At 34.4% G+C, this 461,373-nt stretch carries 449 protein-coding genes, 1 tRNA gene, 16 pseudogenes, 8 riboswitches and 4 other annotated features (1 of these 478 running past the window's edge); of the genes and pseudogenes, 312 read left to right on the plus strand and 154 right to left on the minus strand.

Features of this window, described 5'->3' with window-relative positions; genetic code table 11:
- Positions 1 to 323: 323 nt before the first annotated feature.
- The 8 genes from NCCP28_RS09840 to NCCP28_RS23785 form a co-directional block, all read right to left on the minus strand.
- Positions 324 to 665 (minus strand): hypothetical protein, encoded by a 342-nt coding sequence (locus NCCP28_RS09840; RefSeq protein ID WP_248561245.1) that lies wholly within the window; start codon positions 663 to 665, stop codon positions 324 to 326.
- A 215-nt stretch (positions 666 to 880) separates the two neighbouring features.
- Complete coding sequence (locus NCCP28_RS09845; protein WP_248561246.1) at positions 881 to 1,201, minus strand: hypothetical protein; 321 nt, start codon at positions 1,199 to 1,201, stop codon at positions 881 to 883.
- Positions 1,202 to 1,382: 181 nt separating this feature from the next.
- Complete coding sequence (locus tag NCCP28_RS09850; protein WP_248561247.1) at positions 1,383 to 1,589, minus strand: helix-turn-helix transcriptional regulator; 207 nt, start codon at positions 1,587 to 1,589, stop codon at positions 1,383 to 1,385.
- Positions 1,590 to 2,443: 854 nt separating this feature from the next.
- Positions 2,444 to 2,527, minus strand: a riboswitch (cyclic di-GMP riboswitch).
- A 13-nt stretch (positions 2,528 to 2,540) separates the two neighbouring features.
- Complete coding sequence (locus NCCP28_RS09860) at positions 2,541 to 2,684, minus strand: hypothetical protein (RefSeq protein WP_248561248.1); 144 nt, start codon at positions 2,682 to 2,684, stop codon at positions 2,541 to 2,543.
- A gap of 481 nt (positions 2,685 to 3,165) precedes the next feature.
- On the minus strand, positions 3,166 to 3,267 hold the full coding sequence (locus tag NCCP28_RS09865) for a YjcZ family sporulation protein (RefSeq protein ID WP_282579549.1): 102 nt from the start codon (positions 3,265 to 3,267) through the stop codon (positions 3,166 to 3,168).
- A 1,015-nt stretch (positions 3,268 to 4,282) separates the two neighbouring features.
- The gene (locus NCCP28_RS23780) at positions 4,283 to 4,591 is read right to left on the minus strand and encodes a CBO0543 family protein (RefSeq protein WP_375709399.1); all 309 of its coding nucleotides are present in this window, start codon (positions 4,589 to 4,591) and stop codon (positions 4,283 to 4,285) included.
- 223 nt (positions 4,592 to 4,814) lie between these two features.
- Complete coding sequence (locus NCCP28_RS09870; RefSeq protein WP_248561250.1) at positions 4,815 to 5,318, minus strand: hypothetical protein; 504 nt, start codon at positions 5,316 to 5,318, stop codon at positions 4,815 to 4,817.
- Between the two features lie 277 nt (positions 5,319 to 5,595).
- A complete protein-coding gene (locus NCCP28_RS23785) occupies positions 5,596 to 5,745 on the minus strand; it encodes a YueH family protein (RefSeq protein ID WP_375709400.1) in 150 nt (49 codons plus the stop codon).
- Positions 5,746 to 6,233: 488 nt separating this feature from the next.
- Here NCCP28_RS23785 and NCCP28_RS09875 point away from each other — a divergent pair, with 488 nt between their 5' ends.
- From NCCP28_RS09875 to NCCP28_RS23595, 4 genes are all read left to right on the plus strand, one after another.
- Positions 6,234 to 6,713 (plus strand): CBO0543 family protein, encoded by a 480-nt coding sequence (locus NCCP28_RS09875; protein ID WP_248561251.1) that lies wholly within the window; start codon positions 6,234 to 6,236, stop codon positions 6,711 to 6,713.
- Entirely contained in the window at positions 6,713 to 7,183 is a 471-nt protein-coding gene (locus NCCP28_RS09880) for a CBO0543 family protein (protein ID WP_248561252.1), read from the plus strand. The genes NCCP28_RS09875 and NCCP28_RS09880 overlap by 1 nt, the downstream gene beginning before the upstream one ends.
- A 533-nt stretch (positions 7,184 to 7,716) precedes the next feature.
- Entirely contained in the window at positions 7,717 to 7,995 is a 279-nt protein-coding gene (locus tag NCCP28_RS09885; RefSeq protein ID WP_248561253.1) for a hypothetical protein, read from the plus strand.
- Between the two features lie 198 nt (positions 7,996 to 8,193).
- Entirely contained in the window at positions 8,194 to 8,658 is a 465-nt protein-coding gene (locus NCCP28_RS23595) for a CBO0543 family protein (protein WP_282579550.1), read from the plus strand.
- A 108-nt stretch (positions 8,659 to 8,766) separates the two neighbouring features.
- On the opposite strand, the gene NCCP28_RS09890 is transcribed toward NCCP28_RS23595, so the two are convergent.
- Positions 8,767 to 9,222 (minus strand): hypothetical protein, encoded by a 456-nt coding sequence (locus tag NCCP28_RS09890; RefSeq protein WP_248561254.1) that lies wholly within the window; start codon positions 9,220 to 9,222, stop codon positions 8,767 to 8,769.
- A 977-nt stretch (positions 9,223 to 10,199) separates the two neighbouring features.
- On the opposite strand from NCCP28_RS09890, the gene NCCP28_RS09895 reads away from it, so the two are divergent.
- Both NCCP28_RS09895 and NCCP28_RS09900 read left to right on the plus strand, forming a co-directional pair.
- Positions 10,200 to 10,613, plus strand: a complete 414-nt coding sequence (locus tag NCCP28_RS09895) for a VOC family protein (RefSeq protein ID WP_248561255.1) — start codon at positions 10,200 to 10,202, stop codon at positions 10,611 to 10,613.
- Positions 10,614 to 11,070: 457 nt separating this feature from the next.
- Complete coding sequence (locus NCCP28_RS09900) at positions 11,071 to 11,637, plus strand: GNAT family N-acetyltransferase (RefSeq protein WP_248561256.1); 567 nt, start codon at positions 11,071 to 11,073, stop codon at positions 11,635 to 11,637.
- A gap of 632 nt (positions 11,638 to 12,269) precedes the next feature.
- On the opposite strand, the gene NCCP28_RS09905 is transcribed toward NCCP28_RS09900, so the two are convergent.
- Positions 12,270 to 12,371, minus strand: coding sequence for a DUF4177 domain-containing protein (locus NCCP28_RS09905; protein ID WP_248561257.1), 102 nt, complete (start codon positions 12,369 to 12,371; stop codon positions 12,270 to 12,272).
- A gap of 114 nt (positions 12,372 to 12,485) precedes the next feature.
- Entirely contained in the window at positions 12,486 to 12,671 is a 186-nt protein-coding gene (locus NCCP28_RS09910) for a hypothetical protein (RefSeq protein ID WP_248561258.1), read from the minus strand.
- Positions 12,672 to 13,023: 352 nt separating this feature from the next.
- Between NCCP28_RS09910 and NCCP28_RS09915 the strand changes: the two genes are divergently transcribed.
- Positions 13,024 to 13,590 (plus strand): dUTP diphosphatase, encoded by a 567-nt coding sequence (locus NCCP28_RS09915; RefSeq protein ID WP_248561259.1) that lies wholly within the window; start codon positions 13,024 to 13,026, stop codon positions 13,588 to 13,590.
- 144 nt (positions 13,591 to 13,734) lie between these two features.
- Here the strand turns inward: NCCP28_RS09915 and NCCP28_RS23790 are convergent, their stop codons facing one another.
- The 3 genes from NCCP28_RS23790 to sda (NCCP28_RS09925) form a co-directional block, all read right to left on the minus strand.
- Complete coding sequence (locus NCCP28_RS23790) at positions 13,735 to 14,238, minus strand: CBO0543 family protein (RefSeq protein WP_375709388.1); 504 nt, start codon at positions 14,236 to 14,238, stop codon at positions 13,735 to 13,737.
- Positions 14,239 to 14,491: 253 nt separating this feature from the next.
- Complete coding sequence (locus NCCP28_RS09920) at positions 14,492 to 14,632, minus strand: hypothetical protein (RefSeq protein WP_248561260.1); 141 nt, start codon at positions 14,630 to 14,632, stop codon at positions 14,492 to 14,494.
- 118 nt (positions 14,633 to 14,750) lie between these two features.
- Positions 14,751 to 14,906, minus strand: a complete 156-nt coding sequence (sda, locus tag NCCP28_RS09925) for a sporulation histidine kinase inhibitor Sda (RefSeq protein ID WP_248561261.1) — start codon at positions 14,904 to 14,906, stop codon at positions 14,751 to 14,753.
- A 181-nt stretch (positions 14,907 to 15,087) separates the two neighbouring features.
- On the opposite strand from sda (NCCP28_RS09925), the gene NCCP28_RS09930 reads away from it, so the two are divergent.
- Both NCCP28_RS09930 and NCCP28_RS09935 read left to right on the plus strand, forming a co-directional pair.
- Positions 15,088 to 15,354, plus strand: a complete 267-nt coding sequence (locus NCCP28_RS09930; protein WP_248561262.1) for a SunI/YnzG family protein — start codon at positions 15,088 to 15,090, stop codon at positions 15,352 to 15,354.
- Between the two features lie 741 nt (positions 15,355 to 16,095).
- Positions 16,096 to 16,377 carry a hypothetical protein gene (locus NCCP28_RS09935; protein WP_248561263.1) on the plus strand — a complete coding sequence of 94 codons (282 nt, stop codon included), beginning with the start codon at positions 16,096 to 16,098 and terminating at the stop codon, positions 16,375 to 16,377.
- A gap of 572 nt (positions 16,378 to 16,949) precedes the next feature.
- Here the strand turns inward: NCCP28_RS09935 and NCCP28_RS09940 are convergent.
- Positions 16,950 to 17,309: a response regulator gene (locus NCCP28_RS09940; RefSeq protein ID WP_248561264.1), complete on the minus strand. Its 360-nt coding sequence runs from the start codon at positions 17,307 to 17,309 to the stop codon at positions 16,950 to 16,952.
- 63 nt (positions 17,310 to 17,372) lie between these two features.
- Positions 17,373 to 17,456, minus strand: a riboswitch (cyclic di-GMP riboswitch).
- 507 nt (positions 17,457 to 17,963) lie between these two features.
- On the opposite strand from NCCP28_RS09940, the gene NCCP28_RS09945 reads away from it, so the two are divergent.
- The 4 genes from NCCP28_RS09945 (at position 17,964) to NCCP28_RS09960 (ending at position 19,924) form a co-directional block, all read left to right on the plus strand.
- Positions 17,964 to 18,248, plus strand: a complete 285-nt coding sequence (locus NCCP28_RS09945; RefSeq protein ID WP_248561265.1) for a hypothetical protein — start codon at positions 17,964 to 17,966, stop codon at positions 18,246 to 18,248.
- A complete protein-coding gene (locus NCCP28_RS09950; RefSeq protein ID WP_248561764.1) occupies positions 18,148 to 18,693 on the plus strand; it encodes a GNAT family N-acetyltransferase in 546 nt (181 codons plus the stop codon). The genes NCCP28_RS09945 and NCCP28_RS09950 overlap by 101 nt, the downstream gene beginning before the upstream one ends.
- A gap of 165 nt (positions 18,694 to 18,858) precedes the next feature.
- On the plus strand, positions 18,859 to 19,326 hold the full coding sequence (locus NCCP28_RS09955; protein WP_248561266.1) for a hypothetical protein: 468 nt from the start codon (positions 18,859 to 18,861) through the stop codon (positions 19,324 to 19,326).
- Positions 19,327 to 19,465: 139 nt separating this feature from the next.
- Positions 19,466 to 19,924 (plus strand): hypothetical protein, encoded by a 459-nt coding sequence (locus tag NCCP28_RS09960; RefSeq protein WP_248561267.1) that lies wholly within the window; start codon positions 19,466 to 19,468, stop codon positions 19,922 to 19,924.
- On the opposite strand, the gene NCCP28_RS09965 is transcribed toward NCCP28_RS09960, so the two are convergent.
- A complete protein-coding gene (locus tag NCCP28_RS09965; protein ID WP_248561268.1) occupies positions 19,921 to 20,148 on the minus strand; it encodes a hypothetical protein in 228 nt (75 codons plus the stop codon). The genes NCCP28_RS09960 and NCCP28_RS09965 overlap by 4 nt on opposite strands.
- A 240-nt stretch (positions 20,149 to 20,388) precedes the next feature.
- Here NCCP28_RS09965 and NCCP28_RS09970 point away from each other — a divergent pair, with 240 nt between their 5' ends.
- The 4 genes from NCCP28_RS09970 (at position 20,389) to NCCP28_RS09985 (ending at position 23,355) form a co-directional block, all read left to right on the plus strand.
- Entirely contained in the window at positions 20,389 to 20,883 is a 495-nt protein-coding gene (locus NCCP28_RS09970; protein WP_248561269.1) for a GNAT family N-acetyltransferase, read from the plus strand.
- Positions 20,884 to 21,498: 615 nt separating this feature from the next.
- Positions 21,499 to 21,846 carry a hypothetical protein gene (locus NCCP28_RS09975; protein WP_248561270.1) on the plus strand — a complete coding sequence of 116 codons (348 nt, stop codon included), beginning with the start codon at positions 21,499 to 21,501 and terminating at the stop codon, positions 21,844 to 21,846.
- A gap of 217 nt (positions 21,847 to 22,063) precedes the next feature.
- A complete protein-coding gene (locus NCCP28_RS09980) occupies positions 22,064 to 22,552 on the plus strand; it encodes a DUF2243 domain-containing protein (protein ID WP_248561271.1) in 489 nt (162 codons plus the stop codon).
- On the plus strand, positions 22,549 to 23,355 hold the full coding sequence (locus tag NCCP28_RS09985) for a cytochrome c oxidase assembly protein (RefSeq protein ID WP_248561765.1): 807 nt from the start codon (positions 22,549 to 22,551) through the stop codon (positions 23,353 to 23,355). The genes NCCP28_RS09980 and NCCP28_RS09985 overlap by 4 nt, the downstream gene beginning before the upstream one ends.
- Before the next feature lie 16 nt (positions 23,356 to 23,371).
- Here NCCP28_RS09985 and NCCP28_RS09990 read toward each other — a convergent pair whose 3' ends face one another.
- Together NCCP28_RS09990 and NCCP28_RS09995 are read right to left on the minus strand one after the other, a co-directional pair.
- Entirely contained in the window at positions 23,372 to 23,545 is a 174-nt protein-coding gene (locus tag NCCP28_RS09990; protein WP_248561272.1) for a hypothetical protein, read from the minus strand.
- Between the two features lie 114 nt (positions 23,546 to 23,659).
- Complete coding sequence (locus tag NCCP28_RS09995; protein WP_248561273.1) at positions 23,660 to 24,145, minus strand: FUSC family protein; 486 nt, start codon at positions 24,143 to 24,145, stop codon at positions 23,660 to 23,662.
- Between the two features lie 84 nt (positions 24,146 to 24,229).
- Between NCCP28_RS09995 and NCCP28_RS10000 the strand changes: the two genes are divergently transcribed.
- On the plus strand, positions 24,230 to 24,427 hold the full coding sequence (locus tag NCCP28_RS10000) for a hypothetical protein (protein WP_248561274.1): 198 nt from the start codon (positions 24,230 to 24,232) through the stop codon (positions 24,425 to 24,427).
- 231 nt (positions 24,428 to 24,658) lie between these two features.
- Here the strand turns inward: NCCP28_RS10000 and NCCP28_RS10005 are convergent, their stop codons facing one another.
- Entirely contained in the window at positions 24,659 to 25,135 is a 477-nt protein-coding gene (locus NCCP28_RS10005) for a hypothetical protein (protein ID WP_248561275.1), read from the minus strand.
- Between the two features lie 300 nt (positions 25,136 to 25,435).
- On the opposite strand from NCCP28_RS10005, the gene NCCP28_RS10010 reads away from it, so the two are divergent.
- The 3 genes from NCCP28_RS10010 (at position 25,436) to NCCP28_RS10020 (ending at position 28,809) form a co-directional block, all read left to right on the plus strand.
- Complete coding sequence (locus NCCP28_RS10010) at positions 25,436 to 25,957, plus strand: methylated-DNA--[protein]-cysteine S-methyltransferase (protein ID WP_248561276.1); 522 nt, start codon at positions 25,436 to 25,438, stop codon at positions 25,955 to 25,957.
- A 536-nt stretch (positions 25,958 to 26,493) separates the two neighbouring features.
- Positions 26,494 to 26,946 carry a hypothetical protein gene (locus NCCP28_RS10015; RefSeq protein WP_248561277.1) on the plus strand — a complete coding sequence of 151 codons (453 nt, stop codon included), beginning with the start codon at positions 26,494 to 26,496 and terminating at the stop codon, positions 26,944 to 26,946.
- Positions 26,947 to 27,615: 669 nt separating this feature from the next.
- Complete coding sequence (locus NCCP28_RS10020; protein ID WP_248561278.1) at positions 27,616 to 28,809, plus strand: Ger(x)C family spore germination protein; 1,194 nt, start codon at positions 27,616 to 27,618, stop codon at positions 28,807 to 28,809.
- 18 nt (positions 28,810 to 28,827) lie between these two features.
- On the opposite strand, the gene NCCP28_RS10025 is transcribed toward NCCP28_RS10020, so the two are convergent.
- Together NCCP28_RS10025 and NCCP28_RS10030 are read right to left on the minus strand one after the other, a co-directional pair.
- Entirely contained in the window at positions 28,828 to 29,013 is a 186-nt protein-coding gene (locus NCCP28_RS10025) for a hypothetical protein (RefSeq protein ID WP_248561279.1), read from the minus strand.
- A 69-nt stretch (positions 29,014 to 29,082) separates the two neighbouring features.
- Positions 29,083 to 29,165, minus strand: a riboswitch (cyclic di-GMP riboswitch).
- Between the two features lie 1,101 nt (positions 29,166 to 30,266).
- Positions 30,267 to 30,404, minus strand: a complete 138-nt coding sequence (locus NCCP28_RS10030) for a hypothetical protein (RefSeq protein WP_248561280.1) — start codon at positions 30,402 to 30,404, stop codon at positions 30,267 to 30,269.
- 235 nt (positions 30,405 to 30,639) lie between these two features.
- Between NCCP28_RS10030 and NCCP28_RS10035 the strand changes: the two genes are divergently transcribed.
- Together NCCP28_RS10035 and NCCP28_RS10040 are read left to right on the plus strand one after the other, a co-directional pair.
- Entirely contained in the window at positions 30,640 to 31,590 is a 951-nt protein-coding gene (locus NCCP28_RS10035; protein WP_248561281.1) for a glycoside hydrolase domain-containing protein, read from the plus strand.
- Between the two features lie 130 nt (positions 31,591 to 31,720).
- Positions 31,721 to 32,026 (plus strand): CotD family spore coat protein, encoded by a 306-nt coding sequence (locus NCCP28_RS10040; protein ID WP_248561282.1) that lies wholly within the window; start codon positions 31,721 to 31,723, stop codon positions 32,024 to 32,026.
- A 92-nt stretch (positions 32,027 to 32,118) separates the two neighbouring features.
- Here NCCP28_RS10040 and NCCP28_RS10045 read toward each other — a convergent pair whose 3' ends face one another.
- Complete coding sequence (locus NCCP28_RS10045) at positions 32,119 to 32,352, minus strand: hypothetical protein (RefSeq protein ID WP_248561283.1); 234 nt, start codon at positions 32,350 to 32,352, stop codon at positions 32,119 to 32,121.
- Positions 32,353 to 32,500: 148 nt separating this feature from the next.
- A complete protein-coding gene (locus tag NCCP28_RS23600; protein WP_282579551.1) occupies positions 32,501 to 32,629 on the minus strand; it encodes a hypothetical protein in 129 nt (42 codons plus the stop codon).
- Positions 32,630 to 32,847: 218 nt separating this feature from the next.
- A riboswitch (SAM riboswitch) is annotated at positions 32,848 to 32,953 on the plus strand.
- Between the two features lie 95 nt (positions 32,954 to 33,048).
- Positions 33,049 to 33,242: riboswitch (cobalamin riboswitch) on the plus strand.
- 237 nt (positions 33,243 to 33,479) lie between these two features.
- On the opposite strand from NCCP28_RS23600, the gene metE reads away from it, so the two are divergent.
- Complete coding sequence (gene metE, locus NCCP28_RS10050) at positions 33,480 to 35,771, plus strand: 5-methyltetrahydropteroyltriglutamate--homocysteine S-methyltransferase (RefSeq protein WP_248561284.1); 2,292 nt, start codon at positions 33,480 to 33,482, stop codon at positions 35,769 to 35,771.
- 83 nt (positions 35,772 to 35,854) lie between these two features.
- On the opposite strand, the gene NCCP28_RS10055 is transcribed toward metE, so the two are convergent.
- Complete coding sequence (locus NCCP28_RS10055) at positions 35,855 to 36,040, minus strand: hypothetical protein (protein WP_248561285.1); 186 nt, start codon at positions 36,038 to 36,040, stop codon at positions 35,855 to 35,857.
- A gap of 268 nt (positions 36,041 to 36,308) precedes the next feature.
- Here NCCP28_RS10055 and NCCP28_RS10060 point away from each other — a divergent pair, with 268 nt between their 5' ends.
- Positions 36,309 to 37,139, plus strand: a complete 831-nt coding sequence (locus NCCP28_RS10060) for a YitT family protein (RefSeq protein ID WP_248561766.1) — start codon at positions 36,309 to 36,311, stop codon at positions 37,137 to 37,139.
- A 64-nt stretch (positions 37,140 to 37,203) separates the two neighbouring features.
- Positions 37,204 to 37,494: a hypothetical protein gene (locus NCCP28_RS10065; protein WP_248561286.1), complete on the plus strand. Its 291-nt coding sequence runs from the start codon at positions 37,204 to 37,206 to the stop codon at positions 37,492 to 37,494.
- Positions 37,495 to 38,054: 560 nt separating this feature from the next.
- On the opposite strand, the gene NCCP28_RS10070 is transcribed toward NCCP28_RS10065, so the two are convergent.
- Complete coding sequence (locus NCCP28_RS10070) at positions 38,055 to 38,537, minus strand: hypothetical protein (RefSeq protein ID WP_248561287.1); 483 nt, start codon at positions 38,535 to 38,537, stop codon at positions 38,055 to 38,057.
- Positions 38,538 to 38,615: 78 nt separating this feature from the next.
- Entirely contained in the window at positions 38,616 to 39,350 is a 735-nt protein-coding gene (locus NCCP28_RS10075; protein WP_248561288.1) for an AAA family ATPase, read from the minus strand.
- Positions 39,351 to 39,751: 401 nt separating this feature from the next.
- Here NCCP28_RS10075 and NCCP28_RS10080 point away from each other — a divergent pair, with 401 nt between their 5' ends.
- The 3 genes from NCCP28_RS10080 (at position 39,752) to NCCP28_RS10090 (ending at position 43,445) form a co-directional block, all read left to right on the plus strand.
- Positions 39,752 to 40,474, plus strand: coding sequence for a YebC/PmpR family DNA-binding transcriptional regulator (locus NCCP28_RS10080; RefSeq protein WP_248561289.1), 723 nt, complete (start codon positions 39,752 to 39,754; stop codon positions 40,472 to 40,474).
- A gap of 201 nt (positions 40,475 to 40,675) precedes the next feature.
- Complete coding sequence (locus NCCP28_RS10085; protein WP_248561290.1) at positions 40,676 to 41,368, plus strand: response regulator transcription factor; 693 nt, start codon at positions 40,676 to 40,678, stop codon at positions 41,366 to 41,368.
- A complete protein-coding gene (locus NCCP28_RS10090; protein WP_248561291.1) occupies positions 41,346 to 43,445 on the plus strand; it encodes a HAMP domain-containing sensor histidine kinase in 2,100 nt (699 codons plus the stop codon). Before NCCP28_RS10085 ends, NCCP28_RS10090 begins: the two co-directional genes overlap by 23 nt.
- Positions 43,446 to 43,870: 425 nt before the next feature.
- Here NCCP28_RS10090 and NCCP28_RS10095 read toward each other — a convergent pair whose 3' ends face one another.
- The 4 genes from NCCP28_RS10095 to NCCP28_RS10110 form a co-directional block, all read right to left on the minus strand.
- Positions 43,871 to 45,817 (minus strand): FtsX-like permease family protein, encoded by a 1,947-nt coding sequence (locus tag NCCP28_RS10095; RefSeq protein ID WP_248561292.1) that lies wholly within the window; start codon positions 45,815 to 45,817, stop codon positions 43,871 to 43,873.
- Complete coding sequence (locus tag NCCP28_RS10100; protein WP_248561293.1) at positions 45,807 to 46,568, minus strand: ABC transporter ATP-binding protein; 762 nt, start codon at positions 46,566 to 46,568, stop codon at positions 45,807 to 45,809. Before NCCP28_RS10100 ends, NCCP28_RS10095 begins: the two co-directional genes overlap by 11 nt.
- A 99-nt stretch (positions 46,569 to 46,667) precedes the next feature.
- Positions 46,668 to 47,672, minus strand: a complete 1,005-nt coding sequence (locus NCCP28_RS10105; RefSeq protein ID WP_248561294.1) for a sensor histidine kinase — start codon at positions 47,670 to 47,672, stop codon at positions 46,668 to 46,670.
- Entirely contained in the window at positions 47,669 to 48,358 is a 690-nt protein-coding gene (locus NCCP28_RS10110; RefSeq protein ID WP_248561295.1) for a response regulator transcription factor, read from the minus strand. Before NCCP28_RS10110 ends, NCCP28_RS10105 begins: the two co-directional genes overlap by 4 nt.
- Before the next feature lie 194 nt (positions 48,359 to 48,552).
- Between NCCP28_RS10110 and NCCP28_RS10115 the strand changes: the two genes are divergently transcribed.
- The 9 genes from NCCP28_RS10115 to NCCP28_RS10155 all read left to right on the plus strand — a co-directional run bounded on the left by NCCP28_RS10115 (position 48,553) and on the right by NCCP28_RS10155 (position 57,669).
- On the plus strand, positions 48,553 to 50,577 hold the full coding sequence (locus tag NCCP28_RS10115; RefSeq protein WP_248561296.1) for a hypothetical protein: 2,025 nt from the start codon (positions 48,553 to 48,555) through the stop codon (positions 50,575 to 50,577).
- A 368-nt stretch (positions 50,578 to 50,945) separates the two neighbouring features.
- Positions 50,946 to 51,815, plus strand: coding sequence for an aminoglycoside 6-adenylyltransferase (locus NCCP28_RS10120; protein ID WP_248561297.1), 870 nt, complete (start codon positions 50,946 to 50,948; stop codon positions 51,813 to 51,815).
- A 290-nt stretch (positions 51,816 to 52,105) separates the two neighbouring features.
- Positions 52,106 to 52,519 (plus strand): nuclear transport factor 2 family protein, encoded by a 414-nt coding sequence (locus NCCP28_RS10125; protein ID WP_248561298.1) that lies wholly within the window; start codon positions 52,106 to 52,108, stop codon positions 52,517 to 52,519.
- A 141-nt stretch (positions 52,520 to 52,660) separates the two neighbouring features.
- The gene (locus NCCP28_RS10130) at positions 52,661 to 53,302 is read left to right on the plus strand and encodes a VanZ family protein (RefSeq protein ID WP_248561299.1); all 642 of its coding nucleotides are present in this window, start codon (positions 52,661 to 52,663) and stop codon (positions 53,300 to 53,302) included.
- Between the two features lie 127 nt (positions 53,303 to 53,429).
- Positions 53,430 to 54,023 (plus strand): DJ-1/PfpI family protein, encoded by a 594-nt coding sequence (locus tag NCCP28_RS10135; protein ID WP_248561300.1) that lies wholly within the window; start codon positions 53,430 to 53,432, stop codon positions 54,021 to 54,023.
- Positions 54,024 to 54,390: 367 nt separating this feature from the next.
- A complete protein-coding gene (lepB, locus tag NCCP28_RS10140; RefSeq protein WP_248561301.1) occupies positions 54,391 to 54,942 on the plus strand; it encodes a signal peptidase I in 552 nt (183 codons plus the stop codon).
- Between the two features lie 489 nt (positions 54,943 to 55,431).
- Complete coding sequence (gene rbsK / locus NCCP28_RS10145) at positions 55,432 to 56,364, plus strand: ribokinase (protein ID WP_248561302.1); 933 nt, start codon at positions 55,432 to 55,434, stop codon at positions 56,362 to 56,364.
- A 49-nt stretch (positions 56,365 to 56,413) separates the two neighbouring features.
- Positions 56,414 to 57,289 (plus strand): proline iminopeptidase-family hydrolase, encoded by an 876-nt coding sequence (locus NCCP28_RS10150; protein WP_248561303.1) that lies wholly within the window; start codon positions 56,414 to 56,416, stop codon positions 57,287 to 57,289.
- A gap of 17 nt (positions 57,290 to 57,306) precedes the next feature.
- Positions 57,307 to 57,669 carry a cupin domain-containing protein gene (locus tag NCCP28_RS10155; RefSeq protein ID WP_248561304.1) on the plus strand — a complete coding sequence of 121 codons (363 nt, stop codon included), beginning with the start codon at positions 57,307 to 57,309 and terminating at the stop codon, positions 57,667 to 57,669.
- A gap of 546 nt (positions 57,670 to 58,215) precedes the next feature.
- Here NCCP28_RS10155 and NCCP28_RS10160 read toward each other — a convergent pair.
- Positions 58,216 to 58,443: pseudogene (locus NCCP28_RS10160) on the minus strand (YdhR family protein).
- Positions 58,444 to 58,643: 200 nt separating this feature from the next.
- On the opposite strand from NCCP28_RS10160, the gene NCCP28_RS10165 reads away from it, so the two are divergent.
- On the plus strand, positions 58,644 to 59,708 hold the full coding sequence (locus NCCP28_RS10165) for a pyruvate kinase (RefSeq protein ID WP_248561767.1): 1,065 nt from the start codon (positions 58,644 to 58,646) through the stop codon (positions 59,706 to 59,708).
- A 56-nt stretch (positions 59,709 to 59,764) separates the two neighbouring features.
- Here the strand turns inward: NCCP28_RS10165 and NCCP28_RS10170 are convergent, their stop codons facing one another.
- Positions 59,765 to 60,442, minus strand: a complete 678-nt coding sequence (locus tag NCCP28_RS10170) for an NAD(P)H-dependent oxidoreductase (RefSeq protein ID WP_248561305.1) — start codon at positions 60,440 to 60,442, stop codon at positions 59,765 to 59,767.
- 177 nt (positions 60,443 to 60,619) lie between these two features.
- Between NCCP28_RS10170 and NCCP28_RS10175 the strand changes: the two genes are divergently transcribed.
- From NCCP28_RS10175 to NCCP28_RS10185, 3 genes are all read left to right on the plus strand, one after another.
- Positions 60,620 to 60,880: a hypothetical protein gene (locus NCCP28_RS10175; RefSeq protein ID WP_248561306.1), complete on the plus strand. Its 261-nt coding sequence runs from the start codon at positions 60,620 to 60,622 to the stop codon at positions 60,878 to 60,880.
- 75 nt (positions 60,881 to 60,955) lie between these two features.
- Positions 60,956 to 61,183, plus strand: a binding site (T-box leader).
- Positions 61,184 to 61,308: 125 nt separating this feature from the next.
- Positions 61,309 to 61,534, plus strand: a binding site (T-box leader).
- 126 nt (positions 61,535 to 61,660) lie between these two features.
- Positions 61,661 to 61,886: a binding site (T-box leader), on the plus strand.
- 161 nt (positions 61,887 to 62,047) lie between these two features.
- A complete protein-coding gene (gene thrS, locus NCCP28_RS10180; RefSeq protein ID WP_248561307.1) occupies positions 62,048 to 63,973 on the plus strand; it encodes a threonine--tRNA ligase in 1,926 nt (641 codons plus the stop codon).
- 570 nt (positions 63,974 to 64,543) lie between these two features.
- Positions 64,544 to 65,569, plus strand: coding sequence for an HD domain-containing phosphohydrolase (locus tag NCCP28_RS10185; RefSeq protein WP_248561308.1), 1,026 nt, complete (start codon positions 64,544 to 64,546; stop codon positions 65,567 to 65,569).
- 48 nt (positions 65,570 to 65,617) lie between these two features.
- Here the strand turns inward: NCCP28_RS10185 and NCCP28_RS10190 are convergent, their stop codons facing one another.
- The 3 genes from NCCP28_RS10190 to NCCP28_RS10200 all read right to left on the minus strand — a co-directional run bounded on the left by NCCP28_RS10190 (position 65,618) and on the right by NCCP28_RS10200 (position 67,475).
- Positions 65,618 to 66,301, minus strand: a complete 684-nt coding sequence (locus tag NCCP28_RS10190; RefSeq protein WP_248561309.1) for a DsbA family protein — start codon at positions 66,299 to 66,301, stop codon at positions 65,618 to 65,620.
- 316 nt (positions 66,302 to 66,617) lie between these two features.
- A complete protein-coding gene (locus NCCP28_RS10195; RefSeq protein ID WP_248561310.1) occupies positions 66,618 to 67,124 on the minus strand; it encodes a GNAT family N-acetyltransferase in 507 nt (168 codons plus the stop codon).
- A gap of 90 nt (positions 67,125 to 67,214) precedes the next feature.
- On the minus strand, positions 67,215 to 67,475 hold the full coding sequence (locus tag NCCP28_RS10200; protein WP_248561311.1) for a YueH family protein: 261 nt from the start codon (positions 67,473 to 67,475) through the stop codon (positions 67,215 to 67,217).
- A gap of 425 nt (positions 67,476 to 67,900) precedes the next feature.
- Between NCCP28_RS10200 and NCCP28_RS10205 the strand changes: the two genes are divergently transcribed.
- The 5 genes from NCCP28_RS10205 (at position 67,901) to NCCP28_RS10225 (ending at position 71,822) form a co-directional block, all read left to right on the plus strand.
- Positions 67,901 to 68,503, plus strand: coding sequence for a TVP38/TMEM64 family protein (locus NCCP28_RS10205; RefSeq protein ID WP_248561312.1), 603 nt, complete (start codon positions 67,901 to 67,903; stop codon positions 68,501 to 68,503).
- A 104-nt stretch (positions 68,504 to 68,607) separates the two neighbouring features.
- Complete coding sequence (locus NCCP28_RS10210) at positions 68,608 to 68,820, plus strand: hypothetical protein (protein ID WP_248561313.1); 213 nt, start codon at positions 68,608 to 68,610, stop codon at positions 68,818 to 68,820.
- Between the two features lie 366 nt (positions 68,821 to 69,186).
- On the plus strand, positions 69,187 to 70,827 hold the full coding sequence (gene abc-f / locus NCCP28_RS10215; RefSeq protein WP_248561314.1) for a ribosomal protection-like ABC-F family protein: 1,641 nt from the start codon (positions 69,187 to 69,189) through the stop codon (positions 70,825 to 70,827).
- A gap of 281 nt (positions 70,828 to 71,108) precedes the next feature.
- A complete protein-coding gene (locus tag NCCP28_RS10220; protein ID WP_248561315.1) occupies positions 71,109 to 71,561 on the plus strand; it encodes a hypothetical protein in 453 nt (150 codons plus the stop codon).
- Between the two features lie 123 nt (positions 71,562 to 71,684).
- Positions 71,685 to 71,822, plus strand: coding sequence for a hypothetical protein (locus NCCP28_RS10225; RefSeq protein ID WP_248561316.1), 138 nt, complete (start codon positions 71,685 to 71,687; stop codon positions 71,820 to 71,822).
- Between the two features lie 112 nt (positions 71,823 to 71,934).
- Here NCCP28_RS10225 and NCCP28_RS10230 read toward each other — a convergent pair whose 3' ends face one another.
- Positions 71,935 to 72,237, minus strand: coding sequence for a hypothetical protein (locus NCCP28_RS10230; RefSeq protein WP_248561317.1), 303 nt, complete (start codon positions 72,235 to 72,237; stop codon positions 71,935 to 71,937).
- A 703-nt stretch (positions 72,238 to 72,940) separates the two neighbouring features.
- Between NCCP28_RS10230 and NCCP28_RS10235 the strand changes: the two genes are divergently transcribed.
- Positions 72,941 to 73,582, plus strand: coding sequence for a YcnI family copper-binding membrane protein (locus tag NCCP28_RS10235; RefSeq protein ID WP_248561318.1), 642 nt, complete (start codon positions 72,941 to 72,943; stop codon positions 73,580 to 73,582).
- Positions 73,583 to 73,754: 172 nt separating this feature from the next.
- On the plus strand, positions 73,755 to 74,072 hold the full coding sequence (locus NCCP28_RS10240) for an iron-sulfur cluster biosynthesis family protein (protein WP_248561319.1): 318 nt from the start codon (positions 73,755 to 73,757) through the stop codon (positions 74,070 to 74,072).
- A gap of 199 nt (positions 74,073 to 74,271) precedes the next feature.
- On the opposite strand, the gene NCCP28_RS10245 is transcribed toward NCCP28_RS10240, so the two are convergent.
- On the minus strand, positions 74,272 to 74,724 hold the full coding sequence (locus tag NCCP28_RS10245) for a YrvL family regulatory protein (RefSeq protein ID WP_248561320.1): 453 nt from the start codon (positions 74,722 to 74,724) through the stop codon (positions 74,272 to 74,274).
- A 194-nt stretch (positions 74,725 to 74,918) separates the two neighbouring features.
- On the opposite strand from NCCP28_RS10245, the gene NCCP28_RS10250 reads away from it, so the two are divergent.
- The 3 genes from NCCP28_RS10250 to NCCP28_RS10260 are packed head-to-tail and all read left to right on the plus strand — an operon-like array spanning position 74,919 to position 76,176.
- Entirely contained in the window at positions 74,919 to 75,257 is a 339-nt protein-coding gene (locus tag NCCP28_RS10250; protein ID WP_248561321.1) for a DMT family transporter, read from the plus strand.
- A complete protein-coding gene (locus tag NCCP28_RS10255) occupies positions 75,257 to 75,568 on the plus strand; it encodes a DMT family transporter (RefSeq protein ID WP_101176863.1) in 312 nt (103 codons plus the stop codon). The genes NCCP28_RS10250 and NCCP28_RS10255 overlap by 1 nt, the downstream gene beginning before the upstream one ends.
- A 32-nt stretch (positions 75,569 to 75,600) precedes the next feature.
- Positions 75,601 to 76,176: a TetR/AcrR family transcriptional regulator gene (locus tag NCCP28_RS10260; protein WP_248561322.1), complete on the plus strand. Its 576-nt coding sequence runs from the start codon at positions 75,601 to 75,603 to the stop codon at positions 76,174 to 76,176.
- Positions 76,177 to 76,469: 293 nt separating this feature from the next.
- Here the strand turns inward: NCCP28_RS10260 and NCCP28_RS10265 are convergent, their stop codons facing one another.
- Entirely contained in the window at positions 76,470 to 77,603 is a 1,134-nt protein-coding gene (locus NCCP28_RS10265) for an IscS subfamily cysteine desulfurase (RefSeq protein WP_282579552.1), read from the minus strand.
- A 180-nt stretch (positions 77,604 to 77,783) separates the two neighbouring features.
- On the opposite strand from NCCP28_RS10265, the gene nadB reads away from it, so the two are divergent.
- The 6 genes from nadB to NCCP28_RS10295 all read left to right on the plus strand — a co-directional run bounded on the left by nadB (position 77,784) and on the right by NCCP28_RS10295 (position 83,534).
- Entirely contained in the window at positions 77,784 to 79,367 is a 1,584-nt protein-coding gene (gene nadB, locus NCCP28_RS10270) for an L-aspartate oxidase (protein ID WP_248561323.1), read from the plus strand.
- Positions 79,321 to 80,154: a carboxylating nicotinate-nucleotide diphosphorylase gene (gene nadC / locus NCCP28_RS10275; RefSeq protein ID WP_248561324.1), complete on the plus strand. Its 834-nt coding sequence runs from the start codon at positions 79,321 to 79,323 to the stop codon at positions 80,152 to 80,154. Before nadB ends, nadC begins: the two co-directional genes overlap by 47 nt.
- 32 nt (positions 80,155 to 80,186) lie before the next feature.
- Positions 80,187 to 81,293: a quinolinate synthase NadA gene (gene nadA, locus NCCP28_RS10280; RefSeq protein ID WP_248561325.1), complete on the plus strand. Its 1,107-nt coding sequence runs from the start codon at positions 80,187 to 80,189 to the stop codon at positions 81,291 to 81,293.
- A gap of 217 nt (positions 81,294 to 81,510) precedes the next feature.
- A complete protein-coding gene (locus tag NCCP28_RS10285) occupies positions 81,511 to 81,915 on the plus strand; it encodes a hypothetical protein (RefSeq protein ID WP_248561326.1) in 405 nt (134 codons plus the stop codon).
- Between the two features lie 265 nt (positions 81,916 to 82,180).
- The gene (locus NCCP28_RS10290) at positions 82,181 to 83,203 is read left to right on the plus strand and encodes a sigma factor-like helix-turn-helix DNA-binding protein (RefSeq protein WP_248561327.1); all 1,023 of its coding nucleotides are present in this window, start codon (positions 82,181 to 82,183) and stop codon (positions 83,201 to 83,203) included.
- Between the two features lie 70 nt (positions 83,204 to 83,273).
- Complete coding sequence (locus tag NCCP28_RS10295) at positions 83,274 to 83,534, plus strand: hypothetical protein (protein WP_248561328.1); 261 nt, start codon at positions 83,274 to 83,276, stop codon at positions 83,532 to 83,534.
- An 80-nt stretch (positions 83,535 to 83,614) separates the two neighbouring features.
- Here the strand turns inward: NCCP28_RS10295 and NCCP28_RS23605 are convergent, their stop codons facing one another.
- Positions 83,615 to 83,743, minus strand: a complete 129-nt coding sequence (locus NCCP28_RS23605; protein ID WP_282579553.1) for a hypothetical protein — start codon at positions 83,741 to 83,743, stop codon at positions 83,615 to 83,617.
- A gap of 280 nt (positions 83,744 to 84,023) precedes the next feature.
- Here NCCP28_RS23605 and miaA point away from each other — a divergent pair, with 280 nt between their 5' ends.
- From miaA to NCCP28_RS10340, 9 genes are all read left to right on the plus strand, one after another.
- Positions 84,024 to 84,977 carry a tRNA (adenosine(37)-N6)-dimethylallyltransferase MiaA gene (miaA, locus tag NCCP28_RS10300; protein ID WP_248561329.1) on the plus strand — a complete coding sequence of 318 codons (954 nt, stop codon included), beginning with the start codon at positions 84,024 to 84,026 and terminating at the stop codon, positions 84,975 to 84,977.
- A gap of 36 nt (positions 84,978 to 85,013) precedes the next feature.
- Positions 85,014 to 85,253 (plus strand): RNA chaperone Hfq, encoded by a 240-nt coding sequence (gene hfq / locus NCCP28_RS10305; protein ID WP_248561330.1) that lies wholly within the window; start codon positions 85,014 to 85,016, stop codon positions 85,251 to 85,253.
- A 179-nt stretch (positions 85,254 to 85,432) separates the two neighbouring features.
- Positions 85,433 to 86,392 carry a stage V sporulation protein K gene (gene spoVK / locus NCCP28_RS10310; protein ID WP_248561331.1) on the plus strand — a complete coding sequence of 320 codons (960 nt, stop codon included), beginning with the start codon at positions 85,433 to 85,435 and terminating at the stop codon, positions 86,390 to 86,392.
- A 360-nt stretch (positions 86,393 to 86,752) separates the two neighbouring features.
- Positions 86,753 to 88,006 carry a GTPase HflX gene (gene hflX / locus NCCP28_RS10315; protein ID WP_248561332.1) on the plus strand — a complete coding sequence of 418 codons (1,254 nt, stop codon included), beginning with the start codon at positions 86,753 to 86,755 and terminating at the stop codon, positions 88,004 to 88,006.
- Positions 88,007 to 88,016: 10 nt separating this feature from the next.
- Positions 88,017 to 89,294, plus strand: a complete 1,278-nt coding sequence (locus NCCP28_RS10320) for a methionine gamma-lyase family protein (RefSeq protein ID WP_248561333.1) — start codon at positions 88,017 to 88,019, stop codon at positions 89,292 to 89,294.
- 109 nt (positions 89,295 to 89,403) lie between these two features.
- A complete protein-coding gene (locus tag NCCP28_RS10325) occupies positions 89,404 to 89,823 on the plus strand; it encodes a MerR family transcriptional regulator (RefSeq protein ID WP_248561334.1) in 420 nt (139 codons plus the stop codon).
- 43 nt (positions 89,824 to 89,866) lie between these two features.
- Positions 89,867 to 91,204, plus strand: a complete 1,338-nt coding sequence (gene glnA, locus NCCP28_RS10330; protein ID WP_248561335.1) for a type I glutamate--ammonia ligase — start codon at positions 89,867 to 89,869, stop codon at positions 91,202 to 91,204.
- A 244-nt stretch (positions 91,205 to 91,448) separates the two neighbouring features.
- Positions 91,449 to 92,339: a hypothetical protein gene (locus tag NCCP28_RS10335; RefSeq protein WP_248561336.1), complete on the plus strand. Its 891-nt coding sequence runs from the start codon at positions 91,449 to 91,451 to the stop codon at positions 92,337 to 92,339.
- Positions 92,340 to 92,342: 3 nt separating this feature from the next.
- Complete coding sequence (locus NCCP28_RS10340) at positions 92,343 to 95,915, plus strand: DEAD/DEAH box helicase (protein ID WP_248561337.1); 3,573 nt, start codon at positions 92,343 to 92,345, stop codon at positions 95,913 to 95,915.
- Between the two features lie 152 nt (positions 95,916 to 96,067).
- Here NCCP28_RS10340 and NCCP28_RS10345 read toward each other — a convergent pair whose 3' ends face one another.
- The 8 genes from NCCP28_RS10345 to NCCP28_RS10380 all read right to left on the minus strand — a co-directional run bounded on the left by NCCP28_RS10345 (position 96,068) and on the right by NCCP28_RS10380 (position 101,099).
- Positions 96,068 to 96,340: a tyrosine-type recombinase/integrase gene (locus NCCP28_RS10345; protein ID WP_375709389.1), complete on the minus strand. Its 273-nt coding sequence runs from the start codon at positions 96,338 to 96,340 to the stop codon at positions 96,068 to 96,070.
- A gap of 125 nt (positions 96,341 to 96,465) precedes the next feature.
- Positions 96,466 to 96,738, minus strand: a complete 273-nt coding sequence (locus tag NCCP28_RS10350) for a tyrosine-type recombinase/integrase (protein ID WP_309296625.1) — start codon at positions 96,736 to 96,738, stop codon at positions 96,466 to 96,468.
- A 7-nt stretch (positions 96,739 to 96,745) separates the two neighbouring features.
- Positions 96,746 to 97,249 (minus strand): N-terminal phage integrase SAM-like domain-containing protein, encoded by a 504-nt coding sequence (locus NCCP28_RS10355; protein ID WP_248561339.1) that lies wholly within the window; start codon positions 97,247 to 97,249, stop codon positions 96,746 to 96,748.
- Positions 97,250 to 97,415: 166 nt separating this feature from the next.
- Positions 97,416 to 97,952: a hypothetical protein gene (locus NCCP28_RS10360; protein ID WP_248561340.1), complete on the minus strand. Its 537-nt coding sequence runs from the start codon at positions 97,950 to 97,952 to the stop codon at positions 97,416 to 97,418.
- A gap of 1 nt (position 97,953) precedes the next feature.
- On the minus strand, positions 97,954 to 98,892 hold the full coding sequence (locus tag NCCP28_RS10365; protein ID WP_248561341.1) for a DUF4747 family protein: 939 nt from the start codon (positions 98,890 to 98,892) through the stop codon (positions 97,954 to 97,956).
- Positions 98,871 to 99,449: an ImmA/IrrE family metallo-endopeptidase gene (locus NCCP28_RS10370; protein WP_248561342.1), complete on the minus strand. Its 579-nt coding sequence runs from the start codon at positions 99,447 to 99,449 to the stop codon at positions 98,871 to 98,873. Before NCCP28_RS10370 ends, NCCP28_RS10365 begins: the two co-directional genes overlap by 22 nt.
- 180 nt (positions 99,450 to 99,629) lie before the next feature.
- The gene (locus NCCP28_RS10375; RefSeq protein WP_248561343.1) at positions 99,630 to 100,610 is read right to left on the minus strand and encodes a 3'-5' exonuclease; all 981 of its coding nucleotides are present in this window, start codon (positions 100,608 to 100,610) and stop codon (positions 99,630 to 99,632) included.
- Positions 100,611 to 100,682: 72 nt separating this feature from the next.
- Positions 100,683 to 101,099 carry a helix-turn-helix domain-containing protein gene (locus NCCP28_RS10380; protein ID WP_248561344.1) on the minus strand — a complete coding sequence of 139 codons (417 nt, stop codon included), beginning with the start codon at positions 101,097 to 101,099 and terminating at the stop codon, positions 100,683 to 100,685.
- Positions 101,100 to 101,269: 170 nt separating this feature from the next.
- On the opposite strand from NCCP28_RS10380, the gene NCCP28_RS10385 reads away from it, so the two are divergent.
- From NCCP28_RS10385 to NCCP28_RS10395, 3 genes are all read left to right on the plus strand, one after another.
- Positions 101,270 to 101,464 (plus strand): helix-turn-helix domain-containing protein, encoded by a 195-nt coding sequence (locus NCCP28_RS10385; protein ID WP_248561345.1) that lies wholly within the window; start codon positions 101,270 to 101,272, stop codon positions 101,462 to 101,464.
- A gap of 83 nt (positions 101,465 to 101,547) precedes the next feature.
- Complete coding sequence (locus tag NCCP28_RS10390) at positions 101,548 to 101,706, plus strand: hypothetical protein (protein WP_248561346.1); 159 nt, start codon at positions 101,548 to 101,550, stop codon at positions 101,704 to 101,706.
- Positions 101,707 to 101,717: 11 nt separating this feature from the next.
- Positions 101,718 to 102,119 (plus strand): helix-turn-helix domain-containing protein, encoded by a 402-nt coding sequence (locus NCCP28_RS10395; RefSeq protein WP_248561347.1) that lies wholly within the window; start codon positions 101,718 to 101,720, stop codon positions 102,117 to 102,119.
- 960 nt (positions 102,120 to 103,079) lie between these two features.
- On the opposite strand, the gene NCCP28_RS10400 is transcribed toward NCCP28_RS10395, so the two are convergent.
- On the minus strand, positions 103,080 to 103,241 hold the full coding sequence (locus NCCP28_RS10400) for a hypothetical protein (protein ID WP_248561348.1): 162 nt from the start codon (positions 103,239 to 103,241) through the stop codon (positions 103,080 to 103,082).
- A 491-nt stretch (positions 103,242 to 103,732) separates the two neighbouring features.
- On the opposite strand from NCCP28_RS10400, the gene NCCP28_RS10405 reads away from it, so the two are divergent.
- On the plus strand, positions 103,733 to 104,188 hold the full coding sequence (locus tag NCCP28_RS10405; RefSeq protein WP_248561349.1) for a hypothetical protein: 456 nt from the start codon (positions 103,733 to 103,735) through the stop codon (positions 104,186 to 104,188).
- 1,068 nt (positions 104,189 to 105,256) lie between these two features.
- Here the strand turns inward: NCCP28_RS10405 and NCCP28_RS10410 are convergent.
- From NCCP28_RS10410 to NCCP28_RS10420, 3 genes are all read right to left on the minus strand, one after another.
- A complete protein-coding gene (locus NCCP28_RS10410) occupies positions 105,257 to 105,757 on the minus strand; it encodes a CBO0543 family protein (RefSeq protein ID WP_248561350.1) in 501 nt (166 codons plus the stop codon).
- Positions 105,758 to 106,068: 311 nt separating this feature from the next.
- Complete coding sequence (locus NCCP28_RS10415) at positions 106,069 to 106,557, minus strand: CBO0543 family protein (RefSeq protein ID WP_248561351.1); 489 nt, start codon at positions 106,555 to 106,557, stop codon at positions 106,069 to 106,071.
- Positions 106,558 to 106,863: 306 nt separating this feature from the next.
- Complete coding sequence (locus NCCP28_RS10420; RefSeq protein ID WP_248561352.1) at positions 106,864 to 107,112, minus strand: YueH family protein; 249 nt, start codon at positions 107,110 to 107,112, stop codon at positions 106,864 to 106,866.
- A gap of 1,200 nt (positions 107,113 to 108,312) precedes the next feature.
- On the opposite strand from NCCP28_RS10420, the gene NCCP28_RS10425 reads away from it, so the two are divergent.
- The 7 genes from NCCP28_RS10425 to NCCP28_RS10455 all read left to right on the plus strand — a co-directional run bounded on the left by NCCP28_RS10425 (position 108,313) and on the right by NCCP28_RS10455 (position 115,012).
- Positions 108,313 to 108,744 carry a hypothetical protein gene (locus tag NCCP28_RS10425; protein WP_248561353.1) on the plus strand — a complete coding sequence of 144 codons (432 nt, stop codon included), beginning with the start codon at positions 108,313 to 108,315 and terminating at the stop codon, positions 108,742 to 108,744.
- Between the two features lie 255 nt (positions 108,745 to 108,999).
- On the plus strand, positions 109,000 to 109,626 hold the full coding sequence (locus NCCP28_RS10430) for a class I SAM-dependent methyltransferase (RefSeq protein ID WP_248561354.1): 627 nt from the start codon (positions 109,000 to 109,002) through the stop codon (positions 109,624 to 109,626).
- Between the two features lie 1,519 nt (positions 109,627 to 111,145).
- Complete coding sequence (locus NCCP28_RS10435; protein WP_248561355.1) at positions 111,146 to 111,478, plus strand: hypothetical protein; 333 nt, start codon at positions 111,146 to 111,148, stop codon at positions 111,476 to 111,478.
- 531 nt (positions 111,479 to 112,009) lie between these two features.
- Positions 112,010 to 112,648 carry a trimeric intracellular cation channel family protein gene (locus NCCP28_RS10440; protein WP_248561356.1) on the plus strand — a complete coding sequence of 213 codons (639 nt, stop codon included), beginning with the start codon at positions 112,010 to 112,012 and terminating at the stop codon, positions 112,646 to 112,648.
- A gap of 761 nt (positions 112,649 to 113,409) precedes the next feature.
- Positions 113,410 to 113,892 carry a DUF2975 domain-containing protein gene (locus tag NCCP28_RS10445; protein WP_248561357.1) on the plus strand — a complete coding sequence of 161 codons (483 nt, stop codon included), beginning with the start codon at positions 113,410 to 113,412 and terminating at the stop codon, positions 113,890 to 113,892.
- Positions 113,893 to 113,902: 10 nt separating this feature from the next.
- A complete protein-coding gene (locus NCCP28_RS10450) occupies positions 113,903 to 114,127 on the plus strand; it encodes a helix-turn-helix domain-containing protein (protein WP_248561358.1) in 225 nt (74 codons plus the stop codon).
- A gap of 117 nt (positions 114,128 to 114,244) precedes the next feature.
- On the plus strand, positions 114,245 to 115,012 hold the full coding sequence (locus NCCP28_RS10455) for a DUF817 domain-containing protein (protein WP_248561770.1): 768 nt from the start codon (positions 114,245 to 114,247) through the stop codon (positions 115,010 to 115,012).
- 186 nt (positions 115,013 to 115,198) lie between these two features.
- On the opposite strand, the gene NCCP28_RS10460 is transcribed toward NCCP28_RS10455, so the two are convergent.
- From NCCP28_RS10460 to NCCP28_RS23730, 4 genes are all read right to left on the minus strand, one after another.
- Positions 115,199 to 115,906 (minus strand): DNA alkylation repair protein, encoded by a 708-nt coding sequence (locus tag NCCP28_RS10460; RefSeq protein WP_248561359.1) that lies wholly within the window; start codon positions 115,904 to 115,906, stop codon positions 115,199 to 115,201.
- A gap of 108 nt (positions 115,907 to 116,014) precedes the next feature.
- Positions 116,015 to 116,446, minus strand: a complete 432-nt coding sequence (locus NCCP28_RS10465) for a VOC family protein (protein ID WP_248561360.1) — start codon at positions 116,444 to 116,446, stop codon at positions 116,015 to 116,017.
- Positions 116,447 to 117,193: 747 nt separating this feature from the next.
- Positions 117,194 to 117,706: a DIP1984 family protein gene (locus NCCP28_RS10470; protein WP_248561361.1), complete on the minus strand. Its 513-nt coding sequence runs from the start codon at positions 117,704 to 117,706 to the stop codon at positions 117,194 to 117,196.
- A gap of 496 nt (positions 117,707 to 118,202) precedes the next feature.
- Positions 118,203 to 118,790 carry a ferritin-like domain-containing protein gene (locus NCCP28_RS23730; protein ID WP_309296622.1) on the minus strand — a complete coding sequence of 196 codons (588 nt, stop codon included), beginning with the start codon at positions 118,788 to 118,790 and terminating at the stop codon, positions 118,203 to 118,205.
- Positions 118,791 to 119,630: 840 nt separating this feature from the next.
- Here NCCP28_RS23730 and NCCP28_RS10480 point away from each other — a divergent pair.
- The 4 genes from NCCP28_RS10480 to iolG all read left to right on the plus strand — a co-directional run bounded on the left by NCCP28_RS10480 (position 119,631) and on the right by iolG (position 124,439).
- Entirely contained in the window at positions 119,631 to 120,644 is a 1,014-nt protein-coding gene (locus tag NCCP28_RS10480) for a LacI family DNA-binding transcriptional regulator (RefSeq protein WP_248561362.1), read from the plus strand.
- Between the two features lie 519 nt (positions 120,645 to 121,163).
- The gene (locus NCCP28_RS10485; RefSeq protein ID WP_248561363.1) at positions 121,164 to 122,009 is read left to right on the plus strand and encodes a sugar phosphate isomerase/epimerase family protein; all 846 of its coding nucleotides are present in this window, start codon (positions 121,164 to 121,166) and stop codon (positions 122,007 to 122,009) included.
- 311 nt (positions 122,010 to 122,320) lie between these two features.
- Positions 122,321 to 123,310, plus strand: a complete 990-nt coding sequence (locus NCCP28_RS10490) for a sugar ABC transporter substrate-binding protein (protein ID WP_248561364.1) — start codon at positions 122,321 to 122,323, stop codon at positions 123,308 to 123,310.
- Between the two features lie 115 nt (positions 123,311 to 123,425).
- The gene (iolG, locus tag NCCP28_RS10495; RefSeq protein WP_248561365.1) at positions 123,426 to 124,439 is read left to right on the plus strand and encodes an inositol 2-dehydrogenase; all 1,014 of its coding nucleotides are present in this window, start codon (positions 123,426 to 123,428) and stop codon (positions 124,437 to 124,439) included.
- Between the two features lie 251 nt (positions 124,440 to 124,690).
- Here the strand turns inward: iolG and NCCP28_RS23610 are convergent, their stop codons facing one another.
- The gene (locus NCCP28_RS23610) at positions 124,691 to 124,813 is read right to left on the minus strand and encodes a hypothetical protein (RefSeq protein WP_282579554.1); all 123 of its coding nucleotides are present in this window, start codon (positions 124,811 to 124,813) and stop codon (positions 124,691 to 124,693) included.
- 956 nt (positions 124,814 to 125,769) lie between these two features.
- On the opposite strand from NCCP28_RS23610, the gene NCCP28_RS10500 reads away from it, so the two are divergent.
- Positions 125,770 to 126,270: a CBO0543 family protein gene (locus NCCP28_RS10500; RefSeq protein ID WP_248561366.1), complete on the plus strand. Its 501-nt coding sequence runs from the start codon at positions 125,770 to 125,772 to the stop codon at positions 126,268 to 126,270.
- A 9-nt stretch (positions 126,271 to 126,279) separates the two neighbouring features.
- Here the strand turns inward: NCCP28_RS10500 and NCCP28_RS23615 are convergent, their stop codons facing one another.
- Together NCCP28_RS23615 and NCCP28_RS10505 are read right to left on the minus strand one after the other, a co-directional pair.
- The gene (locus tag NCCP28_RS23615; RefSeq protein WP_282579555.1) at positions 126,280 to 126,402 is read right to left on the minus strand and encodes a hypothetical protein; all 123 of its coding nucleotides are present in this window, start codon (positions 126,400 to 126,402) and stop codon (positions 126,280 to 126,282) included.
- 345 nt (positions 126,403 to 126,747) lie between these two features.
- On the minus strand, positions 126,748 to 127,578 hold the full coding sequence (locus NCCP28_RS10505) for a DUF2935 domain-containing protein (RefSeq protein ID WP_248561367.1): 831 nt from the start codon (positions 127,576 to 127,578) through the stop codon (positions 126,748 to 126,750).
- Between the two features lie 178 nt (positions 127,579 to 127,756).
- Here NCCP28_RS10505 and NCCP28_RS10510 point away from each other — a divergent pair, with 178 nt between their 5' ends.
- Complete coding sequence (locus NCCP28_RS10510) at positions 127,757 to 128,233, plus strand: hypothetical protein (protein ID WP_248561368.1); 477 nt, start codon at positions 127,757 to 127,759, stop codon at positions 128,231 to 128,233.
- A gap of 278 nt (positions 128,234 to 128,511) precedes the next feature.
- Here the strand turns inward: NCCP28_RS10510 and NCCP28_RS10515 are convergent, their stop codons facing one another.
- The 6 genes from NCCP28_RS10515 to NCCP28_RS10540 form a co-directional block, all read right to left on the minus strand.
- Positions 128,512 to 128,730 carry a hypothetical protein gene (locus tag NCCP28_RS10515; RefSeq protein WP_248561369.1) on the minus strand — a complete coding sequence of 73 codons (219 nt, stop codon included), beginning with the start codon at positions 128,728 to 128,730 and terminating at the stop codon, positions 128,512 to 128,514.
- Positions 128,731 to 128,993: 263 nt separating this feature from the next.
- On the minus strand, positions 128,994 to 129,848 hold the full coding sequence (locus tag NCCP28_RS10520) for a manganese catalase family protein (protein WP_248561370.1): 855 nt from the start codon (positions 129,846 to 129,848) through the stop codon (positions 128,994 to 128,996).
- 244 nt (positions 129,849 to 130,092) lie between these two features.
- The gene (locus tag NCCP28_RS10525; protein ID WP_248561371.1) at positions 130,093 to 130,203 is read right to left on the minus strand and encodes a YjcZ family sporulation protein; all 111 of its coding nucleotides are present in this window, start codon (positions 130,201 to 130,203) and stop codon (positions 130,093 to 130,095) included.
- 112 nt (positions 130,204 to 130,315) lie between these two features.
- Positions 130,316 to 130,789 (minus strand): CBO0543 family protein, encoded by a 474-nt coding sequence (locus tag NCCP28_RS10530; protein ID WP_248561372.1) that lies wholly within the window; start codon positions 130,787 to 130,789, stop codon positions 130,316 to 130,318.
- A 263-nt stretch (positions 130,790 to 131,052) separates the two neighbouring features.
- On the minus strand, positions 131,053 to 131,220 hold the full coding sequence (locus tag NCCP28_RS10535) for a hypothetical protein (RefSeq protein WP_248561373.1): 168 nt from the start codon (positions 131,218 to 131,220) through the stop codon (positions 131,053 to 131,055).
- A 334-nt stretch (positions 131,221 to 131,554) separates the two neighbouring features.
- Positions 131,555 to 133,051: an MDR family MFS transporter gene (locus tag NCCP28_RS10540; protein WP_248561374.1), complete on the minus strand. Its 1,497-nt coding sequence runs from the start codon at positions 133,049 to 133,051 to the stop codon at positions 131,555 to 131,557.
- 123 nt (positions 133,052 to 133,174) lie between these two features.
- On the opposite strand from NCCP28_RS10540, the gene NCCP28_RS10545 reads away from it, so the two are divergent.
- Entirely contained in the window at positions 133,175 to 133,837 is a 663-nt protein-coding gene (locus NCCP28_RS10545; protein WP_248561375.1) for a TetR/AcrR family transcriptional regulator C-terminal domain-containing protein, read from the plus strand.
- A 233-nt stretch (positions 133,838 to 134,070) separates the two neighbouring features.
- Here NCCP28_RS10545 and fabF read toward each other — a convergent pair whose 3' ends face one another.
- A complete protein-coding gene (fabF, locus tag NCCP28_RS10550; protein ID WP_248561376.1) occupies positions 134,071 to 135,309 on the minus strand; it encodes a beta-ketoacyl-ACP synthase II in 1,239 nt (412 codons plus the stop codon).
- A gap of 115 nt (positions 135,310 to 135,424) precedes the next feature.
- Between fabF and NCCP28_RS10555 the strand changes: the two genes are divergently transcribed.
- From NCCP28_RS10555 to NCCP28_RS10565, 3 genes are all read left to right on the plus strand, one after another.
- Positions 135,425 to 136,267 carry a helix-turn-helix transcriptional regulator gene (locus tag NCCP28_RS10555; RefSeq protein ID WP_248561377.1) on the plus strand — a complete coding sequence of 281 codons (843 nt, stop codon included), beginning with the start codon at positions 135,425 to 135,427 and terminating at the stop codon, positions 136,265 to 136,267.
- A gap of 58 nt (positions 136,268 to 136,325) precedes the next feature.
- Entirely contained in the window at positions 136,326 to 136,907 is a 582-nt protein-coding gene (locus NCCP28_RS10560) for an LOG family protein (protein ID WP_248561378.1), read from the plus strand.
- A 332-nt stretch (positions 136,908 to 137,239) separates the two neighbouring features.
- Entirely contained in the window at positions 137,240 to 138,910 is a 1,671-nt protein-coding gene (locus NCCP28_RS10565) for an ATP-binding protein (RefSeq protein ID WP_248561379.1), read from the plus strand.
- 216 nt (positions 138,911 to 139,126) lie between these two features.
- Here NCCP28_RS10565 and queF read toward each other — a convergent pair.
- Positions 139,127 to 139,465 (minus strand): annotated as a pseudogene (gene queF / locus NCCP28_RS10570) (preQ(1) synthase); the annotation flags it as partial.
- Between the two features lie 255 nt (positions 139,466 to 139,720).
- Positions 139,721 to 139,891, minus strand: a pseudogene (locus tag NCCP28_RS10575) (preQ(1) synthase); the annotation flags it as partial.
- A gap of 412 nt (positions 139,892 to 140,303) precedes the next feature.
- On the opposite strand from NCCP28_RS10575, the gene NCCP28_RS10580 reads away from it, so the two are divergent.
- The 5 genes from NCCP28_RS10580 to NCCP28_RS10600 all read left to right on the plus strand — a co-directional run bounded on the left by NCCP28_RS10580 (position 140,304) and on the right by NCCP28_RS10600 (position 145,184).
- Complete coding sequence (locus NCCP28_RS10580) at positions 140,304 to 140,504, plus strand: hypothetical protein (RefSeq protein WP_248561380.1); 201 nt, start codon at positions 140,304 to 140,306, stop codon at positions 140,502 to 140,504.
- Between the two features lie 95 nt (positions 140,505 to 140,599).
- A complete protein-coding gene (locus NCCP28_RS10585) occupies positions 140,600 to 141,037 on the plus strand; it encodes a hypothetical protein (RefSeq protein WP_248561381.1) in 438 nt (145 codons plus the stop codon).
- Between the two features lie 515 nt (positions 141,038 to 141,552).
- Positions 141,553 to 143,874: a xanthine dehydrogenase family protein molybdopterin-binding subunit gene (locus tag NCCP28_RS10590; RefSeq protein WP_248561382.1), complete on the plus strand. Its 2,322-nt coding sequence runs from the start codon at positions 141,553 to 141,555 to the stop codon at positions 143,872 to 143,874.
- Entirely contained in the window at positions 143,871 to 144,695 is an 825-nt protein-coding gene (locus NCCP28_RS10595) for an FAD binding domain-containing protein (protein WP_248561383.1), read from the plus strand. Before NCCP28_RS10590 ends, NCCP28_RS10595 begins: the two co-directional genes overlap by 4 nt.
- The gene (locus NCCP28_RS10600; protein ID WP_248561384.1) at positions 144,696 to 145,184 is read left to right on the plus strand and encodes a (2Fe-2S)-binding protein; all 489 of its coding nucleotides are present in this window, start codon (positions 144,696 to 144,698) and stop codon (positions 145,182 to 145,184) included.
- Between the two features lie 63 nt (positions 145,185 to 145,247).
- Here NCCP28_RS10600 and lepB (NCCP28_RS10605) read toward each other — a convergent pair whose 3' ends face one another.
- Complete coding sequence (gene lepB / locus NCCP28_RS10605; RefSeq protein ID WP_248561385.1) at positions 145,248 to 145,793, minus strand: signal peptidase I; 546 nt, start codon at positions 145,791 to 145,793, stop codon at positions 145,248 to 145,250.
- Positions 145,794 to 146,087: 294 nt separating this feature from the next.
- On the opposite strand from lepB (NCCP28_RS10605), the gene NCCP28_RS10610 reads away from it, so the two are divergent.
- Complete coding sequence (locus NCCP28_RS10610; RefSeq protein WP_248561386.1) at positions 146,088 to 146,714, plus strand: NUDIX hydrolase; 627 nt, start codon at positions 146,088 to 146,090, stop codon at positions 146,712 to 146,714.
- Positions 146,715 to 146,744: 30 nt separating this feature from the next.
- Here the strand turns inward: NCCP28_RS10610 and NCCP28_RS10615 are convergent, their stop codons facing one another.
- Both NCCP28_RS10615 and NCCP28_RS10620 read right to left on the minus strand, forming a co-directional pair.
- A complete protein-coding gene (locus tag NCCP28_RS10615) occupies positions 146,745 to 146,885 on the minus strand; it encodes a DUF4021 domain-containing protein (RefSeq protein WP_248561387.1) in 141 nt (46 codons plus the stop codon).
- 67 nt (positions 146,886 to 146,952) lie between these two features.
- Entirely contained in the window at positions 146,953 to 147,522 is a 570-nt protein-coding gene (locus NCCP28_RS10620; protein WP_248561388.1) for a CBO0543 family protein, read from the minus strand.
- A gap of 504 nt (positions 147,523 to 148,026) precedes the next feature.
- On the opposite strand from NCCP28_RS10620, the gene NCCP28_RS10625 reads away from it, so the two are divergent.
- The 4 genes from NCCP28_RS10625 (at position 148,027) to NCCP28_RS10640 (ending at position 150,964) form a co-directional block, all read left to right on the plus strand.
- A complete protein-coding gene (locus tag NCCP28_RS10625; RefSeq protein ID WP_248561389.1) occupies positions 148,027 to 148,926 on the plus strand; it encodes an ROK family protein in 900 nt (299 codons plus the stop codon).
- A 111-nt stretch (positions 148,927 to 149,037) separates the two neighbouring features.
- Entirely contained in the window at positions 149,038 to 149,466 is a 429-nt protein-coding gene (locus tag NCCP28_RS10630) for a cell wall hydrolase (protein WP_248561390.1), read from the plus strand.
- A 242-nt stretch (positions 149,467 to 149,708) separates the two neighbouring features.
- Positions 149,709 to 150,185 carry a YbaK/EbsC family protein gene (locus tag NCCP28_RS10635; RefSeq protein ID WP_248561391.1) on the plus strand — a complete coding sequence of 159 codons (477 nt, stop codon included), beginning with the start codon at positions 149,709 to 149,711 and terminating at the stop codon, positions 150,183 to 150,185.
- Complete coding sequence (locus tag NCCP28_RS10640; protein ID WP_248561392.1) at positions 150,182 to 150,964, plus strand: nucleotidyltransferase domain-containing protein; 783 nt, start codon at positions 150,182 to 150,184, stop codon at positions 150,962 to 150,964. Before NCCP28_RS10635 ends, NCCP28_RS10640 begins: the two co-directional genes overlap by 4 nt.
- A gap of 274 nt (positions 150,965 to 151,238) precedes the next feature.
- Here NCCP28_RS10640 and lexA read toward each other — a convergent pair whose 3' ends face one another.
- Complete coding sequence (gene lexA, locus NCCP28_RS10645) at positions 151,239 to 151,859, minus strand: transcriptional repressor LexA (RefSeq protein WP_248561393.1); 621 nt, start codon at positions 151,857 to 151,859, stop codon at positions 151,239 to 151,241.
- Between the two features lie 151 nt (positions 151,860 to 152,010).
- Between lexA and yneA the strand changes: the two genes are divergently transcribed.
- From yneA to NCCP28_RS10675, 6 genes are all read left to right on the plus strand, one after another.
- Positions 152,011 to 152,325 (plus strand): cell division suppressor protein YneA, encoded by a 315-nt coding sequence (gene yneA / locus NCCP28_RS10650; protein ID WP_248561394.1) that lies wholly within the window; start codon positions 152,011 to 152,013, stop codon positions 152,323 to 152,325.
- A 102-nt stretch (positions 152,326 to 152,427) separates the two neighbouring features.
- Positions 152,428 to 153,075, plus strand: a complete 648-nt coding sequence (locus NCCP28_RS10655) for a YneB family resolvase-like protein (RefSeq protein WP_248561395.1) — start codon at positions 152,428 to 152,430, stop codon at positions 153,073 to 153,075.
- Between the two features lie 149 nt (positions 153,076 to 153,224).
- Positions 153,225 to 153,458: a DUF896 domain-containing protein gene (locus tag NCCP28_RS10660; protein ID WP_248561396.1), complete on the plus strand. Its 234-nt coding sequence runs from the start codon at positions 153,225 to 153,227 to the stop codon at positions 153,456 to 153,458.
- 283 nt (positions 153,459 to 153,741) lie between these two features.
- Entirely contained in the window at positions 153,742 to 155,748 is a 2,007-nt protein-coding gene (gene tkt / locus NCCP28_RS10665; protein ID WP_248561397.1) for a transketolase, read from the plus strand.
- A gap of 211 nt (positions 155,749 to 155,959) precedes the next feature.
- A complete protein-coding gene (sirA, locus tag NCCP28_RS10670; RefSeq protein ID WP_248561398.1) occupies positions 155,960 to 156,400 on the plus strand; it encodes a sporulation inhibitor of replication protein SirA in 441 nt (146 codons plus the stop codon).
- A gap of 85 nt (positions 156,401 to 156,485) precedes the next feature.
- The gene (locus NCCP28_RS10675; protein WP_101178416.1) at positions 156,486 to 156,698 is read left to right on the plus strand and encodes a YneF family protein; all 213 of its coding nucleotides are present in this window, start codon (positions 156,486 to 156,488) and stop codon (positions 156,696 to 156,698) included.
- Between the two features lie 453 nt (positions 156,699 to 157,151).
- Here the strand turns inward: NCCP28_RS10675 and NCCP28_RS10680 are convergent, their stop codons facing one another.
- Positions 157,152 to 157,307 (minus strand): aspartyl-phosphate phosphatase Spo0E family protein, encoded by a 156-nt coding sequence (locus tag NCCP28_RS10680; RefSeq protein ID WP_248561399.1) that lies wholly within the window; start codon positions 157,305 to 157,307, stop codon positions 157,152 to 157,154.
- A gap of 302 nt (positions 157,308 to 157,609) precedes the next feature.
- Here NCCP28_RS10680 and NCCP28_RS10685 point away from each other — a divergent pair, with 302 nt between their 5' ends.
- From NCCP28_RS10685 to NCCP28_RS10695, 3 genes are all read left to right on the plus strand, one after another.
- Entirely contained in the window at positions 157,610 to 158,317 is a 708-nt protein-coding gene (locus NCCP28_RS10685) for a cytochrome c biogenesis CcdA family protein (RefSeq protein ID WP_248561400.1), read from the plus strand.
- Positions 158,318 to 158,552: 235 nt separating this feature from the next.
- Entirely contained in the window at positions 158,553 to 158,912 is a 360-nt protein-coding gene (locus NCCP28_RS10690) for a response regulator (protein WP_282579556.1), read from the plus strand.
- Between the two features lie 211 nt (positions 158,913 to 159,123).
- Positions 159,124 to 159,600: a CcdC family protein gene (locus NCCP28_RS10695; RefSeq protein ID WP_248561401.1), complete on the plus strand. Its 477-nt coding sequence runs from the start codon at positions 159,124 to 159,126 to the stop codon at positions 159,598 to 159,600.
- A 160-nt stretch (positions 159,601 to 159,760) separates the two neighbouring features.
- Here the strand turns inward: NCCP28_RS10695 and NCCP28_RS10700 are convergent, their stop codons facing one another.
- Positions 159,761 to 160,036, minus strand: coding sequence for a phage holin family protein (locus NCCP28_RS10700; protein WP_248561402.1), 276 nt, complete (start codon positions 160,034 to 160,036; stop codon positions 159,761 to 159,763).
- Positions 160,037 to 160,196: 160 nt separating this feature from the next.
- Between NCCP28_RS10700 and NCCP28_RS10705 the strand changes: the two genes are divergently transcribed.
- The 11 genes from NCCP28_RS10705 to NCCP28_RS10755 all read left to right on the plus strand — a co-directional run bounded on the left by NCCP28_RS10705 (position 160,197) and on the right by NCCP28_RS10755 (position 172,027).
- On the plus strand, positions 160,197 to 160,415 hold the full coding sequence (locus tag NCCP28_RS10705; RefSeq protein WP_248561403.1) for a DUF1659 domain-containing protein: 219 nt from the start codon (positions 160,197 to 160,199) through the stop codon (positions 160,413 to 160,415).
- Between the two features lie 78 nt (positions 160,416 to 160,493).
- On the plus strand, positions 160,494 to 160,709 hold the full coding sequence (locus tag NCCP28_RS10710; protein ID WP_248561404.1) for a DUF2922 domain-containing protein: 216 nt from the start codon (positions 160,494 to 160,496) through the stop codon (positions 160,707 to 160,709).
- 74 nt (positions 160,710 to 160,783) lie between these two features.
- Positions 160,784 to 160,921, plus strand: coding sequence for a YvrJ family protein (locus tag NCCP28_RS10715; protein WP_101178432.1), 138 nt, complete (start codon positions 160,784 to 160,786; stop codon positions 160,919 to 160,921).
- A gap of 277 nt (positions 160,922 to 161,198) precedes the next feature.
- Positions 161,199 to 161,399, plus strand: coding sequence for a cold-shock protein (locus tag NCCP28_RS10720; protein ID WP_248561405.1), 201 nt, complete (start codon positions 161,199 to 161,201; stop codon positions 161,397 to 161,399).
- Between the two features lie 203 nt (positions 161,400 to 161,602).
- Positions 161,603 to 162,748, plus strand: coding sequence for an exonuclease SbcCD subunit D (locus NCCP28_RS10725; protein ID WP_248561406.1), 1,146 nt, complete (start codon positions 161,603 to 161,605; stop codon positions 162,746 to 162,748).
- Positions 162,745 to 165,882 (plus strand): AAA family ATPase, encoded by a 3,138-nt coding sequence (locus tag NCCP28_RS10730; RefSeq protein ID WP_248561407.1) that lies wholly within the window; start codon positions 162,745 to 162,747, stop codon positions 165,880 to 165,882. Before NCCP28_RS10725 ends, NCCP28_RS10730 begins: the two co-directional genes overlap by 4 nt.
- Positions 165,883 to 166,289: 407 nt before the next feature.
- Positions 166,290 to 167,063, plus strand: coding sequence for a C40 family peptidase (locus NCCP28_RS10735; protein ID WP_248561408.1), 774 nt, complete (start codon positions 166,290 to 166,292; stop codon positions 167,061 to 167,063).
- A 297-nt stretch (positions 167,064 to 167,360) separates the two neighbouring features.
- Positions 167,361 to 168,647, plus strand: coding sequence for a cation:dicarboxylate symporter family transporter (locus NCCP28_RS10740; protein WP_248561409.1), 1,287 nt, complete (start codon positions 167,361 to 167,363; stop codon positions 168,645 to 168,647).
- 135 nt (positions 168,648 to 168,782) lie between these two features.
- Positions 168,783 to 170,078: an ATP-binding protein gene (locus NCCP28_RS10745; RefSeq protein ID WP_248561410.1), complete on the plus strand. Its 1,296-nt coding sequence runs from the start codon at positions 168,783 to 168,785 to the stop codon at positions 170,076 to 170,078.
- A gap of 6 nt (positions 170,079 to 170,084) precedes the next feature.
- On the plus strand, positions 170,085 to 171,032 hold the full coding sequence (locus NCCP28_RS10750; RefSeq protein ID WP_248561411.1) for a response regulator: 948 nt from the start codon (positions 170,085 to 170,087) through the stop codon (positions 171,030 to 171,032).
- A gap of 449 nt (positions 171,033 to 171,481) precedes the next feature.
- On the plus strand, positions 171,482 to 172,027 hold the full coding sequence (locus NCCP28_RS10755; RefSeq protein WP_248561412.1) for a M15 family metallopeptidase: 546 nt from the start codon (positions 171,482 to 171,484) through the stop codon (positions 172,025 to 172,027).
- Between the two features lie 73 nt (positions 172,028 to 172,100).
- Here the strand turns inward: NCCP28_RS10755 and NCCP28_RS10760 are convergent, their stop codons facing one another.
- On the minus strand, positions 172,101 to 173,141 hold the full coding sequence (locus NCCP28_RS10760) for a M42 family metallopeptidase (protein ID WP_375709401.1): 1,041 nt from the start codon (positions 173,139 to 173,141) through the stop codon (positions 172,101 to 172,103).
- A 481-nt stretch (positions 173,142 to 173,622) separates the two neighbouring features.
- Between NCCP28_RS10760 and ltaS the strand changes: the two genes are divergently transcribed.
- From ltaS to NCCP28_RS10780, 4 genes are all read left to right on the plus strand, one after another.
- Positions 173,623 to 175,602, plus strand: a complete 1,980-nt coding sequence (gene ltaS, locus NCCP28_RS10765) for a lipoteichoic acid synthase (protein WP_248561414.1) — start codon at positions 173,623 to 173,625, stop codon at positions 175,600 to 175,602.
- A 342-nt stretch (positions 175,603 to 175,944) separates the two neighbouring features.
- Complete coding sequence (locus tag NCCP28_RS10770; RefSeq protein WP_248561415.1) at positions 175,945 to 177,198, plus strand: MFS transporter; 1,254 nt, start codon at positions 175,945 to 175,947, stop codon at positions 177,196 to 177,198.
- A 253-nt stretch (positions 177,199 to 177,451) separates the two neighbouring features.
- Entirely contained in the window at positions 177,452 to 179,785 is a 2,334-nt protein-coding gene (gene helD / locus NCCP28_RS10775) for an RNA polymerase recycling motor HelD (RefSeq protein WP_248561416.1), read from the plus strand.
- Positions 179,786 to 179,902: 117 nt separating this feature from the next.
- A complete protein-coding gene (locus NCCP28_RS10780; protein ID WP_248561417.1) occupies positions 179,903 to 183,265 on the plus strand; it encodes an SCO7613 C-terminal domain-containing membrane protein in 3,363 nt (1,120 codons plus the stop codon).
- A 41-nt stretch (positions 183,266 to 183,306) separates the two neighbouring features.
- On the opposite strand, the gene NCCP28_RS10785 is transcribed toward NCCP28_RS10780, so the two are convergent.
- From NCCP28_RS10785 to NCCP28_RS10800, 4 genes are all read right to left on the minus strand, one after another.
- Entirely contained in the window at positions 183,307 to 183,726 is a 420-nt protein-coding gene (locus NCCP28_RS10785; protein WP_248561418.1) for a class D sortase, read from the minus strand.
- Between the two features lie 148 nt (positions 183,727 to 183,874).
- Positions 183,875 to 184,837, minus strand: a complete 963-nt coding sequence (locus NCCP28_RS10790; protein ID WP_248561419.1) for a processed acidic surface protein — start codon at positions 184,835 to 184,837, stop codon at positions 183,875 to 183,877.
- A 239-nt stretch (positions 184,838 to 185,076) separates the two neighbouring features.
- Complete coding sequence (locus NCCP28_RS10795; RefSeq protein ID WP_248561420.1) at positions 185,077 to 186,630, minus strand: ABC-F family ATP-binding cassette domain-containing protein; 1,554 nt, start codon at positions 186,628 to 186,630, stop codon at positions 185,077 to 185,079.
- 106 nt (positions 186,631 to 186,736) lie between these two features.
- Positions 186,737 to 187,282, minus strand: coding sequence for a pyridoxamine 5'-phosphate oxidase family protein (locus NCCP28_RS10800; protein ID WP_248561773.1), 546 nt, complete (start codon positions 187,280 to 187,282; stop codon positions 186,737 to 186,739).
- A gap of 106 nt (positions 187,283 to 187,388) precedes the next feature.
- Between NCCP28_RS10800 and pdxR the strand changes: the two genes are divergently transcribed.
- Positions 187,389 to 188,792 carry a MocR-like pyridoxine biosynthesis transcription factor PdxR gene (pdxR, locus tag NCCP28_RS10805; protein WP_248561421.1) on the plus strand — a complete coding sequence of 468 codons (1,404 nt, stop codon included), beginning with the start codon at positions 187,389 to 187,391 and terminating at the stop codon, positions 188,790 to 188,792.
- Positions 188,793 to 188,819: 27 nt separating this feature from the next.
- Positions 188,820 to 189,443: a 14-3-3 family protein gene (locus NCCP28_RS10810; RefSeq protein ID WP_248561422.1), complete on the plus strand. Its 624-nt coding sequence runs from the start codon at positions 188,820 to 188,822 to the stop codon at positions 189,441 to 189,443.
- A gap of 5 nt (positions 189,444 to 189,448) precedes the next feature.
- Here NCCP28_RS10810 and NCCP28_RS10815 read toward each other — a convergent pair whose 3' ends face one another.
- Positions 189,449 to 189,838, minus strand: coding sequence for an Hsp20/alpha crystallin family protein (locus NCCP28_RS10815; RefSeq protein ID WP_248561423.1), 390 nt, complete (start codon positions 189,836 to 189,838; stop codon positions 189,449 to 189,451).
- 168 nt (positions 189,839 to 190,006) lie between these two features.
- A complete protein-coding gene (locus NCCP28_RS10820; RefSeq protein WP_282579557.1) occupies positions 190,007 to 190,150 on the minus strand; it encodes a small acid-soluble spore protein P in 144 nt (47 codons plus the stop codon).
- 254 nt (positions 190,151 to 190,404) lie between these two features.
- On the opposite strand from NCCP28_RS10820, the gene NCCP28_RS10825 reads away from it, so the two are divergent.
- The 3 genes from NCCP28_RS10825 (at position 190,405) to NCCP28_RS10840 (ending at position 194,590) form a co-directional block, all read left to right on the plus strand.
- On the plus strand, positions 190,405 to 190,662 hold the full coding sequence (locus NCCP28_RS10825) for a hypothetical protein (RefSeq protein ID WP_101178452.1): 258 nt from the start codon (positions 190,405 to 190,407) through the stop codon (positions 190,660 to 190,662).
- Positions 190,663 to 191,083: 421 nt separating this feature from the next.
- Positions 191,084 to 193,789 (plus strand): aconitate hydratase AcnA, encoded by a 2,706-nt coding sequence (acnA, locus tag NCCP28_RS10830; RefSeq protein ID WP_248561424.1) that lies wholly within the window; start codon positions 191,084 to 191,086, stop codon positions 193,787 to 193,789.
- Between the two features lie 411 nt (positions 193,790 to 194,200).
- Entirely contained in the window at positions 194,201 to 194,590 is a 390-nt protein-coding gene (locus NCCP28_RS10840) for a rhodanese-like domain-containing protein (protein WP_248561425.1), read from the plus strand.
- A 50-nt stretch (positions 194,591 to 194,640) separates the two neighbouring features.
- Here the strand turns inward: NCCP28_RS10840 and NCCP28_RS10845 are convergent, their stop codons facing one another.
- A complete protein-coding gene (locus NCCP28_RS10845) occupies positions 194,641 to 195,624 on the minus strand; it encodes a D-2-hydroxyacid dehydrogenase (RefSeq protein ID WP_248561426.1) in 984 nt (327 codons plus the stop codon).
- A gap of 678 nt (positions 195,625 to 196,302) precedes the next feature.
- Between NCCP28_RS10845 and glnA (NCCP28_RS10850) the strand changes: the two genes are divergently transcribed.
- The 12 genes from glnA (NCCP28_RS10850) to NCCP28_RS10905 all read left to right on the plus strand — a co-directional run bounded on the left by glnA (NCCP28_RS10850) (position 196,303) and on the right by NCCP28_RS10905 (position 207,241).
- On the plus strand, positions 196,303 to 197,637 hold the full coding sequence (gene glnA / locus NCCP28_RS10850; RefSeq protein WP_248561427.1) for a type I glutamate--ammonia ligase: 1,335 nt from the start codon (positions 196,303 to 196,305) through the stop codon (positions 197,635 to 197,637).
- A gap of 234 nt (positions 197,638 to 197,871) precedes the next feature.
- A complete protein-coding gene (locus NCCP28_RS10855) occupies positions 197,872 to 198,804 on the plus strand; it encodes a manganese-dependent inorganic pyrophosphatase (RefSeq protein ID WP_248561428.1) in 933 nt (310 codons plus the stop codon).
- 169 nt (positions 198,805 to 198,973) lie between these two features.
- On the plus strand, positions 198,974 to 199,672 hold the full coding sequence (locus NCCP28_RS10860; RefSeq protein ID WP_248561429.1) for a response regulator transcription factor: 699 nt from the start codon (positions 198,974 to 198,976) through the stop codon (positions 199,670 to 199,672).
- Positions 199,669 to 201,012, plus strand: coding sequence for a sensor histidine kinase (locus NCCP28_RS10865; RefSeq protein ID WP_248561430.1), 1,344 nt, complete (start codon positions 199,669 to 199,671; stop codon positions 201,010 to 201,012). Before NCCP28_RS10860 ends, NCCP28_RS10865 begins: the two co-directional genes overlap by 4 nt.
- A 28-nt stretch (positions 201,013 to 201,040) precedes the next feature.
- On the plus strand, positions 201,041 to 201,733 hold the full coding sequence (locus tag NCCP28_RS10870) for a PepSY domain-containing protein (protein WP_248561431.1): 693 nt from the start codon (positions 201,041 to 201,043) through the stop codon (positions 201,731 to 201,733).
- Between the two features lie 157 nt (positions 201,734 to 201,890).
- Complete coding sequence (locus NCCP28_RS10875; protein ID WP_248561432.1) at positions 201,891 to 202,418, plus strand: PepSY domain-containing protein; 528 nt, start codon at positions 201,891 to 201,893, stop codon at positions 202,416 to 202,418.
- Between the two features lie 351 nt (positions 202,419 to 202,769).
- Positions 202,770 to 203,261, plus strand: coding sequence for a peroxiredoxin family protein (locus tag NCCP28_RS10880; RefSeq protein ID WP_248561433.1), 492 nt, complete (start codon positions 202,770 to 202,772; stop codon positions 203,259 to 203,261).
- Positions 203,262 to 203,469: 208 nt separating this feature from the next.
- A complete protein-coding gene (locus tag NCCP28_RS10885) occupies positions 203,470 to 203,601 on the plus strand; it encodes an FbpB family small basic protein (protein ID WP_248561434.1) in 132 nt (43 codons plus the stop codon).
- 165 nt (positions 203,602 to 203,766) lie between these two features.
- Complete coding sequence (locus NCCP28_RS10890; RefSeq protein WP_101178464.1) at positions 203,767 to 203,910, plus strand: acid-soluble spore protein N; 144 nt, start codon at positions 203,767 to 203,769, stop codon at positions 203,908 to 203,910.
- A 163-nt stretch (positions 203,911 to 204,073) separates the two neighbouring features.
- Positions 204,074 to 206,419 carry an AAA family ATPase gene (locus NCCP28_RS10895; RefSeq protein WP_248561776.1) on the plus strand — a complete coding sequence of 782 codons (2,346 nt, stop codon included), beginning with the start codon at positions 204,074 to 204,076 and terminating at the stop codon, positions 206,417 to 206,419.
- 27 nt (positions 206,420 to 206,446) lie between these two features.
- On the plus strand, positions 206,447 to 206,878 hold the full coding sequence (locus NCCP28_RS10900) for an acyl-CoA thioesterase (RefSeq protein WP_248561435.1): 432 nt from the start codon (positions 206,447 to 206,449) through the stop codon (positions 206,876 to 206,878).
- Positions 206,879 to 206,950: 72 nt separating this feature from the next.
- Positions 206,951 to 207,241, plus strand: a complete 291-nt coding sequence (locus tag NCCP28_RS10905) for a hypothetical protein (RefSeq protein WP_248561436.1) — start codon at positions 206,951 to 206,953, stop codon at positions 207,239 to 207,241.
- A 170-nt stretch (positions 207,242 to 207,411) separates the two neighbouring features.
- On the opposite strand, the gene NCCP28_RS10910 is transcribed toward NCCP28_RS10905, so the two are convergent.
- From NCCP28_RS10910 to plsY, 4 genes are all read right to left on the minus strand, one after another.
- On the minus strand, positions 207,412 to 207,711 hold the full coding sequence (locus NCCP28_RS10910; RefSeq protein WP_248561437.1) for a HesB/YadR/YfhF family protein: 300 nt from the start codon (positions 207,709 to 207,711) through the stop codon (positions 207,412 to 207,414).
- 157 nt (positions 207,712 to 207,868) lie between these two features.
- Positions 207,869 to 208,996, minus strand: a complete 1,128-nt coding sequence (locus NCCP28_RS10915) for a CapA family protein (RefSeq protein ID WP_248561438.1) — start codon at positions 208,994 to 208,996, stop codon at positions 207,869 to 207,871.
- Positions 208,997 to 209,705: 709 nt separating this feature from the next.
- A complete protein-coding gene (locus NCCP28_RS10920; RefSeq protein WP_248561439.1) occupies positions 209,706 to 210,803 on the minus strand; it encodes an ATP-binding protein in 1,098 nt (365 codons plus the stop codon).
- Positions 210,804 to 211,248: 445 nt separating this feature from the next.
- Positions 211,249 to 211,839 (minus strand): glycerol-3-phosphate 1-O-acyltransferase PlsY, encoded by a 591-nt coding sequence (plsY, locus tag NCCP28_RS10925; RefSeq protein WP_248561440.1) that lies wholly within the window; start codon positions 211,837 to 211,839, stop codon positions 211,249 to 211,251.
- Positions 211,840 to 211,981: 142 nt separating this feature from the next.
- Between plsY and NCCP28_RS10930 the strand changes: the two genes are divergently transcribed.
- The 5 genes from NCCP28_RS10930 to NCCP28_RS10950 all read left to right on the plus strand — a co-directional run bounded on the left by NCCP28_RS10930 (position 211,982) and on the right by NCCP28_RS10950 (position 216,030).
- Positions 211,982 to 212,224 carry a type B 50S ribosomal protein L31 gene (locus tag NCCP28_RS10930; RefSeq protein ID WP_248561441.1) on the plus strand — a complete coding sequence of 81 codons (243 nt, stop codon included), beginning with the start codon at positions 211,982 to 211,984 and terminating at the stop codon, positions 212,222 to 212,224.
- Between the two features lie 287 nt (positions 212,225 to 212,511).
- On the plus strand, positions 212,512 to 213,948 hold the full coding sequence (locus tag NCCP28_RS10935) for a phospholipase D family protein (protein ID WP_248561442.1): 1,437 nt from the start codon (positions 212,512 to 212,514) through the stop codon (positions 213,946 to 213,948).
- A gap of 73 nt (positions 213,949 to 214,021) precedes the next feature.
- A complete protein-coding gene (locus NCCP28_RS10940; protein WP_248561443.1) occupies positions 214,022 to 214,252 on the plus strand; it encodes a hypothetical protein in 231 nt (76 codons plus the stop codon).
- An 85-nt stretch (positions 214,253 to 214,337) separates the two neighbouring features.
- Complete coding sequence (locus tag NCCP28_RS10945) at positions 214,338 to 214,796, plus strand: GNAT family N-acetyltransferase (RefSeq protein ID WP_248561444.1); 459 nt, start codon at positions 214,338 to 214,340, stop codon at positions 214,794 to 214,796.
- 76 nt (positions 214,797 to 214,872) lie between these two features.
- Positions 214,873 to 216,030: an acyl-CoA dehydrogenase family protein gene (locus tag NCCP28_RS10950; RefSeq protein WP_248561445.1), complete on the plus strand. Its 1,158-nt coding sequence runs from the start codon at positions 214,873 to 214,875 to the stop codon at positions 216,028 to 216,030.
- A 161-nt stretch (positions 216,031 to 216,191) separates the two neighbouring features.
- On the opposite strand, the gene NCCP28_RS10955 is transcribed toward NCCP28_RS10950, so the two are convergent.
- Positions 216,192 to 216,353 (minus strand): hypothetical protein, encoded by a 162-nt coding sequence (locus tag NCCP28_RS10955; RefSeq protein ID WP_248561446.1) that lies wholly within the window; start codon positions 216,351 to 216,353, stop codon positions 216,192 to 216,194.
- Positions 216,354 to 216,582: 229 nt separating this feature from the next.
- On the opposite strand from NCCP28_RS10955, the gene NCCP28_RS10960 reads away from it, so the two are divergent.
- The 8 genes from NCCP28_RS10960 to acsA all read left to right on the plus strand — a co-directional run bounded on the left by NCCP28_RS10960 (position 216,583) and on the right by acsA (position 223,951).
- Complete coding sequence (locus tag NCCP28_RS10960) at positions 216,583 to 217,452, plus strand: carbon-nitrogen hydrolase family protein (protein ID WP_248561447.1); 870 nt, start codon at positions 216,583 to 216,585, stop codon at positions 217,450 to 217,452.
- Positions 217,453 to 217,458: 6 nt separating this feature from the next.
- Positions 217,459 to 218,136 carry a GNAT family N-acetyltransferase gene (locus tag NCCP28_RS10965; RefSeq protein ID WP_248561448.1) on the plus strand — a complete coding sequence of 226 codons (678 nt, stop codon included), beginning with the start codon at positions 217,459 to 217,461 and terminating at the stop codon, positions 218,134 to 218,136.
- Positions 218,137 to 218,359: 223 nt separating this feature from the next.
- On the plus strand, positions 218,360 to 219,184 hold the full coding sequence (locus tag NCCP28_RS10970; RefSeq protein WP_248561449.1) for an aldo/keto reductase: 825 nt from the start codon (positions 218,360 to 218,362) through the stop codon (positions 219,182 to 219,184).
- 194 nt (positions 219,185 to 219,378) lie between these two features.
- On the plus strand, positions 219,379 to 219,732 hold the full coding sequence (locus tag NCCP28_RS10975; RefSeq protein ID WP_248561450.1) for a winged helix-turn-helix transcriptional regulator: 354 nt from the start codon (positions 219,379 to 219,381) through the stop codon (positions 219,730 to 219,732).
- A gap of 8 nt (positions 219,733 to 219,740) precedes the next feature.
- Positions 219,741 to 220,223: a GNAT family N-acetyltransferase gene (locus NCCP28_RS10980; protein ID WP_248561451.1), complete on the plus strand. Its 483-nt coding sequence runs from the start codon at positions 219,741 to 219,743 to the stop codon at positions 220,221 to 220,223.
- A 177-nt stretch (positions 220,224 to 220,400) separates the two neighbouring features.
- A complete protein-coding gene (locus tag NCCP28_RS10985; protein ID WP_248561777.1) occupies positions 220,401 to 221,108 on the plus strand; it encodes an SGNH/GDSL hydrolase family protein in 708 nt (235 codons plus the stop codon).
- A 246-nt stretch (positions 221,109 to 221,354) separates the two neighbouring features.
- A complete protein-coding gene (locus tag NCCP28_RS10990; RefSeq protein WP_248561452.1) occupies positions 221,355 to 221,930 on the plus strand; it encodes a hypothetical protein in 576 nt (191 codons plus the stop codon).
- 302 nt (positions 221,931 to 222,232) lie between these two features.
- Positions 222,233 to 223,951 (plus strand): acetate--CoA ligase, encoded by a 1,719-nt coding sequence (acsA, locus tag NCCP28_RS10995; protein WP_248561453.1) that lies wholly within the window; start codon positions 222,233 to 222,235, stop codon positions 223,949 to 223,951.
- A 396-nt stretch (positions 223,952 to 224,347) separates the two neighbouring features.
- Here acsA and metH read toward each other — a convergent pair whose 3' ends face one another.
- From metH to NCCP28_RS11020, 5 genes are all read right to left on the minus strand, one after another.
- The gene (metH, locus tag NCCP28_RS11000; RefSeq protein ID WP_248561454.1) at positions 224,348 to 227,809 is read right to left on the minus strand and encodes a methionine synthase; all 3,462 of its coding nucleotides are present in this window, start codon (positions 227,807 to 227,809) and stop codon (positions 224,348 to 224,350) included.
- Positions 227,806 to 229,653: a bifunctional homocysteine S-methyltransferase/methylenetetrahydrofolate reductase gene (locus tag NCCP28_RS11005; RefSeq protein ID WP_248561455.1), complete on the minus strand. Its 1,848-nt coding sequence runs from the start codon at positions 229,651 to 229,653 to the stop codon at positions 227,806 to 227,808. The genes metH and NCCP28_RS11005 overlap by 4 nt, the downstream gene beginning before the upstream one ends.
- Before the next feature lie 16 nt (positions 229,654 to 229,669).
- On the minus strand, positions 229,670 to 230,839 hold the full coding sequence (metC, locus tag NCCP28_RS11010; protein WP_375709390.1) for a cystathionine beta-lyase: 1,170 nt from the start codon (positions 230,837 to 230,839) through the stop codon (positions 229,670 to 229,672).
- Entirely contained in the window at positions 230,836 to 231,945 is a 1,110-nt protein-coding gene (locus tag NCCP28_RS11015; RefSeq protein WP_248561456.1) for a methionine biosynthesis PLP-dependent protein, read from the minus strand. The genes metC and NCCP28_RS11015 overlap by 4 nt, the downstream gene beginning before the upstream one ends.
- Positions 231,946 to 232,129: 184 nt before the next feature.
- A riboswitch (SAM riboswitch) is annotated at positions 232,130 to 232,240 on the minus strand.
- A gap of 298 nt (positions 232,241 to 232,538) precedes the next feature.
- Positions 232,539 to 232,721, minus strand: coding sequence for an H-type small acid-soluble spore protein (locus tag NCCP28_RS11020; protein WP_248561457.1), 183 nt, complete (start codon positions 232,719 to 232,721; stop codon positions 232,539 to 232,541).
- A 301-nt stretch (positions 232,722 to 233,022) separates the two neighbouring features.
- Between NCCP28_RS11020 and NCCP28_RS23620 the strand changes: the two genes are divergently transcribed.
- The 5 genes from NCCP28_RS23620 (at position 233,023) to odhB (ending at position 239,873) form a co-directional block, all read left to right on the plus strand.
- Positions 233,023 to 233,148 carry a hypothetical protein gene (locus NCCP28_RS23620; protein ID WP_282579566.1) on the plus strand — a complete coding sequence of 42 codons (126 nt, stop codon included), beginning with the start codon at positions 233,023 to 233,025 and terminating at the stop codon, positions 233,146 to 233,148.
- 83 nt (positions 233,149 to 233,231) lie between these two features.
- Positions 233,232 to 233,915 (plus strand): response regulator transcription factor, encoded by a 684-nt coding sequence (locus NCCP28_RS11025; RefSeq protein WP_248561458.1) that lies wholly within the window; start codon positions 233,232 to 233,234, stop codon positions 233,913 to 233,915.
- Positions 233,912 to 235,303, plus strand: a complete 1,392-nt coding sequence (locus NCCP28_RS11030; RefSeq protein ID WP_248561459.1) for a HAMP domain-containing sensor histidine kinase — start codon at positions 233,912 to 233,914, stop codon at positions 235,301 to 235,303. The genes NCCP28_RS11025 and NCCP28_RS11030 overlap by 4 nt, the downstream gene beginning before the upstream one ends.
- Before the next feature lie 485 nt (positions 235,304 to 235,788).
- Complete coding sequence (locus NCCP28_RS11035) at positions 235,789 to 238,611, plus strand: 2-oxoglutarate dehydrogenase E1 component (RefSeq protein WP_248561460.1); 2,823 nt, start codon at positions 235,789 to 235,791, stop codon at positions 238,609 to 238,611.
- Between the two features lie 14 nt (positions 238,612 to 238,625).
- Positions 238,626 to 239,873, plus strand: a complete 1,248-nt coding sequence (odhB, locus tag NCCP28_RS11040) for a 2-oxoglutarate dehydrogenase complex dihydrolipoyllysine-residue succinyltransferase (RefSeq protein ID WP_248561461.1) — start codon at positions 238,626 to 238,628, stop codon at positions 239,871 to 239,873.
- Positions 239,874 to 240,021: 148 nt separating this feature from the next.
- On the opposite strand, the gene sda (NCCP28_RS11045) is transcribed toward odhB, so the two are convergent.
- Positions 240,022 to 240,141: a sporulation histidine kinase inhibitor Sda gene (sda, locus tag NCCP28_RS11045; protein WP_309296626.1), complete on the minus strand. Its 120-nt coding sequence runs from the start codon at positions 240,139 to 240,141 to the stop codon at positions 240,022 to 240,024.
- Positions 240,142 to 240,341: 200 nt separating this feature from the next.
- Here sda (NCCP28_RS11045) and NCCP28_RS11050 point away from each other — a divergent pair, with 200 nt between their 5' ends.
- The 4 genes from NCCP28_RS11050 to NCCP28_RS11065 all read left to right on the plus strand — a co-directional run bounded on the left by NCCP28_RS11050 (position 240,342) and on the right by NCCP28_RS11065 (position 241,765).
- Positions 240,342 to 240,743, plus strand: coding sequence for a secondary thiamine-phosphate synthase enzyme YjbQ (locus tag NCCP28_RS11050; protein ID WP_248561462.1), 402 nt, complete (start codon positions 240,342 to 240,344; stop codon positions 240,741 to 240,743).
- Positions 240,744 to 240,755: 12 nt separating this feature from the next.
- Complete coding sequence (locus tag NCCP28_RS11055) at positions 240,756 to 241,154, plus strand: gamma-glutamylcyclotransferase family protein (RefSeq protein WP_248561463.1); 399 nt, start codon at positions 240,756 to 240,758, stop codon at positions 241,152 to 241,154.
- A gap of 131 nt (positions 241,155 to 241,285) precedes the next feature.
- Positions 241,286 to 241,486 carry a hypothetical protein gene (locus NCCP28_RS11060; protein WP_248561464.1) on the plus strand — a complete coding sequence of 67 codons (201 nt, stop codon included), beginning with the start codon at positions 241,286 to 241,288 and terminating at the stop codon, positions 241,484 to 241,486.
- 75 nt (positions 241,487 to 241,561) lie between these two features.
- Positions 241,562 to 241,765, plus strand: a complete 204-nt coding sequence (locus NCCP28_RS11065) for a DUF6501 family protein (protein WP_101178495.1) — start codon at positions 241,562 to 241,564, stop codon at positions 241,763 to 241,765.
- A 471-nt stretch (positions 241,766 to 242,236) separates the two neighbouring features.
- Here NCCP28_RS11065 and yidC read toward each other — a convergent pair whose 3' ends face one another.
- From yidC to NCCP28_RS11080, 3 genes are all read right to left on the minus strand, one after another.
- Complete coding sequence (yidC, locus tag NCCP28_RS11070; RefSeq protein WP_248561779.1) at positions 242,237 to 242,974, minus strand: membrane protein insertase YidC; 738 nt, start codon at positions 242,972 to 242,974, stop codon at positions 242,237 to 242,239.
- Between the two features lie 85 nt (positions 242,975 to 243,059).
- Positions 243,060 to 243,356 (minus strand): hypothetical protein, encoded by a 297-nt coding sequence (locus tag NCCP28_RS11075; RefSeq protein ID WP_248561465.1) that lies wholly within the window; start codon positions 243,354 to 243,356, stop codon positions 243,060 to 243,062.
- 146 nt (positions 243,357 to 243,502) lie between these two features.
- Complete coding sequence (locus tag NCCP28_RS11080; RefSeq protein WP_248561466.1) at positions 243,503 to 243,751, minus strand: hypothetical protein; 249 nt, start codon at positions 243,749 to 243,751, stop codon at positions 243,503 to 243,505.
- Between the two features lie 379 nt (positions 243,752 to 244,130).
- On the opposite strand from NCCP28_RS11080, the gene NCCP28_RS11085 reads away from it, so the two are divergent.
- The 5 genes from NCCP28_RS11085 (at position 244,131) to NCCP28_RS11105 (ending at position 247,695) form a co-directional block, all read left to right on the plus strand.
- The gene (locus tag NCCP28_RS11085) at positions 244,131 to 244,673 is read left to right on the plus strand and encodes a cysteine hydrolase family protein (protein WP_248561467.1); all 543 of its coding nucleotides are present in this window, start codon (positions 244,131 to 244,133) and stop codon (positions 244,671 to 244,673) included.
- Between the two features lie 33 nt (positions 244,674 to 244,706).
- Positions 244,707 to 246,167 (plus strand): nicotinate phosphoribosyltransferase, encoded by a 1,461-nt coding sequence (locus NCCP28_RS11090; protein ID WP_248561468.1) that lies wholly within the window; start codon positions 244,707 to 244,709, stop codon positions 246,165 to 246,167.
- Between the two features lie 15 nt (positions 246,168 to 246,182).
- Entirely contained in the window at positions 246,183 to 247,001 is an 819-nt protein-coding gene (nadE, locus tag NCCP28_RS11095; protein ID WP_248561469.1) for an ammonia-dependent NAD(+) synthetase, read from the plus strand.
- Between the two features lie 178 nt (positions 247,002 to 247,179).
- Positions 247,180 to 247,323, plus strand: coding sequence for a hypothetical protein (locus tag NCCP28_RS11100; protein ID WP_248561470.1), 144 nt, complete (start codon positions 247,180 to 247,182; stop codon positions 247,321 to 247,323).
- A 183-nt stretch (positions 247,324 to 247,506) separates the two neighbouring features.
- Positions 247,507 to 247,695 (plus strand): hypothetical protein, encoded by a 189-nt coding sequence (locus NCCP28_RS11105; RefSeq protein ID WP_309296627.1) that lies wholly within the window; start codon positions 247,507 to 247,509, stop codon positions 247,693 to 247,695.
- 63 nt (positions 247,696 to 247,758) lie between these two features.
- Here the strand turns inward: NCCP28_RS11105 and NCCP28_RS11110 are convergent.
- The 3 genes and pseudogenes from NCCP28_RS11110 to pflB form a co-directional block, all read right to left on the minus strand.
- Positions 247,759 to 248,755, minus strand: a pseudogene (locus NCCP28_RS11110) (IS1595 family transposase).
- A 110-nt stretch (positions 248,756 to 248,865) separates the two neighbouring features.
- Positions 248,866 to 249,624: a pyruvate formate-lyase-activating protein gene (gene pflA, locus NCCP28_RS11115; RefSeq protein ID WP_248561472.1), complete on the minus strand. Its 759-nt coding sequence runs from the start codon at positions 249,622 to 249,624 to the stop codon at positions 248,866 to 248,868.
- A gap of 121 nt (positions 249,625 to 249,745) precedes the next feature.
- Entirely contained in the window at positions 249,746 to 251,986 is a 2,241-nt protein-coding gene (pflB, locus tag NCCP28_RS11120; protein ID WP_248561473.1) for a formate C-acetyltransferase, read from the minus strand.
- A 503-nt stretch (positions 251,987 to 252,489) separates the two neighbouring features.
- Between pflB and mprF the strand changes: the two genes are divergently transcribed.
- Positions 252,490 to 255,024 carry a bifunctional lysylphosphatidylglycerol flippase/synthetase MprF gene (gene mprF / locus NCCP28_RS11125; protein WP_248561474.1) on the plus strand — a complete coding sequence of 845 codons (2,535 nt, stop codon included), beginning with the start codon at positions 252,490 to 252,492 and terminating at the stop codon, positions 255,022 to 255,024.
- A 45-nt stretch (positions 255,025 to 255,069) separates the two neighbouring features.
- On the opposite strand, the gene NCCP28_RS11130 is transcribed toward mprF, so the two are convergent.
- Positions 255,070 to 256,689 (minus strand): ABC-F family ATP-binding cassette domain-containing protein, encoded by a 1,620-nt coding sequence (locus tag NCCP28_RS11130; protein ID WP_248561475.1) that lies wholly within the window; start codon positions 256,687 to 256,689, stop codon positions 255,070 to 255,072.
- Positions 256,690 to 257,001: 312 nt separating this feature from the next.
- Between NCCP28_RS11130 and NCCP28_RS11135 the strand changes: the two genes are divergently transcribed.
- Entirely contained in the window at positions 257,002 to 257,139 is a 138-nt protein-coding gene (locus NCCP28_RS11135) for a hypothetical protein (protein ID WP_168714445.1), read from the plus strand.
- Between the two features lie 217 nt (positions 257,140 to 257,356).
- Positions 257,357 to 258,178 carry a formate/nitrite transporter family protein gene (locus tag NCCP28_RS11140; RefSeq protein WP_248561476.1) on the plus strand — a complete coding sequence of 274 codons (822 nt, stop codon included), beginning with the start codon at positions 257,357 to 257,359 and terminating at the stop codon, positions 258,176 to 258,178.
- Between the two features lie 42 nt (positions 258,179 to 258,220).
- Here the strand turns inward: NCCP28_RS11140 and NCCP28_RS11145 are convergent, their stop codons facing one another.
- On the minus strand, positions 258,221 to 258,949 hold the full coding sequence (locus NCCP28_RS11145) for a ZIP family metal transporter (protein ID WP_248561477.1): 729 nt from the start codon (positions 258,947 to 258,949) through the stop codon (positions 258,221 to 258,223).
- Positions 258,950 to 259,082: 133 nt separating this feature from the next.
- Here NCCP28_RS11145 and NCCP28_RS11150 point away from each other — a divergent pair, with 133 nt between their 5' ends.
- The 5 genes and pseudogenes from NCCP28_RS11150 (at position 259,083) to recQ (ending at position 263,688) form a co-directional block, all read left to right on the plus strand.
- Positions 259,083 to 260,273: an MFS transporter gene (locus NCCP28_RS11150; RefSeq protein WP_248561478.1), complete on the plus strand. Its 1,191-nt coding sequence runs from the start codon at positions 259,083 to 259,085 to the stop codon at positions 260,271 to 260,273.
- A gap of 189 nt (positions 260,274 to 260,462) precedes the next feature.
- Positions 260,463 to 260,750, plus strand: coding sequence for an LSm family protein (locus tag NCCP28_RS11155; protein WP_248561479.1), 288 nt, complete (start codon positions 260,463 to 260,465; stop codon positions 260,748 to 260,750).
- Positions 260,751 to 261,006: 256 nt separating this feature from the next.
- Complete coding sequence (locus tag NCCP28_RS11160) at positions 261,007 to 261,120, plus strand: YjcZ family sporulation protein (RefSeq protein WP_248561480.1); 114 nt, start codon at positions 261,007 to 261,009, stop codon at positions 261,118 to 261,120.
- Positions 261,121 to 261,229: 109 nt separating this feature from the next.
- Positions 261,230 to 261,307: pseudogene (locus tag NCCP28_RS23795) on the plus strand (YjcZ family sporulation protein); the annotation flags it as partial.
- Positions 261,308 to 261,537: 230 nt separating this feature from the next.
- Positions 261,538 to 263,688, plus strand: a complete 2,151-nt coding sequence (gene recQ, locus NCCP28_RS11170; protein ID WP_248561482.1) for a DNA helicase RecQ — start codon at positions 261,538 to 261,540, stop codon at positions 263,686 to 263,688.
- Between the two features lie 38 nt (positions 263,689 to 263,726).
- Here the strand turns inward: recQ and NCCP28_RS11175 are convergent, their stop codons facing one another.
- Entirely contained in the window at positions 263,727 to 264,905 is a 1,179-nt protein-coding gene (locus NCCP28_RS11175; protein WP_248561483.1) for an alanyl-tRNA editing protein, read from the minus strand.
- Positions 264,906 to 265,038: 133 nt separating this feature from the next.
- Here NCCP28_RS11175 and NCCP28_RS11180 point away from each other — a divergent pair, with 133 nt between their 5' ends.
- The gene (locus NCCP28_RS11180) at positions 265,039 to 265,257 is read left to right on the plus strand and encodes a cold-inducible protein YdjO-related protein (protein ID WP_248561484.1); all 219 of its coding nucleotides are present in this window, start codon (positions 265,039 to 265,041) and stop codon (positions 265,255 to 265,257) included.
- Between the two features lie 57 nt (positions 265,258 to 265,314).
- On the opposite strand, the gene NCCP28_RS11185 is transcribed toward NCCP28_RS11180, so the two are convergent.
- Positions 265,315 to 265,569, minus strand: coding sequence for a transcriptional regulator SplA domain-containing protein (locus tag NCCP28_RS11185; protein WP_248561485.1), 255 nt, complete (start codon positions 265,567 to 265,569; stop codon positions 265,315 to 265,317).
- A gap of 14 nt (positions 265,570 to 265,583) precedes the next feature.
- Complete coding sequence (locus NCCP28_RS11190) at positions 265,584 to 265,736, minus strand: hypothetical protein (protein ID WP_248561486.1); 153 nt, start codon at positions 265,734 to 265,736, stop codon at positions 265,584 to 265,586.
- Between the two features lie 325 nt (positions 265,737 to 266,061).
- Between NCCP28_RS11190 and NCCP28_RS11195 the strand changes: the two genes are divergently transcribed.
- Positions 266,062 to 268,191, plus strand: a complete 2,130-nt coding sequence (locus NCCP28_RS11195) for a PAS domain S-box protein (RefSeq protein WP_248561487.1) — start codon at positions 266,062 to 266,064, stop codon at positions 268,189 to 268,191.
- An 855-nt stretch (positions 268,192 to 269,046) separates the two neighbouring features.
- Complete coding sequence (locus NCCP28_RS11200; RefSeq protein WP_248561488.1) at positions 269,047 to 269,823, plus strand: 3D domain-containing protein; 777 nt, start codon at positions 269,047 to 269,049, stop codon at positions 269,821 to 269,823.
- A 78-nt stretch (positions 269,824 to 269,901) separates the two neighbouring features.
- On the opposite strand, the gene NCCP28_RS11205 is transcribed toward NCCP28_RS11200, so the two are convergent.
- Together NCCP28_RS11205 and NCCP28_RS11210 are read right to left on the minus strand one after the other, a co-directional pair.
- Entirely contained in the window at positions 269,902 to 270,618 is a 717-nt protein-coding gene (locus NCCP28_RS11205; RefSeq protein ID WP_248561489.1) for a hypothetical protein, read from the minus strand.
- Between the two features lie 184 nt (positions 270,619 to 270,802).
- Complete coding sequence (locus NCCP28_RS11210) at positions 270,803 to 271,039, minus strand: helix-turn-helix transcriptional regulator (RefSeq protein ID WP_248561490.1); 237 nt, start codon at positions 271,037 to 271,039, stop codon at positions 270,803 to 270,805.
- A 668-nt stretch (positions 271,040 to 271,707) separates the two neighbouring features.
- Here NCCP28_RS11210 and NCCP28_RS11215 point away from each other — a divergent pair.
- From NCCP28_RS11215 to NCCP28_RS11265, 11 genes are all read left to right on the plus strand, one after another.
- Complete coding sequence (locus tag NCCP28_RS11215) at positions 271,708 to 272,718, plus strand: XdhC family protein (RefSeq protein WP_248561491.1); 1,011 nt, start codon at positions 271,708 to 271,710, stop codon at positions 272,716 to 272,718.
- On the plus strand, positions 272,715 to 273,320 hold the full coding sequence (locus tag NCCP28_RS11220; RefSeq protein ID WP_248561492.1) for a nucleotidyltransferase family protein: 606 nt from the start codon (positions 272,715 to 272,717) through the stop codon (positions 273,318 to 273,320). Before NCCP28_RS11215 ends, NCCP28_RS11220 begins: the two co-directional genes overlap by 4 nt.
- 20 nt (positions 273,321 to 273,340) lie before the next feature.
- A complete protein-coding gene (locus NCCP28_RS11225) occupies positions 273,341 to 274,207 on the plus strand; it encodes an FAD binding domain-containing protein (protein ID WP_248561493.1) in 867 nt (288 codons plus the stop codon).
- A gap of 172 nt (positions 274,208 to 274,379) precedes the next feature.
- Entirely contained in the window at positions 274,380 to 276,647 is a 2,268-nt protein-coding gene (gene pucD, locus NCCP28_RS11230; protein WP_248561494.1) for a xanthine dehydrogenase subunit D, read from the plus strand.
- A 31-nt stretch (positions 276,648 to 276,678) separates the two neighbouring features.
- Positions 276,679 to 277,164, plus strand: coding sequence for a (2Fe-2S)-binding protein (locus NCCP28_RS11235; RefSeq protein ID WP_375709391.1), 486 nt, complete (start codon positions 276,679 to 276,681; stop codon positions 277,162 to 277,164).
- Positions 277,161 to 277,691, plus strand: a complete 531-nt coding sequence (uraD, locus tag NCCP28_RS11240) for a 2-oxo-4-hydroxy-4-carboxy-5-ureidoimidazoline decarboxylase (protein ID WP_248561496.1) — start codon at positions 277,161 to 277,163, stop codon at positions 277,689 to 277,691. Before NCCP28_RS11235 ends, uraD begins: the two co-directional genes overlap by 4 nt.
- A 47-nt stretch (positions 277,692 to 277,738) precedes the next feature.
- Positions 277,739 to 278,092 (plus strand): hydroxyisourate hydrolase, encoded by a 354-nt coding sequence (gene uraH, locus NCCP28_RS11245; RefSeq protein ID WP_248561497.1) that lies wholly within the window; start codon positions 277,739 to 277,741, stop codon positions 278,090 to 278,092.
- Between the two features lie 30 nt (positions 278,093 to 278,122).
- Complete coding sequence (locus NCCP28_RS11250; RefSeq protein WP_248561498.1) at positions 278,123 to 279,448, plus strand: allantoinase; 1,326 nt, start codon at positions 278,123 to 278,125, stop codon at positions 279,446 to 279,448.
- A 204-nt stretch (positions 279,449 to 279,652) separates the two neighbouring features.
- A complete protein-coding gene (gene purT / locus NCCP28_RS11255) occupies positions 279,653 to 280,828 on the plus strand; it encodes a formate-dependent phosphoribosylglycinamide formyltransferase (protein WP_248561499.1) in 1,176 nt (391 codons plus the stop codon).
- An 86-nt stretch (positions 280,829 to 280,914) separates the two neighbouring features.
- A complete protein-coding gene (locus NCCP28_RS11260) occupies positions 280,915 to 282,177 on the plus strand; it encodes an L-lactate MFS transporter (RefSeq protein ID WP_248561500.1) in 1,263 nt (420 codons plus the stop codon).
- A gap of 77 nt (positions 282,178 to 282,254) precedes the next feature.
- Positions 282,255 to 283,166, plus strand: a complete 912-nt coding sequence (locus tag NCCP28_RS11265) for an AEC family transporter (RefSeq protein WP_248561501.1) — start codon at positions 282,255 to 282,257, stop codon at positions 283,164 to 283,166.
- A gap of 70 nt (positions 283,167 to 283,236) precedes the next feature.
- Here the strand turns inward: NCCP28_RS11265 and NCCP28_RS11270 are convergent, their stop codons facing one another.
- Positions 283,237 to 284,367 carry a CAP domain-containing protein gene (locus NCCP28_RS11270; protein WP_248561502.1) on the minus strand — a complete coding sequence of 377 codons (1,131 nt, stop codon included), beginning with the start codon at positions 284,365 to 284,367 and terminating at the stop codon, positions 283,237 to 283,239.
- Positions 284,368 to 284,747: 380 nt separating this feature from the next.
- Here NCCP28_RS11270 and NCCP28_RS23625 point away from each other — a divergent pair, with 380 nt between their 5' ends.
- The gene (locus NCCP28_RS23625) at positions 284,748 to 284,882 is read left to right on the plus strand and encodes a hypothetical protein (RefSeq protein WP_282579558.1); all 135 of its coding nucleotides are present in this window, start codon (positions 284,748 to 284,750) and stop codon (positions 284,880 to 284,882) included.
- A 366-nt stretch (positions 284,883 to 285,248) separates the two neighbouring features.
- Positions 285,249 to 286,319: a branched-chain amino acid aminotransferase gene (locus NCCP28_RS11275; RefSeq protein WP_248561503.1), complete on the plus strand. Its 1,071-nt coding sequence runs from the start codon at positions 285,249 to 285,251 to the stop codon at positions 286,317 to 286,319.
- A gap of 373 nt (positions 286,320 to 286,692) precedes the next feature.
- Here the strand turns inward: NCCP28_RS11275 and NCCP28_RS11280 are convergent, their stop codons facing one another.
- Positions 286,693 to 287,514, minus strand: a complete 822-nt coding sequence (locus tag NCCP28_RS11280) for a Cof-type HAD-IIB family hydrolase (RefSeq protein WP_248561504.1) — start codon at positions 287,512 to 287,514, stop codon at positions 286,693 to 286,695.
- 196 nt (positions 287,515 to 287,710) lie between these two features.
- On the opposite strand from NCCP28_RS11280, the gene NCCP28_RS11285 reads away from it, so the two are divergent.
- From NCCP28_RS11285 to pepF, 5 genes are all read left to right on the plus strand, one after another.
- Positions 287,711 to 287,920, plus strand: coding sequence for an IDEAL domain-containing protein (locus NCCP28_RS11285; RefSeq protein ID WP_248561505.1), 210 nt, complete (start codon positions 287,711 to 287,713; stop codon positions 287,918 to 287,920).
- A gap of 603 nt (positions 287,921 to 288,523) precedes the next feature.
- On the plus strand, positions 288,524 to 288,772 hold the full coding sequence (locus NCCP28_RS11290; protein ID WP_248561506.1) for a helix-turn-helix domain-containing protein: 249 nt from the start codon (positions 288,524 to 288,526) through the stop codon (positions 288,770 to 288,772).
- 428 nt (positions 288,773 to 289,200) lie between these two features.
- Positions 289,201 to 290,316, plus strand: coding sequence for an NADH-dependent flavin oxidoreductase (locus tag NCCP28_RS11295; RefSeq protein ID WP_248561507.1), 1,116 nt, complete (start codon positions 289,201 to 289,203; stop codon positions 290,314 to 290,316).
- A gap of 375 nt (positions 290,317 to 290,691) precedes the next feature.
- Complete coding sequence (locus NCCP28_RS11300; RefSeq protein WP_248561508.1) at positions 290,692 to 291,309, plus strand: protein kinase family protein; 618 nt, start codon at positions 290,692 to 290,694, stop codon at positions 291,307 to 291,309.
- Positions 291,310 to 291,410: 101 nt separating this feature from the next.
- Positions 291,411 to 293,201: an oligoendopeptidase F gene (gene pepF / locus NCCP28_RS11305; RefSeq protein ID WP_248561509.1), complete on the plus strand. Its 1,791-nt coding sequence runs from the start codon at positions 291,411 to 291,413 to the stop codon at positions 293,199 to 293,201.
- A 59-nt stretch (positions 293,202 to 293,260) separates the two neighbouring features.
- On the opposite strand, the gene gltC is transcribed toward pepF, so the two are convergent.
- Positions 293,261 to 294,163, minus strand: coding sequence for a glutamate biosynthesis transcriptional regulator GltC (gene gltC / locus NCCP28_RS11310; RefSeq protein WP_248561510.1), 903 nt, complete (start codon positions 294,161 to 294,163; stop codon positions 293,261 to 293,263).
- Between the two features lie 138 nt (positions 294,164 to 294,301).
- On the opposite strand from gltC, the gene gltB reads away from it, so the two are divergent.
- From gltB to NCCP28_RS11330, 4 genes are all read left to right on the plus strand, one after another.
- Positions 294,302 to 298,864, plus strand: coding sequence for a glutamate synthase large subunit (gene gltB / locus NCCP28_RS11315; RefSeq protein ID WP_248561511.1), 4,563 nt, complete (start codon positions 294,302 to 294,304; stop codon positions 298,862 to 298,864).
- A 16-nt stretch (positions 298,865 to 298,880) separates the two neighbouring features.
- On the plus strand, positions 298,881 to 300,374 hold the full coding sequence (gene gltD, locus NCCP28_RS11320; RefSeq protein ID WP_248561512.1) for a glutamate synthase small subunit: 1,494 nt from the start codon (positions 298,881 to 298,883) through the stop codon (positions 300,372 to 300,374).
- Between the two features lie 188 nt (positions 300,375 to 300,562).
- Positions 300,563 to 301,705, plus strand: coding sequence for a zinc-dependent alcohol dehydrogenase (locus NCCP28_RS11325; RefSeq protein WP_248561513.1), 1,143 nt, complete (start codon positions 300,563 to 300,565; stop codon positions 301,703 to 301,705).
- An 85-nt stretch (positions 301,706 to 301,790) separates the two neighbouring features.
- Positions 301,791 to 302,009, plus strand: a complete 219-nt coding sequence (locus NCCP28_RS11330) for a hypothetical protein (RefSeq protein ID WP_248561514.1) — start codon at positions 301,791 to 301,793, stop codon at positions 302,007 to 302,009.
- A 98-nt stretch (positions 302,010 to 302,107) separates the two neighbouring features.
- Here the strand turns inward: NCCP28_RS11330 and bcaP are convergent, their stop codons facing one another.
- Positions 302,108 to 303,493, minus strand: coding sequence for a branched-chain amino acid transporter BcaP (gene bcaP, locus NCCP28_RS11335; protein ID WP_248561515.1), 1,386 nt, complete (start codon positions 303,491 to 303,493; stop codon positions 302,108 to 302,110).
- Between the two features lie 676 nt (positions 303,494 to 304,169).
- Between bcaP and NCCP28_RS11340 the strand changes: the two genes are divergently transcribed.
- The 4 genes from NCCP28_RS11340 (at position 304,170) to NCCP28_RS11355 (ending at position 307,373) form a co-directional block, all read left to right on the plus strand.
- Positions 304,170 to 305,153 carry a ketoacyl-ACP synthase III gene (locus NCCP28_RS11340; protein WP_248561516.1) on the plus strand — a complete coding sequence of 328 codons (984 nt, stop codon included), beginning with the start codon at positions 304,170 to 304,172 and terminating at the stop codon, positions 305,151 to 305,153.
- A 231-nt stretch (positions 305,154 to 305,384) separates the two neighbouring features.
- On the plus strand, positions 305,385 to 305,867 hold the full coding sequence (locus NCCP28_RS11345) for a GNAT family N-acetyltransferase (protein WP_248561517.1): 483 nt from the start codon (positions 305,385 to 305,387) through the stop codon (positions 305,865 to 305,867).
- 304 nt (positions 305,868 to 306,171) lie between these two features.
- On the plus strand, positions 306,172 to 306,648 hold the full coding sequence (locus NCCP28_RS11350) for a DinB family protein (RefSeq protein WP_248561518.1): 477 nt from the start codon (positions 306,172 to 306,174) through the stop codon (positions 306,646 to 306,648).
- Between the two features lie 59 nt (positions 306,649 to 306,707).
- Positions 306,708 to 307,373: a VOC family protein gene (locus NCCP28_RS11355; RefSeq protein ID WP_248561519.1), complete on the plus strand. Its 666-nt coding sequence runs from the start codon at positions 306,708 to 306,710 to the stop codon at positions 307,371 to 307,373.
- Positions 307,374 to 307,898: 525 nt separating this feature from the next.
- On the opposite strand, the gene NCCP28_RS11360 is transcribed toward NCCP28_RS11355, so the two are convergent.
- Positions 307,899 to 308,441, minus strand: coding sequence for a CBO0543 family protein (locus NCCP28_RS11360; protein ID WP_248561520.1), 543 nt, complete (start codon positions 308,439 to 308,441; stop codon positions 307,899 to 307,901).
- 469 nt (positions 308,442 to 308,910) lie between these two features.
- On the opposite strand from NCCP28_RS11360, the gene NCCP28_RS11365 reads away from it, so the two are divergent.
- Genes NCCP28_RS11365 through NCCP28_RS11375 form a run of 3 tightly spaced genes read left to right on the plus strand, consistent with a single transcriptional unit; the run spans position 308,911 to position 311,746 of the window.
- On the plus strand, positions 308,911 to 309,891 hold the full coding sequence (locus NCCP28_RS11365; protein ID WP_248561521.1) for a hypothetical protein: 981 nt from the start codon (positions 308,911 to 308,913) through the stop codon (positions 309,889 to 309,891).
- Positions 309,892 to 309,897: 6 nt separating this feature from the next.
- A complete protein-coding gene (locus NCCP28_RS11370) occupies positions 309,898 to 311,004 on the plus strand; it encodes a glycosyltransferase family 4 protein (protein ID WP_248561522.1) in 1,107 nt (368 codons plus the stop codon).
- Complete coding sequence (locus NCCP28_RS11375) at positions 310,997 to 311,746, plus strand: HipA family kinase (protein WP_248561523.1); 750 nt, start codon at positions 310,997 to 310,999, stop codon at positions 311,744 to 311,746. The genes NCCP28_RS11370 and NCCP28_RS11375 overlap by 8 nt, the downstream gene beginning before the upstream one ends.
- A 192-nt stretch (positions 311,747 to 311,938) precedes the next feature.
- Here NCCP28_RS11375 and NCCP28_RS11380 read toward each other — a convergent pair whose 3' ends face one another.
- Together NCCP28_RS11380 and galU are read right to left on the minus strand one after the other, a co-directional pair.
- Positions 311,939 to 313,276 (minus strand): UDP-glucose dehydrogenase family protein, encoded by a 1,338-nt coding sequence (locus tag NCCP28_RS11380; protein ID WP_248561524.1) that lies wholly within the window; start codon positions 313,274 to 313,276, stop codon positions 311,939 to 311,941.
- Between the two features lie 144 nt (positions 313,277 to 313,420).
- Positions 313,421 to 314,293 carry a UTP--glucose-1-phosphate uridylyltransferase GalU gene (gene galU, locus NCCP28_RS11385; protein WP_248561525.1) on the minus strand — a complete coding sequence of 291 codons (873 nt, stop codon included), beginning with the start codon at positions 314,291 to 314,293 and terminating at the stop codon, positions 313,421 to 313,423.
- A 362-nt stretch (positions 314,294 to 314,655) separates the two neighbouring features.
- Between galU and NCCP28_RS11390 the strand changes: the two genes are divergently transcribed.
- From NCCP28_RS11390 to NCCP28_RS11405, 4 genes are all read left to right on the plus strand, one after another.
- The gene (locus NCCP28_RS11390) at positions 314,656 to 315,186 is read left to right on the plus strand and encodes an HD domain-containing protein (protein WP_248561526.1); all 531 of its coding nucleotides are present in this window, start codon (positions 314,656 to 314,658) and stop codon (positions 315,184 to 315,186) included.
- Positions 315,187 to 315,535: 349 nt separating this feature from the next.
- On the plus strand, positions 315,536 to 317,776 hold the full coding sequence (locus NCCP28_RS11395; protein ID WP_248561527.1) for an AAA domain-containing protein: 2,241 nt from the start codon (positions 315,536 to 315,538) through the stop codon (positions 317,774 to 317,776).
- A 115-nt stretch (positions 317,777 to 317,891) separates the two neighbouring features.
- Positions 317,892 to 318,098, plus strand: coding sequence for a hypothetical protein (locus NCCP28_RS11400; RefSeq protein WP_248561528.1), 207 nt, complete (start codon positions 317,892 to 317,894; stop codon positions 318,096 to 318,098).
- Positions 318,099 to 318,606: 508 nt separating this feature from the next.
- Positions 318,607 to 319,572, plus strand: coding sequence for a Gfo/Idh/MocA family protein (locus tag NCCP28_RS11405; protein WP_248561529.1), 966 nt, complete (start codon positions 318,607 to 318,609; stop codon positions 319,570 to 319,572).
- Between the two features lie 337 nt (positions 319,573 to 319,909).
- Positions 319,910 to 319,992: riboswitch (cyclic di-GMP riboswitch) on the minus strand.
- Here the strand turns inward: NCCP28_RS11405 and NCCP28_RS11410 are convergent.
- Positions 319,992 to 320,198, minus strand: a complete 207-nt coding sequence (locus tag NCCP28_RS11410; RefSeq protein ID WP_248561530.1) for an aspartyl-phosphate phosphatase Spo0E family protein — start codon at positions 320,196 to 320,198, stop codon at positions 319,992 to 319,994. (Overlaps the previous riboswitch by 1 nt.)
- 917 nt (positions 320,199 to 321,115) lie before the next feature.
- Here NCCP28_RS11410 and NCCP28_RS11415 point away from each other — a divergent pair.
- From NCCP28_RS11415 to NCCP28_RS11440, 6 genes are all read left to right on the plus strand, one after another.
- On the plus strand, positions 321,116 to 321,292 hold the full coding sequence (locus NCCP28_RS11415) for a hypothetical protein (protein ID WP_248561531.1): 177 nt from the start codon (positions 321,116 to 321,118) through the stop codon (positions 321,290 to 321,292).
- Positions 321,293 to 321,463: 171 nt separating this feature from the next.
- On the plus strand, positions 321,464 to 321,739 hold the full coding sequence (locus NCCP28_RS11420) for a DUF3986 family protein (protein WP_248561532.1): 276 nt from the start codon (positions 321,464 to 321,466) through the stop codon (positions 321,737 to 321,739).
- A 185-nt stretch (positions 321,740 to 321,924) separates the two neighbouring features.
- Positions 321,925 to 322,149, plus strand: a complete 225-nt coding sequence (locus NCCP28_RS11425) for a hypothetical protein (protein WP_248561533.1) — start codon at positions 321,925 to 321,927, stop codon at positions 322,147 to 322,149.
- A gap of 443 nt (positions 322,150 to 322,592) precedes the next feature.
- On the plus strand, positions 322,593 to 322,892 hold the full coding sequence (locus tag NCCP28_RS11430) for a hypothetical protein (protein WP_248561534.1): 300 nt from the start codon (positions 322,593 to 322,595) through the stop codon (positions 322,890 to 322,892).
- Positions 322,893 to 322,994: 102 nt separating this feature from the next.
- Positions 322,995 to 323,066: transfer RNA gene (locus tag NCCP28_RS11435), tRNA-Val, on the plus strand.
- 222 nt (positions 323,067 to 323,288) lie between these two features.
- A complete protein-coding gene (locus NCCP28_RS11440; protein ID WP_248561535.1) occupies positions 323,289 to 325,622 on the plus strand; it encodes a zinc-ribbon domain-containing protein in 2,334 nt (777 codons plus the stop codon).
- Positions 325,623 to 325,997: 375 nt separating this feature from the next.
- Here NCCP28_RS11440 and NCCP28_RS11445 read toward each other — a convergent pair whose 3' ends face one another.
- On the minus strand, positions 325,998 to 326,564 hold the full coding sequence (locus NCCP28_RS11445) for a hypothetical protein (protein ID WP_248561536.1): 567 nt from the start codon (positions 326,562 to 326,564) through the stop codon (positions 325,998 to 326,000).
- A gap of 144 nt (positions 326,565 to 326,708) precedes the next feature.
- On the opposite strand from NCCP28_RS11445, the pseudogene NCCP28_RS11450 reads away from it, so the two are divergent.
- From NCCP28_RS11450 to NCCP28_RS11510, 13 genes and pseudogenes are all read left to right on the plus strand, one after another.
- Positions 326,709 to 326,909, plus strand: a pseudogene (locus NCCP28_RS11450) (XtrA/YqaO family protein).
- The gene (locus tag NCCP28_RS11455) at positions 326,906 to 328,213 is read left to right on the plus strand and encodes a PIN-like domain-containing protein (protein ID WP_248561537.1); all 1,308 of its coding nucleotides are present in this window, start codon (positions 326,906 to 326,908) and stop codon (positions 328,211 to 328,213) included. The pseudogene NCCP28_RS11450 and the gene NCCP28_RS11455 overlap by 4 nt, the downstream one beginning before the upstream one ends.
- 109 nt (positions 328,214 to 328,322) lie before the next feature.
- Positions 328,323 to 328,502 (plus strand): hypothetical protein, encoded by a 180-nt coding sequence (locus NCCP28_RS11460; protein ID WP_248561538.1) that lies wholly within the window; start codon positions 328,323 to 328,325, stop codon positions 328,500 to 328,502.
- A gap of 6 nt (positions 328,503 to 328,508) precedes the next feature.
- Positions 328,509 to 328,853, plus strand: a complete 345-nt coding sequence (locus tag NCCP28_RS11465; RefSeq protein ID WP_248561539.1) for a sigma-70 family RNA polymerase sigma factor — start codon at positions 328,509 to 328,511, stop codon at positions 328,851 to 328,853.
- Positions 328,854 to 329,083: 230 nt separating this feature from the next.
- Positions 329,084 to 330,244: a PIN-like domain-containing protein gene (locus NCCP28_RS11470; protein ID WP_248561540.1), complete on the plus strand. Its 1,161-nt coding sequence runs from the start codon at positions 329,084 to 329,086 to the stop codon at positions 330,242 to 330,244.
- 787 nt (positions 330,245 to 331,031) lie between these two features.
- A complete protein-coding gene (locus NCCP28_RS11475; protein WP_248561541.1) occupies positions 331,032 to 331,397 on the plus strand; it encodes a DUF2513 domain-containing protein in 366 nt (121 codons plus the stop codon).
- Between the two features lie 155 nt (positions 331,398 to 331,552).
- Positions 331,553 to 332,368: a hypothetical protein gene (locus NCCP28_RS11480; RefSeq protein ID WP_248561542.1), complete on the plus strand. Its 816-nt coding sequence runs from the start codon at positions 331,553 to 331,555 to the stop codon at positions 332,366 to 332,368.
- 123 nt (positions 332,369 to 332,491) lie between these two features.
- Positions 332,492 to 332,989: pseudogene (locus NCCP28_RS11485) on the plus strand (transposase); the annotation flags it as partial.
- 837 nt (positions 332,990 to 333,826) lie between these two features.
- Complete coding sequence (locus tag NCCP28_RS11490) at positions 333,827 to 333,997, plus strand: sporulation protein Cse60 (RefSeq protein WP_248561543.1); 171 nt, start codon at positions 333,827 to 333,829, stop codon at positions 333,995 to 333,997.
- 70 nt (positions 333,998 to 334,067) lie between these two features.
- A pseudogene (gene terS, locus NCCP28_RS11495) lies at positions 334,068 to 334,877 on the plus strand (phage terminase small subunit).
- Positions 334,864 to 336,180: a PBSX family phage terminase large subunit gene (locus NCCP28_RS11500; RefSeq protein ID WP_375709392.1), complete on the plus strand. Its 1,317-nt coding sequence runs from the start codon at positions 334,864 to 334,866 to the stop codon at positions 336,178 to 336,180. Before terS ends, NCCP28_RS11500 begins: the two are co-directional and overlap by 14 nt.
- Before the next feature lie 22 nt (positions 336,181 to 336,202).
- Positions 336,203 to 336,478, plus strand: coding sequence for a hypothetical protein (locus NCCP28_RS11505; RefSeq protein ID WP_282579559.1), 276 nt, complete (start codon positions 336,203 to 336,205; stop codon positions 336,476 to 336,478).
- Between the two features lie 735 nt (positions 336,479 to 337,213).
- The gene (locus NCCP28_RS11510; RefSeq protein ID WP_248561544.1) at positions 337,214 to 337,462 is read left to right on the plus strand and encodes a hypothetical protein; all 249 of its coding nucleotides are present in this window, start codon (positions 337,214 to 337,216) and stop codon (positions 337,460 to 337,462) included.
- Positions 337,463 to 337,606: 144 nt separating this feature from the next.
- Here the strand turns inward: NCCP28_RS11510 and NCCP28_RS11515 are convergent.
- Positions 337,607 to 338,265, minus strand: a pseudogene (locus NCCP28_RS11515) (IS3 family transposase); the annotation flags it as partial.
- Between the two features lie 160 nt (positions 338,266 to 338,425).
- On the opposite strand from NCCP28_RS11515, the gene NCCP28_RS11520 reads away from it, so the two are divergent.
- From NCCP28_RS11520 to NCCP28_RS11555, 7 genes and pseudogenes are all read left to right on the plus strand, one after another.
- Positions 338,426 to 340,750, plus strand: a complete 2,325-nt coding sequence (locus NCCP28_RS11520) for a hypothetical protein (protein WP_248561545.1) — start codon at positions 338,426 to 338,428, stop codon at positions 340,748 to 340,750.
- Positions 340,751 to 340,894: 144 nt separating this feature from the next.
- On the plus strand, positions 340,895 to 341,260 hold the full coding sequence (locus tag NCCP28_RS11525) for a helix-turn-helix domain-containing protein (protein WP_483870138.1): 366 nt from the start codon (positions 340,895 to 340,897) through the stop codon (positions 341,258 to 341,260).
- A gap of 80 nt (positions 341,261 to 341,340) precedes the next feature.
- Positions 341,341 to 341,535 (plus strand): hypothetical protein, encoded by a 195-nt coding sequence (locus NCCP28_RS11530; RefSeq protein ID WP_248561547.1) that lies wholly within the window; start codon positions 341,341 to 341,343, stop codon positions 341,533 to 341,535.
- On the plus strand, positions 341,532 to 341,843 hold the full coding sequence (tnpB, locus tag NCCP28_RS11535) for an IS66 family insertion sequence element accessory protein TnpB (RefSeq protein ID WP_248561548.1): 312 nt from the start codon (positions 341,532 to 341,534) through the stop codon (positions 341,841 to 341,843). Before NCCP28_RS11530 ends, tnpB begins: the two co-directional genes overlap by 4 nt.
- A gap of 157 nt (positions 341,844 to 342,000) precedes the next feature.
- Positions 342,001 to 343,592: pseudogene (gene tnpC / locus NCCP28_RS11545) on the plus strand (IS66 family transposase).
- 256 nt (positions 343,593 to 343,848) lie between these two features.
- A complete protein-coding gene (locus NCCP28_RS11550; RefSeq protein ID WP_248561551.1) occupies positions 343,849 to 343,974 on the plus strand; it encodes a DUF4304 domain-containing protein in 126 nt (41 codons plus the stop codon).
- Complete coding sequence (locus tag NCCP28_RS11555; RefSeq protein WP_248561552.1) at positions 343,975 to 344,247, plus strand: DUF4304 domain-containing protein; 273 nt, start codon at positions 343,975 to 343,977, stop codon at positions 344,245 to 344,247. It abuts the gene before it with no gap.
- A 126-nt stretch (positions 344,248 to 344,373) separates the two neighbouring features.
- Here the strand turns inward: NCCP28_RS11555 and NCCP28_RS11560 are convergent.
- Together NCCP28_RS11560 and NCCP28_RS11565 are read right to left on the minus strand one after the other, a co-directional pair.
- Positions 344,374 to 344,670 (minus strand): annotated as a pseudogene (locus NCCP28_RS11560) (DUF6584 family protein); the annotation flags it as partial.
- A 139-nt stretch (positions 344,671 to 344,809) separates the two neighbouring features.
- Positions 344,810 to 345,439 (minus strand): hypothetical protein, encoded by a 630-nt coding sequence (locus tag NCCP28_RS11565; RefSeq protein ID WP_248561553.1) that lies wholly within the window; start codon positions 345,437 to 345,439, stop codon positions 344,810 to 344,812.
- 764 nt (positions 345,440 to 346,203) lie between these two features.
- Here NCCP28_RS11565 and NCCP28_RS11570 point away from each other — a divergent pair.
- The gene (locus NCCP28_RS11570; protein WP_375709402.1) at positions 346,204 to 346,344 is read left to right on the plus strand and encodes a DUF1064 domain-containing protein; all 141 of its coding nucleotides are present in this window, start codon (positions 346,204 to 346,206) and stop codon (positions 346,342 to 346,344) included.
- Between the two features lie 164 nt (positions 346,345 to 346,508).
- Here the strand turns inward: NCCP28_RS11570 and NCCP28_RS11575 are convergent, their stop codons facing one another.
- From NCCP28_RS11575 to NCCP28_RS11585, 3 genes are all read right to left on the minus strand, one after another.
- Positions 346,509 to 346,748 (minus strand): hypothetical protein, encoded by a 240-nt coding sequence (locus NCCP28_RS11575; RefSeq protein ID WP_248561554.1) that lies wholly within the window; start codon positions 346,746 to 346,748, stop codon positions 346,509 to 346,511.
- 771 nt (positions 346,749 to 347,519) lie between these two features.
- A complete protein-coding gene (locus NCCP28_RS11580) occupies positions 347,520 to 347,663 on the minus strand; it encodes a hypothetical protein (protein WP_248561555.1) in 144 nt (47 codons plus the stop codon).
- Positions 347,664 to 348,065: 402 nt separating this feature from the next.
- Positions 348,066 to 348,545, minus strand: coding sequence for a hypothetical protein (locus NCCP28_RS11585; protein ID WP_248561556.1), 480 nt, complete (start codon positions 348,543 to 348,545; stop codon positions 348,066 to 348,068).
- An 894-nt stretch (positions 348,546 to 349,439) separates the two neighbouring features.
- Here NCCP28_RS11585 and NCCP28_RS11590 point away from each other — a divergent pair.
- From NCCP28_RS11590 to NCCP28_RS11600, 3 genes are all read left to right on the plus strand, one after another.
- On the plus strand, positions 349,440 to 349,634 hold the full coding sequence (locus NCCP28_RS11590; RefSeq protein WP_248561557.1) for a hypothetical protein: 195 nt from the start codon (positions 349,440 to 349,442) through the stop codon (positions 349,632 to 349,634).
- Positions 349,635 to 349,835: 201 nt separating this feature from the next.
- Complete coding sequence (locus NCCP28_RS11595) at positions 349,836 to 351,107, plus strand: hypothetical protein (RefSeq protein WP_248561782.1); 1,272 nt, start codon at positions 349,836 to 349,838, stop codon at positions 351,105 to 351,107.
- Between the two features lie 341 nt (positions 351,108 to 351,448).
- Positions 351,449 to 352,249: an SMI1/KNR4 family protein gene (locus NCCP28_RS11600; protein WP_282579560.1), complete on the plus strand. Its 801-nt coding sequence runs from the start codon at positions 351,449 to 351,451 to the stop codon at positions 352,247 to 352,249.
- Between the two features lie 144 nt (positions 352,250 to 352,393).
- Here NCCP28_RS11600 and NCCP28_RS11605 read toward each other — a convergent pair whose 3' ends face one another.
- Positions 352,394 to 353,026 (minus strand): LysE family transporter, encoded by a 633-nt coding sequence (locus NCCP28_RS11605; RefSeq protein WP_248561559.1) that lies wholly within the window; start codon positions 353,024 to 353,026, stop codon positions 352,394 to 352,396.
- 395 nt (positions 353,027 to 353,421) lie between these two features.
- Between NCCP28_RS11605 and NCCP28_RS23800 the strand changes: the two genes are divergently transcribed.
- On the plus strand, positions 353,422 to 353,598 hold the full coding sequence (locus NCCP28_RS23800; RefSeq protein WP_375709403.1) for a phage holin: 177 nt from the start codon (positions 353,422 to 353,424) through the stop codon (positions 353,596 to 353,598).
- A 210-nt stretch (positions 353,599 to 353,808) separates the two neighbouring features.
- Positions 353,809 to 354,675, plus strand: coding sequence for a M15 family metallopeptidase (locus NCCP28_RS11610; protein ID WP_248561560.1), 867 nt, complete (start codon positions 353,809 to 353,811; stop codon positions 354,673 to 354,675).
- A 644-nt stretch (positions 354,676 to 355,319) separates the two neighbouring features.
- Here NCCP28_RS11610 and NCCP28_RS11615 read toward each other — a convergent pair.
- Entirely contained in the window at positions 355,320 to 355,802 is a 483-nt protein-coding gene (locus tag NCCP28_RS11615) for a hypothetical protein (protein WP_248561561.1), read from the minus strand.
- A gap of 608 nt (positions 355,803 to 356,410) precedes the next feature.
- Here NCCP28_RS11615 and NCCP28_RS11620 point away from each other — a divergent pair.
- Entirely contained in the window at positions 356,411 to 356,554 is a 144-nt protein-coding gene (locus NCCP28_RS11620; protein ID WP_248561562.1) for a hypothetical protein, read from the plus strand.
- Between the two features lie 402 nt (positions 356,555 to 356,956).
- On the opposite strand, the gene NCCP28_RS11625 is transcribed toward NCCP28_RS11620, so the two are convergent.
- The 3 genes from NCCP28_RS11625 to NCCP28_RS23805 all read right to left on the minus strand — a co-directional run bounded on the left by NCCP28_RS11625 (position 356,957) and on the right by NCCP28_RS23805 (position 358,264).
- Positions 356,957 to 357,160: a hypothetical protein gene (locus NCCP28_RS11625; protein ID WP_248561563.1), complete on the minus strand. Its 204-nt coding sequence runs from the start codon at positions 357,158 to 357,160 to the stop codon at positions 356,957 to 356,959.
- A 125-nt stretch (positions 357,161 to 357,285) separates the two neighbouring features.
- A complete protein-coding gene (locus NCCP28_RS11630) occupies positions 357,286 to 357,834 on the minus strand; it encodes a DUF3231 family protein (RefSeq protein ID WP_248561564.1) in 549 nt (182 codons plus the stop codon).
- A 310-nt stretch (positions 357,835 to 358,144) separates the two neighbouring features.
- Positions 358,145 to 358,264 carry a Spo0E family sporulation regulatory protein-aspartic acid phosphatase gene (locus tag NCCP28_RS23805; protein WP_375709393.1) on the minus strand — a complete coding sequence of 40 codons (120 nt, stop codon included), beginning with the start codon at positions 358,262 to 358,264 and terminating at the stop codon, positions 358,145 to 358,147.
- A gap of 199 nt (positions 358,265 to 358,463) precedes the next feature.
- Here NCCP28_RS23805 and NCCP28_RS11635 point away from each other — a divergent pair, with 199 nt between their 5' ends.
- Positions 358,464 to 359,357 (plus strand): GGDEF domain-containing protein, encoded by an 894-nt coding sequence (locus tag NCCP28_RS11635; protein ID WP_248561565.1) that lies wholly within the window; start codon positions 358,464 to 358,466, stop codon positions 359,355 to 359,357.
- Positions 359,358 to 359,706: 349 nt separating this feature from the next.
- Here NCCP28_RS11635 and NCCP28_RS11640 read toward each other — a convergent pair whose 3' ends face one another.
- On the minus strand, positions 359,707 to 360,360 hold the full coding sequence (locus NCCP28_RS11640; protein ID WP_248561566.1) for a DUF1801 domain-containing protein: 654 nt from the start codon (positions 360,358 to 360,360) through the stop codon (positions 359,707 to 359,709).
- A 321-nt stretch (positions 360,361 to 360,681) separates the two neighbouring features.
- On the opposite strand from NCCP28_RS11640, the gene NCCP28_RS11645 reads away from it, so the two are divergent.
- From NCCP28_RS11645 to NCCP28_RS11665, 5 genes are all read left to right on the plus strand, one after another.
- The gene (locus NCCP28_RS11645) at positions 360,682 to 360,894 is read left to right on the plus strand and encodes a hypothetical protein (RefSeq protein WP_248561567.1); all 213 of its coding nucleotides are present in this window, start codon (positions 360,682 to 360,684) and stop codon (positions 360,892 to 360,894) included.
- A gap of 766 nt (positions 360,895 to 361,660) precedes the next feature.
- Positions 361,661 to 361,745: riboswitch (cyclic di-GMP riboswitch) on the plus strand.
- Between the two features lie 143 nt (positions 361,746 to 361,888).
- Positions 361,889 to 362,254, plus strand: coding sequence for a hypothetical protein (locus NCCP28_RS11650; protein ID WP_248561568.1), 366 nt, complete (start codon positions 361,889 to 361,891; stop codon positions 362,252 to 362,254).
- A gap of 225 nt (positions 362,255 to 362,479) precedes the next feature.
- Positions 362,480 to 363,478, plus strand: coding sequence for a ketoacyl-ACP synthase III (locus tag NCCP28_RS11655; RefSeq protein ID WP_248561569.1), 999 nt, complete (start codon positions 362,480 to 362,482; stop codon positions 363,476 to 363,478).
- 83 nt (positions 363,479 to 363,561) lie between these two features.
- Positions 363,562 to 364,821: a methyl-accepting chemotaxis protein gene (locus tag NCCP28_RS11660; protein ID WP_248561570.1), complete on the plus strand. Its 1,260-nt coding sequence runs from the start codon at positions 363,562 to 363,564 to the stop codon at positions 364,819 to 364,821.
- Between the two features lie 613 nt (positions 364,822 to 365,434).
- The gene (locus tag NCCP28_RS11665; protein WP_248561571.1) at positions 365,435 to 365,893 is read left to right on the plus strand and encodes a hypothetical protein; all 459 of its coding nucleotides are present in this window, start codon (positions 365,435 to 365,437) and stop codon (positions 365,891 to 365,893) included.
- A 503-nt stretch (positions 365,894 to 366,396) separates the two neighbouring features.
- Here the strand turns inward: NCCP28_RS11665 and NCCP28_RS11670 are convergent.
- The 3 genes from NCCP28_RS11670 to NCCP28_RS11680 form a co-directional block, all read right to left on the minus strand.
- Positions 366,397 to 366,543: a hypothetical protein gene (locus tag NCCP28_RS11670; protein ID WP_248561572.1), complete on the minus strand. Its 147-nt coding sequence runs from the start codon at positions 366,541 to 366,543 to the stop codon at positions 366,397 to 366,399.
- Between the two features lies 1 nt (position 366,544).
- Complete coding sequence (locus tag NCCP28_RS11675; protein WP_248561573.1) at positions 366,545 to 366,811, minus strand: DUF4262 domain-containing protein; 267 nt, start codon at positions 366,809 to 366,811, stop codon at positions 366,545 to 366,547.
- Positions 366,812 to 367,154: 343 nt separating this feature from the next.
- Positions 367,155 to 367,649, minus strand: coding sequence for a hypothetical protein (locus NCCP28_RS11680; protein WP_248561574.1), 495 nt, complete (start codon positions 367,647 to 367,649; stop codon positions 367,155 to 367,157).
- Between the two features lie 491 nt (positions 367,650 to 368,140).
- Between NCCP28_RS11680 and NCCP28_RS11685 the strand changes: the two genes are divergently transcribed.
- The 8 genes and pseudogenes from NCCP28_RS11685 (at position 368,141) to NCCP28_RS11710 (ending at position 374,673) form a co-directional block, all read left to right on the plus strand.
- A complete protein-coding gene (locus tag NCCP28_RS11685) occupies positions 368,141 to 369,175 on the plus strand; it encodes an ROK family transcriptional regulator (RefSeq protein WP_248561575.1) in 1,035 nt (344 codons plus the stop codon).
- Positions 369,176 to 369,226: 51 nt separating this feature from the next.
- Complete coding sequence (locus NCCP28_RS11690) at positions 369,227 to 370,459, plus strand: MFS transporter (protein WP_248561576.1); 1,233 nt, start codon at positions 369,227 to 369,229, stop codon at positions 370,457 to 370,459.
- 91 nt (positions 370,460 to 370,550) lie between these two features.
- Positions 370,551 to 370,598 (plus strand): annotated as a pseudogene (locus NCCP28_RS23810) (hypothetical protein); the annotation flags it as partial.
- Positions 370,579 to 371,073, plus strand: coding sequence for a sugar O-acetyltransferase (locus NCCP28_RS11695; protein WP_375709394.1), 495 nt, complete (start codon positions 370,579 to 370,581; stop codon positions 371,071 to 371,073). The pseudogene NCCP28_RS23810 and the gene NCCP28_RS11695, both read left to right, overlap by 20 nt.
- Before the next feature lie 318 nt (positions 371,074 to 371,391).
- Positions 371,392 to 371,478 (plus strand): annotated as a pseudogene (locus NCCP28_RS23815) (VOC family protein); the annotation flags it as partial.
- A gap of 118 nt (positions 371,479 to 371,596) precedes the next feature.
- Positions 371,597 to 372,157 (plus strand): sugar O-acetyltransferase, encoded by a 561-nt coding sequence (locus NCCP28_RS11700; protein ID WP_248561577.1) that lies wholly within the window; start codon positions 371,597 to 371,599, stop codon positions 372,155 to 372,157.
- 187 nt (positions 372,158 to 372,344) lie between these two features.
- Positions 372,345 to 373,157, plus strand: a complete 813-nt coding sequence (locus tag NCCP28_RS11705; RefSeq protein ID WP_248561578.1) for an HAD family hydrolase — start codon at positions 372,345 to 372,347, stop codon at positions 373,155 to 373,157.
- A gap of 520 nt (positions 373,158 to 373,677) precedes the next feature.
- The gene (locus NCCP28_RS11710) at positions 373,678 to 374,673 is read left to right on the plus strand and encodes a DUF3231 family protein (protein WP_248561579.1); all 996 of its coding nucleotides are present in this window, start codon (positions 373,678 to 373,680) and stop codon (positions 374,671 to 374,673) included.
- A 550-nt stretch (positions 374,674 to 375,223) separates the two neighbouring features.
- Here the strand turns inward: NCCP28_RS11710 and NCCP28_RS11715 are convergent.
- On the minus strand, positions 375,224 to 375,457 hold the full coding sequence (locus NCCP28_RS11715) for a hypothetical protein (RefSeq protein ID WP_248561580.1): 234 nt from the start codon (positions 375,455 to 375,457) through the stop codon (positions 375,224 to 375,226).
- 529 nt (positions 375,458 to 375,986) lie between these two features.
- Between NCCP28_RS11715 and ppsA the strand changes: the two genes are divergently transcribed.
- The gene (gene ppsA, locus NCCP28_RS11720) at positions 375,987 to 378,602 is read left to right on the plus strand and encodes a phosphoenolpyruvate synthase (protein ID WP_248561581.1); all 2,616 of its coding nucleotides are present in this window, start codon (positions 375,987 to 375,989) and stop codon (positions 378,600 to 378,602) included.
- Between the two features lie 933 nt (positions 378,603 to 379,535).
- Positions 379,536 to 380,297, plus strand: coding sequence for an SGNH/GDSL hydrolase family protein (locus tag NCCP28_RS11725; protein ID WP_248561582.1), 762 nt, complete (start codon positions 379,536 to 379,538; stop codon positions 380,295 to 380,297).
- 192 nt (positions 380,298 to 380,489) lie between these two features.
- Here NCCP28_RS11725 and NCCP28_RS11730 read toward each other — a convergent pair whose 3' ends face one another.
- The 3 genes from NCCP28_RS11730 to NCCP28_RS11740 all read right to left on the minus strand — a co-directional run bounded on the left by NCCP28_RS11730 (position 380,490) and on the right by NCCP28_RS11740 (position 383,118).
- Complete coding sequence (locus NCCP28_RS11730) at positions 380,490 to 381,365, minus strand: alpha/beta hydrolase (protein ID WP_248561783.1); 876 nt, start codon at positions 381,363 to 381,365, stop codon at positions 380,490 to 380,492.
- Positions 381,366 to 381,886: 521 nt separating this feature from the next.
- Positions 381,887 to 382,018, minus strand: coding sequence for a YuzL family protein (locus NCCP28_RS11735; protein ID WP_248561583.1), 132 nt, complete (start codon positions 382,016 to 382,018; stop codon positions 381,887 to 381,889).
- Between the two features lie 218 nt (positions 382,019 to 382,236).
- Positions 382,237 to 383,118, minus strand: coding sequence for an aldose 1-epimerase family protein (locus NCCP28_RS11740; protein WP_248561584.1), 882 nt, complete (start codon positions 383,116 to 383,118; stop codon positions 382,237 to 382,239).
- A gap of 580 nt (positions 383,119 to 383,698) precedes the next feature.
- Between NCCP28_RS11740 and NCCP28_RS11745 the strand changes: the two genes are divergently transcribed.
- The 3 genes from NCCP28_RS11745 (at position 383,699) to NCCP28_RS11755 (ending at position 386,653) form a co-directional block, all read left to right on the plus strand.
- Positions 383,699 to 384,517, plus strand: a complete 819-nt coding sequence (locus NCCP28_RS11745) for a MerR family transcriptional regulator (RefSeq protein WP_248561585.1) — start codon at positions 383,699 to 383,701, stop codon at positions 384,515 to 384,517.
- A 116-nt stretch (positions 384,518 to 384,633) separates the two neighbouring features.
- A complete protein-coding gene (locus NCCP28_RS11750; protein WP_248561586.1) occupies positions 384,634 to 385,317 on the plus strand; it encodes a DUF554 domain-containing protein in 684 nt (227 codons plus the stop codon).
- 397 nt (positions 385,318 to 385,714) lie between these two features.
- Positions 385,715 to 386,653 (plus strand): cation diffusion facilitator family transporter, encoded by a 939-nt coding sequence (locus NCCP28_RS11755; protein ID WP_248561587.1) that lies wholly within the window; start codon positions 385,715 to 385,717, stop codon positions 386,651 to 386,653.
- A 240-nt stretch (positions 386,654 to 386,893) separates the two neighbouring features.
- Here NCCP28_RS11755 and NCCP28_RS11760 read toward each other — a convergent pair whose 3' ends face one another.
- The gene (locus NCCP28_RS11760) at positions 386,894 to 387,439 is read right to left on the minus strand and encodes a helix-turn-helix domain-containing protein (protein ID WP_248561588.1); all 546 of its coding nucleotides are present in this window, start codon (positions 387,437 to 387,439) and stop codon (positions 386,894 to 386,896) included.
- A 196-nt stretch (positions 387,440 to 387,635) separates the two neighbouring features.
- Here NCCP28_RS11760 and NCCP28_RS11765 point away from each other — a divergent pair, with 196 nt between their 5' ends.
- On the plus strand, positions 387,636 to 388,259 hold the full coding sequence (locus NCCP28_RS11765; protein WP_248561589.1) for a LysE family translocator: 624 nt from the start codon (positions 387,636 to 387,638) through the stop codon (positions 388,257 to 388,259).
- Between the two features lie 437 nt (positions 388,260 to 388,696).
- Here NCCP28_RS11765 and NCCP28_RS11770 read toward each other — a convergent pair whose 3' ends face one another.
- Positions 388,697 to 389,686 carry an acyltransferase family protein gene (locus NCCP28_RS11770; protein ID WP_248561590.1) on the minus strand — a complete coding sequence of 330 codons (990 nt, stop codon included), beginning with the start codon at positions 389,684 to 389,686 and terminating at the stop codon, positions 388,697 to 388,699.
- Between the two features lie 764 nt (positions 389,687 to 390,450).
- On the opposite strand from NCCP28_RS11770, the gene solA reads away from it, so the two are divergent.
- Positions 390,451 to 391,605, plus strand: a complete 1,155-nt coding sequence (solA, locus tag NCCP28_RS11775; RefSeq protein ID WP_248561591.1) for an N-methyl-L-tryptophan oxidase — start codon at positions 390,451 to 390,453, stop codon at positions 391,603 to 391,605.
- 365 nt (positions 391,606 to 391,970) lie between these two features.
- Here the strand turns inward: solA and ndk are convergent, their stop codons facing one another.
- Positions 391,971 to 392,432 (minus strand): nucleoside-diphosphate kinase, encoded by a 462-nt coding sequence (gene ndk, locus NCCP28_RS11780; RefSeq protein WP_248561592.1) that lies wholly within the window; start codon positions 392,430 to 392,432, stop codon positions 391,971 to 391,973.
- A gap of 316 nt (positions 392,433 to 392,748) precedes the next feature.
- On the opposite strand from ndk, the gene NCCP28_RS11785 reads away from it, so the two are divergent.
- From NCCP28_RS11785 to NCCP28_RS11805, 5 genes are all read left to right on the plus strand, one after another.
- Positions 392,749 to 393,405 (plus strand): serine/threonine-protein kinase, encoded by a 657-nt coding sequence (locus tag NCCP28_RS11785; protein WP_248561593.1) that lies wholly within the window; start codon positions 392,749 to 392,751, stop codon positions 393,403 to 393,405.
- A 906-nt stretch (positions 393,406 to 394,311) separates the two neighbouring features.
- The gene (locus NCCP28_RS11790) at positions 394,312 to 394,767 is read left to right on the plus strand and encodes an NUDIX hydrolase (protein WP_248561594.1); all 456 of its coding nucleotides are present in this window, start codon (positions 394,312 to 394,314) and stop codon (positions 394,765 to 394,767) included.
- A gap of 556 nt (positions 394,768 to 395,323) precedes the next feature.
- Entirely contained in the window at positions 395,324 to 395,716 is a 393-nt protein-coding gene (locus NCCP28_RS11795) for a hypothetical protein (protein ID WP_248561595.1), read from the plus strand.
- A gap of 381 nt (positions 395,717 to 396,097) precedes the next feature.
- Positions 396,098 to 396,925 (plus strand): dihydrodipicolinate synthase family protein, encoded by an 828-nt coding sequence (locus tag NCCP28_RS11800; RefSeq protein WP_248561596.1) that lies wholly within the window; start codon positions 396,098 to 396,100, stop codon positions 396,923 to 396,925.
- Positions 396,926 to 397,473: 548 nt separating this feature from the next.
- Positions 397,474 to 397,998, plus strand: coding sequence for a YehS family protein (locus tag NCCP28_RS11805; RefSeq protein WP_248561597.1), 525 nt, complete (start codon positions 397,474 to 397,476; stop codon positions 397,996 to 397,998).
- 768 nt (positions 397,999 to 398,766) lie between these two features.
- On the opposite strand, the gene NCCP28_RS11810 is transcribed toward NCCP28_RS11805, so the two are convergent.
- On the minus strand, positions 398,767 to 399,477 hold the full coding sequence (locus NCCP28_RS11810; RefSeq protein ID WP_248561598.1) for a GntR family transcriptional regulator: 711 nt from the start codon (positions 399,475 to 399,477) through the stop codon (positions 398,767 to 398,769).
- Positions 399,478 to 399,785: 308 nt separating this feature from the next.
- On the opposite strand from NCCP28_RS11810, the gene bglA reads away from it, so the two are divergent.
- Positions 399,786 to 401,225 carry a 6-phospho-beta-glucosidase gene (gene bglA / locus NCCP28_RS11815; protein WP_248561599.1) on the plus strand — a complete coding sequence of 480 codons (1,440 nt, stop codon included), beginning with the start codon at positions 399,786 to 399,788 and terminating at the stop codon, positions 401,223 to 401,225.
- Positions 401,226 to 401,439: 214 nt separating this feature from the next.
- Here the strand turns inward: bglA and NCCP28_RS11820 are convergent, their stop codons facing one another.
- Positions 401,440 to 402,675 carry a type I restriction endonuclease gene (locus NCCP28_RS11820; RefSeq protein WP_248561600.1) on the minus strand — a complete coding sequence of 412 codons (1,236 nt, stop codon included), beginning with the start codon at positions 402,673 to 402,675 and terminating at the stop codon, positions 401,440 to 401,442.
- Positions 402,676 to 403,145: 470 nt separating this feature from the next.
- Between NCCP28_RS11820 and NCCP28_RS11825 the strand changes: the two genes are divergently transcribed.
- Positions 403,146 to 403,343 (plus strand): hypothetical protein, encoded by a 198-nt coding sequence (locus NCCP28_RS11825; RefSeq protein WP_248561601.1) that lies wholly within the window; start codon positions 403,146 to 403,148, stop codon positions 403,341 to 403,343.
- Positions 403,344 to 403,881: 538 nt separating this feature from the next.
- On the opposite strand, the gene NCCP28_RS11830 is transcribed toward NCCP28_RS11825, so the two are convergent.
- Positions 403,882 to 404,751, minus strand: a complete 870-nt coding sequence (locus tag NCCP28_RS11830) for an SDR family oxidoreductase (protein ID WP_248561602.1) — start codon at positions 404,749 to 404,751, stop codon at positions 403,882 to 403,884.
- A gap of 491 nt (positions 404,752 to 405,242) precedes the next feature.
- Here NCCP28_RS11830 and NCCP28_RS11835 point away from each other — a divergent pair, with 491 nt between their 5' ends.
- The 3 genes from NCCP28_RS11835 (at position 405,243) to NCCP28_RS11845 (ending at position 407,857) form a co-directional block, all read left to right on the plus strand.
- A complete protein-coding gene (locus tag NCCP28_RS11835; protein ID WP_248561603.1) occupies positions 405,243 to 406,652 on the plus strand; it encodes a GH1 family beta-glucosidase in 1,410 nt (469 codons plus the stop codon).
- A gap of 123 nt (positions 406,653 to 406,775) precedes the next feature.
- Positions 406,776 to 407,483, plus strand: a complete 708-nt coding sequence (locus NCCP28_RS11840; RefSeq protein WP_248561604.1) for a GntR family transcriptional regulator — start codon at positions 406,776 to 406,778, stop codon at positions 407,481 to 407,483.
- A 221-nt stretch (positions 407,484 to 407,704) separates the two neighbouring features.
- On the plus strand, positions 407,705 to 407,857 hold the full coding sequence (locus NCCP28_RS11845) for a YfhD family protein (RefSeq protein ID WP_248561605.1): 153 nt from the start codon (positions 407,705 to 407,707) through the stop codon (positions 407,855 to 407,857).
- A 268-nt stretch (positions 407,858 to 408,125) separates the two neighbouring features.
- Here the strand turns inward: NCCP28_RS11845 and NCCP28_RS11850 are convergent, their stop codons facing one another.
- A complete protein-coding gene (locus tag NCCP28_RS11850; protein WP_248561606.1) occupies positions 408,126 to 408,461 on the minus strand; it encodes a hypothetical protein in 336 nt (111 codons plus the stop codon).
- A 254-nt stretch (positions 408,462 to 408,715) separates the two neighbouring features.
- On the opposite strand from NCCP28_RS11850, the gene NCCP28_RS11855 reads away from it, so the two are divergent.
- The 3 genes and pseudogenes from NCCP28_RS11855 (at position 408,716) to NCCP28_RS23825 (ending at position 409,716) form a co-directional block, all read left to right on the plus strand.
- On the plus strand, positions 408,716 to 409,162 hold the full coding sequence (locus tag NCCP28_RS11855) for a hypothetical protein (protein WP_248561607.1): 447 nt from the start codon (positions 408,716 to 408,718) through the stop codon (positions 409,160 to 409,162).
- Between the two features lie 205 nt (positions 409,163 to 409,367).
- Positions 409,368 to 409,439: pseudogene (locus tag NCCP28_RS23820) on the plus strand (hypothetical protein); the annotation flags it as partial.
- Between the two features lie 151 nt (positions 409,440 to 409,590).
- Positions 409,591 to 409,716, plus strand: a complete 126-nt coding sequence (locus tag NCCP28_RS23825; protein ID WP_375709395.1) for a peptidoglycan-binding domain-containing protein — start codon at positions 409,591 to 409,593, stop codon at positions 409,714 to 409,716.
- A gap of 133 nt (positions 409,717 to 409,849) precedes the next feature.
- Here the strand turns inward: NCCP28_RS23825 and NCCP28_RS11865 are convergent, their stop codons facing one another.
- Positions 409,850 to 410,818, minus strand: coding sequence for a bile acid:sodium symporter family protein (locus NCCP28_RS11865; protein WP_248561609.1), 969 nt, complete (start codon positions 410,816 to 410,818; stop codon positions 409,850 to 409,852).
- Positions 410,819 to 411,335: 517 nt separating this feature from the next.
- On the opposite strand from NCCP28_RS11865, the gene NCCP28_RS11870 reads away from it, so the two are divergent.
- From NCCP28_RS11870 to NCCP28_RS11880, 3 genes are all read left to right on the plus strand, one after another.
- On the plus strand, positions 411,336 to 412,118 hold the full coding sequence (locus tag NCCP28_RS11870) for an amino acid ABC transporter substrate-binding protein (RefSeq protein WP_248561610.1): 783 nt from the start codon (positions 411,336 to 411,338) through the stop codon (positions 412,116 to 412,118).
- A gap of 78 nt (positions 412,119 to 412,196) precedes the next feature.
- Positions 412,197 to 412,856, plus strand: a complete 660-nt coding sequence (locus NCCP28_RS11875; protein WP_248561611.1) for an amino acid ABC transporter permease — start codon at positions 412,197 to 412,199, stop codon at positions 412,854 to 412,856.
- 16 nt (positions 412,857 to 412,872) lie between these two features.
- A complete protein-coding gene (locus NCCP28_RS11880) occupies positions 412,873 to 413,619 on the plus strand; it encodes an amino acid ABC transporter ATP-binding protein (protein ID WP_282579561.1) in 747 nt (248 codons plus the stop codon).
- 206 nt (positions 413,620 to 413,825) lie between these two features.
- Here NCCP28_RS11880 and NCCP28_RS11885 read toward each other — a convergent pair whose 3' ends face one another.
- Positions 413,826 to 414,626 (minus strand): polysaccharide deacetylase family protein, encoded by an 801-nt coding sequence (locus tag NCCP28_RS11885; protein ID WP_248561612.1) that lies wholly within the window; start codon positions 414,624 to 414,626, stop codon positions 413,826 to 413,828.
- A gap of 1,023 nt (positions 414,627 to 415,649) precedes the next feature.
- On the opposite strand from NCCP28_RS11885, the gene NCCP28_RS11890 reads away from it, so the two are divergent.
- From NCCP28_RS11890 to NCCP28_RS23975, 3 genes and pseudogenes are all read left to right on the plus strand, one after another.
- Positions 415,650 to 417,797 carry a glycosyl hydrolase family 18 protein gene (locus NCCP28_RS11890; protein ID WP_248561613.1) on the plus strand — a complete coding sequence of 716 codons (2,148 nt, stop codon included), beginning with the start codon at positions 415,650 to 415,652 and terminating at the stop codon, positions 417,795 to 417,797.
- Between the two features lie 16 nt (positions 417,798 to 417,813).
- Complete coding sequence (locus NCCP28_RS11895; RefSeq protein WP_248561614.1) at positions 417,814 to 418,269, plus strand: hypothetical protein; 456 nt, start codon at positions 417,814 to 417,816, stop codon at positions 418,267 to 418,269.
- Positions 418,270 to 419,445: 1,176 nt separating this feature from the next.
- A pseudogene (locus tag NCCP28_RS23975) lies at positions 419,446 to 419,942 on the plus strand (C40 family peptidase).
- A gap of 225 nt (positions 419,943 to 420,167) precedes the next feature.
- Here the strand turns inward: NCCP28_RS23975 and NCCP28_RS11905 are convergent.
- Positions 420,168 to 420,797, minus strand: coding sequence for a CAP domain-containing protein (locus tag NCCP28_RS11905; RefSeq protein ID WP_248561616.1), 630 nt, complete (start codon positions 420,795 to 420,797; stop codon positions 420,168 to 420,170).
- A gap of 906 nt (positions 420,798 to 421,703) precedes the next feature.
- Positions 421,704 to 421,953: a binding site (T-box leader), on the plus strand.
- An 81-nt stretch (positions 421,954 to 422,034) separates the two neighbouring features.
- Between NCCP28_RS11905 and tyrS the strand changes: the two genes are divergently transcribed.
- Positions 422,035 to 423,249 (plus strand): tyrosine--tRNA ligase, encoded by a 1,215-nt coding sequence (gene tyrS, locus NCCP28_RS11910; RefSeq protein WP_248561617.1) that lies wholly within the window; start codon positions 422,035 to 422,037, stop codon positions 423,247 to 423,249.
- Between the two features lie 424 nt (positions 423,250 to 423,673).
- Here tyrS and NCCP28_RS11915 read toward each other — a convergent pair whose 3' ends face one another.
- Positions 423,674 to 424,546, minus strand: coding sequence for an AraC family transcriptional regulator (locus NCCP28_RS11915; protein WP_248561618.1), 873 nt, complete (start codon positions 424,544 to 424,546; stop codon positions 423,674 to 423,676).
- 183 nt (positions 424,547 to 424,729) lie between these two features.
- Entirely contained in the window at positions 424,730 to 425,173 is a 444-nt protein-coding gene (locus NCCP28_RS11920; protein ID WP_248561619.1) for a GNAT family N-acetyltransferase, read from the minus strand.
- 130 nt (positions 425,174 to 425,303) lie between these two features.
- Between NCCP28_RS11920 and NCCP28_RS11925 the strand changes: the two genes are divergently transcribed.
- The 6 genes from NCCP28_RS11925 (at position 425,304) to NCCP28_RS11945 (ending at position 430,879) form a co-directional block, all read left to right on the plus strand.
- Positions 425,304 to 425,756, plus strand: a complete 453-nt coding sequence (locus NCCP28_RS11925) for a MarR family winged helix-turn-helix transcriptional regulator (RefSeq protein ID WP_248561620.1) — start codon at positions 425,304 to 425,306, stop codon at positions 425,754 to 425,756.
- Between the two features lie 163 nt (positions 425,757 to 425,919).
- Positions 425,920 to 426,519, plus strand: coding sequence for an IS607 family transposase (locus NCCP28_RS11930; RefSeq protein ID WP_248561621.1), 600 nt, complete (start codon positions 425,920 to 425,922; stop codon positions 426,517 to 426,519).
- Between the two features lie 15 nt (positions 426,520 to 426,534).
- Entirely contained in the window at positions 426,535 to 427,752 is a 1,218-nt protein-coding gene (locus tag NCCP28_RS11935) for an RNA-guided endonuclease InsQ/TnpB family protein (RefSeq protein ID WP_248561622.1), read from the plus strand.
- Between the two features lie 538 nt (positions 427,753 to 428,290).
- Positions 428,291 to 428,773 carry a GyrI-like domain-containing protein gene (locus tag NCCP28_RS11940; RefSeq protein WP_248561623.1) on the plus strand — a complete coding sequence of 161 codons (483 nt, stop codon included), beginning with the start codon at positions 428,291 to 428,293 and terminating at the stop codon, positions 428,771 to 428,773.
- 179 nt (positions 428,774 to 428,952) lie between these two features.
- Positions 428,953 to 428,997 carry an erythromycin resistance leader peptide gene (locus tag NCCP28_RS23830; protein WP_108745583.1) on the plus strand — a complete coding sequence of 15 codons (45 nt, stop codon included), beginning with the start codon at positions 428,953 to 428,955 and terminating at the stop codon, positions 428,995 to 428,997.
- Positions 428,998 to 429,418: 421 nt separating this feature from the next.
- Positions 429,419 to 430,879 carry an Msr family ABC-F type ribosomal protection protein gene (locus NCCP28_RS11945; protein WP_248561624.1) on the plus strand — a complete coding sequence of 487 codons (1,461 nt, stop codon included), beginning with the start codon at positions 429,419 to 429,421 and terminating at the stop codon, positions 430,877 to 430,879.
- Positions 430,880 to 430,913: 34 nt separating this feature from the next.
- Here the strand turns inward: NCCP28_RS11945 and NCCP28_RS11950 are convergent, their stop codons facing one another.
- Positions 430,914 to 431,366 carry a YfmQ family protein gene (locus NCCP28_RS11950; protein ID WP_248561625.1) on the minus strand — a complete coding sequence of 151 codons (453 nt, stop codon included), beginning with the start codon at positions 431,364 to 431,366 and terminating at the stop codon, positions 430,914 to 430,916.
- 282 nt (positions 431,367 to 431,648) lie between these two features.
- Here NCCP28_RS11950 and NCCP28_RS11955 point away from each other — a divergent pair, with 282 nt between their 5' ends.
- Complete coding sequence (locus NCCP28_RS11955; protein ID WP_248561626.1) at positions 431,649 to 432,755, plus strand: coiled-coil domain-containing protein; 1,107 nt, start codon at positions 431,649 to 431,651, stop codon at positions 432,753 to 432,755.
- Positions 432,756 to 432,979: 224 nt separating this feature from the next.
- Here the strand turns inward: NCCP28_RS11955 and NCCP28_RS11960 are convergent, their stop codons facing one another.
- The gene (locus NCCP28_RS11960) at positions 432,980 to 433,681 is read right to left on the minus strand and encodes a CAP domain-containing protein (protein WP_248561627.1); all 702 of its coding nucleotides are present in this window, start codon (positions 433,679 to 433,681) and stop codon (positions 432,980 to 432,982) included.
- A gap of 497 nt (positions 433,682 to 434,178) precedes the next feature.
- Between NCCP28_RS11960 and NCCP28_RS11965 the strand changes: the two genes are divergently transcribed.
- From NCCP28_RS11965 to NCCP28_RS11990, 6 genes are all read left to right on the plus strand, one after another.
- Positions 434,179 to 434,823, plus strand: coding sequence for a peptidylprolyl isomerase (locus tag NCCP28_RS11965; protein ID WP_248561628.1), 645 nt, complete (start codon positions 434,179 to 434,181; stop codon positions 434,821 to 434,823).
- A 66-nt stretch (positions 434,824 to 434,889) separates the two neighbouring features.
- Complete coding sequence (locus tag NCCP28_RS11970; RefSeq protein WP_248561629.1) at positions 434,890 to 435,324, plus strand: peptidylprolyl isomerase; 435 nt, start codon at positions 434,890 to 434,892, stop codon at positions 435,322 to 435,324.
- Positions 435,325 to 435,506: 182 nt separating this feature from the next.
- A complete protein-coding gene (locus NCCP28_RS11975) occupies positions 435,507 to 435,644 on the plus strand; it encodes a hypothetical protein (RefSeq protein WP_248561630.1) in 138 nt (45 codons plus the stop codon).
- Positions 435,641 to 436,996 (plus strand): beta-N-acetylhexosaminidase, encoded by a 1,356-nt coding sequence (gene nagZ, locus NCCP28_RS11980; RefSeq protein WP_248561631.1) that lies wholly within the window; start codon positions 435,641 to 435,643, stop codon positions 436,994 to 436,996. Before NCCP28_RS11975 ends, nagZ begins: the two co-directional genes overlap by 4 nt.
- Positions 436,997 to 437,184: 188 nt before the next feature.
- Positions 437,185 to 438,249, plus strand: coding sequence for an AAA family ATPase (locus tag NCCP28_RS11985; RefSeq protein ID WP_248561632.1), 1,065 nt, complete (start codon positions 437,185 to 437,187; stop codon positions 438,247 to 438,249).
- A complete protein-coding gene (locus NCCP28_RS11990; protein ID WP_248561633.1) occupies positions 438,246 to 440,042 on the plus strand; it encodes a DUF2201 family putative metallopeptidase in 1,797 nt (598 codons plus the stop codon). Before NCCP28_RS11985 ends, NCCP28_RS11990 begins: the two co-directional genes overlap by 4 nt.
- Positions 440,043 to 440,245: 203 nt before the next feature.
- Here NCCP28_RS11990 and NCCP28_RS11995 read toward each other — a convergent pair whose 3' ends face one another.
- A complete protein-coding gene (locus NCCP28_RS11995; protein WP_248561634.1) occupies positions 440,246 to 441,463 on the minus strand; it encodes an MFS transporter in 1,218 nt (405 codons plus the stop codon).
- A 112-nt stretch (positions 441,464 to 441,575) separates the two neighbouring features.
- Between NCCP28_RS11995 and NCCP28_RS12000 the strand changes: the two genes are divergently transcribed.
- The 3 genes from NCCP28_RS12000 to NCCP28_RS12010 all read left to right on the plus strand — a co-directional run bounded on the left by NCCP28_RS12000 (position 441,576) and on the right by NCCP28_RS12010 (position 443,759).
- The gene (locus tag NCCP28_RS12000; protein WP_248561635.1) at positions 441,576 to 442,145 is read left to right on the plus strand and encodes a helix-turn-helix domain-containing protein; all 570 of its coding nucleotides are present in this window, start codon (positions 441,576 to 441,578) and stop codon (positions 442,143 to 442,145) included.
- A 238-nt stretch (positions 442,146 to 442,383) separates the two neighbouring features.
- The gene (locus NCCP28_RS12005) at positions 442,384 to 442,917 is read left to right on the plus strand and encodes a hypothetical protein (RefSeq protein WP_248561636.1); all 534 of its coding nucleotides are present in this window, start codon (positions 442,384 to 442,386) and stop codon (positions 442,915 to 442,917) included.
- 98 nt (positions 442,918 to 443,015) lie between these two features.
- Entirely contained in the window at positions 443,016 to 443,759 is a 744-nt protein-coding gene (locus NCCP28_RS12010; RefSeq protein ID WP_248561785.1) for a glucose 1-dehydrogenase, read from the plus strand.
- 203 nt (positions 443,760 to 443,962) lie between these two features.
- Here NCCP28_RS12010 and NCCP28_RS12015 read toward each other — a convergent pair whose 3' ends face one another.
- A complete protein-coding gene (locus tag NCCP28_RS12015; protein ID WP_248561637.1) occupies positions 443,963 to 444,388 on the minus strand; it encodes a MarR family winged helix-turn-helix transcriptional regulator in 426 nt (141 codons plus the stop codon).
- A 175-nt stretch (positions 444,389 to 444,563) separates the two neighbouring features.
- Here NCCP28_RS12015 and NCCP28_RS12020 point away from each other — a divergent pair, with 175 nt between their 5' ends.
- The 8 genes from NCCP28_RS12020 (at position 444,564) to NCCP28_RS12055 (ending at position 452,636) form a co-directional block, all read left to right on the plus strand.
- Positions 444,564 to 445,019 carry a CBS domain-containing protein gene (locus tag NCCP28_RS12020; RefSeq protein WP_248561638.1) on the plus strand — a complete coding sequence of 152 codons (456 nt, stop codon included), beginning with the start codon at positions 444,564 to 444,566 and terminating at the stop codon, positions 445,017 to 445,019.
- Positions 445,020 to 445,052: 33 nt separating this feature from the next.
- Positions 445,053 to 446,300 carry an MFS transporter gene (locus tag NCCP28_RS12025; RefSeq protein WP_248561639.1) on the plus strand — a complete coding sequence of 416 codons (1,248 nt, stop codon included), beginning with the start codon at positions 445,053 to 445,055 and terminating at the stop codon, positions 446,298 to 446,300.
- A gap of 438 nt (positions 446,301 to 446,738) precedes the next feature.
- On the plus strand, positions 446,739 to 447,341 hold the full coding sequence (locus NCCP28_RS12030; RefSeq protein ID WP_248561640.1) for a TetR/AcrR family transcriptional regulator: 603 nt from the start codon (positions 446,739 to 446,741) through the stop codon (positions 447,339 to 447,341).
- A 248-nt stretch (positions 447,342 to 447,589) separates the two neighbouring features.
- Entirely contained in the window at positions 447,590 to 448,366 is a 777-nt protein-coding gene (locus NCCP28_RS12035) for an ABC transporter ATP-binding protein (protein WP_248561641.1), read from the plus strand.
- Positions 448,367 to 448,448: 82 nt separating this feature from the next.
- Positions 448,449 to 449,441, plus strand: coding sequence for an aliphatic sulfonate ABC transporter substrate-binding protein (locus tag NCCP28_RS12040; protein WP_248561642.1), 993 nt, complete (start codon positions 448,449 to 448,451; stop codon positions 449,439 to 449,441).
- 220 nt (positions 449,442 to 449,661) lie between these two features.
- Complete coding sequence (locus NCCP28_RS12045; protein ID WP_248561786.1) at positions 449,662 to 450,429, plus strand: ABC transporter permease; 768 nt, start codon at positions 449,662 to 449,664, stop codon at positions 450,427 to 450,429.
- Positions 450,430 to 450,431: 2 nt separating this feature from the next.
- On the plus strand, positions 450,432 to 451,253 hold the full coding sequence (locus tag NCCP28_RS12050; protein WP_248561643.1) for an ABC transporter permease: 822 nt from the start codon (positions 450,432 to 450,434) through the stop codon (positions 451,251 to 451,253).
- 33 nt (positions 451,254 to 451,286) lie between these two features.
- Positions 451,287 to 452,636 carry an LLM class flavin-dependent oxidoreductase gene (locus tag NCCP28_RS12055; protein WP_248561644.1) on the plus strand — a complete coding sequence of 450 codons (1,350 nt, stop codon included), beginning with the start codon at positions 451,287 to 451,289 and terminating at the stop codon, positions 452,634 to 452,636.
- Positions 452,637 to 453,117: 481 nt separating this feature from the next.
- Here NCCP28_RS12055 and NCCP28_RS23980 read toward each other — a convergent pair.
- Positions 453,118 to 453,277: pseudogene (locus NCCP28_RS23980) on the minus strand (YunG family protein); the annotation flags it as partial.
- A 419-nt stretch (positions 453,278 to 453,696) separates the two neighbouring features.
- Between NCCP28_RS23980 and NCCP28_RS12060 the strand changes: the two are divergent.
- From NCCP28_RS12060 to NCCP28_RS12070, 3 genes are all read left to right on the plus strand, one after another.
- The gene (locus NCCP28_RS12060; RefSeq protein WP_248561645.1) at positions 453,697 to 454,254 is read left to right on the plus strand and encodes a sigma-70 family RNA polymerase sigma factor; all 558 of its coding nucleotides are present in this window, start codon (positions 453,697 to 453,699) and stop codon (positions 454,252 to 454,254) included.
- Positions 454,255 to 454,268: 14 nt separating this feature from the next.
- Entirely contained in the window at positions 454,269 to 455,267 is a 999-nt protein-coding gene (locus NCCP28_RS12065) for a DUF4179 domain-containing protein (RefSeq protein WP_248561646.1), read from the plus strand.
- A gap of 540 nt (positions 455,268 to 455,807) precedes the next feature.
- Positions 455,808 to 455,975, plus strand: a complete 168-nt coding sequence (locus NCCP28_RS12070) for a Fur-regulated basic protein FbpA (protein WP_248561647.1) — start codon at positions 455,808 to 455,810, stop codon at positions 455,973 to 455,975.
- A 134-nt stretch (positions 455,976 to 456,109) separates the two neighbouring features.
- Here NCCP28_RS12070 and codB read toward each other — a convergent pair whose 3' ends face one another.
- Genes codB through NCCP28_RS12090 form a run of 4 tightly spaced genes read right to left on the minus strand, consistent with a single transcriptional unit; the run spans position 456,110 to position 460,951 of the window.
- Entirely contained in the window at positions 456,110 to 457,369 is a 1,260-nt protein-coding gene (gene codB, locus NCCP28_RS12075; protein WP_248561648.1) for a cytosine permease, read from the minus strand.
- Positions 457,353 to 458,741, minus strand: coding sequence for an MFS transporter (locus NCCP28_RS12080; protein WP_248561649.1), 1,389 nt, complete (start codon positions 458,739 to 458,741; stop codon positions 457,353 to 457,355). The genes codB and NCCP28_RS12080 overlap by 17 nt, the downstream gene beginning before the upstream one ends.
- An 18-nt stretch (positions 458,742 to 458,759) precedes the next feature.
- On the minus strand, positions 458,760 to 460,034 hold the full coding sequence (codA, locus tag NCCP28_RS12085) for a cytosine deaminase (protein WP_248561650.1): 1,275 nt from the start codon (positions 460,032 to 460,034) through the stop codon (positions 458,760 to 458,762).
- Between the two features lie 23 nt (positions 460,035 to 460,057).
- Complete coding sequence (locus tag NCCP28_RS12090) at positions 460,058 to 460,951, minus strand: polysaccharide deacetylase family protein (protein ID WP_248561651.1); 894 nt, start codon at positions 460,949 to 460,951, stop codon at positions 460,058 to 460,060.
- A 339-nt stretch (positions 460,952 to 461,290) separates the two neighbouring features.
- Here NCCP28_RS12090 and NCCP28_RS12095 point away from each other — a divergent pair, with 339 nt between their 5' ends.
- A protein-coding gene (locus NCCP28_RS12095) for a helix-turn-helix transcriptional regulator (protein WP_248561652.1) crosses the window boundary here: on the plus strand, positions 461,291 to 461,373 show its 5' end (the start). The gene runs 568 nt beyond the window's last position; only the first 83 of its 651 coding nucleotides appear in the window; it begins with the start codon at positions 461,291 to 461,293; its stop codon lies off the right edge, out of view.

The raw sequence follows: 461,373 nt of genomic DNA on the forward strand, positions 1-461,373 counted from the left end.
TAAATGGGGTGGATATATACTAGTGATACATCATGAACTAACTGCATAATCCACCTACTCTTTGGATAGGAAGATTTGTGCGCAAAAGAAGCCCTTCTTCATTAAAAGTAGGGCTTCTAAAATCATTTAGTACTTTCTGTTTTATTATTTGCGAGCTTTAGAATAAAAGAACAACTTATAAGAAGTAATGGAATTGCAATGATTAGATATAAAATTCCTTTTGGCATAACCATATTATATAAATACATAAAAAGTGTCACCCAAATGAATAAAATAATGTACACACCAAATTTTTTCATGTTGAAATAATACACCCCTAACAATTAATAAATGTCTATGTAGCCATTATTCTTTTTTGAGTCTCTTTTGTCAATTTGTCTAGCTATATTGGTACCAATATCTAAGTAATTTAAAGCTGTAGTTACACTAACACCGACAATTAAAGCGAGTTTTTTTGCTCCCCATGCTTTTAAACGGCTAGTCACAGTTTTTGTGAAAATTCTAGCTGCTTCTTTTTTTCCTTTTTTTAGTATATATGCTTGGATGGCACCTACGCCACCACCAACAGCAAATCCAATTGCTGTATTAAAAATAGCTCCAGCTAGTTTTACTCCAACTTTAACTTTTCCTTTTAAAGAAGCTGCATTTGCAGACTCTATCCCCAATGTCGTTACAGCAGCATTTTGTAAATAGGATACTACATCTGGAGTTTCTTCTATCTGGTCTTCAATAGTAGCTTCTAATTCAGCTTGAGTTGCTCCTAAGTCGTTATAGGTTTCAGAGTTTTCATTAAAAAAATTAGTTAATGACTCTTTAAATAGAGATTAAAAGATTTGGTGTATTTACAGGGATTTTAGAAAAATATTCAGGATACTTTTCATCAAAAGAAAAAATGAAAAAATGCACCATCTGTTTCAAAGTCATACATAACAGTGTGAAATTCAGTTCCTTTTTCCCCAGTTTCAGACATCACTGTTCCCTCAGCACCAACAATTGATACTACTTCTTCATAAGACATGCCATCTTTGATTTGTTCAAATTTCTCTTGAGTTAAAACACCCTCATCATCTTTAGAAGGTTCTTCTTTTGTACTTTCTTCCTTCGTGCTTTCTTCTTTACTCGTGTCTGTAGTGGTTGTTTCTGTAGCTTGCTTTTTACTTTCAGAACTAGAGGCCTTTTCTGTATTATCTTCGCCACTCATTGCTCCGATAACTCCACCTAAAACTATTAATGCAATAATTCCTAAACAACCAAATTTAAAAAACTTTTTTAAAATAATTCCCCCTAATATATGTATATAATCAGTAAGCATTTTACAGTTAACAATACAAATATACTAGGGATTCAACAAAACTAGACAAAATAAAAAAGAGTAAATATTACTAATTAGTATCCTTTTTCCACTCATATAAATCTTCAATTCTCTTTTCTAGCAATGCAGCTAACTTAAATAATTCAGGTACAGAGGGATAGCTCTTTCCTGTACACCAATTAGAAATGGTGTTACGGGACTTTTTGAATTCTTTTCTTATATATTCTCTTTTATAAGGAGATTCGTCGATTGCTTTTCCAATTTTACTTATTATCATCTACATCACCCTTTTAATACTAATTCCACTAATCTTTTTTAAATCCTTTCATAATTTAATTTTGATAAACTGCATAATATTTTTTGGATATATTGTAATATTTTATGTTGGAAATCCATAGCTATTTATTACAGCGGTAATAAAAACTAAAACAGATATGAGATTTATTACTGTGGTAATAAAATCAATATTCCGATGCTCAAGCAACCTAAACAGCTGGCCTAAAAAGGGGATTAAGTCGGTGCTAGACGTGGAGAATGAACAGCAGCAGTTTGGGAATTTAAACGCTAGCAAAGCCAGCAGAATAAGGCTAGAAAAGGAGCTGCACCTATTCGCAAAGAATTAGCAAAGCGAAAATTCCTGAGTGGTCTGGTATAGGTAATGCGGATAATCAGCTGCAAGAAGAGTCTCCTGAGTTTCTTGAGGAAAAGGGAATCTGGAAGATGAAATCCAATCTTTAAGACTAGTATAGAGCACGATAAAGGAGTTATGGCATAGCAAATCAGTAGGACAATAAAAAGACTGTAGTAAATGAAATCACCTTTGATAGCAAAGCAGAGACAATACTATATTCAGCTAAAATGGCTGCTGCAGGCAAATCAAATTAAATATTTCGAGTTACAACCCCGGTTTTTGCTTTCAGTAACTTATAGAATTTTACTACAGTAAATATTATAAGTGCTACTGGAATTAAATAAAGAAAAACATTACTAATAGTGGAACAAAGGAAGCTATACTTCGGCTCATTTAAAACCCTCCAGTTTATGTATACAGATTAGATTTGATTAAGTTCCTATAAAGGTAATTTTTTGAAGTAAACACAAGAGTGAGGGTGTTTAATAGAAAGAGAAAATCTGGGCAACCCGGCTGCCATAGCAAATGCGTTAGACCTGTGGCTTTGCCTCCTTTACTTTTGTTAAAGTTTGCCCGTCATGATATAGAAAAGTAATATTATGAATTATTTTTTTGTTCATAAATAGAAATAGCGTTTCTTAAAAGTGCTATATCAATTTGAATTTGTTTTTTAATAAGAAGACTATGGCATTGCTGATAATCATGTTCCAAACGCTTTAGTTCCTTTTTTATTAGCTGCAAAGGTATCACTTCCTAGTAAGTAAGGTATTTCTATTCATTATGTATATCCTATTAACAATAAATAGAAACAACATGTTAAAAGGTAATTATATACAGTTAAGTTTAAAAAATTCATAAATTATAAAAAAATTAAAAGGTAACTTGTAGCACATAAGGATAACTGAGTGTAGAAGGGAAGAGATGATCGATAACAAAGGATATTCGCCGTATTGAATTTTACAAGAGAAAAGCAAAAGAGTTGGAATCTCTTCATCCAAACTTACGGGATGCTCGCTGGAGCTAAAGATGTATTCGGCTGATGAATTATAAAGTTGCTATGCATCGATCATTTAAGTAGTTAAGTAAGTAGTTTTGCTCTCCTTTCCTTCTGGAAGGGAGAAAATCTAATAGTTCAAGTAGAAATTATTAAGGAAGCACTTTAATTTAGTGCTTCCAGACAAAGAGTAAAAAATGATTGTTTTTATAGGAGATGTTAGTATCCTCAGCCCATATAAGATGCACCAATGATAATTAGCAAAATAAATAAAACAACAATTAGAGTAAAGCTCATGTTGTTTCCTCCGCCATTTTCGTAACCTGACATAAACATGTCACCTCCTTTAACTGAGCTAATAACATTTTATGTTGGTTATCAGTTATTGAAAGGGACAAACATGCATTAACAGATATAAAAGGCAGAGTAATTATCATTAAGCCACTTAGACAACAACTGTGACATAAAGTAGTGCCATGAAGTTAATGAGCAGTGTATTTGGTTAATTGTTCAAATTCCTTATCTGAGACATATCGATGCTTGTTGGAAATCAAACTATATTTAGTGCCGTTTTTCCCAGATATACGAATAGTCATACAAATTAGCTTAGGGGGATTAATTGCTCCTTCCTATCCGATTACTCGTAAGGAAACATCGTATGAATCATTTTGAATATCTCTTGAAATTTTTTCAATCTTACTAAAAGTGAATAATTGATTATCGCTATGTTTTTGCATAATCTCAAGTATGGTTCCACCAAGATATCTTAGAAAAGAGGATTCTATTATAGAGGGCGGTTGATTTTGAGGAATTCTTTCTGCTTTGACTTTTGCACTTGTAACACTAGTATACGAAAAGAAAATAATAAGAAAAAGGATAGTTAGTTTTTTCGTTCATATGTCTCCTTGTAATAATGGCTTGTCTTATTTTTTATCAGAAGTTAGTTTTTATCCTAATAAGAGTGAGTGAAGTGTGAAAGAAGCGATTGGAGTAAATAATATAATAACTACGGACTTATGAAAGGAGAACGATTTATTGTTGGAAGGTGTACCGGTTTATATGATACCTGTCGGATTAACATTTGTTGTTCTTCTATTAGGTTTTATATCTAGTGTTAAAAAAGATGACGAATAAGAAATTTCAAGCATAGCTAATGAACAGTCCAAAAAACTTTGCAACAGGAAAGAAGAGTAATGAACTATTACTCTTCCAATGATTTGAAGTTTTTCCTTCTGCTGATGTAATGAGCCATTAGATAGATAAAGTACTGTATAAAAAAAGAATAAATGTAATTCCATTTTACCAAAGGAAGAGCAATGATGGAAAAGATAGAAAATATAAGGGCCTAAATAAAAGGGTGCATTTTTGGTTTGATTTGTAAGAGAAACATTACAGTGATGGGTAGGGCGAAAAAACTAAATGGGATGTAATTTGAAACAGCTGGATAATCTTCGTAATCATACTTCCATTTACCAAAAAAAGTTCCAACATAGTCTAAACTTGCTGATGCTAATGCAACGAAGAGACCTGCAAAGCGGAATCGATCTGCACTTTCTCTATTGCGGTATTTAATCCAAAGTCTTAAAGGAATAACTATTAAACAAACGCCTATCCACCATCGCCATGAGAATAATGAATGCTCTTTCCAAGAAATACCTGTTCATTTAGTTTTACTGTTTTATTATAGAATTCAGCAAAATTTTGTGTTTTCAATGTTGCAATTCACCTCATTATTTAAAACATAAAATTAATATTCTATATCATTAGAAATTTATTCATTTATATAAATAACAAAGGTAAATAGGTTAAGAAACAAAATGATAGAGATCTTGCTAAGAAATTCTTATTAAAATAGCATTCTTTTTTAGTGGATTGAATTAATCAGTCCATTTGTATAGCTCGTATTCAATTTTGTCCAGTTTACTTGTCCAACGTAGTCCTGACAGTTCAGGAAGCAAAGATCTATAATCTCCCCAGTTTAAAATATGAATATTTTGGATTTCTAATTCTGCAAGTGAAGAGATGCTTTTTGAATTATATGCAGGTTTATGTACGTAAATTAACAATCTTTCTGCTAAATCAATTTCTTTAGACCAAGTTTCAAGGGAAGGAGTTTTAGATCCATGTAACCTTCCGACGTAAACTTTAATGTTATTAGAATCATTGGTATTAATCCAATCTTCTTGTGAAATTCTTTTACCTAAAGTTTGTCGATCTGCTTTACCAATATAAATTAAAACATCGTTACCGTAAACTGGGTGTTTACCATAAATTTGATAAATACCATAGTCAGATTCTTCATTTGTAAGGTTAGGGAGCTCTTTTAATCCAAATGGACCTTCCCACTCAAGGTTAATTAATAATGTTTGAGATAATTCCATATATAAGCCACCATTCATTAGTTTATAAAAGAATTTTATCATGAAAATAAAGGAGAAGTTTGGAGGATTAAGAAGAATATGGACAGTAACTGAGAATGAATAAGAAATGCAAGGTAGGAAGTGCTTAACAGTGATTATTGATAGCTGTCCAGATTGTAGCAAGGAAATAATTGATTATAAGATAATTCCTAAAGTATTATGTGAAAAATGCGGTATGTATATGGATGCTTAGGAACAAGAATACAAATAAAAAAGCTAGGATTTCTCCTAGCATGATCTACATTTCTTTGGATATTGTTAGTTCACTTATTGTGTGTGCTAATGATTTACAGTTTCCATCATACATGTGGAAATTTAATGAATGTATGAGATGATTCACTTTTTGTTCAAATTCATCAAGAGCATTTAATTCTGTAGACCAATGAATTTATGGAATAGATACAATAAATCGATTATCTTGAGTTTTTATGATAAAGATATCAGCATTCCTATGTAAAACATCTAATTTTTTCTGTAAATATTTCATGAAAATCAATCCTTTAAAAAAATTATACTTGAAGGAAATGAATAGAACAACGAATAAAAAAGCCGGGATTGCTCCCAGCTTTTTTAGTTATCGGTACTTAAATTATAACATGGGAGTGATCCTGAATGTGCTTGAAATACTTAACAATTGATCCTAGTACAATGCGCCTGGAAATTGATAAAATGGTTGGAAACAGTCTTATTCTATAATAGTTTATCCAATTCTTTTTATGTATTCTAATGGTGTTTGATAATCTTGCAGTAAGATGTATTAAAAAGAGTTAGGAATAAAAACAATTATTTACTACGCAGTAGTATTTTTAATACTTTTTGTGTAATTTTCTCCAAGAGGGAAATAATAAATTTAACTTTTCCTATAGGTGATTTAATATGAGTATTGAGAGATGGATATTAATTGGAATTTTGGTATTAAGTATACTTGTAATTTATATACTGGTTCCTAAAGATAAAGCTAAAGATGCCTGGGTTTTATTTTTATCTCTCCAGGTAATTACTTGGCCTGCAGGGTTATTAGCAGTTGAAATAGGATTGATTGAATATCCTATCCAATTACTTCCTGTTGCAAATGAGTTTAATAAGTCAAGTTTCTCTTTTGAGTTTTTTCTTTTTCCGGTAACCGCAATTATATTTAGCTTGTACTTTCCAAAAAAATTTAATAAGATGGGGAAATTTTTATATTATTTGATTTTTGCAGGGTTTTTTACCTGCCTTGAAGTAATTCTTGAACGTCATACAGGTCTAGTTGAATATCATGGTTGGAAAGGGTATTGGACTTTAATAACTGTTATAGCTTCTTTATTTATTAATCATAGTTATTATATTTGGTTTAGAAAAGGAATTAAAACTTGATGAAAAAGGAACTTTTCATATTAATAATATCTTGGACTGCTTTATTATTTTTATTGATTAAATATATACCAAAAGATAGTAGAAGGTATTTTCAGATTGTATTTTTGTTTGGACAAGCAATTGCATGGATTTTCGAATATAGCCAAGTTGTATTTGGATTACTAGAATTTCCTTATAGAGAATTTGAAATCGCAACAAAAATGAGTTTTTCTCTTCATTATGTAGTATTACCGACGTTCGGAGTTTTCTTTATACTATTATACCCCCTGAATAAAAGCAGGAAGAGAGTTGTAATTCATTATTTAATCTTTGGGATGGCTTCACCTACTTATATTTATTTTTTAGAAAATTATAGTTCGCTTATACACTTTATTAAATGGAATTGGCTTATTGCAGTTTTTGTTAATTTTATTATTTTATATATAATTCAGAAGTTTGCATTTTGGTTTAAGAAAGGTTTACTTCATTGATTGAGAAAAATTGAAAAATATTATTATTTATAGATATACCAGAGTAGTGGATGCTGCGGTGCAACAACTGAAAAAGGAAACACCTCCTTGTCTGTCGAATATTAGGAAAGACAGTGGGATAAAAAAATAAAGACAACTGCATAAGTCCAAAACTGAAAGAGGGAGGACACTGATATAAACGGCATTTCTAGGCTGTTTTATCGGTGTCCGTTTTTTTATCTTAAACTAGTTGGTGTGAATAGAAGAATAGATTTTCAATTAGATGCAATAGATCGTGAAGCAACTAGAAAAAAACGTAGAAAGTGCTATCGTATGAGAAGAGGATATGCATGATGCATTTGCGAAGGATGCGTGTAAAAAAGATATCAAAATCTCAACGTGGTTTAACATCAAGATGAAAGCATGCATTAAAGAATAAAATATCAATAGTTACTAATAATACTTTTAATAAGAGGAAGAATTATTTAAGTTTTCAGATTCTAATACAGTTAAATTATTATACGGCAAAGCATGTTAGAAGAGGAAATGAATAGATGAGAACAAATAATCAAGATAAGATGTTTATAAAGCAAAACTATATCTTATATGGGCAGGAACTCGGATTACATATAGAAATAGCTGAATTTTTGTATGAAAATCTTAAAAGGACTGTTCCTAAGTTTGACAGGCGTTACTATGAACTTAATGCCCGTCTTTGGAAAAGATGCAAAATTAATACTGTTGAACAGGCAGCAAAACAATTCCAAATGGATGAAAAAAGGCGCATAAAGGGGATAGAAGAGTTTAAAAGGAAGAAAAACAGGATTGAATAAGAGTATTTTTCTATATCGTTTTATAATGTATATTGCTGTGGCACTAGTTGCAAAATTAATCATGAACGCATTTATTAAATTATCTAAAATTGAAGAGTTTTGTAGGCACTCAAAATAAATCGAGTGCTTTTTATTATCTAATAAGTGATTTTAGGAAAGGATAAGTATATATCAAATATTGTAGATGGGAGTACAGCAATGTTATTTCTTATCATTACAGTTATAGTTTTTAATTTAATAGCTTATTTTATACCAAAACGTATAAGTCCTATTGAATTACTTGCTACTACTCTATTTGCTTCGTACTTACAAATTCTTACGGATGTTTATTTGGGCTTAAAGTATCACTTATATGGGTATTTTGATAAAGGTGTTGATTGGGACACTTTACTATATATTTTTGGAATATACCCAGCGATTAATGTAATATTTTTAAATTACTATCCTTACGGGAAAACGTTATACAAGCAGGCTATTTACATTTTATGTTGGAGTATATTAGCCATGGTATATGAAACAATTTTTATTTGGAGTGGAACATTTTATTTAAATGGTTGGAAACAGGATTATTCCGTAATCGTCTATCCGATTCTTTATACTATTCTAATGGTGTTTCATAGTGTTACAATAAGATGCATTAAAAAAAGCAAAGAAAATAAATGATTGTATTTGTTGAGTAAATAAGTTGGGAATTTATTGCACATAGTAATATTTATGACTTCTCCATTTATGTACTGAAAACACCCTTCTTATAGTAAGAAGGATGTTTTGCTATTTCTCTAATTTTATAATCAGGCGAAAATACTTAATTAAAATATATAATAAGAGAGGATTCAATAGGGCGGAATACCACCATTTCCACCAGCCATAATGAAAATATCCCCATGGTGCGGGTAACAATGCTATAAATTCATATACAATGAATAGTATGTTCCAAATAATAATTGCACCCATTTTTTTATACAAAGACTTTTTTAAAGGGTAAAAGTTGAGAAAGAGGATATTAACAGGTGATACTAAAAATATCAAATAAATTAATGAAATCCATTCGATTGATTTTGTGAAATACCAATAACCTTCATATTTAATATCAATGAATATATCAAAAATAGTTTGAAAGGCAATAGTAAAAACATAAATATGTAAAGTTTGATTCTTATTAAGCTTTTTATTCAATTTAAAAGCAAGAAAATTAAAAATGATAATAGCAAGTAAAAGTCCAATCAAAAAAATCAAATCTCCCTATATAAAACTAAAATAATATTTATATAATTTTAGTTTTATTGTATCAATATATGGAAAAAATTCCTATTAGTAAATATTTACAAATGGCAGTTTTCTATATGAAATTAAAAAAATATGTACATTTTGTGAACTAATAGGTATATGGACCTGATAAAAAGAACCTAAAGTCAATCGTTTCTTTTAAAAAATAAGGAACCCAACTCTTTATAGGAAACCCTTTGGGAGCATTTTAAAAGAAGAATGATTTATATGAAGTTTATAAAAACTTAATTATTTAAGATGGTGTTCTTTCTACTATAAATCAAACAGAAGAAACTTATAAGGAAGCTTTATTTCAATAGCACCGGAGATTAAAGCAACATTGTCGCATATGCAGGAATTAAAGGGCAAATTTATCACGCCTCAACGGGTTTTTGACCCTCACCTGAGGGAGTGTAAGAGAAAACGAGAAATTTAGTTGGGGAGAAACTTGCCCATAAAAGCCTGATTGGTTCCACTAACAATCAGCGGAGGACGTGGAAAACCCTCACTGATTAAAGTTTTACTTTATCCTGCGTGATATGTGGAACATTTATTCAGAGCATAAATTCACATTAGAAAATATAAAGGTTTAATCATTTATAAAAGCAGCTAGGAAAAATATTAATAAAGTTTGCTAAAAGATATAGTTTATTGAGTTTTTATGTCTAATGAAGGGGAAGATTAGTTAGGCAGATACTAAAAAAACTTAATTAATTTATTTAATTGTTAAAATGAGATAAAGGTGATAGAGAAGATGAGCAGGAAAATATAGTATAGACGCTTTTCAAAACGCAACGGAATCGTGAAAAAGTGATACTAATCTGTTTTCTGAAGAAATGAAATGGAGTGATTTTGTGCAAAATCTTATCTGTGCTGCTATTGGACAATTAAAATTAACAAGATATTAATAAAAATATGATAGATGGAGGTACTATATTTTGAACTATATTTTAGACCATGTGGGAATCGCAGTCAGAAGTATTGATGGTGCTCTACCCTTTTACCTTAATGTATTAAATGGTAGTTTGGAGGATCGTTATACAAGTGATACTCCAGGTGTTGAAGTACATGTGGCTGTTGTTAGAACCGCTGATAAAGTAATTGAGTTATTGGAACCAACTAACAAGAATTCACCAATGGCACGTTTTATAAAACAAAGGGGAAAAGGTGTACATCATATTGCATATCGAGTCGACAATTTAGAGGTTGCCATACAGGAATCGATTAAAAATGGGATTCGTTTTCTAGAGAATACACGCCGTACCAATTTGCGCGGAAGAAGACTAATATATATTAATCCCGCTTCGACTGATGGAACTTTAATTGAGCTTTGTGATTATTTAAAGAGTTAATGAATTCGGTTAATCCATGAATTATCTATAAATTTTCTTATTTAACTATATCGGTCCCAGGCTAGTGACATTTATTAATAAACTACCATGAAAATAAGTTTCTCAAAATAAGAAATCTGACGAAACTTAAGAAGACCCTACTCAATCGCAAAAAGAGGTGGGGTAATAAATTTAGTTTATCAATTAGAAATGACTGGATTAAGGTCAATCTCAGTAGTGGCAATTTCTAATCTATAGTGAAGCGCCGATTTTTGCGCTTCATTGATGGCTAACAAAACAGGCGAGTGAAGAAGGAAAGGACTTCCAGTATCTTATACATCTAAATAAAATGCTATAGAGGTGGATATCTTAATTAAAATAGTTCTTAGAACCGTAATGCACAATCCTCGCAGAAGAAATTGAAACTTATTTTATTTACTGCAAAATTGGAACAACAAGTCAGATGGGAGAACTTCTTATGAAGATTAAAACAGTTGGCACTTGGGACGATGAACTGTGGCAGGACGTGAGCCCCCTTTATTTAGAAGCATTTGGTGATAAGGGGTCTAAGCCGGTTAAGATTATTAAAAATATGTTTGCACAAGGAATTGTCGAGCTTCATGTAGGATACAACCACAACGAGTCGGCAGCGATTATTATGGCTCTCACAGGGAAGCTCGCATCTGATCGAGTGATGATCATCGACTATTTAGCGGTATCTGAAAAAGAGAGAGGTTATGGGCTTGGCAAATACTTTGTTGATTACCTGCGACACAAAGCAATTGCAGAGGGGTATCAAAAATTAATCATCGAGGTCGAGTCAGAGAAAACACTAGATAATAGAAGGCGTATTCACTTTTGGCAATCATGCGGCTTTTTCCTCACAGAGTATGTTCATCACTACATTTGGGTACCTGAGACCTACCATGCTATGTACCTTCCTCTTATTGCTGATTCAAGGCAGATAACTGGAGAAGAACTGTTTATGTGTATCAATACCTTTCATCGGCTATCGTTTCGTAGAGGTGGGAAGAAGGAAGGCTAGGAGATTTTTTGGGCTTTTAAAAAAACAACCTTTTTCAGTGGTTTTTTAGAGCAACTCTGAAACCTACCAATGTCTCAACAGGGGCGTTGGCCAATAAATGGGGACATGGCATCTGAACTTGAACATAAGATTGGTGAGTGCATGTGGTGGTTGATTATTTTGTCTGAACGTCTGAATATTGATAGCAGTGAAGCATGAAAAAAATTCTTAACCAAACTGAAATAAAATTAGAGAATAAACGATTATGTTATGTACAGAAAAAACGTTTTATCCAGACGGAGAAGCGTTTTTTTTGTTGAAATAATGGGGATTTTTGTGAAATGATCTATATCCTTTTTATTGTTGACTATTGTAAAGGGCTGATAAGAAATTCTAAGGAGTGCTGCATGTCAGTATATATTGCTAAATAAGAAAGTAAAAAGAGCGTATATTTATGCTTTCTTATTCTACTGAGGAGTTTGTGCATTCATTTATAGGACCGCTACCATTTTTTGTTGGCAGCTTACAGTGCTTATAAAGTCATTTTTTATATCCCCTCAATCTATCGCTGCTTTGTTATGCAGCCAGATGATGACGAATGTGTAATTTGCAAGAGATATTGTGTTTCCAAAATAAAAGCATGTCGTATATCTTCATCCCTGTTTTGCGTGATCATGAATAATTGCTTGATAATCTTCTTTTGGCTTTGAACTAAAAGTTCCAATAGCAGTCTTTATAAATTTATATTCATACATGAAAATCTCTCCTATCATTAATTTTTTTTCCTATAGGAATGACCAACTTATTGCTTTAGGGAACAAAAAAATTATTAAGTTTCTAAAGAAAAAGGAAAGGGCATAATTGCTCTTTCACTTTTTAATGTTATCTAGTTTATTTGTTATCTCTTTAAGAAGAGCATTCTTTTCTTTTTGCAGCTTATAGAATTTAGCTGCAATGAAAATAGCAATTACAGTTGAAAGTAATTTAATGATTAGAGGAGCAAATAAAAATATTGGTGAACCGATGAAAAAACCAGTGTTTGTGTAAGTGTCCATGCAAAACCTCCAAATGAATATATAAAAGTTATTTTTATAAATTGTAAATGTGTTTTTTAGTAAACTCAAGGGTAAATGTTTATAAAAGGAAGAAGTTGTAAGTGATAAAGTTTTTTTCCATTTTGAATTTTATCACTATTTAACGGGCTTTTGACCCCACGTAAGGGATTGTAAGAGAAAACGAGAAATCTAGATGGGGAGAAACTTGCCTATAAAAGCCTGATTGGTTTCACTAACAATCAGTGGGGGCCTCACTGATTGAAGATTCACTTTATGCCAAAAAATTAAAGAGTTGAGAGCTGCTTCTTTAATTTAACGGGATGCTTGCTGGAGCAGAAGGTGTATTTGGTTGATGAATGATAAAGTGACTATGTACCTTCCTTTGAATATACAAAAATCAGGAGGAGATAAAGAAATGAACCTTACAAAGCTGTTTGAAGCGCAGAAAGTGTTTATAGATAAAATGGAATATGCAGATAAAGATTGTTTTGAAGAATTAATTTTGGGTTTATTTGTGAAATTAGGTAAATGTGCGAATGAATGGCAAGGATTTAAGTTTTGGAATGAGAATCAAATGCCTAATAATAAGATTTCTGGATTGGATGATAAAGGAAACTTGATATTTAAGAATCCACTTTTAGAAGAATATGTAGACGGATTAGCTTTTGCGGTGAGAATCGGCATTGTAAAAGAAGTTGAAAATATTACTTATTCACCTTTTAAAAATGACAGCATAGTTAGTCAATTTGTTTATATAAACAGAGTAGTAACAACTATTTTTACAGCAGACAAATTAGATTATTGGCATTATGCGTATAGACATTTAATAGGATTATATTTAGGGCTTGGTGCAATGCTTGGCTTTACAGGGGAGCAAATAGAGAAGGCTTATTATGTAAGAATGGAAAGTAATGATTAACGACAAGCGACTAGATATTGAGCAGAAAAAAACTGTGCAATAAAAAAGCTAGGTATTGTACCTAGCGATTAGATGTGCAGCTTGAACGTTAAATTTGTATATATAACAATCTTTAATTTGGTTGGTTAGCTGTAACGTTTAATATCAGTCATAGTTAAACTTAGTAATCAGCCTAACTAATTTTAGATTTAACAATAAAATAATAAAAAGAACTGGATAAATTATTGCGGAATACCATAATTTCCAGCCACTATAATAAAAAAATTCAGTTTTTACAGCAACCCATTCATAACTTACTGAAAAAATAACCCAGAATGATAAAAAAAGAGATTTTTTTAAAATTTTCGATTTATAAGGATAGAAATTCAAAAAAATTATGTTCACTGGTGGATAAATAAAGAAAAAAATTAAAAGTGAAATCCAGTCTATTTGTGAAGAAAAATATCCATACAAATGATATTTGAATTCTAAATATAAATCAGTAAGGAGCTGAAGAATTATTGAACTTAATGAAGTAGCGTAGTATTCAATCATAGTTAGTCTTTTAGGCATTATAAAGATAATTGCTATAAATATTGCAATAGAAACAAATAATAAAATCATACAAATTCTTCCTCCAAAGGAAATCTGATTATTATCTTGTACCATTGCTGAAAAAAGTATTCATTTTATTCTAAAGAAACAAAAGGTTCATTGAGTGTACAAAAAAGTCTTTTATTATCATTGATGATCATCTTAATCCCAATAGTATAAATTCAGGTGAACAGTAGTTGTATTTTTTTGGGAAATATATAGTGTGAATTCCTAAATTACTTATGGGGAATTTAGGAAATGGTTGGAACAAAATTTGCAATAGATAGATGGTAAATCAGTGTAAATGCTAACTTTATACACTGTTTACCTACTCCAAAAATACTAATTCTGACTCATGCACTAGTTTATACAGGAAACTATCTAAAGTTTTTAATTCGCAATATCCTGTTTCATATTTATGAATTAGTATATATTCTTTCTCTTGATACAGAACTTTTTTTCCGTTCATAAAAATCACTCCTTTAATGTAGGGGTTAATTAAGATAGTACCTTACTGATAAAAGTGAAAAAAGCGGAAAATAGTACATGTATAAAGCATATTTGCAACAAATGAGAAAGATGTAAATTTATAAAAGGGGTTTTTGAAGCAAATTGATGGAGATATTTCTTCTATATATCTCTGTTTCTAATAAGTCTATAAATTCTACTGATAATTTATATTTATTGGCAGATATATATACTTTAACTAAATCTTCATTATTAAGTTTATTTAACGAATTCATTTTAAATTTCCTTTCTGCTCGGCAAGTTATAAGCATTTTTTACCCAAATATATTATGATAAAACTTTTTTTATAAATTTAAGTAAATAAAACGATGGCTTAGTTGATTAGAATGAAACTTTTTCCAGGTTTAATCGTAAAAAATAGAAAAAAATAACAAGTTGGTAAGGAGTGTATAATATATGATTGGGATAGATGTAAAAAGGGAAAATGATAATGTGGTTATCAGACATCAGTTCACTAAAATTGAAATACCTGTATCTGATATTAGGGAAGTAAAATTAGATGATACTTATGGCGGAGAATCCAATGAAGCAATAAGAGTAGGTACTCCATATGGAACGACAGATAGAATTGCAGTTGAAACAAAAAATAGCTCCTATATTTTGTATACAACCAATTACGTTGCTGTTATGAATAAGTTGAATTTATTTATAAAAGGAAATTAATGATTTAAGAACAAGCGCTTGAGCTAATGAAGCACTTGTTTTCTTGTTATGGCGACAAAAAATAAGGAGATTTTTAGCATAAATTTGGACGTTCAATTGAATCTGTTAGACCCGTACTATTGCATGCAAGAAATGAAATGGAGACAAAAGAAAATACTAGAGATACGCTGAATGCAATTCAAGAACTAATTAAAGCATTAAATCCATCTAAAGTGTGATTTCGTTTATATCACAGTCGTAAATATTACGCTTGATAATGGAAAATAAGTAAACAGGAATAAAAAGGACTGATCCATTTGAATAGTCCTTAAAAAATTAATAGTTTTTTAGCTTAGGCTGAGAAGATTTCTCCATCTACATATAGTAACCGGACAGTAAACTCCATTGTTATTGTTTCTTTTAATTACATTACTTTCTTATTTATTTTGTGTTCATTTTAACCCTAAAATACAAAAGCAATTAATATAACAAAAAACTAAAATATTCCTTGGTCATTGCATTACAATAAAGCAGCATATAATCTATACTTAAAAACAGTCGTAATTTATTTTCGTATCTTTTTTGCTGAAAGGCAGGAAAATACAAGGAAATTATAGAATTATTTATTATGAAAAAAACATAGAATAAAGAATAAAAAATGCAAAAACAGCTAATACTTAAGTTAGAACATATTTTATTCTGCAGCGGAATAAAACCCTGATTCTATGAATATGTTGGTAAAAACGACAGGAGTGTGAGAATATGGTTCAAGTGTATGTTAATAGTCCGTCCAGTTTAAAAATAGGTTTATCTGTCGCATTAGAAGCAACGTCAAAAGCATTAGCTCCACAAAGCATTGAGAACTTAAGAAAACTTTCAAAAAATATTCCGAATGAACCAGAAGGATATTCTTTAGAAATTTCTAAATATACAGCGTCCAATTTTATTGAATGTGTGGAAAATTTTAAACATACCATAACATTCCGATCCATTAGAGAAGATTTGCGAGAGGCATTAGTTAATTTTGAAAATCAAGCATCTTAATAAATGAAAGCGCTTTATAATGGGCGCGATTATTCAATTTGGCTGGTAAGCTAAGGGTATTAATCAAACTAATATAAAAAGCTGAGAACAAAAGAAACTATTTTTCTTTTAGTTTATAGTAGGAAAATCCTGACAACAATACATTAGTATGCTGTGATATCAGGATTTTTTTGCAGGAAAAAATGATGCTTACAACAGTAATTATTTTATTTGCAATCAAAATAGTGGGATATAAGTGTAAGCATAAAAAGAGCCGAATCATTTTTTTAGCGAATTTTATTAGAGTGTGTTGGTTCAGTAATGTGTTTTTTTGTGGGAAAGTTTTCCTGTATATTGGCTGGCATTAAATTAGATGTTAAGTTTCTAAATGATGAGATATTTACTTTTTTATGTTTATTGTTTTTATTATAACGATTGTGATAACAAGATTGTTAAAAGTAATCTGTCAATTGGACAGCAAATAAAACAGAGGTTTCAAATATAGCATCTAATAGCAGCATCTAAAAAAAGGTGCTGCTTTTTGCTTTTCAGGCAAGATGAAAGTGATCAAGTATTTGCTTGATCAGTAAATATTAACGAAATAAATTATTTAATACAGGCACTAAAACATGAAAGTTCGGTTTAACGATAAAGTCTTTTGCACCGATTGTTAACGCATCAATTATCAATCTTTTTTGTCCCATTGCTGAACAAATAATGACATTTGCTTTAGGATTAAATTCTATTACTTCCTTTAGTACGTCCATGCCCTCTTTTCGGGGCATCGTTAAGTCTAGCAATAAGATATCGGGTGAATATTTTTTATAGAGAAAAATAGCCTCACATCCATCTGAAGCTTCAGCTATCACTTGATAGTCGCCTGTTGATAAATAGCGTTTTAATAAATTTCTCATAAACATAGAATCATCTGCAATCACTACATTTTTATGCATTCTATATCAATGCTCCCTTTTCTTAAATTGGCAAATGAAAGAAATAGGTTTTTACGAGATAATCTCGGTAGCCCGGCTGCCATCGCTATATGCATTAGGCCCGTGGCTTTGCGTCTTTTACTTTCGTAAAATTTGCCATTGATTCTATAGTATCATATATTTTATAGTCATTTAGATCTATTTTACTATTTAGGTAGTGTTAAAGACCCTTTTTTATATTTTGTTTTGTTATAAAATAGGTATTTTATAACAAAACATTTGACGAGAAAAATAAATTAAGGAATTTCACGGATAAAAAGGGAAATTATGTTTATATCTGCATAGTTACAGATGAATTAATCCTTTTTGTAACTATTTCCATGTTCAGCCGTGTTATTTCTGAAGATGAGGATGCAATGAAAGATAATATTGACAATCTTTATCATCTGTACTTTCAGGATTTATATTATTTTCTTTTCTTCTTTCGCTTTCCATAACCAGCAGACAGCAGAAGATATCCTTGAAGAAACATTCTGGCATGCCCATCTATATTTGGAAAATTACCAAGAAAAAATGTGAAAACATAGAATTTTATTGGCGTTTATTATGCATTTATTGATTATTTTCGAAAAATATATATAAGTTAGAAAAAGAATAAAAAAGAAGGAGCAGAAAATGTTTGATAGGTTGGAAGAACATATTCTTTTGCTGGAAAAAAGGTTAATGACATACAATTTAGAGGAACTGCATTCCCTGCTTGCCGATAATTTTTATGAGTTTGGCAGTTATGGTTCAACCTTAAGAAAAAAGAGGAGGGACATTAATTTACAGTCCCTAAGAAAAGAAAGGGGAGGTTATTATAATTATTCAGCCACAATCATTTGCCGTTCGGAATATGCGGTATACGATAAGGTCAGCTATGGAAAAGGATGCAAAAGCTTTATCAGAATTAAGGCTTGAGATAGATGGGGAAACAGAGAATTTAGATAGAGAGAAAGGAGAAGCATTTATTGATGAAGCAGGCTTTAAACAAATCATACAAACAGATGGCCAAAAAAGCTGCAATCTTTTTTTAGTAGGAGAAGTGGAGAACAAAATTGTCGGATTTTCCCGCTGTGAAGGAAATGATCTAAAAAGGTTTGCCCACAAATTGGAATTTGGGGTATGTGTAATGCAAAAGTACTGGGGATACGGAATCGGCAAAAATTTATTAAAACAATCTATTAATTGGGCAGATTTACATGCTATTAAAAAAATGACATTAACTGTTTTAGAAACAAATGAAAAAGCAATCGAGCTTTATAAAAACTTAGGATTCGAAATGGAAGGGATACTAAAACAAGATAAGCGGCTTTCAGATGGAAATTATTATAATACCATTGTGATGGGGCGAATAAATGAATAGAAAATAGAGTCACTTGAGAAGTTTTGGAATAGAGTTATTCTGTCCATATTTTAATATAAATCATTAATGATATCACAGCGAATCAATTGTTCAGTAACAAAATACAGCACAAAAATAATAGGAACTCTTAATAGAATATTTCCTTAATAAAAAATGGAGGAAAGTATGGGATTAACACATGAATTTTATTTGATTCCTGATACAACGGAATTAAAGGAGTTTTATTTGAATGCAAAAAAAATCAATGGAATAGCAGAAAGTATCGCCATTTCTGATGATATTATTACATATATATACGATTCATTAGAATGGATTCCGAGTAAAAATCCTGCGACAAATCAATCATCAGCTAAAGCTTATGGATTTAATTATTATGGAGTGACGTTGTTTGATGTTCATTCTGCAGCAGCTTTAAAAGGAGTTTTTGCTGGCTGGAGAGATTTATTTCAATATGCCCCTGATTTGATAACGCTTAAAGGAACATTCATTTATGGAGAGGGAAACAATCAAGCAGGAGAATATGAAAAAATTATAGTAAATAGAAAAGAATTGCTTAGTTTTTTTGATAAAATTATTTCTATGGCAGATCGGTTGGCAGAAGGGAATTATTATGTGTATCATTGCGGGATATAAGTTTGTTCTATATGTCTATACTGTCTGATATATGTTGTTATTAAACTGGCAAGTAGCTATAACTATTGTATAAGTCATTGATTCAACATAAAAAGCTCTATTACATATGATAAAAGTTAAAATGATAGGTATAAAAAAGGTGGGATTTACAATAAAACTTCCGAATGGAGTGACTGGTTTTTATATGAATGAAGGAATGATTCCTCCATTGGTAGATGAGAAGCAATTTAAACAACTATGCTTTCATTTTGCAGCATATAATGGGGGAAAAGTAATCGGTTTTTCTCCATTTCAGGGCAATACAAATTTCTATTATGCACAAATGGATGTATTTAACAGAAAGTTTTTTATATTGCTTAATAAATACTATCCTTATCTTGCTTGTGCTTCTGTTGTTGAATATGAACGTATTTTGTTTATGGATATCCCTCCGCTTTTTGATCAGTTTTCTTTATATTATCAAATTGTGCATGAAGTAGACCTGGATATTTCTGCAAGTCAAATGTTGATGAGTGAGTTAAATAAGGCGGAATTAAAACAAATTGCTTATTGGAAACCCCAAAACATTGGACAAATTATTTTTAATTATTGGGACTAGATGAAAAAGGCACCTTCATTATTAAAATGCAAACATAATGGCTTATTTTTCGCTTTGTATCGATAAAAAGGACTGTTTTCTAATAGGGCAAGAGACATATTCAGCAATTGTCCATTTGGGGAAATGATTAAGGCTGCACCACCCAATACTGCACTTATGCCTAGAAAAAAATGCAAAATAATTAAAAATAGGCAAGCAAATGGTTTTTTTTTTATAAAAAACATTTAATTAGTCAGCTCCATTCATCTGCATTTGATTTTATTATAAACTAAGTTAACAGAATAAAAGTTTGAATTTATAGAAAGATGAGACATTTTTGTGACTAATTTTTCAACTGTTTATCTTTTTGGAAAGGGACAACTTAACAGGAAACATATCAATAGTTTTGAAATTAGAAATAGATTGCTAATTATAGAGAAAGGTTTTGAAAAGCGGTTATCAATAAAATAAAGGGGGGATTTTTAATGGAGATAAGAGTAGATGATTTAACAGGGAAAGAAATTATTGAATTAATTGGGGAGCATTTGCAGGGGATGTCATTAAATTCACCGCCTGAGAGTATTCACGCGCTAGATCTTGAGAAACTGAAAAAACCAGAAATCACTTTTTGGAGTGTATGGGAGAATGGGGAGCTGGCTGGCTGTGGAGCTCTAAAAGAGCTGAACAAAAAGCATGGGGAGTTAAAATCTATGCGCACTTCTTCCAATCATTTGCGAAAAGGGATAGCGAGGAATCTTCTTCATCACATTATAGAGGAAGCAAAACAAAGGGGCTATTCAAAGATAAGTTTAGAAACGGGGGCGATGGAAGCTTTTATGCCTGCAAGGAAATTATATGAAAGCTTTGGATTCAGGTACTGCAAACCTTTTGCGGGCTATCAGGAAGATCCAAATAGTGTATTTATGGAGAAAAATTTATCCCCCATTAATGGGCTTCTGACTCCGACTACAAGATTATGAGAGGAAACGAGAAATCTAGGTGAAGGACTATTACCCGTAAAAGCCTAATTAGTTCGACAAATAAAATCGGAAAGGAGAACCCCACTGTTTGAAGGTTCACGTTATAATATTAGTTTATCAAAATATAGCAAGGAGAAATAAATGTTATGATAAAACTGATAGACAAGGTATCCAGCGTTTTTGCTGGAATTGATGCTATTTATTTTTGTAAAACCAAACTAGATGACTATCAACTTTTTAAACATGATTTAAATAATGTTTAAAAAATTCATCAAGATGCATATTTAAGTTTGCGTAGGGAGCTGTCAAAAGATTGTGTTGTTATCCGAATAAATGATAAGTTGCTGGATGATGGATGGCAGAGGAAAGCTATTCAAGGAAAAAATATTTTTTTTTTTTGCAAAACCGCTAAATTTACTTTCATTGCAACCTTTCCAGCCATCATCTCGTAAATAAAGCAAAAAGCTTTTTAATTCGCAGTAATGATTTTTTGACCATCATCTTGAGAGGATAAGAAAAACGAGAAGTTTAGGTGGGAATCACTGCACGCACAGGACTGATTGAAGTTTCATTTGATTATTTTTAATTGCATAAATGTTAAAGGGGAGATGAAGCATGTTTATTGGAATGCAGACATTGCCAGTTGTTTATGTTGAGAATAATCTTCAAAAAACATTAGAAAATATCACTATTACTTTTAATGGAAATAAAGAGAAGGAACCTACTTTTAAAAGCATAAAAAGTGGGGAAAGAGTATTTACTGGATTGTATAATAAGTTTGATGAGATAAGAGCAATTTATTTAAAATATTATAATGATAAACTAGCGATAATGGAAAAGCAGCAAATTTATAAAGCGTTTAACACCAACATTTTAGGAGCAGTGGGAACTATTTTAGTGGAAATCATCGGGCAGCAAAAAGATGGGAGATTAGAACTGAAGATAACGGAAAACTTTTCTTAAATCATTTAATGGGAGATAAAAGGGCAGTGAGAATTCATATCGTGAATTCTTATTGCCCTTTTGATTTTAAAGCATTATGAATAATTGTTTAATATTTTTTGTTGCGAAGGTGGATTCCAGCATTTCCTTTTTTATAAATACCTCTTTTTTGTGTAAACAATCTTTCTGTTGGGTAAACTGCAAAAAAAAGTATGTAGTTAAGAAAGGAGTGCTTGTGATGGAACAAAGGGAAGCATCTTCTGCTCGTTATGATTATTTATCTGCTAATCTTTGGTCAGGTATTTTTTTCGGATTAGGCATGGTTGCTTTTATTGATGAAACTATTTTTCATCAGCTTTTGCATTGGCATCATTTTTATGATAAATCGACAACAGGCATTGGACTTATTTCGGACGGCTTATTTCATGCTTTCAGTTGGTTTGCGACCATTGTAAGCTTATTTATAGTGGCAGATTTGCGAAAAAAAGGTGGCTATTGGTTTAAAAGATGGTGGGGAGGCGTACAATTTGGAGGCGGCTGTTTTCAGCTCTATGATGGAACGATTCAGCATAAACTTATGGGTCTTCACCAAATTCGTTATGTGGATAATGTTTATCTTTATGATTGGGTATGGAATAGCATTGCCGTATTGATGATTGCAACAGGAAGCTATTTGCTTGTCGCCACTGGGAGAAAAGCACATGTTTGGAGAATGGCAAACAAATGAATAATAACCATGTCCACCAGCATCAGGCTATTTCCATGGATCCTTTTATTATTGTATTTTTTTCTTTTATGATTATGGTTTATTTGTTTTGTATTTTTTTATCCAATAAAAAATACAAAAAATGGCCGCTTAATCGTGTGATTTTATGGATAATAGGGATGATTTGTGCTGCCATTTCACTTGCTGGTCCAATTGCAGAGCATGCTTCCATTGATTTTCGTGCACATATGCTTGGACATCTGATTCTTGGTATGCTTGCACCAATTTTTGTGATTTTTTCATGCCCAATGACGCTTTTATTAAGAACAATACCAATTCAAGCCGCTCGTATAGCAGCAAAAGTGCTGCAGTCGCTGCCTATACGGATTTACAGCAATCCTTTTGTAGCAGCATTGCTTCATATGGGTGGGTTATGGATTCTTTATACGACAAATCTATATGCTTTTATGCATGAATCGATTCTAATCTATTTTGTTATTCACCTGCATATTTTTTTTGCAGGCTACTTATTTATATGGTCGCTGCTTGACATTGACTTAAAACCGCATCGAACTAGTTTTTTCTATCGAGCGTCAGTGTTAATTGTTGCTCTGGCAAGTCATGGCATCCTTTCCAAATATATCTATGCCTATCCGCCGATTGGTGTGGTGAAACACCAGGCAGAAACAGGGGGAATGTTGATGTATTATGGAGGGGATGTCATTGATGGGGTGCTCATTTTTCTTTTTTGTCTCCAGTGGTATAAAAAAAGGCGAATTCCATTTATCCAAGGAAGCAAGAATCATCAGCGTTTCCAGATGTAATGCAAAAAAATGCAGCTTACAGTTTGGTTGATTTTATGCGGGCAATAATGTACTCAGATTGAAGCAACAAAAAAATAAAAAAGATAGGTGCAAAAATTGCAACTAATTTTCTATGCCAATCTAGATTATGTTTCATTAACAGCCCTGAAATAAGGGGATTTGCCAGTATATTGATTAGCAGAAGAATCATCTTTATCCTCCTTTTTATTTTTAGATTGTGTTTTTATTGGAAAAACATGCAGAAAGTTTGTGATTTAAATGTGCTTTTGCTAAAAATAAAACTAATTTAAAATGTATTATTCAGTTAGCTTACACGCTTTTTTAGAGTCAAAATAAATTGAAACCATACAATTTGTATGATAATACCCACTGCTAGACCAATCATCGTATCCCTCATTCTATCGATTGCATAATGTTGGGTTTGTTGTTCAAATACAAACACAAATAAAATGGTTAGCGCGACTTGGTGAATGGTAACTTTATCTGATTTTAAATATTTGGTGCTAAGCCCGCCGATCAAAATCAATAGGCCTAAATTCCATCCGTTTACACTTAGTTTTTTTGCAATAAGAACGGTAAGAAATATGCCGATGACTGTTCCAATTAAACGTTTTACTGATAACGTTATCGTTTGATTCATCGTCGATTGCAGGCATAAAATAACGGACAATGGAGCTAAATAAGGATGGTGTGAACCTAATAGTTTAGCCAATTCCCAAGATAAAGTCGAACCAATCGCTAGCTTCCAGATCAAAGCAGTTAAATTTTCATTAGGATGGGAAGTGTTCATATTAATCTCCTTTGTTTTTTAGGTAGTATGCCATTCTGCTTCTCAATCATTCTTTATGTATGGAGTAAAGAATGATTTTTTTGATTGTTTTTTGGTAAAATGGAAGAAGAAAAGCTAAGTATCCCTATTTGCGAAGGAGGAGCCAAATGGAAGCATAATGAAACAATTAAAAATGGTTGGATACATAAAGTTACAGAAGATTTTACAAGCTTTTCAGAGCTGGAAAAACCGAATAAATGGTCAAAAAGAAGTGTTAGGATATCTGTGATACTCCGCTATTAGAAATTTGTAGTGCTTGTTAAAGATTCATTATAATTCACAGCCATTGCTATTTTTCTTATAATCAAAATCAGTCGATCGTTTGCTGTGGATAAATAGAAACCTATTTAAAATAGATCTGTGCTTAAATAAGCATGAACTTAACACTAAATACTTCAAGTGATGGATGCTCTAGTATAGGTCATTAGACCCTAATTAAGTATATTTTTAATAGAAAAAATGATAAAATATATATTATGATCTGATAAATCGAATGTGAAATGGAAGAAAAAATCCGTATGTAAAAAAGTAGACAATGATGGAATGAACCAGACTCCATTCATGAAAAACCATATATCCAGAAAGTTTCATGCCAATATCGATGCCTAATGACAGGAGAATAAATATCGCTGCTAATCTCCATTTGTTTTGTTTGGTAAAGTAATTAAGATAAAGAATGGCTAAGGATGTTGGGATAAAAGTATAGCAAAATATTTCGCCAAGTCCTGTTAATTTTGGGTTTCCAAGGTCTAAAAGATTAAATACTCTTCCAATAAGCCCGTCACAAAACCAAGTAATAAAAGCAATTATCCCAAAAGTAATATATATTTCTTTCCAATTAATGTTTTTTTTCGGAATGAAAATGACAATAAGCAAAAGAATAATGCTCATCGATACAGGGAACCAAAGACCTTTGGCATGTAAATCTAGATTGCTTATTAGTTGATTCATTAAAGAAGTCTCCTTTAATTAAAATTTAATTCTTACAGTTATCGTTTGAAAAAGCATGGCTGCTTATTCATAAAGAACAGGCAATAAATATGTTAGGAAAATAAATAATGAAGCTGAATAGAAGGAAGTAGCCATATTTAATAATTGGCGGTGAATGTTGATTAGAATTCCCCACCCCTTTTTATACATCTATTGATATAGGGAAAAGAGGGTGATGGTAATTATTAGAAATTCAGAAAAAAAGATTAGTCAAATACTTTGGCAAGGATATGCTGCCCTTAATGTATGGAGGTTTTTTATATGAGCAAAAAGCATAAATTAGATTATCAATCGCCAATTGGGGTGATAGAAATAGTCGGTTCTGAGGAAGGCATATATTCTATCTTATTTCCAGAAAGAGAAGAAGTCCTTTATAGGATGACAAGGGAAACCCCAGAACTGCTAAAAGATTGTTATATGCAGCTAGATGAATATTTTAAGGGGACACGATATGAATTTGATATTCCCTATTTATTGGAAGGAACCGTTTTTCAAAAAAATGTATGGACTGCATTAACAATCATTCCATATGCAAAAACAGGGTCTTATAAAGATATTGCTGTTTCCGTTGGCAATGAAAAGGCTGTCCGAGCAGTCGGTAGCACCAATGGAAAAAATAAATTAAGCATTATAATCCCATGTCATAGAATTATTGGAGCAAACGGAAAGTTAACTGGATATGCGGGTGGCTTATGGAGAAAAGAATGGCTTCTTCATCATGAAAGAACAAATGAGCTAAAAAGGCTAGAAGACATCCATCTATCTAAGCATCAATTCGAATAAAGCTTTGAGCAAATGGATTAGTTATCTATTATATAATTGACAGTGAATCATATGCTGATAATTAGAATCAATTGATTATCAGCGCGTCCATTAACATAGTCTTGGCATTAGAAATAATAAATTACACTAATCATTAAAGATATCAATCCTGCTAATCAAAAATGACTTGTCGCCGCTGTTCTAAAATGTGCGATGGGTTTTGTGCTATTTAATGAAAAATGGCTCTTTGCTGTTCTCCACTTGTCCATACTCCTAAAAACCGCAGGAAATAAGAATAAAAGCAGTATTCATAATAAGAAAAAATGCTATTCCTCCCTCTTTTATCTGATTAAGCAATATAATTTGTTTTATTTTATTACTCATTAACGGACTTTGGACCCCGTCCCCCAAGGTTATTAAAAAACAGAAATCTAGGTAAGAGAAACTGGCCATAAAGGTTTGATTGAAGTTTCGCTTTATTGCAGAAACTTCCATTTTAAAAAGTATTGGAACTTTTTAAAATGAAAATCGTCTAACAATAAAAAGGGGGAATAGTCTTGGGGAAAAAATTTATAGTGATTATAATCTTTGCTGTATTGGCTTCAGTAGTAATGATTAAGTTTTTCTCTGGCCAAGGGGAGCCGCCGGAGGCATTCATCAAAATCAACGGCAAAGATATTGCACTGGAAAGGGGTTCTTATCAATGGACATCAAGATACATGCTGTCTTATAGTACTGAAATTGCAGATGCAGCTTCGCCAAATCAAATGGCAGAACATATGGAGGCTGTAGGCATTAAGCAGAAATCAGTTGGAGAGATAACTTTCAGTGATGATTCTAATCCAAAAATTCATGCATATATATGGAGTAGTTCAGAAAGAAGCAAAGCATTGACAATGAAAAATAATAAACTGATATTGCCGACAGAACAAGGGAAGCATGTTATTGAAGTAGAGTCCATCTGGAAAAAAGGCAATGCTTCGTATGTATTTGTGGCAGAAACACAATAGAAAAAATAAATCAAATCTTTAATAAACAAGGAGCAGTCAATAATCGATAAATCGACTTATTGACTGCTCCTTTTATATTCAAAAATACGAATATATCAATATTTCAGATAGCCAAATGTTTTTTGATAATTATTGTTTCTTATTAGTGAATTCATTAAACGAATATTCCAAGTGATTTGTCAGCCTGCTTCTGGGATAATTCTAGCGATTAAAAATATAAAATAACAAGACCAATAATTGTAGAATGATGGAAACAAACAAAAAAAGATTTATGTGAAAAAAAGTTCCTTTTTCAACATAATCCCGGTTTGGGTACTAGATTCGCTAGCTATATATCTAGTCCATATGCCATCGCTGCTGGAAAATATAAAGATAATAAAGGTAAAAAGCACTCGAATAAAAAATATAACTTCCATATAGGAATGGGGAAAAGATGGCAGTGCTTATAAAAGTGGCTAACATTCCTAATGCTATCTTAGATATTAGCGAAATAACGTTTTATTCATAACAATTCCATCCTTCTTTTTATTTTATTAAAATCATTTAAAAATAAAAAGAAGAGATGAATTAGTCCATTTTTCAGCTGTTTGGTATAGATAATATATTTTTCCATAAACTACTTTTAATCGCAAAATGTGGTCAAATTTTTTTATATTGGAGCAATTGAGCATGAAATGGAGACAAACACTAATCATTTTGTTGAGCTGCTGTCTATTAACAGGGTGCTGGGATAGAAAAGAACTTTTGCAAACGAGCATTGTTACGGGCATTGCAATTGATGCCGGAGAGAAAAAAAAGTACAGAGTATCATTAGAGGTTCTTAATTCCACTGAATTAAATACGCAAACAGCAAAAGGAGAAACTCCTGCTGTTGTTTTTACAGTAGAGGGAAATACGATTTCCGAATTACTGCATAAAATGAATGTGGCTGCTTCTCAAAAATTTATTTACTCTCATATGCGATTGTTAGCGATAAGTGAAGATGCTGTTAATGACTTGCTGTTGGATTTTCTTGACTTTTTTGAGAGGAATAGGGAAATTCGTTCTGATTTTAATATTGTATTAGTCAAAGGGAATCGTGCAGAAGATATTTTAAAAGTAGTCAGTCCTGTATATAAAAATTCCTCCCTAAAAATAGGTGCCCAATTAACCCAAATGTTTCGGGGATGGGGAGGGGATCCTGGGATGCGTCTAGATGATTTTATTCGTATTCTAACAAGTGAAGGTCAAGTTCCTGTGCTTGCCAATTTAAGCATTAAAGGGGATCTAAACAAAGGGATGCGAGTCGATAATCTAAAAAATGTAACACCAGATGCAACGGTCAAATTGGAACCTTTGGCAGTTTTTAAAAACAGCAAAGTAGTCGGATATTTAACATTAGATGATACGCGCAATCTATTGATGATTCAAAATAAAATGAAACAAACTTATATAGGAGTTCCTTGCGATAATAAAAAAAATATAGTAGGGGTTCATATTGTCAGATCAACCGCAGATGTATCAGCAAAGGAAATAAAAGAGGTCCCAACATTTCGAGTGAAAATTCGAACAGTTGCTATCCTTGAAGAGGTCGGCTGTAAAAAAGATTTATTAAACAACAAAACATTTGGTCAGTATGAAAAACTTATTAATAATCAAATAAACGAAGATATCCATCAATTAGTGACGAAAATGCAAAAAGAATATCAGGCAGATATCTTTGGGTTTGGTGAATTATTGAGGGAAAATGATTATAAACATTTTAAAAAATATAAAAACAACTGGGATGAAGGGTTTGTAAAATCAAAAGTATATGTTGACTTTAAAGTCAAGATAAGACGCAGTGGCACTAGAACAAATGGCTATAAGGAAGATAAATCATAAAAAGGCAAAAATCCATCATTATTCAATGATGGATTTGCAGCTAGGACATGTTATTTCTGTGCGTTGTCTAAATTGAATGCGTTTAAAATCTCTTTTGTCAAATGTTGCATGGTGTTTATAGGTAGTGCCGCATACGCAATGCTGACTGTCTTTTACAACATGACGAATGCTCGTTTTTTCAGTTAAAACGGTTGGATAGAACAATTTTTTTCCTCTTTTCTAATTTTAATAAGGCAAATTAGAAAGAATATATCGATTTTTACAAGACTGAATCTTGGCAACCCGGCTGCCATAGCTAGTGCTTTAGGCCCGTGGCTTTGCGTCTTTTACTTTCGTAAAATTTGCCCAATTTAATTTTACCATTATATTGGCTTTAGTCAATGAATAAAGTAGGGTATTTTAAATGATTTGTTATGTTTTTTAAGTAATAATAAGGATTGTTTTTTGAAAAAAAATAGATTTATAGGATAATAGCTTTAAATTTTTTTATTTTTTTGACTATAGCCAATCCTATAGTCTTTTAAGCAAATCTTAAACATGGTTGGTATTATTTCAGCCGGTAGATTAATTCTTTTATTTTCACTAAAATGATTGCTTTTGTTAATGCGTTTTGTATTTCAAGCAATCCATTTTCATAATCATAAAACATAAAATGTATTTTTTGTTTATATATTACCTTTTGTCCTAATTTTATAGTAATCATCCTAACCATAAGTTGATGGGAGATTTTAAATTAATCTTAATTATAGCATATTTAAAAACGCAAGGTCATTAATCCTTGAGGGAAAAGGATATTTGCACTAGAAGATAACGAGCAGAAATAAGGGAAGTTTTTTCGTTTTTTAAGCTGTATTAAATTCCATATTTGCTTTTGATGCTATATGGGTTGGAGCAGAGAGCATAAAACTCTTGCTTTGAAAGGTGAATTTCAAAATGGCAAATTTAGATTGCTCACAGAAAGCGAACGGATGAAGGGAGAAATAAAACAGGCTCTATAGCCAATCAGCAGTGAAGAAGAGAATTTTTAAGCAATGGTTAACCAAAGGGAGGGAAAGGATAATGAACAATCAGCTTTTATTTTTATTATCTACAAAAAGCTGATTATTCAGCATGTTAAAAAAGAAACATAGATTGGACAGGATGGTGCTTATAATAGTATTGGGTAGCAAAAGAGGAGAACATCTGATATAACCATCATATTGTCTTTTTCATTACTAATGCAAAAGACAATATTATTTAGCATTTATCAGAAGAAAAAGGGGCGGGAATTTTAAGCAAATTCAAGTCATAGGTTTGGCTGCTAAAACAGCTATGATATATATGGAGAAACGATGAAAATAAGTAAAGTTATTATATAGTTTAAATAATTCCATATAAACAATATTTTAAATTTAAGTGATATGTTTAGACGGTTTACTGCAAACCGTTTCTTTTAAAAAAGTAAGCGAAGGAGGTTTTTAAGGAAAAGTAAGTTCAGAAATATGGACAAGTTCTACTGAAAAATGCCGCTCTTTTGATTTGATTTCACAAAATCCAGAATCATATTGATAGATTAAATAATATTCCTTTTTTTCATGCAAGACGATTTTTCCCATTCAAGATAACCTCCTAAAACTATTGGTACCATTTACTTTACTACAAAAAAATTTAGTTTATATAAAATTATTGTAAAAATTAAGTGAATGGAAATTTTTACAATATCCTAATCTGGCAGAAAAAGAAAAAATAATAAAAAGTTCGCTTAAATGGGTATCTAAATGCCAGTCTCATTTCTAAATATAAGGTAAAGGCTATGCTTTTAATAGTCAATAAAAGAAGGGGAGTGACAGAATGAAAGTTGGAGTTGATTGTGCTACAAAGCTATCCTTACAATCGGCAAAAGCATTAAAGCAAGCTGGGTTTACATATGTAGCTCGTTATTTAGGAGAATCTTGGAAAACCTTTGATAAAAAAGAAGTTGCAGCTATTCAATCAGCAGGTTTATTATTGATCAGCATTTTTCAGAAATCAGCCAATTATTCTTCTTATTTTAGCTGGAAACAAGGAGAATTGGATGGAAAAGAAGCTAGTAATTATGCAAAAGAGGCAGGCCAGCCAAAAGGAACGGCTATTTATTTTGCAGTAGATTTTGATGCACAGTCAAAAGATATGGAAACAATTTGCCGCTATATAAATGGGGTGAAAAACCAGCTGCAAGATTATAAAACAGGCGTTTACGGTTCTTTTAGGGTGATCCAGACATTAAAGGGGCAAGCAGAATATTATTGGCAAACATATGCATGGTCAAAAGGAAAAGTCTGCGATTTTATTCATATGTATCAATATGAAAATAATGTTTATGCTGCAGGCATTAATATTGACCGCAATGAAATCAAAAAATCACCAGGAGATTGGGGGAATTTATGTTCAACAGAAGCAGCGAAATCCCAGGAAACCCCAAAATATGATGTACTAAAAAATATAAATGCTTATAGAAACGCCCATGATGCATCAGCAAATAAAAATAGCAAAGGCACTGTAAAGCCTGGCAGCTATTATATTTTTAATGAATCAGCAGGCATGGTGAATGTTACGAAACAGCAAAATATGCCTGGTTCTTGGATTAATCCTGAGGAAAATAGGAATCAGAGTAAAGAAGAAGAGTATCATATCGTAAAAAGCAAGGAAACATTAACATATATTGCTGAAAAGTATCATACAACAGTTGCCAAATTACAAGCCTTAAATAATATTGATAATCCCAATCTTATTTATGTGAATCAAAAAATAAAATATAAATAATGTTTATCTAAGACAATTGTTCTGGCCAAATCGCATATTTTTTGTAAATCTAGTGTTATTGCTTGGACAAGTTATAGTCTATTTCATAGATTATACGGTAAGGCAAATTAGAAGAAAGGAAGTGAAATAGATGGGACGCTACAATAATCAAAACAATTCAAACAGAGGTTCAAAACGTTGTCATAATAACTGTAATCGAGTATCTCCAGAAGAAGTGGAAACAGTGGTAGAACCTGCAAAAACAATTGTCAATACTACTACATCCCGCCGCGTTGTACGCCATGTGCGACCAACTAATATTATTAATGTCAACCGTGAAATTGTCCGCAATGAATATTTTTATCCAACAACAGAAAGAAATGTCAATGAAACAGTAGTAGAAAATTATGATTGCGGCAATGATTTAAACAATCCAAATTGCAGACGCCGCCGCTAACCATGACAAAGAGAAAGCACTCAGAAATGGGTCTTTCTCTTTATCTTTTTATCGCACATTAACGGGCAGTAAAACCCCCACTGATTAAAGTTTCACTTTAAATAACTCAATTTATTCAATAAAGTTGTTAATGGATAGGCAAAAATCAGATCAACCACTAAATTTAGCAGCAGATAAAAAGGGGAGTTTTGAAAGATTAAATGAAAAATCCATATATTAGCTAAGAAAAAAGGATTAAAAATATAGGTAATTGCATTATTGGCAGAAGTTTTTTTGCTGCCTTTGACGGTCCACCATTTATGTGCTGTTCCAAATAAATTTTCCACCAACAGCACACATGCTGAAAATAATGTACAAGAAGAAAACGAACAAAAATTTTTTAGGAAAAAAGAACACGGTTGCCCACGATAATGCAAAAATAGCTAATCATATGAAGACTATATGCATATAATTGCTCCTTTTCTAATAGCCGACTTATAGTTTGTTTACCTTTTTATTTAATATAGCTAAATAACTAATAATAATAAAACTGAAAATGCTTGAAAGTGCAGCACTTCCTATCCCCATCCAGATAAGTGTTCTTAATTGGTTGTTTGTTTGCATGTTATATCCTCACTTATTTTTATTCAATAGTTTTTCTTTTATAGTGATTATTTATGCTTATATTTTCATTAAGTCTGCTTGTTTTTTTGAATAAAACGAAAAACTTAAGTATAAAGTATTGAGAAATGAAAATAAAAAATACTAGGAATTTTTCGAAAATTATTTTGACTCCTTCAAAAAACTGTGTTACTATCCAATTAACAAAAAAACTATATAAACTCTTATAATGAGAGGCGGAGGGACTGGCCCAGTGAAGCCTCAGCAACCATTCAATATGAAAAGGTGCTAATTCCAGCAAAGCATTTATGTTTTGGCAGATAAGAGAGGAATTCTTCAGACAACAAGCCTCTCTATTTATTTAGAGAGGCTTGTTGTCTGAAGAAAAAGAAAGTGAGGATAACTTTTTTCTTCAGAAAATTGAATACATATATGCAATAGGTGCATGCGGTTTTGCTGCATTGCTTAAAAGGGAAGTCCGGTGCAAATCCGGGACGGTCCCGCCACTGTGATAGGGAGCAACTTATAAAAACTCACTGTTGTCAAAATAGATAATGGGAAGAGATAAGAAGCGATGATCTTAAGTCAGGAGACCTGCCTATTTTATCAAACTTGTACTCTACGTGGATATAGGGGGGAGGTGGAAACAGAAATTGTCTGAGAAAATGTTTAATCTCAGTTATATTTGTTATGCCTTTTAGTCTCTCTTTTCTAGTAGAAAAGAGAGACTTTTTATTTTTGTTATATTGGCTGAAAGAATTTTTTATAAAAGGGCTTATAAAACAAAAAAGTTATTCGATTATAAACTAGTGCTATTTTTGAAAAAAAAAAATTAATTAGAGGTGGAGAAATCATGGTAAAAAGTTCAAATATAGGATATCCGAGAATTGGCGAAAATCGAGAATGGAAAAAAGCATTAGAACAGTACTGGGCAGGTAAACTAGAACAAAAAAACTTTTTAAAAGAGATGGAAACCATTCGATTAACTCATTTGAAAAAGCAGCAAGAAAAAGGAATTGATTTTATTCCTGTTGGAGATTTTTCCTTTTATGATCATATGCTTGATACGGCAGCAATGTTTGGCCTTATCCCAAAACGATTTGACTATAAGGGCGGTGAAGTTTCTTTAGATCAGTACTTTAGCATAGCCAGAGGGTCAAAAAACGCAGTCGCATCTGAAATGACAAAATGGTTTAATACGAACTATCATTATATTGTTCCAGAATTTGATGGATCAACGCCAACACTTGTAGATAATCGTCCCCTTCGTTTTTATCAAGAAGCAAAAGAAAAATTAGGGATTCAAGGAAAACCGGTTGTGATTGGGCCAATTACTTTTGTTAAGCTTGCAAAAGGTTATGAAGAAAACAAATGGCAGGAAGTGGTTCAACAATTAGTTCCACTATATGCACAAATTTTGCAGGAACTGTTTTTGGCAGGTGCAGAATGGGTGCAAATTGAGGAGCCAATCCTTGCGACAACAATCGGAGCAGAAGAGCTTGCTTTATGTCAAGTGGTTTATCAAACATTAAAAAAAGCAGCACCATCTCTTAAAATTAATTTGCAAACCTATTTTGAAAGCATAGACCAGTATCAGCAGGTTGTTTCACTTCCGGTAGATGGAATCGGATTAGATTTTGTATATGATGAAGGAGAAAATTTAGCTTCATTAAAAAAATATGGTTTTCCACAAGAAAAAGTATTATTTGCAGGGGTAGTGGACGGCAGAAACATTTGGCGCAATGATTTGCAGGAAACATTTGGACTTTTGGATGAAATACTTAACGCGGTAGCAAAAGAGAACTTAGTTATTCAAGCATCTTGCAGTTTGCTGCATGTACCGGTAACAGCGGCTAATGAAAAACAATTAGAACCTGTAGTGGGGGAAGCAATAGCTTTTGCTGATGAGAAGCTAACGGAACTTACTCTTCTTGCAAAAGGCGCAGCCGAAGGGAAAGAAGCAGTCGCATCTGAAATACAAGAAAGCACAAAAGCATTAACAGCACTGCAAAAGTCTTCTTATCGCAATAATCAGGATGTTCAATACAATATCAATCATTTGGAGACATTTGCAGCAGAAAGACAAGCTGCCTTTCCAGAGCGTATAGCTATCCAAGAGCGTGTATTTCAATTGCCGATATTGCCAACAACAACCATTGGAAGTTTCCCACAGACACAAGAAGTAAGAAAGCAACGTTTAAAATGGAGAAAAGGGGAATTATCACAAGAAGCATATGAACAATATATTGAACAAGAAATCCAAAAATGGATTAGTATCCAAGAAGAACTGGAACTGGATGTATTGGTTCATGGAGAATTTGAACGGACAGATATGGTCGAGTATTTTGGAGAAAAGCTGGCTGGCTTCCAGTTTACAAAATTTGCTTGGGTACAATCTTATGGGTCTCGCTGTGTAAAACCGCCGATTATTTTTGGTGATGTGGCGTTCCAGGAGCCGATGACAGTAAAAGAAACAGTTTATGCAAAGCAGTTAACTTCAAAGCCTGTAAAAGGGATGCTGACAGGACCGATTACCATTTTAAATTGGTCATTTGTCCGCAATGATATAAAAAGAAGCGAAGTGGCAAATCAAATTGCATTAGCGCTGCGCAAAGAAGTAGAAGAATTAGTTAACAATGGAATCAATATGATTCAAGTAGATGAGCCAGCACTTCGAGAAGGCCTTCCACTAAAAGAGCAAAAACGAGAAATATATCTACAAAATGCTGTTTATGCCTTTAAACTTGCAACTGCATTTGTGGAAAATGATACACAAATTCATACACATATGTGTTATGCGGATTTTGAAGATATTATTGACAGCATCGAAGCATTGGATGTGGATGTTATTTCAATTGAAATGTCAAGAAGTCATGGCGAATTGCTTACCTCCTTTGAAGAAAATTCTTATGATAAAGGAATCGGATTAGGCGTATATGATATCCATAGTCCGCGTATTCCAGCATTAGAAGAAATTACTCGTAATATTGATCGGGCTCTTCAAGTGCTTGAAGCTAAATTATTTTGGATTAATCCAGACTGCGGATTAAAAACAAGAGGAGAATATGAAACAATTGAAGCATTAAAAGTAATGGTCGAAGCAGCCAAAGAGACGAGAAAAAAGCTATTGGCAACTAAAGCTTAATATTATAGTAGATAATAGGATAATTGGTTAGCATTTTTGCCAATTATCCTATTGTCTATAACGTAAGGAAAGTCCTCAAGCGTTTACCTTTTGTTATGTTCTATCCACCAATCAATATGATCTAAGTCAAAGATTAGAAGATTTTTTATTGGTTTTTGATGAGGAATCATTTTTTGTTTAATTAATGCACCGATTTCTTCTTCCGTATAAATAATTCCAAGTGAGTTTAGGTAAACAATTAAAGGTTTAATTCCATTTACTTTTCTCAAAATAATCACCCCCCACCAAACCTTCTTTTGCGAAAAAGAAAATTTAGCAATGGGTACTAAAAAGAGAATAGTAGTATTCCATTCCCTAACTCGGGGCTAATTATTCCTAAGCATGAATTTTTTGGAAAATATGCTTTTTCTTTTAAAAAATGATTTACAAAGATGCAAAAAACGTGATATAAATCGATAATACATGCCTTTTATGGCAAATGAACATTTTTTAAGGAATGGTTATATGGGGAGAGATATGAGTAGATTAGTTAGTGGAATGAAATGGAAAGATATTGCCATTATAATTTTTGGTTCTTTTTTATTTGCTATCGCAGTAAATGTATTTGTTATTCCAAATGATCTTGGAGAAGGTGGAGTCACGGGCATTACCATTATTTTATATTATTTATTTTATTGGGCACCCGGAATTGTCAATTTTACCATTAATGCCTTTTTATTGGCGATTGGATATAGGTTTTTAGATAAGCTGACATGTATTTATACGATTATCGCAGTATTGTTCAATTCTTTATTTTTGCATTTTACGGAAAGTTGGCAGATTGAATCAGATGAAGTGGTTATTAATGCAGTATTTGGCGGCATATTGGCTGGCGTTGGAATTGGCATGATTTTAAAGGTTGGGGGAACCACTGCCGGTACAACCATATTAGCAAGAATTGCCAACAAATATTTAGATTGGAATGTTAGTTTTTCTTTGCTGTTTTTTGATTTAATTGTTGCTTTTTCTTCTTATTTTATTATTGGCGCAGAAAAATTAATGATTACAATCGTTATGCTGTATATCGCGACAAAGGTAATGGAATTTATTATTGAAGGGTTAAATCCGAAAAAAGCGGTCATGATTGTATCGGCCAAACAAAGTGATATTGCAGAAAGAGTAAATGAAGAAATGGATCGTGGTGTTACCGTTATGTATGGCCGAGGGTTTTATACACAAAATGCGAAAGAAATTCTTTATATCGTAATAAGCAAACAAGAAATGGTGGTTTTAAAGAGAATTGTAAAAGACGTCGATGACCAGGCTTTTATTACCATCCATGATGTGCGGGATGTATTTGGCAAAGGCTTTTTAGAACTTTCTAAGTAGGCTGTTTTTTAGAATAGATAGGATAGGTGATTTGTGGGAAAATTTACCTCAAAGGAGGGGGAAGATGTTAACTAGATGCATGTATCCATATGTCTATTTTTTTATCGAGGAATTGGAGACTGTGTTCGCATACCATATTCAATCAGAAAATCATAGGACGCCATCGGAAATTTTTCCGTCAAAACATTGGAAAAGATATGAATTAAAAAGCAAAAAGCAGTTTAAATTGTTTTCCCATAAATTAAGGACTCCTATTTCAAAAGAAGGAGAGGGAATATTTATAGGAGAAGATGAAAGAATTTTTATCATAAAGGAGATCAACCGTCAAATTCAATTATGGGAAAACGGACAATAAAAAAATCTCCATGTCAACGGCTGGCCAATGGGTAAAATTAAATGATTAAAGTTTCATCTTAATACAGAAAAGAATGAAGGCCGGACAGGAGCCTGAATTGCAGAGTTTCTGAAATATTCCTTATTTATAGTCAGAATAGAACAAAGATCGGAGAGCAAAAAGCTCTTCTTTTTTATTTTGGCAAAAAGAAAAATATAGTATTTTATCTGCTGGCGGCAAGAAAATAGACTAAGGCACTTTCTGTACAACTTTATCACCTAATGTAGAAGAGAAAGGAGAGTTGTTATTTTTTCGGTGAATAAACAACACTATCTAAAAGACATAGAAAGTAGTAGCCTAGTCTAGCTAAAATTTACATAGATAAAAAGATAGTCAGCTTTATTTTATAAAAAAGCCTACTTTAAACATACAATAATAGAAGCTATTACATAGTGGGAGGAATGTTATCTGAAAAATAAGCTCCATCTTATTTTTTCTAGAGTACTGCATTGAAAAAATAATGCAAAAGGTCAGCTTGCTTTAAAAGCATTCTTAAATCAAATTATCCTTGCGGAGTGCATTCATTTGATTCGAGCATATCTAATAACTTTTTGTTCTAAAGAAACGATATAGTGATAATACAGAATGAGAGAAATCAGCAAAATAGGATTAATAAGTGCAGAATACCAAATCTTCCACCATCCATAATGGAAATATCCCCATGGTTCAGGGAGTAAAGTAACGTTTTCATACAGCAATATAACCACATTAAAACCAAAAATAAACATAATTTTGCTGACTATCCCTTTTTTAAATGGGTAATAATTCAAAAAAATAATATTGACTGGCTGAACTAAAAAAATAGTATAGAGTATCGATATCCAATCAATGTCTTTTGTGAAATACCAGTATCCTAAATATTTGAAGTCAACAAACATATCAAATAATAATTGAAAAGTGCTTGTAAACATCCATATATGCAAGACACGATTGGCATTTAACCTTTTATTTAGTTTTATGGCAAGAAAATTAAAAAGTGCGACTGCGATTAGTAGACCAATCATATGTTTTCTCCTTATAAATAGGTATTTCTAATATTGGTTAAATAGTTAAGAAATATCCATTTTATTGGAAAATAAAGTTCAGTCTTTTAATAATTCCTTTAGCATGTTATCCCGATTATTTAAAAAGTATTTTGTTATTTGATAATGGTCGGTCTGTTCATAGTCAACTTCTTTTATACTGCCATGATCAAAGCTCCAAATTTTTGCATGTGGATACCCCAATAGAATAGGTGAGTGGGTGGCAATTAAAAATTGGCATTTTTGGTTTTTGCTTAAATCATGCAAAATTCGCAAAAAAGCAAGTTGCCTTTGCGGCGACAGAGCGGCTTCTGGTTCATCTAACAAATAGATCGCTTTTCCAGTAAATCGGTTTAAAAAAAGGGATAAAAAGGACTCGCCATGGGATTGTTCCAATAAGGATTTGCTGCCATAATGGCGATAATTGGATTTTGTATAAGGATCTTCTTCCATTTTATCCAGGTATGTCGCAAAATGATAGAAGGACTCTGCACGCAGAAAAAAGCCGTTTGTTATTTTGGGCATCCATGATAGCCGAAGATAGTCTCCTAATTCAGAATGAGCGCCATGAACATCATATTGATTATGTCTGCTCCCTCCTGCTGTATGAAACCCGCATTTATCGGCAATGGCCTCTAGCAGCGTCGATTTTCCCGATCCGTTTTCTCCCACAAAAAAGGTTATATTGCTTGTTAAATCAAGAGAGTTCAAGTTTTTTATTGCAGGGATGGAAAAGGGATATTTTTTTTTGGCTGGAAGTTCATTTTTTAATAAGCTGATTTTTTTTAAAAACATGGTTTCTCCTCATTTCTTTAGCAATGTCGTTTTCACTGACTATTTTTATGGAAATCTAATAGTTTATGGCGCTATTGCTGTCTATTCACTAGGTCTTTAGCTCGAATAATCCAAAATAGCTTCTTAATTATATATGTATTGATTATAACAGAACGTTTGTTTGTTATAAAAAAGTTTATATAAAAAAAGTTTCGCCGCAAAAATATGTTAAAGAGCTTTTCTATTGCAAAAAGCTGAACATTATTCAGCTTTTCCTGTATAATATAAACTGATTAAAATAGTCTTTATACTAGGATTATGGCAATATATTTTGAACTTTCTTTAGAAATCATTGAAGAAGTGCTATATTTCTAGATATAATAAAGTGCTGAAGATTTAATTGTAGAAAGAGAGTGTTCATAATGGGACGTAAGTGGAACAACATTAAGGAAAAAAAAGCGTCAAAAGATGCTAACACTAGTCGTATTTATGCTAAGTTCGGCCGTGAAATTTATGTAGCAGCAAAACAAGGAGAGCCAGATCCAGAATCTAATCAAGCGCTGAAAGTTGTATTAGAGCGCGCGAAAACATATAGTGTGCCAAAAAACATTATTGACCGTGCGATTGAAAAAGCAAAAGGCGGATCAGAAGAAACATATGATGAGCTTCGTTACGAAGGATTTGGGCCAAATGGATCCATGGTAATTGTTGATGCATTAACAAATAATGTAAATCGAACAGCTTCAGATGTTCGTGCTGCATTTGGCAAAAACGGAGGCAACATGGGTGTGAGTGGATCAGTTTCTTACATGTTTGATGCAACAGCTGTTATCGGCGTAGAAGGCAAAAATGAAGAAGAAGTATTGGAACTTCTAATGGAAGCGGATGTGGATGTTCGCGATATTATTGCAGAAGAAGAAGATTCTGTTGTTGTTTATGCAGAACCAGATCAATTCCATGCTGTGCAAGAAGCATTTAAACAAGCTGGCGTAACAGAATTTACCGTAGCGGAGCTAACAATGCTTGCACAAAATGACGTAACTCTTCCAGAAGATGCTAAAGCACAATTTGAAAAAATGATTGATGTACTAGAGGACTTGGAAGACGTTCGCCAAGTGTATCATAATGTGGATTTAGGGGAGTAATGAAATATGAAAAAGCCGCTAAAAAAGTCAGCCTAGACTTTTTTAGCGGCTTTTTTTGCATTCTAACAAACTATTCTATTTTGGCATGCAATAATACTAGAAAAAAATATTAAGAAAGTTTTAAGAATTAAAAGCCCTAAATATTAAGATTTTTCGTTTACTATAGAGATATACAAAAACGCAGAAGAAAGCAGGGAAGTCATGGAGAAATTAACAGTGCTGGTCGTAGATGATGAGAAGGAGATTAGAGATGCCATTGAAATTTATTTGCAAAATGAAGGGGTAGAAGTCATTAAAGCAAAAGATGGGATGGAAGCATTAGAAAGGATAAAACAGACAGAAGTGCATTTGATTATTCTTGATGTTATGATGCCAAAACTCGATGGCATTGCTGCAACCTATAAAATCCGTGTGGAAAAAAATATCCCGATTATTATGTTAAGCGCTAAAAATGAAGATACTGATAAAATTTTAGGACTGCAGGTAGGGGCAGATGATTATGTCACCAAACCATTTAATCCAATGGAGCTTGTTGCCCGGGTGAAATCGCAACTGCGTAGATATGTTTCCTTTGGCACATATGAAGACAAACAAAAAGTAATCGATTTGCATGGTCTAACAGTAGACATCCATGCGAAAGCGGTTGCAGTGAACGGAGAGTCTATTAAACTAACGCCGATTGAATATAAAATTGTGGAACTGCTGTCCAGTCATGCGGGACGGGTATTTTCCATCCATGAAATTTATGAAAAAGTATGGAAAGAGCCCTGCTATAATGCAGAAAATACGGTGGCCGTACATATTCGCAAAATCCGTGAAAAAATCGAAGTGGATGCAAAAAATCCAAGATATGTAAAGGTGGTGTGGGGACTTGGCTACAAAATGGAAAAATAGATTGATTTTTGCTGGTTTTTCTTTGCTGCTTATGATTGGCTTAAGTGGATTCCTTGTTATCCAGCGATATGCTAATGAGTACAGTGAAAAAAGCTACTTTGAGTCTTCCGCTTTTTTAGATGAGTTTTATTCTTTTACAACTTATTTAGCAGTGTATGAACTATATGATATTCCATTTAATGAAGCAAAAAAATTAATTAGCGTAACCGAAGAGGATATCAGCAATTACCGAATGGAAATGGGAAAAGAAGAGGAAAAAACAGCATATATAAAAGAAGCAATAAAAAAAGAGAAAGAAAAAAAGCTAGCGGAGAATTATACGCAAAAAGAGGCATATAAGACTGAATATCATGAAAGAGCAGAAGGTTTTAGCTATTCATTTACTAACAGCAAAACAGGCAAAGTGTACAGCAACTTGGAGGAGAATGAAAAGCTGACCGGGTCAGAAAAGATTAATCCTAAAATGATGCTGTTTCACACAGACTATCAGATCAGCAATATGGACTATTGGGGGATAGATGAATCAGAGGAAAGTCTAGGAAATTTAATCGATTTGGAGAAAGTGGGAGATTTTGAAGGAGAAATAGGGGCAGCAGCAACAAACACAGCATTAAAAGAGGAAGCCAATGCTTATGATAGGGCCAAAAGGATGCTTTTATCCTATTCTTTTATCAGTTTGGCTACGTTGGTGCTCTCTATATTTATTAGCATAAAGTCTAAAATAGTGCAGCGGCTAATCGGAACTGAAAAAATAAGTGGATATATGCCAAAAATCCCCCTGGATATTCGTGGATTGCTTGTATTGGCAACATTTGTGGGCGGGGTTTTTTGCATCTTTGGTTTTGCGGAGGAATTGCAATATGCATTTTTGTATAAAAATCTTACAGATAGCTTAGATAGTCTCTTTTTAACAATGCTTGGAGCTTTTTTGTGGGGATTAACGATTTTTCAAGGAAAACAGCTGTTAAATGATATTAGCAGTTTGCAGCAAATAAAAAAACAATGGTGCAAGAGTGTTTGCTACAGAGCAGCCAAAAAAATACAAAAAGCAATAGCTGTTTTAAAAGAAGCTTTTTTTTATCAAAGCACAGGTATACAATGCTTTCTTCTATTAGTTTTTCTGGTTTTAATCGGCTTTTTGGCCTATTTGCTTGCATTTAATTCTGGTTTTTTCGTTATTTATTTGCTGCTGTTAGCGTTTATCGGCATTCCTTTTATGATAAAGCTGGTTAAAAGAATTGGCTACTTGCATAAAATTATCGCAAAATCCGAGGAACTTCTAAAAGGCGAGGCAGGATCTGACTTGGAAATCGAAGGAAGTTCTGTGTTTGCCCAATTAGCACAAAACATCAATGGAATGTCGCAAGTGATGAAAAATTCCCAGCATGCGCAAGTGAAAAGCGAACGATTAAAAACAGAACTGATTACCAATGTCAGCCATGATTTGCGCACACCACTAACATCTATTATTAACTATACAGAACTATTAAAAGGAAAGAATCTAACAGAGGAACAACGAATCAGTTATGTGGACATTATCGACCGTAAATCTCATCGCTTGAAAATGCTGATTGATGATTTGTTTGAAGTATCGAAAATGGTGAGCGGAAATATGGAATTAAAGAAGGAAAAGATTGATTTGGTTCAGCTTTTGCAGCAGGCATTGGCAGAATATGATGAAAGCATTCAAGCATCTAGTCTGCAATTTCGCATTGTCAATAAAGAAATATTTTTATATGCTTTTGTGGATGGACAAAAATTATGGCGTGTATTTGATAATCTCATCGGCAATATTATCAAATATTCCCTTGAACATTCACGGGTATATATCCAGATGGAGAAAAAAGAAGATAAAGGGATTATTATATTTAAAAATATCTCCAAATATGAGCTGAATGATGGAGCTGAAGAATTGTATGAACGATTTAAAAGGGGAGATGCATCCCGTCATACAGAAGGCTCTGGACTTGGACTTGCAATTGCTAAATCGATTATGGATCTCCATAATGGAATACTGGAAATTGAAACAGATGGAGATTTATTTAAAGTGATTCTTATATTGCAAATAGAAATATGAAAAGAGGTTGGGACACAACTAATTAGATAATCTGTAAAGACGAATAATCTCTAACTTTCGCTTTAAAATAAAGGCTAGTTTCGCAATCTTGGTTACTTGTGTTTTTACATATAGTCAAGTGTAAAAACTAATTCGTTCCATTGCGCTATAGACACTCCCTTTCCGCGGGGAGGAAGCCCGAGCCTCCTCGGCACGCCTGCGGGGTCTCAGCCTTTCCTTGAGTGTCCTCCGCTCCATTCTACTTCTTTTTTTAAAACCATTTAAAAAAATAGAAAAAATTAATTATTCAGGCTGCGGGTAATAACAACAAACTTTACTGAAACCGCTCTTTTAAAAAGTTTAAAAACGAACAATTATATGTGGTGATCATATAATTGTTCGTTTTTATTTTCGATTGGAATACTTATGTCCCAGCCTCTCTTTTTTTACAGTGCAGACTTAATCAATTTTTTATAGTACACAACAGACAATACGCCGAAAATCGAATAGAGAATGGTGTATAAAACCATGACAATAATCATAGGTGTCCATAATTCGGTGCCGAAGAAAAACCAGCCGGATTGGACGGCAAAATAGCTGTGCAAAAGACCGACCACTAATGGAATGCCAAAATTGAATAATTGTTTTCCTTGAATTCCTTTCAGCAGATCGCCTTGGGTAAAGCCAAGTTTTCGCAAAATGGTATAGTTATGCTTTTCCTCTTCTCCTTCGCCCATTTGTTTAAAATAAAGAATGCATCCGGAAGTAATCAAGAACGTTAATCCTAAAAAGCCGACAATAAACATCGTCAGTCCCATATTTGCCTTGTTGGAATCAATCATATCAAACCGGGAAATATTTAAGTCTTTGTCTTGAAAATCTAGATCAGCAAAAAGCGCATTTGCTTTTTTGACTTGGGCATCCTCTTGGATGTCGATGCCAATATAAAGGGAAGTGGTTCGTTGAATATCCTTCTCTTGGTTTTTCGCCAATTTGGCAAAAACAGTTTCATCGACAATCACTGTCGGCATGCCGCCGCTTGTGAAAAGATAAGAAACAATTGTCGGTGAATCAAGGCCTAAATAATGAAGGGAAATGGATTCTTTATTTGTTTTTAGCTTCACTTCTCCTGAATCCTTTAATGCCATAAATTTTGCCAATGCATCATTATATCCTGTAAAAAGCGTTTCATTTTCTTTCACGTTAACGCCTTTTACATGTTTGTCGCTGACTACAGCCAGTGGAGTTGTATTAGGATCAAGATTAAATCCTTCTGGCGTGGACACTAATATTTTGCTGATGTCTACCTCTGCCTGCAGAACTGGTATGATCGTTTCCTTATAGTCCATATTTTTTTCTGCTAATTTCTCTGCAAACAAGTCTGCATCTTTTGTATTTGTAAAGGAAAAGTTTGCAGGAACACTATCAATCGCTGTTTTTTCAGCAGAATAGTAGGAAATATAAGAAAGCGCCAATAAACTGATGGCTAAAGCCGAAACGGTTGTAATAATTGTCAGAAGCATTGCGTTTGTTTTCATGCGGAACATAATGCTGGATAATGACAGCACTTCATTAATCGATAAATAGCCATTTTTCTTTTTGCGGATCAAATTTGCTACAAATGTAATAGAGCCTTTGTAAAAAAGATATGTTCCAATAATGACAGATGCAAGAATAATAATCATTACGGCAAAGAGTTCATTCATTTCAGAAAAGTCGCCGCCAAATAATTTTGATGAAAGATAATAGCCGACAGCAATCAAAAGCAAACCGAAAATGCCGAAAATGATTTCCAGTATCGATACTTTTTTTACTTTTTCCTCTGAAGAAGAAGTAACGCTAAATAGACTTAAAATTGTTTGTCTTTTAATAAATAAATAATTCATCATCATAATAAAGATATAAACAGCGGCAAATACCAATACAGTTTGCATCAATGCCTGCCCGGAAAAAGTTAAGGAAGCAACTTGATCGATTCCTGTAATCTTAAACAAAATCAATTTGATCAATTTGGAAACGGCAAAGCCAAGAAATGTTCCAATTGCAAGGGAGCCGAAGTACAGCATCATATTTTCAGTGCTGATAATGCGGAAAATTTTCCCTTTTGTCATCCCGATCAGCTGGAATAAGCCAATTTCCTTGCTGCGTCGTTTGATAAAAATATTATTGGCATAAAACAAAAAGATGCCGACAATCGCAATCAATAAAATCGAGGCAGTTCGAATGGCGGCACCGCCTTTGATGGTTCCTTTTGTAGCGTCCATTGCTGGATCGTATTGCAGTGTCACAAACGAAAAATATAAAGCTACACTAAAAATAAGGGCAAATACATATAAATAATAGCTTTTGATATTTTTTTTCAAACTGCGGAAAATTAGCTGATTAATGCTCATGCTGCACCCCGCTTAAAATTCCTTGTGTTTTCATAATATCTTGGAAAAAATCTTGTCTGGATTGTTCTCCTTTATTTAATTGTGTATAAATTTGGCCATCTTTAATAAATACTACACGGCTTGTGAAGCTTGCCGCAACAGGATCATGTGTCACCATAATAATGGTAGATTTGCGGTTTTTATTTAAATGGCTTAATTTATTTAATAAATCAGATGCCGATTTTGAATCAAGAGCGCCTGTCGGCTCATCGGCAAAAATAATGCTTGGTTCATGAATAAATGCTCGGGCAGCAGATGTGCGCTGCTTTTGGCCGCCGGAAATTTCATTTGGATATTTATCCTTTAACTGTTCAATGCCAAGTTCGCTAGCCAACTCGTTAAATTTTTGTTGGGCCACATTTTTTGCGGTATTGGAAATCGATAATGGCAGCAAAATATTTTCTTTGACGGTCAATGTATCAAGCAAATTGTATTCTTGAAAGATAAAGCCAAGATTTGTTTTGCGGAAAGCGGCTAATTGTTTTTCTTTCATGTCAGTGATTTCATTTCCTTCAATTAAAATCGAACCGCTTGAAGCTTTATCAATCGAAGACAAGACATTCAGCAGGGTGGTTTTTCCCGAACCAGATGCTCCCATAATGCTGACGAATTCTCCTTTTTGAATGGTCAGGTCAATTCCTTTCAGCACTTCTTGTTTTGTAAATTTATTTCCATAGCTTTTATGGATTTTATTCGCTTGTAAAATAGTCATATATTCCACACTCCTTTATTGATAGCTTTATTATAAAAAGTTCTGCAGATGTTTTCCTTTCATTTGGCGAACAATTGGAAGAGGCATGTGACATTTTTGTCACATGCCTGTAATTTGCACAATATCATTTTTTTTCGGGAAGATGAAAGTGAAGGTAGTTCCTTTGGCGATGGTAGAGGCTGTCTCTAGACGGATATGCAGGGCATTTGCAACCTTTTTTGCTAAATAAAGTCCCATGCCTGTAGACTGCTTGTTATGATGATTGGCTGTTGAGGTAAACCCTTTATCAAAAATCCGCGACAAGTCATGTGCTTCAATTCCTATTCCAAAATCCTTGATTTCAACAACTGTTTGGTCGCCAACCATCATGCTTGTAATGATAATATCGGCATGTTCGCTGTATTTCACGGCATTTGATAAAATCTGCCGAAAAACAAACGCCAGCCATTTGCTGTCTGTCAATACAGTAGGAGCTGTTAAGTCAAGCTCAAAGCCAATTCCCTTTTGCATGCACCATGCTTGCAATGTGCGGATTTCATCAAAAATAATTGCTTCTAAATCTGTTTCTTCCATATATAAATCATTTTGCATAAAGGGAATTCTTTTTTGATAAAGCTGCTGGTCCAAAAGCAGGTGGATGCGCATCCACTCATAGGTTAAAGCTGTTTTCAGCTTGTGATCTTCCATTCGATCAATAATAAGATGAAGGGCAGTAAGCGGCGTTTTCACTTCATGAATCCAGCTTAACAGCTCATCCTTTTCTTGTTCTACTTGGAGCAAATGATGCTGAATTTCTTTTTTTAGCTGTTCCGTCTGCTGCAGAATGCTTTGTTCAATAATTTCTTCAAAAGGACTTTCAGGAAAAGGCAAATTGCTGGTATCCAAATTATCCTCCCTGTCGGCAAGGGTTTTGTAAAAGGCTGTTTCCTTTTGGTAACGAACCACCAAAAAAATCACCAAAAAAATGCTGGCCAAAAAACTAATATAGAGCATGGAAAGCAAGGGAATGGTTTTATCCATGCTTGCAATTAGGAAGTTAAGCGCTTGGAGAAAGAGGATAAATAGAATCCAGCTCCGTTTTTCTTTTAAAAATTTGATAATCATCGTTCGACCTCTTCAATCGCCATATATCCTTGGCCTACTTTTGTTTCAATATATTTGCCAAGACCGATTTCATCCAATTTTTTGCGCAGCCGATTTACATTAACGGTTAGGGTATTATCGCTGATGAAACGTTTGTCATTCCATAAACTGTTGATTAAATGATCTCGTGTGACAATTTTATTTTTGTGTTCAAGTAATATTTTTAAGATATAGAGTTCATTTTTGGTTAATTCAATGCTGTTGTTTTTGGTTTCCACCGTGTTTTTTTCAAAGTCAATTGTTGCATCATACCATGTTTTCAGCTCTGTTTTTTCCACACTATAATTATAGACGCGGCGCAAAATGGCCTGAATTTTGGCGACAAGCACATCAAAGTGAAAAGGCTTTTGCACAAAATCATCGGCGCCAAGCTGCATCGACATGACCATGTCTGTTGGATGATCTCTAGAAGACAGGAAAATAATCGGCACATTTGAATGGCTGCGAATCATTCGGCACCAGTGAAACCCGTCAAACATAGGCAGCTGGATATCGATAATCACTAAATCTGGCTGAACTTCCGAAAATACCTGCATAACAGTGGAAAAATCTGTAATGCCATATACTTCATAAGACCAAGCAGTTAAGCGCGTTTTTAATTCTTTGTATAATGTTTTATCATCTTCAATTACTAATAGCTTAAACAATATAACCACCACATTTTTATATTCTTTGTTTAGTGTAGCGAAAATCCTTGGGAGAAGCTAGTCTATTCCGCCTTTTTCTCTATAATTATGAATTTGTTTCCAATAGAGAAAATTTTTGAAAGATAGATTTTTTATTAGGCGGATTATAGTAGAATAAAAGAATCATGATTCGTTAAAGTAGGGAGATGTTTATTGTGAAAAAGGCAAAGATGTACCTGAATGTTCCTGTTCTTTTTATCATGCTGTTTATTGCTGCGCCAATGATGCCAAAAGCATCTGAAGAGGCAGTGCCATTTGAGCTGAATACAAGTGCAACAGGAAAACTGGCAACAGAGACAAGTGAAGCGATCTATACATTTACACTCTCAGAAGCTGGAAAAGTAAAGCTTTCGCTGCAAAATAATAAAGATTCAGAGTGGCATGCGGAGATTTATGGAAAAGACGTTTATCCAGTGTATGCAGATGTGTATACAAGCACTGGAACAGATGGGGACAAGTCCCAAACAGAAGTGGGTCTTGCAAAAGGAACATATTATATCAAAATAAAAAGCAAACATATGGGAGCAGAAAACCCTTATTCGATGAAGCTGGAATATACAAAAAAGAAAAATGTAGAGATAGAAAATAACGACACTTTTGCCGCTGCTGCTTTGCTTCCTTTAGAACAGACGTTTTCTGGAAGCATAAGCAAAGTATTTGATGAAGACTACTATAAAGTTATTATTCCAAAAAATGGACAATTAAAACTAAGCGTAAAAACCGATGTTCCACAAGAATGGACTGTTACAATCAGGGATAAGAATGAAAAGTGGAGAGGAGAATGGGATTTTTCCAAAGTGCCGCAAGAAAATGGCTATCAAACGAATAAAATAGGTTTATCAGAAGGAACATATTATCTTTCCTTTCAGGGAGAATATGCCCGTATGCCTTATGAGCTGAAAACATCGTTTGCATCCACAGCAGAATATTACGAGGAAGAAACCAATAATTCGCAAACTAGTGCAACGTCAATGCTGTTAAATAAAGAGTATGTGGGGGATCTTGCTTACCGGCTGGACCGGGACTACTACAAGTTTACATTGCCGGCAGATGGCAAAGTGACTTTTTCGTTTAGCCAAAATGCCAATGCCAAATGGAAAGCTTCCATCCTAAATGCAAATGCAACTATTTACAGCGATGACAGCAAAGATAGAAAAAAGGTGGCATCTGTTCCCACAGGACTTGCCAAAGGCACCTATTATATTTTAGTAGAAGATCCGAAAGGAACTGCCCTAAAGACGCCGTATACTCTAAAAGTTGCTTTTGAGCCGATGACTAATTATGAAAAAGAAACGCATTATAATTTAATCAGCCAAAATAAAATCGAAATAAACAAGCTGTATAAAGGAACAGTTGGTTTAAGAGATTCTGTCGATTTATTTCCGTTTACAGTCGAAAAGGATGCCAATATGACCATCAGCCTGCCGGTTGTTCCTGGCACAGACTGGAGAGCTGAAATAATTGATGAATCATATCATGTTATCAAAGAAGTAAAATCAACGAAAAAAAATCCGCTGAAGCAGCCAGTTTCGTTTGAGGCGAAATTAAAAAAAGGCAATTATTATTGGAAAATATACGATAATAATGAAAAAGATTATTATCCGTATCAATTCAGCATTTCCAAAAAATCGCCAAAGCCAAGCACTGATCAAATAAAGGTGCTAAACAATAAAGGATCTAAAGACAGCATTGCAGTCAGTAAGCTGAAAAAAGGCGATCACATCGAAATATATAATGCCGAATCAAAAGGCAGTCTGCTCGCATCTGGCACTGCAAAAGACACAAGCCTTGTGCTCTCTGTCAGCCAGCTCGGCAAAACAGCGGGCAAAATCTATGCAAGCATAACAAAACAAGGAGAAGCAGAAAGCGACCGCACCGCTATTGGCTTTGCGGGGGAAAAAACAGATGTGCTGAAAACCTCGCAAGTTAAAATAGTAAATAATAAAAAGAAAAATGATACAATCACAGTTTCAGGTATTAGCAAGGGGGATGCCGTAAAAGTCTATACTGCTGCCAGCAAAGGAAAATTAATGGCCTCAAAGACTTCAGCCGGCTCCAAAACTACTCTTACCGTAAAGCAGCTTGGCACTAAAAAAGGAAAAGTATATGTAGCGATTGCATATCCAGGCATGGTTGAAAGTGATAGAATCGCTGTCATCTATGAAGGAGAGAAGCAATAAAGAGGGGCTTGTCCAATAAGTCAATTTTTTGGCTATTGGCTGCCCCTTTTCTCTATTATTCCATTCTTTTGATGGAAGTTTCAAAAAGGAAGCATAAACGAACAGATGCAATAGAAGATAAAAGGAGTAGAAGTTTTGAATATTTGCAGTGAATAAAGAATCCCAAATAAAAAAATAGAATATTGCCGACTATGCAAATGTCCAAAAAGATTGATAGGAAATGCTGGGACATACCTGGTAATCTATGATTTCCACTATGATAAAGGAGATAACTAAAGACGGAAATACAGAATAATATTGGCTGGTAGTTATGGATAGGACATGACATGATGAAAAAATTAATGTAATAAATAAGGAGCCGGATAACTATGCGAACAGAACAAGAAATGTTTTCATTGATTCTTGAAGTAGCTAAAAAGGATGAACGGATTCGAGGAGTCGGCTTAACTGGTTCAAGGACTAATCTTAATGCAGCAAAAGATCCTTTTCAAGATTTTGATATTGTTTATGTTGTTACAGAAATGCAGTCATTTATAGAGGATAAACATTGGATAGATGTATTTGGGGAAAGAATGATTATGCAGACGCCGGAGAACATGGAGTTGTTTCCTCCGACGCTAAATGGGAATTTTTCTTATTTGATGCTGTTTACAGATGGCAATCGCATTGATTTGACACTTTGTCCATTAGAGAAAAAAGATAATTGGAACAGCGGAGATACACTTGCAGTTATTCTATTGGATAAGGACAATATTCTTCCTTCATTGCTTCCAGCTAATGACAAAGAATATTGGGTTCAAAAACCTTCAGCGGCAGCCTTTTCAGATTGCTGCAATGAGTTTTGGTGGGTATCAACATATGTTGCAAAAGGATTGTGGAGACAAGAGATTTTATATGCATATGATCATTTACATATAGTGCGCAAACAGTTTTTGACTATGCTCGAATGGAAAATTGGCTTTGAAACAAACTTTTCATTAAGTATTGGAAAAAATTCAAAATTACTTGAGCATTATTTAGATGAGGAAACATGGGGGATTTTAATAAATACCTATCCATTATGTACATACAATCAAATATGGGATGCATTATTTAAGTTAATGAATGAATTTGAAAAAGTTGCTGTTGATGTGGCAAAAATAATAGATGTTCCTTATTCGATCGAAGAATCAAAAAAAATAAAAAGATATTGCCGACATGTACAGACACTGCCGAAAGATGGGAAAGAAATATATTAAGCGTAATGGCAAAAAAACGAGGTGACGGTTAATAAAGTAGATATTATACAATGCAAAAAGAGGAGCTGCTGAAAAAATGAGCGAGCATTATTGCGGAATGATGAAATGTTTCTATAGAAATAAAGTATTATCTGTCGTTTGGAGCGAAGTTTCCTGATCTCAGAAGAAAGCTATGAGTGGTATAAGGAAAAAATGGTCTTTTAAGAAGTATTTAAACAGTATATCCTAAAATGTTTAAAATATCCAAATAGTATAAAACAAAAGAATAGTTTTTCTGATGAGGAGGAACGATGGGAAATATTAAGATAGACGGAAATAAGGAAATAAAAATTATCTGCCCGATAGACTGCGGCAATGCTCCTAAAAAGCAAGTATTAAAGGGAGTCTGCATAGCATTTGCTTTAAAAGAAATTACTGGCATATTAGAGGATTTCGCTGATAATATAACTTGGAATCATATCGGTCAAACTAGTATAAGTGGAAAAAAGCAAATTATACAAGCACTAATAAATGACCACATAGATCAGCCAACTGAAATACATATAGAGACAATTATTACTCATGGAAATACAGGATGTGTTAATGGTATGGTGTTTATGAAAAATCAACATACCTATGCTTTTTGTCATATTTATCAATTCACCAGTGCAGGGAAAAAGGGGAAAATAAAAGAAATAACTTCTTATATCATTAAATCAATATAAAAAAGAAAATAGCAAAACTTTCCAATGTTCTATCTCGTCTAACTATAGAAAAGAAGGTTTATTTTACAAAAAATATTTAATTAATTTTCCTTATTTGGTAAAATAAGGTTTTAGTAAAAGAGGTAGAAAGGAGAAAAAAGGGTGTATAGTAGCTTGATTGTATACATAGGAGTTTGTATTTACATAATTGGAGTCAGTATAAATTTAGTCCTCTCGTATAAAAAGAAACCAATTTATTGGTTAAAGGAAGCAGTGAAATTTTTGTTTGTAGTGTATATGCTGCTAGTTGTATCTGTAACATTATTTCCTATTTATGTTTATAATATTGGGAGTTTAGAGGGGCTAAAGTATAGCGTAAATATTATTCCATTGGTTTCTATACTGAAAAGCATCGAACAAATTGGAACAGCTTATGATGGAGATGCTTTATTTATGTCCAGTCTCATTATCCGCAATGTCGGCGGCAATATTTTGCTTTTTATGCCACTAGGAGTATTGGCGCCGATTATTTGGCGCCAGTATAAAAATCTATCAAGTATGTTATTTTTAGGATTGCTATTATCTATTTTTATTGAAGGAATACAGTTTTTCGAAATTTTATCAGGATCCTCTATACGTGCAGTTGATGTGGATGATGTGATTTGCAATGTTTTTGGTGCAATGATCGGCTACTTTATATATGCTGGAACTTTTAAATTAGCAAATCGATTGCAGATAACAGCATTGCAAAGGTTAGATACAGGGAATCCTATGATAACAGAAGACACGGAAAAATATAGGTGATAAAACTTTAAAGTTTGTCTACTATATGATAATTTGAAGGGCAGCTTGTTAATAGACATGGTTGAAAAAGCAAACTACAATTAGAACATGTATAAAGTAGTCTATTATTTTAAGATAGGAGATAAGAATGAAGCAAAAAAAGGTTGGAATATTACTTTTTGACGAGGTGGAAGTATTAGATTTTGCTGGACCATTTGAAGTTTTTTCTTTGGCAACTGTACCAGAAGTGGCAGACAAGCCATTTATCGTTAAAACGATTTCTGAAAAGGGCAACTTAATTACAGCGAGAAATGGTTTAAAGGTATGTCCTGATTATAGCTTTTCTAATCATCCGACGTTTGATATTGTAATCATACCTGGCGGGTACGGAGCTGAAGAAATGGAAATAAACAATCCGAATGTCATCAGCTGGATACAAAAGCAGCAAACAAAATCAAATATAACAGCATCTGTTTGCACTGGAGCATTGTTGCTTGCCAAAGCAGGCATTTTGGATGGGCGAAAAGCTACCACCCATTGGATGGATATCGATCGCTTAGAAAGGGAATTTCCATTAGTGCAAGTAGAGCGGAGCGTGAAGTTTGTAGATGAGGGCACTATTCTTACATCTGGGGGCATTTCGGCTGGAATTAATATGTCTTTTCATTTAATCATAAGGCTATTAGGCAGGGATGCTGCTGTGCAAACAGCTAAAAGAATGGAATATGATATAGTATTATAAGAAAAGAAACTGATAAGATGCAATGTTTTTGTAAAATGGAGATTACATATAATATAAGAATAGAAGGAGATTTTGGGCAGATCCCATTTGGTGCGGAGTTTGCGGCTGTGATTTGGAACTGGAAGATTTGCATCTATCGAAAGAATGGAAAGATGAATTAGGGCAATGGACGATGAAATATGGAGAAAGATGCATTAGTTTTTAATGGTATCGAACTGGAAACGAATCATAATAAGGAGGGACTAATTTTAACAAAAAAGTGAAGGCTGCATTAGGAGAAAAATATAAACTGACTTTTCTCCTGCCGAGATGGCAAACAGTTATCCTTCTGTTAAAAAATAGTCTATAAATAAAAGGAGATAAAAGGATGAAAAAGAAGTCAGAGCTGTTTGAGTGGAGCAAATCTATTTTTGTGGCAGTTGCAATTGCCATTGTTGTTCGCACATTTGTGTTTACGCCAATTGTTGTTGACGGAGAATCAATGGAGCCGACTTTAAATAATGAAGATCGAATGGTGGTTTCTAAAATTGGCACACCAAAAAGATTTGATATTATCGTATTTCATGCAACCGCACAAGATGATTATATAAAAAGAGTAATCGGGCTGCCTGGGGATACGATTGAATATAAAAATGATATATTATACATCAATGGAAAAGCGTATAAAGAAGACTATTTAAAAGAAAAAAAGCAAGAAGTGAAAGAACAATATGGTGCGGATGCGCTGCTTACAGAAAATTTTAATTTAAAAGATTATACTGGTTTTGAAAAAGTTCCAAAAAACACCTTGTTTGTGATGGGAGATAATCGCAGAAACAGCAAAGACAGCCGAGAAATTGGGGTAATTCCCTTTGATAAAGTTGTCGGCAGCACTAATCTTGTTTATTGGCCGCTAAAAGATGCGCAAATGACTAAATGATTTTTAGAAAAGATGGCAAGTAATTGAAATGGACTTGCCATCTTTTTTTATGGTTGCCAAAGAAGTTAACTTCACTAAAAAAATGGGGAGCCTTTCACATGCCCTGTCAGAAGTCACTGACTCGACTATTTCGCGGTTTTTTGAAAAGTTGATTTTTATTTTTAATTGTAGGGACTAATTAGCTCGGCATTCCCCCTTACTTATGCATTATCTGTACCGATGCATCAAGACGTTGCTGTACAGTATGCTTTGTTTATTGGCAAAATATCAAAATACTCCAATGAAGGGGTAGATGCGCTTGCCAAAAGAGGGTGATGGAAAAGCCTCTTAAGCCTGTTATTCCAAGAAATTAGTTTGGATAGAGTTTTTTTAGTTGGAGCCTTTGTTTTTAGGTTCTTATTTTTTTAGTTACTGGTTATGCCTATATTTCTGTTGGTCTTATGGCTTGTCCTGTTACAATGGAGATAAAAATAGGTAGGGGGAAGCAGCATGAAAAAAATGCTCGTTGTTGGAAGCATCAATATGGATATTGTCAATAAAGTGGAAAAGCATCCTTTGCCGGGAGAAACAATAGCGGGAAGAGGAGTATCTTATATTCCTGGAGGAAAGGGGGCAAATCAAGCGGTGGCAGCTGCAAAAGCTGGCGGTGATGTTACGATAGTCGGTGCAGTTGGAAACGATGCATTTGCGAAAGAATTGACGGCAAGTTTGCGCAAATATGGAGTAAAGACAGAGGCGATTCTTACAAAAGAAACTTCATCTGGTTTGGCTTTTATCACAGTGGATGCAAAAGGTGAGAATACCATCATCCTTTCAGGAGGAGCAAATATTGAATTGACCCCGGAAGATTTAGCCCTTTATTTGAATAGGCTAGAAAACTATGAATTGCTTTTGCTGCAAAATGAATTACATACAAATACAAATGAATGGCTTATTACAGAAGCGAAAAAAAGAGGGGTTTCGATTTTTTGGAATCCTGCGCCGGCATATAAAATTCCCAAAGAGCTATTGGCAAAAATAGATACTCTAATTATAAATGAAACAGAAACGGAAGTTATTACAGGGGTGAAAATTGAAAGTAGGAACGACGCAGAAAAAGCCGCAATATTATTGATGGAAAATGGAGTTTGTAATGTACTAATTACGTTAGGAACAAAAGGATCTTATTTTTATGGGAAAAACAGAGAAATGGTACATACAGAAGCTTATAGGGTGGATGCTGCTGATACGACAGCAGCAGGAGATACATTTATTGGCGCATATGCGCAAGCAACTGTAATGAACTTATCGACAACAGAAGCTTTGCAGTTCGCCTCCGCTTCAGCTGCGATTGCAGTCACCCGATTTGGTGCACAGCAATCATCGCCGACGAAAGAAGAAATCGAGGAGTTTTTGTCCCAGCACAACAATAGCTTAAATTAATAATAGTCCAACTTCATTGTATAATAGAGCTGAAAGGAGTTAATAGATAATGAATAAAGATGGATACATAACAGTTACTGGGGGAAAAGTTTGGTATCAAATCTATAATAAAGAGGCAAAAGGCGTGCCAGTTTTAGTGCTGCACGGTGGTCCAGGTTCTTCCAGCTATTCTATGCAAGGACTTAAGGCTCTTTCCAAAGACAGGCCGGTTATTTTATATGACCAATTAGGCTGCGGGAAATCAGAGAGACCAAAAAATTCAGAACTGTGGCAATTGGATCGTTTTGTAGAAGAAGTAGGACAAGTTCGCAAAGAATTGCAGTTAGAACAAGTTCATATTCTTGGTCATTCATGGGGGACGACATTAGCTGCAGCCTATTTTTTGACAAAGCCTATTGGAGTAGAAAGTGTAATATTCTCTAGCCCATGCTTAAGCGCACCACTTTGGGAACAAGACCAAAAAAGAAATTTAAAGAAGCTGCCAAAAGAAGTGCAAGATACGATTGCAGCTTGTGAGGAAAGTGGAAATACCGATTCTGAAGCATTTCAAAAAGCAATTGAAGTATTCAACAGCCATTTTGTCTGCCGTCTAAATCCATATCCAGAATTTTTAAAGCAAGGCAGAAAGTATCGAAGTCCAGAAGTCTATGAAATAATGTGGGGGCCCTCTGAATTTACGGTGCTTGGGAATTTGCGGGAATTTGACTGCACAAATAGATTAGAAGAAATCAATTGTCCTGCTCTTTATACATGTGGAAGATTTGATGAAGCGACACCTGAGACAACAGAATATTACAGCAAACATACACCGAATTCTGTTTTTCATGTATTTGAAAACAGTGCCCATATGCCATACATAGAAGAACAAAAAGAATATTTGCGTATAATCAGCGGCTTTTTGCATGAAATAGATGCAAGCAAATAAGAAAAAGGAGCAAAATAATGCAATTTTATCAATTTAAAAAGGAAAATGGTTTTCATGTCATCAACTATCAATCCATTGCCGTAAGTTATACGAAAATACTTCAAACAGAAGAGCCGACTAATATTGGTTTGATGCATATTGAACCAAATGGCATTGTTGGCTACCATGAAGCACCAGTTGCACAGCTTTATATTGTAGTAGAAGGAGAAGGATGGATTGAAGGCGAGGATAAAAAAAGAATAACGTTAAAGTCGGGAGAAGGTGTTTTTTGGGAAGAGGGAGAAGGTCATGCTTCAGGCAGCGATGGAGGCATGACGGCGTTAGTGATTCAATCTGTGTCACTTCCAAAACCACATTCATTAAGCAGCATCGAGGGATAAAAATCATGGCTGAATTGTTCAGATTCACTTTTTTGCTCTTACTAATGGATTTTATTGGTTATTAGATTTCCATTTCTTTTTTTGACTTTATCAAGGTTACTTAGATAATAGGAGAAATAGGTTAGATGCAAAAGGAATGAATAAGGAATCAGAAAGTTCACTTTTTATGTTAGAAATATTTAAAAATAATATGATATCCTGTTTTATATATGACTATTGGATTGATACCCTTTATTTTTTGCCTTATTTATATGCTTGTTTAAATGGAATAGTTATTGGTTTTATAATAAGCAGGCAATTAATAAAGGGTATTTTGTTATCCAATGTAATTTTATAGGGGTTACTTCCACACGGTTTAACAAAGTTATCTGTTTTCTATCTATCCTCATCTATAGGTATATATTTGTGTATAAGCTTTACAAGAAAAATAACTAAAGGAAACGCACCTATGGAGAGTAAAAAAATCATTAAAATATCTGGCTGATCTTATAATACAGAGGGAGATTAGTTGAATAAGATAAAGCAGATTATTATAGTTGAATAACTTTATAATAATGGGCCTTTATTGATTTCAATTAGTTTTTTATTAATAGTGAAAATCTTTGTGTTAATATTTACAATTCTGAAACCCGCTAAACGTTTTGAATGCATATGGAAATATCTATTGGCAGTTTCCTATTTTTCAAAAACGTAAATACCTCCTGCTTCATTTTTCTGTGAGTTTTCCGTCCGAATTTTCCACATGAAGCCTTTATCTTTGTTAATGCTGTACACTGAAAGACGTTTATCTTTCGAAAAAACATGAACGTCTTCTCAAAAATCAACAGATCAGCTAAATAATTTTTACAAAAATCTGCAGCTTTTTTATGCAAGAAGCTGTAACAAACTAGCACTTTTACATAAGATAAGGATGAATAGGTTTAAATTAAAACAACTGGAGATACTAATTGCATCATGAATATGAGGTGAAGAGGGTGTCGATTGATCGGATTGCTACAATTGGTCCTGCCAGTAATAGTAAACAAATTTTAACAAAACTTATCCAGCAAGGAATGACGATAGCCCGTTTGAATTTTTCTCATGGGACACATGAGACTCATCGCAATATTATCGATGCTATTCGAACGATTAATCAAGAAATAGGTGCATCTATTAAAATTTTAGGTGATTTGCAAGGACCAAAAATACGTTTAGGAGAAATAGAAGGAGAATCTATTCTCTTAGAAACAGGAGAGGAATTTACTCTTTCTATCCATTCAATAAAAGGAAATGAAAAAGAAGCAAGTGTTGATTATAAAGGAATTGTACAGGATATAAAAAAAGATGATCGCATTTTAATGAACGATGGTGCAGTGGAGTTAAAAGTCCTTGAAGTGAAAAATGAAAAAGTGGAGACAACGATTGTGTCAGGTGGAGAGATTGCTTCACATAAAGGAGTAAACCTTCCTGGTGTAAGTACTAGTTTGCCTGCGATAACAGATAAGGATAAAAAGGATATCGATTTTTTAGTAAAAGAAGAGGTGGATTATATTGCCTGCTCCTTTGTAAGAAAACCTGCTCATTTAGAGGAAGTGCGAACTTTTATCAAGGGATTAAATGGAAAGGCTCCACAGTTAATTGCTAAAATCGAAACGATTGAGGCGATTGAAAATTTTTCTGAAATAGTAAAAGAAGCGGATGGAATTATGATTGCCAGAGGAGATTTAGGAGTAGAGCTTCCTTATGAGTGGATTCCATTATTGCAAAAAGCAATGATAACAGAATGCAATCGCGTAAATGCCTTTGTGATTACAGCCACACAAATGCTGCAATCAATGATCGAGCATCCACTTCCAACTAGAGCGGAAGTGACTGATGTTTTCCAGGCAGTCCTAGATGGAGCAAATGCGGTTATGTTATCAGGAGAATCAGCGGCAGGAAACTATCCTGTTGAAAGCATGAAAACATTAACGAAAGTGTCTGAATTCGCGGATTCTGTAAAAAAAGATGCACCGTTTGCGATTGCTGATATGGAGAAATTAATCAAAAAATATAGTTAAGCATAAAAAACTTGCATCGATTTATCCATAATCAACGCAAGTTTTTTTATTAATGTTTAATTAATCCACTGTACAATATCTTCCAATTTCTTTCTTGTTTTCGGACGGGGTTCTCTAATGCGGTAGCCAAATGCAGCCATCACAGATACAGCTAAATGTCCATCTTCGAGCAAACCTTCTTCTGCTAAAATAGCTTGTACTTTATCGTAATCAAATCCTTCAATTGGACAAGAATCGATGCCGATTTGGGCAGCTGCTGTCATCATATTTGCCAAAGCGATATACGTTTGTTTGCTTGCCCAGTCAAACATAGAACGCTCACTTTCTAGCAAGTTCAGATCATTCTCTTGAAAACTTTGATAGCGGACTTTCATTTGGGCAAATATTTCTTCTGGAATGTTTTTTTCATTCAACATTAAATTTTCTACATAGGCGCTGTCATACTTTGTATCTTTTATCGTTCTAGCAAGGAGGATAACAAAATGGCTGGCTGTTGGAAGCTGGCCTTGTGCACCCCATGTCATTTCTTTTAACTTTTCACGCAGTTCTTTATTTTGAACGACAAGAAATTTCCATGGTTCATAGCCGACAGAGCTTGGAGAAAGTCTTGCTGTTTCCAATATAAATTGAAAATCTTCATCAGAGATTTTTTTTGCTGGGTCAAATTCTTTTGTTGCATGTCTAAATTGAAATGCATCCAAAATTTCTTGTTTTTTTGTTTCGTTTTTGCTCATGCTTATAACTCCTTTGATTTCGAATTACTTTAATATAGGGCAAATATATTACTTTTACAAATAATAAGCTTAAAAAGATAGTATGGTATAAAAAGGGAGGAAAAATCCTTTTATTGGCGTTTTTTTTTGTTATAATCATGGCAATCTATTGGCTGGAAAGGAGCTGGTTTTAACTTTGTGATAAAATTTAGTACGTGCCTTTCTCTCGGTATTCCACTTGTATTAATTTTGCTTCATCTTTCGTATTTTTTGGCAATTTTTGAAATGGTTCCATTTGTCCTTTTGTTGATTTTTTCTCCGCTCGTTTTTATTTGCGTCGATGTTTCTTACCGGAAAAAAGGGAATATTTTAGCAAAATTAGGCATGGCAGTGAACGTCATCTTATTTTTAGTTCCAGTTGGTTTTATCATGGCTGGATGGCTGCTATTTGCTGCATAGGAAGAAATTTTTTTTATGGTTGCAATTTTCCAGATGTTATAATATTATGTTTAATAATTAAAGAATTGAAACGATTAAAAAGCAATGAGAAGGACATGAGATGTTTTTTACGGTTGATAGAGAGGGGGGCCATTAGGCTGAAAGCTTCCTAACTTAGGGAAAACAACTTACCGCCTTTAGAGCTGTATCGGGGAAATAGCAGTAACCGATAACGTAAGCTTGCGTTAAAAGCACCAAAGCCATATGTTTGAAAAAAATGTATGGGAAATTGGGTGGAACCACGAAAACACATTCGTCCCTTGTTTAGGGATGAATGTGTTTTTTTATGGAGAAAAGGCAATTTTTCTAAAGCTTATTGCTTTAGAAAGAAGATTTTATGAATAGTAAGCAGACTGCAGGGGAAATCGCCAAAAAGAGTTTTATAAAAAGAAAAAGCAAAGATAAAGGACAATAGGTATTTTACACCAGTTAACAGAGAGGAAAGCAAAGGTGAGAGCTTTCTAGCGAGGAAAAATAACTTACCGCCTTTAGAGCTGTATCGGGGAAATAGCAGTAACCGGTAACGTAAGCTTGCGTTAAAAGCACCAAAGCCATATGTTTGAAAAAAATGTATGGGAAATTGGGTGGAACCACGAAAACACATTCGTCCCTTGTTTAGGGATGAATGTGTTTTTTTATGGAGAAAAGGCAATTTTTCTAAAGCTTATTGCTTTAGAAAGAAGATTTTATGAATAGTAAGCAGACTGCAGGGGAAATCGCCAAAAAGAGTTTTATAAAAAGAAAAAAGCAAAGATAAAGGACAATAGGTATTTTACACCAGTTAACAGAGAGGAAAGCAAAGGTGAGAGCTTTCTAGCGAGGAAAAATAACTTACCGCCTTTAGAGCTGTATCGGGGAAATAGCAGTAACCGGTAACGTAAGCTTGCGTTAAAAGCACCAAAGCCATATGTTTGAAAAAAATGTATGGGAAATTGGGTGGAACCACGGAAACACATTCGTCCCTTGTTTAGGGATGAATGTGTTTTTCTATGGAAAAAAGGCAGGTTTGATAGAGAAGTCTGCGATGAAACTCACAGGCGGCTCAGCATTTTAAAAAGTGTTTTTCTCGTATGTTCAAAATAATAAACTTTAAAAACAGCCTTATAAAAAACGATAGGAGTGTTGAAGATGGAAAAGCAAAAACAAATCAAATTGATTCTGTCAAATGGGGAGGCAAAAGCATTTCCAAAAGGGATAACTGTAAAAGATGTTGCGGAATCTTTAAGCATTAGTTTAGGAAAACTGGCAGTAGGAGGAAAAGTGAATGGCAAGCTTGTGGATGTGAGCCATGTGCTTGATTATGATGCAGAATTGTCTATTTTTACTCTAGAGTCTGAAGAAGGCATGGAGCTTCTGCGCCATAGTTGTGCCCATATTTTGGCACAAGCAGTGAAAAGGATTAATGGAAATGTGCAATTAGGAATCGGTCCTGTAATAGAAGATGGTTTTTATTATGATATGTGCTTAGATCAGCCCCTCGCTTTAGAAGGTTTAAAAAATCTAGAAAAAGAAATGAGTCATATTATCGCAGAACAATTGCCGATCAATCGAATCGAAGTTTCCTTTGAAGAAGCAGAAAAGCTTTTTCAAGAAAAGGGAGAAGTGCTTAAACTGGAGATCTTAAATACACTGCCAAAAGGAGAAATAATTTCTCTCTATCAGCAAGGAGAATTTATCGATTTATGCCGTGGCCCCCATTTGCCTCACACAGGTTTTGTGAAAGCATTCCAATTAACAAAAGTGGCGGGAGCTTATTGGAAAGGGGATAACCAAAGAGAAATGTTGCAGCGTATCTATGGAGTGGCATTTCCCGATAAAGCTGGATTAAAGGAACATCAGAAGTTTATAGAAGAAGCAAAAAAGCGGGATCATCGGAAGCTGGGCAAACAATTGGAATTATTTAGTTTTTTTGAAGAAGCGCCAGGCATGCCTTTTTATCTTCCAAAAGGACAGATAGTAAGACAGGAATTGGAAAATTTCTCTCGGCAGCTGCAACAAAATGCTGGCTATGAGGAAGTTCGGACACCCTTTATGATGAATCAGCAAATGTGGGAGCAATCAGGGCACTGGGATCATTATAAAGATAATATGTATTTTTCCGAAGTAGATGAAACAAAATTTGCGCTGAAGCCGATGAATTGCCCAGGGCATATGCTGATTTTTAAAAATAATTTATATTCCTATCGTGATTTGCCAGTGCGTTTTTCCGAGTTTGGGCAAGTTCATCGCCATGAATACAGCGGCGCGTTAAATGGAATGCTGCGGGTGCGGACATTTTGCCAAGATGATGCTCATTTATTTGTTCGAAAAGATCAGATCGAAGCAGAAATTAAAGCAATTTTTCAGCAAATCGACCAAGTGTACAGCACTTTTGGTTTTGACTATTCTGTAGAATTGTCGACACGTCCAGAAGATTCATTAGGAAATGATGAACTGTGGGAGACTTCTGAACAGGCGCTTTCCAATGTGCTGGAGAACTTGCAGATTCCCTATGCCATAAATAAGGGGGACGGGGCATTTTATGGTCCGAAAATTGATTTTCATATTAAAGATGCGCTAAAGAGAAGCCATCAATGTGCAACGATACAGCTTGACTTTCAAATGCCAGAAAAATTTGGGCTGTTTTATATAAATGAATGGAAGGAAAAAGTATGTCCTGTTGTGATTCACCGGGCCATTTACGGATCGATTGACCGGTTTTTCGGCATTTTAATTGAACATTTTGCAGGATCATTTCCAATATGGCTGGCACCGATTCAGGTGCAGATTATTCCTGTTGCAAGCGTGCATGAAGATTATTGTCTAGAAGTGCAAGCTGAATTAAAAGCATTAGGCATAAGGAGTAAAGTTGATGGACGCAACGAAAAACTCGGCTATAAAATCAGAGAATCACAAATGCAAAAAATTCCTTATATACTCGTGCTTGGAGATGAAGAAAAAAATCAGAGACAGGTGAATGTCAGAAAGTTTGGCAACGAGGGGCATCAACCCATGCCGTTCGCAGCATTTAAACAAATCATAAGCAAGCAAATAAATGAAAAAAGCCTTTTTTAGTTTGCAGAAATAAAATTGGGGTCTACAGTAAAGCATTGCTGTGGTCCCTTTTTATAGAACTCGGCTGTTTTTCCAAGTTTTTTACATGCAAAATAGGCAAAAAACATAGCAGTCTGCATGCATATAGAAGTGGGAAAAGACAAGATACCCTAGGAGCGGCGCTTACTGGCTAAAATCAACATGTATGCAGGCTGTGTTTTGAAAAGAAATCATCTATATGAAAATAAGTATTTTATATGAAAGGTTTAGATAAAGGGAGTTTTAGATAGTGGAATTATTGTATAATCAGGATGAAGGGCAGCAGTTTGTTAAGAATCGTCAGCTATTCATTGCTTTTTCTCTGATAGCTAGTGTAATAAGAGGAAAAACCTAAAAATTGGATGGGCATACTAACTAGTTGTTTTATACATAGGAAAAAGGTAATATAATATTCGTATCAAAGCTAGTGGTATAACAAAAAAAGCAAGCAAAATAATAACTTAAATAGGTTATTCTCAACAAAGATGATAGTGTACAATAAATAGTGAAATAAACCAAATGGAAAAGATGGTAAAAAAGCTAAGTGTTTACATGAACGATAAATTGAAGGGAAAGAAGGTAGTTTTTCTGGAGAAGATAAAACAGCTGCCTCCTATCTTAGCAGGATATTTACAGTTAGCGGATGCAGTGATGATTACAGATGAAAAGCATACAATTTTAGATGTCAATAATGAATATACTCGTACAACAGGCTATGAAAAAAGAGAGGCGATAGGACAAAAAGCGGGTTTTACCAAATCCCAGCTTACTTCATTCTGTACGTATGTATCTTTAAAAGAAGCAATACATGTTGGAAAACCATGGACAGGTGTATTGCTTAATAAAAAAAAATGCGGAGATCTTTGGCATTCTTCTTTAACAATTACTCCCATTAAGCATGAAAATGCTGTTTATTTTATTGGAGTTTTCCGCGAGTTGGAACAGTTGAAAGAGGGTATGTATCTTTCTGAGCAGGAAAAAGCAGGAACAGAAAGGGAGCTATTGCGTGTGTTGGCGATTTCTTGTGAAATCAGAGACCCTGGCATTGAAGACCATTTAGTAAATGTGCAAAACTTAACAGAACAGCTTATTGTTTCGTTTCATAAAAAACATAGCAATCGTTTTTCTGTTGCGTATCTCTCGCAAATTATTCATGCAAGCATATTGCATGATATTGGAAAAGCAGGCATTCCAGAAGGCATTTTATATAAACCTGGCAGTCTAGCAGAATATGAAAGAAAAATTATTGAAATGCATCCATTAATGGGGCAAGATATACTCAGCAAACTTTCGATAGGTTTGCATAATGATTTTATTAAAAGCCTGGAAGTAGCTGAAAATATTATTAAATATCATCATGAAAGATGGGATGGAACAGGGTATCCTCATGGCTTAAAGGGAGAGGAAATTCCTTTTGAAGCAAGGGTGGTTGCCATTGTTGATGTGTATGATGCATTAATATCCCGGAGGCCGTATAAAGATTCGTGGCCGAAAGAAAAGGCAATCGAACATATTAAAAGCCAAAGAGAGAGGTATTTTGATCCAGAACTGGTCGATGCATTTATCGATATGTTTTAGCAGAATGATAAAGAGCGGTCTAAATTAGACCACTCTTTTTTGTATGATTTATTTTGCGGCTTTATTGACCATTTCCTGAAATTCTTCATAAGTTTTTCCTTCAAATTTAACGCCATTTACATAAATGGTTGGAGTTCCGGTAATATTTAACGTCTCCACATAAGATAAGTCTTTGTCTATTCTTGTTTGATAGTCATCTTCTTTATAGACAGAAGCAACTTTTTCAGCATTTTCTTTTGATGTCACTTCTTTTAGCGTGTCTGTTAAAAATTCTTCCGTATTTAGCTCCACATTTTCTTTGCTTGTATCATCTGGTTGTTTTTCATAAAGAAGTTTATGGAATTTCCAAAATGTATCATTGCCTAATTCAGCATAGACAGCTTCTGCAAATACAGCAGCTCTTGTTGAATCAACTGGATGAATAAATGGATAATTCATATAATAAAATTTTGCTTTTCCTGTATTAATGAAATCTTTTTCAATAAGCGGAAAAAAGGATTGATTAAAACTTTTGCAGACAGGGCATTTATAGTCGCCGAATTCAACAATGCTTACATCAGCTGCTTCTTCGCCAAGAAAAGGCTGGTCTTTATAATCGAAATCAAATCCATCTTTTGGCTGATTGGCTAATATAACCAACCCGATTATACAAACAGCAACAAGACCTATCATCCAATAGAGAAATTTAGAAGATTGCTTTTTTGCAGCCGTTTTTTTTGGTTTTTTTGCCATTTTTTAGCTCCTTCACTGTTTTAAATGGTATTTTTTAGAGAAGTCGTCTTTGTTAATAAATACTGTAAATAACATATGTATATATAGCCAGTAAACAAAGCTATTCTTCATTTTAGGATGCTTGACTAAGAATCGTCAAGCTTCCTGCTTTTATTCCTCATAATGGCAAGTTTCTATCCATCTCAAAGGCTAAAAGAATTCTGGGAGAAGGGAAATTAATTGTAAAAACCTGGTTTTTAGCTTCACTTTATCTTTCCGCCTTGTCTAGAAAAAAACATCTGACTTAAAAAGCTGCAGATGTTTTGAAAAATGATGGTCAGTTAAAAGTTAAGGAAAAAAAGGCTTCTTCTTGTTTAATATCTTCTACATATTGAATGCCTTTATAGTCAAACCCGACTTTTCCAAGAATACGAAGAGCTTGTTTATTGTTAATTGCGCTTGAAGCAGTTATTGTCTGTACAAGATTTAAAGAGTGGGCATAGTTTAAACAGGCAATTGCTGCTTCCGTTCCGTAGCCTTTATTCCATATATCTTTTTTTAAGTGACAAATAAGTTCTGCATTCTTTAACGAATCTTCAATATTAAATCCGGCTGCCCCGATTACTTCCTCTGTTTCAAGGAGAACCACCCCATAAACAGATAATCCATATTCTAGTTGGGATTGCTTATAAAAAGACAGGACATCTGGGAGCAGCTCTAAAGACATGCTTCCGCCGCAACTGTTCATAACCTCTTTATTTCCCCAAAAAAGTTTGCATGCCTCTATATCTTCTTGCTGCAATAATCGAAATCCTAATTTGTTTGTCGTAAATAAATAGCTCAAAATAAAACCCCTTCGCCATATGCTTTTAAAATTCTACTATAGATGAAAGGTAGAGAAAAGTAAATTATCGTGTGAAATAAAGAAGGGATTTTAATAAATATATTCATCATAATGCATCGTATATGATGTAATATTGTTCGCAAGCATATCAATATCACCATCATACATATGAAAGGTGAGGGAGGCATGGATGTGTTCAAATCTCTGTTCTGCATTATCTGTTTCTTTTAATTCAGCAGACCAATGAATTTTCGGAATGGCAATAATAAAACGGCCGTTATCTGTTTTCATCATATAAAGATTTGTATTTTTCTGTCCACATTGAGAAATATCTTCTAATAAAGATATCATATGGAAGCACCTCCAATATATATTAATAATAGCACAATAATTTTTGTGTATAAAAAAGGAAGGTATTTTTAACTAAAATGTAATATTTATGTAAATGAGAGGAAATCTAGTCTGTTTTTGTCGATTTATTTGTAGAGGTAGAAACATAGTCATAATAAAAACGAGATAATTAATAGAAGAATATATACCATAATTATCCTTTTTAATCTTTTTCTTTGCTTTTTTATAAAAAAAGAGGATAATTAGGTTTTGATTTTAAAAAAACAGGGTATAAAAAAGAAAATGTATGCACGTAGAAGTGTCTTTTTAATGGTAAATGCCATATATATATATGAAAAAGGTGATTAACTATTAAAAAATACTGGAAATTTATAAGCTTTAGTGGGACGGTACTGCTTTTTGTTTTTTTCTTTTTCGAAACAGACATGTTTCAAGCCGTTCAAAAGGGAGAAATAAAGGCAGTTTCTTCATTAAGTGAAAATATCTTTTATACTTTGCTTGTCAGCTTAATTATTATGGTTATCCAAAATACATTTACCCTTATTCCATTAATTTTTGTTATTACATTAAATTATTATTCATTTGGATTTATTAATGGATTTATTTGGAGTTGGCTTTCTAGTGTAGTGGCGGCTATCATTGTTTTTTATGCTGTTCGTTTTTGGTTTCAGGATATAATTCCTCAACAAAAACATCGTGATTTTATTGAGAAAATAGAAAGAAAAGGGACTTATTATGTGTTTTACGGAAGAGTATTCCCATTTTTCCCCACAAGCCTCTTAAATATAATTGCAGGCATCAGCACCATATCACTAAAGGCATTTACTATAGGTACGTTAATTGGAAATTTTATTTATTTTTTTATTTTAAGCCTTATTCCCTTTGGTTTGTTTTCGACAGATATTCCTCCTGTTTTAATGGTTATCTTCATTGCTTTAGCCATTATTTTATTTTATTTTATGAAAAAAGCAAAACCTGCTTTTTTTCAGCAGCTAAAAAAGGGAAAAGAAAAAAGCAGCAATGTCTAAAGGAATTTATTAGTTAGTCTAATTTTGGTTATTTTTCGAAACTTTTCCAATAGATGCCCGTATTATTAGAGAAGATAATTTTTTAAGGAGTAGGAGGAAGATAGATGTTATTATTTTTATTCATTATTGGCATATTTATTTTCTTATCTTTCCTGATGAAATCTACTAATAGAACTAGAAGTCGTTCTTCCAATTCTTTTATTCCATATCAGGGGAATTCCGATCATAACAATCATTCTGGCATGGATGGAGGAAATGACTGCGGGGGATCTTTTGGCGGCAGTGATGGTGGATGCAGCGGTGGCGGTGGAGATTAGTAACCAAAATACAAAAAAATGCAGAGGGACATTATTCCCTGTGCATTTTTTGTATTCTTTAAACACCCATTAAAATCATTAAACGCATTGTATAGGTTGCTTGCTGTTTTTTAACATGCTATAATTTTGCTTATATAACACGAAAGGGATGATGGGTGGACAATGGATAACTAACCTAATTTTAAAATTTGAAACAATATATTTCAGATTATAAAACTTAGGATTAGTCTACCCATTTTTCTATATCTATATAGTCCCATGGCTATATAGCCTATTTGAGTACGGTGAAATGTGATTTGACTAATCCTTCCAAAATTATTTGGGAGGATTTTTTTGTTCTCCCTGAAAAAGAAGGGATGATTATTTATGTTGGAACTAATGCAACTACAAGATATAAAAATTGAAATTCAAGATTATATTATTTTTGAAAATATAAATACAAATGTGCAACAAGGGGATATTATCGGACTCATAGGTAAAAATGGCGCTGGTAAATCGACTTTATTGCAATTGTTAAACGGTGATTTTTCACCAACAGAAGGATATATTAAATACTTGCAAAATGACCTTACAATAACAATGGTTGAACAAGAAATGGAGTCATACTCTTTTGATGTGGTTTCTTCTCAAGAAGAGGCATTATTAAAGAAGTGGAATGTGCCGACTCGTGACTTCTCGAACTTAAGTGGAGGAGAAAGGCTAAAAGCGCGTCTTGCAAAAGGGCTGGCAAAAGATACGGACATTTTATTGTTGGATGAACCAACAAATCATCTAGATGAACAGAGTACGGAATTTCTTATAAGACAGCTGAAAAGGTATAAAGGCACTATTATTCTGGTATCACATGATCGTTATTTCTTAGATAAGGTTGTTACAAAAATATGGTCAATTGAAAATCAACTGCTTATTAGTCATAGTGGCAATTACACTAGTTATATGAAATTTTGCGAAAGAAAAAGACTTGCACAGCAACGGGAATATGAGAAGCAGCAAAAGATGATAGAACGTATTGAAGGCCAAATGAATCAACTAACCTCATGGTCAAAATCGGCGCATGCACAATCAACAAAACAGGAAGGTGTTAAAGAATATTATCGTGCAAAAGCTAAACGAATGGATTCACAAGTGAAATCGAAACAAAAACGCCTTGAAAAGGAACTTGAAAAAATTAAAGTGGATGCTCCGAAGGGTGAATATCAAGTGAATTTTTCATTAAAATCAAATTCTAAAGTAGGAAAGCGGTTTTTAGAAGTCAAAAATTTAGAAAAGACTTTTGACGGGCAAATACTTTTTAAAGGTGCTAACTTTACTATTCAGCATGGTGAAAAAGTCGCTGTGGTAGGTCCAAATGGTAGTGGTAAAACCACCTTTTTGAATATGACAGTTGGAAAAGAAACAATTACAAGAGGGGATATATGGATTTCTCCATCAGCCAATATTGGCTACTTGACTCAAGAGGTATTTGACTTGCCCCTTGAGCAAACCCCCAAACAGTTATTTGATAAAGAGTCATTTGAAGAGAGAGGGCATGTACGGAATTTAATGAAGCATTTAGGATTCCTTGATTCTCAGTGGATAGAGGCTATTGGAAATATGAGCATGGGTGAGCGTGTGAAGTGCAAGTTGATGAAATATATTCTAGAAGAAAAGGATGTGCTTATTTTAGATGAACCAACAAATCATCTTGACTTAGCTTCTCGTGAACAACTTGAAGACACATTAAAACAATATAACGGTACGCTGTTAGTCGTATCGCATGATCGTTATTTTCTGGAAAAAACAACAAACACAAAGCTGATTTTTTCGAAAAATAGTATCAATAAGCAACTAAGCCAGAAAGAATCATCACTAAAAAGAGATGATAAGGAAGAGTTGCGTTTAACACTTGAAACAGAACGGCAAGAAGTCTTAGGCAAGCTGAGTTTTATTAGTTCTAATCATAAAGAATATGAGGAGCTTGATCTGAAATTTAAAGAACTTACTAAAAAAATAAAAGATCTTTTGTAAAGGCAAGCTGTTCTTATAACAAATGAAGAGGTTTCAATTATGTCATTTTCATACTTGGTATTGGTAAATTAAATAGGGGAAAAAGACGATTCATGTTTATGTGAATCGTCTTTTTTAGTAATTTGATGTTCAAAAATGTTATATATGCGGAAATAATTTTTTATCTATCCTATTAAAAATTCAGGAGTAATTTTTTACAGCAAACAAAAAAGCCAAAGTTAAGATAAAGTTAAGGAACTTCTATCATAATGAAGCTACATTACAGATAGGAGAGAACAAACATGAAATTAATGAAAAAAGCACAATACTTTATCGGAATTATTGCAATGGCATTTCTGCTTGTACAAGGAGTAATGGATATAACTAATTACTTTAGCAGCGAGAGTCAGCCTCAGATGGGTACGATGGAAATGGGCCAAGCGCCAAGCATGGGACAAAATGGGGACAATACAGCAGCCAGCAGTGAAAATACTTCAGGAGATACTGGCACTAGCAGTGATTCTAGTGCAGCAGCTGATGAAGGAACAGCTGGCAGTACTACGCAAGGCCGAGATCAAATGACGCCCCCATCTGGTGATTTCAGCGGCACAGGCCCACAACAAGGCGGCATCGGTTTTAACAGCATTCATCAAGGGACTTCTGGTTTAGTGACAGGCATTATATTAGTATTATTTTCTGGTGCAGGTCTAATATTTACTGGACTATCTGCAATGAATAAAAGAAAAGAAGCTTAAAAAAAGTAGAGCCATTATCCAAATTAATTTTCATAGATTTGGATGACGGCTTTTTATCTTGAGAGCAGATACTATCTTCAAGGAAAGAGAAGGGTATATCTCAATGATTAAGCTGGGGATGAAATGAGGAATGGGTTGATTTCCCATTTGGACTGTCCGACTTTTAGAGCACTGCTGGAAGGAAAGAGAGATGGAAAGCCAGTGACAATGGGCAATAATGTTTTTGCTTCATCAGATTCTGTTGTAACAAAAAATGTCTGAGCAAACGTTGTTGTCAGAAGAAATCCTGCCAAAATAATAAAATAAATAGAATGAGATAAGTAAGTGAAATGCTAGGTAAGGCAGTTTATGCTACGCCTAGCATTTTTTAGGGTTAATAATATGGCAGAATATTATTCATATAATAATTTGGATAGGCTGGATACATATATTGGCCATAATTGCTATAGTGAAAGTTTGGATGATAATAAGGATTTTGGGTTATTAGAGTAGTAGGAGTGGTGTGGAAAGGAGTAAAAATAGCTGGGTTTAAACTTCCAGGATTGGAGACAGCTGGAACAGCGCCGGTAGGGACAGCGCCAGCGCCAACAGCTCCAAAACCAATAGCAGGAGCAATGGGAACGGCACCTATGCCTGCTCCACCATGTATACGATTAATAGAGTGTATTGGAAACATAATTTTTCACCTCGCCTTACTATATGTGAGGAAAATAGATGTGTTACCTAATTTTGTAAGCTTGGTATTTTTAGAAAAGTCATTTCTTCCAAAAAATCCATAAATGCTTTAGACACGGGTTTTCTATTTTTTCTCATCTATTCCGCCAGTGATTTCTGCGCTAGTTTTTGTGTTAAATTGCATAATTTTGTATAAATGACAGGAAACTTATTCTTCATTTCTGTTGATAATGATAACTTTTGTTTGCTGCAAATGCCAAAAATGTCGCCGGTGATAACAAGGCATTTCCTGTTAAGGTCTGTTTTATTGTTCCTATCTTAGGGTAGATAAGAAAACAAATAGAAACGAAACATTTACAAAAAGAAGGAGTGGAAAAATGGGAAGATATGTGGAAGTTGAAAAAAATGCATCCGTATATGTAGAAGATATCGGTGAAGGGCAGCGGATTGTGTTGATTTATGGTTGGATCTAATTACATCAGGGGGCTAATCTGTTTGTTTAAATTTTTCTTTTTTTGGAAAATATGGATAAGGATGTTTGGTGAGAAATAAAAATAGTAATTTGTTCATAGAATTGTCACAATTTAAAAGGAGAAATTCTTTTCCTATCGATTGCTATTTGCTATGATAAAAATTGAAAACACTATCAATATGTTGTTTACAACTGATTGTGAAAAAACAAACAAATCAAAGGAGAACATGCAATGTTACATAAGAAAAATTTATTATCCATATTTTCAGCATTATTGGCTATATTTTTTGTTGCTTTTCCCGCCAGCGCCCATGTTACGGTAAAACCTTCGACTTCCACAACAGAAGCTTGGGAAACTTATAGTATAAAAATACCTGTGGAAAAAGATATTCCAACAACAAAAGTTGTGTTGAAAATTCCATCGAATGTAGAATTTAAAATGTATGAACCTGTTGAGGGCTGGAAAACATCAACACAAACAGATGACAATGAAAAGGTAACAACGGTAACGTGGGAAGCAGAAAATGCTGCTGCAGCAATTCAAGCAGGACAATACCGCATTTTTACTTTTACTGCACAAAACCCTGCTGATGCAAGCAAAGTTGCATGGGATGCTTACCAATACTATAAAGATGGAAGCATTGTAGAGTGGACTGGCGATGAAGATGAAGAGCTGCCGCATTCTATAACAGAAGTTACAAAATCAAATGCTGCGGTAGACAGCCATGGACACAGTCATGACAAGGCAGATGATGAATCAGTAGAAGAAGACCATGAGCATAATGCGGGTACTTCTAGTGGAACAATCCTTTCTATCATTGCCATTATTATTTCTATTGCTGCGATTATTTTAACATTTGTTAGAAGAAAATAAGGAAATAAAAAAACTGATTCGTATATGAATCAGTTTTTTTAGGCAAATAAATAGGTTATTCTAATGGTAGCCTTTATAATAATAAAATGGAAATAGGTTTAATGCTGCTGCTTCAATGGAATAAAGAGAAGAGGAGACTACTATTTTCATCTGAAAAAGGAGCGGAAAGGGCATGAAATTTACCATTACAGATCAAGCAAAAGAAAAATTAAAAACATATGACTTGCCAGAAGATGCAAGTTTTAAGATAACGTCTATTTTTAGCGGTGGCTGCAGCTATACGTATAATTATGAATTTTCTTTAGATTATATCCAAGCAGATGACACAAAATTTGAAGATAACGGCATGACGATTTATTTAGATGCATTGACATTAAAACATATTGATGAAGATTTAAAATTGGATTATGTAGATGGAACGGGTTTTCGCTTAATAGGGCCAGGTCAAATTTATTCTTTTCATTTAAATGTAAAACGAAAAGTGAAATAAAGTGAAACTTCAATTAGTGGAGGAAGCCGTCTTCCGCTGAGTGTTAGCTGGACCAATCAGGTTTTTTACGGTCAAGTTTCTGCCCACCTAGGATTTTTTATCTTCTCTTAAGTTAGGGAACAAAAGCCTGTTAAAGTGCAATAAAAGAAAAAGGTGCCGCTAATTCAATTAGTGGCATCTTTTTTTGAATACAAAATTTTTATTCTTTGAAATTATCTTTTTTCGGACTATCAAAAGCCAACTCTACTAAGCTGAAAATAAGGGTTGTGATGAGTTGGACCACATTTCCCAATTGAACTGAATCTATCCACTTATCTGCAATAGAAAAACCAGTCCATATAATAGAAAAAATAAGCAAAAAGGACAAAAACAGTTGTAAACGGCTAGATGGGATAATAGCATATATAAAAACTCGAAGGACTTTAATGATCAAATCTCCAATAACGCTTATTAAAAGAAAAATCAAAACAAATAAAAACAGAGATTTAAGTGAATCATAATGTACATTTAATAAATGAAAAATCCCCAATAACCCAAAATAATAAAGAGCGATTATCAACAGTAAAATAGCAGATACAGCAAACACAATAAGGGCAATAATTATTATTTTTTCTTTTAAAAGCTCTTTTCTAAACGGTTTTTCTGTATTCATATATAGCTGAACTCCTAATAAAAGCTTCCGAGGTTTGTTATCTATAGTATAGCCAATGCCAGATGACTTTGTAAGAGAAAGGTTTATCGATAAAGCAAACAGCAATTTCTTGACAAATTATAGATAGTATCAGACAATAACTACCGAACGGTCGGTAGTTAAAAGTGATTCAGCGGCTTAAAGGAGGAAAACAGATGAACCGTTATTGGATGATGGTGTTTGGAGCAGGCTTTATTGAAGTAGCTTGGGTATCTGGATTAAAATATGCGACGACACCACTTGAATGGATAGGAACAGGACTTGCAATCATTCTGAGTTTTTTTATCTTAATTATCGCAACAAATCATTTACCGATAGGAACGGTATATGCCGTTTTTACGGGACTTGGAACAACAGGAACGGTTATTGCGGAAATTATTATTTTTCACGAACCTGTCCACCCATTAAAATTAGTGCTAATTGCTATGCTGCTTATTGGTGTTATCGGATTAAAAATGGTGACAGATAGGCAGCAAGAAGAGGGGAATGCATGATGGCTTGGTTTGCTTTAATTATTGCTGGTTTATGTGAAGTGTTTGGTGTCATCAATATTAAACGTCTGACGATGAAGAAATGGGATGCACTTATTTATCTTACAATTGGTTTTATTTTAAGTTTTGCGATGTTAACATATGCTATGAAGACAATTTCGATGGGAACAGCCTATGGTGTATGGACGGGAATAGGAACGGTAGGCTCTGCTCTTGTTGGTATGTATATGTATAATGAGCCAAAGGAGTGGACACGAATATTTTTTATTGGATTGATATTAGCTGCGACTATTGGCTTAAAAGTGATATCTTAATTTTTTCATTTTTATAAATAGGAGGATTATAAGTGAAAAAAGAGGAACTGAAAAAAGCAGCGCTTAAATTTTTTGCTTTAAATGGCTATGAAGGAACATCATTAAATCAGATAGCAGATGAAGTAGGCATAAAAAAATCTTCCATTTATTCTCATTATAAAGGCAAAGATGAGCTCTTCCTAGAAGTGGTAAGAGAGGCTAAATTAGCGGAAATTCAACTGAAAAAGGACTTTTTTCAAAAAAATGGCGAACTAGATGCAAAAGAGTTTTTATATGGATACTTAGTATATATAAAAGAGATGTTTCAACAAAATCAAAGTCTTAAATTTTGGTTAAGGATGGGTTTTTTTCCACCCTCCCATCTATACAAAATTGTCCAAGAAGAAGTAACCGAAGTGGAGGTTTTTCAAGAAAAATGGCTGGAAAAGATGTTTTTGCATTGGATAGATCAAAAAAATGTTAAAGTAGAAAATGAAAAAACAGCGACAATTGCTTATAATGGCATCTTAATGGCGATGATGGTAGAATTGGTGTATTATGAACAAGCAAATCGAGTAGATGAAAAGTTAGCAGCACTCTGGGGAATTTTTTGGCAGGGAATAAGTTAGGGGCTATAGAAAGGAAAACAATATCTATTGTGAGAATTCCTTTAAATTAATGAAAATGCAAAGTGTAATAGGGATTTGAGGCCGTCCAATAAGTCGTTTTCAGGCTATTGGATGGCCTCTTTTTATTCAGAAATGGCATTTTTAATTGATCACGCAATAACGGGCAGTAAAACCCCCACCTAAGGGATGATGAGAAGAAATGAAAAATCTAGATGGTAGAAACTAGCCCGTAAAGACCCGATTGGTTCAACTAACAATCAGTGGGGATGGAGAACCCCCCACTGTTTAAAGGTTCACTTTATTTGGTGGATGTTTTTGGAGATTTCTTCTAAAGTTGCAGCGAATTGTTCAACTTCTAGGGGAGAGGTGTTTCTCCCAAAGGAGATGCGCACTAATTCTTTTGCTGCTTCGTCGGAATATCCTAATGCTTTCATTGTTTTAGATGGTGCTTGATGGCCAACTTGACAGGCGCTTCCAGTTGAAATGGCAAACCCTTTTCTATTGCTTTCCAAAAGCACCCATTGCCCCTCTACCTGCTTTATTCTGAATGCAATAATGGATGGAAGCTGTGCCTTGTTTTCTATAATAGATAGAGAGGGATAATTTTTTGTTTTCTCTAAAAATAGCTGACGCAGTTTTTTATAATGAATGGTTTCTTCAGAAATAAGCTGATTTGCTTTATTTGCTGCAATAACCATCGCGGCAATCCCAGGTGTATTGACCGTACCAGGACGAAATCCATTTTCATGAGTGGTGTTTGGATAAAAGCTTTTCCCATTTAATCGAGGGTGGATATAACAAGCGCCAACCCCTTTAGGACCGTAAAATTTATGGCTTGATAAAGAAAATCCATCTATCATTTTGCTTAATTCAGGAATTGGAAGCTTGCCGAAACTTTGTACAAGATCGCTATGAAACAAAAGATGATATTTTCGGCAGATAAAGCTGATTTCTTCGATTGGCTGGATGGCGCCAGTTTCCGAGTTGACATGCTGAATGGAAACAAGAGCTGTATTTGTTTGAATGCTGTTTTCTAATACAGCAAGATCGACTGCTCCTGATGCAGTATATGGAATATACGTAATTTCATAGCCTTTTTGTTCTAATATTTTTATGGTGCTGTGAATAGAAGAATGCTCTCCCATTGCAGCAATAATATGATTTTTAGAGGAAGGCAAACTAGACAATAAAGCATGAATAGCTAAAAAGTTGCTTTCCGAACCGCCGCTTGTAAAATAAAGTCCCTCTTTTTGTATGCCTAACAGATTTGCTAATTGTTTGCGGCAATTTTCCAAAATATAATAAGCATCCCCGCCGATATCATGAAGACTATTTGTATTGGCAAAATAGTTTTTTGAAATTTCCATATAACCTAAAAGAGCATCTTCGTCAATTGGGCAGGTTGCCGCATAATCTAAATAAATCAAAGTGGTTTCCTCCTAAAAGGGATCATAAGTAGTATTTAATAAACAAGCATTTGGCTAGATAGAAATAACCGTATTTTTTTAGCAGAAAAGAAAATAGAAAAATAGAATAAAAGTCTTGTCATAATTTTAAATCTATGTAAATATAAGTGTCAAGACACCTGTTAAGAAAAGAGGGTAAAAATGTTGAAATCAGATGTACTGATTATTGGCAGCGGAATGGCTAGCTTACAATTGGCGAAATTACTATCTTGCGACCTGCATGTGATTATTCTCACAAAAACTAAAATAAATGAAAGCAATTCCTATTTGGCGCAAGGGGGGATTGCTGCATCCATCAGCCCACAAGATAATAATGACAAACACGCCCTCGATACATTGGAAGCAGGGAGATTTCATAATAATAAACAAGCAGTGGAAGAAATGACCAAACGTGCTGCTGTCCTTATTTATGAGCTGGCAAATAGCGGCTGTTTATTTGACCGCAGTAAAGATGGCCGGCTGCTCCTTGGCATGGAGGGAGCACATAGCGAGTCCCGTATTGTCCATGGCGGCGGGGATGCAACTGGAAAAACTGTAGTGGAATTTTTAAGTAAGCAATTAACAGATAATGTAACAATAGTGGAAGATTTTTTTGTAGACGAACTGTTATTGAATGACAAAAATGAGTGCATTGGAGCAAAAGGATTAAATGCACAAAATGAAATAGAAGCTTATTTTGCCGCATATACGGTGATTGCTGCAGGAGGATGTGGACAAACTTATGAATATACCTCAAGTGCTGAGACTGTAACTGGTGATGGAATAGCACTTGCCTATTTGGCAGGAGCAAAATTGTATGATATGGAGTTTATGCAGTTTCATCCTACCCTTCTTTCTGTTGGCGGAAAAACAGTTGGCCTTGTCTCAGAAGCGGTTAGAGGAGAGGGGGCTGTGCTTATAACAGAAGCGGGCGAGCGAATTATGAAAAATATTCACCCATATGAAGATCTTGCCCCTCGCCATATCGTTTCCCAAACGATATACAGTTATTTGAAAAAGGGAGAAAAAGTTTATTTAGATATTAGCCAAGTAGAACATTTTGAGAAAAAATTTCCTTCCATAACGAAAATGTGCAAAGACCATCAAATCAATTTGGCGGAAAAAAAACTTCCAGTTGCACCAGGAAGCCATTTTTTAATGGGAGGAATTGCAGCAAGCTTAGAGGGGCAAACATCCATCAAAGGGTTATATGCAATCGGTGAATCCGCTTGTACAGGCCTGCATGGAGCGAACCGTCTTGCAAGCAACTCTCTGCTAGAAGGTTTATATATGGGCAAAGAATTGGCAAATCTGATTAATAGGAATAAAGAGATAAAAAGAAGCTGGAGGATAAAAGAAGAGATTCTCCCATCTATGCCGATTTATTTGCCGGCAAAAAGGGAATTAAAAAGGAAAATGATGGAGCATGTTGGCATTGTCCGCCAGGAAGCCAGTTTAATTAGCCAGCTGGAGTGGATAAAAAGCTTTGGAATAAAGGATTATCGTATGGTGCAAAAGGGAAATTACAGCAAACAGGAAAAAGAAGCAGCATTTATGCTTCTTGTATCTTGGCTGATTACAAAATCTGCTTTAGAAAGAACAGAAAGCAGAGGAGGGCATTTTAGAACAGACTATCCTTTTGAACAAACAGAATGGCAGAATCGTTTGATTATCCAGCAATTAGAAAGGAATGAACAAAATGAACAAGCTAAAGCTCAAAAAACAGCTGGAATACTTTTTTATTGAAGATATTGGTGAAAGAGATATTACGACAGATACGATATTTCCGAGCAGAAAGAAGGGAGAAATTGTATTTATAGCTAAAAGCAATGGCATATTTTGCGGTAGAGATGTAATTGAAATGGGTTTTCAACTTTTAGAGCCAACAATGGAAATTGCTTTTTTTAAGGAAGATGGAGAAACAGCAGAAATTGGAGAAAAAATTGCTACAGTATCTGGCAGTGTTGTCAATCTGTTAAAAGGCGAAAGGGTCGTGTTAAACCTTATTCAAAAAATGAGCGGGATTGCAACGATTACCAATCGAGCTGTAAAAACATTAAACAGTGGCTATACGAAAATTTGTGATACAAGAAAAACAACACCAGGACTTAGAATGTTAGAGAAATATGCCGTAACAAAAGGAGGAGGCTTTAACCATCGCTGCGGATTATATGATGCTGTGATGATTAAAGACAATCATATTTCTTTTGCCGGCTCGATTGCAGATGCTGTAAAAACAGTAAAAAAATCGATTGGCCATACCGTGAAGGTGGAAGTGGAAACAGAAACAAAAGAACAAGTATTAGAAGCTCTTGAAGCAGGGGCAGATATTATTATGTTTGATAACCGCAAACCAGATGAAATTAAAGAATGGATACAGCTTGTGCCAGAAACTGTTATAACAGAGGCTTCAGGGGGCATTACCCTTGATAATTTAGCTTCATATAGAGATTCAGGGGTCGATTTTATTTCACTCGGATTTTTAACCCATTCGGCAAAAGCTTTGGATATTAGTGTTAAAGTCAATTTTTAAAGATTAAAAAGGGCTAGAGGGGGAAATGGTGGATGAGCATACTAGAGCAATTGCAAGTGAAAACAGGCAGACTGCCAGAAAAGTATATAAAAATGTCAACAGCAGAACTTGAAGAGAGAGTAGCGAAAGTAAAACACGTACTCGGCAAACGACTATTTGTGCCAGGCCATCACTATCAAAAAGATGAAGTGATTCAATTTGCGGATACAACTGGAGATAGTCTCAAGCTTGCCCAAGTGGCTGCTGAAAATAAAGATGCAGAATTTATTGTGTTCTGCGGTGTCCATTTTATGGCAGAAACCGCCGATATTTTAACAGACCAACAGCAAAAAGTATATTTGCCAGATATGCGGGCTGGCTGCTCCATGGCCGATATGGCCGATATTTACCAAACAGATCGTGCATGGGGAAAATTGCAAGCAATATTTGGAGATACAATTATTCCCTTAACTTATGTAAATTCAACAGCTGCCATTAAAGCATTTGTTGGCGTTAACGGGGGAGCAACGGTTACATCCAGCAATGCGGAAAAAATGGTTTCATGGGCATTGAAGCAAAAAGAAAGACTATTATTTTTGCCTGATCAGCATTTAGGAAGAAATACGGCCTTTAATTTAGGGATTCCTTTAGAAAATATGGCAATTTGGAATCCTATACTTGATCAATTAGAGTACGATGGAGAGATAGAAAATATTCAAGTGATTTTATGGAAAGGACATTGCTCTGTCCATGAAAATTTTACAGTGGAAAATATTAAGGAAGTGCGCCATAGCTACCCAGACATGAAAATTATTGTCCATCCAGAATGCAGGCGGGAAGTGGTGGCATTATCTGATTATGCCGGATCTACCAATTATATTATTGATGTGATTGAACAGGCAGATCCAAACACTGCCTTTGCGATTGGGACAGAAATGAATCTCGTAAAACGGATTATCAAAGATCATCCAGATAAACAGATTATTTCTCTAAATCCAAATATGTGTCCATGTTTAACGATGAACCGCATTGATTTGCCTCATTTTGTCTGGTGTCTTGAATCGTTAGAGACAGGATTTGAAGATAATCGCATTATTGTTGATGAACCAACTGCAAGCAATGCAAAACTCGCACTTGAAAGAATGCTTGCTTTTTCTTAAATGGGAAAAGCCTGACCTGCCAGAAAAACACTGGCAGGTTTTTTGTATAGAAAAACAAATAATAGTGCTATAATTAACTATTTTTAAAAAATTAATAGAAAATTTAATAATATTGTAACTTTTTTTCTTTTCATTCGTTTAAATATATATATAGAAAAAATGGGTGGTATTTTCCAATTAGGGTTGTCCAATAAAGAAAAAGGAGTTGTAGCGTTGCATGTGGCTGTCGATAGGTATTCTGCTAATCTGTTTTGTCCTGCTTTTCCGTGATTTAGTTTTTGCAAAAAAAGCGCAGTTAAAGAGAGTGGATATTGCTGAGCAGGATGAACTGGAAAAGAAGCGAATCGAAGATATAAAAATGCTGCATGAGCTGCAATATGTTTGGGATCATGCACGCTGGCAAAAAGAAAATGTCAGCATGTCCAGGCTAGAAGATATGGATATACACCTTTGTTATGTATACAGCCCTAATATCCCAGAGTCAATCGAAAATTATAAAATTTGGTTCTCGAGCAGCAGCACTGAAATCATTAATCCCATTGCCCATACATACGCACATTTAGAGGGAGAACCTGCGAATAAAGTGAAAGAGATATTATTAAATCAATCAAAGTATATGTGAATGTTGATAACCATCCCATTGCATACTTTTTTCGTTAGTTGCCATTATCATAGAGATGGCTTCTTTATTTTTTTATTTTTTGTGAAAAACTTCACAAAAAATGCATATTTTTAATGACAACAGGTTGAGGACTCTTTACTATTAAGGTAAATACTGTATTATTTTCCGATAAATCTTAAATAAGAAGAGAAGAAATAAATTGTTTTTTCAAAAAAATAGAAAAAAAACTTCCATCCCTAGGCAAACTAAAAAAGAAGTATATCTTATGGCCTATTTCCTAACAGGCAATAAGAATAAAGCGTATTTTTTAATGGAAAAAGCACTGTCTAAGACAAAGTTTACCTATGAGCAAAGACAGTTTGAAGACTATGTGAAAACCCTTTATAAACTATGGAGGAAATTTGAAAAATACAATAAGGAAACATGGAAAGAGGATAGTCATTTTTTGCTTTTGAACTTGCCGAAACTTTCAGCAGAAGAACGAATGATTATCCTTCTTCGTTATGGAAAAAACTTTCCTATTAATAAAATTGCCGAAATTATGCACATGTCAGTCCATAAAGTGAGAAACAGTTTAATAACTGCGCTGCCAATTTGGACAGATTCGAAACGCTTTTCTTCTATAGAAATATATCGGGAAACTTTTCAAAAATGCTGGAGCCAAGTGGAGGTGGATGAATCAAAACTTTCTTCTATTGGAAATGGCAGCGATTATAAACCCAGCAAAAGCAATAGGAATAAATGGATTGCTTTGTCTTTTTTTATCTCTTTTGTTTTCGTAGCAGAAGGGACAGTTGATGCTGTTTTTATCAAAAAAACAAAAGTTAGTGCTGGCCCTGATATTGTCCAACTATTTAAAGAAGGAACAATAGAAACAGAAATAAATAAAAAATTGGAAAAACATGGGTTTTATAATTTTTATCCTTCTGCTTATCACGAAGAAAAAGTTATTTACATTTATTCGGACAAAAAACAGAATGCGAGTGAAAATAACAAAATGCTTGCAATTGTAAATAAGGCGCTAAAGGAACGGAAAGCTGATTATAATGTCGTTTTAGATTATTATGATGTTGTAGAAACAGAAGATACAGATAGTAAAATAACTGAAAAAGAGAAAAAGGAACAGCAAATGATGGAAGAAGTGTCTGAATTGAGGGTGCGCCAGTTTCCTATTTTTTCTATAGATATGGAAGAAGAAAAATGGACTTTATGGATTCCTGATGATTTTTCAAGCAAAGAAAAGGCGGAACTGCTGGGAAAAATGGAGCAAATGCAAAAAAAAGCATAAAGACAAAAGAAAAATTGCTTTTCATTATTACAATAAGAAAAAAATAGAAAGTGAAGCAAGGTGGATTCAATTGGTGCCATATATAACAGAAGCATTGGAGTTAAATGAAAACTATCATTTTCGGAATGTGGAAATCCATTATAAGCATGGTGTAATGGAAGTCGCTATTTATACTGATCTGCTGAAAGAAAATAAAAAAAGTGCAGAGACAGCTCGAGAAATGGAAAGAGGAGTTAGAAAATTTATTGAATCAACAGAAGTGGTGAACATCACAAAAAAAGATAAGTATCAACTAAAAATAACTGGAGTTAGTGGACAAAAGTTAAGATAGAAGGAAAAAAGAATAGAGTTGGCTGAAATAAGAATCCCGTTTGCTTATAGGAAGATGCTTATACTCAGCCCCTATTTTTATTATTTAGGTGAATGGTTTTCACTCAAGAATTCTCCTTGTTCATCATCATATTCTGAATCATCAAGGTAAATAGAAAAATCTTCGTCTTCTTCATTAATCTGAAAAATGCTGAGTAATTGTCGAAGCATTTAATTAAGCCTCCTTATCACTATTTCACTGGGATATATTATTAATATATCCTTATTTTTTGCTGATTATTCGAACTTGGGATGTGACAGAAGGCGTTTTTTTTTACGAAATAAACAATTGCAGCAGGCAAAAGAAAGCAGGATAACGCAGCGGTTTTTACGTATAAAATTAGAACATTTGGCAATAATGCTATAAGATGTGAAGGAAGTGCATTTATGGTAAAATAAAAAAGAAGATGTATTGATTACTAAAAATGCAAGCAAAGGCAGTTGAACGTGATTGACAGGAAAAGAAAAGGTAGTGGTTTTGATAGGCCCGACCGCTGTTGGCAAAACGAAATTAAGCATTGAATTGGCAAAAAAATTCAACGGTGAAATTATCAGCGGCGATTCGATGCAAATTTATAAAGGAATGGATATTGGCACTGCCAAAATCACAAAAGAGGAAATGGAAGGAATTCCCCATCATCTTATTGATATTATCGATCCAGATGATTCCTTTTCTGTTGCAGAATTTCAAAAATTAGTCAGAGAAAAAATCAGCGAAATTACAAAAAGAGGGAAAATTCCTTTTATTGTTGGGGGAACGGGCCTTTATATACAGGCAGTTCTTTATGATTACCAATTTGAAGAAACAAAAACAGACCTAGATTATCGCCGCCAAATGGAAAAAGCTGCCGAAGTGGAAGGCGCAGAAGCTTTGCACCAGCAGTTAATGCAAATAGATCCAATAGCTGCCGAAAAAATTCCATATCAAAATGTCCGCCGTGTTATTCGAGCACTGGAAATACATCATGTTACAGGCAAAAAGGCTTCTGAATGGCAAAAGGAGCAACAAAAAGAATTGCTTTATGATGCAGCAATTATTGGCTTAACAATGGATAGAGAACTTCTCTACAGCCGCATTAATGAACGGGTGGATAAAATGATCGAGCAGGGGCTCTTGGAGGAAGTAAAGGGTTTCTATGAGCAAAATTTGCGAGACTGTCAATCGATCCAAGCAATTGGCTATAAAGAAATTTACAAATATTTTGAGGATCTTTCTACATTAGAAGAAGCAGTGGAAGAATTAAAACAAAATTCAAGAAGATATGCCAAAAGACAATTCACTTGGTTTCGCAATAAAATGGGTGTACAATGGTTTAATATGACAGAATGTGTGAAAAATAATAACATTCAAAAAAAAATAGAGGAAATTTCAAACTTTTTGGAAGGAAAGCTTGAACGGAAATAGAATACATACTAGTAGCGAGAAAAGAGGAGGATATTCATGAAGCAATCTGTTAATATTCAAGATCAATTTTTAAATCAACTAAGAAAAGATGGTGCAAGTGTTACCGTATTTTTAATAAGCGGCTATCAGATCCGCGGCATAATTAAAGGATTTGATAATTTTACTGTCTTGTTTGAATCAGAAGGAAAACAGCAACTTGTCTATAAACATGCTATTTCAACTTTTTCTCCGTTAAAAAATGTGCATATTGATTTGGAAGGAAACCAAGCTCAATAAATAATCGAAAAAACTTCACGCAAAACGTTGCGTGAAGTTTTTTTATGCAAGTTTTTAGGATTTCAAAAAAATCATAATGATTGCACTTATCGTTGAATATATATATTTTATGGGGGAATTTGAGAATTATTTTGCAGCATAAGATATAAGCCGGATTGGTCTATTAGGAGGTGTGGCTTTTGGAAAATCCAATAAGGATGAAAAACAATGGACAGATTACGGTAATGATTAACTCGCAGAAAAAAAAGGTTCTTCCAAGAGAGCTGCCAGAAAACAAGCCAATCCCTAAAAATCTGCCAAGTGAACATGCAGCGCTTAGGGAAATAGAAGAGGAATTAGGAAGTCTTGTTGGCATGGATGAGATGAAAAAAATGATTAAAGAAATATATGCATGGATCTATATAAATAAAAAAAGAGAAGAAAATGGTCTGAAGTCAGGCAAACAAGCACTTCATATGATGTTTAAAGGCAATCCAGGAACGGGAAAAACGACGGTTGCAAGATTGATTGGCAAACTATTTCAAAAAATGAATGTCTTATCAAAGGGACATTTAATTGAAGCGGAAAGAGCTGATTTAGTAGGGGAATATATTGGGCATACTGCTCAAAAAACAAGAGATCTCGTAAAAAAAGCAATGGGAGGAATTTTATTTATAGATGAAGCCTATTCCCTTGGAAGGGGAGGAGAAAAGGATTTTGGCAAGGAGGCAATTGATACCTTAGTCAAACATATGGAAGATAAACAGCATGATTTTATTTTAATTCTTGCCGGCTATTCAAGAGAGATGGATTTTTTTCTGTCTTTAAATCCTGGTCTTCATTCTCGTTTTCCCCTTGTCATTGACTTTCCCGATTATTCAACAGAACAGTTGATGGAAATCGGCTATCGAATGCTCGATGAGAGGCAGTACACACTAAGCCATGAAGCGGAAAAGGTGATGAAAGATCATTTAGCTTCTGTTCGAGATGACCAACATTTAAGAACATTTTCGAATGGAAGATATGTGCGCAATATTATTGAAAAATCCATAAGAGCTCAAGCGATGCGTCTTTTAATGCAATCTAACTATGACAAACATGAATTAATGACAATTCGCAGCAATGATTTGATTTTTGAAAAAAAGGATAGTGATTATTAAAATGCCACTAACTGTTTGTAGTTAGTGTTTTTTTTATATTAACGAATGGTGCTAAAAAGAAATGACAAGAAGAAAACTGGATGAGGAAAAATCCCGCTGATGGAAGTTTTCTTTTGCTGAAAAAATAGAATTTTGTTAGTTTTTGTTGTTTTCTTATTATAAAGAAAAAGAAGGAAAAAAAGCTGTAACTATTGAAAAGAGTATGCTAGTGTATAGAAACATGGATATACTAAAATTATTCTATCCTTTTGGTAGGGTTATTTGATTTTATGGCAATGGATAGATAAAAATAATGAATTTTTTTAGAAAGAAAACGTTTTTTTTGTTATTATTTAAGTAAAAAGAAAGGTAGGTCTTTACTTGGAAGAAACAAAGGAAAAAGTTATATTAGTGGGCTGTCAAACGACCGATGATACAAAAAGGTTTGACTATTCAATGGAAGAATTGGCGAGCTTAACAGAAACGGCAAATGGCGAGGTTCTTGTGTCTCTTACCCAAAATCGCGACCGCATTCATCCCTCTACCTATATTGGCAAAGGGAAAGTAGAAGAATTGGAAGCATTGGCTGAAGAACTGGAAGCGGATATTATTATTTTTAATGATGAATTGTCGCCAAGCCAAGTGCGGAATCTTTCCAAAAATATTGAAGCAAGAATTATTGATCGCACGCAGCTGATTTTAGACATCTTTGCAGGACGGGCACGCTCTAAAGAAGGGAAACTGCAAGTAGAGCTGGCTCAGCTTCAATATTTGCTGCCAAGGTTAGGGGGCCAAGGACTGCAATTATCTAGACTTGGTGCTGGAATTGGAACAAGAGGGCCTGGTGAAACTAAGCTGGAATCAGATCGCCGCCATATTCGCCGCAGAATTGATGATATTAAAGCACAACTTCAAGTGATTGTACAGCACCGTGATCGCTATAGGGAAAGAAGGAAAAAGAACCGCACCTTTCAAATTGCTCTTGTCGGCTATACAAATGCAGGGAAATCCACGTTGTTTAATCGTTTGGCAGAAGCAGATTCCTTTGAAGAAAATATTTTATTTGCCACACTTGATCCAATGACAAGAAAAGTAATTTTGCCAAGTGGTTTTACGGCTCTTATTACTGATACGGTTGGATTTATTCAAGATTTGCCGACAACATTGGTTGCAGCGTTCCGCTCTACATTAGAAGAAGTGAGGGAAGCGGATTTATTGCTTCATGTTGTAGATATGTCCAATGAAGAATATTTTCAGCATGAACAAACAGTACATAAATTGCTTAATGATTTGGATATGCCAGAAATGCCCCAACTTACGGTCTATAATAAGCGAGACTTAATGTATAAAGAATTTGTGCCGACATCCACTCAAGATAGTATCATGATGTCGGCATTAAATGCAGATGATCGGGGAAATCTGAAGCAGAAAATCGAAAGCATCATGATTGAAAACATGGATTATTATGAAGTGGAAGTGCCAGCTGAGAATGGCAAACTTCTGTCTCAATTAAAAAATGAAACGATATTGAGAAGCTTATTTTTCGAAGAAGAAAAACAAGTATATCTATGCAAAGGCTATTGTTTAAAAGAGCATGCATTAAACACCAAGCTCACGCAGCTTAGAGGAATTTGAGGAGACAAAAATGTACGAACAATTAACATTTGGCAGTAATTTAAAAAGGTTGGCAGAAGAGGTCGAATTGCAAATTCATCCTGTTCACCAGCAAATTGAAGCAAAAATAGATGAAAATCAATTTCGTGTGCTGCAAAGCTTTCAAAACCATAAAGTCAGCGAATCTCATTTTATCCCGTCAACAGGATATGGCTATGACGATATTGGGAGAGACACGTTAGAGAGCATCTATGCAGAAACTTTCGGCGGGGAAGCAGGTCTTGTACGCCCGCAAATTATTTCAGGAACACATGCAATCAGCATTGCCCTTTTTGGGATTTTGCGCCCAGGAGACGAACTTCTGTATATTACGGGAAAACCGTATGACACATTAGAAGAAATCGTCGGCATTCGCGGTGATGGAGTCGGCTCTTTAAAAGAATTCAATATCTCATATGATAGTGTTGATCTTAAACAAGATGGCACTGTTGATTTTGAAGGCGTTGCTGCAAAAATAAAACCGAATACAAAAATGATTGGCATACAGCGCTCAAAGGGATATGCGACAAGACCTTCTTTTACCATCAGTGAAATCAAAGAAATGATTTCGCATGTAAAAGAATTAAAAGAAGATGTGGTGGTATTTGTCGACAACTGTTACGGAGAGTTTGTGGAATCTCTGGAGCCATGCCATGTTGGCGCAGATTTAATGGCAGGTTCTTTAATAAAAAATCCTGGCGGCGGCATTGCGAAAACAGGAGGCTATATTGTCGGCAAAGAGAACTTGGTTAAAGCTTGCTCCTACAGGATGACATCACCAGGAATTGGTGCAGAAGCAGGTGCGTCCCTTTATAGCCTGCAAGAAATGTACCAAGGGTTTTTCCTTGCTCCCCATGTTGTGGGCCAAAGTCTAAAAGGTGCAGTGTTTACAGCAGCGATGCTAGACAGATTAGGAATGAATTCCACTCCAAAATGGGATGCGTTAAGAACGGATTTAATTCAGTCTGTCCAATTTGATGATAAAAATAAAATGGTGGCGTTTTGCCAGGCGATTCAATATGCTTCTCCTGTAAATTCTCATGTAACAGCGTATCCAAACTATATGCCTGGATACGAAGATGACGTTATTATGGCGGCAGGGACATTTATCCAAGGGGCAAGCATTGAACTGACAGCAGATGGGCCAATACGACCTCCTTATGTGGCATATGTCCAAGGCGGGCTAACATATTCTCATGTGAAAATCGCTGTATGTATGGCAGTAAATCGCTTATTGGAACAGCAGTTAATTACAATAAACGAAGCATAATCAAGTTATTGACAAACAAGGGGTAGAAACTGTCACATTAGTTGACAATATATCTTACAAATTTTATAATGAATTTGGGTAAATTTATATATAAAAGGAGCCGATTACTATGTCTGGTAGTCAAATTCGTCGGTCGATGCCTCTATTCCCAATAAGTATTGTTATGCAGTTAACAGAGCTGTCCGCTCGACAAATTCGCTACTATGAAGAGCATGAATTAGTGGCTCCAGCAAGAACGGACGGCAACAGAAGACTTTTCTCATTAACTGATATTGATAAACTATTGGAAATCAAGGATCTAATCGATCAAGGAGTAAATTTAGCTGGAATCAAGCAAATTTTCTCTGTAAAAGATAAGCAAGTGTTAACAGATGAAGTGAAGAAAGAAGCAGAAAAAGCTCGCCGGGAGTTGTCAGACGAAGATTTGCGCAAACTGCTGCGCAAGGAACTTCTAAATGCTGGACGCTTTAACAATTCAACTCGCCCATCCATGCATCAGGGCGATATGTCAAGATTTTTTCCAAGATAAGTAGCATATAAAAAACATATGGGAATCAAGGAGGAATATGGGGATGGCTAAAAATTATACTAAAGAAGATATCAAACGATTTGCAGAAGAAAGCAATGTTAAATTTATTCGCCTTCAATTTACAGATATTCTAGGAACAATCAAAAACGTGGAAATTCCAATTAGCCAACTTGATAAAGCATTAGACAATAAAATGATGTTTGATGGATCATCCATTGAAGGGTTTGTGCGCATTGAAGAATCCGACATGTACTTATATCCTGATCTCAATACATGGGTAGTATTCCCATGGACAGCGGAAAAAGGCAAAGTGGCACGCTTGATCTGCGATATCTACAATCCAGATGGCACACCATTTGAAGGAGATCCGCGCAATAACTTAAGAAGAATCCTTAAAGAAATGGAAGCGCTTGGATTTACAGATTTCAACTTAGGGCCAGAGCCTGAATTCTTCTTATTTAAATTGGATGAAAAGGGCAATCCATCCCTTGAATTGAATGACAATGGCGGCTATTTCGACTTAGCTCCAACAGATTTAGGGGAAAACTGTCGCCGCGACATTGTTCTTGAGCTAGAAGAAATGGGCTTTGAAATTGAAGCATCCCATCATGAAGTAGCCCCGGGACAACATGAAATTGATTTTAAATATGCAGACGCTGTAACAGCATGCGATCAAATTCAAACATTTAAATTGGTTGTTAAAACAATTGCAAGAAAACATGGCCTGCACGCAACATTTATGCCGAAACCATTGTTTGGCGTAAACGGCTCAGGCATGCACTGCAACCTATCTTTATTTAAAGATGGCCAAAATGCTTTCTTCGCTCCATCAAGCGAATTAGAATTAAGCGATACAGCGCTGCAATTTATCTCAGGTATTATTAAACATGCAACGAGCTTTACAGCGATTGCAAATCCGACTGTAAACTCATATAAACGCCTAGTGCCAGGATACGAGGCGCCATGTTATGTAGCATGGTCTGCACGCAACCGCTCGCCATTAATCCGCATCCCAGCATCACGGGGATTAAGCACACGTGTTGAAGTGCGCAGCGTTGACCCAGCAGCAAACCCATATCTTGTAATGGCAGCTCTTCTAAAAGCAGGACTTGACGGCATCAAAAACGACATGTTCCCGCCAGCTCCAGTAGATCGCAACATCTACATCATGAGCAAAGAAGAACGCCTAGCAGAAGGAATCGTCGACCTTCCTGCAACACTTTCAGACGCCCTAACAGAACTAAAACAAAACGATGTAATGATCGATGCACTTGGCGAACATATCTTTGCACACTTTATCGAAGCAAAAGAAATCGAGTGGGACATGTTCCGCACGCAAGTCCATCCATGGGAAAGAGATCAATACATGGAAATGTACTAAGAAATAGAAGCCTTGGCGCTGTAAGCGTCAGGGCTTTTTTATGGGGGACAAGCATCATACAGAAATATTTATTTTTTAATTAATGCCCCGATTTTGCCCCCCAATTTGACTAAATAAAATTGCACAAGTTTTAATGGCCTAAAAAAATTTCCATGTTCTGTTGAACTATAAGACAACTGCAACAACATCTTATGATTATACTATTTTGATAGAAAACAATATGAACTGCGGGTGAAGTTATTTGTTGAGTGGGCTAAAATTACCATCGCTAAATTCATGGTTATATAATGATGTATCTGAGAATGCTGACAAGCAATATAGGCATAGTTTAATTAGAGAACAGAATAAATCTGAGGATAAAGAAGCTATACTTAAGGAATTAAAACCCTTAGTCCAGAGAGCACATGACGATACTAGGTTTAAGCTAAGAGAGTTTTTAAGAGATACTTTAGATCCACTAGAAGAATGGGACGAGGATATAGATCCTGCTAATGGTTACCCTGAGATGTTGGACTTGACGACTCTAAAAGGATATTTTGGAGAATTTTTCTCTGGTTTAGTTGCAGAAAATTTTTCTCCTTTTGGTGAAGAGAACTGGAGAGTTCCAATTTTTTCATTTAGATTCCATGAAACAGCTTTTGATCAATTAGAAATGTATCGACAGACGGGCACAATGAAGAAAGCAACTTATGGCCGAACGGGCGATGATTGCTTGGCGTTTGTTTTGAAAGGGGATAGTATTGAGAAAATACTGTTCTTGGAGGCTAAATGCACAGCAAAATATAATCTAAATATGATAGCTGATGCACATACTAAAATTAGTAGTGCAAATCAAAAGCCTGTAGAATTATCGCGATTAATTACTGCATTAAAAGCATATCAAGGTAATGAAGAAGCAGAAATATGGATTACAGCTTTGCGAAAATTATTCTTAGCCAAGAATGGTTTTGAGAGATACGATTGTGTAAGCTATGTTTGTGGACAATTCCCTAAGTCACCGAAAAGTAAATTAAGCTGGATTTCTCGTGAGGATCCTCATGCTAACTATTTGGGTGAAAGGAAGTTAGAAGCAGTTGAAATTCAAATTACTAATGTTGATGAATTGGTAAAAGAAATGTACGGGAAGGAAGAATAATCCTTGACAGATAATGAAAAAACATTTGAATATCTTCAAGCTGTGCGTTCAGAATTGGCTAGTGAAGCTTTACCTCCATCGTTTGCTAAATTGTACAGTCAGTATACTCGAATGAAAATGAACCAGCCTAGCTTAAAAGGATGGAGAGCTGATGAATTCTCAGATAGGTTGGCAGATGCAGTTACACTGCTCGATGCAGGATTAACAGAACGTGAGATAGGGGGAGGGGAATGGAGAAGTTTACTTAAACGATCTGGAGAACTATTAGAATGGCTTTCTCATCCTGAAATAAATGTAGAAAAGCTACCTTTACGTCTTCTTTCAGCAGGGGTATACCAATTGGCAGGATATCCAGCTCTTTCAATGGGTTTACTAAATAATGAAATTTCGGATTCAAGTGAGTCTCGAATACTCATTGCTCTTCTAAAAGGAGACTTCCCTAAGGTACTTTCTTTAATTACTGATTTTTGGAGTGGGAAAATTACTGAATTTACTAACAATGCAGATAAATTTAATGAAAAAGATATAAATATAAGGGTAGTAGAAGAAATAATTAGATCCTTAGGGGTTTTATGTGCATATATGCGTTGGGACGAAAGAAAAAGACTAAAACAAGCACAAAAAAAGTTACATGACATATCTGAAATTATGATTTATGGAACTGATAATTATTCATGGCTACTCTCTAAAATTGTATCAGAAGTTGTAGCCGAATTTATAAATGGGTCAATGCGAGGCTATGTACAACAATTAAAGGTCGGTGTATCTGATTATGGAAAGTCAGCTTTTGAAAGGTATCTTAGGAGTAATTATCAATCAAGAAAATCACTTGCATGGTATTCTCAAGTACAGGGTATTGAGAGATTATTAAAAGATGGATCCTTTGCATTATGTACACCAACAGGATCAGGGAAAACTACTATAGCAGAGTTAGCTATTATTCAAAGCATTTTCCAAGACGAAGAGAACATCTTGCATCTAGCAGCCGGTTCCATTGTTATGTATCTGGTTCCTTCTAGAGCACTAGCAACAGAAGTGGAAGCGAAAATGAAAACAGTGCTTGGTAATTTGGGTAGTTATTCAGTAAAAGTTACTGGGCTATATGGAGGAGTTGATTGGGGCCCAACCGATGCTTGGATTAATACTGAAGAACCGGCTGTATTAATTTGTACTTATGAGAAGGGAGAAGCATTAATTAGATTTCTAGGCCCACTATTTCTTAACAGAGTTTCTTTAGTTGTTATTGATGAAGCTCACTCTGTGCAATTCAATGGTAGTAACTATGATGGACTAAGAACAGCGGATGATAGAAGTTTAAGATTAGAAATGCTTACTAATCGTATATTACGCTATTTAGGGGGAAAACGAATAATTGCACTCTCTGCAGTAGCAGAAGAAAATAAATCACTCGCACAATGGATATCAGGAAGTGAAACCGCTAATCCAGTTATATCAAATTATAGAAGTACTCGACAATTAATTGGACGTCTTGAATGGTTACCGACAGGACAGTTCGAAATTAGATATGACTCACTAAATGGTAATGATTTGGGTTTTAGTGATAATGGTAACAAAGATGATGTTCCATTTATACAGAATCCCTTTAAGCCGCTTCCTGTAAAGTATAATGAAATACCAAAGAGCTTTACTAATGAAAAAAAAGGCGTAAGTAAGCGACAAAGACCGTATCTGTTTTGGGCTACAATGCAATTAGCACAACCTGATGAATTAGGAGTTCAGCATTCGGTATTAATATCAATCACACAACATGTCAGTGGATATGCTGAAGACTTTTTAAATGTAATAAATAAAATATTAGCAGGAAAGGAAATTCCTAATTTTTTCTCGCTACCAATTGATGCAGTAAAGAGAGAACTATTTGAAAAATGTTTAAATGCTTGTGAAGATTATTTTGGTATAGAATCGAATGAATTTCAACTTCTTAAAATGGGGATAGTAGTACATCACGGTAGTATGCCAGGTTTACTTGCGAGGTTATTAATTGAGCTTATTCAGAAGAGAATAGTATTTATAGCCATTGCAACATCTACATTATCTGAGGGTGTAAATTTACCTTTTGAAACAGTCATTATACCCACTTTAATGCGGAGGCAAGAAACACTTCCTGTTTCTGAATTTAAGAACCTTGTTGGGAGAGCTGGTAGGCCTGGTTCGGGTACTGAAGGACGTACTCTTATATTTTTAGAATCCAAACCCTTAGATTACAGTAGTAAGTCTGCTCATAAAAATTATTTTAAAATAGTTGATGAATTAACAAAGGAACAAATACCAGAGGAAGATACACCAATGTTAAGTCCGCTAGGGGCATTATTGAGAAATATTGCTAAAGAATGGAGTCGTGTTTCTAACTCCACTTCACAAAGTGAATTTTTTAAATGGTTAGAAACAGTAGTGCCACATGAAACTCCAACAAAGGAAGGAAGTTTATTAGCAGAGGAGTCTCTTGATTCCTTGGATGGATATCTTATTTCAATATTGGTTGAAGAAGAGCTGATGGTAGGTAAAGAATACAATAAATTCGAGATTGAAGATTTTTTAAAGGATGTTTGGAGAAAAACTTATGCAAACTATGTTATGAGCAATGAAGAACTTTGGGGAAATGTATTCGTGACTAGAGGCAATGCAATAAAAGAAAAGATTTATCCTGATAGTGAACTAAGACGCCGACTTTATCGTACCAGTGTATCGCCAAGGTATGGGAAAGCAATAATAAAAGAATATATAAATATTGGAGAACACTTAAAAACTGGTACCACTTATACGGATTGGACAGATAAAGAGCGGCTAATGTACATAAATCATACTGTTGAATTAATCAGTATGATTGGGAAATTTAAAGTACCTGACAGTTTTGGAAGAGGGAAAAATCCACCCGCTTGGAATGATATTATGTCGTGGTGGTTAAACCCTAAAGGAGTAAATAAAAAACCAACAAAAAAACAGGTTTCTGATTGGATAAAATTTGTTAAATCACAATTTGAATATAAATTTAATTGGGGGCTCGGTACTGTTTTAGCTCTTATATTGGATGATACTAATGAAGGGATTTTACAAGAAACAAAGATTGAAGATTGGCCTAAAACTGGGCTACCATGGATAGTATTTTGGCTAAAAGAGTTATTTAATTGGGGAACATTAGATCCTGTTGTTTCTATGATTTTAGCTAATGGAATAGAATATACACGCACTAATGCTGAGAAAAGGGCAGAACATTACTATGAAACTTGTAATGGAATTCCTGTTGATGAAATTTTAAATCCAAGAAGAATAAAAAAATGGTTAAATGAAAATATCCCTAAAAATAAACTAGCTATAATAAATAGTACTAGTAAAGAGTTTAAAGCAAATTTATCAAGAGACTTTACTAATATAAAAATTTCTGAATGGCGAGTTATTCCTATAATGTCGGATAACTATATATCTTGGATTGACCCCGCTGGATATGAATTGGCGAAAGGTGAAATTCCGGATGATTGGGTGGAAAATAAGGAATCTAGATTTGACTTTATCCTTAATATCAATTCAAGTACGGTGATTATGACAAAGTATCTATAGAATAGTTTGTCATAATCAACTAGGTTGAAAAAATTCTGAAAATTCGATTTGAAACATGTTGTTTAGATCTTTATAAACTAAATTAAATAATAGTCATACTAAAACGATAAACGCCTTCCTAGATAAAGGCGTTTATTAATTCAATGTAATTATTAGCTATTTGATTTGAAATTTTGATTAGCTCTATAAATAATATCTTTCGTAGGGCATTCAAAACGTTCAATTGCATCGGTTTCAATTTTTTTACTTACATGAGTATAAATATCTGAAGTAATCTGCATGGAACCATGGCCTAAAGCTTCTTGGATATATTTCATTTCAACATTTGATTCCAAAAGAAGTACAGCATGCGTATGACGTAATGTATGGATGCTGAGAGAGGGCAAGTCAGCTTTTTCTAGTATTCTACGAAAAGCATTAAACAAAGTGGACTTCGGCAGCGGTGATCCATTCTCTCTGCAAAAGAACAAATCCAGATCACTTTTATAGGCTTTCTTTAAGCGAAAGATATTATCGTTCTGTCTGATCTTGTGTGAGCGAAAATCCATCGCTAAACGATTGGTGATAGGTATTTTTCCCTTACAGAGTGATAAGTCTTTGTATCGCTGAATAATTCATCGTCAGACGCTGCTTCATAATCTAAAGATTTCTCTATACGTATACGGTTAGAAGAAAGATCCACATTACTCCATTGCAGGGCAAGGGCTTCACCTTTGCGGACACCTGTTTCAATTAAAAAACGAAAGAAGATATAGTACGTATAATTGTCAGTAAGAACAGCATCTAAGAAAGTCTCGATTTTATCATAAGGAATGAACTTGATTGCTGCCTTATTTTATTTTTCCCTTGGCAGAGTAGATGGAAACATCGGTGCATGGATTATCATGTATCTTTCTTAATATTTTTACCTTTTGCATGGCCCCATACATCGTGCTATGAACGATTTCAACAGTTCTCTTACTATAGCTACTTTCAATTAAATGATTAATAAATTTTTGATATAATTTATAGCTTAGATCATCTAACTGGATGTTCTGGAAGTAGGGGACAATATAATTTTTGATATTTCTCTCATGTATTCGATAAGTATTCTTCGCGATCTTGCCTTCCTTATATTCCTTCAGCCAAAACTCTAGAAATTCAGCAAGTGTTTCATTGGAAGCCGAGTCGAAGCCCAGCTGTATACTACGTTTTATTTCTTCATAAGCTTTTTCAGCAAGAGGTTTGGACTGAACCCCTTGTCGCTTTACTTCACGCTGTTTTCCCGTTATTTTGTCTTTATATTTGTATCGGAAAGACCAATTACCAGGGAATATTCTTTTGAAACTTGCCATTGTATTCCCTTTATTTTTATTGCTTATATCCTATTGGGAATTAGGGAACAAAAATAGTTATTACAAGGTACAATGTAATTATAGAACTAAAGCTCTTCTTGTAAATATACAACAAATTAGCACGTATGTTCTTTTTTTGTCAATAAAAAAAGCACATCATAGAGTATTAATCTTTCATTTGAGCTCTTTGAAGTGCTAATTGAATAACTAACCCTGTCAAACTTACAGTGTAAAAGGTGGAATATAAAAAAATAAATATCTCTAAGAAAGTAAAATAATTAGTGAAAGGAGCTAATATAATAGCGTTCTCACAAAAAATTAATAAAAGGCATAATAAAATGCTAATTCCCCATAGACTTACTGCTTTCCAAAACGGAAAGAGAAACTTGTGTAATAGTTTTTTTTCTAGCATGATAGGAAGTAAAGACTGATGAAATAAAGTAATTGTTAAAGTTAGGGATGCTATTACTATCCCAAATATGGAGGCTGAAGCACCAATTAGTGGTTCATTAATAGCGAACCCAATACCATTAACTTGTTTACTAAAATCGCCGGTTTTCCATAGAAAGTAACCGATTGAACCTGTTATTAAGAAAGCCCAGAAAAGGGACCAATTTATGTAAAATTTAATCCCTTTTGTTTTAAATAACCCTAAATAAGTAGTGTCATTATACTGCAACTTGTTTTTTCTTTTATTTATCAAATTAATCACCACTATTAACTTTATTTTTAGATAACTTAATAAATGAACATAATTTACTAACAAGACTTAAATTGTCGATCTCATGTAAAATAATATGTCTTACTGATTTTCTGGAGGAAAATTTCTTTTTAGACTTTTCAATTCTATCTTTTCTTTTTCCTTTTACAACTACTTCGTTATATCCTTTTACGTCAATAGTACCATAACCAGATTCAACTAAGCTAATACCATTCTCAATGGAATTAATAAACTCTGGCTTTTCATCGCTTGTTTTGTCAGAAAGTACTTTAAAACCATCTTTATTCTCCATTTGAATAATTAATTCCTTTAATCCTGCATCATTTATAATATCTTGATAGGAATTAAATTCTTCTTTACCTGGGTTAGGATGTATTAAATAAAATCCTACATGAGTTATATTATCAATTGTAAGTAATTGGCTTCTAATATGCTGTGGAACTGGTATAGGATTGATAACAACATCACCAACCATAGTATCGCTGCTTAATAATTTTGTGAATAATTCTCTGAACTCTTGAGCACTAATAGAACCAGTACTTTCATGTGCTAGGATTTCAGATTGAGGATCATAAACAAAGAAAGCAGTGTGTGCTAACTCATAATCAGTTGTTCTTTGTACAGTTTTGTCGCCAATCTTAACTTTTTGATTTTTGAACTTTGATTTTGTCACATTGCCAATTATTATAGTTTCATTGTTGTTAGGAATCTTTGATACATCAGTAAAAGACCAATTCCATGAATTAATTTTTATTGGTTTGGATTCTATAATGACTCTAGGAATATGAACATTTATGATTTCATTTAAATCTAAACTAAATATATTCTCATGTACATTAATCTTAGCTGCGTAGAACGTTCTTTTATGCATTTTCCTTATCTCCTTGAATAAATTATTAATTAATAAATCTCCAAACTCCACAATCTCTCCCTAATCTGCACAAACCCATCCACCCTATGTTTGTAAATCAACTCCAGCTGGTAATGCGCAAATTCTTTTGTCACCAGGAAGTGATCAGCAATATCGTTTATTAATATTGGCTCATTGACTGTAGCTGTATAAATATCTTTTAGGAAGTGGTGGGGCATAAGCAGGTATGCTGACGTCCGTTTTGCTTGGCTTTCTTGTTTGTCTAATGTAAGCTTGTCCATCATTAGCTGAGAAGAATAGTGGGAATAGATATGACAAAATTCTTCTGCTAATAGCATTCTTTTTTCGATTGGATCTAGATCGGGGAAAATATAGATGGTGCCACGGCGACCGTTGTGTTTTGGGATAGAGTATGATTTTAAATGTTTAATAGATGTATATTCTTCGATGTCTGCAAAATAGTTTTGATCTAAGGGCTTAATCAAAATACCGTATCTCCAGCAGATATCGTATAAATCAATTTCATCTGCATGTTGATAATTGAAATGTGAAAGTACTGTATTTGCCCGTCGTTCCCAATCATCTATTTTCTTCTCTAAAATTTGCATCATCATTACCCCAGTCGTACATGTTGTTAATCTTTTATGATGAACCTACGATTCTTATAAAAGAACGATTGTCCATAAAAAGTTAAATTAATAGTAGTTTATTACTATGTATAGGTTAAAAATTAACACGATTTAGGAATCGTGTTAATTGATACAAAAAAATTTCACAAGATAAAAAATCTACATTTCAAATTCTCTTTTAAACTTTATATCTATTTTTATTGACTCGTACAAAAAAGCAGCTGCTAAAGCATCGTCATAGGACCTATGCGATTTTTCGGGTTTATAACCAATATAATCGCATAAATCAGATAACTTATAAGAATATCCATCACTTCTTACGTCTTTCATATATCTTTTTGCTAAAGCTAATGTATCGTCAACTTTATTGTTAAATTTAATATTGCATTCTGCACCATACTGTTTGATAAAATTTATATCAAAAGGAGCATTATGAGCAATTAAGGGATAACTTTGGATAAACTCGGACAATTTTTCTAATGCTTCATTTAGAGGAATTCCTTCTGTTTCTAGGTCATGGTCAGTAATACCTGTAATTTGTATTATTTTTTTTGTTGATTTTTTTTTTGTTTTGACAAAGCATTGAAAATATTCAACTGCATAGCCATGAATAATTTTTACTGCACCTATCTCAATAATTTCATGTTTTTCGGGACTTAACCCTGTAGTCTCCAAATCAAAAGCAATATAACGATCATAAGGCTTCTTTTGTTGTATAAAGGTAGTCTGAACTTTTTCTTTCTCTTCAAGTGTTAACTTTTTTCTATTGTTATTAATGGTATTGTTATATAAAGCATAGTCTCTAAGACATTGAACCCGAAAATCATCTATATGCATGTCATTAATTCTATAGTCAAAATACTTTTCTTTTCTTAATTGACTAGTAACATTAATTAATTCATGAAGAAGTTCTTTTTTTTCAAAGAGATCTTTGCTTTTATGTATTTTGAATATTGTCTCATAGATATTACCGACAATAGATGCATAATTACTTTTGATTAAATCAAAACAACTTTTACAAAAAACTGTATCATGAATTTTTTTAATAGGGCTTGTTGGCAATTCGCTATTGCATTGTGCACAGTGAGAACCTTTGTTAATATCACTATTATAATAAGAGCCAGTCTGGTTATTATACAAAGAAGACACCTCATCAAATTTAATAATTTAATGCAGAAAATTGGTTAGATAATAATACCTTTATATAAAGTCTTAATCTTCAAATTCTCCAAATCCATCTCCACGATTTTCTTCTTCATCGTCATCATCCAAGAATAGATTTTTTGCCTTCTGTAGCTTAATAAGTTCCTTTATTTTCTTTTCAGGATTTTTTGCTAAATCGTGAAAGAAGATAGGGTGTCTTTTTAACTCTTCGAATACTTTATATTCTTGTGGAGTTAAATCAATTTTTTTCCCTGATACAAGGATATTTTTAGTTCCAGAAATTAAATAATCCGTTGTAGCATCATAAAGATCTGCTAGTTTTTTTAAAGTGTTAGTATCAGGATCTCTAACATCTCTTTCGTAATTAGATAAAACTGCATTGGTAATACCGACTTTTTTTGCCACATGTAATTGAGACCAATTTCTCTTTTCTCTTTCATTTTTTAAACGTGATCCCAAACTCACTGTAATATCACCATTTTCTAGAAATAACTTTTATTAAGTACATAATACAATAAATAAACGTAATGTTGAAAAAATCAAACAAAAAGTTGAAAGAAATTGAATGTAAACACTATGTTAAATATAGTCGAAATAACAAATTAAACTTTACGTTGAATAAAAGGGGTGGATTAATGACTATAAATATGAAAATCAAAAGTATTAGAAAAGAGAAAAATATAAATCAGTCCATAGTTGCTGATGCGCTTGGTATAACAGTTCAGGCATATAGCATGAAAGAAATGGGAAGAAGGCCTATAACAACTGATGAATTGCAAATTATATCACAGGCTTTAAAAGTATCAGTTATAAATTTTTCCAAAGATTGATTCAGCGTAAAGTTTAATTAAATTTAATGGAAACTTCGTCACAATTTAACCAGCTAGTTGTGATAGAAAAGGAGGTTATTTCTTTGAAAGCACAAGATATCCAAGAAATGCTCTATAAAGCCGACATAAAAACAGACATATTATCAATTGCCTATAATCTTTTGGCTGATGAAAAATACTCTAAGCAAGATGCTGGTAAAGAATTAGTTGAGTTTTTAAATAAACATGGTTTTAACGAATAGGGGGAAATGGGATGGCCATTGGCGATTTATTATCGAAAGCGAGGAAACGCCAGGGCATGACGCAGAAGGATTTAGCGGCCGATGTAAACTACAGCCGTGAAGCGATTGCCAAATATGAAACAGGAGCAAGAAAAATGCCAAAGGAGCTTTATCAAGAAGTAACCGAATCTGTTGATGATCCACAATTCTATTTTGAAACATGGGAAGCAGTTAGTGGAATAGTTAGCATTCCTTACTTTGACGGTGAATACATAGATCAGCATCCAGCCAGTATGCATTACTTAGTCAGAAAAGAAACCGCCGAAGCTTTGGAACAATTGAATACCGTTTGCTGGGTGAAGCCAGCAAACGTCCGAACAGCGGATGAACGAGAAGAAATGAAAAAAGTTCTATGCCGCAGCCAGTATGATTAATTTTAGAGAGAGCTTATTTAGGCTGCTAAATTTATAAAGTAAGTATAAATAAAAGCTTGTACCGATTAGAGGGGATAGTTGGTACAAGTGTATATAGATTGGGTAAAGTGTTGAATGGATGACTAGTAGAAAAACAATATTATTAATTATTCTGTTGATTATAAATAAAAATAGCGTTTCTTAAAAGTTCTATATCAATTTTAATTTGTTTTTTTATAAGAACACTATGGCATTTTTGATAATCATCTTCTAAGCGCTGTAGTTCCTTTTTTATTAGCTGCAAAGGTATCACTTCCTAGTAAGTAAGATATTCTATTCATTGTGTATATCCTATTAATAATAAATGGAAACAAGATATTTAAAGGTAATTATATACAATTGAGCTAAAAGAATTCATGAATTAAAACATTTATAAAGTAACTTTTAGCACATAAGGATAACTGTGTGTAGAAGGGACGGTTGAAATAACCGATTACCATTCTATTTAATGCATCATAGGCGGCGGCTACGATAACTAATATGCAGAAAGAAGTAACTAATTTTATCAGCATTGTTAAGAAATATTCCCCAAAATGTTTTATTAATTCTCTTAATGAATGGATGATCGTACCTAAAAAAAATATTTATTTTCGATTAGAAGATATACAAAACGAATTGGATTTAAACTGTAAAGTAATTGCTTGGTTATCAAGACCATTTTACAGAGGTGTTAGTTTCTATTGGCAAAAATGAGTTTTAGCAATATTGAATGAATTCTTAGGAACTACTTTTATAAAAGATGATATTAATATCATTTACACGAGATTAGGAATGATTGCAATCTTCAATTATGTGTAGAATTTATGGAATCAAAATACGATTTAACAATATTGAGTTACTGAACAGTCGATAACTACAGTGCAGAAAGGAAGGGAGTTATATAAAAAGCCTACTTTTGTATAAAGAAGGCTTTAAGAACAATTAATTAGTTGCTTGTACTTTATGACTAAATTTATCTTTAAAGTAAAGGTAATCAACTTTGTGTTTTGTAGCCATTAATTGGGAAGCTAATATTGCAGTATATATTGTTGTTAGAAGGACAGCTAATACACCAAGTCCTAATACAGAATGATTTTTTGACATAAAGTTACACCTCCTTCTAAATTTATCTTTTCTAAATTAGAAAAATTTATACAAAAGATAGTTAGTAATATCGGAAGTGGAAAGGAAGGGTGAAATGAAGAATATCGCTATATCGCTAATTGTGGACGGAGCATTTAAGAATGTACTAATACCAAGTGAAATGGTAAATGAATTGGCTGTTAATAAGGGGGGTATTACCATCTTTGTATAAAACTAAATTTCCATCTTCTTGCAATCATTAACAGCTACGAAAATTTTGATTCTAAATTAGCTTATTATAAGAAAATATATGATGAAAATCTGAACCATAAATTCGCACCTGGTATTAGAATTATCGGCTTTACTTATGGTGATAGATTTGAAGACATACAAGACGATTTTTATTAAGGCGGTTCTAACCTTTTAGGAGCATTCTTCCTCTTATGGGGCTTGTATAATACTGCATTTTATTTACATACTAAACATAACTAGTATGTGGAGGTGTATTATTTTTGAAGCAATTATTATGGTGGGGATTATTGATTCTTCCATGGTTTTTATTACTCTTTTTTGATAAAAATCGTATAAAAAGATTTTTTCCTGTTTTGCTATTATCAATTGTTTTAAATTCAATCCTTTACCAGTTAGCTGAAAAGCTAAATTGGTTTTTTGTAAAAGAAAATTTACCATTCTTGACTGATATAACTCCAACTGTATATGGAATGTTTGCTGTAGGAACATTACTGATTTTTTATTTTAATTATGGAAAATTTTGGTTGTATTTTATAGTAAATTTGTTATTCGATATTTTCCAGAGTTATGTAGTAACACCTTTTTACGGAAAGTTGGGTCTTTTTGAGCGTCAAGAAATGAATGGTTTTGAATCTCTTTTAATAATGACTCTGATGGCTTTAATTTTTTATTTATATCAAAAGTGGCAAGATACTGTAATGCTAAAAAGTGAATAATAATAAGTTGCTAACAAACAACCTCTGTTTAGGTAGAAGACGTTTTTTCTATTATCTAAGATTTGCCTATGTATCCATCTTTTTCAACTGCTTAAATTGGTCTGTCTTCAGATGATCTTTAAACTTTATATCAACACACCTTCTTAATTGATTGTCAAACTTACAGAATTGGCATATTTTGCATTTTAAATAGATAGCAAGGAAAAAGGGGCTAAGTAAGCATAATCTTGAAGAGTTAAGGGGCACTAAACGGCAGACTTTAAACCATGGTCGTGACGGGGATACGAGGAGAAAATAGCTATTATGTGAAGATAGCTTAACTTATTAATTTGCTCTTATTGCTACAAATATTAAAGCATAATAAATAATAGACAAAGAAGTATTAATATTACCAAGTGTTACTTTTACTAAATACCACCATTTTAATAATTAACTATGACAACTATTGTATTGGTTTCTTTTGCTTTGGATAGAGTAAGCAAAGATGAAAAAAATCCCCAATTTATTAGTGGTTTATTTATAAAAATGATGAGTGATACTCGACTGAACAGAGCAGCAACAATACTTTAAAGAATTGCTAGAACATGCATTGAAATTGAAGCCAAAAGAAAAATAAACTATGGCATCCTTTTGAGGGGGGCTTTTTATTTTGGAGAAAGAAGGATAATTGAATGAAGCATAAAATAGAAAATCTAATGATTGTTGTAGCATAAATCCACTCACAAAAATCATCAATAATTAGATGAAATAAAAGGAACAAAAATGGTTGATGATAGGAACATTTGTTCTTTTGATGGATAAAAAAAAACTGAATTGAGGGCTTAACAAATGAGAATTAAGAGTTCCTTTCTTTCATATTCATCTAAAAAAATTGAAAGTCGTTTTTAGAATTCTATATATTCAATATTTTCCTTTTTTACATTAGGAGATAAGAAAAGAATTTATTTTAATGAAATATAACGTTAGATAGCAGAATTTTTAAGAGAGTTAACCAACGTTTGATATGTTCTATATCCAAGGTTTCCTCATTAGGAGGAAAAAGAGATGGGAGCAGACAGCAAACACAATTTAAAAGCAATCAGTTTTCCTTGATTGCTTAGAAGCAACTTTTCTAATTAATATCATAATAAATCGAACGATTAAAAAGGTTAATGCAATGGAAATAAAGCTATGTATGGATGTCCAAGATTTTTTATATTTAATTAAATTTGTTTTTCTTTCAATCCAATGTTCAGCTAATGCAGATGGAACGCTAAATAATAATGATTTAGCCAATATTCCTAAAACACTTGAATTTTTAGTTACTTGATTAAAATATATGCAGGATACAGGAAAAAGAAGATAACTAAATAAAACGCTGACATCAAAGGTTTTTAATAATTTTACTGGATATGTTAGATACCCCTTTTTTACTAAAAGGTTGTCTAAGATGGAGGCTATGTAACTTTTCAATAAGAAAATAATTAGCCAATCTTTTAATGGAGGCTTTCGAAGTAAGTTAAGGAAAGAACTAATTCCTATAACACATAATATTCTTAAGACGATTTTTTCATACTTTTTTTTCTTCATATTAATCCTCCTATAATTTTATGTTAGTTTAACCAAGATAGGAAGGATTAATGTCTCTGTTTAAAAAAAATGCGGAATAAAAGTGAGGGAAATGTGAAAGAAGAGATTGAAATAAACAATAGCGTAACTATGAAATTATGGAAGGAGAACAAGGGTTTACCGATTTATATGATACTACCGGTTTTATATCCGGCGGTAAAGAAGATGGTGAATAAAAAGTTTTAAGCATATTTAAGGAATAGTCGACAACAACTGTTCCTTAATAAATAAGTTATGAACGGATAAATTAATTAGAGAGTATTTTGGCACAATTATTTATTGTTAGAGGTGCTACTTTTATCCCTAACTAAACCAATAAATAATCTAGAAATTAAAAAAGTTAAAGTAATGGTGATTAAACTATAAAAAGAATTCCAAGATTTTTTATATTTTATTAAAGCAGTATTTTTTTCTATGAGGTGCTCCATCAGAGTCATAGGCACACTGAAATAAAGTGATTTGAGAAATATTAAGTAAATATTAGAGTGTAATGTAAGCTGGTTATAGTAAACACAAGTTACCGGAAAAAGCAAATAATCAAATAAAAAGCTGATATTTAATTTTTTATATAAATTTACGGGATATTTGATAACTCCCTCTTTTACAAGCAATATATCTAGTATAGAAGCAGTATATCCCTTAAATAAAAAAATAAGTACCCAATCTTTAATTGGAGGTTTTCTAATAATTTTCACAAGAAACGAAATCCCAAATATATATAGACAAATTAATATTGTTTTTTCTAATTTACTACGTTTCATTATAGTTATCCCTCCAATAATACTATTTACTAATAATCGAGAAATATACGTTTATAAAATGAAAGAGTCAGTTTAATGTTACAGCTTGAAAAACTGCGCCAGAGAAAGGAAGTTGCTATTTACCGAATATAAAAGATTACAGATTACCAAATACGCCTTGGAGCATTACATTGAAAGGCCGAATCAACGGAAAAGGATAGCTTGGTTGAAAAACTTATCTTAGGAAAGGCAACGAACGAAGTTGAATATATGAAGGAAAGGTGCGGATTAAATAAAAAAAGCCAGGAGCACTTCTCCTAGCATAATCTACATTTCTTTGGATATTGTTAGTTCACTTATTGTGTGTGCCAATGATTTGCAGTCTCCATCATACATGTGGAAATTTAATGAGTGTATGAGATGATTTACTTTTTGTTCAAATTCATCAAGAACATTTAATTCCGTAGACCAATGAATTTGTGGAATAGACACAATAAATCGATTATCTTTAGTTTTTATGATAAAGACATCAGCATTCCTATGTAAACCATCTAATTTTTTCTGTAGATATTCCATAATTAAAATCAGTCCTTTTCTCAAATTATAATGGATAAATGTCAGAAAAGGATATTACGAAAATATTACAAATTTATCGGAAAAGTCAGGACTTCTCTAGTTTTTCATTAATTTAAAAAAGCTATGCAACAAAAAGCCCAGTATCCAATAATAGGTGAGTGAAATTGGATACTGGGTAAGATCCTTCCTTAAGATAAATATATAGGAATTTAGAGATAAGTTCTTATGTAACTTATGAATTTTTAGTGAAATCAGTTGGAAATATATTTGTCTACTATAGTTCTTTAATCTAAAAATGTTAATTCTGATTCATGAACTAATTAAAATTGGATAGTATCTAAAGTTTTTAATTCACAAAACCCTAATTTATATTTATGAAGTTAGAAAAAGTAAAAGAATCTTAAGTTTAATCCTTTTTAAAGGTATACAGAACACAGCAAATTTTTATATTTTTTCAGTGAAGGCGCAATGCCTATATAACTTTTATCAAGGCTCTTTTTATTTTTAAGAGGAAACATCATAAGAAAAGAAGGAGTGCTTTATTTGCAGCACTCCTTCAGCTTTATTAATTTTCTTCACCAGGTAAATCGTGATCATTATAATTGCAGTCCTCATCTTCTAGGCTAAGATATCTAATATTGTTTGGTTGATCTAAGGGAGTTGTTACGATAATATCTAGATTTTTCAATGAATAAATACATCTCCAATCAATTAATATTTTTAACTATATAATAGGCATTTTTAAGAAATTATAGACATTTTTTTGTAAATTTTTTTAAGAAGAGAATTTAAGTGTATAGAGGGAAAAAGGGGGAGATGAAGCTGCCGGAAATGGAGGGGAGGGAACATTGGAGGGAAAAGTTGAGAATCACGAAATTTGGAAATGACTTCTCGAAAATTTAAGGAAAACTTTTTTCTATAGAAATAGGTCAACATAAAATTCAAGTGACATTGATGGAAGAAAGAATAGAACAAAAGGAATTGTATCTAGTAACTGGGCAGCAGTTTTAGGAAATGATGCATTAATTGTTGATACCGGGAGCTTTGTGCATGTGAAATTAGAAAAAGAATTTTTTGAAATGATTCAATTGATATCAGATGAACTGGACGTAAATTATAAAGGAATTGTACACGTATTGTTAAAACGTACATTGAATGAATATTGAAAATTAAAATGCATGATAACAGGAATGAGATTTGATGATTTTCAGTGCATTAGATATCATTAGAAAAGAGAAGGGGATTTTAGAAAATAGAAAAGGATTAGATGGAGCAGGATACTGGGAGAGGATAACGAATAGTTTCTTTTGTCCCTGCAATCTGAAGCACACAGTTACTTTTTATGTCCTAGAGTATTTATTTCTCCGTTCCATTTCTTTTTGCGAAGATATTTCAGAAGAACTGGAAGAGAAATTTGAAAAAGAAAATCTTGCAAAGATAGTATATGAAGATTTTTTGGAGCATTTTAAAAAGAAAAATGATTTACATGAAGTTTATAAAAAACTAACAATAAGAGACCTTTCTCCAGAGCATCAATTTACATTAGAAAATATTTTTGAAATAAAGTATAGCAATTTTATTGATGATTATCGTAAGGGATTGATGAAAAATCGGTTTGAAAAAATAATCTAGTATAGAGAATAGCATATAGATCCCTGTAGTGTAGGTTTAAAATAATATTTAATTATTTATAAAGCTAGTTTAACAAGAACGATAATGAAAATATAAGAACACATTTCATTAATCGTAAAGAGATTATTATTTAAAAAAAGACGAACACCCCTTATAGTTAGTAAAAAGTTTTTATGTCTTTAATTGAGTGTTTAACAGTACTTTAAGCAACATAGCATCCTAATTAAAATAAAACCTAAAGGAGATAGAGGTATAATGGAATTTTGGGAATCAAGCTTTATAGAAAAACAAACAATGTGGGGATTCGAACCTACAGACTCCGCAATCTTAACAAAGGACTTTTTTCTTGAAAAAAATGTTAAGGACATACTGTTACCAGGTATGGGATATGGTAGAAATGCAAAGGTTTTTATTGACAAGGGAATAAATGTAACAGGTATTGAGATTTCAAAAACAGCGATTGATTTGGCGAGGGAAAATGGGCTTGATATCAGTATTTTTCATGGTTCGGTAACTGACATGCCTTTTGATAATAAACTCTATGATGGCATATTTTGCCATGCGCTTATTCACTTATTGAATAACAGCGAAAGAGAGAAGTTTATTCAAGATTGTTATAATCAGTTAAAACCCAATGCATATATGATTTTTACAACTGTTTCAAAAGAAGCCCCAATGTTTGGCAAGGGCAAACAATTGGATAAAGACTATTTCGAAATAATGGAAGGCGTAAAAATGTTTTTCTATGATTCTGACTCTATAAAACAAGAATTTGGAAAATATGGACTGATAGAGTCTTCCAAAATCGACGAGCCAAGTAAGAACATGGAAAATAAGCCTCCAATTAAATTTATTATTGTAAAATGTAAAAAAGAATTATAAAGATAATCATATAAAAAATGAATTGTTAAGAGAGAGGTTGTGGATATACTTATGGCTGCTTTCCTTAAATAATAGGAAGCCTTTTTTATGTAACAGTTGGGGAAGCGTTCCTATAATAAATGAGTGGAAAAAAGAACAAGTTTGTAAATAAATCTATTTAAACAAATAAGGACTTTAGCCGAAAATAGCCTTGAGGACTACTTTTTACTATTTTTATGAAAAGATATGAATAAAAGTGAAAGATTTTATTTTAGAAATCTTTTATACCCAGGGATTCTTAAAAGGCATGATAATGAGTAAGAAAAAAAGACATGTTCAGAACACAAGTCGATCCTGGGAAAGAGATCAATACAAGGAAATGTATTAATAGCATAAAAGATTGATATTAACAGGTTTTGAGGATTTAATAATCATGGGTGCATACATGTGTTATGGAGGAAGAATAGCACGTCTCCTATAAAACGCCCATGAATTTTTTAAAAACCCAGTATATCGTCCGGTCGATGTTCGTATTTTTTAAAGTAGCCTTTTTCTATTTTCTTAGAAATATGTGAGTATAGACCAATAGTGGCTTGGTGGTTTGTTATGACCAGGCCTTTTTTGTATGGACTTAATACTTACTTACCCTAGATTTTAAAAGTAATACAGTGTGAGAGTCCCTAAGAACATGTATAGGTATATGAAGGAAGATCAGCCCTATTTAGAATTCTTTCCATGGCATTAAATAAACTTGATTTAGGCATGAAGTTTCCATCATTTCTGCATAGGAATAAATTAATTTCATGTAAGTAGCTAATCCTTTAAAGTCATTTTATTTTGATAATTTCTGTAAAAGGATCAGTCATTTATTAATCCTTTTTGAATAGTAATTACACGATTAGATAAGTCTATGGATTTCCGAATGATTCACCTTTATCCTTCGCTTGGAAATCTAATGTCTTATTAATATTTATAGTACCTTCAGTCAATATCTGTCCATATGAAACACTATAAAATGGAGGCGGCACTATTGGCAGCAACTAGTCACAATATTACTCTCGAATAGGGCGTTTAGGATGAGTTTGCAAAGTATGCCGGCAAGAAAGGTATCAAGATTTCCACGTGGATTAACATCAAGATGAAAGAATTTATAGAAAAAGAAAAAATGATTAAGGAATATTGTAATAAGAAGCACTCTGAATAGGGTGCTTTTTCTTATTCAATCATATGGGCAGAGTAGTGGAGGAAGAAATAAGGCTTCATTTAACAGTACTGTGTATAGATATGTAGAGTCTGCTTGCAATTCTGCAAAAATATAAAATAAGGAAACAATTCATTCAAAAAGAAAAACGCTTGAGAGTTCTTGAAAACACTCCTGATTATAAGTGCATTCTAATAGGTATTTAAAAAAATGGAATTTGTTGTTTTTGGGGAGGAGAGAATTGTTCATTAAAAAGAAAAATAGCGATGGACAAGCATACAAGCATTTATTATATAAAGTAATATATTAATAGCAGAATGGATGAAGGAGGTGAGACGCTTGAGTAAAAAGAAAGATAAAAGCAAAAAGAAGGATAAAAATAAAAATCCAAAAGAAACGATTTCATTCAAGCATGATAAAGATGGAATTAAAATTTATGTAAATATTTACAATAATAATAATCTTGCAAACCAAGGAAGCAATGCTGGAGTAAAACAAAAAGCATCGGAAGGCTCACAGAACCTGACAGGTAAGGATGGAGAGAATGCGAGTCAAGGCGGACAGATTGCTGATAAAGGCGGCCAAAACGCAAATCAATTTGGTCAGGTTGCTAAAGATGGTGGGAAAAATAAAATAAAAAATGCAACAAATGAGCCAGGTTCTAGCGAATAATTTAGTGAAGATGAATCTGATGCATAGCTTCAAATAAATAATTTCTTATTTTGCTTATGGAAAGATGGAACCAAGGAGACTAAGAAGAAGCTTTTTTAATTTTAAAGTGACCCTAATTGCTGGATATGTTGAACAATTGGGGTCACTTTATATTTTGATGGGTTTTCGTTTATATTTTCTTTTTTCTATTTGTTTAGTTTATTCAATTATTTCCTTTTCTAAGTATTTGATTTCCTTTATAATAGATTTATAAATTTTATAGTTTATTAAACTAAAGTCTTTATGGCTTGCTATTTTTTACATTTATGGCTTTTGGAAAAATTTAATTAAATAGTGTGTTCTTTTTTTTGTCTTATTAAAGATATAAAATCACTATTTATTACTATATTTGTACTTAAGCGGAATATATTTTTTGCTATTTGATTATTAAAAAAGAAATAGTACTTATTTGGAACAAAAAAGTTTAAATTTAATATCTAAATAAGCAAATAGAAATGCCATTTTTAAACATTAATGAATGTAGGTGTAACTATGTCCTGGGAAATTTTTAACATCATTGGAACAATTGCTTTTGCATTAAGCGGAGCGATTATTGCATCAGAAGAAGATTACGATTTGATAGGTTATTATGCTTTAGGCTTTATTACAGCATTTGGGGGAGGAGCTATACGCAATTTGCTTATCGGTGCTCCCGGAACAACTCTTTGGAGTCAAGGAACTTTATTCCTAATTAGCTTTTTAATTATTACTTTAATTTATGTTCTTCCACTTCAAAATCTGACCAAACGGAAACATTGGGAGCTTACTTTCGGTCTATTGGATGCTATTGGATTAGCAGCTTTTGCTATTCAAGGAGCATTGTTCGCAAAAGAGTTAAATCTTCCTTCAAGTGCCATTATAACTTCAGCGCTATTAACTGGAGTTGGTGGAGGAATTATTAGAGATGCTTTAGCTAAGAGGCAACCTTTTGTTTTCAAATATGATTTATATGCGTTTTGGGCTATTATGACAGGCATTATTATCAGCTTTAGAGATGCTACGAATGAATTTGAACTTTATATTTTATTTATTTTAATTGTTTCTTTAAGAATGTTTTCTTTAAAATATGGTTGGCATATTCCTAGGCCTAGAAAAACTTCCAATACTTTAAATACTAATAGCCGGACTTAAACATCCGGTTATTTTTTTAATCTACTAACAGGTTCTTATACCTCGAAAAAAATAAAAAGCTATAATATTCAAGTGAAAAAGAAACGCTGCAAAAATGAAGCAGAATCAATAAGAGCACAGGTATACACAGCTTTAGCCAGAGATGGAGGGCAAACGCGCTCGCGAACTTGTTGGAGATAGTCTAAAAGCACAAAATGATTTTTTGCTGTAAAATGCAAAGCATTTACAGAGTGTCGAAAAAGTTTGATAGTAAAAAATCAGGCTGAATGAAAACGTTTGACTATCGAGGAATCCCACTTTTTGAGGAGTGGAGTTACCGTTTGGTGGTAATGAGCACCGCAAAAAAGGGGAGTGACGAAGAGAGCGAACGTTTTTCAACAGCCTGAAAATGCAAAGCATTTAGTTAAGCTGCTAAAAATGATAGAGAGACTTTAAAAGGGAAAGCGTGTATTGCTGGTTATGACTTATCTGAAACAGAAGTTTTCATAAGTGCTTAGTTAGAACGTTCTCTAGATAGAAGGAATAAGAAAAAACTGTGAAAATAAGAGATAAATATTTGTTTATTAAGGGAGGTTAGTTAATCATCTATAAATTGAATAGTTTTAAGTTTTAAAAAGCATTTTTTGTAATGAGGAATGCTTTTTATTTTGGTTTTTAAAAGTATAACAATAAAAACATTTTATTATTTAATAAAAATTTATTGTTAAACGATAAATAATATGTTAAATTCAAATAGACAATAAATAAGTGAGGTGTTTTTTGTGAAACGAGTGTCAACGCTCTTTTTAAAAATAGCTGTTATTTTTATCGGAATTCCAATTCTTGTTTTGTGCATCTTTTTAGTGCCTGAGATAGCGGGGTTTGCAGCAGAATTGTATCCAGATATGGATTATATAAAGTATTTTGTTTTCATCGTTTTTTATGCAGCAGCTATACCATTTTACGTTGCTTTATATCAAGCTTTTAAACTTTTGCACTATATTGACAAGAACAAAGCGTTCTCAGAATTATCTGTAAAGTCTTTAAGCAATATTAAACAATGTGCAATCACAATCAGTAGCCTGTTTGTTCTAGGAATGCCACTTTTTTATCTTTTGGCGGAGGCAGACGATGCCCCAGGTATCATATTAATCGGATTAGTCCTTATTTTTGCTTCCATGGTAATTGCAGTCTTTGCTGCTGTTCTTCAAAGTCTGTTAAAAAATGCCATAGATATAAAATCAGAAAATGATTTAACGGTCTGAGGTGACAACAATGGCAATTATAATCAATATTGATGTGATGCTGGCTAAAAGAAAAATGAGTGTAACTGAACTTTCAGAGAGGGTTGGGATAACAATGGCTAATCTTTCTATATTGAAAAATGGAAAGGCGAAAGCGATTCGATTATCAACTTTAGAGGCGATTTGTAAGGCTTTAGAATGCCAGCCTGGAGATATTTTAGAATATCGAAGCGATGAAGATAACCAAAATCAATAAAGTGGGAATATTTAGCATTAAAAAACAAAAAAGATTTTTCCATTATTTCAATGAATCAAATTCATAAAAGGGGAGCTGTTCATGAATTTACCCATTCAAAAAATGGAGGTACAAATCATGAGAACACTAAAGCAGCTCGTTTATTTTGGGTGGCAGCAGGTTCTATCATGTTTGTTTCCTGTCGTTATTTTTGCCTCGTTGGCTTTTACGCAACTACTGCCAATTCCCTTCCTGCCGCGTTATGACTGGCTGCTTATCATCTGCCTTCTCATGCAGTGGTGGATGGTGCGTGCTGGACTTGAAACGGGGGATGAACTGAAGGTTATCACATTGTTTCACCTTATTGGGCTTGCTCTTGAACTTTTTAAGGTGCATATGGGCTCTTGGTCTTATCCAGAGGAGGGGTATTCCAAAATTTTTGGAGTGCCTTTGTATAGTGGATTCATGTATGCGAGTGTAGCGAGTTATCTTTGCCAAGCGTGGAGAAGGTTAAAGGTGAAATTGATTAAATGGCCGCCGTTTTTGGTAGTTGTACCTCTTGCAGCTGTGATTTATTTGAATTTCTTTACCCATCATTATTGGATGGATATTCGTTGGTGGTTATCTGGATTTGTAATTATCGTCTTTTGGCGATCATGGGTCATATACGAGGTCAATGGGACATGTTATCGTATGCCACTTGCGCTTTCTTTTGCGCTGATTGGTTTTTTTATATGGGTAGCCGAAAATATCGCAACGTTTTTTGGAGCTTGGAAATATCCCAACCAAACGGATGAATGGAGTCTTGTTCATCTAGGAAAGGTGAGTTCATGGCTTTTATTAGTGATTGTCAGCTTTCTTATAGTAGCGACGTTAAAGCAGGTTAAAGGAAAGATTCGACACTAGTCAATTTCTATAACTGTTAAGAACCCCCTTTTAAAAAAGGCGGTTCCTTAGCATAGTAAGGAATTTGACTTGAAGTTTTCCTAGTGTATAAGATTCCCAATAAGATAAATTGAAAAAAGCAACGTTTGAATTGTTGCTTTTTTCTTTATAAATAGCTTTTAATAATACTGCCGGAACGCATTTATGCTAACATCGGACATTTTTGCGCTTGAAACCAAGCCTTCCTCTATCTATATCTTTTTGAATAATTTCGGAAGCAAAAAGGATGCTGTTTTTTTTCTTGTCTCGTGTGACTTCAATTGGGCCTACAGCCTTAGCGGTTTCAGCAGCCTTATCATGTAGCGGCAAATAAGAAATCCCGACTGTGTAAAGAAAATTATTCATAGCAGACTTTGTTCGATTAGGAGAAGTTTTAATCGTATTTTTTACCTGTTCAAGCATACCGGCAATCTTGCTGGCGCTGAATTCAGCGTCTGGTCGATTGCCCAAAAGCCAGCAGTAACAGCTCCAGCCTGCCGACATTTTCAGTTCATCGCCGCTTGCAATCCATTTATCGGCAACCACTTGTGCAAAGTCGGTTTCTGCTAAAGTTACTGCAACCACATAATCGGACAGCATATAGAAATACGCAGCATCTATCCAACGCTCAAAATCTGCCTCAGTCATTGTCATTGGGTCTGCAATGATGCCGGCAAAATACATGGCATCGTAATTCCCGGTGGCGTAAAGCTGCTCGGCTAATGGCTGATTTTTTTTGATTTTTTTTGCGAGCGGCTTCATAGCGCCTGTAGCTACGCCAAAAAGCGGCTCTTGTGCACCATTGCTTATGTAAGTCTTTTTGCTTCGTTCCTTGCCGAGCGCTTCCAGTTCCTGCATAACCATTTCGAAATTCATTATTTGGCACTTCCTTTCTTTGTAATCATATTCAAATTATTGTAGCTATCGAGTTTCTATTTCTAATCAAGCATGCTCAAGTTAAAATGTAAGTTTTTTTTTCAAAAATCAACTAAAGTTTTCTGCGATGGTGGAGATTTGCCAGGTTATGCCGAACTTATCTTTTACTTGTCCATAGGATGGGCTCCAAGGAGTTTCTTGAAGTGGCATGATTACTTCGCCGCCTTCTTGAAGTTTTCCAAATACTTCTTTTGATTTTTCCGCATCATTTAGGGTAATCGCTACGTCCACTTGTGATCCCATTTGATATGGTTGACCTGGGAATGTGTCAGATAGCATAAGGAATGTATTGCCGATTTTTAATTGTGCATGCACTACAAGGTCTTTTGCTTCAGCAGGAAGAGGGAATTCTGGGTTTTCAGGCAATTCTCCGTATGTTTGCACTCCTAAAACCTTTGCTTCTAGTGCATTTTCATAAAATGTTACAGCTTCTTTTCCATCACCATTCATTCGTAAATAAGCATAAGCCCCTAAAATCATCGATACACACCTCTTCTTTTTTATTTTATATATTCTTTATAGATAGAACGTATATTCGTAATATTATCATATATTTCATGGATATGGAATTACCATGCTAAAATATTTTGTCTAATTATTCATATTATATTAGCTTAAAAATATACTTTAATAATCTGGCAATTCAATGCGAAAAGCACAAAGGGATAAAGCGGTTTGGAGGAAAAGGCAGCAATAGAATGGATGAAAATATTTCTCTTTAGATAGATTATGATAAACGAGCACATGATTCCAGACTCTTTTTCTTATCTTAACTTTGGGAGAGATTTGAAATAATGTGCTATTATTTTTGCCTTAATTCATTTTTTTGAAAAACAAGATTAAAGGATTCTTGTAATAAGAGGATAAAAAAAATCTTAAATAAATGGTTAATCAAAGAAACCGTTATTTTGATCAATCTTTTGCAACATAGTTTTTTTATTTGCTATAAAATAAGGGAGCGTGAATTTTTTATCAGACTTTAGACGGGTGAAAAGTTAAAAACCGACCCCATCAATAGATAAACTATCATGAGGCCGGTTCTTCATAGAAGGATGCCAAATTACTTAAAGAAATAAGCCATTGCCATTTGCTTTATTGGTCATTGGTAAAGGATAACAGGGTAATGGATCATGGATAATCGGTTTGTCCCATCGCCATTAAAACCATGTGAGATACACACCAAATGATCCTTCTAAGCCTTGAACAGGAGTCTCACCTATTCAAGGCTTAAAAATATTTATCTGCTTCAAAATCTAATTCGATTTGATAGTTTTTGCTGTTGATTAAATTGGACAGCCGATTTGCTTGTCTTTCACATTCCATGCTTTTTACGCGATATTCCTCTGGATCATAGGTAGCAATCTTCATCAACTGAATAGATTCATAGGAATAGAGATATTCCTCTTGCTCAGCTGCGGCAAATTCTTTATATTTTCTCGCTTTTGCTCTTAATTGTGTCGCGAGTTCAATAGCTTCGACAATCGGAAGCTTTTTATTTTCAAACAGAATAGTATAATCAATATTCGCCCGGTACATAAGCGTATCTAACAGACGATAATCTGTGCGAACTGCCTCTATATCCTTTTCCACATCTTGTATGGTTCGTTTTTGCACAGGCATTTTTTTGCCTGCTTCGACTTGCACAAATGCCACTCGATCCATTTCTTCTTCTAACTCATGAATTCTTTTTGCTAGGACACTTTTCAGTTTTACCGCTTCTGCTTGAGTAATTTTATTCATACAGACCTCCATTTTAAATGTGGGCACAATTGCTTATAATTGGAAGTATTATTATCATGCTTCTCTATTTTACTATCAAAAATAAAAAAAATTCAAATAATAATCTCTGAAAATAGCAAAAAATTAAGCAGATGATGCGTTATGCATTTGGGAGATAGGCAGAAATCGGCAGCAGACTTGTTTCAGCAAGTTGGGACTGGAGATTTGCTAAATAAAAGGGGATTTTTTTGAAAAAATATTCCCCTTTTTAACGTTATTGTTAGTTGAAAAAGATACTAACTTTGAAGAAAATTTTTGAATAAAAGCAATAAATATTTTAATCCTTTTTATAAATCCTTTTTGGAACCATCCATAAATCTTTTGATAGATGAAAATCAGTGTTTTCTGCTAATTCGTTAATATTGCTGATAATTGTCTTGCTTACATGCTAATAGTGACACACCAATATTATCTATTTTTACCCCCTTCCAGAAAAGCCTAATAAGCTATGTTTTTTCTATGATCTAGAAATCCCCCTATTTAAGAAATATAGAAACCAAACTGCATGGTTTTGTTCATCACTTGCTGCTCTCGTAAATTGTTCTTTAATATATTTATTATCTGTTTGGGCGCTGATATCTAAATAATGATCAACTGTATTTTGTTCATCACAGAAGGCGAAATCTAGTCCAGATTTATATTCATTAGGACATTTTTCGCTGATTTTTGGATCGTATTTTTTTCCAGTAAGTTGAGTATAAATCGCTGAAAATGTATTTAAATGTCTAATTTCATCTTTTCTAATCTCATGAATGATTTTTTTCTCTTTTTGAGTAGGAGCTAAATGTTCTAATTGTTTATAACATGATATTGCAGAATACTCCCCATCCATTGCTTTTTTGATTAATGGGATGAGGTCCTTTTTTCTCGGATGAAGGGGACCAAGAAGCTTTAAATAGTGATGATAAGCATGTAGATCAGAAGGGAGTTGTTCAATAGGATAAGAAGAGTCAGGATAACGAAAGAGTTCATTCCAAGGACCATGATAAAGATGAGGATAACTTTGATAGAATACTCCGCCATAAGTTGTGTCAGAAGGGTGCATGGCAATTCTCCTTTTTAATAGTAAGGTATGCTTGGGTTAGAGAAGGAATGTCTGTCCTTATATAAATTAGGCAAATTCTAGGAGAGGTTATAATTGGATATGAATGGGGTTAGTGCAGCGGAAATTAGTTTTCAAATAGTTGTAATTGTATGGATTATAGAGGCCGTAACGCTGTTTTCTTTATAGCTTTTGCTGATTGTTTGGCAGACATTTGCACATATTTTCATTTCAAGCCGAGGAGCAATGGTATGAATAATATTCTAAGAAGAAATGTAGAAGTATGTCTTGCATAAAAGGAACAGGGGAAAGAAAAATAGCAAGTCCCAAATTTAAGCTGATTTTTGTCAATTCTAATGATCACAATAAATTCAAAGGTAAGATACAAGTTGATAAAACTAGTATAAGAGATAAAAAACTAACTTTATGCACTGTTTTATATTTCGAACAGGAAATAGATTTATAAGAGGAATTCTTGATTTATAAAGAGCTTTCCAATTTTTATCTCCTTTATTTATTTTTGGTGTGGATGCACAGCTGATAATATGTCTATTTGCTAAGCCTGTTAGTGATGGAAAATGGATTACTGTCAGTATTCTTTTGATTATCCGCCTTTTTAAAGGAAAAGGCTTTATTTTTATATAGATTCAAAATATAATTAAAATAAAGTTAATCGGTTACCTTGGAAATTGCTATTCATTCGCTGGAATTACTGAAAATATATTTAGATGATCTGTAAGTTAGGGGAAAGGGTGCTGTTTCCTGATAAAATGAGTAAATGATATAAAACAGTGTCTATACATTATTATAAAAAATTCAATCGATATTGAGAGTGTGTTTAAAATGAAAATAACTATTTATGATGTAGCTAAAAAAGCTGGCGTTTCAACAGCTACTGTTTCTAAAATAATTAACAACAAAGGTTCCATCAGTGAAAAAACGAAGTTGAAAGTTCAGAAAGTAATGGATGAATTACAATACCAGCCAAGCATGATTGCTTCTGCTCTAAAAGGGAAAAGCACGTATACAATTGGATTGCTCATTCCTGATCTTTCCAATCCCATATTTGCAGAATATGCAAAATATATAGAAGAACGAGGGCAAGAACTTGGGTTTAGTTTAATGATATGTAATACAGATGCGAATCCAGACAAAGAGCTGAAATATATATCGCTCTTAAAGCAAAAACAAGTAGATGGAATCATCGTAGCAGCTAGATTTAAAAACATTAAACTTTTAAGAGATTTAATTAAAGAGGGATTTCCGCTTGCTCTGATTGCACGAGATCTGCCTGCTCTTCCAATTGACAGTGTCACAGTCGATGACTATTTAGGCGGTTATCAGGTTACGGAATACTTGTTGTCACTAGGCCATAAAAACATTGGAGTTGTTGCTGAAGGAGATAGAAGCAGCAAAGAGCGTATAAAAGGATATCAGCAGGCTCTGATTGATGCAGGATTAACGATTGATAAAAATTTGACAGTGGTTTGTGATCATCCGACAAGGGAATACGCCAAGTTTCATGCAGGAAGTTTACTTGATTTAGAGAAACGCCCAAGCGCTATTTTTGGCTGCAATGATTCGTTAGCAATTGGTGTTATGCAAGCTGCGCATGAACGTGGTTTAATAATCCCCAATGATCTATCTGTGATTGGATTTGACAATACTGAACTATCTCAAGTTGTAGTGCCTTCTTTATCAACGGTGCAGCAGCCCCTTAAAGACATTGGGCATCATGTTGTAGATTTATTGACTAGAAAAATTGAAGGGAAAAGTAAAATGACACATCGGGTAGTTTTATTGCCAGACATCATTATTCGCCAATCAACTATGCAGATAGAGAATATGAAAAACTAAAATAGTATATTTAATGAAAAAGAAGTTGGTTCAAAAAGTTGCATTATTTGAAGCCGGCTTCTTTTATATTAGTAGGATCTTTTTGTAATCTTTGCTGTTTTTGCAGCAAATTAATTTATACGACCAGCAAGCTAACTTGATGGAATAATACAAAAAACAATAATCAATGGAAAAAAACTTTATATTAAAAGACAGTTTATTGGGGCTTTTGGAGAAAAAGGAGATTAGGTGATACATCGTTTAAGAATAAAAATATATGAAGTAAAATTATTTTCTGAATTTATTATTGAAAACGCTTTAAAAATAGTGTAGACTTTAAAACAAGGTAATCGGTTACCTTGTTTTTTCGAAAAAGTTACTTGGGAAGGTGGTGCATTTATAATAGTTTTAATGCTCATAGATTTTATTATTAATAATAAAATCTATGAGCATTAGTAAAATTATTTAAGTAATCGGTTATCTGAAAACTGTGAGAAGTTCATTTGAGAAAGTTAAAATCTATGAGAGTAGGAGATACATATGAAATTTTCTATATGCAGTTGGACTTTTGGGAATGCCTCCATTGAAAAAGTAATGAAATTTGTAGCGGAAACAGGTTATGATGCCATTGAAATTCGTGCAGCAGTAGACCATTATAATTGGAAAGAACTATTACAGCTTTCTCGAGATCTATCCTTGGAAATAGAAGGATTGACTGGAGATACAGGATGGCCAAATGAAGAACAAGATTTAGCAAATCGAAATACTCTCAATAGAAGCAAAGCTGTTAATTATTTCAAACGACAAATCGAAGCGGTGAAACAAGTAGAAGGTAAATATCTTGTAGTATGCCCTTCAGCTGTAGGAAAAGTAGCACCAATGGGAAATCAGGGAGAGGATTGGAAATGGGCAATGGAGTCTATCCATCAATTAACCGATTTAGCAAGCGAATTGGATGTAACTCTAGTAATCGAACCTTTGAACCGTTATGAAAGCTGTATTGTGAATAATGCAAAAGATGCTTTGAGGTTTGTTCAAGAAGCTAATCATCCAATGGTTAAAACACTCTTAGATACGTATCATATGAACATTGAAGAACAAGATATGGAAACAGCATTTGAAAATTTGAAAGATCATCTGGCCATTATTCATGTGGCTGATAGCAATCGTCAAGCCTTGGGAAGAGGGCATATTAACTTTGAAAAAGTAGTTTCTGGCATTAAGAAATCTGGGTTCAGCAAAACAGTTGTTGTGGAGTGTTCTGCACCAGGGGTGAATCCATTCCAAGCAGATAAAGGTCCTTTAGCGATGGAGTCTATTTATACATATGCAATTGAATCTCTTGCATATCTAAAAAGGTCTTTTGGAGAAGTAGTTTCAAAGTAAAAGTGTAACCTGTTTATTAGATGAAGGGCATTTATTGATAGGAATAGTTAACGCCTTATAGATTTAAGGAAAATGATTTTCAGGCGTTGGTATGTAGTAAATAAACACTTTAAGTATCTGTTAAAGCTATAAGGAAATTTATTCTGACAAAATTATTGTCTCCTATTATTTGTTAAATATTGTAATGGGCAGTGGTTCGGTCAGATGGAGAAAAAAAGATTAGAGAGATATTGATCAGATTATTTACAGTAAGTGTATAAAGAAAAAATTAAATATTTGATAAGAAGAAACTTTATAAGGGGGAGCTTTTTATGAAAAAGATATGGTATATTCCTTTAATTTTGCTTATCAGTTCAATCACATTAGTTGGTTGTGGAAATAATGCAACAGAATCACAATCAGGAAATGCCAGCGGTGGGGGGAAAGGCAATGATGGAGAATTAGAAGTTGGTGTTGTTTTAAAGGCGCTAAACAGTGACCACTGGAAGTTTGTCGAAGCAGGCGCAAAAGCAGCTGGAGAGAAATATGGAGTGAAGGTTAATGTCCTTGGACCGCCAGCTGAAACACAGTTCTTAGAACAAGTATCGATGATGGAAGATCAACTTACTCAAGGTGTAGATGCACTTCTTGTAGCTCCAAGCCAGCCTGCTTCAGCAAAGCCTACCTTTGAGCAAGCAAAAGCTTTAGGGATTCCTGTTTTATTGCTTGACACTGACGCTGACTTTAAGGATAAAGTATCTTTTATTGGAACGGGTAATTATGAAGCTGGCCGTTTAGGTGCAGAGTTTATTGCAAAACAAGTGGAAAAGGGAGACACGGTAGCAATTATTCGTGGAGCGAAAGGTGATAACACTCATGATGACCGTGCAAAAGGCGCAGAAGAAGTGTTAAAAGAGCAAGGAATTAAAGTGATTATTCAGCCTGCTGACTCCGACCGTGCAAAAGGCGCAAGCGTAATGGAAAATATTTTGACGGCGCATTCGAATATCGCAGCAGTCTATGCGACTAATGAAGAAATGGCCTTAGGTGCATTGCGTACAGTGCAAGACAAAAATAAAGATGTGTTAGTCATAGGTTTCGATGGAACGCCTGAAGGATTAGAATCTGTTGAAAACGGCGGTTTAACTGCTACTGTTGCCCAAGATCCTTATATGATTGGTTATTTAGGCGTAGAGTCTGCTTACCAGAATGCAAACGGCGAGAAAGTTGAAAAACGCATTGATTCAGGAGCGGAAGTAATTACAAAAGAAACAGTCAAAGCGAAAATTGCTAAATTAAACGAACGTTTAGAGGGGAAATAAATGGAATAGTTTCTTTGAGAGCGATATAACAGATATCTTCTTCGACAAAGGTGCTTAGACTTTATCACTCCGAAGTATCAGGTTTTATGTAAATTGAATGAGAGGGGAAAAATAGATGAAAAAAGTTAAGATTGGAATCATTGGGGCAGGAAGAATTGGAAAATTACATGCGGAAAATTTGGTTAGATTACCGAGTGCAGAAGTGACGGCGATTTCTGACATATTTGCGGATCAAATTAAAGAGTGGGCAGAAAGTATAGGCATTCAAGATGTATATGATAATTATAAAATTATTATCAATAATCCTGAAATTGATGCTGTTTTCATATGTTCATCAACAAATACACATACACAAATTATTATGGAAGCAGCTAAAGCGGGAAAACACATATTCTGCGAAAAGCCTATTAGTTTCGATGTTGAGGAGACAAAACGTGCTCTTCAGATTGTAAAGGAGACAGGGGTGAAATTGCAGATTGGATTTAACCGCAGATTCGATCACAATTTTAAAAGAGTACAGGAAATGGTCAAGGGTGGAAAAGTAGGGCAGGCACATATTGTTAAAGTAACTTCCCGGGATCCAAATCCGCCGACTCCAGATTATATTAAAGTATCAGGAGGGCTCTTTATTGATATGGCTATTCACGATTTTGATATGGCAAGATTTGTATCAGGAAGTGATGTAGAAGAAGTATATGTACAAGGAGCTGTTTTAGTGGATCCTATATTCGGAGATTTGGAAGATGTGGATACAGCAGTTATTACCTTAAAGTTTAAAAATGGAGCAATTGGCGTCATCGATAATAGCAGAAAGGCTGTTTATGGTTATGACCAAAGAGTGGAGGTATTTGGTTCCTTAGGTTGTGCAACGGTGAAGAATGATTTTCCTAATACAGTGGAGTTAACAACAGACGAAGGGGTTTATACCGATAAACCTAAGTATTTTTTCTTGGAAAGATACCTTGATGCGTATGTAGAGGAAACGAGAGATTTTGTTAATTGTATATTATATAACAAAGCTGTTTTAGTCAGCGGCTATGATGGATTACAAGCAGAGTTGATAGCCCTTGCAGCAAAAAAGTCTTTCAAAGAAGGAAAACCTGTAAAACTATCAGAAATAGATGCTTGAGGGCAAGGTTATTGTCTGAATTGGATAATTGTGCAAGGTTATGGTTAGGCATGAACAAGGATAAAGAATTTAGGAAGTGATTGAGATGATGCTGAATTTTTATGTAATATTTAAGTTATTTAAAATAACTTAAACAGGGGTGCCCATCCAAATTAAATGAATTGAAAGTAGAAAATTCATAAAAAAAGCATGAAACGAGTTAGAAATAGTTGCTCATTCCATGCTTTTTTTATTTGGAAAAGATTAGATTCTTACCATCTCTGCACATAATAAAGTATATCCTTAATAGAAACTCCTTGATTAGCGATATAGGAATTTCCCGCTTCTACTAATAGAAGTCCTGTAATTATCATATATGGGTTAATAATATCCACCCCCCTTGGAATTTTTTGGAATGCTTATTTCGTAGTAAAGAGGAAAAGGCTGCGAGAAAATCATATTTTCTATGAATGGAAATTTGCTTCGCTATAAGATGATGAGATTAGACAGAGATGTTCAGCAAAGGAATTTTTATATTAGGAAGAGGCTGAATAAAAGTATAGAAACTAAATCCCTGTACTGTTAATTTATTTTTTTATTAAGGATTTTGTTCTTATCATTTGTCTTAGAGGTATTAAAATTTAAGTGTTATCAAAGAAATATGTTCAATGCCAACTATAAAAACAAAAATTATTTGTATTGTGATATGCGGTAACTGGTTTTTATTTTGAAGAAAAAGGAGAGGTCAATAGCAGGTGGAATTTGGATAGCTAGGATTCGTTTGAGCATCAAAGCATGGATTGCAAGGCATCAGGAGATATTTCTATTGGCCGAAGTGTTTGCATATCACTAAAGAAAAGATAATGGGGAAGCGTCAAGAATATTAAAGATAGATCAAGTGGCTTTTAACATAGGCTGGATTTTCTTGAAAGCTGTTAAGCGCTACTGGATAATTACGTCAATTTCTTAAATTATGCAAAGAATATTATAGGGGAGTATCCTGAGCGTTTTAATCGATTTTTAAAACGAAAATTATTTAAAAGCAATTTAGCATGCGGGAGCTCTAAGTGTAAGGTATTGTCTAGGGGAAAAAGAGATACACCTTTTTTAAGAAGAAATCATGCTGAGTAATCTTACAGTTTATGTTACTTTAAACAGCTAAAAAGGGAAGAATAAGCAAATAAAAGCTTTATTGCAAAAAGCAATAAGGCTTTTATCTCTGGAGAAATTGTAGAATCCTGTTTAAAAAAACGAATATTTGGTGAAAATAGGGACAAAAACAGGTGTGATATTAAGAAATTTTAATGCAAAATCTTTATTGTACTAAACTTATGTATTCGAGGCGAAGTGAATGGCAGAAATTATTGGCGTAACAACATGGATTGCTGCAGCAATAAAATGGGGAGATTGGCGAAATTGGGAGAAATACTATTCAACCATTCTCTATTTTATTTTCTGTGATGTAATGTACTACTATTTGACGAGTGCTAAGCATCTTTGGATACTCCAGCCGACTTGGCCTCTGAAATATGAGCTTATCTGTTTAATGGGAGAGTTTATTGTATTTGCATGCACCATATTTATTTTTTTAGGAAATTATCCAGAAAGCCATTTTATTTCGATTTCGTGGACATTTATTTGGGTTATTATTTATACTTCTAATGAATGGATACTGATAAAGACAGGGACTTTTACCCATCACAATAGCTGGACGCTTGTAGACTCTTTTTTCTTTAATATTCTTATGTTTATTTTTCTCCGCTTGCATGAAAAAAAACCGCTGCTGACACTGCTATTATCCATCCCCATGGGGTTTCTTTTAATGTACATCTATTCCATTCCTTTTAGTTAGCTGATGAATTTAAAGATAAACCATGGCAATAAAAACGATTGGTTTATCTTTTGTGTATGTATATAAAATGACTAAAGTAATGAAATAATTAGTAGTATCGGCTCCTCCTTCGCCAAATACCATGATAGCCACGCATGCTATCCCCACTGACATTAGCATAATATAGTAATATTAAAATAGAACACATAAATTATTAAATAATTGTTAATGATTGGTAAACTATTGCTGAGTATAGAAATCGAAGAACATAAAAAATTAATATTTTTCAGCAGAAAAAAGGACTTCCAATTAGAGAAAGTCCATATGCTTTTTTATTTATGCCTATGTAGATGAATAAATGGAAGAAGTATTGCAATATTTTAATTAACCCAATGAAATAGTATTCGCCAAACTTTTCCCAGTATCTTTGTTTATAGAAGATATTTCAATAATAAACGTATTGGCATAGAGAGTCGTTGCTGCGTTAGAAAGTGTTTTCTAATCTAGATAGGAGGGTTTTGTAAGAGTGCAATTGCTTGCATCTGGCTGTAATTTTGGAGCATAGTAGCTCAGTTTTTTGATGAAATAACAAGTTTCAGGAAAATGATGTTCTAAAAATCGCAAAGTAGATTTATTTAATAGTTTGTTTTTTTTGTATTTAGTAACCATACTGTATATAAATTGGTTCATTTCAATGGTTGTTTTGCCAACCTCGTATGCAAATTCTTTTTGTCGGGCAAAACCTGGTTCTTTAAAGCGCAAATATCCTTTTAGATGATGGTTTTGTACAATATATGCCCTAAATTTATTGCTGTATTCCTCAGCTTGCCGATTCAGCATTATCTCAATAGGATCAATTAAATCTCTAAATAATGTCACATGGCCTAATTGATCTTCTAGCCATAAATCCATCAAGTCAACCAATGGGAGGGGAATAGGGTCTTTTCCTTGAGACCAAGCGTTAATAATCCGTAAGTATTCTTGATTTTCAGCCAATGTTCCATTTAAATAGGTAGGAGATAAATTTAGATTTATTTTATTATCTATCCTAAGGGCTTGCAATTTTCCTTCGAATTTAAAATATCCTAAGGCGACAGGCCAAACTGATTTTGAAAATTGAATCATCACATCCTCCTTGTAAGTAGAAGAACGAGGAATTCTTTTTAACTGATTGATTTGTTCGGTGAATAATTGGATGTAATTCTGGGAAGTATTTACATACTCCTGTTCAGCAGGTGATAAATGGTCTCTTACAAAATAGGCATGGTCTTGCAAAATTTCAAGCCAAAATAAATGTTCTTCCCATACTGTTATTATTGGTTTTGGCAAAATGAGTTCCTCCCTTATCAACATATTTATAAATACGTTTTAAGAGAGCGAGAAATGTATGAATTCATTAAATTTTTTGGATATGCTCTCCACATATAATGAAAAAACATTTCTACATATCTTTTTCTTAAAAGGGAAAAAATAGTCTTATTAGGTATAAGCAAAGGGGGCTCACTGCATGAAAATAACAAAAAAGCATTTATTATTGATGCTAGTACTGCCGTATGTGTTTCTGCCGTTTATAGGTTTAAAATCAATCAAAAGATTTTTGCCTGGTGCGCTGTTTATGTGTTTATATGTAACCTTTGAGGGGTGTATTGCGGAAAAAAGAAAATGGTGGTGGTTTCCGTTTACCATTAAACCAAATGTTATTGGAGAGCTGCCGCTGATTTTTGGAGCTTTTTTTGTTGGATCGTTATGGATTTTAAAGTATACATTCGGAAAATTCAGCTTGTATTTAATAGTGAATATAATTATCGATACTATTTTTACCTACTTAATGATAGATTGGTTTAAAAAAATTGGCTATGTGAATCTTGTTAGACTATCAAAAGTCCGTTTATCTTTCCTGTTTATGGTGAAGTCTATCCTAATGTATGGTTTTCAGTATATTTATGAAAAAAGGGGAAACCATTCCAAAATGCTTTTAAAATAGCGAAGGAATAGATGGATTTGTTAAGATAATTTACTGATTTTCCCCTGAGGAAAGGATGAATTGCTATAGAAAACATCTATAAATTGTTTTTTGTAAAAATAGTCAAGTTAAGTTTTGATTTATCTAATTTATGATTTTTTCTTTTAAGCATCGAAAATAATGTTTGGTCCCATGTTTATCAGATATAAATAATTGTAAATGAAATGATTAAGTCATTAAATGTAATATTTAGTAAATCGAGGATCCTTTTTATGAATAAGGACCCCTAATTTTATCCTTTAATAAAATGGATAGAAAAACCGAAAAGGAACATTTGGTCCTATATATGGAAAGGATACTTGGCTAGTTTGGGAAGGTGGATTAAAATTATATTGATTATTTCCAATTAAATAGTAATTAAGGGGTGGACCATAAAACATTTGGTTCCAGCCTCCATATGCTGGATTTGGGAAATCGTGGTAAGTGGCTCCGTTTAAACCTGTTATAATCGTTCTCAAATTATTCGTCACTTCCTCTTAAAGCATTTGCCCATGTAAATTAACGGCGGACGCTAACCTTTTGCAAAGTTAACGGATTTATAACTATGAGCAGGTAATACTACATATACTATGGGGGATACATGCTATCGTGCACGTCCTTCCTATCATACTAAAAAGTTTTTTTCTTATGCCATGATTTTTAAATTTGTTAAGTCGCTCAATTATTATTGTAAAAATCAGACAGCCTTTGCCTTGTTTAAAAAAAGGCAAAAGCTGTCTGATTATGCATTTAAATCATATAAACCTGGGGCGTGTTCATTAGGCATTTCAGGCATTTCAGGTACTGGATATCCTTTTGGCGGATCTACAATTTGTAAGGGTTCTTTATTTCTGCTTGGTGAAGGTCCTTGGAAAATTTCGCTGATTCTTGTTTCATCTAAGCGGAAATTAAATTGTGCATTATGAAATCCCATATCCACATATTTTTTGCATTCTGGATATTTATTAAGGTCATAATTTGGTACTGGAAATAATTTCCCCCAATTTACTCCCAGTGTTTCCAATGCTTTTGCAAAGGCATTCTGATGGGCATTATCTCGTACAATTAAAAAGGCTAGCGTTTCCCGAAATGTTTTGTTGGAGCTCATTTCATAAAGACGGCTTTTTTGGAGTACACCTGTTGATTCCAATACCACATTATTTAATAAGTCAGCCACTAAATTTCCATGGCTGTATACATATGAACCAGACCAGGGGTTTCCCGCCGCATCAACTGGAAGAGATGCCTGTGCACCCATAATATAATGATGGGGGTTTACATTTTCAAGGGCAATATCAAGTGGTGTCCCGTCTTCGCTGATGCTTCCAACACCTTCATCTCCAGAACCATTTAATAGTTGATTGATGGTAGTCTGCACCAGTTCCACATGGCTTAATTCTTCCAGCATTACTCCCCTGATCAAATCCCTGTACTGTTTTGCTTTTCCTCTAAAATTGGCGCTTTGGAAAGAAAACTGCATAAGTGTACGCATTTCTCCAAATTGTCCGCCAAGCGCTTCCTGCAACACTTTTGCAGCAGCAGGATCTGGTTTATCTGGCACAATCATATTAATCAAATCTTCTTTATAAAAATACAAGGAAATTCCCCCAATTGGTTGTTAGTTTGAAACAAAATTAGTATGCATCTGATAGTCAGCGGTTATTCTGATAAAAAGAAGGAGAAAAAAGGGAATTAGAAATTATGTAGACACAAAAGGGATTTTAGAGATATGTTATTTTTAAATTAGCAGGAAGCCATACATATTGGCATTATTCAAAGAAAAAGCAAAAAAGTCCTAAAGCAGTATTTTTGCTTTTTCTTTAGGACTTTTTTGTTATAAATTAGTAGCCTCCCCAATAAGAAGCCCCGATGATGATAAGCAGTATAAATAATACTACTATTAATGCAAAGTTGTTGTTGTAGCTGTTACCCCCATTATAACAATCTGACATAACCACACCTCCCTCTAACAAATTCTATACAGTATATGTTGTAATAGAATTTGCGAAAGGGACAAGGGTACATATTTGAAATAAAAGATTAAATAATGAAATCAACTATATTTTAACTCCTTGGATAAAACCATTTACTATACAGATGGGATATGTAATAAGTCAGCCAAATGGTAGCAAAAGTCCAATACCAGTGCCACTTATTATATTTAATTAAAGAAGTGTATTTTTCCAAAAAATTTTCTGTAATAGTGATTCCTGCTGTATGAAGGAAGAAGTAAAAAAATTTAGAGCTTAATTTTTTGTGATAAGGATAATGGATATTAAAAAGTGCACAGAGTGATGGATATACAAAATATTCAAAGGTAAAACTAGATTTATTCGATTTAGGAAAAAAGGTTCTTGTAGGATATTTAATCAAATTCTGTTCAACTACTATTAATCCAAAAACCCAAGTCAGCAATTGTTTAAATAAAAAGGATACTTGTGCCTCTCGTATTTTATTTTTAGGAATAAACACTATTAATAAAAAGCTGGTCACAATCCATACTGCTATTTCGATTTGTTTATCTCTCTTTTTCTGCAAAATGAAACCACTCCTATAATGTATGTTTTAATCCAAGCTAGAGGAGCAGCAATATTCCTCAGATTAAAACCGAATCTTTTAGAGCTAATTGATGAAAAGGGTAATTTCTTTATATAAATCAATAAAATAAACATAAAAGCAAAGGTTGGTGGAAAAAAATTATTGATATTTTGTTTACTTTTTACTTAGAATTGCACTTTTTTATTATTTTATGTACGTAGTTATCTGCAGCATAAAAAAACCTAGCACAGATGCACTAGGTTTTAAATAAGATTATTACAGACAGCAGCAGTATGTACGGTGGTTAATTCTGAGCAATGAACAAGCTTTACTTTAAATGGGTTCGTTGAATCTCGTATTTCACAATAACCTGTTTCATAACGAAAAAGGATTGTGTATATTTGTCCTTTATATAGTACTTTTTTGTTCATAAATGCCCTCCCTGTAAAAAATATAGTTTGCTGTTATTTTTATGTAATACATTCCTATACCCATAATTTAGGATGAATAAACCTTATATTTACAAAAAAGAAAAATTTATATAAAATGTTTTGAAGTAAAAAAACCGTCTTTAAAATTAGACGGTTTCAGAGTATAGACAAAGTCAAAAACACAAATTTTCAGGCTGATTGAAAACGTCTGCGTTCGAGGCGCGAAGTTACCAAGGTAGGTAATGAGCATCCGAACAAGGAGAGCAACAAAGAAAGCGGGCGTTTGTCAACAGTCAAAAACCGTCTTTAAATTAGACGGTTTTTGATAGTGTAATCAGGAGTCATTTTTTGTTGTGTGGCCAAAACTGCCTGCTTTTTCATTGGACATGCATAATATGCATAAAAATGAAATGGCAAGTGGTATAAAAGTCCATAAAAAGGTAGTAGTAATTGAGTCAGATAAAATTTCCGTAATCAATTTCAGCACATCAGCAGGAATTTGTGCACGAGCTTCTGGTGAAAGAATAGAACCGCTGTCAATGTTATTTCCATTTTGCATCATTGCAGGAAGTCCATCTGTAAAGCTGTTCCGCTGAATAATTCCAAAAACAGTTATTCCTAAAGTCATGCCAAGAGAACGTAAGAAGTTGCTTGTCGAGCTGGCGATTCCTCGTTCTTGTGGAAGTGCGTTTTGCAAGGATGCCATTCCAAGAACAGAAAAAGATGGTCCTACACCGAGACCAATGATCATCATATAAATCGTTAAAATCCATCTTGGCGTGGAAGAATCCAATGTCGACAGTAAAAGGGTTCCTATTCCCATGATAATGCCAGATGTAATCATAATTTGTTTATAGGAGATTTTATTTGCCAGTCCGCCTCCAATTGCAGCTCCAATACTTGAGGTAACCATCATTGGCAATAATAATAAACCAGAGTTTGTGGCAGTTCCGCCAGTTACTCCTTGGATATATAAAGGAATATAAATCGTTGAAACCATAAAAACAGCTCCATAAAACATGCCTGTTAATACACCTGTTGTGTATAGCCGTTCTTTAAATAGTTTAAATGGCAAAATAGGATCTTTTATTTTTGTTTCCACCACTAAAAAAGTGATAAAGCAAATAATGGCGAGTGCAAATAAAAAAAGAATTTGCCAGGAAGACCATGCATAAGTATGCCCGCCTAATTCCAAGGCAAACATGAGGGCAACAGTAAAGCTGACAAGCAAAGTCGCTCCAGCCCAGTCGATAGCTGCTTTCGTATGGTAAGAGGATTCTTTGTAAAAAAGAATAATTAAAGCTAAAGCAATTAAACCGATTGGGATATTAATATAGAAAATCCAGCGCCAATTCATATGATCGGTAATAAAAGAACCTAATAATGGTCCTGCAATGCTCGACAAACCAAAAACAGCTCCAAAGATGCCGCTCATTTTTCCTCTAGTTTTCGGTGGGACCACATCCCAAATAATTGTAAATGCAATCGGCATAAGGGCACTGCCGCCAATGCCTTGAATGGCACGGAAAATACAAAGTTGGATCATTGTCTGCGCTGTACCGCATAATATCGAGCCCATTAAAAATAGAATAATTCCGATGATAAAAAAACGTTTGCGTCCAAAATTGTCGGATAATTTCCCGAAAATAGGCATACCTGCCATTTCTGCAACTAAATAAGCAGAAGTTACCCATACGTATTTGTCCATGCCGCCTAAATCACCTATAATTGAACCCATGCTTGTTGCGACAATAGTGTTGTCTAGTGAGGCTACAAATATGCCCAGCAATAAGGCTGCCATAACAGGAACAAGTTTTGTTTCATTTTTCATTCAATAAACGCCTCGCATTCCTTAACAATGTTAAATAACATGTAGAAGTTTAACATTGTTAAATTTATTAGTAAAGCACAAAATGAAAAATTCCTTTACAATGGAAGTAATGAGGTGACAAGAGTGGCTAAAAAGAATGTAAATAAGGAATCTATTACAGCAGCAGCTTTAGAAATTTTGCATGAAAAAGGAATAGCTGCTTTAACGATGAGAAATATCGCAGCAAAACTGGAAGTGCAAGCACCGGCTTTATATTGGTACATAAAAAATAAACAAGAGCTGCTGCAAATGATTGGAGAATATATTTCCAGTCAAATCGCATTTCCAAAACAGTCGAATGATTGGCAAGAGGAAACGACGGAACTCGCATTTGCAATCAGGAATGTGCTGCTTTCTATTCCAAATGGAGCAGAAATTATGATGGATACATTGCCGATTACAAAAAAAAGACTACATTTAATCAATAGAACATTTGAAATATTCTATCGTGCACAATTTCCTGAACATAAAGTTTTTCAGTATGTACTAGCGATAAATAATTATATAACAACATTTGTTTTAGATGAGCAAAGACAGCTGCAAATGGTAAAAACAATAGGAGTAGAAGTAATTCATAAACAATTTTTTGAATCTATCAGCCAAATATCAGAAGAAGAAATACCATATGTATATCGTCATATGCTAAAGCAAAAGGGAGCAATCAATAATGAAGCTAATTTTCTAGCGGGACTAAATATTATTTTAATGGGGATAAAAGGGGAGATAAATGAAATGCAAGACTATTGACAAACGCCCGCTTTTTTTATTGTTCGCCTTGTTCGGATGCCGCAGACGTTTTCAATCAGCCTAAAAATGTGCATTTTTGACTTTGGCTACACGCTGAAATGGAGAAAGGGAGAGAATAAATTAAAAAATCTTTGAAGGAAATAAAGGGATTTATCAATAAATTGAGAACTATATATAAAAGTAAAAAACATTAGCAATTACCTTCTGCTAATGTTTTTTGCTTTATTATTAGATTAGTGAATATTTTTTATAATGATGGAAGAATTATGGCCGCCAAAACCAAAAGAATTAGAAATTCCAATTTTTAAATGATTAGTGGGGCGAGCTTTGTTAGCAACATAATCCAAATTACAATCTGCATCAGGTGTCTGCAAATTTATGGTTGGTGGAATGATTCCTGATATTAAACTTTTAACTAGTGCTATTGCTTCGACCCCGCCGGATGCACCAAGCATATGTCCGAGCATAGACTTATTTGCTGTAACGGGGATTTGGTGAGCTTTTTCTCCAAATAATTTTTTTATTGCAAGTGTTTCGGAACGGTCGCCTACAGGTGTGCTTGTTGCATGTGCACTTATTATATCAATATCTGAAATGGTGATGTTAGCAGATTTGATCGCTTGATTCATGGCAGAGTATGCCCCGCGGCCATCTGGGTGAGAAGCTACCATATGATAGGCATCTGAACTGGCTCCATATCCGATTATTTCTCCATATATTGGAGCATTTCGAGATTTTGCATGTTCTAATGATTCTAATACAAGAATGCCAGCTCCTTCACTCATAACAAATCCATCTCTTTGTTTGTCAAAAGGACGGCTTGCTAAATGCGGTGCATCATTATTGGTTGATAAGGCTTTTGCATTGCTAAAGCTTGCTAAAGACAAGGGAGTAATTGCTGCTTCAGCTCCACCGCTAAAAATAATGTCTGCATGACCGTTTCGAATGGAGTTAAAAGCTTCTCCGATTGCAGTATTTCCAATGGAACAAGCTGTAACAGGGGACAGAGACGGGCCTTCTGCTTTTAAGCGAATGCTGATTTGGGCAGCAGCAGCATTGGAAATCATCATCGGCACTAAATTAGGGCTTACCCTGCTTGGACCTCTTTCGTTCAGCGTTTGTACATTATTAATCAATGTTTGCAAGCCGCCAATGCCCGAGCCGACATAGACGCCTATTCTTTCCGGATCAATACTTTTTAAGTCTAATTGAGAATCAGTTAAGGCCTCTTCAGCGGCGGCTAAAGCAAATTGTGTGAATCGATCTAATTTTTTAGCCTCTTTTTTGCCAAAAACTTCAGCGGCATCGAAATTTTCTACGAGGCCGGCTATTTGTGTTTTTTGATTAGTGCAATCAAATCGTTTAATTTTTTTAATGCCTGAATGCCCTGATTGCAAAGCTTCCCATAAAGTTTGGACATTATTTCCCAAAGGAGAAATAACACCCATTCCTGTAATGACAACTCTTTTCATTTTGTTTCCTCCTTTTGGTTTGTCTTTTCATTTTTAACTATTTTTTATCCTATTACAAGTTGTAGTTTATCCTAGTATAATGAGTAATAGATTAGGGGCCAGAGGAGATCATGATATGAATCAAGATATTAGATTACAAGCACTTTCGGAATTTTTAAAAACAAAACGAGGGAAATTAACTCCTGGAATGGTTGGTTTGCCTATTGGCACAAGAAGGCGTACACCCGGTTTAAGAAGGGAAGAAGTTGCACAGCTTGCAGGCGTCAGCACCACCTGGTATACATGGCTCGAACAAGGCAGGGACATTAAAGTGTCCATGTCAGTACTAGAAAATATTGCAGATGCGCTGCAATTAAATAAAGATGAACGAAAATATTTATATGGATTAGCGTTGGAAGAAGTGGAAAAAATTGATATGGGGCATGAAGAAAACTTTTCGATTACGCCTTCTTTAAAAAAAATAATGGAAGAACTTCGTTACTGTCCCACCATTATTTCTGATAGACGCTGTAATATTGTCGGCTGGAATGAAGCGGCAGCGCATGTATTTTTAGATTTTGCGCAAATTCCTGAAGAAAACAGAAATATGCTTGAATTGCTTTTTGCCAGAAAAGAATTTAAGTCATTAGCTGTCAATTGGGAGCATTTTGTCAAAGGATTTATAGCTATTTTTCGAACCTATTATGGACAATATGTTGCAGATGAATGGTATACCAGTTTTATTGAAAAAATGGAAAAGCAATATGCTGATTTTCATAAATTATGGAATGAAAGCGAAATAAGCTCTGCTCCTGATGTTCTAATAGAATTTCGCCATTCCAGGCAGGGGAAGATGTTATTTAATTTAACTTCTTTTCAAGTGCATGGCAATCATGATCTCAGAATCAGTGTATATACACCAGTAGAGGATACGCGAACCGAAGCAAAATTAATAGGGCTGCTAAAGGAGAGAAAATAATTTTTCTTGCGTTATGATGCAAGGATAAAGTGATTTGAAAAAGGAAAGGTGATTAAATATGAAAAGAATTGCTGTATTTTGCGGATCAAGCAATGGGGCATCGCCAATGTATATAAATGAGGCCAAATTATTAGGAAAGGAAATGGCCAAAAGGCAAATAGAACTTGTTTATGGCGGTTCATGTGTTGGATTGATGGGAGCAGTTGCAGATGCAGTATTAGAAAATGGCGGTAAAGCAATTGGTGTACTGCCTGATTTTCTCGCCGAAAAAGAAATTGCTCATAAACAACTGTCAGAATTAATTGTTGTAAAGTCTATGCATGAACGAAAAGCACAGATGGCTGAGCTGGCTGATGGTTTCATTACTCTTCCAGGTGGTGCTGGGACGATGGAAGAGTTTTTTGAAATATTTACATGGGGACAATTAGGCTTGCATCAAAAACCCTGTGGAATACTCAATACAAATAATTATTATGAACCCCTTATTCGCTTGATACATCATATGGCAGATGCTGCATTTCTTCAAGAAAAATTTCGGAATATGGCATTAGTAGATACGACAAGTACAGGGCTCTTGAATCAATTTAATACATATGAAGCACCACCGGTAAAAGTATTTTTAAATGAGCAGCAAACATGATAAAACGTAGGGAATCGCTGTAAAACTTTGTTAAACCACGGCTGCTTGTAAGAGGTTAAAAAAATTTGATGCAAGTATTTAACAGGCAGCCAGATCGAATAGAAAGCTTTCTTTAAAAGAAAGGGGAAATAGGCAGAATCCTTACCATTTTTCTTATGAATGAAGATTGTCGTTAAAAATATTATCTTGTTAATAGAATTAGATATTAGTAAAATATGCCTGCAATCTTATTGAGAATAGGGAATATCCAAAGGTGAATAGGTTCATTTGCCTAGAGTTTATAGAAAACTGGAACTATAATGGAAGATGAACATATAAAAAGAGGTGTTATAATGAGCAGTAATTTCATTTATCCAAAAAGTAGACAAATAGTGGACTATAATAGTAGACAAGGCCATATTCTCTATATGTATGAAAAAGTGGACAAATATGTAGAAAATGCAGTTGCTTTTATTGTAAACGGGGTCAAAAAGGGACATTATGTTTTATGGATAGATAAGGAAGAATTATATCACTCTATTTATCAGAAACTTAAAAATCTATTGAAAACAGAAGAGTTATCTTTCATTCATTTTAGCCAGGATAAGGAGTTTGTGGAGATTTTTATGGACTCGCCAACAAACAGTATCCCAAGTTATTATAGTGAGATTATTCAGGCAATGGAAGTGGATGAATTATCTATAAGCAGTTGGTTTCATGTCTCAGGAAAAGTGAAGAAAAATAAATTCATTAATTTATATCAGATTGGCGAATACTTAACAGAAATGCGCTGTTCAACGGAGCAAAAAATAGTGCTTGCAGTAGACGGGGGCGATATTTCAGCATCTTACCAAAATAGATTATTACATACATATCCAAACTTCATGACTGATATCCAAATTGTAGAATCTCCTCTTTATATGCCTGATAATGATCCCACTCGAACTAATTATAAGGAAAGGGTGAAATTAGAAGGGATATTAAAAGCGACCAATCAGCAGCTGGAATCCTTTATTATGCGAAATCTAGATCCTGTTATGATCCTGAATAATGATGATGATGTATTGACCATTAACGATGCATTTGAGAAAGTATTTGGCTGGACAGCAGCAGAAACGGTAGGGAAAAATTCACTTCAATTGCCTCATATCCCAGTCGTCAATCGCAAAGAAGTCTATCAGAATAAATGCATTACGCTGCTTGGAGAGAATGTTGGAGAATATGAATCAGTTAGAGTGACTAAAGCAGGCATCAGTCTTCATGTGCAAATTTCTTGTTTTCCTCTCAGAGATGAATACGATTGCGTCAATGGAAGAGCGGTAATTATTCGGGATATTACAGAAAAAAAGCAAGCGCAAGAATTATTGATAAAAACTGAAAAGTTATCGATTGCAGGAGAATTGGCAGCTGGAATCGCCCATGAAATCAGAAATCCTGTAACGGCGATAAAAGGATTTTTGCAGCTGATGGAACATGGAAACATGAACAATAAAACATATTTCGAAATAATGGAAGCAGAAATAGAAAGAATTGAATTGATTTTAAGCGAGTTATTGATGTTGTCTAAGCCCCAAGTTGTTCAATATGAATCTACCAATATTTCGATGCTGATTCGTGATATTGTCATTCTTCTTGAGGCAGAAGCAATTATGAACAATGTGGAAATAGAATTAGACTTCGAATTAGAAGATGTTATCTTAAATGGGGAAAAAAATCAATTAAAACAAGTGGCCATTAATTTTATTAAAAATGCGATCGAAGCGATGCCAAAGGGAGGAAAATTGATGGTGCAGCTGAGAAAGTATAATGAGAACCAGTTATTAATCCGTTTTATTGATGAAGGATGCGGCATTCCAGATTATGTGCTTTCTAAATTAGGGCAGCCTTTTTATACAACAAAGGAAAAGGGAACTGGATTAGGGTTTATGGTGAGCAAACGAATTATTGAAAATCATAATGGAACAGTTGCAGTAGACAGCAAAGAAAATATTGGTACAACAATAGATGTAATGCTTCCACTTTAGAAAGCAGCTGGTTATATTTTTGGATGTTAAGAAGTGGGGATAAATGGATGAAAGATAATTGATTGGCCATTTTTCTTATCAGAAAGAAAAATGGCTGGTCATAAAAAAGTTAGTAGAAAAAGCACAATAGTTCATTCTTAGTAGATGAACTATTGTGTGAAAAATATATTCACCTATTGCAAAGTGGCTTTACGCCCATAACTTGTTACTGGAAAATTAGCGATTATCAATTTTTTCTGGATACAAGTCATGATTCATTAAGCGGTTTGCTGCCATTTCTTCAAATTTAGTTCCAGGTTTTCCATAATTACAGTATGGATCAATGGAAATTCCGCCTCTTGGTGTAAATTTCCCCCAAACTTCAATATAACGAGGATCCAATAATTTAATTAAATCATTCATAATAATATTTACACAATCTTCGTGAAAATCCCCATGGTTGCGGAAACTAAATAAATATAATTTTAATGATTTGCTTTCTACTATTTTTTCATTTGGAATATAGCTGATATACATAGTAGCAAAGTCAGGTTGACCAGTAATTGGCACTGCCGAATAATCAGCAGCTGGACTATATCATATTCTTATTTTTTCTGCGAATAAAAAATAAGAACCCTCGCGCTTCCATCCGTAGATGTACTCTACTTTCTTCTATAAATAGTACTTGATTCGCTTCCTATTTATATGATTTCGATAGTCTCTGCACCTTCTCCCAATAAGAGAGCTTGGCTCAGGATTAGAATTTTTATTCCTTCCCTGAATTCACGAGGTTTAAGCGACAGTGTCTCCACTGAAGTGTGCCCTATCCTGACACAGACTGGTAAACTCTGGACAATTGAATTTTACAAAATAATCGCGATTCGCATGCAGATTATCAACAGATTCTAAAATATCAGGGCTATATTCAAATAAATATTTTGTGCCTTGATTTCCAAGCAATGTTAAATCTTCTAAACCTTCTTCTTTTTTTCTGCCAGACATACAAATACCTCCTATATTCATGTGTACAAAAAAGGCAGATCCATAGCAAAAAACTAATATATAAACAGAGGGAACTTCTTATGTTATATGTTTCTGGACAATTTCAGCAGGAAGAGGCTGTATTTGTTAAATCACTTCTTTTTTGCCGAAAAAATATCGAAAACAGTCTAAACAAAAGAAAAAGCCGCATCCTTATGGACATGGCTTTTACTGTCATGTTTCCATAGTTTTTTATAGAGGGTATCTGCTATGAACCTCTGATTCATCTCTGTAATGTACAAAAGAATCATAACGAATTTTTAGGACTTCGTCAAATGCCTTTTTAAAGAGGCTTTATCACGCATTAACGGGCAGTAAAACTTTCACCTCAAGATGTGGTAAGAGGAAACGCGAAATCTAGGTGGGGAGAAACTTGCCCATAAAAGTCTTATTGGTTCCATTAACAATCAGTGGGGGACGTGGAAAACCCCCACTGATTGAAGTTTCACTTTATGAAGGGGATTTAGAATGTTTTAGCATCTTAAAAGCTGACAAAGTGAAAAAGATAGAAATTTTAAGGAAATATCATAGTGGAATGACCAAAATAAATATTCCAACATATACTGAATTTTGAATATCGATGCACTTTATAAGGTAAGATAGTCCAGTTCAGAAAAAAGCATGTTTTTATGATTGCTAGGATGTGGTTAAATGATTGGTGATTCATCGTTGAAAGATACATTAATACTTCGTGATATTCAAAGAGATATTGATATAATTGTTGCTTCCTTGCTTTTAACTGGTCAAATTACTTTAACAAGAGTTTATTTTGGCCCAGGATATTTTGGAGTAACAGTAGGTGGACCATTAACTGGCGCCAAAAGATTAGAAACTAAATTTAATGGACCAGGAAAGGGTTTATCTATAGACGTTATTGATATTTTGCTTGCGCTTTTTTTAATAAAGGACCTAATTAATGTAGTAGGGCTTTTTATAGCATCTGATGCAACTTTTTCAATTAGTGTAAGTGGGCCATTATTTGGGAGAGCAAAGGTGGTTCCAATCTTTAAACATCTAAAAAATAATGAAACGGCATTAAAAAATATTGTCAAAGATGGCTATTTTATTCATAACGAACTTTTAAAGGAATTAAAAAAAACTAAATAAACAGAAAGGACCGATAAAATGGCTTTATCTGATTTACCTACAATCAAACCTTCAAAAACAAGCATTTTTCTTATAGCCCTTCCACTCACTCTTTTTATCTTCTTTTTTACACAAGACAAAAAAATAGATGAATAGTTAAACGGGAAAGTATTTTCTAAAGTTTATAAATGTATGGAAAATAGAAGGCGCTTCTATTTTCCTGCTGAAACGAACTTTTAATACTTTTTTTGATTATTTTTACATACATATAGAAGGAAACTATTAACCTTTATAATCATGTGTTTATTTTTATGGTAATAAGAACTTGTTTTTTTAATAAAAGGAAAAAGCAAATAAAAGTTAGCTGTTTTCATTTTTCTATGAGAACTTGTTCAACAGAATAAAGTAGGAATAAGAAAATTCTACTGATGGAAAGATTACTTTAGTTCATACAATTTAATGGCATTATCATTATATAAGAAAAACTGGCGGTAAGCATTATAACTCATTTACATGGAGAATAAGGAGATGAGACTTTGTCGCTGATTGGAAAAAGTGTGGTTCGGAAAGAAGCATGGACGAAAGTAAACGGAAAAGCAAAATATACAGGTGATTATTTTGCCTCTGATGCGTTATTTGTAGAAATGGTGAAAAGCAGCTATGCTCATGCATGGATCAAATCGATTGATACAGCAGAAGCAGAAAAGATTGAAGGAGTTCGTGCAGTCGTTTTAGGAGACAATCTCCCATTGATTGGGGAAGAAGTAATAGACCGCCCTCCATTAGCCACAAAAAAAGTTCGATATTATGGAGAGGTGATAGCGCTTGTTGTTGCAGATTCTTATGAGATTGCCAAAAGGGCTGCAAATAAATTAAGAATTGAATATGAACCAATAGCAATCGTAAATTCCCCGTTAAAAGCACTTGAAAAAGGTGCTCCCCTTATTCATGAAAATATTACAGCATATAAAAAAGATGCAGGGATCTATCCAGAAGAAGGCACAAATATAATTAATCGCACAAAAATTCGCAAAGGCAATATGGAAAAAGGCTGGAATGATAGTGAATTTGTAATGGAATCCAGCTTTTCTATCCCCTTGTCCGATCATGCAGCAATGGAAACAAGAACCGTTTTATGTGAAATCATTAGCGATGAAAAAATACATATTGTGACAAGTTCCCAAGCTCCCTATATGGTAAAAAAAATTATCAGCCGCGACTTTAAGATTTCACCAGGCAGCATTGTTGTAGAAACGCCTTTAGTTGGCGGTGGCTATGGGGGAAAAGCATCGGTGCATTTAGAAATATTTGCTTATATTGCATCAAAAGCAGTTGGAGGAAGAAAAGTGAAAATTGTCAACAGCAGAGAAGAGGATATTGCTGTTTCTCCTGTACATATTGGTTTATCTGCGACGATTAAACTGGGATGTGATGAAAAGGGAAAACTGCAGGCTGCTCAATTGCAATATATTTTTGATGGTGGCGCATATGCAGATAAATCTCCCCATTTAGCAACAGCTGGGGCAGTGGATTGCACAGGGCCATATAAATTGGAAAATATAACATGCGACTCTCTTTGTGTATATACAAATCATCCTTATGCCGCGCCTTTTCGCGGATTTAGCCACGGGGAAGTTCATTTTGCCTTTGAACGGGCAATGGATTTGCTGGCGAAAAAAGCAAAGATAGATCCACTGGCATTCCGGGAAATAAATGCAATTAAACCAGGTGATACAACACCTACTCAAGTGAAATTAAATAACAGCAATGTCGGCGATGTAGCTAAATGCATAGAAAAACTAAAGTTGCTAATAGATTGGGACAGTGGCGCTGTCAAGGAAATCGGAAATCATCTTGTTCATGTAAAAGGGATTTGCTGCACGTGGAAAAATTCTACAATAGGGCCTGATGCAAGCAGTGGAGCAGTTCTTACCTTTAATTCGGATGGAAGCATTAATCTGATGAGTGGATTAGTAGAAATAGGGACAGGAACAAAAACTGTTTTAGCGCAAATACTAGCTGAAAAAATGCGCATGGATGTAAATAAAATTTATGTGCGGATGACAGTAGATACACAAACAGAACCAGAACATTGGAAAACCGTTGCAAGTCGAGGGACGCTAATGGCAGGAAGAGCAGTAATGGCTGCAGCAGATGATGCGATTAGGCAGTTAAAACAAATGGCTTCCATTGTTTTGCATGCACCAGCAGATGACTTTGAGGTTGGAAATGAAAAAGTGTTTTTGATTGATGATCCTGCGATTTCTATTGATATAAAAGATATTGCCTATGGATATGTGTATCCAAATGGCAATGCAATTGGAGGGCAGATTATTGCCAGAGGAACATATATGCTTCGGGGACTTACCAATCTCGATCCTGAAACAGGAGCAGGAAATCCAGGACCAGAATGGGCTGTTTCTGCACAAGGAGTAGAGGTGGAGTTTAATAAAAGAACATTTGAGTATACAGTAAAAAAAGCAATAACCGTGATGGATATTGGTGAAGTGCTCAATACAAAAGCCGCCGAGGGGCAATTGAAGGGGGCCATGTCTATGGGGATTTCCTGGGCATGCAAAGAAGCTTTTTATTTTGACGAAAATGGTGTATTGCTGAATCCTCAGCTGCGCACTTATCGACCAATAAGATACGGGGAGCAGCCAGAATATCTGGTTGATTTTGTAAAAACCCCCCATCTTGAAGCGCCATATGGAGCAAGAGGCGCAGGAGAACAAGGGTTGATTGGGATGGCTGCCGCATTAGGGAATGCTCTTTCTGCTGCTGCTAATGTTTCGCTGCAATCATTGCCATTAATTCCAGAAAATATTTGGAAGGAAAAAAGGAGGAGGGACTTTTGAGTTTTCAATATTTTTACTCTCAGGCAATTGAAGAGGCTACAAATAGATTTGTAAAGGAGCAGCAAAAAAAAAACCGACCGTTTTATTATGCTGGAGGAACGGAAATTCTAACATTAAGAAGACTAAGCATCATTCATCCAAAAGCCGTTATCGATATAAAAAATATTCCTGCTTGCAATATATATCAACTTGATGATGATTATTTAGCATTAGGTGCAGCATTGCCATTAACAGAAATCGAAGAAAAAAACTTATTTCCCCTTTTAACGGATGTTTCCAAAGAAATTGCCGATCATACAGCACGCAATAAAATTACGTTTGGCGGAAATATATGTGGCCAAATCTTTTACCGAGAAGCAATTTTGCCACTTTTGTTGACAGATAGTTTGCTTGTGCTGGCAAAAGATCAGATGATTCGAACAGAATTGATTCACAACGTGTTTGATGAGCAATTGCTTCTTGATGATGGAGAGTTGTTTATTCAAGCATTTATAGAAAAAAAATATTTAGCAGCCCCCTATGTTGCCATAAAGAAAAGGCAGCAATGGACAGTCGGCTACCCACTTTTATCCATTGCCGCATTAAAAATTGAATCCACTATTCGTGTTGCAATTAGTGGATTATGTTCCTTTCCATTTCGTTCATTAGCATTAGAAGCTGCATTAAATGATCCGGCCAAAAGCAATGAAGAGAAAATAAAGGGAGCAATTGCAACGATTACAGAGCCTATCTTAGATGATGTAGAAGGTTCAAGTGAGTATCGTTTATTTGTGCTGGAAAATTTGCTGCATGAAGTGCTGCAGCAGCTTGAGGAGGAATAGATGGAACAGGGGACGAAAAAAATGACACTTGAATTAAAAGTTAATGGAGAGAAAAGAGAAGTGGTTGTCACTCAAGATGAAACGCTTCTGTCGACTTTAAGGAACAAGCTTTATTTAACAGGCGCAAAACCAGGATGCTATAACGGCGATTGTGGAGCATGTACGGTGCTGGTAAATAATAAACCGATGAAATCATGCATTATGCTTGCAGTAGAGGCAGCGAATATCTCAATTACAACGATTGAAGGGCTAAAAAATGCACCTATCCAGAAAGCTTTTATTGAAGAGTTTGCTTTTCAATGTGGATTTTGCACACCAGGATTTATCATGAATTGTCATGGATTATGCTTAAATAAGCCAAATGCAAAGGAAGAAGATATACGCGAATGGCTTTCTTCGAATATATGCCGTTGCACAAGCTATGAAGAAATAGAAAAAGCAGTGAAAAAAACTCTATCCCTGTATCAGGAAGAAAGAGCAAAAGAATAAAGCCAAAAAGCCTTTGGATAAAAAAATCAAAGGCTTTTTGGTTTGAAATAAAAGCAGGGTGTTTTAAGGAGAACCAAATTCAGAAAGGGGATAAAACCGAAGCACTACTTTGCCGATAATAGCGTCTTTGCGGATAAAACCAAAGTCTCGACTGTCTTTGCTTTTTAAACGGTTATCTCCCATAACAAAATAATATCCTTCAGGCACTTTGTTGTCTCCTGTTTTTTCTTTTAGGGTGAAATCCTCTGTAATTTTAGCTAATGTACTATTTTTTTTGTTTTCCTCTAAATAAGACTCTTTATAAGCTTGTCCATTTACATAAAGTACATCATCTTTAAAAGAAATTTTGTCCCCTGGCAGACCAATTACTCTTTTAATATAATTATTTTCTTTGGAATCAGGTGCATGAAAAACAATCATATCAAAGCGGTTAATTTTTCCTTGTTTATTCAAAATTACTTTATTGCCGTTTTCGAATGTCGGGGACATGGAAGCTCCTAGCACAGTCGTTGGGGTAAATAAAAATTGGCGGCATAAAAAAACAAGAAGAACAGCAACCAAAAAGGACTTTATCCAGCTAATTAATTCTTTTTTAGCAGAATGATTCATACTATTTTCTCCGTTCTATTTTTACTTAAATAAAATGTTACAAGGTTTCGAATCAGAAATCAATGTCTAAATGATTATGCAAAAGCCTCAGATAGAAAACAATCCAGACGATGGTTTAATAGCATCTGCTTTTTTGTAGCCTATCTCCTATTTTGTCTCAGGCTGCCGCCATCCATTAATAAATAAAAAAATTGGCGATGGATAGTTTATTTTGGTGGGTTTTTATGTACGGTAAGAAGTATTCGAACGACGTCAATGATACAATAAAAAATAATGCAGCAGAGGAGCAGAATAATGGAACAGGAATTAATTACGATATACGATGAAAACTTAACAGAGATAGGAAGCAAGAGCCGAAAAGAAATACATGAAAAAGGATACTGGCATAAAACTTTTCATTGCTGGATTCTTTTAAAGGAACAAGGACGATATTCTATTTATTTGCAATTGCGAAGTGGTGATAAAAAGGATTATCCTGATTTATTTGATATTACTGCAGCAGGGCATCTTATGGCACATGAAACAGTAGAAGATGGCATAAGAGAAGTGAAAGAAGAACTTGGCATTGATATAAAGCATGAGGATCTAATTTCATTAGGAGTTGTTAAGAATACAATCCAAACAAATAGGATGATTGATAATGAATTTAGCCATTTATATTTGTGTGTGTTTGAAAAAGAACCACCATTTTGTTTGCAAAAGGAAGAAGTTGCTGGGATTGTAAAAGGAGATTTTGCTGACTTTTATCAATTGTGTATAGAGGAACAAAAATCGATGAAAGTGGAGAGGGTTACCGTGAGTGCAGACAACAAAATAGAAGATCTTAAAAAATTGATCGGTAAAGCAGACTTTGTTCCACATGAAGAATCCTATTTTAGAAAAGCTGCTTCATTAATGAAACAATATTTAGACAGAAAATAAGCAGCAGGTGGCTATCCTGCTGCTTTGCTTTTAGGAAGGATGTTTTTGTGCATCTTCTTCCTTTGTTTCCGCCATGCCATATAATCCATTCATTTCCTGTTCATCAGGGTCAAGCCCTAAATCTTTTTTTTGCTGCAATAATTTTTCTTTTTCCAGCTGTCTTTTTTCCAAAAGAAATCACCTCTTTTATTAGCTTCTGTTAAATTGTATAGATTATGCGGAAAGTTTGCTTCTTTTATTATAAATCTATCTCTACTTTTCTCTTTAGCCATGCTATAAAAAGTTTAAGAAAAAGCCCAAGAAAAAAAAATCCAATAAAAGAATACGTATGGTGCCAATTTGAACCTAATTTAAACATCCCTAAATATAAAAATATTGGTTCAATGATATAAGCAAATACAATCGCCCATATTATATTTACAAAAAGAAAAGAAATCCATTTGTTAAAGTATTGATATATTAGCATTGCTGAAATAGGAATAACGACAAAGTCAGCAGGAATGAGCGGCGGAATCCACGGAAGAAATTTATCTGGGTAATCCCATAACATCATTTCTGTTCCCATTACATCTAATACCATTGCAATACTTGCACACATTAATCCATAAGAAAATAATTCGAAAAAACGTTTTTTATCTACTAATTTCCACCAGATAAAATAAGGGATAATGGTGCTGCACAAAAGAATCCACCAGTTGAGCGTAAATAAATCTGTATGAATCCAATGGGAATAAGAAAGTTTTATTAGTTTTATTTTTTCTGCTTCTATTTCTGAAGAAGAAGGAATGTGAAGAAGGAGAAATTCCATTAAATCACATCATTTCTATAATATTTGAGAAATTCCTACTTAGCTTGCTCTAATAAAAGGAAATTATGTTGATTCTTTTTCGCTTTTTAAGAGGATTCCTATGATTTTCTAATGTATCACTATATTTATTTGTATGCTCTTGCCTGCTTTCGGACAAACTAGAAATAAGTGAAGGGATGATACACAGATGCTAAAAAAAATAAAAGCAAATAAAGTATACATAGAAGGAATTTTTTTTATTTTATTTATTAGTACAATTATAATGGTTAGTTATATACTTGGTTTTTCAGATTTGAAAAAAATACTTGGTTTATAAAAACTTTAAAGAGGAGAAAATTTTCCTTTTTAAAGTTTTTTTATGTACAAAAGCAGGAAAATGAAAAAATAGATAGAAAACCCTTTCATATGCTGAAATAGCTGCGTTTTTGCTGAATTTTTATTTATTTTTGATAGGTGGTTTTACTAGCGGGCACAGATCTTATACTTGGTTTGGGGGAATGTAAAATGGACAAATATATAGCTTTTGATGTTGGCGGAACTAATGTGAAACATGCGTTATTATTTGAAGACAGCAATATAATAAACAATGGAAAATATAAAACAGATTGTACCGATTTAGCCGCATTTTTAGATGGGATGTTTCATACCATTCTTACTTATAAAAAAAAGCATGATATTAAAGGAATCGCTATTAGTTTGCCAGGTTATATTAATCCAAAAACGGGTTATTCTGAAAATGCTGGGTTCATTGAGGCATTGCATAATCAAAATATCAAAAAAATGCTAGAAGAAAAGCTAGGAATTGCTGTGACTGTAGAAAATGACGGAAATTGTGCAGCATTGGCGGAAAAATGGAATGGAAATGCTGTTGAATGCAAAAATTTTATCTGCATGACTATTGGAACAGGGATTGGGGGCGGCATTATGATAAATGATGCTTTATTGCATGGTGCAAGATTTAAAGGCGGAGAATTTGGGCATATGTACATTCAGACAAAAGATGGTTTAAAGGAAAACCTTCATAAAAGTGCTTCAACAAGCGCTTTAATTTCAGCATATCGGCAATTAAAACAATTAAACTTATCAGAAAAAGTAGACGGCGAAGAAATTTTTAAAGAGGCAGAAAGCAATAAAGAAGTGCAAAAAGTTATGCAGCAATGGTACAAAAATATTAGTTATGGTGTTTTTAATTTAGCAGTCACATTTAATCCAGAAAAAATTTTGATTGGCGGTGGAGTAAGTGAAAGAAATGAGTTGATTTACCATGTGGTCAAGCATTTAGAGACAATTCCTCGTTGGGAAGAATTTAAAGTTCCTATTGATGCTTGCAAACATAAAAATAATGCAGGGGTAATTGGAGCGCTGCATCATTTTTTGAAAGTCAATAAAAAGCTGGTGAGTTGATTTGTCTGATGCAACTAGTAATGGCTGGGCTTTTTCTGCTGAAATAAGTTTTTTCAAACAGTAATGGGATAAGGCCTCTTATAATATGATGAAAATGTAGGGGGTGAAGCTATGGCGGTAGTAAAAGCAACAAATGCAGATATTGATTTATTGGCACGGCTTCTTCGAGCAGAAGCAGAAGGAGAAGGAGAACAGGGAATGCTGATGGTTGGAAATGTAGGGATTAACCGAATGAGAGCAAACTGTTCTGATTTTAAGGGAATAAGAACTGTTTCGGAGATGATTTATCAGCCACATGCTTTCGAAGCAACAACAAAAGGGTATTTTTATCAGAGGGCACGAGAAAGCGAAAAAAGGTTGGCACAGCGCGCGATAAACGGAGAAAGGTTATGGCCTTCCAAGTATAGTTTATGGTATTTTCGACCACCTGGCGACTGCCCGCCAACATGGTATAATCAGCCGCATGTAGGAAGATATAAACTTCATTGTTTTTATGAACCAACTGCACAAGAATGTGAAAATGTGTATAACACTTTTTGAAAGCAGGAAAAAAGACGGATGATGTGATCTGTCTTTTTTTGTTTAGGCTATGTTAAGTCATTTGTTGATCTATCCTATTGATTGGAGTGGAATGCACTTGTCGGCGGAAAGCGGCTGTCATTCCCTGAAATCAACAGCCAAGTTTATATATATATGTAAAAAGGAAAAAGTACTGTTTGAGATAAATCGGTGCAAATGGTATATTGTTAAAAAAGTAAAAATATTTAGAGGAGTTAAATCTTATGGCAATCGAACAAGTAAAAACATATTTAAAAAGATGGAATAAAGAAATGGATATTCAAGAATTTGAACAGTCTAGTGCAACCGTTTTGGAAGCTGCAAGTGCATTAGGAGTAAAGCCGGAAAGGATTGCGAAAACACTTTCTTTTCGTAAAGGCGAGAATGCTGTTTTATTAGTAGCCGCGGGCGACGGAAAAGTGGACAATAAAAAATTCCGGGCAGTTTTTGGAGAAAAGCCGCGCATGCTTACAGCAGAAGAAGTATTGGATAAAACTGGACATGCCGTTGGCGGAGTCTGTCCTTTTGGTTTAAAAGAAGATCTAGATGTATACTTGGATCAATCACTTAAGCGGTTTTCTAGTGTTTTTCCTGCATGTGGAAGCAGCAATTCAGCGATTGAATTAACAAATGAAGAACTATATTTGCTTGGAAATGCTAAAGGCTGGGTAGATGTTTGTAAGGGTTGGGAACTGGAATGAAAACAGACATAAAAAATAAGCTCGCAACAATAGAAAAAGAGCACCAAATAAAAATTCTTTATGCTTGTGAGGCGGGCAGTCGTACATATGGTTTATCTTCACCAGATAGTGATTTTGATATTCGGTTTCTTTATATACATCCTAAAGAATGGTATTTATCATTAGATAAAAACAAGGATGTAATCGAATTGCCAATTACAGAAAGTTTAGATATGAGCGGCTGGGAGCTAACAAAAGGATTAAGGCTTCTGCGTAAATCGAATCCCGCTTTATTAGAGTGGCTGCAAGCAGAAGGGGTTTATTATCAAAATGATTACTTTTTCGCAAAAATAAGTGAAATAAAAGAACAAGCATTTAATCCCCGTGCTTGCTATTACCATTACATGCATATGGCAAATAGAAATGAACAAAAAAGCCAAAGAATCAAGGGACAAAAAATAAAAGTCATTTTTCACATAATGCGTCCCCTTTTAGCTTGTCGATGGATTGAACAAAAGCATACGTTTCCGCCGAATCACTTTTTGGCATTAGTAGATGAGCTAGTAGATGATGAGGCATTAAAAAAAGAGATAGCAAATTTGGTGAAAGCCAAAAATAATGGGAGCACCACTTATCAGAAAGAGGATATAAAAAGGATTACCAGTTTTATTCAACAGCAATTAACAGGAATAGATCAAGCTGCAAGCTGTATTTCAAGCGGTTTAGAAGATGAAAGAGAACTAACTTTATCACTTGATAATTTATTTCGGGATGTTTTGCATGCAAATCGGACAAATTGAATTTTCTATTCATTTCGTCCGATTGCTCATTTATTTGGAATAAAACGGATGCTTTAATAGTATTAAAGCAAAATAAAATGCGTGGTGGGACGAATTTAAAAAGATTGGTCAGGATTTGAGGAATATTTTCTGGAATGTGAGGATTTTAGTAAATTCCAATAAAAAACGACCAAAAGCTGGCCGTTTTATTTTTGAATAGTATCTATTATATGCTGACATACTAGTTATAAAATAAGACAAAGATAAGATTTAGTTAGCTCCACCCAGCCAAGCATCACTGGATATGGCGATATACGCCTATTACTTTTCCGAGAATTGTTACATTTCGCAAAATAATGGGTTCCATTGTGCTGTTTTCAGGCTGCAAACGAATAGAATCCTTTTCTTTGAAAAAGCGTTTTACAGTCGCTTCATCTTCTTCTGTCATTGCCACAACAATATCTCCATTGTTAGCTGAGTTTTGCTGGCGTACAATGACATAGTCGCCATCTAAAATTCCTGCTTCAATCATACTTTCGCCCATAATTTCAAGCATAAATACATGCTCGTCTTTTGGGGCAAGCCTTTCTGGCAGCGGAAAGTATTCCTCGACATTTTCAATAGCGGTAATAGGCATCCCAGCCGTCACTTTTCCTACTACTGGAACATTAATAATATTATATTTTGGTATATTATTTTCTTCTAAGCCTAGTATTTCAATAGCACGGGGTTTGGTCGGATCTCTTCTGATTAGCCCTTTGCTTTCCAATCTTGCCAAATGACCATGCACAGTCGAACTCGATGCAAGACCGACTGCTTCAGCAATTTCTCTAACAGAAGGTGGATATCCTTTTTGACGCACTTCATCTTTTATATAATCTAATATATCTAGCTGCCTTTTAGAAAGTTTTTGCATTATATGCACCTCTAGTCATTTTTCTTATGGCAATTATAGCATGTATTGCTAATTGATACAAACATAAGTTCTGATTTTTGTTGACATAAAACATTTGTTCGTATTAATATGGGTATGTAAACGAACGTATATTCTGTAGAGGTGATTTTTTATGTGGCAAAAAATTTGGACCAATTATTCTTATACTATTATTCTATTTATTTTCAGTATATTAACATGTGCTACGATTGTGCTATATAATAATGCTAATCATGATAAACAATATGTAACGATTAAGGTGGAACAAGGGGATTCATTATGGAGCATTTCTGAAAAGTATAATGGGAAATATAGTATGTCAAAAAAACAATTTATCAAATGGGTGGAAACGAAAAATCGATTGGCAGCTAATCAGCTTACAGCAGGAAAAGAAATTATTATTCCAATAAAAGCAGAAGACGAAAATATTCAATTAGCTTCTGATTAAAAGAACTAGAACAAATAAGATCAAGATACATAACAATTTGAAAAATAACACATAAACTTCTTTGAAAATAACAGAAAAATAGAGATAGCGGTGATGTTTTTAATGAATGCAATTATTTATTGCCGAGTAAGCACAGATAAAAAAGAGCAAGAGACTTCACTTAAAAGGCAGGAAGAAGAACTGCTGCTGCTTGCAAAAGTGCATAAATTTCATGTGGCCGATATAATAAAAGAACAAGCAAGCGGATTTGAATTAGAGCGTGATGGCATTTTAGATTTGCTGACAAGAATAAAAGACAAAGATATTGGAGCTATCTTGATACAAGATGAAACAAGGCTTGGAAGAGGGAATGCAAAAATTGCCATTTTGCACTGCATTTTAAGAGAAAACGTAAAGCTTTACAGCATATCATCTTCTGGAGAACTCGTACTTTCAGATGCTGACTCCATGGTGCTGCAGATTGTTAGTCTAGTAGAAGAATACCAGCGCAAAATCCATAATATAAAAATTAAAAGAGGGATGAAAAGAGCGGTAGAAAATGGCTATAATCCAGCTGGAAATTTAAAAAATCAAGGCAATAATGCCGGCAGGCTGCGCAAGGATGTTCCGATAGAAGAGATTGCCAAACTAAAAGAAAATGGCTTAACCTTTGCGGAAATTGCTGCAACATTAAAAGGATTTGGCTTTTCCATTTCGAAAGCCACCGTACATAGAAGATATCAAGAATACAAAGATCAAGAACATAAGTAGACTTAAACTACTGTTCGTTTAATAAAATGATTAATTTTTTTTCCTATGGTATAATTATTTTTTAGCAATAAATGAACTTCGTTTAATTACACGGTAATAATTGCTATATGGCTGTTTTATAAATACTATAGATTTTAAAGGAGTTTTATATGATTTCAAATACTAAGTTAGCACGTATAAATGAACTGGCCAAGAAAAAAAAGGAAGTAGGATTAACCGAAACAGAAGCAAAAGAACAAACGGCGCTTAGAGCAGAATATTTAAAAGGCTTCCGTTCGACTATGTTAAATACTTTGGAAGGTGTTACGATTTATGATCCTAATGGCGAAGATGTAACGCCGCAGAAATTAAAAGATATGCAAAATAAAAAGAAATTGCATTAATGCAATTTCTTTTTATTTTTTTTTGTGAAAAAGGAAACGAAAATTTAAAGAAGCTGCTATATATTTAACTGGGGAGTATGAAAAAATATTTTTTATTTGTACGAAATTATAAAAAATTTTTTTCGTCAAATCCCTTTAATACTAGGGTTTTTGCTGTTTTCTTTAAAATAAATAAAATAAATATTAAAATTTTTTTAATATTTATTGATTCTATTAGTTGTTTTATGGAACAATCGCATTTAATATAATAGTGTAAGGAATAATGAATGAGAGGATGTTTTACATGACAGCAAATATTGATAGTTTATCGATTAATTCGATAAGAACTTTATCAATTGATAGTATCGAGAAAGCAAATTCTGGTCATCCTGGGATGCCAATGGGAGCAGCTCCAATGGCGTATACGTTATGGACTTCCTTTATGAATCATAATCCAAAAAATCCTAAATGGTTCAACCGTGATCGTTTTGTATTATCTGCAGGTCATGGATCTGCATTATTATATAGCTTGCTGCATTTATCAGGTTATGATTTATCTATCGATGATTTAAAACAATTCCGTCAATGGGGAAGCAAAACTCCAGGACACCCAGAGTTTGGGCATACAGCTGGCGTTGATGCAACTACTGGACCACTTGGACAAGGGATTGCAATGGCAGTGGGTATGGCACTGGCAGAACGGCATTTAGCAGAAACTTATAATAGAGATGCATATAATGTTGTAGACCATTATACATATAGCATTTGTGGCGATGGAGATTTAATGGAAGGGGTTTCAGCTGAGGCTGCTTCATTAGCTGGTCACTTAAAACTTGGAAGACTAGTTGTTCTGTACGATTCCAACGATATTTCATTAGATGGCGACTTAGACAAATCATTTTCTGAAAGCGTGGAACAAAGATTTAAATCCTATGGCTGGCAATATATCCGTGTAGAAGACGGCAATGATATTGCAGCATTAACAAGCGGATTAGAAGAAGCAAAACAAGATGAAAATCGACCAACTATTATTGAAGTGAAAACAGTTATTGGCTATGGCTCACCAAATAAAGCTGGAAAATCAGCTTCGCACGGTTCTCCACTTGGTGCAGATGAAATGAAATTAACAAAAGATGCTTATAAATGGACATTTGAAGAAGATTTTTATGTTCCAGAAGAAGTATATGCACATTTTAAAGAGAAAATTGCAGATGCAGGCGCATCAAAAGAACAACAATGGGAAGACATGCTTGCTAAATATGAAGCAGAATTTCCTGAATTGGCAAAACAATTTAAAGTGGCAACTTCTGAAACGCTTCCAGAAGGATGGGATAAAGATATTCCAGTTTATGAAGAAGGTTCAAGCTTAGCCAGCCGTGCTTCATCTGGAGAGGTTTTAAATGCAATTGCGAAAAACTTGCCATCTTTTATTGGCGGATCTGCTGATTTAGCTGGAAGTAACAATACAATGATTAAAGGAGATAAAGATTTAATTCCTGAACATTATGATGGCCGCAATATTTGGTTTGGAGTTCGTGAATTTGCAATGGGCGCTGCATTAAATGGTGCTGCATTGCATGGCGGAGTGAAAATTTTTGGCGGAACGTTCTTCGTATTCTCTGATTATTTAAAACCAGCTATCCGTCTTGCAGCTCTTATGGGACTGCCTGTAACATATGTATTTACACATGATAGCATTGCCGTTGGAGAAGATGGTCCAACACATGAGCCTATTGAACAACTAGCAGGATTGCGTGCATTGCCAAATCTTTCTGTTATTCGTCCGGCTGATGGTAATGAAACTGCTGCTGCATGGAAAGTAGCTGTTGAATCAACAAATCAGCCAACTGCTCTTGTGTTAACAAGACAAAACTTGCCAACTATTAAAGATACTGATAAAAATGCATATGAAGGTGTAACAAAAGGAGCATATGTTATCTCTCCATCATCACAAGAAACACCTGATGCTTTATTAGTTGCAGCAGGATCTGAAGTTGGATTAGCTGTTCAAGCACAAAAAGCATTAGAAGCTGAAGGCATTCACACTTCTGTTGTAAGTATGCCTTCATGGGATCGTTTTGAAAAGCAATCACAAGAATATAAAAACTCTGTACTGCCTAAAACAGTCAAAAAGCGTCTTGCGCTTGAGATGGGAAGTTCTTTAGGCTGGCATCGATATGCTGGAGATGAAGGCGATGTATTGGCTATTGATACATTTGGAGCATCTGCACCTGGTAACAAAGTTTTAGAAGAGTATGGATTTACGGTAAATAATGTTGTTGCACGTGTAAAAGCATTATTAGACAAATAATCGTAAAATCAGCTAAAAAAATCTAGAAAAAAGGAGCGGCATGAATGCTGCTCCTTTTTTCCTAAACATGTTCAAAAGAAAATTTTTTGTCTTTTTATAAAAAAATCTCTATTCGACAAAACTAGTCTGTTTTTTTTACAGCTAAAGACAAAACTTGTACTCGTTCCTTTTTATAATAATAAAAAGACGTTAAGGCAGGTGGAGAGCGAGTATGAGAAAATATCAATTGTATTTAATAGAAGAAAGTGTAGCTCTACATTATAACGGAAAAGAAAAATTAATTTACAATCTATTTTTGGAGCATACTACTACCAAGGATGCTGCTTTAAAAGCCATTTTGCAAAAACAGATTGACTACATAACTCGGCCTATTCCCGTATGGAAAATACAGCAAGTCTTATTAATAGAATCACAAAAAAAGAATTGGTTTGAACGAAAAGATGATGGGTACTATATTAAAAATGATCATGCAAGCAATGCGGCATTGTCGATTTTTAATGATTGCTTGCAAATTGAGGCAAAGGGATATTATGATGCAGAGTTCATATTTTTTGAATTGCTTCATAAATATGAACCTAATTTTTTGGCAATTGATATAGAAAATAGTCGTTATGGTTGGTTAAAGCCAATAAAACAAAGAAATTTTGTCTGAAAAAGAGAAAATGCACGGCAGATATTGTATAATAATATCTGGTCTAGTACACTAAGTAGTAGACAACATGAAGGAGGAAAGAAGTATGTGGATTACGATTGTAGGAATCGTTGCATTACTTGCAGGGATTGCCATCGGATTTTTCATCGCCCGTAAATATATGATGAATTACCTTAAGAAAAATCCGCCAATTAACGAGCAAATGCTGAAAATGATGATGATGCAAATGGGAATGAAACCATCTCAAAAGAAAATCAATCAAATGATGTCAGCAATGAACAAACAGCAGGGCAAATAAGTTTGGTTCATTAATTGTTGTGCTGTCAAAGAGGATGGCTTAAATGGGAGTGCATATATAAGACAAGTTTACTTATAAACATTATTTCTTTATAAAATAAATGTTTTATCATATATTTGCTTTATTTATGCGTTATTTTTCATTAAAAAATGCAAAACCACTTATTCTATTGGGGAATTAGCCAATAGAATAAGTGGTTTTTTATATGAACAGTGATAATAGCTGGAATGGTATTTTTTAACGGAGAAGATGGGGAAAAGAATAGGGTAAATTAGCTGTTTTATTACTCAGCAGTAGAGGGTTTATTTTAGCCATCTGGCATTTATTGTTTACTGGCATGCCAAAAAATTCAAAAATAAACTAGGTGTTTTTTAGAACAGGATTTTGAAAAGAAGCTGATTAAAAGAACAATGGCATTTTTTCTTCTTTGAGATAGAAAAAAGGCATGCGTTTTTATTTTTTTTCGTGTGTGTTATATTTATTTAATAATTGATCTAATTCTTGGCTGCAAGCAATAGTGACATGTGCAGAAAATCCATATTTTTTTGCGATATTTATCAATTCTTCTCTTTTAGATTCAATTAGATACAGTAAGTGCCCTTTTGACATCGCTGTTTGTCCTTTCCATTTTATAATTAGGATGGGTTTGCATAAAAGCATGGAAGTAATTAAATTGCTGCCACTGCTTACAAACAACTTGGAAAGTAGCAGAATGGAAGTGTATCTACTGTTTTGAACAATAGTTTGATGAATTTATATTTTAAATTTTCTGCTTATTTACAAAAAATGAAGCACCTTCCTTAAGATAATTATAACGATACTTGGAATTAAATGCAAAAAATTGATGTCGACATATATTGGGACAGAGGGCATATAAGTAAATAGAAAGGCATGAAAAAGGAGGCTTATTTTTGACGGATATTAATTTATTTTTAGCATTAGGAGCGGGTTTTTTAAGTTTTATATCTCCTTGTTGTTTGCCCCTGTATCCAGCATTTTTATCCTACATAACGGGAATGTCACTTGAAGAAATGAAACAAGAAAGTGTGTTGTTGCATAAAAAAAGCTTTATTCATACTAGTTTATTTCTTTTAGGGTTTTCTTTTATTTTTATTGCTATGGCTTATGGCACATCGTTTATCGGTAATTTTTTTTATATGCATCAAGACGAAATAAGAAGAATAGGAGCCATCATTATTTTTCTATTTGGCTTATTTGTTTTAGGTGTCATCCGACCATCCTTTTTAATAAAGGAGCATCGCTATTCATTTAAAAATCGACCTTCTGGCTTTTTTGGCACTTTTCTTATTGGCATGAGTTTTGCTGCTGGCTGGACCCCTTGCAATGGACCTATTTTAGGTGCTGTTTTAACGCTTGCAGGGACAAACCCTGAATCTAGTTTTATTTATATGGGGAGCTATATACTAGGATTTTCTATTCCTTTTTTGTTGCTTACCTTTTTTATTGGGAGTACAAAAAAATTGAAAAAATACAATCAATTATGGATGAATATCGGTGGAGCGACGATGCTTGCGATGGGATTAGTGTTGTATTTTAATGGCATGGAATGGATCAATAGATTCTTAAGTCCTTTGTTTGGGGGATTTACTGGCTTTTAAAAAAATATATGTTTGATTCTCTCCTGTTTGGAAAAATAGGGGGTTTTTGTTTATAAAATAATTATTTTTTTCCCCATTTCATAAAGAACGCTGAAATCTGTTCTTTAACAATGGAATGGATAAATATTTATATTGAAAAGAATGGGAATTTTAGATATAGTGAATATTGTACAATTGTAAATGGTAAAATGGAATTAATTTTGAACTTCTGTCGTGTGTTAAGGAGGAAACAACGTTGGCAAGAATATTAATTGTGGATGATGCAAAGTTTATGAGAATGACTCTTACTAATATTCTCACAAAAGCAAATCATGTGGTGGTTGGTGAAGGGGAGAATGGGAAAGAAGCTATTCGCTTGTTTCGCGAGTTGGATCCTGATATTGTCACAATGGATATTACGATGCCTGAAATGAGCGGGTTAGATGCAGTCAAAGAAATAAGGAATGAATTTTCTGATGCAAAAATCATTATGTGTTCTGCAATGGGGCAGCAAAAGATGGTAGTAGAGGCGATTGAGGCAGGTGCAAAAGATTTTATTGTGAAACCTTTTGATGAAAATAGAGTAATAGATGCCATAAATAGAGTTCTTCGTTAATAAAAAGAATGTACATTGGTAAAAATGTTATGTTGTTAAAAGGGCAAAAGAACTTTTGGCAATAAAAATTACATAGAAATTTTTGAGTTGAAAGGATATGATAAAGTCAATCATATCCATTTTACTATGGGGACATACATGATATACTAAGTTTTTAGATTCAGTATAATATTAGAAAAATAATTATTAGATAAAAAAGGGGATATAACAAATGACATCTGTCATTATTTCATCTGTTATTGCTATTTTTATGGGAATAGCGGTTACTTTTGCTCGTATGAAAGCGGCAAAAAAACCAGTTTCTGCTAAAAAAATTATTCTTCCTCCACTCTTTATGAGTACAGGTGCATTTATGTTTGTATTTCCGATTTTTGCTGTTACAGGAAAAGAAATATTGGAAGCTGCAATTATTGGTATGCTGTTTTCTATTCTGTTGATTAAAACATCTAAATTTGAAGTCCGTGACAACGATATCTATTTAAAGCGATCACGGGCGTTTGTTTTTATATTATTTGGTTTATTAGCCATTCGAATTATTGCCAAACTGATATTAAGCAGTGCGATTGATGTAGGCCAATTGAGCGGCATGTTCTGGATATTGGCATTTAGCATGATTGTTCCATGGAGAATTGCAATGCTTTATTCTTACAGAAGGCTAGCGAAACAATTAGAAGCCTCATTTAAATAAATGGCAGGCTCGTTCATTATGATGGTTTGCCTAGTAATTTTATGGAAATGAAGGCATAAGAGATGACATAAAGTGAAACTTCAATCAAGCGGGTTCCAAAGCCCGTTAATGAGGGATAGATAGAACGAAAAATAGGAAAAACCATGAGCTTGAATGCAGCTCATGGTTTTTTTCTATTTTGTTGTTTAAAAGGATTTTGTTTATTCCACATTTGATGGCCTAGAACGGACACACCTGTTGCTAAAATTCCATTAGTTATTGCCTGAAAAGTAAAGCCGTAAGCAAATATTGCGAGGAGGACAGATGCGGCAAGCAAAATCCAAATAATAAGCCAGTCTACGATTTTTGGTGTCTGTTTTAATGCATACCCCAGTACCCATAAAACAGGTATTAATATATAGTAGTTTTCATTTAAATACTCTTTTAATAATTCCATCGTATTTTCTCCCATCAATTCAGTAGTAATATAGTATGAAAAAGTAAAGATGATCGTTTGTTCAAATAACTAGATTTTGATAAAAAATAGAGAAAAAGAATAATCATCCTGTCTTTTTTGGGGATGTTTTTCTATATAAAGGGTGAAGGGAGGTGAGAAAATGGCACAAACAAAATTTATGGAAACAGTGGTAAAAATGAATTTTCAAACAGGTATGAAGGAAAACGGTGAGTCTATTTACAGCAGCAAATCATTGAGAAATATTAAAGATGCAGCTACCTCAGAGGAAATTATGCAAGTGGCAGGAGCTTTGGCTTCTTTAGTAAGCTATCCCCTTGAATCGGTTGTGAAAAATGACAGTTTTAATCTATCTAAATAATGCTAGACTAGAGGATTTTTTTTGATGAATGAACCAGAAATCAACATGATGCTTAAAATATAAAGGGAGGAATAGCAAATGGCGAAAACACTGGAATTAACATTTGGAAATGAAAATGGAAAAACAACAAAGCTATCATTAGATGGGCCAATTGAACCTATTGATGCACAAAAAGTTTTAGCGGCCATGCAAAGCATTATTCAAGCAAATATTTTTGTGACAACAAATGGATCCTTTGTTTCTGCAGAAGGAATTCGTCTGATTGAACGCAATGTTACTGATTATGAAGTCTAATTAAAAAGAACAGTTGGGGACATGGAAATTCAATTATCCATGGTCTCAACTAGCAAAGGAGTGAAGATGATACATTGAATGAGATCATTTCTTTTATCAGCCAAGTCGGATTTCCGATTGTTGTAAGCTTCTATTTATTAAATCGGATTGAAGCTAAGCTAGATATTATGATTCAGTCTATTCAAAACTTATCTCGCTATAATATTGAATAAAAAATAGAATAGTAAAATGCGAATAAAAGAAGGGTTCACTTCTAAGAAACTATTATTCCACAAATAATTATCTGAAAAATGAAAGGGTTTTCTATTGACAGAAATAGTTAAAGATGTTAAATTTACATTAACCGTTATGAAACGTATTTGGTATTTGCAATTCAAATGATCGAATAATCATTGTTTGAGAGATTGAAAGTAGAAATGCTTTATGCGCTTTTTAAAATGGTAAATTTTACACAAAGCTTTTGTAAGCTTATAGGAGGATTTCTTTCATATGAAAAACGGTAAAGTAAAATGGTTTAATGCAGAAAAAGGTTTTGGATTTATTGAAGCAGAAGATGGAAATGATGTATTTGTACATTATTCAGCAATCCAAATAGACGGATTCAAATCATTAGAAGAAGGCCAAGATGTTTCATTTGAAGTAGTTGAAGGAGCTCGTGGACCACAAGCTGCTAATGTAACAAAAATCTAATCATACTATAATAAATCAAAAGCTGCCATTTTTTTAATGGCAGCTTTTTTGCATGTATTTTTTTTGCTGCCAAAGTTGAATTTCCTTATTAATTAGAGATAAATGGAGGAGATTCAGCCCTCTTTGCTAAAGATTGTTTGTTATAATAAGAAAAGCAGTTTAATAGAGGATAAAAAAATGAACTGATAGATAGGGGGATATTTGTGAAATTTATTCATACAGCCGACTGGCATTTAGGCAAGCTTGTACATGGTCTATATATGACAGAAGATCAAAGGCATATATTAAATCAGTTTGTGGACCTTGTAAAAAACGAGAGACCTGATGCAGTCGTAATAGCGGGGGATTTATATGATCGTTCTATTCCCCCCCTTGAGGCGATTAACTTATTGGATGAAGTTTTGTATACCATTAATGTGGAATTAAATACACCAATTATTGCGATATCTGGCAACCATGATAGTGCGGAGCGTTTATCATTTGGTAGCTCCTGGTATCAGCAAAATAAGTTTTATTTAAATGGGAAAATTGAAAATAGTGTTAAGCCGGTTTCTCTTAAAGGGGTCAACTTTTATTTAGTGCCATATTGTGAGCCGGCAATTGTTCGACAGTATTTAGCAGATGAAAAAATTGTTTCCCATCATGATGCAATGGAGGCCATTGTCAATAAAATAACGGAGCAACTGGACTCATCTGTACCAAATGTATTAGTGGGGCATAGTTTTGTACTTGGAGGGAAAACAACTGATTCAGAACGTGTTCTTTCAGTTGGCGGCACTGGCTGTGTTGGAGCGGAACTGTTTTCTCCATTTACTTATACAGCATTAGGGCATTTGCATAGTCCAGATGCTTTGAATCATCCTTTTGTAAAGTATTCTGGTTCGTTAATGAAATATTCCTTTTCAGAGGCAAAACAAAATAAATCTGTTTCTATTATCGAAATAACAGAGGATGGAAAGTTTACTGAAACCTATCATTCCTTTACTCCTAAAAGAGATATGCGAGAATTGGAAGGGTATTTAGATGAATTATTGAATCCGCAATTTTTTGAACAGCAAAAGCTAGATGACTACTTAAAAATAACCCTTTTAGATGACGGAGCCATATTAGATCCAATTAATAAACTGCGTCAAGTGTATCCAAATGTTCTTCATTTAGAAAGAAAAAGGGATAATATGGATCATAAGCAAAAACAATCTTTTACAACTAAAAAAGAGAAACAAAAAACGGAACTAGATTTGTTTGCTTCCTTTTATGAAGAAATGACAACTTCTCCTTTTACGGCAGATAAGCGTTTAATAATGGAAAAAGTAATAGATGAATGTAAGGGAGAGGAGAAAAGAAAGTGAGACCATTAAAGTTAACGATGCAGGCCTTTGGTCCATATGCCAATAAAGAAGTGATTGATTTTACTGTTCTCGGCAATCGGACAATGTTTGTGATCTCAGGGAAAACCGGATCTGGAAAAACGACAATATTTGATGGAATTAGCTATGCTATCTATGGAAAGGCAAGCGGTGAAGATCGAAATGGTCCAGAATTAAGAAGCCAGTTTGCAAAAGATTCTCTGCTGACAGAAGTGCAGCTTGAATTTAAACTTCGCAATAAACAGTATTTAATTATTCGAACTCCCCAACAAGAAAAAAAGAAAGAACGTGGGGATGGATATCGTACTATTGGTGCAACCGCGGAGCTGTATGCATTTGATGAGAAGGGAGAAAAAAAAGTTGTCGCTTCTTCCATTCGGGATGTAGATGAAAAAATAAAAGAAATTATGCAAATTGACAGCAATCAATTTCGGCAAATCTTAATGATTCCTCAAGGAGAATTTCGGAAGCTGTTAATATCGGATAGCAAGGAAAAAGAAGCCATCTTGCAGAAGCTGTTTCATACAGAAATGTATAAGAAGATAGAAGAAAAATTAAAAGAGCAGGCATTGACGCTGAAAAAATCAGTGGAACAGCAATTATTCACACGAGCAAATAAACTTAGCCATATAAAAAGTTTATATACCGAAGCCTTGCAGCATGCTTTAAAAGAAACGCCGGAAAATGATATTATTTTGCTGCCATTATTAATGAAAGAAATAAAAATGATGGAAATGCAGCTGCAAAAAATGAAAGAAGCACTGGCAGAGAAAAACCATTATCGTGATCAAGTGAAACAACAGCTTTTTGATGGAGAAAATATTTTAAAGCAAATGGAACTTCGGGATGCCCTTAGCATAAAAAAAGAAGAGTTGTTCGCTCAACAAAATGAGTATAGCGAAAAAGAAAAGATAATTCAGCGTGCACAAAAAGCTAACTTGCTAACAAAACAGGAAGAAATATGTCATCATTTAAAAAAACAAATAGATAAAAATGAAGAAAGTTTTGTTGTCAGCAAACAAAAGGTGGCAAAAGCAAAACACGATTGGGATCTTTTTGAACAGCAATTTAAAGAAGAAGAGCGAAAAGAATCAAAAAGGAAACAGTTAATCGAGCAGCTAGCTTATTTAAAATCGATTCAACATAATGTTCAGTTGTTTGCAGAAAAAGAAAAAAAACTTTTGGCGCTATTCCAGGATTTAAAAGAAGGGGAAGCGAAAAAGTCTGCCCTTTCGGCTAAACACAAAAATTTAGAGGGCATGCTAGATGTGCTCAAAAAAGAGAAACAGCAGCTAGATAGGAATCAACTAACCTTTTTAGGGAATAAAGAACGCCTCATTAATGTGCAGTATATGGTGGAAAAAATAGAAAAATACAAACTAGTGACACAAAAAACAGATCATTTAGTTACTGTGATAGATCAAAAGGACAAAGAGTTGGAAATTGTCCAGCTTCGTTATGAAGATAGTTTGATCGTCCTTGAGAAATTACAAAAAGATTCTCATGCTGCCCAAGCCTATATTTTAGCAGAAACTTTAAAGAGCGATGCCCCTTGTCCAGTTTGCGGAAGTACTAACCATCCTCAATTAGCAAGCAAAAACGAAGGCGCTTTTGTAGGAGAAGAAGATATAAAAGCAGCAAAAGGGGATATTCATAAGCTGGAACAAGAAAAATTTGAAGCAGAAACTGTTTTGATGAAACTGTCGACAGAAAAAACATTTTTGGAAGAGGAAAAAAAAGGTTGGGTAAAGGAAATACAACAAAGTATAGATTATTTTTCAAATCAAACAGCAGCTGAATGTTATGAACAAATAACAAAAGATGCAGATAGAATAAAAAAAGAGCAACAATTATTAGAAGAATCTATTAAAAAATTGCAAAAAACAGAGGAATCTTTAAAAAATGCCGAAAAGCAAATGCAGAACGTAAAAACAGAACAGGAAAATGCAAATGAAATGGTGCAAAAATTATCGGTTTTGTTTGCTGAACAGCAGGCAGAGATAGAGAACATAAAAAAATCAATTCCTGAAGAGCTTAGAGACGTCAAGCGTTATCAACAGGCCATTCACCGAGAGCAACAGGAATTAGAGAGACTAGAGAACGCTTTTAAAGAAGCACAAAAGGCACTAGAAAAAGCGAAAGAATTATGGCAAATAGAAACAACAAAACAAGAAGGAATAAACCTTCGAATACAGGAATTAAAAGAGCAGTTAAAACAAGAGCGAACTATTTTTCTTGAAAATATGAAACAACAAGGCTTTGATACGTATAGTTTATTTATGGAAGCGAAGTTGCCGGAGCTAGAAATAGAAGGACTAGCAAAAAAGGTTCAAGATTATCGAGAAGAATATCGATCAGTCAGTGATAGACACCAAGATTTATATGAAATGCTGAAACATACAGATAAACCAGATATAAATTTATTAAAAACAAAACTAGATAAATTAGATGCAAGCTTGCAGCTTCTGCAGCAGGAGCAGACCGCACTCCTTATAAATATAAAAGAAAATAAACAAATAAATGAAGAAGTTGATGCACTTAATCATGAAATAAAAGAGCTGGAAGAGCAATATAAACTATTAGGTAATTTGTATGATATTACAAGGGGACAAAATACATATCGGATTACATTTGAACGATTTGTGTTGGCAGCGTTTTTAGATGATATTTTGCAAGAAGCCAATAGCAGGCTATTAAAAATGACAAGTGGCCGATATCAGTTGGTGAGAAAAGCTGATCGTTCAAAAGGAAATGTTCAAAGCGGATTAGAACTGCTAGTATTTGATCAATACACAGGACAAGAAAGGCATGTTAAAACATTATCTGGCGGAGAAAGCTTTAAAGCGGCATTATCATTGGCTCTTGGGTTAGCTGATGTTGTGCAAAATTATGCTGGCGGTGTTTCTTTGGAAACAATGTTTATTGATGAAGGGTTTGGAACATTGGATCCTGAGTCTTTAGACCAAGCGATTGAAACATTGATGGACATTCAAAGTACTGGAAGATTAGTAGGGATCATTTCCCACGTACCAGAGATAAAAGAGAGAATGGAAGTCCGGCTAGAAGTAATAGCAGGACAAACTGGAAGCACAACAGAATTTCATTTTCTTACCTAATAAAAAAGCAGGCTATCCAAAAGGTTGATTTTCCTCTTATTGGATGCCTGTTTTTTAGTAACGATGAAATGGGAACGTCGGGAGAATAGCTGTGAAAAAAAGGAGGAAAATAACCTTCTGCCCATTTTATAAGTTAAATTGCAAACTATTTTTATGGAAAGGAAGATGGCGGAATTATGATGAAAAGATTGTCCTAATTTTGTTGAAAAAGGACGAAAAAAGACAAAGTTTAATAGGCATTTATACATATTTTTGGCTAATTTTTTATTATTTAACCTCCTTTAAATGTAAAAAATATATATATTTTCCATCATACCCATTTTTTATAGATAGGAATGTAAACTTTTACTATTTAGAATAAATGATAGATAGACAGTCAGCAATTTATCACAAAGGAGTTTACATTAATGAAAAAGCAACTACTAACAATAGCGACCGCAACAGGGATATTATTTACTGCGTTTCAAAGCAATGCCAGTGCACATGAAAAGAATTACAAAGTAAAATCAGGAGATTCATTATGGAAAATCTCTCAAACTAATAATCTAACAGTAGATAAATTAAAAGAATATAATGGATTGACGACAGATACGATTAAAGTGGGGCAAAATTTATCGCTGCTGCCTGTACATACTCATTATACTGTACAATCAGGAGATTCTTTATCCAAAATAGCAAAAGCAAAAAATACAACAGTTGCCAAGCTAAAAGAAATTAATGGTTTAAAGAGTGATTTAATTAAAGTGGGACAGTCTCTTATGATTCCAAGCACAAAAACTTCTAGCAGTACAGGAAGTTCTACTAGTTCTACTAGTTCCAATACTGCAAAAGTAAACGCGGTAGTGGCAGAAGCAAAAAAATATATCGGTGTTCCCTATGCGTGGGGAGGCAGTACGCCATCTGGTTTTGATTGCAGCGGCTATGTAAATTATGTGTTTAATAAAGTCGGCATTTCTATTCCTAGAACGGTTGCAACCATATGGAATGCAACGAAAACGGTTTCTGCACCAAAGGTTGGCGATTTTGTATTTTATGAAACAGGTACAGGCCCATCTCATTTAGGCATTTATATAGGAAACAATGAATTTATTCATGCAGGAAGTTCAACAGGTGTAACGATTACCAGCATGAGCAATAGTTATTGGAGCAGTCGTTATTTAGGCGCAAAAACAGCATTTTAAAAATAAGTGAGAACTTCTTTCTATAGGTAGCAGTTATAATAGAAGAAAAGAGAATTTGTTATTAGAGAAAGAAGTTTTCTTTCATATATATTTTATAGGGGAAAAACATTTGGTTAGCGCCAAATGTTTTTTTGTATAAAAAATGGGTTATGTAAAGTAAATAATCAAAAAAAATTTAAGTGAAGTGTTTTCATGAATTTTTTTGTCGGTTATTGTCGTTTTTGGTAGGGTGTATTTTATATTAATAACTATGTCTATTCACTGTATCATATGAAAACAAAAAAAGGGGGAAATCGTGTGAAAAAATATGGCTTAGCTATTCAAATACTAATCGCATTAGTTCTAGGTATTGCGGTTGGAGCAATCTTTCATGGAAGTGAATTGCTAGTTAGCATACTCACTCCAATTGGAGATATTTTTCTACACTTAATAAAAATGATTGTTGTGCCAATTGTTGTGGCAGCATTAATCGTTTCTATTGCAGGAGTTGGAGATATTAAAAAGTTAGGAAGATTAGGCGGAAAGACAATTCTTTACTTTGAAGTAATCACAACAATTGCCATTCTTTTTGGTCTTCTTGTAGGAAATGTGTTCCAACCGGGTCTTGGAGTGAATCAAGAGGGGTTGGAAAAGTCAGATATTTCTCAATATCAGCAATCTTCTGAAGCGACAAAAGACAGCCATGGAATTGGGGATATCTTAACACATATTGTGCCGACAAATGTTATCTCAAGTATGGCAAATGCTGATTTATTGCCAATTATTTTCTTCTGTGTGCTATTTGGTTTAGGAGTAGCTGCAATTGGAGAAAAAGGAAAACCGGTTTTATCTGTCACCGAAGGAGTGCTAGACGCCATGTTTTGGGTGACAAATCAAGTAATGAAGTTTGCTCCATTTGGAGTATTTGCTTTAATCGGTGTGACGGTATCTAAATTCGGTATCAGTACATTAATACCGTTAGCAAAGCTTGTTGTCCTTGTTTATATAACAATGATTTTCTTTGTTGTTGTTGTTTTAGGAATTGTCGCAAAAATAGCCAAAGTAAATATTTTTACCCTATTAAAAGTGTTAAAAGATGAATTGATTTTAGCCTACAGTACAGCAAGTTCTGAATCTGTGCTGCCGAGATTAATGGATAAAATGGAGAAATTCGGTTGTCCAAAATCTATTACTTCTTTTGTTATTCCAACAGGTTATACGTTTAACTTAGATGGGTCTACGATCTATCAAAGTATTGCTTGTTTATTTATCGCACAGATGGCAGGAATTGAACTTTCCATTGCTCAACAAATTATGCTTGTATTAGTATTAATGCTTACTTCTAAAGGTATTGCAGGCATTCCAGGTGCGTCATTTGTTGTTATTGTTTCTACATTAAGTTCTATGAATATACCAGTAGAAGGCATTGCGGTAATACTAGGTGTAGACCGTATTATGGATATGCTTCGCACTGTTGTTAACGTAGTAGGAAATGCATTAGCAACCATTGTGATGAGCAAATGGGAAGGCGAGTTTGATGAAGAAAAATCAAAAAAATATATTGCTGAAGTAAAAAAATCTGCTGAAGAAGCAAAAGCGGCATAAAAAAGGGTGATTGCCATCACTCTTTTTTTCTTTTTTTCTTAGATTAATTGTTCGTTCATGCTGTCTCTATTTTAGGACATTGAATTGTGTGCTGACAATAGATATACTAGTGGCAACAATAAGCGGGGGGACCCAATGAAATTACATAAATTGCTTCAATCGAATACGATAATTGTTTTATTGATGGTTATTATGGTTCCAATTGCTGGAGAATTTAAATTTTTTCCATTAAATGATCAGTTTCGAGTCAGCTTTGGGCCAACTATTTTCTTTTTTTTATTGTTGTTTTTAGATCAAAAAAGAATCCTTATTGCAGGAATAATGACAAGCGCTGCTATTGTCTTTTTTCGATTATCTTTAGATTGCCTCCAATTGGATACATATGCTTTTATAGACTCTTTTTACGCTCGTTTACCAGCATGTTTTTATTATTTCACTTATGCATTGTTTTTTTACTTATTAAGGGTGAAAAAATTCCAGCATCAAGTTTTGATGATAGGATTATTCGGAATATGTTTGGAGCTGATAAGCCAAGTAGCAGAACTGACTGTACAATATTATATTGTAGGGGCAAAAATAGTGGGAGGTTCTATTTTTCAAATTAGCATTATCGCTATTTTTCGCAGTTTTTTTGTTGTATCTTTTTATAGTATGTTTGTTATCTATGAAGCAAAAATTAGAGAAGAAGAAATAAAACGCAAAAATGACCATCTGTTATTATTGCTATCAAATTTATATGAAGAAAGTATTCATGTGAAAAAAACATTAAAAAATGTCGAAGTTATTACAAAAGAATCGTATGAATTGTATCGTTCCTTAAAAAATAGAATGCTGTCAGATCAAGAGACAAAAAAATTAAGCTACACAGCTTTAAAAATCGCAGGAGATATTCATGATATAAAAAAAGATAACCAACGAATCTATGCGGGGATTTCCAAGTTGATTACTAGCGAAAAGTTCTCTGAATATATGCATCTAAAAGATTTATTGCATATCATCATCAAATCAAATGATAAGTATGCAGATTCCTTAGACAAACATATAAATTTTTCTCTTAAGCTAGATGTTTCCGATGACCTTTATGAAGCCTACTTTTTATTGTCCATTTTAAATAATTTAGTGGCTAATAGTATAGAAGCAATCGAACATACAGGAGAAATTACGATATATGCATATGAAGAAAAAGAATGGCTGCATTTAGAAGTAATGGATACAGGCATGGGAATTGAAGATAAATACAATGAAATGATTTATAAACCTGGATTCTCTCTTAAATTTAATGGGGAAGGTATTTCATCTACTGGGATAGGGCTATCCTACAGCAAAGAAATGATTGCAGGTTATGGAGGGAAAATAGCACATGCTGTAATCCCAAACGAAGGGACAAAATTTATGATAGAATTACCGAAAGAATGTTTAATAAAGGAGTAGCTATTTATGAAGTTTTTTTTAGTTGATGACGATGAAGTAATTCGTTCTTTGTTGCGGCATATTATTGAAGATGAGGATTTAGGAGAAGTAGTCGGGGAAGCTGATAATGGAGAATCTGTCACTAGTCAGGTGCTAAACTTTAAAAATGTTGATATTGTTATCATTGATTTATTGATGCCGGCGCGTGATGGCATTGAAACAATCCGTTCATGGAATAGAGAATTTAAAGGGAAAACTATTATGCTTTCACAAGTAGAATCAAAGGAATTGATTGGAGAAGCATATACACTTGGGATTGAATATTATGTCACCAAGCCTATTAATAAAACGGAATTTTTAACGATAGCAAAAAAGGTGAGCCAAATTATATCTTTAGAAAAAACAGTGGAAACTATTAGACGTTCATTAAATGGTGTTTTTGAAAAATCGATTGGAGAAAGAGGAATAGAATCTTCTAGCAAACAGTATAGCATAATAGAAGCAGGAGAATTTTTATTATCAGAGCTAGGGATTATTGGAGAAAATGGCAGCAAGGATTTAATTGATATTATTCAATATCTATATAACCATGAAGCCAAGGATACGTTTGAAATGAATTTCCCTTCTATGAAAGAGATTTTTGAAGGCATTTCTAAATATCGAGTGGGCGAAACGGCTTCTCCCATTGAAATTCTTCGAGAAACAAAAGCGAGTGAGCAGCGGGTCAGAAGAGCGATCAATCAATCAATTACTCACTTGGCAAGCATAGGGCTAACCGATTTTACAAACCCTAAGTTTGAAAATTACGCCTTGAAGTTTTTTGATTTTTCAATTGTCCGAAATAAAATGACGGAATTAAAAAATGAAAAATCCAATCATCATAAACAAGTGAAAATTCATACGAAAAAGTTTATTCAAGTATTATATTTTGAAGCGAAAAAGCTTGTTTATACAAACAGGCATGATCAGGAGTAAGAAAAAAGAAAAATTGCCAAGCATTCAGGCATTTTTTCTTAAATGGATTCTTTTTCTGTTGGGATTCTGCTCCTTGTCCATGCAGGATAAAAACTTTTTAGGAAAACAATACAATAATGGCTGCACTTTTGATGGATTTACAAAAAAGTGCGGCTTTTTGTATGGCATTAACGGTCAGTAAGCACTTACTTTAAAAGTATGAGGGGGCAGGAGAAAGCTTTTAGGGGTTGAAAGTGCCTGTCAAAGCCCGATAGAAAGAACGCAGACTAAGAACTTCACACCTATATCCTATCTTGTGCCTCAACTAACAATTCGCAGGAAGCCAAGAAAATCTCCATGGGTTGTTAGTTTCTCTTTATTTGCAACAATGGGAAATATCCCTTACGATTAATAAATGTTTAGATGCTTTTAAGAGATATATTGATTTTTCTGAAAAAGGAGTTTTATTGTTGAAAAAGAAAAGAAAACGTCATGGGTCAACGATAATGATGTTTATTATAATTAGTGTTTTCCTTTTAGTGTTTTGGAAACAGCAGCAGGAAAAAGAGAATGAGCTCAGCAAAACGCCTCTTCCGACAGCTCTTCATGAAACGCTTGCTGAAAAAAGAGATATACTGCTGAGTCAAGCTTTAGACAAAGGAATTCATGTGGTTATTGTAGAGGGTTTTCGAAGTGTGGAAGAGCAAAATGATTTATACAATAAAGGCCGGACAGAAGAAGGAAACATTGTCACACATGCAAAAGGCGGCGAGTCTTATCATAACTACGGTTTGGCGATTGATTTTGCGCTTTTAAACAATAGTGGCGCAACTATCTGGGATATGGAGTATGATGGAAACGGGAATGGCAAAAGCGACTGGATGGAAGTGGTGAGCATAGCCAAATCGTTAGGGTTTGAATGGGGAGGAGATTGGGCGAATTTTAAAGATTATCCTCATTTGCAAATGGATTTCGGTTTATCAATTGCCGAGCTGCAAAAGGGACAAAGGCCTTAAAAGAGAATGAATGATATCTAAAAAGGGATTGCCGGTTAGCCAAAAATAGGCTAACCGGCAATCTCTTTTTCTTTTACATATCAGATAGTAGGTAATGATAAATAAGTTTGGCAGTTGCTTCAATGGAAGAAACATGTGTGCGTTCATAAGCATGAGAGGAATCGATGCCAGGACCGATTAAACCATGGACAATGTCAAAGCCAGCGCGAATGGCAGCAGAGGCATCTGAACCGTAATATGGATAAATGTCTAATTGGTAGTCTATTTTGTTTGCTTGGGCTAATTGCACTAATTTTTTGCGCAAGCCATAATGATAGGGGCCGCTGGCGTCTTTTGCACAAATGGATACAGTATATTCGTCTGTTGATTGCCCATCCCCCATTGCTCCCATATCGACTGCTAAATACTCGACTGTTTCTTTTGGGATATTGGAGTTTCCGCCATAGCCGATTTCTTCATTGTTAGAGATTAAAAAATTTGTCGTATATGGCAAGTTTATATTCTGTTCTTTCATTTGTTTTAAAAGCAATAAAAGGATCGCAACGCTAGCTTTGTCATCAAGATGACGGGATTTGACAAAACCAGCTTCTGTAATTTCAAGTCTTGGATAAAAAGAGACAAAATCACCGACATTAATTCCTAATTTTTTTACATCATCCCGATTTTTAACTATTTCATCGATGCGAACTTCCATGTTTGTTTGGCTGCGTTCTACTTTGCCAGCCTCTTTATAAACATGGACGCTTGCCTGGTGGAGAAGGATGGTGCCCGTATAAACCTTGCCAGAGGCCGTTTCAATTGTACAATTTTCCCCTTCAATGCTGTTGTAGGTAAACCCGCCGATTAAATCAAGACGAAGGCGTCCATTTTCTTTTATTTCCTTTACCATTGCTCCAAGTGTATCTACATGAGCAGTAAGCATCCGCTGTTTTTCTTTTATAGCACCTTCAACGGTGGCAATTAATCCTCCTTTATTATTTTTTACTGTGGGAATAGACTGTTCTTTTAAAAAACTTTCAATAAAATCGATGACTTTTTCTGTATGTCCAGATGGACTATTTGTTGATACTAATTTTTCTAAAATATCGATATATTGTTGCTGATTCCAATTAATCAAAAGGAAAACCTCCTATTTTCATCAAAAATATGCATTAGTGCAAGTCTATTTTCAGTATAAGCCTATCTTTAGGCAATTGCCTATTTTTTTATCCTTATTTAATTGCCTGAATATTAATATTAATGCTATTAATAGGTTTTCACTAGATATTTATAATAAATTAATGTAAGATGATTTTAATTTGGTTTATATGAAGAAATTGTAAAGGGGAAAAAACAATAAAATAAATGAACGATCTTCTCTAAAAAGCGGGATGTATTTTTAGGGGATAAAATTGGAAAAAAAGGGTTAATTTTATGTTTTTCTTTTTTTATGCATATGATATAATGTTCTACGTTCATTTGTAAAAAACATGTAAATAAAAAATGAAGAGAAAACGAAAAAACAGTTAAACAAGAGAATGATTTTCTTTCAAAAAAGAAACAACACATCTATAGAAGATTCTTTTTTGCTAATAATTGAATTGAGGTGAAAATGATTGAAAGGTACAGTAGAATTATGGAAGAAATTTATTGCACAACATTCTTCTTTCTTTTTAATCGCCGTTATTTTATTTTGGGTAAAAACATATGCAGCTTATAAAATTGAATTTAGTTTAGGAGTAGAAGGAGCATTTCAGCAGTTTCTTTTATTTATTAACCCAATAAGCTCAGCATTGTTGTTTATCGGACTTGCATTATTTATAAAAGGAAAAGCGCAGCCTGTGATGATTACTGTTATTACTGGCATTATGTCATTTTTGCTATATGCAAACATTGTGTATTACCGTTTCTTTACAGACTTCATTACCGTTCCAGTTGTAATGCAAGTGAAAGTAAATGGCGGCCAGCTAAGCGACAGTATTTTATCATTAATAACTCCATTTGATGTTTTATACTTTTTAGATGTTATTGTACTTGTAGTATTGCTCGCTACAAAGGTTTATAAACCTACTGTGCAAAAAAATAGAAGAAAAGCAAAATCTGTTTTTGCTCTTGCTATTTTGACATTTATCATTAATCTTGGCCTTGCTGAGATAGATCGTCCAGAATTATTAAGCCGTTCATTTGACCGCAATTATTTGGTGAAATATTTAGGGGCATATAATTTTACAGTTTATGATATTGTGCAAAATGCCCGTTCTGAGTCTCAAAGAGCTCTTGCAGACAGCAGCGACATAACAGAGGTGCAAAACTATATCAATGCTAATTTTTCTGATCCAAATGCAGTATACTTTGGAAAAGCAGAAGGCAAAAACGTTGTTTATATTTCTTTAGAGTCACTGCAATCTTTTATTATCAACTATAAGCTAGAAGGTAAAGAAGTAACGCCATTTTTAAATAAATTGACTAATGATAAAAACACATTTTATTTTGAGAATTTTTTCCATCAAACTGGCCAAGGAAAAACATCTGATGCAGAATTTATGATGGATAACTCCTTGTACGGTATGTCGCAGGGGTCTGTATTTGTAAATAAAGCGCAAAATACTTTCCAATCAGCTCCTGCTATTTTAAAAGGAAAAGGTTATACAGCAGCTGCATTCCATGGAAACTATAAAACATTCTGGAACAGAAATGAAATGTATAAGTCTTTAGGCTATGATTACTTTTTTGATGCAGAGTATTATGATATGTCAGAGGAAAATACGAAAAATTATGGAATGAAAGATATTCCATTCTTTCAAGAAAGTATGCCAATGCTTGAAAGCCTAAAAAAACCATTTTACACAAAATTTATTACCTTATCTAACCACCATCCATTTGCAATGGACGATGAGGATACTGATTTTCCAGCAGGAACAACAGAAGATAATGTAGTAAATAACTATTTCAGATCAGCGCATTATCTGGATGAATCGATTAAACAATTCTTCCAGTATTTAAAAGATGCAGGACTTTATGATAATACAATGATTGTTATGTATGGAGACCATTATGGTATTTCGGAAAATCATAACAAAGCAATGGAGCAAGTATTAAATGTAGATGAAATTACACCATTAATGAATTCCCAACTGCAGCGTGTGCCATTGTTTATTCATGTACCTGGCGTAAAAGGAAAAATAGTAAGTGAATATGGCGGCGATGTGGATGTAATGCCAACTGTTCTCCATCTGCTTGGAGTGAATACAAAAGATTACTTGCAAGTAGGATCTGACTTGTTATCGAATAAACATCGTGAAACGATTCCTTTCCGAAATGGCGATTTTGTATCTCCAACCTTAACAAAACTAGGGGATAATTGTTATAACACTAATACGGGTGAATTGGTTGCAGGAGAAGATTGCCAAAAGCAAGCGGAAAGTGCAGCCGCTGAATTAAAAACGTCAGACAGCATCGTTAGCAAAGATCTGCTTCGTTTTTACACTCCAGAAGGTTTTACACCAATTAATCGTGAAGACTATAATTATGTAAAAGATGCTGCAACAAATGAAACAAAAGATACAACAACAAAAGAGGAAGACACAAATCAATAATAAACAAATGGGGGCATTCAATAAGCCGATTTTTTGGCTATTGGATGCCCCTTTTTTATGTTCAATAAGAATAATCTGCTTCATCTTTGTTTTCTATTTTCAGGGGTTTTTTCCTTTTGGAACAAGCTCTTTCTTATTTCCATTCAATGGGCAGTAAAACATCCGCAGATTGAAATTTCTTTTATTGATAAATTTTCTAAAAAATAAAAAGGTTTTTGAAAATAACGCTTGCAGGGTGCAGTATATGGCTGTATGATAGCAATGGAAATATTTCAATAAACGAAATATTCTTTCATACACAACACGCTAAAATGAAAAAATAAGTATAAAGGATGATACTAGATGGTAGAAAATGGCGTGGCTTATAAAGAAAATGAAAAACGAAGTATTCAAAATGGTGTATACACTACATTGATTTTGAATATTTCTAATAATTATTTTCCTCTATTCGCTATTTCTGTATTAGGAGCAAGCAATTATCAGATTGGCTTGATTAGTTCATTGCCTCAATTTATTGGGATGATCGCAATGGTGATTGGATCAATTATTATAAATCGTCTTCAAACGAAAAAGATGTTTACATTTTATTCTTTTTTATGTGCAAGAATATTTTTAATTGCAATTGTTCTGGTTGTCTTTTTACCAAAGCAGCAACAAGCATGGGCGTTTATTTTATTGGTCGGCTTAATGAATTTCCCCTTTTCTTTTGCCAATTTAAGTTGGCAGTCATTGATTGCTGATTTGATTCCAGAAGAGAGAAGAAATACATTTTTTAGCAACCGAAATCGAATAATGACTTTTGTTGGAATGATTTCAACATTTATAATTGGCTTTTTTCTGCAATTATTTGATAAAAGCGATTCATTGCCTTATCAAATCTTATATAGTATGGCATTTTTTTGTGGTCTATTAGAATTGTTTTATTTAACAAAGCATAAAGAATCAAAAAAAACAGCCATTTCCCCGATAGAGCAGAAAGCAATATTTGGTTTTTCTGTATTTAAGCATAAGCCATTTTTCTATTTTTTATTATGCAGTCTCTTTTTTAATTTTGGCTGGCAAATGTGCTGGTCCCTTTTTAGCATTTATCAAATTACATATGCGGGAGCTACTGGTTTATGGGTCAGCTTTTTTGCAGTAGCCAATTCTATTGGGCAAGTAATCAGCTATAAATGGTGGGCAAAAATGGCTGATAAACATTCCAATGCCAAAATGCTTATTCTAGTCTCCATTGGCATGGCAAGTGCGCCATTTATGACAAACCTGTCTACTAATCTCTGGTATATTGTGATTATTAACTTGTTTGCAGGATTATCCGTTTCTGGAACGGTATTATTATTATTTAATACTTTATTAGAAAGCACAGAGGAAAAAACAAGAAGCTTATGTATATCCAATTATAATATTTTATTAGCCTTCATTGCTTTTGTAGCTCCCCAGTTTGGTGTCTATTTGTTAGATAAAACATCTATAGCAGCTGCCATGAATATATCTTCCGTGATTAGATTGGCGAGTGGAGTATTTTTTTACTTTTTCTACGTATACTTAAAAAGAACATATACACCTATTATCCGCAAAAAAGCGGTAAAAGCATAAACAGATAGGTTTTTTATTTTCTTATTGGTCTGTATACGGATCAAAAGATTTTTATTTTGGAGAAGAGTTTTCAACAGAAAAAAATCCCATGCTCTTTGAAAAGAGTATGGGATATAGTCGCTTTATTTTAAGTAGATATGTTATAATTATAAGGATACTATAGTATTAATCTGAAAAAATATATTAATATCTATAATAATAATATCATAAATGCATTTGCTTGTCAAATTGCAAGTTATAAGGGGTGCAGAAAATGACCGAAAATAAAAATGATGAAGTCATGCAAGAACAAAAGCGAATTAATCAGGTTATTAGCGAGATTAATGACAACATAAATAAAATAAAAAGGAATAGTCAATTGATTGGCGGAGATGTAGGCCAATTGCGAAAAACATTTTGGGAAGACGTTACCGTTAACTTTGATGAAGCAGATGATGTGTTAGAAACTTTTACAAGCATTAAGCAGCAAGCGGAGCTTTTAGGGGAAAGAGAAAGAAGTTATGGGCAAATACATAAACAGTTGAATACTTTAAATAAGTTAAAATACTCTCCTTATTTTGGCCGCATTGATTTTAAAGAAAATGGGGAAGAAGCAGAACCAATTTATATAGGAATAGCGTCCTTTATGGATAAAGAAGAACAAAATTTTTATATTTATGACTGGCGTGCCCCTATTTCGAGCATTTATTATGATTATTCAAAAGGGCCTGCCAAATATGAAACGCCTGAAGGAATAGTGGAGGGAGAACTTGTTTTAAAAAGACAATTTATCATTCGCGGCGGCAAAGTTGTGAGTTTATTTGATACAGGGATAACGATTGGGGATGAATTATTATTAGAAGTGCTTGGCAATCAAGCGAGTACGATGATGAAAAGCATTGTAGCAACCATTCAAAAGGAACAAAATAAAATAATCCGCAATGATTCTAAAAAAATCTTAGTTGTCCAAGGAGTAGCAGGAAGCGGGAAAACGTCTGCAGCCTTGCAGCGGGTTGCTTATTTATTGTATCGGCATAGAAAAACATTAACGGCAGATAATATTATGCTGTTTTCACCAAATCCGCTTTTTAACAGTTATGTTTCCACTGTATTGCCAGAGCTTGGAGAAGAAAATATGCAGCAGTCTACTTTTTTGGAATATTTAGTAAATCGAGTGGGCAAGGGATTAGAGGTAGAGGATCCCTTTTCTCAATTAGAAATTTTATTGGATACAGAGCAGCAAAAGCAAGCATCTTTCCGGCTAAAAAGCATTGAATATAAAAGCAGTTTAGCATTTAAAGAAAAAATAGAGGAAGAAATTGATAGACTTTCAACAAATGGACTTATCTTTAAAACAATTGCTTTTGGCGGCAAAGTGTTTTTTTCCAAAGAGGAATTGGCGAGAAAATTTTATGAACTAGATGCTTCAATGTCTATTCCTAATCGAATGGACCTATTAAAAGAATGGGTACAAAAGGAAATGAAAAAACATGCAAAACAAGAAAGAAAGCAGGCTTGGGTAGATGATGAAATGGACTTATTAGATAAAGAAGATTATCTAAAAGCCTATAAATTAACGCAAAAAAAATCAAGGAAAAAAATTGATGAATTCTCTCAATACGAAGAAGAAGAAAAAATCCTACGGAGATTTATTGTAAATAAACGTTTTAAACGGATTTATAAATCTATCAAAAATTTAGAATTTATTAATTATATTGCGATGTATAAAGGCATTTTTATGAGAGAATGTCCAAAAGAATTATTGAATGATGTGTGGGAAGAAATCTGTGTAAAAACGGTGGAACATCTTAACCATAAACAAATATGGAATGAAGATGCGACTCCTTTTGTCTATTTCAAAGATAGTCTCGAAGGAAAAAAATCAAACGCCAGCATTAAACAGGTATTTATTGATGAAGCCCAAGATTATTCTCCTTTTCAAATGGCCTATATAAAAGAATTATATCCATATAGTAGAATGACTTTATTAGGGGATGTGAATCAAGCAATTTATGCTCATGATAACAATGAATTAAAAGAAGAAGGCAATAAAGAAATCGAACGGATTGTGCTGACAAAAAGTTATCGTTCTACACAAGAAATTGTCGAGTTTACAAAAGGAATCGCTGTGAATGGAGATATTATTGAGCCGTTTAATCGCCATGGAGAGAAGCCGATTATTGAAGAAGTAGAAAATCCTAATATTTTCTCTGAAGCTGTTTTGAACAGAATTCTCCAATTAAAAAAGAAGGATTACCAAACAATAGCTGTTATTTGCAAAACAAAAAAAGAAAGTGAAAAAGTTTATCAATATTTAAAAAAACATATCGAAGTGCGTTTGATTGAAAAAGGAACGATTTCCTATGAAAAAGGAATTTCAGTCATTCCTGCTTATTTGGCAAAAGGAATTGAATTTGATGCAGTTATTTTATATAACAGTTCTATTTATAATACGGAATTAGAAAGAGAATTGTTTTATACGGCATGCACGCGGGCCATGCATGAACTCATTCTTTTAACGAAAAAAAATCAATTAAACATGTTTATTAAAGACATCAACCCACAAACCTATATACTGCAAACAGAAGAAGTAAAATTGGAAAAGTAGTAGCATAGAATAGAAGAAGGCTGTTTTTATAGAAGCAGCCTTTTTATAGTGGGATATTGTATTTTTAAATGTTTTGGTGTAATATTACACTAAAACAAATAAGGGGGAATGGTATAAATGGTGAAAAATAGCAATTTGCATAAATCAATTTTTCTCCATGAACTAAAGGCGCTGCAAATAAATGGCTATATAACCAATGCTGAATATAACCATATTTTCACACGCTATGAAATTTATTTGACAGACAATTTAGTGGAATCAAAAGCTATTTCAAAGGCAATAAAAAAAGAGGAAAAAAAAGAAACAGCAAAGGTGAAAACAGTTCCCGAAAAAGTGAGGACACCAGAGCAGCTGAAAGAGCGGAATATGGGGTTAATATTATATATTGGTGTTATGCTATTGTTAATTGGGGGCTTATTTGTAGCAACAAGCAATTGGAATAGCATGAATGACTGGATGAAAGCTGGTTCAATATTTTTTATTTCTTTTTTATTTTATTGTTTTGCGATATTCGCTAAAAAAATAGTGAAAATTGAAAAAACAGCATTTGCTTTTTTTATTTTAGGCAGTTTATTTTTGCCTATAGGCAATTTGTCGCTTAGCTGGTTTGGATTGCTTGGAACTTATTTTTCTTATCATGGCAAAGGCAATTTTTTATTTGGTGCCATTAGTGCATTGCTGTTTATCCCATTTTATTATTGGCTGTCCATTCGCTTAGCATCTTCTTTTTTTCGAATTCTTACATTAACAGCAGTTTCTACTGCAGGAATTTTTATTTTATTAGTATTTCATCCAACAGAAGCGTTATTTTTCCTGTTATTTACGATTTTCATCAGTCTGTTTTTCTTCTTTTTATCGTACAGCAAGAAAAAAAGTTTGTTTTTTGCTTTTCAAAAAGAGTTGCCAGGTTTTATACAAATCCAGGTCATTGCTACAATGATGGGGGTACTTTTTTGGAGCAGCCAACCTATTTTGCAAGGAATTAATTTTCTTTTATTAAGTGCTCTATTTATAGGGATTATTTATGGCACGAAAATTATTTATTATCATTTTTTAGCTAGTGCTATGATTTTGCTGGCCATGTTCCGTATTTTTTCAATTGATAGTTTGTCGTTTGTTAGTCCGATTCTTTTTGTTTGTGCAAGCATGGTTGTCATGATGTTTGGCTCTGTTTTAAAAGGTACAATAAAATGGGGAAGAATATGGGAGTATACTAGCATTGTTTTTGTTGCAATGATGATTATTTACCGGTTAGTGGTGGATTATCAAGAAATGATGCAAGGTTCTTTTATCTATGCATGCACTTATTTATTGATTGCTTGCCAGTTTATTTATTTAGCGAATTTGCTGGCTTATTCGATATATCGCTTTTTTCCAGCGCTATTTACTAGTATGGCCCTATGGCAGGTAATACTAACAGCAGATTTTATTCAATCGGTGCAAACTTTGTTTATTGCACTATTTAGCATTGGCTTTTTCCTATTTATTATATTAGGCTGCAATCCATTAAAACAAATAAAGGCAGTCAAAAAAAGTTCCCAAATTGCTGCATTTATTGTTATGACAGCAATGCTTTTTTTATCGATGTACCTCTATATAGGAAAAGGTTTTGTATTTATTGAAGCGCTTGTGTTCACTTTTTGTTTGACCATTGCATTTGTAAAAAGGTGGTTCCAAAAGAACAAACAAGCAGTGTCTGCCGCGCTTGTATTAAGTGTAGCTATAACCTTTTTTACATTTTTACATACAATTCAGTTTATTCATATTAAAGGGTTGGCGCTGTCGATTAGTTTAACTGGCCTGTTAATATGGCTGATTAGAAAATTTATTTTTTATAAAAGTAAATATCTGCAGGAAATTGCCTTTAGAATGGGGCAAGGAATCTATCTTTTTGCCATATTTGTCGCTATTTCCTATCCTGTGCCAGTTGTTTGGGTGCGTGCTTTCATTTATGGTGTAGCAGTTGTGATGTTTCTTTTTTGCTATCGCCGGAAACATGAAGAATGGGTTGTGTGGATTATTAGCATTTTATCTGTTATGACGTATTTGGCAGCACTTCCTGTCTTTTTTGTTGATGCAGGCATCCGTGCCTATGGCTATGAATATGGCTGGATTTTATTTTTCCTTTTAAGCATGTTTGGCAGCAATAAAAGATTTAAAAATGCCTATTTTGTAATGTTTCATTTTTATTTAGTATGTTCTATCGTTTGGTTAGTTGTTTTTTGGGAAAACAAAGACAGTTTGCCATTTTTATTTGGATGTGCTGCGTATCTTTATAGCAGTATAAAACTGCGAATACCTTGGCAAAAAATAGTCTGTCAGTATGTTAGTTTTATCTGTCTATTTGTATTTTTGCTACGAATTTTTCATTATATTGATATAGTTGAAAACGGAACTTTCCTTTCTTTTTTTCTTACAAGTGTGTTTATAGTTGTGTGCATTTTTTGTTATAGAAAAGATAAAAGAAATATAGCAGTATGGTTCTTTTTTCCTTTTTCGTTTACAGGAATGACTTATGGGCTATTTCTGCTCGAACATGCTGAATTTATATATTTGCTGATGAGTGTGTATATTCTTCTCTATTTGGCTTTATCTTATTTTACTGCTTATCACTATTGGAATATCGGCGGACTTTTGTTGCTTGTCGCAACAGCAGAACTTTGGACAAAAAAGATGGAATTAGGTGCAATGTCTGTTTTTTATCTATACAGCGGTCTTGGATTAGTATTGATGATTATAGGAAGGCTTCTTTATAAACATATTATAAAATTAGGCAAGGAAAAAGGAGCTTATATTGATTTTTATAGTTTAGTTGGCATCCTTTTTTTTCTTTTTTTATACAGGCTGAATCTTAGCATCTTTTTTGCTGAAATTTTGCCCGGCATATTAATCTCTGCTGCTTTATTTATGCAAAAAAAGAGGCTGCCCCTTAAATTTTCGCCTTTTGTTGTAGTATTTGCTCTTGTATATTTATTGCACCCATATAATGGATTTATTCAAATGCTGGCGATACCATCTCTTTTTGTAAGGGAACTTATATTAGTCCCAGTTATTTTAATTGTTATTCTCAGCAAAAAAATCCTTAAAGGACACTATCAAATCCTGATTAATCGAGTGGAATGGGGCATCTTGATTATTTCCTTTGGGCTGTTATTGTTTGATATTTTTATTTCGCCTCACATTGTTGATGTGCTGATGCTAGGCAGTTTAGCGTTAGCAGCTGTTATAGGAGGTTTTTATTTTAAATATAAATCTTATTTTCTTGTGGGCGTTATTGTGTTGCTTATTAATGTATTGCTGCAAACAAGGCCATATTGGGGAAATCTTCCTTGGTGGGCATATCTTTTAATTGCAGGAACAGCATTAATTACTGTTGCAAGCGGTTATGAATTAAGAAAGCAGCAGAAGGGAGAAAAGGTAATAAAAAAATTAATGATTTGGAAGAAGGGGCTTGTTGATCGATGGAATAAATGGAGATAGCATGCCAGATAAAGGGTTCATGGGAAATACTCCATGAACCCTTAGTTATTCAATAAATCTGCGGTAATAATATACCGTTTTGGTGCATCTCCAATATAATAAAAGGGATAGCAGGTAGTCAATGTTAAAATCCCCCGCGATTTTGGTGTAAAAACTCGCTGATCATCGGCAGACACAATTTCCATTTTTCTTATTTTATAATAAAATTTGCCTGTTTTTGTTTGAATGTAAAGAAGGTCCTTTATTTGCAAATCTTTTAAGACACGAAAATAAGTATCTCGATGTCCGGAAAAAATACTGTTGTTTTTTTCTCCAGGCAAGAAACTAGAAGAAAAATGACCTGCTCCTTTTTTTAAAATCGCATCTGTCGTTCCTTCAAAAATAGGGATTGCTTTTTTTGCTGTCGGCAAATAAAGAGTGCCGATTTTTTCTCCTTCTTGGTAGCTTATTTGTTTGGACAATATTTTTTGTTCTCCTATTCTCTTAGGAGCAACTGAATGTTTGGATGATTGGAGATGACTTTTATAAAAAATGCTGCCATTATAGCAGATAAAAAAACATCCACAAACAATAAATAAGATTGCCAGCCAATCCCAAAGAGTCAGGCGCTTATTGATCATTTGACGCCTTTTTCTTCTTTAAAATAAGCAGAAAAATTCCGGTTAACACAAGCAAATAGCCGGTAAATAAAAGAAGTGGTGCAAAAGAAGCGGTATTAGGCAATTGGGACTGATAAAGAGTGGTTAACTCTTCGCTGAGTTTTGTCAGACTCACGACTTTTTCTGCTGCATCCACCGCAAAGCTTGCTGTCAGTATTTCTGGTGATAAAACGAGATTTAATATAAGGTTGTTGTTGTTATCGTAAAGTTCCATTGTAACCGTGTCTAAAAGTTTTGCTGTAGAAAGGTCACTAAGGGAGAGATTTGTTCGTTTGCCGTTGTCATCCACTTTAAAAAACTTCACATGGAGTCCGAGTGTTTTTGTTATATCTTCCCATAAAGCTGTTAATTCATTTTGCTGGGCTTGAGTTAATGCACCTTCTGGATCAATGGCACTTAAAGAGTTAGTTTTTTCCATCCAAGGGTCTATTTTGGAGCTGATCACTTCTTCATCCAATGTTTTAAAATGTGTATACAAATTATTTTTTTCTTTATCTGTAATGCCTACATTTAGCAGAAACGCTTCTAAATTTGCCATTAAGTTCTCGTGATTTTGGTAAAAGTCAATGGCTACATCTAGATCCTCTATATTCCAATAGTCTTGGACCTTCTCATTGAAACCAGCTAATAATATATCCAATTCTTCTCTTGTCATATTATAGGTATGCAAAAGGTCTTCTAAAGAATCAGGCGTAATAGGTGTTCCAATCACTTCTTGCAACTCTTGTTTATTTTGAAAATCATCCAACTCTAGATCTTTTGTTGATAAAAATTCTTTCAAATCTTGTTTAGTCCATCCAATTGATTGTATAAGCTTGGAAACTTCCTTATCAGTTGGCGCAGCAAAAACAGGTGAAACGGCACCAATATAGACAATGAAAAACAAAAATGTCATGAACCCTTTTTTATACATATAAATAAACCCCCCGTTTGACATATGCTATTGGTATTGTTTGTAAAAAAAAGAAATTAATACAGGAAATTGGGAAAATAGTGAAAAAATCTAAAGAACAAAGGCAGATAAAAGGAGAGAAGGATGCGGATAAAAGAAAAAAGACTGGAATGCTATGGATTTAAACAAATTATCAACAATAATTCAGCCGGCATACAAAAAAAGCAGCTGCCAAAACTTCAGCAGCTGCTTTCTAAAAATTATGCTTGGTTATTAGACCATTCTTCTACATTCCAAACTTTTGTTACCCAGTCTTCATAAAAATCTGGTTCGTGGCATACAAGGACAACTGTTCCTTTATATGCTTTTAAAGCTCTTTTTAGTTCTTCTTTTGCGACAATATCTAAATGGTTTGTTGGCTCATCGAATAGAATCCAGTTGCTTTCTTCCATCAATAGTTTGCAAAGGCGGACTTTGGCTTGTTCCCCACCGCTTAATTGATTAAGGGGTCTTGAAATATGCTCATTTTTTAAGCCGCATCGTGCAAGGGCCGCACGCACTTGATGTTGATCCATAATGGGGAACGCATTCCATACATCATCAATAGGTGTCATATTGCCTGCTTTTACTTCTTGTTCAAAATAAGAAGGATAAAGGAAATCTCCTCGTTCCAATTTACCGCTGATTGGTTCAATTTTGCCTAGCATTGTTTTTAATAGCGTAGATTTCCCAACACCGTTGCAGCCGACAATCGCAATTTTTTCCCCGCGTTCAATCGAAATGGACATTTTAGGCAAAAGGGGATGATCATAGCCGATTTCAAAATCCTCCCCAATAAATACATAACGGCTGCTTCCACGTGATTCTTTAAATTCGAATGTTGGCTTGACAGCTGTTTCAGGCCGATCGATTCTTTCCATTCTATCCAGTTGCTTTTGTCTGCTTTTTGCTCGACCTGTTGTGGAATAGCGCGCTTTGTTTTTGCTGATAAAATCTTCTTGTTTTTTAATGAATTCTTGCTGCTTTTCATATGCATGCAAATGCTGATTTTTATTGATTTCAGCAAGTTCCAAAAACTTATCATAACTTGCTGTGTATCTTGTTAATTTAGAGAACTCCAAATGAAAAATAACATTGGATACTTGGTTCATAAATTCCGTATCATGGGAAATCAGTAAAAAAGCATTTGGGTATTCTCTTAAATAAGATGCCAGCCACTTAATATGCTCAACATCTAAATAGTTGGTAGGCTCATCCAATAATAAAACTTGCGGCTGCTCAAGTAGTAGTTTTGCAAGCAAAACTTTTGTTCTTTGTCCGCCGCTTAGTGCAGATACGTCACGGTCAAGCCCGATAGCATCCAAACCTAAACCCCGCGCTGCTTCTTCGATTTTAATATCAAGCGTATAAAAACCGCCAGCATCTAGTTTATCTTGGATTTTGCCCATTTCCTCCAGTAATTCTTCTAACTCTTCTGGTGTGGCTTCACCCATTTTTGCTGTTACTTCATTTAATTTTTCTTCTTCTTTAAAAAGAGGAAGGAAGGCGTCTTTCAAAACATCGCGAATTGTTTTTCCTGGCGTTAAAACCGTATGCTGGTCTAAATAGCCATATTGTACACTTGGAATCCATTCCACTTTTCCTGTATCATGGATAAGCTGCCCTGTAATAATATTCATAAGTGTGGATTTTCCAACACCATTTGCACCTACTAGGCCAATATGATCTTCTGCCAACAGTCGAAAAGATACATCTTTAAATAATGTACGATCTCCAAATGTATGGCTTAAATTTTCTACATTCAATAAACTCATATATCGTTATCCTCGCTTTATTTAAAAAATAATTCTAAAATTCATCATACTAGAATAACGAGGAGAAAACTAGACTTCAAGTTAACTTTCTATTATTTTCATAAAGCTATAGGTCCATCTCTATTGTTCGTCCAGAAGTAAACTTCATTTTTTTATCTAGTTTATTCTCCTTGCCGGTTATTTTGTGTGCTGCCAATTTAAATACAGCTGTTTTGCTTCCTAAAGAAGATTGATATTTTTCAAGATGGGCAGAAGCTAATGGGTTGTTAAAATAGCCAGGCACATATTTATCGAGCATCGTTTGCATGGCAGCTAACTTTTCTTCCCTGCTAGTCACTTTTTCGACTATTCCAAAAATCATCACACTAAAATAAGCGGTATCTGTGTTAGCTGGAATCGGACTTGCTATTGTTCCGAAGTCTTCGCATACAGTAAAACAAGCCTGGCTATTTTTTGTCAGTATGCGAACTTTTCTTCCTTCATTTGCTCCGTGGAAATAGATGCTGTTATTTTGCCAAACAAAATTTAAGGGGACAACATATGGAGCTGATTCATCTGATAATCCTAAATAGCCTATTTTATTTTGTTTTAAAAATTTACAGATAGAATCCATCTCTTTTACTTCTCTCTTTGACATTCTTATTTTTTCCATTTTTTTCATCCCTTCCTGCTATGGTAAAATGATTATATAAAGAATGTGTCCTTCATAAAAGAGACAGAACTTAATAATAATGCTGGTACAGTTTGGAGGGGAGCATATGAATATTTTTTTGCAAAAGGATAATAAAATAGCTGTTTATAAACAGATTTATGATTATTTTCGTACAGAAATATTAAAGGGGAATATAAAAGAAGGGACAAAGCTGCCATCAATCAGGCAGCTGGCAAGCGATTTGCATGTTAGTAAAAATACAGTAAATGAAGCATTTCAGCAGCTTCTTTCAGAGGGGTATATTGAAAGCAAACAAAAAAAAGGATATTGGTCGGTGAAAATAGAAGGATATGTACAAGAAGAACAGAAAGCAGTACTTTTTCCAATAGATGAGAATAAAGAAGAGGAAAAAGGCAGCATCGATTTCCAATATGGTGATATTGATGTAAGGCACTTTCCGACAAAGGTCTGGAAAAAACATCTTGGGGATAGCGTAGATGCATTAGAAAAGGAAATTATGATGTATGGAAAGAAGCAAGGACACCCTCCTTTGAGAAAAGAAATAGCTCGTTATTTATACCAATCAAGAGGGATACACTGCCATCCAGATCAGATTGTTATAGCAGCGGGCACACAAAATATAATCAGGCTTATTGTCTCCCTTTTGCAAGAACGGCCACATGTCGCGATGGAGAATCCAGGGTATGATGGGGTGAAAAATATTTTTGAAAAAGAAGGATGTACACTGACTCCCATTTCTGTCAATCGGATAGAAGGCTATTGTATAGAAGAGTTGGAAAACAGCGACTGCAATCTTGCTTATGTTACACCATCCCATCAATTTCCATTAGGAATGATCATGCCTATAACCAAACGGCTTTCTTTATTAAAGTGGGCAGAGAAACAGAATGCGTTTATTATAGAAGATGATTATGATAGTGAATTTCGTTATGAAGGAGCGCCGATTCCCAGTTTAAAGGGACTGGATAGAGTAGATAGAGTAATTTATGCCGGCACTTTTTCCAAATCCTTTTTACCGGCCGCAAGAGTAAGTTATATGGTGCTTCCAGCAAATTTATTGGAAATCTATCATGCTAGTCAAAAAGAATCCCAGCAAGTTTCTCCTATTATTCAAAGCGCACTTGCGAGATTTTTAGAAAATGGAGATTTTTATAGACATCTGCGAAAAATGCGGAAAGTATATGAAGAGAAAAGAAGGATAGTATTCGAAAGCATTTATAAATATATGGGAAAACAGGTGGAAATTATCGGGGAAAAAGCTGGTTTGCATCTATTGCTTTTTATAGAAGGAAAAAATCCTGATGTATTAAAAGAAAAAGCAAAAGCAAATAAAATTAAGGTATACACGGCGGCTCCTTATTATTGGTCAAATAATCAAGTGGAGAAAGAAAGACCTATATTGCTTGGTTTTGGAGGCTTGGAAAAAGGGGAATTAGAAAATGGAATTAGTCTCCTTGCACAAATTTGGTTTGGAAACAAAAATGAATAGATAAATATAATAGGAGGATAAGAAGTTGTGGGAATATTTTTATTTGCTGTACTGTTGACAATTATGGCGCATTTTTTATTAGAAATGGCCTTTGACTTACAGCCATTTGTACATTATTTGCTTTTATATGTGATTTGTTTTGCTGTGTTGTTAGTGAATATGCTCATTAAACATTATTTCACCAAAAATATGTCAGCAATTGAAAAATTTTTGGTGAAAAAGCAAAAAAATCCTTATTATCGTTTTTTATACGGACTTGCCAATAAGGATGATAAAAAAGTTATCCATTCCTACCGAAAGCTGGTCACGCAAAAAAAATATCAGCAGCATTATCCATTATTAACAGTTGTCTTTTCTTTTTATTTTGAACAATTAGATGGATTGGAAGGAGAAATAGAAAAAATAAAATCACAGAAACTGCGAACATATTATGACTTATGGCTTAAAATAAAAAGAAAAAAACAAGTAAGCAACAAAGAATTTTCAAAAGTAAAAACACCTTGGATGAAGGAAGCCCTTTTAGGGGAATTAAAAGAAGCTACTGGCCAGACCGAACAGGCCCAAATACATAGGAGAAATGCGCTAAAACTGGCAAAAGGCCTTATTTTTTATCAATTGAAAAAGCAATATGAGAGGAAATATATAGATTGATGCTCTTATTTAATGGGAATACTTTTTTTGCCTTTTGATTTAGTAGCCGCTTTTTTACTAATGAGAATTTCTAAGATTTCTCTATTTAAGACCGCTTGAATTTCCTTTGCATCAATCGCAAATGGAAAAGAAACAGTGCGCTGTTTTTTTTCTATATTGTGATTGATTAAGCAGTTTACCATAATGGTTAATGCATCATTTTCGGTTGAAACGTTTAAATCCTCTTTTTTGCAAGGTGGCAATAGTGCTTCAATTATATAATGATTTTCCGTTTCAAATACATCAATCCTAAATTCAGCTTCGTCTAAAAAAGTTGTGAGGGGATCAAGAAAAAAATCCTTTAGCCAATCTTCCATATCGCCATTCCAGTTTTGTTTATCCTTCTTATTATTCATGCTAAAATCCTCCTTATTATTACACATCATATTCTACTCATTCGGAAGATGTGAAAAATAAAGGGGCTACAGCAGCAAGCACAAAGTGTCTGAATAGTTTCAAAGCAATAAGGTGCAACTGAGCTAAAGGAGAACAAGGTGTTCTCCTTTTAGCTGATTAACAATTGTTTACATATCGTGATGGCTGTTATGTTTTTGGCGGCTGTGATTTCTATTTTTTACTTTTTTGCTGCCGCTAAGTGGTTCTGGCTGTCCTGATTGCTGACCTTTTGGAGCGTTTTTACGCATATCTTTGCTGTCATTTTTATTCACAGTTTATCTCTCCTTTTGGCATGCTAATAATATGGCTAACCATTGGTGTATGTTTTTGAAAGAACTAAATTGGTTGTATTTTTTATCCTAAAAAAACCTCTAAATAGAAGTTTCACTCATTAGAATGGGCAAATAATGTTCCTTTATACTGAATAATTTTGTATTTGGCGACGCAAATTATTACTAGAGTTTTTTAGTGACATTTTTTATTGGAATATGTCCATCCATCTTGATTTAATTGGAGGTTTAATTAAATGATTTATGATAAAGATAAACAGCAAGCATTTCAGGCAGCGCAGCGAGGATTAATCGAAACACAGAATTTATATCAAGATATTGTAAAAGATTCAGCAAGTTATGGGCATCAATTAAAGCATTTAAAAGAAGAAATCAATGAAACCTATCAGCAGATTGAGAATGCATTAGAAGTAGCATCAGAACATCAAAGACATCAATTAGAAACATTTCAGCAAGATTTAAAAAGCATTGTCAGTGAAGTAAACGAATTTTAAGAGAATCGGGCTTAGATCAGACATTTATGGGACATTTTAGAAAGGAGTCTTGTTATGTCTGGTCTTTTTTTGGTTGTTTTTGTAGAGGCTGCAGATTTTAAAATCTGCAGCCTCTACACACTTTGGGTTCTGTAGTCGAGCCGCTGCTTCCCGATTTTTCTGTTAAAAACAACAAACTTTGAGAAAAGAGTTTTTTGTTGTACTGAAAATATATCACCTGCAATGATTGATACAGAGATATAATAAAGCCTTTTCATAAGTTAATCTTATTATAATTGATAACTTTCTTATTATTTACTTATGAATGAAAGTATATTAAAATGAAAGACGGTAAATAGGGAATAGAAGAGTTTGTAATAGTACATATTGTTCGACTATTTTTCTATTTTTGGTATATGATTACATAGAGGGGGTAATACATATGGCAAAAGATATTTTTAATGCACGCAAATCCTTTGAATTAGATGGAAAGCGTTATCATTATTATCAATTGGCAGCTTTAGAAAACAAAGGGATTGGAAAAGTTTCCAATCTGCCGTATTCTATTAAAGTTCTATTAGAATCGGTTTTACGACAAATGGATGGTTTTGTAATTGATGAAAAGCATGTTGAAAATCTAGCAAAATGGGGAACAAATGAAGTACAGGAAATTGATGTTCCATTTAAGCCTTCTCGTGTTATCCTGCAGGATTTCACAGGAGTTCCAGCAGTAGTAGATTTGGCATCTTTAAGAAAAGCCATGGCAGACCTTGGCGGAGATCCAGATAAAATCAACCCGGAAAAACCAGTTGATTTAGTTATCGACCACAGTGTTCAAGTAGATAAATTTGGCACACCTGATGCATTAAAAGCAAATATGGATTTAGAATTTGAACGAAATGCAGAGCGTTATCAGTTTTTAAGCTGGGCGCAAAAATCATTTGATAACTACCGTGCTGTTCCTCCTGCAACGGGAATCGTCCATCAAGTAAATTTAGAATATTTAGCAAATGTTGTTCATGTTGTAGAAAATGAAGACGGTGAATATGAAACATTCCCTGATACATTAGTTGGGACAGATTCCCATACAACAATGATCAATGGAATCGGTGTACTTGGATGGGGCGTTGGCGGTATTGAAGCAGAAGCTGGCATGCTTGGACAGCCATCTTATTTCCCAGTTCCTGAAGTAGTTGGGGTAAAGCTTGTTGGGGATATGCCAAACGGTTCTACTGCAACAGATCTTGCGTTAAAAGTAACACAAGTGCTAAGAACAAAAGGGGTAGTCGGCAAATTTGTTGAGTTCTTTGGTCCTGGCGTGCCACAGTTACCGCTAGCAGACCGTGCTACAATTGCCAATATGGCACCAGAATACGGAGCAACTTGCGGATTTTTCCCTGTAGATGAGGAATCTCTTACTTATATGCGCTTAACAGGACGTTCTGAGGAGCAAATTAAAGTAGTAGAAACTTACTGCAAAGAAAATGGATTATTCTTTGATCCAACGCTTGAGCCTGTTTATACAGATGTAGTAGAAATCAATCTTTCTGAAATTGAGGCAAATCTTTCAGGTCCTAAACGTCCGCAGGATTTGATTCCATTATCTAATATGCAAGAAGCATTTGTAGATTCTGTAACGGCGAAAGAAGGAAACCAAGGATTTGGCTTGAAAAAGTCTGAATTTGATAAAGAAGTAACGGTGAATTTTGCAAACGGCGACTCTACAACCATGAAAACTGGTTCTGTTGCGATTGCAGCAATTACTAGCTGTACAAATACATCGAATCCTTATGTATTAGTAGGAGCTGGTCTTGTTGCGAAGAAAGCAGTAGAACTAGGAATGGAAGTTCCTAAATTTGTGAAAACATCTTTAGCTCCTGGTTCAAAAGTAGTAACAGGCTATTTAAGAGACTCCGGTCTTCTGCCGTATTTAGAGCAAATTGGCTTTAACTTAGTAGGTTATGGCTGTACAACATGTATTGGTAACTCTGGTCCATTGCGCGAAGAAATCGAAATGGCAGTCGCTGATTCTGATTTGCTTGTCACATCTGTGCTTTCAGGTAACCGCAACTTTGAAGGACGCATTCACCCACTAGTGAAAGCAAATTATTTGGCATCACCGCCGCTAGTAGTTGCATATGCGCTTGCTGGTACGGTAAATATTGATTTGCAAAAAGAAGCAATCGGCAAAGACAAAGATGGCAATGATGTTTTCTTTAAAGATATTTGGCCATCAACAGAAGCAGTAAATGAAGTAGTTCATCGCACTGTAACGCCTGAACTATTCAACAGAGAATATGAGCGTGTATTTGATGATAATGAACGTTGGAATGAGATTCAAACAAATAGTGATTCACTGTACACATTTGATGAAACGTCTACGTATATACAAAACCCTCCATTCTTTGAAGGGCTAAAGCCAGATCCAGAACAAGTTCTTCCATTAAAAGATTTAAGAATTGTCGGCAAGTTTGGCGACTCTGTGACAACAGACCATATTTCTCCAGCTGGAGCAATTGGCATCAATACACCTGCTGGAAAATACTTAAAAGATAATGGAGTAGAACCACGTGACTTTAACTCTTACGGTTCTCGTCGTGGTAACCATGAAGTAATGATGAGAGGTACGTTTGCCAATATTCGTATCAGAAACCAAATCGCACCAGGCACGGAAGGCGGCTTTACTACTTACTGGCCAACTGGTGAAGTTACATCTATTTATGATGCATGTATGCAATATAAACAAGATGGAACAGGTTTAATGGTTATCGCCGGCAAAGATTATGGAATGGGTTCATCTCGTGACTGGGCTGCTAAAGGTACGAATCTACTTGGAATTAAAACAGTTATTGCGGAAAGCTTTGAGCGTATTCACCGTTCTAACCTAGTGTTAATGGGGGTATTGCCTCTTCAATTTAAAGACGGAGAGAATGCAGAAACTTTAGGGTTGACTGGAAAAGAAACATTTAATGTCTATGTAGATGAAACAGTTAAACCACGTGATTATATCGAAGTGACTGCTACAGATGAAACTGGCAAGAAAACTACATTTGAAGCATTAGTTCGTTTTGATTCAGAAGTAGAAATTGACTATTACCGTCATGGCGGAATTTTGCCGATGGTATTAAGAGATAAATTGAAAAATTAATCAATAATAACAATGGTGCCAGGCAAATAGCGCATCTAGTATAGGAATAAGAACTTATACTGGATGATGATTATGGTCTTGCACCATTTTTTATATGCAGCCCTTTGACAAAACTTTTCTGCGAGTAAATCGCAATAAAGTAGAACTTCAATCAGCGGAGGGAATAGAAATATTTAGAGAAGGCCCTAAGTGCTTTATATGCTGGAAAGATATTAAAGGCGACGAAGTTGTTTATGTGAAAATGCGTTATCCAAAATATAAAGGGATAACGGAAATGAGAGCATATTTAAAAAATGAAGGAAGTTTTATCTGGAAAGATTATTTTAATAAACAGTCGAGCAGTTTAATAGGAAAATAACCGGCTATTTGTTACTATAAAGTAGTATAGACAAACATTAGGAGGAATAAAAAATGGCATTAACATTTGGGCAATTAGTAGAAGAAGCTAAAAATAACGTACCAGGCATTTCATCTGCAGAGGCAAAAAAGAAGATTGCAGAAAATCCAAATACATATGTAATTGATGTTCAAGATGCAGCGGATGCGGGTGCTTGTGGTTTAATTCCGAGCAGTGTCAATATTTCATTAGGCATGCTTCCGATTCGTGCAGATTTAGAATTGCCGGAAAATTTCCGCAATCCCGAATTAGCGGATAGAAATCGCCCAGTTCTTGTTACATGCGGTGCAGGCGGACAAGCGGCATTAGGAGCTTATCTATTAAAACAAATGGGCTTTACAGATGTGGCGTTTATTGAAGGCGGAACAACGGCATGGAAAGAAGCTGGGTTTGAAACAGTTTAAGTAAATGAAAAAGCGGGCTTCCTATCGGATTCAGCCAGAGGAAGCCCTTATTAATAGCCTGATTTTTTGTCTACCACATTTAAAAGGGGAAGCCCTTTTTTAAAACGGATAATATTTTCTAAAAATATATCCATATAACGTTCTATCGTTTTAGGAGAATAATAAGCAGTATGTGGAGAAATTAGACAATTATCAAGAGTCCAAAATGAATGATCTTCTGGAAGAGGTTCTACTTCAAAAACATCGAGTGCCGCTCCTCTAATTTTTTTCGTTTTTAAGGCATGGATTAAGTCTGTTTCTACTATTGTATTTCCCCTGCCAACATTTATTAAATAGCTGGTGGGTTTCATTTTATTTATTTTTTCTTCGTTAATTAGATGAAGGGTTTCTTTGGTCGATGGAAGGGCAAGCACAAGAAAATCTGCTTCCGTCAAAACCCTATCTATTTCTTCTAAACTTACTACCTCGTCTGCAGGATCATTTTGGTCAAGTGGCTGAGCTCGTTTCCGACAGCCAATTACCCTCAACTCCAGCCCTTTTATCCGTTTGGCAATTTCTTTGCCAATTTCTCCGTATCCGATAATGCCAACTGTCGCTCCGGCTAACTCTGTAATATTTGTTTCTTCCCAGCTTTTTGCCTGTTGATTGTAAATCATGTTTGGGATGCCTCGTGCCAAACTTGTAATCATGGCAATTGTATGTTCAGCAATAGGAATGGACGTGCAGCCTTTCGTATTTGTAATTATTAAATCATGCTCAATCGTTTTTTGATGAAGAAGTTGATCCAGGCCTACACTTAAAGATTGCACCCATTGGATATTTGGCGCAGATTCTAGAATAGTAAGAGAATCATGAAGTCCTAATGTTAAGACAATATTGCATAATGTGAGGTCATAGCTGACAGCTGGTTCTTTTTCGCCATATATCCATGGCTCTATGAATACTGTTGCTCCAAGCTCATTTATTTTTTGTACATATTTTTCTGGTATAGTGTTGCGTGCATAGATAACCAGTTTTTCAGTAGAACTATCCACAATTACCGCTCCTTTATAAAGACAGTTTTTACACGCTTATACAAGGCTATAGCCATTGTTTTTTTCTTCCTTTATTCAAATAAATTCGAATCTAAATAAAATATAAGCTTCTTTCTATTATAGAAAAAAGAGTGCTGGACAGTTTTTCCAGCAAAATTTTTTTATGGAATAACAACTTAATAGCGAAAAGATGCTTTATATCTTTCCGGCAATGTCAGTCGCCCCTTAATGGAAAGCAAAGAAGGAAGAATGCATTCATGTACTCTTCTAAAAACAGCTAATCAAAAAATAAAGCAATTGTATTCCATACTCTAAATCAAGTGCAGGGCTAACCGCAAGATAGGGAGAGCTGATTAAAAAATGGAAAAAAGAATTTTGGCAAGATTTATAGACAATATATGCTGTTTAATGGAAATAGGAAGCTGAAAATTTCAATTAAACAGCAAATGATTCAAACAAAATTCGACCTTTTTTCACATGATTTTAAACTTTCTAACTTTTTGACGAAAAAAATTAATAATTATGAAAATGCATTAAATCAACATTGTAAACGCTATCTAGTTAAATATTTAAAAAATACGAAAAACTTTTCGTAAAAAAACCATTGTATAAAAATAAAAGATTACTTATAATAAAAGCAAGTTAGTTAAATGAACATGAATTGTGAGGTAAAATGACATGGCAGAGATTACATTAGAACAAATTCAATCAATTATTAAAGAGAAAAGTGTAGAGTTACTACATCTACAATTTGTTGACATCGAAGGAATTTTAAAAAATATCACAATTACTTCAGCACAATTAGATGACGCTGTTGAAGGTAAAATTATGATGGATGGATCTTCTATTAAAGGTTTTTCGCCTATTAATAAATCAGACTCTTACCTTGCTCCAGACTTAAATACATTTGTAGTATTACCATGGACTGAAACAGAAGGATATTCAGAAGCACGTTTCCTTTGCTCTGTAACAAATCCAGATGGAACATTGTTTGAAGGAGATACTCGCAATGTTCTTAAGAAAACAGTAGCACGCGCAGCTGAACATGGATATTCCATCTCTGTAGGACCTGAATTAGAATTTTTCTTATTCAAAACAGATGAAAATGGTTATCCTACAACTGAACTTGGCGATTTAGGCGGATATTTTGAGCCATCACCAAAAGATTTAGGAGAAAAAGTTCGTGTTGAAATTTTTAAAGCATTAAAAGCAATGGGCTTTACAATTGAAGCACTTCACCATGAAGTAGCGGAAGGGCAACATGAAATCAACTTCAAATATGCGGATGCTTTAACTGCAGCAGACCTTTCCACTACGTACAAATGGGTTGTAAAAACAATTGCAGCACAATACGGTTTGCATGCTACATTTATGCCAAAACCAGTATTCGGAATCAACGGTTCTGGAATGCATGTTAATATGTCATTCTTTAAAGATGGCCAAAACGTATTTTTTGATGAGTCTGATGAACTGCAGCTTTCAAGCACAGCTTATTCATTTATCGCAGGACTTCTAGAAAATGTTAAGAGTTTCGTAGCGGTAACAAACCCTCTAGTAAACTCTTATAAACGCCTAGTTCCTGGATATGAAGCACCATGCTACTTAGCTTGGTCTGCATCTAACCGTTCTGCATTAATCCGTATTCCAGCGAAAAAAGGAATGGCTACTCGTGTAGAGCTTCGTTGTCCAGATCCATCTGCTAACCCATACTTAACATTTGCAGTAATCGCTTCTGCAGGTTTAGACGGAGTAGAAAAAGGCTTAAAAGCACCAGCTCCAGTTAACGAGGATATCTTCCATATGTCAGAAGAGCGTCGTGAAGAGCTTGGAATCGACAGTTTGCCTGGTGGATTAGAAGCAGCTATTGCTGAACTGGAAAATGGCGAAATCGGTCTTAAAACACTTGGAGAGCATGTATTCAATGAATATATCGCTGCTAAAAAAGCTGAGTGGGATAGCTATCGTACAGCAGTTCATGCTTGGGAAATTAACAATTATCAATTTAAATTCTAATAATAGGCATGTAAAAAGAGGAAGGCAAATGCCTTCCTCTTTTATTGGAAGATTAATAGAAACCGATTTTAATACTGACTAATTAATACAATCTAAAGTACTAGGAATAGTAGTTTTTTTTATGCAGTTCTTTTAATTTGTGATGGATATGTTAAAATAACTATAGATGGCTTAAAAGGTAATGGATACCTATTAACGATTCAATTATCAATTATTGCAAGGAGAATTTAATTTATGGAAAAAGTATTAATATTTGGTCATAAGAATCCTGATACGGATACTATTTGTTCTGCCATTGCATATGCAGAATTAAAAAAGAGCTTAGGGGTAGACGCTGAGCCAGTTCGTTTAGGAGAAGTGAACGGCGAAACACAATATGCTCTTGATTATTTTAAAACAGAAGCGCCTAGATTTATTGAAAAAGCAGCTTCTGAAGCAAAAGCGGTTATTTTAGTCGATCATAATGAATTCCAGCAAAGTGTGGAAGATATTAAAGAAGTGTCTATTTTAGAAGTAATCGACCACCACCGTATTGCTAATTTTGAAACAAGCGATCCTTTGTACTACCGTGCAGAACCAGTTGGATGTACAGCAACTATTTTAAATAAAATGTACAAAGAAAATGGCGTAGAAATCAAAAAAGAAGTAGCAGGATTAATGCTTTCTGCGATTATTTCTGACTCTTTATTATTTAAATCGCCAACATGCACAGAGCAGGATATTCAAGCGGCAAAAGAACTTGCAGAAATCGCTGGCGTAAATGCAGAAGAATACGGCTTGGAAATGCTGAAAGCGGGTGCTGATTTAAGCGATAAAACAGTAGAACAATTGATTTCACTTGATGCAAAAGAATTCCCAATGGGTACATATAAAGTGGAAGTAGCGCAAGTAAATGCGGTTGATACAAACGATGTATTGGCTAAACAAACAGAGTTGGAAGAAGCATTAAACAAAACAATTGCTGCTAAAAACTTAGATCTGTTTTTGCTTGTGGTAACAGATATCTTAAACAATGATTCTGTTGCATTGGCAGTTGGAAGCAAAACAGAAGCAGTGGAAAAAGCATTTAATGTAACATTAGAAAACAAGACAGCATTATTAAAAGGTGTTGTATCTCGTAAAAAACAAATTGTTCCTGTATTAACAGAAACATTTAATGCACTATAATTAATAGATTGCACACAAAAAACACTCTAAAGAAAATCTTTAGAGTGTTTTTTTATAAGAAAAAGAAAGCTAATAAAAAAGAAGCATTTATAATTGAGCCCATTCTGTTAAGTTATATGTGATTGCGATAAAATAATAAATAGAGAGTTTTTTAAAGGCGGTGAATGCAATGACGAAAGAAAAAATACTTATTATTGAAGATGAACAAAAAATTGCTAGAGTGCTGTCGATGGAATTAGAATTTGAAGGATACACTGCGGAAAGTGTGCATACAGGAACAGAAGGGTTAAAAAAGGTGATGGAATCTTCTTGGAGCCTTGTTTTGCTTGATGTAATGCTTCCTGAAATAAGTGGTTTGGAGGTACTGCGAAGAATAAGAAATTGCGGGAATAATGTACCTGTTATTTTGCTGACTGCAAGGGATTCTATTCCAGATAAGGTGGCAGGATTAGATGTAGGAGCAAACGATTATGTGACAAAACCATTTCAGATCGAAGAATTGCTTGCAAGAATTCGGGCGATTCTTAGAGTGCAGCAGCAAATAATGAAACAAGAGCAGGAAAAAATTCTCCAGGTGGAGGATTTGCAGGTTTTTGTTAAATCATATGTGGTTATGCGAGAAAATAAGGAAATTGATTTAACGCCACGTGAATTTGAATTATTGGTTTATTTGCTGGAAAATAAAAATATTGTGCTATCTAGGGAGCAAATTTTAAATAATGTGTGGGGATATGATTATATTGGCGATACCAATGTAGTGGATGTATATATTCGTTATGTGCGCAAAAAAGTGGACTATCCTTTCAAAAAGGCACTTATCCAAACAGTGCGTGGTGTCGGTTATATTATAAAGGAAAGTGAATCATGAAAATAAGGACACGCATCCAGCTTTTTTCGACGATTTTTCTTTTTATTATTATGCTCCTTGTAAATATGTTGATTTATATTATTTTTCAAACCTTATTGTATAAGGATGTACTCAATAAAACGATGGTAAACGTAGAACAAGCAGCTGCTAGCATACAAACATTAAAAGGTGAAGCAGAGATAGAAAATATGGTGCGGGCATATGTTCCAGCTGACGGCATGATCCAAGTTATCGATGCAAATAAGACAATTTTTACCTCTACCAAAAATACTGATTATGCCAAACTTTTAATAAAATTCGACAAAAAGCAAAAAGCAGAGATTGCCAAACAAAATAACCGCATTTTTACTGTAGCAAATATGCCGATTATTTGGGAAGATGGTAATGTTGTTACATTAGTAATGACAGAAAATATTGAAAGTACACGGCATATATTAGGAATACTGGGCATTATTTTAATTGCCGCTTCCATTATCATTATTATTCCTACGTATTTTGCAGGCAGATTTTTATCTAATTTGCTTCTTTCTCCCATTCAGTCCATGATTAAGACGATGGAAGAGATTCAAAGCAGCGGAGATTTTAAACAACTTTTTTTTAATTCCAGCACAAAAGATGAACTATATCAACTTGGAGTAACATTTAACAAGATGATTACGCTGTTAAAAATGCAGTTTGAACGGCAGCAGCAATTTGTTTCAGATGCTTCTCATGAGTTGAAAACGCCACTAACCGTTATTGAAAGTTATGCGAACATGTTAAAAAGATGGGGCAAAAAAAGAGAAGATGTATTGGACGAAGCTGTGGAGGCAATCCATTCTGAGTCCATTCGCATGAAAGAAATGACCAATCAAATGCTTGAATTGGCAAGTGGGGAGGGTCATACGAACTTTGAATTAGAAACACTAGATTTAAGCGCTATCGCTATGGAAACAGCTAAAAAGATGGAGATTGCCCATCAAAGAAGCATTATTGTTAATGGTGCTTTAAATGGGGCCGTTATAAAAGGAGATAAACAAAAAATAAAACAGCTCCTGTTTATATTATTAGATAATGCCATAAAGTATAGCAGCGACAGAATTACAATTAAAATAACAAAAAGAGATAACGTTAGATGCGAAATTATAGACAAAGGACCTGGAATTGCAAAAGAGGAATTAGACCATATATTTGAGCGGTTTTATCGTGTGGATAAAGCTAGAAGCAGGGAAACAGGAGGAAGTGGTTTAGGATTAGCAATTGCTCAAAAAATAGTAAAAGCCCATAATGGTGAAATTCAAGTGGAAAGCATAGTAGGAGAAGGGACAAAAATGATTTGTATTTTTGAATTGTATGAATAAGAATGCTTATAATGTAAGGAGTATACATATGGAAAGGATAAGGAAAATTGGTGCATTTGTTATTATTGGCATTTTTCTCCTTATGGGCAGCTGTTTTTTTATAAACAAACAAGATAAAATTACTTTAAAAGAGGCAGAGTCAATCATAACACAAAAGTATGATGGAGAAATAATCCGTATAAAAGAAATAAAAAAAGAAAGACAGGTACGATATGATGCTGTCCTGCAAAATGAGAAAGGGATATATAATGTTTCTGTAGATGCACAAACTGGTTTTATTGCTGATTTACAAGCAGAAAAAGTCAGCCAGCAAACAGCAGAAAAGGAACTGACGAAAGAAGAAGCAGTTAAACTTGTGAAGGCAGCTTATAAAGGCACATTAAAATCAATAACAGAACAAACAGAAAAGGGCATCCCTTATTTTATTGTTATTTTAGAAAGGGATAGGAAAGAACTGGTTTATAAAATAAATCGGCAAACAGGAAGCATTAAACAAGAACCAAAAATTATTGCAGAAGAAACAGCAATTATCACAAAAAATAAAGCAAAAGAAATTGCCCAAGCAGAAGTGCAAGGTAATGTGAAAGAAGTGGAACTGGAAGAGGAAAAAAATCAGCTGATCTATGAAGTAGAAATGGAAACGGCTCAAAAAACAGAAGTGAAGATTTATATTAATGCATATAGCGGCACTGTTTTATCAATTAATTGGGAAGATGACTAACTAACTTATAGCACCAGAATAAAAAATTTCAAACAAAGGCTGTTTGATTAAAAAATAATAAACTTGTTTTTTATTTCTCATTGTTTTCTCATTTTATTTCTTCTTTCTTATCATTTTCTAAGGATAAGATAATGATATAGAATTTAAGGAGGAATAAATGATGAAAAATAAATGGTCGAAAATTTCAATTGGTTTGGCGGCAGTACTTGGGCTAGCTTCAACGGGCTATTATATAGGAAGTGAACAAAAAGGATTTGCAGCGGAAAATCCAATTTCTGCGATGACAGCACAGACAAATGTATCGAAAGAAGAGGCAGAAAAAATTGCTTCGGAGAAAACAAATAAAACAGTAGAAGAAGTGGAATTAGAAGTAAATGCAAAGGGAGAAAAATTATATCAAGTGGAATTTTTAGAAGAAGCCGAACATGATGATGAAATATATATCAACGCAGATACTGGCAAAGTTCTTACACAAGAAACGATGCAAAAAAACATTAAAATAACGGAAGAGCAAGCAAAAGAAGCGGCAGTAAAAAAAGCAGCAGGAACGGTAACGGAAATAGAATTGGATGAAGAGGCAGGACAGTATTATTATGATATAGAAATTGTTCAAAAAAATGGCCAGGATGTAGATATAGAAATATCTGCTGAAACGGGTGAAGTTCTTCATTTGGATAATGATTAAGTAAAAAGGGGGCTGTCTAATAAGTCCTAAACAAAAAGCAGGGGAAGAAAAACAAATTGTTTTTCTTCCCCTGCTTTTTGATTTCTATTTATTTTACAAGAAAAGACGGGGTTTTTGTATGTAATTTGAAAAAAAGTTAGGTAATGTTTAGGCTGGATTTTGGCAATTTGTTGATTGGAATGGAAAGCGAACGCCTGGAGTGGAAATCAACAGGATAGTTTAAAAGCCCCTTTTTTGTATGGTAAACATAAAAAAATTTTGTGCATCTGAATAAAAAATAATAAGAAATACGTAATTTATAAGGTTTTGGACATTCTAAAAATGGGATATAGATAGAAGGGATGTGAAATTTTGGTCAAAAAAATTATTTTATTGATAGGTTTGTGTTTCTTGTATGCTGTTAGCTTGGAGCAGAATACAATTGCAGCAAAATCACAACCATTAGAGATTGGTGCAAAAGCTCCGGATTTTTCATTAAGAAATTTAAAGGGAGAAATCATTAAGCTTTCCGATTTTAAAGGGAAAAAAGTAATGCTTAACTTTTGGGCAACATGGTGCCCTCCATGTAAACAAGAAATGCCAGCAATTCAACAATTTTTTGAAGAAAAGGGAAAAGATGTTGTAATCCTTGCGGTTAATATTGATGGGGCAGAAGATGTCATCGAATTTGTTCAATCTAAAAAGATTACTTTTTCAATATTGTTGGATGAAAATAATCGGGTCAATGAGCAATATAAAGTCGTCACAATCCCTACTACTTTTTTTATAGATGAAAAGGGAATTATTCAACATAAGTTTTATTCAGCAATGCCGATTGAAATTATGAGAGAATTTTCAAAATAATAAATGAAAGCGTTTTACAAATATGCATAAGTGCGCTATAATAAATATAAGAGGAGCATGAAGACAAGCTCCTCTTACTAATGATATAAATATTCAGAATAAAAAATATTTTTAAAATATTATTTAGGGGAGAAATTTTCTAAAATTTGTAATAATAACAGAGAGATTTGGAAAAAATAAAAATAAATAAAAAAAGGAGTTTTTAATTATGAGAAAACCACGAAAACGTTCATTTCAAGAATTGGTAGCAGAAAATAGACTGCAGCTGTTAAAAGATAGGGAAGCAATTGAAAAAATTGAAGAACGCTTGGAAAATAAACATCTTAAAAAGGCAAGATAACAACTCGGACATTTACAAGGCCGGTGCTCCTCTTTTAGCGTTTTTTTGCCTTTACATAAACAAGAACCTGGGAGACTGCTTTTCTGTTGCACTGGGATAAACAACAATTACCATCTATCATCTTCTTCTTACTGGTGCACAATATAAGAGGAAGGAGATGATAGTATGGGTAATCCCAAAAAGGACAGCAAACATTTTGTTCCAAGTCATATCGGTACAAAGTCAAGGAGCGCTGGGGGCAATAAAGGAAAACAAATGCAGGATACATCTGGTCAGCACCCTCAAGTGATTCAAACTAAAGGGGAATAAAAATAAAGCTCTCGCAACGTTGGTTGTGGGAGCTTATTTTTATGGGAAAAGAAAATCAAATATGCATGCTCTATAAATAAATGTTGTATCAATTAACGAATTTGCTGGAATATGATAGTATAAAAGGATGAACTAGAATAATGGATAGAGTGAAGTGAATAAAATGAATGTAGAAAAGATAAAACACCAAGATAAAATGCTGTTTGCAGAAATAAAAAAAGAATTTGATGATAATGGTTTTATTGTTGATGAAGAAAAAATTCTTTATTTGATTGGCAGGATGAATGAAAGGGAAGAGGCAAAAAAATTGTCTGAGCTGCTAACAATGGCAGCTATTTCTCGTATTCGTGAAGATGAAAAAGATACAATTGCGTTAGCATGGCTAAATAAAGCGATTGAACTAGACGAAGGAAATAAAAAAGCAGCTAATTTTTTATCTCAGCATGATTGGCAAAATTACCGTCATTTATTAAAGGATTTAGTGTTTCCATCAATTAGAGAAACCGATAATCGTACAGCTAAAAGAAAAGTAGCGGAACAGTATATAAATATTTGCAGGAAGTTTCTCGATGAAGTAGAAGAAGAACAAGATAAACTTGCAGCAAATAAAAAATCTGCTGTTCAGATGCAAAATGTTCAGTCTATTTCCAAATACAACGAAATTATGGAACAATTAAAACAGATTGTTTTAAAAACATCTGAATTATTAAAAGCAGCTGAAGAATATGAAGAATCTATTAGCGGAGTATTTCATACTGCCATTTATTATGAAAATGTAAAAAAAGACATAGAAGCACTGAATGAATTAATTGCTGGCTGGAATCAATTATTTATGGAAGATGCACAGATAAACGAGCAAAAAGAATCTTCACTAGAAGTTTTAGAACAGATGATTGGTTTAGAAAGTGTAAAAAAACGTGTAGAAAATTATTATCGATTTTTGAAATATCAGCATTCCCGAAAAAAATTAGGCTTTACGATCCAAGATGAATTAAGTCTTAATATGATTTTTACAGGAAATCCAGGAACAGGAAAAACAACATTAGCCCGTTTATTAGCCCGCATTTATCATGAATTAGGTGTTCTGCCAAGTGAAGAGGTAGTGGAAGTGGATCGCTCTCAATTAATTGGCGGTTTTATGGGGCAGACAGAAGAAAATGTCCGTTCCATTGTTAAACAAGCATTAGGAGGTGTGCTTTTTATTGATGAAGCATATAGCTTAAAAAGGGAAGGGCAATCAGGGAATGATTATGGACAAGCTGCTATTGATACACTTGTATCTTTAATGACAGGAGATGAATTTGGGGGCAAATTCGCGGTGATTCTTGCTGGATATCCAGAAGAAATGCGCCAGTTTCTAGAAGGTAATCATGGATTGCGCAGCCGTTTTCCTTCCTCTAATTTTATGCATCTTCCTAATTATTCTAAAGAGGAACTCTTAGAAATAGGCGAGAAAATTGCCAGCGATAACGATTATGTTATAACAAAGGGTGGAAAAAAAGAACTGCTGAATCGATTAGAAAGGGAAGAAGTGGATGAGTCATTTGGCAATGCACGAGCTGTCAAAAATATTGTGTTAGATGCGATTTTTAAAAAAGGATCGAAGCCTGCAAATAATAAACATATATTAACTTATACACTTTTAGAGGAAGAAGACTTTTCTAATAAAGAGGGAAATGCTATAGAAGATCCTGCAAAAGAATTGGAGCAATTAATTGGATTGGATGGAGTAAAGGCAGAAATAAAAAAAATTATTGCTTTTGTAAAAATGCAGCAATTGCGAAGAGAAAAAGGACAAAGAATTCTTCCTATCCAGCTTCATGCTGTATTTACAGGAAATCCAGGAACAGGAAAAACAACGGTTGCAAAACTTTACGCCCAATTTCTTAAAGATTGCGGCATTTTAAAAAGGGGGCATTTAATCGTTACCTCAAGAGCGGATTTTGTTGCTGGATATGTTGGACAATCTGCGATTAAAACAAAAAAGAAAATCCGTGAAGCATTAGGCGGCGTGTTATTTATTGATGAAGCATATTCCTTGGTGAATGGTTCTAATCAAGATTTTGGAAAAGAAGTAGTAGACACACTAGTAATGGAAATGACCAATCATAATGAAAATTTAGTGGTTGTTTTAGCTGGATATCCAAAGGAAACAGAACAATTACTAGCAAGCAATCCAGGGCTGCAATCAAGATTTAAAAAATATATTCCTTTTGATGATTATGATGTTCAAGAATTAATAGAGATAATGAAACTTTATGCAGCAAAATTTGATTATCTATTATCTGATAAAGCCATCAGTTATTTATTTGAAGCATTACGAGCTGTTCCTACCCAAGGAAATGGACGATTTGCTACTAATATTATTGATGAGGCTGTGCAGCTGCAAGCATTAAGAATCATGGATGAAGAAAGTGATAAGGATAATATGCATAGCATCATTACGAAGGAAGATGTGGAAAAAGCATTAGTTGTCTACTCGAAAAACGATAAATTGGAGCATATATAGTAGAAGTAAGTGGGAGGATACAAAAAAATGAGCGAACTATTTGTTTCAACAAGAGAAATTCAACTGTATTATGCAGACACTGATATGATGGGTGTTATTTATCATGCTAATTATTTAAAGTTTTTTGAGTTAGGAAGAGGGGGATTTTTGGAGGATTTAGGATACAGCTATATGGAAATGGAGAATCAAGGGTATTTTGCTCCTGTTTATGATATTCAAGCAACTTATAAAAAACCACTTCGATATGGCGACAAGGCTTTTGTGAAAACATGGGTCGAACTAAACGACGGCTTAAAAACAACATATGGCTATACCGTTGAAAATGGCGAAGGGGACGTTTGTGCACAAGGAACCTCTACCCATATAATTGTCAGCAAAGAAACATTTAAGCCAAAGTCATTCAAAAAAAGTTTTCCAGAATGGTTTCAAAAGTATGAAGAAATAAAAAAGAAAAATTAACAAGGAAAATAAACCACTCTTATTTAGATTTGGTGGTTTTTTCTCCTAGTTTTGACAATAGGAGGGGTTATAATGGCTTTTGGCATCAATAGAGAAGAACTCGCTCGATGGAAGCATCAAATTGATCATGGCGAAATTGCTTTTTTGACCCATTATTGGTTAGATAATCGTTTTCCAGAAAGTAAAAGTGTCACAAAAGTAGGCTGTTCTGATTTTGCTAAACTTGCAGCATGGGGCAAAAAATATGGCCTGCAAAAAGAATGGATTCATGTAAGAAAGGATGGATATTCTCATTTCGATTTAATAGGCAAAAGCCAAGCAGAAATACTTCGAAGTGAAAATATCTCCTATACATTAAAGTAAAAAAATAAGCAAGCACCCTTTTTAATTAAGAAGGGTGCTTCAGGCTGCTCGAAAATATCTCGATAAGCAAACGTTTTTAAGCGGTCTGAAAAGGCAGAAAAATAGACATTGTTTACACGCTGAAGATCCCCTCCAGAATAAGGAGAGGATTTTCAGCGCATTTAATGAGATTAAGCTTGTTTTTGTGTAAAATGATACTCTGGTTCGTTTGCTTCTGCATTAAATTCAGCAGCAAAATCACTATCATCAAAATACCATACATCTTTTTCTTCAATATAATAGGTAATGCCAAATTTTTCTGTGGATATGCCAATATTGATGGGCTCTTCTTTGGAAATTCCTAAAGAGAATCCTTGTTGGACAGTGCTGCATCCCCCGTAACGAGCAAAAAAACGTACATAATCTCCATCCTTTAAATTCATTTCTTCCTTATACCAAGAAGCAGCTTGGTCACTAATAAAAATTTTCATTTGATACACTCCCTTTTTTTCATTAACCTTCTATAGTTCTGTCCAAATAGATACACCAACGAAGTGTTATACCTATTATAAAACAAACTATTTATTTATGCGACTAAAGGAATTCTTTATATATCTGCTTATGTCGACAAAAACTTGTATGACTCTGCTATTGTAATCTCTGCATCATATGCCCCATTATTTCCTTATAGGAATGTTTGAGCCTTTTATCATTTGCTTCTTCTAATGGCCGCAGTTCATAGTCTTTTTCTTTATTGCTATAATTATAAGTAGGGAAGAAGCTTGGATTTTCCAATTGTATTTCTGTCTTGTTATTTTTTATGGTTTTTTTTATGGTAACAGAAGCAAGTCCACCAATATTTCGGTATTCCTCGTCTTGGCCAGATAGGAAGTTGCCTAATGAATAAACCACAAGCGCCTTCTTTCCTTCTCTATTGGTTAGCCATTCCATATGCTGCAATACATGAGGGTGGCCTCCAAAAATGATGTTTACTCCTTCATTTACTAAAAATTGCGCTAATTCCTTTTGATCTGTGTTTGGAAAACGTTCATATTCATTTCCCCAATGAATTCCCATTACGATAATATCCGCTTGTTTTTTTGCCTGTGTTATTTCCTTTTTCATGTTATTTTTATCGATTATATTCACAATATATGGTTGTTTCTTTGGGATGGGAATGCCATTTGTCCCGTATGTGTATGAAAGAAATGCCACTTTTATGCCGTTTTTTTTCATCATTCGAATTGTTTGCTGATCTTTAGCACTTGTAAATGTTCCAACATAGGGCATTTTTATTTTTTTTAAATAAGCTAAAGATTTTATCTGGCCTTCTGTCCCTCTATCAAGAGCATGATTATTGGCTGTTGTAACAATATCTACTCCAGCTGCTTTTAAGGCATCTGCAATTTCATGTGGACTGTTGAAAGCAGGATACCCTGAGAGTCCAATGCTTGTTCCTGCTACAATCGTTTCTTGGTTTGCGAGAAGAATATCTGGTTTTAAAAGTTCAGGTGTAATTTTTTCTAGCATTGGTTTAAAATTATAAGTTTTTTTACTTGTTTGTGCATCATTATACACTCGATCATGAATAAGAATATCGCCAACAGCTCCAATTGTAATACTGCTTTCTAATTTTTTGTCTCCAATTGGTGTAGTGCGTATGGGCTGCATACCTATTTCATCTTGTTGTTTTTCTTTAGCATCCATTATTATTGCTGCTGAAACTATGGCAAGAATAATAAAAGCGCTGGCTGCTAATATATTCTTTTTTATCATTTTTTTTATTTCTCCTTCTGTCATCTGCATAAATGAAGCTTTATTTTAAAATAGTTTATTCTGTCCATTTCTCTAGGATAACAAAATCAGCGGCAGTATTCGACTAGTTTTGGTGATTTTAATGGTTTTGTTGTTTTATTTAGATAAAAGGAAGTAAATGAGTAGAGCTTTTTTTATATAAGAATGATTAAAAAAGGAGAGGAATAGTCTTTCATACATATATGATTCATTTAAGTAAGGAGATTATTCATTTTTATCATTTAACAGGCCGTGACATCCTCATCTAAGGGAATAGGGGAGAAAATAAGAAATTCAGGTGGGGAGAAACTAGCCTGTAAAATGCTAATGGAAGTTTCATTTTATCCTGAATAGGCGAGAAGACCCCCATCTTCAAGAAAGGGAGAAGGGGATAGCCCAATGAGCAATGAGAAAGGTGTGGATGAATTGCCTTTCGGACAAGGGAGGGGGGGGGTTCTATTTTGCTTGTCCGACTGTTTGAGTGCTGAATGAAGGAAAGGAATAAGAGGGATCGACCGAGTGTTTGTTCTTTTTTCCTTGTCATCTAGAGCAACTTGAATAGAGGGGGGAATAAAAGATTTGTTAGAGAAAATGGCTAATATATCTAATGAAAAAGCCATGTTGCTGCAGCTAACAATCAGCAGAAGATAGAAAATCCCCTACTGATTGAAGGTTCATTTAAACAGGGAAACTATTCTTTAAAGGGAATTTCAACGTAAAAAGTAGTACCATTGTTTAATTCGCTTTCTGCATATAAATTACCGTCAGCATCTTCCATTATTTTTTTGCAGACACTTAAGCCAATTCCTGTACCTTTTCCCTTTGTTGTGTAAAATGGATTAAATAATTCTTTTATTCCAGATTCGCTGATGCCGCAACCGTTATCTTTAAGAGCGATACGAACAAAGGAATTTTTTATGGATGTTGTTACATGAATATATTTATTGTCTTTTTTTTCAGGGGATTCTTCAATTGCTTCGAATGCATTTTTTATGATATTTACTAGTACTTGCTTTAATTGTTTTTCATTAAAAAATACATAGGGAGATTGTTCGCAAAGATCCATTTGAATCATAACATTTTTCATAATAGATTCACTTTCAAACAATGTACAAATATCTGTTATTAATCTATTTATGGAGATATGCTCCAAATTATCGTCTTTGGGTTTAGAGGCATTTAAGAAATCAAAAATAATATCATTGGCCCGGTCAATTTCTTCCAAAGCGATATCGGCATAACGCTCTTTTTTTATTTCTGCTAAATGAGGTTTAATCAATTGAATAAATCCTTTAACAGTTGTTAGTGGATTGCGTATTTCATGGGCAATTCCTGCAGCTAATTTTCCAATATTATTACTATAATCGTTAGAAAGGGCTACATCGCGAAATAAATGAATGGTTTTTGTAAAAAGGCTTTTTTGCTCTCTCATATGCTGGTGAAAATCAGAGAGCTGCTGATTTATTTGTTTGGATAATTTTTGTACATTTTCTTCTTGTTTAGTTAATGGTATGCAATACAAATGATAGAATGAATCTTCTTCCACTTTGTACAGCCTGTAGAAGGATTCATAATGAAAATAAGGCAATTGAATCGTCATTTCTACTTCTGCATGCCCGCTTTCTAAAAAACTGGCAAATTCATCTGCATCTATAAGCAAATAATCTGCAAAGGATGATGATTTAATAGAAGAATTATTGGGTATAGAAGAGTGAAGAATTTCTAGCTGATTATTTATTAAAAAATAAGGAAAAGGAAGCTTGCTTATATTCTTCGATAAAGTGTTCATAAATGATACCATCCTTTAATAGAATAAGAAATTGCTGTTTCCACTTCATTCTTTGGAATTTAATTAGTACATTCTATGACGAAAAAAATCAGGATATGTCATTTTTTTTAAAAGATTTTTCAAAAAAAGTAGCTGATTATGTAAAAAAATATAATAGGCTGTTGGCAAGCGCCCGCTTTTTTTGTTGCTCAGCATTTTTCGGATGCACATTGTCTGCCTTGGTAACTTCGATCCTTTTCAGGTTTTGCGCCTCAAAAGGCAGCTGTTTTCAAACAGCCTGAAAGTATGCGTTTTTGATTTTATCTACACGCTGAGCTATATAAATTAATAGATTTATCATACAAAATTTTCCGGCATTATTTCAATGTTTTCAGGAAACTAATCCTAATTCGCTTTTTTTCTAGTCTAATGAAAAAACCCTCGTTTATTCGAGGGCTTATGTTGATTAAATCCATTTCACTTTTGGTTCTGTTTTATTAGCAATTCTTTTAATATTTGCCCGGTGTCTATAGACAACAAAAATCGTAAGCAGTGCTAATATCAGAATCAACAATTTATCATCCCATAATACAAGAGAATAAATCAACCCGGCAAGTCCGGCCGCCATGGAAGATAAGGACACATACTTTGAAAAGTATAAAGTAATGAAAAATATTAAGATGATAAACAAAAACAGCAAAGGCTCGTGACCTAACAGAATTCCTGCAGAAGTTGCCACGGCTTTTCCGCCTTTAAATCCTGCAAAAATAGGATACATATGGCCAATAACAGCAAAAACTCCAAAAATCAATGGATTTACATCAAGATTTAAAGCAAACAGCATTGGTAAAAGTGTTGCCACTGTACCTTTTAAAATATCAGAAATTGTCACTGCGAAACCCGCTTTTTTGCCTAATGTGCGAAAAGTGTTTGTCCCCCCAAGGTTTCCGCTGCCATGCTGCCTAATATCCACACCGTAGAATGTTTTTCCTATTATAAGCCCGGAAGGAATGGAGCCAATTAAATAGGATACAACGATTAAAATAGCTATAATCAAAACAAACTCTCCTTACATTTATGTATCATGCCACTATTATTGTACCATGTTATCCTAAAAACTCATCATTTTTTAAAAAAATATAATCAATAAAATTGATAATCGAAATCATTACGTTTATAATGGAAGCGAGGTGATAAAAATGAAGGAAAATATCCATCCTAACTACCATAAAGTAATCTTTACAGATGCTGTCAGCGGTTTTTCTTTTTTAAGCAGTTCTACTAAAACTTCTAATGAAAAAATGCTATGGAAAGATGGCAAGGAATATCCGGTAATAAAAGTAGATATTAGTTCAGACACCCATCCGTTTTATACGGGACGGCAAAAGTTTGCGGAAGCAGGCGGCCGTGTAGATAAATTTAAGAAAAAATATAATATGTAATTTTTCTTTAGTGGACATTAAAGGCCCCGCTGATTGAAGCATTAAGAAGTCCGTTCTATTATTAGAGCGGACTTTTTATTTTTCTGCTTATTGTGCACAATAAGCAGAAATAGAAGTGTCAGTTTGCAAACTTTTATGGAAGGGTATGTTTATAAATGCTTTAAATTTATCACACATTAGCGGGTTTTGACATCCACTTAAGGGAGAAGAAGAAAAAATGGGGGAGAAAGAAACTTGCCGATAAAAGCCTGATTAAAGTTTCCTTTATTAGGCGTGGAGGAGTATAAATGAAACAAACGAAAACAAAAAGAAAAAAAATATGGTTTGCTGGCATGATTGTATTTATTTCCATCTATATAAGCGTTATTTTCTATCATAATTTAAAACCATTGCCACTAGGCTTATCGATGGAAGGGGAAGTTTACTATTCTAATCATGTGACATTTCTGAAAGATATTACATATAAGGATAACAGCGGAAAACAAACATCGAAGCAGGAGATATTGACGAGCATTTTAAAACAAATAGAAGAAGCAGATGCCTTTATTGTAATCGATATGTTTTTATTTAATAAAGATAGTGATAAAGATCAAGCTTATCCCAAAATGGCGGAAACGGTTGCTCAAGCATTGATCAAAAAGAAACAAGCTTATCCTGCTATTAGCATTATTTTTATTACAGATAGGGTAAATACAGCGTATAGTTCCTATCCTTCGAAAGAGTTAACAAAAATGAAAGAGAATGGAATAGAAGTGATTATGACCAACTTGCATGTATTGCGGGATTCAAATCCTCTATATTCAGGAATATGGCGAATGTTTTTTCAATGGTTTGGAGAAAAAGGGAATGGGCAATTGCCAAACTTGCTTGCAAATAGTGCGCCGAAAGTAAATCTATGGTCTTATTTAGATCTTTTAAATGTGAAAGCAAATCATCGAAAAGTAGTGATAACAGAAAAAGCGGCACTTATTTCATCTGGCAATATTCATAATGCTAGCGGCTATCATTCTAATACTGCCTTTTTGATAGAAGGCAATATAGTGGCGGACGCTTTAAAAAGTGAAAATAGTGTCATTAAGTTTTCGAAAGATATTGATTTTCCAATATATAAAGAAAAAGAAGGAGTGTATTCTGACCTCCGCGTACAGCTTTTAACAGAAGGAAAAATAGCGAAACATGTTTTATCCAGCATTAAAGCTGCTAAAAAAGACGACATTATTTGGATTGGCATGCTTTACCTTGCTGACCGGAAAATAGTTGATGCATTAAAACAAGCTGCAAGCAGTGATGTCATGATACATATTATTCTTGATCCTAATCAAAACTCTTTTGGCAATAAAAAAGCTGGTTTGCCTAATATACCTGTGGCTGCCGAATTGGCCAATGCTGATTATGCTAACTTGCAAATTAAATGGTATAACACAGGGAAAGAACAATACCATACAAAAATGATGTTTATAGAAGGAAAACAAGAAGACACTATTATAAGTGGATCCGCAAATTATACGCGAAGAAATTTACAGGATTTAAATTTAGAAACAAATGTGAAAATAAGCGGACCGAAAGAAGCAACAGTTATGAAGGATGTAAAAAGTTATTTTGAAGCATTATGGAATAATCAAGGGGCCGAATATACAAAAGATTATCATACAGAAGACACCGTTCCTGTTTTCCGTTATATGCTCTACCGGCTGCAGCGATTATTTTGGTTTACTACTTACTGAATATCACTTTCCACATAAAAGAGTTATTTCTAGTAATGCTAATGATAAATATTTAATGTGGGAGGAAGATAGCATGAACAAAAAAGATTCTCTTACTTCTTCAGAACTAGTGCATTTGTGGATGGCTTATCAAGAAAAAACAATGGTTCTTCGGTTTTTAGAGCATTTTATTGCTGTTTCAGAATCCCCACCAGAGATAGGCAGATATAAGAAAGTGCATACAAAAATTAATGGTTTTGTGGGAAAAATGGAAGATAGCAAAAAATTATTGAATAAATTAACAAAAACAGCCCCGTTTTCCTAAAAAGAATGGAAAGAGGGGTTTTTATTTTCCCCTTGATTCAAAACAAAAGCTTATAATGAAATAAAGGGATGCAAAGGAGGTTCTTATGATTACTTTTGAGGCAGTGGAAATGAAAAATAGAGTCGCTTTTTTGCCTATTCTTCTAATGGCAGATGAAAGTGAGGAAGTAGTGAAAGATTATATAGAAGCCGGAACTTTATTCGCCATAAAAAATGAGGAAAATGATACAATTGGTTGTATATTGATAATCGATTTCCATGAAAACACAGTCGAAATAAAAAATATTGCGCTTATTCCCGAATTTCGAGGCAGAGGATACGGCAAAGCATGCATTCAGCACATTCTTCAATCAGCAAAAAAAATGGAAAAAGAACGAGTATTGGTTGGCACTGCAAATTCCAGCATAGAAAATATTGCTTTCTATCAAAAATGCGGTTTTCATTTTTGGGAAATAAAGAAAAACTTCTTTGCAGACTATCCAGACATCATTGTTGAAAATGGAATTCAGGCAATAGATATGATTTACTTTGAATATAAGTTATAGAAAATGCTTAAAAAATCAAAAAAATTACATAGATTAAAAGAATAAGAATAGATAAAAGAAAGGAAGAGAAGCGAAAATGGCAAAAAATTTAGCGGCTATGAATTCTCTGGAAGAAAGAATAAGTGCATTAGCAAAAATGGCAGAAAACTTTAAAGAACGGGCGGCTGAGATAGATGAAAAAGGGGAGTTTGTGTATGAGAATATTGCTGATTTAAAAAATTGCGGATATACGGCATTAACCATTCCAAAAGTTTTTGGAGGGCAAGAGATATCCCTTTATGACTATATCAGACTGCAAGAGGTTATTGCCCAAGGAGATGGGGCAACCGCGCTTTCCATCGGCTGGCATATGGGCGTTGTCCGCAATATGTATGAAAATAAATGGAATCCGAAAGTTTTAGCTGCTGTTTATGAAAGGTTACACAAAGGGGCATTAATTAATGCAGCAGCAACGGAACCTCAAACAGGCAGTCCAACAAGGGGAGGGAAACCCCAGACAACGGCGGAAAAAATTGGCGATAAATGGGTCATCAATGGACATAAGTCATTTACTACGATGTCTGTAGTGTTAGATTATTTTGTTGTTTCTGCGTCTATTAAACACACAGAGGAAATCGGCAATTTTTTAATCTGCAAAGAAAACAAAGGTATTCGCATAGAAGAAACATGGGATAGCATTGCTCTCAAAGGAACAGGAAGCCATGATGTGTATTTTGAAAATGTGGAAGTGGAGCAGGATAATTATGTGGAAACATTAGGCGGTGCAAAGCGGATAAACCCATGGCTGCTGCATATCCCAGCATGTTATCTTGGCATTGCTGGTGCTGCGCAAAAAGAAGCCGTGCAATTTGCAAAAAGCTATGCTCCAAACAGCATTACAGGGACCATTAGTGAACTGCCAAGCGTTCGAACCAAAATTGGCGAAATGGAATTGAAAATGCTGCAAGCAAAGTATTTTCTTTATTCTGTTAGCAAAACATGGGATGAAACAAAGGAAGAGGAAAAAGAGCATTTATTGCCACAATTAAGTGCTGCAAAATTAGTGGTAACTAATACGGCAATTGAAGTAGTCGATTTGGCAATGAGGATTGTGGGAGCAAGAAGTCTTTCTGCAAAAAGTCCTCTGCAGCGCTACTATCGGGATATTCGAGCAGGACTTCATAATCCGCCGATGGATGATATGACAATCGCACAGCTTGCTGGCTATTCTTTAAATCAATACAAAAAAGATTAGAAAAAATGCAGAGCCAAAAAGCATATAGGTGGCTCTGTACTTTTTAGGTAAAGAAGCAGGTGAATTTAAAGCGGACGAAAAAGAGAAAGCATTTTTGAGTGCAAAATGCTTCTTTTGTCGCTTTTTTTTCTTTAATTGAATAGGATATTTGGTAGAGGAAATCATGCAGCATTTTCTCTGTTTTTCCATTTGCTTCGATACATGCTCCACTGTTTCTTAATCCTAATTTCGAAGCGAAAGGGGCCATTGATAATCCTTTTTACAAGGAGCACCGTTAATTCTTCTATTGCTAATAAACATAATAAGCCATATAAAAAAATCATTCGCAATTCCGCCTTTCGATAAAATATGTACTGTTTTATACCACTTATTTTTCTTTTTTAAGCGTTTATTTTAGTGTAATATATGAAGAAAATAAAAAATGAGAACAATATTTATAGTATATATTCGCCAGAAAATTGGAAAAACCTATTGAAATAATAGAAAAAATGTTTCATAATAGCTAAAAGAATTTAGCTTAACTAAAAATGATTTGTTAAAGGGAGATGGAAAATGAAAATAAGAGTTTCTGCCGTGCAGTATAAACTGCAAAATATTAAGTCCTTTGAGGAATTTGCCAAACAATGTGAACATTATATTCGCAACGCAGAAGAATATGGAGCAGAATTTGTGCTATTTCCGGAGTTTTTTACGACACAATTATTATCAATGGGCGATGGACAAAATCCGTTAACAATAAATGAACTGCCTGGATTTACCGAACAATATCGAGATCTATTCAGAACATTTGCTGTTCAAACTGGTATGCATATAATCGGTGGAACTCATGTTATGCGCAAGGAAGATAAATTATATAATGTGGCCCATCTTTTTTATCCTGATGGCAGGGTGGAAGAGCAGGCGAAACTTCATATAACTCCTACAGAAGTACAAGAATGGGGTATGGATAAAGGAGAATCATTTCGTATTTTTGATACAGATAAAGGAAAAATAGCTATTTTAACTTGCTATGATATCGAATTTCCTGAAATTGTCCGCATGGCAAAAGCACAGGGGGCAGATGTCATCTTTTGTCCTTCTTGTACAGACGATCGCCATGGTTTTCATCGCGTTCGCTATACTTGTCATGCCAGAGCTATTGAAAATCAAGTATACGTGGTTGTTACAGGAACGGTCGGTTCGTTGACAAATGTTGATTTTATGCGGGCTAATTTTGGGCAGGCAGCTGTTATCACACCAAATGATATCCCATTTCCGCCAAAAGGTCTAATGGCAGAAGGGGAATTAAATGATGATATGATTATTACAGCAGATTTGGACTTATCTCTTTTATATGAAGTGAGAGAAAGAGGGTCTGTTACAACATGGAGAGACAGACGAACAGATCTTTATCCTGATTGGAACTCTACTGTGGAAGGATAAACGCTGATGTATCATTCTGAATTTTATTTATACAAGGAGCAGAAACCAGCAGTGTGTATTGTGCGCAATTATACAAAAAAAGATTTTGATGAACTGATTGCGATTCAGTCAGAATGTTTTCCTCCGCCATTCCCATCTGAGTTGTGGTGGAATAAGGAGCAGCTTTCTCATCATGTAGCATTATTTCCAGAAGGTGCTATATGTGTGGAAATAGACGGGGAACTGGCGGGCTCGCTGACAAGTTTATGCATAAACTATGATCCGCTAAACAGTCAGCATACATGGGAAGAGATAACCGATAATGGTTATATTAAAAAACATACTGGGCATGGCAATGCATTATACATTGTTGATATTAGTGTGCGTCCCAAATTCCGTACATTAGGCCTCGGCAAAATAATGATGGAAAGCATGTACCACCTGGTTATTGAAAAAAAACTATCCCGGCTATTAGGTGGAGGCAGAATGCCTGGCTACAAACTACATGCTGATGCAGAAACGCCACAAAGCTATCTGCAAAAAGTGCTTGCAGGAAAGTTAAAAGATCCAGTAATTTCTTTTTTGCTGAAATGCGGAAGAACACCTGTTTGTATATTGAATAATTATTTGGAAGATGAAGATTCTCTAAATTACGCTGTTTTGATGGAGTGGAAAAATCCGTTTAAACAGGAAATTATCAGATGAAAACAGAATTCTTTTAAGTCTGGTCCTTTTCAAAAAGAGCCAGACTTTTTTGTATATTTATCGCCTGGCAAGGGGGAAGTCAAGATTGGGAGAACGCGAAAAACCTCCATTCATTGTGAATTTGCTTTATAAATCAATAAGTTAATTCGCAAAGCAAAATACTTTTCCAAAAGAAAAGAATATGAGAAGATAGCTAGTAGAATAGAACAAGGAGGGATAATAGATGAATTTACAATCAACTGTTACATTACATAATGGAGTCAAAATGCCTTGGTTTGGTCTTGGAGTATTTAAAGTGGAAGAAGGGCAGGAAGTAATTGATTCTGTAAAAGCAGCTATAAAAAATGGCTATATTTCTATTGATACAGCAGCTGTTTATGGCAATGAAGAAGGAGTGGGGCAGGCTATTAAAGAGTCTGGCATCAATCGTGAAAATCTGTTTATTACAACAAAAGTCTGGAATGCAGACCAGGGTTATGATTCTACTTTAGCTGCTTTTGAAACAAGTTTGCAAAAACTAGGATTAGATTATATTGATCTATATTTAATTCATTGGCCTGTTAAGGGGAAGTATAAAAAAACATGGAAGGCATTAGAAAAGCTTTATAAAGATGGAAAAGTAAAGGCAATTGGAGTAAGCAATTTCCATGTTCATCATTTAGAAGATTTACTGGACGATGCCGAAATTGTTCCAATGGTGAACCAAATTGAACTTCATCCGCTTTTGAGCCAATTAGAAGTTAGAAACTATTGCAAAGACAAAAACATTGTAGTGGAAGCATGGTCTCCATTAGCACAAGGGCAATTGTTGGATAACAAAGTACTCACAGAAATTGCTGCAGCACATAATAAATCAGTTGCGCAAATCATTCTCCGCTGGGATATTCAAAGTGAAATTGTTACGATTCCTAAATCAATTAAAGAAAGCCGCATTATTGAAAATGCCTCTATCTTCGATTTTGAGTTAAGCAAGGATGCGATGGAAAAAATTAATGCACTAAATAAAAATGAACGTGTTGGTCCAGATCCAGATAATTTTGATTTCTAGTCCTGGATGGAGTAAAAAAAGCAGTTGGGAATATTATTTCCCGGCTGCTTTTTTGCATGGATTTGATCATCTGAAAATTTAGTGAAGCGCGATGCAAAAAACGGCATTTTACTGTTTTTATTGCTATTGGTTTTTAAATTATATATAATCATCACATATTAATCGTTGGGAAATAGTGTGTTTGAGGTGATTTTATGAAAGAATCAAAAGGAAAAAAGGATAAATCTGTTTCTGATTTATGTCCTAAATTTGAATTTGCAATGAATTTATTGGGAAAAAGGTGGATAGGATTAATTGTGACTCAACTATTATCTGGAAAAAAAAGATTTTCGGATATTGAAAATTCATTGCCGATAAGTGGCCGACTGCTTTCTGAAAGATTAAAAGAGTTAGAGGAACTGGGGATTGTAAACCGAAAAGTTTTCCCAGAAGTTCCAGTAAGAATTGAATATTTATTAACAGACAAAGGAAAAGAGTTAGAAATGGTGATTGACTCTATTGCTGCATGGGCAACTAAATGGGGGGAAGAAGCAGAAAAGAAGGAGTAGCTATTTTTATGAGCGATAAAACTGAAATGAAAGTAAAGCTGTTTCCTGCAAAGTTTGCTGATAAAGGGATGCCTTCTAATATAGAACCTGTCCATCCAGATGACAGATTTGCAGTCAGCAAACTGTTTTATAATGGCTATAAGAATACAATACATGATTATGGCCATACGTTAAACAGATGTCAGCTAGAAGTGAAAGCATTATTAAAAGGGCTATATGGTCCTTTTTTATTTGACAGCTCTTATATATATAAGGATGGAAATCGAATATTGTCTGGTGCATTTGTTACTTTATTTAAAGGGGTTCCGTTATTAATTTATGGGGTAACATTGCCAGAGCATACAAATAAAGGATTATTTACAAAAGTTCTTGTACAAAGTATGCAAGCTCTTTCTAAAAAAGGATATAAAGAGTTGCATTTGGTTGTAGCAAAAGGAAATGAGCGAGCCAAAAGAGTATATGAAAAAATCGGTTTTCGAGAAATTAAGTAACTGTTTTTTTCAATTTGCAAGAAGGAAACTCTTGCGAATTTTTCTCTTGAAAAAGCAATGCAATTTTTGTCGACAACAAAACCTGTTATAATGAAATTGGGATAAGCATTTTGCAAAAATCGACATATACTAAAACATGACGATTCTAAAAATAGGAAAAAACAGGTGGGAAAAGTGATGAAAATTGTTTGTTTTGGAGACAGTTTAACAAGAGGCGTTTCCTATTTAAAGGGTAGAGTACGTATTATAAAAGATAATTATCCAACCTTTTTGCAGAGTTTTTTTAGTCTTAATCAAGAAGAAACGATTGTAGTAAATAAAGGGGTATTTAATGACAATTCTGGATTGCTGATAAGTCGGCTCGAAAAGGATGTCATCTTGGAGAAGCCAAATTATGTGCTGATTAATATTGGCGGAAATGACTGCAATTTTAAATGGGAAGAGGTTGCCAAATTTCCTGAAGAGATGCATGAACCGATTGTTCCAGTTGCTGAATACGTAAATAATATTAAAAATATTATCAATCAAGTAAAAGAATATAATATTACTCCTATTATTTTAACATTGCCGCCACTGGATCCTGTTCGCTATTATGAGTTTATTGCAAGCAAATATGGACATGCAGTGAGTCATTGGATTTCAAGATGTGGGGGCATTGAGCATTGGCATGGAATCTATAATCGGCAGCTTAATAAATTAATAGAGCAGCTTAATGTTCCCTTTATTGATGTGCGAACAAATCTCAAAAAAAGTGGAGATTTAACTCAGTTTATTAGTGATGATGGAATCCATTTAAATGCAGCCGGTTATAAAGAAATGAGCAAAATTATTTATCAAAATTTATCTCGTGTTAACAAACAGCAAATACCACTTTTGGAAGATTAGGAAAGCTCATAAAAATTTAGACAGGAGATAATGGTCTGGGGAAATACGGTTGCAGGTTCCCTTTATCTGATTTAAAAGGACTAGCCTATTAAATTTTTTGATGGGCTGAAAGACGTGATTTGACTTTTAGTAGTCTGATCGCTTTTTTTGCGGGTATTTTTCTATGGAGAATAGGGCGAATTTGCTATACTAATAGAGAATAGAAAAAGATGGAAATAAAGTAAATCAAGTACGGAGGATTATCGAATGGGCAGTATGTATGAAAAGATATTGGATGTATTGGAAAGAAGGGGACCAACAACGATTTTTTCCATCTATGATGAAATAAAAAATAATCCGGCTATTTCCTTAGAGGAGGATAAGCCTGTTCATTTATCCTCTATAAAATCAGCTATCGCAAGAAAAAAAGATTTGTTTCAACTAGAAGACAATATTGTTTCTATTCTTCCTGAAAAAGAAATTAATAGCATTTCAATAGAATTTGAGGAATATAGGAGCAGTTGGCACAAATTAACGATTGATTTTATACTAGAAACCTATTTTATGCAGGAGTGGCATCTGTTACAAAATCAACAGAAGATGGCTATTCCTCAAATAGGTGCAGAATTTGATTATTTAGCTTTAAAAAAGGAATTATATCGCCTGAAAATATGGGATTGGGAAAATGGCCTCAATCACGGGGAAAATACATGGGCAATTGTTTTAAAAACAACGAATAGAGAATATCGGATGATGGGCTGTAGCTTAAAAGCAAAAGAATGGAAAAAAATCAATAAAAAAATAGGAGGTTTTTTTCCCATGATGTCCTTTTTTTCTCATTAATTCAATAAAAAACATACTAATAAGTCCTAAAATAAAAACAGGTGAAGAAAAACAAATTTTTTTCTTCACCTGTTTTTTGATTTCTATTTATTTTTCATTTTGCAAAAAAAGATGTTTTTTTATATTTAATTTTAAAAAAGTTATGTAATGCTTATGATGTATTTTGGCGCTTTTTTGTTTGGTTTTTATTCTTTTTCGCAGAAAAAAGAATAAATGGATAATGTAACCATTATCATTGTGTATATAGTGTTTTTATTTTATAATAAAACATGTAAAAATATTGAAATGAGGGGGATGTATTAATGAAAATGGAAGCGTTTCCACCTGTTGAAGGGAATTATAACCTCAAAAACTATGAAGAGATGTACCAACATTTCGATTGGAAAGAAGCGGAAGAAGATTTTTCTTGGCATCAAACAGGAAAAATAAATGCAGCATATGAAGCAATCGACCGCCACGCTGAAAGTTCACGAAAGCATAAAGTGGCCCTCTACTATTTAAGTCAAACTAGAAATGAGAAATATTCATTTAATGATATGAAAAAACAAACAAATAAAGCTGGGAATGTTTTAAGGGAACAAGGTGACGTCCAAAAAGGAGACAGGGTATTTATTTTTATGCCGCGCTCACCAGAATTATATTTTGCTCTCCTTGGCACCATTAAACTAGGAGCAATTGTCGGTCCATTATTTGAGGCCTTTATGGAGGATGCTGTAAGGGATAGGCTGCAAGACAGTGCCGCGAAAGTGTTGATTACAACCCCAGAATTGGTCGGACGTGTTCCAATTGATGAATTGGAAGCATTAGAAACAATTTTTCTCGTTGGCGAAGATATCAAAGAGGAAGGCAATTTTGTTGATTTTCTAAAGTATTTCCAAACAGCTTCCGATGAGTTGGAAGTGGAATGGGTGGAAAAAAATGATGGGCTAATTCTTCATTATACATCTGGTTCTACGGGCAAACCAAAAGGTGTTCTTCATGTTCATCATGCAATGGTTCAGCATTATCAGACTGCTAAATGGGTGCTTGATTTACAGGAAGATGACATTTATTGGTGTACCGCAGATCCAGGCTGGGTGACAGGAACTTCTTATGGAATTTTTGGTCCATGGCTGACTGGAGCTACTAATATTGTAGCAGGCGGACGCTTTAGTCCTGATGCATGGTATAAAACAATTGAGACTTTTGGAGTGACAGTTTGGTACAGTGCACCCACTTCTTTTAGAATGCTAATGAGTGCAGGGGAAGAAGTGGTGCAAAAATACAGTTTATCTTCCTTGCGCCATATTTTAAGTGTGGGGGAACCATTAAATCCAGAAGTAATTCGCTGGGGATATGAAGTGTTTGGGCATCGCATTCATGATACATGGTGGATGACAGAAACAGGGGCACAGCTTATTTGCAATTATCCATCCATGGAAATCAAACCTGGTTCGATGGGCAAACCAATTCCAGGCGTCGAAGCTGCAATTGTTGATGATGATGGAAATATTCTGCCCCCAAATCAGATGGGCAATTTAGCGGTAAAAAAAGGTTGGCCATCTATGATGCATACGATTTGGAATAATCAAAAAAAGTATGACAGTTATTTTCTTCTAAATGAATGGTATGTTTCAGGAGACTCTGCTTATGTGGATGAAGATGGATATTTCTGGTTCCAAGGCCGGGTGGATGATGTTATTATGACGGCTGGAGAGCGGGTAGGGCCATTTGAAGTAGAAAATAAGCTTATTGAATTTCCAGCTGTTGCAGAAGCGGGAGTTATCGGGAAACCAGATGCGATTAGAGGAGAAATTATCAAAGCATTTGTTGCCCTTGTAGATGGTTATCAAGAGTCAGATAAATTAAAAGAAGAAATACGTCAGTTTGTAAAAAATGGTCTCGCTGCACATGCTGCACCCAGAGAAATTGAATTTATTGCAAAATTACCGAAAACAAGAAGCGGCAAAATTATGCGGCGAGTTCTAAAAGCATGGGAGCTTGGGCTTCCAACAGGTGATTTATCGACAATGGAAGATTAATATATATATATATATATACTATTGCTAGCACTACGTTTTCCACAAATAGAAAACACTTCTTTGTAAGCACCTCTAGATATTGTATCTATATGTTTTTACGTTTTAAAGTGTATCATAAATTCCTTTTCATGCAGTATAATCGAGTGATGAATTCTATTAAATGACTGAACTTTTCATACATATTCGATTTAGCTTCGCATGTATAGAAAAAGGGGGTGCATTTCCTTTCGTAATGCATTAATAATCGATAGCAGCTTTAAAAATGATTATGTTAAATAGATTCCGAGTTTGAATTATTTGTAAAACAGCTTTTCTCTCCTTCTTTATTTTTCCTAAGCAACAGCAAAAAAAGGAACAAATTCTCAAGCCGAAATAGGAGAATTTGTTCCTTTATCATTATAGAGAACTTGTTAATACATTAAAGTATCTTGCATCAGGATGAGCAAAAACCATGGCCGATACAGATGCTTCTGGCTCCATCATGCATTCTTCTGTTAAGTTAATGCCGATATTTGCTGGAGCAATTAATTCAAATAATTTTTTTTGATCTTCCAATTCAGGACAAGCAGGATAGCCGAAAGAGTATCGCTGACCTTGATATTTGGCAGAAAAGCGGTCTTTCATTGTAAAATCAATTGGATCGGGGAAACCCCAGCGATCTCTTATTTGACGATGGATCAATTCTGCGAATCCTTCTGCGAGCTCAAGTGCAAGTGATTGAAGGGCATGGGATTCTAGGAATTTCCCAGCTTTCTTTAACGATTCTGAAGCTTCTCTTATGCTGTTTCCAGACGTTACTGCAAAAAAAGCTACATAATCCATGATGCCGCTGTCGATAGATTTTACGTAATCGGCAAGACATAAAAAAGGTGCTTTTTCTTGTCTTGGAAAATCAAAAACTTGAATCACTTCTTGTTTATTGTCCGGATGATAAATCAGTACTTTATTGCCATCTGATTGTGCAGGGAAAAACTGATAAATGCCTTGTGGTTTAATCCAGTTCTTTTTTTCTGATTCTACAAGCAGATTTTCCACTATTTCATTAATTTTTACTGTTTTTTCATCATTTGCGGCAAGTAATTTTTCAATTTTTCCTTTTACTCCTAAATGATGGCCTAAAAGCATTTGTTTATTTACATATGGTTTAATATGCGAAATAGAATAGTTTGTTAGTATATGTCGTTTTGTATCCTGTGGTACAAAAACAGGAACATCTTGATTCACCGTTTTTGTTATTTTTACAGGAGCTTTTGCAGGTTTAACTGCTACATTCGAAGCAGCGGCTGCAAGTTTTGCTCTTTTTTCTTCTTGTTCTTTTTTCAGTTGTAGTGTTTCTTCTGGATTTGCCAGTTGATTGGCAATCGAAAGACCATTCATGGCATCTTTTGCATAAAGCACTAAACCATCGTATTCTTGAGAAATTTTTGTGTCAGTAAATTTCCTCGAAAGAGCAGCACCGCCAACTAGAATAGGGATATCAATTCCAGCTTGTTTCATATCCGAAGCTGTTAATACCATCTGTTGTGCAGATTTTACTAAAAGACCAGAAAGACCAACCATATCAGGTTTTTCCTTTTTAACGGCGGCAACAAGTTCAGAAGGAGGTACTTTAATGCCTAAATCAATGACTTCATAACCGTTGTTGCTTAAAATAATATCCACTAAGTTTTTGCCGATATCATGGACATCCCCTTTAACGGTTGCCAAAATAATTTTTCCTTTTGTTGCGCTTGTTTCGTTTTTTTCCATATGTGGTTCTAAGTGGGAAACAGCTGCTTTCATGACTTCTGCACTTTGCAAAACTTCTGCCACAATCAGCTGGTTGTCATTAAATAGGCGGCCAACTTCTTTCATGCCATCCATTAATGGCCCATTAATAATATCAAGTGGAGCACTATAGTTGATTAATGCTTGATCTAAATCTTTATGCAGGCCTTCTTTTGTTCCTTCCACAACATAATAGGCTAATCTTTCGTCCAATGTCATATCAGGCAATGTGCTTTTTTGTTCTTTTTTCATGCCTCGATAAAAGTTTGTAAATGTAGCAAGTGATTCATCAGTTGTTTCAAACAATAGTTTTTCAGCTAGGGCTACTTCTTCTTTAGAAATGGAAGCAAATCTCTCCAACTTTTCTGTATTAACAATTGCATAATCTAATCCAGCTTGTGTACAGTGGTATAAGAATACACTATTAAGCACTTCACGGCCAACAGGGGGAAGACCAAAGGAAACATTACTTATGCCTAAAATGGTTTGCACGTCTGGACATGCTTCTTTAATTAATCGAATGCCGTCAACAGTAGCTTTTGCAGAACCAATATATTGTTCATCACCTGTTCCGACAGGGAAGACAAGTGGATCAAAAATAATATCTTGTCCATTTAGCTTATATTTTTTTGTTAGTAGTTCATAGGATCTTTTGGCGATTTCCAGCTTCTTCCTAGCGGTAACACCCATTCCTTCTTCATCGATGGTTCCAACGACAACAGCTGCCCCGTATCTATGGACAATTGGAAGAATAGCCTCAAATCTTTCTTCTCCATCTTCTAAGTTAATGCTATTGATAATTACTTTGCCTTGAGAGTAAGAAAGAGCTTTTTCAATTACTTTTTCATCCGTTGAGTCGATTACAAGAGGCACTTTGATTTTTTTGCCGACCTCTTCCATAAATTTTTGCATATCTTCTATTTCATCGCGATCAGGGTCTGCTAAACAAATATCGATAACATGTGCTCCGCCTTTTACTTGGGCTCTGGCGACTTCTGATGCTTCTTCATATTTTCCCTCGCTGATTAATCGTTTAAATTTGCGGGATCCGATAACATTTGTTCTTTCGCCGACCATAATAGGACGTAGAGTTGGATCATCATAAATAAATGGTTCAATCCCTGATACCATATGGGTATTATGATTTTTTGCTTGTCTGGGCTGAAGATCCTTCATTTTATCTGCAATTGCTTTAATATGCTCAGGCGTTGTACCGCAGCAGCCGCCGACAACATTCAGCCATCCTTCTTTTGCAAACCCAGCAAGTTTTTCTGCAAGGGAGAGGGGAGTTTCATGATATTGACCTTCCTCATCCGGCAAACCTGCATTTGGATAGCAGCTTACTGCAAATTGCGACAGGTCAGAAAGGGAGCGGATATGATCTTGCATAAACTCCGGTCCTGTTGCACAATTTAGACCGATAGCAATTGGGTTCATATGCTCAATTGAGATATAAAATGCCTCAATGGATTGTCCCGCTAAAGTGGTGCCCATTGGTTCAATTGTGCCAGAAATCATTAATGGCAGTTCAAGGCCTGTTTTTTCAAAAGCTTGTTTGATGCCAATAAATCCAGCTTTTACATTCAGCATATCTTGGCTTGTTTCCAACAGTAGAAGATCCACGCCGCCATTTATTAAACCACGCGCTTGTTCTTCATAGGAAGAAATAAGTTCATCGAATGTTGTGCCGCCTGTTACACTTAATGTTTTTGTAGTCGGGCCCATAGCGCCAGCTACATATCTTGGCCAATCGGCTGTTGAAAATTTTTCTGCAGCTGCTTTTGCTAACTTTGCAGCTGTAACATTATTTTCATAAGCAACATGTGCAAGATTATATTCATCTAGAACAATGCTTGTTGAACCAAATGTGTTTGTCTCAATAATATCTGCGCCAGCTTCAAGATAAGCTTCATGGATTTTTGAAATAACATCAGGTCGAGTAAAGTTTAAATTCTCATTACAGCCTTCCAAATCTTCTCCGCCAAAATCATCTGCTGTAAGATTTTCCTGCTGCAGCATCGTTCCCATAGCACCATCCATGATTAGGATTCGTTCGTTTAGTTTATCCTTTAATGTTGATATTTTGATCATGTAGTAATCCTCCTTAAAGGGGCAGTTATTTCATGCGTATATAATGCAAGTTCAACAGAGAGTTCGTATCGCAAAAAGGGTGTGATTAGATAGATCCCATTAAAATATTGGGAAGCAACATCGATAAGAGATTTGGTAATCTTAATTCCTTCTTGTGCCGCTTGAACCGGATTATCTTTATATTGTGCCATTGTATTACGAATGGAATCGGCAATTTTGATGCCAGGGACTTCATTATGAAGGAATTCAGCGTTGTTGCTGCTAGTCAAAGGCATCAGCCCAATATAAATCGGCGCTTCAATATGTTTGGTTGCTTCATATAATTCGATTATTTTTTCTGCTGAATAAACGGGTTGTGTAATAAAATAGTCAGCTCCAGCCTCAATTTTCTTTTCTAGTCTTTTTACCGCTTTATCTACTTGGCGAACATTTGGATTAAAAGCAGCTGCAACGGAAAAATTGGTCTTTTCTCCTAAATCTTTTCCTGACAGAGATAATCCCTCATTTAATTGCTTAATCATCGATATTAAATCCAAGCTTGTCATATCGTAAACAGAGGAGGCTCCAGGAAAATCGCCGACTCTTGCAGGGTCGCCTGTAATTGCCAATATATCGTTTAATCCTAATGTATGAAGACCCATTAAGTGGGATTGCAAACCGATCATATTACGGTCGCGGCAAGCAATGTGAATTAATGGACGAATGCCGATTTGATTTTTTGTCATAGAACCAAGAGCAGAGTTGCATATTCTAGGAGAAGCAAGGCTGTTGTCTGCAAGTGTAATGGCATCAATCCCAGTTTCTTTTAATTTTTGGGCCCCTTCAAAAAAACGTTTTGTGTCTAATTTTCTTGGGGGATCGAGTTCAACAATGACAGAAGGTCGTTCTTTTGCGATGTGTTCTAAAGGTTCTTTGTCTCTTGTTTGTTTTTTAGCAACGGTTATCTTGTCTTTTTGTTTTGCGGCAATTGTTTTTTCTGCTATAGGTTTGCAGCCATGTAAGCTTTCTGCAAAGTTTTTAATATGCTCTGGTGTTGTCCCACAGCATCCGCCTAAAAGGCGGACACCTTGGCTGCGGAATTCAACGGCTGATTGCCTAAAGTATTCTGCATTATCTTTATATTCAAAAACACCATCATTATAGCTAGGCAAGCTTGCGTTTGGATAGGCAGATAAATAGGCATTTTTAAGTAGTGGCACATCTTTTAAGGAGGCGATCATATGATGGGGACCAAGTCGGCAGTTTAGTCCGACCACATCAGCGCCAATTTGTTCTAGTTCTTTGAAAGCTTCCACAATTGGAATTCGATTTTGCAGATAGCCAATTTCATGTGCAGAAACTTGGGCGATAATTGGGATATTTGTTTCTTTTTTTGCAATAGCAAGAACGGTCTTTAATTCTTCGAGATCATAAAATGTTTCTAGCAGAATTCCGTCTACACCTTCTAAAAGGAGGCAATATAGTTGTTCACGGAAGCTTCTTTTTATTTCTTCTAGGGAAATTGCTTGCGGTTTAATTCCTCTATTGCCGCCAATTGTTCCTAAAATATAGGTGTCGCTATCTTTGGCTGCTTGTTTGGCGATACGAACTGCTGCGCTATTTATTTCTTTGACTGAATCTTCTAATCCGTATCTTTGCAATTTTAAATAGTTTGCCGCATACGTATTTGTTTGAATTAAATCGGCGCCTGCATGGATATAGGCGCGATGGATGTTTTCAATTTGGCTGCTGTGTGAAAGGTTTAGTTCTTCCAAACAGCTATCCTTGCCGTAGGAGTAGAGCAGAGTGCCTATTGCTCCATCAGCTATTAATATTTGGTCTTTCATTTTTGTTAAAAAGGACATGTGGACACCTCAAGTTTTAAATGATTTGCAGCTCTGCAGTTTTCTTTAGTGCTTGATCAAAATCTTTAATCAAGTCTTCAGGATTTTCTAACCCGACTGATAAACGAAGGAGAGCATCTGTTATTCCTCGTTCTTGCCTTGCGATAGGACCCATTGCTGCATGGGACATTTTAGCAGGATAAGAAAGAATCGATTCAACTGCGCCTAAACTTACCGCAAATACAGGCAGCTCTACATTAGAAACGAATGTGCGCATTGCTTCTTCATTATGAAGTTCAAAGGAAAAGACTGCACCAGGCGATGATGCTTGTTCCTTTTGAATGTTAAATTGAGGATGATCCTCGAATCCTGGATAATAAACTTTTTTAATCTGCGGGTGATTGTTTAAATAGTTTGCAATTATAAAAGCTGACTCGCTAGAATGTTTCATGCGGACATGAAGTGTTTTTATGCCTCGAAGTAAAAGCCAACAATCTTGCACTCCAAGAACAGCACCGAAAGAATTTTGCAAATATCCTAACTGTTCTGCTAATTTAGCGTCCTTGACAACCGCAAGACCCGCAACAACATCACTATGTCCTGACAAAAACTTTGTTGCACTATGCAAAACAACATCTGCACCCAAATTAAGGGGCTTTTGCAAAGCAGGTGTTAAAAAGGTATTGTCGACAAATGTCCATGCATGATGTTTTTTTGCTAAGGCACTAACTGCTTTAATATCCGTCACTTTTAAAGTAGGATTTGATGGCGTTTCTACATATAATACTTTTGTATTTGGCCGAATAGCTTCTTCGACTGCCTCTAAATCTGTCATATCAACAAAAGTATGTTCAATTCCAAATCGATTCAAAACTGTTGTTACCATACGGTATGTACCACCATAAACATCTTCGGTAATAACAACATGATCTCCCTGTGAAAGAAGAAGGAAGGCAGTGGAGATCGCCGCCATTCCTGATGCAAAAGCAAATCCTTTTGTTCCGTCTTCGAGGTCAGCAATTACTTCTTCCACCGCTTCTCTTGTGGGATTTAAGCTTCTACTGTAGTCATATTTGCCAAATGAGTCGATATTTTTTTGATGGTAGGTGGATGCATGTTGGATGGGCACGCTAACTGCACCTGTTTCTGGATCATATTTATGTTTGTTATGCAAAAGTTTTGTTTCAAAAGTATAGTGGTCGCTCATGATCTTACCCCCTTAGCAATGGCGAAAGCTTTATCCAAATCTTTAATTAAATCTTCTACATTTTCAATTCCGACTGAAAAGCGCAATAATCGGTTGCAGACGCCTGTTTCAATACGCACCTTTTCTGGAATATCGGCATGTGTTTGTGTAGCAGGGTAAGTGATGAAACTTTCTACTCCTCCTAAGCTTTCGGCAAAAGAAATAAGGGTTAAGTTTTGCAAAAATGGATTTACCCATGATTCATCATAAATGCGGAAAGAAATCATGCCGCCTCTGCCGGGATAAAAAACATCTGTAACACTTTCATGTTCTTCTAAATAAGCTGCAAGCGCTTTGGCATTTTCCTCATGTTTTGCGATTCTTAGAGCCAATGTTTTCATGCCTCTCATTAATAGCCATGAATCAAAAGGACTAAGGACAGCTCCTATTGCATTGTGGTGCATTGCAAGTTCATTGCAAAGATCTTCTCCTTTTGCGACAATTGCCCCTGCAAGGACATCATTATGTCCGCCTAAATATTTTGTAGCACTATGGATGACAATATCAGCTCCAAGTGTAAGTGGTTGTTGAATAATTGGCGTGTAGAAAGTATTATCAACAATCAGCAATACATTGTTTGCCTTTGCCACTTTGCTAACTGCTTCAATATCTGTTACTTCCATTAATGGGTTTGTTGGTGTTTCAAGGAAGATGGCTTTTGTATTTTCATTAACCTTTTCAGCAATTTCTTCTATATTAGATGTATTGACATAGTGACATCGAAGACCCCATTTTTTAAAGCCTTGTTCTAGAAGTCGATAAGTTCCTCCATATAAATCTTTGGAGATAATCCACTCATCGCCTGATTGGAAAAGAGAAAGAATCGTTTGAATTGCTGCCATTCCCGAACTGCAAGCATACCCGCGATCTCCTTCTTCTAAGTCAGCAATTGCTTTTTCGAGCACTTCTCTTGTCGGATTTCCAGTGCGGGTATAATCATAGCCTGTTGATTCGCCAATTCCTGTATGACGGTACGCTGTTGAAAAGTAAACAGGAGGATTTACCGTTCCTGTTGCATTTTCGCTTCTATTTCCAATTTGTGCTAATCTTGTTTCTAAACCATACATATAAAAACACTCCTTCGATATTTCTTATGCTGTTATTATTTTTTATTTTGGTAATTACAATAATAATTCCTAATAGAAAGGAAAAGATATGCAAATCTTTCTAAATAATGGATGTTAAATTGTTTGCATAAAAAAGTCTTCTTCTTAAAAGTAAGAAGAAGACTGGATATTGTATAGGTCATTCTCCTTATCTCTCAAGTTAATAACTTGATGGACTTAGCACCTTTTCAGTTTAGGACAACTGAAGGTTGCTGAGGTGTCTTCGGGCCATTCCCTCAACCTCTCTGGATAAGAAATCATTTATGTAATTTTATCTAAATTTACTATAAATTTAGAAGAATAGCAATATATTTTTTAATTTAAATGGCATTTTTATCATTATTTTACATAATTGCAAATAACAATGGGGGGAGAAAAAGGCGGGGGAGTTATTAACAATGCATATTTGCTAAGCATTTTAGTGTATAGGTAGAAGAACCTGGAATTTTTTTAATAAACCTGCCGAAACAGCAATCTTTATGCTGAATTTCGGCGTCTGCTAATTGTTTATTGATAGTGTGAAGTGAATATAAAGAAGGTAAATGGCTTTAACCTTATTGTTCTTCAATCAAATGGTATACTTCTACCTCGATTTCTTTGTCTGGATTTGTTTTTGTATAGATTCTTGCTGTTTTTTCTTTTTCATCAACAGTTTGAATGATCACGCTTTCCCCTTGATAACTTACATCAATTATATCTCCTGCCTGCATAATTTCTATTGCTCTGCCTATATTCATAGTATTTCTCCTATCTGTCTAAAGACGCTAATTATAAAAGGTGTATACCCTTTTTTATGATTGGTGAATTTTTATTATTTTATCCTCTTTTTTTATCTCTCATCAAAATTTAATATTTTTTTCATGTAACTTTCTCCTTAGGGGTGTAGGTTATATGTAAGTAAGGTAATTTATTTTTACTATTAACACTGCCTCTACTGTGATAATGAAGGTAGTTTAGCCATCTCCAATACATTTTTAAAGGGGTATACGTAATAAGGGAGACATTTTTTAAGAATAGACAAAGGGAGATGTTAAAAGTATGATGATGTTTTTACGATATGCCGTTATTAGTTTTTTTTCCATTACAGCAATTTCTTTATTAGGTTTTCAACTTGTGGAGTTTACACATGCTATAATAGAAGCATACTTTAATAAAAAAGCGTAAGCTGCTGTTTTCGTTTTTTAAAGATTAGATGGTTGTAATAAGCCATCTAATTTTTATGTAAAATTTAATTGGTGAGTGTGATTATGAAAAAGATCTTAATTATTGAGGATGAAAAAAACTTAGCCAGATTTATAGAATTAGAATTAACTTATGAAGGGTATGCAACAGAAGTTTGTTCAGATGGCAGAAGTGGTCTGAATAAAGCATTGACAGAAAATTGGGATGTTATTTTGCTTGATCTTATGCTGCCTGAGTTAAATGGAATGGAAGTATGCCGCAGAATTCGCCAAGTCAAACATACACCTGTTTTAATGATTACAGCAAGAGACAGTGTGTTAGATCGGGTATCAGGATTAGACAGCGGTGCAGATGATTATTTAATAAAACCATTTGCAATCGAGGAACTTTTAGCAAGGCTCCGGGCATTGTTTAGGAGAATGGATGCTATTGAGGCGCCTGGATCCCAAAAAATGACAGTGCTTACTTATAAAGATTTAACATTGGAAGTAGAATCCCACATCGTAAAAAAAGGAGAGGAAATTCTCGGACTAACGAAACGGGAGTATGATTTATTAAGTATGTTTATGAGCAATATAAACATTGTATTGACAAGAGAGGTTTTGCTTAATAAGATTTGGGGATATGAATCAGAAGTGGAAACAAATGTAATTGATGTATATGTAAGGTACTTGCGCAATAAATTGGATCCTTCTGGAAGTAATGTATATATTGAAACAGTACGTGGGATAGGGTATGTGATGAGATGAGGATTTGGAAGAAACTAGCTCTTCTGCCATGGAAATGGAAACTGGCGGTGTGGCTTGCTGCCAGCATTTTTTTTACTTTTTCGATATTTACTTTTTTTGAATATCATACTGTTTCCACTTGGCTCTTAAAACAGGAAGAAACAGCAGTCAAACAGACAATGAAGGAAGTTTTGCAAAGTTTAGAAAGCAGTTCGAATTCAGTTACGGAAAAGGAAATTCAAGCAAGTTTGCCTTTTATCAAAAAAATTAATACAGATAATCAGTTGATTCGAATTTCCGATCAAAAAGGAAAAGTTATTGTCTCCCATTTAAATGGAGATTTTCCAGTTTTGGAACCGAATAAAGTGCTCAAAAACAAGGAAGTCAGCTATTTAACCGTAGGAAATCACCAATCATTAGTTTATAGTCAAACGTTTAAAAGCAGTGGTTTTTCTGGAAAAGTCGAAATTATTCGGCAGTTGGATTCTTATCATCAATTAATGAAACATTTAGCTTTTGCAATGATTTTATTTGCTGTTGTGACGATTCTTATTAGTGTTGCTATTGGATATATTTTGTCCTGGCAAGCATTAAAGCCGATAAAAATGCTTACAAATACAATGAATAAAATAAAAAGTGCCGGTTTTAAAGAAAGAATGCCAGTTTATAACAATAAAGATGAAATTGCGGAGCTTTCAACAATATTTAATGAGATGATGGATGTAATTGAGCAGTCTTTTCATCAGCAAAAACAATTTGTTGAAGATGCTTCTCATGAATTGAGAACACCAATTTCGATTTTAGAAGGACATCTATCATTATTAAATCGCTGGGGAAAAAGAAATCCCGACATATTAGAAGAATCGCTTCAAGCATCAGTAGAGGAAACAGCCAAATTGAAAAAACTAGTGCTTTCTCTACTAAATTTAACGAAATTGGATCAGCATAGAAATGGGAATCCTGTTTCTCCTGAAAAAGTGAAAGAACTAATTCAGCATACAGTTAGAGATTTCCATATGCTTCATAAAGAATTTCGTTTTGAGCAAAATATTCAGTCTAGCAAACTTTATGGCGTAACAGAAGAGCATTTTCAGCAAATTCTTAACATTTTAATTGATAATGCGATTAAATATTCTGGCGCAAAAAAGGAAATATCTATTACAACAGCCCACACAGCCAGCCAGTTTATTTTGCAGATTGCAGACAAGGGTATAGGAATTCCAAAAGAAGACCTCCAAAATGTGTTTTACCGTTTTTATCGTGTTGATAAAGCAAGAACAAGGGAACAAGGAGGAACAGGACTAGGGCTTTCTATTGCAAAAAAAATAGTTGATTTGTATAAAGGTGAAATTAGCATTGAAAGCAAGGAAGGAATTGGGACAAAGGTAATTGTCAAGTTCCCAGTTTAAGCGTTCAACCAAGATGTTTTATAGGGGTTATGCTCTAAAAGTCATTTTTAATGACTTTTAGAGCATAGCCCCGTTTTTTACATAAATTTTGTTTAAGCAAAATTTGTTTCTAATGAAAAACCTCTCTTTTAAAAATGAAATTTGCAGCAGTTATGATTAACATTTGGAAAAGTATTGGCTATTTTTACAGAATATGAACATAGGCATGAAAAAAAATTTTTTATTTTTTATTTATGTTCATTCATTTTCTATTAGAAGCATAGTATTTTAGAGAGGTTTATCCTTTGTTGAAGAAATTTTTTTCATCTTTTCCAAAAAAAACAATATTTTTACCATTATTAAGTGTAAAACTTTTGTAGTCGGTAAATAACCGTGTTAAAATATAAATGTAAACGTTTTATTTACTAGTATTACTTAATCAATAGTGTAAAAAAGTATAATTTAGGGAATACAAAAGGGAATCTAATAGGTGGAGGTTTTTTGTTATGGGAAAACCATATGATGGCGTTGCTGCATGTCAACCGAAATTTTACGGACCAAACCTTGGGCTTGCAATGGAGTTGTATGAGCAGTATTTAGAAGATCCAAACTCAGTCGATGAAGAAATGAGAAACCATTTTGAGCAATGGGGATCACCCTTGGATTCACAAGAGGAGCCCTATAAGTCAAATATTCCTGTTAATCAAGTGCAAGTTGAAAAAATTATTGCTGCTGTCACACTAGTAAACAAAATAAGAGGATATGGACATTTAGCAGCAGATATCTATCCATTAAAAGACCATGAAAGAGAAGACGATCTTTTTGATTTATCACGGTTTCAATTGACAAAAGCAGATTTAGAAAGTATTCCTGCAGCATTAATTTGTCCAGATGTTCCAAAACATATCCAAAATGGCTATGAAGCTGTCAAATATTTAAAAAAAATTTATATGAAAACAATAGCCTTTGAATTTTATCATGTTAATGATATCAAAGAAAAAAATTGGCTTCAGCAAAAAGTGGAATCAGGAAGTCTTCAGCCGGAATGCCGCAAAGAGTTAAAGACAAAACTATTAAACAGACTGATAGAAGTAGAAGAATTTGAACATTTTTTACATAAGACATATGTAGGGCAAAAGAGATTTTCCATTGAAGGACTAGAAGCAATGGTCCCTCTCTTAGATGAGATCATATCTCAATCTGTTATAAATGGTGCAACAAGCATTAATATTGGCATGGCGCATAGAGGCAGATTAAATGTATTGGCCCATGTGCTGGAAAAACCATATGAAGCGATTTTTTCTGAATTTCAGCATGCACCAAATAAAAAGCTTGTACCGTCAGAAGGTTCTATTGGAATTAGCTTTGGCTGGACAGGAGATGTGAAATATCATCTGGGATCGGATAGACAAATTAAAAAGACAAGCACACAAAAGGTAAGGTTATCTCTTGCCAATAACCCTAGTCATTTAGAATTTGTTGGAGCGGTTGTAGAAGGATTTACGCGGGCATCACAAGATACTAGAACAAGTGCTGGATTCCCTCTTGAGAATTTAGAAACAGCTCAAGCAATTTTAATCCATGGAGATGCAGCTTTCCCAGGACAAGGAATTGTTGCAGAAACATTAAATTTAACAGGATTAAAAGGATACAGAACTGGCGGGACTATTCATATTATCGCAAATAATACCATTGGATTTACGACAGAGTCAGAAGATTCTCGCTCTACTCGTTATGCGAGCGATTTGGCAAAGGGATTTGAAATTCCCATTATCCATGTGAATGCAGATGATCCTGAAGCATGCTATAAAGCAGCATTGCTTGCTGCGGAGTATCGGGCAACATTCCATAAGGATTTTTTAATTGATTTAGTTGGATACAGAAGATTTGGCCATAATGAAATGGATGAGCCACTTACAACAAATCCAGTTTTATACAAAAAAATTCAAAGTCATCCAACTATTACAGCATATTATGGAAAAAAATTAGTAAAAGAAGGATTAGTGACAGAGGAAGAAGTAAAGGAGATCAAAGAGGCTGTCCTTGCAAGATTAAAAGCAGCACATGAATTGGTGCCAAAGAAAAAAGAAGAGCCGATTATTACAAATCCGCCTAATTCTGTAGAAAGAGAGCTGCCAAATATAAAAACAGGAGTTCCATTTGAAGAGCTAAAAGAAATGAATCAAGCTCTGCTGGAAGTTCCAGAAAAATTCCAAGTATTTGAAAAGCTTTCAAAAATTTTGCAAAGAAGAAAAGGTGCTTTTTCAGGAAGTGGAAAAATTGATTGGGGACATGCAGAAACATTAGCGTTTGCCAGCATTCTTCAGGATGGTACACCTATCCGTTTATCTGGACAGGATTCAGAACGTGGAACGTTCGCTCAAAGAAATATTATGCTTCATGATTATGCTACAGGAGAAGCTTATTCACCACTGCACCGACTTTCGAAGGTGAAAGCATCTTTTGCAGTACATAATAGTCCACTGTCTGAGGGTAGTGTACTTGGTTTTGAGTATGGATATAATGTATTTGCTCCAGAAACATTAGTGTTATGGGAAGCGCAATTTGGGGATTTTGCCAATGCTGCCCAAGTTATTTTTGATCAGTTTATTGCAGCAGGCAGAGCAAAATGGGGACAAAAATCAGGGCTTGTTATGCTGCTTCCACATGGATATGAAGGGCAAGGACCAGAACATTCTAGCGGAAGGCTGGAAAGATTTTTAATACTTGCTGCTGAAAATAACTGGACAGTTGCAAATCTATCATCTGCCGCTCAATATTTTCATATATTAAGACGTCAGGCAGCCATTTTAAATAAAGAGGAAGTAAGGCCTTTAATTATTATGACGCCAAAAAGCTTGCTTAGAAATCCAGAAGTAGCCTCATCAGGTTTAGAATTAAGCGAAGGGTCTTTCCAATCTGTTCTAGAGGAAAACGGTCTTGGCGAAAATAAAGACAAAGTGAAACGAATTATTCTTGCAACAGGAAAAATGGCAATTGATCTTCATACAGCATTAAAAGATGTCGAAAATCAAGATGTATTGCATATTGTAAGAGTAGAGGAAATTTATCCATTTCCGGAGAATAAGTTAAAAGAGATTCTCTTTCGCTACAGCAATGTAGAAGAAGTTGTATGGGTGCAAGAAGAGCCGATGAATATGGGTGCTTGGAGCTTTATGGAACCGAGAATCAAAAAAATATTACCTGATGCAGCATCTCTATTGTATATTGGCAGAAGAAGAAGGTCCTCTCCAGCAGAGGGAGATCCGAATGTACACCGTAAAGACCAAGCAAGAATTATAAAAGAAGCATTATCTTGGAACGCATAGAGGGGGATTTTAAAATGGCTGAAATTAAAGTACCAGAACTTGCTGAATCTATTACTGAAGGAACTGTCGCACAATGGTTGAAAAAGACTGGAGAGTATGTAGAAAAAGGGGAATATATTGTTGAGTTAGAAACAGATAAAGTAAATGTCGAAATTATTGCAGAAGAAAGCGGAATTGTCCAAGAATTAAAAGCCCAAGAAGGCGATACTGTGCTTGTTGGAGAAACGATTGCGATTGTTTCAGACAGAGGGGAAGCTTCAGACTCTAAAGATATTTCCGTTAAACAGCCAGAACAAGAAGTGGAAGAAACTTCTATTCATAAAACGGAAATGAGTAAAGCAAACGTCCAAGATAAACAAGCGCCTATTGCTTCACCTGCTGCAAGAAAAATTGCCAGAACAAAAGGCATTGATTTAAACAGCATTCAAACAACAGATCCATTGGGGAGAGTGCGAGCACATGATGTTGTTGCATATGAGCAGCAAGAAGAACCAAAAAAAGTGCAAACGCCAAAACCAGAACAACGCACAGCATCTATTATCAGTGAATTGAAAGACGAAAAACCAGTTGAAAGAATTAGAATGTCAAGAAGAAGACAAACCATTGCTTCAAGATTATTGGATGTACAGCAAAATACAGCGATGCTGACGACTTTTAATGAAGTGGATATGACAAATATTATGAAGTTGAGAAGTCGCAGAAAAGATCAATTTCAAAAAGAAAATGATATCAAACTTGGTTTTATGTCCTTTTTTACAAAAGCGGTTGTCGCTTGTCTGAAAAAATCTCCCCTATTAAATGCGGAGATACAAGGCGATCAAATTCTTTTAAAAAAATACTATGATATTGGCATTGCTGTATCTACAGATGAAGGTCTTGTTGTTCCAGTATTAAGAGATGCGGACCGGAAAAACTTTGCTGAAATTGAAAGTGATATTAGCGAATTTGCAGTAAAGGCAAGAAACAATAAACTAGCATTAAGCGACTTGCAAGGAGGCACATTTACAATAACGAATGGTGGGGTATTTGGTTCCCTTTTATCAACTCCTATCTTAAATGGTCCACAAGTCGGGATTTTAGGAATGCATAAAATTCAGCTTCGTCCAGTGGCAATCGATGAAACAACAATGGAAAACCGTCCGATGATGTATTTGGCATTATCTTATGACCACCGCATTATTGACGGGAAAGAGGCAGTGACATTCCTCGCAAGAATCAAGGCGCTGTTAGAAGATCCAGAATCATTGTTGTTTGAAGCATAAAAATAGAAAAAGGGGCTTATCTTAAAGTTGTGAAACCAACTAAGATGAGCCCCTCTTGTTTTGACGCTGTAAATGCAGCAGTCTGGATAAGTTGCTTTTCACTAGTAAATTTGTGGCTTTTTAGAAACGTGCAGTCTGTTTATACTCCCTATTTATCAACTTTCATCCCGCGGCGAACGAGTTCGTCTTTCAGAATAGAAACCCATTCCTTTTCATTTCCGGCTTTTAACGCATCACGATAAGAGAAAATCAATTGTTCATTGCTCATAATTTTCACGTTATTATCCTCCTAAATAAAATGGATTGAATTTTCTAACAACTACATCTTACTCTATTTGGTTCTCTATTAAAAGCTAAAAAAGAAGACGTAAAGAAAATGTAAAATATGTAAAAATCTATTTAGCAGGGAGGGATTTTTAGGTGAAGCAAGAAATATACTAAAAGAATGGCAAGAGAGGAGAAACTTATATGATCTATAAAGAATCGCTAAAAACAAAAAGCCGTGATATGTTTATCGAGATAACCGATAAAGTAGCAGAAGCAGCCGCAAAGGAAAGAGTAGAAGAAGGGCTGGCAATTGTTTATTGTCCCCATACAACTGCAGGTATTACAATCAATGAAAATGCCGATCCAGATGTGGTAAAAGATATGCTCAGACGTTTTGATGAAGTGTATCCATGGGAAATGGAGAAAGACCGCCATATGGAAGGAAATACAGCAGCACATATGAAAGCTAGCACGGTAGGATCTTCGCAAACAATTCTCATTGCAGATAGCAAATTGCTTTTAGGAACATGGCAGGGAATTTATTTTTGTGAATTTGATGGGCCGAGAAATCGAAACTATTATATTAAAATAATCAATACATAAAGGATGTAGAAGATGGAGAATGTATTTGTTTATGGTTCATTAAAAAAGCAGGAAAAAAATCATTATATGATGGAGAATTATTCTTGTTTATCAATGGATGCTTGGATATACGGAAAATTATATGATGGATTTGTTGGTTATCCCTTTTTAGTCCTTGACAAAAAAAGCAAAGTATATGGAGAAATCTATCAAGTACCTAGCGAAGATTTGGGTATACTAGATGAATTCGAAGATTATTGTCCTGATGGCGACAATAATTTATATGAGAGAGTAGAAATAGATGCATTTACTAAGACAAGCTGTCTAAAGGCATATGTTTATGTTTGTGTCCAAACAGAAATGCTGAAAGAAGAAATTGTTTATGGAAATTGGTCATTGGTAGAGGGAAAGCGAAAAAAAGATAAGGAATAGCAAAAAGAAATTTCTGAAGAAAAATCGATAATTGATATATTGATATAACGTGATTTTAGGAAATATGTTTCGCTTTTGCAAAACAGTGGTAGATAATATGAGAACATCTTCTAAAGAAAGAGGGTCATAAGATGAACATCCAAACAGAAGATTATATGTATGAAATCACTTATGAAAATAATCATTATATAAATATGCAATTTAAACGATTAGATTGGATTAATGGCGTTTGCTATGTTACTTTTCAACAATTGATTACAGGAAAATGGTTTACATTTGAACAAAATAAACTTCAGCTTGCATTAGCGGAAGAGAGAAAATTAGTTTCTTAAGAAAGAAGTAGGTTGCGGGTTGCATCCATTCCCTTTATACTATTGTAGTAATAATGAGGAAAGGAGCGAAAAAAATTGATACATCAAACTTGGGAGCAAAAACAAACAGTAAAAACAGTGGCATGTGTACATACAGATGCAAATAAATATATTGTTAATAGAGTGCTGACTGTTGGGAAAACATATGAAGTTAAAAACGAAACTGAAGAGTTTTATTTCATTATTGATAACTCTGGAAAAGTTGGCGGTTTTTATAAAGATTATTTTAAAGAAGCTTAATGTAGAGTGAGGGAGGAAACTAGACGTTTCTTCTCTTTTTTGTATGGAAAAATGCATCTTTTCTGTTTAGGAAAACACTAAAAAGAATTAAAATGAATAAAAAGGAGGAAACGTTCGTGATTTATCTTTATATTGGAATAGGGGAATTTCAGGAAGTATGGCAAGGTTTTTAGTTAGTCTGATTCATTCTGTCTATCGTGTTTAAACTTTTGCCATTAAATAGTGGGTTCTTTCTTTTTAGGCTTTTTTACTATTTTTTTAAGAAACAGAACATTCGGCAAGAGATAAGTGCAGCGCTCGGAACAGGCCTGATTGGTTCTTTTTCAACATTTAGTATGGATGCTCTCCATTTATTGCAAAAAGATATGTACATAGAAGCAGTGCTTTATATTGCATCTTTTAAGCCGTCCGGCAACGGGGTAGGGAAAAATAAACAAAAAAAACTGTTGAAAATTCAACAGTTTTTTTTGTTTATTTTTCGGATTTCAATTTTGTGTTTGCATCCGCATTAGATGGATATAGTTTTTTGCCGAGCATTGATTGCAATATTAAAAAGATACCGCCGACTGTCCAATAAAGAGGCAAAGCAGCCGGTGCATTTAATGAAACCATTACAATCATAATGGGAGATATTAAACCCATTATACGCATTTGCTTTTGCTGTTCTTCCGGCAGGGAATGTTGGGATACTCTAAATTGCAGATAATAGACAACACCTGCAATAGCAGTCAATATTAAATCAGAATGCCCCAAATTAAACCAAAGAAAAGTGTGTGCAGCAATTTCCTTTGAGCCTCTTATAGCATAATAAAATCCCATTAAGATTGGCATTTGGATAATAATAGGCAAACAACCCATTGACAGGGGATTGACACCATGTGTTTTATATAAGCCCATCATTTCAGCTTGCAGTTTTTGCTGTTCCTTTTGATCTTTTGTTGCTTTTAATTTTTTTTGGATTTTTTCCATTTCGGGTTTGATTATCTGCATTTTTTCTTTCATAATTTGCTGCTTTTTATATTGTTTTAACATTAGCGGCATTAAAATTAAACGAATGACTAATGTAATTAAAATAATCGCAAGGCCATAGCTGCCGTTAAAAAGGACGGCAGTTCCGTGTATTAAAGCGGCAAATGGCTCCACTATATAATGGTGGAAAAATCCATTGCTACCATTCCCTTGTGGGGATGAAGAGCAAGCAGATAACATAATAGTAGAAATAGCTAACACGATTAATAAAAGTAATTGTTTAGATGATCTTTTCAAAAAAACTCCTCCATTTTCATTCCATATTTTAATAACAAAAAAGGAATGAATTAGGCTTTTCCGGATCATCAACCCCACTTTTAACTCGTTTTCGAATATTTTTGCAAATCCAATGTAATATTGGTGTATTATATTGCTGGACATTAAGATTTATTGTAGCAATGGATGTTTGAAAATGTATATGCTGTTCTAATGCCTCGTTATAATTTACTGTTGTTTGTATATTGGTTACCCAAAAGTATTTCACCATGAGACTTACTAGAATAGTAATGTAAATGGTTTGATAGCTTGGGATGTTTGTCATATCTATTAAAAAATCGACCATTTATACACCTCTATTAGTATTCAACAATAAAATTATACCGAATAGACACATAGAAAGCAATGGAGAGAATGGCCTTAATGGCTTAAATCTAGAGACTGTGAAAAATTTATGAATGCTTTACAAAAAGTTTGTTAGTGGAATGAAGCTTATTTATTCTCTTTTTCAGCGTCAAGGGGTAGACAATATCGCTGTAAACGAGGATCAATAATGGGTTTAAATTCTTCAGGATTGTTTGTGAAAAAAATTGGCTTTGCTGAATCTTTTTTTAGGCAAATCATAAGGGGATGGCTGCTGCTTGTGCTGTTTGCTGCCTTGTCTTCCAAAAACAGATAAAGAGGCATCATAATAAAGAGAATAGCAGCAAAAAATAAGGCGGCATAAATTCTGATGTTCATTAAATTCCTCCTTTAAAAATTCCTTATTAGGTGTATGATAAGGATAAACAGGTAAATGGTTCGATATATATTATTGTATTCATCAAACTATGAAAACGTTTAATATCCTTTTTAAAATAAGAAATTGAGGCTCTAAAAAAGGAAAACTTCAATCAGTGGGTGTTTTTTAGCTTTTATTGAGCGTCAGTTGGCTGAATCAATCTGTTTTATATGGGCAAGTTTCTGTCCACTTGGATTCCTTCCACCTTTCCCTAATTCCTTAGGTGGAGAAAACGTGTTTGTTAACCGGAGATAAAGAAGAAATAATGGCAAAAGATGAGGAAATTCGATATAATAATTTCCATATTTATAGTGCTTGTTCTAAAAAGGAGGGGATGTAGTGAAAGCATTGCTCAATATTGATTATACTTTCGATTTTGTGGAAGGCAATCTGCCTTGTGGGGAAGCGGCGATCAACATAGAAGATAAATTAGTACATATAACAAAAGAATTTATAGAGAAGGGAGACTATACTGTTTTTGCAATTGATTTGCATATGGCAGATGATCCTTTCCATCCAGAAACAAAATTATTTCCGCCGCATAATATCAAGGGAACATCTGGGAGAGATTTGTATGGCTCATTAAAACAAGTGTATGAGAAGCATCAAAATTTTCCGAATGTACATTGGATCGATAAAACAAGATATAGTGCATTTGCGGGCACAGATTTACATATAAAGCTAAAAGAAAGAAACATTACAGATTTATACTTAGTTGGTGTGTGCACAGATATTTGTGTGCTTCATACTGCTGTAGATGCTTATAATCTTGGATATAAAATAAATATATATGAACATGCAGTGGCATCCTTTAATCAATCTGGTCATGAATGGGCACTGCAGCATTTTAAAGAGACACTAGGAGCGACTATTGTAAAATAGAGAGTGCTCTTAGAGAAAGTATGGAGGACAAACATGGGTTATAACTTTGAAGACGACAGTTTAATGCTACATACAGATCTTTACCAAATTAATATGGCGGAAACCTATTGGGAAGATGGCATTTCTGAAAGAAATTCTGTATTTGAGGTATATTTCAGAAAACTTCCTTTTGATAATGGATACGCAGTTTTTGCTGGTTTAGAAAGAATCATTCACTACTTGGAAAATCTACGCTTTACTGAAACTGATATCAGCTATTTAAGAAAACAAGGATTTAAAGAAGATTTCTTAGACTATTTAAAAGATTTTCGATTTACAGGCAATTTGCGCTCGGTTGTGGAAGGAGAGATTGTGTTTGCAAATGAACCATTGGTTAGAGTAGAAGCTCCTCTTGCCCAAGCGCAAATAATTGAAACAGCACTCCTTAATATTGTGAACTACCAAACATTAATCGCAACCAAAGCATCCAGAATTAAACATGTTATCGGAAATGGTGTGGTGATGGAATTTGGCAGCAGAAGAGCGCAAGAATTAGATGCTGCACTATGGGGAACAAGAGCAGCGTTTATCGGGGGATTTGCATCCACTTCCAATGTACGTGCAGGCAAATTGTTTGGAATTCCAATTTCCGGTACACATGCTCATTCTATGATTCAGGCATATCGTGATGAATACACTGCTTTTCATAAATATACTAGACGCCATAAGGACTGTGTATTTTTAGTGGATACATATGATACATTAAAATCAGGTGTGCCAAATGCCATTAAAGTTGCCAAGGAACTGGGAGATAAGATTAATTTCTTAGGAATCCGCCTTGATAGCGGGGATCTTGCCTACCTTTCGAAAGAAGCAAGAAAAATGTTGGATGAAGCAGGCTTTACTGACACAAAAATTATTGCAAGCAATGACCTGGATGAATATACCATTATGAATTTAAAAGCACAAGGAGCCAAAATTGATATTTGGGGAATTGGCACAAAATTAATTACTGCTTTTGACCAACCTGCATTAGGGGGGGTTTATAAGCTGGTTTCTATAGAAGATGAAACAGGAAAAATGCAGGATACCATTAAAATAAGCGGCAATCCTGAAAAAGTGACAACACCAGGAATAAAACGAGTATATCGAATTATTAATAGTATGAACCAGAAGTCTGAAGGAGATTATATTTGTTTAGAAACAGAACATCCTGAAACAGAAGAACGATTAAAAATGTTTCATCCGACCCATACGTATATCAGTAAATTTGTTACTAATTTTATCGCAAAAGATATACATGCAGATATTTTTAAAAATGGAAAGTTAATTTATCAATCACCAGATATTTTTTCGATTCAGAAGTTTGCAGAGGATAATTTAGAGGTATTATGGGATGAGTATAAACGCTCGCTAAATCCTGAAGAATATCCTGTTGATTTAAGCCCGAAATGCTGGGAGAACAAAATGAAACATATCGAAGAAGTTAAAAATAACATCAAACGAAATGGATAAAAGGAGGAATTTCCCATGGGTTTGCAAAAAAAAATCATGGAAGATCTGCATGTTAAATCAGAAATTGATGCAAAAGAGGAAATAAAAAATCGTGTTGATTTTCTTAAAAGTTATGTAAAAAAGTCAAAATCAAAAGGTTTTGTGCTGGGAATCAGCGGCGGGCAAGATTCTTCACTGGCAGGAAGATTAGCACAGCTTGCTGCTGAAGAATTGCGCCAAGAAGGATATGATGCAAAATTTGTAGCGGTGCGTCTTCCCTACGGCGCCCAAGCAGATGAAGAGGATGCGCAGCGAGCTTTAAAATTTATTCAGGCAGACAAAGAATATGCATTTAATGTCAAGTCATCTGTGGACGCAGTGAAAGAAGAGTATGATCAGATAACAGAAGAACCTTTAAAAGATTATCATAAAGGGAATGTGAAGGCCAGAATGAGAATGATTGCGCAATATGCAATTGGCGGCCAAGAAAATCTTCTGGTGATTGGTACAGACCATGCAGCAGAAGCAGTAACTGGATTTTTCACCAAATACGGGGATGGCGGTGCAGATATTCTCCCATTAACAGGATTAAGCAAACGCCAAGGGAAAAAATTATTGCAAGAATTGAATGCAGAAGAAGCTGTTTATTTAAAAGTGCCAACCGCTGATCTCCTTGATGGCAAACCTGGACAAGCAGATGAAACAGAACTTGGCATCTCTTATGATCAATTAGATGATTATTTAGAGGGAAAAGAAGTGCCGAAAGATGTTGCAGAAAAAATTGAAGCAAGATATTTGATGACGCAGCATAAACGTACTGTTCCGGTGTCCATGTTTGATACATGGTGGAGATAAGAAAAGCAGGAAAGGGGCGCCTTAAAGATGCATTTGCATCCTTAAGGCGCCCTTTTTTTATGGGAAAAGGTGGAGTTTTAAAAAAATAGCAAATATAGTATTTTAATACAAGCATGTCCAAGTGTTTTTCATAATTTGTTAATGTAAAGGAAAATGGCGATAGAAAGGGGGAAATAGCATGTTAAAAGTTATTGATTTAGATGTAGATTTAATTTTATTAAACATTCCATTCCATTTTGAATATGAAATCACGATAGGGGATAAGCATAAAGATAAAAAACACCACAAAAAACATAAAAAGCATGGCAAAAAAGATAAATAAGTATTATGAATGGCAGTTTGCAAAAGGCGATTGCTAACTAAAAAAGAAAGAGCATCCAATCAGTCGATTGGGTGCTCTTTCTTTTAGGCTGTTCTCGTAAAGATTGTTGCTTTTTTTATAAATCTCAATAATGCATAGTATAATAGAAACCGTTAATAAATATTTAAGAAAGGAATGATAGTGATAACGAAATTATCTTATAGTGGTTTAAAAAATGGAGAAAGTGATGTGGAAATAAAATTATTGGCGGATATACAAAATGATTGGATAGAGATAACACATACCAAGGAAGTGTCTCAAGTAATGAATAAATCAACAGGTGAATATATCATAGTAAAACGAAACACCTTGATATGTGAGGTTGTTTCATAATACGAAACAACTATGGAAGAAATAATTTTTATGCGACTGAGTGAGTATATCAGTTGCATTTTTTTATGCAATTCTAAACATCTCGACAGTGGCATAATTTGATTTATGGACAACACTAAATAAAAGTTGTTTCACTCGTTCTTTGTGAGCCATCTTTTTACTTTGTTCCAAATCTCTAAACCAAAATAAATAGTTATCAAGGTATTTAGTCGCTACACCTTAAAAACGTATCATAAACTGCTTTAAGCGTTTATGATACGCATTGACGTGTTGGATATGATAAATCGACTTTCCTACATAAACACCTTTACGCATATTGACCATTTCGTGCTGTAACCCCTTATCTTTAGCGCACTTCTTGCAGTTCGTTCGTAGCAGTATCACTGCATAGCAAAGCAGAGGTGTCGATAAACGCACCTAATACATTGTCAATATCCGTTGATTTAATACGATCCTTTCCAGCTATTTGAGAGATGACTTGACCGTTCCCATCTTGTGCCACTATGACACAAACTTGCTCTTTGGAGATACCACGCTTTGTTGCGACACCACCACGTTTCCGAGCATATCGGTGAGATAAGAACTTCTTCCCTTTATCACTTTCCAAAAAGAATGTTTCATCGCTTTCGACAATGCCTTTAAGCGTCTGATTATCTAATGAACGGAGGGGGCTTAGGATTTTATGTCTCCAATAAAAAGCCGTAGAAATATGAATATCTAAGGCTTCTGAAATCTTAGGTTTTTACCATTAGTTCAAAACATTTCAGCCATTTATGAGGGTATCTTGAACCTGGCAATGGCGTGTCAGTCAATTGTTAAAGGATTTTCCGCAATCTTTGCATAGATAACGCTGTCTCGCACGATATTTACCATTTTTCTTGACCAAGACACTTCCACAATGAAGACAAGACAATCCATCCGAAAAACGAGTTTCACGAATATCTTTTAGCATCTTCGCAATATCTTCTCGTTCTTCTGGAAACAAGTCTTGCTTCATTGCTTCAAACAGGGCTAATTGCTTTGACTTTGATAAGTCGCTGAAATCACGATAAACGTGCATCTACATTGCCAAACACCGCCATAAAGGTCATTATAACAGCCTCTTTACAGTTTGGTCTAATAACAACAATCTTTACGAAAACAGCGTTCTTTTAATATAAAATACCCTAGTTATGTTGTTTCTTCACCATTTGACTGCACAGCAGAATTTGTAAGTATACTATAAGCAAAAGCAACTGATTCTTCACTTGGCGGCTCAATCTCTTTTAATGGATAATCTAAACCTAGTGCTTCCCATTTATAGACACCTAATTTATGATAGGGCAGAATATCAATTTTTTCCACGTTTGATAACGTAGAAATAAAGTTGCCTAAGTTTCTCAAATCTTTTTCATTATCATTAATAGAAGGAACAAGAACGTGTCGTATCCATACAGGAATATGATGATCGGAAAGATAGTTTGCAAATGATAAAATATGATCATTGCCCATTCCTGTTAAGGAGATATGTTTTTTGCGGTCAATATGCTTTAAATCTAATAGAATCAAATCAGTATACTTCATTAACTCTTTTAGCTGCTCTTGAAAATGAGGTGCTGTGGAATAGCAGCCTCCAGAGGAATCAATGGTCGTGTGAATGCCTATCTTTTTGCATTCTTTAAATAATTCTATTAAAAACGGAATTTGCAATAAAGGTTCTCCGCCACTTACAGTAATGCCCCCACAGGATGCTTCAATAAAGGGAAGGTATGTTGTTAAGTCATCCATAATTTCTTTTACAGACATGGATTTTCCTGTTCCAATCTCCCAAGTGTCTGCATTATGACAAAATTGGCATCGCAGTAAACAACCTTGTGTAAAAATAACATACCGTATTCCTGGTCCATCTACTGTACCAAAAGTTTCAATGGAATGAATGTTGCCGTTCATGATTTTTTTCCTCCTTTTAAATAAAGCAACCAGTGAGGGAGAAGAAGAAAAGGTGAACGCGGCAATCTTTTCTCCCTTTACTGATTAGCGAAACAATAGGGTAAACAAGTGTTTTGTATTTTTACATGGATTCATGGAATGTGCGATTAATAACATCCATTTGCTGTTCACGTGTTAATTTAATAAAGTTAACAGCATATCCTGATACACGAATCGTTAATTGTGGATACAATTCAGGATGTTCCATTGCATCCATCAATGTTTCTCTATTAAATACGTTTACATTCAAATGATGGCCTGTTTTTACAGCATATCCGTCTAAGATGGATACTAAGTTTGCTGCACGAACATTTTCATCTTTCCCTAATGCTTTTGGCACAATGGAGAATGTGTTGGAAATTCCATCTAATGAATAATCATATGGCAATTTTGCAACAGATGAAAGGGAAGCGAGCGTTCCTTTTGTGTCTCTTCCATGCATTGGGTTTGCTCCTGGAGCAAATGGTTCTCCAGCACGGCGACCATCTGGTGTGTTGCCTGTTTTTTTGCCATAAACGACGTTAGAAGTAATCGTTAAAATAGACATTGTGTGTAAAGAATTGCGGTATGTTGCATGTTTGCGCAATTTTTTCATAAAACTTTCTACGATGCCTACAGCGATGCTGTCTACATTGTCATCATTATTTCCGTATTTAGGGAAATCGCCTTCTGTTTCAAAATCAACAGCAATGCCGTTTTCATCTCTAATTACTTTTACTTTTGCATGTTTGATGGCACTTAAAGAGTCAGCAATAACACTTAAGCCAGCGATTCCTGTTGCCATTGTACGCAGAATTTCTGTATCATGAAGCGCCATTTCAATTCGTTCATAACTGTATTTATCATGCATGTAGTGGATAACATTTAATGTATTAATGTAAAGACCTGCAAGCCATTCCATCATATTATCGAATTTTTCCATTACTTCATTATATTCTAAGTAGTCAGAAGTGATTGGAGCAAAAGTAGGTCCAACCTGAATTTTAAGTTTTTCATCTTTTCCGCCGTTGATTGCATAAAGTAAACATTTTGCAAGGTTGGCGCGTGCACCGAAAAATTGCATTTGTTTGCCAATTTCCATTGCAGATACACAGCATGCAATGCCATAGTCGTCTCCCCATTGCGGTTTCATGATATCATCGTTTTCATATTGAATGGAGCTTGTTTGAATCGACATTTGGGCACAATACTTTTTAAAATTATCAGGCAATTGGGTAGACCATAATACCGTTAAATTTGGTTCTGGAGCTGGGCCTAAATTATCTAATGTATGAAGGAAGCGGAAAGAGTTTTTCGTAACTAAAGGTCTTCCGTCATTTGCCATGCCGCCAATTGATTCTGTCACCCATGTTGGATCGCCGCTAAATAATTCATTGTAGTCAGGAGTGCGAGCGAATTTAACTAAACGAAGTTTCATAATAAAATGGTCGACAATTTCTTGTGCTTCTTTTTCAGTGAATGTGCCGTTTTCCAAATCTCTTTCAATATAAATATCTAAGAAAGTAGAAACGCGGCCTAAGCTCATTGCTGCGCCATTTTGTTCTTTAATGGCAGCAAGGTAAGCAAGATATAGCCATTGGAAGGCTTCCAGTGTATTAGCCGCTGGGCGGGACAAATCAAATCCATAGCTTGCACCTAATTGTTTTAATTCATTTAATGCATTAATTTGTTCAGAAATTTCTTCTCTTAAGCGGATTGTTTCTTCTGACATAACAGAGCTTGTCGCTTTTTTATCATTTTGTTTTTGCTCTATTAAGAAGTCGACGCCATATAATGCAACGCGTCGGTAATCACCGATAATTCTTCCCCGGCCATAGGCATCAGGCAAACCAGTGATGATTGCTGCTTTTCTTGCCAATCTCATTTCATCGGTATAGGCATCAAATACGCCAGCATTATGTGTTTTGCGGTGTTCAGTGAAAAATCGTTCCAAATCTTCGCTTGCTTTATAACCATAGGATTCACATGCTTGCACAGCCATTCTAATTCCGCCATTTGGCTGGAAAGAACGCTTAAACGGCTCATCTGTTTGAACCCCGACAATTTTCTCTTTTGTTTTATCTAAATATCCAGGACCATGTGAAACAATAGTCGAAACAATATCAGTATCTAAATTGTAAACGCCGCCTCTTTCTCTTTCAGCTTTAGAAAGCTCCAGCACTTGCTCCCATAATTGAGTAGTTTCTAATGTTGGACCAGATAAGAAAGTAGAATCTCCATAATAAGGTTTAAAGTTTTTTAAGATGAAATCGCGAACATTTACTTCTTTCTCCCATGTTCCGCTTTTAAATCCTTCCCAGTAGTTAGCTTCCACTTTTTCCATTTTAATCACCTCATCAGTTTATAAAAAAAATAATACAGTTTATTAATTTCTTGCTAAATTAACTATAACAGATTTTTATGTGATTATTTTCACAAAAATATGTACATCTTGCGAAGTTTTTGTGGCGGATATGTGAACACCAGTAGTATCATGCTCTTTTGGCCTATAATTCGAAAAAAGAATGTTTAATAAGTATTATTTTGAAAATAGACTGTTATATAGTTTTGATCCGAAAAATGAAAACTGTTATATAATAGTTTGGAAGCGATTAATTTAATGGGGAGTTGTGGAAAATCGGATAGATAGATCGATATTTCTCCTTATTTTAAATGGTTAAATAAAAAATAACTGACCTATACTGTATAGGAGGAGTAACAATAGATTGTACAGCTTTAAAGAACTTCTATAATAAATGTTTCCGATATATACGGTTTTACGATATGATAAGGTAGTCTGCATAATAAACTGTCAGCCCTTGAGGACGCATTAATTGAGGTGAAAAAATGTCTTTCTTTACTAAAGATCGGTTATGGTCTGTATTAAAAATTTTATTTCCCGTTACATTGCTGCTCATCGTTTCCGTGGAGCTTCGGAACATGTTTATGTCTATTGATACCCATTTATTAAAAAAATATTTGAATCAATTGGATCCTTTTATGATCGGTTATATTGTTGTTGGCGGCTTTATAGCGATTACTCCAATGTTTTTTTATGATTTTATTTTAAGCAAACAGCTGAAAGTGACTATACCAACCAAAAAATTGGCCCAATATTCTTTAATCAGCAACTCTTTTTCCAATTTGTTGGGATTTGGGGGATTGATTGGGATTGCTCTTCGCACCTATTTTTATCAATCCTATGAAAAGGATAAAAGGGTGCTGCTTAAAGGCATAGCATCTGTTACAATGTTTTATTTAACAGGAATTAGCTTGCTTGCTTGGATTGTCTTTTTTGATGGCTGGAATATGCCTTTAATTCAAAACCATCTGCTATTGTTTTTTGCTGTCATTATTGTTGGACTTATTTTGCCAGTTATTGTTATTTGTTTTTTTATTAGAAAAACAAAATTGCGGGATTTGATAGATTCTCCAAAGCTTGCCGTTCAATTAATTATTACTTCATTGGTAGAATGGATCTTTGTCTTTATTTATTTATATTCTTTGGCAGTAATGATGGACTTGCCTGTTGGAGTTTGGGATTTCAGCAAAATATTTTTGATAGCGGTATGTGCAGGAATTGTTAGTATGATTCCAGGAGGAATAGGAAGTTTTGATTTAGTCTTTTTATGGGGGTTTGATTATTTAGGGGTGCCCACAGAAAAGCTGATTGTTGTGTTGCTATTATATCGTATCGGTTATTATTTCCTTCCTTTTATTGCAGCGCTGTTGTTGTTTATAAAAGATTTATGGATAAAATGGAATAAATACTGGAGCAATATTCCTAAAACCATTATTGAAAATATTAGCCATTTCTTTTTAACGCTGCTGGTATTTATTTCAGGAATTATTTTGCTAGTATCCGCAGCATTGCCAGGAATTCTTTCAAGGTTGCAGATTTCCCAAGAACTTTTAAGTATGGAAGTGATGAACTTTACCCATCATGTATCAGTTGGAGCGGGTTTTGTGCTTTTAGGACTAGCAAGGGGAATAGAATATAGGGAAAAGCGGACATATCATTTAACATTGCTGGTTTTGATTATTGCTGCCCTATCAACCTTTTTAAAAGGTTTGGATTATGAAGAGGCATTAATCATTATTGGGGTTATTGTTCTGCTTTTGCTTTCAAAAGGAAGGTTTTATCGGGAAAGTTTTGTTTTAACATGGGGGAAACTTCTTTTTGATATTATAATCATTGCTCTTTTTACATTTGGCTATTTGCTTCTTGGTTATTTAAGTTTGCCTTCAAGTCATCTGAAAGTGCCGTCATTTATTGAGCCGTATATATTAAGAGATGCAAAAAGCTTGTTTTCAAGTGCAGCGATCGGCTTATTTATTGCTTTTATGATAACTGTTTTGGGACATTTTATTAATAAGCCAAAGAGTTTTAATAAAATATCTTCCAAATTGCAAGAAAGGGAGATACTGGAGCATTTACATACATACCAAGGAACAACGTTGTCTCATTTGATTTTTCTGCATGATAAATACGTATTTTGGAATAGTGATAAAAATGTGCTTTTTTCTTACCAGACATATGCAGATAAACTAGTTGTTTTAGGGGATCCGATTGGGGAAGAGGCTTATTTTTTAAAAGCGATTGAAGAACTTTATGAAAAGGCAGATATTTATGGGTATACGCCTGTTTTTTATGAAACAAGCAAAAGAATGCTTCCGTTTTTGCATGGGAATGGCTATGATTTTTTTAAACTTGGCGAAGAAGGATATGTGGATTTAAGCCAATTTTCTTTATCAGGGAAAAAAATGAAAAATCAGCGGGCATTAAAAAATAAGTTTGAAAGAGAAGGATATGTGGTAGAAATATCCGAACGCAACCATAGTAAGAATTTGCTTAAAAACTTAAAACATGTAAGCGATGAATGGCTGCAGGGAAGAATGGAAAAAGGCTTTTCTCTTGGTTTTTTTGATGAATCATATTTGCAGACCACTACTATTAGCTATGTAAAAGATCCTAACCAGCAAATTATTGCTTTTTTAACATTAAGTTCAGCATTTATGGAAGAAAATGATATTTATTCGATTGATTTGATGCGCAGTTTGCCAAATGCACAAGCTGGTGTAATGGATTTTTTATTTTTAAATAGCTTTGAATGTTTAAAACAACAGGGAATAAAAATATGCAATGTTGGCATGGCTCCTTTATCAAATTTAAGCGTTTCCAAGTTTTCCTTTTTAAGTGAAAAAATTGCCGATCAAATTTTTCATCATGGACATGCTTTTTATCATTTTCAAGGATTGCGGAATTTTAAAAATAAGTTTTGCGATACATGGGAACCCAGGTATTTAGGCTACCGAAAAAAATCATCTTTACCCTTTACTTCCGTACAAGTGACCATGCTTGTAGCAAAAAAAAGAAAATAAAAAAGGCAGTGCCAAATGAATTTTCATCATGGGCACTGCTTTTTATTATTTATACATTTCAGCTATTTGTTTTTGCACAGCTGTATCTTCTAAATATTCATCATAGTTCATTTGTTTATCCACAAGACCTTTTGGTGTAATTTCTAAAATTCTGTTAGCGATAGTAGAAATAAACTGATGGTCATGTGATGCAAAAATTAAGGAACCTTTAAAATTAATTAGTCCATTATTTAAAGCAGTGATAGATTCAAGGTCTAAATGGTTTGTCGGCTCATCTAAAAGAAGCACATTTGATCCGCTCAGCATCATTTTTGAAAGCATGCAGCGAACTTTTTCTCCCCCAGATAAAACACTTGGTTTTTTCAGCACTTCTTCACCAGAAAACAGCATTCTTCCTAAAAATCCTCGCAAGAAGCTTTCTGTTTGATCATTTGGTGAATACTGGCGAAGCCAATCTACAAGCGTTTCGTCTGTATCATTAAAATAGCTGGAGTTGTCAGCAGGGAAATAGCTTTGAGATGTTGTAATGCCCCATTTAAAGCTGCCGCTGTCTGGTTCCATTTCTCCCATAAGTATTTTAAATAAAGTAGTTTTCGCTATTTCATTTTTGCCAACTAAAGCAATTTTATCGTCTTTATTCATAATAAAACTTATATTGTCTAATATTTTTTCTCCATCAATCGTTTTAGAAATATTTTCTACGCGCAATAGGTCATTGCCAATTTCTCTTTCAGGAGTAAAAGCGACATATGGATATTTTCTAGAAGATGGCTTAATATCATCCAAAGAAATTTTATCCAATAGTTTTTTTCGGGATGTTGCTTGTTTTGATTTGGATGCATTTGCACTGAAACGGGCAATAAAGTTTTGCAGCTCTTTAATTTTTTCTTCTTTTTTCTTGTTTGCGTCATTAGCCATTTTTGAAGCTAATTGGCTGGACTCATACCAGAAATCGTAGTTTCCAACATAGATTTGGATTTTTCCATAGTCCAAGTCTGCAATATGGGTGCACACTTTATTTAAAAAGTGACGGTCATGGGATACAACAATAACCGTATTTTCAAAGTTGATTAAAAACTCTTCCAGCCATTGAATTGCATCAATGTCCAAATGGTTTGTCGGCTCATCAAGCAATAATACATCTGGCTGTCCAAATAAAGCCTGTGCAAGCAATACTTTTACTTTTTCTGAACCAGTCAGTTCAGCCATCGTTTTTGTATGCAGCTCTTCACCGATTCCAAGACCCTTTAAAAGGATAGCAGCTTCTGATTCTGCTTCCCATCCGTTTAATTCTGCAAATTCGCCTTCAAGTTCAGCAGCTTTCATGCCATCTTCATCTGTAAAGTCTGCTTTCATATAGATAGCATCTTTTTCTTGCATAACTTCATATAAACGGGCATGTCCCATTATGACTACTTTTAATGCCTCATATTCTTCGTATTCAAAATGGTTTTGTTTTAGAATCGCTAATCTTTCGCCAGGACCAAGGGAAACATGTCCTGTTTGTGCTTCTATTTCATTGGAAAGTATTTTTAAAAATGTGGATTTTCCGGCACCATTTGCACCAATTAATCCATAGCAATTTCCAGGGATGAACTTGATATTTACATCTTCAAATAATTTTCTATCGCCGTATCGAAGACTTACATTACTTACTGTTATCATCTATTTATTTTCCTCCAAAATACAATATCGTTAAAATTATACCATTATTAATGATAAGAATGCGAATCCTTTTCGAAGTTTAATCGTATGAAATAAGGGAAAAGAGAAAAAAGAGTAGAAAATATCAAAAAAATAAAGGGAAATGCGTTTGATACTCGAATATATTATGTAAGCGTTAAATAAAAATATTGCATCTATTATTAACAAAAACGACAAAAGAAAAATACATAAACTCTTTATAATTTGTTCATCTTTTTTTCATAATTTATCGGTACTATTAAGAAATATAGTTCGTAAAGGAGTAGTTATAATATGGCGAAAAAACAGCTTGTGGATTTAGTGAATAAAATGAAAAAATCTGGTATTAAAATCAGTTTTACAAAACCAAGATCCCAATTTCTCGTTCCATTACAGCAAAACAGCAAACTGACTTCTTCCACTTCTCATTAAAAACATTTAATCGGTTATAAACCATGGAGACATTCTATTATTGCTATAAGAGTTCAGGTTCTTTTTTGAAGAAGAAGAATTCGGCATTTTATGATAGAATGTCTTTTTTTGTTTTTTATAGAGGCCGCAAAGTGTCAAAGATTGTTCAATTTTACACAAACTTTTTTCTTTTATCCTACAGTATAATAATTTCCATAAAGAAAGGGTGAAGAAAGTTATGGAAATTCAGCCAATAGATAAAGCCATTCAATATGCATTAAAGAAAAAAGCGGTAATAGACGAATCATTTTTGCGGTATTTTACAAAAGCAATACTTGCAGGCATTTATATAGGTTTTGCTATTATTATTTGTTATAAACTGGCACAGCCTTTTTGGGATGCTCACTCGCCTGCAACATATATGATGACGGGCCTATTTTTTGGCATTGCCCTTGTGTTGATCAGTTATGGAGGGGGAGAATTATTCACAGGAAATACGATGGCATTTGCAATGAGCACTTTAAAAGGTGCAACAACATGGAAGGATGCACTTTACAATTGGATTGCTACTTATTTTGGGAATTTAGTGGGAGCATTGTTTTTTGCTGTACTTATTTATTATACGGGCCTTTATCATCTTCCAGAAAAATCCACATGGATAATGGAGATGGCAAATGCAAAAATGAGCGCCAGCACATCAGAATTGTTTGTAAAGGGTATTCTTTGTAATTGGCTTGTATGCTTAGCTATTTGGCTTCCGATGAATATTAAAGGGGATGTCGGCAAGATATTGACAACAATCCTAATTGTTTTCGGTTTTATGGTCTCAGGATATGAGCATAGCATTGCCAATATGTCGCTGTTTTCCATTGCTTTAATTGTCCCCCATCCAGATACAATTACGTTTTCTTCTGCGCTGCATAATATTATACCAGTAACGCTGGGCAATATTGTAGGGGGAGCCTTTTTTGTGGGAGCCTTAAATGTATATGTTTTTTCGGATAAAAAGGGGAAAAAGAACAAGCATTTGACTTTTGAGCAACAAAGAATAGCAAAATAGTCCTAATCATCCTAGAGTTAAACAGCATTAACTCTAGGATGATTAGGATAAGGAAGTTAATGCTAAGGAAATGATTAATCCAACGCATGTAATAAATCCAACAATTGGCCCACCTTTTTCAAAAGCTTCAGGAAGCATGGTCGAACATACCATGGCAATCAGTCCGCCTGCTCCGAAGGCCTCGATGTTTGCTGTTGCATTTTCGGAGAATTTTTCCAAAAATATAAATCCAGTAAAGCTGCTTATGGAGGAAATAACCACAACACTTGCCCATAAAAATAAAATTTTTTGATTAGAATAGCCGTCTTTTTTTAACCCAACTGTTGAAGAAAGACTTTCAGGAAAATTACTGATAAAGATGGCGATAATAAATAAGGTATCTACTTGATGGTTTTTTAATAAACTTAGTCCAATGATTAATGATTCTGGAATGGCATCCATCAGTGTTCCAATATAAATGGCTAATCCAGAATGAGTGACGTCTTTTTTATGTGAACGTTTGCGATTGGATCCACCTTTTTTATATAAATAGAGTTCAATAATAGAAAATAAAAGGGCCCCTCCTAAAAAGGAAGCAGAGGTTGCTACTATGCCGCTTGTATGCAGCGCCTCTACTAATAAATCAAAAGAAGAGGCACCAATCAATACACCAGTCCCAAGTGCCATTAAGTATGCAATCAGTTTTTGTGGAAGAGCAAAGCATATGCCGACTATCGACCCTAAAAATAAAGACATGCTTGCTACTGCTCCCCAAAATGCTGAAATTAACATTTTTTATGCTCCTTCTAGCAAAATTTAATAAACCGTTGTCGACATGATCAGAAGATTAATGGAAAAAAATATAAAAAGGCGATGTGAATGCTCATATTTTGCGCTATAATAATTGTGTTGAAGGAGCGCGGTTATGGATAAAGAAACAAAAAAAAATATCGGGGTATTACAGGCTTTTTATTTTTTTGCCTTTTTTGCAAGCGGCAGCTTAATACCATTATTAAGTGTTTATTTAAGCAACTCAATTGGGCTGACTGGATTTCAAATAGGCATTATTATGTCTATCGGACCTGTTATTACCATTTTTTTTCAGCCTATTTGGGGAATGTTGTCAGATAAAACAAATGCACCAGCAGTCATTCTTAAATTATGTACATTTTTTGCTGGAATATGCGGGTTAGGTTATTTGTTTTTTGATCGTTTTAGTTGGATAGTGGCAATTGCTACATTGCTTGCTGTTTTTCAAAGTGCAATTGTTCCAATATCTGATAGCATAGCAATTAAATATGCCAGCAAAAATAATTATCAATATGGGAATATTCGACTTTTTGGTGCTTTAGGATTTGGTGTTGCTGTTTTTATTATGGGAAGAATATCTGATATGGAACCAACAAGCATTTTTATTGCCTTCTTTACGGCGCTTATTATTTGTGCTGCTGCTACAATAAAAATGCCGAAAGAAAAAGGGGAAACGATTAAAAATCCGCTAAAAGGAATAAAAGAGCTTATTGTCTACAAAAAATATATGCTTTTTTTAGCTGTTACTTTTTTAGTTTTTAGTCCTAATTTAGCAAATAATACTTTTTTCGGTTTATTTGTAGAAAATAGTGGAGCAACCTATTCTGGCATTGGAGTGGCTTTCCTGATTGCTGTATTATCAGAAGCGCCATTTATGAAAATAGCCGGAGGATTGATTGGAAAATTTGGTCTTTTAGAAATTACTTTGTTTGCGGGTGCTATTTCCTTGCTTAGATGGATATTTTATTTTACTGCGCCTAGTTTGGCGCTAGTTTATGCAACGGCTTTTTTGCAGGGGTTTGGCGTTGGGCTGTTTATACCTGCTGGCATTCAGTATATTCGAAAAATAGCTCCTGTTTCAATGATGGCAACGGCGATTACTTTTTATTCAGCTATTGGAAATGGCCTTGGAAACTGGTTTAATACATTTATTGGCGGCATTATTTTCAACTACTATCATATTACGGATGTGTATTTATTTTTTAGCATTTTAACGGGAATGGGCATTGTTTTAAATCTATATTTAATTAGAGAAGAAAAACAAGAAGCGCAGCTGAAAAAGCAAAATTTAAAAAAAGTTGGTTAAACGATTAAAAGCTAACGTACTTACTCAAAAAAGCGAATGCCGCTAAAATGAGTAAGTTTTTTTTGCAAAAAAAGAGTTTTTTTTATAATTCAGCGGGAAATCCGCATTTGTACCAAGATGGTTGTCCATTCCATTTTTAAACTTGTACATAGGATGTAAAGTAAAGAAATGAATGCTGGGGGTGGAAATATGGCAGGAAATAATTATTACAGTCAATGTTCCAAAGGAATTGGCAAATGTGTACGAATTACAACACACGATGGAAAAGTGCATACAGGAATTATTGATCGAGTAACTTCTAATAAAGTTTATCTTCGCCCAATCGGCGGCAACCGCAGAAATTATGGCGGATTTGGCCTAGGCTATTATAGAGGCGGCCGTGGCTGGGGCGGCGGTTGGGGTTGGGGCTGGGCTGGCGCAGCTTGGGGTCTTTCCTTGGGTTTGATTGCTGCATTAGCTTTTATCCCTTTCTTTTAAAAAGGAGGCTGTTGATTTTTCGTGAACAAACATTAGTTGTTTTTCACGAAAAATCAGCCATGTTCGCAATAAGCATTTTTTTATAAAATAAAACAAAAGTCTTAAAACAGTTGCTTTCCGTGTGAAAGTGCAATATATAAGTTTTGTATGCTTTACTGCTGTACATAATAATGTATTAAAAATATTTTAAAAAGAGCCCATTCGAGACAAGTTCTTCTTACATAAGATGTTTATGTGTATGAGGGAGGTGGATTAAATGGGTGGTCATCCTGAAGGTGGAGTAGGCTTTGGTGGAGGTTTTGCTCTACTTGTAGTGCTATTCATTTTATTAATCATTGTTGGATCAAGTTATATTGGATTTGGTTATTAATAAATTTTAGAGGAGTGTTTTATAGATGGCTTATGGTTATGGCGGTTACGGAAGCTCTTGCGGTTGTGGTGGATATGGGTATGCAGCGCCAGTTGCGCCGGTTGCTACTGGAGGATATGGAAATGGTTTCGTATTAATTGTTGTATTATTTATTCTGTTAATTATTGTTGGAGCTGCATGGTTATAATATAGAAAAAAGGACTGCCTTTAAAAGTCAAATTCGACTAATAAAGGCAGTCCTTTTCCTATGCCTTCATAAAAATTCTATATTTTCTGGATATTTTTAATCGGTCTGTTTCTGTTACTATATATGGAGAAGGTAAATTTTTTGTGATGCATTGATTTTTATAAAAAGCAGAAATTGCAGATTATGAAATAACAGATAGTTATTTTTATTTAGGAGGGTTTGGCCAATAAATGTTTAAACAAGCGTTAGCAGTATTAAAAGAGTATTTTGGTTATGAACAGTTTCGAAATGGGCAAGAACAAGTAATTGAATATTTGCTGAATGGGGAAAACGTAGCATGCATTATGCCGACAGGGGGCGGAAAATCTATTTGTTATCAAGTTCCAGCCATGATTTTTGATGGACTTACTGTTGTGGTATCACCGTTGATTTCCTTGATGAAAGATCAAGTAGATTCATTAACTGCAGTCGGAATACCTGCGACTTTTATTAACAGTTCTCTTACAGCAAATGAAGCTTATGAAAGAATGGCAGAATTAAAAGCAGGTAAGTACAAACTGCTATATGTAGCACCAGAAAGGCTAGAAGGGGATTTTTTTATTGAATTATTAAATGAGGTAGAAATCCCGTTTATTGCAGTTGATGAGGCACATTGTATTTCCCAATGGGGCCATGATTTTCGGCCAAGTTATTCTCGTCTTGGTGCAATGATTAATAAATTACATAAAAAACCGCTTATTGCTGCACTAACGGCTACAGCAACCCCGCTTGTGCAAAAGGATATTTGCACACAGCTGCAGATAGAAGAAGAAAATACGGTAATAACTGGCTTCGAAAGAGAAAATTTAACTTTTTCGGTTATAAAGGGAGAAGACAGAGCAGCATTTATTGATTCTTTTTTATCTAAAAATAAAGAGGAGTCTGGCATTATTTATGCGGCAACAAGGCAGGAAGTAGAAAAACTTTATGATCGTCTGCAGAAAAAAAAGTATTTGGTAGCAAAATATCACGGAGGCATGAGAGATATAGACAGAGAAACAGAGCAGCAGCGTTTTATTAATGATGATTGTCAGGTAATGGTTGCGACGACTGCTTTTGGAATGGGCATTGATAAAAGCAATATTCGCTATTGCATTCATTATCAGTTGCCGAAAAATATGGAAGGATACTATCAAGAGGCTGGCCGAGCAGGAAGAGACGGGCTGTCAAGTGAATGTGTTATACTCTATTCGCCACAAGATATCCGCATCCAGCGTTTTTTAATTGATCAAACGACAATGGATCCAAATAAGCAAAAACAAGATTTAGATAAGCTGCAAGCAATGATTAATTATTGTCATACAGAAGAGTGCCTGCAGCGCTATATTCTCCAATATTTTGGCGAAGATACTAATTATACATGCGGAAGATGCTCCAATTGTACAGATAACCGTGAAACTGTCGATGTTACAATTGATGCCCAAAAAGTTCTCTCCTGCATGATCCGTATGGGAGAGAGGTTTGGAAAGACAATGATTGCTCAAGTTTTGACAGGATCGCGAAATAAAAAATTGCTTGATTTTTCTTTAGATAAAATTAAAACATATGGCATTATGAATCAGCAATCGGCAAAAGAGGTAAGTGATTTTATTGAGTTTTTGATTTCTGACGCTTATATTGAGGTAACAACGGGAACATTGCCATTATTAAAAGTAACAGAAAAGGGAAAAGAAGTATTATTAGGGAGGCTTACGGTACTTCGCAAAAAACAAATGGAAACAGTAAAACTTTCTGAAGATAATGGATTGTTTCAAGAACTCCGTCTGATTCGCAAACGTATGGCAGAAGAAGAACAAGTGCCTCCTTTTGTTATTTTTTCTGATGAAACATTAAAACTGATTGCCGGAAGTATGCCAAGGACTTTATCTGAATTAGCTTTGATTAAAGGAATAGGGGAGCATAAATTAAATAAATATGGAGGAAAAATTCTGGAGTTTGTACAGACATATGTAAAAGAGCATCCAGAAGCAATAAAAGAAGGGCACAACAAAATGATTGTTGCAAAAGAGAAAAAAACACTAGTGGAAAATTCTCATCTTATTACATTGGAAGAACTACAAAAAGGGTTAACAGTAAAAGATATTGCTGCAAAACGAAATTTAAGTATTGTGACGATAGAAAATCATTTGCTTCGCTGTGGAGAAGAAGGACATGCAATTAATTGGGGTCAATTTGTGTCAGAAGCACAAGGCGAAAAAATTAAAAAGGCAATTAAGAAAGTTGGCGAAGTAAAATTAAAGCCAATTAAAGAAATATTGCCAGATGAAATAACTTATTTTATGATTAAAATTATTTTCCATCAATTAAGATTAGAAGAACAAAAGTTTATAGCAAAAGAATAAGAGGGAGCCTGATAAGTTTGTGCTTATCAGGCTTATCTTTATACTACTTCTGCTATGGCATCCATAAGAAAGTCAACAAAGGCATTTAAGTCTTTTTGCGATGAAAATGTTCCTTGGGCTTGGGGTTCATTGCCTCCTCCTTTTCCATGGAAGGTTGCGATCTTTTCTCTAAATAAATTGCCACAGTGCAAGGAGAAGTTTCCATTATGCTGAAGGAGCAGTTTATTTTCGCTGTACGTGCATAAAAGAACAATGCAGCTTTTTTTATGGAGGATTGCCTTGGCAAGATATTGTAAGTCTTTTAACGTTTTATCAGCAAAATCTTTTTTAATAAGCAGACTACTTTGCTGTGATAGGATGCTTTCTACTAGATAATGGCTATTTTCTTCCTTTAAACGCTCAATTTCTTTTAGGAGCAGTTTGTTTTCTGTTTCTTGTTTTTCCATGCGGTCGTTTAAGGAATATTTGTTTGTGTTCATGGAACTGCTGAGGCTATCCAATATTTGTTGAGATATTTGATAATCTACCAATGCTCTTTTTCCTACTAAAAAGAATAGCCTTGTTTGTCCCCGATGTTTTTCTGTTTTTGCCATTTTTAGCAAACCCAGTTCTCCGGTAGTTGCAACATGCGTTCCAGCACAGGCAGAATAATCAATTCCTTCTATTTCTACAATCCGCAATGGCCCTGTAACAGCAGGGAGTTTCCGTAGGGGAATATGTTTTGCTTCTTCATTAGTTATAAAATAAGCTTTTATTGTTTTGTTTTGTTGAATATATGTATTGCAAAGATTTTCGATTGTTTCAAGTTGGTTTTTATCTAAGTTTGCCGCTTCTACATCAATAGTTGTGTATTCCTTCCCTAAATGAAAACTCACTGTTGGAATAGAATACAATTCATGTAGAACCGCTGATAATAAATGCTGGCCAGTATGCTGCTGCATATGATCAAAGCGGACGTTCCAGTCAAGGGCACAATCTACTTGTTGTTCAATCGGTTTTGCTGCTAATTGGTGGACAATTTTTCCCTCTGTGATTTGAACATTTTGAACACGAATTCCGTTGATTGTTCCAGTATCAGCAGGTTGTCCTCCGCCTTCTGGATAAAAAGCAGTTTGTTCTAATATTGCATAAAATGAGTTATTCTCTTCCCAAATATCGGTAATAGAAGTGGACCATTTTGTTTGATAAGGGGAGTGGTAATATATTTTTTCTGACATCTAAATTCTCCTTTGAAAAATATGGTTGGTCCCCTTACTATAACATATTGAAGCTATTTTTCTGCTTTCAAAAGGAATAGTTCTTTTTAGTGTTAGAAAGATTTTTTCGGAAAAATTACTAAAATAATGGAAATTGCTCATACTAAGAAAAAAGGAGGCGATTCCAATATTTTTCAATCGAAAAGCGGCAGAAGAAAAACCAGAGGATATTTTAATAAACTTAGAAGTATATGCATGTAATTCTTGTCATGGGTGGATGAGAAAAGATTTTGCGACAGACGATTTAAAATGTCCATTATGCGGGAATGAAACTTCGATGGAAATGAGAGAATTACCACAAATTAATCTTTAAAAAAAAGAATCTGACCTAATTGCAGAAAAACATTTTGGGCCAGATCGACATATGTTATTAATACAATTCGCTGTCCTCTTCATACATTTGATTGTATGCTGTTTGGGCAGCTTGTTCCGTTTGGAAAAGAGCATCATCATCTTCAATTGTATGGAAAGTTTCGTTTAAAAATAAAGCTAAAGCATTTGGGTTTTTTGGGTGCTGAACAATTTCTGCTGGTTTAATATTGGCAACAGTTGGTGTATGAGGATTATGATAGATGACAAATACTTCATCCCCTATATTTGCATTTTTTGGATTAATTGTTTCCATGTGTACCCCGCCTTTTATAAATTTTCTTGCTGCTGGCCAATTTCTTTTTCTGCTAAAATGTTGTTGGCAGCTTCTGTTCTTGCTAATTCATCAATTGATTCTCCTCGAATGCCACGATGAAGTGATTTTGTTTTCTGATTGAATGATCCAGCTTCTTTCTTTTTCAAGTTTTTCACTCCTTTCTAACAGTGTTCTCTATAAAAACGAAATTATTATGGGAAAAAGTGGAGATGAAAAGAGGAAGGCGGATAAAAGAAGAAATAGCAAAAAAAATATACTGCAATGTTTAACAGCAAAAACATCATTTAAAAAAGACAAGCACATGATAAAAAATAAAGATGAATAACCCATATAAAAGCAGAAAACACTATACTTAAAGGAATCTTTGATAAAAAATCCTTTTCTCCATATTACCTTTCCATTACAATCATAGTTGAAACATATTTTTATACGATACATAATGCATTATTTTGGGATATAGGAGGAGAAATATTGTATAACTCCATTTTGTTTATTGTAAGCATTCTTTTATTATTTGTAGCATGCTACACATCTTTTGATTTATTTAAATTAGTAAGAAGTGGGGAAAAAAACAGCCGCTTTCTATTTTTAGCAAGCACCTTTTCAATGGGATTTGGCTTTTGGATTATGAGTTTTCTTGGGATGATGGTCAATAATATTTATGCCACAGCATCTTATGAAGTGCCGATAACGGTTTTATCCATACTGATTGGCATTTGCTTTAGCGGGATGGCCTTTTATGCTTTGCTTGATAAAGAACATAATAAACATAGAATTTATGTTGCCGCATTTTTCTTTACATTATCGATGTTGTCTGTATTTATAATAGGGCTTTATTCGATTGGAAGTTCGATTCGCTATAACCTTCTGGCGTTAATAATCAGTTTTTTATTGCTGTTTATAGGATTTTCCTATTCTATTTGGCGCTCTTTTTATCAGACAAAATCAGAGAGGATGCCTGCCAAATGGATAAGCGCTTTTTGCTGTGCAGTTATGACGATTGCAACGATTATAAGTCAACTATTATTAATCAGCCATACTACACCGATTGGCTGGGACAATAGTTCTTCTGCTTATTATAATAGCTTTATTGTGTATACGGTTTTATTTATTTCCATTTTAATTTTAGGAGGATTAATTGGAACAAGTTCACTGATTACAGAGACACTATCCGTAGGAGATATAAATGTAAGAGATATGCAGCAGGCGCTTGATGAATCCTCTATTGTTGTTTTTACTGACAATAACGGAATTATTACATATGTAAATGATAAGTTTCTTGAAGTTTCTAAGTATAATAGAGAGGAGTTAATAGGGCAGACACACCGCATTGTTAATTCTGGCCATCATCCTCCTGAGTTTTTTAAACGATTATGGAAAACGATTGGAAAAGGCGATATATGGAAAGGGGAAATTCTTAATAAGGCGAAGGATGGCTCCCTTTATTGGGTTGATACAGTAATTGTTCCTTTTTTAAATAAAAAGGGAATTCCTTATCAATACGTGTCGATTCGTCGGGATATTACGGAGCAAAAAAATCTGCAGCTTCAATTAGAAGAAAAGATACAAGAAGTTATTGATATCAAATTTGCCCTTGATCAGTCCAGTATTATTGCATTTACGGATAAAAGAGGAAAAATTACAAGCGTAAATGAAAAGTTTTGTTTTATATCTGGATATACACGAGAAGAACTCATTGGAAAAGATCATCGCATTGTTAACTCTAGTTATCATTCCAAAGAATTTTTTCAGCATTTATGGAAAACTATTGCAAATGGAGAAGTATGGAAAGGTGAAATACGCAATAAAGCAAAAGACGGCACATTTTATTGGGTTGATACGACAATTATTCCTTTTATTGATAAAAATAATCAAGTTTATCAATATTTAGCAATCCGCAATGATATTACTGAAAAGAAAAAAACAGAGGAAATTCTTCATCGACAAGATAAGCTTGCAGCAGTCGGACAGCTTGCGGCAGGAGTGGCTCATGAAATCCGCAACCCGCTAACTTCTATTAAAGGATATGCGGAATTTCTAAGCTTAGATGAAAAGGACCTATCTAGACAGGAACTTTTCGATATTATTTTAGATGAAATTGAGCGGGTAAACTCCATCGTAGAAGAATTTATGCTGTTATCTAAACCGACGATTGCATCTTTAGAGAAAAAAGAGCTTATTCCTATTATTGAAAATGTTTTATCTGTGCTTGATTACCAGATTCGCAAAAGCAAATGCAAAGTAGAATTAACGTTTAGTGAAAGGCATATAGAGATAGAATGTGATGAAAATAAATTAAAACAAGTTTTCTTAAATTTTATCAAAAATGCGATAGAAGCGATTGGATCAGGTGGAACAATTCGAATTGATGTCAAGAAGGAAGAAGAAATAAAAATTACTATTCAAGATACTGGCGTTGGAATGGATAAAGAGCAGGTGAAAAAATTAGGAGAGCCCTTTTTTACAACAAAAAAAGCTGGGAATGGCTTAGGGCTAATGGTAAGTTTTAAAATTATTGAGAATCTAAATGGCAAAGTATATATTGAAAGCGAACCAAATAAAGGAACTACGTTTCATCTTAGCTTCCCAGCTGTCGGCTAATAATGAATTCGATAAATGGGAGTGGTTGTTATTCTAACAATCAGACTTCTGTTTATGATCGTTTCGTTGCATTAGTAAATGCTGTTTGCATTGGGTAAGGGGCGTTGATATAACAGGGGATTATATTGTATTTCTATTGTTTTATAAAAAACAGAACTCGCCAGCTCATAGTGGCGAGTTCTTTTCTTTAAATTTAAAGGCAAAATAATGAAAGATGATGATAGCAATTAATATTCCAATCATAAGTGCTGCACCCTTTGTTTGTTTTTTGTTATAATTCAATATCTATAATAAAAAGAGCAATATAACAATCTTAAAACTTTTTCGATTTTAAAAGACTCATTGTTGCTTCCCAGAAGATTTTTCTGTTTCAACAAGCACTTAATCAGAAATTAAGTTGGAGTCATCGTAAGTGGATAAAAAATAATAGCAGCAATTAGTCTGTTTGGGTAATTTTTCTTATTAATGCTTAGAGGTTTCAAGTCTCTACTATTATTATAGATATTTACAAATTCAAAAATAAATACTAAAACAGTCATAATGTTATAATTGAAACAATCGATATATTTATTTATTTAGCATTAAAAGAAAATCAGTGATTTTATATTGACTCCTTATTTGACCGTACACTAGGATTAGCTGGTGTTGTCTAAAGAGATTAATGTTTTGATTATTTTAGAAAGAAAATTTATTTTTGATCAAAAGGATAGTTTAGTGTAATGTATTGTAACAGACTGTAACATGCTGTAATGTTCTGTTACAGAATTAATACGTCCTTGTTCTTTTTATGAGCAGATTTCATGTTATGATTATACCCGTTAGCTTCGTTAGGCTAGTCAAGGAGGTATAAGGAATATGAAAAAAATCTTATCATTTATTGTCTGTGCAACGATTGCAACAACAGTAGGGACTCGGGCGCATGCAGAAGAAGTCACTGTTAAAGAAGGAGATACACTTTGGCAAATTTCCAAAGAATACAATGTATCAGTGGACGATATTAAAACATGGAATGACCTTTCTTCTGATATCATTCAAGTAAATGATACTTTGCAAGTAGCAGAAGAAAAAACATATAAAGTTGCAGCTGGAGATACTTTATGGTCTATTGCAGAGGCAAATGGTATTTCTGTTATAGAGTTGAAAAACTGGAACAGTCTGCAGTCTGATACGATACATATTGGATCAGAGTTAATTGTTTCAAAAGGAATAAGCAAAAAGGCAGCAGCTAACATAACAAAAACGACAAATAGTCCGAACGCTAACAATGCTGCAAATTCCCAAAATACAAACAGCAATGCAACCAAAGCAAGCAACACAACTGCTTCTGTGCCGAACGTAAGTGCAAAAGAATTGACGGTAGAAGCAACCGCTTATACAGCGAAATGTAATGGCTGTTCCGGTATTACAGCAACTGGAATCAACTTAAAAGATAATCCAAATAAAAAAGTAATTGCAGTTGACCCTTCTGTTATTCCATTAGGTTCAGAAGTTTATGTAGAAGGATATGGAAGAGCTGTCGCAGGAGATACTGGAGGCGCTATTAAAGGGAACAAAATTGATTTACATGTTCCAACTACAGAGCAGGCATTAGACTGGGGAAGACAAACAGTCAAAGTGAAAATCTTAGATTAATAGGAAGAAAAGCTGACGATCAAGCAGTAAAGAACTGCTTGATTGTCAGCTTTTTTTGTTAAATAGTTATTAACAATATTAGTCGATGTCTTTTTTCTCTTTCTGCAGGAAAAAATGTTGAATAGGTTTTGTTAATTTATTCATATTTGTTTCAATATGTTCTGTAATAACATGCACTCGTTCAAAAATAATCGATTTTAACATGTCTAATTGATGGGTAATTTTACTAAAATAAGCTTCTTGCTTCTCCATTTTTTCAATAAGTGTTTGATGAAATACTTCTTGAAGGTCAAGCTTTTCAGCTACCTGACTATATAATTCTTCTGTTTTGTCTACTTTTTCTTTTACTTCCATATTCACTTCTGAATAATCCTTGATTTGACTAGAAAGAGAGGTAATTGCTTGTTCTTGAAAAGCAATTTGTTCTAAAATAGTGTTATTTATCAGCTCTTCTTTATCCAATGTATCGCTATTTTTTTGAATTAATGTTTGTACAGATAACAGCTCGCTGTGAATAGCCTCTGTTGCTAGACGATGTTCTTTGGCACTAGATAACAGCTCAAGAGCAGCCGTTTCTTGATGATTGATTCTTAGGTTTGTTTCTTTTGTTGCACTATCCATTTTGTGTTCTAGCTGCTCCAGCAGCAAAGCTATGTTGTTAGCTGTTTCCATTTGTTTTTCTAAATGGGATTGCCAATAGTTTTGATGATAAAGTTTTTGGTTAGTTGCTGCTAATTTGCTGTTTTTTCCTTGAAAAATCTTCGGATCTTCCTTAGAATCGCTAAAATAAGGCATTTGTCTCCTCCTTTTTTTGGTATTTCCCTCTTTATTAACAGGTAAATTAAGCCCCGCAAGTAGAAGTTTCTTTTTATTGTATGAATAGATTTAGAAAAAGGGGAACATGGAAGAATGGAGGGGTTTAGCATAAAGAAAAAAAAAGTAATGTACAGATAATTGCACATTACTTTTTTGCTTATTTTTATATAAAAGGGGGAATTCCTTTGCTGATTTCTGAAACGATTGTTGTAATGGATTGGATGTCTTGATCATCTAAATTAAAGGCGTTTTTCACTTTATTTTCTAAATCTTTACTTACATTTCGTTTTCCGACTTCCACGAGTGCAATAAGTGCAAAGCTGCAATTTACAAGCTTTGCGAAGTCTCTTTGTGTCATCTCATAATTTTTCCTAATAAATTTAATGATCTCTTTATTCATTTATTCACCTCATTCCACTTGCTTTATATTCGTTTAATTAATGAGTGCCTTTATTTTAAACCTACTTATCATGCATTAACGGGCTTTTGACCCTCAAGCTCGAAGATGATAAGAGGAGACGAGAAAAACCCCCTCTGATTGAAGTTTCACTTTATAAACAGTGTTTTTTTGTTGTTGAAAATATGTAAAGAAGCAGTCGTAATGGCCGCAAAGTAAACAATGGGAGAACGTTTTATAGGATAAATGCATTTTATTAAATCTGAGATATATACATCATAAAAAAAGATGGCTAATTATTCAATAAAAATCTAATATCATATAAAAATTTTAAAATATATAAATAGTAAGTTTTTTTGAAATTAAGTTTTTACTTACATAATTAATACTATTTTGCTGCAAAAAACGAAAAAAAAGTAATGAATTACTTAATAAGTATAAACAATTGTTTATTTTTTGTATATATTGGCTAATTTATGCTGATTTTATTGGCTAATTAATATAATGACATTAGTAATCATCCGATATATTATTTTTGTAACAGAGGTTGTTAAGTTTTATCACATGCATTTATAATATACTATATTATCTTTTTTATATTAAATTTTTTGAATTTTAAGTATATATAAAGGAGGCTATGTTAAAAAACGAAATAATGGGAGGTTTTTTGTATGTCCTCGGATAGTTACTCCGTTATTCGATCTATTGTAAATAGTGCAGCAAAAAAATTTCTGGCAACGATTATTCAAGTAGAAGGGTCCGCTTACCGAAAAGAAGGCACAATGATGCTTTTTACAGAAAAAGGAGAAAAAATTGGCCTTTTAAGTGGTGGGTGTGTAGAACAGGATGTACTAGCGAGAATAGAAATGAATAAGGAAGTCAGTCATGTTATATACGACATGCGTTCAGAAGATGATTTATCTTGGGGGCAAGGAGTCGGCTGTGATGGCAGCATTCAACTTTTAATAGAACCTATTACTCCTGTATTGCAGCAAAACTATTCTAAAGTAAAAAAACTATTAGATAAAGGAATAGGCGTCAGCCATTTTAAAGTGCTTGATTCGGATTTTAAAGTTGTTCATTCTTTTTTTATTAGTGAGGCAGGGGGGAGATTTGGGGAGATACCAGAGTATCCAATAGAGAAATCACACTATAAAAATAAGACATTGGCAAAAAACTCTTCTGGCAATGGCTATGTTTTTCGAAATGATTATAGCGCTCCTCCTCGCCTTGTTATTTATGGAGCGGGACCAGATGTTTTGCCAGTTGTCCGCTATGCTAAAGGGATAGGATTTCATATCATCTTAGCTGATTGGAGAGAAGGATTATGCAATAGAAAAAAATTTCCCTTAGCGGATGAATTTATTGTGGCAAACCCAAAAGAAGCGATGGAGAAAATACAGCTTTCTGCAAAGGACTTTGTGTTAATCATGACACATAATTTTATGAAAGATAAGGATCTAATCGATTATTTGCTTTTTAAAGAGGTTGCATTTGTTGGATTATTAGGCTCAAGGAAACGAGGAGAGCGCTTGATGGGGGCAAATGCTCGCCCAAGATGGTTCCATTATCCTGTTGGTTTATCGATAGGGGCAGAGGGGCCCGATGAAATTGCTGTTAGCATTATAGCCCAGTTGATTTTGGTGAAAAACAAGGTGAGCGAGAAGGAAAAAGCACGATGATTGCCATTTATTTAGCGGCAGGACAAAGCAGAAGAATGGGAACCAAAAAACTTTCCTTGCCATTTAGGGAGGGGAAAACAATTGGGAGCATTGGATTATATGCATTGCTGCAAACAGAAATTGCCTATATTTTTGTTATTGTGCATCCAGCAGATGATTTATTGTGGATGGATGAAACTTTAAAAAAAGAACTAGAAGGCAGAGGAGAAATAATCATTTGTCCCGATAGTGAAAAAGGCCAAGGATTTTCCTTGCGATGCGGGGTTTTACAAGCAATAAACAAACAGGCAGAACAGATTATAGTATGCCTTGCTGATCAGCCTTTTATGACCGCAGAATTAATTGCTGAGCTGATGACAGAAAAGATGACGCCAGCCGACGATTATATTGCATGCAGTCATAAAACAATCATACAGCCGCCTATTATATTTTCTCAAAAATGTTTTTCTGCTCTATTGCAAATGAACGGAGACTACGGGGCGAAAAAAATAATTGCAAATGGGACGCTGAAAGGAAAAAAATTTGAATGGTTAGAGGAATTGGCATTTATGGATATTGATACACCCGCAGATTATCAGAAACTTCTCTATTTGCAAAAATAAATAAAAGGATGGTGAGGGAATTGGGCCAATTAAATACAGGTTATTATCAAACTGTTGTAGAGATCCCGAAACAACTTGGAGACATAAAAAAAATAAAAAGAGAAGATAGCCTTTTTATTGCAGGAGGAACATTGCTGCAATTGAATTGGGAAGCTGGAATAAACAGGCCCTCCCATCTTATTAGTATGGAAATGGTCAAAGAATTGCATGGTATTCAAAAAGTGTCTATTGATCGAAAAGAGTTTCTTGAAATAGGTGCAGCAACAACTCTTGCAGATTGCTGTGAACATAAAAGCATTGTAGAACATGCTCCTATACTTGCTGATGCTTGCAAAAAAATTGCTGCACCAGCCGTTCGCAATCGAGGAACCATTGGCGGCAATATTGCAGGAAAAGTAGGAGATTCCATCCCTGTTCTATTTGTTTTAGAAGCAAAACTTTGTGTTTATGATGGAGAAAAGGAAACGATTATTTCTATTCAAGAATGGCTGAAAACAACGATTCAACAAAATCCCGTGCTTATTATTACAAAAATTCTCATCCCCATAAAGAATAAAGAAAAGGAGAATTATTTTTTTCAAAAAGTAGGAAGAAGAGAAAGTTTTACAGCAGCGGTTATTTCCATTGCAGGCTTTTTAAAAATAGCAGACAAAAAAGTCACAGCAGCAAGATTTGCGATTGGCGGCGGCGCTCATTTGCCGCAAAGGCTAATAGGTGCAGAGGAAATATTGGTCGATACTTCTGGCGATTTGTTCGCTTTTTATAAAGCAGTTGAAACTAGTTTTTCCACCTACTCTGATGCGTTTGTTACCGAAAAATATCGAAAAAAAGTCGCAGCAAACATTCTATTTGCAAAATGTCGGGAAATCATCGAGAAAAGCGAATAGTTTTTTATCCGGCATGAACGGATAGCGAACTTTCTCAAAATTAGGAAAAGAAACGAGGCTTTTAAGTAGATGGCACCGGCTTGCAAAAGTCCGATTGGTTCATCTGACAGCCGAAGGGGAATGGAATCCTTGCTGATTGTTCATTTCACTTTATATAAAAGGAGGGGGAAAAGTGATTTTAAATCAAAGAAGTGCTGGCGATAGATGGAAAAAAAGACGAGATGGAATTGGCAAAGTTACAGGCGAATTAAAGTATTTAACCGATATGACATTTCCTAACATGCTTTATGGAACAGTTCTTAGAAGCGAACACCCTTTTGCCAAAATTGTAGCAATAGATACAGAAGAAGCAGAGAAGCTTGCTGGGGTGGAAGCGGTTCTCACCTATAAAGATGTGCCAGGATTAAATGGATTTGGGATTGTGATGCCAGATCAGCCTGTATTTTGTGAAAATGTTGTCCGATATGTCGGCGATGCGGTGGCAGCTGTGGCGGCATCTACAAAGGAAATTGCAGAACATGCAGCATCTTTGATCAAAATTGAATATGCCCCCATGACGCCAATTACCAATCCTGAAGAAGCTTTATTAGAAAATGCGGTGAAGCTGCATGAAAATGGAAATATCCTTCATAAAGCCCATTATAAAAAAGGGGAAGAAATAGATAAAGCATTTGCAGAATGTGCCTATATTGTAGAAGATACCTATTATACGCCAAGGCAAATGCATGCATATATGGAAACAGAAGGGGGAGTTGCGCTGCCAGATGAAAATGGAGGAATATCCCTCTATGCTCCAACGCAGCATGGCTTTAAAGACCAAATGCAGCTTGCCAGAATTTTAAATATGGAAGCTGAAAAAATTCGGGTTGTCTCTAGTCCAATTGGTGGATCCTTTGGGGGAAAAGATGAATTAAATATCCAGCCGTATGTCAGTTTGCTGGCAATAAAAACAGGAAAACCTGTAAAAATTCATCAATCAAGAAGAACATCGATTAAAGCAGGCATTAAAAGGCATCCCATGAAGATTATGATGAAAACAGGCGTTGATAAAAAGGGAAAAATACTTGCCCATCAGGTGAAAATCATCGCAGATACAGGCAGTTATGCAACACTTGGCCCTGCTGTTTTAGATTTTGCAGTAGAGCATAGTGCAGGTCCTTATATAATGGAGCATGTTGAGGTGGATGGCTATTCTGTTTTTACCAATAATGGTATTTCTGGAGAATTTCGCGGATTTGGAGGCAATCAAATAACCTTTGCCCTTGAATTGCAAATCGAAAAATTAGCAGAAAAAATGAAGCTATCATCGACAGATCTTCGCTGGAAGAATTTGCGTTCTACCAGGGATCCTGGACCAGTGGATCAATTGATTGTTCCGACAACAGGGGCGAGTGATGTCCTTTCTAAAATACTAATGTCGCCTCTTTTACAGCAAAAGAAGCACCAAACTCAAGAGTGGAAAATAATTGGAACAGGCTATAGCATAACGATGCATGGAGGGGGCCTTGGGTTTGGAAGATCTGATCCATCTGGAGCAAGGATGTCTTTAAACAATCAAGGGAAAATCGAAATATCTTTTGGATTTGAAGAGTGCGGCCAAGGATTAATTCCAAGCATTGAAATGATAATGACAGAAACATTTGATTGCAGCCCAGAAGATATTGATATTGTCATTGGCGATACTGCAAAAGTTCCTCATTCTGGATCTTCTACGGCATCAAGGGCAACGAATATGGTATGGCAGGGAATTAGAAGGCTAAAGGGACCTTGGACAGAAAAGGTGCTGGAACATGCAGGTGCTTTAACGAAATTGCCGAAAGAACAATTAAAAATTGGAAGTGGGGGCATTTGGACGAAACAAAAAGATGGGACAGAGTTTATTCTTTCCTTTAAAGAACTGGCAGATTCTTTTGATGTACTTCCAGCAGTGTCTACAGAATATCATTTTCCAACAACCCCAAATGCAATTGATGGGGGCCATTTTCTCTACACATTTGCTGGTGTTGCAGCAGAAGTGGAAATTGATTTATTAACAGGCAGAGTATCTGTAACGAAATTAGATCATGTTATTTCTGCGGGATCAGTAGTGAATCCAATGGGATATCTTGGCCAAATTGAAGGGGGAGCCAGCATGGGGCTTGGTTTTACGCTTCTTGAAGATGCTGCAATGGAAAATGGCCGCTATATGACAGAAAATTTGGATACATATTTAATTCCAACGATTGCAGACATCCCAAAAGAAACAAACGTAACAGCAATTGAAACATTGGTAGAAGGCGATGACTACGGTCCAAGAGGGGTCGGGGAAATTGGCACGGTTGCGGTTGCTCCAGCGATAGCAGCGGCCATCCATCAGGCAACAGGACATTGGGTCAATAAACTGCCAATATCCCCAGAGGAAATTTTAGATATTGTTTCCAATCGTTTCTTTCAAGATTAAATAATTTTTGTACAAAACAGAATGGAGGGAAATGATGGAAAATAAAATAGCCTCACATACGATTCATGTAAAAATAAATGGTGCTGCAAAAGAGCTGGAAGTGCCGCAAACCTATAGACTTGTTGATGTCTTAAGAAACGAATTGGATTTGACCGGGACAAAAGTTTCCTGTGAAGTCGGCAGATGTGGGGCTTGTTCTGTTATTATGAATGGAAAGCTGGTCAACAGCTGTTTAGTTATGGCTTATCAGATTGAGGGAGCAGAAATTCAAACGATAGAAAGTGTCTCAAGGGAGACGCTGCACCCGATTCAAGAGGCTTTTTTGGAAGGGGGAGCCTTGCAATGTGGCTATTGCACACCAGGAATGATTATGGCGTTAAAAACATTAGTAGCAGAAAAGCATAAGCCGTCCAGAGAGGAAGTGCTTCAAGCATTATCTGGAAATTTATGCCGATGCACTGGCTATGAAGGGATACTCCGTGCCATTGATTTATTAGAAAAAAAGGAATTTAATTGATTATTAAAAGAAATGGAAGTGTTCAATTGTATTCATTAGCAGAAGTAAATAAGATGGGGCAACTAGAATTTATCGAAAAAATCGGCTGGGTATTTGAGCATACTCCTTGGGCAGCAGAAAAAGCTTTTTCATCCCAGCCGTTTGCAAGTGTGGAAAATCTTTATCAAACAATGGTCAACAAGGTAAAAGAAGCAGATGAAAAAGCGCAATTAGCATTAATTAATGCCCATCCAGATTTAGGAAGTCACATTAAAATGACAGAATCCTCTGTAAAAGAGCAAAAAGGGGCAGGGTTAGACAGTTTAACAGAAGAAGAATTTGCTAGTTTTTCCCTATTAAACAAACAATATTTAGAGAAATTTGGATTTCCGTTTATTCTAGCAGTGAAAGGCCATACAAAAGAGACGATTTATCAAGCGATGGAAAAAAGGATTAATCATGGTAAAGAGCAGGAGTTTCAAACAGCTCTGTTAGAAATTTATAAAATTGTTGGATTTCGTTTGGAAGGGCTTGTGAAAGAACAGTAAATTGAGAAGATTATAAGGGAATAAAAAAACAAAACTAGGAGCATATGATGAAAAAAGGAATTACAACACATGTGTTAGATTTAGCAAATGGGAAACCGGCGCAGCATATAAAAGTAGAATTATATAAATGGGAACAAACAGCAGATGGAGAAAACAGAATTTTTCTTTCTGCTGGAATAACCAATGGTGACGGAAGAGTGGAAAAACCTCTTCTAGAGACAATAGAAACAGGGGAATATGAGCTTGTCTATTTTATTGAAGATTATTTATATGCAAAAGAGGCAGACAGGAAGTTCTTAAAAAAAATACCGATTCGTTTTTTTGCTGATCAAAGGGAAGCACATTATCATATTCCCCTGCTTCTTTCTCCATGGGGTTATCAAACATATCGGGGAAGCTGAATTCTAAGAAAATAAGGATGGTGAATAATAGTGGCATTATATGATGTTATTATCCGAAATGGAATGGTTGTGAAGGAAGAGGAAGTAGTCAAAGCGGATATAGCGATTGTTGATGGGAGAATTTCAAAAATTGCAGATGATCTTTCTGGTGCAGCAGGAAAAGAAATAGTGGATGCAAAAGGATTACATATATTTCCTGGATTAATAGATTCACATGTTCACTTTAACGAACCGGGAAGAGGTGACTGGGAAGGAATACAAACAGGCAGCAAAGCGCTGGCTGCTGGCGGGGTGACAACTTTTTTCGATATGCCTTTAAATAGTCATCCTCCGACCATTGATAAAGATGCTTTTGATTTGAAGAATAATATTGCCAAACAGAAATCAGTGGTTGATTATCGTTTGTGGGGCGGTGTTGTACCTGGAAATATTGCTGATTTAGAGGATTTAATGAACTGCGGCGTTATTGGTTTTAAAGCATTTATGTCGGGGAGCGGCATTGAAGATTTTGAAGCTGCTGATGATCATACTTTATTTGCAGCAATGGAAAAAATCGCTTCATTGGGAGGGGTATTGGCAGTTCATGCGGAAAGTGATGTTATTACAGCACAATTAGGAAAAATAACCAGTGATAAAAATGATCAAAGTGCTAAAGCTTTTTCAGAGTCAAGGCCAATTTATTCAGAAATAGAAGCAGTGCAAAGAATTTTGGCTTATGCAGAAGCGACAAAATGCGGCGTGCATATTGTTCATATAAGCAGTGCAAAAGTGTTGGAACCAATTATTAGGGCGAAAAGGAAAGGGATTAATGTGACGGTGGAAACTTGCCCTCATTATTTATCATTAACAGTAGAAGATTTGGATGTTTTAGGTCCGATTGCTAAATGTGCTCCGCCGCTTCGGGAACAAGCAGAAGTCGACCATTTATGGGATGCGGTCATAAGCGGGGATATTGATACAATCGGATCCGATCATTCCCCGTCCCTAACATCGATGAAACAAGGAAGCTTATTAGAGGCTTGGGGGGGCATATCTGGCTGTCAAACGACTTTAAATATTTTATTGGAAGAGGGCTATTGGAAAAGAGATATGCCTTTGACTGTTATTGCAAAAACTATGGGAATAAATCCAGCCAAAAGATTCGGTTTAGAGATGCAAAAAGGAAGCATTTCAGAATATAAAGATGCAGATTTAGTGCTTGTTAATCTAAACGAGGAGTTCACTTTACAATTAGAAGATTTATATTATCGCAATAAACAAAGTCCGTATGTTGGCAAAACGTATCGAGGTAAGGTAAAACAAACTTTTTCAAAGGGGCAATTAGTGTTTGATGATCAAAAGGTAGTGCCCTCTTAAATGAATGATAAAACAGTCAGCAGTCTGTCATTAAAAGATAGACTGCTTTTTTATTGTAACCGTTTGAAAACCGAACAAATACGAATTATAAATAGGTTTTATTTATTAAATGTTCGTAAATTATTAAAAAAGTTCTTGTAAATAAGTGTTTAAGTAAGTTATTATGCTGAATAAGGGAACAAAACTTATTTGGGAGGTTCTAGCATGATTGGTGCACCATCAACAAAAAATGCGAAAAAAATTTTGCTTCTTGGTTCTGGAGAGCTTGGCAAGGAGGTTGTGATAGAAGCGCAAAGACTAGGAATGGAAACTATTGCCGTAGATCGGTATGAAAATGCTCCTGCTATGCAAGTGGCACATCGTTTTTATGTTGTTAATATGTTGAACTCAGAAGCCTTAAAACAAGTCATCATGGCAGAAAATCCAGATTTTATCGTACCTGAAATTGAAGCAATCGCAACAGAAGTTTTATTGGAATTGGAAAAAGAGGGGTATAATGTCATTCCAACAGCGATGGCGACAAATTTAACAATGGATCGGGAAGGCATAAGAAGACTTGCCAGTGAAACACTCGGACTTCCTACTGCAAAATACGAATTTGCGAATACATTAGAAGCATTAAAACAAGGGGTAGAAAAGATTGGCACACCATGTGTGATTAAACCAATTATGAGTTCTTCAGGAAAAGGACAGTCCATTTGCCGCAGCATAGAAGATATAGAAACATCATGGAAAGAAGCAGTAGAAGGGGGAAGGGGACAAAAAACAAGAGTAATAATCGAAGAGTTTATTCATTTTGAATCAGAAATTACATTGCTTACTGTTCGTGCTGTAAATGGAACTATCTTTTGTGCGCCAATTGGCCATACCCAAAAAGATGGCGATTATATAGAGTCATGGCAGCCTCATAATATGTCTGAAAGCCAAATAGAAGAAGCGGAAGTGATTGCGAAAAAAATTACTGATGCACTTGGAGGCTATGGTCTATTCGGAGTAGAGCTCTTTTTAACCAATAATGGCGTCATTTTTAGTGAAGTGTCACCAAGACCCCATGATACAGGTATGGTAACACTTGCAACACAAGATTTATCGGAATTCGCTTTGCATGTGCGTGCGATTTCAGGATTGCCTGTTCATCCAGTGCGTTTGTACTCGCCTGGTGCAACAAAAACAATAAAGGCGACAAAAATGAGCGAAAGCTATCAGTTAGCTGGATTGGAAGCGGCATTAAAGATTCCTGGTGCACAAGTAAGAGTTTTTGGAAAACCAAAAACAGTGGAGGGAAGAAGAATGGCGGTTATTCTGCAAACAGGTGAAACGACAGATGAGGCACTAGAAAATGCAAGAGTAGCAGCGGCAGAATTATCGTTAACCTACTAACAGAGTGTAGACAAAGTCTAATATTCAAAAGTCAGGCTAAACTAGTAATCTTTCTACTAAATACATAATCTATCAAGGAGTGTACAATGAATATAAAAAATAGGTGGCTAATCGCTTTATCAGCAGTAGGAATTCATATTTCAATCGGTTCTGTTTATGCTTGGAGCGTTTTCACTAAGCCTTTGGAAGCCGCGTATCATTGGAGTTTAAGCAGCATTTCATGGACATTTAGCATTGCTATTTTATTTTTAGGATTGTCTGCGGCATTTTTAGGTCATTTTGTGGAAAAGTATGGGCCAAAAGCTTCGGGCACATTATGTGCATTTTTGTTTGGCATTGGCATGTTTGGAGCTGGTTTTGCAACAAGCATCGAGTCATTGCCAGTATTGTATATTTCCTATGGCATGTTAGGGGGAATTGGTTTAGGAGTAGGCTATATTACCCCTGTTTCTACATTAATTAAGTGGTTTCCCGATAGAAGAGGATTTGCAACAGGTCTCGCGATTATGGGATTTGGTTTTGCTTCCATGGTAAGCAGTCCAATCATTAATAAATTAATTGGAACTGTTGGCATTTCTTCTACTTTTTATATATTGGCTGCCGTATATTTTGTGATTATTTTTCTGTCTTCTCAATATTTAGAAGTGCCGCCACAAGGTTATATGCCAAAGGGGGTTCAGCAATCTTTACAGCAAGGCAAAAAAGTGCTGAAAAAAGATTTAGCCCAATTAACTGCAAATGAAGCAATCAAAACAAAAAGATTTTGGGCACTATGGGTGATGTTTTTTATCAATATTACATGCGGAATTGCCATACTTGCGGTTGCTTCGCCAATGGGACAAGAATTAGCTGGAATGAGTATTGCGGGGGCTGCTGCGTTGGTTGGTATTATGGGCATTTTTAACGGGTTTGGCCGAATTGCTTGGGCATCTGTTTCTGATAGGATTGGCAGACCGAATGTATACACGTTGTTTTTTGCAATTCAAATGGCCGCTTTTTTTGCTTTACCCCATTTACACAAACCTATCGCTTTCTCTATAATAGTATGTATCATTATGTCCTGTTATGGCGGCGGATTTGCTTCTATCCCAGCATATATTGGAGATATATTTGGAACAAAACAGCTTGGCGCTATCCATGGTTATATGCTGACGGCATGGTCGGCAGCAGGTGTGGCAGGTCCTATCTTTGTTTCCTGGATTAGAGAAACAACAGGGAGCTATCAAGGAACGCTTACCGTATTTTCTTTGCTGTTTATTGTTTCTCTTGTCATCTCTTTTGCAATTCGCTACGATATTCATAAAATAAAATTAGCAAATCGAAATTTTAACGAGAATAATAGTATATAATGTGCTTGGAGGGGAAACCTTCCTGCACTTTTTTTCGTTTCATTAATACATATTTTACTTTGTTAGGAGATTGGCGGATGGAAACATTTAATACCCAGTTTTTATATTCTATAATTATTATTGCGATAGGTTATTGTTTTAAACGATGGAATATCATAAAAGAACAGGATGGAGAAGCTATTTCTCGAATTATCTTTAATATTACACTGCCCTCAGTCATTATTTTTACCTTTCATAATATTAAAATGGAATATTCCTTGCTTATACTTGTTGTATTAGGATTTTTATATGGAATTATCGTTGCAGTCTTAGGTTTGTTTTTATTTAGAAATGAAACAAGAAGAGATAAAGGGATGCTCGGCATGCTGATTCCTGGTTTTAATATTGGCCTTTTTGCCTTTCCATTGGTGGAAGGGATATGGGGAGAGACAGGATTAAAATATTTTGGAATGTTTGATGTAGGAAATGCTGTTGTTACCTTTGGCATCAGTTATTTGATTGGCAGCTATTATTCCAAAGAGGGGGTAGTGCTTGATTATAAACATGTGATCGGCAAAATGAGCAAGTCCATTCCGCTAATGACTTATATGGCAGTATTTATCATTAATATCTGCGGACTTCATCTTCCAAGCGGTGTAGTACAAATCACGTCAATTGTTTCAAAAGCGAATATGCCGCTGTCTCTGCTTTTATTGGGAATTTATCTAAACTTTACCTTTGAAAAAAGTTATTGGAAAGGGATTGGCAAAGTTTTGGGATTGCGATATGGAACAGGGTTGGCGCTTGGCATATTAGGTTTTTATTTGCTGCCGGTTGAAGATATGATTCGTTATACGGTTTTAATTGCTCTTATTTTGCCAATGGCTTCCTCTGTATTGATATATAGCATTGAATTCAAGTATAATCAGCGTTTTGTGGGAACTGTAGCAAATTTATCCATTTTATTAAGTTTTTTGCTAGTATGGGTTATTGGCAATATGCTAGTGTAAGAGAAATAGGAAAAAACCCCCTCAAGCTTGGCAGCTGCTTAAAACGGCCTGATTTGAGGGGGTTTTTTTGTTATTTTGTAATGAAATTTTCCGTATAGTATGGCTGTGATTTTGTATTAAAGGCCACTCCTACTCCTAAATAGCGAAAATCTTTTTGAAGGATATTTTCCCTATGGCCAAGTGAATTCATTAATCCTTCATGAGCAAAAATGCTGCTGTACTGTCCGTATGCAAGGTTTTCTCCTGCCATTGTGTACCGGATGCCCATCTCAAGCATCCGGTCAAATGGAGACTGGCCTTCTAAATTCGTATGGCTGAAATAATTATGTTCTGCCATATCTAAACTATGCTTTCTTGCTGTATCTTTTACCCGATCATCCCATTTTAAAACAGTCAGGCTATTGTTTACTCTGCTTGCATTTGTTAGATCAAATAGCTGGTATTCAAAACCTTGTTTGAGATCAGTTGTGCTTTTTGTATAAAAATCATTTCTGTTTTTCTCTAATGATTCATCAATAATTTGCATCGCTGTTACCGTATTATCTTCATGTTTATCAAAAAAGATAGTGACATATTGATCATCGAGGTGAAACATTTCATAATCCCGATCAGCTGGAAGTTTATAAAAAACAAACCCCTTTTCCAATTGAGTTAATGGTTCTCCTAAAGTTTTTAACACGGTTTCTTTAGATGCACCTTTATGGATGCCATTTTTTGATGAAATTAAATCTTGATTTGTATATAAACCAGAGACCTGATTTTGACTGTCATAGGAAATCATAACAAACTGCTGATAATTTTGATGATAAGTATACCATTTTGTTCCATATTCATTCAGGCTGGATCTTTTAGCTTTTCCTAATTTTTTTTCTATTTCTTGTTTTTGATCGCCAATTTGCACATTATAGATAGAGAATAGTTCCCTAGTAGGCTCATCGAGGGCTGGTTTTTCGAGTTTTTCTGAAGATTCGTTTACTTGCCAATCTGGCAATAAATCTTGAGACTTTTGAAAAAGCTCTTTTATTTTATCAAATTCTGTATTCATTTTTGTGATCAAGGCAGCGAAAGAGTCTGCATTTACTTCAGATGCGGCACTTTCCAATGTAGATGGCAAAGAGTCTGCTTTTAATTTATCTTGAATGAAATGGTATCCTACAAAACTGATAAAACAAATAAAAATCAATTTTATTATTGTTTTCAACCTGTTATCTCCTCCATTCTTTTCTTCATTTTAACCAAAAATTCCAGAAAAGATAATCACAATAACTATAACAGATAAAAAGATTAATTGTCTTTTTGAAAGATTATGTAAAAAATTCCATGGAGAAAGTTGTGTTGAAAATTTTTTTTGCGGAAATAAAAGAATAAGCGGATGGAATGTAATGATTTTGTTATGAAGTTGTAACTGGCTAGTTATTGGTTTTATTTTCTAAAAGCTGATATACTAATAAAAAGTAAAACGCTTAAAGCAATAAAAAATACATAAATTTTTTCATCTAATATTGCCAAAAAGCGCAACGTTTATTGAAATAAGGGGGAGCGCTGCTAAGCATGAAAAAGCACTAAAGGAGGCTTGATTAAATGCATATAGTAAGAGCTGATATCGATGAATTATTGCAGACAACTGCAGATGTGGAAGGGAATAGTTTTGATTGGAATTTAAAAGAAATAGAAATTGATGAATTATTGGAAACGACAAAAAATTGGAGCTCATAATATGGAAACAACAAACAAAGAGGCTTGATGGCTCTTATCTGTATGAAGTAGATACATATAAGAATCATCAAGTTTTTTATTTTTGCCATTTAATTAAAAAGGAGTTCTCATGCCCGATCCAATCAACTGCTTTGTGCATGGTTTGAGTAGATAAAAACCTATTTAGAGACAACAATCTTTTAGAAAATAGCCGTATTTTTAATAAAATAAAAATATATTAATATAATAAAAAAGTGGTAAGGAGAAAAGAAACCTTTTCTAAAATATTTTTAAATTTTTTAAAAAGATATACAATTTGTACTTCCGCAAATAAAAAGTTGCGTTATAATAAGTAGAAATAAATTATTTAGATAAGGAGCAATCAACGTGAGTGAACAAACAATTACGGTAACTTTAGCAGCAGAAAAAAAACCAAAACCAGATGCCAGCACATTAGTATTTGGAAAAACTTTTACAGATCACATGTTTATGATGGATTATACGGAAGGAAGAGGATGGCATGATGCTCAAATCCTTCCATATCAGCCAATCACGTTAGATCCGGCTTCTGTTATTTTTCATTATGGACAAACAGTTTTTGAAGGAATGAAAGCATATTTAACAAAAGAAGGGAAAGTGCTTTTGTTTAGACCAGAAAAAAATATGGAACGTTTAAACAAATCAAATGAACGTCTTTGCATCCCAGCAATTGATGAAGAGTTTGCATTGTCTGCTCTAAAACAATTGATTTCTGTTGATAAAGAGTGGATTCCAACTGAAGAAGGAACATCTCTATACATAAGACCATTTATTATTTCCACACAGCCATATTTAGGGGTTGCGGCATCTGTAAGCTATAAATTTATGATTATTTTATCTCCTGTAGGATCTTATTATAAAGAGGGAGTTAAGCCAGTTAAGATTTTTGTTGAAAATGAATATGTTCGTGCTGTTAGCGGTGGCACTGGTTCAGCGAAAACGGCAGGAAACTATGCAGCAAGCCTAAAAGCACAGCAAATTGCAGCTGAAAAGGGATATTCTCAAGTGTTATGGCTAGATGGTGTAGAGAAAAAATACATCGAAGAAGTTGGCGCAATGAATGTGTTCTTTAAAATTAATGGGGAAATTGTTACTCCAATGTTAAATGGCAGCATTTTAGAAGGGGTTACGCGAGGCAGCATTATTGAATTATTAAAATACTGGAATATTCCGGTTACTGAAAGAAAAATTACGGTGGAAGAAATTTTTGAAGCGCATAAAAACGGGGAATTAGAAGAAGCGTTCGGTACAGGAACCGCTGCGGTTATTTCTCCAATCGGCGAATTCTTCTGGAATGAACAAGTAATCGTGCTGAATAATAATGAAACAGGGGAACTTGCAAAAAAATTATATGATACGATTACCAATATCCAAAATGGCAAAATAGAAGATCCGTTTGACTGGACAGTAGAAGTATAAAAACATGGCTGTTTTCTAAAAGAGTGTTGTTTTTCGGATGATTTCAATAAGTAAATCCATTGTTAAAACAGGTTGATTGGAGTAAAAGGTGGGGAGCTCCGCGGGACAGGTGAAATCCGGCAGGCGATGCTCACCTCCAGCAGCGGAAATCAATCTACTCCTTTAAAAGCAATAAAGTTTACGAAAACACCCAAAAACATAAAAATAAAAAAGATGGCCCAAAACGTTTAAGGCCATCTTTTTTGTTTTCCTAATGAAAGCATATGGGAAAACAATTTATTTCACATTAACGGACTTTTAACTTTCTATAAGAGATAATGAGAGATCTAGGAAGGAAAAAGCTTGTCCGTAAAGCCTGATTGTTAATTTTGCTTTATTTTGTTAATTGTTTGTTAAGGATAAATTGTTCTACAACTTTTGCGACACCGTCATTATTATTCGTATCTGTTGTATAGTCAGCAATTTTTTTAATATCATCTGGTGCATTTCCCATTGCCACACCAAGTCCAGCGAATTCAATCATTGCTAAATCATTATAGCTGTCTCCCATTGCAATAACTTCTTCTCTTTTTATTCCCAATTTTTCAATCAGAAAAGCAAGGCTTGTCCCTTTTGTTACACCTCTTTCAGTGAATTCAAGGAAATATGGTTTTGAGCGCATTACACTTAATTGATTTTGCAGTTCTACTTGGAGCAGGGCTTCGGTCTTTTTTAAATGGCTTTCTTCTTGCACCATTAATACTTTTACAACTGGTTTGCTGATTGCTTCTTTAAAATCAGCAACTGTATCAATTGGAAGACCTGTAATTTGGGCTTCGATTTCGGTGAATGGATTGTTTTCTTCGGTTACAATTGTATTGTCGACATATGTGTGAATCCAAACATTTTCCCGTTTGCTTATATCATATAATTTTTGCACGGTTTCTATTGGCAGAGTGCTGGAGAATAATTCTTCTTTTGTTTGGCAATTTGTTATTTTTGCGCCATTAAAGGATAAGATAAAGCTGCCATAATCGTTTAATTTTAGTTCTTCGGCAATTTCAACCATTGCATAAGTAGGTCTTCCTGATGCAAGAACCACCTTTACGCCTAATTCTTGTGCTTCTAAAAGCGCCTGTTTTGTTGCATTTGAAATAGTATGGTCATCGCGCAGCAATGTATCATCCATGTCTAGTACAATCATTTTATATGACATTTTTCTCTCCTCTACTTTCTTCGGTCAATTGGAAATCCTCTTCATTATAAATGAATATAGGAATATACGTAAATATAATAATCGGATTTTCGGCTAGATTGCTATTTATAGAGAAAGGATAAAATTTCTTTTAAAAAGTATTTGAATTATCAGAAAATTGTTGTTATACTATAAAAAAGAAAAGGGGTTGATTCGAATGGAAAAGTATTTGTTAAATGCGCCTAAACAGTCTGTAGGAAATGTAGTTGATTCTTTATTTGCTGAAATGGTCTTAGAAAAAGCCCTTTATGAATTTCGGAAAATGACACTTCAAAAAGAAATTGATGACACACTAATGAATGGCAATAAAAAAGAATTTATGCGCCTTAGCAGTGAATTAAATAATTTAATAGCAGCAGTTTCATAAATGCTTAACTAAATAATGGATAACTATTGTACGATTACAAAGAAAAGGGGCTTTTAAAAGCAAAGCCTTTTTTCTTTGTGATGGTGCGTGGACAAAGACTATGGGAAGGCTTTGCTGGCAATAAAGGAATTGTTATCTATATTCAGATGATAAAAATACCTGTTTTCAACGGTTTTTTTGTTCCGGATATAAATAAAAAAGAGGACGTCCTATTGGACCGTCCTCTTTACGTATTGAGGCAATAAACTGCGCTCCACATAGCGCATTAAATGTTTATTGACTTATTCAATATAGCTCATCGCATAAATTAATATATCATAATAATATCAGGAAAACAAGCTTTATTAGAAAAAAATTTCTCGTACATTTAAAAGAAAAGCTATTTACAAGATAATAGTTGTCTATTAAAATATTCTTTAAAAAGAACGTTTCATTCTATTTAAAGAAGAGATTAATAGAGAGTGCTCATGCAATCTTAATGTTAAAAAACAAAAGGGATTGTTATCTTCCTTTGTTTAATAGAAATCCATATTCTACATAGAAAAAATGGTTTTTGTTTTTTAAAAATCCATTAAGCACACGGAAAAACAAAGGAGAATGAATATGCTAGGAGACAAAATTCAATCGTTGCGAAAGAGAAAAGGGTTATCGATTACAAGGCTTTCTATTATTACAGGTGTATCCAAATCATATATAAGCTATATTGAACGAAATAAACAAAAAAATCCAAGTCTGGTTATTTTGTTGAAATTATCGAAAGCATTAGAGATAGATCTGCAAGAATTAGTTTATTATATGGAAGAAAAAGGTGAAAAAAAAACGATTCCAGATAAGATAGGGAATATTGTTTAATGAATTATAGATTTAAAAGGGAGCTGCATGGAGATTAAGCAGCGGAGAATGCTTATAAAAGCATTCTTTCAGGCTGTTGAAAAACGTTCGCTCTCTTCGTCACTCCCCTTTTTTGCGGTGCTCATTACCACCAAACGGTAACTCCGCTCCTCAAAAAGTGGGATTCCTCGATAGTCAAACGTTTTCATTCAGCCTGATTTTTTACTGTCAAACTTTTTCGACACTCTGAGAGAATGCTTATAAAAGCATTCTTTTTTTGTTTCAAGCTGTTTAAATTGACTTTTCTTTTCCTGACATAATAAGATGGCATTACTTCATAAGGAAAAGTAAGGTTTTTTTTATATTGATGCATCTTTTTTGTCTGTTGGCAGATAAATGGGTTATATTAGCCAAAAACTATTATCTATAAAGTAAAGGGGTAGTAATAAATGAATGCCAAGTATCAATCATTTTTTCAGCAGTTTTCATTTTCTGATAAATTAGATTTGAAAAATCGTATTATAATGGCCCCAATGACTAATTTTTCATCAAATGAGGATGGAACTGTTTCACAGGCAGAACTTGATTATTACCGTGCTCGATCTAAAGGAGTGAGCATGGTTATTACGGCTTGTACATATGTTAAAGAAGACGGAAAAGGGTTCCCAGGAGAATTTGCTGGCCATACAGATGAGATGATAGACAGTCTTGCTTCGTTAGCTGCTGCAATAAAAGAAGAAGGTGCAAAAGCGGTGCTGCAAATTTTTCATGGAGGACGTTCTTGTCCCCCTGAACTAGTACCCAATGGAGAACTTGTCAGTGCAAGCGATGTGGCACAGAATCCTTTGCCGTCGCCTCGTCCTTTAAGAGAAGAGGAAATTCAAGAAATAATCACAGCGTTTGGATTAACAACAAAAAGGGCAATCGAAGCAGGTTTTGATGGTGTGGAAATCCATGGGGCGAATGGATATTTGCTGCAGCAATTCTTCTCCCCTCATACTAATCGACGAGAAGATAAGTGGGGTGGAAGTTTAGAAAATCGCTTAGCATTTCCACTTGCGGTTGTTAGAGAAGTGAAAAGTGCTGTAGAAAAATACGCGCCATCTTCATTTATTGTTGGTTATCGTTTTTCTCCAGAAGAGCCAGAAACTCCTGGAATCACGATGACAGAAACATACGGGCTGATTGATGCACTATTGAATGAAAATCTAGATTATTTGCATGTATCTGTACAAGATTTCTGGTCGGAGCCAAGACGAGGGGAAGAGGCATCCAAGTCACGCATAGAGTGGATTGTAGAAAGAGTTGCTGGACGTGTTCCTGTAATTGGTGTAGGAAGCATTTATACACCAGAAGATGCTGCAAAAGCATTTGAAACAAATATTTCTTTGTTAGCGATTGGGCGCGAATTAATTATCGATCCAGAGTGGGTGCAAAAGGTGCAAGCAGGCCAAGAGGATCAAATCATCACCGAAATAAAGAAAGAAAAACAAAAAGAATTAGTGTTGCCAACTCCGCTTTGGAACGTGATAATTTCTTCACCAGGCTGGTTCCCAGGCGTATAATATAGGTGAAAAACCAATTTTTTATTTTGATTTTGTGGATAGTGTTGGTTTTATATTATTTGTTGATTGAAGCGACTCAGCGCTTGCCTCCGGGGAAAAGGAACGTCTCTTGCTGCAATCAACAGGCTAGTTTAACAAAGCCTTTATTTTATAGAAAGCAATTCCTTTTGTTAGGTCAGTGAAAAAGTATTTCACCAAACAATCGGGATAGATAAAAGCGGGGAATTCTCAGCTGTTGCATTTTGCATGTTTTTGGTCTACCTTCGCGCTGCGTTTACAAAAAATCAGCATACTCCTTCAATGTGTATTCTCCATGTGCAAGAATTAGGCAGTTAGAGTTCATTTATCAAAGGGATAAAAAAGGAGGTAAGCCTCTTGACGCATTATGAAAGTTTAGCAAAAACCATTCACTATAATTTTTTTAATAAAAGCTATTCAGAATCAAAAAAACATCCAGACTTGCAGTTGATTGGAAAAGGAAGAAGTGCGTATTGTTTTAAAATAAAACATACAGATGTTTGCTTAAAAGTGTTTTTTAAAGAATATGAACATTTGGCAAAAGAAGAAGGAGAAATCTATCAGGCGGTTAAGGGAATTCCTTATTTCCCTCAAATCTATGAAATTGGCCAAAATTATTTGGTGATGGATTATATAGAGGGGAAAACATTGTTTGATTGTTTAATAGAAGGAATTCTTATTTCAGAAGAACATATAAAGGAAACGGATTTTGCTATTTCTTTATCGAAGGAAAAAGGTTTAAACCCATCGGATATTCATTTGAAAAATATTATTCTAACAAAAGATAATGGAATTAAAATTATTGATTTAGCCCGATTCAGACAGCAGAAAAAATGTAAACAATGGCAAGATTTAAAAACGGCTTTTTATAAAATATACCAAAAACGCTACTTTCCAAAAAAAGTGAGCAAATATATTTTGCATACAATCCGCATATTGTATAAAAGGGACTTGCTGAAAGCTTTATTTCATTAATAGAAGGAAAGTGAATTTATACCAGCATCTGTATAGGGGAGTATTAGAATATATATAGATGCTGAATATTATTTTATCCATTAAAGGAGGAAATTAGGCTAATGAATACATATAAAAGCCGGAAAGAAGTGCCGGAACAAGAACAATGGAATTTGCAGGATATTTATCCAAATAAAACAGCATGGCAAAAAGATTATAAAAAAGCAGAAGAGCTAATAAAGAAAATCGGGGAATATAATGATCAGATTACAAATGCGAAAAGTTTGCTTGGATATTTAACTTTATCAGAAGAGATAGAAAGGGTATATACAAAATTATCAGGATACAGCATGCTTTCACTAGATATGGATACAAGAGAAGGAGATTCACAGAAACTTGTTGATAAAACAAGGCAGCTTGGCCAAAAATGGAGCAGCTCCACTTCCTTTTTTATGCCTTATTTATTAAGTCTAGAGAATGAAGCATTAAAACAATACATAGCAGCAGAAGAAGGCTTGAAATATTTTGAAAAAGATTTATTGGAGTCTTTTTCCTATAAAAAACACGTGCTGTCAAAAGAACAAGAAGAGATAATGGCTCAAATGGGGGAAGCAATATCTGCACCAAGCAGAATATTTGGCATGATTAATAATGCTGATATTAAGTTTGGGACAGTGACGAATGATGATGGAGAAAAAATAGAATTGACGCGTGGCATGTATGCAAAGTTGATCGAGGATGAGGATCGGGAAAAAAGAAAAGAAGCATATAAAGCATACTATGAACCATATGTGACGCTGAAAAATACGATTGCTGCAACATTTGCTTCGGCAGTAAAAAACAATGTTAAATTATCGAAAATCCGCCATTATCCATCTGCTTTAGAAAAAAGCTTATTTAGTGATCGCATCCCAAAAGAAGTATATGAAAATTTAATTGAAGCAACTCGCAAAAACTTGACTTATATGTCCGATTATATGGAATATCGCAAAAATAAGCTTGGTCTGGAGAATCTGCATGCATATGACTTAAGTGTACCATTAGTAGGGGAAGCGTCCAAAGAAAAAATAAGCTTTGAGCAAGCATATGAAACAATGCTAAAGGCATTAAAACCATTAGGAGAAGAGTATATAGACATATTAAAAACCTTTAAGGAAAAACGTTATCTGGATGTCAGGGAAACACCTGGAAAAAGGTCTGGCGCCTATAACCTGGGTTTATATGGGGTTCATCCATTTATCTTATTAAACCATAGGGATGATTTAGATAGCTTATTTACATTGGCTCATGAATGCGGACATGGAATGCATTCTTATTACAGCAGCACCTATCAGCCGCAAATTACAGCAGGATACAGTATATTTGTGGCAGAAGTTGCCTCCACTGTCAATGAAGTGCTTCTGATTCGCTATTTATTATCTACAGAAACAGACAGCGCCAAAAAAGAGCATCTAGTCAATCATTTTATCGATAGTTTTAAAGGAACTTTTTTCACACAAGTAATGTTCAGTGAATTTGAAAAGACTGTCCATGAAAAAGCGGAAGCAGGAGAACCGCTCACGCTTGATTTATTTAATGAAATTTATGAAGAACTGTTTATTGCCTATAATGGGAAACAGCTGGTTGTTGATGAGGAAGTAAAGTATGGCTGGTCTAGAATTCCTCATTTTTACCGTCCTTTTTATGTATATAAGTATGCAACAGGTTTTGCTTCTGCCATTATGATTGCCGATAAATTACTTTCGGGAGATCCCTCTGTAAAAGAAAATTATTTGCAGTTTTTAAAAAGCGGCAGCTCTGATTTTCCATTGGAGCTGCTCAAAAAAACGGGCGTTGATTTAACGACTCCAGAGCCGATTAATCATGCAATGTCGATTTTTTATGGTTTAATAAAGGAAGTTATGGGGGATTAAAGGAAAAAAACAGAGGGTAACTATTTACCCTCTGTTTTTTTAGCAAAAATCCGCTATTTTTATTGATATCTTTGGAGCATAGAAAAAAATTCGATAACAAATTGATAAAATGTCTGTACAGATGGAGGAAGCTCTCTGTTTTTGGGAATAATGACACCGACTGTTCTATTAATGATTGGATTTTCAATGGGCACTTTTACTGTGAACTTTGGCACGGTATCATAAAACGTGCTTTCAGGGAGCAGCGTGACACCCATTCCAGCAGATACCAATCCTTTAATGGCATCTAAATCTTCTCCCTCTGAGCTGATTGTAGGCAAAAAGCCTTCTTGTTTGCATGCTTCATAAGCAATTTTTTGTAAAATATAACCTTTAGGAAACAGTACAAAATCATCGTTTCGCAAATCTCTTAGACGGATGCTCCTTCTTTCTGCTAAAATATGAGTAATGGGCAGCAATGCTAAAATCCGTTCCGTAAATAATATTTCCCCTTTTATAGAATAATCATCTGTTGGCACAGGTCCTAAAAAAGCTAAATCAATATCTTTGTTTTTGACTGCCTCAATCAAAAAGCTGTAGGATCCTTGCCTTAGCTGAAAAGCGATGTTTGGATGCTTTTCTTTAAAGGCAGAAAGGATGGTAGGCAGCAAATGGCTTGCCAGGCTTGTTGGAAAGCCGATTTTGATGGAGCCTCTATCTGGATCTAAATAGGCATCTATCTGTTCCTTTGCAAGATCAACTTGCTTCATAATCGCTAAAGAATGTTCTAAAAAGATTTTTCCAATGGAGGTTAGTTTTACATTCCTTCCTTCCCGTTCAAAGAGGCTGACACCTAGTTCGTCTTCTAGATTGGCGATTTGTCTGCTGATGGCTGATTGGGCGACATGCAAGTGTTCAGCGGCTTCTGAAACATGTTCTCGCTCTGCGACTTCAATGAAATACTTTAATTGTCTAAGCTCCACTTTTTTGTTTTCTCCTCCATTCATATCAAAAATAGATAACTTCTATCCAAATAATATATTGTTTATATGAATTTGCATAGTATAATAAAGTTATCTGAACTAAAAAAATTGTTAGAAAATCTGACAGGGGTGGTTGAAATGACGTACAACCAATTAGCTAAAGCACAAGGTCTTTACCGACCAGAATTTGAACACGATGCATGTGGAATCGGTTTATATGCCCATATTAAGGGAGAGGCAACGCATGAAATCGTAACAAATGGTTTAAGTATGCTTTGCAAATTAGATCATCGCGGAGGACAAGGAAGCGACCCGTTAACAGGAGACGGAGCAGGGCTGATGGTCCAGATTCCAGATATATTTTTTCGCAAAGAATTAAAAGATTTTACACTGCCGGAAAAAGGGCAATATGGTGTAGGAATGATCTTCTTTTCGCAAAAAGATGATAATAGAGAAGAAATTGAAGCCCAAATCAATCAATATATAAGCCAAGAAGGGCAAGTGCTCCTTGGTTGGAGAACTGTACCTACAGATGTCAGAAAAATCGGAAAAATATCTCAAGAAAGCTGCCCGATTGTTCGCCAAGTATTTATTGCAGCAGGCGAAAATGTTGATAAACAAGATGAATTGGCATTTGAACGCAAATTATACATTATTCGCAAACTTGCAGAAAATTGGGGAAAAGCATCGGAAAAAGATTTTTATTTTGCGAGCCTTTCTACAAGAACAATTGTGTATAAAGGACTGTTGACTTCTGATCAAGTAGGAACATTTTATTTGGATTTACAAGATGAAGCATTTGTTTCTGCATTTGCTTTAGTGCATTCCCGTTTTAGCACAAATACATTCCCAAGCTGGGAAAGAGCCCATCCAAACCGTTATATCATTCATAACGGAGAAATTAATACGCTTCGCGGCAACTTGAATTGGATGGAAGCAAGAGAACAGCAATTTGTATCGGAAGCATTTGGAGAGGATCTAGAAAAAATATTGCCAATCCTTGATGCAAACGGCAGTGACTCATCTGTTTTTGATAATGCACTAGAATTTTTTGTTCTAGCTGGACGCAAGCCAGCACATGCAGCCATGATGCTGATTCCAGAGCCTTGGACAGAAAATCCGCATATAACGGATGAGAAAAAAGCTTTTTATGAATATCATTCCAGCTTAATGGAGCCTTGGGATGGTCCAATGGCAATTTCATTCACAGATGGAAAACAAATCGGGGCGATTTTGGACCGAAACGGTTTAAGGCCAGCGCGTTATTATGTAACAAAAGATGATTATATTATTTTCTCATCAGAAGTGGGAGTAATACCTGTTGAAGAAGAAAATATCTTATATAAAGATCGTTTAAGTCCAGGCAAAATGCTGTTGATTGATTTAGAAGAAGGCCGCATTATCTCCGATGAAGAATTAAAAGGAGAAATTGTTGCAAAAGAGCCTTATCAAAAATGGCTGGATGAAGAAGTGGTTCGTTTGGATGCAACAAAGGAAGAAACTTCTGAAGAAATCGCAGACTTGTTAACAAGACAAAAAGCATTTGGATATACGTATGAAGATGTACAAAAAAATCTAATTCCTGTTGTAGTGGAAGGAAAAGATCCTCTTGGTTCAATGGGGAATGATACTCCGCTTGCTGTATTGTCAGATAAATCTCAAAGCTTATTCAACTATTTTAAACAATTATTTGCTCAAGTTACGAATCCGCCAATTGATGCGATTCGCGAACATTTAGTAACATCAACGCTTTCATGGCTGGGAGCGGAAAAAAATCTGCTTCACCCAGATGCTTCAAATTGCCGTCGTATTCAATTGGGTACCCCAATTATTTCAAATGGACAATTGGAGCAATTAAAAGGCCTTGAATTATCAGAATTTTCCACGAAAAAATTAGACATTTTATTTGAAGACAACTTAGAGGCGAGCTTAGAACAATTGCTACTGCAGGCAGAAATGGCAATTAATAAAGGAACTAGCCTTTTGATTCTTTCAGATCGGAACATGGATAAAGATAAAAAAGTGGTTCCAGTCTTATTGGCTACAAGTGCTTTGCATCAATATTTAACAAAAAAAGGAATTCGCACAAAAGCAAGCATTATTGTGGAGTCTGGAGAAGCGAGAGAAGTTCATCATTTTGCAAGCCTTATCGGTTTTGGTGCAGATGCAATCAATCCATATCTTGTATATGCAACGTATGCACAAAGCATCCAAGAAGGCGTATTGGAATTAGCATATGAGGAAGCTGTTGCACGTTTTAACACAGTTGTAACAGAAGGCGTTGTAAAAGTAATGTCCAAAATGGGTATCTCTACTATCCAAAGCTATCGCGGCGCCCAAATTTTTGAAGCGGTCGGCATTGGGCACGATGTGATTGAAAAATACTTTACAGGCACGGTTTCTCAATTAGGCGGAATTGGCATTGATACAATTGCAAAAGAAGCAACAGATCGTCATATGGAAGCATATGCACCAACTATTGATGAAACATTAGATTCAGGAAGCGACTTCCAATGGAGAAAAGGGGGAGAGCATCATGCTTTTAACCCAAAAACCATTCATACATTGCAATGGGCATGCCGCAAGGGAGACTATAATCTGTTTAAACAATATTCAGATGCGGCAAATGCAGAAAGAGTGACATTCTTGCGCAATCTGTTTGCCTTTAATACAGAAAATGCTATTGATATTAATGAAGTAGAATCAGTTGAATCCATTGTAAAACGTTTTAAAACGGGAGCGATGTCATTTGGTTCTTTAAGCAAAGAAGCACATGAAACATTAGCGATTGCCATGAATAGAATTGGCGGAAGCTCTAACAGCGGAGAAGGCGGAGAAGATCCAGCGCGTTTTGAATTAGATGCAAATGGAGACAATCGCCGCAGTGCCATCAAACAAATTGCATCTGGCCGTTTTGGAGTCAAAAGCCATTATCTAATCAATGCAGATGAACTGCAGATTAAAATGGCGCAAGGTGCAAAACCAGGAGAAGGCGGACAGCTTCCGGGAAATAAAGTATATCCGTGGGTTGCAGAAGTGCGTGGATCTACACCAGGTGTAGGCTTAATTTCACCGCCTCCTCATCATGATATTTATTCAATTGAAGATTTAGCGCAGCTAATCCATGATTTAAAGAATGCAAATAGAGAGGCAAGAATCAGCGTAAAACTAGTATCTAAAGGCGGAATCGGCACAATTGCTGCAGGTGTGGCAAAAGGTGTTGCAGATGTTATCGTAGTAAGCGGCTATGACGGCGGAACGGGTGCATCTCCAAAAACAAGCATCAAGCATACAGGTCTTCCATGGGAACTTGGTTTAGCAGAAACGCACCAAACATTGATGCTAAACGGTTTAAGAAGCCGTGTTGTATTAGAAACAGATGGGAAATTAATGACAGGAAAAGACGTTGTTTTAGCAGCGCTTTTAGGGGCAGAAGAGTTTGGTTTTGCAACAGCGCCATTAATCGTTTTAGGCTGTGTAATGATGCGTGCATGTCACCTTGATACATGTCCTGTCGGTGTTGCGACACAAAATCCAGAGCTTCGCTATAAATTTGCAGGAGATCCTGATCATGTTGTCAACTTTATGCGTTTTGTTGCAGAAGAAGTGCGTGAATTAATGGCTCAACTAGGCATCAGAACAGTGGAAGAAATGATTGGAAGAACAGATCTTTTATCAGTGAGCGAACAAGCAAAATCTCATTGGAAAACAAAAGACCTTGATTTAAGCAAGTTATTGCATCAAATGGATGGGCCTCGTACATTCCAAAAACCGCAAAATCATAAAATCGATGAAAGCTTAGATATGCAAAAAATCTTGCCAGCTGTAGAAAAAGCAATCGAAAAAGGAGAAAACATTGATCTGTATTATACGGTAAAAAATACAAATCGTGTTATCGGTACAATTGTCGGCAGTGAAATCTCAAAAAAATATGGAGAAGAAGGTTTGGCGGACGACACAATTAATCTGCATTTCACAGGATCTGCAGGCCAAAGTTTTGGAGCATTTATTCCAAAAGGCATGAGCCTTTATTTAACAGGGGATGTAAATGACTATGTAGGAAAAGGTTTATCTGGCGGAAAAATCATTGTAAAGGCACCTTCTGTTGATTCATATGTAGCAAAAGATAATGTAATTGCAGGCAACGTTGCTTTTATTGGTGCGACAGATGGCGAAGCCTTTGTAAATGGAAAAGCGGGCGAACGTTTTGCTGTACGTAATAGTGGAGCAAATATTGTAGTAGAAGGTATTGGCGACCATGGTCTGGAATATATGACTGGAGGTCAGGTAGTAGTATTAGGCGAAGTAGGGAAAAACTTTGGAGCAGGTATGTCTGGTGGGGTAGCATATGTGCTTGCAAATGACAAAAAAGCATTTAAAAATCTTTGCAATCAAGAAATGATTCTTTTTGAATCACTGGAAGATGCAGGAGAAATAGAAGCAGTAAAACGATTAATTGAAAAACATCAAGAGCAAACAGACAGCATTGTAGCAAAACAAACGCTGGAAAATTGGGATAAAGCAGTAAGCAAATTTGTAAAAGTGATTCCGAAAGATTACAAACGTATGATTTCAGAAATTCAAGCGGGCTTAAACAGCGGGTTATCTGAAGACGAGGCAGTAATGCAGGCATTTGAAAGCAATTCAAACCAAGAGAAAAAAAAACACAAAACTACTAAAGACACAGTAGCTGTTCAGTAAGAGAGGAGAGAATGTAATGGGAAAAGCAACTGGTTTTATGGAATTTAAACGGGAGGAAGCGGAAGAAAGATCTCCGCTTTCCCGCTTAAATGATTTTAAAAAATATTCTGCTCCTTTCTCTGATGAAGTGCTTAGTAGACAAGGAGCACGCTGCATGGATTGTGCAACGCCATTCTGCCATATTGGAATGGAAATTTCAGGATCTACATCAGGATGCCCAATCCACAATCTAATACCAGAATGGAATGATCTTGTTTACCGGGGCAGATGGAAGGAAGCACTAGATAGATTGCTAAAAACAAATAATTTCCCGGAATTCACCGGAAGTGCTTGTCCTGCTCCATGTGAAGGATCTTGTACAGTGGCAATTTCTGATCCAGCGGTTAGCATTAAAAATATTGAACGCACGATTATCGATAAAGGATTTGAAAATGGTTGGATCACACCAAAAATCCCAAAAAATCGCACAGGCAAAAAAGTGGCGATTGTTGGATCAGGACCTGCAGGACTTGCTAGTGCAGATCAATTGAATCAAGCAGGCCATTCAGTTACTGTATTTGAACGTTCTGATCGCCCAGGCGGATTATTAATGTATGGAATTCCTAACATGAAATTAGAGAAAAAAGATGTAGAACGCCGAGTGCAATTATTAACACAAGAAGGCATTGATTTTGTTACAAATACAGAGATTGGCAAAGATGTTACAGCAGAAGAACTAAAACAACAATTTGATGCGGTCATTCTTTGTACAGGAGCGCAAAAACAGCGTGATTTAACAATTGAAGGCAGAGAAGCAAATGGTGTTCATTTTGCAATGGACTATTTGACAAAAGCAACAAAAAGCATGCTTGATTCCAACTTTGCAGATGGAAATTTCATTAATGCAGAAGGAAAAGATGTTATTGTTATCGGTGGGGGAGATACTGGTGCAGACTGTGTGGCAACAGCACTTCGCCAAAAATGCAAATCTGTTGTGCAATTTGGGAAACATCCAAGATTAACGGAAACGCGTACAGATGATAATATGTGGCCAGCATTTCCACAGGTTTTTACATTAGAATATGCATATGAAGAAGCAGAACAAAAGTTTGGCAGTGATCCAAGAAAATACAGCATTCAAACGAAAAAAATCGTAAAAGATGAAAATGGCAACTTAAAAGAGCTTCATACGATTTCAATGGAAAAAGTAAAACAAGCAGACGGAACTTTTATTTTTAATGAAATTCCTGGTACAGAAAAAGTATGGCCAGCGCAATTGGTATTTATCGCAATTGGTTTTGAAGGACCGGAACAGCCAGTGCTTCAGCAGTTTGGCGTAGATACTAAATTCCGCAAAATTGCTGCAAAATATGGCGAATTCCAAACAAATGTAGAGGGTGTCTTCGCTGCAGGAGATGCAAGAAGAGGCCAAAGCTTAATCGTTTGGGCAATCAATGAAGGCCGTGAAGTAGCGCGCAAAGTGGATCAATATTTAATGGGCGTTTCTCATTTGCCGACAGTGAATGCTTAAATAGTTGACAGTTATCATAAATAAATGCAATTAAAATCCAGAGGAAGATTTTCCTCTGGATTTTTTTGTATAATTTTGATGAAGTGATATACAATATGAAAAAGTGCAAAAGGAAGATTTTTTATAGAGGTTTATAGCCATGCAGAAAGAGGTATGTGTTTTTACATAACAGTTTTAGGGGGATGGAAATGAAAGCAGTTACCTATCAAGGAGCAAAAGATATTCAAGTAAAACAGGTGGAAGATCCGACATTGCAGAAAAAAGACGATATTATTGTCCGCATCACTTCAACAGCTATATGTGGTTCAGATCTACATATTTATTTGGGAGCAATGCCAGCACACAAAGACTACGTCATCGGCCATGAACCAATGGGAATTGTTGAAGAAGTAGGCCCAGATGTTACAAAGGTGAAAAAAGGCGATCGGGTTGTCCTTCCATTTAATATCTCCTGTGGACATTGTTATTATTGTGAACATGATATGGAAAGTCAATGCGATAACTCTAACCCACATAAAGAACAAGCGGATACCGGGGGATATTTTGGTTTTACAGAACGATACGGAAACTATCCTGGCGGCCAGGCAGAATTGCTTCGTGTTCCTTATGGGAATTTTATGCCATTTGTAATCCCTGAATCTTGTGAAATAGAAGATGAAGGTTTGTTGTTTATGTCAGACGTACTTCCAACAGCATATTGGAGCGTTGAAAATTCTGGAGTAAAAGAAGGGGATACAGTAGTTGTATTAGGCTGTGGACCTGTGGGCTTAATGACACAAAAATTTGCATGGATGAAAGGGGCAACACGTGTTATTGCTGTTGATAATATTCCCTATCGATTAAACCATGCAAAAAAAATGAATAATGTGGAGATTATTAATTTTGACCAGCATGAAGATACAGGCATGTACATTAAGGAAATAACAAAAGGCGGCGCTGATGTTGTCATCGATTGTGTTGGCATGGATGGCAAAAAAAATATGATGGAAAAAGTTGAACAAAAATTAAAACTGCAAGGCGGCACATTAAGCGCAATTCAAATTGGCATGAATTCTGTCAGAAAATTCGGGACGATGCAGCTTACTGGCGTTTATGGATCCACATATAATATGTTTCCATTAGGGAATATTTTTGAACGGAACATTACAGTAAAAACTGGACAAGCGCCAGTGATTCATTATATGCCAATGTTATTTGACAAAATAGCAAACAAAGAGTTTGATCCAACTGAAATTATCACACATAAAGTGCCGCTGGACCAGGCAAGCGAAGCATATAAAATGTTTTATGAACATGAAGATGATGTCATTAAAGTAGTGTTAAAGCCATAATAGCCATAAAAAATAGTTCCTGCTTGGAGCTATTTTTTTATGGCTGTTATGTTATCATTTCTAATTGGTCTCTTTGGATAAAAGAATGTTGGGAAAGCAAAGTTGCTCATCTGTCCATTTATCTATCTTTATTTTAAAAGATGGAAGATTTGAATTTGATGATAGATTGAAAGTAAGTCGATTGGAGCGGATAGGAGAGACTCTTACTGGATTAGAGAGACAGCTGCAGGAGGGAAGTGAAGCAGCTCGGCGCTCGCCCCGTAGAAAGCGAACCTCTGAAGTGGAAACCTCTATCTTAAGTTAAAAGAAAAATAAACAAAAAAACCGTAAACAAACTTTCTTTTTAAGGAGAGTTTGTCTACAGTCTGAAGGAAGAAATAAGCTTGTTTCCTTCTTCTTTTGCTATTTATTTAAATTACTATGCTTTTTTGAATAAAGGAAATAAATAATGGTTCCAATCGCAAGCCAGATAACAAAAGAAATCCATGTAATGCCAGGGAGGCTAATTGCAAGACCTAAGCATAATAAGGCGCTGATAATAGGCAGCACTGGCACAAAAGGAACACGGAAGGATCCTTTTAAGTCAGGAAATTTTTTGCGAAGTACAATAATGGCAATAGAAATAAGCGTAAACGCTGCGAGTGTGCCCATATTAACTAAATGCGCCAATGTAGTTAAATCAACAAAACCGGCAATACATGCTGCAATACTTCCTGTTAGCCATGTATTTTTAAATGGCGTTTTTGTTTTTTCGTTAACACTAGACATGATTTTTGGCAACAATCCATCGCGGCTCATTGCAAAACTTAAACGGACTTGTGCATAAATTAATGCAAGTATTACTGTGGTGATTCCCATAACAGCACCAACAGAAATGATGCCGGCAATGCTGTTGTGGCCTACTGATTCTAATGCTAAGGCAACAGGTGCTCCAACATTTAGTTCAGTGAAAGGAATCATTCCAGTTAAAACAGCTGATACGGCAATGTATAGTGTTGTACAAATCGCCAGGGATCCAATAATTCCAATCGGCATTGTTTTTCCAGGATTTTTAACTTCCTCAGAAGCAGTTGCAATAACATCAAAACCGATATATGCAAAGAAAACAGTAGCAGCTCCAGTTATAACGCCACTAAAACCAAAGGGCATAAATGGTGTCCAATTATCTGGTTTTACATAAAATACACCAACAATAATAAAGAGGAGAATAACCCCTAATTTTACAAAAACCATGATATTATTAAATTTAATGCTTTCTTTAATGCCTTTTGAAACAAGTGCAGTAATGCACATAATAATCAAAATAGCAGGCAAATCAATCATGCCGCCTTTGCCGACGCCTGGAGCTGATGAAATAACAGCAGGAAGGTGGATATTAAATCCTGCGATTAATGATTGAAAATAAGCAGACCATCCTGTTGCAACAGCAGAAACAGCGAGCACATATTCAAGCATTAAGTCCCAGCCAATTAAAAAGGCAAACAGTTCTCCTAAAGTAGCATACGTATAGGTATATACACTTCCCGATAATGGAACAGCAGATGAAAATTCTGCATAGCAAAAAGCAGCCAAAGCACAAGCAATCCCTGCAAGAACAAAAGAAAGCATAATGCCAGGCCCAGCACTGTCCGCTGCTACTACTCCTGTCACTACAAAAATCCCTGTCCCAATTACACATCCTACTCCTAAAAAAATCAGGTCCCAAACACCCATGGTTCGTTCTAATGTTTTATTTTGAGATTGAGAAATCATTAAGTTCATCGATTTCCTGCGAAAAAGTTGACTCATTAGAATACGATCCTCCTAAATATAAAAATATTTTTCTTTAATAGAAATATTCTAACAATTTACATTTCAAAAATGAATTAATTGTCGAAAAAACACACCTAGGTGATTATATTAGTGCATAGAAAAAATGTCAATGTCATTAAATTTCCAATTGCATAAAATATTATAAAATAATAAATTTAATACGAATAAGATAATTTTATAGGCTGCTGACAAAGTTCCGCTTTTTGTTGCTCACCTTGTTTTGGTGCTCATTATCTCCCTTGGTAACTCCGCTCCTCGCAAAGGTTCGTTCCTTAAAAGACAGACGTTTTCAATCAGCCTGAAAGTATGCATTTTTGTTTTTGTCTACATTCTGAATTTTATCACTATTTAACGGGATTTTGACCCCCGCCTAAGGGATTATCAGAGAAACCGAGAAATCTAGGTGGGTAGAAACTTGTTCATAAAAGCCGGATTGGTTCCACTAATAATCAGGGGACGTGGAAAATTCCCACTGATTGAAGTTTCACTTTATTATTATATTTTCCCGATGATTGCAAAAGGGAACAAACAGCGTTTAAAAAGCTATAATAATTTTATTATAATCTGGTTCTTCTAGAAAAATAATGATATGATGGAATAAAGTTAGTACCTGATACTAATATCTAGTGAAAAAGAAGCGAGGTTGGATGTTATGTTAACTTCGAAAGCCCGAGTTACCGCAATTGGATCCTATGTTCCAGAAAAAAAGATAACAAATGAAGATTTGGAGCGTATAGTCGAAACCAATAATGATTGGATTATCCAACGAACCGGCATTAAAGAAAGACGAATGGCAGAAGAAAATGAATTTACAAGCGATTTAGCATATATGGCAGTACTTGATTTAATGAAACGCTACTCTAAACCTATAGAAGATGTTGAAATGATTATTGTCTGTACCATGACCCCGGATTTTAAGACGCCAAGTGTTGCTGCAATTGTGCAAGGAAAGTTAGGAATAAAAAATGCGGGAACCATTGATTTAAACGCAGCATGTGCTGGCTTTACTTATGGTTTGCATGTTGCAAATGGTTTAATAACGGCAGGTTTGAATAAAAAAATTCTTGTAATCGGAGCCGAAGCATTAACGAAAATTACTGACTATGAGGACAGGACATCATGTATTCTGTTTGGCGACGGGGCATCAGCAGTGTTAGTAGAATATGATGAGAAGAATCCAAGTTTCCTTTCCTTTTTCCTTGATTCAAGAGGGGAAGCTGGCAAAAATCTTTATGCGACAAGCATTTCAGAACAAATGGATGGCATCATTCTGAAAGCGGATGGAAATATTGTGCAAAATGGCCGAGAAGTATATAAATGGGCTGTCTCGACGGTGCCAAAAGGAATGAAAGCTGTCGCAAATAATGGAGGCATTGATCTTTTAGATGTAGATTGGTTTGTACCCCATAGCGCCAATTTGCGAATGATTGAATCGATTTGTGAAAAAAGCGGCTATCCGCTAGAAAAAACATTGGTCAGTTTAATTGATTATGGAAATACATCTAGTGCAACCATTCCACTTGCCATGGATTTAGCAGTAAAAGCGGGAAAATTAAAAACGAAAGATAAATTGCTTTTATTCGGATTTGGCGGAGGATTAACGCAAGCAGGATTATTGATAGAGTGGAATATTTAAAAAGTCTTTTTTCTCAAAAAAATTTATTTTTTAATAGACCAAATGGGTGAAGATAGATGCAGCAGTCTGAATACAGATAAACTTGGCGCTTGTCCATTGGAATTAGGCTGTGCTTTTAAAAGCAACAATTCATAAGAAAAAAGGGAGATCATGGGGAGATTTTTTCTGAATGGACTCCCTTTTTTTGTTAAACTAGATGTATATCAGCGAAACGTAAAGGGGGAACAGAAGATGAAAGTACAACTTGGGACAATGCAAACAATTAATGCAGCCCATCAGATTATGTGTGAAGCTTTTAAAGAATATGGAAAACTCGAAGTGCCATCAAGTGCGATTACTGAACCAATTGAAGTATTGACAGAAAATTTTAAAAACGGTATCGAAAATTTTGCCATTTGTTTAATAGAGGAAGGCCCGATAGCTTCTGTGCGTTTTATGGAAAAGACTGAGACATTATATTTTTCCCGGTTAGCTGTTTTGCCGGCATATAGAGGAAAAGGAATAGCCAAATACATGCTTCAATGGCTCGAAAACTATGCAAAACAACTGGAGAAAAATAAAATGGAATGCAAAGTAAGAATGTCTTTAGAAGGAAATATCCAATTATATCAATCTATCGGTTTTCATCTTGTTGAAGAAGGGGAAGTGATTAATCCAAATGGATATGCAGTAAGAACAGGGGTGATGAAGAAGGACTTTTATGAGGCGAAATAGCTGAATAGGAAAAACTCTCTTAATAAATTTTACGCATTCAAAAATAACTAAACAAATAAATAAATAATTTTAATAAATCAATTTTGGAAAAAAGTTTATTTCTTGTAGAAAAACACTAGCCCAATAAATTTTACGCATCAAACAGTTGATAACTAACAGATAAAAGTTTCAATTAAAGTTTACAGTACTTATTTTCCTATAGGAAAAGTCTTTATTATTCAAATAAAGTTTCTATTATTTGAATAATAAAGAACACTTGATTTAAAATGATAGATGATAGAAGAAATAGTAGGAGTGAATATATATGTATCGTCAAGTAAATGATTTTTTAGCAGATTGGTCTCTTCAGGCAGAAGGAACAATTCGAGTGTTAGAAGCAATAACAGATGAAAAATTAGATCAAGCCATTGTAGAAGGGCATAATACATTAGGGTGGCTTGGCTGGCATTTAGCAACAACACCAACTTTTTTTGCGGGACTTGTTGGGGTAAAGGTTCCTGTAGAATTAAATCGCAATGAAATTCCGCAAAGTGCAAAAGAGATTGCAGAAAGCTACAAAAAAGTAGCCGAAGAACTAAAAGCAGCTGTTGAAAAAACACTCACAGATGAAATGATCAATGAAACGGTGGAAAGTTTTAAAGGACCAGTTCCAAGGGGAGCTTTGCTTCGCACATTAATTGATCACCAAACCCATCATCGGGGCCAAATGACTGTGCTGCTCCGACAAGCAGGGCTAGTGGTCCCAGGTGTTATGGGACCAACAAAAGAACAGCAGGCATAATAAATAAAAAGGGACTTTTATAAGACAGGAAAGTCCCTTTATTCAATAGGGGGCTGGCTATGAAGATTAAACAAATAGAATTATCGATTAATCATTTTAAAGAAACAGTCGCTTTCTATAAAAATATATTTGGTTTTATTCAACAGATAAGTGAAGACAATCGTGTTTCTTTTCAAGTTGGAGAAAGCGTTCTCACTTTTATAAAAGATGAACAGCATGATTATTTTTACCATTTTGCTTTTAATATTCATGCCAATCTTTTTCAGGAAGCAAAAGCATGGCTTTCTAGCAAAGTAGCACTTGCCAAAGAAGAAGGGGAAGATGAAATTGAGTTTGGTGAGTTTATGAAAGCAAAAGCATGCTATTTTGAAGATCCGGCAGGCAATATTGTGGAATTGATTGCAAGAAAAGAAACTTCTCCTAAATCTTCATATAAAGTTTTTTTGCCAAAAGACAATATTTTATCCATTAGTGAAATCGGTTTAGGAACAAGTAAAATAAAAGAATATGCAGAAAAAATACAGTATTTAGATATTCCAATCCGCCATCAAAAAAAATTATATGAAGAAAATTACCTGAATTTTTTTGGCGAATATGAAGATGGAGCATTTATTATTTTATCGCCATTAGGAAGAAAATGGCTATTTTCTGCAAAAACAGCTATAGAGGCACCATTAGTGATTCATACAAATAAAGGGATTATAACTACAGGAAAGGTATTCTAGTAACCTATTTTTTAATGAAAAAAGATTAAAAATAAGAAGGCGTTTCTGATTTTGCTACTGTGCAAATTTCTTTGTAGTGACTATCTGTAAAGCATAAAGATATTTCGGCTATCAGCAGAAAGGAAGGTTTGCAGCATTTTTTTCCATATCCCTTTCCTTGATGTTCTCTACTGATTAAATAGAGCCAATACCAAAAAGAGGAGTTTTTTGCTGCAAATAGAAAGATAAAATGCTAAATGAACCAATTATATTATGTTTATCATCAACATATATGTAATGTGTTCCGTACTCTTATTCTTTTTTGTTATCTTGTATATATTTGGTGAAAATTCGCCCTTTTGCCCATTCTTTAAAACCCATTTGAAAGATAGCTTCTTTTTCTGATTTATGTGCTGTTCGCAATAGCATGTTTTTTCTCCTTTGCCTTTTTCATCTAGTATAGCAAGTTTTTAGATTTTTCTGTCTAAAAATAAATAAACCCTATCTAGGAAAGGTTTCGCTAGATGGGGTCTATTTGATTTTCTGCTACTCATCCAAAGGCTGGAATTTGGTTTTTCTGCTTATATAATGGGCAATTAAATAAATAAAATACTGAATGATAAAGGAATACAGATAATTCCATTTGACAGGTTCATAGATGCCGATCCATTTAACAATTGGCAGAGCGATGATGGAAAAAACAGCAAAAATAAGTGCTTTTAAAAAAGGGTTCATTTTTGGTTTAATCTGCAGCAGAAACATAACGGCAATAGGCAAAGCAAAAAAACTGAATGGAATGTAATTGGAAACAGCTGGATATACTTCATAATCATATCTCCATTTGCCAAAAAATGTCCCTACATAATCTAATGAAGCCGAAATAATTGCTACGACTACCCCGGCAAATAATAAACGATCTTGGCTTTTTTTATTCCTAAATTTCAGCCATAACAGCAATGGAATGACAATCAGGGCAATGCCTATCCACCAATGCCATGTATATAAAGAGTGATGGAGCCATCCTCGGTAAATATCATGATTAAGCTCTATTGTTTTTTTATAAAAATCTTCGAACGCGTTTGTCTTCAACTGAAAGGCACCTCATTTTTAACTCTTTTTCTATACATCTTTATTGCCGAATTTTAGAAAAACTATTCCTTGAAAGCTCAAATAAAGTGAAACTTCAAACAGTGAAGATTTTCTCCATTCCCACTGTTTGTTAGTCGGACAGATCAAGTTTTTACAGCCAGGTTTCTGCCCGCCTAGATTCCTCCCATTCTTTTATCATTCCTTAGATAGGGGGAAAAAGCCTATTAAGGGGTGATAAAAATGTTTCCAGAAAAACGATTTATTAAATGGACTGGAAAAATCTTTTTCACTATTTTTTTCCATAGGGTATGTGCCGTTACAAAACTTCCCATAAATGATTATCATATAGAAGGCTAAATTCTTTAGAGTTAGACAAGCAGGAAAAATAAGAGGAAGGCTGCTTTAAAATGCAGCTGGAAAGCAGAGATAGCTTTTAAAATATCTAGCAGAGGAAAGAGGGAGCATAAAATTGGATCGAGAAACACTTGATAGTTTAATAAAAGATATACATGTTCAAAATATAGACAATGAGGATGTACAGGTAGAAAATAATACAACACTAAAAATGATGGGAAAGGGGAGACAAGGAGCAGTCTTTCAATTATCGGAAGAAGAATGTATGAAAGTATTTGGCAATGAAGAAGATTGTCAAAGGGAATATTTTGCCCTATCGCTTGGACAACATACTGATCTGTTTCCAAAGGTTTACGAAAAAGGGCCAAATTATATCTCGATGGAAATTATAAAAGGGGTTGATGTACGGGAATTTCTTCAATCACAGCCTCTAACTCCAGAGCTTTCTAATAAATTAATAGACATGCTTATTGTTTTTAAAGAGATTGGTTTTGAAAGAATTGATCATCATAAAAGACAAATATTCCTTCAGCCAGACGGTAGTCTGAAAGTGATTGATGTTGCAAGAACCGTTTGGCGTGATCGTGTTTATCCATATCCTCGCAAACTATTAACTTCCTTAGGAAAAGAAAACAAAGAAATTTTTTTAGCGCATGTGCAAGCATCAGCCCCAGCATTATATGAAGAATGGAAATACTTTATAGACATGGAACAACAATCAAGGGAAATATTGCAAGAGTTAATGCAAAGTCCAACAAATACAGTGAAAACAAAAAAGAAAACAAAAATTTTATTGAAAACACAAAAAAATTATTCGCCTGAATTAGAAAATATTGTGCATAAAGTATTTAAAGAAGAATGGGTGAAAGCTATGCTTGTATTAGGGTATAACCCAGATGAAGTAATGGAATTGATGGACAATTATTGGGCAAATAAAGAGCAGTCTTTTCAAGGAAATGCAGAAAAATTGATAGAAAAATTGCTGAATGCTCCTAAAAAAATGAAAAAACATATAGATGATAAATACCAAAAAAATATCGCAGGCATTCTAAAAGACTTGCAGCAAATTTATCATTCTAGAACCAGCAAGGATTGAATATCTATGAAAATACTAGTTATTTGGCGGCTTCTTACTGTTGGCGGCGTGAATGCTGGCTGGAGAAATCGAGCCGTCTATTTTAAAAAGCATGGAATAGAAACAGAATTTTTATATACAACAGATCACGGCGGTGCACATATTATGCAAGATGTGTCTACCATTTATTTGACAAAAGACACAGAGGAAATTATAGCTATTATAAAAAAGAATCGCTATGATGCCATTATTGTTGTCGATACAAAAGATGCATTTAAATGGATTCGCAAAGCAAAATTTAAGGGGCCTGTTATTGTAGAAGCAAGAACTCCTGAACTTCTAAAGCTTACTCCTCATTTAGCGAATTTCAGAGGCGTTCATCCAGAAACTATTATTGTTCCATCCTACTACCAAAAAAGGCTTGTATCCATCCTTTCAGATAATATCCCAATCCAAGTTATTTATAATGGTCTTGATACTACTTTCTTTCGTCCCCTTACGCAAGAAGAAATAGATATGGAAAAGATTCCTATACAGCCTCATGGCAAAAAAATTATTGGCTGGATTGGTCGTGTTGATAAACGGAAAAACTGGCCAATGTTAATAGAAATTGCCAAAAAGATAAAAAAAGAGCGAGATGATATCGAAATATGGCTGATTGGCGGAGCACAAAGTGTTCAACGAGAAGAATTTGCCAAAAAAAGAGAAACTGAAAACCTTGCAGATATTATCAAATGGTTTCCTGTTATCCCATATCAGCAAATGCCCCATGTGTATGCCAAAATAAGGATTTCCGGAGGGTGCACACTTGCTACAACTAAATGTGAATCATTCGGCAATACCTTTATTGAATCCATGAGCTGCGGTGTTCCAGTTGTCGCCGCCGATATTATGCCTATGAATGAATTAGTGAAAAATGATCAAACAGGTGTATTGTTTGCAGACCAAAAAGTGGAAGAGGCAGTAAAAAGCATCTATCAAATATTAGATGACGAGAAAAAACAGCAAAAAATGTCTAGTAATTCTATAGAACATGTGCAAAAAAACTTTTCTATTCAACAGGTGGCAGATCAGTATGTAGAGCTGCTAAAAAGCTTGGACATAAAAAAGCAGGAGGGAGATAGGAATGATTAAACCAAGTTATATGAAACGCAAATTAGATGGTAAATCCCAATCTCTTCTGCTAACATGCAGTGACGGCAATGATTATGTCGTAAAAGATATTAGGCCAGGCTTTGAAAAATCATTGGCAAATGAATGGATTGGCTATTGTATTGGCCGATTTCTTGGTCTGCCGATTCCTTTTGCTCAAATTGTGGAAATGCCTGAAGATTTTTTTCAAAATTATCCAGATATAAAAGACATACCTTCCAAATATCAATTTGCCTCCATGTATGTGCCAGCATGTCAAAATGGACATGAAGTAGGGACTATTAAAGCAGTATCAAATGCTTCTTGCTTAGCAGGCATTATTGCCTTTGATTATTGGCTGTATAATAGAGATCGCACAAGAAAAAATATTTTATTTCAAAAAGATGGCGGCAATTATCGTGTTATCATCATGGATCATGCAGAAATATTTAACTCGTATAATTGGCAAAAAGATGACTTAAGCAAGCTTCCTGCTGGCATCATAAAAAGCGCCACACATCAGCTTATCCATTCTTTTGTCCCAGATAAATGCATGTATAAAGAATCTCTTCAAACCATTCAAGCAATGCCGATTCATTTGCTAAAAGAAATAGTAGCGTGTATTCCAGAAGAATGGCATGTCACAGAGGAAGAAAAAAAAGCAATTGTAGAAACCTTAATAAAACGAAGAGAAAAACTGCCGCAGATTATCGATCATTTTATAAAAATCAGTGATCAGCAATAAAAAAGGAATAATCTTTAGATAGGAAAAAAAGCTGCAAGCAATGTTAAGTCATTGTTTGCAGCTTTTTAAAGTTGAGGTTATCGATTTTTGTCGACAAATAGCTATTTTAAAAAAAACGCAGCAAGATATTGGAAAACTGCCGCAAAAATAACAAAACTGCACCAACAGGATAACTTTTCCTTTTTTTCTTAACTAGAATAAGCTAGATTGCTGGTTTTTAGGCTGGTTAATCAATAAAACAGGCCTTCCGATAGAATAGTATTCAATGGAGTCGCAAGATTTAAGCCTTTTTTCATCAAAACAGTTTCGTCCATCAAAAACGATGGGAGATCTGGTGGTTTTTAATAGAGTGCCAATATCCATATTTTTAATCTCATTCCACTCCGTTACAATAAAAATAGCATCTGCTTGCAAGACTGCATCATCGATAGAATCTGTGTATTGTATAGTGCTTCCCAGTATTTTTTTTGCATTGTGGATAGCTTTTGGATCATAGGCGATAACGTTTGCGCCCAATTCGGCCAGCTGTTTTGCCATTGGAATAGAAGGTGCTTCTCGCATATCATCTGTTTCTGGCTTAAAGGAAAGTCCTAATAAAGCAAATCTTTTTCCTTTAAGAGTTTGAAACCGCTGTAAAGCTTTATTGATAAGAATGGTTTGCTGGTGTTCATTTATTGCTGCAGCTTCTTGCAAAAGACCTGAATTTACGCCGTTTTCCTCCGAAATAGCTAATAATGCCTTTACATCTTTTGGGAAGCAAGAACCGCCATAGCCAATGCCAGCTTGCAGAAAAGCAGGACTGATTCTTTTGTCTGTTCCCATTCCTTTTGCGACAGCTTCTACATCTGCACCAACTTGTTCGCATAAATTGGAAATATAATTGATATAGCTGATTTTAGTTGCTAAAAAAGCATTAGAAGCATACTTGATCATTTCTGCACTGCGAATGCTTGTGGTAAGAATGGGGGCGTTTAGAGGAAGATACATTGCGGCAATTTTTTCAGACGCATCTTTACTTTCAGAACCAATCACAATTCTATCTGGATGCAGTGTATCAAAAATAGCGGATCCCTGCCGCAGAAATTCAGGATTAGAAACAATTTGCAGCTTCTTTTGAAAGCGAGATTCAATCAGCTTTTGAATGGTTTCGTTTGTGCCGATCGGAACGGTGCTTTTTATGACAATAATGGAGTTTTTTTCTAAAAAAGGGGCAATATTGATTGCAGCTTCTTCTAAAAATGCGAGGTTGCAAGATCCATCTTCTTTTTGGGGAGTGCCAACAGCAATGATGGCAATATCTGCTCCTGCTACACCATCTCTGTGGGAAGATGAAAAAAATAGTCTTTTTTCAGTTAAATTATGAATAATCATTTCTTCCATTCCAGGCTCATAAAATGGGGGAATGCCTTTTTGCAAATGCTGGATTTTTTTTTGATCAATATCAATGCATGTTACAGTATGGCCGATTTCAGCTAGACAAACACCTGTAGATAATCCAACATACCCAGTGCCGATTACAGAAATTTTCATTATAAACTCCTCTTCCTTTTAGTTGAATTTCTTGATTATTATAAAGAAATCATTTTCTTTTTTTTAGCCGTTTTAATATAGCGGCATTTTATAAAAACTGGCATGAAGAAAAGAAAATTCTCCTCCGAGTGTTTTTTGTTTTCATCATGATTTCAATTTTTTTTCCCAGAAAGCGAGAATTTCTTTTTTCATATCTTCTCTTAACAAAGCAAAATCAATGGTTGCTTTAATAAAGCCAAGTTTATCTCCAATATCATAACGAGTTCCTTCAAAATCCAGCGCCAATACAGGGGTTTGCTTATTCAGCTGTGCAATCGCATCTGTCAGCTGCAATTCTTTTCCGCTTTCTGGTTTGAAATTTTCTAGTATAGTGAAAATAGTGGAAGGCAAAATATATCTGCCCATTACGGCATAACGAGAGGGGGCACGATTTAGAGGAGGTTTTTCGACGATGTCTTCCATTTTATAGATTTTTTCCTTTATTGGCGGCAAAAAGGGTTGGATAATGCCATATTTGTCTACATCACATTCATTAACTTCTGAAATGGCTAAAACAGGTGCATGATAGTTAGTTGTAACATTTATAAGCTGCTGCAATAACGGTGTTTTGGAAAGAACAACATCATCACCAAGCAAAACAGCAAAAGGTTCATCACCAATAAAGCTTTTTCCGCACAAAACAGCGTCTCCTAAACCAAGAGGATCTTTTTGGCGAACATAGCAAATGGAGGCCATACTAGAAATCTGCTTTATTTCTAGCAACTGCTCAAAATGATTTCGTTTGGATAAAGTATCTTCCAATTCATAGGATTTATCAAAATGGTCTTCAATTACAGTTTTGCCTCTTCCTGTGACAATTAATATTTCTTCAATTCCAGAGGCGACTGCTTCTTCAACAATATATTGAATAGTCGGTTTATCGATAATTGGCAGCATCTCTTTCGGCAAAGCTTTTGTGGCAGGCAAAAAACGTGTGCCAAGCCCCGCTGCTGGTATAATTGCTTTTCTAATTTTCATAAAAAATTATCCACCTTTCCATCCTCTTATTAATCTTTATATGTTAAAAGGCCCTGCTTGGACACTATAGAAGCCTAGATGTTGTAATTATTTAACAGAAACTATAAAAGATAGCAGGAGAATAATAAAAGGAATAAGATTTTTTGGAACAACTATGTTTTTTGTTTATATAATAAAAGAAAGGGAATTTTACAAAAATGCAGACTCTTTTTATTACATCTGCCAATTTTTATTGTATAATGGGAAAAATAGTTTTTCATAGGATCGAGATAGGTAAGTCATTTTCTAAAAATGAATGGTTGTCATTAATAACACCTTTATTTAGGGTGTTTTTTTATAAATATATAAGGAGTGGTTGGGAGATGAGAGATGTTAAATTAACGGATATTTTTAACCATCATATTGCTCAAAAGTATATTACCCGTTCAGGACTAGCCCATGCTCTGGCTGTCAGTTACCACGCATTTGAAATGGCGAAAGAGCAGAAACTTGATGTGGATGTGGCCGCAAAAGCCGGTTTTCTCCATGATATGGGGCACTATACTTGGTATAAAGATGGAAAATGGGATTATAAATTGTATAAGCAAAATGATATTCACCCAATTAAAGGAGCAGAGAGAGCTCATAAACTATTAATCCGTTTAGGGGAAAATCCTATTAAAGCAAAAGAAATTGCTTTGGCAGTGCTTTTTCATACAGATAGTTTTATCCCGGGAGGAAGCGTTGCTTTAACTCCTCTGCAAAAAATTGTGAAATTAGCCGATGAAAAGGATGAAGAACCAGGCGGCCACCATCATTACCGCACCATCACAAAAGCAAGAGCCTTAAAAAGTCTCGAGCGTTTAGACGAAAAAATCGATGCATATGTGCTTAATCAGCAAAAAGCAAATTAAGAAAAGGGATTGTCTAGTTGAATTATAGACAATCCCTTTTTATCTAGGCTGTTTATGTAAACTTTGTTGCTTTTAAAGGAGTGGGCTAATTTCCGTTCTATAATGATCGCTTTCCATGGGGCGGACGGTGAGACTCTTCGGGGCGTCTCGCCTGTCCTGCTAATCTTCCAGGAATTCGCCACCTTTTACTCCAATCAGTCTGTGTTAGCAATGGATTTATTCATTGAAATTATCCGACAAACAACACTCTTTTAGAAATCCCTTTTTATCTATAAGACCTGAAATCAAAAAAATGCTATAATAAAAAAATGTTTCAAAAAGATAATCCAAACAGCAGAAGGTTAAAGAAATGATAAAATCTAGCACGTATATAAAAGAATGGCAGCAAGCGCTGCAAGAAGAAATCACTCATTTAAAACGCTATTCCAACACAAAAATAGCTTTATATAATGGCAAAATGCTTTATACGGAAGAAAACTATACGTATTATTTTGAAACAAGCAGCTTTACAAAGATTCCAATTGGGTCCAATGTTGTCATTGAGTGGGGAAGCGCCAAAATCGACGGTAGAATTCTTTCCTCAGATGGCAAAAGTTTGCTTGTTGTATTGGAAAAAACAATAGGAGAAACTGTGAGCGGCGCCTATTTGTTTTATGATCCGTGGGAACTTCTAGAACAGTTGATGGCAAGATTTGATGGCATAAAGGAAAGCAAGCGAAAACGAACAAGAATTCAGCAATTAATAAATCCAGAAACAGAGCCGCGTCATCCTGTTGAAAACATAAAAAATCATGTTCATGAACTAGCGCTTCGGTGCAAATACAATCCTGTCACATACGTGTGGGGTCCCCCAGGAACAGGAAAAACGTATACATTAGCCAGAGTTGCTTTACAGCGGTACTGGAAGGGGAAACGTGTCTTAATCCTCTCTCAAAGCAATCAAGCGGTGGATGTGCTCCTAAAAGAAATTACTGAAACGGCGACCAAAAAAGGCCGCTTTAAAATGGGTGATATTTTACGATATGGATCCAACACAACGGACGGGATTTTCGCAGATGATAAAATCACCACAACAAGTCTGCTGGTAGAAAAAGACCAAAATTTAGCGCGGCAAAAAAGTGAGCTGACAGAAGAAAAGCGCCTTTTAAAACAAGATTTAGCGAAATCGTTTAGCATGCGTGATTCTTCCGAGCTATTAAAACTAGAAGAAAAATTGGCGCAAGTATTGGAAAAAATCCGCAAGAGGGAAATACAATTTGTCAAAAAAGCGATGATTATTGGCACAACATTAGCGAAAGCGGCAACAGATGCGACGATTTATGAAGATAATTTCGATCTTGTAATTGTGGATGAAGCAAGCATGTGCTATGTTCCTCAAGCAGCATTTGCCGCAAGTCTTGCTAAACGGACAATTATTTGCGGAGATTTTAAACAGCTTCCCCCCATTGCTGCTGGACGAACAGATCTTATTAATAAATGGCTAAAGGATGATATTTTTTCTGCTTCTCGTGTTGCAGAAAAAGTAACAGAGGGCAAACTTCACCCACATTTGCTCCTTTTGAATGAACAGAGACGAATGCATCCAAGCATATCCTCTTTTACCAATCAATATATTTACCATTCATTGGTCGGCGACCACCCATCTGTTGCAAAAAAAAGACAAAAAATTGCTGGCAAAGCTCCTTTTGTAGATGAGGCCAATATTTTGCTTGATACAAGCGGATTTGGAGACTATACGACCTATGAAAAAGGCAGCAAATCAAAAATTAATGTGATGCAGCTATTGTTGTCCTTTCAGCTTATGTACGAAGGAATCAAAAATGGCATGACAAGCATTGGCTATGTTACTCCTTACCGAGCTCAAGCGGAATTAATGAGCACATTTGCCGAAGAATTAGTGCCAGAACAAGCTGCAAAAGGTGTCCTCGCCATTGCAACCGTACATCGTTTTCAAGGAAGTGAAAAAGATATGGTTATATTTGACAATGTCGAGGGATTCCCGATAGAAAGGCCTGGCATGCTTTTAGTCGGAAAAGAAAGCGAGCGGTTAATCAATGTTGCCATCACAAGAACGAAAGGGAAATTTATCCATGTAGCGAATCGAGATTATGCAAAAAAAAATATCAGCAGGCAAAAAACGATCCGCAAACTAATAGACCATCAAGAAGAAGGCCATACGGTTATTTTGCCAAAACAAATTGGTGAATGGATTAAACATCCTTTTGTCTACTTGCACTGGTCCCATGGCAAAAAATTAGATGCCATTCAAGCAGATATCAAAAGAGCAAAAAGTTCGATTGTGTTTGTTCTGACAAAAGGAACTCAGCTTTCTGCCGAATGGATTAATATGCTTAATGAACGAAAAAAACAAGTCCATGTAACGGTTTATGGAGAAACGTCTTCATCAAAAGACTATCGATTTATAAACATAGAGGACCCCACCTATCCAATGATTATTATTGATGAAAAAATCGTTTGGTTGGGACATCCATTAGAAGGTGTCAAAAGAAACAAGCCGCCATCTATTGCTGCCAGAGTAAAGTCTATTTCTTTGGCTGAGTATTTGCTGAAACAATTGCCGGAGAAATAATAAGGAACTTCTCACTAAAACACGAGATGATTTTTTGCTAGAAGCTAAAAAATTTCCGCAAATTTTCAGAAAATCATGCTATTATAGTGGAGAGTAACGTTTAGGAGGAAACAGCATGACACTAAAAGATGTATTAACAGAAGTATTGCAATCAGAGACAGAAGTTCAAGAGCAGCTCGAAAAGCACAAACAAGAAGGATTTATCACAACCACTTCAGAAGCAACTCAACAAGCATTGCTGGAAAAACTAGAAGAAAATGATTTTTACGTATATGATACACAGTTTATCGATAGCGTGCACCGTTTGTATATAGAGCTATAAGAATGATAAAAAAGAAAGCAGAAATGCTTTTTTTTTGTTTTATAAAAGGAGCCATTTCATCTCTCGAGGGTTTTCGCATCTAAAATGGGTTGCTAGGCGAATTAAAGACTGGCAATAGGATCAATCGGGGGAAATAAGCGGATAAGAAAATCATTGTTATTTCCTGAGAAATCGCACAATGTGACAAAATATGAAATATTATCTCTTTTGACAGCGAAAAACAAGTTATCTTGAAGAAAATTGGCGAAAAAGAGAGCGGAGAATGAAATAGCATGTATATATTGCTGCTAGATAGAAAGGAATATATTCTTTTTTCCACTTGCTTCACATGCATGATACAGATTAATAAAAGGCGTTTTTGTACAAAGAAGGAGAAGGGTTTCTATTTGTAGAATTAACTATTAATCAGATAGGAATGCCAGGTGATCGGCGGCTGATATTTGATCTTTTTTGTTCTGATTTTAGATAAATGCTTCAAAACAATAAAATATAAAAAGGAGAGCATTTTATGAAAATTGGTATAATTGGAACAGGAGGATTTGCGAAAATGCATGCTCGTATTTTGGCAGATTTAGAAGGAATAGAAGTGACAGCGTTTTGTGGGACGAGCATAGAAAAAGCGGAAAAGGAAGCAAAAAATTGGTCTAATGCTATTGGATATACAAAGGTAGAGGAAATGTTGGATAAACAGCGATTAGATGCTGTATATATTTGTGTTCCGCCAATGGCCCATGGAGATATCGAATATGCATTAATCGAAAGAAGCATTCCTTTTTTTGTGGAAAAACCACTCGGCATACAAAAAGAACCCTTTGAAATGGCAAGGAAAGTAGGAGAGAAGGGGTTAATCACTTCTGTTGGCTATCACTGGCGCTATAAAGATATAACCGCAAAAGCAGCATCTTTGCTTCGTGAACATAAAGTGGGAATGGCACTCGGTTATTGGATGGGAGATATGCCAATGGTGCCGTGGTGGAGAGATGTCCATCAATCAGGAGGGCAATTTCTCGAACAAACCACTCATATTGTTGACCTTCTCCGTTTTTTATGTGGCGATGTACAAGAAGTATATGCGGCATACAGCAGCCAAATCATGCAAAACAAAGTAGAAGGAACATCCGTTTCTGATGTAGGAAGCGTGACTATGAAACTGAAATCAGGCGCAATCGCCACCATCTCCAATACATGCATTCTTCCAGCATCCAATAAAGCTGGTCTTGAACTATATACAGATCAAGGAATAATTGAACTCCATAATGACAGAATACGGGAAATAAAAGCAAATCAAACAAGAGAATACAAAGAACAGCTTAATCCATACATAACAGAAAATAGTATATTCCTGCACGCAGTCAAAACAGGAGACTCATCGAACATACTCTCAAGCTATCAAGACGCCGCTCAAACCCACCAAGTTACATTTGCTGCAAATCAATCAGCGGCAAGTGGGAAGCCCGTATTTATTGCAAACTGAGAGGTTTAATAAAAATAACATTGGTCTTATCAAAAAAAATTTAAAACCAGCAATTAATGTGTTTATCCAGCTGTAAAACAGGCTATAACTAAAATGTATTCCCCTTTGCCGCCTTTGCCTTTTTATTTGGCAGAGGCGCTTTTTTGAAACGCTAAAATAGTGCGAAAAGGGAAAAAATGCAAAATATTTCCCTATTCAAGAATTAGATGGCGAATTTGGAATTTTTGTTTAAGAATAAGAGGAAAGAGATAGATGCTGCTTAGAGATTTTGAGGTGTATCTAAGTGATGAGTAAGGTGAGGGAATTTTCATATCTAGCAGGAAAAAAGGAGAAAAAGTTTTGCAACCCGGCGGCCATAGCAAATGCGTTAGGCCCGTGGCTTTGCGTCCTTTATTTTCATAAAGTTTGCCAATAAAAAACTATAAATTAATAGTGTAATGGAATTTTGAGCTTTTAAATTGCTGATACTGAAAAATAAAATAATCCAGTTGTTGACTGATTTGAAGAGTGGTTGAGTTATTAAAGCCTTTTTCCATACCAACATGAATCAATTCTTTGCGCAACCGTTGAATCTGATTTTCTAGCTGATTTAGAGAATAGTCTTTTTCTTTATAGGTCTCAAGCATTTCAACACTCCTATCTTTTGGAAAAAATATAAGTAAAAGTAATTATACCAAATAATCTTAAAAAATCCTTAAATTTTATAAGGATTTTTTTTATTTTACTAAAAAAAGAAGCAAAAAGCAGGCATCTCATGCAAGTGGCCCATTAGAAATACATAAAATAAATTGAAAAGTTTATGTCACAGTTTAGAAAAGGAATACTAGAGGGCGTAGCTAATATACACAGAAATGGATAGATAAAAAAGACTGCTCATATTTAAGCAGTCCCATAAAAGAAGTGATTAATTTTTACTGATTTTTTCTTGGTAATTGCTCCATGCAGACATGGCAAAAGCAGCAATTATGTCCCCAGCAAATCTTAATAAACCAACAACTAACTCCATAAAAATCAGCTCCTTTAATCTGATTTTACAGATAATGGATATGTTTGTAAACGATTTTTAAATGAATTGCTAAAGAAGTGCAGGAAAAAGTAAAGAATATTGATTTAATCATTTTGATCAGCTGAAAAGGTCTATTCTCCAACTGGAATTCAAAAACACTGATAGCAAAAGGTACTGATCTTATTAAAAAACAGCTCCAAAATCGTTAAAGTGGGAACAAATATTCTTTTCGGGGAGGAGAGTGTAAAATGCAGCTTTATTTTTGTAATGAACTATTCAAAATACAATCAAAAATTACCAATTAACAGTAGAACAACTTCGCTATACTGGAGAGCCGATAGACTGTATAAAACTAGCAAAAGAAGATTTAGACCGTTATTCCATTTTAGCAATGAAAAATGATAAACTTGTAACTTTTTTTGTTTTACATAAAAATGAAGGGGTAAAACCATATTCAAAAACAATCATTCGATTTTATTAAGAGTATTTTCCAAATATTTCTGTTATCAAGGCGAGGGATATGGGAAAAAATTATTAGTGCAATTGCCTGCTTTTATAAAAGAAAATTTTAGTAAAATCAATAAAATTGTATTAGCACGTAACCTTAAAAAGGAAGCAGCACAAAGATTATATACAAAGTGTGGATTTATAGATGAAGATGTACGAAGAATAGGCAAAAAAGGTGAGCTTATTATTAGGAGCTATTATCTATAGTTGCAGGAATCCCTTTTGATAAATAGCTGAAAAGGCAAATGTAAGCGGTTTATGGATATATATTATATGAATGATGATGTTGTACAGTAATATGTAAATAATAAATAGATGTTAGTATTATCTAAAGAGAGCTGGTACAAATGAATACAGGATTTAAAGAAGCGAAAAATTATGCGCTTTGATTCAAATCAACATTTACACATAGGCTATTATGAAAATGGATATGATTTAGAAGCGGTCGCATATAAGGTTCTTGATGAAGATAAGTGGATAGTATTTTGGCCAAAGGATCAAAAATATGAGTTTAATAGAAAAATATTATCTTCCTGCAAATTCCATCCATACCATGAATATGAAATTTTCGCTATACAACAAGAAGATTTATCTTATAAAACGGGTTGCAATCAATTTGCAGATTGGCTGAAAGCGGCTGGAATCATTGAATAAGTCAACATTAATATGGTGATGATGCAATGGGAGTATAGTTGTTGAGCAGTGACTATCTTTATAAAGAATTAATTAATATAGCTAGGAATTTAAAAGTAACTCCCGTTTTATACGGTAATAATAGGCATAGATTTTTTTCCTCAGGATATAGATATTCTTGTTCCGCTAATGTTTATAGTCAATGATTGGGAGATGCTAAAAGCAACAATGAAGAAATTAGAGCATTTATTGATAAATTTAGGGAGCATAAGTTTGCAATTGGTTTTTCATTTGGAGAAGATTTATTGCCGTTTGCGGGCGTAGATTATAAAAATTTAAAAGCTGTGAAAGATGATGGTTCTGCCTATCGATTGTTGACAGCAGAAGATTACTTGTATGTATATAAAAAATCATTAAAAGATAGTTATTGAAGAACCAAAAATAATAATAAGGATAGAAGGAAAATGGGAATTTCAGAAGGCTTGCAGTGATGATGCAAAATAATGTGGCTAAAGAAATACTAACAGCGAGATGCACTAAATTCATTAGCAGGGCAGCTGCTGTTTTTTATTATATTTTGCAGAAGCGGGGAAAAGGCATATTTATATTTATACGGGTGAAAAGTTCAGTTTTTGTGAAGAAGCATATGAAATAGCTGTTCAATTGGCAGTCCTAATCACATTATAATCTGCATATTGATGCTAACTCTTGTAGATGTGAGAACTTGTATGTGAAAGGGATTGTTAATTCAAATTGTAATTTTATGTTAAAATAAATCTAGAGGTTGTGATAAAATGTTCTTTAATGAAGTTGGATAGAAGGGGAAGTTTGGTGAATTAGTATAAATATTTATTAAGCAAAGAAGGTGTAAACATTGGAAGGAATGGAAATTTACTTTTTTATAAGACTAATCTTATTTATATTTATTTTGAGTTTGCTAGTTATTTTAATGTTAATGATAAGTCCATTAAAACATAAAAAACTTTTTAATGGCATAATGGTTGGGATGTTTTCTGCTCTAGCAGTTGTAGTATCAGGAATAAATGTAATAATTACGGGATACTTAGGCGATGGCATATATCCAGGTGGGGATGCTTTAATCTCCTATTTGTTTTTAATTACTTTGCTATTGTCTGTTCTTAATCTTATTATCTATGCAAAAATTACAAAATAACAGGATTCTAAAGTTACGCAGTATTAAGTTCCTTTAGATGGGATGAAAACGATTCCTTGACAAAAAAGAACAGATGATTTAAACTTGAACTATACATATTCCGACTTGTTAGCTCAGTGGGAGAGCACTTCCTTGACAGGGAAGGGGTCGTGGGTTCAAGTCCCTCACAGGTCATTACCGCAAAACGTTGATATAAAAGGGTTTCTCGATATTCGAGGAACCCTTTTATTTTGAAAAATATTTGGCAACTGACCAAATGACTGACCATTTTAATTGTAGTTTTGGAATAAAGTTTGATTTATTTCAATTAGTCTTATTTTATCAAGCATTATCAACCAGAAAAAACTAATAAACTTTTACAGGGACAAGTACTATATAACGATCAAGGAGATATATATGAGAAAATTGTTCAAAGAATATCATCCTGAATTATTAAATGAATATGATTACAATAAAAATGAAAAAAATTTACTTGAAACTCTTACGGTGGGTTCTCGTAAGAAAGTTTGGTGGATTTGTAAAGAAGGTCATCCATCATATGAATCTACATGCCCTAATCGAATTAACAATAATAGTGGTTGTCCATATTGTTCTAATTTGAAAGTATACGAAGGAAATTCCTTAGCTACTCTTTCACCACATATTGCAGCTGAGTGGAATTATGAAAAAAATGGAGATTTGACACCTAATAATGTTGCTAATGGTTCTAGTAAGAAGGTTTGGTGGCTATGTAAGTATGGACATGAATGGGAAGCTATTATAAACCCTCGTACTAAACGTGGCGTTGGATGTCCTGACTGTTTTAAGAGAACGAATACTTCTTTTTCTGAGCAATGCATCTTTTATTATCTTCAAAAAGTATATCCTGATGTCAAAAACCGAAAAAAATTACAAATCAATGGAGAATTATTTGAGGCAGATATTTATATAGAAGATTCAAATATTGCTATAGAATACGATGGTTCGAGAACTCATAAGGATAAATTTGATAAAGATTTAAAAAAACGAATGTCTTTTCAAAGTGCAGGAATTAGAATTATTAACGTACGTGAAGGAGAATTGCCTTCTTTAACTGAAAATTATAAGGACGAACTGATCATTGAAGAAGGTAGAAGAATAAATGATCAAAATAGAACTGAAATGATAAAAAAATTGATGACTCTTTTAAATATAAATTATTCATTTGAAATCGATGTAACTAAAGATCGAGTTCAGATTTTAGAGATGTACCACCGAGTTAGAGCAAAAAATAACGTATTACAAAAAGCACCAGAAATTGCAGCACAATGGCATCCTATAAAAAATGGAAATTTAAAGCCCGAATACTTTCCTTTTGGATCAAAAGAAAAAGTTTGGTGGTTGGGTAAATGCAAGCATGAATGGGAGTCTAGTATATATACTCGAACAAAAATGGGTTATGGATGTCCTTATTGCCGAAATCTCTATGTAAATGAAACGAATTCGTTAGAAAGTTTAAATCCAGAAATGCTTGCATTTTGGGATTTTAATAAAAACGATGATGATAAAATATATCCTTCTCAAGTTGTTCCTAGTTCTCCTAAAGAAGCCTGGTGGAAATGTTCTAAGGGACATTCTTTTAAAAGCGGAATAAGGGTAAGGTTAGCAAGTAAACATGAAGGATGTCCTTACTGTATCGGTCGAAAAGTTAGTATAGAAAATTCATTAGGCACTAAACGCCCCTGGATATTTCAATATTGGGACTTTAAAAAAAATAAAAAGACTCCCTATGAATTCACTGCAAAATCTGAATCGAATGTATGTTGGAGATGTAAAAAATGTAATCATATATGGCAAGAACGAATCGATTATATTGAAAGAAGAAAATCTTATAAATGTCCTAATTGCGAAATTAAAAATATTAGGCCTACAATCCCCTGTGATGGAAATCCAGATAAGTTATTAACAGATTATCCAATATTTTTTAATGAGTGGCATGCGGGAAAAAATGGTAATCTTGATGTTGGTGCGTTATTATGCGGAAGTAAAGAAAGTGCCTGGTGGAAATGTAAAGAAGGGCATGAATGGTATAAACAAATTAATCGGAGAACGAAAAGATTTAAAGATTGCCCAAGATGTTATTCAAACACCACTATAAAAAATCCAATTTCTAAGAATCAAAAGTTAATGCAATATTGGGATTTTGAGGAAAATGTTTATGAGCCTAGTGATATAGGAAGCTATTCTTCCCTTAAATTACATTGGAAATGTGAAAAAAATCATCGTTGGATACAGTCTCTTGAAACTATAGTTACATGTCTAGAGTGTAGCAAAATTAATTTAGGGCTTAAAAACAAAAAATTATTACGTCAGCACGCGGATGTGTTTCAAGAATGGGACTTTGTGAAAAATAAAAATATAGATTTAGAGCTTTTAAAAATGGGAAGCCATAAAAAATATTTTTGGAAGTGTAAAAAAAATCCTGAACATATATGGGAAAGTACTATTCTCAATCGAATTGGTCCAAATAAAAATGGTTGTCCCTATTGTTCTGGCAAAAAACAAGGCTCTGAAAAGCTACTTCAAAATGCAAGACCTGACGTTTCAAAGTATTGGGATTTTAAAAAAAATAAAGATACGCCATTAGATGCTCTTGTTGGTTCTGGAAAAAGAAGATTTTGGAGATGTTCTGATTGTCAACATGCCTGGGAAAATCGAATTGATAGTGTTACAAAAAGAAAATATATTTGTCCATCTTGTAAAAATAAATAAGGTAAAGTCCATTCTATAAAATAAAACAAAGCCCTTGATTTTGGAGGGGCTTATAATTTACCAATGATTTTCATAAATTCAACATTTTTGATGGGGATTATGTAGTCGAACCCTTGTGTATCTTTTATAGCGAACATTGATAGCTCAGGGAAATAACCGTTGATACAACCTTCTATTTTTTCGAGGACAGCTCCAACCTTGTAAGTTACTTCAAGTTCTAGATCATTTTGTTCACAAAAATCAAAAAAACTGTATTCGTTATTTGTTTTAACAAGTATTGAATCATCTTTTTTTGCTTAAATGCCATATAAATCATCTCTACTCATTTATCTATAAAAAGTATGAGGACGATGAATTATTTATGATAAATATTTTTTATAAGAAGATTTTTATCAAAATATTACTTTGGGGGTTTAAAACTTTTTCCTTAGTTATTGGCGTTTTACCAAGATCATCAACTTTGACCAGATATGTTTGGATATTATCTTTATCTAAATTAGCGTCAGGAACTTTACAGCAAATACAAGTAGTTTCGTTCATCATACCATAAATATAAAGATAGTCATTTTCATTAGGCAATTGAAATTTATATTTTATATGGTATTTGCGGAAGTTAAATATTATTTTGGCAATTTTTCCTGAAGAAATTAAAGAAAAAATAAATACAGTACAACCTGCACTTACGGAGAAACCGAGCAGTTCACTATCAATTTTATGTCTTAATATAAAATGATTAAAGGCTAACCAAAAAAATCCAAATATAATTCCAATTAACAAGGAAAACATGAATACGCTGTAAATATTACTTTTTCGTTTTTGTTCGTCTGTTAGAAATTGATAAGCCACGTTTGATTTTGACATATAAGTATCATAAGTGACTAAAGATCCAAAAAAGATTGAAAGGATAGAAATAATGCTAAGAAGAGTAGAGATATTTTTCATTTATTAACCTCACTTTTAGTTATTTTTATACATTAAGTACGAAGTAATAGGTTAAAAGTTTCATTGTTGGAGAAATAAATAAGATTTTATCTATCAACTAGAAATTAAAAAAGAATTATTATATTAAATTAGGAGGAATCCTAAATGCGTTTGAAAGATTTAACAATTAATCCTAGTACAATGCGACTAGAAATTGATATAATGGAATAAAAAGGAACCTTTGCCATTGTGGTTTGTAATGGAAAGGCGAAGTTAACTCAGTTACCGGAACATGGAGAGACAAAGATTATCACTCATCAAGGGAAGGTGAAACGGGTTAAGTTTGATGAGGGGGAAGATTTTTGAAGTCTGTATTTCGAGAGTTTTTTAATAATGAAAAAGTAGATTTTAATAATTTAGATGATTCGGTATTAATTGTATTTGACACTAATATTATGTTAAATATTTATAGATTCTCTGAATCTACACGAAATACATTTTTAAGTGCGTTGGAAAAAGTAAAAAATAATATATGGATTCCATATCAAGTTGGCTTAGAATTTCATTTGCACAGACGTGAGATAATGGTGGAAATGGAGACAAAAAAAGATACCATAGTTAATAATATTAATAATGAAACTGAAAAATATCTAAAAGCAATAAAAACATTATTGGACACGTATCCAATTAAAAGTATAGATGGAACAGAGGTAAGGAAAAAAATATTAAACCAGTTTAATGAAGAAATTAATAAAGTAAAAAATAGCTTTAATCAAGAACAAGTAGTTGAGCTGGATAATTTAATTAATAAAAATGATGATAAGATATCAGTATTAGCGGAATTATTTGAGGGGAAGGTAGGAGGTCCTTTTTCACAAACTGAGATTGATTCTATTTGTAAAGAAGGTGAACTTAGGTATGAAGAGGAAATTCCGCCAGGATATAAAGATCGAACCAAAAAAGACATAACGAAATTCAATAATTTAAAATTTGAAAATAAATATGGTGATTTGATTGCGTGGAAACAAATAATAAACAAGGCGAAAGATGCTAATAAAAAAACAGTGGTTTTTATAACAGGAGATGTAAAACCAGATTGGTGGTATGAAATTAAAGGAAAGAAAATTGGAGCTCGAGCAGAATTAAAAAAGGAAATGTTAAGAGAAGCGGATGCAGATTTAATGTTAATGGACATCAATACTTTCCTTAAAGAAACAAGTACAGAAATCAAATTAGATTTGGTTGAAACTAAAAACCCCGAAGAGAATAAAAGGAAGTTTATGGTATTGAATCATAGTAAAACTGCTCCAAATGATGAGGATTATAAAAAGATTATTCAACGTCATAGACGAGTTCGTAGAATTGATTCGGAGAGTGGAGGAACTTATTTAAAAATAGAAATAGGTGAATTATATAATAAAGTAAAAGAGCAACTTGATAAAATAAGTAGTCAAATGCTTATGGTTGAAAGTGATGAGAATCTATCTAAAGAAATGCAAAGTATAGAATGGGAATTAAATCAATTACAATTTAAATTATTAGATCTTCTTAATTATTTGGATAAGAATCAATTTGATACTCTTGTTATTGATCAAGTCAGATTTAGATTAGGTAGTTATTCTGAACGATTTAACTACTTACTACAACGAATCAAAAATGTAATAATTTAAAAATAATTAATGTTGCAAGTTCTACCAGCCATCTGGAGGACACTGAACAAGCGGTTGATACCGTTTAGTTTGGTGTCCTCTTTTTATTTATCCAAAAGAGGTGATGTTAATGAATCCAGTATTTAAAGATCAACTAAAACAATGGAAAAAGCAGCATGAGATTAATTCACCTGAGACAAAAAAACAGAAGAAGAAAGAAACCTTTTCTACAAGAGATTTAGAGTATTTGATGGGAACAAGAAAACCTAGATATCAAAGACATAATGGGGCAATTAGACAAAGGGGGTAACTCCATATGGAAATAAATGTAACAGAATTAATTAGAGATTATCGTATGATGAAAAGGGAAGTAGAACGCCTACAAAGGATTATTTATGGACAACCAATGCCTATGAGATCATGGGGAGTTGCTCAATATGGTATAGAAGCTACATTACCTCATGGGAGTTCTGGGAAAAGCCAAGCTGAATTAAGGGATATGGATATTAGAGAGCAAAAGCAAATTGCAAGATTAGAAGAATATCAGCGGAAGGTGTATGCGATTGAAAGTGCTGGAGATTTTCTGGATAGGGAAATATTAAGAATTGTATATGATTGCATGTTAAGTGGAATGACAAGACAACAGATAGCAGTTCATTGAGACATCTCAAGAGATTCAGTGGACAAGCTTCGTTCCGACATAAAGGCGCAAATCGGCACAAATACGACTTTTTCCAAACTTTTGCACGGAGAAAAAATGGCAGTGTAAAATAGTAAGACAGGGGAGGCAATTAACAAGTTGCTTCCTTCTATTTTGGTTAGAGAAATTCACCTTTTGTTGTCTTTTTATGATATATTACTAGAAAAATATAAAATAATAGGTGATTTAATATGGATAATTGGAATATTCATTTTCATCAGCCTAAAAAGGCTGATGAATTAATTAACAAAGCGGTAGTGGTTGTAGATGCTAATTTTCTTTTATCTGCATACCAATGGAGAAATGTGACTGTTGATGAGGTATTGAAAGTATTAAATAAATTAAGTGATGAAAACCGCTTGAAAATACCTTATCAGGTGATTAAGGAATTCTCAAACAATCGACCGGGTATCTTAAAAGAAAGGATTAATGATTTAGAGACTACTATTAGCGGATTAAAAAATGACAAAAAATCATTGAACGAAAGAGTTCCTATGCTTGAAAATCATCCGTTATTTATTAAAGCTGAAGAATTACAAGTTCAATATAATGAGGCATATAAAGTATATAAGGATAGTTTAGTGAGATTAAGAGATGAAATAAAAAATCTTTTTGTTTATGATAAGTATTTGACTGAATTACAAAAGATTATAAAAAAATCTATATTCCAACCAGAAGATATAGAAACTGAAGATACTTTAATAAGAGATGCCCAAAAACGTTTTGAGAGAAAAACACCTCCAGGTTATAAAGATGGTAAAAAAGAAGAAAATAATGCCGGTGACTATATAATTTGGGCTCATATATTAAAAATAAAAGATGATGTAATTTTTATAAGTAACGATAAAAAACCTGACTGGGTTTATCAAGATAATAAAGAAAATTCAATTTCGGCTAGAAGGGAATTAATCGAAGAGTTTTATCAAGAATCAGGAGGTAAAGATTTTGTTCGTGTATCTCCGAAAGAATTTATTTCTCTATCTAATCCTAAATTAAGTGAATTTGTTAAACAAGATTTATCAACTAGTTATAAGTATCTAAATCAACGAAAGAAAAAACTCTCTAAGCATGAGCTTTTGATTAGTGAAACACTCGTGAGATATGATCCAATGTGTCTAATTATAAATTTGGAAGAACAACTTGATGAATATAATCCAGAAGCAAGAATGATATATGAGACACTATCTAACACACAAGGTTTACAAGGCGTTAAAGAATTGGTAATACAAGTTTTTTCTAAAATGTTCGAAGGAATACAATTATGTATTAGTGATGATAAATTTGAAGACTTGTGTAATGAACTATTGATAATAAAAGGAATGATTATTTCTAATAGGTTGGGTATAAATTAATTCTGCATTTTCTTTGCACTTTCAACCTCATTTTTCATATTATTATGCTAGTATCAAATTGGTTGTAAAAAAGATATCACTTAATTTTGGTGCTTTTTTAAATATAATTTATTTCTTTAGTTTGCGGTGGCGGAATAATGTAGACGCTAGCTAGTTATGCCAGGGACCTTTTAAGCCTGCACGACACGGTAAACGAGATATGAGGGAGCATAAACGTAGTCGGCCCTGATATCATGTAAGGTGCAAATCCTTCCCCGCATAAACATCATGCTAAGCCATAATGGGGAAGTATATGATAAAAAGGGTTCAAGGTTATCTTGAACAAAGTAAAAGAGGCACCTTCCTATTTAGAGAGGTGCCTTTTTGTTAAAAAATGCAAATCCTTCTATGTTTATTTAATTTAATTTCTTAATTGACCGAAAGAATGGATAAAACGCACCCATTCTTCCGGATTACTCTTTCTATCGTGTCTGCTGCGACAAGTGGGACACATTAAATATTAATTTTTGTTTTTTCTTAGGTAGTCTAACACGATAATAACTATAAGAAGTTCAAATATAGCTACGCTCATGCTATCACCTTCTTTCGATGTATTAGACCGAAAGAAATTTCATCAGGTACTTTTGTTACAATCCTAATTGTATAACAATAAAATATTCTTTTCAAGAGGCGGGAAATATAATAATATCAAGGGTTTAGAGCAATTTTAATTTAATTCTTTAGTTTTGCAAAGTTGCAGGAAAATGCCTCCTTTTATCGAAATGTTGAAGTAAAGGAGTTGGTTAAAGTGAAGAGAGATATGGAATTAGTTAGAGATTTGTTATTTTTAATAGAATCTCAAGATAGTGATCATAACGAATTAAAAATTCCGTCTGAAATAGATAGGGAAGTTGCTGTATATCATTTGAATATTATGGAACAAGCTGGTTTTACTGATAATACTATACAATATGCCGATAATAAGCCCATGTGGATTTATAGTTCGTTAACTTGGGATGGGCATGATTTTTTAGATTCTATTAAAAATGATACGGTATGGAATAAGATTAAAAGTGGTGTGAAGAGTAAAGGGTTAGAATTAGGCCAATTATCTTTTAGTGTTTTAAAAGAATATGCCAAGCTGGAATTAAAGAAAAAATTAGGAATGGAATAAAAAATAAGCGTCCTTCGGAATGTTTTTAATTGTCTGTCAATAGATAGAAAATTTAAAGTTAGGCCTTTGTGCATCTCATTGGTAAAATTTATTAATTTACCCCTTTTAATATGGGAATATTAATCTATAATATTGTGATGGAAGGAGGAGTTGAGATGGGAAAAAAGGTAGTTTGTATGCTTCTTTTAGCTATTGTCTATTTTAATGTACATATTACAGCTAATGCAGCTCAAACACAGACAAATAATGTTGAAAATGAAATATTAACAAAAGAAATTATTCAACTTCAGAAGGAGATTAAAGATTTAAAAAAAGATTCAGATCAATTTTTAACTGGTACTGATTGGGTGGCAATTGGCGCGGCTTTAGTAGCGCTATTGGGTTCTGGATTGACTTTTTTTGGTACAAAAAAATCTATCAAGGCAGCTAAAGAAAGTTCTGATGCATCAAACCAGACAAGCGAAAGACTTGCAATACTTGAAGCTGAAACACAAAGCAAACAGAGGTTAATTGAAGTTGTTAGTACTCAAAGGGTACAGTGGATTAACAGCCTTAGAGAAAACTTTAGTCAGCTAGCAAGAGTTACATATCAAATGACTAATTTAAGAGAACGTAATGAAGATGTACCAAATGAATTGGATATTGAACTAAACTATTATGTTAATCATATTGAATTATTTTTAAATCCGACAGAGGAATTGACCAAAACTTTTATAGTAATAAAAGATACTGTGGGTAATTACCTAATGTCACATGCTCCTTTCGATATAAGAAGATATGGAGCGATGATGCAGGATTTACACTATTTACAACAGGTAATCTTAAAATCAGAATGGAGAAGACTAAAATTAGAGTCAACTACTGGGACAGAAGTTGATGATATGGAAGAAATACATAAAATGATAGCGAAGAAAATCAATGAAAACAACTACAATCGATTATTAAGAAATGCATACGAAGGAAATAATTAAAACACCTATTAAGGTGTTTTTTTCAGGCTGTTGAGAAAGTCTTTTCTCCACAGCCTTTTTTGAGTTTAATGAAGTCCTTACCTGTCAAAACTGCTAAAAAGGAAAAAGAAGGAGCGATGCAGAATGATGGGAGCCTTACCAAATCATCGAGACCAAGAAGTAACAGTATCTGTTGAATCATTAGTACCAGTCGATCATTTTTTACGTGCTGTAGAAACAACCATTGATTTTTCATTTATTGAAACCAAGTTACAACCTTATTATTGTGAGGATAATGGGAGACCTTCTATTCACCCCATTACGCTTTTCAAAATGATGTTTATTGGCTATTTTTATGGCATTCGTTCGGATTGTATGTCTGCCAAGCAAACACAGCGAACCATTACCCGTCATCTTTGGAAAGAATATAAAGAAATTACCCGACAATATAAGCGAACAAAAGAAGGGAAACAATTATATAGACTTCGCTGTTCCAGTATTGAACGGAGTTTCGCCGATGCAAAAGAGCTTCATGGCTATCGGTATGCCCGTTTTCGTGGAGTAAGGTCTGTCCAAGAACAGGCTTTTCTAACAGCCACTTGCCAAAATATAAAGAAAATAGCCCTCCATCTCATCAAAAAGATGGGATGGAAGGCCATTTTAAAGATGTCTTCTTCTTTCCATTGTTTTTTATCCTTATCTATCAAAAAAAATTCGTATCCTTTAAAAATCTAAAGGGGTTTCTCGACACTCTGATTAAAACACCTATTAAGGTGTTTTTTTGTTATCTGTAAACTGGATATTGCACCAAAAGTAAATATCATCCATGCAGCGCCTATACGAATGAAAAGGTTACAATCTTTCTGGGATGTGCAGTGTTTAGTTTAGAAATAACGAAACAACGAGGTGTTCATAAGTTATTAGGTCGCTTTTTGCCTTATCCGTTTTTAATTTATTTTTACTAAAATCTAAGAAGGTGATGATTGTGAAAGTTAGAGATTATCGGAAACCAGAACAGTCTAAGAAGCTAGAATAAGATGGGAAAAAAGAACAAGCCAGGTAAGCGTGATATAGAGGAATCAATGGGGAATAAACAGCAGATTTTGAAGCTTGATCAGAACTATAAAGTGAAAAATAAAATAAATAAATTATAATTTGTATAATTTATTTTTATTAAATCATAATATGTAATGTAGAAATTACAGCTTGTATTACCAGTACAAGCTGTAATAGATTTTTTACAAATGTAGCAAATAATTATATATGAGTCCTGCTAACAACCAATGTGTTAAGTTAGGACTCAGTTCTATACGGATTAAATCTAATAGTTGTATCTTTATCATTAACCTCCTTTCTATATGAATGAGGTTATTATTTGATTATTTTTATATAGTTATTCAAGATGTCGTTATTTGACGAACGATAGTATTTGTCTACCTAGTTTCTTTTACTCATAATTAGGAATGGGAGGTGGACTACTTGATTCAAACAAGAATTATTACGGAATATTATAAAGATTTACAAAAAAGTCTTAATCAAGAATTAAAAGAATTAAGAGAACGTGAAATTGTAGATATAAAATTTGTGGTTAACAATGAACCGATCACTGAAAAAGAATATTATACTGCAATGATTATGTATAAGGCTTAGAGCATCCCGTGGGGTGCTTTTTCTTTTGTCCAAAACAAACACAAATAATGGAGGTGGAAGGTGATGTAGCATGGCTGAAAAGTATGTACAAGCTGAAAAAGATTATATCAAAGGCGTGAAATATAAAGATATTGCAGAGAAATATGGTGTCTCAATTAACACCGTTAAGTCATGGAAAAAACGATATGGTTGGAACCGGGATAGGGGTGCACCCAAAGAAAAAAGTGTGCACACAAAAAAGTGAGGTGCACCAAAAGGGAATATCAACGCAAAAGGCAATATTGGCGGGGCTGCTCCTAAAGGTAATTCCAATGCTGTTACTCATGGCCTCTTTGCTAAGTTCCTTCCAGATGAAACATTAGAAATAATGGAGCATATGAATGAGCGTTCTCCAGCAGATTTAATCTGGGACCAAATACAAATACAGTATGCTGCCATTATTCGAGCGCAAAAGATTATGTTGGTGCAAGATAAACATGAAATGATCAAAGAGTTGAAAAAGGCAAAATATGAATACTATCCACGTCCTGAAGAGGAAGGCGGCGGTGTTGAACAGGCAGTTACAGAAGAAGAATTTGAGTTTCAGTTTGCGTGGGATCGCCATGCTACTTTCATGAATGCACAATCTAGGGCTATGGGAGAGTTAAGATCCTTAATAAAACAGTTTGATGAAATGGCTCATAAAGATGATGAGAGAAGATTGAAACTGGAAGGCATGCAGCTGGGAATCGAGAAGACAAAAGCTGATATCGCAAAAGTAAAAGCCGATACCAAAACAGAAGGTGATACCACATCGCAAACGGTCATCATCACTGGTGAGGATGAAATGCGGAGAGTTTTAGCAGCTAAGAAGGTGAGTGAACAAAATGGAGATGGCTGAACCATATAATGTCGTCAATGTTCTCGATATGATTAATGAGAACTTTTATGATTTGTGGCTTGCTGAACAATCGCATGTAATTGCTAAAGGCGGCCGCTCCTCGATGAAATCTTCTGTTATCAGTCTTAATCTTGTGAAATTAAAGATGCAGGAACCAATGTCCAATGTGATCTGTTTGCGGAAGGTTGCTAATACTCTTTTTAAATCTGTTTATAGCCAAATCAAATGGGTCCTCTATATGCTCGGTGTTGCTGATCAATTTAATTTCGGTAAAAGTCCTATGGAGATTATCCATAAGAAATGGGGAACAGGATTTTATTTTAGTGGCTGTGATGATCCTCAGAAGCTAAAGTCTATGAAAATACCTGTTGGCTATACGCGAGCTCTTTGGTATGAGGAATTAGCCGAATTTGACGGTGTAGAAGATATTGACGTGGTAGAAGATACATTTATCCGTCAGGACCTTCCAGATGGCAAAGAGGTTAAAGTTTACTTTTCTTATAATCCTCCTAGAAATCCATATGCATGGGTAAATGAATGGGTGGATACAAAGCTAGGTGATGATGATTATTTTATCCACCATAGCACTTATTTAGATGATAAGAAGGGCTTTTTATCTAAGCAGCTGTTGCGGAAAATTGAGAAGTATAAAGAAAACGACCTGGATTACTGGCGCTGGATGTATAATGGCGAGGTTATCGGCCTTGGAAATATGGTCTACAATATAAACCATTTGCAGAAGTTGGTATCTTTACCCACTAATGATGATATCTTAATGATTGATACAGCATCCGATACAGGGCACCAGGTTTCCGCTACTACTCATTTGGCATTAGCCTTCACAAAAAGGAGAAATGTTATTTTACTAGATACCTGGTATTATTCTCCTGAAAATAAGGTGGCTAAAAAGGCTCCTAGCGAACTATCGAAAGACTTTAAGCAATGGATGGATAGTGTTAGAAAGCAGTATATCTGGCCATTCGATAAAATGACGATTGATAGTGCTGAGGGAGCGCTAAGAAACCAAATATATAAGGATTATTCTATGAGGCTGCATCCAATTGCTAAAAAGAAAAATATTGATATGATCGATAACGTACAAAACTTACTTGCTCAGGGTAGGTTTTTTTATTTGGACACACCGAATAATAAGATTTTCTTTGAAGAGCACAAGAAATATCAGTGGGATAAAGACACCTTACTAACGGATGACCCGAAAGTTATCAAAATAGATGATCATACATGCGATGCATTTAAATATTATGTTAATGACAATCTAAGGAAGCTTGGATTTAAATTTTAGAGAAGAATTAGGCGGTGGTTTTATGTTCCGCAAGATCGCTGGGTTCATAAGGCAGGTGATGGTAAAAGTGGGATTAGTGAAAAATATAAAGTCGTTATCGGATGTGAAAAGCATTCCTATAAATGACGAGTATTATAAACATATTGATATGTGGAAGGCTCTCTATCAGGGCTATTTTAGCGAATGGCATGATGTTAAATACATGACAATCAATGGGCAGAAAAAGCGTAGAATGGCTACACTGAACATGCCTAAAGTGATATCGCAAGGAAACAATAGTGTCAGGCACCATAAATGAACAATTGTCTTTTTATGGTGCCTTAACTTCTGGGTCAGACCCCTATATTCAGATTAGTTATAGAGGATAGTGGTTTTTGATGGCAAGAGGAATATTAGTATTCAACTATTGTGAGCAAGAGTGGCGAGTATGGATCGGCAACAGTCATACTGGATAGATCAAGGCTATACATTTGAGTTACGAATCCAAAACAGGTATTTCTTGCGTATTTGGAGAAAGATTTTCATTGGTTCGTCACTTTGAATAATGATGTAAGTTTTGTCCTTCATAGCCATGAAGTGTACAAAATTCGAATAAACAAACAAGAACGTATGAAAGTTGTTGCCCCTTTTTAGGGGTTTTCTTTTTCAAAATAATAGCTGAATTATTTTGAAAAAAGTTTTTCACATTCCGAAATAAAGTAAAAATAATAGTACATTAATTGAGATTTCTTTCTGGATTAATGTGAAAAAGAAGATCTGGAATAATGTGTGCTCGTTTACACTGATATCTTAGGAGATAATCCAGGTGTTAGATGGTATACGTATAATCGAGGAATAAAAAAATTTACATTGGAAGAATGGAATAGTGCTGCTAATAAGTATCAATTCCTTTATGAGCAATAGGATACTAATGTGCAATAACTAAATATCAAATCAAGATTCCTCTTAAGGGGCGCCTTTATTTCTAACTTTCTTGACATTTCCTTCTTAATAGCTTTTTATAAAACTATCATTGGATGAGGGGGAAAATTTAATGTATGAGAAACACCATCATATTGTTAGCATAATTGATTTTAATAGTAGTGATTCTAAAGCTGTATTCGTAAAAGTTATTGGCTTTGATGCTGACTTAGGAAAAGAGTTTGAAGGGGAAGTGAAATTTGTAAATGGTATGCCATTTGGAGATTTAATACATCCCCAGAGATCATTTTTATCTCCTACATGCAGGTCTACTGTTCGAAGTTATTTGTTAAATAAATATAAGGAAGGCGAATTCATTTGATATTCAGAAGATATGAACATAGCTAAGGGTCCTTTCATAGGGCTCTTTTTTACATACAAAAACTTATATATAGAGAAAATATAAGGGAGAATGAAGAGTGCAACAGAGAAAGGTATAACCGAAGTATGGTATGTCAACACAAAACTAGACAACTTTTTTAAGTTGTTTCCGTTTATATTCGATCGGGCTTAAATAATCCAATGTTCCATGAATTCCAATATAATTAAACAAATGATATAGTCGTATAATTCTCTTGATAATTCTTCTAAACTAGTAAAATATCTTTTTCTGATAAACTCTGTTTTGATGATTTTAAAGGTTGCTTCTGCTACGGCATTATCATACGGGTAGCCTTTCCTGCTTAATGATCCCTTAATATGAAACGTCTCTAGGGCTTCATCTATTAGCTTATTTTTATATTCATTTCCATGATCTGTGGGGAAATATTGAATGTTTCGCAAGTCCTTTTTAATGGAGGAAAAGGCAAGATATACAAGTGCTGCATCTTTGTGCGGGCCCATACTATATCCAATGATTTCCCGGTTAAAGAGTTCAACAAATACACATACGTATTGCCATTTTTTATCGACCCTTACGTATGTCAAATCGCTTACAACCACCGTCATTTCTTCTTCTTAGCGGAATTCACGGTTTCATTCATTTTGCTGATTTGATTCATTAGAATTGGCAGAATGTGGTTTAAATTGGACCGCTGTGTAAGAAGAAACAAGGCCTTGCTTCTGCATAATACGACCAATTCGGCGCCTGGAAACATTATGCTCTGTTTTTTTTACTCGACCTTTGGCTAGTGCTCCTTAAAGTGCTAGGGGTCAGGAACCTTTTTCTATAATTGCTCCACGTATATAAATGAAAAACTTTAAGAGAATATATGTACATTCTCCTTGTCCTACTGGCATAACGAGCAATTTTATACAGTAATTATGTATAAAGGTGGGGGATGTTATGGAAAATTTATTTTGGATGATTTATAAATGTGAAACAGAAGAAGAACTACATAAGCTTGTCCAAACAGAGCCATTATTAACAAATAGTGAAAACTGGGTTCCTTATGGACAAAACATCAATAATTTAGGTACCTTTGAAAGCCAGCAAAATAATCCTATTCCGTCACTCATAGAAAAAGTGACGAATTCAATTGATTCGATTTTATTAAAAGAATGCAAAATTAAAGGGATAGATCCAAAATGTAAAAAAGCACCAAAAAGCATGTCTGATGCTGTTGGTAAATTTTTTAATATAAATAATGGTGATTTTAGTGAAGTTACAAATAAAGAAAGAAAAATAATAGCAGAGGATATACAAGTTATAGCTACTGGCGATGCTAAACGCCCAAGCATTACGATTTATGATGAAGGGGAGGGGCAGCTTCCGCAAAAATTTGCGGAGACTTTTCTTTCACTTCACCGGGGGAACAAAAAAGATGTTCGTTTTGTTCAAGGCAGGTTTAACATGGGATCCACTGGAGCGGTTGTTTTTTGTGGGAATTACCGCTATCAGTTAATTGCTTCAAAATTACATGACAATTTAAGTGCAAATGCTGATAATCAATTTGGTTTTACATTGGTAAGGAGACATCCGTTATCATCAGAAGAGGAAGCGGAATATAAAACAACGTGGTATGAGTATTTCGTAGTTAACGGAGAAATACCTAAATTTCAAATTACCTACTTGGATTTGGGGTTGTATAATCGTTTATTTAAATACGGAACTATTGTTAAGCTTTATTCGTATCAACTCCCGCGCGGGTCCCAAAATGATGTTACAAAGTTTTTAGCAAGGGACCTTAATCAATATTTTTATAGTCCAGCACTTCCATTTATCGTTTATGAAAAGCGTTTTTCTAAAAACAAAGATTCAGTTAAAACTATTATCGGAAACAAAACATTAATAACTATTGATGAAAGGGATAAAAAAGAGCAAACGATATCCTTATTAATTGAGGAATATGAACTAGGGCGTATTAAAATTGAAATTACTGTATTTAAAAAAAGCGTAAATCATAATGATTTTATAAAAGAAAAGTCAGTTGTTTTTACTATTAATGGTCAAGTACAAGCTACGCTACCTCGACGGTTTATATCTCAGGAATTGGAATTCGGAATGCTAAAAAATCATATGCTTATCCATATTGATTGTACAAATATGAAATATGCTTTTCGTTCGGATTTATTTATGGCTTCTCGTGACCGCTTAAAAGAAGGAGATATGACACAACTGGTTATTGATAAGATCAAAAATTATATTAAGACTAATCAAGAGTTGAAAGCATTAAATCAATCAAGAAAAAAGGATATTGATTATCAAAAACCAGAGGATGAAGAGATGCTTAAAAAAATTATGGTTGACGTTATTAATGAAACTGATTTTTTGAACTCTCTCAGAAAAGATATTATATCCTCTATAGATAATAATGGTAAAAATCCCAAGAAAAGAAATACTGAAAAGAAAGAAAAACAAAATGAAATAATATTAAAGAGATTTCCAACAATCTTCAAAGCAGTGATAAAGAAAAAGGAAAAAAAGTTGCCAATAAATAAAAAGACTATTATTACATTCGAGACTGACGTTGAAGATGAATATTTTATCCGGCCAAAAGATACCGGGAAATTTGCATTAAACCTTTCAAATTGGAATTCAAACACATCTGTAATAGAAATAGAGAAAAAAAATATATACAACATTTTTGAAATAACAACCGAAGGACCAACAAAAGGGAAAATAAAAGTTCATTTTTCACCTAAAAAAGGGATTGAAGTTGGTGATAAAGTAGAAGTTGTAGCACAGTTAACTGTACCGGAAGGAGAGTTAAAAGAAGTTTTTACATTAATTATAGATAATCCGGAAAAAGAAGCTAAAAAGCCTGAAATAAATGCCTTAAGTGAAAAAATTGATCACATACCAAAAGCAATAAGAGTTTATAAAGAAAAACAAAATAATGTAGCTAAAATTTGGTCTGATTTTGGTTGGAAGGCTGAAGATGTTATTGAAATTATTGAAGAAAAGGGTGTTCTTCAGAATATAGCAATAAACATGGATTCAAGGGTTTTAGAAAGATATTTATCCAAAAATAAAAGTGGTAACGATATAAACAAGATTAAAGAAAAGTATTTTATTTCAATATACTGTCATGCGTATTTTTTGTTTCAAATCTTAGAAAAACTAAATAATGAGGAAAGCGTTCAATATGAATTTGATACAGCGAAAATAGTTCCTTTAATTTTTCAATATTACGGTAATGTACTGTTAGCAGATCTTTTTAAATACTAATTAATAAAATAGAAATAAGCTGAGACAGGGATATACTCCCCTAAAGGTAGACAGATTAAAATAACTTGTTTATCTGAAGGGGAGTATATTACAGGGCGAGGGTCAGACCCCTATATTCAATCCTCACAATTAGTTATTAAATACATCATGGGGAAATTAAGGAAGTATCATGGTGAATTTTTTGAATCCAACTTCACTATTTCTAAAGCGGTAGGTGTATCAGTACGTACAGTGCAGAATGCTATTAAACGTGCTGAACAACTTGAAATATTTGTTGTGTTCACTCGATTTGAAGAAACTTTAGACGGAAAAATGAGACAAACGACAAATAAAATCATGCTTTTACCTTATAATGTAAAAAAAGTTGTAAAGAAGAAAGTAGCTGAAACTATCCGTAAAGTAAAGTCATTGTTGGCTGAAAAGATTCAAAGGGCTACGACTCTTCCTAAACAACAGCCTAAAAAGGCAAAGAATAACTTTAAAAAGATTCGAGTAGAGCATATTCCGTAAGCCCGTATTCAAACAACGCATATAAATAGATCAGCATCTCCGGTACTATAAACGTATTACTTAAAGGAGGTGCTTTTCCTATGCCACAACAAAAACTTACCATCGTCCCTATCACATTACACTCCGAAAATAAAAATACTTCCTCAACAAATCTAACAGTTCCTTCCTCCACTCCTACTTGCACGATCAAAACGGGTAACGCGGAAATTTCCTTCTACAATGGCGTAGATGAGCACATCATCCAAACAGTCATGAGGGAGTTGAAAAATCAGTGAAACAAGATTATACAAGTGTAAAAAACATTTATATCATTTGCGGTAAAACAGACATGAGAAAAGGAATTGATGGACTGGCCACACTTATTCAAGATTCCTTCGAACTTGATCCATATGGTGATTCCATTTTCTTATTTTCGGGATGGAGTAAGGACCGCTATAAATGTTTATATTTCGACGGTGATGGCTTCGCCATGCTTTATAAACGTTTGGATAACGGCAAACTCCAATGGCCAAAAGATGAAAATGAAGTACGTAATCTTTCTCAAAAAGAGCTCAGATGGCTCCTTATCTTGAATTATGGATAAGGCTCCTCGAGGGGTTATCTATCCAGCAGCCAAAGGCGATTCAGCCATCATCAAAAGGAGTCTTCTGAATTCGCTAAAACTCTTCATTTTATCTTTATTCCACTGTTCAAACTCGTTATAATAGGAAGAGTGAATCCGAACGAAGGTGGTGAATGATGTGACGAAAGTTTCTTCTACGAGTGAAAATCAATTTGAGAGATTAATTCGACTGCTTGAAGAGCAATTGGCTCATTCGAATCGACAAAATCAAGAACTATCAAAAAAATTGGATCAATCGTTGAAACAGAACGAAGCGTTAACGCAACAACTTCGCCATTTAACCAAGCTTTTATATGGATCAAAAACAGAAAAATCAAAATATAACGCACTAGATGGGCAAGGATCATTATTTGATGATGACTCGTCTTTTAGCGAATCTGAGCATACAGAAGAACAAAGCCAACAGACGATTTCTTATACTGTTGTTCGAACTATTCAAAAGAAAAAACGAAATGATTCATTAAGCGATGATATCGAAGTAGAAGCATTACACTATCATCCTGAAAATACGCAAGTGACTGTTGCCAAGGACAAATGATTGAAATTGGGAGTACAATCGCACGCGAAGAAGCAGAATTTATTCCTGCAAAAATGAAGAAAGTTCAATACATTGAACACGCATATGAATGTAAAAACTGCAAAGGTGATGCATCTCAAAAAGCGCAAATTAAACGTGGTAAAGCACCGCAGCCACCTATTCAGCGTAGCATCTCAAGTCCTAGCGTACTTGCCAAAGTAATCTATGATAAATTTTCACAATATCTACCACTTTACCGTCAGGTAAAGGAATGGGATCGTTATGGCCTGAATACCAATGATAAGAACCTTTCAAATTGGGTCATCCGTGCATCACATGCTTGGTTATTTCCTATTTACAAACGAATGAAGCATTTGATGATGGATAAATCGATTTTACATGTCGATGAAACTTATGGACAAATCATTCACCGGTCCGATGGAAAATCTGGTCAAGCTAATGCCTATAATTGGGTGTATCGAAGTGTGCCAAGCCAAGGGCCACCAATGACTCTTTTTCAAAGTGCATTGTCACGAGCTCGGTCTGTCCTTGAAAGTTTCATAGAAGGCTTTTCTGGAACGATTGTTTGCGATGGTTATTCTGCCTATGACAAGTTGAACGGCATTACTTTCGCAAATTGTTGGGCGCATGTTCGGCGATATTGGCTGAAAGCAGATAGCAAAAATGGCCGAATCGGTGTGAACTTTTGTGATGATTTATATCGTCTCGAAAGGAAATTTAAACAATTGCCTCCAAGTAAGCGCAGAAAGAAGCGACAAAAATACTCAAAGCCAATTGTAGATAAATTCCTTGAGTGGATTGAAAAATCACCATTCTACGGCAAAAATGCCCTTGCGAAAGCAGCTGAATACACATTGAACCGGGCAAATGGACTAAGAGCATTCTTGAATGATGGGCGCATCGAAATAGATAATAATCCTGCCGAAAATGCCATTCGTCCCAACGTTATAGGAAGAAAAAATTGGCTTTTCAGTGTTAGTGAAGCAGGTGCAAAAGCGAACGCTATTTGTTTGAGTATTGCAGAAACCGCCAAAAGTAATGGTATTGATTTCTATGAATACATAAAGAAAATTCTGACGGACCTGCCGAATCTTGGCATCCATCAAAAACCTGAAATTTTAGACCAATATATGCCTTGGTCTAAAACGATCCAGGCTGAATGTAGCAGATAAATGAAATAAGCCGTATATTTGATTAAAAAAATCAGGATATACGGCTATTTGTGATGCGCACCGAAAAGGTGTGCTTATTTTTATAATTCGGGCTTACCTTATATTCCTTGGGTTCTTAATGAAAATCCAGATAGTGATTAAATATAATAGAAATATGATTTAATTAACAAGTCAACATAACATGTTGGTTTTTTCTTATGTCACAGTAGGAGTAGTATTTAATTGTGAAGAGTTTTTGAATGAAGAAGGTGAAAAAATGTCAGTAGGAAGAGATAATATGATTGCAGAACTAAAAAAGATTGTTATTCCAGAACTTCGGAAAAAAGGATTTAAAGGTTCGTTTTCTCATTTTCGAAGGATTAGTGAGAAAAAGATAGACTGAATGACTTTTCAATTCGACAGACATGGTGGAGGTTTTGTTATTGAAGTTGGGGTATGTTCTCCAAAAGGATTTATTCATTCCTGGGGAGAGAAGATTCCGCCGAATAAAGTAACTGCACATCATTTGAATGATAGGTTGAGGTTAAAATACAGTGATGGTGACTGGTTTAGATACGACAAAGAAAATGTAACTGAAGGTATATACGGAAATGTTGTAGATGAAGCAATGAGGCATCTATACGAGGCTGAAGAGTATTGGGAAAGTTTTCAGTAAATGTAATAAAAAGAGCAACGAATAAAAATTGGGAGAGCTTATGATTTATTCTTATGAAGATCTTGTCAGGGATATTAACATTGGGCACGATATTGAATTTGATTATAAAGGGAAAAAATATTCAATATCACCTTTATACCTTAAAGCTCTTGCTATTCTTTTAGAGTCTTTTCCCATGATTTTTTCAAACTGGATACATGCTCTTACCATTTCTGGTGCTTTACTTTCTTCTAAATACCAGTATCGACCAGCCATTGAACGATATTTTAATTCAAAATAGATATCCTCTAACTTTTTACGAAGTTGCAATTCATTGGGATAGGTTGATATCAATCCATGTAGTTTATCCCTTGCTTTGCCTAAATCATTTTTTTGAAGGTCTTCTTCTAATTTTTTAAGTGTCTTAGCAGGTATCTTTTCTATAAAAAACACCTTATTATCTTTAATCGTCTACCTCTTTATTTCTCGAGGCTTCCTATTAACTCCTTTTTGAATGAATCTGCCCTTTTACTAAAGAGTTCCTGTTTATTTCAAAAACGCAACATGTCAGTTGAAGAATAAATTATTTATATGGCTGAAATTCAATAGATTTAGCTTGATATATATTATCCCTATATTCATAAACAATAACAACTTCACCAATAAAACCACCTATTGGAGAAATTCGCCCCCCAATTTTAGCTATAAACTGATTGTCACTTATTTCAAATTTAATGATATTACTAAAGGAAATATTGCTAAATAAGTGTTCAGGTTTAATGCCTAATGTTTTTATAGCAACTGTAAAGTGCTTGCCACCAATACTTATCTTAGCTTTGTCGGGTGTTAACTGAGTCTTGACATGTTTCATTACTATCGCCAACGGGTTGTCAACAAGTACCTCAACTGGAACATCAACAATTTCCTTACCGATTTTTTTCTTTTCTATATGAAAAATATGAGCTTCTTGTTCCAAAATACCAGTGCCATACCCTTTGGTTAATATGATAATTAACTCTTTTTCATCGTATTGGTTAATATCTTCATAAATAATTTTTGGAGACCAAGTAGGGCTTGTAGCGTTTACCCAAAAGGGCCTTGAGATTATTCCACCCTTAAATTCAATTTTGAAATCACGATATAAAGCATCCAATTCCTTTGCATACAAGGTTATATTCTTTTTGTTTGACTTTGCAACAACATCATATCCCATAATTTTTGCTTTTGCTTAATGGGGGAAACTGCAAGTAGAATTGATAATGCTAAAATTATGTATATCTTCATAGAAAACACCTCAATTTAGTGTTCCCCAACTTATTTACTTATGCCACTAACTTTCCCTATAGTTTAAATAAGAAAAATCAAAAGTTAAATCATTCTGGTTTATCTTTCCTATAAATAATTTTAATTCCAACATCAATTTTGGACCTTTAAAATGTATTTCTTGCATCTGAATCAATCTTTAGACTGACATGTGTAGACAAATTCATTGTAGCGGCAATATTTTTATGACTTAATCGTTCCTGAATTTTTTAATTACTACAACCTTTTGACTATTTGATTCCCAAACAGCTGGTCTAAAAAAGGGATTAAGTCTGTGCTGCATGTGGAGAACTAGCAAAATCAGCAGAATACGTCCTGAAAAGGGTTTATACTTATTCGCAAAGGGTTGTACCTGAGTGGTTTGGCAAAGGCAAGTCGGATAATCAGCCGTAGGAAGAGTCAGCAGGTTTTCTTGAAGAAAAGCGAAAACTAGAAGAAGAAATTATAACATTAAGGTTAGTGTAGAAAGCGATATAACAAAGAAGGAGAATAAGTACGATAATAAAAAGATTGTAGTGGATGAATCATCTTTGATAGCAAGGCAGAGGCAAATTACTACATATAATTGCAATGGCTGATGCATGCGAAATAAATTAAAGGCTTTGAGCTGCAGCCAAGATTTTTGCGCCAAGGTAAGTTCGTTAAAATGGCAAGATATTCAGGAAGATTGAATATCTTGCAGATTTTAAAGTATTTAAGAAGGATGGGACGATTGAAATTATTGCTATCAAAGGGACAGAGACAAAAAAGTTCTGTATCAAGCGTAAGTTGTTCGAGTGGAAAGAAGAGTCGTAGTAACAAACATCGGTAAGATGAAAGCGAGAAGCGTTACAAGGGCTAACTGTATTCGAGAGAGGAAACTCCAAGCAAGAAGTACGAAAAGAAAATCCGTCTAGCAAGCAGTGTAGGGTGCTTTATTCAATTGGTCGGCGGTATGAGTATAAGTAATCAAATTTATATTATGTTTTATTATTTTTAATTTTAATATTCCAATTAAGAAATACATTGGTCAAGAAGTAGGAAAGTAGAGCAGCTAAAGCAGAAACGGACCAATTAGTGATGGAATCTAATCCATAAAGTTTATACCCAATAAGAATAGAGTATTTTGTGCTTAATAAATTATCAATTGCAAGGGCTGATTTTTGAAATAATGGGAAGAAAAATCCAAATAGTATAAAAAAATAGATGTATTTTTTCATTCATATAACCTCTCAGTGTCTTTTATTGAGATATATGATGATTGTCCAGTTTTTATAACATAAGAATTATTAAGCTTTCAAATAAAAAGAAAGAGCGTATTTGCTCTTTCACTTATCTAACTTATCCAGTTTATTTGATATTTCTTTAAGAATTTCATTTCTTTTCTTAAAGAGTTTATAAAATTTAACTATAGCATAGATTGTTAAGGTTATAGGAACTAGGTATGTAAGTAAGACGAATATTGGCATGATAGTTAACCCTGTACTGATTGACATATTGACCCCCAAAATATTTTTAATCTATCCAATTTTACATTTTTAAGGAAACTAAGTAAATATTTTTCATATAAAAATTAGGAAAAACAAGAGTAATTGGGAATAGGAGGAGGGAGCTGAACTTGATAAAGGATATTCGCCGTACACTAAAAGCAAAAGAGTTAGGCGCAGTCCAGCCAACTCAGCGTGATGCCCATTGGCGTAGGAGATGTATTAGATAGATTAGCTAACTGTAAAGCTGCTATGCATAGATCGTTTTAATACCTACGTGTCTTTGCAACGATAATCCAATTTTTCTTTAATTCTGCAACCAACCATAGGAAGAAAATCATATTTTATACTTATTTTCTTTAATAAATAGTGAAGCTATATAGCAGGCAAACTCAAAGAATAATTGGAACATTCAAATCAACTCCTTCTAAAAAATATATTCAAGAAGGAAAGTTAAAATGACAGTTGACAACAACTATGCAATAAAAAAGCTAGGTACAATACCTAGCGATTAGATAGTTTTGTAACTTTTTTGTTGGTACTAACAGTAATACTAATAAGAAAAGCGCTAAAAATACTAGAAAGTATTGCTGCACCAACGCCCATCCACATAATAGTTATCAATTTTTTCTTGTATTTCGGAAACATAGTCAATCTCCTTTTAGTTAATTACTTTTAACATTCACTAAAAGGATGAAATTTATGTATTAGTTGCGCAGTTCGAAAAAACTGCGCAATAAAAAGCCCAGTATCCAATGGTAAAGAAAGGAAAGGATACTGGGAACAATAGTCAAATTTCTGTTGAAATAAATTAAAGAAGTAATTATGTATCATTGTTTGCTAATCTAAAAATGTTATTATGAATCATGTACTAGTTCGTGATTCATAGCATTTAAAGATTTTAACTTGCAGAACCCTATTTCATCTTTATTAATAATTATCATAAAGGATTTATAAAAAGTTGATTGAAAAGATAATAAAATGTAATGTTACTTAATAATGGAGAAGATTTTGGTGGAATTTAAGAATTTAATTCATTCCTTGATTTTATTAGTTATATTCTTTCATTGATATTTTTTCCTTAACAAATTGAAAACTGTATAAGAGCAAGGCTAAAATAGTGAAAACGTACATTAGTCCGATTTTTTTCATTCGAACCAACGAAGCTATCCCTAATTTTTGTAAGTAATATACCAAAACATAAGTAAACATTGAATCTACGATTAAATTTAATATCATATATCTGAAAAATTTACTGTAAGTCCATTTAAGAATCCAAAGTGAACCCACCAAAAAAGGTCCTAGCATAAAGGGAATCACTCCTGATAGTCTAGGATGAAGTGTTTCGTACCACCACCACCACTTTTGCTTTTTGGCAATATAATTTACTATTCTTACTATTAGAGACATAAATAAACTTGCTGGTAAAAAACGTTTAAACACACCTTTTCCTAATAAAGGTACTGAAAACCAAGAGAGAATCATCATTAGCACTAACAATAATTTTGAATGCTTCATAATAAGTTTCATCAAACAACCTCCTACTCTAACCACTACATATAATATCCCCAGAAATAGGGGAAATATAAAAAGACCACTCATAATTACTCTCTTTTTCATTACATAATTAAACAATTCTATTCTGTTAAGTGGCAGAAAAAGAATTGTTTGTATTTTACTTGTCAATTAATATCTTTGCCTAACAGTTGCTGCCATAGTAATCATCATTATGGAAAAGAAGTGATACATTATGAGCAATAATAAGAGAATAATCAAAAATCTTATTTTTGAAAAAAGAATTGAACGAGTGAAAGATGAAAATAAAAAATATGTTTCTTTCATTTCTAAGAATTCCCGAATCAAATAGTAAGAAGGTGCAAGAAAAAAATTAAATAAATTATTTATCAGCAATTTTATGGGGTGCTCCTCTTACTATTAGCACTCTTTTTTATTTATATGGAACACACTTTAAAATCATTTTCCCGATAACTATATAAAAAATATTTTTATTAATTTCCAGTCGAATTAAGCATAAAAGGAGTAGGGAACATGTAGAAAAAATATGTAAGTGAAATGATCGATAGTAATAATACTGAAGATGGTGTTATTAAGGGGATTGTTGTTTCGTGTGGTAGTGTTAAAACATGTTTTTATTGAGCAAATTTTATGTAAGGCATTTAATAAAGCTAGTATTTTTTATTGGGTTGATACTACTGTTTTAGAAGAATCACTTTTTAACTCAACTGGGTGATATTTTTTAAGCTTATGACCTTGATGTGACTGCTAAAATAAAGTAGACAGTTTTGCTAATGAAAATATTAGTGTTATTAAGAATAAACTTTATAGATGGCGACATTTGCTAAAGGAAAAGTATTTTGATGAGTGATATAGCTGTGATTGAAAACGAATGGGGGTTATAAAGATATGAGTTCGTTTGTTGTGATATTCATAATTGTTTTGGCTGTTATTGCTGATTTTTTCTGGTTTGACGTTTATAAGAAAAGATGGGGGTGGATGAAGAACTGGTCTAATTTTCAAAAGGCATTATTTTTTTCAGGTTTTGCAATTGTCTCAGGTATCATTTACTTTGGTTTGAGTTTAGGTTTTTTTGGGAATTAGGACATTCTCACTAGGATAATGGTCTTTTTTATTATTGTGTATGTTCCATTAGAATTCTTTCTCAACCTTGTTCATAGTCAAAAAAATTGAAAAAAGTGAGACCAAATCTATTTAAGTTTCGTAGATAGATAGTGAAACATCTTTTAACTAATACTGGATAAATTGGATGTGTTTCGCATGATAAAAAATAAAAAAATGCAAGTGGATAGAAGAATACAAAAATTAATTGATTTTACGAAAGAGAAATTTGGATTAGAGGACTACTGCTTAGAACGGCATAGCCTTTCTCGAAGCGTCAATATCTTCAATGAAACGGTCTATACACTTTGTATGGAATGGTTTCCGAGTTATGTAATAGAACCAGTGGATGATGGATCAAATCCAGAAGGTACAGCAGTTATGGAGATTGATGTGAATAGCCAGAAATTTAAGAGTGCTATTTTTGTCATGGGTAAAACATACGCCAAAGATGGGATTGCGTTTGCCAATCTGGATACAAATAAAATAATAAAATGGATTGAAGCTGAAACAGGACTAACATATGGAAAGCAATTTCAATTACATAAAGAAGCTGAAGGAGAAATTGAATTTAAAGAATGCTTTGAAGGTGTAGCGGTATCTCCATCTGGATTTATTGACATTAAATTTAATCAAAAAGGGAAACTTACTTCGTTTTCTGTCCATGGTCAATTTCCTTCTAAAGAAAGGGTAAAAGAAGAAACTTATACCCTTTCCCTTGAAGCGGTGGAACATCTGGCAAAGGAACAATTGAAGTTGATTGAATATCCTTCTTATGAACAGAAAAAATTATTTTCCATTTATGGGGTGGAAGAAATCTATGTCACGAATGACCAAACGTCAACCATTCCATTTGAATTTATTGCAGACGTAGAGTCGTATTTGAAAATCGACAAAACCATTTATTGGGAGGATCCAATTAATAGACCTTTTGGAAGACAAGAGATTAGTTGGATGGAAGATATAACAGCAGAACAAGCATTTTCATGCGAACCGAGTCCTGTTTCATTCCCAATAACAAAAGTAGAACAAGATAAATGTGTTATGGCAGTTGAAGATCTTTTACGACAGGAATATCCAAATGACACAGGAAAATGGATGCTTAAAACCCTCCATCGTGACAAAGGCTATATTCATGCAATAGTAAGGGCCAACCATCATGATAATCGTGTCTTTCAAAGAAAATTGATGATTATGATTGATGCAAAGAGCCTTCAAGCAATAAATTACATGGATAACAAACCAATGTTGGAGATTTTTGACCAATTTCAAGTACCTGATAAAGCAACAATTACGAAAGAAGACGCGTTTGAAAAAATGAAACAATTGTTTGAGCTAAAACCTTATTATGTATATGACTTTAAACAAAAGCAATATGTTTTATGCAGGAAAATTGATTGTCAATATGGGGTGAATGCAGAAAGCGGTGAAGTTATAGCATTAGATGATTTGTAGCTTGATTGGTCCAGAGGGAGAGTTGATGATTGTATTCTTGGAAAGTAACAAAATATGACCATGCAAACAGGGATGTTGATGGAAGTCTACTCTTTTGAGTGGGGTATTTTTTTACTTTGCTAATAATTATATATATGATAATAATTTTTTATTTTGTACCCAAATAGATCTTCCATCTGTATGTCCTGTTTTTTATGATTTTTTTCGTTTACTTACTATACTTTCCTGCATCTTCATACATTTTTCTTTTAATTCGAAAACGAGGTAATATTAGTGCTGTATAAGATATTATATTAAATTTTGGAAAAGTATATTTTTTAAAAAGAATAGGAGATATTATTTTGAACATATGGAAAAAAGATCAAGAAACATATAAACTTTCAAAACTGACAAAAGCAGATATTCAAATGGCTGAAGATTACTTTGATGTAACTCTTCCTGAACAATACATAAATTTGTTGAAGGTTCAAAATGGAGGCGTTATTATTTTTAATGCTCTACCTATAGCTCTTAACAGATATGATGGGGATACCTATATTGAGATAGATCATTTATTAGGTATTAAAAAGGGAAAAGGAATATTAGAAACAGAGTATTATAAAAAAGAATGGGACATTCAGAGAGAAAATATTATTCTTATTAGTGGAGATGGACATTCTTGGATTGCATTAGATTATAATGAGTCAGAAAATCCAGCTATTATTTTTATCGAAACAGATGAAGGGGAAATAACAGAAATTTACAAATCATTTGATGAGATGATACGACATTTATTTTTTTATGAATTAAATGAGGATGAGAGCGATAATGAGGAAAGGAAGTCTCCTGCTATAGAAGATGCTAGGCGGTTAATTAATAGCAAGGAAATAGAGTTCGTTTTTGAAGGAATAGATATCTATGAAAATTTTATCTATGAGAAAACCATTTTATTCGAATTTTTAAATCATATAGAGAAGTTGTTGCAACATCAAAAGGAAGATCTTAGAGCTTATGCTGCAAGATCACTTTGGAATATTGTAATATATGAGTACCTTACAGATTTAGAAGTAATTAAAAAGTTGATGAATATTATGAAAAATGATACTGATTCTGATGTACAAAGGTTTAAAGAACAAATAGAGATATTTATAGCAAATAATTAAAAAGAATAACCTTCTAATCAATCAGTTATGCCCTCCTTCTCGGAGTGGGGTCTTTTTATAGGATTTGTTAAAAAGAAAAAGAACCCATTTAAGAGTTCCTTTGGAGGCAGGCATCTTATTCAATTAATGCCCCTTTTTGAAAAATCAAAAAAGGAATTGAACTTCTATGTAAAATTCATATAAGAAATAACAGCCAAATCCAAATAATAAGATTCCTGCAACGATAGATGTCCACTTAATCATTTGACGATTCATTATTTTTCTTGTGATTGAAACAATTGTTAACAGACCAATATCGTGTAATAAAATGCCTGTGATAATCCCTGCTGCTACAATGATAAAACTAATTGATTCACTTCCTGCATATGAATCTGCTAATACAGTTCCAAATACAGAAATCCAAAATACTAAATTTCCAGGAGAAACAGCTACAAGTAAACCGTTTTGATATGTTTTAACAAGCGATTTATTGACTTTTTCACCTGCCATAGTGATATCCTTATCCGCATTTTTTATAGAATCATAGGCTAGTATAAATAAAAAGACTGCTCCTATAATCCATAATGGCATCTGTATATAGGAAATTGCCAATACTTTAGCTAACCCGAAATAAAGTGCTAATATAAGTAGCAAATCAATCGTCATTCCCCCGATACCTACTGCCCACCCGTGCATAAAGCCATTTTTCAAACCTTGTTTCGTCATTTCAACTGTAATTGCCCCTACTGGCATTGCAATAGCAAGCCCCACCATTACATAAGCAAAATACAAACTCACATAAACACTTCTTTCACCTCATAAGATTGCTTCTTTCGTCCGTTTATATGAATTATTATACATCTTAATAAATAAAAATTAAATATTATCTAGAGTGTTTTAATAAGCTTTTTTAACAAATCCGGCTGCCTTTTGCGAAAAAAATTGAAAAATAGAGTCTATACGGTAGAAAGGGAATAAGATAGGCAAGGTGGAAAGATTGAGTACATCAAAAAACAATTAGGCAAAAATGAAGAAAATACAACTTGGTTCAAAAGGGTTATTATAGGAGCATCAATAACAGCAATATGCACTGGGGAATTTGCAGAGCACTTGCTATTTTTTTATAACTTGCTTCAGAAATAAGGTAGTTAGTACAGGCGGACAAGCACATTGGCAAAAAGCTGGCATAAAGTATAGGGAGTGTTGTTAATGGAAAGAGGACACTATCTATCATATTAGCTTTTGTTAACCAGATATTTGTTTATTATGGATTTTATACAATACCAGGAACATTAGATGATCGGGAAATAATTTTAACGAATGGATTTACTTTTGTCGCAGCCACAATTGCATGGTTTAAAAATAACTAACTGCAAAAGGCAAGAAACAAAAAGAAGGGATAAAAGCAAATAATTTAACAAAAGGAAAGTAGAGAGCACCTAAATAGACGCTCTTTTTCTTTTGGGGAGGTAGTTCCATGTTCAGACGATTAAAAAATCTCTTCTTATTATTTTGCAAAGAAGATTCAGCTGAACAAGAAATCTTATTAGATGAAAAATATTAAAAAGGAGATGTTTCAAATGGCATTCACACCATATTATCATGAAAGAAATTTAAAAAACCTTGCACAACTTGGAGATAATACAAAGAAAAAAGCAATAGAATGGTATAAATATTTAATTGAAAATGAAATTAACGTATTGATCTATGAAACTATCCGTTCTGTAGAAACACAAAGAGAAAATGTTCGTAAGGGTGCTTCACAAACAATGAAGTCATTTCATATTGTAGGTCAAGCATTGGATTTTGTAATGGTTGATTCTAAAGGAAATGCTTTATGGACTGGCTACGACTCTTCGGATGCTAAAAAGGCTATTTCTAAAGCTAAATCATTAGGATTTGAATGGGGTGGAGATTGGTCAGGGTTTGTTGATAAACCACATTTACAGTACAACTATAAAGGATATGACACAGATACCTTTAACACAAAAGGTGATGCTATTTCTTTAACTGCTGGAAAAAGTACGACTACTGTTACAACAGTCCCTGAAAAATCCACAAATCCTTCTGTTGTATATGAAGCTCATGTGCAAGGTATTGGGTGGCAAGGCAAAAAAAGAAATGGAGAAACGGCTGGAACGACTGGAAAGTCTTTAAGAGTCGAAGCTGTAACTGTTAAACTAGAAAACACAAATGCAGAATTAGAAATGCAAGGCCATGTTCAAGGTATCGGATGGACAACTGTAAGGACAAATGGGGAAGTTGTCGGTACTATTGGAGCGAAACTCCGTTTAGAAGCAATTAAACTAAAAGCATCTGGTTTAAACATCCAATACAGAGTACATGTAGAAAAAGACGGATGGACAGCTTGGAAGAAAAACGGAGAAGTCGCAGGCACTATTGGTCAGAAAAAAAGAATTGAAGCAATTCAAATTAAGTTGTCATAAAATAAACAGGATGATTAAAAATTATATAGTGATCAGCTTTACCAAAAGTTTACTCTTCAGAGAGGATTTTATTTTTTGTATAAAATAGATGAAATGTATATATACTAGTTGTACATCATGAAGAAACACAAAAGCCCTGCTTTTCGAAGTAGGGTTTATTTTTTTGTATAAACTATATGGGATGGATAAATGCTAGTTGTGTAATGCTATTATTTTTCGCGATGCCCTGCTTTTTGGAGTGAGGGCTTTTTTATTTATAGTTTTTTTAGTTAGACTACTATTTGAAAAAAGATTTAAAATAAAAGTAACCGCTAGGGGTTAATGAATAAGAAATGTTAACTAAAAAGTATTCTTTTCCTAGTGAGAGGGATATTTTTTTATAAAATATTTATAATCTAATTAGGCGGTATCCAGATGAAAATGGAAATGCCAATCGGATTTTTATCTAGTATTTGTATGAAAATAAGGTGCTTGGATGATTTAATATAACAGATAACGAACCTACAGAAAGTATTTTGGAAAAAGAATATAAGCAAATTTTATTTCTATAAACAAGAGGTGTTAGTGTGTCAGAACAACATTATTGGGAAAATAAATGCAGTAATAATAAAAAGCCCAACTCGTTTTTGAGAAGGGCCTTCCTATTATTTTTTATCAAAAGTTACATCATGATCTTTTGCTAATTTCTTTAAATCTGACTGATATTCACGCATTCCTTTACGAGCATCTGTTAGCTGGTCATTCGCATCAGCAATTAACCCCATATCACCTTTTTCTAGAGCATCTGTAATATTAACAAATGCGGAACTTTGGAGGTTTGCAACATCAATATATTGTTCATGAATTTTTGATACCGCATCTGTTTCTACACTTATTGCTTCAAGTTCTTTTACAAATTCATTATAGGTGGGTATTACTTCTTCAATTATCGTATTGTAAGTAGTTAGATCATCTGTATAATTACTGCCAGTTACACTATCGTATGCATCCATTGCATCCTTTTCTAATTTGGCAACAGCCGGTAAATCTTCATTTACATAATTGATCAAATCCTCTTGCACTGGATCATTTCCACAACCAGCTAACAGCAATAAAAGAGTAGTTGCTAAAAATATAATCTTTTTCATTTAGTTCCCCCCTTAATCTATATGTATGTGCATTGTTTTGTCCTTTATATATAAAAAAATATTATATGTTTGATTTGAAGCAAAGCGCTATAAATGAATTGCTGTTACCGTCACTGCGTTAAACTTTTAATGCGATGAGGGTCAGGAACTTTTTTCCAGATTATTATCTTGTTCTAAATCGATTTCAATTTTAATTCCTCTTTTAATCTAACTTTATAAAAGCCTGCAATTATTAATGTTTCAAAACAGAGTATTTATTTCGGTTTCTTATTTATTTACCAAACTTATGGTCAGAACTTGACTAGACCTAAACAGATACTAAAACCTAAAAAAATGAATAATACGCCTGCTGTTAAGTGGGTGAATATAATTTGTTTTGGTGGACAGCCTAATGCAAACCCAAGAGGAATATGTCGCAAATTTTAAAGTATTTAAGAATGATGAGTCGATTAAAATTATTGATATCAAGGGGAGAAGATAAAAAAATTCTTCAGCGAACATAAATTATTTGTGTGGAAATACGCCAAGTTTTTAGTTGTTCTGGCCTATGATGACAGGTTCGGCTTTATAGAACTAGATAAATTAAAAACTCAAAAGAGGTAATGTTAGTGGCAAAAAGAGTTGTAGTAACAAAAGCGGTAAGGCGAAACCAAGAAGTATTGCAAGTGCTAACAGTATTTGAGGAAGGAAAATGGAAGCAAGAAGTGCGAAAAGAAAATTCATATAGCAAGCAGCATGGAGTAATTTATTGAAGTGGCGGGCTATATGAGTATAAGCAAACAAAATTTGTATTATGTTTTTTTGAAAATGAATGGAGGAGGACAAGGGGATTTAAATAAACTTATTAAGTTTCCAGAGTGTTGAAAAAGTTTGATAGTAAAAAATCAGGCTGAATGAAAACGTTTGACTATCGAGGAATCCCACTTTTTGAGGAGCAGAGTTACCGTTTGTTGGTAATGAGCACCGCAAAAAAGGGGAGTGACGAAGAGAGCGAACGTTTTTCAACAGCCTGGTTTCCAAATTTATTTTTTTGATTTTTTCGCCATATAAAAGAAACAACAAAGTTTATTGTGAAACTAAAAATCTAAGTGTTACAATCAATGACTTTTCTTTTAAGAGCAAGTCAAGTATATCAATAAACTTGCTTTTAGCATTTATAACAGATTCTGTATAGTTCTTTCAGTATTCTTCTTAATACGCAAAATAAGATATTCAGTTTGAAGCTGGGACCATACGAAACCACCAATCATTAATGCAATAAACAGTTTGAAATCTTGTTTTACTTCTTTTCGTCTATTTAGACTAATGGAAAGTATTACTACAATGACATGAAAAAACATGGTGAATATCCCTTGCATGCAATTAACTCCAATCTAATTTTTTTTATTATTTGTCAGTGCAAAAAAGTATGCAAGTAGTTGGAATTTCCTCAAAATGAGTATAAAGAAGAATTAAGTAGAAATTAGCAAAAAAAGCACCATGCTTAATTGCCAGGTGCACCAGAAGGAAAATAATAAGGAGGAATTTTGAGCCATCCTCGTTTTAACATCATATTTTTTAATGAAGTTCCAAATTTTAATAATTCGTAAAATGTTGCTAATAATATTTGTCCAGCATCGTTTCTCATTGATTCTGCCAATGCTTGTCCTAGTAAGGTCATTTCTGCTGCCACTTTTACAGATATTAAATTTGCAATTTCATCCTCTGTTTGCTTTACGCCTTGAGGGACCGCATTTGGGTCTGAGTTTGGTTTTGGTAATGGTGGTTTAGTTAATGGAATTCCTTCATTTTTCATAAATTTGCTTAACTTCTGTATTGTAGATTTTGAAAGTGATTCCCCATGTTGAAGAACGTGTCTTAACTCTTCATCCTTAGTTGTATTTAAGGCTATCTGGTAAAAAGTAATCCCTTCTTCCAGCATAGTAAGTAGCAGCCAGAAATTGGTCACTTCACCGGTATGTAAAGGATACTTTTTATCATAATTTTCATATGGGAATACAAAGTCCTTAAATGATTCAAATATATTAGTCATTTCTTTTTACGTGCTCCTTCTAATTGGTATCTAATATCTACGCACATTTAGTGTAATGAGTATTGTAAAAATTATATTAATTTATTCCACTTCTATATATCTTTGTTTATTATGTGTAATTATAAGAAAAGTATGTAAACAATAAACTTTTCACCAAGGAGATGGAAACATAAGAGATAAGTTTAGGCAGGAAGTAAAATGCAACGAGGCTGCTATAGAAAACACTTTAAGCCTATGGATTTGATTCGTTTTTTTCATAAAGTTTGCCAATGGAAAGTTATAAGTTAGTTAGACCTTTGAAGTTTGAATTTCACAGTTGTTGATACTTCAAAATGAAATAATCTAATTGTTGGCTGAATTGAACAATATTGAAGTCGTTAAATCCTGCCTTTAAGGATGTTGTTTGATAAAATGTGTGATGAATAAGCATAGGGAATTTCTTCTTATGGCTTCTTGAATAAGGGAATTGCGAAAATTATGAATGTTAATTTATAGTAAGGGGTGTTAAAGAGAGAAATATGAGAATTTTGCATGTTTTATTTAAATGGTCCTAATTTCCATTGAAAAGTCAATAGGAATATTTTAGTATTTTAGGTAAGCCTTATAATTAATATAAAGAGAGTGATTTTATGAAACCGTTATTAAATATTCCTTATCAATCATGGATTCTTTCCTTTGCTATACTTATAATCCCTATGTTAACTGAGACAATATTTGAGGATTCGGTAAGAACCGTGTTAACTGAGAATGAAGCTGAAATGATATGGCTTATCACTCTCTTGCCCTCTGTATTTTTTAGCTATTATAAAGGTTTGCATGGAGGAGTATTTATAGCAGTAGTTTCAATAACTACTAACATATTATTTGAGATAACAGAAGCCTTTCAACAAAACGGTTTACAGCGACATGACATAAGTGTAACGATATTAGGAGTAGTTCTTCAAATAACAATTGTAATTAGTATTGGGCTTTTAGCTGATAAATTAAAACATAAAGAATTAATATTAGAACAATTAAATTCAGCACTGGAAAAGTTATCTATAGTTGATGAACTAACAGGACTAGCTAATCGCAGAGGGCTTTTAACATTAAGTGAACAAATTGTTACCGATAAATGTCAGCATATTTGCTTATTTATTGATTTAGATGGATTTAAGTGCATTAACGATAGGTACGGTCACGGTATAGGAGATGAGGTATTAAAAATAACAGCTAAACGGTTACAGGATTGTCTGCGAGAAGCTGATATTGTAGGAAGAATAGGTGGAGATGAATTCGTCTGTTTAATAAAAAACTCTAATAAAAATAACGTTAAACATATTGCTAAAAGAATAATAACCTCATTATCGACACCTGAATTAATTTCAGGACATCAACTAGTGGTTACACCGAGTATCGGTATTGCCATTTCTCCTTTTGATGGCAATAATATGAAAGAACTCTTAAAAAATGCTGATTCAGCTATGTATGAGGCAAAAAAGTTAGGGAAAAACAATTTTTTCTTTTATGAAAAAGGGGCTTAACTTTTTAGTTAACTGTTACATAATTATAACTGAAAACGAAAAGAAGTTGGGACACAACTAATTAGATACTCTGTAAAGACGAATAATCTCTAAGTTAGCTTTAAAATAAAGGCTGGTTTCGCACTCTTGGTTACTTGTGTTTTTAAATATAAGTCAAGTGTAAAAACTAATTCGTTCCATTGCGCTACAGACACTCCTTTTCCGCGGATCAGCGCGATTCCCACGGAAAGCGAAGTGTATTCAGGCTGCGGGTAATTGGCAATACATAAGCTCATTACCTGCGTTCTAGAAAAGAGTTCGAATGAAAGCAAAGTGAGATAATATCTTAAAGTTTGATTAATTGCTTTTCTTATTGAATATTTTTGTGCGAGCCATCACAGTTGGGCTGCTTTTGAGATAGTCCACAAGTGCAATCATTTAATCCTTTTCCATCGAGAATTTTCTGCATATATTTTTCAACCCTTGAATTTCGGGTTTTGGATTGTTTGGGTTGAGAGAAATAAAAAATGTATGCTCTTTGCCTTCCTGGTGTCAATGATTCAAAAGCAGCTTTAAAAGCAGGCATTTCATTGAATTTATTTTGAAGCTCTTCAGGAATTATGAAATCTTTATGCTCTTTCATTTTTACTTCCAAACCGGCTTTTTCAACTTCAAGTGCTTCATAAATATAGGCTTTTAAGATGGTTTCCATTTCCACTATTTCTTGAACATTGGTGAACCGAATCTGGCGGGCTGCTTGTACATTCTCCGTTTGTTGTATGAGAATCCCATGGGTATCCTTCAACAAGGCACCTTTGTGAAACAGAAGCGCACAATATTCTTTAAATCCATGTATTAAAACGATGTTTTTTTTCTCAAAAGTGTAACATGGATGCATCCACTTGAATTCTTCAGTCAGTTCACAGTCAAGAACGATACCTCTTAACTTTTCATATTCTTCCTTCCACTTTTTAGCTTTACTTAAAAATTCATCAACCTTAGGATTCATTTTATTATTTGTCATCAAGGGACACTCCTTTTCAATTTTTCGATCAGTTAACAGCCAAAAATGATTATTCTCAATTTCTCCAACTTTCTATAGTAGGACATTATTTGGCATCGTGTCAAGCAAATCTGGCTTGGGAAGTTACAGGAGACTATCTGCTTATAGTTTAATAAGAAAAGCCGGAATCAAAGTAATTTAAATCGATTATTGATTTCGAACCTTTAAAATGATTTAGCATCTTATATAAAAGATGTATTTTTGTCGTTAAATGACGAACGATAATGTTTGTCCATTTATTTTCTTTCTCTGATAATTAAGAGGAAGGGAAGGGGATTTTAATTGAATAATACAATGAAATTATTGTTATTAAAAGAAGAAGAACTAATATTTAAAGAAGATATCAACTTGGCAAATCAAGAATTATTATTAAGCGAAAAATTGAATGCAAATATTCTTGATGAAGAAATACCAAAAAAGCTTGAAAAAATAAAAATTCAAAGGAAAATATTGCGGGATAAAAATTTGGAGCTACATCATAAAATTAGAGGATAATTGTTTAAGGTATTCGTTTATACGGATGCCTTTTTATGTTAGAGAAAAAAAGGGGGGAGATGATGCCAAACAGAGTGAAAGTTGCTGGCATAGAGTAGGGGGGAATTAACAAGTTTTGTATCAACATAAATAATAATTGTAATTATAGGGGACAGTGCAATAGTAATTAGGCGTTATTGATCTTGCAGAAGAGATGAGACCAGTATTTGTCGCTGAGCTAGTACATGTATGCTTAGATCAAGCTGGTTATGGTGACCATGCTGATATTTTGTTGCAAGATTCTCAATAGTGCTACATCAAGTGATAAAAGATAATAAATTAGATTTCTAAAAAATGAGCACCTATCCGATAAGATAAATGCTCATGAACTTGTTTATTTCTCAGTGCGAACGCCTTTGAATTTTCCACCAGTTGTTTTTTGATCCATGAGCCTGTTTACATTTAATGTAAAAAAATCTGCTTTTTAGGTAATGCTAAAGATTTTTCTATGTTTTAAAAAAGCGCCACAGGCTTTATGTGAATATATTTAAAGAATGCAGGACAATTTTACAAGTTATCAAGCCCTATTCAAGCCTTGTTTATTAGAAATCACATTTTATTAAGGACTTTTGTTTGTATTGTTTTTATAGATTCATAGGAGTATAAACCTAAATTAGAAGTGTTTTTTTGCTATAAAGAGGAGATTTTATGATATAATTTTGAAAGTTTCTTTTGAAATTACGTGAAGTGAAAATGATAGCTAGTTATTTTTTGAAAAGAGAATAAGGAGCGATAAAGGCAAATTCATCGAAAGGTGAAGACGCAAAACTATAGGGACTAAGGTCGAAAGACGATGTCAGCCAGTTACCGATTTTTTTATAAAGGAAGCTAATCGGTAATAGATTAGTTTTTTTGTTTTTGCTGAAAAAATAAAAAAAGATAACGGTTGGCGTCTGCAATCCGATGGAGATCTTATCCATTTAGGATGAAACGAAAAGAAAGAGGAGGAAGATGTATGGCGTTATTTCAGACAGACAGAAATAATAAAGCTTTTATTATTACTTTAGGAGGATTTGCAGAAACAGATAAGGCTTCCAACTTTGTGGAAAATTTAAAAAAAGCAGTTTCTGAGATTGATGTGAAAAATTTTAGTTTAATAGTAGATTCAGCAGAATTGCGAACATTTAAAACGGAAATTTTGCCCGTTCTTGAAGCAAGCTATTCTTTATATATGAATTTAGGATTTAAAAAAATTCTTATGGTTACACCAAAAAGAGTGACACCGAGGCTGCAGCTGAAACGAATAGCCAAAAAAGTTCATTTTTCAGGTATATTTATGAATACTCTCCAAGAGGCACGGAGCGCTGCAAAAAGCGATTGATCTTTTGATGAAAAACATCCTGCGTACTGGCTGATCATCACCAGGTGTCATGCTTATTAAAAAATGCCGACGAATTTATTTAATAAGACCACTTTTTATCTCGCATGAACGGGCAGTAAGACTCCCGCCTCAAGATGATGAGAGAAAAGGAGAAATCTAGGCGGGGGATGAAGAAAACTTCCACTGATTGAAGTTTCACTTTATCAAAATAAGGAGAGAAAACAAATGAAAGTAAGTGCAATCCTAAAAGAGGTAGCTGTATATCATCCAGATACAGTGGTAAACAATGATTATTTTATCCGCCATTTTCAGCGCCAAGGAAAAGATATTGAACATCTGCTTGATGCTCTTGGAAGGGAAAAGAGGTATGTAGCCGATTATCAAAGGGAAACAACTTTAACCATGGCGATTGAAGCCTCCAAACAAGTTCTAGAAAAAAGCAGATTATCTGGTGAAGATTTAGATATGATTGTGTTTGTATCAGGCACACCTGAATATTTTTGGCCGCCAAATGCTGTTGCCATTCATCAAGCCCTGCAAGGAAAAGAAGAGGTGATTGTCTATGATATGAATGCAGCATGTGTAGGAATGGTTGTCGCACTGGAACAAGTAAGCCGCAATATGCTGGCTAATCCAAATATCCAGCGTGCTCTTGTGGTAGGCTCTGAACAAATGCATCGATATGCAAAACAAGAAGATCCAGTGACATATGCTAATTTTGGGGATGGGGCAGCTGCTGTTATTATTGAAAAAAGCAGTGATGGAGAAAATGGGTTTATTGACTCTACATATAAAGTAAATACGGAGTCTATTGATAAAATTGTTTTTCCAGCATGTGGGGTTTCTAATATGTTTAAGTCAGATACAACAGAAACGGACAAGCAAATCAAATGGGAAAATGTCAATAATGATAATGCATTTATGTCTACGATAGAACTAATTGAAAAACTTTTAAATAGAAATCATTTATCCACTAAGGATATTCAAGCATTTTGCTTTTCCCAATTATCAAGGAAAAATATTTATAAAATACAACAAGCATTCCAAGAAGACAGTGAAAAGTTCCTTATTGTCGGCACGGAATATGGTTATACAGGTTCTGCAAGTCCTTTTATGGTTTTGGAACAGGCGGTAAAAATAGGTCAAGTAAAAAGGGGAGATTATGTAATCTTTTGGTCAGTAGGGGCAGGATCCACAGCCTGCGCCGTACTATATAAATATTAACATTGTTGGGAAACAAGGCATCCAATAGTTGAGAAATCGACTTTGAACAAAAATACAAATCAAAAGATTTTAGGAGTATTAAAATGAAAATAAAAAAAATATCTGATCTGATTGCATCCAGCCAGTTTAAAGTGCATGTAATCCCTTCTATTATCATCGGCGCTTTTATATTTACAAGCATGCTAACAGAAAATCAATTTGCAGAGTTTTTGATTATAGCGCTAGGGGTAATTGCTTATATTGCTTTAAGCTTGTGGTCATCTATCCGTTTAACTGAAAAATTAAATATAATTATGCAATACACGAAGGACTTAGAATCAGGAAATTTAGCAGAAACAATCGAAGTAAACAGCCAAGATGAATTTGCGTTGATTTCCAGTTCTCTAACGAAAACGATGAATACAATGCAGCAGCTTATGAGGGAAGTGAAGGCAAAAATATCGAGTGTAGACAGCAATTCTGATGAATTATCGGCAACGATTACGGAGCTGATTTATATAATGGAAGATGTAAAAGAAACAACAAATGACATGGCGCAAGGTTCGATAGAATTAAGTGCTACTACCCAGCAAATTGGTGCATCGGTAGAACAAATCGAAGCTTCTACTAGGCTATTAGCTGAAAAAGCAACTGAAGGGGAAAATACAGCAGAAGAAATTAAGGAGAGAGCAACAAAAGTAAAAGAAGTCGCCAGAGCTTCTGCTGCATCTTCTTATGATATATATGCAGAAAAAGCGGAAAAGATTAAAGGAAGCATCCAGCAAGCGGCAGTGGTGGAAGAAATAAAAATATTGGCTGATACGATCGGAAATATTGCGGGACAGACCAATCTTCTAGCTTTAAATGCATCGATTGAGGCAGCAAGGGCAGGAGATGCTGGCAAAGGTTTTGCGGTTGTTGCAGAAGAAATCAGAAAGCTGGCAGAACAATCTTCCAAATCGGTCAATAATATTCGCAACATTACAAGCCAAGTACAGAATGCTTTTTCTGATCTAATAGATAATTCAAAAGAAATATTAGACTATATGGACACTAAAGTGAAACCAGATTATGAAAAATTAGTGCAAATTGGGGAACAGTACGAGCATGATGCAGAATTTATTAATCAAATGTCCTATGAAATTGCCCAAGCATCAAGCGAAATGGCTAATGCCATTGAAGAAGTAAATATAGCCATTCAAAGCGTAACCGCAACGAGCCAACAATCTGCAGCAGGAACAGAAGAAATCTTGCATAATATCTCAGAGGTCTCTTTGGCGATTAAAGAGACGGCGGAAATGGTAGAAAATCAAAACACTGTCACGAACGATTTGAAAAAACTTGCAAAACAATCTAGGGTGTAAAACAAGCTGAACATCATGTTAACGAGCCATGAGAGGTTTTGAATGTGTGAAAAATCATCCTAATGGAAAAGAATCAGCTTCTGATAAAAAATAAAAAAGAATGGAAGAGAATGCTGCATAACCATACCTAATAAATAGCCTTCTCTTAGCGTTAAAAAGCCAGCAGACCAATCTATCTAGGATTTGTCTGCTGGCTTTTTTAGTTATTTATGCGCTCAGATGGCCTGCTTTCTGCTGTTGTCGTCCGATGCATTAGAAATGATTTTTTTCTTTTCCGCATCGTACACAGGCATTGGAATAATAGCTGAATTTATGTTTCCTTTTAAAAAAACAAATAATAGACATCCATTTCACTTGGAATCACCTTATTTCGATTTTTATCCTAATATGATTTTACAATTGAAATATGAATAAATGATGAATAGTTTATTAAAGAAAAGAGAAAAAATGGATAAATAATCAGATTTGCAAAATGTATAAGGGATGCTTGGTATTAAAAATTACTCTTCCTATTAGTAGAATAATGGTGAATCAGCTTATATACCCAAAAGTGAAGCGAATCGTATATTTTTTAAAAAAATCGTGCAATCTAAAAGGAAAAAGGGAGAATTGTATGTCACTCAAAAATCAATGGTTACTTAATATTGCGATGGTTGCGATGGCATGGCTATCGCTGTTTTTCCTTGGGAAGCGCAATATAAAAAGATTTTTTTTATCGTCCATTCTTATTGTGATAGTAGAAGGACTTACTGTGCAAATTGGAAAAAAACGCAAGTGGTGGGTTTTTTACAATAATCCACATTCTTATTTTTCAGGAGAATTTCCCTTTAATATAGGACCACATTTAGTTGGATCGATGTGGATATTAAAATGGACCTATGGGAATTTTAAAAAGTTTATCATGGTTAATGCTGTAGTAGATGCGTTCTTTACATTTCCAGTCATCAATTTTATGAAAAAAATAAAAATGACGAAATTAAAAAGATTGAGCAATGGCGGTTTTTTCTTATTTATCTTTTCGAAGTGTTTTTTGCTGTATGGATTTCAATATCTGGTGGAAAGAAAAAGGTAGGTGCAGAAAAACTTTACCTAATCGATAATCAAGATGAAGCAGAAAGATACAAGGAGCATAAAAGAAATTTATATCAAAACTGCTCTGATAACGTTAAACTATATCAAAAAAGAAGGCTTCTGTTATTAGTAAATTAACGGACAAAGCACTAAGTTGGACTAATAAAAATAAAAAAAATATTTGTAATAGGATTCATTTTGCCAGAAAGAGATAAAGAAATCGATGAACTACTGACATTATGATTTCAACTATTCTAAATGCTTACTTACTGTGGACAAGATGAAGGCGTAGAGAAAAACGAAGACTTAGTGGAAAGCACTGTATGGTGAAATAACGGAAGACAGAGGAGTATCGAATTTAAAACTTAGTAGAAAAACAGGTACTATTATTTACTATAAACATTTTATTCTCAAGAATCTGACGAAAATAAACAATCGATGATTAAAATAGGCTGTTGTGCTGCATAAGTGCTTGTGTTAAGCAGCACTTATGCAGCAACCCTTTTAGTTATTATCATCAAAATTATAGTCATCCAGCTGAGTTTTATAATATTCATCACAACTTTTTTCAGTTGGAAGAACCCCGTTTTCATCAGGCAAAAGCACTCTCAGCACGTTCCTTCCCATTTCTTTATACAGTTTAAAAGTCACGTTAAAACCTTCTATTTATATCAGCGTATTTTTTGTCTTCCTCAAATTTTCTTCCCTTATGTATGTCATCAATTAAAGTGAAAAAAATATCATTTGCCACTTCAGGGTCCATATTAAGCACTATTTGAAAATCTAGGTGATTAAAGTTTTTGTGAACTCCGTGTGTATGATAGTTAGCGTGGATTTCATCATATTCTTCAGCGAAAATAGCATCCATATACCAGCCATATTCTGTTAGCATTTGTTTTTCCCATTGTTCATTTTCCATGTGGTTTCCTCCAAAAATTATTTTTTGAGTATACATGTTTATAGATCGAAAAAAAATAAAAAATAGGATATTTCCGTTTATCTTTTTTATCCGGCATTAACAGGCAGTAAAACCCCCACTGATTGAAGTTTCACTTTATAAATAAAAAAGCAGACATTTTAACTTTAGTATTAATTTTGCGCTTTTTAGAATATGAAAATATATGGAGTGATTTTTGCGGTTCTTCATACCATCAATGGAATTTATAGATGACAAAATGAAGGAGATATCGATTTTGGATTTATGAAAGTGCATTTTCACAGCCGCTTCAAAAAAAGTGGTTAAATAATAAACTTGTCACTTCTTAATCTGTAAGAACGTTATACTTTGTCACCTTCTCATTATTGTCAAAGTTAATAACCAGCCATTCACTATCAATAGAAATAAGCCCTCTTTCATTCCCAAGATAATAGACAATATTATTATCTTCTTTAAAATAGTCTGTTTCGGTAGATGGTCCTAACAAACTAATGATATCCGATTTTGTCAGTTCTTTTAATTCATAATCATTTAATAGATTATCCACCATATATACTCTTTTGGAATCATCATTTAGCCATTTTTCTGTAGTGAAATGTGAATGATATTCATTTATCCCTAAGATCACTGTACACAGTAACAGAGGCACGCTGCTGAGAATGGTGATAAGTTTAAATTTATTCTTTACTTTCATATTGCTTTTTAATTGAATATTGGTTTGTTTCCATAACAATAATTCAAATAGCAGTAAGAACAGAAAAGGCAATAGAATGGCAGGAATACTTACTATGCTGTAAGATGAATGTGAAGTATAAATCATTAAGATATAGCCAGCATAGAGCATGGCATATAAAGCTATGTATAAGTTAAATAAAGTCCATAATATCCTTTGGGAAAATTTTATAATTACACCTCCATAAAAAATCCATTATTTGTTGTTTATATGAATATCTCTTTGACATTCTAACATAATTATTTAACTAGATGGTATTCCTTTTTTGCTGAAAAAAAGCCCCTATAGTTCCACAAGACAACAACATGTAGCTTATTTTGGTTTATTTTTTATCAATAATTTAGATTTTTAAAAATGCTTTTTCACTGATATATATTTATCCGGCATTAACGGACAGTAAAACCCCCACTGATTGAAGTTTCACTTTATATTAGCGGTAATATCCTTTTTATAACATAAAGGATAAAGTGAGGAGCGATAAATATGAATCAATTTTTATTGTTTTTAAAAAAAGTTTATGTTATATTGGCACCATACTTATTAAAGATCTTTAATAAGTTTTTTAGGCGGTGAATTTAGTGAATGAATTATCAGCTACTCCAAAATCTATGAAGAAGGTGATACTTACTGGAATTAGAAAAATTCTGCTGGAACTAGGAAGTGCAACAAAAGCTGAACTCAGCCATACATTAGATATTAGTTTTCCGACAATAAGCAAGTTCTTGGCACAGATGGAGAAGGATGGAGAAATTCTTTTAGTCGGTTTAGATGATTCTAGTGGCGGAAGAAGAGCAAAAAGATATACATATAACCCTGAGCATATGTTGGGGCTGGCAATATTTTTAGAAAGAACAGAAACAAATTATGCGATTTTTAATTGTTTAGGTGAAGTAAAGAAAAAAGGAAAAGCACCAAGTGTATTAATGGATAATGGTTTAAATTTATTAACTAAGTGTATAGAAAATATAATGACTAAATATCCGAAAATCAGTTCTATGGCAATTGGCGTTCCAGGGTCTGTTGATAATGGCAGAATTTTTTATATACCAGGATATGAGCAGTTTCAGAATTTTGATTTAAAAGGATACTATGAAGAGTATTTTTCTATACCTGTCGCAGTAGAGAACGATATGAATGCGGCTGTTCTCGGATATCACTATAATATGGGGAGCAAGGATAACCAATCCCTTGTATATTTATATTCTGGCCAGAATGGACCAGGCGCAGGAATTATGATAAACGGAGATGTGGTGCGAGGAAGCACTTTTTTCTCAGGAGAAGTTTCATTCGTTCCACAGTACAACGATAGGAATTTTCAACAAGCTTTGGAAAACGGAAGTGGATCGAAAAAAATGACGATCAGTGAGGATTATGAGATAGATGCAATCAGCAGGTTAATAGCTTCGTTTGCAGCCATCATTAATCCCCATATCATTATTTTTTGTAATGATGAGATGGAAAAAGCAATTGCAGATAAAATTGCTATAGGCAGCTCAAAATATATTCCTTCAGAACATCTTCCAGAACTTAAAATAAGTGATTGGAAACAAGATTATTTATATGGATTGCAAAGTATTGGACTTGATATCATGCTGAATGGAATAGGCAGGTAAAACAAATCGCAAGTACAATGAATCACAAAAAAATAATGGCGAGGTTTACATATGACGACAATCCTTTTAGTCATCATTTATTTGGCTTTTATCAGCTTGGGTTTACCTGACTCATTGCTGGGGGTAGCGTGGCCTGCCATGCAGCCTGATTATGGAGCTCCCCTTGAAACTGCGGGATTCCTTTTTATGACGATTGCTGGCTGTACAATAGTTTCAAGCTTAATGAGCGGAAAGATTCTTAAACGTTTTGGAACTGGCAATGTTACGCTGGTCAGTTGTTTAATGACTGCTGTGGCTTTGCTGGGATTTCATTTTTCTCCCTCTCTTGTTTGGTTGGTTGCATGTACCATACCGCTTGGACTCGGGGCAGGATCTGTTGATTCTGGATTAAACGATTATGTAGCTAGACATTATAAGGCACACCATATGAGCTGGCTGCATTGTTTTTGGGGAGTTGGAGCTACTTTTGGTCCTATCATTATGGCTCAGTTTATTGCGGAACAAAATTCTTGGAGAAATGGATATCTTGCGATTTCTGGAATTCAGTTCGCGTTAGTAGTAATTCTTTTCTTCACTTTGCCTTTATGGAACAGAGGGAGAAAAAACGGCAATATTCCTTTGAATGAAACACCAGAAGATTCAGAAAGTTTGTTTTCTAACGAAAATGATAACCATGTAAAGCCTTTGCAAATTAAAGGAGTTAAACTGTCTCTAATGTCTTTTTTGTTTTATTGTGGGGTTGAAGCAACAATGGGACTTTGGGGCAGTAGTTTTCTAGTAAATGTTAAGGAGTTACCTGTAGCAGTTGCAGCACAATGGGTTTCCTTATATTACGGAGGAATAACCATTGGTAGATTTATTACAGGCTTTATTACCTTTAAAATGAATAACCGTACTCTCATTCGGATGGGGCAAATAATAGCGTTATTCGGTGCTGTACTTTTGTTCCTTCCATTGCCGACTATTTTCTCGCTTGTAGCTTTTATTGTAGTTGGATTAGGGTTAGCGCCAATATTTCCTTGTATGTTACATGAAACACCGACACGTTTTGGGAAGGTAAATTCCCAAACAATCATGGGGTATCAAATGGCTATTGCCTATACAGGCAGTACATTTATTCCGCCTATGCTTGGTTTTATAGCATCTCATTCAACGATAGGAATTTTTCCATTCTGTACGATTGTTTTTGTTGCAGCGATGCTTATAAGTTCAGAAAATTTAAATGTTTTGCTGAAAAAGAAAAATTTATCGATAGGGGAAGATACGAGCTCATCAACCTTTTAATTATGTTGTAGTTCAATAGATAACAAAGTTGCTTATTTTTACATAAAAAAAGCATTAGGAGTGATTTTCTATAAAAACTGAAAAAGAAAAAATGTTAGCTGGAGAATTGTATTTTCCTGATGAGGAACTTGGAAGAGACCATATTAGAGCACGCCAAATACTTGCAGAGTTTAATGGTTCATTTAGTAGAGAATAGAAGTGACTTGTTAAAATCTTTGTTTGGAAAAGCTGGTGAGAATTTTTGTGTAAAACCCACTTTTAATTGTGATTATGGATTTAATATCCATGTTGGAGAGAATTTTTTTGCAAATTATGATTGTATTATATTGGATATATGCAAGGTAACTATAGGGAATAATTGTATGCTGGCACCAAGAGTATGCATATATACTGCAACCCATCCATTAGATGCAGAAACAAGAATATCAGGTTTAGAATATGGCAAACCAGTTACTATAGGCGATAATGTTTGGTTAGGAGGAAACTCAGTTATAGCACCAGGAGTGACTATTGGAAACAATGTAGTTGTTGCTGCTGGAGCAGTTGTGGTACGAGATGTCCCAGATAATGTTGTAGTTGGGGGGAATCCAGCTAAAGTGATTAAACAAGTTTAAAGAGAACCCTCTACTTTCCGGGCATTTAAGGTATCAAAAGCCATAATTGGAAGTGAAATATTTATAAAAGTAGATTAAAAATATAATGTGAAATATAAGCGGTATATCATGCTGAATATGCCTTAGAAAATTGAGCATGTGGCTAACTGTCGAATGATTTGGAAGATATGAGGAAGTTTTATGAAATTTGAATCGTATTTTCTTGTGTTTGAATCGGGTGCATGATTAGAAATAATGCGGAAGGATGGTAGTGATAAGCGAAATCAGGAATTGGTTAATCAATCAATAGATTAATTGGTGAAATATGGTTATCTGCTTGTTAGTGGCCTTCGTATCACTGGTGATGGATATTATAAGAGTGTTATAGAAGATCCTGAAGGAAATCTTATAGAATGGACTGTATAAGAAAAAGGATAAATAGATAAATGTGTTATTCAAGATTTCAAGCTTAGTAGCTTTGACTAAGCCAAGGTTATTATCTATTGCTGTATTTAAATTTTTATATAGAAAAGGAGTTTGAAAAATGAGAACAGAAAAAGAGAAAATGTTGGCTGGAGAAATGTACAACCCTGCTGACCCAGTATTATCCAAGGAACGGGAGGAAACAAGACACAAGGTTAGAATATATAATCAAACTTTAGAAACGGAAGGCGAAAAACGGACTAAGCTATTGAAGGAGTTGTTGGGTTCCACGGGAGAAAACGTATATATGGAACCAAATATCAGGTTTGATTATGGCTATAACACATATGTAGGAGAAAACTTTTTTGCAAATTTTGACTGTACCATTTTAGATGTTTGTGAAGTTCGTTTTGGGGATAATTGTATGCTTGCACCTGGCGTACAAATCTATACCGCAACACATCCGCTTAATCCAACTGAACGTAATTCGGGTAAAGAATATGCAAAACCGATTACTTTTGGAAACAATGTATGGATTGGAGGAAGTGCAGTAATAAATCCAGGAGTAACGGTAGGAGATAATGTTGTAATCGCCTCAGGTGCAGTAGTTACTAAAGATGTACCGGATAACGTTGTAGTTGGCGGCAATCCAGCTAGAGTGATTAAACAAATTGAAATATAAATCATTTCTTTCTATGCATTTTAGGTCTAAAAATCATCTTTAATTGAAAATAAATTAATATAACCTGAAATGTAAGCGGTATACTGTAATGGATATAAAGTTGGAAAAATCAAAATTGACAGGGCAAGATTTAATTTGTTTGTATTTAGAATCGCATTTAGCATGAAGTAAAAGCAGGAGGATTAAAATGATTAAATTAGTGATATCTGATATGGACGGAACTTTTTTGAACAATAATGGTGATTTTAATAGAGAATTATTTAAAGAGACGAAAAAAATCATGAAGGATAAAGGAGTGGTGTTTGCTCCTTGTACAGGAAAGCAATGTGAGCGGATAGAAGAATTATTTGGGGAAGATGCAAATGATTTATGGATTTTAGGTGATAGCGCAACACGTATAAAGCACAATAAGCAGTTTGTGTATGAATCTTTATTATTGAATGAATTGGGTTTGCAAATCATCCAACTTCTTGAAGAAATAAGCCTGGACCATACTATTATCGCATGTACAAGAAAAGGAGCATATGTAAAAGAGACACTATCTCCTGAAGAGCTCGCAATCGTACGGAGATCCTATGCAAATGTTATAAAGGTAGAAGACTTTAATAGTATTTCAGAGGACTTTATAAAGATAACGGTACATGATCCAGCTTTCCAGTGTGTAGAAACCAGAGAGAAGCTGTCTTCCTTTTTTGAGCATGCCTTTATTGTCGCATCAGAAGCATCCTGGATTGATATAACCAATGCCAATGTCCACAAAGGAAAAACAATTGCTCAATTGCAGCAATTATTGAATGTCACTCCTCAGGAAACGATGGTATTTGGTGATGGTTATAATGATTTAGAGCTAATGGCTTCTGGATCATACAGTTTTGCTGTGCGAAATGCTTTTCCAGAAATAAAAGCTGCAGCAAATTTTATCACTAGATCGAATGAAGAAGATGCGGTCATGAAAACTATTATTCAATTATTATCACTGCAGAGTGACATAGACAATTAAATTCTTTTTAACAAGTTTGGAAAAATTATCGCCATTCAGTGACCGCTTTATACAGTATAGGCCCAGTGCTATCGGGAGAATTGGCAGGAATGGCAAATTAACAAGGTCATCTGAAAGGTATTTTTCAATTTTGTAATGATGGATTGCAATTTTTAAGTTACATGTACATTAATGGCTGAAAAAATGCATAGTAAAAGTTATAAATTACACGGATTATAGGTCTTATTAAAAAATAAAACTATAGAATAAGAGATAGTTTTGGAAGTACTATAGGTAATATGATGTTTATAACACAAAGGATGAAATGGATTATGCTGTTACGGAGCTATCAAATTGGATAACTGTTTTTTTAGGAAAAAGGGATAAAACCTGGTTGTTATTGGGCTAGTTGAGGCAGGGAAAATCTTAATAAAAAGGAAAGATAGACATTCCAAGTTCATCTATGCAATTTTTGGATATATATAAGTTGTTTAGGACAAAATACTATAAATAATGTAAACAGTATTTGGAGGGAACAACTTTGAATAATAAACAAGCTAGATTAACATCATCAGAAATTACAGGTTTATGGACTCAATACTTACAAGAAACAATGGCAATCTGCATTATTAAATTTGTGTTGAAGAATGTTAAAGATCCTGAAATTGCTTCTCTTTTTGAATTTACTTTAACTTTAGCTGAAAAGCATTTGCAAATGCTTGAAAGTATTTTTAAAAAGGAAAAAATAGAATTGCCTAAAGGATTTACTGATGAAGATGTAAATTTAAACGCCCCTCCCTTATTTACGGATATATTTTGGTTGAATTATATACATGATATGACGTTACATGGTTTAGCTGGATATACGATGTCTTTTAGTGTATCTGCCAGAAAAGATATAAGAAATCATTATTATCAATGTAATATCGATACTATGGACCTTTATAATAAATCAATTGAAGTTCTTTTATCTAAAGGCATTTATCAAAGATCTCCTTATTTTTCTACCAAAAACAAGAGTCAGTCTATTACAGAGTTTAAATATGTGATGGATTTATTTGGAGATAAAAGACCTTTAAATTCAATGGAAGCAGGGAATATTTATTTTAATCTAAAAAAGAGTATTGTGCTTAAAACTTTGATTGAGGGGTTTAAACAAGTAATTCAAGATAAAGATATCGATAAATTTATGAATCATTGTTTAAATACAGTTAGTAAAAATATAGAGGTTTTTTCTTCTACACTTGAAGAAGAAAATCTTCATTCTCCACGTTTATTGGATAGTGAAATCACAGATTCTGATATAGCTCCTTTTTCAGATAAGTTAATGGTATTCCATACAGGATTTTTATTTCATTTAGCGACTACATATTATGCAACAGCTATGATAACAAGCATGAGAATAGATATAGTTGGACATTGTGATGCATCTATTCTAAGGGATTTAAAAACTATAGCTTCTTTTGGGAAAATTTTAATTAACAAAGGATGGATGGAAGAATTACCAGTGGCAGATGATCGTCAAGAATTAAATTAATAATAAAAATGAAAAAAACAACACATAAACTTTTTGTTCTAAACTAAGTTTTTGATTAGCTTAAAATTAATCTTTGCTAGAAAGGGGGGAAATGCTTTTCTAGTAAAAGGCAAGAAAACTCGAGAATAGGGCAGTATGGACTCCTTGGATGATATCCTATTTTTTGATGGTTTCTCAAACGAAAAAAACGAAATTTGCTCCTATATGGTCAAATTTCGTTTTGGTTTGCTTTTGATAGGATGTGTGATGTTAACTAAATAATAATAAACATAAAAAATTATTAGTATGAACTGTATAAGCAGTACTTTTAATGGTTTTATTGCTTGGTCTTTAACAAATGAGACAAATAAATGCTTCTTTAGTTATTTATGTTACCGTCTTTCATTTTTATATTTAAAACATCATAATCTCAGCACTTTCAAAACTTTTCATTACCCAACTATGATTATGGGCACCCTCTATAATCCACTATTTCCTTTTTTTATAAAGATTAAATTTAAGGGAAACCAATGTGTCTTTCTTAGCTAAAGCAAGCTGCTAATATTTTGGATTAATCGCTGAAATTGCTAAATAGATTTTCTATTTCTTTAACATCATAAAAGTCGCCATCACTTATGAATTTTTCAATTTCTACTGTGCCATCCTCTATAAATTCAATTTCCCATCGCTGTCCTGGTACAGCAATTTCCACCATAATCGCTTCATTTCTAACTTTATTCAGTTTATAAAATATCTTTTTTTTCTCTAATTTATTAAGAAAATGAATTAAATCCTTAATTTCCATCAAAACATCCTCCTTATTGGGGAAAGGCTGCAGTGTTTAGATAGTAAACGCCTATTGAAGTGACCTGCTCTTTTTATTTAATTAAAAAGGCTCGATTTCTATTTTCGGCAATTAATTGATGCATGTTTTGGCAGTATGTTTATTAATCTTCTGGAATCATTACTCAAAGTAAAAATGTATATTTGCTAATATTTATACATATTTACGAAGCTGTGCTTACTGTAGGAACATCGCAGGTTAGTTTAATAAGAGCGTGGAATTCCATATTAATATAAGGTGTTTTTTGAAAATAACTAGATTAAATGAAAAAAAGTTAATATTAAGCATTATTCATTGTGGATTAAAAGGTATATGAGTTGTTTTCGAGGAGATGAACCGGGGCATCCGTTTACTGGATGATAAGGCCTGACTATTTTTTGTACTCTTCCTATTTTAATTATAGCATATAAAAAATGGGAAATATAGTCTATTTCTTCCCGTTTACTACTGGTAAAATCAATAGAACATTAATGGTTAGGAGAGATGTAGAATGAGTTGTTTGGCTCTCGGTTTTCAGGAAATAGAAAAAACACAGCTTTTGCTCGTTGGCGGAAAAGGGTTGAATTTAGGGGAATTATCAAAAATTCAAGGAATACAAGTACCAGAAGGATTTTGTGCTACAACAGTGGGATATCAAAAAGCCATCGAACAAAATGAAACGTATCATGCTTTGTTGGAGCGACTAACAATGCTAAAAGTAGAAGATCGAGATCAAATTGGTGAAATCAGCAGAAAGATTCGGCAACTCATTATGGAAGCAGAAATTCCTTCCGATGTTGTGAAAGCAGTTGCTCACTATCTCTCTCAGTTTGGCGAGGAACATGCTTATGCAGTGCGTTCTAGTGCAACTGCTGAAGATTTACCATATGCTTCTTTTGCTGGTCAACAAGATACCTATTTAAATATCATCGGCAAAAAAGCAATCTTGCAGCATATCAGCAAATGTTGGGCTTCTCTATTTACGGATCGCGCGGTAATCTACCGTATGCAAAATGGATTTGACCACAGTCAAGTTTATTTATCCGTAATCGTTCAAAGGATGGTTTCCCCGAAGGCTTCAGGGATTTTATTTACCGCTGATCCAATTACTTCTAACCGAAAGGTGCTATCAATCGATGCCAGCTTTGGACTTGGAGAAGCACTAGTCTCTGGCTTGGTATCTGCCGATTGTTATAAAGTGCAGGAAGATAAAATTGTTGATAAGATGATAGCAACAAAAAAATTGGCTATCTATGGACGAGAAGAAGGCGGAACAGAGACACAACAGATCAATCCGGATCAGCAAAAGACACAAACACTTACTGATCAGCAGGTTTTACAACTAGCACGCATCGGAAGACAGATCGAAGCTTATTTTGGTTTCCCCCAGGACATCGAATGGTGTTTAGTTGATGATACATTTTATATTGTCCAAAGTCGTCCAATCACTACTCTATATCCCATCCCTGAAGCGAATGATGAAGAAAATCACGTTTACGTATCTGTCGGTCATCAACAAATGATGACGGACCCCATGAAACCATTGGGATTATCTTTTTGGCTGTTAACGACTCCTGCCCCCATGCATAAAGCTGGTGGAAGGTTGTTTGTTGATGTTACCCAAAATCTGGCTTCAACTGCCAGCAGAGAAATTTTATTAAATGGCATGGGAAAACACGACCCACTCTTAAAAGATGCATTAATGACCATAATAGATCGAAGGGATTTCATAAAAACGTCACCAAATGATAAGAAAGAACAGAGTCCCAGTATAAATAATAAAGGTATGTCGACAGCGGATTTCCAAGCACAAATCGAAAATAATCCGACAATTGTTTCTGATCTGATTAAGCGTAGTGAAACATCGATAAAAGTGTTAAGACAAAACATCCAAATGAAATCAGGATCGGATTTATTTAATTTTATTCTAGAAGATATCCAGGAATTAAAGAAGATTTTATTTAACCCGCAAAGTTCGATTGTGTTTAGGGCTGCTATTGATGCTTCATTATGGATCAATGAAAAAATGAACAAGTGGTTAGGGGAAAAAAACGCAGCAGATGCGCTTTCTCAATCTGTACCAAATAATATTACTTCAGAAATGGGATTGGAATTATTGGATGTCGCAGATGTGATTCGCCCTTATCCAGAAGTAATTGACTATTTACAACACGTAAAAGATGATAACTTTTTGGATGAACTGGCTAAGTTTGATGGTGGACAGGAAACCAAAGATGCAATAATCGCTTATCTTAACAAATATGGAATGCGATGTGCTGGAGAAATCGATATTACTAAAACTCGTTGGAGTGAAAAACCAATTACACTTGTCCCCATGATTCTCAATAATATTAAAAACTTTGAGGCTAATGCTAGCCATAGGAAATTTGAGCAAGGGCGGCGTGTTGCCTTGAAAAAAGAACAGGAGTTATTAGATCGATTGAAGCAATTGCCAGATGGTGAACAAAAAGCCAAAGAAACAAAACGAATGATTGATCTAATCAGGAATTTCATCGGTTATCGTGAATATCCAAAATACGGTATGGTTAATCGCTATTTCCTTTATAAGAAGGCTTTACTGAAAGAAGCCAAACAACTTGTACAAGCCAACGTTATTCGTGAAAAAGAAGATATACACTACCTTACTTTTGAAGAACTTCGCGAAGTCGTACACACAAATAAACTGGATTACGAGATTATCAGCAAACGAAAAGATGAGTACAAATTATATGGAAAACTAACTCCCCCGCGTGTTATCACGTCTGATGGTGAAATCATTGCAGGTGAGTACAAACGAGAAAATCTCCCAGTCGAAGCTATTGTAGGTCTACCTGTTTCTTCTGGAGTTATAGAGGGACGAGCACGTGTCATTTTAAACATGGAAGATGCTGATCTAGAAGATGGAGATATATTAGTCACCTCCTTTACTGATCCTAGCTGGACACCATTGTTTATATCCATAAAAGGCTTAGTCACCGAAGTTGGTGGACTGATGACCCATGGAGCAGTTATCGCACGTGAATATGGTTTGCCAGCAGTTGTCGGAGTAGAAGATGCTACCAAACTGATAAAAGACGGGCAAAGAATTCGAGTGCATGGAACAGAAGGGTATATCGAAATATTGTAATTGCTGGATACGTCCAGATTTAATTAGTAGCACCGCTCCATTGTTGCCAAAGCGGTTTGATGCCACCTATAATAAACTGTAAAATATAATCCACTAATTTCTCACCTTACAGTATGGCAAGATGTTATATTGAAAGTTTTATTTTTGGTTATAGAATAATCATTATTATGTGTTAAGTTTTTTTCACTAACGGGGCTTTAGTGGAAAAAGGAACCATAATTAATAAGCCGCAAGATACAAGATTTTATGCAGTTCTTGTAAATTGTGGCTTATTTTCAATTCTAAAAATATCCTGCCATATTTCTTAATTGCCAAATACAGCGATTTCTTTTTTGAAGATAAGCTCTTTTTAATTTACACCACTGATAAAGTGAAACTTTCATTTCCCGGTTTTTCAGATCAGCTTGAAGTGCAGGAAAAAGCTCATTTATGCATGATAAGAAATGGTTTCTTCTATTACTATGAAACTATTTCTTATCTCTATTGTTTACTCTTATTGTTGGGAGCTCATAGTCAGGAGGATATGCACGACATTGAACACTTTAGATTAGACCTATCAGCAGTCTAGAAAAAGAAGGAATAATATGAATATACATAGTAGTGTTATGTTTGTTTTGGCCAGCACTTTTGTTTGGTTTTGCTAGTTATTGTGAGAAGAGCGGCAGTTCTGTTTTTTCTAGTATTTGGTTGGGTAAAGTAATAGAAAAGAGGAGATGATAACAGCGGCTAGTATACATATTGTTCTTCCTGTGTCTTATAGGTTTGAACAGCAGAAGGAAGGTCCAGATAATATTGCGAGGCAATCATGCAGAAAAAATGCTCATCTTATAGGTAAGAATCAAACAGAGATTGGACTAGTTGAATGTTTTGCTTTTTTATCCTGATTTTTTTGTTGTAATATATGGAGAGAGTGTTATAAAAAGGAGAAAGATAGTGAATAGTAAATTTTTTTTATTAATAGCAATTATTATTGCCACAGTATTTTTATTTTTTGGTCAAGAAAACAAAAAAAATTTAGAAGAGCTAAAAAAAGAAAATATAATCAAAAATGCAAATGATATAGAAATTCGAAATACTAAAACGGATATTTTGGATAAATTAAACAGTGGAGAAGAAGTTACTATTGTATTTTTAGGAGATTCTACAACTGAACAAAATAAATATACGAATGGTAAATTAGGGCATGTAGAACGTATAAAAAAAGCTTTATCTACTGTTTACGGAGGTAAGGTAAATGTCATTAATGCCGGAATATCCGGAAATACTATCATCGACATGTCCAAGCGATTAGATAATGATGTTTTAAGCCATAAACCTGATTTAGTGATAATCAACTCAGGTATTAATGATGCTAGAAAAGGTGTCTCAATGGCAGAATTTAAAACAACATATGAGAATATAATTAAAAGAATTAAAAATGAGACCGATGCAAATATTATCCTTCGCACATCCAATGTAACATTAGGAGAAAATACTAACTATATGTTAAGAGAAAAAATTAATCCTATAGTAAAGTCTCTTTCTAAAGAATATGATATAGGCTTTATAGACTTGTATAGCTATTATGCCAAAGTGGTCATGAACGATCCCTTTGGCATTGATAAGTATAACTATAATCGTTTGCATCCAAATGAAATCGGACAAAAAATTATAAGTGATTTAATCCTGTATTCTTTATTAAACCCTAAACAATAGATCATATTTATACGAAAAACACTGTATAAAAAAACGATTTATAAAATGGACAGAGAAGGGCCGTTATTTTAAGATTCTCACACGTCGTCACAAAAAAATATTGAAATAAAAGGGTTTTTGATATTCCAAAAGCCCTTTTATCGTAAATGAAAGCTGCTTTAAAATAATAAGAAAAAGATTGCTGGAACTCTTCTATTTCAATAACGCTATAATCTGTTTTTTCGCTTTTTTTGCTTCAGGCAAAGGAAATAATGGAAAAATGTGCATCATGTCGGGATACTCGTGATAGTTAAAGTTTTCTGGGGCATGCTGAATCATTTTTCGGGTATCTGGATTCGTGATATCAGCCGTTCCTGAAAATATGGTTATATTGGTGGTTTGTGCGAAATCCCCATTAATCGGGCTAAGTAAAGCATCAGATAATGAATGGTTCCCTGCCATCCATTTTCCAATGTCTTTTAGCGCTGGTGTGGCACTTATCGGGTCAAGCTTTTGGACAGTGAGGATTTCTGGATTTTTCAACTCGAAATCAACCAAGGGTGAGATGGCAATCACTTTTTTGGGAAAGACTGCTTGCTGTTTTTTTAATAGCTGAATAAACGATAAGGCAATAGTGCCTCCTGCTGAGTCGCCCATAATGATTAATTTTTCCTGATTATTAACAATGTTTTCATAGATGTTTAACAAATACCTCATTATATCATCCATTGTATGCTTTGGTGCTAATGGATAGAGGGGAACTATGACATCCACATTTGCTTCTTTTATCATAGTATCTATAAAAGACCAGTGTAAGGGAGAAATCGGTAAAACAAAGCCTCCTCCTGGTAAGTACAGGACCGTTTTCTTTGCTGGATTCAGCTCAGAACGCAATAGATAGATTGGGTTTTTATACTGTACATTGATTTGAATATCGTAGTTCTTAAACATTTTCTTTGTAGGAAAACCAATATCTTCCTGCTTTTTTTGTAGCAAGGTTTTTAATTCCTGTCCTTGTTTTAGCCATATATTATTTATTTTAAAGATTTTTGCAAGCGTTTTTATTGCTTTGCTCTGCATACTTTCCATCAAAAATCTCCATTTCTATTTTTAGCCCCATTTATTTTTTTTTGACAGTGGAACAATCTGTAAATCAATAGATGAGCTTAAATAATCGAAAGAAAATTCATTTGGCTCATTTTAGAATTTGTTTAACTGTATACGTCAAGAATGCTGCTGATTTTGACAATGATTGATAAATTTATGTATTAAGTATATCTAATTGCTGAAAGATAACCAAATAGAAAAATAGATAGTCTATTCTTATCGCTGATACATTCGGAATTGCTAACCGCTATAGATTAACAGGAGTGAGCCGATGCCAAAGCTGGCTATACAACTAATTAAAGATGTCTGCTTAAAAAGTAAGAGAAGCTTATTTTAATGTTCTTTTATATATTAAACGAAATAGCAAAACAGGTGGAATCTGTTTCCGCCTGTTTTGGTCATTTTGGTCTCTTCAAGCAGTAGGGATTTTCTTCATCTCCACTGCTTATTTGTTGGATTCATACTGCCCGTTAATACATGATAAATAATTACTTAATGCATCACTAAGAACGCTTTTGTTTTTTTCTGGAAGAATCAGCCTGTTTAACTCCAGTTTCCCTTGTTGTTGTTCCTTGGCCTTCTACTTCTGATGAATTCAAACCAATTGTTGATGGATCAGCTTTTCTTTTTGACACTCTATTCACCTCCAATTATAGTGTTCCTTAAAATAAAGTAGTTATGTTATTTTATTGCTGATTCGAATAAACCATCAAAATAGGAAGTCTTTTGAATACAATTAAAGGAGATAGATTTTTTATCCTATTCTCTTTGCAAGCCTTAGAACAATTTGTCTTGATTGTTGAAAAAGAGTAACCGACTATTTGTGCAGTAAATAAAAAAGCTGCTCACACTATTATTTAAATGTTATTTTATATTCGGCTTCGAATAGTTCTCCTATTTCCAGCTTATTTATTCCAAATTTTTTGTTCATTTTCCCAGAAGCATTGTATGTATCGGCAATGCCATACCACGGCTCAATACAAACAAATGGCGCCATGGTGCCATCAGAATCCATATATTTTGACCAAATCCCAACAAATGGGAAATTTTCGGATGTTAGTTCTACACCATGATTTGATTTATTGGATGCAAGTGAAATGAAATCAATATTGCTGTATACAAGAGCATCATCTACAAATAAAGAATCAGTGAGCTGGATCTTTGAAATATCATTAGCAGTTCCTTTTTCATGGATCAGAGAATCTTTGAGCTCATATTCCATCACATTCTGATTTGCAGCAGGAGTAAAGTGTAAACTATAGTCCTCGATTGTTTCATTTTCTAAAAGGGGAACCTTAAATGCAGGGTGGGCACCAATGGAAAAATACATCTCTTCCTTGTTTTGATTTACTATTTCCCACCGAACAATGAGTGAGTCCTCTTTAAGAATATAATGAACAAATGCTTTAAATTCATAAGGATAAACATTCAGGAAGCGTCCAGCTGATTCAAATACAAAAGAAACACTTGTAGTTGCATGCTTGTCCAGATCAAATACGACATCACGCAAAAAGCCATGTTGTGACATCTCGTAGGTCTGATCATTGAGTTGATATCGATCGTCCTTTAAGCGTCCTACAATCGGAAATAAGATCGGAGAGACACGACCCCAATAAGTGCTATCCCCTGTCCACATATAGTCTAGCCCGTTTTTCTTATGCTGCACTTTGCGCAGTTCTGCTCCCCTGCTTGCTATTTCTACCTTTAACCAATCATTTTCAAGTACAGTAAACATTTGCTATTCCCCATTTCTGATATTGCTTTCTTATTTTTATTATACCGGAAAGGAGCTTCTTTAATAGGAAAGAGTCTTTATTTATCTTATATTCTGTTTTTTGATCGGTTTGTGCAGATTAGGCTGTTTTCAATGAAAAGGAGAACAGCATCAACGGTTTTAGAGTGCTTTTTTAACCAAAATCTTAATTGGATGGAAATGTTTTTAGCTAATCTGTCCGTTTAAATGTGAATGCCCATAAATTCTAATTAAAAACAAAAGGGAAAAATCCTTTTTATATTTAGGGGAGAATAGTAGAATAGATTTTATGGTCTTTTAACGTTTTATTTGCAGATATACGGAAAGGATGAATTTAATCAAATATTATGTAGTGAAGCAATGAGCAGGCAAAAACATTTGGGGCAGTTTCGCCATCGTAAAATTGCTTTAGCTAATCTTAACTATCCTATTTATAATGGCTGTAAAGAATTGTATGGGGGGACCTGCGAATATTTACAGCATGTATAGATTTGATTTTTTAGGGGAGAGAATTGCAAAGAAAAGAAATGCCACTTTCGGCTTTAATTAGAGGTGTTTTCAAATGAAAGAGTATTTTACCATCGGAGAAATATCAAAGCTATTCCATGTGAAAATTGCAACATTGAGGTATTATGATGAGATAGGCATTTTGCGACCAGAATTTATTGATGAAAAAACCAACTATCGCTATTATTCCACACAGCAGTTTGAAAGGTTAAATTCCATTAAATATTTGAGGGCTTTAGATGTGCCAATAAGCAGGATTAGGGACTTTTTTGATTCTCGCGAAATTGATGCTCTTGTTGAAATGTTAAAAAAGCAGCAGGAGGAAGTGAGCCAAAAAAAGAAGGAATTGGAGATTATTGAAAGAAAAATCTCAAGGCGTCTTATGCAAATAGAAGATGCTGTTTGTACAGAAATAGATACTATTTCTGAAGTGAACCTCCCTGAAATGCATATCGCTTATTTGAGGCAGAAGTATACATTAGGAGAAGACATTGAATTTCCCATAACAGAATTGCGGAATAGTTTTGGAATAAATGAAGAGATTTTTTTGGGGAAAATAGGAATCTCGATTTCAGCTGCTGATTTGAAGGCCCAAAAATTTGATACATATTCCAGTGTTTTTTTGGTCTTGGAAGAAGAAGACAAGATTGCTTCTTCTGCAAGTATGCTTCCAGCGAGAGGCTATCTTAGAATTCGATTTAAGGGAACACATTTGGATGCTGCCCATTATTATAAAAAATTGTTGCTGTATATGAAGCACCACCAATATCAATTGGTTGATGATGCTATTGAAATCACACTGATAGATTATGGCATTACAAATGATTTGGATAAGTACGTAACAGAAATTTTATTGCCGTATACTCGTATATGATTTTTTATTGTCATCTTTAAAAGGAATACTTGACTCTCTAGTAACTAGAGGGTTTATTTTGTTTTTAGGTTTTAATAAACAAAAGATAAAACATTCTTAAAAGGAGAAATTATGTTATGTTTGGAACAATTTTTAATGTAACGATGATTATAGTAGGGAGCATTATTGGCAGCATCTTTAAAAAGGGGATAAAAGATGAATATCATGATATTCTTATGCAAAGCATGGGATTAGTGGCTATGGCTTTAGGAATAAATGCAATTGTTCAGCATTTGCCTTCTAGCAAGTATCCTGTCCTATTTATTGTCAGTTTGGCCATAGGTGGATTAGTCGGCCAAAAGCTTAATTTGGAGAGGCGATTTAATGCATTAGTTAATAAATACTCTAAAGGGAATTTAGCAGAAGGTCTATCTACTGCGATCTTATTATTCTGCATCGGGTCATTATCTATTTTAGGTCCTGTAGAAGCGGCATTAAAAGGAGATTATACATACCTGCTTGCGAATGGCATGTTAGATGGAATTACTTCTATTGTTTTGGCTTCCACTTTTGGTATCGGGATAGCTATTGCTGCCATTGTATTATTTGCATGGCAAGGTTCTATCTATTTAATTGCGAGTTTAATGGAAAATTCCTTAAGTAATGATCTTCTTAATGAAGTGACAATTGTGGGAGGCATATTGATTCTGGCATCAGGCTTAAGTATTTTGGGGATTAAGAAATGCAAAACTTTAAATCTTCTGCCATCTTTATTGATTCCTCCAATCGTATTTTTTATTATTCATTTATTACATCTCTAATAGAAACCAATGATTTTGGTATGCTGTATAATAAGCCTGTTTTCTTAATGAAGTGAAAAAACGTTCTATTTTGAACAATGTTGTTTCGAAATAGAGCGTTGCATTTTAAAGGCTAATTCTATCTTTTATTTAGAATATGAATGTGCAGTTGTGTGCAATAAATCATGATTAGTTATAAAAAAAGTAGGACTAAGTAACGGAGGAGTGCTTGGAATAAAAATAAATGGGTGAAGTTTTGACATTTTAAAAAAATATTGATATATTATATATGAATATATGTTCATATATTAAAATAAGAGCGATATATTGATGGAATAATTGCTTTAAATGAACAAGGAGATTTTATCTGGAATTAAAATGCAGTTGCATAATCAAATATTTAGCAGGGGGATTCAAAATGGGACATAATCATAATCATGCTGCCGGATCAAATAAAAAGGTATTATTGGTATCTTTTCTCATTATTACAAGTTATATGATTATTGAAGCAATAGGAGGGTTTTTAACAAATAGTCTTGCGCTTTTGTCGGATGCAGGGCATATGTTAAGTGATTCCATCTCATTGATGATTGCATTGATTGCATTTAAATTAGGTGAAAAAACAGTGAATTACAGCAAAACATTTGGCTATAAACGATTCGAAATAATAGCCGCTATGATAAATGGAGCTACATTAATAGGCATTTCTTTTTATATATTGTATGAAGCAATTGCCCGTTTTGCCAATCCGCCTGAGGTAGCAACAACAGGTATGTTTATTATTAGTCTTATTGGGTTGTTAGTGAATATTCTAGTAGCGTGGATTATGATGCACAGTGGAGATACAGAAAATAATTTAAATATGCGAGGAGCCTTTTTGCATGTGATCAGCGATATGCTTGGTTCAGTCGGCGCCATTGTAGCTGCGATGCTGATTATGTTCTTTGGATGGGGCTGGGCAGATCCGCTGGCAAGTGCAATAGTAGCTGTTCTTATTCTAAGAAGTGGCTATTACGTGACAAAGGATGCTCTTCATGTATTAATGGAGGGAACTCCACCCCATGTAGATGTGGAGGATGTCATACTGACAATGGAAAAGACAGAAGGAATACAAGGTATCCATGATTTGCATATTTGGTCTATTACAAGCGGCTTGAATGCACTTTCTTGCCATGCTGTTGTTGATAATCAACTTACTATGGCAGAAAGCGAAAAGATTTTGCGCAGCCTGGAACATGAACTGGAACATAAAGGCATTACACATGTGACTATTCAAATGGAAACCGCAGCACATAATCATGGGAATTCTATTCTTTGTAAGGCTAAAAATGAACCACTGCACCACCATCATCATTAAAAAGGGTTTATGAATTTGGGAGTAATTTAGCCGAATAGGAGCAGCAAAATAAGTCGTTTTTTTGACTGTTGGCTGCTCCTTTTTAGATTCAAGTTCGATTTATTTATTATTTAAGTCGCTTTTGTACGAGTTGCGAATTGGAAGAATGGCAAAAAAAAAAAGAGGGACGGCTATTTTGCTAAATGGTTCCTTTGGTTGAACAAAGCAAAGAAGCGCTTCTTTATTGTTTATCCCAAAAACTCAGAAAGCTGGTGGGGTCACAGAAAAAAGTATAACAGCATTTTCGCTAGAGTTATTTTCCCACTTATGCTTCATATATGCTGGTATTTTGACGCTGTCACCAGTTTCTAGCATATATTCTTCATTATCTAACAACACTTTAATTTTCCCTTCTAACACAAAGGCTACTTCTTCTCCTTTATGCTCCAAAAGTTTCTCAGATGAGGCTGAATCAGGTGGAACATTCATAATAGCGGCCGCCAGTGTTCCTGTAAAATCAGGTGAAACTAATTCATAAGATAAGTTTTCAACAACCATTTTTTTTCGTTCATTTGACCTGACAATTAAATCTTTGGTATTTGTTTCTTCTAATAAAAAACTAAAGGTAGGAACATCAAGAGCCTTAGCTAAAATCTTTAGAGTCTGAATGGAAGGATTGGCTAATCCTCGTTCAATTTGGCTTAACATGGATGGGGTTATTTCAGCTAATTTCGCTAATTCTCTATTGCTCCACCCTTTAGATTTTCTGTATTTTTCCACTTTTTTGCCGATATCTATATTTTCCATTACCATACTCCTTGAAAAAAGTTAAAAACAATTTAATTTTATTAAATATAAATAAATTGTTAATCGATTTATGTTAAACTATATTTAATATTTGTTAAATTTTATTTTATCACGTAATAATGGGCAGCAAAACCCTCACTAATTGAAGGTTCACTTTATCAGATGGTATTTTACAAGTCAGTAAGGAGTGGAGAAAATGAATGATTTTTTTACCTTTTTAATTCTTTCATTATTTGTTGTAATGAGCCCAGGTGTTGATACAGCACTTATTACAAAGAGAACCATTTCAGACGGAAGAAAAGATGGATATACAATGGGGCTAGGTATTACAGCTGGCTCTTTGGTGCATACATTTGCTGCTGCTTTTGGAATTTCAGCTATTTTGATGCAGTCTGCTGTTGCTTTTGAAATCATTAAATATGCTGGTGCAGCCTACTTGATATACCTAGGACTCTCTTCTTTCATTTCACGAAAAAAGAAGAGAGTAGGGAGCGTTGAAACTGAAAATAAGATGGAGATTAAAAAGTCAGCTTTTAAACAGGGATTTTTTTCGAATGTGCTCAATCCAAAGGTTGCAATGTTTTTCTTAACATTTTTGCCCCAATTTATGAAAACAGGAGAAAATGCCACTGGACAGCTTATGATCATGGGGATTATTTATACATTTTTGTCCGTTTTTTGGTTTTTTGTCTATGTGTTTTTCATTAACTATTTATGTGAATGGCTTATGTCTCCAAAAGTGCAAAGGACAATGGATAAAGCCACAGGTCTTGTTTTAATTGGATTTGGATTAAAGTTAGTTTTGCATAAACAACATTAAATGAACTTGCTGACAGCTTCATAAGAAGAGGCTGTCTAATAAGTCCTAAAATAAAAACAGGGGAAGAAAAACAATTTGTTTTTCTTCCCCTGTTTTTTGATTTCTATTCCTTTTACAAGAAAAGACGGTTTTTTGCATTTAATTTTTAAAAAAATTATGTAATGCTTAGCATGAATTTTAGCACTTTGTTGATTGTGATTGGAATGGAAAGAGAAAGCGAACGCTTGGAGTGGAAATCAACAGGCAAGTTTAATAGAACTAAAAAGAGGAGCTGTTTTAACTACTCGCTTTTTTACCAGGATTTGCCAAAAAAGGAATTTGGGCGGCCCGCAAAATATATCTGATAGCATGATGAAAAAGCATCTATCAGATATAAAAATAGCAGCCAGATTTTAGATTTTAATCTGGCTGCTATAAAAGGAGTATATCCATTCCTATTATATTGTTAATTCAATTAATGGACGTGTATATTTTTTGATAAAATAACTTCCCAATCCTATACATAAAACGAATGAGAAGGATATTAATATAAAGTACTGATCAGACATAGTGCTTAATGTATCATCAGAGATAAAAGCTTGAATGGTTTTGATAATAAATCCGTGAAGCAGATAGATATATAAAGTGCGTTTCCCAATAACGGTAAAGCTAAAGCCTTTAGAAGGAACAATGGCCAAAAATCCGCCAATAACGGCTACGGTTAATGCATATTGGGCCAAACGTTTTAGGCCATCTATTTGTTCTTTTACACCCATATTGGCATAGGAGGTATCTCCGAGCAGCCAAGCAATAGCATCCTTTGGAAATAAAAGAGCAAATAGCAGTGTAATACTCAATAAGAAGGCCGTGCCGATGACAGGTGAAAATTTTACTTTTTTTATCAATTTCAAATGCTTTAAATCTAACAGATAACCTAAAAGGAAATAAGGAAAAAAGACAAAGGTTCTAGATAAGGATAAAAAGCTTCCAATATTATCTATATAGCCAATTGAAATGCCGATTATGGTTGCAATAGCCAAACCAGCCCATTTTAATTTGGCAAAAATATAAAGGAAAAGATTCCACAAAAATAAGCTCAGCAAGAACCAAAGCGTCCAATGGGGCTGAAAAAGATTAAATTCAAGATTTTCAGTCTGCCCATTCCAATAATAGAAAATAGAATAGATGATTTGAAAAATGAAATAAGGCAAAAGAATTTTTTTGGTGATTTTTAATAGGTATCCTTTTTTATTATAGCCTTTAGAAAAATATCCTGAAATAAAAATAAAGGCGGGCATATGAAAAAGAAATATGACCGAATATAAAGAAAACAGTACATCATCATGTCCTTTTAAGGGACTAATAACATGGCCTAATACAACGAGAAAAATTAAAATGAATTTTGCATTATCAAAGTAAAAAATCCTTTTTGTTGATGAGGAACTCATATTAATACCTCCTAGTTTTTTGATATACCCATAGGATTTATTAATTAATTTCAGCTTTAATTATAGAGACTCATAGGGTAAGTAAATTAATTTGACCTTATCATATTCTACTAAAATAATATTACCGAATTATTAAAATACATTTAAAAGAACTTTAATAAAATATATCAACTTATGACAGGAAGAGATAAAGTGTAAAGTTCAAACAATTATAGTTTCTCCTTCCCTTATTGATGGTTAGTTAAACCAATCAAGTTTTTACAGGCAGCTATTCTAGAGTGATGGGAAGATATAACAAGGATAAAACTTTTTAACTGCGACTGGTTTTAAAATCAGTCACAGTAAAAAACAGAAAAGACAAAAAACGAATGAATAATGGAGGAGAAAATCAAAATGGAGCTTTTCTGTTGGCCGGGAAAAGAGATGTAGCCCTCAGCAAAGGTTTTTAATTTTGGCTGTTTGCTCAAAGTTGCTTCTATGTTGCAAAAACTGGGTGGAATAGGTCCTGAGCAGAAGGGGTTGTTTTTTTTGGGAATGCGAGAAAGGCAAGACTTAAGCAGGAACAAAGCGGCAAAGCAGATAGGCGGCTCACTCACGGTCAACAAACTGTATGCAGACTTCCATTTAAAAGCAACAAACTGTAAAAAACAGCCTGATTTTTGTAAAAAAATCCATCCGTCTTTCACTATAGCGTGATTGTATCTTGTGAGAATATACGCTAAAGTAGAATAATAGGATCAATAGATTAATGGAGGAATCCGCGTATGCATTATGATGTAATTATAGTTGGCGCAGGTTCGATGGGAATGGCTGCAGGTTATTTTTTATCGAAGAGCGGAAAAAAAACATTGTTGCTGGATAGCTTTAATCCCCCTCATAACAAGGGAAGCCATCACGGCGATACGAGAATTATTAGACACGCTTATGGAGAAGGGGAAGAATATGTTCCATTAGCCCTCAAAGCACAAGAATTATGGTACGAATTAGAGGAAAAAAGCGGCAGACAGCTGTTCCTCCAAACGGGCGTTCTTAATGTTGGGAATGAAGCATCTGAATTTATTCAAAACATCATTTCCAGCTCAAAGACTTACTCCTTGCCCCTTGAGGTTTTAGATTCAGCTGAAGTGAATAAGCGATGGCCTGGCATTTCCTTATCCAATGAATACATTGGATGTTTTGAACCAACATCAGGAGTGCTGAAATGCGAAGAATGCATAGAAGCATATCGGGAGCTTGCCGAACGGCATGGAGCTACGATTTTGCCAAACAGTAAAGTAAAAGAATTGTCCGTGCATGAAAACAGAGTGATCATTAAATTGGAAGCACAGACTTTTACTTCTGAGTCATTAATAGTCTCAGCAGGAGCATGGTCTGGAAGTCTTCTTTCTATGTTGAATTTGCATTTGCCTCTCAATCCAATAAGAAAAACCTTTGCTTGGTTTAAAGCTGATGAACAGTTATACAATCACAAAGATTTTCCTGCTTTTTCGTTTGAAACGCCTAATGGTCTGTATTACGGATTTCCGAGCGTTGAGGGAGCTGGATTAAAAGTAGGCCGTCATGATGGAGGAGAAACAATAAAGCCCGAAGAAGAAATGCTTAGATTTGGCGAGCTAAAAAAAGATGAAGGGGATGTATCACAATTTTTAGCGGAATTTATGCCATCTGCAGGCCAATTGAAGTATGGAAAAACATGTATGTACACACTTACTCCTGATGAAGATTTTATTATTGATAGGCACCCTGATTATCCAAACATTGCCATTGCTTCAGGTTTTTCAGGCCATGGCTTTAAATTTAGCAGTGCAATAGGAAAGATTTTAAGTGAGTTGATTATCTCAGGAAGAAGCGAACAAAATATTGCTCCGTTTTCCATCAATCGCTTTAAAAACAAGGGGTTTAATAGATCAGTTGATTAAATTAGCAGGGTTACTGGAAAATAGCCTTTGAAACGAAGTTGGAATAACTATATAAAGCGTTATGTGCATATCTTGCATATAGCGCTTTATTTTTTTATCACGCAATAACAGGCTTTTGACCTCCACCTAAGGGATTGTAAGAGAAAACGAGAAATCTAGGTGGAGAGGAACTTGCCCATAAAAGCCTGATTGGCTCCACTAACAATCAGTGGAGGATGTGGAAAACCCGCACTGATTGAAATTTCACTTTATGGTTAAATAGGTACTTTCGATTTATTGGCAAGAGAAACCAATTGATAATGTTGAACATAAAAAAGAAAGCCCCTCAAGGCGTTAAGAATTAAGGGGATTTGCGAAATAAGCATTTAAACAGATTGTCGGCCTTCGAATGGAAAATCATCTTCCAAGTTGCGTCTTTTTAGGAGACCAAAGAAATTTTCAATTTCCCGTTCCGCGCTTAAAAGAGAATCTGAACCATGGATGACATTTTCTTCTTTTTTAGCGGCAAAGTCACCACGAATTGTACCTGGCATTGCTTCTGATGGACTTGTTTTTCCAATCATGAGACGAGAAACCTCAATTATGTTTTCTCCTTCCCAGACCATTGCAAAAACAGGACCAGATGTAATAAAATCCACTAATTCACCAAAAAATGGTTTATTTTGATGTTCCATATAATGATATTCCGCTTTAGTGCGGTTAACGCTCATAAGTTCTGCATGTAGTAGGGAAAAGCCTTTTTGTTCAAAGCGTTTGATGATTTCTCCGATTAATCCACGTTTCACTCCATCAGGCTTTACCATGATAAACGTGCGCTGTAAAGTCATATGATCACCTCGTAATAAAATAAATAGCATAAAAAGAACCGCCAGCGCGAAGCGCAGCTAAACTTTCTTTTTGAAGGTTGGTTCTGCATATTCTCCATTATGGCAAAATAATGCAGATTTCAAACCAGTCTTTATCAATAAAACCAAAAACACATTTAGCAATAGATAAATGGCTATTATCCTGTTTTATTATTGTTGCATTTTTTTCCCCTCCGTTAATAAGTAAGTCATCATATTTTTGCAAGAAATTTTATCTTGAAAAATTAAGGGCGCGCTAAGGAAAAAATGCTAAAATAGCTAGTAGCGGAGGGAAACAATGAAAAATGATTTTATTCACTTAATTGAAACTGAGTTATTAAAAAAGGCAGTGTTGGAGAGCAAAAAATCCCATAATCCAATTGTTGTAAAAAACATGCCTGCTGGATGGAAGTGTGTCGGTGTAGGAAATTATGCAGCTGTATTTATGCATTATACAGAGCCTGATCTGGTAGTCAAAATAAATGCAGTGGGAGCAGAAAATTTAAAAAAAGAAGCAGAAATATATAGGAAAATAAATAAACACCCTGCCTATTCCTATTTAGTTCATCAAGGTCCCAGCTATCTTATTCTAAAAAGATTAGAAGGAATTACCTTGTATAATGCCTTTGCTAAAGGAGTTAAAATTCCGGAAAAAGTAATTGATGATATAAATGAAGCTTTAGATTATGCCAGAAGCCGGGGATTAAATCCTTATGATATTCACGGCAAAAATGTCATGATGAAAGATGGCAGAGGATATGTTGTCGATGTCTCAGACTTTTATAAAGAGGGAAAAGATGAAAAATGGGAAGATTTTGTCCAAGCTTATTATAAACTGTACAAAAAAACTTTATATAAATTCCCAATGAAAATTCCTTTTAGAGCTTTAGATTTTATAAGGTATGGATATAGATTTTATAAAAAAATGAAATGCAAGCTCTCTAAAATCAACTAATATAATAAATTAATTACATATGATGTTGTATATTGCTGAAAAAAAAATCTCAAAAATAATTATTTAACTGTTGATGGCACTGTAGGACTTAATACATTCGCCAAGTTCTTTGCATAAAATATATGGGATGGTAATAAACTAGTTGTACAACATCATGAAGAAACATAAACACCCTGCTCTTTTTAGAGTGGGGTTCTTTTTTTTCATAAAAAAGCCACATCAAATAAAAAGAGAAGCTTGACAAAAATCTGCTGCTGAATATAGAAAGAAGGGTTTTTCCTGCTATTTCCTTTGTGGAGGGGGGGGGAACTGTGAAAGGAATTTCTGTTTTGAATATTGAAATATATCTGTCCTAGAAGTCCACGCAGCTGTGCAATAAATATAACAAAGCAACAAAATGCTTGAAATAGGGCGTTTTTTTTAGCTAATAAGACATGCTTGTGAAAGAAGGATATGTAATAATCGTGTCGAATGATAACGTATCGAATAAAGTTAAGGAGCATGTGAATGGAATATGTGGAAAGAACATGTATCCTCCATATCAGAAAAGTATCATTTCAGGCAACCCTCAACAGATAAGAAAATAGTGAAAATAAAACAATCTATCTTGCTTCTTCATTAGAAGAATTTATTAAAGGATGGGCTTTGGGAAATCTTTCTGTTTAGTAAAAAAAGTCTGTATCCTGTTGAATCATAGGGACATAAAGAAAACTGTAAGAGAATTTATGAAACTACGGTAAAAATAATAATAGCATTTATTTTTTTAAACTATAAGGCAATGTATCTATAAAAAAATAAACTGCAGCATATTGGATTGTTAAAAGGCTAAAGTTTTCGAAAAGAAAAATTAATCAAGGAATGGATGCTGAGCGGAGAGAAGTCTGAATAGAAATCAAGGAGAAAAGAATGAGTCAAAAAATGGTCCTAGCAGCAAGTGTATCTATCATACAAGAAAATAAGGTACTAATAATTAAAGAGAATAAATCTTATGCCATAAACAAATGGAATTTTCCAGGTGGGCGGATTGAATATGGGGAAGATATACTTTATTCTGCTTGCAGAGAAGTCAAAGAAGAAACAGGGTTTGATGTGGAGCTGAATGGTACAACTGGTGTCTATAACTTTAGCAGCAATACAGATGATCAAGTTATTTTATTTCACTTTACCGGTAAGATTATTGGCGGTTCGCTGCAACTGGAAGAGGAGATAATTTCAGAAAGCATGTGGATGAAGGCGACAGACCTTTTGCTAGTTGATTATGAACAGTTGCGGGAACCAAAAGTGTTTAGGCAAATAACAGATAAATTGATCAAAAAAGATATTCATTCCATCGATATTTTTAATAAACAGCTGAATAGATAGTGAAAAAAATTGATCTTGCTTGTTATATCTCTAGTGAGTTTCCATAAATGATTTATTAAGAATCTGCCAATGGAGGTTTTGTTCTTTATTAAAAATAATAAACAGAGACTTTATCATCTTTAATTATACTTCATCTTCTTTTTTGTTTATTGTGCCGATCTAGCCGAACAAGCCATCATAAAACTTTTGGAAGACGAGGACAGCTCCCATGCCGATGCGTGAACAGAGAGGAACATGCACCAAAAATGAATAAATCAAAACATGCAGCTAATAAGCAGTTTAGCTGCATGTTCCATTTTAAAGAGCCGCAGCCATCTTCTCCTTTGGGAAACTTCCCATGATTCTATCTCTAGATGCTAGTTTCTTGTTTGCTGAGTGCATTTTTTTCGGAAAAATAGGTATCTATCATTTCTAATAAATGAGTGGAAGCTTTTCGTAAAGTGTGTTGTTTTTCTTTAAATTTAGTTTTGCCTTAGAAGTAAACTTTGTAATTATTGACTAAATACTGTTAGTGAGATAATTAGAATGGATAATTTATGGAAAAGGAGGAGAGGTTTTGAGGGAAGAAGTAATTTGCATTGCTGCAAGTATAAGTACGGTTATTTTTATAGGTTTAGCAATGTTTCAAATTTTGCTTGCGTTAGAATTCCCTTTAGGCAAGGCAACAATGGGGGGATTTCACAAGGTGTTACCAAAAAAGTTGCGCTTTGCAAGTGGAGTATCTGCAATAATACTTCTTTTTATGGGGCTGGTTTTATTGCAGCAATCTGACTTTTTTTCGATTGGCTTAAGTGAAACATTAGCCAATACACTAACATGGATTTTTGCTATTTATTTAGCGATAAATACAATCGTAAATCTTTTATCTAAAAGTAAAATAGAAAAAAGTATAATGACTCCTATTTCTGGCATTTCCTTTATATTATGTTTGTTCGTAGCATTTTTTTGAAATAAATCTATCTGCTAATTTCGATTAATTACATACACAGCCAATAGAGTTTTCAGTAGTAGACTGCAAAACTAAGCATCAATTACTTAATAAAAAAGAAAAGATTATACATTTGACTCTGTTCAAGGAATTTGATAATTTTATCCTATTTTTTTGATGCAATCTAATTTATTTGTTTTTATGAAAACCATGAACAGAAAAAGGGGAGAGAAACATTACGATAATAACAAGTAGCTAAAAAATAATATTTTTAAAGTTTAAAATTAATTAGCCAAATTTTGCAATTTTTAGAGTATCATTTTTATGAACAGTTCGAACATGATGGTGAGAGTAAATATAACAAAAGCTACTTAAACTAGTGACTTTAAAGGAGGATAATTCATGTTAAAAGAAACGATGCATATTGCTGTTCCAACAGCATTTTATGAAGATGAATCATTAAATATACAAGGAACAATCGAGCATATTAAATCACTTTATAGCCAGGGAATACATTCCGTTCTTGTTTGTGGATCGACAGGAGAACAGCACAGTTTAACATTAAAAGAAAAATTAAAAATTCTTGACGCTCTTGCAGCAGAGGAAGAACTTATTGATAATATGGAAATCATTTTCGGAGTTTCTTCTATTAGACAAAAAGAAGCAGTAGAACTTGCAAAAAGAATTCAGCCTACTAAAATAGCGGCCATTTTGCTTGGATATCCACCTTATATCCTTCCGACACAGAAAGAAGCGTTGATTTATGCAAAAAAAATTATTCATTTCAGCGAAAAGCCAACTATTTTATATAATAATCCGAAAAGAACAGGTTTTGATTTATCATCAGAAAGTATTATTGAATTAAGTGATTTAGAATTGGTTATTGGACTAAAAGAAGCTGGCAGCACAAAAAGGGTGTTATCGTTAAAAAATGAGATTCAAAATAAAAATTTCTATTTTTATGCAGGTGGTGAAATGCAGCTAGAAGAAAAAATTCCATTAGGGTTTAATCGCTTATCTTCTATTGCTGGCAATGTATATCCACTTAAAGTGAAAGAATGGTTTATGCATATAATTTCTAAGCAAATAATAACAGAACAAGAAAAGTTGGAGATAACCAGTATACTAGATGAAGTGTATACTGGATCTCCTTTAGCTAATGTGAAAAAAGCCATAAATGAAAAAGAAATACCAATGGGAGTGTGCAGAAGTCCGCTGGGGAATGCTTAATCTAGTATACCGGCACATTTATCGTCATCACAATGCTTGAAACATATCGCAGTAAAGCGTTTTTTACTGCGATATGTTTATTTGACTATTTAATGGAAGAAATAGAATAGAAATATATAAGTCTTTTTATTATAGCCAATGTTTTTGTTGAATTCTAAAAAATGCTAGGGCATAAAATCAATTTAGCATTTTTTCTAAGTTAGCGGCAGATTTATTTGCTGCCCAAGTTGGCATGCGAGTAGATACTGAATGTAACGCCCTTAGTAGCATGCACTGGTCAAAATATTATTTTAATATGCGTATTACTGTGACTAAAAATTTCTGGTATAGTTATTCAAGTCAAACTATAAAAGATGTCCTTAAAGTGCTAAACTATTAATTTAATGGTATTAGCTTTCAAGTAATATGTTTGTTATTATTAGCGAGTGGAGCAGCAATAATAGAACCTATTCTTTTTGGTTCTGTAGTCTATTATTTGAGAAGTGAAATTTAGAACGCTTTAGATAGGATACTGGGATTTGACTGTTTGGAAAATAGTAGGAGGAAAGATGAATATGAATAATAATGATATACTCATTCGATTGAGATATGCTCTAGATATAAAAAATGCAGACATGGTGGAGATATTTAAACTTGGAGGCATGGAAGTAACAAAAGAAGAAGTGCTAAAGTTGCTGAAAAAAACAAAGAACAGTAACAAGGATGAAGATGACCATAATGATAATATAAATGAAGAAAATCTGCTATGCAGCAATTTCATGTTAGAGTCATTTTTAAATGGACTTATTATATTTAAAAGGGGAAAACAAGAGCCAAAACCAGGGCAATCTCATAGACCGGCAATGTCTGTAAAGGATAATGGAACTATGAATAATGTTTTGTTAAAGAAAGTGAAAATAGCACTAGCATTAACAAGTGAGGATATGCTTGATCTATTTGAAGAAGCAGGAGTCATTGTAACAAAAGGAGAGTTAAGCGCATTATTTAGAAAAGAAGGGCATAAGAACTACATAGAGTGTGGCGATAAATATGCTAGAAATTTTTTAAAAGGATTAGCATTAAAATATAGATAATAAAAATAACATTGTTGCTAAAAAGGAATGAATTTTTACACAAAATGATAATTCCTGTTAACTAATGGTATCACTTTTTATTATACATTAACGGGCTTTTGTCTCACGCTTCAAGATGATAAAAGAAGAAGAGAAATCTAGATGGATAGAAAATAGCGCGTAAAACCTGATTATTAGTTTCACTTTTCGTCTAAAAAGGCTAAAGAAGCAAGCCAAGAGTTAGTTAAATCTCCCCAATTCCTCACATAATAGCTCAAATCCTGTTATGTCATTGGATTTGAGCTATCATTGTTCTTAAACTAGTAAGACATTGATTTTTTAAAATAAAATTTTACGCATTCAATTAATATAATTAATTAACAGAACAACTAATTGGCTGAAAGTAATAGGTGTCTTTATAGTAAAATAAATTTGAATATAGATAACATGCATAAATAATATGATAATTTATTTGAAAATTTTATTAAACAGGAGAGGAATCAATCAATGGTAAATATATTGTATTAACTGAAGATAGTATTAAAGCTGTTGATTTATGGGGTGAGAATAGGAGGAAGTAATAGGAAGAAGGGGAACGCAGTATGGAATCAGTACCTGAATTATTTGCTGTTAAAAGAACTGGATAGGAGAGTCAGTTAATTAAAGCATCTGAATGAAATCAGGTGCTTTTTAGGTATTTTCCGTAATAGTACATAAAAATATTTGGTATTATGTTTCCATCAAAAACTGCAAAAAAGCTTGATTTCTAAAGAAGAAACCAAGCTTTTTTTATAATAAATATCCATTTGATTGAAGAAAAAACTGTGATTGCTGATAATTATAGGTCACTTTTGAAAAGTCGAATGGCTGGCCGTTTGTTAAATGAAAAATTCCTTCTACGTAAAGTTTAGGATCTCCTTTGTTCAGCCCTAAATAGTTTGCCTCTTCATCATTGAGTTTCTCTACATGAAGATAGGAATCGCTAAAGCCAACCTTTAATCCTAATCCTTCCCTAATATAGTTAAATATTGATTCAGAAACAATTTCTTTATTTAAATAGGAAATAATCGATTTATTATAATAGGATTCCTCTACACATAATGTTTGGCCATTAATATAGCGGATTCTTTTTACATAATAAACATCGGCGTTTGGTTCGATATTTAAATTATGGGCTGCTTCTTCTGTCGGTGTTCGTACATCTAACTCAATGATATTGGAAGTGATCTGGAAATCTTCCAAATCTTTTTTAAATCCTTGATTGGAAAGCAAACTAATATAACCTTTTCTTTTATGCCTTCTAACGAAAATCCCGCTGCCTCGGACTTGAAAAATGATTCCTTTTTTCTCGAGTAAGTCCAACGATTTGGTAATTGTACTTTTGCTTACCGCAAATTGAGCCATTAGAGTCTCGAGTACTGGCAGCTTATCTCCCTGCTGAAGAGCATTTTCTTCTATATATTTTTCTATTTCGATTGAGATTTCCTGATATTTTAACATATACATTCCTCATTAGCGTATTGATATCATCTATTATTCGAATTATAGCATAATCTTATTAAAAGCTCATTATAAAATTATGAACAAATAAAAATTTTATTTGGGTATCGATAAATTATACCGGTACAATTACAATATGATTGTACAATATATTATCACTAAAATAGAAATTAAATGCTTGGGTTATTGAGCGGCTGCAAAAGATAATAACCTGCAGGAGAAAAAACTCTTAACTCAATGATTTTGCATAATGCAGGCATCTGAAATCAGCATAGATTGTTGATAATGAAATTAGGGAGGAAATGAATATGACAAAAATGCCAAATGATTTTTTATGGGGCGGAGCACTTGCTGCACACCAATTTGAAGGTGGATGGAATCAAGGAGGAAAAGGGCCAAGTGTTGTAGATGTAATGACTGCAGGTGCACATGGGGTACCAAGAGAAATAACGGAAACGATTGAAGAAGGAAAATTTTATCCAAACCATGAAGCAATTGATTTTTATCATAAATATAAAGAAGATATTGCCTTATTTGCCGAAATGGGCTTAAAATGTTTGCGAACTTCCATTGGATGGAGCAGAATTTTTCCAAAAGGGGATGAAGCAGAACCAAATGAAGAAGGCTTGCAATTTTATGATAATGTCTTTGATGAATTATTAAAACATGGAATTGAACCTGTCATCACATTATCCCATTTTGAAATGCCATTGCATCTGGCAAGAGAATACGGCGGATTTAAAAATAGACAAGTAGTAGATTTTTTTGCAAAGTTTGCAGAAGTTTGTTTTATCCGATATAAAGACAAAGTAAAGTATTGGATGACATTTAATGAAATCAATAACCAAATGGATGTCCACAATCCGCTCTTCTTATGGACAAACTCAGGTGTTGTGGTAGAAGAGGGAGAAAATGCAAAAGAAGTGATGTATCAAGCAGGTCATCATGAATTAGTTGCGAGTGCAATAGCTGTAGCAAAAGGAAAAACAATTAACCCAGAATTCCAAATTGGAGCAATGGTTTCCCATGTGCCTATTTATCCTTACTCTTCAAATCCGGAAGATATCATGTTGGCAGAAGAAGTGATGAGACAACGATTCTTTTTTCCTGATGTACATGTTCGCGGGGCTTACCCGCAATATGTTTTAAAAGAGTTTGAAAGAGAAGGATATAACATCAAGTTTGAAGATGGAGATGAAGAAATCTTACGAAATGGTACCGTTGATTATTTAGGATTCAGCTACTATATGTCTACAACGGTTAAAAGTGATGTTGTACAAGACAATACAGGAGATATTGTAAATGGCGGATTGCCTAATGGAGTGGAAAATCCATACATTAAATCTAGTGATTGGGGTTGGGCAATTGATCCAATTGGATTAAGATATACATTAAATCGCCTTTATGACCGCTACCAAATACCATTATTTATTGTAGAAAATGGATTCGGTGCAATAGATACAGTAGAAGAAGATGGCTCTATTCATGACCCAGAACGAATGGAATATTTAAAAGCACATATTGAAGCATTAGAAAAAGCAGTAACTTACGATGGGGTGGATTTAATTGGCTACACGCCATGGGGAATTATTGATATCGTTTCTTTTACAACAGGAGAAATGAAAAAACGTTATGGCATGATTTATGTCGATCGCGACAATGAAGGAAATGGATCAATGAAGCGTTATAAAAAGGATTCTTTTGATTGGTATAAAAAAGTGATGGAGACCAATGGAGCGGAATTATAAAATACACATCCTGAAGTTTATAAATGGCTAAAACGGGAAAATGGCATTTTGCGGTTTTTTCGTTTTTTTAATAGTTCAACATAAAAGGAATTGCCTCACTTGTCAGCAGCTCCTTTTATGTTGAATAAATTGTGTAGCCACTTCATATCATTTTAACTTTTTCACCTGGATTTTTGCTTGAAAATTGATTTGTTTGAAATCGGCAAAGTTAAAGCTATTGCATACTATAAAAAAATGCATCAATATCATCCACTTTTGATACAAGATTAGGAATATCTCGAAATGATAGATTGGTTAAACAACTTTTTAAATAATACGTTTTTTCATTCGTATTTTTGTTTAGTCTTGATCCCAGTCTTGCATTAACAAAGCCAGATTGCACAACAACTGGATTCTCTTTTAAAAATTTTGCAATTTCATTAGATTTCACTGTATATAAAGTAGTATCCTTTTGATTATTGTAATATTGTCCAATTAAGTATCCTGCAATAGCATTTCCTTGTAAAAGAACAGATGATACAAAAAAATCACTTAATGGATTGCCTTTTTCTACAGAATATCCTGTTGGCGACATTTTTAGTAATTTTTTGTATGATTCAGAACTGGGAAGAACAACTTTTACACCTTCAAATTCTTCAAAAGTACCTAAGGAGGCAATTTCTTCTGGAGAATAATAAATTTTCTTCTCTTCTCGTTGTATTTCTTCTATGTCAGCAGCTGCTTCTTGCATCACTTGATTATGTATAGGGGTAGGGATATCAAATTTTTCACTAATAATTTCTGTTAATGCTTCTTGGATGGATTTTTGAACCAGTGGTCTTGCAGTATTGATAAATTGCTGAGTTACTTTGAATTTAAACCTTTCTTTTATCACAAATTTAATAAAGTCGTCATTGGGGCTTTCAAATATTTCTTTAATTACCGATTTAAATGATTGTGAGTATATAAGGGATTCAGCCAGAGATTTTATACTTTCATAATCATAAAGGTTTTTGGAAAATTTAACTAGGTGGTTAAAATCATCTTCATTATAGTTTGTTATATTAAATATGAAAAAGGGAGCAGAATCCATAATATTAGTATTATTTAAATCGGTAAAAAAGTGATATTCAATGCCGTTCGTTAAAATGCCTAGACGCACATTAGGAAAGGTGCTGAAGTATCTGCTTAATTGCGGGGCGCTTTTTGTTATTTTACTGTTCACTGGTTTAGCTTCCACAAAAATTTTGGGCTCTCCATTTATCGAAATGGCATAATCTACTTTTTCATTTTTTTTATGGAAATCTGCCGTAAATTCTGGCGTCACCTCTTGTGGACTATATGTGTCATAACCTAGGCCTCTAAGTAAAGGCAAAATTAAAAATTGTTTTGTAGATTCCTCATTCTTAATTAATTCCTTATTTTCGTTAACGACTTTATTTAACATTTCTAATGATTCCTTAAGATTCATATTAAACACTCTCCAAATTTGTTATTTTTACCATTCTATTCAAGCTTTCAAATATAAATTATAGTCATAATAAGTTTTTGAAATGTTAGTATCTATGTATGAAATGAACTATTAATCTAAGAATCTCTTCTGAATAAGATGAATGATCTGTATTTTATTTGTTAGATAAAAGTGGATAGCAAATGGAGCAATTAATTGTTTGAGTTTTTATTGGTTCTTTCGTATGTGATAACCTATATAGTACTTTAGTGCTTAAATAAATAATATCATTTTTTTTCCAAATTTTCTCTATATTTTATTGTTTTTTCATAATTTTCTCACGTTTGATTATTGCTATTATAGTAGTTCTGTTAATCCATAATCGAAATATGAGCTATAATTTAGGAGGGGAATTATTATGTGGTTTTTACATTTTTATTTTAAAAACTAAGAAATGAAAGGATATATATAATATAAGGAGGTATTATTCTATGGAAGAAAAGGAATATTATTTAATTACCACCAATTACGGAAGGCATCTTATATTAGCAGAAGATAGCATACAAGCTGTTAAACTGTGGGATGACAATAGAAAAAAGCTGTATGCTGAAGGAGAGCGAAGTATGAAAAAGAGTCCTCCGCTTTTTACGGTTGAGCGAATTGGTTATGAAAGTGAGTTGATTTTTTAATCGTATAAAATTGGAGGAGAGGAATCTACATGAATAATAGACTATTAAATTTTGTTGTTCTCTTTTTGATACTATCTACAATGGTAATAAATAATTTAAATTCACTGTATTTTTTCAAAACTGTTTTAAATAGCATGTCTATCATGCTGTTCATTATAATTGCTTGTGAACGTTTATTCCGCTATATAAAAAGAGGGAAAAATGCAGTTTAACTAAATAGAAATATAGCAAAATAAAAGGGCATCAAATTAAATGCAATTTGATGCCCTTTTAGAGGATACTTTTTATTTTAGGCTGTTTTCGCAAACTTTGTTGCTTTTTACCAAGTATTGAGCAGTGATTTTCGTTTCAGGATGCTCGCTTTCCGCGGGGCGGGCGTGGAGCCTCCTCGGCGTAAACCGCCTGTGGGGTCTCCACTATCCCGCTAATCCCGCAGGAGTCTCACACCTTCCACTCCAATCAACTAGCCTTGTTTATTGACTTCTCGCATTTACAAAGCTTTTGGAAAAACAACAATCTTTTAGAAAAGAGCCTTATTTTAAGAAGAAGTATAGGCCCCTCCATTAATATGGATTGCTTGACCTGTCATATAGGATGATTCATCAGATGCGAGCATCACATATGCCCATGCATGTTCTGACGGTTGTCCGGGGCGTCCGAACAAATTGTCTTCTTGGCCAAATTTTTCTACCCCATCTTCATCGAAAGAAGATGGAATCAGTGGTGTCCAAACTGGTCCTGGGGCTACCGTATTTGCTCGGATGCCTTTTTTTGCAAGGCTTTGGGCGATGCTTCGTGTCCATGCTGTTATGGCGCCTTTAGTTGCAGAATAGTCCATAAATTTTGGATTTCCTCGGTATGCATTGATGCTTGAGGTACTGATAATAGAGTCGCAAGCTTTCATATGATGCACTGCAGCTTTTGTTAAATAGAATTGGGAGAAGAAATTTACACGGAATACTTCTTCAAACTGTTCAGATGAAATCTCCAGCACATCTTCCCGCACATATTGAATCGCCGCATTATTTACCAGAATATTAATTTTGCCAAATGCTTCGACCGTTTTTTCTACTAAATCAATGCAATGATTTTCGTCCTTTATATCGCCAGGAAGCAGCAAACATTTTTGACCTTCTGCTTCTACGAGTTTTTTTGTTTCTTCGGCATCTTCTTGTTCATCTAAGTAAGAGATGGCAACATTGGCGCCTTCTTTTGCATAAAGAATCGCAACAGCTTGACCAATTCCCGAATCTCCGCCTGTAATAAGTGCAGCTTTGCCTTTGAGGCGGCCTACACCTTTATAGTTTTTGGGCTGATGAGGAAGGGGATTCATTTTTCCTTCCATGCCAGGCTGTTTATCCTGATGTTGTTTTGGTGTGCCATTTGTCTGCATATCTTTTGGTTCCATGTTTGTTATCCGCTCCTTTTTCTAATGGTTATATCTGATACTTTCCACAAGAAAAAGGAGCGTAAACATAAAAAATAGAACAGGAACTTTCCTATGATGAATGAGTAGTATAGTGGGTATTATGCAAAATAATCATTCTAATATTAGGGTTTTATATTAAAAAGGGACTTTATGGCTATGTTAATCGTATAAAAAGAAATACATGCGCCTAAATAATAAAGATGGTCCAGCTCTAAGGAACTGGACCATCTTTATTAATCAACTGGAATAGTCTGGCCGCTAATTACTGAAGCTATTAAAAAAGAAAATTATTGGCATGAAAGCTATTTTTGGCAATGTCTGAAGCATTTTCTTAGAATAAAAACTTTTGCTAATAAAGGTTCTCCTTTTCTTAATTAAAAGTGGGAAAAAATTTATATGATTATATTTGTACCAATAAATAATATATGTTACTATAAATTTAATAAGTTGGTATAAATGGAGGGGAGAAAATGAAGTTTCCACATGATTTTTTATTTGGAGCGGCTTCTGCTTCGTATCAAATTGAAGGAGCATGGAATGAAGATGGGAAAGGAGCAACAAATTGGGATGTCTTTTCCAAGATTCCAGGCAAAACGTTTGAAGGTACAAATGGTGATGTGGCGATTGATCATTATCATCGATACAAAGAAGATATTAAATTAATGGCAGAGATGGGGCTGGAATCGTACCGTTTTTCTGTTTCGTGGGCAAGAATTTTGCCAACTGGAGATGGAGAAATAAATGAAAAAGGATTGGAATTTTATAATAATGTCATTAATGAATGCTTAAAATATGGAATTGTTCCTTTTGCAACACTGTATCATTGGGATTTGCCTTTGCCTCTTGAGGAAGATGGGGGATGGACCAATAAACGTACAGCTGAAGCTTTTGTCAAATATGCAGAAATTTGTTTTCAGGCATTCGGAGACAGAGTCAAACATTGGATTACCTTTAATGAAACAGTCATGTTTTGCGGATTAGGCTATTTAAAAGGAGCACATCCCCCTGGTATTCAAAATGATGAGAAAAAATACTTTCAAGCAACACATTATGTGTTTTATGCCCATGCAAAAGCAGTAGAAGTTTACAAGAAACTAAATCAATATGGAGAAATTGGCATTACTCATGTTTTTTTGCCAGCTTATAGTGTAGATGAAAAACAAGAGAATATAGTTGCGGCAAGGCATGCGAATGAATATGAAACGTTCTGGTATTATGATCCTATTTTAAAAGGAAAGTATCCAAGCTATGTGGTAGAGCAATTGGAGCAGAAAGGCTGGACGCCAACTTGGACAGAAGAAGAACTCGCTACGCTGAAAAGAAATGCAGGCAATAATGATTTTATTGGACTGAATTATTACCAGCCAATTCGCGTAGAAAAAAATCATCAAACGGCCTTATCGATGGAGCATTCAAGGGAATCTTCCACATTATCACCAGGAAACCCGTCTTTTGATGGTTTTTATAAAACAGTAAAAATGGAAGATAAAACCTATACAAAATGGGGCTGGGAAATCTCGCCACAAGGATTTTTAGACGGTCTGCATATGTTAAAAGAGCGTTATGGCGACATTAAAATGTATGTAACAGAAAATGGGCTCGGGGATGAGGATCCAATTATAGACGGTGAAATAGTAGATGTTCCCCGGATTAAATATATTGAAGAACATTTAAAAGTGATAAAGCTTGCCATTAAAGAAGGCATTCATTTAAAAGGATATTATGCATGGTCTGCAATTGATTTATTAAGCTGGCTCAATGGGTATAAAAAACAGTATGGATTTATCTATGTTGATCATCAAAACCAATTAAACCGCAAGAAAAAACTTTCTTTTCATTGGTATAAACATATCATTGAAACCCGAGGAGAAGAGCTGTAAGGGCAAAAATTTTGTGTGCAGTCTATGAAAAAAGGATATTGCAAGCTCGCCTCTTGATGTTAATCAAGAGGTTTTGTGTATAATAGAAGCAGGAAATATCGGAACAAATGATAGGGAGATATTATGACTGTAAAATATAAAGAAATAGCGGATCGTCTGGAACAGGATATACAAACTGGAAAATTTGATGATACGAAAAAACTGCCGACAGAAGATGTACTGATGAAGAAATTTGAAGTAAGCCGCAACACCATCCGTAAAGCGATTAATCAGCTTGTTAATCGAGGTTATATTTATCAAGTGCAAGGAAGCGGCATGTTTCTGCGGGAACAACCGGTAACCGATTATATAAATTTAGGGAGCCTTAGAGGACTAACAAAAGATTTGGCCGGAAAAGAAATTGAGACGAAAATCCTTGCCATACAAGTGATAGAAGCTGATGAAGAAAAAGCAAAAAAATTGCGCTGCACAAAAGGCACAAAACTTTATTATGTAAAGCGGCTGCGAATTGTTGATAAGGAGCCATTTTCCATTGAAATCAGCTACTTTAATAAAGATATTGTCCCATATTTAAATGAAGAGATCGCATCCCATTCTATTTACAGCTATCTGATAAATGACTTAAAGTTAAACATTAGTTTTGCCGATAAAGTCATCAACTGTGAAAAAATCAAGGAAGAAACAGCAAAATTGCTTCAGGTTCATCCCAATGATCCAGCATTAATCATTGAAAATACAGTATGTTTGGCAAATGGAACGATCTTTGAACTATCTAAATCTATTTTCCATTATCAAAAAGCAAAAATCCTAAACCGCATTAATTTTCAATGAAAATTAAAAAAGTTTTCATTGAAGACGGGCAGAAAATTAATAAGTGGTTAAAAATATCAAAAAGAGCGGAAGAATTCACTTCGTTCTTTTTTTCTATTATTTGATTGTATTTTACAGAATCTGCACGTTATCAAAATAAATATTTATCGAAAAAATAAGCAATATTAATTGGATTTCTAGCCATACTAATACAGATTTAAATTTAGTTAGGAGGCTATCTTATGGGAAGAGCGAACAAGCAAAAGGCTTCAGGAAATAAAAATTCATTGCCGCAAACACCTGGAAATTTAAAAATAGAAGCCAACCGCGTTGACGAAGAATTTGCTTCTGAGCTAGGCGAAAAAGAGAAATTAAACGTTCCAAAACCTAAATAAAAAGAGAAAGATTTTAGAGCAAAAAAGATTACGGATGATACGTAATCTTTTTTGATTATATCTGTTATAAAGGGCTGGATTTTTTCCGCTCATTAAATAAAGGCACACTAATAACTAGAAAAAAAGATGGGAATAGATGAAGAAAAACATGGTGGAAAAAGGGCACAGAAGCTTAATGGAATGGTATGTTTTTAATGATTTATTGGGATACAGAGAGCTGTCTTTGCATATAGTCGCACTTAAAAGGATAGTATTAAAAATCAAGAACTTATTTTTTATATACAATAAAAAATGATTTCCTTTTTGCTGAATGTTCGGCGAGAAATTGCTGAAATGCCTGCAAGACTTTTTTGGCAAATAGTTCATTTTCTCCTTTTTTTCTTATCACACCATAACTTAGCTTGCTTTGGCAAGTTGCATCACTGAGATGCACATAATTTTCTAAGTCTAATTCAATAAAGAACTGCACTTCGATTCCTTCCTCGTTTTTTATGGAAACAAGGTAATTTCCGAACTCTTCGATCAGGACCTCGATGACCCATCCTTGTTGCTCCCTTTCCGCTAAAAATTCCTGCGCTAATCGTATAAAAGTAGTTAATTCCATTTTGATTATTCACATCCTTTTCTCTAGTGGAAATAAAGAGAGCATCTGTAAAGGCCTTAACAGGTAGTTTAAAGTCTTATGCTATCCTTATCACTATATGCAGCAGAATTACTGAAAAGAAGACCTAAAAAAGGAAATAGAATAAATTATAAATTCTCCTGATGTCTATTTTTAAAGGATTTCTAACTGGTTTTATCATTCAAAGAGTAAAAAATGAAAGTTAGTATAAAATATAACAAAAAAAGGATTCTTTTATGATTGGACTTTTTTTATCGATTATTATTTTTAACATGGCAGCATTCCGTATAAATGCACATTTATCAAAAAAACAGATTGCTCATATATGGATGTTTACAGTGGCATTCCAAACAGTTGTGGATGTTATGATAGATTTGAAATATGGAGGGTATTGGTATTTTTCTAAAGATATTGATTGGCTGTCTCTACTGGCAGTAACAGTATTATTGCCCCCTGTGAATATGGTGTTTTTAAATTGGTATCCGCTGAATGCTTCTATAAAAAAGAAAATTGTTTATTTCTTTTATTGGGAAATTTTTATGGTAGGTTATGAATTGTTGACATTACTTCCTGAACCATGGGGATATTTTCATTATGGATGGTGGAATTGGTGGTATTCCGCGCTTTGCAATCCTGTTCTTTTATCTATTTTATTAAAATACTATAAGTCGTTTGTTCAATAAGCTGAAGCATTATTGTATACAATATTTTCAGCTTATTGATACAAGCATATAAACCAATGCATAAAAAGTGTTTAATATAAATCAATTATCTTAATGAGTAGCAGGGTGGTTCTTGCTATACGTTGGCACATAAGTTTTATCATTAGAAATGATCTGTTTTTTTGCTAGAATAGTAGAGGAAGACTAAAAGAGAAGCACGTTATGAATGAACAAAACAATTGGAATATCGGCACATGTAGATGCAGGAAAAACCACCTTTTCTGAACAGCTGCTTTACTTAAGCGATCCGAAAAAAACAACTGCTTCCACTTCAAAAACAACAACTTATTCTTTGCCGACAGGTGTATATAAAAAAAGGCATAAAGGAAATGGAGTAAAACAACTCCAAGTGGCCTTAAATAAATTGAATTTTAATTGTGGAACTCTTGATGGGATTTTTGGGGGCAAAAACGGAGGATGCCTTAAGACGGTTCCAAAGTGTTTATTGCAACCCGGTAGATGGCATTTATGGAGCTAAAACATGTTCTGCCATGTTAACACAATTGAACAAGTAAGCAATAAGGCATTTTAGAGCAATAACCTTATGAAAGAATAAGATGAGAATGCAAAATGGTCCATTTTAAATGACTATAAAAAGAAAACAAACATCCTCTCCTGTTATAGGGAAGAGGATGTTTGTTTTCTTTTTTAAGCGGATAAATTTTGATCAGGGTTTTCTTCTTTTTCCTTTTTATCTTTCATACGGCTAAATATATTGGCAAGCAGAGAGCCGGAAATATTATGCCATACGCTGAAAATGGCACTTGGAACGGCAGCAAGAGGCGAGAAATGGGCAGAAGCGATAGCTACTCCTAAACCGGAATTCTGCATACCGACTTCCATTGCCACTGCTTTTTGTTTGGCAAGGTCCATGCCGCATAATCGGGCAAAAAAGAATCCAATTAAAAATCCAAGTACATTGTGTAAAATAACTACTCCGAAAATCAGCAGTCCTGTTTCGGCGATTTTAGCTGCACTGCCTGCAACGACAGCAGATACAATTAAAACGATTGCAATAACGGAAACTAATGGCATTGCTTTTGCGCCAGCGCTGGCTTGTTTTCCAAAGAATTTTTTAATGATGGCCCCTAGCACTAATGGCACAATCACGACTTGCACAATTGAAAGGAATAAGGAACCAACACTGATATTTATCCATTTGCTTGCAAATAAAAGGATTAATAGCGGTGTAACAATTGGTGCAATAATAGTAGAAACAGAGGCAATGGCAACTGCAAGGGCGACATTGCCTCTTGCTAAAAATACCATAACATTTGATGCTGTGCCGCTTGGGCAACAGCCAACTAAAATGACTCCTATTGCAACTTCTTTCGGCAAATCAAGGCCAATTGCAAGCCCAAAGGCAATTAAAGGCATAATAATAAAGTGGCCGATAACTCCAAGTGCTACATCTTTTGGCCTTTTCATCACTTCTTTAAAATCGGATGCTTCTAAAGTTAAACCCATTCCAAACATAACAATTCCAAGTAACGGAACAATATAATTTCCTAGCCAAACGAATTGATCTGGGGAAAAATAAGCAATAATAGCAAAAAACAACACCCATAGAGTAAATGTTTTCCCCGCAAAACTACTGACTTTTTCAATGACTTCCATCCAAAACCCTCCAAATACTTTGTCAGATTATCTAACAAATTTTCTATCTGTTTATACTAATTTAAATATTTTAAAAAATCAATATATTTTTCAGTTATTTTGCGATTTGCAGATGTAAAGAGGAGATTTCTTCTAGTATATATTTGTAAATGAATAATAGATGAAAAAGGAAAAAAATCAAAACCAACGCTTTAGCATAAAAGCTGAAGCAGCTTAAAACCATGATTTTAAAGGTTTTTTTATTTACTATTAATAGGAACAGAGAATATTTTAGTAGATTTATTAATAGATAAACACTTTAGTCTGCTAATATACTAAAAAAAATATTGACAGTGCCTTTAGCTTCATGATAGATTAAGTTTATTGATTCACTTCTCTAATATATTATCGTGATAAAGTATTTGCGGGAAATTATACATAACAGTTGTTTTATTAGCTTTTCGTAAATGCAAAAAATGTACAAATTATAATCAAGCTAGAGTAAAATTTAACTTCATTAAAGGTGGTTTTCTACAAGATGAAACGTTTGACAACTATTATCCTAAGTTTAACAGCATTATTTCTTATTCTTGCTGGCTGTTCAAGTACATCTAAGGAAAAAAAAGGGAATGATGATACATTAATTATTGGAATCGACGATAAATTTGCTCCAATGGGTTTCCGTGATGAAGACAATAAAATTGTTGGATTTGATATTGACTATGCCAAAGCAGCAGCGGAAAAAATGGGCGCAAAAGTAGAGTTTCAGCCAATTGATTGGAAAACAAAAGAATCGGAACTAAGCAGTGGTCGAATTGATCTGATTTGGAATGGCTATACGATTACAGACGAACGCAAAAAGAAAGTTCTATTTACAAAACCATATTTAAAAAATGCGCAAGTTGTGGTGACGCTAAAAGATTCCAAACTATCAAAATTGGCTGATTTAAATGGAAAAGTTGTGGGGCTTCAATCATTATCTTCCGCTTCAGATGCGTTAGATGCTAATCCAATTAAATCTAAGATTAAAGAAGTTACGGAGTTCTCTGATAATGTAATGGCGTTAAATGATTTAAAATCAGGCCGCTTGGATGCTGTAGTTATTGATGAAGTGGTAATTGATTATTATATGACAAAAGAAAAAGACAGCTTTAAAGTGCTAGATGAGTCTCTGGCTCCAGAAGAGTATGGAATTGGCGTGAAAAAAGGAAATGAAGCGTTACTGGAGAAGCTGCAAAAAGCACTGGACGAAATGAATGAAGATGGAACTGCCGCTAAGATTTCTGAAAAGTGGTTTGGCGAAAATAAAGTATTAAACTAAAAAATAAGTTAAAATAATTATAGGGCAAAACAGGGGTTCCTAGAGAAGCCCTGTTTTGTTTATTGGAGGAATTTTTTTATGTCTTTAGATTATATCATCTCCATTTCAAAGCCGATGCTAGAAGGGGCTCAGGCGACGATTCTGTTATTTCTGGTTGCGATTATCGCTTCCATTCCATTGGGATTTGTTGTAACACTTGCTGTTAGAAGCAGCATTAAACCGGTCGCATGGCTTGCTCATACGTATATTTATGTCATGCGTGGAACGCCATTATTATTGCAGCTATTATTTATCTGTTTTGGTTTGCCGATGATTCCTGTTATTGGTGAATATATGGTATTGGACCGTTTTGCTGCTGCTTCATTAGGATTTATTTTGAATTATACCGCTTATTTTGCAGAAATCTTTCGTGGGGGTCTTTTGGCAATTGATAAAGGGCAATATGAAGCATCCCAAGTGCTTGGTTTAAATAAATGGCAGACAACTACACGTGTCATCTTGCCGCAAATGTTTCGCATTGCACTTCCTGCAGTTGCAAACGAATCGGTAACTTTAGTAAAAGATACGGCGCTTTTATACGCAGTTGCTGTTCCTGAAATTTTGCATTTTGCGCAAACAGCAGTAAACCGCGATTTTACGATTGTTCCGTTTTTTGTAGCGGGGATTATCTACTTAATCATGACGTTAATATTAACATTGTTATTTAAATGGATGGAACGAAAATTTAAATTTGAATAAAAAGGAAGTGAACAATATGGGGATTATGGAAATTTCCAACTTAAAAAAATCATACGGGGATTTAGAGGTGTTAAAGCAAATATCTTTTGATGTGAATAAAAACGATGTAGTTGCAGTAATTGGCCCTTCTGGATCAGGAAAAAGCACGATGCTGAGAAGCCTTGTGCATTTGGAACAAATACAAGGGGGCAGCATCACGGTTTGCGGCGACCGCTTAGTGGAAGATGGCGTCTATTCAAAACCAAAGGAAATTAAGCAGATTACTTCTAAAATGGGTATGGTTTTTCAACATTTTAATCTTTTTCCACATTTAACGGTTAAACAAAATTTGGAACTTGCACCAAAAATGGCGAAGAAAGAGTCTTTATCACAAATAGAGGGAAAATCTAAAGACCTGTTGGCGAAAATTGGGTTAACGGACCGTACTAATGCCTATCCTGCTAATCTTTCTGGGGGACAAAAGCAGCGTGTTGCCATCGCCCGAGCTTTGATGATGAGCCCAGAAATTTTGCTGTTTGATGAACCAACATCAGCGCTTGATCCAGAATTGACGGGGGAAGTCCTTAAGGTAATGAAGGATTTGGCTGAAGAACATATGACAATGATTGTTGTGACACATGAAATGGGGTTTGCGAAAGAAGTGGCAAACAGAGTGATTTTTATGGATAATGGAGAAGTTGTCGAATCTGCTCATCCAAATGAATTTTTTAACAACCCACAATTTGATCGGACTAAAGCATTTTTGAATCGGAATTTTAAATGATAGATCGTTGATTAAGCTGCACACAATAAGAGGTTATTGTGTGCAGCTTTTTTATACATGATGGTTGGTGTTTGGTGTTTTTTTTGTCAAAAAATGAAGCAAAGTATTAGTAAAAAGAAGCAACGATAGCCAAAAGATAGTTGAAAAATAAATGATAGAAAGACAGAAGAGGAAATTAAACAATGTGCTGTTTTTTATTGCCTTCTCTAAAAAATTAAATCAATATGAGATGTTTTTGCTTTTTTGACAGGGTAAATGCCAAAAGAGTCTGGAATAAGTTGTGTCGATCGATAGAGCAGTTCAGATACCGTAACGCATTTATATCCGTTTTTGTATAAAAACTCCAAAATATTATCTAATGCATGCACTGTTTGACAATTCTGTGTATATTCACTGCCATGCCAATCATGAAATAGAATGATGTTGCCTGGTTTTATTCCTTTTGTTACATAGTTGCAAATTTGACCGGCAGAAGGATTTGCCCAATCGCGAGGATCTTGATTCCATGACCATAATACAACTTCTTTTCTGTTTTTTATTGCGGTATTTATAATGACATCATTATAAATGCCTCCTACAGGACGATAAAGAGATGGCTTAAAACCAGTGAATTTTTTTATAATAGTATCTGTTTTTTCTAATTCAGCTGATAGTTTTTCTGCTGTCATATTATGATGAAGATGGTGAAACGTATGATTGGCGATTTCATGCCCTTCTTTTACTTCCCGTTTTAAAACATCAGGAAATCGGATTACTTTATTGCCAGCTACAAAAAAAGTGGCTTTCGCATCATATTTAGCTAATATATCCAGTATTTGAGGGGTGAAAACGGGATGAGGCCCATCATCAAAAGTAAGGGCAACTAATTTTTCTTTTGTATTTACGTCCCAAAAAACATGTCCCGTTTTTTCATATGTTTCCCGACTATTAGCGGATGCGAATGTATGAGTTTGATAAAAAAAGAAAAAAGTGAATAAAAGCGTTGTAAAAAAATATAATTTTTTCATTAAGTGCACTCCTTATTAATGATGAACTTAGTTTATGAAGTCTTTATTAAAAATATTTAAGGAGAATATGCTATGAAATAATTGACAGGGTTTAGTTGCACTGTAAGACAGATAGAAAGGAACTAATGCAGTAGAGAACCTGTTAGGTAAGTTGAATGATACAATGTTTTGTATAATGCAGAGATTAAGCTGAAAAAGAAAATGACAGTTATAAACCTTAGATGAAAATTCTCAAAAAACATGTATCGTATGTATAAATAAAATAAATTCCTTGCCAATTTTTTTCGATGCAGGAAGCCATTATTAGAGGAATTAATTTGATAGATTGATAAAAGAAGTATATAGATAAAAGAAGTAAGATAATTAGGCAAACAAAAAAGAGAGGAGTTTGTATAAATAAAAAATAATGTGAATTAACTATGTAGCAAAAAAATTTTTTTGCTTGCATTCGTTTTATTCTTATTAATATCTCCATTTATATTTTATTTTAATCAAATTATTCACTCTCCATATTTAATTTTAGACATTGCAGGATTGGTTTGCTGTTCAATATGCTTCTTTTTTTGACTATTTTAATTGGAAAATTTGGTATTCAGTATTCATCTATTCCATATTGTATCTAAATTACACTATTCGTTCTTTTTCTGGAAAAGTTATTTGTCCCCCGAAAACTTATATTCAAATGCTTTCTATAGAAACCTCCCTCGAATTAAGGGTTTTTAATTAGGTCTCTGAAAAACAAACAAAGGTCTTCTTAAAACTTTTATTCCTCTATTCTTAAAAGGATTTATATCCATCATTTTTCTTAATAAGAGTATAAAAAATACATTCATAATCGTCAGATTCATTAATTAAAGATAACTTAGAAAAATATTCTAGAAAAAACGTTATAAAGGTAGAAAAAATTCAAGGCTTATTCTAGCGGGAAATTTAAATGCTTTTTATCGTTTCAGAAGAAAGACCAGTTTTTTCAATACATAGTTTAAGTATTACTACGAAAAATAATATTAAGGTGGTGAATAAATGAATTTTCAGGATTTTCAACAAATCGAACTAAAAGAAAAAAATGGGGAAATTTTTCTGGTATTACATATGAAGCCAAATCATCAATTATTTGATACAGAGTTCGGCAGTGAATTTTTTTATTCTAGGAAAAGTAATATAGACTTGATTAACTCAGCAAAAAAAATGATAAAAAGGCAATTTCCAAAACTAAAAATGGCAACCATTATTATTGCTGCAGGAGCTACTATTTTAACAAGTTTTCCTTTCCAAAAGGCGGAAGCACATGAAGTAACCTTTAATATGTCATATCTTTATTTCGGAAATACTAAATCTTACATTTCTGAAATCGATAAAACACAAGGGAATTTAAATCTCGTTTCACCTAGTTATTTTGATATTAATTCCGATGGTTCTCTTAAAATAACGAATCAATTTGATGCTTCGTTTGTAAAAGAAATGCATAATCGAGGGATTAAAGTAGTTCCTTTTTTAAGTAATCACTGGGATAGAACGCTTGGACGCTCAGCTTTAAATAATCGCGAAAAATTAACAACTCAAATCGCTGAATTTATAAAAAATAATAATTTAGACGGTATACAAGTGGATATAGAAAATACCACAGAAATCGACAGAGATTCATACACTGATTTAGTCAAGATGCTTCGTGAAAAATTGCCTTCCGATAAAGAGGTATCTGTCGCAGTTGCTGCCAATCCGAGTGGATGGACAAAAGGTTGGCAGGGTTCCTATGACTACAAGGAGTTGGCGAAGTATTCCAGTTATCTAATGCTAATGGCATACGATGAAAGTTTTGAAGGAAGCCCAGAGGGTCCAGTTGCAAGCTATGGATGGGTTGAGCGGTCTATTCAATATACATTAAAACAAGGAATTTCTCCAGACAAAATAGTACTAGGGATTCCATTTTATGGCCGCTACTGGAAAGAAGGCGGAGCATCAGGGGGTACTGGCATATCCAATGTGCGAGTAGATGAGCTGCTGGCAAAATACGGCGGTACTGTAACATTTGATGAAAATACAAAATCGCCCAAAGCAACTATTACAATTAAAGAAGGGGCACCTCTTACTACAATTGCAGGGAAAACCTTTACGCCCGGGACCTATCATATTTGGTACGAAAATAGTGACTCTATTGGTGCAAAGTTTGATCTTATTCATAAATACAATTTAAAAGGGTCTGGCAGCTGGAGTTTAGGGCAGGAAAATACATCCATTTGGCAAAATTATCGAACATGGATGTCCGATAATGGACAAACTACAGCTAAGGCAACAGAATCAATACAACCAAAAGAACAGACAGGAGGAATATCTCCTGCTGAGATAACTGCTAAATATACAGTTAAATCAGGAGATTCTCTTTGGAAAATTGCGACTGCTTACAAAATGACTATAGATCAATTAAAGCAATTAAACAATTTAGGATCTGATTCCATTTTTGTCGGACAAGTACTAAATGTTAACAGTTCGGAAACTGCGACTTCTGCAACCGCTGACAAATCTATAGCTAGTGATTCGCCTGTCTCCACATCTTCTAATACATCAGCAAACAAAGAAACTAGCGAGGAAAAGGCGACGGCTGCTGAAAAGCCGCCTTCCAAAACGACTGCAACAGCAGCTGCCAAACCTTCTGTAACTGTAAAAACACCTGCTTCTACTATATCAAAAAAGACATCCTCTACATTAAAAACAGGATCAAAAGGAAGCGCCGTTGTAGATATGCAAAATAAGTTAAAGAAAACCGGCATCTATAAAGGAAAAGCAAATGGGACTTATGACAGTTCCACTAGAAGTGCTGTTGTTGCATTCCAAAAAAAATATAAATTAAAGGCAGATGGCATTGCCGGGCCAGCTACATTATCGAAATTGGACAATGTTACGACTATGAATGGAAAAAGTACAGCAACAGCAGCAAAAAAAGTAGTGAAAACATATTCTACTCTAAAACAAGGATCAAAAGGAAGCGCCGTTGCAGATATGCAAAATAAGTTAAAAAAGGCCGGCATCTATAAAGGAAAAGCAAATGGGACTTATGACAGTTCCACTAGAACTGCTGTTATAGCATTCCAAAAAAAGTATAAATTAAAAGCAGATGGTATTGCGGGATCGGTAACGCTTGCTAAATTAGATGTTGTTGCAAATGCTAAATAGGAGAGGTAATTTATTTATGAAAAAAGTGGTTGTTATATGCTTATCTATGTTGTTTATTTTCTTTTCAGTGCATTCTCAATTATTTGCAAGAGAAGATATTTCAAAATTTTTTGGTGTTGGTGCAAACATCAAACAAATAAATCCAGGGGAATATTTAGTTAAAACTAAAGGAGAAAAAATAGAGGAAGGTTTTGTATATACACCCAAAGAAAAATTCACCTCTAAAAAGATTCAATACAAAATAAAATTAAAGGGAAAAGGAAAACATTTTTTAGTGATTGAAGAAACAGATGCAAGAGGAGTTTTTATTAAGGAAAAAAAATGGGCGGTAGAACTATCTAATAGCTGGAAATCATTCACTGCTTCATATGAATTAAAAAACAATACATCACAAATAGATGTATTTGTTCGCACCTCAGAAAAAACAAAAACAGAATTCAATTTTAAGGATTTGCAAATAAAGAATCAATAGTGTTACAACCTTTGCTAGTCCAGTTGCTAACAAAGGTTTTTTTGCTTAATGTTTCTAATTATGTCAAAAACCATTAAATAAATTTAAAAAACATTTTAATGAAGGAGGGTAATTTTAATGAACGAGTATCAAAGGTATAAGCTGAAAAAAAAAGATCCACAAAGTGATGAATATATTCTTATCATTTATGCAGATAATTATTTACTGGAGTTTAGTGATGAACTTGGAAACAGCCAAAAGGAAAAAACGTCTATTATTTCAACAGCGAAACAAATTATACGAGAGCGATATCCAAGCTTTAAAGTAACCATGATTAAAGTCATGGTTGGTGGAATCGTTGTGACAGCATTGCCATTTATAGCATATAATCCGATGTCTGCGCAAGCAGCAGAGCCAACTGCAGTTAATTCGCAAATTTCAAGTTCTATCTATTATGAAGTAAAAGCAGGGGATACACTTTGGAATATCTCCAAAAAGTTTAATGCTTCAATAGATCAAATAAAACAAGCAAATCAATTGTCAACAGATATGCTGCAACTCAATCAACGTCTCCTAATTCCGCAAGCATTTCACAAGGTTGAAGCTGGTGACTATCTAACTGTTTTGGCTAAAAAATATAATGTTAGCGTAGCTGCGATTAAAGAAGCGAATGGCTTAACAAGTGATGCAACAAATCTTGGGCAAATACTTATAATCCCCTTATTAATAAATAACCAATCTTTAAGCAATCCAGCTCCAGCTGCTGCGACGGCAAATAATCAAGGAACAAACTATATTGTGGTTTCAGGAGATTCTTTATCCTTAATTGCTAAACGTTTTGGCACTACAGTTGAAGCTCTTAAAAGCAGCAATCAATTGACTTCTGATATGCTTAGGGTCGGACAGGCATTAGTGATTCCGGCAAATAACTCAACAGCTGCTTCGCCTGCAAAAGAACCAACTGCTTCCGCTACTTATACTGTTGTAGCAGGAGATACTTTATCAGTAATAGCAAAAAAATTTAATACTTCTATAGACCAAATTAAAGAAACGAATAATCTAACAAGTGACACAATAAGAGTTGGACAAATATTGACTATTCCTAAAGCACAAGCATCTTCAAATGGTGAAGCTGTTAAATCTAGCACTGATTTGGAATCTATTCAGAGAAATTTACAGACACTTGGTTACTACACGATGCCTGCTATGACAGGCAATTCTGCTGCTTCGATGACAGAAGCCATAAAAAATTTCCAAAGCGATTATCTTCTGCCTGTGACAGGAATTAGCAATGAAGAAACAAGAACCGCTATAAGCCATGCCATCGTCAAAAAGGAATTGGTTAAAGACACTATAAATTATTCAGGTGTTCCATATGTATGGGGAGGTGCTGCCCCTTCTGGATTTGATTGTTCAGGTTTTGTATATTATATGTTCAATCAACATGGTATTTCGATGTCTCGTAATACATCAGCAGGGCTATTTAATACAGGAACAGCAATAGAAAAATCGCAGTTGCAACCGGGAGACTTGGTTTTTTTGCTGTAAATATACCTGGCACGATTTCACATATTGGATTTTATATGGGAAATAATCAGTTTATTTCAGCAACTAGCTCGAAAGGAATTGCTGCTTATTCTATGGATAATACTTATTGGGCTCAATATTATGCAGGTGCAAAACGAATATACTAAAAACTTCCCCCCTTGCTTTCATCAAAAGCAAGGGGGAAAAATATGATGAAATAAAAAAACATAGGATTTCTCCTATGTCCGTTTTATTACGCATTAAATCCCCACCCCAAGAGTATAAGAGAAAACGAGAAATCTAGGTGGGGGATAACTGCCCATAAAAGCCTGACTGGTTCAACTAACAACCAGTGGAGGATGAAGAAAACCCCCACTGAATGAAGTTTCACTTTATGTTGATTGAATAAACAGTTGTACCCATGCACCATTATAATAGCCTACGCCAATGCAATTATATTTGCCATTTAATATATTTGCCCGATGGCCAGGAGAATTCATCCAAGAATCCATTACTTCTTTAGGTGATTTTTGTCCTTTGGCTATATTTTCGCCTGCTGATTGATAGCTTATATCAAATGTTTTTAACATTTGAAAAGGACTTCCATAATTAGGGCTTTCATGTGAAAAATAATTGGAATTTATCATATCCATCGCTTTTTTCTCGGCTACACTTTTTATATCTGCACGGTGCATGACAGAAGAAAGTCCATTAGCTGCGCGCTCAAGATTGACAAGACGAACTACTTCTTCTTCAAAATTCTTTACTGGCGTGCCTGAGGACTTTAATCGAATGACATCTCCAACTTGCATATTGTTTGGATCGACATCAGGGTTCAAATTCATTAGTTTTTTATAATCTAAACCATATCTTTGTGCAATGTACCAAAAAGAATCACCCTTAGAAACCTTATAAAATTCAAATGGAGGTTCCTTGAAAGTTTTGATAGATTGAGCATTTACAAAGGGTGCGTGAAAAACAAACAATGCAATTAACAACAGAAAAAGGCTGATTTTTTTCATACATAGTTACTCCTTTATTTTAATGCTATTATTGTTGGTTACTTTTTTACTTCTATGTAAAAAATAATAATGGTAAATCTTGCTTACTGCATACTAAAATAATTCTTTTAATTAAGAATCATTATTGCTATTTTCAACAATTAAATAAAAAGAATAGACAAATCCAAAATTTTACTAACTCTTTATCTTAAATAGAAGAGAAGACTTCATCTTTAAGGGAGCCAAAAGTATTAAAAAACAAAAAAGAAAAGTGGCATCCTTCATGAAAAAATCACGCATGCACGTACTAAACATGTTAAAGAACCACAAACTAGCCCACTCATTTGGGTGATAGAATAAGGAGTGAAGTTGCCAACAATGTAAGGAATTCTTATATACATACATGTGATGAGAAAATGATTCTAACTTTTATACTATTTTCTAAAAAAATACAGATGTTGATGCGCATACGATTATGGAGGAAATAAATGTTTTATTTGAAGAGTTGACTAATGATGTGTATACATTTGAATATATGCATTTTATATGTTCTTTCAGAGAGCACTGTTACCAAATTAATCGAGCTTCAGAAAGCTAGTGTTTACTAAATAACCAAACGGATGTTGTAATACGATCGATGAGTTGTTGGAATAAGCTACGTTGAACAAAAAGTCGTTAAAGGAAATGTAGAGTTATGTAAAAGTAATATAAGATGGCAATGTTAATAGTTGGAGAAAGAACAGGTTTATGGACAAAACAGAGAGAGAAAAATAATAGGATTTTTGTCCTTTAATGCTGCAAAATTCTTTTGACTTGCAAAAGGTATGATGATTTATAAAAAAACCTTTGACAAATTTGTATCATGTTTTATAATAAACGTTAATATCTGCATAACGAAAATTTGTTTTTACATTTTGGAGTATAAGAGTAAAAGCTGTGAAGAGAACGAGTAGCATTGAAAGAAGCGGACAGAAAGCTGCCGGTTGATGAGAGGCGCATGTGGAGTCAATGTGAATACATCTTGGAGCTGTGCACCGAACTTATAGTAGGCTGCACCGGGTTAGCTGCCGTAATCCAAGCTAAAGTATCGTCTGTTTATCAGACCGTACTTATGGAGGAAAGCCGTGCGAGTGGCTTTCAAATAAAGGTGGTAACACGTCAAATGAACGTCCTTTAGGGTTTTCCCTAAAGGGCGTTTTTGTTTTTACTCTTATAGAGCTTGCAATATTATTCATAATATTACAAGGAGATGTTACGTATGTCAGTAAAACCTGAAGAACAATTGATCATCATTATGAAAGGCGTTCACACATTGGTGGATGAAAAAGAGCTTTTAGATAAGTTAAAGAGCTCTTATGAAGAAAAAAAGCCACTTACCATTAAATTAGGCTTAGACCCGTCAGCACCTGATATCCATTTAGGCCATGCAGTCGTTTTGCGCAAAATTAAACAAATGCAAGATTTAGGACATAAAGCTGTCATTTTAATTGGTGACTTTACAGGCCGTATTGGAGATCCGACTGGAAAAGCCAAGGGGCGTGTCGCTTTAAGTGATGAACAGGTAAAAGCAAATGCAAAAACATACTGCGAACAAATTTTTAAAGTGTTGGATTTAGAAAAAACAACCGTTCGTTTTAATAGTGAATGGTTGTCAAAACTAACTTTCGAAGATGTCTTAAAATTAGCAGCCACCACATCTGTTGCCCGTGTATTAGAACGTGATGATTTTCAAAAACGATACAAAAATCAAGTGCCCATCGGCATTCATGAATTCTTCTATCCATTAATGCAAGCATATGATTCAGTGGAAATACAAGCAGATATTGAACTGGGCGGCACAGATCAAACGTTCAATATCTTAATGGGCCGCACATTGCAAAAACATTGGGGGCTTGAAAAACAAGTTGCAATATTTATGCCCCTATTAGAGGGGTTAGATGGTGTAGAAAAAATGAGTAAAAGTTTAGGGAATTACATTGGCGTAAGCGAAGCGCCAGAAGTGATGTTTAAAAAAGTTATGGAAGTCCCAGACCATTTAATCATTAAATATTTTGAACTTGCTACAGATGAACATCCAAATCAAATACAAATGATGAAGCAGCGCCTTGAAAATGGGGAGAATCCACGTGATCTTAAACTAGAGCTGGCAAAAATTATCATTGGTCTTTATCATGGTGAAGACGCTGCAGAAAAAGCGCTGCACTTCTTTGAAGTTGCATTTCAGAAAAAACAAATACCTCCTAATATTCCTACAATACTTGTTGAAATAGGAGAAGAATCAATTATGCATAATATTCCAAAACTCGTGGAAATGAATTTAGTGAAAAGCAAAAGCGAATTTATGCGCTTGCTTGCCCAAAATGGCATTTCATTTAATCAGGAAAAACTTGAAAAGGGAGATCTTGATCAAGTAATAATGAATGGAGATGTAATGCAAATTGGAAAGAAACGATTTGTGCGATTTGAGAAATAATTTATCATGCATGAACAGGCAGCAAGTTTCCTGCTGATTGAATTTACTAATTGCCTCTGCTGTGTAGATATTGACAGATGCATCAAAAATATGAAGGATATTTATTCGCTAGCTAAAACTATCGGGGCTGTTGATTTCCACCCCGGGCGTTTGCTTTCCGAGGGTGGTGCGGGAGCCTCCTTGGCGCTGCAGGGTCAGAGGAGTCTCATGTCGTCCATTCCAATCGACAAAGTGCCAAAATCCATGGTAGGCATTATATAACTTTTTTTAAAATTAAATATAAAAAATGAATAGAAAATAAAAACAGGTGAAGAAAAAATTGTTTTCTTCACCTGTTTTTATTTTAGGACTTATTAGACAGCCCCGCTGGATAAAAAATGTATAAATATTAGTTTTTTAGCGATTATACAATCTATTTAGGAGATTAGTTTTTTTCTTTTACTCCAATCCAGATTTCGCTATGGACATGTTCCAGATTAGATAAATCTCCAGTAAAAGAAATTTCCGGTACGTCTGCCAATTCATAATTGGAAGAAGGCAGCCATTCTGATGCGATTTTTGACCAAGTATCCTGCATCGTTTGAGGGAAAGGGCCTGATGATGTGAAAATGGCCCATGTACATTCAGGCACATGCACTACTTCAAAATTTGAAAAATCTCTATTTAATGTGGTGATGGAACCAACTAGATGGTCTAAGTTTCCCTTTTCTTTTTGTCTTTCGCTGTCAAAATTATAGGAAGCTTGAACAACGGTTTTTATATCTGTATTTCGAAAGCTCTGCAATTTTTCTTTTTGTTCCTTTGTAATGGACTGGATTAGTTTTATAATCTCAGGATTTTGTCCTTCAAAAACAATGGGCACTCTTTTGCTGATCCCAACTAGTTTAAAAGCTTCTTTTTTTTCTATTCGATAATTCAAATCAGTTCCTCCTCTAATGGTAAGTTGGAAGGTCATCTGTGGAAATAGTTTTAAATTTTTTGCTTTTTTTACTTCAGAAGGATTTATTCCAGACCACTCTTTGAAAGCGCGTGTAAATCCATCTGCGGAATGATAGCCATATTTAACTGCAATATCAATCACTTTGCTGGTGTCTTTTTGTAAATCCAAACTTGCTTGAGACAGCTTCCGGTTGCGAATATACGTATTTAGGGACATTCCAGATAAATAGGAAAATAACCGGCGAAAATGGTATTCAGAAGTTCCAGCAAATTTTGCTATTTGGAGATAATCTATTTCACTGTCCAGATTATTTTCAATATAGCGTAAAGCGGCATTCATATTTTTTAGCGTATCCATTTGATAACCTCCTTGCAGTTTTTATTGTAAAAAATACTGGCAATGTACATTCCACTTATATGAGACGGAAAATATCGGATGCTAATCAATATACATAAGAATAAAAAAACAGTATGGGTGAATAAATGCCTAATGTTAAGATTATAATGCCGAATGGACAAACGAAAAAGTTTATTCTATGCATTATTTATTAGATAATTCTTTTATCATCAGCACATGGGGAATGCCATCTTCCATAAAGATGCTGGATGCTGTTTTGTAGCCGAGTTTTTGATAAAAACCTTCTGCCTGTGTTTGACCGTGTAATTTCGTTTTCGTTAAGCCCTTTTCTGATGCGATTTCCTCTAATGATTGAATGATTACCTTACCAAGACCAAATTTTCTGTATGGCTCTAAAATGCAAATTCGCTCTAATTTAGCAAATCCATCAACAGATCTTAAGCGTCCTGTGCCGACTGGGTTTTCCTTATGTAATATCAATATGTGTTCACAATCTTCGCTTAAGATATCGAAATGATCAAACTCATCTTCTAGTGCGACGCCTTGCTCTTGTACAAATACTGTTTTTCGAATGTGAAAAGCTTTGTTTAATTCTTCTTCATTTGTTATTTTTATGGATAAGGTCATTTTTTCAATCCTTTTCTAAAATTTAATTAACACCTTTTATTAATGTTGCATTTGCAACAAAATTAACGTAAGATTAATTTAACCTATTTTTATTGTAAATGCAATAAAAAAATGACGAAGGAGTTTTAGAATGAAAGACATTTTGCGTGAAATCGGTATGATAGCTAGAGCCTTAGATTCAATCAGCAATATAGAATTTAAAGAGTATGATTTGACGAAGGGGCAGTATCTGTATCTTGTACGCATATATGAAAACCCAGGCATTATTCAAGAAAAGTTAGCCGAAATGATAAAAGTAGACCGCACAACAGCGGCTCGTGCGATAAAAAAACTAGAAATGCAAGGGTTTATTGAAAAAAAAGAAGATGCAGTAAATAAAAAAATAAAAAAATTATTTCCAACAGATAAAGCAAGCACCGTGTATCCAATCTTAAAGCGGGAAGGAGAGCATTCCGACCGCGTTGCTTTAGCGGGATTTTCTGAGGAAGAAACAGAAACACTTTTTCATCTTCTGCAGCGAGCTAGAAAAAACATGGAAGTGGATTGGGAATATGTGAAAAAAGGCAATAAACGCATTTATTAGTAAAAAAAACTCAAATCGTTTAGTAGATATTGCTGATTTTCTGAGAAATATAGTGGAGAATTATAACAAAAATAATAAAAAACATTAAAAATTTTAATAAAAAAATTTATATTTCTATAATCATTGCATATAATAAGAATATAAAGAGAAAGGAGGTTTCTTTTTGAAGGCGAAGGACGTATTAAGAATTCTAAGTATTACAAGACCTACTTTAACGAAATATGTAAAAGAAGGAATTATTGGAACGAATACTCTTCCGAATGGAAGATACGATTATATCGAAGAAGATGTTTATGCTTTTTTAAACAAAGGAATGAAAAGAAACACATTTATTTATGCGAGAGTGTCCACCAGTAAACAGAAAAAAGATCTAGAAAAACAAATCGAACAACTTAAACAATTCTGTTTTTCAAACGGATGGCAAATTAATCGAATATTTAAAGATGTGGCAAGTGGGATCTCATTTGAAAAAAGAAAACAGTTTTTCGAGATGCTGGACGATGTTGTAAGTGGAAAAGTAGAACGAGTGATCATTACCTATAAAGATAGAATGAGTAGAGTAGGATTTGATTTATTTAAACATTTATTTGACAAGTATAATACGGAAATCATTGTCATGAGTGAGATTGGGAATGTGAAATTGGATAGCGAGGAAGTATTCGAGGAAATAGTAAGTTTATTACATTGTTATTCCATGAAAATGTACAGTAAAAGAAAAAATAAGGTAATAAAGGAACTAATTGAAAGGGAAGAACCAGAATAAAGAAGGTGATATCAATTGAAAGTTACGAGAGTAGAAAAACATATCATCAAGCATAATCATGCTTATTATCAAATTCTAGATGACTTTTGTTTTAAATCGAAGAATTTATACAACTTTGCAAATTATCAAATTAGACAAGAATTTATTAAAGAAAGCAAATATATTCATTATAATGAATTGGATAAGCTATTAAAGAAAGATGGATTTAATTATGATTATAAACAAATGCCAATTGTTCAGTCTTCACAGCAATTATTAAGGCTATTAGATAAGAACTGGAAATCATTTTTTGCTAGTATAAAAGACTACAAGAAAAATCCAAATAAGTATACAGGAAGACCGAAATTGCCAAAGTATTTAAAAAAGAATGGCAGACAAATAGTAATTCTAACAAATCAAAATTGCAAATTAAAAGATAACATGGTGAAATTCCCTAAATCCTTCAATGAATTTACGCTTAACACGAAAATAGAAAAAGGGTTACAACAAGTAAGAATCTTACCAGGAAATAAACACATTATCATAGAAATAGTATACAAAATAGAAGTAAAAGAAAATAAATTAGATAATGGTAAGTATTTATCCATTGATATTGGATTAGATAACTTTGCAACCATTGTGAATAATGTTGGACAAATTCCAGTCGTTATTAATGGTAAAGGTCTAAAATCAATTAATAAATGGTACAACAAGAAAATTTCTCATTATCGCGAAGTGGCTAAACGCATAAATAATCTCGATTGGACAGATAGAATGAATAACTTGACGATCAAACGGAATAACGTAATGAGTAATTTTATTCATCAAGCAAGCAACTGGACAATTAAACACGCTTTATCATTGGATTGCAATACAATTGTAGTTGGTAACAATAAAGATTGGAAACGTGAAAGTAAAATGAGTAAGAGAGTTAATCAATCCTTTGTTGGTATTCCTCATCAAATGTATATACAGCAATTACAGTATAAAGCAGAGAATGTGGGATTAAATGTGATTATTACAGAAGAATCTTATACGTCTAAATGTAGCTTTTTAGATTTAGAAGATGTCTGCAAACAGATTGTCTATAAAGGAAAACGTATCAAACGTAGTATGTTTCTATCTGCTGAAAATAAATTAATTAATGCAGATGTAAATGGCGCTTACAATATAATGAGAAAAGTATTTTCAGATGCTTTTGCAAATGGAGTATCGGGTGTGGGGTTACATCCTGTTCGAGTAAATGTTATTTAGGTAACATGGACGAATGAATGAAATTCATTAAAATTTTTAATTCAGTTTAGAGATTTTAATGATTTTAATAACCTAATGATGTACATATAAAAGAAGAACCTGTCATAAGTGCGCAAAAAATGACAGGTCGAAACAGAAAAAAGTTTTAATGTATAGATAGGCTAAGGGAGGCAAATTAGTGAGTTAAATAGAAGATTTGCAGCGTTTGATTGATTTTATTGAAAAAATCTTGATCAGCCATTGGACGTTGATCGAATCGCAAAAGAAGCAAATATTTCTCCGTTTCATTTTCAGCGGTTGATATTTCGGCAGGAGAGTATATCGGAAGAAAAAGGCTGTCCTTAACCGGTCAAGAATTGCTGAATACTGATACCAAAATAATCGACCTTTGTGAGAAATATTATGGATATGACACACTAGAATTTTTTTCAAACGTTTATCGGAAACAGCCTGGCTACACCAAACGAAACAAAAAAAGGAATAGGGAAATTAGCGATTTACAATTTATTTGTCATTCACACGGAAGGGAAGAGAAACGATGAATGTAAGGATTAAAGAAAAGGATAGTTTTCAAGTAGTTGGCATTAAAAGATCTTATTTGTATACAAATGATGAAAATATGAAAGGAATTCCAAAGTTTTGGGAAGAGGTGAATCAAAACGGTCAGGCAGATTTGTTGTCCAGTTTAAATAGTGGTGAATTAAAGGGGCTTCTTGGTGTTTGTGTGGATGATCCTCAAAATGAAAAATTAGACTATTGGATTGGCGTAAGCGGAGAAGAAGAAAAAAGCGATGATTATGAATTGTTGGAAGTTCCATCTGGAAAATGGGCAATTTTTGCAGTAAATGGTCCGATGCCGCATAGCATGCAGAAAATATGGAAGCAGATTTATTCGGAATGGCTGCCAACAAACCCTTATAGATTAGGAAGCAATATTTCATTAGAAGTATACAATGATGGCAATCCTTTTAGTGATGATTATTATTCGGAAATATGGATTTCGATTATGGAGAAGAAATAATTCTATTTTTTATTGTACAGAAGAAAGTTAGCTGGAACATTTGGAGCAGAAATTATACTTTCTGCTTTTTGCATTAGGGCATTTTTTAGGGAGGAGATTCAGCAGAAACTTTTGACGAATGGAAGTAATTCTCGTATAATTAACTATGTATTTTAACATATAAGGAGGATTATTAAAAAATGACACATGCGATGAGATTGCGATTCCCAACTTTGAACAAGTGAATTGAATATGTTCAAAGGCTCTGTTTGTGCAGGCAGAGTAAACGGGATTAGTCTGTCCTTTTTTAATAATCTTCATTTTGCAATCATCAATAGTAGATGAAGAAAGGTGGATGAATCTGCCTTTTTTTATTTTTGCAAATTTTTCTTTCATTTTATCAAAAAGAAGGTTTATTTTGCATTTATAGGAGATATGCTCTCAAGCTGCAAGGCTGCTTTAAAAGAAGCAATCTTAGTAGCAAAGGGGAGCTTATTTGGTGAACATTGGACAGAAAAAAAGCGCTTTGCTTATGTATTAATGCTCCTTTGTTTGGCAACGGCTATCTTAGCTTCCCTCTTTATTAATAAGGATGGGTCTATTCCCTTTACTTTCTAATCACAGGCAGATGTCTGTGATTTTTTTTATAAATGGAGGGAATAAATAATGGAAAAAGTTAGTATAGAATTAAAAAAAATTGAAGTTTCTTATTTAGATAAATTAGTATTAAACGTCCCAAGATTAGCGGTTCATCAGTTTGATCGGATTGGAATTGTCGGGAAAAACGGGGCTGGAAAAAGTACGTTATTAAAACTAATGCTTGGAGAAATTATTCCTGACAAAGGAGCAGTTCATCGATTTTCTGAAGTTGCCTACTTTGATCAATTGGCAGCACCTGTTGAAAAAGAAGTAGATTATAAATTAACAGGAAAACTGTCTATTCCACAAATAGAATTGGATCATTTAAGCGGCGGAGAAAAAACGAGGCTGAAATTGGCGCAAATTTTTACTTCCTACCATGAATGCCTGCTGATTGATGAACCAACAACTCATTTGGATCAGGAAGGCATTCAATTTTTTATCGACAAACTGGCTTATTATTATGGAGCTCTTGTCCTTGTCAGTCATGATCGATATGTATTGGATCAACTAGTAACAAAAATATGGGAAATAGAGGAGGGATGTGTGACAGAATATACGGGCAATTATTCTGATTATGTCGCTCAAAAGGAACTTCAAAAAAAGCAGCAGCAAGAACAGCATGAGAAATATGTGAAAGAGAAGAGCCGTCTTTTAAAAGCAGCGGAAGAAAAAATGAAAAAGGCTGATAAAATTACGCAAGCCAATAATCATATTTCCAAAAAAGAAACGAAGGCAAAAGCAAATAAAATGTTTATGACAAAATCAAAAGATACGAGCCAAAAGTCTGTTCAGCGTGCAGCAAAGGCATTGGAGCAGAGAGTGGAACAACTAAAAGCAGTAGATGCACCAAAAGAAGAGGGAATGCTTCGTTTTCATCAGGCAAAAGGAATTCATCTGCATAATAAGTTTCCAATTATGGCAGATCGAGTGACAGTAAAGGCAGGAGATCGAACGCTTCTTAAAGAAGCAAGTTTCCAATTTCCCTTGGGAAAAGTGATTGCCATAACTGGAAACAATGGATCAGGGAAAACAACTTTGCTAAACCATATCTTGCAGAAAAAAGAAGGTGTTACGCTCTCTCCAAAGGCAGTGATAGGCGTTTATAAACAAATGGATTATCAATTTGAACAAGATGAAACAGTTCTCTCCTATATAAAAGGAAGAAGTGATTATGAAGAAGGGAAGATTCGTGCCGTTTTACATGCCATGCATTTTACTGGAAATTCTTTACTGGAAAATGTGCGCAGTTTAAGTGGGGGAGAGGCTATCCGTTTAGTGCTTTGCCAGCTTTTTTTAGGAAATTATAATATATTGGTGTTAGATGAGCCTACCAACTTTTTGGATGTTTTTTGTGCAGAAGCATTAGAGCGTTTTTTGCAAGGATATGAAGGGACGGTTATTCTTGTTTCTCATGACCGTCTGTTTATTAAACGTATTGCAGATTATGTGTATGCTATTGAAGACCAGCAATTATTATTGCAATAAACAAAAGGCTGTCGAACTTTCGACAGCCTTTTGTTTATGCCATATCTGCAGCAGCAGACAGAAAATGTTTTTGAAGCGGTTCAACATGTACGCTGTAAGCAACGATTTTCTTTTTGTACTGTTTGACAATATCAATATGATCATTGTATTTGTGCATTATTATTTTTACGTTATATTTGCCTTTTTTTGCATCAATAACGATTGGTGTTCCGCCATTTTTAGGGTTTAGATAAACATGTTCGTTATAGCCGCGATAGATTGTATATTTTTCCAGAACAGCAGCTTCATTAAAAGCACGAATTACCTGCATTTTTTCCTTGTCCTCTAGCTGAGTTCCATTAATGCTAATCATGACATCTTCTTCATGAAGTTTTGCGTGCATTTCAAATTTGCGGATCAGCCAATTTACCGTACCAGTTGGCAGACAGGTCATTAATACTTTTACTATACAAACAGCAAGTATAGAAAGAAAAACAGCCCATGTCATACTTCATCATCTCCGTTACAATTAAAATGGATATTTTTATAATACTTATATTAGCATAGGAAAAATAGGTTGAAAAGTTATTTACCATACTTCTAATTTTAGAAATAGATCATCTACTCCATATCATTTTCAAAAAATAAGAAAACGTTCTTAATCAAGAAGGGATTTTATATGTTTTGTCGAATGACTAGGTTAATAGTAATAAAAGATGAAATACTAAAATAGTAAGATGGAAGCGTTTCGATAGGAATAAATTGCTAGGAAGCAAGATGGAGGTAACTAATGAAAAAACTATTAATAGTAGGGTGTGTGCTGTTGCTTACGGCATGTACTCCAAAAGAATACTCCTTAAATATTCGTGCCGGACAAGAGCAGTTGCAAGAAAAAAATTTTGCTGCTGCATTAACCTCTTTTGAAAAAGCACAAAATAAGAAAACAACAGAAGAAGTAAAAGTATTTATTAAAGCAGCTCATTTATTGAATGAAAGCGCAGAAGCATTGCAGGAAGGAAAATTTGACCAAAGCATACAAAAAGCCGAAAAAGTTCAAGCGATAGATGGTAAGGAGGACATAAAAAATACAATCAATACACAAGCAGAGCGGCTGATTTCAGAAAGTCAGAACCTGTCTAATCAGCAGAAAGCAATGGAAGAAGAACTTGCCAAGGGGAAAAAAATGTTGGAAAAACAGCAATTTGGGGAAGCCTATGCTATTTTTGAAAAAGCGAAACAAAATAGAGAGACTGATAATCAGGCAATTGCCGTTTTAAGCAAAAAATTAACTGATTTAATGGATAAAACCACAAATGCTAAAAAAGTGTATGAAGAAAAGATAGCAAAAGAAAAAGCAGAAAAGCAGAAACAAGAGGCGCTGCGTTTGGCAGCGGAAAAACGAGCGCAAGAAGAAGCAATTCGTTTAGCCGAAGAGCAGAAACAAAAACAACAAGCGGCTGAGCGTTTAGCTGCAGCACAGAAAGAGAAAAAAGAAAAAGAGCGAACAACAATGGTGCAACAAAAAAAGCAAACAGCAGAAACCAGTTCGATAGAAGTCCAACAACCAGAACAAAAAACAGCAAGTTCTAGTACTGTACAGCAAAAGACAACTACAGTGCCACATGAATCAAATCAAGAGGAAAACACCAAACAGGCAGAAGAAAAGCAAACAACAGAATTGACGAGCAGCCAAGCGGTTCAATTAGTCAAAAATCATTTAAATATAAATAATGATAAAATGCATGTAGAATATGATCATATGGACGGGGACAATTATATTATTCATGTATTTGAGGTGGTTATTGATGATCCCAAAACCAATGTAGGCCATACGGCAACATATGGATGGTATGGGGTAAATAAGTATACGAAAAAAATATATGATGCTTTCAATTAAGCAATAATTGGCTTTTTTATTAATAAGTAGTTCTATCTAGCTAGAGTGTGATAGAAAGAATGGAAATTACTAAGGGGGTCTAAAATTTAAACTCCCTTAGTACATGTGGCAACCTCGTATTTACATAAATATATCCGATTTTTGATCTCCGCCTCAAACTGATAAAAAAAACGAGAAATCCAGATGGGGATAACTGCCCATAAAAGTCTGATTGAAGTTTCTCATTATTTTTTTACAAACATTTGAACCCATTCATATCCTGTTTGTTGAAATCCAACCCCGATATGTGTGAATTTTTTGTTTAAAATATTAGCTCGGTGACCTTCGCTGTTCATCCAGGCGTTTACGACTTCTTGAGGTGTCCGTTGACCTTGCGCAATGTTTTCCCCTGCAGACTGATAAGTGATGCCAAAGTCTCTCATCATGTCAAATGGGGATCCATATGTTGGACTTGTATGTGAAAAATATCCTTTTTCATTCATATCTTTTGCTTTTACATTTGCTACGTTATTTAATTCAGGATAAGCTTGTAGAGCGGGAAGCCCATTTTTTTGCCTTTCAGCATTGGTTAATTGAATGACCGCTGCCACAAATTCATTTTGCCCTTGAGTAGTTGCGGCAGTTTTAGGAGCAGCAGCTAGTGATGGCTGATTTCTTTGTGCTTGAGTTTGCTGCTGTATATTTTTAGTGTTTTGATCTGTTGTATTAGTAATGACACGTGACTGATATTTAGCTTCTTGAACCTTTATTGCAATAGTATGAGGATAATTTACACTATTTTTGTTTGTTTTTAAGCTAGAGACTGTGTCCATATCGTTATGTTTAAAGTTATCTTTGTCTAGTGCTTGATCATGATCATTACAAGCGGTAAGCGTGAGTAAAAGGGTGCTGATAAAAAAGGTTTTATAAAAATGATTGAATTTCATGATGTTGGCTCCTTCGTTTTTTATTGGTGCATAATGGACAAAAACTTTTCAGTTTCAGGATGATTGCAAACAGAAAAGTGTAAAAAATTTTGCCTGCAAAAGCTATTTTTTATACCACTCAATCAATACAGAGGAAAGGCAACCATATTGACATATCATTAGTCTTTCATCTTGTACGCAAAAATAATGGCGGTAATTTTAAACAAAGTATTGAAATGTTTCTTTTATTGGAAATAAGCTCAAACTAAAAGCTATGCAGAGTAAAATGCATTTCGTTTTTAGTTCTCTCGTTATTCAAGTAGAAAGGATTCAAGACTTTTTTTTGTGAAAATGAATAAAGAACTGATAATAGTCACAATGATGTATATCATGCAGTGCAATCAATAAAATGGAAGAAAAAATCATTTTTTTCGCTGTTATTTTCAAAACTTGTCTCTCCTCCCCAACTTATATACAATATAATCGTACATACACCATAAATAGAGGAGCCTATACATATGAAAAAAAATTTTTTATTTAGTTTTCTTGTAATAATTTCTATTGTTTCGCTTGCAGCTTGTGGAACAAAAAAAGAAGATAAATCCAGCGATTCTTCCAATGTTGACTATGCAGATAAAATTAAAGAAAATCCACTTGTGACGATTGAGATGAATGATGGGGAAAAAATCGAAATAGAGTTGTATCCAAAGGTAGCCCCAAATACAGTAAGCAATTTTGTTTCTCTAGTAAACAAAGGATTTTATGATGGTTTGACGTTTCACCGAGTGATTCCTGATTTTATGATTCAGGGGGGAGATCCAAATGGGGAGGGAACTGGGGACCCTGGCTACAGCATAAAAGGGGAATTTAGCTCAAATGGTTTTGATAATGGCTTAAAACATGAAAGAGGCATTCTCAGCATGGCAAGATCAAATGACCCTGATTCTGCAGGATCGCAATTTTTTATTATGGTTGCAGACCAGGCAAGTTTGGACGGAGAATATGCAGCATTCGGAAAAGTAATCAGCGGCATGGATATTGTAGATACAATCGTAAATGTTGGAAGAGATGAAAATGATAAACCGTTAGAAGATGTAATTATGAAAAAAGTAACAGTTGATACAAAAGGGGAAGAATACCCAGAACCTGAAACAAATAAGTAAAAAGTTTTCTTTCTGCAGAAAAAAGTGGTATGATAAAAGCTGATTTTGAAAAAGGAGTTGTTTAATATGGCAGAAAAAGGTTACATATTAATGCAAAATGGCGAAAAAATTGAATTTGAATTATATCCAAACGAAGCACCTGGAACAGTTGCTAACTTTGAAAAGCTAATCAAAGAAGGATTCTACAATGGATTAACATTCCACCGTGTTATCCCTGGTTTTGTAAGTCAGGGAGGTTGTCCAACCGGAACAGGAACAGGCGGTCCTGGCTACACAATTAATTGTGAAACAGAAGGAAATCCTCATAAGCATGTAGAAGGTTCTCTTTCTATGGCGCATGCAGGACGCAACACTGGAGGAAGCCAATTCTTTATCGTTCACGATCCACAGCCGCATTTAAACGGAGTACATACTGTATTCGGAAAAGTAACTTCAGGCATGGACGCTGTAAAAGCAATGAAAAACGGCGATGTAATGGAGAAAGTAGAAATTACTGAATAATAGTAAATCAACAGGACGGCTTTTAAAAGCTGTTCTGTTTTTTTTAATCATATAAATTTTACGCATTCAATCATATAAATTTTAATAAAAACCATTTGCAAACATAGTATAGAAAGTTAAAACAACGGCTACTATGAAGGAGAAATTAGTCATTCGTTTTTAAATAAAAAGGAGTGATGCAAATGATCCATAATCATACAGATGGCACAACTTTAGCGGGAAATTGGGAAGAGTACTGGAATTTAGCTGGAGAAAATGGAAGATGGCTGCTTAATGACCCAGAACTTTCTAAAGCAAGTTCAAAGGTTGAGGGGCAATGAGGAAATCTCGAACAAACAAACGATTTTCACCTGTATCCCTGCTTAGCATTGCTGTTTTCCTCTCTGTTATTGCAGTAAGCCTTACTGTCTATCTTTTGTATGAATCTTCTTTAGCAAAAGAAAAAAAAGAAGAAATTCCCGCAAAAACAGCAGCAGTTAATGTAGCTGATAAGGAGAAGGGGACAAAAAAGAACAGCAAAGATAATCAAAAAGAACAAAATGCATCGGAAGTATTCACCCCTGTTGAAGGAAAAGTGCCTACTTTTTTCGCAAAGAATAAGACGATGGAAGAAAAGGTAAATAGTTTAGTAAAAGATATGTCTTTACAAGAAAAAATTGGCCAGCTATTAGTAGTTGGATTTCAAAGCAGTCAAGTGGATGCACAGATTAAAAAAATGATTCAAGAGTATAAAGTGGGAGGAGTGATTCTATTTGACCGCAATATGGAAAATCCGGAGCAAGTGGCATTATTAAACAACCAGCTGCAAAATCTTGCGCTAGAAAATAAACATCAAATTCCATTAACGTTAAGCGTGGATCAAGAGGGCGGCCAAATCGTTCGGATGAAAGATAAGGTGTCACCGATTCCTTCCCAACAAAATCTCGGGAAAATGGAAAATCCAAAAGAAGCCTATAATGTTGCGTATCATACAGGAAAGGAGCTTTCTGCAATGGGATTTAATGTTAATTTTGCACCTGTTTTAGATTTATCTGATACAGATAGCCGTTCCTTTGGGATAGAACCAGAGAAAACAGGCACTTTTGGCAGTCAAGTAGTCGCAGGATTAATGGATTCAGGAATGACGGCAACATTAAAGCATTTTCCAGGGAATGGACGCAGCAATGTCGCCCCCCATATTGATTCCTCCTCTGTACAAGTAGATAAAGGAGATTTGTATAATAAAGATATTTACCCATTTAAAAAAATGATTGATAATGTTGATAATAACCGCTTTTATGTAATGGTTACACATGTTAAATATCCGGCTTATGATAAAAAAAATCCTGCCAGCATTTCTCCGATCATTATTCAAGAGCTGCTGCGAAAAGAACTTGGATTTACAGGAATTGTAGTGACAGATGATTTAGAAATGGGTGCTGTTAATAAATATTTTACTTACGAAGATTTAGGCAGCAAGGCAATTGAAGCAGGAGCGGATGTGCTTCTTGTGTGCCATACATTTGAAAATCAGCAAAAAGTGTACAAAGGAATAGAGGAAAAGGTTAAAGCAGGATATTTATCAGAAAATAGAATTGATGAAGCAGTAAAAAGAATTTTAACTAATAAATTGACTGTAATACAAAAGACACAAGTCGATCCAGTAGAGGCAGAATCAATTGTAGGGAAATAGAACAAGAGGGCTTTTAGAAGCTATCTTGTTCTATTTTTAGTAATTTTACGCATTCTATATGATTATTATATATATAAAATATTATAGAAAAAAATAACCAAATAAAGCTTTTATTTATAAATTGAATATAACCATGGCCTTATAGGAAAATGGTATAATAATGGAAAAAATGAATGGGGAATAAATGATTGCATAATATTTTATCGGTTACACAAACAGAATTGTATGAATTCCTATTAAATGTTGCACCAGTCAGACCTGTATTTATATGGGGCGCTCCAGGAATCGGCAAATCTTCGATAGTAGAAAACTTTGCTGATGAAGTTGGAATGGACTGTGTTTCCTTACTTGGAAGCCAGCTGGCGCCAGAAGACATTATAGGCGTTCCCAAAATAGAAAATGATTATAGTGTTTTTTGTCCACCTAAACAAATTGCAAGAACAAAACCATATGTGCTGTTTTTGGATGAACTGAATGCATGTTCTCAAGAAGTGCAGAAGGCATTTTATAGTTTAATACATGATAAAAAAATTGGCGAATATCATTTGCCAAAAGGATCCATTGTCATTGGAGCTGGAAATCGTGCTCAAGACAGCGCCATTGTAAAACCTATGTCTTCTGCATTAATTAATCGTATGGTGCATGTACAGTTAAGAGCTTCCCATAAAGATTGGCTGCACTGGGCTTATGCAAAGGAAATTCATCCATATGTTATTGAATATATCCAGCTTCGGCCAGATCATTTATGGAATGAACCGCCAAAAAGTGAAGAGCCTTTTTCTACCCCTCGATCTTGGCATATTTTAAGCGACTGCATTTATGAGTATGGGGAAAATATAACAGAAAAACAGCTGGAAGTATTGGCATCTGCCTGCTTGTCTCCACATACAGCTGTGCAGTTTCGGGCATTTATGAAACAAGTAAACAATCGATATGCCATTGCAAAAATTATATCGGGCGAATTAAAGTGGCCAGAAAAACCAGAAGAAAGAGATGTATTATATTTTTTAGCACAGTCTTTTCGCGCACAATTAATCAAAGAACTGCCCATTGAAAAGGATGCTGTTTCAACAAATCAGCGGCAGTTAGCGATCCGAGCAAAGGAATTAATTAAAGAACTATCATCGATTAGTTTAGAAATGGCTCAAATGGTTATGTCTGAAAACAAAGGAGAATCTATTCCTTCTTGGTTTATGATGGAGGTTATCCGCGATCTTCCAAGATTGGTTGCAAAAAGAGATGGAAAGTTATGAGCAAAAAAAAAATAAATTCACAAGGTGGAAAAAACAAAAAGCTAATAGAACAAGGAGCAAAACTAGTTAATTCTTTTCCATTGTTTATTCCGATTTTTGAGACAGTGGATATAAATTTTCTTGAAATGGAGAAGGAAGAGTGGGCCTATGTAGAAAGTAGCGGGAACATTTTTTTAAATAGCAATAAAAAAGCTGCTCCAGATGAATGGGCCTATATTATTGCTCATTGTTTATTGCATTTGGCATTAAATCATCCCCAAAAAAAGTTGATGAATAATCAAGAATATTGGAATATTGCATGTGATGTGTATATAACCAGTTTTCTTGCGCAATTAAAATTTGGCAAAGCGCCACAGCCCTTTGCCAATTCCATCTATGAAAATATAAAATCGGAAAAGTCTTTATATGAAAAGCTTTTAGCAGAAGAATTTCCTGATTATTTAAAAGGCTATAGCACAATGCCTGGTAAAAGGGATATGTTTTATAATGGGGATCTTGACTATTATTGGAGAAGCAATGTAACATATGAGCAATTATTTCAAGAAGGATTAACTAATGCGGTAAAAGCAGCAGTAAGCGTGGCAGGTGGACATACTGCCAATATAGCTGGTGAAGGAAGAAAAACACCTGCTATATTGGCAAAGGAATGGTTTTTAAGCAGCTATCCCTTATTGGGAGCTTTAGCCAGTACATTTGACATAATAGAGGACCCGCAAATTTGTATAAGGGAGCAAGTTTCGATTGCAGCCATTTCTATGGAGACAAAAGAAATCTATATAAATACTGCTGCCAATTTGACGGATGAAGAAATGAAATTTGTGATGGCACATGAATTGCTCCATGCAGGGTTAAGTCATTCAAAAAGAAGAAGAGGGAGAGATCCTTATCTTTGGAATGTAGCATGTGATTTTGTTATAAACGGCTGGCTGATTGAAATGCAAATTGGAGATATGCCAGCTATAGGGGGACTTTATGACCCGGAATTAAAAGGACTGTCCGCTGAATCCGTTTACGACCGAATGGTAATTGACATGCGTTTATATAGGAAATTAAGGACATTCCGCGGGATTTCAAGTGTGGACATAATAGATAGAAATGAAGCTGATTTTTGGGATCATTCGAAAGGAATGGACTTAGATGCATTTTATCGGCGAGCGTTGCGAGAAGGATTAACCTATCACTTTTCCCAAGACAGAGGCTATTTGCCCGAAGGATTAGTAGAAGAAATCAAAAGCCTTTCGCAACCGCCAATCCCATGGGATGTGGAACTTTCGAGATGGTTTGACCGATTATTCCAACCGATTGAAAAAATAAGAACCTATCAGAGGCCAAGCAGAAGACAAGGTTCTACACCTAATATAGCAAGACCTAGATGGATCAATCGAAGTGATGAAGAAGATGGGAGGACTTTTGCTGTTGTGATTGATACTTCCGGCAGTATGGATCGGGGACTTCTCGGAAAAGCTTTAGGCATCATTGCAAGTTATGCAATCGCAAGAGATGTCGAGCGTGTGCGAGTCGTATATTGTGATGCATCTTACTATGATGCAGGTTACCTAGCGCCAGAAGCATTAATGGATAAGGTAAAAGTGAAAGGAAGAGGCGGCACCATTGTGCAGCCAGCCATCTCTTTTTTAAGAAATACAGAAGACTTTCCTAAACAAGGACCTATCCTTATTATTACAGACGGTGAAATTGACAGGCTGTCTGTGCCAGGAACTCATGCTTTTGTTTTGCCAGAAGGAGCAAGACTTCCATTTATCGCAAAAGGAGAAGTTTTTCGAATGAAATAGCGTAAAAAGGTTGTCAATAAATTTGGATATTCTTATAAAGCGGAAATTTCAGAAGAAAATTAATTTTGTCGAAAAATAGCTATTTCAAAAAAACTGACGCAAAAACAACAAAAAAAGAAGCAATAAAGCCATTTTTTTATACAAACAAAAGCAAATCCCATTCTCTCTTTGCTGCAAATAGAAAGATTGGGATTTGCTTTTGTTTATGCTCCTAATGTTTTTATCTCATCAAGAGAAGAAGCTGGTTGGTTTTTCGATCTAACTTGTGAAGTCAATAGCATTAATGCAGCTAGAATAAATAATAAGGCTAAAAATGCAATATTATACGTATGGGTTATATCCTTTACTGCGCCAACAAATATCGGAATAAAACCGCTTAGCATGTAGCCGCCGAATTGAATCATTGCTGTCCATTGGCTGGCATCCTTTGGTGTAGATGTTGCATCCAAAGGAAGAATCATGGTTATTGGAAATAATCCGCCAGCACCTATCCCCATTAAGGCAGCACTGATGATTGGAGGAATATCCCCGAGCATCAATAAGATAATGCCAACAAAGGAAAATAAAGCACATAACATCATCCAAGGCTTTCGATTGGAGCGATTATTGATTAGCGTTGGAATAACAAAGCTTGCAATCATTTGGGTTATGGAAAAAACGGTAACTGCTGTTGCTGCATATGTCGCACTATATCCATTTTCCTGCACTTTTGGCGCCAGCCATGTTGCAAGGGAATAGTAGATGCCAGATTGCAGGCCAAAAATAATCGTAAGCAGCCAAGCATAACGATTACCCCAAGGCAATCGGCTTTTTTGCATGATTGATTTTTCTTCTGTCACTTTTTGTTGACGAGCCGTTTTGATAATCGGCACCCAACCAATAATTCCGGCGACTGCAAAAACTGCCCAAATCGCCAAAGCATTGTTCCAAGAATTGTGGAACGCATGCATAACAGGTACAACGAATCCTGCGCTAAGTGACGCGCCAATCCCCATCCCTGCTGAATAAACACCGATCATGGAAGAGGAAGAGGCAGGGAAATTCTTTTTAATATATCCAGAGATAAGCGGTCCTGCAATTGCAATACCAATGCCCGCAAATACAGCGGTCAATAATAATAGAAAAGGAATGGAGGCAACAAGGCGCAGAGCTGTTGCCGCCCCAATCAATAAAATAGATAATGCAATCGTCAATTCTAGTCCAAAGCGTTCACTTAGTTTTCCGGCAATAGGAGCGAAAATTCCCATGCAAAAAACAGGAAGTGCAGTCAATAAACTCATGGACATGCTGGACATATGCAAGTCTGTTTTTATATTTTCCAAAACTGGAGAAATGGATGTGATGGGAGCACGTAAGTTCATAGATATCATAAACAATGCAAAAATACTCCAAATTATATAAATCTTTTTTGGTTTTTCCATTAGGAAAACCCCCTTTTTGAACAGATAGATAGTTATCTGATATACTATCATTAACTCATTTGCATACTATAATATACTTTTTAGGTGAAAGCAATAGGAAAGGAGGGAAAATATGATGGAAGAAAATATGGAATTATATAGCCAGGTCGGAAGGAATCTAAGAGAAATTCGCAGACAAAGAAAAATTAGTCTAGAAGAATTGGCGGAGAAAAGCAATGTCAGCAAATTAACATTAGGAAAAATTGAAAGAGGAGAAGCAAATCCCACACTTAATATTCTTTGGAAAATATGCAGAGGATTAACGATTCCGCTAGCATCGTTGCTCGTTTTTGAAGAAAAAACAGAAGTATATCGCTTTGGGGTTGATCCCCATTTCAATGGGCCGAATAATGATTGGTTTGTCGACCCTTTATTTAAGACATTTGGCACAATGGAGTGGTATAGAGCATGCATAGAGCCAAATAGCGAGTACAGTGAGTTTCATTTGGCAGGTTCTGAGGAAACAATACTTGTATTAAATGGTCAATTGGAAATCAAGGTAGGAAAAATGCATCATCTATTGCATCAGTGGGATGTTATGAAATTTAAAGGGGAAGAAATGCACACATATATAAATCGTTCAGATGAAAAAGTACATTTAATGCTATCGCTGACCTATAAAGATGTAAATCAAACACTATAAATACACTAAAAGACCAATTAGAAGGACAAGGATTTATAAAATTTCTATTTATTTAGTTGGTCTTTTATTAGCAAAAGAACAGTTTAAATTTTACGCATCCAATATTAATTAATTATATTAAAAATTGCATTTAAAAAATTTTTAATCATCTAATTGTAAAAGAATAAAATTTTATTGCAAAACAATAAATAAGCTGATATTTTAATGATATAAATAACAATTAAAATATGGAGGAAAAATGAAGAAAAAACGTGTCATTTTTATTTTGTTTGTTTTGCTAATAGCAGTGATCACTTTTTATTATAGTTCTTCTTTATCAGAAAAATGGACAAAATCCACCAATCTTTCTAATGAGGAGATTGGCGGGACAGTGCTGCATGAAAATATAAATAGTTCTTCTTTTGTCAAAAAATACGGCAGTCCTTTAAGCAAAGACAATAATAGTTTTTATGACTACTATCATTGGAAAAATGGATTGCTAACCGCTTCATTACATTCTGGCAAAGAAAAAGGCTCTATTATGCGGCTCATTATAACAGATACAGATGATAATTCAGGTGATTCTCCTCTTCATACTGCAAAAGGCATTGCATTAGGCGATAACAAAGAAAAGGTTATTTCTTTATATGGCAATAATTATTATAAAAGCAATGAACAGGGAGCAGACATTATTGGTTATATTGACCATAAGCACAAGATCACTTTAGAATTTTGGTGCGTCAGAGGCGGAGGAGTCGCTGAAATCAGATTGGACGATGCAAGTGTGGAATAATAAGAAGCTTGTCTTCAGCAAAAGCAATTTGTTCGCCATTGTTATTTTCTTTTGCTACTATAAAACCAAGTAACTCGTAAAGAAAGTGAGGTTTTATGATGAAATTTTTTGATAAAGTTGTGGTTGTGACTGGTGCAAGCAATGGCATCGGCAAGGGTATTGCAAAAGCATATATAGAAGAAGGAGCAAAAGTAGTTTTAGCCGATATAGATGGAACAGCGGGACAAGCATTTATGGATGAGCTGGAAAATGCCGATCAAGCCATTTTTCTCCAAACAGATGTAAGGAAAGAAGAAGATATTTTTGCTTTATTCCAAAAAACGGTCGATACATATGGACAAATAGATATTTTGGTGAATAATGCCGGTAAAGGACTGTTTAAATCCATATATGATGTCACCATTGAAGAATGGGACGATGCCTTAAATACCAATTTGCGCAGCGTATTCCTTTGTTCCCGGGAAGCGGCAAAATATATGCGAAAGGCAAAAGGCGGCTCCATTGTCAATATTTCATCGACGCGCGCTTATATGTCGGAAGCAAATACAGAAGCCTATAGTGCCAGCAAAGGAGGAATTATGGCAATTACCCATGCACTTGCCAATAGTTTGGCAAGTGACCGCATTACGGTAAACAGCATTTCCCCTGGTTGGATTGAAACCAAACACTATAAAGAATTAAGAGACATAGACCATGATCAGCATTTATCTAAGCGAGTGGGAAAACCAGAAGATATTGCGAGAGCCTGCTTATTTTTAACCAATAAAGACAATGATTTTATTACAGGCACAAACCTTACCGTTGATGGGGGCATGACGGTGAAAATGATTTATGAGGAATAAGAAAAGGCGCTGGTTGCCATAAGAGCCAGCGCTTTTTTATGTTTGCCTAGAGATAGATCCAGTTAATACTTCTTGGAAAATAGCAGACTCTAATATACCATTTTAGTTTAATGTATAAATAGTGGAATGGACAGATCTTAGGCAGCAAAAAGCAAGCTTCCCTCAATTTTTTCTAAGGAAAAGAACTTGCTTTTATTAATGGCTTATTCTTTTTTTAATGAGGCTTGATTGTATTTTTTTAAGAGGATTCCAAATAATTGTCTTTCTTCTTCTGGCCATTCTTTCAGCACTTCTTTGATTGCGGTAAAACGAAGCTTTTGGTGTTCATGAAACTCTTTTCTGCCCAAATCCGTAATCTCGAGGGTATAGGCCCTTTTGTCCACTAAATCCGGATTTCTGACTACATAGCCTTTTTGCTCCAGAGCAGCAGTTTGTCTGCTTATAGTGGAAATATCTAAACGGGATTCATCTGCAAGCGTTTTGACCCCAGCAGGACCTTGAGAAAGGATGCGGTGGAGCAATAGATAGGCAGAGCGATCAAGATGGCCTATTTTTCTGCTTGCAGAAGTAACACGGCGAATAAGCACCGACAACTCGATATCAATGATTTCCACAGATGAATCGTTCATATTTTTTTCCTCACTTTATCTGTTCGTATATTTATCTTACCATAAGGTGATAGTCCAGCAAAACGAGAAGATCTTATACTGATTATCATATTGACATAATGTAAAATAGTTGTATAATACAATTATATGGTTTCATCATACAACTTTATTTGATAAACACAAAGGCGGTGATTATATGCAAGCGCATGAAATAATGATCTCAGAAGTATACAAAGTAAAAGAAGACGATACAGTTCGGACTGTTATTGAAAAATTTATTGAACATCAAATAAGCGGATTGCCTGTTGTTAATGATAAAAATGAAATAACAGGTTATATCAGTGATGGAGATATATTGCGCTATATCGGCAAACATGAAGATTGGATTGTCGACTCGTTTTATTACACATTTTCCATTAAAGGAGATAATGAAGGATTTGAGGAAAGACAAGAGCGACTGTTAAATTTAAATGTGTTAACAATTGCACAGAAAAAGGTGATTTCTGTTTCTGTCCAGGAAGAAGTAGAAAATATTGCCGCTTTATTGGGAAAAAAACGCATTAAAAAGCTTCCTGTGGAACGAAATGGAGTGCTAGTCGGCGTTATTAGCCGCGGAGATGTCATTCGACATACTTCTAAAGAATTGCTTTAACTTGATAAAAATATACAAAAAGGAGAATGATATATGTCATCATCCACGAAAACGACAAATTCTTTATCTTCACAACATGATCTTTTGACAAAAGAAAAGAGCAGCTTTTTCAGCCAGCCAAAAGCAGTATGGGCAGTTTTTTTTGCCTGTATTATTGCTTTTATGGGACTTGGTCTTGTCGATCCTATTTTAGTGGCAATTTCCAAGCAGCTTAATGCCACTCCAAGCCAAGTAACGCTTCTTTTTACCAGCTATAATGGAGTAATGGCAGTTGCCATGTTGATTACTGGCATGATTTCTTCAAGGCTTGGAATCAAATGGACTCTTTTGTCTGGGATTGTCATCATTGCCATTTTCGCAGGACTTGGCGGTCTTTCGAATAATATTTGGGCTCTTGTTGGATTTCGCGGAGGCTGGGGACTTGGCAATGCATTGTTTGTCGCAACCGCCTTGGCAGCGATTGTTTCTCTTTCTACGAGCGGTACCGCAAAAGCGATCATTCTGTATGAAGCAGCGATTGGGCTTGGCATTTCTGTAGGTCCATTGCTTGGCGGCTGGCTTGGCGGCATGTCATGGAGAGGACCATTTTTTGGCGTGGCTTGCCTAATGGTTATTGCATTTATTGGACTTATTACTTTAATGCCATCCACTAAAGCAAAACAGCAAGGCGTTCAAGTAAAAACGTCTATCAAAGATCCTTTTTTAGCTTTAAAGCATCGTTCTCTATTGGTTTTTGGGATTGGCGCAGCCCTTTATAATTTTGGGTTTTTTACACTGCTTGCATACGCGCCATTTGTGATGGGACTGGATGAGCATGGAATCGGCTTTGTATTCCTTGGATGGGGAATCTTGCTTGCGGTTACCTCTGTTTTTACGGCTCCTATTCTGCAAAGATGGATAGGAACCATCAAATCCATGTGCCTTATGTTAACTTTATTTGCCCTTGTATTGCTTGCAATGGGAATTTGGACGTCTACTCAATGGGTCGTTATTGCAGCAGTTATCATTGCTGGAGCTTTATTAGGAAACAACAATACTTTAATCACTACAGCAGTCATGAATTCGGCACCAGTCGAACGAGCAACAGCATCAGCTGCATACAGCTTCCTTCGTTTTATCGGCGGCGCATTAGCACCATATTTTGCAGGGAAACTGGCCGAATGGTTTAATCAAAGTGTTCCATTTTATGTGGGAGCTGCATTTGTATTAATATCTGTTATCTTTATTGCGGCCAATCATAAACATGTCAAACATGTCGATGAAGCATATGCAGGGCATTAATAAAAAAACGATCTACTATTTTTTCCTGTAAAATAAATAGAAATCAAAAAAAGGGGAAGAAAAACAAATTGTTTTTCTTCTCCTTTTTTTATTTTAGGAATTATTAGACAGTCTCTAATAATTATTGTGGTATTTTATACTTTGTTCTCCAAAACTGAACTCATTTTATTGAGAAGCAGAGAAAATACAATTTTCTTAGGAAACTATAACTAAAATATCCATTAGCAGGAGCCAGATCTATCTCTAATTAATAGATTTTTGCTATACACAAAACGCAAATTCAAGAATGAACAACAAGTAAAAGAGTCTTCCAATAAGGACAAGCATACCAACTCCACCTATTGCAAAAATTGTAAACAACAGCATAGTTTTAATTTTACTAGTATTTATTTTCTTGTATAATAGTCTCAATATTGAATAAAAGGAGGAGTACCATATATGGCTAGAAATATTGAAAAAGATAAACAAATGAGGTGGGAACGAAAGCAGCATATATTAGAATGTGCATTACATGCCATTGCAAAGAAAGGAGTAAGTTCTGTTGAGATTAAAGATATCGCTCGAGAATCTAAAATAAGTGTTGGAAGTGTCTATACTTACTTTAAATCAAAAGATGATATCTTAAAAGAGGTAGCAAGAAAAGGACAGGAGGAATACCGTGTCTTTACAAAAAACATTGCTGAAAATTCTGATATGAACTCTTTGGATAAATTACGAGAGATATGTACAATTTGGCTAGATTTAAAAAGTAACTGGGCATATACTATTTTGCTCCAAAGCGTACGCAGCAATGAAACCATACATGGTGAATTAAGAGATACGGTAACAAGGCGTTTTACACGTAACTTAGAACCAATTTCGGCTATTATACGTGAAGGACAGGAGAATGGAACTATAAAAAGTGGCGTTCCATTGGAAGTTGCCTTTTATTTTGTAAGTCTTATACAAGGATTAACACTCCAGCGGGTACCTGGTTATGAAATTCCTGTGAATATTGATGTGGAAGGAATTATTCAACTTTTCGCACAAAAAACTCACTGATTTTCAAAAAAAGTTTGACAATTATAAAAATTGAATGTTAGAATAATGACAACAAAATGAATCTAAATTCATCCTGTAAGAATTACATAAATTTAATAAGCAAAATTGACCAGACCACTGGAGATTTGATGATTAATGTAAAAGTACATATGTATGTACTTTATTCAATTCGTTAAATCTCTTATTTTTTTATCTAATTCCAACTAAACAGGTAGAATAAATAAGTTTAATAAGAAAGGTGAATTTTAATGTCTAAAGAAACCCTGATCATTGAACAGTTAAATAAAACATTTTCGACACCGAAAGGTAATATAATCGCCTTACATGATGTTCAGTTAAAGGTTAAAAAAGGTGAATTTTATACAATCATCGGCCCAAGTGGATGCGGAAAAAGCACTTTAATAAAAATCATTGCTGGACTCGATACTGAATACGAAGGCCATGTTCTTTTAAACGATAAGCCAATTGATGGACCAAGTATTGAAAAAGGAATTATTTTTCAAGAACCTAGGTTATTTCCGTGGCTGACAGTTGAGAACAATATTGCTGGCGACTTATCTCTAAAACAACCGAATGTACGGAAAAAAGTGGAGGAATTGATTGAACTCGTTCGTCTGCAAGGATTTGAGAAGGCTTATCCTCGTGAGCTTTCTGGCGGCATGGCACAGCGTGTTTCTATTGCACGGGCACTTCTTAGAAATCCAGATGTGCTGCTGCTTGATGAACCATTCGGTGCATTAGATGCATTTACAAGGTCTCATATGCAAGAAGTGCTGCTTGATATTTGGCAAAAAAACAAAACAACCATGTTATTTGTAACACATGACATCGACGAAGCTGTTTTCCTTGGTCAGAAGGTCGTGATTATGCAACCAAGACCAGGCCATATACAGTCTGTACTGCCAATTGAACTTTCTTTTCCTAGAAAAAGAACTTCAATTGGATTCCAAGATGTGCGCAGAACAGTATTAAATGAGTTTGAAAAAGTAGAAGAAGCAGTTTTTAATTCAGGGGGTGGAATTTAATAGCTAAACAAATGCTAATGAAGTATTGGGGAATAAAAGAGATTAAACTAGATATTTTATATAAACAAATGGAGGAATCTTTATGAAAAATTTTTGGTATTCAATTTTCACTATTTTAATAGCGGGAATATTATTAACAGGATGTGCTAGCTCTAAGACAAACAGCGATTCAAATGATAATAAAGACGAAGTTGTTGTTACAATTGGAATTCAAGGCAGTGGCGGAGTATTTGGCAAGGCACGCGAAGAAAAGTGGTTTGAAGAAGAATTTGCTAAAAAAGGCGCAAAGGTGGAATGGAAAGAGTTTCAAAGCGGTCCGCCAATGACAGAAGCAATGGCCTCTAATAAATTGGATTTTGCATTGCTTGGCAACATGCCTATTATTGCAGCACAAGCAGCAAACATTCCATTTACTGTAATTTCTCAAACGATTGATGGAAAGAACAATGTAGGTATTATTTTACCTAAGGATAGCAAGATTAATAGCCTTAAAGATTTAAAAGGAAAAAAAATTGCTGTTGTAAAAGGAAGTAATGCTTTCAATTTCCTGTATCGGGGGCTTGACGAAGCTGGAATCAATGTGGCTGATACAGAAATCATTCAATTGCAGCCAGATGAAGCTCAAGCAGCATTTGAGTCTGGCGGTGTAGATGCCTGGGCAACCTGGGATCCATATATTTCACTTAATGTACTTACAGATAAAGCAAAGGTGCTAGTAGATGGAGAACAGCTTGGCATTCTATCCCCTTCCTTCCAAATTGTAAGAACAGAATTTGCTGAAAAACATTCTGATCTCGTTACATTATATTTAGAAGTATTCAATAAAGCTCTAGAATGGGAAAAGCAAAATAAAGACGAAGCAATTGAACGTTATGCAAAAGAACGCAACACACCAACTGATGTGATTGAGGGTACATTAGATCGAGGATTAATCATCAACATACCGGTCAGCGGTGAAATTATTAAAGAACAGCAAAAAACAGCAGACTTCCAATATTCACTTAAAACAATTCGCCAAGAAATTAACGTAAAAGAGGTATTTGACAATCAATACATTGAAGAGGCTTTAAAATAATTCAAATAAAAAGTTGAATATATATTCTTGGGATCGATTCTGTCTTAAAGAAGACTCTAAAAAGGGCTATCGATCCCTGCGCCTTTATTTACTAACTATAAAAAATTTAATGAAGAATAAAAAGGAGGGTTATAATGCGAGAAGCGGAAATAGTTGACAAAAAGTTTATCGGTCCAACTAATCAAAGAAAAAAAAACGAACGAAGGGAAATTTACAATCTATTAAACTTAACAATGCTTTATTAGGATTGGCACTTCCTATTGTGCTTCTTGTGTCGTGGGAAGTAGCTGGGGTGATGGGATTGTTGAACCCTCTATTATTGCCGACTCCAAGCGAGATTTTACAAGAATTTGCCGCACTGACTTATTCAGGCGAATTAGCAAAGCATTTAGGAATATCTGCTTGGCGAGCCTTTCTAGGATTTTTATTAGGAGGAAGTCTAGGGCTTGCTGCAGGGATTTGGGTCGGAGTTTCATATAAAACAGAGCGTTTGCTCGATCCCTCGTTACAAATGCTAAGAACTCTTCCTCATTTGGCTATTGCACCATTATTTATTTTATGGTTCGGTTTTGGAGAGTCTTCTAAAATATTACTGATTGCAAAAGGTTCATTTTTCCCATTATACGTGAATACTTTTTTAGGGATTCGTTCTGTTGATAGTAAATTATTTGATGTTGCCCGCGTACTAGAATTTAGCCGTTGGAAAATTATTACGAAGCTTATTGTGCCATCTGCATTGCCCAATATTTTCCTTGGCATCAGGCTGTCAATTGGAGTTGCATGGTTAGGTCTTGTTGTAGCTGAAATGATGGGGTCTACTTCAGGAATTGGTTATCTCATTAATGACGCCCGCGCGTTTTCAATAATAACAGTCGTATTTGTCGGCATTATTGTGTTTGCTCTTCTCGGCAAGCTTTCTGATTCAGCTGTGTTATTTTTAGAAAGAAAATGCCTAAAATGGCAGGATACTTTTAAAGGAGGCCAATAAGAGTGAAGACTCCTTCTTTACATCAGCCTGGCGACAGAGCTGCTAGCTCTAAAGACTGGCTTGATTACATTCCTAGATATTTACATGCATGGATTCTTCCATTTGTTCTGGTAGTAGCTTGGCAGATTGTCGCTGGACTTGGATTAGTGTCTCCAAAGATACTGCCTGCCCCTTCTGCCATTGTGATGCAATTTGTAATGCTCGTTGCAAACGGGGAATTATGGTCACATTTAGAAATCAGTCTTTTTCGTGTAGGAGTCGGTTTTCTTCTCGGGGGGCTGACCGGATTAATGGTGGGCTTATTAACAGGACTTAGTAAATTAGTGGAGAAAACGCTAGACCCTTCGCTCCAGATGCTGCGGACAGTGCCATTACTTTCACTGATTCCATTGTTTATTCTCTGGTTTGGGATTGGAGAATTTTCAAAAGTATTAATGATTGCATTAGGTGCTTTTTTTCCAATGTATGTTAATACATTTCTTGGTGTACGCAATGTTGATGGGAAGTTGTATGAGGTATCACGCATTCTACAATTTTCAGGGTGGAAAAGAGCCACTAGACTGATTATTCCAGCAGCGCTTCCCAATATTTTACTCGGTGTTAGACTTGCTCTTGGTGCCGCATGGTTAGTACTGGTTGTTAGCGAGATGATGGGAACAAGTGCCGGTATTGGGTATATGATTCAAGATGCAAGAGCTTATTCTGAAACAGATATTGTATTTATTGGTCTCATTCTGTTTGCTGTTATGGGTAAACTTTCTGATTCCATTGTTCGAATTTTAGAGTCAAAGTGGCTTCGATGGAGAGATACATTCAAAGGTTAAGTTTTAATCAGATAATAAAGGAGATTGTTTAACATGAGAAAAAGAAATGGGCAACTTCGATTAGGCGCATTTATTTATTATAGCGGCCATCATGCTGCAGGCTGGCGCCATCCTGAATCAGGTGTCGAAGACTTATTTAGATTGGATATGTATAAGAAACTAGCACAGACAGCGGAACGCGGCAAGTTTGATATGATGTTTTTTGCCGATTTGCTTTATGCTGTTAATGTTGAGAAAGCTGCATCTGGTATGCTTGATCCACAAACTTTGTTAGCAGCTCTCTCTGCTGTTACCAATAAACTAGGTCTAACTGCTACTGTATCCACAACGTATAACGAACCATATAATGTTGCACGTAAATTTGCTACGCTTGACCATATAAGTGGTGGAAGGGCAGCATGGAATATTGTCACATCGCAGCTCGATATTGAGGCACATAACTATGGCAAGCCAAAGCATCCTGATCATAATCTGCGCTATGAAATGGCAAATGAATTTGTAGATCTAACTAAACAACTGTGGGACAGCTGGGAAGATGACGCTCTTGTTTTTGATCGTAAAAAAGGGCAATTTGCCGATGAATCCAAAGTAAAAGAAATTGATTTCCAAGGACGGTTTTATGCAGCAAAAGGGCGATTGAATGTACCACGTCCTCCTCAAGGTTATCCGGTTCTTGTCGTTGCAGGCTCTTCCGAACCAGGAATTGATTCTGCCGGCCGATATGGAGAGGTTGTTTTTACGGCTCAACAGTCAATAGAGTCTGCAAAATTGTTCTATCAGCGTATCCATGCAAAACTTGAAGAATATGGGCGTTCTCACGATAGTTTAAAAATTATGCCAGGGATTTCTCCCATTATAGGTGCAACGGAGGAGGAAGCTTGGAAAAAGCATCAAACCTTGCAAGATCTAATTTCTCCTGAAGATGCAGTGCAAGCAGTATCACAATTTATCAATTATGATTTATCTAAATATTCCTATGATCAACCTTTACCGAAAAATCTTTCCCATTTGGCAGATCAGTCCAATGGGATGAAGAGCCGAGTACAGCTCCTTTTGGATACTGCCTATAAAGAAAATTTATCCATTCTGGAACTTGGGAGAAAGATGTTAGGAGCACGTGGACATATACAGTTTGTCGGAACTCCAGATCAATTAGCTGATTTAATGGAACAATGGTTTGAAGAATATGCTTGCGATGGCTTTAACATTATGCCTCCAGTTATTCCAGGAGATCTTGATGATTTTGTTGATTATGTTATACCGGTACTACAAAAACGTGGGTTGTTTCGTAAAGAGTACACAGGTAATACACTTAGGGAGCACCTTGGTCTTGAACGCCCAAATGTAAGGTGTATTCAAAAAAATGAGCTTAGTTCACATTGATAAATAGATAGAACAATTACTATTCTTTTATTATTAGATTCTTAACTCTTGAGAGAATCACTGGAATTTTTGAAATAGGTCATAATGAAAGAAACCATAAAGTCACTCATCTAGTATGGAGAGTGACTTTTATTATCTGACTCCACTTTAATTTAACATCTGATTAACTAGTAATACTAAAAGTTTGTATATAAGTAAATTGGCAAGTTATTTTACTTATATTAACAGGATGATGAAGAAATAAAGGTAATCCCTCTCTTCTTATTGAAGTAAAGACTTAGATACGTTTAATCCAGTCTTTTTTCTTTTACTTATGTCTTAAACTTCAAGAGGTGGTTTTAAGTTATGCAGCACTTACAATTTGAAGTGTCTTGGGACAAAATGTTAGCGGATCAGGACCGACAAAATATTGAAAGAATCTTTAGTCAAACAAACATCTAAACTTATTTGCTCTCCTATTGCGAGAAACAATCAACCACAAAAAAGCATTCCAGCCCTTAGATAACTTCGTTTTTTTGTATTTCTTCACCTAATATATCATTTACCACTAAGGCTGTTACCCCGCATTGCCCTTTTGCTGGATTACCTGTGCTCCATTTTGAACTGGATTGTAAGGACCAGGATTTTGATAAAGCATTTATTAAATTTTTCGTTTAATTGCTTCATTTTCACCCATTAAAATTCTTTCTTTAATCACTATTTACATTTTTACTTTATTATTTCATACTGCACTAAAAAGAATTGACCAGCTTTTATAAAACAGGCATGAAAAGAACTAACCTATTATCTAAATAAAGACTGGATAGTAGTATCTTTTAAAAATCTAAAAACATTTTCACTATCCCGCTTTGATTGGTACTATTTTTTCACCATATAGAGATTACACGATTTATAGCGCAAAATGATCTCAAATAACTTAAAATCACTACATTTGGATGTTATAGCGAATGAACGAAATTATACATTGACATAGATAATTAAAAAAATAATTATTTTGATAGAAATAAGAATAATGATGACGTACTAAAGAGTGATGGGGTTTATTATAGGGAGGAAATAAATGGAAATAAACGATAGAAATGTTGTACAACAGTTAACCAAAAGAAATGAAAAAGCGTTATATTACATCATTGATTGTTACGGAGGTTTGATAAAAAAAGTCATTCAAAAATATTTGTACCAGTTTGAATCTGTTCAAGAGGAGTGTTTAGATGATGTGCTTCTTCTTGTTTGGGGTAATATTGGTTCCTATGATGAAAGGCGCAATTCACTGAAAAATTGGATAGCAGCTATCGCAAAATATAAAGCAATTGATTACCAAAGAAAATACCAAAAGTGTTTAGATCAAAGGGATATTGATGACAGAATGGTAGAAAGCCCGTTTAATATAGAGGCGCATGTCACAGAAAATTTATTAAGCAAAACGACCGAAAGAATGCTCAGTCACCTAAAAAAAGAGGATCAAACATTATTCATCAAACATTATGGGGAAGAGAAAAGCATCGATGAATTAGCAAATGAAACGGGTATGGAAAAATCCGTTATTTATAACCGTTTATCCCGTGGACGAAAAAAACTTCGCATATTATTTCAACATAAAGCAGCAAATGAAAAATAAGAGGTGGTGGACAATTGGAAAACTTATTTGAGCGTGTAAATGAGGAAAACATGGATCTATCGGAATTTGAAGGCAATCCATTAACAGATGTTGAAAAAAAGGCTATAAAAAAAAGAATAAAGACAAAATTAAAGCGTAAATCTGGAAAAAAAAGAAAAGTATTTGCTGCAGTAGCGTCACTTTCCATCATCTTACTTATAGAAATGAATTCAAACTATGCATTAGCAGATATCCCAGTCATTGGGAATGCTCTTGAAAAATTTGTTTATTCAAAAGAAGATTCATTACATAATTATAAAACAGTCATTGGAGAAACCGTAGAAGATAATGGAATGAAAGTAACGTTAAATGAAGTATTATTAGACGATGGTCAACTTCTTATTAGCAGTACCTTTCATACAAATTTAACAAATAAGGACTTAGACTATAATTGGTTTTCAGATATAGACGTTTATATTAATGGTAAAAAATCAGAACTAAGCGGAGGAGGAGGCCCAAACGAAATAACTAATTCAGCAGTGAAATATTTTTGGACTACCGATTTACAAAATATTAACATGAAAGATAATCAAAAGATTAAAATAGTTTTTCATAATTTAGAACGAAGTGATGCAAAAAAAATAATAAAGGGAAAATGGCGTTTTACATTTAACGCATCAGGCAAAAAACTCGCCGCTAATGAAAAAATAATACCAATTGATAGATCTTTTACATTGGAGGATAACCAAAAAGTAACGATAGAAAAATTGATAATAACGCCTGTTTCCACAAAGTTAACTTACAAAATAAATACCGCCGATACGGATCTTAGCTTTAGAATGCATGATCAAAACGGAGTGGAATTACAGGGATTCTCCGCATCTACTTCTGGTTATGATAACTATAATAGATTTATAGCATTACAAAGCACCGTACCAAAACTGAAGGTCATTCCTTATATAACCTCTTATGATGAAATAGATATAAATGAAAAGATTCTTTATGATAAAGTTTTTGAAATAAAGGTGAAATAAAGTTTAGAAACAGTGAACAAAAGGCAGTTAGATGTATAAAAGAATACCAAAGTCTAATGTCTCAAATTGCAGAAATTAGGCTTTTTTACTATTTACCGTTATTTATCATTATAAATCCCCATATTTTAAGCATCCCTAAATTCCATTCGTTATTTTCCTTTATTATACAAGTAACAATAGAGAGGAAAAAGAATAAATTATTGTATCTGATTTTAGCAACAATACGAAAAGAGGAATTCTTGACAATGATAATCATTTTCAATTAAAATAGTAATATATTTTATAAATTAAAATGAGAAAGGGGCTTATGATTATGCTTTTTTGCTCATGCTGTGGTTTTAAGGAAGAACTGGACCAGGAAATGTCCGCTGCCGCTCCAATAGATAGTTGCCAGCTTTGTCCTTGCTGCGGATTAGATGAAATAGAATATGAATGAATAAATAAAAAAAATCAGCATATACTATATATTTAACGACGGTGAAAACGAACGGTTCAATATAAGATTTTAAAAAAGGAAGTGTGAACTATGGAAAATTTTTAGTGAATGATCAAAATCAATATCAATATAAAGAAGAACTGATTGCTCAATTATTGCACATGGATTGCTTTAAGTCATCAGATGACAGGCAATTGTATGAACTGACAATAGATGAATTACAAAGAGAATATCAAGCAGTGATGGAATGGCAGGTAGAAGAAATAAAATAAGGGAAGAGAGCAGGATTTTTAACATGCCGTAATTCATAGATTGTTGACCTATCTTATCCAAATCAATCAAGATTCCGCTATTTAATCGTAATCATTACGAAAAAGACGAAAGAATCCTTCGTCTTTTTCGCTTTTTATTCAATTTGCGAAACTATTGTAGCTGTTTTCTTTTGCTTATTTAGTGCTTTATCCACCAGCACAGTTCCCGAATAAAACAGAATGGCTGCTAAAATGGCATTTACTGGAGGAATGCCTGGCAGAAAATTAGCTGCCCCAATTCCAACAATCCAAGCAATAATTGCACTAATATTAACGGTTTTTATTTGGTTGGTTTGATAGCCTTCCTTTCTTCTAAGCAAAAAGTAATCTGCCAGAATGATTGCTCCAATCGATGGAATCGTCGAGCCAAGGATGGTGAGCCAACTGATAAAATTATTATAGACCACTAAGGAAAGCACGGTGCCAATAAATCCATTAAACAAAATAATCTTATCTTTAGGCCACTTTGTAATATGGGAAAATCCTAGTCCAGAAGTATATAAAGAATTATCATTTGTTGACCAAATATTTAATCCTAGAATAATAATCGCAGGGATGATTAAACCTTGGGCAAGCATTACTTCGGAAATATCTGCAAAACCTAATGCCAATGTTCCGACCATACCGAATGTGAACATTAAAGAGTTTCCTATAAAGTACGCAATAAATGTTGTCAAAAAGCCATCTTTTTTGCTTTTTGAAAATCTTGTGAAATCTGGAGTTAAGGTTGCCCCTCCAATAAAGGAACCGATGCAAATCGAAAGAGCTAACGTGTATGACATATGTTCGGAAGGCTCTAATTGCATGAGCGCTGCAAATCCTCCCACATCGTTTGTAGCGTTAAAGATAGAAAGGCTTCCTAAAATCGCAATGGCAGGTACTGCAATAATACTTAAAATAGTTAATGCTGTCATTCCCCAGTATGCAGTGGATGTCATTAAAATGCCAGAGATGATAATAAGCAGCACCAAATGAATCCCAGTCGCTTTATTTACCATTAAAGCAAACGTTGCAACACCGACTCCAAACCAGCCTATTTGAATGGCACTTAATAAAAAGGATGTTAAGTAAGAGCCTTTTTTGCCAAAAGAATAGCTTGTCAGCATAGGTGTGGTCAATCCTGTTTTTGCTCCAATTAAGCCTAATAACGCTGCATATAGTCCTAAAATAAGATTGCCAAGTAATACAATCATCATAAACTCTTTTATACCAAGACCTTTTCCTAATGTTCCGCCTGCTACCATGCTAGAAGAGAAGAAGGTGAATCCCAGCATGACAAAAAACATAGAGAGGAAGCCTCTGCGATGATCTTTCGGAATAGGTTGCAGGGCAAAATCTTTATCCTTTGTTTTCAATCGTATTCCCCCTTATATCTATCTTCTTATTTATTGCTGCTTCTTGAAAGGGACCAATCACTGGCTCTTCCTCTTTCATCATCGAAACATTGGCCGTTTCTGCTGATTTTATTAAGGCAAATAAAGCAATAACGGACGCCGCCATCAAGTAAAAAGCAGGCGCAAATTCATTTCCAGTCGAAACGATTAAAAAAGTCGCTATATAAGAAGCTGTTCCACCAAAAATAGCATTTCCTGTATTAAAGGAAAGTGCAAATCCGCTGTATCTAACGTTAGCCGGAAACATTTCCGATAAAAAAGTGGCAAGAACCCCGTCATTGCAGGCCAAAATCGCTCCAAGGAGTATCATAGCCAAAATAGTGAAAACACCTCCCATGGACATTAAAGCAAAAATTGGATACGTAAATACGATAAATAAAAGGCATGCAGTGATTAAAACAGGTTTTCTGCCCAGTCTATCTGTTAACATCCCCACTAAAGGAAGCATGATCACATAGGAAAATAAGGTGAAGATGGTTGTTAATGTACTATGCAGCGGCGCAAATTTTAAAACGGTGCTTAAATAGGTTGGCATATAACTTAAAATGATATAGAATCCAACAGCATTTAAGCAAATTACACCAAAAGCAATAAAAATATTTTTTCGGTTTTTGCGGATTCCTTCCATTACCCCTAATTGCGGAACAAGCGATTGTTCTGTTTTAGATTCTAGCTCTTTAAATAATGGTGAGTCTTCCATTTTTAATCGAATCGACAACCCGATTAATCCTAATGGCAAAGACAAAAGAAAAGGAATTCTCCATCCCCAACTATGTAAAGCAGAATCTGTCAGCATAAATTCAAGCAGGGAAGTAACAATAGCTCCTAAAAGCATGCCAGCTGCGGTGCTTGCGGGAACTAGGCTAACAAGCAGACCACGTTTTTTCTTTGGAGCATGTTCTGCAATCATAAGGGAAGCACCTGCATACTCTCCAGATGCCGAAAATCCTTGCACTATTCGGCATGCCAAAAGTAAAATTGGCGCTAAAATGCCAATACGTTCATAACTGGGGATTAATCCGATTAAAAAAGTGGAAAAGGACATTAAACACATCGTTAAAATCAATATTTTTTTCCGGCCTAATCGATCTCCATAATGGCCCCATACTAAGCCGCCGATAGGGCGCACAAGAAAGGATAAGGCGAAAATGGCGAAGGTGCTGAGCAAAGCTGCCGTTTTATCGCCTGGTGCAAAAAAGACACTTGCGATAATAGTTGCCAAATATCCGTATGATGCATAATCAAACCATTCAATCATATTGCCAAATGCACTGCCGCCGAGAATTTGTTTCATTCCTTTTTTCGTATTTCCTTCCAATGTTATCGCTGTCATGGAGTCATCTCCTTTATTTTAATTTTCGGAAAATTGTTTCGAGAAAATAGATGCATGCATTTGCGTTTCTGCTGGTTTTGTTTCTACCATAATTTTTCCTTCTCGAACAGAATAAAGAACAGATGGCTGGCATCGAACGGCATCATATTCATTATCTGTATCCAGCACAATAAAATTTGCTTTATTGCCTTCTTTTATTTCATACTGCTGCAGATTTAATGTTTTGGCTCCATTGATTGTAATCAAATCATAGGCAGAGGTAATATCCTCATAACCCGTCATATGACATGCATGCAGCCCAACTTCAACGACACGCTGCAGATTGCCGTCTCCAAGGGGATACCATGGGTCCATGATAGAATCTAAGCCAAAGCATACATTAATATCTGCATCTAAAAGTTCTTTGACACGTGTAATTCCCCTGCGTTTTGGGAATGTATCAAATCTTCCTTGCAAATGCAAGTTGGCTTTCGGAAGAGAGACAAAGTGAATGTTTGCTTGTTTTAATAGTTTAAAAAGCTTGTAGGCATATGCATTATTATAAGAGCCCATCGCAGTAGTATGGCTTGCTGTAACATGTTCACCCATTCCTAGCTTATAGCTTTCTGCTGCAACAACTTCTAAAAATCTTGATTGTTCATCATCAATTTCATCACAATGAATATCGACCATTTTTCCATACTTATAAGCAAGTTCTAGTGCCTTTTTAACAGACAATACTCCATCTTCTCTGGTGAATTCATAATGTGGAATCGCACCAACCACATCTGCGCCCATGTTTAATGATTCTTCTAATAATTCATCTCCTTTTGGATAAGCATAAATTCCTTCTTGTGGGAAAGCAACAATCTGCACATCCATCCACGGTCTGATTTCTTCTTTAATCTCAAGCATGGCTTCCAAGCCCAGGAAACTCGGATCTGTGATATCCACATGTGTTCGGACATGCTGAACGCCATGTTTCATCTGCATTTTTAGTGCTTGTAATGCACGATTTTTAATATCTGCCTTTGTTTCCTTTACAGACACTTTTCTTTCCGACCAGCATTGAATGCCTTCAAATAGAGTACCAGATTGATTCCATCTTGGTGTTCCTGCTGTCAGCACATAATCTAAATGAATATGAGGTTCAACAAAGGGAGGAAGGATTAATTTTCCATGAATATCGAGTATAGCTGCATTCACCTGATTAGATAATGGCTGAGAGGGCGTAATCGAAAAAATTTTTCCTTCCCTTAGTGAAAGATTCCATAATCCTTTTTTTCCATAAAGCTTGGCATTTGTAATTATCATGATAAAAGCATCTCCTTTAGTTTTTATTTATGGGCAGTAAATGTTTTTGAAGGAAATAAAATAGGCATATCTAGATTTGGGATATAGTCAAATTCAATTGTTTTCTTTTCCCAATGTTTTGCCAGTTCATCTCCTGTCGTAAACCAAACACCTGGTTTTGTTTTCATATAAGCAATTAATTGATCTACTAGCGCAATTCGAGAAGCCCGTCCGATTAATTGTGGGTGCATTGTTAAATTAAAGCAGCGACCTTCCTCATAGAGTGCATCAAACTCTGCTTTCCATAAACGAAATACTTTATCCGGTTCTTCAATTGAAAATGGCATTGTCCAATCTCCTGAAAAAGCGAATTGCTCCCAATCATCCAACAGCCAAGTTCCTGGAATCTCAAGGAGTCTTTTGCCTTGTCCTGCATCGATGAGATAAGGAACATCATCAGCCTGCAAGCTTGAATCATAAAGAAAACCATATTTTTTTAATAGTGAAGGAGTATTTGGGCTCATTTCCCATAGTGGGGCACGATAGCCAATAGGTGATTTGCCCGTATGCTTTTGTAAGATTTCTATTCCTCTTACTAATTCCGCTTCTTCTTCCTCCAATGTCATGATATCCGTTCGTTTATGCAAGTAGCCATGATGACCGATCACATGTTTATGTTCCATAATTCGTTCGATAACAGTTGGATCAAGCTCTGCCGTTGCACCTGGAACAAAAAAAGTGGCAGGCACTTCATGTTTTTTTAACATTTGTAAAATTCGATTTAATCCAATTCTTCTTCCATACGTCCCCATCGAAAGAGTGGAAGGACGGTTTATATTATGGGGATCTGCTGCATGAGCAGTTTCTGCATCTACATCAAACGTTAGTAATACAGCTATTTTCTTTTGATTTGGCCAATTGATTGTATGGATCATCATTCATTTCTCCTTTAAATTGTTTTTTCTTATAGGCATTATCATAAGGGAAAAAAAAAGAACAATCTACTGAATTGTCAGAAAATATAACACGGTATTTTAAATATTTTAAAATTTATTTTTATTTTAATTAAAAATAAATAGGTTTATTTTAAAAAAAATAAAGATTTTTCCCCTTTTAATCAAAAGGCAAAAGCGCTGTTATCTGCAAGTTTAAGGCTTTAGAAATAAAAGAAACTACCTGTAAAAAAAAGAGAAGAGGGGCAGATGCCAGGAAAATAAATATGATATAATTTGTAGGATATTGTTTATGGAAAAGAAGCGAGTAGGAGAGGAGCAAAAATGAGTCATTCACATAAAGATATTCATCCTATTTTACAGAGATATATTCCTGTTGCAGATATGATTGTCGCAACTTTCGGGAA

The sequence above is a fragment of the Niallia sp. NCCP-28 genome, from assembly GCF_023168165.1.
In the GTDB taxonomy this organism is placed as follows: Bacteria; Bacillota; Bacilli; order Bacillales; family Cytobacillaceae; genus Niallia.

What these genes read in the sequence shown, in the direction of transcription:
- NCCP28_RS09845 (WP_248561246.1), bottom strand. Translation starts at nt 1,201, where the DNA reads ATGAGTGGCGAAGATAATACAGAAAAGGCCTCTAGTTCTGAAAGTAAA.
- NCCP28_RS09850 (WP_248561247.1), bottom strand. Translation starts at nt 1,589, where the DNA reads ATGATAATAAGTAAAATTGGAAAAGCAATCGACGAATCTCCTTATAAA.
- NCCP28_RS09865 (WP_282579549.1), bottom strand. Translation starts at nt 3,267, where the DNA reads ATGTCAGGTTACGAAAATGGCGGAGGAAACAACATGAGCTTTACTCTA.
- NCCP28_RS09870 (WP_248561250.1), bottom strand. Translation starts at nt 5,318, where the DNA reads ATGGAATTATCTCAAACATTATTAATTAACCTTGAGTGGGAAGGTCCA.
- NCCP28_RS09875 (WP_248561251.1), top strand. Translation starts at nt 6,234, where the DNA reads ATGAGTATTGAGAGATGGATATTAATTGGAATTTTGGTATTAAGTATA.
- NCCP28_RS09880 (WP_248561252.1), top strand. Translation starts at nt 6,713, where the DNA reads ATGAAAAAGGAACTTTTCATATTAATAATATCTTGGACTGCTTTATTA.
- NCCP28_RS09885 (WP_248561253.1), top strand. Translation starts at nt 7,717, where the DNA reads ATGAGAACAAATAATCAAGATAAGATGTTTATAAAGCAAAACTATATC.
- NCCP28_RS23595 (WP_282579550.1), top strand. Translation starts at nt 8,194, where the DNA reads ATGTTATTTCTTATCATTACAGTTATAGTTTTTAATTTAATAGCTTAT.
- NCCP28_RS09900 (WP_248561256.1), top strand. Translation starts at nt 11,071, where the DNA reads ATGAAGATTAAAACAGTTGGCACTTGGGACGATGAACTGTGGCAGGAC.
- NCCP28_RS09905 (WP_248561257.1), bottom strand. Translation starts at nt 12,371, where the DNA reads ATGTATGAATATAAATTTATAAAGACTGCTATTGGAACTTTTAGTTCA.
- NCCP28_RS09910 (WP_248561258.1), bottom strand. Translation starts at nt 12,671, where the DNA reads ATGGACACTTACACAAACACTGGTTTTTTCATCGGTTCACCAATATTT.
- NCCP28_RS09915 (WP_248561259.1), top strand. Translation starts at nt 13,024, where the DNA reads ATGAATGATAAAGTGACTATGTACCTTCCTTTGAATATACAAAAATCA.
- NCCP28_RS23790 (WP_375709388.1), bottom strand. Translation starts at nt 14,238, where the DNA reads ATGGTACAAGATAATAATCAGATTTCCTTTGGAGGAAGAATTTGTATG.
- NCCP28_RS09920 (WP_248561260.1), bottom strand. Translation starts at nt 14,632, where the DNA reads ATGAACGGAAAAAAAGTTCTGTATCAAGAGAAAGAATATATACTAATT.
- sda (WP_248561261.1), bottom strand. Translation starts at nt 14,906, where the DNA reads ATGAATTCGTTAAATAAACTTAATAATGAAGATTTAGTTAAAGTATAT.
- NCCP28_RS09930 (WP_248561262.1), top strand. Translation starts at nt 15,088, where the DNA reads ATGATTGGGATAGATGTAAAAAGGGAAAATGATAATGTGGTTATCAGA.
- NCCP28_RS09935 (WP_248561263.1), top strand. Translation starts at nt 16,096, where the DNA reads ATGGTTCAAGTGTATGTTAATAGTCCGTCCAGTTTAAAAATAGGTTTA.
- NCCP28_RS09940 (WP_248561264.1), bottom strand. Translation starts at nt 17,309, where the DNA reads ATGCATAAAAATGTAGTGATTGCAGATGATTCTATGTTTATGAGAAAT.
- NCCP28_RS09945 (WP_248561265.1), top strand. Translation starts at nt 17,964, where the DNA reads ATGTTTGATAGGTTGGAAGAACATATTCTTTTGCTGGAAAAAAGGTTA.
- NCCP28_RS09955 (WP_248561266.1), top strand. Translation starts at nt 18,859, where the DNA reads ATGGGATTAACACATGAATTTTATTTGATTCCTGATACAACGGAATTA.
- NCCP28_RS09965 (WP_248561268.1), bottom strand. Translation starts at nt 20,148, where the DNA reads ATGTTTTTTATAAAAAAAAAACCATTTGCTTGCCTATTTTTAATTATT.
- NCCP28_RS09970 (WP_248561269.1), top strand. Translation starts at nt 20,389, where the DNA reads ATGGAGATAAGAGTAGATGATTTAACAGGGAAAGAAATTATTGAATTA.
- NCCP28_RS09975 (WP_248561270.1), top strand. Translation starts at nt 21,499, where the DNA reads ATGTTTATTGGAATGCAGACATTGCCAGTTGTTTATGTTGAGAATAAT.
- NCCP28_RS09980 (WP_248561271.1), top strand. Translation starts at nt 22,064, where the DNA reads ATGGAACAAAGGGAAGCATCTTCTGCTCGTTATGATTATTTATCTGCT.
- NCCP28_RS09985 (WP_248561765.1), top strand. Translation starts at nt 22,549, where the DNA reads ATGAATAATAACCATGTCCACCAGCATCAGGCTATTTCCATGGATCCT.
- NCCP28_RS09990 (WP_248561272.1), bottom strand. Translation starts at nt 23,545, where the DNA reads ATGATTCTTCTGCTAATCAATATACTGGCAAATCCCCTTATTTCAGGG.
- NCCP28_RS09995 (WP_248561273.1), bottom strand. Translation starts at nt 24,145, where the DNA reads ATGAACACTTCCCATCCTAATGAAAATTTAACTGCTTTGATCTGGAAG.
- NCCP28_RS10005 (WP_248561275.1), bottom strand. Translation starts at nt 25,135, where the DNA reads ATGAATCAACTAATAAGCAATCTAGATTTACATGCCAAAGGTCTTTGG.
- NCCP28_RS10010 (WP_248561276.1), top strand. Translation starts at nt 25,436, where the DNA reads ATGAGCAAAAAGCATAAATTAGATTATCAATCGCCAATTGGGGTGATA.
- NCCP28_RS10020 (WP_248561278.1), top strand. Translation starts at nt 27,616, where the DNA reads ATGAAATGGAGACAAACACTAATCATTTTGTTGAGCTGCTGTCTATTA.
- NCCP28_RS10030 (WP_248561280.1), bottom strand. Translation starts at nt 30,404, where the DNA reads ATGGGAAAAATCGTCTTGCATGAAAAAAAGGAATATTATTTAATCTAT.
- NCCP28_RS10035 (WP_248561281.1), top strand. Translation starts at nt 30,640, where the DNA reads ATGAAAGTTGGAGTTGATTGTGCTACAAAGCTATCCTTACAATCGGCA.
- NCCP28_RS10040 (WP_248561282.1), top strand. Translation starts at nt 31,721, where the DNA reads ATGGGACGCTACAATAATCAAAACAATTCAAACAGAGGTTCAAAACGT.
- NCCP28_RS23600 (WP_282579551.1), bottom strand. Translation starts at nt 32,629, where the DNA reads ATGCAAACAAACAACCAATTAAGAACACTTATCTGGATGGGGATAGGA.
- metE (WP_248561284.1), top strand. Translation starts at nt 33,480, where the DNA reads ATGGTAAAAAGTTCAAATATAGGATATCCGAGAATTGGCGAAAATCGA.
- NCCP28_RS10060 (WP_248561766.1), top strand. Translation starts at nt 36,309, where the DNA reads ATGAAATGGAAAGATATTGCCATTATAATTTTTGGTTCTTTTTTATTT.
- NCCP28_RS10065 (WP_248561286.1), top strand. Translation starts at nt 37,204, where the DNA reads ATGTTAACTAGATGCATGTATCCATATGTCTATTTTTTTATCGAGGAA.
- NCCP28_RS10070 (WP_248561287.1), bottom strand. Translation starts at nt 38,537, where the DNA reads ATGATTGGTCTACTAATCGCAGTCGCACTTTTTAATTTTCTTGCCATA.
- NCCP28_RS10075 (WP_248561288.1), bottom strand. Translation starts at nt 39,350, where the DNA reads ATGTTTTTAAAAAAAATCAGCTTATTAAAAAATGAACTTCCAGCCAAA.
- NCCP28_RS10080 (WP_248561289.1), top strand. Translation starts at nt 39,752, where the DNA reads ATGGGACGTAAGTGGAACAACATTAAGGAAAAAAAAGCGTCAAAAGAT.
- NCCP28_RS10085 (WP_248561290.1), top strand. Translation starts at nt 40,676, where the DNA reads ATGGAGAAATTAACAGTGCTGGTCGTAGATGATGAGAAGGAGATTAGA.
- NCCP28_RS10095 (WP_248561292.1), bottom strand. Translation starts at nt 45,817, where the DNA reads ATGAGCATTAATCAGCTAATTTTCCGCAGTTTGAAAAAAAATATCAAA.
- NCCP28_RS10100 (WP_248561293.1), bottom strand. Translation starts at nt 46,568, where the DNA reads ATGACTATTTTACAAGCGAATAAAATCCATAAAAGCTATGGAAATAAA.
- NCCP28_RS10105 (WP_248561294.1), bottom strand. Translation starts at nt 47,672, where the DNA reads ATGATTATCAAATTTTTAAAAGAAAAACGGAGCTGGATTCTATTTATC.
- NCCP28_RS10120 (WP_248561297.1), top strand. Translation starts at nt 50,946, where the DNA reads ATGCGAACAGAACAAGAAATGTTTTCATTGATTCTTGAAGTAGCTAAA.
- NCCP28_RS10125 (WP_248561298.1), top strand. Translation starts at nt 52,106, where the DNA reads ATGGGAAATATTAAGATAGACGGAAATAAGGAAATAAAAATTATCTGC.
- NCCP28_RS10135 (WP_248561300.1), top strand. Translation starts at nt 53,430, where the DNA reads ATGAAGCAAAAAAAGGTTGGAATATTACTTTTTGACGAGGTGGAAGTA.
- lepB (WP_248561301.1), top strand. Translation starts at nt 54,391, where the DNA reads ATGAAAAAGAAGTCAGAGCTGTTTGAGTGGAGCAAATCTATTTTTGTG.
- rbsK (WP_248561302.1), top strand. Translation starts at nt 55,432, where the DNA reads ATGAAAAAAATGCTCGTTGTTGGAAGCATCAATATGGATATTGTCAAT.
- NCCP28_RS10150 (WP_248561303.1), top strand. Translation starts at nt 56,414, where the DNA reads ATGAATAAAGATGGATACATAACAGTTACTGGGGGAAAAGTTTGGTAT.
- NCCP28_RS10155 (WP_248561304.1), top strand. Translation starts at nt 57,307, where the DNA reads ATGCAATTTTATCAATTTAAAAAGGAAAATGGTTTTCATGTCATCAAC.
- NCCP28_RS10170 (WP_248561305.1), bottom strand. Translation starts at nt 60,442, where the DNA reads ATGAGCAAAAACGAAACAAAAAAACAAGAAATTTTGGATGCATTTCAA.
- thrS (WP_248561307.1), top strand. Translation starts at nt 62,048, where the DNA reads ATGGAAAAGCAAAAACAAATCAAATTGATTCTGTCAAATGGGGAGGCA.
- NCCP28_RS10185 (WP_248561308.1), top strand. Translation starts at nt 64,544, where the DNA reads ATGAACGATAAATTGAAGGGAAAGAAGGTAGTTTTTCTGGAGAAGATA.
- NCCP28_RS10190 (WP_248561309.1), bottom strand. Translation starts at nt 66,301, where the DNA reads ATGGCAAAAAAACCAAAAAAAACGGCTGCAAAAAAGCAATCTTCTAAA.
- NCCP28_RS10200 (WP_248561311.1), bottom strand. Translation starts at nt 67,475, where the DNA reads ATGATATCTTTATTAGAAGATATTTCTCAATGTGGACAGAAAAATACA.
- NCCP28_RS10205 (WP_248561312.1), top strand. Translation starts at nt 67,901, where the DNA reads ATGTTTCAAGCCGTTCAAAAGGGAGAAATAAAGGCAGTTTCTTCATTA.
- NCCP28_RS10210 (WP_248561313.1), top strand. Translation starts at nt 68,608, where the DNA reads ATGTTATTATTTTTATTCATTATTGGCATATTTATTTTCTTATCTTTC.
- abc-f (WP_248561314.1), top strand. Translation starts at nt 69,187, where the DNA reads ATGTTGGAACTAATGCAACTACAAGATATAAAAATTGAAATTCAAGAT.
- NCCP28_RS10220 (WP_248561315.1), top strand. Translation starts at nt 71,109, where the DNA reads ATGAAATTAATGAAAAAAGCACAATACTTTATCGGAATTATTGCAATG.
- NCCP28_RS10225 (WP_248561316.1), top strand. Translation starts at nt 71,685, where the DNA reads ATGAGGAATGGGTTGATTTCCCATTTGGACTGTCCGACTTTTAGAGCA.
- NCCP28_RS10230 (WP_248561317.1), bottom strand. Translation starts at nt 72,237, where the DNA reads ATGTTTCCAATACACTCTATTAATCGTATACATGGTGGAGCAGGCATA.
- NCCP28_RS10235 (WP_248561318.1), top strand. Translation starts at nt 72,941, where the DNA reads ATGTTACATAAGAAAAATTTATTATCCATATTTTCAGCATTATTGGCT.
- NCCP28_RS10240 (WP_248561319.1), top strand. Translation starts at nt 73,755, where the DNA reads ATGAAATTTACCATTACAGATCAAGCAAAAGAAAAATTAAAAACATAT.
- NCCP28_RS10245 (WP_248561320.1), bottom strand. Translation starts at nt 74,724, where the DNA reads ATGAATACAGAAAAACCGTTTAGAAAAGAGCTTTTAAAAGAAAAAATA.
- NCCP28_RS10250 (WP_248561321.1), top strand. Translation starts at nt 74,919, where the DNA reads ATGAACCGTTATTGGATGATGGTGTTTGGAGCAGGCTTTATTGAAGTA.
- NCCP28_RS10255 (WP_101176863.1), top strand. Translation starts at nt 75,257, where the DNA reads ATGGCTTGGTTTGCTTTAATTATTGCTGGTTTATGTGAAGTGTTTGGT.
- nadB (WP_248561323.1), top strand. Translation starts at nt 77,784, where the DNA reads ATGTTGAAATCAGATGTACTGATTATTGGCAGCGGAATGGCTAGCTTA.
- nadC (WP_248561324.1), top strand. Translation starts at nt 79,321, where the DNA reads ATGAACAAGCTAAAGCTCAAAAAACAGCTGGAATACTTTTTTATTGAA.
- nadA (WP_248561325.1), top strand. Translation starts at nt 80,187, where the DNA reads ATGAGCATACTAGAGCAATTGCAAGTGAAAACAGGCAGACTGCCAGAA.
- NCCP28_RS10285 (WP_248561326.1), top strand. Translation starts at nt 81,511, where the DNA reads ATGTGGCTGTCGATAGGTATTCTGCTAATCTGTTTTGTCCTGCTTTTC.
- NCCP28_RS10290 (WP_248561327.1), top strand. Translation starts at nt 82,181, where the DNA reads ATGGCCTATTTCCTAACAGGCAATAAGAATAAAGCGTATTTTTTAATG.
- NCCP28_RS23605 (WP_282579553.1), bottom strand. Translation starts at nt 83,743, where the DNA reads ATGCTTCGACAATTACTCAGCATTTTTCAGATTAATGAAGAAGACGAA.
- hfq (WP_248561330.1), top strand. Translation starts at nt 85,014, where the DNA reads ATGAAGCAATCTGTTAATATTCAAGATCAATTTTTAAATCAACTAAGA.
- NCCP28_RS10320 (WP_248561333.1), top strand. Translation starts at nt 88,017, where the DNA reads ATGTACGAACAATTAACATTTGGCAGTAATTTAAAAAGGTTGGCAGAA.
- NCCP28_RS10325 (WP_248561334.1), top strand. Translation starts at nt 89,404, where the DNA reads ATGTCTGGTAGTCAAATTCGTCGGTCGATGCCTCTATTCCCAATAAGT.
- glnA (WP_248561335.1), top strand. Translation starts at nt 89,867, where the DNA reads ATGGCTAAAAATTATACTAAAGAAGATATCAAACGATTTGCAGAAGAA.
- NCCP28_RS10355 (WP_248561339.1), bottom strand. Translation starts at nt 97,249, where the DNA reads ATGGCAAGTTTCAAAAGAATATTCCCTGGTAATTGGTCTTTCCGATAC.
- NCCP28_RS10370 (WP_248561342.1), bottom strand. Translation starts at nt 99,449, where the DNA reads ATGCAAATTTTAGAGAAGAAAATAGATGATTGGGAACGACGGGCAAAT.
- NCCP28_RS10385 (WP_248561345.1), top strand. Translation starts at nt 101,270, where the DNA reads ATGACTATAAATATGAAAATCAAAAGTATTAGAAAAGAGAAAAATATA.
- NCCP28_RS10395 (WP_248561347.1), top strand. Translation starts at nt 101,718, where the DNA reads ATGGCCATTGGCGATTTATTATCGAAAGCGAGGAAACGCCAGGGCATG.
- NCCP28_RS10400 (WP_248561348.1), bottom strand. Translation starts at nt 103,241, where the DNA reads ATGTCAAAAAATCATTCTGTATTAGGACTTGGTGTATTAGCTGTCCTT.
- NCCP28_RS10410 (WP_248561350.1), bottom strand. Translation starts at nt 105,757, where the DNA reads ATGAAGAAAAAAAAGTATGAAAAAATCGTCTTAAGAATATTATGTGTT.
- NCCP28_RS10415 (WP_248561351.1), bottom strand. Translation starts at nt 106,557, where the DNA reads ATGAAACGTAGTAAATTAGAAAAAACAATATTAATTTGTCTATATATA.
- NCCP28_RS10420 (WP_248561352.1), bottom strand. Translation starts at nt 107,112, where the DNA reads ATGGAATATCTACAGAAAAAATTAGATGGTTTACATAGGAATGCTGAT.
- NCCP28_RS10425 (WP_248561353.1), top strand. Translation starts at nt 108,313, where the DNA reads ATGATTTTCAGTGCATTAGATATCATTAGAAAAGAGAAGGGGATTTTA.
- NCCP28_RS10430 (WP_248561354.1), top strand. Translation starts at nt 109,000, where the DNA reads ATGGAATTTTGGGAATCAAGCTTTATAGAAAAACAAACAATGTGGGGA.
- NCCP28_RS10440 (WP_248561356.1), top strand. Translation starts at nt 112,010, where the DNA reads ATGTCCTGGGAAATTTTTAACATCATTGGAACAATTGCTTTTGCATTA.
- NCCP28_RS10450 (WP_248561358.1), top strand. Translation starts at nt 113,903, where the DNA reads ATGGCAATTATAATCAATATTGATGTGATGCTGGCTAAAAGAAAAATG.
- NCCP28_RS10455 (WP_248561770.1), top strand. Translation starts at nt 114,245, where the DNA reads ATGAGAACACTAAAGCAGCTCGTTTATTTTGGGTGGCAGCAGGTTCTA.
- NCCP28_RS10460 (WP_248561359.1), bottom strand. Translation starts at nt 115,906, where the DNA reads ATGAATTTCGAAATGGTTATGCAGGAACTGGAAGCGCTCGGCAAGGAA.
- NCCP28_RS10465 (WP_248561360.1), bottom strand. Translation starts at nt 116,446, where the DNA reads ATGATTTTAGGGGCTTATGCTTATTTACGAATGAATGGTGATGGAAAA.
- NCCP28_RS10470 (WP_248561361.1), bottom strand. Translation starts at nt 117,706, where the DNA reads ATGAATAAAATTACTCAAGCAGAAGCGGTAAAACTGAAAAGTGTCCTA.
- NCCP28_RS23730 (WP_309296622.1), bottom strand. Translation starts at nt 118,790, where the DNA reads ATGCACCCTTCTGACACAACTTATGGCGGAGTATTCTATCAAAGTTAT.
- NCCP28_RS10480 (WP_248561362.1), top strand. Translation starts at nt 119,631, where the DNA reads ATGAAAATAACTATTTATGATGTAGCTAAAAAAGCTGGCGTTTCAACA.
- NCCP28_RS10485 (WP_248561363.1), top strand. Translation starts at nt 121,164, where the DNA reads ATGAAATTTTCTATATGCAGTTGGACTTTTGGGAATGCCTCCATTGAA.
- NCCP28_RS10490 (WP_248561364.1), top strand. Translation starts at nt 122,321, where the DNA reads ATGAAAAAGATATGGTATATTCCTTTAATTTTGCTTATCAGTTCAATC.
- iolG (WP_248561365.1), top strand. Translation starts at nt 123,426, where the DNA reads ATGAAAAAAGTTAAGATTGGAATCATTGGGGCAGGAAGAATTGGAAAA.
- NCCP28_RS10500 (WP_248561366.1), top strand. Translation starts at nt 125,770, where the DNA reads ATGGCAGAAATTATTGGCGTAACAACATGGATTGCTGCAGCAATAAAA.
- NCCP28_RS10510 (WP_248561368.1), top strand. Translation starts at nt 127,757, where the DNA reads ATGAAAATAACAAAAAAGCATTTATTATTGATGCTAGTACTGCCGTAT.
- NCCP28_RS10525 (WP_248561371.1), bottom strand. Translation starts at nt 130,203, where the DNA reads ATGTCAGATTGTTATAATGGGGGTAACAGCTACAACAACAACTTTGCA.
- NCCP28_RS10535 (WP_248561373.1), bottom strand. Translation starts at nt 131,220, where the DNA reads ATGAACAAAAAAGTACTATATAAAGGACAAATATACACAATCCTTTTT.
- NCCP28_RS10540 (WP_248561374.1), bottom strand. Translation starts at nt 133,051, where the DNA reads ATGAAAAATGAAACAAAACTTGTTCCTGTTATGGCAGCCTTATTGCTG.
- fabF (WP_248561376.1), bottom strand. Translation starts at nt 135,309, where the DNA reads ATGAAAAGAGTTGTCATTACAGGAATGGGTGTTATTTCTCCTTTGGGA.
- NCCP28_RS10555 (WP_248561377.1), top strand. Translation starts at nt 135,425, where the DNA reads ATGAATCAAGATATTAGATTACAAGCACTTTCGGAATTTTTAAAAACA.
- NCCP28_RS10560 (WP_248561378.1), top strand. Translation starts at nt 136,326, where the DNA reads ATGAAAAGAATTGCTGTATTTTGCGGATCAAGCAATGGGGCATCGCCA.
- NCCP28_RS10565 (WP_248561379.1), top strand. Translation starts at nt 137,240, where the DNA reads ATGAGCAGTAATTTCATTTATCCAAAAAGTAGACAAATAGTGGACTAT.
- NCCP28_RS10600 (WP_248561384.1), top strand. Translation starts at nt 144,696, where the DNA reads ATGGAACAGGGGACGAAAAAAATGACACTTGAATTAAAAGTTAATGGA.
- lepB (WP_248561385.1), bottom strand. Translation starts at nt 145,793, where the DNA reads ATGAATCATTCTGCTAAAAAAGAATTAATTAGCTGGATAAAGTCCTTT.
- NCCP28_RS10610 (WP_248561386.1), top strand. Translation starts at nt 146,088, where the DNA reads ATGGAACAGGAATTAATTACGATATACGATGAAAACTTAACAGAGATA.
- NCCP28_RS10620 (WP_248561388.1), bottom strand. Translation starts at nt 147,522, where the DNA reads ATGGAATTTCTCCTTCTTCACATTCCTTCTTCTTCAGAAATAGAAGCA.
- NCCP28_RS10625 (WP_248561389.1), top strand. Translation starts at nt 148,027, where the DNA reads ATGGACAAATATATAGCTTTTGATGTTGGCGGAACTAATGTGAAACAT.
- NCCP28_RS10630 (WP_248561390.1), top strand. Translation starts at nt 149,038, where the DNA reads ATGGCGGTAGTAAAAGCAACAAATGCAGATATTGATTTATTGGCACGG.
- NCCP28_RS10635 (WP_248561391.1), top strand. Translation starts at nt 149,709, where the DNA reads ATGGCAATCGAACAAGTAAAAACATATTTAAAAAGATGGAATAAAGAA.
- NCCP28_RS10640 (WP_248561392.1), top strand. Translation starts at nt 150,182, where the DNA reads ATGAAAACAGACATAAAAAATAAGCTCGCAACAATAGAAAAAGAGCAC.
- lexA (WP_248561393.1), bottom strand. Translation starts at nt 151,859, where the DNA reads ATGCAAAAACTTTCTAAAAGGCAGCTAGATATATTAGATTATATAAAA.
- yneA (WP_248561394.1), top strand. Translation starts at nt 152,011, where the DNA reads ATGTGGCAAAAAATTTGGACCAATTATTCTTATACTATTATTCTATTT.
- NCCP28_RS10655 (WP_248561395.1), top strand. Translation starts at nt 152,428, where the DNA reads ATGAATGCAATTATTTATTGCCGAGTAAGCACAGATAAAAAAGAGCAA.
- NCCP28_RS10660 (WP_248561396.1), top strand. Translation starts at nt 153,225, where the DNA reads ATGATTTCAAATACTAAGTTAGCACGTATAAATGAACTGGCCAAGAAA.
- tkt (WP_248561397.1), top strand. Translation starts at nt 153,742, where the DNA reads ATGACAGCAAATATTGATAGTTTATCGATTAATTCGATAAGAACTTTA.
- sirA (WP_248561398.1), top strand. Translation starts at nt 155,960, where the DNA reads ATGAGAAAATATCAATTGTATTTAATAGAAGAAAGTGTAGCTCTACAT.
- NCCP28_RS10675 (WP_101178416.1), top strand. Translation starts at nt 156,486, where the DNA reads ATGTGGATTACGATTGTAGGAATCGTTGCATTACTTGCAGGGATTGCC.
- NCCP28_RS10680 (WP_248561399.1), bottom strand. Translation starts at nt 157,307, where the DNA reads ATGTCAAAAGGGCACTTACTGTATCTAATTGAATCTAAAAGAGAAGAA.
- NCCP28_RS10695 (WP_248561401.1), top strand. Translation starts at nt 159,124, where the DNA reads ATGACATCTGTCATTATTTCATCTGTTATTGCTATTTTTATGGGAATA.
- NCCP28_RS10700 (WP_248561402.1), bottom strand. Translation starts at nt 160,036, where the DNA reads ATGGAATTATTAAAAGAGTATTTAAATGAAAACTACTATATATTAATA.
- NCCP28_RS10705 (WP_248561403.1), top strand. Translation starts at nt 160,197, where the DNA reads ATGGCACAAACAAAATTTATGGAAACAGTGGTAAAAATGAATTTTCAA.
- NCCP28_RS10710 (WP_248561404.1), top strand. Translation starts at nt 160,494, where the DNA reads ATGGCGAAAACACTGGAATTAACATTTGGAAATGAAAATGGAAAAACA.
- NCCP28_RS10720 (WP_248561405.1), top strand. Translation starts at nt 161,199, where the DNA reads ATGAAAAACGGTAAAGTAAAATGGTTTAATGCAGAAAAAGGTTTTGGA.
- NCCP28_RS10735 (WP_248561408.1), top strand. Translation starts at nt 166,290, where the DNA reads ATGAAAAAGCAACTACTAACAATAGCGACCGCAACAGGGATATTATTT.
- NCCP28_RS10745 (WP_248561410.1), top strand. Translation starts at nt 168,783, where the DNA reads ATGAAATTACATAAATTGCTTCAATCGAATACGATAATTGTTTTATTG.
- NCCP28_RS10750 (WP_248561411.1), top strand. Translation starts at nt 170,085, where the DNA reads ATGAAGTTTTTTTTAGTTGATGACGATGAAGTAATTCGTTCTTTGTTG.
- NCCP28_RS10770 (WP_248561415.1), top strand. Translation starts at nt 175,945, where the DNA reads ATGGTAGAAAATGGCGTGGCTTATAAAGAAAATGAAAAACGAAGTATT.
- helD (WP_248561416.1), top strand. Translation starts at nt 177,452, where the DNA reads ATGACCGAAAATAAAAATGATGAAGTCATGCAAGAACAAAAGCGAATT.
- NCCP28_RS10780 (WP_248561417.1), top strand. Translation starts at nt 179,903, where the DNA reads ATGGTGAAAAATAGCAATTTGCATAAATCAATTTTTCTCCATGAACTA.
- NCCP28_RS10790 (WP_248561419.1), bottom strand. Translation starts at nt 184,837, where the DNA reads ATGTATAAAAAAGGGTTCATGACATTTTTGTTTTTCATTGTCTATATT.
- NCCP28_RS10795 (WP_248561420.1), bottom strand. Translation starts at nt 186,630, where the DNA reads ATGAGTTTATTGAATGTAGAAAATTTAAGCCATACATTTGGAGATCGT.
- NCCP28_RS10800 (WP_248561773.1), bottom strand. Translation starts at nt 187,282, where the DNA reads ATGGAAAAAATAAGAATGTCAAAGAGAGAAGTAAAAGAGATGGATTCT.
- pdxR (WP_248561421.1), top strand. Translation starts at nt 187,389, where the DNA reads ATGAATATTTTTTTGCAAAAGGATAATAAAATAGCTGTTTATAAACAG.
- NCCP28_RS10815 (WP_248561423.1), bottom strand. Translation starts at nt 189,838, where the DNA reads ATGAATAATAAGAAGGATAAACAAAACTGGAATGGCGATATGGAAGAT.
- NCCP28_RS10825 (WP_101178452.1), top strand. Translation starts at nt 190,405, where the DNA reads ATGATTTATGATAAAGATAAACAGCAAGCATTTCAGGCAGCGCAGCGA.
- acnA (WP_248561424.1), top strand. Translation starts at nt 191,084, where the DNA reads ATGGCAAAAGATATTTTTAATGCACGCAAATCCTTTGAATTAGATGGA.
- NCCP28_RS10840 (WP_248561425.1), top strand. Translation starts at nt 194,201, where the DNA reads ATGGCATTAACATTTGGGCAATTAGTAGAAGAAGCTAAAAATAACGTA.
- glnA (WP_248561427.1), top strand. Translation starts at nt 196,303, where the DNA reads ATGGCAGAGATTACATTAGAACAAATTCAATCAATTATTAAAGAGAAA.
- NCCP28_RS10855 (WP_248561428.1), top strand. Translation starts at nt 197,872, where the DNA reads ATGGAAAAAGTATTAATATTTGGTCATAAGAATCCTGATACGGATACT.
- NCCP28_RS10860 (WP_248561429.1), top strand. Translation starts at nt 198,974, where the DNA reads ATGACGAAAGAAAAAATACTTATTATTGAAGATGAACAAAAAATTGCT.
- NCCP28_RS10865 (WP_248561430.1), top strand. Translation starts at nt 199,669, where the DNA reads ATGAAAATAAGGACACGCATCCAGCTTTTTTCGACGATTTTTCTTTTT.
- NCCP28_RS10870 (WP_248561431.1), top strand. Translation starts at nt 201,041, where the DNA reads ATGGAAAGGATAAGGAAAATTGGTGCATTTGTTATTATTGGCATTTTT.
- NCCP28_RS10875 (WP_248561432.1), top strand. Translation starts at nt 201,891, where the DNA reads ATGATGAAAAATAAATGGTCGAAAATTTCAATTGGTTTGGCGGCAGTA.
- NCCP28_RS10885 (WP_248561434.1), top strand. Translation starts at nt 203,470, where the DNA reads ATGAGAAAACCACGAAAACGTTCATTTCAAGAATTGGTAGCAGAAAAT.
- NCCP28_RS10890 (WP_101178464.1), top strand. Translation starts at nt 203,767, where the DNA reads ATGGGTAATCCCAAAAAGGACAGCAAACATTTTGTTCCAAGTCATATC.
- NCCP28_RS10895 (WP_248561776.1), top strand. Translation starts at nt 204,074, where the DNA reads ATGAATGTAGAAAAGATAAAACACCAAGATAAAATGCTGTTTGCAGAA.
- NCCP28_RS10900 (WP_248561435.1), top strand. Translation starts at nt 206,447, where the DNA reads ATGAGCGAACTATTTGTTTCAACAAGAGAAATTCAACTGTATTATGCA.
- NCCP28_RS10905 (WP_248561436.1), top strand. Translation starts at nt 206,951, where the DNA reads ATGGCTTTTGGCATCAATAGAGAAGAACTCGCTCGATGGAAGCATCAA.
- NCCP28_RS10910 (WP_248561437.1), bottom strand. Translation starts at nt 207,711, where the DNA reads ATGAAAATTTTTATTAGTGACCAAGCTGCTTCTTGGTATAAGGAAGAA.
- NCCP28_RS10915 (WP_248561438.1), bottom strand. Translation starts at nt 208,996, where the DNA reads ATGATAAAAAAGAATATATTAGCAGCCAGCGCTTTTATTATTCTTGCC.
- NCCP28_RS10920 (WP_248561439.1), bottom strand. Translation starts at nt 210,803, where the DNA reads ATGAACACTTTATCGAAGAATATAAGCAAGCTTCCTTTTCCTTATTTT.
- NCCP28_RS10930 (WP_248561441.1), top strand. Translation starts at nt 211,982, where the DNA reads ATGAAGGAAAATATCCATCCTAACTACCATAAAGTAATCTTTACAGAT.
- NCCP28_RS10935 (WP_248561442.1), top strand. Translation starts at nt 212,512, where the DNA reads ATGAAACAAACGAAAACAAAAAGAAAAAAAATATGGTTTGCTGGCATG.
- NCCP28_RS10940 (WP_248561443.1), top strand. Translation starts at nt 214,022, where the DNA reads ATGAACAAAAAAGATTCTCTTACTTCTTCAGAACTAGTGCATTTGTGG.
- NCCP28_RS10945 (WP_248561444.1), top strand. Translation starts at nt 214,338, where the DNA reads ATGATTACTTTTGAGGCAGTGGAAATGAAAAATAGAGTCGCTTTTTTG.
- NCCP28_RS10950 (WP_248561445.1), top strand. Translation starts at nt 214,873, where the DNA reads ATGGCAAAAAATTTAGCGGCTATGAATTCTCTGGAAGAAAGAATAAGT.
- NCCP28_RS10955 (WP_248561446.1), bottom strand. Translation starts at nt 216,353, where the DNA reads ATGATTTTTTTATATGGCTTATTATGTTTATTAGCAATAGAAGAATTA.
- NCCP28_RS10960 (WP_248561447.1), top strand. Translation starts at nt 216,583, where the DNA reads ATGAAAATAAGAGTTTCTGCCGTGCAGTATAAACTGCAAAATATTAAG.
- NCCP28_RS10965 (WP_248561448.1), top strand. Translation starts at nt 217,459, where the DNA reads ATGTATCATTCTGAATTTTATTTATACAAGGAGCAGAAACCAGCAGTG.
- NCCP28_RS10970 (WP_248561449.1), top strand. Translation starts at nt 218,360, where the DNA reads ATGAATTTACAATCAACTGTTACATTACATAATGGAGTCAAAATGCCT.
- NCCP28_RS10975 (WP_248561450.1), top strand. Translation starts at nt 219,379, where the DNA reads ATGAAAGAATCAAAAGGAAAAAAGGATAAATCTGTTTCTGATTTATGT.
- NCCP28_RS10980 (WP_248561451.1), top strand. Translation starts at nt 219,741, where the DNA reads ATGAGCGATAAAACTGAAATGAAAGTAAAGCTGTTTCCTGCAAAGTTT.
- NCCP28_RS10985 (WP_248561777.1), top strand. Translation starts at nt 220,401, where the DNA reads ATGAAAATTGTTTGTTTTGGAGACAGTTTAACAAGAGGCGTTTCCTAT.
- NCCP28_RS10990 (WP_248561452.1), top strand. Translation starts at nt 221,355, where the DNA reads ATGGGCAGTATGTATGAAAAGATATTGGATGTATTGGAAAGAAGGGGA.
- acsA (WP_248561453.1), top strand. Translation starts at nt 222,233, where the DNA reads ATGAAAATGGAAGCGTTTCCACCTGTTGAAGGGAATTATAACCTCAAA.
- metH (WP_248561454.1), bottom strand. Translation starts at nt 227,809, where the DNA reads ATGATCAAAATATCAACATTAAAGGATAAACTAAACGAACGAATCCTA.
- NCCP28_RS11005 (WP_248561455.1), bottom strand. Translation starts at nt 229,653, where the DNA reads ATGTCCTTTTTAACAAAAATGAAAGACCAAATATTAATAGCTGATGGA.
- metC (WP_375709390.1), bottom strand. Translation starts at nt 230,839, where the DNA reads ATGAGCGACCACTATACTTTTGAAACAAAACTTTTGCATAACAAACAT.
- NCCP28_RS11015 (WP_248561456.1), bottom strand. Translation starts at nt 231,945, where the DNA reads ATGTATGGTTTAGAAACAAGATTAGCACAAATTGGAAATAGAAGCGAA.
- NCCP28_RS11020 (WP_248561457.1), bottom strand. Translation starts at nt 232,721, where the DNA reads ATGAATATAGGCAGAGCAATAGAAATTATGCAGGCAGGAGATATAATT.
- NCCP28_RS23620 (WP_282579566.1), top strand. Translation starts at nt 233,023, where the DNA reads ATGATGATGTTTTTACGATATGCCGTTATTAGTTTTTTTTCCATTACA.
- NCCP28_RS11025 (WP_248561458.1), top strand. Translation starts at nt 233,232, where the DNA reads ATGAAAAAGATCTTAATTATTGAGGATGAAAAAAACTTAGCCAGATTT.
- NCCP28_RS11030 (WP_248561459.1), top strand. Translation starts at nt 233,912, where the DNA reads ATGAGGATTTGGAAGAAACTAGCTCTTCTGCCATGGAAATGGAAACTG.
- NCCP28_RS11035 (WP_248561460.1), top strand. Translation starts at nt 235,789, where the DNA reads ATGGGAAAACCATATGATGGCGTTGCTGCATGTCAACCGAAATTTTAC.
- odhB (WP_248561461.1), top strand. Translation starts at nt 238,626, where the DNA reads ATGGCTGAAATTAAAGTACCAGAACTTGCTGAATCTATTACTGAAGGA.
- sda (WP_309296626.1), bottom strand. Translation starts at nt 240,141, where the DNA reads ATGAGCAATGAACAATTGATTTTCTCTTATCGTGATGCGTTAAAAGCC.
- NCCP28_RS11050 (WP_248561462.1), top strand. Translation starts at nt 240,342, where the DNA reads ATGATCTATAAAGAATCGCTAAAAACAAAAAGCCGTGATATGTTTATC.
- NCCP28_RS11055 (WP_248561463.1), top strand. Translation starts at nt 240,756, where the DNA reads ATGGAGAATGTATTTGTTTATGGTTCATTAAAAAAGCAGGAAAAAAAT.
- NCCP28_RS11060 (WP_248561464.1), top strand. Translation starts at nt 241,286, where the DNA reads ATGAACATCCAAACAGAAGATTATATGTATGAAATCACTTATGAAAAT.
- yidC (WP_248561779.1), bottom strand. Translation starts at nt 242,974, where the DNA reads ATGTTATCTGCTTGCTCTTCATCCCCACAAGGGAATGGTAGCAATGGA.
- NCCP28_RS11075 (WP_248561465.1), bottom strand. Translation starts at nt 243,356, where the DNA reads ATGGTCGATTTTTTAATAGATATGACAAACATCCCAAGCTATCAAACC.
- NCCP28_RS11080 (WP_248561466.1), bottom strand. Translation starts at nt 243,751, where the DNA reads ATGAACATCAGAATTTATGCCGCCTTATTTTTTGCTGCTATTCTCTTT.
- NCCP28_RS11090 (WP_248561468.1), top strand. Translation starts at nt 244,707, where the DNA reads ATGGGTTATAACTTTGAAGACGACAGTTTAATGCTACATACAGATCTT.
- nadE (WP_248561469.1), top strand. Translation starts at nt 246,183, where the DNA reads ATGGGTTTGCAAAAAAAAATCATGGAAGATCTGCATGTTAAATCAGAA.
- NCCP28_RS11100 (WP_248561470.1), top strand. Translation starts at nt 247,180, where the DNA reads ATGTTAAAAGTTATTGATTTAGATGTAGATTTAATTTTATTAAACATT.
- pflA (WP_248561472.1), bottom strand. Translation starts at nt 249,624, where the DNA reads ATGAACGGCAACATTCATTCCATTGAAACTTTTGGTACAGTAGATGGA.
- pflB (WP_248561473.1), bottom strand. Translation starts at nt 251,986, where the DNA reads ATGGAAAAAGTGGAAGCTAACTACTGGGAAGGATTTAAAAGCGGAACA.
- mprF (WP_248561474.1), top strand. Translation starts at nt 252,490, where the DNA reads ATGTCTTTCTTTACTAAAGATCGGTTATGGTCTGTATTAAAAATTTTA.
- NCCP28_RS11130 (WP_248561475.1), bottom strand. Translation starts at nt 256,689, where the DNA reads ATGATAACAGTAAGTAATGTAAGTCTTCGATACGGCGATAGAAAATTA.
- NCCP28_RS11135 (WP_168714445.1), top strand. Translation starts at nt 257,002, where the DNA reads ATGGCGAAAAAACAGCTTGTGGATTTAGTGAATAAAATGAAAAAATCT.
- NCCP28_RS11140 (WP_248561476.1), top strand. Translation starts at nt 257,357, where the DNA reads ATGGAAATTCAGCCAATAGATAAAGCCATTCAATATGCATTAAAGAAA.
- NCCP28_RS11145 (WP_248561477.1), bottom strand. Translation starts at nt 258,949, where the DNA reads ATGTTAATTTCAGCATTTTGGGGAGCAGTAGCAAGCATGTCTTTATTT.
- NCCP28_RS11150 (WP_248561478.1), top strand. Translation starts at nt 259,083, where the DNA reads ATGGATAAAGAAACAAAAAAAAATATCGGGGTATTACAGGCTTTTTAT.
- NCCP28_RS11155 (WP_248561479.1), top strand. Translation starts at nt 260,463, where the DNA reads ATGGCAGGAAATAATTATTACAGTCAATGTTCCAAAGGAATTGGCAAA.
- NCCP28_RS11160 (WP_248561480.1), top strand. Translation starts at nt 261,007, where the DNA reads ATGGGTGGTCATCCTGAAGGTGGAGTAGGCTTTGGTGGAGGTTTTGCT.
- recQ (WP_248561482.1), top strand. Translation starts at nt 261,538, where the DNA reads ATGTTTAAACAAGCGTTAGCAGTATTAAAAGAGTATTTTGGTTATGAA.
- NCCP28_RS11175 (WP_248561483.1), bottom strand. Translation starts at nt 264,905, where the DNA reads ATGTCAGAAAAAATATATTACCACTCCCCTTATCAAACAAAATGGTCC.
- NCCP28_RS11185 (WP_248561485.1), bottom strand. Translation starts at nt 265,569, where the DNA reads ATGGAAACAATTAATCCAAAAAATGCAAATATAGGGGATGAAGTATTT.
- NCCP28_RS11200 (WP_248561488.1), top strand. Translation starts at nt 269,047, where the DNA reads ATGAAAAAAATCTTATCATTTATTGTCTGTGCAACGATTGCAACAACA.
- NCCP28_RS11205 (WP_248561489.1), bottom strand. Translation starts at nt 270,618, where the DNA reads ATGCCTTATTTTAGCGATTCTAAGGAAGATCCGAAGATTTTTCAAGGA.
- NCCP28_RS11210 (WP_248561490.1), bottom strand. Translation starts at nt 271,039, where the DNA reads ATGAATAAAGAGATCATTAAATTTATTAGGAAAAATTATGAGATGACA.
- NCCP28_RS11215 (WP_248561491.1), top strand. Translation starts at nt 271,708, where the DNA reads ATGTCCTCGGATAGTTACTCCGTTATTCGATCTATTGTAAATAGTGCA.
- NCCP28_RS11220 (WP_248561492.1), top strand. Translation starts at nt 272,715, where the DNA reads ATGATTGCCATTTATTTAGCGGCAGGACAAAGCAGAAGAATGGGAACC.
- NCCP28_RS11235 (WP_375709391.1), top strand. Translation starts at nt 276,679, where the DNA reads ATGATGGAAAATAAAATAGCCTCACATACGATTCATGTAAAAATAAAT.
- uraH (WP_248561497.1), top strand. Translation starts at nt 277,739, where the DNA reads ATGAAAAAAGGAATTACAACACATGTGTTAGATTTAGCAAATGGGAAA.
- purT (WP_248561499.1), top strand. Translation starts at nt 279,653, where the DNA reads ATGATTGGTGCACCATCAACAAAAAATGCGAAAAAAATTTTGCTTCTT.
- NCCP28_RS11260 (WP_248561500.1), top strand. Translation starts at nt 280,915, where the DNA reads ATGAATATAAAAAATAGGTGGCTAATCGCTTTATCAGCAGTAGGAATT.
- NCCP28_RS11265 (WP_248561501.1), top strand. Translation starts at nt 282,255, where the DNA reads ATGGAAACATTTAATACCCAGTTTTTATATTCTATAATTATTATTGCG.
- NCCP28_RS23625 (WP_282579558.1), top strand. Translation starts at nt 284,748, where the DNA reads ATGCATATAGTAAGAGCTGATATCGATGAATTATTGCAGACAACTGCA.
- NCCP28_RS11280 (WP_248561504.1), bottom strand. Translation starts at nt 287,514, where the DNA reads ATGTCATATAAAATGATTGTACTAGACATGGATGATACATTGCTGCGC.
- NCCP28_RS11285 (WP_248561505.1), top strand. Translation starts at nt 287,711, where the DNA reads ATGGAAAAGTATTTGTTAAATGCGCCTAAACAGTCTGTAGGAAATGTA.
- NCCP28_RS11290 (WP_248561506.1), top strand. Translation starts at nt 288,524, where the DNA reads ATGCTAGGAGACAAAATTCAATCGTTGCGAAAGAGAAAAGGGTTATCG.
- NCCP28_RS11295 (WP_248561507.1), top strand. Translation starts at nt 289,201, where the DNA reads ATGAATGCCAAGTATCAATCATTTTTTCAGCAGTTTTCATTTTCTGAT.
- pepF (WP_248561509.1), top strand. Translation starts at nt 291,411, where the DNA reads ATGAATACATATAAAAGCCGGAAAGAAGTGCCGGAACAAGAACAATGG.
- gltB (WP_248561511.1), top strand. Translation starts at nt 294,302, where the DNA reads ATGACGTACAACCAATTAGCTAAAGCACAAGGTCTTTACCGACCAGAA.
- gltD (WP_248561512.1), top strand. Translation starts at nt 298,881, where the DNA reads ATGGGAAAAGCAACTGGTTTTATGGAATTTAAACGGGAGGAAGCGGAA.
- NCCP28_RS11325 (WP_248561513.1), top strand. Translation starts at nt 300,563, where the DNA reads ATGAAAGCAGTTACCTATCAAGGAGCAAAAGATATTCAAGTAAAACAG.
- NCCP28_RS11330 (WP_248561514.1), top strand. Translation starts at nt 301,791, where the DNA reads ATGTTGGGAAAGCAAAGTTGCTCATCTGTCCATTTATCTATCTTTATT.
- bcaP (WP_248561515.1), bottom strand. Translation starts at nt 303,493, where the DNA reads ATGAGTCAACTTTTTCGCAGGAAATCGATGAACTTAATGATTTCTCAA.
- NCCP28_RS11340 (WP_248561516.1), top strand. Translation starts at nt 304,170, where the DNA reads ATGTTAACTTCGAAAGCCCGAGTTACCGCAATTGGATCCTATGTTCCA.
- NCCP28_RS11345 (WP_248561517.1), top strand. Translation starts at nt 305,385, where the DNA reads ATGAAAGTACAACTTGGGACAATGCAAACAATTAATGCAGCCCATCAG.
- NCCP28_RS11350 (WP_248561518.1), top strand. Translation starts at nt 306,172, where the DNA reads ATGTATCGTCAAGTAAATGATTTTTTAGCAGATTGGTCTCTTCAGGCA.
- NCCP28_RS11355 (WP_248561519.1), top strand. Translation starts at nt 306,708, where the DNA reads ATGAAGATTAAACAAATAGAATTATCGATTAATCATTTTAAAGAAACA.
- NCCP28_RS11370 (WP_248561522.1), top strand. Translation starts at nt 309,898, where the DNA reads ATGAAAATACTAGTTATTTGGCGGCTTCTTACTGTTGGCGGCGTGAAT.
- NCCP28_RS11375 (WP_248561523.1), top strand. Translation starts at nt 310,997, where the DNA reads ATGATTAAACCAAGTTATATGAAACGCAAATTAGATGGTAAATCCCAA.
- NCCP28_RS11380 (WP_248561524.1), bottom strand. Translation starts at nt 313,276, where the DNA reads ATGAAAATTTCTGTAATCGGCACTGGGTATGTTGGATTATCTACAGGT.
- galU (WP_248561525.1), bottom strand. Translation starts at nt 314,293, where the DNA reads ATGAAAATTAGAAAAGCAATTATACCAGCAGCGGGGCTTGGCACACGT.
- NCCP28_RS11390 (WP_248561526.1), top strand. Translation starts at nt 314,656, where the DNA reads ATGAGAGATGTTAAATTAACGGATATTTTTAACCATCATATTGCTCAA.
- NCCP28_RS11395 (WP_248561527.1), top strand. Translation starts at nt 315,536, where the DNA reads ATGATAAAATCTAGCACGTATATAAAAGAATGGCAGCAAGCGCTGCAA.
- NCCP28_RS11400 (WP_248561528.1), top strand. Translation starts at nt 317,892, where the DNA reads ATGACACTAAAAGATGTATTAACAGAAGTATTGCAATCAGAGACAGAA.
- NCCP28_RS11405 (WP_248561529.1), top strand. Translation starts at nt 318,607, where the DNA reads ATGAAAATTGGTATAATTGGAACAGGAGGATTTGCGAAAATGCATGCT.
- NCCP28_RS11410 (WP_248561530.1), bottom strand. Translation starts at nt 320,198, where the DNA reads ATGCTTGAGACCTATAAAGAAAAAGACTATTCTCTAAATCAGCTAGAA.
- NCCP28_RS11420 (WP_248561532.1), top strand. Translation starts at nt 321,464, where the DNA reads ATGCGCTTTGATTCAAATCAACATTTACACATAGGCTATTATGAAAAT.
- NCCP28_RS11440 (WP_248561535.1), top strand. Translation starts at nt 323,289, where the DNA reads ATGAGAAAATTGTTCAAAGAATATCATCCTGAATTATTAAATGAATAT.
- NCCP28_RS11445 (WP_248561536.1), bottom strand. Translation starts at nt 326,564, where the DNA reads ATGAAAAATATCTCTACTCTTCTTAGCATTATTTCTATCCTTTCAATC.
- NCCP28_RS11460 (WP_248561538.1), top strand. Translation starts at nt 328,323, where the DNA reads ATGAATCCAGTATTTAAAGATCAACTAAAACAATGGAAAAAGCAGCAT.
- NCCP28_RS11465 (WP_248561539.1), top strand. Translation starts at nt 328,509, where the DNA reads ATGGAAATAAATGTAACAGAATTAATTAGAGATTATCGTATGATGAAA.
- NCCP28_RS11470 (WP_248561540.1), top strand. Translation starts at nt 329,084, where the DNA reads ATGGATAATTGGAATATTCATTTTCATCAGCCTAAAAAGGCTGATGAA.
- NCCP28_RS11480 (WP_248561542.1), top strand. Translation starts at nt 331,553, where the DNA reads ATGGGAAAAAAGGTAGTTTGTATGCTTCTTTTAGCTATTGTCTATTTT.
- NCCP28_RS11500 (WP_375709392.1), top strand. Translation starts at nt 334,864, where the DNA reads ATGGAGATGGCTGAACCATATAATGTCGTCAATGTTCTCGATATGATT.
- NCCP28_RS11505 (WP_282579559.1), top strand. Translation starts at nt 336,203, where the DNA reads ATGTTCCGCAAGATCGCTGGGTTCATAAGGCAGGTGATGGTAAAAGTG.
- NCCP28_RS11510 (WP_248561544.1), top strand. Translation starts at nt 337,214, where the DNA reads ATGTATGAGAAACACCATCATATTGTTAGCATAATTGATTTTAATAGT.
- NCCP28_RS11520 (WP_248561545.1), top strand. Translation starts at nt 338,426, where the DNA reads ATGGAAAATTTATTTTGGATGATTTATAAATGTGAAACAGAAGAAGAA.
- NCCP28_RS11530 (WP_248561547.1), top strand. Translation starts at nt 341,341, where the DNA reads ATGCCACAACAAAAACTTACCATCGTCCCTATCACATTACACTCCGAA.
- NCCP28_RS11550 (WP_248561551.1), top strand. Translation starts at nt 343,849, where the DNA reads ATGTCAGTAGGAAGAGATAATATGATTGCAGAACTAAAAAAGATTGTT.
- NCCP28_RS11555 (WP_248561552.1), top strand. Translation starts at nt 343,975, where the DNA reads ATGACTTTTCAATTCGACAGACATGGTGGAGGTTTTGTTATTGAAGTT.
- NCCP28_RS11565 (WP_248561553.1), bottom strand. Translation starts at nt 345,439, where the DNA reads ATGGGATATGATGTTGTTGCAAAGTCAAACAAAAAGAATATAACCTTG.
- NCCP28_RS11575 (WP_248561554.1), bottom strand. Translation starts at nt 346,748, where the DNA reads ATGAAAAAATACATCTATTTTTTTATACTATTTGGATTTTTCTTCCCA.
- NCCP28_RS11580 (WP_248561555.1), bottom strand. Translation starts at nt 347,663, where the DNA reads ATGTTTCCGAAATACAAGAAAAAATTGATAACTATTATGTGGATGGGC.
- NCCP28_RS11585 (WP_248561556.1), bottom strand. Translation starts at nt 348,545, where the DNA reads ATGAAACTTATTATGAAGCATTCAAAATTATTGTTAGTGCTAATGATG.
- NCCP28_RS11590 (WP_248561557.1), top strand. Translation starts at nt 349,440, where the DNA reads ATGAGTTCGTTTGTTGTGATATTCATAATTGTTTTGGCTGTTATTGCT.
- NCCP28_RS11610 (WP_248561560.1), top strand. Translation starts at nt 353,809, where the DNA reads ATGGCATTCACACCATATTATCATGAAAGAAATTTAAAAAACCTTGCA.
- NCCP28_RS11615 (WP_248561561.1), bottom strand. Translation starts at nt 355,802, where the DNA reads ATGAAAAAGATTATATTTTTAGCAACTACTCTTTTATTGCTGTTAGCT.
- NCCP28_RS11625 (WP_248561563.1), bottom strand. Translation starts at nt 357,160, where the DNA reads ATGCAAGGGATATTCACCATGTTTTTTCATGTCATTGTAGTAATACTT.
- NCCP28_RS11630 (WP_248561564.1), bottom strand. Translation starts at nt 357,834, where the DNA reads ATGACTAATATATTTGAATCATTTAAGGACTTTGTATTCCCATATGAA.
- NCCP28_RS23805 (WP_375709393.1), bottom strand. Translation starts at nt 358,264, where the DNA reads ATGCTTATTCATCACACATTTTATCAAACAACATCCTTAAAGGCAGGA.
- NCCP28_RS11635 (WP_248561565.1), top strand. Translation starts at nt 358,464, where the DNA reads ATGAAACCGTTATTAAATATTCCTTATCAATCATGGATTCTTTCCTTT.
- NCCP28_RS11640 (WP_248561566.1), bottom strand. Translation starts at nt 360,360, where the DNA reads ATGACAAATAATAAAATGAATCCTAAGGTTGATGAATTTTTAAGTAAA.
- NCCP28_RS11650 (WP_248561568.1), top strand. Translation starts at nt 361,889, where the DNA reads ATGGCGTTATTTCAGACAGACAGAAATAATAAAGCTTTTATTATTACT.
- NCCP28_RS11655 (WP_248561569.1), top strand. Translation starts at nt 362,480, where the DNA reads ATGAAAGTAAGTGCAATCCTAAAAGAGGTAGCTGTATATCATCCAGAT.
- NCCP28_RS11660 (WP_248561570.1), top strand. Translation starts at nt 363,562, where the DNA reads ATGAAAATAAAAAAAATATCTGATCTGATTGCATCCAGCCAGTTTAAA.
- NCCP28_RS11665 (WP_248561571.1), top strand. Translation starts at nt 365,435, where the DNA reads ATGTCACTCAAAAATCAATGGTTACTTAATATTGCGATGGTTGCGATG.
- NCCP28_RS11675 (WP_248561573.1), bottom strand. Translation starts at nt 366,811, where the DNA reads ATGGAAAATGAACAATGGGAAAAACAAATGCTAACAGAATATGGCTGG.
- NCCP28_RS11680 (WP_248561574.1), bottom strand. Translation starts at nt 367,649, where the DNA reads ATGATTTATACTTCACATTCATCTTACAGCATAGTAAGTATTCCTGCC.
- NCCP28_RS11690 (WP_248561576.1), top strand. Translation starts at nt 369,227, where the DNA reads ATGACGACAATCCTTTTAGTCATCATTTATTTGGCTTTTATCAGCTTG.
- NCCP28_RS11695 (WP_375709394.1), top strand. Translation starts at nt 370,579, where the DNA reads ATGAGGAACTTGGAAGAGACCATATTAGAGCACGCCAAATACTTGCAG.
- NCCP28_RS11700 (WP_248561577.1), top strand. Translation starts at nt 371,597, where the DNA reads ATGAGAACAGAAAAAGAGAAAATGTTGGCTGGAGAAATGTACAACCCT.
- NCCP28_RS11705 (WP_248561578.1), top strand. Translation starts at nt 372,345, where the DNA reads ATGATTAAATTAGTGATATCTGATATGGACGGAACTTTTTTGAACAAT.
- NCCP28_RS11715 (WP_248561580.1), bottom strand. Translation starts at nt 375,457, where the DNA reads ATGGAAATTAAGGATTTAATTCATTTTCTTAATAAATTAGAGAAAAAA.
- ppsA (WP_248561581.1), top strand. Translation starts at nt 375,987, where the DNA reads ATGAGTTGTTTGGCTCTCGGTTTTCAGGAAATAGAAAAAACACAGCTT.
- NCCP28_RS11730 (WP_248561783.1), bottom strand. Translation starts at nt 381,365, where the DNA reads ATGGAAAGTATGCAGAGCAAAGCAATAAAAACGCTTGCAAAAATCTTT.
- NCCP28_RS11740 (WP_248561584.1), bottom strand. Translation starts at nt 383,118, where the DNA reads ATGTTTACTGTACTTGAAAATGATTGGTTAAAGGTAGAAATAGCAAGC.
- NCCP28_RS11745 (WP_248561585.1), top strand. Translation starts at nt 383,699, where the DNA reads ATGAAAGAGTATTTTACCATCGGAGAAATATCAAAGCTATTCCATGTG.
- NCCP28_RS11750 (WP_248561586.1), top strand. Translation starts at nt 384,634, where the DNA reads ATGTTTGGAACAATTTTTAATGTAACGATGATTATAGTAGGGAGCATT.
- NCCP28_RS11755 (WP_248561587.1), top strand. Translation starts at nt 385,715, where the DNA reads ATGGGACATAATCATAATCATGCTGCCGGATCAAATAAAAAGGTATTA.
- NCCP28_RS11760 (WP_248561588.1), bottom strand. Translation starts at nt 387,439, where the DNA reads ATGGAAAATATAGATATCGGCAAAAAAGTGGAAAAATACAGAAAATCT.
- NCCP28_RS11765 (WP_248561589.1), top strand. Translation starts at nt 387,636, where the DNA reads ATGAATGATTTTTTTACCTTTTTAATTCTTTCATTATTTGTTGTAATG.
- NCCP28_RS11770 (WP_248561590.1), bottom strand. Translation starts at nt 389,686, where the DNA reads ATGAGTTCCTCATCAACAAAAAGGATTTTTTACTTTGATAATGCAAAA.
- solA (WP_248561591.1), top strand. Translation starts at nt 390,451, where the DNA reads ATGCATTATGATGTAATTATAGTTGGCGCAGGTTCGATGGGAATGGCT.
- ndk (WP_248561592.1), bottom strand. Translation starts at nt 392,432, where the DNA reads ATGACTTTACAGCGCACGTTTATCATGGTAAAGCCTGATGGAGTGAAA.
- NCCP28_RS11785 (WP_248561593.1), top strand. Translation starts at nt 392,749, where the DNA reads ATGAAAAATGATTTTATTCACTTAATTGAAACTGAGTTATTAAAAAAG.
- NCCP28_RS11790 (WP_248561594.1), top strand. Translation starts at nt 394,312, where the DNA reads ATGAGTCAAAAAATGGTCCTAGCAGCAAGTGTATCTATCATACAAGAA.
- NCCP28_RS11800 (WP_248561596.1), top strand. Translation starts at nt 396,098, where the DNA reads ATGTTAAAAGAAACGATGCATATTGCTGTTCCAACAGCATTTTATGAA.
- NCCP28_RS11805 (WP_248561597.1), top strand. Translation starts at nt 397,474, where the DNA reads ATGAATATGAATAATAATGATATACTCATTCGATTGAGATATGCTCTA.
- NCCP28_RS11810 (WP_248561598.1), bottom strand. Translation starts at nt 399,477, where the DNA reads ATGTTAAAATATCAGGAAATCTCAATCGAAATAGAAAAATATATAGAA.
- bglA (WP_248561599.1), top strand. Translation starts at nt 399,786, where the DNA reads ATGACAAAAATGCCAAATGATTTTTTATGGGGCGGAGCACTTGCTGCA.
- NCCP28_RS11820 (WP_248561600.1), bottom strand. Translation starts at nt 402,675, where the DNA reads ATGAATCTTAAGGAATCATTAGAAATGTTAAATAAAGTCGTTAACGAA.
- NCCP28_RS11825 (WP_248561601.1), top strand. Translation starts at nt 403,146, where the DNA reads ATGGAAGAAAAGGAATATTATTTAATTACCACCAATTACGGAAGGCAT.
- NCCP28_RS11830 (WP_248561602.1), bottom strand. Translation starts at nt 404,751, where the DNA reads ATGGAACCAAAAGATATGCAGACAAATGGCACACCAAAACAACATCAG.
- NCCP28_RS11835 (WP_248561603.1), top strand. Translation starts at nt 405,243, where the DNA reads ATGAAGTTTCCACATGATTTTTTATTTGGAGCGGCTTCTGCTTCGTAT.
- NCCP28_RS11840 (WP_248561604.1), top strand. Translation starts at nt 406,776, where the DNA reads ATGACTGTAAAATATAAAGAAATAGCGGATCGTCTGGAACAGGATATA.
- NCCP28_RS11845 (WP_248561605.1), top strand. Translation starts at nt 407,705, where the DNA reads ATGGGAAGAGCGAACAAGCAAAAGGCTTCAGGAAATAAAAATTCATTG.
- NCCP28_RS11850 (WP_248561606.1), bottom strand. Translation starts at nt 408,461, where the DNA reads ATGGAATTAACTACTTTTATACGATTAGCGCAGGAATTTTTAGCGGAA.
- NCCP28_RS11855 (WP_248561607.1), top strand. Translation starts at nt 408,716, where the DNA reads ATGATTGGACTTTTTTTATCGATTATTATTTTTAACATGGCAGCATTC.
- NCCP28_RS23825 (WP_375709395.1), top strand. Translation starts at nt 409,591, where the DNA reads ATGGGATTTTTGGGGGCAAAAACGGAGGATGCCTTAAGACGGTTCCAA.
- NCCP28_RS11865 (WP_248561609.1), bottom strand. Translation starts at nt 410,818, where the DNA reads ATGGAAGTCATTGAAAAAGTCAGTAGTTTTGCGGGGAAAACATTTACT.
- NCCP28_RS11870 (WP_248561610.1), top strand. Translation starts at nt 411,336, where the DNA reads ATGAAACGTTTGACAACTATTATCCTAAGTTTAACAGCATTATTTCTT.
- NCCP28_RS11875 (WP_248561611.1), top strand. Translation starts at nt 412,197, where the DNA reads ATGTCTTTAGATTATATCATCTCCATTTCAAAGCCGATGCTAGAAGGG.
- NCCP28_RS11880 (WP_282579561.1), top strand. Translation starts at nt 412,873, where the DNA reads ATGGGGATTATGGAAATTTCCAACTTAAAAAAATCATACGGGGATTTA.
- NCCP28_RS11885 (WP_248561612.1), bottom strand. Translation starts at nt 414,626, where the DNA reads ATGAAAAAATTATATTTTTTTACAACGCTTTTATTCACTTTTTTCTTT.
- NCCP28_RS11890 (WP_248561613.1), top strand. Translation starts at nt 415,650, where the DNA reads ATGAATTTTCAGGATTTTCAACAAATCGAACTAAAAGAAAAAAATGGG.
- NCCP28_RS11895 (WP_248561614.1), top strand. Translation starts at nt 417,814, where the DNA reads ATGAAAAAAGTGGTTGTTATATGCTTATCTATGTTGTTTATTTTCTTT.
- NCCP28_RS11905 (WP_248561616.1), bottom strand. Translation starts at nt 420,797, where the DNA reads ATGAAAAAAATCAGCCTTTTTCTGTTGTTAATTGCATTGTTTGTTTTT.
- tyrS (WP_248561617.1), top strand. Translation starts at nt 422,035, where the DNA reads ATGTCAGTAAAACCTGAAGAACAATTGATCATCATTATGAAAGGCGTT.
- NCCP28_RS11915 (WP_248561618.1), bottom strand. Translation starts at nt 424,546, where the DNA reads ATGGATACGCTAAAAAATATGAATGCCGCTTTACGCTATATTGAAAAT.
- NCCP28_RS11920 (WP_248561619.1), bottom strand. Translation starts at nt 425,173, where the DNA reads ATGACCTTATCCATAAAAATAACAAATGAAGAAGAATTAAACAAAGCT.
- NCCP28_RS11925 (WP_248561620.1), top strand. Translation starts at nt 425,304, where the DNA reads ATGAAAGACATTTTGCGTGAAATCGGTATGATAGCTAGAGCCTTAGAT.
- NCCP28_RS11940 (WP_248561623.1), top strand. Translation starts at nt 428,291, where the DNA reads ATGAATGTAAGGATTAAAGAAAAGGATAGTTTTCAAGTAGTTGGCATT.
- NCCP28_RS11945 (WP_248561624.1), top strand. Translation starts at nt 429,419, where the DNA reads ATGGAAAAAGTTAGTATAGAATTAAAAAAAATTGAAGTTTCTTATTTA.
- NCCP28_RS11950 (WP_248561625.1), bottom strand. Translation starts at nt 431,366, where the DNA reads ATGACATGGGCTGTTTTTCTTTCTATACTTGCTGTTTGTATAGTAAAA.
- NCCP28_RS11955 (WP_248561626.1), top strand. Translation starts at nt 431,649, where the DNA reads ATGAAAAAACTATTAATAGTAGGGTGTGTGCTGTTGCTTACGGCATGT.
- NCCP28_RS11960 (WP_248561627.1), bottom strand. Translation starts at nt 433,681, where the DNA reads ATGAAATTCAATCATTTTTATAAAACCTTTTTTATCAGCACCCTTTTA.
- NCCP28_RS11965 (WP_248561628.1), top strand. Translation starts at nt 434,179, where the DNA reads ATGAAAAAAAATTTTTTATTTAGTTTTCTTGTAATAATTTCTATTGTT.
- NCCP28_RS11970 (WP_248561629.1), top strand. Translation starts at nt 434,890, where the DNA reads ATGGCAGAAAAAGGTTACATATTAATGCAAAATGGCGAAAAAATTGAA.
- NCCP28_RS11975 (WP_248561630.1), top strand. Translation starts at nt 435,507, where the DNA reads ATGATCCATAATCATACAGATGGCACAACTTTAGCGGGAAATTGGGAA.
- nagZ (WP_248561631.1), top strand. Translation starts at nt 435,641, where the DNA reads ATGAGGAAATCTCGAACAAACAAACGATTTTCACCTGTATCCCTGCTT.
- NCCP28_RS11990 (WP_248561633.1), top strand. Translation starts at nt 438,246, where the DNA reads ATGAGCAAAAAAAAAATAAATTCACAAGGTGGAAAAAACAAAAAGCTA.
- NCCP28_RS11995 (WP_248561634.1), bottom strand. Translation starts at nt 441,463, where the DNA reads ATGGAAAAACCAAAAAAGATTTATATAATTTGGAGTATTTTTGCATTG.
- NCCP28_RS12000 (WP_248561635.1), top strand. Translation starts at nt 441,576, where the DNA reads ATGATGGAAGAAAATATGGAATTATATAGCCAGGTCGGAAGGAATCTA.
- NCCP28_RS12005 (WP_248561636.1), top strand. Translation starts at nt 442,384, where the DNA reads ATGAAGAAAAAACGTGTCATTTTTATTTTGTTTGTTTTGCTAATAGCA.
- NCCP28_RS12010 (WP_248561785.1), top strand. Translation starts at nt 443,016, where the DNA reads ATGAAATTTTTTGATAAAGTTGTGGTTGTGACTGGTGCAAGCAATGGC.
- NCCP28_RS12015 (WP_248561637.1), bottom strand. Translation starts at nt 444,388, where the DNA reads ATGAACGATTCATCTGTGGAAATCATTGATATCGAGTTGTCGGTGCTT.
- NCCP28_RS12020 (WP_248561638.1), top strand. Translation starts at nt 444,564, where the DNA reads ATGCAAGCGCATGAAATAATGATCTCAGAAGTATACAAAGTAAAAGAA.
- NCCP28_RS12025 (WP_248561639.1), top strand. Translation starts at nt 445,053, where the DNA reads ATGTCATCATCCACGAAAACGACAAATTCTTTATCTTCACAACATGAT.
- NCCP28_RS12030 (WP_248561640.1), top strand. Translation starts at nt 446,739, where the DNA reads ATGGCTAGAAATATTGAAAAAGATAAACAAATGAGGTGGGAACGAAAG.
- NCCP28_RS12035 (WP_248561641.1), top strand. Translation starts at nt 447,590, where the DNA reads ATGTCTAAAGAAACCCTGATCATTGAACAGTTAAATAAAACATTTTCG.
- NCCP28_RS12040 (WP_248561642.1), top strand. Translation starts at nt 448,449, where the DNA reads ATGAAAAATTTTTGGTATTCAATTTTCACTATTTTAATAGCGGGAATA.
- NCCP28_RS12055 (WP_248561644.1), top strand. Translation starts at nt 451,287, where the DNA reads ATGAGAAAAAGAAATGGGCAACTTCGATTAGGCGCATTTATTTATTAT.
- NCCP28_RS12060 (WP_248561645.1), top strand. Translation starts at nt 453,697, where the DNA reads ATGGAAATAAACGATAGAAATGTTGTACAACAGTTAACCAAAAGAAAT.
- NCCP28_RS12080 (WP_248561649.1), bottom strand. Translation starts at nt 458,741, where the DNA reads ATGACAGCGATAACATTGGAAGGAAATACGAAAAAAGGAATGAAACAA.
- codA (WP_248561650.1), bottom strand. Translation starts at nt 460,034, where the DNA reads ATGATAATTACAAATGCCAAGCTTTATGGAAAAAAAGGATTATGGAAT.
- NCCP28_RS12090 (WP_248561651.1), bottom strand. Translation starts at nt 460,951, where the DNA reads ATGATGATCCATACAATCAATTGGCCAAATCAAAAGAAAATAGCTGTA.